Origin of the sequence: Wolbachia endosymbiont (group B) of Episyrphus balteatus (genome assembly GCF_947250575.1) — a bacterium.
Classification (GTDB): domain Bacteria; phylum Pseudomonadota; class Alphaproteobacteria; order Rickettsiales; family Anaplasmataceae; genus Wolbachia.
The window spans coordinates 576,715-1,038,087 of sequence record NZ_OX366325.1 but is presented as its reverse complement, the minus strand read 5'-3'; the positions used below and the strand labels follow the sequence as shown (position 1 = coordinate 1,038,087).

The window sequence follows — 461,373 nt, the reverse complement described above, 5'->3', positions numbered from 1 at the left end:
ATACCTTCTACCACATCTCCTTCTTTGATTTTGTTAGCAAAAGAATCTTCACAAAAGTCATTGTCTTGATTATCAAATTGATCTTGAAATATCTCTTCTATGAACCTATTTGATGATAGCCTCTTGATAGCAACTGTACTTTCCATACCTTTTAATTTTAACTTCATTAGAACTCATATATTATATAATATTAATAATTAGTGACAAGTAAATTCTCATTAATTCATTTCGAGAATTGTTTAAGCTATAAAAGATTAAGTTATGTAAGATATGTTATCTAGGAATAATAATTGGATTAGGTCATTTTCCAGAAGATCTAGGTTGAAGTTGAATGTTTTGGAGAAGTATTCTATTAAAAACAGCAAGGAATCTATAAAAAAGATCGTAGACTTACAAAAAAGAATACGGGTAGAAATAGGTTTCGGTAATGGTGAAAATATGCTCCATCAGGCATTAAATGAATCTGATCTATTATTTATAGGATGTGAGCCTTATTTAAAGGGGGTCTCTTCCTTGCTAAAAAGCATAGAAGCACACAGCATAAAAAATATTTTAATATGGACAGAAGATGCAAGAGAATTAATTGTCAATTTTCCTGACCACAGTGTTGAAAAATTCTTTATTCTCTTTCCAGATCCATGGCCAAAAAGAAGTCACAACAAAAGACGGTTAATTAATACGGAATTTTTAAATTTATTAGCAAAAAAAATACTTGTCACAGGTGAAATATTTATTGCAACTGATCATCAGGATTATGCAGAGTGGATAGAGTTACATATAAAGCAGTGTAATTTTTTAACCTATAAGGAAGATAGTTTTGCAAATTATACCCCAACAAAATACCACAGAAAAGCGCTAGAATATCAGCGTAAAATAAAGTTTTTTAAAGTAAATGTTATATCTAAACTGACTTAGATTTACCTCTGCTTGTTAGTACAGATGTGTACATGACACTCTATAGTGCAAGTAGCCTACCATATACTGGGAATAACAGTTTACTGAATTCTTTAATCTCACAAATAGAAAGATCAATAAACTTGATAAACATCAACATTATCAGCCAGCATTGCTTTTGCAACTTCAATTCTACCTTTTTTATGATCGGTTTGGATAATTTTATAACCTATAGCATTTTGTCTAGCAACCAATCTGGTGCTTCTCTACCTTTTTCCCACTTAGCAAATCTCATCTTTTCTTTTAGGTAATATTCTCTATATGCTTCTATTGGGTTACTACATTTATATCGATCAGGTAACGCTTGTGTAAAAGCTTGTATATCAGCTGATCGAAATATTAGCAAATCCTTGTTATTATCGCACCAATCTATAACTTCTTCGGATTTATGCGTTCTTTTGTATCGCAAGCTATATTCTATACACAATTCTTTTCCATGTTTTATTAACCAATCAAAGTTTCCTTTTGATTGTCTAGCCCATAAAGAACAAGGATGGTTTTTGTGAGTAAGTTTATATGGAACTTCTATATTCTGGTTTGTAATGCTGACTAAAGGATTTGGCTCTTTTAATGCTATTGAAAAAACACTGCTAAGCAATTGAGCAGTTTCTAGCGGCATTTTTACTATGTGCTTATCGCATAACATTTGTGCTGCAGTTACAGGATTTTCGTCTAATATAAAGATATTCATCTAAGCACCCAGAGATAGAATTTTTGCGTAGTATTTATTTCAATAAACCCTAAAATATCATTCAGAAAATGGATAAGTTAAATAAGCTCAGTTAAAAAAATTATACACAATTCCGAGGAACCTTTTCAAGCTACAATGAACGTATAGCTACCACTCTAGCAATATTATTTCTCACCCACTGAAGATATTGCACGGTACTGTCTACTTGATCGTCGTGACGGATTTCTGGAAACATTAAAATCTCATACTCAAAGTCGCTAAGCCATACTGCTTGGTTAGGGAGAAAAACCCGCTCAGATTCTATAATTGGGACAATTCGGTGAAATCGAGTTAATTTGTCATCATGTGGTACTATTTGAATAATAGGTAAATCACTGTTTTTCCTGAGCTCCTGAACCAATTGCTGACCGCTTGCTTTTGCTTCGATTAAAATTGCGTGTGGCTTCCACCTTGCAGCCAGCGACAGAACTTTCTCTTTAAGTTTTGGATATTCAAGTTTTGCGCGATATACATCGAGTAAATAGAATGTATTATCTACTTTTGTCCAGGTAGTGCAGACACTAAAGTCACTTGTATTGTTTGTTGAAATTGCAGTATCCCAACTTTGTGTTACATGCAAGAGGCTATCAGGAAAATTTTTATAGCGCTTCAACCACTCTCGTTTAATTATAGCACTTGAAAGTGGTAGAGGGTTTTGTTGGTATTGAGCAGCAAAACCATAACTCCCAAGTTCAGCTTTTATCATCTCAATTTCTTCTTTTCCTTCAGTTAGGGAATACAACAATTGACCTTCTTTTCTTGAGTATATTTCCTGTTCATGCTCTGGAATATGATTATTAACTGAATAAATAATCTCCTTATCTTCAGCTATTATTGGTAAACAGACATGATGCCATATGTTTCTTGGTTTACAGAGGAGGTGACCAGTTAAATCTTCTAAATGGAGTCTGTGCATCACAAGAACGATAACTCCTTTTTTTCTGTCGTTGAGCCTGGTTACTAAAGCCTGATCAAACCAGTTTGCAGCACGCTTTCTAAATGTTTCGCTCAAAGCTTGTGCGGGACTTAGTGGATCATCCACGATAATGAAATCTCCACCTTCACCGGTTAATGTTCCCCCAACTGATGTTGCAATCCTACATCCTCTTTGCACTGTTTGAAATTTATATTTAGTGTTTTGATCTTTGCATAATTCTACTTTCGGAAATAGCTCTCTATACCAATCAGATTGCATTATGCACCTTGTATCGAGTGAGTGCTTTTCGCTAAGCAACCGAGAATAACTTGCAACTATTATTCTTGCAGTTGGCTGATTTCCAAGTATCCATGCGGGCCATGCAACACTTACACAAATGGACTTCATTGAACGCGGCGGCATATTGAATATTATTCTTCTTGCTTCACCAGCGCTTGCTGCTTCAAGCCTGTCTGCTATGACTTTTATATATTGATAATCATTATACTCACATCCCGGCACTACCGTTTGAAAGCATAATTCAATGAATTTGAGAAGGTTTATATTGTTCATAAATTAAGGTTTGTTGATTTTTTTAAGATTTTGTTGTGTAATTAAACCAGCATAGTGAGAGTTAAAATATGAAAGAAATAAGAGAGCAAACTGAGAGAGAATTTATAAAAACTCAAAACGGGATGAAAATAGAGACAATTACGCTTCTTGGTAAAAATCAAAACAATAATCAAGGTGAAAAACATCTGATATACTTTATTGGTGGAAATAGAGCGTTAAGCCCTGGTAAAGATTATTCCCAAAATTGGAATTGGGCCACAGAGCAAGGGATAACTGTACATCTTTTTAATTATCCTGGACTTGGTTTAAGTAAAAATAACTCATTGATACGTAGCAATAGAGTTAAATCTGGTGTAGCAGTTGTAACTAACTTATTGGAAAAAGGTATAAAGCCAGATGATATCATATTGTTTGGAGACTGCCTTGGTGGACATGTAGCTGCAGAGGTTCATAAAAATTTTAAGGGTAAGGATATACATTTAAGATGTATCGTTAGCAATGCCGCTAGTTCACTTAAACAAGCGTCTCTTTATTACTTTGGTTTTATGGCAAAGTTAAAAATTTTTCTTGCTCCGATAATCAGATTGGTACTGAAGATTTTTGGCTGCCACTGGAAGACATATAAAATCGTAAATTCAATTACTCCTTATACAATGTACTTTAATCGAGAGGGAGATAAAACGATAAAACAGCCAGCGCAACTTGCAACAGAAATAGAAAAAATAGATCAAAGCGGTAGAAGAAAAGATTACCAAAAAAAAGAAGTATTTGAAGGATTTGAGGAATATGAAGAATTTTTCAAGCAGCATATAATATTAAGAAAAAATGATGAGTGTATTGATTCGAAAAAAGCTGATAAAGATATACATAAATTGCCAATTACGTGTTTAAAGTCTTCCAACAAAACTGATTACACTTTTCCTGAGTTGATTAGTTTATATATTTATATTACAGATGAATATTTTTCTAAATATGGCTCATTAAATAATGAAGAGAAGATTAAAGCATTTAAAGAAAGTAAATTTTATAAAGATTTTTCAAGCTGCAAAAATTCAAAGGACTTTTTGCATAATTACATGAAGAAGCAAGAGCGTCCTTCGATGTCATTTCAGCATGTGATAATAGAATCTGGGGAAAAAAAGACCTTTCTTGACAAGTCAAAGAAGGCTAGTTGCTCTTAACTTGACGCGTATGCTTTCTTCAATATTTTAGCCATCTGTATCTGTTCAGATGCATGCAAATATTGAAACCAGTGTTTCTTTTCTTATCATCCGAGTACTGGGATCCAGAAGAATTAATTGTGAACAAATAGCTATACGATATTTTCAATGAAGTTACAAAAAAGCTGTATTCCACACTGGAATGACACCGTCATAAACTGCTAGAGGTCTTCATAATGTCATTCCAGTCCTCATAGTGTTTATCCCGGCCTTCATAATTTCATCCCAGTGTCCTCTTTCTCTTGTCATCCCAGTACTTGATACTGGGATCCAGATGCATGGCTAATGCTGAAACCAATACTCCCTTTTCTTGTCATACGAGTACTGGGACCCAGAAGACTCAGGTAATAAGAACTAGATTCCAGCGCCACGCGCTGGAATGACACCGTCATAAACTGCTAGGTCTTCATAATGTCATCCCAGTACTGGGATCCAACTAAATTGGTGAACACTTTACAGCATTTTTGATGGAAAGAACTAGATGCCAGTGTCAAGCACTGACCCATTTTTTCCTTAAGTTTTTGCAGCTTGTGTTCTATTACAAAACCACTGCGGTACTAACGAGCGGCAAAATGGTAGCGAATCTAAACTAAAAAGAATACATTTTTACACTGCTTGAAAGTCTACTCGATTCAATTTTAAAAACAATTATTGAAACAATTATAATATACTTTGTGCGTGGTTAAGATAGCTCTGGAATGATTAAAGAATTGAGTCATCAGTTGAGTAAGACTCATCATTTATGTCCGTTACAGAGGAAAATTGCTCAGTTAATGTAGTCATTTTTCTACCTTTTCCACTGTTTGTTAATTCAAATATATTAGCTGGGCAGTAACTTGGAGAGTTTGGATTAGTGGTTCCTTCTGTGATAAAAAATGATGGTTTATCGTTAAGTAACTTGCAAAAGTTTGGCTTATATTCCTTTTTCATACAGTTTAAACTTATATACTGATATTCATCTGGGATCTTTGAGTATTGTGGATCATATTTTTTATGTTCAAAAAACTCATTACCTAAGAAGTTACAAAACGTTAATTGATAATCATCATTATTACTGGACTGAACAACTTTGAGGTAATGAAAATCTCTAGGAATTTTCATCTCTTCTTCTTTTGTAGTATGGTTATATATGACAAGCTCACCATTTAGCATATGATAGCCAATTTTCGGTAAAGTAGCTACACACTTACCATTTTCTTCTTCATTGATATCATCCGACAATTTTTTTTCTTGCTGCAAAATAGAATTCTGCCCTGCCTTAGCTGTTGCTTCTGATAAACTGCACTGCTCAGTCTTAGTTAAGTTTTTTATTATTGTTGATACCTCACTAATTTCTAATATATCATGTTCATTTTTTGTGTATTGATACTTATAGCAACTACCATCTTTACATACTGGAAGACATTTTCCTTCTTCATCTGATATATAGATATAATCACCTTCTATTGTAAAATAAAGTCCACTTTTTTCTTCTTTAATCTTTTCTAGTACTGGGTCATTTTCATCGTTAAAATTGATAAAATTGAGCATTCCAAATAAATAATTTCCTTGATCATCACTCATTATGAGTTCAATAACAAAATTATTACTGTCTTTTATGTACTTACGTGAAATTAACGCTTCTTCTCCTAATTTAAGCTGTTTTATAATATTCTCTTGATTCTCGCCTATGATAGCTTTTTGTTCTATAATAAAGTCCGTGCCATTTAATTTCAGAGGTGAGTTGTTTGTAAATAAAACTATCTCATCACCCTGCTCCTTTAACTTTAAATCATTAATATTCCCTACTTCAACTGTACCAATATGTGAAGAAACAGTATTAACATTACCATTTTCCTTTACTATGTAATATGCAGTGGGAAGTTTAATCAATTTTTTATAAAGCGGATTTTTATCGTCTATTTTAAATATATGTTTTTCCATGATATTACCTTAAATAACCAACAACTTGCTGATTAATGGCACTGAGGCTACTAGGAGGAGTAACATAACTCATAAAACTCCTTGGCTGCTCATTATCTGCCACTATTTTTTCAGTATTAACGAAAGCTCTTTGCTGCTCATTTAATCTTTTTTCCATATGATCTTTAAAAATAGCCAAACATTTACCGGTTTGTTTGTAATTAGGGAATGATTTTTTCGCAGTTACACACAAGAACTTCAACAACTCGTTATGATTTTCATCATTAAGTAATGACTTATTGATAATGGTTGACTGCAGTTCCATTGGATCAAAATTTAGACTTCTCTTTGAAATGCCACATTTCACAGCTGTTGCTCCTAATACTTCTTCAAATTGTATTACAATATCTGCTGCATTTATTATTTTTGCTACTTCCTGTATTTCATTTTTTACTTTATATTCATCCTGTCCTACCGCAGGGTAAAAGAAATTTATTACTTGAGATATAAATGAAGTTGGTCTGCTTGCTCCGCTTGTCACTGATGATTTTTTAATTTCCCTCCTTCTTCTACGTGCACCACAAATTTGATCTGCTGGATTTGTTCTACAAAATATATCTTTTGTTTTACTATAGAGCGCCTCTGTGTCTCTTTGCGATCGCAAAGCTTGAGTGTTAAAACTTTTAGCATTTTTTGTAAAAATAGCTGTTTTATTGTGCAGTTCTTCGACTTTGTTTGCAAAACCTTCTGAAGCATTTTTAGCTGCCTCTGCTGCTTTTTTAGCATCCAGAGTTTCATTTTTTGCTTTTCTTATCTCACGTAAAAACTGATCAGCTAATGTAGCACCTATTCCATCTATACCTGGCTCACCTTTTATGCCTTGAGGACCAATATCTCCTTTTAATCCGTCTATACCGGGCTCACCCTTGTTGCCTGTAAGACCTTGTGTACCATTGAAGCCCCTCATACCTGGCTCTCCTTTTGAACCTGGCAACCCATCTGATCCTTTAGGACCTTCTGGACCTTGCAATCCATTTGCACCTGGTTCTCCTTTGTCACCTTTAGAACCTATCTCTCCTTTCTCACCCATATCACCTTTTATTCCCATGGCTCCATCTAATCCTTTAGGACCAATATCTCCTTTTTCTCCCTTTGGACCTTGGACTTCTCCTGGATTTTTCCTTAGTTCTTCTGCAATGCTTTGTGTTAGCTCGGTATTATTTGCAAGGTTTTCTACTAATGTATGATTAGCATCACTTAGTAACACATCTGCTAGCTCTTCCATTCTGTTATCAGCTAATGCAATGGCTATTCCTGTTTGAATATCTTGATTACTAATAATTCTTCCTGCAACTTGCTTCTCTAATACTAAATCTCCGCCTTGGTCACGATATTCAAGCACCTGATTAGCAATAGTGCCATTATTAATTAATTTTTGTGCAACTTCTTCAGGACTTGCATCTCTACCTTTATCACCTTTAGACCCAGTATCTCCTTTGTCACCTTTAGAACCTATCTTTCCTTTCTCACCAATATCACCTTTTATTCCCATGGCTCCGTCTAATCCTTTAGGACCAATATCTCCCTTTGTTCCATTTATACCTGGCTCACCTTTTATGCCTGGCTCTCCCTTAGGACCTTGTGCACCTGGCAATCCATCTGTTCCGGTATCTCCTTTATCACCTTTAGAACCAGTATCTCCTCTCTCACCTTTTAGACCTTGAGAACCAGGCTCACCTTTCCAACCCCTTGGCCCACTCGTTCCACTTTCACCTCGCACACCTCTATCACCCTTTATACCTTTTGTTCCATCTATACCTGGCTTACCCTGAGAACCAGATTCTCCCTTGTTGCCTTTTGGACCCAAATGGCCTGGTTCACCTTTAGGACCACGTGCTCCAGTGCTACCTACAGAACCTTCTGGACCAGGAAAACCTCGGTCACCCTTATCACCTCTGGAACCTTGTTTACCGTGGAACCCCGGTTCACCGGGTGCACCGGTATAACCTAGTTCGCCCTTTTGTCCTGGAGGACCTTGTATACCTTGAGGAGCAGGCTCTCCATCGAAGCCTCTATCACCTTTTTGTCCCCTTTCACCTGGCTCACCTTTAGGACCTTGTACACCAGTACGTTCTAATCTGTCTATTCTGCGTTTTAAAAGTTCAATTTCTGTTTCTAAATTTATATGTTCTTGAATATTCACATCAACCTCCAAAAAGTTATCGAAATTTTCTAAGTTATAATAATAAGGATATGGACCTGGTCTATTGTCGTGCTCATACCCAAAAGAATTAGGGTTAAAATTATAAAAATTTTTGCATGTGCTATTTTCATACGATATGCAACCAACATAACTATTGCCTAACTTTTTTACTGCGAAATAGGTATCTTGTGCTTTCAAGCTCTCCATTTCATGAAAAGGGAATAACTGGAATGTATTGCTTATACGAGTAAATGCTGAAAGGATATTATTCAATATGCCAACTTTTTCACCAGTTAAATTATATACCTGATTATATACCTGAGCGCTCTTATATAATTTGTATATATTTCTTGATTCTTTAAACAAATAGTCTCCTATTTTTATTTTGAGTCTTCTATCAGGTGAACTTTTAAGATCTTCCAAAATAAGACTAACATTTTCGCTACTAATTATGTCTTTTGGATCTATTAAAACCTTCCTGTTTTCTAGCAGTTCATAATAAGTACTACAGCTTTCATGATTATATGTGTTAACATGTAAACCATTTGTGTAACCATAAGGCATATGATAAATAGTATCTATCATAGTATCTTTGCCATCATAGTAATAATAATAAGGTTGATCAGAGGTAGTAACTAAAGCGAATTTGTAATCATTTCCTACCCTTTCTAGCTTTAGTTGTAGCCCTTGAGATAAGTCGTTTAATATACTTCCCACGTCATGCTTCAAATCCCAAATTTGAAAACGCAGATCAATATTGTTGTCGATGATAATGTAAGATACACTAGGCAGGCTAAATGTTGTTTTGTTATTTAATCTTATTTGTGCAGGTATCCTACGACCAATTCTATTATTACAATCGTTTTGTGGAATATCTTCTTTTTCTAGTTTAAAACGCATCTCCACCTCCCTTTGCGATTAGATATAGTTAATTTATGGGTATTAATTATTGATTAATAATGATGATAAGTAAATATGATTATGCTTTATACTAATTTAGTTATAAACTAATTTGTGAAAGAAAGTTATTTTTTTACAACTGAGCATAAAAATGCTTTATATTATCGAATTTCTTACCACTCCAGCTCTTTCATCTTATAGATGATGATGTTCCAGTGCTTGATACTGAAATCTAGTTCTTCCATAATCTCGTTGGAAACGTTTTCAGTATAGGGATAAATTTTATTAATCTACAGAAAAGCCCTCACCCTTAGGGTAAAGAAGCTAGTTAAATTTGTCAAGCAATTTTTTCATGACCAGCTAGATAAATAGCTACTTCTTCAATTTGATTGAAGTAAAAAACTGGTTTCCATTGCGGTAAATAAGCAACATTACTGAATCTTTGCCGTCTTTTTTTACTGCTGAATCAATTTGTTTTTGAAAATCATTAGTATTTTCAATATCGATTCCATCTAGTTGGATAATTATATCACCTTTCTTAATAACACGTAGTGTAGAATTACTACTACTATCTACACTAGTAACTACTACACCCTTTGTGGGTGCATTTTTTTTTAGTTCTTTTGGCAAATTTGAAACGGTTAAACCACTTATATAACTAGATGTTGATTTATTTTCTTCTTGATTATTACCTGAATCATCATTTGTAGATTCCTCGATTGCAACCTTGATATTGACTTCTTTACCTTTTCTAAGTAACTTAACCTGTACTTTCTTTCCGGGCTCAGTTCGTGAAACCATATGAGGTAATTGCGTCATTCTATCAATTTTTTTGCCGTCAAACTCTAATAGTATATCACCTACTTTGATTCCTCCTTTCTCTGCAGGACTGCCCTTTACTACGCTTGCAACTAATGCACCTTTGATATCTTTTAAACTCAAGGATTCAGCAAATTCTTTTGTTATAGGCTGAACTTGCACGCCAAGCCAACCATGTTTTATTTTTTTACCACTTTTTAATGTGTCAATAATTGAAATAGCTAGATTAGATGGTATAGCAAAGCCTATACCCACGTTACCGCCAGACTCAGATGGGGAATAAATAGCAGTATTAATACCTATAACTTTTCCATTTAGATGAAATAGTGGTCCCCCTGAGTTACCTCTATTAATTGCAGCATCAGTTTGAATAAATTCATTCATAGTACCAATACTAATGTCTCTAGATCTTGCAGACACAATTCCTGTACTTACAGAGCCACCCAAACCAAAAGGGTTGCCTATTGCAATAACTGTATCACCAACTCTTGCTTTATCAGAATTACCAAATTCAACAAAAGGAAGATCTTTATCAGAATTAATCTTAAGCACAGCAAGATCAGTTTTTGCATCATAGCCTAAAACTTCTGCTTTGAAATAAGTATTATCGTTCATAGTAACTGTAATATCTTGGGCATTTTTAATAACGTGATAGTTGGTTACTATGGTTCCACTTTTATCTATAATAAATCCAGACCCAAGTAACGTCACTTCTCTATTAATGCTAGGAGCTCTATCGAAAAATTGATCAAAATGCTCGAAAAATTCTCTAAAGTCATCAAAGAAATTATTTCTTGGCGTAAAGGGAATTTTAGTTCTACTGTTATTTTCTTGCTTAACTATTTGCTCACTTGAAATATTTACAACTGCGGGAATAAGTTCTTCCACTATATCAGCAAGCCCTTTATTACAACTACATACAGGATCTGCAACTGTTTTTGCAAACAGATTAGCATATGAAGAAAATGAAATTAAAAAATATGCAAATATAGATAAAATAAATGCTTTACTTTTCATAAACTATTTCCATCCCTTGTTCAAAATATCTAAGAAATTATTATTTGGTGAAAGCACAAATTTAGTATTACCCTCAGCAAATGATTTACTGTAAGCTTTCATAGAGCGATAAAAGTTAAAAAACTCTTCATCAACCTTGAATGCCTCATTATAGATTCTAGTTGCTTCAGCATAACCACGGCCTCTTATTTCATGTGATTCTTTTACTGCACTAGAGACAATTCCCCTTTTTAATTTATCAGCTTTTGATCTAATTTCTTGTCCAGCTTGTTCTCCTTCTGCTCTAATTTCTTTTGCTTCCTTTTCTCTTTCAGTTTGCATGCGGCGGAATATTGCAGAACTATTTTCTTCTGGTAGATCTGCTCTCTTAATTCTTACATCTATTATCTCTATGCCAAATTTTCCAGCTTCAGAATAAACTCCACGTTGAATTAATTGCATAACTTCTGATCTCTTTTCATTCAACAAACTAATTAATGAAAATCTTCCTATATTCTCCCTTATGTGAGCTTCTATGACAGGATATAATCTTCTAACTAGCCCTGATTCATTTTTCACAGTTTGATAAAAAGTAATAGGATCTATTATTTTATATTTTGCATAAGCATCTACTATAATACGCTTTTGATCTGCAGTTATCACTTCCCTTGGAGTTTTATCAGGACTTAAATCTAAAATTCTCTTATCAAGAAATTCTACGTTATTTATAAATGGCAATTTAAAATATAAACCACTGTCCCTAACATCTTTTACGACTTTACCGAGTTGTATAACTATTGCTTGTTTTGTTTCTTGAACAACGAAGATTGAATTAGATAAGGCAATCAATAATACAACAAATATAAAAGCAAAAACAATTTTTATATTACTACTCATGGCTATTTTCCTAAATTTGTAAGAGGTAAATAAGAGAACATACCTTTCAGATCGTCTGTTATAACAAACTTATCTACCTTGCTGAAAATATTTTCCATAGTTTCAAGATAAATACGATTCTTAACAAGAGAAGGATTTTGTCTATATTCTTCGTAAAGAGATAAAAAGCGATTTGCATTACCTTTTGCTTCATTTATTATTTCATTCTCGTATGCTTCTGCATCTAATTTTATCTTTATTGCTTCACCTTTTGCACGAGGTATAATATCATTACTGTAAGCGTATGCTTCGTTTATGGTACGCTCCTTATCTGCGCGAGCACTTTGTACATCCCTAAATGAGCTAATCACCTTTTCTGGTGGATCAATTTTTTTCATTTGAACGGATAAAATCTCTATACCCATTTGATATCCATCAAGAATCTGTTGCAATAAAATTATAGTATCTCTGGAAATTTCAGCCCTGCCTTGACCTTCGAGTGCAAAAGAGATCGTATTCTTACCTATTATTTCTCTCATAGCACTTTCAGCAGCATTTTTAACGCTAAAACCAGGTTTATAATCCCGCACTTTGAATAAATAATCTTTAGCATCCCTGACTCTCCATTGGACCTCAAAGTTAACGTTGACTATGTTCTCATCTCCGGTAAGCATCACTCCTTCACCACGATCTGTATCTCGCCCATAAGAGCTGCTTATCCCAATTTCTTCACGATTTACTTCTTTAACATTTACTTTAAAAACCTTACCAATAGGGTAGGGAAAGTGATAACGCAAACCAGATGTTTCTGTATTGGAATATTTGCCAAAAGTAAGTTCTATACCTTCCTCACTCGGATGGACAATATAGAAACCAGTACAAAGATAAAACAACAAAACAATAAAAATGATGAAATAAGGTTTTTTCCCTCTATTTCTGGTTAAGCCATTAAAAAAGCATCTTATATCAGACACAGCTTTACTTAAAATATCTTCATTACTTGAACCTGACGGTTTCTTTCCAAGATTCCAAGGATTACGCTCATCCATAAAAATTATTAATTGTATAACTAATACGCTGATATTACTTAATCTTATCAAAAAATGCAAAACTATTTTGTTTGCAGATTAATGATCGGAGTGAAGGATGTGATCATACACTTCCTTTTTCTCTATATGATATGGTCAATTCTACAGAATTTCTGGCTTTTTTTGAATTCTTTATTGTCGTTTTTGATAAGTATCTTTAGTTGTATATTAATTATTAACATAAAAGACAATGCCTGGGATTTAGGAAACTTAATTTTAATCAAGTAGCTGCATAATAAATCATCGTCAAGTAATAGAATGACATTATCTACTATACAAATTACCTGCAAATTGCAATGTTCGAACAATTGTGTATCTGAGTTTTGAGATGACGAAACTAGGGTTGTATAATCTATACACATTTGTGACAATTTCTTACCTTCGCTCAAATAACTTTTCAATATCGCTTAATTTCATTTCTATATAGGTTGGTCTTCCGTGATTGCATTGTCCAGAATATGGTGTTTTTTCTATTTGCCTCAACAACTCATTCATCTCCTCTAATTTCATCTTTCTACCTGCTCTAATTGATCCATGACAAGCAATTGTAGCTAGTATTTTATTTATTTTATCCTCTATAGGTAGAGTATCTTCTATTTCTATTAATCTATCCACTATATCAATTAGCATTTTCTTCACATCTATTGACCCTAAGATTGCAGGTATTTCTTTTACTATGATCGCATTTTCTGATTTAATTTCGATATCAAAGCCCATTTCGAAAAGCTTATCCTTATAAACTTCTATCATTTCCATACCGGCTTGACTTTTGATTTCAACCATTTCAGGCAAAAGAAGTTTTTGTCTTTTTATACTTGATTTCTCCTTTAAGCACTCGTATACTAGTCTTTCATGGGCTGCATGCTGATCTACTATAATTAGTTTGTCTCTTACCTCGGCAATAATATAAGTATTGTAGATTTGACAGTGTGCAAACCCAAGTGGATAGTCCCTTATTAGATCGGTTTGTTTCCTTTCCAAAATTGTAGTTTCTGCTCGTGGAGGAGATTTTTGCATACCAGTATAATCAAACGATTTTGAATGTTCTGATAAGCTTTTTCTCTCTATATTTGGAGAAGTAAATTCTCTCATTAACTGGTTTTCAAAAGGATCCGACCTTCTTCCATAAAATTCATTTTTAAGACTAGACCTACTAAAAGGATCTGATGATAGATGATTCGTTGTTGTTCCATTCTGGGCCAATACAGTTTCTGCAAGATCTATTCTCTTTGATAGCACTTTTATTAGCCCTCTTCTCACTATTTCATATATTAGCCTCTTGTTCTGAAACCTTACCTCTGATTTATTTGGATGCACATTTACATCAACTTGATCATACGGTATCTCTAAGTGCAGCGCTGCAAAAGGATATCTATTGCTTGGAATAAGGTCGTGATACGCATAACGAATTGCACCAATAAGTAGATTATCTTTAATTGGTCTACCATTAACAAATGTATAGATCTGAGTTGAATTGCTACGATTGACAGTAGGTTTACAGATGTATCCTGTAAGTCTAATGCCATCTTCTTCTTCACTAATTTGCAAAGAGTTTTCATGAAATTCTTCTTCTACTTCGCATAGCCTGCTAAATAATGAGTTCTGCTTAGCATACTTAAGAAGCTTCTTATTATCGGAGATAAGAGTAAACTCAATTCCATAATTGATCATTGCTAAGTTGTTTACAATATCAACAATGCTTTGTGTTTCTGCCCTTTCGGTTTTGAGAAATTTTAGTCTATTTGGTGTGGCAAAAAATAAATCTCGTACTTCAATATATGTTCCTATCGATAAAGGATAAGGAACAAGCTCTCCTATTTTTTCTCCCCCCTCATACCTTATAGACCATGCTTGATCTGCTTTGCTTGCCTTAGATGATAATTTTATTCTGCTTACTGCTGCAATTGAAGGCAAAGCTTCTCCTCTAAAGCCAAGATGCTTGATCTCTATCAATTCACTGTCACTCAATTTTGAAGTAGCATGGCGCATAAACGCAAGTTCTAAATCATCCTTTTTTACTCCGCTACCATCATCGATTACAGTAATGAGGTTACGCCCACCACTTTCTATCTTAATTTCTATCTCTGAGCTTCTGGCATCTATTGCATTTTCCACTAATTCCTTTACCACACTTGCAGGCCTTTCTATTACCTCTCCTGCTGCTATACGATTTATGGTTTTTGTATCTAAAAGAACTATTGCCATTATAATGTTGGTTTTTCTTTTACTGCTTTAGTTTGCCCCTCTCTCCATTTTTTTAATCTATCTGCAATTTCACTATTAGAAATCGACAATATAGATGCAGCAGTAATAGCGGCATTGCATGCTCCACTCTCTCCTATAGACATTGTTGCAACTGGAACACCTTTTGGCATCTGCACTATAGATAATAGACTATCTAGCCCATTTAATTGCTTGCTATGCACAGGAATACCGATAACAGGTAAATAAGTAAGCGATGCAGTCATACCAGGTAAATGAGCCGCTCCTCCTGCACCAGCTATAATAACCTTAAAGCCTTTTTCTTGAGCAGACTTAGTAAAATTAAAGAGTCTCTCTGGTGTTCTGTGTGCGGATATTATAAATACATCATGTGAAATTTCCAATTCTTTTAATAGGTTAATAGCATGCACCATAGTGCCATAATCCGACTCGCTTCCCATAATTACAGCAACATCCTTTTTCATTTTTTCTGTATTAGACATGATTTTATTTACTAACCAAATAGTATTTCAGAAGCAACAGATATTTAAATTAAATTACGAATATGATATAGCATTCTTATTAAATAGAAACTTTAAAAATTGAAATGAATCCCTATATTAAAATATAGAGGTATAAATTTCGGATATAAGGGTCTATTCATAATCTTTTTAGAAGCAAAGCGGTGGAAGCAAGAAGACGATTTGTAAGCTAGTATTGAATTTTGCTTATCACAATTGTCTACACTTTTCTATAAGAGTATTAGAGACTTACCTTTTGACAATACGGCAAAGATTTCTACAGTTACATCCTTTTATTTGTTTCTTTGCAATTACTTTTTTATATATGTTTCAAAACACTTTCTTTACTTCCGCTATGTTTTTTACTTCATTTATTAAAATAATCTTGCCATTTTGAAAACATTGTTGATTCACTGAAGCCACTTTTTAGGACCTGTAACACTATGTAAAATATATCCTAAATCTTCTTGATTTTGTTTCTTTCTACAGAACTCTACTCAGTTTTTCTCCTACTCATCTTGCTCTGTTTTCATAATTTACATACTCTATCTCCTGCTTTATTCCTTTCTTGAGATCATGTACAGTCTCTAAAACGAGTTTGTAAAATGATTATTTCTGTATTTTAAACTTTGCAATTTCAACTTATTCTCTTTAATAGTAAGTTTTTTTCAAAATAATAGTTTGAAATTACTAGTATTTTGATAAAAATTATAGTCAATTTAAAATTTTGAGTATCAGTATATCATTATAGTTATTGACAAATTATATAATATTTAATAAAGCTAGTTGGTATGTGAGAGTAAAAATTATGGAAACAATATCATTAAACAATCTGGATAGTGAAGCAATAAAAAAAAAATTGCTGAGCATAATAAGTAAAATTATAGGAAAAAATACTTGGACTCAAGCTTGTGCGGCTGAGAAACTTGGTATTGATCAACCAAAGGTGTCACAAATTAAAAGTGGTAAGACAAGTGGTTTTTCTTTAGAGAGACTGTTAGGTTTTTTGAAAAAGCTTGATCATGAAATAACAATTACAATAACAGAAAATCAATCAGTAAAAGCTAAAGAAGAAAAAGTAGAATGTAGAATTGGATCTCAATAGATCCGAAGTTGACATCTTATTTTTTGTGATATAGTATAAAGTTTATCAAGGTAGTATTTTATGATTGAGTCTATTGTAGAAAAGTGTGTAGAACAGGTACACAACCGTTTTAAATTGGTTCTGCTAGCAAGTCAAAGAACGCATGATTTGAGTACAGGGGCAAGCGATCCCGTTGAAATGGTTAAGTTTAAAGATCATAAGGATACGATAGTTTCTTTATATGAAATAGCAGAAAAGAAGGTGAATACTCATGAGTTGTTTAACCTTTTGGTGAAAAGGTGCAAGGAGCACATGAAAGGAAATACAGATAATACTTATATTAATAGTCCAAGTAAGCTAGCAAATTTGTTAAATTTTTCTGATCATCAACTTAACACAAGTCTGGATGTAAGTCAAGAAAGCCACGATGATGAAATAGATGATCAAGATAGTGGTGAAGAAGTACCGATTTAGAAATCTGCAGAGGTTATAATAGCTTATAAATGATTAGTATTGCTATCTATGCGCTTTTGTTCTGTATGAGTGTAATGTTATGTTGTATAGTATTTAGGTCAAGTGATGTATACAATAAGATTTTAGCATTCAATAGTTTATCAACACAAGTAGTTTTACTCATAACAGCAATATCGATTACTCTGAATGATTTTTTTTTAATTGATATAGCATTACTATATGCTAGCATCAGCTTTATATCAACTATAGCGCTAATGAGATTAATGTTGTTTTGATAATTTATGGTAGCATCCATTCTCATATTTTTAGGTGTTTGTTTAACATTCATTTCAAGCGTAGGAGTAGTAGTATTTCCTGATTTCTATACTAGACTACATGCTGCAGGTATTGCAGATTCTAGTGGCGCAATGTTGTTGTTGATTGGTTTTGCTTGGCAAAATGAATTTTCAATCAATACTATTAAAGTTATATTATTGATTTTTATAATATGGATAGCCAATTCAACTAACAGTTATATTTTAGCGCGTACTTATTATAAAAGTAAAGACTATTAAAGAAGGTTAAGATGCTAGAAATACTGAATCTAATATTACTTTTGCTGTTACTCACGGTTACAGTTTTTATAGTTCTTTCGAAACATTTGGTTGTAAGTGCTGTTCTAATGTGTGTATTTAGTTCACTTATTGCACTTATGTACTTGATTATGAATGCGCCAGATGTTGCAATTACTGAAGCTTCTGTTGGTGCAGGATTGAGCACAGTCTTTACGTTTGCAGCACTCTCTTTGGTAAAGAATTACAAAGCAAATTTATCTCATAGCCCCACAACACTTTTTTTTATGTTATTTTTGACTGCATGTTTATCATACTTTATGATTCAATTACCAGATTTTGGCAGTCATAATGCTCCAGTTCACTTGCACGTTGCTCCTTATTATGTAGAAAATACTGAAAAAGCTATTGGTATTCCTAATATAGTGACAGCTGTTTTAGCAAGCTTTCGTGGCTATGACACATTTGGAGAAACTATAGTAGTTTTTACTGCTGCACTTTGTATAATGTTAATATTAGAAGAGAAAGAAAGTGATTAAAGATCCGGTATTAAGTGCAGTAACATTTTTGATGATACCTTTTATCATTTTGTTTGGTTTATACATACAGTTTCATGGTGACTATACTCCAGGTGGAGGTTTTCAGGCGGGAATAATTATTGCTTCTGGGATAATATTATATTCTATGTTATTTGATATACCTACAACTTTAAAAGCAATACCTTACTCTATTATCAAATTTACTAACGTACTAGGTATTTTAACCTATGGAGGAGCTGGTATTATAACAGTTTTATTTGGCCAAAATTTTTTATCCTATAGTATATTGTCAGCTAATAGTAGAACAGGTCAAAAATTGGGTATTTTCTTAGTGGAGCTGGGTGTATTGCTTACCGTCTCTTCTTCCATGTTAATCATATATATAAATTTTGCTCGCAAGAAAAAACAATGACTCTATATAATTATGTAGGCATTACTATATTAATGGTGCTAGGTTTCTATATCATTGTAAATGATAAAAACTTAATAAAAAAAATGATGGGATTAAGTGTCTTACAAGCATCTGTTTTGTTGTTTTACATATCTTTAGGGTATGTAAAAAGTTCTTTACCTCCTATATTGACTTCAAATTTTCACTTATATACCAATCCTATACCTCACGTCTTAATGCTTACTGCTATAGTGGTTGGAATTGCAACATTTTCAGTTGGATTGTCCATAGTAGTAAGAATGGAGAGATTAGTTGATTAAGAAGAGTGTGAATAAATTGACAGTATCTTAAACTATATGAAGTAGCAAGTAACTATAAATTAAGAATAAAACTATAAGCTTGCTAATTGTAAGTTTATTTGATAAATAAGAAATAAAATTATAAACTGTAAAGGTAATGATGTCAACTATTAATGGTACGGAAGATAGGAAAAAGATCATCAAAGATCTTGTAACCAAAAGTATAAGAAAGGGCGGTTTTATCACTTTTGATGATATAAATGATAAGTTGTCAGATGAAAGTTTTCCACCTGATTTTATAGATGATACTATAGCTTTATTGCAAGACTCTGGAATTAACATACTCGAAAGTAGTGAGGATGAGGAAGAAGCTCCTTCTAATGATGATGGTAATAAGCTTGATGATGATGAGACATCGTTGAATACTACTACAACTTTAGTGCAAAATGATGATCCAGTAAGGATTTATTTACAAGATATGAGCTCTGTAAAGCTTTTGTCACGAGCAGATGAAATTAAGATAGCAAAAAAAATTGAATCTGAAAAGCATAACATGTTACGTGCAATAATTGAAACATCAGTGGTATTCAACATGATCAAAACATGGCGTGATGATTTAAGTGGGGGAACTTTTTTGCTGAGAGAAATGATAAATCTAGATGCAATTTATAACTCTGATTTCAATATGGTAGCCAAAGAAGAAAGTGAAGCTGAAGATGTTAAAGATTATGTTGATGATGAGGAAAAAGGCAACGATGAAAAGGGAAATGAGAGTGAAGATATAAGTTCAGCGAATTTAAACATTTCTGTTCTTGAAATGGAAAGTGATTTATTGCCAAAGGTTATCACAGCATTGGATGAGATCATTACTTTAACAAATGAAGCATTGGTATTGAAAAAAAATTCTAAAGATTTCTCTAATGAGCTAGAAAATTTATATAATCAAATATGGTCTGTAGCATTACAAATTCAGTTTAGTGATGCTGCTATTGCCAGAATTACACAAAAACTTTACGAAATAAATAGACTAATCACGTTTGAAGAAGCTAATCTTATTACTGAGGCTAGAAAGTACGATATTGATAGAGAAAGTTTCTATAATATTTATTGTGCTGTGCTTTTAGAGCACGAATTGAGCGAAATCAGTCTTTTAAAGAAGAATGAAAATCAGTCCCTTTTTACAGGTGAATTAAAAAATAAATTCTTAAGGTTTATAAACGATAACTATGAATATATAGCTAGTGCCTTAAGAAATATTAAGAGTTATGTACAAGGAGATAAAGTACAAGAGTTTAAGGAGCTAATCAAGAGAATACAAAAACACGAACGAGAAGTCTCTGAAGCAAAGCAAGAGATGATAAAGGCTAATTTAAGGCTAGTGGTTTCAATTGCTAAAAAGTATTCAAAAAGAGGACTTGATCTACTTGACTTGATACAAGAAGGCAATATTGGTCTTATGAAGGCTGTAGATAAGTTTGATTACAAACGTGGATATAAATTTTCGACTTATGGTACTTGGTGGGTAAAACAATCAATAACTAGGGCAATACCTGAACAGTCTAAAGTAGTTAGAATACCAGTTCATATGGTGGAAATTATCAGTAAAATCAATAAAGCATTAAGAAAGATGACTCATGGAATGGGTAGAGAGCCAACATTAGAGGAATTAAGTATAGAATTGGCAATGCCGATAGAAAGAATACGTAAAGTTATGAAAATAGCAAGAGATCCAGTAAGTCTTGAAGCTCCAACAGGAAAGGATGATAGTAGTACCTTCGGTGATTGTATAGAAGATAAGCGAGTTTCTAAACCAGAGGATGCTGCAATACTTGCCGACTTGCGCGGTATTACGACCAATGTTCTTGCAACTTTAACACCAAAAGAAGAAAGAATTCTAAGGATGCGCTTTGGCCTTGGTAAAGATGGAAAGGAGCATACCTTAGAAGAAGTAGGAAAAATTTTTAATGTTACACGTGAAAGAATTAGGCAAATAGAGGCAAAAGCACTACGTAAGTTGAAACATCCAAGCCGTGCTAAAAAACTTAGAGGTTTCTTTTAAGGCAGAAGGGCTGCTCAAAAAATAGGTAAAATTCAGCCAAAGTTCTATAATTTTACCCTATTTTTCTTTTTTTATAGGCTTCATAGAGCAGTATGATTAGATATTGAATGTTATGGCAAATGAAAAGAATAACTCTAATTCAAAGTGTAAAAATTTTTGTGTTCTGGGTGATAGTTTATCTGATAATGGTGTAATTATTGAAATTTTAATAACTTATCCTTTGTAAGAAACGTGAAACTTAATGCCCCTTTTTATTAAAGAGGATTTTTAGCAATGGCCTTACTATTGTTGAATATGTAGCAAGGTATTTAGGTTTAGAAGAATTTAAGTCATCATGGAGATGCTCATTTTTTGATCGATACTATGAACAGTAAGGTCATAACTATGCGATTTTATATGCAACAGCATCTGAAATTCTTAACCCTATTTTTTCTTATTTCCTCAATAAATTTCGTTTAGTTAATCAGCTAAACGCAGTAATTAAACATCATCCAGACGTAGGTAAAGGAGATTTTATTTTTCATTATAATCGAGGAAATAATATTATGGGTGCCACTGCTTATAACAATGTTAAAGCAGAAAAAGTATTGAAATAAAGCGGTTAGTGAAATATGTAATGCATTTGGTTCTAAATGAATATGGTGTAAAGCATGTGATTGTTGCAAATGTGACTGAGGTTGGTTTGATACTAGCTTTAATAAAGACGAAAAGCAAGAGAGCTGGCTGCAAAGCTTACACAGAGTTTCAATACAAAATTAGCTAATGATTTAGATTATATGAAGAAAGGTGCAGATCTTGAAATAAAAGCATTCGATCTTAATTCTAAAATGAAAAGTATGCTTGGTAAATATAAGAGCAAAGGGTTAAATAATCGAGATGCATACCTATCAAACATCGTAGACCAGTTTGGGGGAGGGTGATTTGGAAAAAGTATAAAGATACTCTTGTTGATATTTAAAGGAAGGCTTGATACTTACTATAATTCTGGATGCAGCCAGAAATACTAAAGGATTATTTCTTTTTTGATTATTTTTATCCAACTGCAGAACCTTGTTGTGAAGTTGGTAATGAAATGTATGAGTTGATAAAAAATTAGATTTCTTTTAAACATCTTTACGGTTTGTAGTAACTATCTGTGTAGCTGAATGGTAAAGGGAGGGGGTAAACAAAGTAATCTAAAATATAGAGAAAATACAACGGTGCTTGATACATAGCTATTGCGATTTTATACTCTTTTTGTCATTTTAGTGCTAGAATGACATTCTGCGAGTGAAGTTTATTCTTTGATATATTAACTATAAATATAGAGAAGTCTTACTAAATAAAAAGGTAAAAGGAACCTCTGAGTAGTGAAATTTTGACTCTATATTACTGTAAGTGGTGCTGTAATAATGTTCTAACAAGCGCGACTTGGCTGAGTATAGAAAAAATTTAAAAAACCGCTATAATTTTACGTAATCTACCAATAAACACCTAAGTTTTTACTGGATTTTGTGATTGATCCTACAGTCAAAAACAAATTTTGAGTCATAAATACTTTTAGTGCCATAATAAAATAGGGAGGTTTGTCAAGTAAAGTTCTTTATTTCATTAGATGCGCTGCCAAATTGTTATGCAAGCAAGTTTTTTAGTTTTCGTATATCCGAAGTAATTCTTGTGCATTGGCCTTGATTAGAGTCGGACATTCTCTATCATTTAATAATGAATGCAATATTTCAATTGCACCTTTAATGTCGTTACTGTGTATCTTTACTATAGCGATAGCTTCTTGGCTTGAATAAGGGTACACTGCATTTGATTCTAAATTACTAATTTTATCTCTATTTGTTTTTTCACCGCTGGAGTGAAGTAAGCTCATTACTTCTAAGTATTGTGCTAACTCACGCAAAACATCAGGAGCATCTTTATCGTCTGCCAAATCATTATAAATAATAGATGCTGTGTCTGTTGGCATTGAATCTGAGATATGATTGAATGCGCGTTCAAAATTTGCTAAATACTCCCAATTTGAATCTATTTCTTCTAGCAGTGACTTATTATCTTTTTTTAAGAATAATACTTCGTAAAACTTGTCACCTGCAGTTATAGATTGTTTTGTGTTATCAATGTTGCGCAATAAGTATAATGTGATGCCAACTAACATTGGCGCGAGTGCAAGCAGAAAGATGTATTTTTTCATGGTAATATTCCAAATAGTTATATATTTATACATTAATGCTTTTGATTTGCAAAAACATATTGACATAGTGATTATATCACATAATAATATTCTTAGAGTTGTTTGAATAGTTGGAGATTAAAATATTTCTAAAGTAGAAATAAAGACAGCAGTATTAAGCTAAATTATTTTTTGTCGGATTTATCCGATGTACCCTCAACCTTTTATAGGTTGAAGTCTAAATTTGAGAGTTTGATCCTGGCTCAGAATGAACGCTGGCGGCAGGCCTAACACATGCAAGTCGAACGGAGTTATATTGTAGCTTGCTATGGTATAGCTTAGTGGCAGACGGGTGAGTAATGTATAGGAATCTACCTAGTAGTATGGAATAATTGTTGGAAACGGCAACTAATACCGTATACGCCCTACGGGGGAAAAATTTATTGCTATTAGATGAGCCTATATTAGATTAGCTAGTTGGTGGAGTAATAGCCTACCAAGGCAATGATCTATAGCTGATCTGAGAGGATGATCAGCCACACTGGAACTGAGATACGGTCCAGACTCCTACGGGAGGCAGCAGTGGGGAATATTGGACAATGGGCGAAAGCCTGATCCAGCCATGCCGCATGAGTGAAGAAGGCCTTTGGGTTGTAAAGCTCTTTTAGTGAGGAAGATAATGACGGTACTCACAGAAGAAGTCCTGGCTAACTCCGTGCCAGCAGCCGCGGTAATACGGAGAGGGCTAGCGTTATTCGGAATTATTGGGCGTAAAGGGCGCGTAGGCTGGTTAATAAGTTAAAAGTGAAATCCCGAGGCTTAACCTTGGAATTGCTTTTAAAACTATTAATCTAGAGATTGAAAGAGGATAGAGGAATTCCTGATGTAGAGGTAAAATTCGTAAATATTAGGAGGAACACCAGTGGCGAAGGCGTCTATCTGGTTCAAATCTGACGCTGAAGCGCGAAGGCGTGGGGAGCAAACAGGATTAGATACCCTGGTAGTCCACGCTGTAAACGATGAATGTTAAATATGGGAAGTTTACTTTCTGTATTACAGCTAACGCGTTAAACATTCCGCCTGGGGACTACGGTCGCAAGATTAAAACTCAAAGGAATTGACGGGGACCCGCACAAGCGGTGGAGCATGTGGTTTAATTCGATGCAACGCGAAAAACCTTACCACTTCTTGACATGGAAATCATACCTATTCGAAGGGATAGGGTCGGTTCGGCCGGATTTTACACAAGTGTTGCATGGCTGTCGTCAGCTCGTGTCGTGAGATGTTGGGTTAAGTCCCGCAACGAGCGCAACCCTCATCCTTAGTTGCTATCAGGTAATGCTGAGTACTTTAAGGAAACTGCCAGTGATAAGCTGGAGGAAGGTGGGGATGATGTCAAGTCATCATGGCCTTTATGGAGTGGGCTACACACGTGCTACAATGGTGTCTACAATGGGCTGCAAGGTGCGCAAGCTTAAGCTAATCCCTAAAAGACATCTCAGTTCGGATTGTACTCTGCAACTCGAGTACATGAAGTTGGAATCGCTAGTAATCGTGGATCAGCATGCCACGGTGAATACGTTCTCGGGTCTTGTACACACTGCCCGTCACGCCATGGGAATTGGTTTCACTCGAAGCTAATGGCCTAACCGCAAGGAAGGAGTTATTTAAAGTGGGATCAGTGACTGGGGTGAAGTCGTAACAAGGTAGCAGTAGGGGAATCTGCAGCTGGATTACCTCCTTAGGCTTTGTACGTAATTCACCATTTCAAATAATAGTGTCATTATGTACTATACTGCTGTCTTTACTTCTACTTTATTTTTTAATTTCTCGATAACGAAATTTTATGAGTAACAGGTCTCTTTCCCCACATTTACAAATATATAAAGTACAAGTTACTAGTTTTTTTTCTATTATGCATAGATTGACTGGTATCTTGCTATTTCTTTTATTAATCATACTTTCTTGGTATTTTATATTATATGTTTACTCCCCTAAGTTAATTATAGTAAGGTGCTTAAATGCATTATTGTTCACTCCTGTTGCTAAATTAGCTTATATCTTATGCTTTGTAAGCTTTATGTATCATTTTCTTAATGGTATTCGTCATTTATTGTGGGATGCTGGGCTTAATTTAGAAATTGCTAGTGTTTTAAAAAGTGCTATATTACTAACAATAATGCTATTTCTTTCTACTATGGCTTTTTTATTTATATTTATATGAGTCAATCTGTAAATTCAGTACATCATTGGTGGATCCAGCGTGTTTCTGCGGTGATTTTGTTATTTTTATTTCCTTGGTTTATTTACTCATTTTCTTGCACATTTTATGTTGATAGCCCTTTATCTTTTAATGAAAAATTATTTCAGGCTATTAATCATCCACTAGAGCTTTTGTTTTTTGTTATACTGGTGTTTTGCATTTTTTGGCATGCAGTTCTTGGAATGCAGGTAGTGTGTGAAGATTATATAGACAGAGTACCTCTAAGGATTTTTACAATTACATGCATGAAATACTTATCAAGCATTACTTATATAGTCCTTGCTTTTACGACTTTTTTCTTTTATAGGCATATTTTCTTGTAAAGTTGCCAGTTCTATGTTAATATATTATTAGTGTACTAGTTTTATTATTGAACTATAGCGATTTTGGTTTAGCAATATGTTAGAGACATTGAAAAAGTGGGGAATAGACCTTACGCTAAAGGTGAAGGATCTATTTAGTTCATCTGAGTCTCAAGTTTATGTCAAAGACCTTAGAAAGGTAATGATATATGAGGATGGACGAAAGTGTCAATATCCAAAAAATTATGATCAGATTGTAGATTCTGGGAGAGTTGTAAAAAAAAATGACAAGCTTGTAAAAGATAAAGACGGAAATCCAGAGTACCAGCTTATATATAATGAATACAAATTTGATCTAGCCTTGGTTAAGGAAATTGATAAAAAATCTTACTTTACTATTGACTTTTTAGTTAGTAAAGGTAGGCGTGAGGTTAATGATTATAGTAAATTTTATAAGCCATTTAAGTTTTCAAAAATAGATCTTGAAAAACACTTGCCGGTCTTTGAGGTTGATACTAAGTTACTTAGATTAACTAATTCTTCTTTTCTTGCTAAAAAAGGTTGCTTCATCAATGATGACACGGGAGAAGTTGATGAGAAAGATAGAGATGAAAAAGGAAGAAATGGAAAATTACTATACGCTAGTGATTACAAGAAGCTAAGCACCCATTTTTCAGAAATTAGAGATCAGGATGGTAATCTAGAGCTAGATAAAAGTCTTATATCTGTTTCTATCGTTTTTGCTACAAGCTTGGCTAAAGTTTGTACTAAATTGTTGACCTCTCTTCCTATAAAGTTAGGGGAGTATTTAATAAGCGAACAAAACCCAATTGCAAAGTCTTTTGGCTATCTTTTGTTCACCCCTGCAATGGCAGTAAAAAATTTAGTGAATATGGGAGCTACCATACTTAAGGCTCCAATTTTATTGTTTGTAGCAAATGAGAAAAAGTATGGTGATGCTTATCTTACTATGTGGAAACACCAATTGAAAGAATGTTGGAAAGAAGTAAAAAGCGACTTTAATGTTGTTACAAATGGGGAAAGGCCAAAGCCGAAGCAGAAGGATCATAAGCCACTTAGCATAGCGGGTACATGGAAAGAGCTTAACGCTAGAAAATCAGATATTGAAAAAAACTTAGAGAAGGGGTTGAGCAAAAATAGTGAAAGTATAGATAAATCTAGAGAACTAGGTGTTGGAGAAAGCTTAAAGGAAAAGTTGCAAAACAAAACTGATGAAAAAGTAGCTGCAGCCGTTAATCAAAAAAGCAACACTCCTCATATTGATAGAGAGATAGAAAGAAGACAAGACTCATCACGAAATGTAGGGACTCCATCACGCTCGTAGTCAACCATCACTTTAAATTACTTTTTACTTTAATCATCTCACAATAAAAACTTGCATGCATTTTGCCGTTAGTATAAGATATTAATCAAATAATTAATATCTTAATTAAATGCGCCCTGTAATACTGTGTGGTGGTAGTGGCAGCAGACTTTGGCCTCTATCTAAGCCAAAGCAATTTCAGAAAATATTTAGTCAGAATACTATGTTTCACAACACTTTGTTGAGGCTAAAAGGCGATTATATGCCACCCATCATTACCACAAATATACAATATGAGTCATTATTGATGCAGGAATTACATGCATTACAGGAATGTAAAGTAGTTTTTGAACCAGTTAAAATTGGGACAGCGGCAGCAATACTAATTGCTGTGCTTCTCTGCGATAGGAACGAGACAATCTTAGTTCTGCCTTCAGACCATTTTATAGGTGATTTGAATAGTTTTTATGTTTCTATTGAGAAAGCGTCTAAGCTAGCCTCTGAAACTGACTCTATAGTCACTTTTGGGATAAAGCCTCATGAATTCAATTCGGAATACGGCTATATAAATGCAGTATATGGTCAGAAAGGGAAATATCACATAGTAAAGAGCTTTATAGAAAAGCCTGAATATGAGCTGGACAATAATCATTATTGGAACTCTGGAATATTTGTGTTTAGAGCAAAACGCTATATAGATGAGATAAAAAAAATTGCTCCGACTCTCTATAATTTATGTTGTGAAAGTATGAAGCATTTTGTACCACGAGAGAGATTTCTGTATTTAGAACAGCAAAATTGTGCAGGAATGGGTGATACATCTATTGATCACCTAGTGATAGAAAAAGCAGAAAATATTGCAATGGTAGAAGCTAATTTTGATTGGATGGATATTGGTACTTGGAGTTCAGTTTTAGAACTGAGTAAGAGATTTAGTGAGAATTTAGTTTCATTTCAGCATGTAACAAAAGGAAGAGAGCCAGTTTTGATGACAGAAAATGATGAAAAGATTTTATTAGGTAGAGTTTATAAACGGCAAAATAAGAGCCTAATGTTGTTCATTAATAAAGTTAAAGAAGCAAAGCCAACAAGGAAAGAGATTAAGCCATGGGGATTTTATAGTGTGATTTTAATGGGTAAGGATTTTCTTATAAAATACCTTTTTATAAATCCACTGAGCTGCACTTCTAAGCAATTTCACCACTATAGAGATGAGTACCATATAATACTATCAGGGGTTGGATGCGTGAGTTTAGATGACAAAACATATGCTATAACAAAAAATCATGTAGTAGAGATTCCAAGGAAGGTGTTTCATAAAATTGAGAATAAAAGTACAAGATTTCCTCTTGAGATAGTTGAGTTTCAGGTAGGAAAGTTTTTATCTGATAATGATATAGTAAGATCGGACGATATATATGGAAGGTCTTAATATAGAATATTGAATATATTCTATAAGCTTGCTAAATTTAGACAACCTAATTTGAGGTAAAGGAAAAATTACAGTTATATGAAGCATAAAAAGTATGATATTTAAATCTTAGTATAATGTCTATTGCCTTTGAATTTACTATGGCTATTCGCTATTTGCGAGCAAAGAATTCTAGATTTTGCTCTATAATGGCCTTGTTTTCTATTATTGGTATTGCTCTTGGAGTTGCAACGCTAATAGTAGTAATGTCTGTAATGAATGGGTTCAGAGCAAAGCTGCTCGACTCTGTACTTGGCATTAATGGCCATATTAATGTTTACTTTGATAGAAGCATAAATTCAGATTACCACGCAGTGTTAAAATCTATTGAGAAAATCCCAGGTGTATTAAAAGCTACTTCTATGACCAATGATCAAGTGATCGTTGCATCAAATGGTGGAATTGTGGGTAGCGTAGTTCGTGGTGTATCAGCTAAAGACTTATTTAATAACACTACCGTTAAGAATAATGTAATTATGGGTAACGTGGAAAAATTCGATGAAGGTATCATAATAGGGGCAAGATTAGCAGAAGCTTTGAATATTGATTATGGTGATAACATTATGCTTATATCAACTGAAGGATTTGACGCACTGTCTGGTGAAATACCAAAAATGAAAGAATATAAAGTTGTAGCAATATTTGATATGGGTATGTTTGAGTACGACAATACCTTGATGTATATGCCCATGAAATCAGCTCAGGCTTTTTTTAATTATAAAGATAGTGTGAGAAATATAGAAGTGTTCATAGACGATATTGCTGCGGCTAATAAGCTAGCAAATGCTATAGTAGAAGAAACAGGAATGAAAGCTGAAAGTTGGCAATCTCAGCAAAGCCATTATGTTAATGCTTTAAAAACTGAAAGAAATGTGATGTTTTTAATTCTTACTTTGATTATAGTTGTGGCAGCATTCAATATTGTTTCAAGTTTGATGATGATAGTGCAAGAAAAGAAATCCGCAATTGCAATTATGCGTACGTTTGGTGCAACAAGTGGAAGCATTATGCGCATATTTTGTGCTTGTGGGCTATTAATTGGTTTTACAGGAACTTGTCTTGGCTCTGTTATAGGAGTTATTTTTTCTCTCAACATTGAAAATATTAGAGTGTTTTTAGAAAACATTACCAACATCAAGCTATTTGATCCTATGATATACTTTTTTTCAAGTTTGCCAGTGATATTAGTTTCTCAAGATGTAGTGAACATTTCTGCACTTGCATTGTTCTTGTCATTTTTAGCAACAATTCCTCCTGCATTGCAGGCAGCTGCACAAGACCCAGCGGAGATATTACGTTATGAATGATACTCGAAAAAAATGCATAGGTTGGTTCTTAATTATATTGTTATTTGTTAGCCATATTGCAATAAATAACATAATATTTTTCAAAATAAATCAGCAAGAAAGTGAAAATAGTATAAATGGTTTAACGGAAAAGATGGATGAACTTAGAGTATTGCTTGAAGTGAATCAATCTAGGGTAGAGAAAAGGATATTTGACTTAAAGAGAAATCTGCACACTCAATGTGAGCAAGGTGATGGTAGTTTAAGGCATAAGAACCTCGCAAAGTTGCTGCTACTTGTGATTAAGATGAAGAATTCGTTATTGCGAGAAGCCAAGTTTGATAATCATATAAATTCAATAAAGCCTTTGATATCAGAGCTTGACGATCCAGAGATAGAAAATGCAGTAAATGAATTGGAAAATTTGAAAGAGGTAGATACTTTACGCGGGTTGAAATTGTCTTTTGAGAAGAACATGACTGTTATTAACTACAATAAAAGTAACTTGTTTAAAAAAATCATTTCAAATTGGATAAAGATAGATGATCGTAGTGATCCACTCAGGTTAAAGCTTGCGGAAATTGAAGAATTAATAAGCGATAATGATTGGCAGAGCATAGCCACCGCAATAAGTGACTTAACATACCCAGAATTCAAACCATGGCTTAATAAATTGAATGATTTTATTGTAGCTTTCAAGAATACTTCAATAATATATCGTCACTTATTACAATACATCTCATGATTTATTTTATAATTTTTGCTTTTTCGTTTTTATTTGGCATATGGATCAAGGTAAGTGGTGAAGTAATAAAATTGGAATTAGGCAATTACACTATAAGTATTGATCTATATTTCGTTATTCTTGCTTGCGTAGTCTTATTATTTTTATTGATTGCAGTTGCACGTTTTTGTTCTTCTATTTCATCAACATTTGCTAACATAAAAAATAGAAGAAGAAGTAGGGAAGAATTGCTTCTCTTTGAAGCTTTCTTTAGCTTAGACTTAGGTAATATAGAGAACACCAATAAGCTAATTAAAAATCTAAATGAAGAAAGTGATAAATTATCTTTAGTAAAGCTCTTTAATTCAGGTAAAACGGGAAATTACAGCTTTTTCAGCCATAATTTAACGAGTATTGCAAGTAAAAATCGCAACTTAGCTCTACTTCTGATAAATAAACTGATTATTCACCTAAAGCAAGAAAGGTTAGTCTTTCAAAAATTTATAGAATATTGCTCTAGTTCAATTAATGATAAAATTTTGTCTATTCCCTTTCAAATAGAGCATTGTATATTGCAAGAAGATTGGATAAATGCAATTTCAAAGTTAAAGGAAGCTATCAAATTCAATATTTTTCTTCCCTTTGATCGTAAAAAGATGTTAGCGGTTTTTTATTGCGCTTTAGCAAAGCAATACGAAAGTAAAGGAAGTTTTTACAAAGCTATAGATTATTTAGCTAAAGCACAAAGTTATTATGCAACTTTTCAGCCCATCAATTATTTAAAGGCAGAATTATATATCAAGCTTGAAAAAATCAGAAAAGCTTCCACAGTATTAGAGGAAGAGTATACAGTAAATCCTACTCCTCAATCAGCTAGAATGTATATCAAGTTAAATAATAAAGGCGCTGAAAGACTATATAACTTACGCCCTGATTATTATTTTAGTTATTGCTTGCTTGCTTTGTCTTCAATTAGCTTAGGGAAATATGATCTTGCAAGTCAGCATTTAGATATTGCTATGAAAAAAGCTAATTACATATCAATCTACCTTGTTATGGTACAGCTCAAGATTATGTTGCAAGAGTATGATCAAGCAATTTATTGGTTAAACAGGATGGACTCAGAAGCTGTGCCTGATCCAGGTTGGAAATGTGCTGATTGTAATAAAGAGCTAAAGCAATGGGATTATAAGTGCTCAAGTTGCAATAGTCTTAATTGTATTTACCTTATATTATAAGACTCCATAAGGTGTGATACTTTTACATCGAGATTGCTTTAATATAATCTTTATCTCAAAACAGTAAATCTGTGAGTTTCTTAGTTAGGTTTGACTCCAATGTCAAAAAAACTTGTTTTTAGACATTACCAGTTATATATTTTAATAAATTAGAATTATATACAAAATGAAGAGCTTAAAGGAATTATCCTTAAGAATTAAAAATATTAAGTCTGTGCAGAAAACCACGAAAATAATGCAAATGGTTTCTGCAGCAAAATTATTACAAAGCCAAAAGAAATTATCAAATTCAAAATTGCATATATCTAAGCTGCATAGCATTATTTCTTCACTAGCGCTATCAGCGGATCAAGAGTTACTAGCAAGAATTCTAAATATCAATAATGAAGATTCTTTCCTAGTATTTATTATTGCATCTGATCGTGGTTTATGTGGCAGCTTTAACTCCTCTGTTGTTAAATTCAGTCAGGAGCATATAAACAAATTAATTGCAAATGATAAGAAAGTAGACATTGTTTTTTTTGGTAAGAAAGCTTTTGAGACAGGCAAAAATAGATTTAATTCTAAAAATATCTTGAAGGTTGAAAATAGTAAGGGAATCACACTAAAGCGTGTGGAAGCCTTGGTTAGTGATATAGATCTAAGTAAATACAATAAAGTTAAGGTTTTTTACAGTAAATTCTATAATACCTTCATGCAAAAGCCAATATTAGAAACAATAAAACCATGGAGTAAAGACTCATTATTAATTGATAATTCTGTAGTTAGTCCTCTAACAGATTACAGCTATGAGTATGAACCACAAAATATTGAGTTTATTTTAAAATCTTTGACTCAAGATTATGTTACAGCTGCTCTTTATTCTGCTTTACTTGAAAGTGCAGCAAGTGAAAATAGTGCTAGGATGGTTGCTATGGAATCAGCAAACAGAAATACAAAAGAAATGCTAAATAAACTAGCATTACTTTATAATCGTTCTCGTCAAGCAGCAATTACAACTGATTTGATTGAAGTTATAGGTGGTGCAGAATCTTTATAGAAACTCAAGGAATGAAAAATGAATATATTAAATATTGCAGCAGATATCACTAAACTAATAAAAAAGCAGAATCAAGACGCAGAAGTTACAATATATGAAACTAATAAGACCTCGGTTTCTCAGCGTCTATCAAAAATTGAACAAATATCACAATCTAGAAACTGTACTGTCGGAATTAGAGCTATAGCAGGTAAGAACAAAGCTGCGTATATTTCCACAAACGATTTGAATAATCTTAGTAGTGCAGTGAGCCAAGTGGTGGAAATGGCAAAGAATGCCCAGGAAGATCCTTATATTAGTTTTGCTGTAGATGGCAGTAATTATATCTCTTCTGCAGATTTAAATATCTCAGATAATAATGTTGTAACAATTGATAAATTAAAAGAAATTACTGAAGCTACAGAAAATTCAGCTCTTGCACATAAAAATATTATTAATTCCGAAGGAGCTTCATCTTCACATACTTCAGTAAATACAGTATTATCAACCGTTTCTGGTTTTGTTGGTTCATTTAGTAAGTCAACTTTTGTTAATCAGGTTTCTGTTGTTGCTGGAGAAAAGAGTGAAATGAAAATAGGCTACGATTACGATGTAGCATGCAACTTCAGTGATTTAAAAACACCGGAGTCAATAGGGAAAGAAGCAGCAAAAAGAGCAATAGATCAATTGGGTTCATGTACAATCAGGACAGGCAAATTTCCGGTTGTTTTTGAAAAAAGAGCAGCAAAAGAGCTAGTAAAGAGCTTTGCTTCTGCCATAAATGGTAGCAATATTGTAAATAATAGCTCTTTTTTGAGAAATAGTTTAAATAATCAAATTTTTAATACTGAGATTAGCATTATTGATGACCCATTGTTACCAAGGGGTATAACATCAAGACCGTTTGACGGGGAAGGAATAATGAGCAGAAGAAATGAATTTGTAAAAAATGGAGTACTGCAAAACTGGATTTTAGATCTATATTCGGCTAGGAAATTAAACTTGGAAACGACCGCAAATGCAACTCGTGCAAGTAATGCTGCAATTATTCCTTCAGCTAGTAATTTCTATTTCAAAAATGGTAATAGATCGTTTAAGGAATTAATTGACGAAGTAAAAGAAGGAATATATGTAACTGATTTATTTGGTTTTGGTGTTAATTTAATCAATGGCGATTATAGTCAAGGTGCATGCGGATTTTTTATAGAAAATGGTAAAATAACGTATCCAATACACGAGATTACTGTTGCCGACAATTTGAAAAATATGTTTAGCAATTTAGTTGTTGCAAATGACCTAACTTTCTGTGGGCAGTTTAATTCACCAACGATTAAAGTTAGCGAAATGACAGTAGCAGGTTCACTTAGTGATTAAAAATTTTAGTTGCATTAAGTACAATAATTGTGTAATATTACTATGTAATGTTAAGAATAGACTATGGAGTATAGAAGTTTAGTTGCAGTAACTAAGCTTAAAGCATTCTAAATCGTAATTTCAAAGTTTTTCATCACATTAATAATATTAGTTAGTAGTTTAGGAGTTATCCATATGGAATTTGGTAATATAAAATGGTTTAATGTTGAAAAAGGCTATGGTTTCATTAAGCCAGAAGGTAAAGGTGAGGACGTTTTTTTACATGTTAGTACATTAGAACGTTCAGGAATAAGACCTGATGCACTTCGAGGAGAGGATAAAAAGGGAGGAATGAAAGGGGAAAGAGTAAGTTATGAGCTTAAAGAAGAGCGTGGTAGGAACGGAGAAAATAAAAAGTCTGCAATAAATTTAAGATTGGAAGATTAGTCTATCGTGAAGCTTTTTAATAGGGTAATGTATTGTGAGTAATTTTCATGAAATGGGGCTTCCAACTTTGCTTAGGCAAGCTCTAAGTAAAAATAATCTTTGTGTTCCAACCCCGATTCAGGTGCAAGCGATTCCTCTAGCTCTTCAGGGCAAAGATATTCTTGGGTCTGCTCAAACGGGAACTGGAAAAACCTTAGCGTTTGCTATTCCACTGGTTGCTAAATTGATGAATGAGCCAAGCATTGGTTCAGCTTTAGTCATCGTGCCAACCAGAGAGCTTGCTCATCAGGTAACAAGTGAGATAAGAAAACTCTTATCTCAAAGTTCTTTACTAAGAGTTGCTTTGTTGATCGGAGGCGAGCCTATTTTTAGGCAGCTAAATCAGCTTCAGAAAAAACCACAAATTATAATAGGTACTCCTGGTCGTATTATAGACCATATTGAGCGTAAAACTTTAGTTACTCGGAATGTTGGTATTCTTGTGCTTGATGAGACGGATCGTATGTTTGATATGGGCTTTGGAATTCAGATTGAAGAAATTATGAAGCATTTGCCTAAAATAAGGCAAAATCTTATGTTTTCTGCAACTCTTCCTGGAGAAATAGTAAAACTTACTGAAAAATATCTTAATCAACCAGAGCGTGTTTCTGTTGATTGCCAGGCTACAACTTCTGTAAAAATTAAACAAGAAGTTGTTTATGCATCAGAATCAGAAAAATATGGCAAGCTTGTTACACAATTATGTCAGCGCAAAGGATCGATCATTATTTTTGTTAAAACAAAGCGAGGAGCGGATCAGCTAGCTGACAAATTGCACAAAGATGACTATAGCGCTTTGGCAATTCATGGTGATTTAAGGCAGCACAAGCGTGAAAGAGTCATTGATTCTTTTCGTCGTGGCCGCAATCAAATCATGGTTGCAACAGATGTTGCTTCTCGCGGCCTTGATATTCCGCACATTCAACATGTTATCAATTATGATGTACCACAATCGCAAGCTGATTATGTTCATCGTATAGGTAGAACTGCACGTGCGGGAGCTGAAGGATTTGCATTATCTTTTGTTACACCTCAAGATAAGAGAAGACTGCCTTCACTAGCAGATAAAGAAGGAGAGCCAAATTTTGATTGTAGTATGCAATCTCAAAAACGTAACAGCAAAAAGATCTTTAAAAGGCCAAGTACGTTAAAGGCTAAATACGGTAGAAAAAAGATCAATGTATTTAAGAAGAAAAGCAGAGTACTAGAAAAAGCGTATTAATGTACTTAACTATTCTTCTATTCTTTAAAAGCTCCAGTAAACTTGCTGCAAAGTGAAGTGATTGGAGGATGGTAGAAAGAATATATAGCTAGCCCAAATTAGATTTACCTACAATTTGATAATCTTAGTTCTGCTGCTTATAACGTTTTGAGATTATCACAACGGTATAATGTTAGGCTGTGTGGACTATAATCTGTAGCTTAATTCAATTTGGCTACAACGAGCTGCTAGATTTCAGTTTTTTTAATAATTGTGTGCTACTAATTATATATAAATTTACACTTTTAAAGAGAATAGATGATTTCTAAAAATTTAGAGGCAAGTTTAAATAGAGCGTTACAGATTGCTTCTGATTGTAAGCTTAAATATGCAAAAGTGGAACATTTGTTGCTAGCATTAACCAAAGATGTGGATGTAAATTATGTTTTATCAAGATGTAACATCAGAGCTGGTGAAATCATAAATATAGATAATATTATATTAAGGAATGATCGTGGTAATAATACAAAAGGTTTTTTACAAGACAACTCCGAATTAACTGTCAATAAAGTTGAGCCTGATGTGCTATTTCAACGCATAATACATAAAGCCATGATACGAGCTCATCGTCTGGGAAGAAAAGAAATAAATGGAGCAAGTATTCTATTAGAGATTCTGTCTGAGCAAGATTTATATATTGAAGAGCTATTACGCAAACAGAATGCAAAGGGTTCTAATTTGATTTATAACATATCCAATATAAAATATTCAGGTGATATAGAAGAATATGTAACTAATCGCAAGATAAAACTTGATAAGAATAACGATATCTCTACTGTAGCAAATAAAGGTGAATTATTAAAAGATGAAGAAGTTCTACAAAATTATTGTAGAAATTTAAATGATTATGCAAGAAGCAAAAAAATAGATTATGTCATTGGTCGTGATTATGAATTAAATCGCACTATAGAAATCTTGCTAAGACGCAGAAAAAATAACCCTTTATATGTCGGAGAACCAGGTGTTGGTAAAACAACAATAGTTGAAGGCTTGGTATTGAAAATTATTGAAGGTAGTGTTCCGAGTGCACTGAGATCCAGCATAATTTATGCTTTGGATTTAGGATCACTTCTTGCAGGAACACGCTATAGAGGTGACTTCGAAGAGAGAATAAAATCTATAATAAAAGTAATTGAGGCAAAACCTGGCGCTATTCTTTTCATTGATGAAATACACACTATTATTGGAGCAGGTTCAACAAGTGGCAGCTTTCTTGATGCTGGCAATCTGCTCAAACCTGCACTTGCAAGAGGTGCGTTGCGTTGTATAGGTGCAACTACATATAGAGAATATAGCAATAGCTTTGAAAAGGATAAAGCATTAGCAAGGAGGTTTCAAAAAATTAATGTAAAAGAGTCTTCTATTAATGATACAGTAAAGATACTAGATGGTATAAAGCATTACTATGAAAGGTATCATGGGGTATATTACACGAAACATGCCATTAAATCTGCAGCTGAACTTTCACACAAGTATATTACTGGGCGAATATTACCTGATAAAGCAGTTGATGTTATAGATGAAGCAGGGGCGTATTGTAAGTTACAAAAAAACAGGCGAAAAATTATAAACAGTAGAGATATTAAGAATACTATCACTAGGATTACAAACGTACCTTGCGAGCTTGATGATGTGCAAAGAGTAAAATCTTTGAAAGAAAATCTCAAGAAAGCCATTTTTGGTCAAGAGCAAGCGATAGAGTCTCTTGTTAATTCTATTAAAATTGCTAAATCTGGTCTAAGAAGTTACAGTAAACCCTTGGCAAATTATCTTTTTGCAGGACCAACTGGCGTAGGTAAGACTGAGCTTGCAAAGAAATTAGCACAGAATATGGGTATGAACCTTATACGATTTGATATGTCCGAGTATATGGAACCTCACACAATATCTAGAATGATTGGTTCCCCTCCTGGATATGTGGGTTACGACCAAGGTGGATTGCTTACAGAATCTGTATCTAACAATCAATATAGTGTGGTACTTCTTGATGAAATTGAGAAAGCTCATAGTGATATTTACAATATATTACTACAAGTCATGGATTATGGTTATGTTACAGATACTTACGGGCGTAAAGTTAATTTTTCCAATACAATTTTAATTATGACAACCAATGCAGGTGCATTTGAGCGTAGCAAAAGTTCTATTGGCTTTGGGTATAAGGACTTTAATATTGGTGATAGCGAAAAAGCAGTAGAACGGATTTTTAGCCCTGAATTTCGTAATCGCTTGGATGCAGTCATTTCTTTTTCTGACCTCAATTTAGATGTCATTTTGTATATTGTGGATAAATTTGTTCAAGAATTGAAAAAGCAACTTATGCAAAAGGGCATAAGTTGCTCAGTCGAAGAGGAAGTAAAGTTTTATCTTGCACAAACTGGCTACAGCAAAGAAATGGGAGCACGTCCGATAGAGAGGTTGATTGAAAAAGAGATAAAAAGTCATTTGGCTGAAGAAATGCTGAATCGTCAATTAATCAAAGGAAAGAAATTAAGGATTTATATGGATAAACAAGAAATTGCTTTTGATATAGTTTAAATTCTTGCTTGAGTATTAAATTTGTAGTATAGTCACTATTTTTTAATGAGGCTATAGTGGCAAGTTTAACCAGAAATCAATATTACAGTAATCAAGATTTACAGAACTTATTTTCAAGGCTGGGAATAAAAGCAGAAGAAGTAATAAGCCAGGAGTTTGATGATGTACTTAAGTTAGTTGAGCGGCACTTTAGAAGAGCTTCATTAAAATGTCACCCTGATAAAGTAGTAGGAGAGAAAGAGAAAAAAATAGCTGAAGAAAAGTTTAAAAAACTTAGTGCAGATAAAGATAAGCTAGAGAAATATCTTAACGACTTAAAAGCAGCTGGCATATCTATAACATTACAGCGAGAAGTGCAGGAAAAACAAAGGAGAATCAATGAGATTCTATTGCGTAGAGAGAAAGCTGTGAATAGAGCATGTTTATTTTTTATATTAGCAAATGTGGTACTTGGTCCGTCGCATAAAGTCAAATATTGCTTATCGCAGCTTGCTAACAGTGGCAAAGTGCAAAATATTGCTTATAAATTTTATGCATTCAGCATCGGAGTTTGGCCATGGTTATTTATTATATCCTTTTGTAGTATTATCTATGCAGCAAGTAAACAAAGAGGCTCACAAGAGGAAAATCTAGATAGGTTAAATAGAAGATACAATCTACTTATTGCTGCTGATAATTATGTGATATGTATGGCAGCAGCGTTTGCTGTGTGCAGTTTAGCATCGGAAATTGCACAAAATGGCTGTCCTGTTCAATATGGAACAATGCTGATAGTTAATTTGGCATTGGATTTATTACTTATTGCTTTACTTAGAACTTTTACGAAAGCTTCTGAATTATATAGCGAACACTGCATTCAGCGTTTATATGAAGAAGACACAGAATTTAGCTACAAGGAAAAATTTGCATGGTATGACTACAAATTAGTGCTTATGCCACTCATTCTTCCTATTGTTAAAATGTATTTTGAAGATTTAATTCAAGAAAAACCACAGCAGCACACCACCGATCCTAAAGTTACACCTTTAAATATAGGTGTAGGAACAAGAGCATAAAAAGATCTTTGCTTCAACTATGGTTTTTGCTACACTTTAAGCAAACTTGAAGGTGTTAATGAGTAAAGAAGTAAACCGAATTCTAGATTATTACGAAAGTGAAAATCCTGGGGTAAAAGCAAATCTTGCTCGTATTCTTATGCATGGAAAACTTAGTGGAACTGGCAAGTTAGTAATTCTCCCTGTAGATCAAGGATTTGAGCATGGGCCAATAAAAAGTTTTGAAGTTAACCCTAATGCTTACGATCCGCATTATCATTTTCAGCTTGCAGTTGATTCGGGAGTAAGCGCGTACGCTGCTCCGCTTGGTATGATCGAAGCTGGTGCTTCAACTTATGCTGGAATGCTACCACTTATTTTGAAGCTTAATAGTGCTAACTCCTTGCACTCGAAAAACTTAACTTCTGATCAAGCAATAACTGCTTCTGTAAAAGATGCGCTGCGTTTGGGTTGCGTAGCTGTTGGGTTTACTATATATCCTGGTTCTGCTAAGTGCTTCGATATGATGGAAGAAGCTCGCGAAATTATAGCTGAGGCTAAGTCTTGCGGCCTTGCCGTAGTGCTATGGTCTTATCCACGCGGTGAAGGAATTTCCAAAGAAGGCGAAACAGCAGTTGATGTTATTGCCTATGCTGCGCACATAGCAGCTTTACTTGGCGCTAATATAATCAAAGTAAAACTTCCAATTAACTATTTGGAAAGGGAGAAAATAGAAACAGAAAATATTGAGTCATTATCTAAAAGAATTGAATATGTTAAAAGATCTTGTTTTGCAGGGAAAAGAATAGTAGTTTTTTCTGGTGGCGAGTCAAAATCAGTGAATGACATATGCAATGAAGCGAAAGAAATTAAGCAAGGCGGTGGTAATGGTTCAATTATCGGGCGTAACACTTTTCAAAGAAAAAGAGAGGATGCTTTATCTATGCTAAAAGATATAATGGATATCTATGCATAAAAAACGGCTGGGTGGCAGAATGGCTTATGCGGAGGACTGCAAATCCTTTTATACCGGTTCAATTCCGGTCCCGGCCTCTTACTCCAATTAGATCGTTTTTTCTTCTGAAATTTTAACAAGAAGTGTGGCTTTTAATGAAATATTTAAAAAAATAAGATACTATATTCAAAATATAAGCAGTAAAATGCCAAAGAGATTAACAGAAGTTTTATTATTGATTGGTTTGCCCTTCTTGCTTACCAGTTGCACTTTTCACTATTTATTAAAGAGCTCGTATACTCATCTTGCACCAGAAAAGTACCCTTCATCCAACAAACAGCCGGTTTACGTCGGTACAGCTTACAGTGCACAGACTATATATAATGCGTTATTTAATGACTTTCTGTTAATAGGTAAGTCATCATTCACAGCCAAACATGGGCGTGCTAGTCAATATGTTAACTATGGAAGAGAAGTTGGAGCAGATGTGATAATCGTATCATTTCAAAATATGCAAAAGGATAAAGAGCATTTTAGCATCACAGAAAAACTATTATGGGACACAAGCTTAACAACATTTCATACAAGGACCATTATAAACTTTGATCAGGACGTACTCTTTCTAAAAAAGGTAGGTGATGCAAAAGCTCCATGGGAATATGTCAAAGGAGAGTTCAAGCTTCACGAAAAAGACGATACTGATCCATATCTAGGGAATTGGGTAGGGTATAGAATATGCAAGATTGCAATATCTTCTTCAGAAGATGAATACTTAGGATTTGTAAATGAAGATAATTGTAAAGAAAAATCTGGAATAAATAAGATGCTTGCTTGGAAAAATGGGGATGTAAGGTTGCGGATTAATAAACAATCAAAACAGGGATTTTATTTAAATCGAAATAAGATTCCTATACTAATAAAATCTCAAATTAACAAATTTGGCTACCTCGAATTAGTAGATAAAAATACTGATCAAGTTCTGGTTTCCCTTCAGAAAAATTAGTTTTTACTACTCATAGAAACTATATACTTACTATTTTGATAAACCTCAAGCTTTCTAAGTTATTCTTGTTGCATGGTAAAAAATAAACTAAAAATAAGCAAAGTGTTTTACAAAATGATATTACGTAATTTATTGTTTTTACTGCCGCCTGAAATTGCTCACTCCTTGGTAATAACGGCGTTAAAAAAGATGCCCTGTAGGAAACCTATAGAACTACCTAAGTCTTTAAATGTAAACTTTTTTGGTAATAAAATTAGGAGTCCTGTAGGTCTTGCTGCAGGTTTTGATAAAAATGCGGAAGTTATAAAGCCGATGCTCTCATTTGGTTTTGGATTTATTGAGGCTGGTACTGTAACTAAACATCCCCAATATGGAAACAAAAAACCGAGAATTTTTCGATTAATTAAAGATGAAGGAATAATTAATAGATTGGGATTTAATAATAAAGGAGTAGACTATTTTCTTAAACAGATAAGTGAAACTAAACTTGGTGATTGTATTTTTGGTATAAATATAGGAAGAAACAGTACATCAAAGGACCAAATCAGCGATTATGTTGACTTAATAAAGATAGTATATGGAAAGAGCAATTATATAGTACTGAACATCTCATCCCCAAACACACCTAACTTGCGCGATTTGCACAATAAACAAGAATTATCCAAATTGTTGAAATCTATCACTCTAACTCGGAAATCAATCGATAGCTCTGAATCGATACCGATAATATTAAAAATTTCTCCAGATATAGATCAGCAAGCAAAAGAAGATATCGCTGAGCTTGCACTAGAATATAAAATTGACGGCTTAATAGTAAGCAACACTACGATAAGTCGAGATTCTTACTATAATGAGAGTGGTGGGTTGAGCGGCAGACCATTGTTTCAACTTTCAACCGAGTTATTGAGTGATATGTACAAGCTTACTAAGAGCAGGATTCTATTGATAGGATGTGGGGGAGTTTCAAGTGGTATTGACGCATATGAAAAAATAAAGGCAGGAGCCTCTTTAGTACAACTGTACACTGCTCTCGTATATCAGGGGCATCAAGTTGTGAACAAAATCAATCTGGAGCTTGCAGAATTGGTAAAAAGAGATGGATTTAGTAACATTACTGAAGCAGTGGGTTGTATACATTAATTTTGGAAGTTATTGATATTGTTTTAGTAAAGTAGAGCTAACTTTTTAGTGTAAAGGTATGATAGGGAGTGCTTTTCTTTTGAATGATGAACATGAAAGTTTTGAACGATATAATATCTAAAGTTATTAATTATAAATTTACAGATCATGCAATATTAGAAGAGGCATTAACCCATCCAAGCGTAAATAAAAGGAATAGCGAAGACCAGATCGTAAGCTACGAAAGGCTAGAGTTTTTGGGCGATAGTATTTTGAACATGGTTGTATCTGCTATGCTGTTTAAAATGTTTCCTGAAGAAAAAGAAGGAGCATTGGCAAAAAGAAAAACGGATCTAGTTTGTGGCAGTACCATTGCTAATGTTGCTAAAGAAATAGAGTTAGGTAACTTTATCATCATGAATAATAGTGAACGTTGCAACGGAGGGAAATGTAACTTAAAAAATTTAGAAAATTCGCTTGAGGCACTAATAGGTGCAATTTATATTGACGGTGGACTTGAGAGTGTTGAAAAATTTATTATCCGACATTGGGAAAAGCTAGCTAAAGACATCCTCGATCCTCCTCAAGATCCTAAAACTTCACTGCAAGAGTGGACTCAGAAAAACAAATTACCTTTACCAGAGTATGAACTTGTAAAACAAACTGGACCAGCACACAATCCTGAGTTTACTATATCAATTTTCATAGAGAATTATGGCAAAGTTTCTGCATGCGCTTCTAGTAAGAAAATTGCTGAACAAAAAGCTGCTGAGTTGATCCTAGAAAAAATTAAAAAAACGACTTAGTTTAATCAAAATAGCTGTTAGCATAAATTTAAAGTAAGCTAAGCTCTTTAGTTCAGCTTACATATTTTTTTATCTCAGCCAGAATCTTATCAGATTGACTTTCATCTGAATTTAAATCAGCTACAAAGTGTGTGACATATTTTCCTTCAGGGCTAATAAGGTATATCATTGAAGAATGGTTAATTTCCTCTTCTCCATCTACTTTACTTGCATATACTTTATACTTTGCAACCACTTCATCTATTTTTTGTCTTTCACCAGTTAGCATTTGTATTCTATGGTCAAATTGCTGCTGAAATTCTTTAAGCCTTTCTGTGTTATCGCGCTCAGGATCAACTGTGATAAAAAATGTTTGTAGCTTATTGTCAGTTTTCTTATCTAACTTTGCAAGTGTTTCTGAAATTATGCCGAGATTCATAGGGCAAATTCTTTTGCATGAGGAAAATCCGAAAAAAATCATCATATACTTATTTTTAAAATCACTACTGCGTACTGTTTGTCCGTCTTGATTGATCAAAGAAAAATCTCCACCTACCTTAATTTCTGTATTTTGTGAAACAAATATGCCTTGCTTGGTAAAATAACAATAACCTAAGAAGATAGCTGCTACTGTTATTAGCAAACTAGACAATAACCTTATAAACTTTATCATTAAAGCGTTTCCAATAAAGTTAAATCATATATTGATTAGTTGATTGATTCAATATATTCCTTCCAAAGTGGGTTGTTAATTTTATCTAACAATTTCTTATGCTCATCAATTTCTTTAATACTTGGTGAATGTTCTCTGCGAGCTAAATTACGCACTTTATGCTGAATAAACGTAGAGTTATTGTCCTGAGCACATTCATTATTAAATAAAAAGGTTTGCAATCCTCCTGTAAGCTCAACATAGACCTTTGCAAGCAATTGAGCATCAACTAATGCTCCGTGTAACTCTCTACCTTCTAGCGATATATCAAAACGCTTGCATAATGCATTTAAAGAAGCAGGTGATCCTACAAACTTTTTTCTTGCAAGTGGTAATGTATCTAGCACTCTATCTGAGGAAATTAACCCGGCATTCAACTTGTTTAACTCCATATTAAGGAACTTAATATCAAACTCAGCATTATGAATTACCAAGATGTCATTAGATATGAAGTCAAGAAATTCAAGTGCAACATCTGAAAATAGTGGCTTATCTTCCAAAAACTCCTCACTAATACCATGAATCTTAAATGAGTGGTAAGGTATATCTCTCTCTGGATTAAGATATCGATGAAATGTTTTACCTGTTGGAATACGGTTAATTAGTTCTACACATCCTATCTCAATAATTCGATGGCCAGACTCAGTGTCAAGACCTGTAGTTTCAGTATCAAGTACTATTTCTCGTAGCCTACTTTCCATCGGTGTAACTAATCTTACTTGTCATTTGCTGTTAAATTTTTATCGGTACTTGCCTTCTTGTAGTTAATGGAAACAAGCAACCAGGTTGGATCTGATGAATTAATATTTTTTTTGAATTGCCATACATCCTCAACTTTGTTAATAGTAGACATACTACCTGATATGATATCTCCTTCATTATTCTTAACGAAGTTAATTTGCTCTGAAAGGAAATATACTGCAATAAATATTACGTTTTTTACTAGCTTTATTTCTAAGATCTTTTGTGAAACGATAGAAACAATTATAGACTCGTGTATCTCTTTACGATGCTTAATCTTATCCACAAAGCTGTTATACAAATCTTTGTCCAGAAGGGATTTTAATTGAGGTAAATTCCCTTGGTTAAAATATTTAATTATTAATTCAAAAGCTATGCTTGAACCTTCTATAAAATTGGAAATAGAGAAATCTCTGTTTTTTTGTAATATTTGTTTATAAATAGCTTCTATTGAACTTTTGTCGTTGCTATAAATATAATCTTCGATATTTTCTACCACATCCTCTTTACTTTGACTTGCATCCAATACAACTGTTAGCTTTTTTAGGTTGAGACTGGCTGATCTTCCTAAAGAATTGTATAAGCGTGAAAAAATAAACGCCGCTAGTAAAGCATATATTACAAGCTCTATCATGGTAACTTAACCCCTTGGTATATAAAGTATCTAAATATTATTAATTATTGATAAAAATATGTTTTGCATATTAGCCTATAGTTAGGTTTGCTATTCGTTTATAAATGAATATATTATATAAGAAAGTATTAAATATCTCAACTTAATTAAAGGAGAAGTAAGAAATGTTACAACACAAAATGAAAATTCATGGTCAGTATGTCAAAGATCTTTCGTTTGAGAATCCAAATTCGCCATTCCTTCCTTCTAGTAAAGCTCCCGATATTAATGTGACGGTTAATATTAATTCAGCAAAATTAGAAGGAACGGAAAGCAAAGAAGGAATAAATGAAGAAAAACCTTTTCATGAAATTACTTTGCATATAGAAGTCAAAGCGACGGTAAAAGATGAAGATATAAAAAATGGTATAGCTTTCATTTGTGAGATAAAGTATTGTGGTATTTTTTCAATAGAAAATTTGAAAGAGTTGAGTGAAGAGGAAGTAAGACAAGCTTTGTTTATTGGCGGGCCTACTTTTCTTTTTCCTTTTGCAAGAGAAGTAATTGCAAGAACTACAAGTAGTGGTGGGTTTCCTCCACTTATGCTAGATCCTATAGATTTTGAAACTATGTATCAGCAGCAAAGTCAACAACAAAAAAGTAGCGCTAGTAATTCCAATTTTAACTAATACAGGATGAACAATTCTTTAAATGCAAAGACGACTTTAAATATTGATGGAAGGTTATATAACTACTTTAACCTAAGTAACGCTGGTAAATTCTTAGGAGTAAATTTAACCAAATTGCCTTGTTCACTCAAGGTATTGCTTGAAAATTTATTGCGCAACGAAGATGGAGTAAGCGTTAAATTAGATGACATAAAGATATTAGCAAATTGCGTCAAGAAACACATTAATCACGAAATTAGCTACAAGCCAGCAAGGGTTTTGATGCAGGATTTCACAGGAGTTCCTGCTGTCGTTGACTTAGCTTCAATGCGTAATTATGTGAAGAAAAACGGAGGTAACCCAAGCAAAATAAATCCATCTGTAACTGTTGATCTTGTGATCGATCACTCTGTTCAAGTAGATAGTTATGGAAGCACTTCCGCATTCAGTAAAAATGTTGAGCTAGAAGTAAAAAGAAATTTGGAGAGATATCAATTTTTAAAGTGGGGAGAGTCGTCCTTCACAAATTTTAGAGTAGTACCACCAGGTACTGGAATTTGCCATCAAGTAAACCTTGAGTATTTAGCGCAAGTTGTGTGTAATAATGATGGGGTCATATATCCTGACACTTTAGTTGGTACTGACAGTCACACTACAATGATTAACGGGTTATCAGTCCTTGGTTGGGGTGTTGGAGGCATAGAAGCTGAGTCTGTGATGCTTGGTCAACCAATTAGTATGGTGATTCCAGAAGTAGTTGGATTTAAATTAATTGGCAGACTACCGGAAGGAGTAACTGCGACTGATTTAGTGCTGACGGTTACCAGTATCCTAAGAACAAAAGGTGTTGTTGGTAAATTTGTAGAATTTTATGGTGATGGTTTAGATTATTTATCTCTAGCAGACAGGGCCACTATAGCTAACATGGCCCCAGAATATGGTGCAACTTGTGGGTTTTTTCCAATTGATCAGAAAACACTCGATTATTTACATTTAACAGGGCGACCAGAAGAGCTGATCAAATTAGTTGAAGTCTATTCAAAAGAGCAGGGATTGTGGCGTAGCAGTAATGAGTTAGCATTTTTTGACACACTAGAGCTTGATTTATCAAGCGTAAAGCCAGTGATGGCTGGTCCTAAAAGACCACAGGATAAGATTTTCCTTTCAGAAGTAGCGGAATCTTTTTCTACATCTTTTCCTATTAATGAGACAAACAGACCTTCGTTGGAACCTATCTATGGCGATCAGCTCCAGAGTGGCAGCGTAGTGATTGCAGCAATAACAAGCTGCACTAACACCTCAAATCCAAGTGTGATGATTGCTGCAGGTCTTGTAGCTCGTAATGCAATTAAACTTGGATTAAAATCAAAGCCTTGGGTTAAAACTTCTCTTGCTCCAGGGTCACAAGTTGTGACAGAATATTTAGAAAAGTCTGGATTGCAGGTAGATCTAAATGCTTTGGGTTTTAATCTAGTTGGATATGGCTGCACAACTTGCATTGGAAATTCTGGTCCACTTAATAAGGATATAGAGGATGATATAAAAAACAAAAACTTAACTGTTGCTGCAGTTTTGTCTGGCAATCGTAACTTTGAAGGAAGAATTCATCCGTTAGTCAAAGCTAATTACTTGGCATCTCCGCCACTTATTGTTGCATATGCACTTGCAGGCACTGTGCAAATTGATTTGACAAAAGATTCAATATGCAAAGATAAGAATGGAAATGATGTCTATCTCAAAGATATATGGCCAACAAATAATGAAGTTGAGAGCTGTGTTAAAAGTGTTGTGACGCGTGAAATGTTCATACAAAAGTATAAGGATGTTTTTTCTGGTGATGAGCATTGGCAAAAGATAAAGTGTGAGAAAGGTGAAATCTATGATTGGGACGCGAAAAGCACTTATATACAAAACCCTCCCTATTTTGATAATTTATCGACTAAGAACAATGGAAGCAACATAGTTGATATAAAGAATGCGCAAATACTAGCGATGTTTGGCGATAGCGTCACTACCGACCACATTTCCCCTGCTGGAAATATTGCCTCAAATAGTCCTGCAGGCATATATTTAAAAGGTCTTGGAGTTGAACCGCAAGATTTCAATTCATATGGATCTCGCCGCGGTAACCACAACGTAATGATGCGTGGAACCTTTGCTAATATCAGAATAAGAAATAAAATGGTGAGCGCTGAGGGTGGCTATACAAAACATATTCCTTCTCAAGAAACTATGTCAATTTTTGATGCAGCAATGCAATATAAAAGAGAAGCTGTTCCATTAGTTGTCATTGCAGGAAAAGAATATGGTACAGGTTCAAGTAGGGATTGGGCAGCAAAGGGTACTGCATTACTGGGAATTAAAGCTGTGATTGCAGAAAGTTTTGAACGCATACATAGGTCCAACTTGGTCGGCATGGGTGTTCTTCCACTTATATTCCAAAATGGAATAACCAGAAAGATATTTGATGGTAGTGAGATAATAAGCATAAAAGGTGAAATAGTATCAAATGGAAATCTAGAATGTATCATTAAAAGACAGGATAATTCAAAGCAATCAATACAACTCAAATGCTGTGTACAAACCGCAACTGAGATTAAATACTTAATGAGTGGTGGAGTGTTAAGCTACATACTTCTTTCGACTTAGTAAAAGTAAGTACTAGACTTCTTTTAGCTCCAGCCCTGGTCCTTTTAAATAATGATTTGTTCTATGCGAAGTTATGATATAATTTTACCTTACATATAGTAAAGGTGTTTTATAGATAATTATGATTAGCTCTATACAAGAACCTAATGAACTCAGAAAACGTTTACAAGGATTTTATCGTACTGATGAAAAAAGCTGTGTACGTTATCTTGTAGAAAAAGTAGAACTTTCGGTTGATTCGAAAAACAGAATTTACAATATTGCAAAACAAGTTATTGAAAAAATCAAACACAATAAATTAAGTATTGTAGATTCCTTTATGCAGCAATATTCGCTTTCCAATGATGAAGGAATAGCATTGATGTGCCTTGCTGAATCGCTACTTAGAATACCAGATGATTACACAATAGACGAATTGATCAAAGATAAAATTACCAACCAAGAATGGAATAAACACTTGGGGCGTTCCTCTTCATTGTTTGTTAATGCTTCCACATGGAGCTTGATGATAGGTAGCAGTATATTGAGAGATAATGAAGGCGATTCGAAGTTCTATTACGCAATTTCTAAGTTACTTAAGAATTTAGGAGAACCGATCATTCGCAAAGCAGTAAAACAAGCAATGTCTATGCTTGCTAATCATTTTGTTGTTGGAGAAACCATAGAAGAAGCTTTAAGATATGCAAAACTAGATGACAATAGTAAGTTTTTATACTCTTTTGATATGCTTGGCGAAGCTGCTCACACAGCTGAAGATGCAGAAGAGTGTTTTGATTCATACATGCACTCAATAAAAGCTATAGGTGCAACTACTGAAGTGAATGATTGTTTTAAATCCCATGGAATTTCAATAAAACTTTCTGCTTTGCACCCACGTTATGAATTTGGTCAATTTGACCGAATTGCTGGTGAGATATTTACTAGGGTTTTAGAGCTCTGTCGTGAAGCAAAAAAATACAACATTTCACTATGCATAGATGCAGAAGAATCAGAAAGACTTGAGATGTCATTAGTTTTATTCGAGCAACTGCGTCTTGATGAGTCACTTTCTCAGTGGGGAGGGCTTGGCTTGGCTGTACAAGCATATCAAAAACGTGCTTTATCTGTGCTTGATTTTGTTGAGGATGTTGCTATCCGATCAAAGCATAAAATTATGGTGAGGCTTGTGAAAGGTGCATATTGGGACTCAGAAATCAAGTGTGCACAAGAGCTAGGGTTAAGTGGTTATTCAATATTTACAAGAAAAAGCTATACTGATGTATGCTACCTTGCGTGTGCACAGAAGCTTTTAAGCAAAGTAAATCACTTTTACCCATGCTTTGGAACTCATAATGCCTATACTTTTGCTACTATAATAGAGCTTGCTGACAAAGATCATCCTGGATTTGAGTTTCAGCGTTTACACGGAATGGGTGAGGATTTATATGATTATGCAATGTCAGAACTTGCAACAAGCATCAGCTGTCGTATATATGCACCAGTTGGTAAACGTAGTGATTTATTACCATATCTTGTTAAGCGTCTTCTTGAAAATGGAGCTAATAGTTCGTTCGTCAATCAAATAAATGATCCTAACGTTAAAATTGAAGAATTAGTCTCGGATCCATTAGAAAAAGCTAAAAGTTTAGAATATGAACCTCATCAAAACATTCCATTGCCACAAGATATTTTTGGAGAGGAAAGAAAAAACTCCTTGGGGATGGATATTAGTGATTCAATTACAGTTTCGCAATTTGCAAATGATATAAAAAAATTTAGTGAAAAGAAATGGCAAGTTGGGCCAATAATTGATGGAAAGGCACTACTTGATAGTGCTGAATTTATCGAAGTAGTGAATCCTGCACATTTGGAAAATGTAATTGGAGAAGTGTCAAGTACAACAAGCGCTCAGGCTTTAAATGCTCTTGAAATAGCACATAGTGCTTTTACTAAGTGGCAGAATATTTCAGCAGAAGAGCGCGCTAAATGCCTTGAAAAAGCTGCAGATTTGCTTGAGGAAAGGATGAAAGAGTTGGTTTACATTCTCATCTTGGAAGCAGGAAAAATTTTATCCGATGCAATAGCAGAAGTAAGAGAGGCAATCGACTTTTTGCGCTATTATGCAATGATAGCAAAAAACGAACTGAATGACTGGAAAAAATTGCCAGGTCCAACAGGTGAAGATAACTTCATCTTTTTTGAGGGCAGAGGAGTTTTCTTATGCATATCACCGTGGAATTTTCCACTTGCTATCTTCATTGGGCAGGTTTCAGCTGCACTTGTAGCAGGTAATGCAGTGCTGGCAAAACCGGCAGAGCAAACGCCGATTATTGCCTATGAAGCCGTTAAGATACTACACGAAGCTGGAATACCAAAAAATGTATTACATCTTGTTCCAGGAGATGGTCGATATTTAGGTAAAATATTAGTGCCAGATAATAGAATTTCCGGTGTAGCTTTTACCGGCTCAACACAGACCGCTCAAATAATTAATAGAATGCTTGCCAGCAGAGATGGTCCTATTGTGCCACTTATCGCTGAAACTGGTGGATTAAATGCTATGATTGTTGATAGTTCTGCTCTTTTAGAGCAGGTAACTAAGGATGTTTTAATTTCTGCATTTCGCAGTGGCGGTCAACGTTGTTCTGCTCTCAGAGTGCTATTTATTCAAGAAGATATAGCAGAAAAACAGATAAAAATGATATGCAATGCAGCTCAAGAACTAAAGATAGGTGACCCAATACAACTGAGCACAGATATTGGTCCAATAATTGACAAAGCATCTATTGATATGCTCACTAAACATACGGAAAAAATATCAAGGGATGAAGATTCAAACCTTTTGTCCAAGGTACCCATGGATACAAATTCTTATAATGGTTATTTCTTTCCTCCGTACATTTATGAGATACAAAAAATTTCGCAATTAAAGCAAGAAGTGTTTGGGCCTATTTTACATATCATACGTTTTAATAAGTCGCAGTTAAATGAAGTTATAAGTGATATAAACAATACAGGATATGGACTTACGTTTTCTTTGCAAAGCCGTGTACAAAGTAAGATCGATTTAATAAGCAAGAAAATATCAGTTGGAAATGTATACATCAATCGCAATCAAATAGGTGCAGCAGTTGGAATGCAACCATTTGGCGGTAGAGGACTGTCAGGTACCGGACCAAAAGCTGGTGGTCCTAATTATCTGCAACGTTTTTCTATAGAAAAGGTTGTAAGTGTCAACACTACAGCATGTGGCGGTAACATTACACTTGCGTGTTTGGATTGATTTGCAATTTCTAAATTGGAAGTCCGTGCAGTTGTGTATGCAGTACTAAAACCTAAAACTCATACACTGAAAGGATAGTTGTGATTCTAAGGAGGATTCAAAGAAAGTCTTGTCTTTAATAAAAGAAAAAGGTTGCTATAATTCTGATAAAAGCACTATAAACAAAATGAATGTAAAAAATATCTTATTAGCGTTTTTAGTACAATTTATATTCGATTTGTCATTATTTGCGGCTGATCCTATTTTGCTTAATTGTATTGAAACTCCAGGGATTTATGATCTTGAAACAAGGCCAAAAAGCTTTAACTCTTCAAATAATTTAAGAAGAAAACCTGGCTCTCCAAATAATGCAGCAGGAGAATTAATAAATGTAGTGGGTAGAGTTACTGATGTAAATTGCTTACCGATACAAAATGCTGTGGTTTCTATATGGCACGCAGACTCACTTGGCATGAGCTATTATGATGAAAATGTGGAGCTTGATCCAAATTTTGCTGGATCAGGAAGATTTGTAGTAAATAACCTTGGCTATTATAATTTTATTACAATAGTACCAGGTAAAATTGGTGATAGGGCTCCACACATCAACTTTTTGGTCCAACATCCAGATTTTCCAGAATTCACAACACAAATGTTTTTTGCTGATCATAATTGCGATAACTGTGATGATCTTCTTCTTGGTAATCTTATTGAGAGTGGACTTGCAAGCCTTCTGATAGCACCATTTACTTATAACAATCAGGCCATGAAGACCTACACATTTAATATAACCCTAGGTGGGCATAACAAATTTTCTGATAAAAGATAAAGCCCTTGCATATCAGGGGAGTTCATAGTAGTCTTAAGCGCTATTGTACTTAAAATGTATATGAAAAATATCTTACTAATGTTTTTACTATGTTTTATGTGCAGCTTACAATTATTTGCAACGGAGATGTCAACGATGAAGATAACAATTTCTAAAGCTTTACCCGATTTTGAGACGCTAGTGGTAGGTTTGTTTGAGGGTGATAAGCTCATAACTAATGTTCTACAAGATAAGCAAGCTATAGATAACATCAAGAAATTTAGTGGTTTTAATGGAGGTTTTGGTGAATTTTTCTCCGTTACTTCATCAGAGGGAAAAAATATTATAGTTGCTGGTCTTGGAATGAGAGATGAATGGGATGAAAGCAAAGGATTAAATATTGGTGGTAAAATATATTGTGAGCTAAGCAGATTAAGAATCAAGCGAGCAGCTATTTCAATCGAGGGCAGTACAGCAAATGTTGCATATGGAGCATTTCTGCGCAGTTTCAAGTTTAATAAGTATAAAACTAAAAAGGATGAAAAAATTACAGAAGTAGAGGAAATTACATTATTAGTAAAAGATGAACAGTTAAGTAGCATTGAAAAATCATTTGAGCGTTTAAAACACGAAGGTGAAGGTATCTTTCTTGCACGTGCTTTTACTACTGAGCCACCTAATATTTTATATCCAGAGTCTTACGCTAATCGTATAAAAGCTGAACTTACTAAACTTGGTCTTGAGGTTGAAGTGCTTGATAAAAAGCAAATGGAAGAGAAAAAAATGGGAGCCCTGCTTGGAGTAGCACAAGGAAGTAGTAAAGAGCCAAAGTTAGTGGTGATAAAATGGAATGGGGCTTCTCAAGAACAAAAACCAATAGCTTTTATAGGCAAGGGTATAACGTTTGACACTGGTGGAGTGTCACTTAAACCCTCACGCGGTATGGAGTCAATGAAATATGACATGGCAGGTTCTGCTACTGTAGTTGGAGTGATGCATACTCTAGCTGGGCGAAAAGCAAAAGTAAATGCAATTGGTGTGGTTGCACTTGCAGAAAATGCAGTGGATGGTAATGCTCAAAGACCGAGCGATGTAGTCACTTCAATGTCTGGACAAACAATAGAAATATTAAATACCGATGCAGAGGGAAGACTAATACTTGCGGATGCTTTATGGTATACACAAGATAGATTTGCACCGAAATTTATGATCGACCTTGCAACTTTAACTGGTGCTATAGTGGTTGCACTGGGAAGTAATGAATATGCTGGTCTTTTTTCAAATAACGATGAATTAGCGAATCATCTGATTGATGCAGGAAATGAAGTAAATGAGAAATTATGGCGCTTTCCTATGAATGAAACTTATAACAAAATTATTGATTCGCCGATTGCTGATGTGCAAAATATAGCTCCTGCAGGTTCTGGTGGAGATAGTATAATGGCTGCACAGTTTCTACAGCGTTTTGTAAACGACACTTGTTGGGCACATTTAGACATTGCAGGCACTGCTTGGCACGAAAAAGGCACTGATATTTCTCCAAGAGGGGCAGTAGGTTTCGGTGTAAGGTTGCTAAATAAGTTGGTTGAGAAGTACTATGAGATTAATAATTAAGGATCTTTGTATTGAGTTTATAGCTTAATTTACGGCTACATGAATGTCTATTTATAAGACGTAGAAAATGATATCATCAAAGTAACTTACATTTTCTTTTTTGGGGATTCTAAAGTTACACACTTGAGCAGCATCAAGAGAAAGTATTTTGTTCAAATGATGATTGTAATGATGGACTATTAAAACTTTAAAGCTATTTGGTATTGACGGTATATACTTAAGTGTTAGAATAAAATAGGAAGTTTTTAGGAGTTTATATGGCAGCAGGCGGAAAAGCGAAAACAGCTAGTAAAAATAACCCTACTCAGCGTAAGAAAGCAGAACAAAAAATGTATAAGGATAAACCGGTAAAGCCGGTTAGATATATAGACCGTGATTCACGTATGAACTATATGTCTGCTCAATACGATAACGGCAATCTAGTTGAAGATGAGGTAAGCGGCAATCCTATAAAGTGGGAAGCTGTATAGTAGTTGTGGTTAAAGTTACTATTAATTCTAAGGAATGTGAAGTAGAGCATGGGCTCACTATAATTCAAGCTTGTGAAGTTGTGGGCGTTGAAGTTCCGCGGTTTTGTTATCATGAGCGTTTAGCAATTGCTGGTAACTGCAGAATGTGTTTGGTTGAAGTTGAGGGTGGCCCTCCAAAACCAGTAGCTTCTTGTGCAATGCCAGTTGCAGAGGGTATGGTTATTCACACGGATACTCCCAAGGTAAAAAAGGCGCGTGAAGGTGTGCTTGAGTTTTTGCTAATAAACCACCCGCTTGATTGCCCAATTTGCGATCAAGGTGGTGAATGCGATTTGCAAGATATCACGATGGCTTATGGTAAAGGAATCAGCAGACTTGATGAATATAAGAGGGCTGTGCCAAAAAAACATTTTGGTCCGCTGATTGAAACTGCAATGAACAGGTGTATTCATTGCACTCGGTGTGTTAGATTTTTGTCTGATGTTGCAGGTACAAATGAACTTGGAGGAATTGGAAGGGGAGAAAATATAGAGATTAGTACTTACATAAAAAGGCATATTAGCTCTGAATTATCTGGGAATATTATAGATCTTTGCCCGGTGGGAGCTTTAACTTCAAAGCCCTATTCTTTTACAGCACGTCCATGGGAGCTATCACATTGTGAAACTATAGATGTGCTAGATGCTGTGGGAAGTAATATTAGAGTTGATTGTCGTGGTCCTGAAGTTATGCGAATATTGCCAAGACTCAATGAAGAAGTGAACGAAGAATGGATATCAGACAAAACTCGTTTTGCTTACGATGGACTCAAAGTACAACGCCTCGATCGACCTTATATAAAAAAAGAGGGCAAATTAATTCCAGTTGATTGGAATGAAGCATTGGCTTTTGCTGCAAAGAAACTAAAGAGTACGAAATCAAACAAAATAGCTGCAATTGCAGGTGATTTAGCAGATTGTGAGTCTATGCTTCTACTCAAAGAAGTGATGCAGAAGCTTGGTTCGGGGAATATAGACTGCAGGCAAGATGGTGCAAATCTTATATCAAGTAATCGTGGATCTTATGTGTTCAATACCACTATTCAGGGTATAGAAAGTGCAGATTTATGCTTGCTAATCAATACGAATCCAAGGATAGAAGCACCAATAATTAACGCAAGATTGAGAAAGAGATATTTACAAGGTAATTTCACTATTGCAAATATTGGTCCTAATCTTGAATATCTATATAATGTTGAAAGATTAGGTGATGGTCCAAACGTTCTAAAAGAAATAGAAGAGGGAAATCACAAATTCTGCGAGTTACTGAGTGCGGCTCAGAACCCTATGCTAATTATCGGTCAAGATGCATTAATAAGAGATGATTCTGAATCAGTTTTAGCTCTAGCTGGCAAAATTGCAGAAAAATTTAACATGATCAGAGATGACTGGAATGGCTTTAACGTACTGCATAAGGCTGCAGCAAGGGTTGGTGGACTCGATATTGGATTTGTTCCTAGCAAAGGTGGAAAAGACATTAATCAGATGCTAAAACAGGCAGAAAGTGGCGAGGTGGAAGTTGTTTATCTTCTTGGTGCAGATGAAATTGATACATCAAAATTAGAAAATACATTTGTAATTTATCAAGGCCACCATGGTGATAGGGGAGCGCATATAGCAGATGTCATTCTACCTGGAGCTGCATACACAGAAAAATATGCAACTTATGTAAATACTGAAGGGCGAGTACAGAGAACAAATTTAGCTGTTTTTCCTCCTGGTGAAGCAAAGGAAGATTGGTTGATTATTAAAAATTTATCCCAATATTTGAGCCTTTCCTTGTTATATGATAGTTTATTTGATGTGAGAAAAAAATTAGATACTATCGGTCCACAGTTTAGAAGTGTTGATCAAGTGGTAAAAAATACATGGGTACCAATCAGCAATGGTAAAATAAATTTAAGTAATACGCCTTTTACTTTAAAGGAGTGTAATTTTTATATGACAGACTCAATAGGTCGTGCTTCAAAAATAATGGCAGATTGTACTAAGGATTTTTATGAACACTCTACTTAATATTTTATTTATTCTAACACCATTATTACTAATAACTCTGGTATATTTTCAACGAAAATTAAACTCTATATTTTTGTGTAAAGAACAAAATACATTAGAAAAACAGTTCGTTTATAAGCTAGTTGATTTTATCAATGATATTATTGCACTATTTACGGAAGGATATGTATGGATGGCAATAACATTTATTATAGTTACCGAGGGAAGAGGGAATTATTTGCCTCTCACAATGATCTTAATTATGATGTCACTAGTGTCATTCATATGCATATCATTTTACTATTCTATTAAGCTAAATGCTGTACAGAAAAGTGTTGTCCTATTGATTTCAATAGGGACATTGTCTTTTGTGTCTAGAGCATTTGCTGTATTTTTTATTGCCACAATTATGAACTATTTTTTTGATTTAGGGTTGCATGTACTTGATATTTGATATTCTTTTTCTTCTTATTCCACTTTTGCTTTCAGTAGCATATTTAGTGTACTTTGAGCGTAAAGTTATTGGTGCAATTCAACTAAGGCATGGTCCAAGTGTAGTAGGGCCATTTGGGCTACTACAGCCATTTGCAGATGCTATCAAATTGATAATTAAAGAGCCGATAATACCATTTAGAGCAAACACCATACTGTTTATTATGGCTCCAATGCTCACCTTTATTTTAGCATTAATTTCCTGGGCAGTTATACCATTTGGAGCTGAAATAATTACAGAAAATGGACAGCAGGTAATAATCCCTAAGGTAATATCAAATATTAATGTTGGAGTGCTTTATGTGCTAGCTATATCCTCTTTGGGAATATATGGCATTATTATTGCAGGCTGGTCTAGTAATTCTAATTATGCATTTCTTGGCGCTATAAGGTCAGCTGCTCAAATGATTTCATATGAAGTTTCAATAGGTCTAATAGTTGCTACAGTTGTTATTACAACTGGCACATTAAATCTTGGAGAGATGGTGGTAGCGAAACATAATATGCCATTTTGGATTGATTTATTACTAATGCCTATAGGAATAATATTTTTTATTTCTTTGCTTGCCGAAACTAATCGTCACCCATTTGACTTACCAGAAGCTGAAGCAGAGCTCGTCTCTGGGTATAACGTCGAGTATTCATCAATGCCTTTTGCTCTCTTTTTCTTGGGAGAATATGCAAATATGATTTTAGCAAGCGCTATGATGACAATATTCTTTCTAGGAGGGTGGTATCCTCCATTAGAGCTTAGTTTGCTGTATAAAATTTCTAGTTTAATCTGGTTTGTTTTGAAGATAGTTGTACTTTTGTTTATATTTGTTTGGATTAGAGCTACAATACCTCGTTATCGTTATGATCAATTAATGCGTCTTGGTTGGAAAGTATTTTTGCCAATATCGGTACTTTGGGTAATACTCATTTCAGGAGTGTTGCTTTTTACTGGGAATTTGCCTGGATCCAATGTTTAATTTCCCAAATACAAGGTTAAGGCGTAGGCGCTCAGGCAAGTGGATTCGCAATTTAACAAGTGAAAGCACTTTATCAGTAAATGATTTGATTTTTCCCTTATTTGTTCATGACGGAGAAGAAACAATTAAGCCAATTTCTGGCTTACCTGATATCAAATGTTATTCAATAGATGGATTAATTTCTATAATTCAGAAAGCTAAGGACTCGGGGATTAATGCTGTTGCAATTTTTCCTGTAGTTGATAGTAAACTAAAATCTGAAAACGCCGAGGAAGCGTACAATCCTGACAATTTAATCTGTAAAGCAATTTGTGCTGTAAAATCAAATGTACCGGATATTGGCATTATTGCAGACATTGCACTAGACCCATACACTACTCACGGTCATGATGGCATTTTAAAAAGCAGTAGGATAGATGTAGAAAATGACGAGACTGTGTCAGCATTATGTAAGCAAGCACTTGTTTTAGCAAAAGCAGGATGCGATATAGTTGCTCCTTCTGATATGATGGATGGCAGGATAGGAAAAATAAGAAAAACATTGGATGATAATAACTTTCAGAATGTGTCAATATTGTCCTATGCAGTAAAGTACTGTTCTAGCTTCTATGCGCCGTTCAGGCAAGTTGTCGGTTCGTGCGCATCATCAAATTTCATCGACAAAAGTGGTTATCAAATGGATTATAGAAATGCACGTGAAGCAATCTGCGAAATCGAAATGGATATAGATGAAGGTGCAGATTTTATTATGATAAAGCCGGGTATGCCATACTTAGATGTAATAAAAACAGCAAGTGAAAAGTTTAATTTTCCGATTTTTGCTTACCAAGTAAGCGGTGAATACGCAATGATAAAAGCTGCAGCAAATAATGGCTGGTTGGATTATAACAGAGTGATTTATGAGTCCTTAATTGGTTTTAAACGTGCAGGTGCAAGTGCAATATTTACCTATGCTGCACTTGATGTTGCAAAAAATTTGGTATCTACTTAGCAGTGTGGAACATCTAAGTAGGTAGCTGGCCGAAGTGACTTGACAAACCTTCCCACTTTCCTTATCATATCAATAAAAGTATTTATCCTTGTTTTTAATCTCTGCAGATTTAACAACAAAAATTCAGTAAAAAACTCAGGTATTTATTGGCAAATTACATAAAATTATAGCGGCTGCATGTCTTTTTTATTTTTTCTACGTTCAGCCAAATCGCGCTTAAAATAAGCGTTAGCACATTATTACAACGCCAATTTAAATTATAAAACTCGCTATAAGGGGGTTCTTTTGCCTTTTTTTATTTAGTAAATTTTTTAATATTTTGAATTAGCTATACATACTGACATCATATCACAGTGCGTGACACTGTGATCCAGAAAAACTAACCGCAAATTGAATCATAATAAAGACTAGATTCCAGCGTCATGAGCTGGAATGACATCAACTTTTGAATTCCAGTTATGCAAGAGATCTAATGACGCAAAGGGGCTACTTGAATGACAGGAAAAGGAGCACTGGGATAGAGGCACTAATATGAAGAAAGAAGGGATAACGGTTATTGGTAAATTTAGATCGTTTTTAACTATTTGCCTTTTTTCTATGCAAGAAGTGTATTGATAAGTCCATTACAATTCAGTATTGTGAAAAATATAAGTCAAGTGTTAGTTAGGACATGGGGATTTTTTTTCAATTTTTGGGTAAGGTGCTAGGCAAGGTTTTTCCTGCCAAAATAGTAAGCTCTTTTTTAGGAGTAGGATATTTACCGGGTTGGCAGCATTATTGGTCTTCTTTTCTAATATTATTTATTACCGACATTATATTAATGCTTACATACGGAGGTGATTTTATACTATATAAAATGCCGAATTCAGGCATAGTTGTAGCTGCTATTTTTACCAAGCTAGCAATAGTTATGTTAGTGCTGCAATTAGTTGGCATATCTATTTTTCATACTCAAGATCCTTCAGCCAGCAGTGATGAGAATATAGTAATACAAATAGCATCAGGACAGGTGATGACTGTTGCGTTTTCGATGCCGGCAATAATGTCAATTTATTATATTGTAAGTAAATTCTATTTAAGTATATGCAAGGCAATACTTCAATGTCCATTTTGGTTTAATGATCTTATGCATTTGTTCTTTTTCTTTATAATACCTTATTTATTTTTTAATATTGTAGAAGTAATAAAACCATGGCCGATAAGTACGATACAGCTTAGTTATAACAATGCAATATCAATCACATTTGAAGGGATTTTTCATGTGTTTTATGCAGTGATTTTATTGTACTTGACTGCATTTATATTCTGCGATCTGACTATGCATGATGCGATTGTTTTAAACAAAAGCATATTTGAGTATGTAAAAGAAAGTTCAATAGCCTTGAGTGACTATTTTCATGGCACTATTAAAAAAATAAGTATAGAATAGTACTTATTTGCTTATGTATTCAGTTTAAAAGATATACAGTTTGCGTGAATCTACAGGATATAATAAAGGGATTACAAGATTTTTGGGCAGATGAAGGGTGTACTATACTTCATCCATATACGTCTGAAGTTGGAGCTGGAACACTACATCCCGCAACAATCATGTCAGCGATTGACGAAAAATCAACAAAAATTGCGTATCTACAACCAGTAATCAGACCTGCAGACGGACGCTATGGCGACAACCCTAATCGTTTATATCAGCATCATCAATACCAAGTTATAATAAAACCATCTGGCAGCAATTTGCAAGATATTTACTTAAATAGCTTAAAAGCTCTTGGTGTATCGACAAAAGAATATGATATTAAGTTTATTGAAGATGATTGGGAAAACCCAAGTGTTGGCGCATCCGGTCTTGGTTGGGAGGTTACATGCAACGGAATGGAAGTAACACAACTTACTTATATACAGCAAGTGGGAGGTATTGACTGCAGAATAATTCCTGGTGAAGTAGCATATGGGTTAGAGCGTTTAGCAATGTGCATACAGGGTGTAGATAATGTTTACGACATAATGTGGAACGGTAGCGGTGCAACTTATGGAGATATTTTTAAACAAAGAGAGCGAGAGTTTTCTTACCTGGCACTTGATTATTATGATACTAAAGTAGTACAACAGCAGTTTGAGGATACAGAAAAACTGTGTAAATTCCTTGTTGAAAAAGAATTGCCGATAGCAGCTTATGACCAATGTATTAAAACGAGCCATCTACTTAATCTACTTGATGCAAGAGGTGTGCTTGGTGTGAATGAACGTACAGCCTATATTGGTAGAGTGAGAGAGTTAACAAAAAAATGCTGTGAATTATATAGAGCAAAGTAGAATATGTTGTCACAATTATTGTTTGAATGTCTTTCAGAAGAAATTCCATCAAGAATGCAGAATTCATCTGCAGCTCAGGTTAAGAGCTATATCACTAATGCTTTTAGTAAAAATAATGTGAAATTTGCATCTATAGAAGTTTATGTGACTGCACGTCGCATTGCTCTTTTTATTGATGGCATAAGTGCTTTAGAGCTAAAAGATTCTAACAATGAAATTAAAGGACCAAGAGTTAATGCACCGAAAAGTGCTATCGAAGGTTTTTTGAGAAAAAACCGGAAAGGTGAAGAAGATTTACTCATTCGCAAAGTAAACGATGAAGATTTTTACTTCATTAAGAGAGAAAGCTGCTTATTTAACATCAACGGGTTTCTCAAAAATCAACTGGAGGAAATGCTAAAAAACTTTTCTTGGCCAAAGAGTATGAGATGGAGTGAAAGAAAAGAGAGATGGGTTAGGCCAATTAAAAATATTCTATGTATTTTAAATGACGAAATAATACCTATATCTTTTGCAGGGGTTACAGCATGCAACGTGACGTATGGTCATAGGTTTCTTTCAGGTGATGTAGTACTTACTGTTAAAACACCCAAAGACTATTTTGAATTGTTAGAAAAAAATAATGTCATTCTCCAGTTGGACAAAAGAAAGCAATTTATACTAGATCAGATTAATAAGTTTACAAAAGAGGAGAACTTACAACTTGAAAAAAATGATTATTTACTTAATGAATTGGCAGGGCTTATAGAGTGGCCAATAGTATTATTTGGTAAAGTAAAATCATCAGAATTACCGAAGAAAGTAATACTTAGTATAATTAATACGCAGCAAAAGTATCTTGCTTTAAGTGATGGACAGAAAATATCACATTTTGTTACTGTTGTAAATGTTAACAACAATGAAGTTGTCAAAGGCCATGAAAGAATATTAGAAGCACGTCTTGCTGATGCCCAGTTTTTGATATCTCAAGACAAGAAGGAAAACCTAGATTACTATGTCAAAAAATTGAGCTCTATTTCATTTCATGCTTCGCTCGGTAGCGTAGAAGAAAAAGTGAAGCGTATTATCGCTCTTTCAAAGTATGTAGCGATATTTATTCCACATGCTTCATTAATTAAAGTTGAACGTGCTGCATATTTAGCAAAGGCAGATCTTGCAACGTTGATAGTGAAAGAATTTCCGGGATTGCAAGGAGTAATGAGTGGATACTACGCTTCTTATTTTCAAGAGGATAAAGAAGTAGTGGAAGCTATAACTGAGCACTATAAGCCAATTGGATCGGACCAAGAATGCCCTAAATCTCCTACTGCGATTGCTGTAGCTATTGCAGACAAAATGGATAGTTTGGTTGGCTTAATTGCAGCAGGTGAGAAAATCTCTGGTTCTTATGATCAGTTTGGTTTGCGGAGAATGACAATTGGTATAATTAGAACAATACTTGAAAATAATTTGCATATTCCAATTAGATTGCTGATAGATAAGTCAGTATCTTTATGTTCAAGGCTTCTATTGAATAAAAATATAACTCCAGTTGATAAGCCAAGTGAAAAACAAATTTTAGAACTAGTATTTAAATTCTGCTTAGAAAGGTTCAAGATTATTTTAAAAAATAGAAATATAAGGCAAGATGTTGTAGATTCAATACTATATAAAGTCGATATTAATGATCTGCTGAAAGCGGAAAAGCAAACTGTGATATTGGATCGTTATCTTAGTACAAAAGAAGGTGAACAGGTTCTAAGCACTTATAAAAGAGCCAGTAACATGATGAGCAAAGTGAGAAAAAGTGATGGCACTACTTATAATGCATCTTACAGTAAGAAGTTTTTGATTGAAGATGAGGAGATTGCGCTATCAAATTGTGCTATAGCTGCTTGTAAAAACATCAAACAAGCGATAGAAAATAACGACTTTAATACAGCGCTTGATGAACTTGCTCGTTTTGCTCCGTTTATCAATCAATTTATGGACAGTGTAAAGATTAACTGTGATTCTAATGAGCTTAGAATAAACAGGTTATCTTTGCTTGCAAATGTTGTTTCTACCTTTCATTTAGTAGCAGAGTTTAACCTTATACAGGTTAAACAATTGATAAATGCTCAGGCAATATAAGGAACAAATCAAATCATCTCCACAATCCTGTGGCGTTTATAAGATGGTTGGAGATAAGAGTAAGGTTTTATACATTGGTAAAGCAAAAAACTTGAAGTCGAGATTATCCGACTACCTTCAATTCGAAAACCTTTCTGAACGAATCAGAGTAATGATCTTACAGGTTATTAAGGTTGAAATATTCATCACTGAGAATGAAATCGAAGCATTGCTTCTTGAAGCACAGTTAATAAAATCGTTAAAACCATCTTATAATATTTTGCTTAGGGATGGAAAATCTTATCCTTATATAACAATTTCTAAGCATGATTATCCAAGAATAGCGAAATATAGAGGTAAGTTTAAGAAGAATGAGTTTCATTACTACGGCCCTTTTCCATCTGCCGCTGCTGTTAAGAACACTATATTATCATTGCAAAAAGCTTTTCTCTTAAGAGTATGTTCAGATCAATATTTCTCTTCAACAAAAAGACCATGTCTTGAGTATCAAGTTAAGCGCTGTTCAGCACCATGCGTAGATAAAATTACAAAAGATGATTACTGCAAATCAGTAAAACAAGCACAAGATACTCTGCTAGGAAGGAATAAAGAAGTGCAAAGACAGCTATTTTCTACAATGGAAAAGTGCAGTAGGGAGATGAACTACGAGCTTGCTGCTGTCTATAGAGATCGATTGAAATTTCTTCAGCAAATTCAAATGCAGCCAATGGATTTTTCTTTTGAAGAAGATGCAGATTTCTTCAGCATTGTACGTGAGGCAGACTTAGCATGCATTGGTGTACTATCTTTCAGAGATAAAGGTAACTATGGAAGCATTCCTTACTTCATTGAGAATTGTAGTGATCATCCAAATGATGAAATTTTATCCACCTTTTTGGTCAATTTGTATAATCCAGTTAATACACCACCAGCACAAATTTACGTTCCCGATTTTATTAAGGATAAGGAAATTATAGAGCAAGCACTTTATGCTCTTACTCAAAAATCAATAAAAGTTTTGTATGCGAAAAATAGTAAAGAGCGTGATTTGTTGAATTTTATTTACAATAATTCTAAGCATAGCCTAGAGCAGAAGCTTACTGATTATAGAAATAACCTAGAAAAGCTCGAAGAGCTTAGCAAAATCTTTTTGTTACCAAATATTCCAAAGCGTATCGAGGTTTATGATAATAGCCATATATCTGGAAATCAACAAGTTGGTGTGATGATTGTTGCAGGGCAGGAAGGTTTTTTAAAAAGTGAGTACAGAAAATTTACTATAAAAGAAGAAATTTCAGGTGATGACTATAAAATGATGAGAGAAGTGCTTACTAGACGTTTCTCTGGCAATATAAAAGACATCATTCCTGATTTTTTACTGATAGATGGTGGGCCAGGACATGTTTCCATAGTGCAGAATGTGTTGGAGATATTGAATATAAACGTTCCTTTTGCTTGTATGGCAAAAGGTCATGATCGTAACGCAGGAAATGAAAGATTTTATGTGCCGAGCAGAGAAGAATTTACTCTAGCAAGTGACAGCAAGGTCATGCTTTATTTACAATTGCTGCGTAATGAAGCTCACCGTTTTGCAATAACTTCGCATAGAAAAAAACGCGATAAACAATTTTTTGCTTCACAATTAAGCAAAATATCCGGTGTTGGCAGTAAAAGAAAGAAGGCACTCATGTCTCATTTTGGTTCGGTAGAAAACATAAGCAAAGCTTCTCTAGCTGAAATTCAAAACGTACCTGGAATTAGTAAAGGTTTAGCAGAAATCATTCTTCAACACGTGAATTCTAAGAAAGGTACTCCTAAATAGGTACTCTAAAATTAACCTTTATTTCTTCTTAATAAGACATAAAAAGCTCCTTTGCCACCATGTTTTTTTATGGCTTGCTGATAGTATAAGATCATATTTCGAACTTTTGTATCATTCAACCACTTATTTAAGCTATTCTTTATAGTGTCTATTTTATCTGTACTATTACCATGCCCCGTAATTACCAATAAGCACCTATTCCTTGCTTGATAATTTTTGATAATAAAATCTATCAATTTACAATAAGCATCATCTATACTATAGCCATGCAAATCGAGTTTATCGCTTATAAAATATTTGCCCCTATCGATCTTTAATTTTGTATTGTAGTCAAGACAAAATGATGAATCACCATTATCAGTATTAAGAAAATTTTCTTGTAAGCCAGAGATACCTTTATCAATCATAGATTTTATATTTACTTTGTGATCAACTTTCAAAGTAACTTTTCCACATTCTATTGGCTTAACATTTTTTTGCCAATCTAACTCATCATCTGACATAAATTCATTAATTGAACTGCATAATTTTACAACAATATATAAACACAGTAAAATATTGCTTACTCTATAAAAATCTGATTTTTAATAATGAGATGAAATCATCAAAAGCTAATGAAAACTGTTGGATATATGGAAAGCACACTTGTATTTCAGCATTAAGAAACAAAAATAGGCGGTGTATAGAACTGTTAGTAACAGAAAATTTCTACAGAGAATTTGAGAAAGAAATTAAACAATGTGCAGATAGTAAGGGCATTAAAGCTCGACTGGTAGAGAACAAAATGTTCAATGATGTTTTACCCAAAGGTGTAAATCACCAAGGAATTGCTTTAAAAGTTACTCCTATTTTTCACAGCTTAAATATTGAAGAAATAGCTGAAAGATCAGGTGAAAACTCTACTATAGTCATTTTAGATCAAATTACTGATACACACAATATAGGTTCGATTTTAAGAACCTCAGCTTGTTTCAACATTGATGCATTGGTTTTACCGTATCACCATTCACCAAGCGAAAATGCATCTATCGCAAAAGCAGCAAGTGGAGCACTGGATATTGTCCCTCTAATATACGTTACAAACATAGTAAAGACGATGGAGTCTTTAAAAAAGATAGGCTACTGGTGTTATGGGTTTGATTGCAATGCCAAGGAAAATATAGATGAAATAAAGAACTTTGGGGAAAAAAGAGTAATTGTTTTTGGTTCTGAAGAGAAAGGAATGCGGAGACTAGTTAAAGAAAGTTGTGATTATCTTTTAAAAATCCCAATGTCAAACGTAATTGATAGTCTAAATGTTTCAAACGCAGCAGCAATAGGACTATATTCCATCTACATTAAAACAAAAATCACTGCAAATTAGTTGCAATGAAAAATATACTTCTTGCCTGTTATCAAGACCGTTGGAATCTAGAAAAAAGAATGCCATTTTAGCTTCACATGCACAGCTGGAAGATGTCATCCCAGTGCGTGACACTGGGATCCAGTTAAATTTGCGAGTATAAAAGTAATGTTAAAATATAACGTTTCTTATGATGATGGGAAAATGGATGCCAGTGTCTGGGCACTGGCATGACATCTTCCTACAGAATAATGTTTGTACAGCTGTGTATCACATGCTGTAATGACAACAGTAAATGACATAGCGAGATATCATCTACTGGCACTTACATTACCAATCCCAAGAAAGTGGTGCACTTGAATCTGTTGGAATTTCGAAAGATGGCTGTGACACTATCTCTTTTATCTCATTTCTAAGCCATTCACTACCTTCTTGCCCAGCATCATTGATAGCTTGCTTGAAACTGCTCTCTAGTACAGCTTTAGCAGCTGCAGCTGCCTCAGGAGCACCATTTAGAGTTTTTGCTATTGTAGTTAACTTAATTAACTCATCGTTTAAGTTATCAGGCATCTTATCAGTCTTAGTTTGTATTGCAGTAACCTTATTTCCTAAATTAGCAGCACTTGTAGCATCTTTTATAGCAGCAACATCAGCAGTAAAGGTATCTGTAATCTTATCAGTCTTAGTTTGTATTGCAGTAACCTTGTCTCCTAAATTAGCAGCATTTGTAGCAGTTTCTATAGCAGTTACTTTAGCTGTTAAGTCAGCTGGAATAGTATCAGTTTTAGCCTTTATAGCAATGACATCAGCTCCTAAGGTATCTGTAATCTTATCAGTCTTAGTTTGTATTGCAGTAACCTTGTCTCCTAAATTAGCAGCATTTGTAGCAGTTTCTATAGAAGTTACTTTAGCTGTTAAGTCAGCTGGAATAGTATCAGTTTTAGCCTTTATAGCAGTGACATCAGCTCCTAAGGTATCTGTAATCTTATCAGTCTTAGTTTGTATTGCAGTAACCTTGTCTCCTAAATTAGCAGCATTTGTAGCAGTTTCTATAGAAGTTACTTTAGCTGTTAAGTCAGCTGGAATAGTATCAGTTTTAGCCTTTATAGCAATGACATCAGCTCCTAAGGTATCTGTAATCTTATCAGTCTTAGCCTTTATTCCTGATATCAGATCTGTTCCGACTTGAGTTTTTATGGTAACCAAATCAGCGCTTAAGTCAGCTGGAATAGAATCAGTCTTAGTTTTTATTGCACCTACGTTAGTTCCAATACCTAATAATGTAGCAATTGCACCTCCAGTCATGAAGTTTGTTGCTGTAGCACTGTAATCTATTTCAGCAGCACCATTAGGTTCATACCTAAAAGTGTTGAAAACACTAGTATTATCTACACCAAAGGTATACTTATTCTGTGCAGCATCTTCATAAATTATGCTTTTAATGGTAGGGGATACTACATTTGCTCCAGCACTGTCTTTAAAAGTTAAACTAGCCATATCACTTTCCGTTAATTATAAAAACCATAATGTGCATGAAAATAATATAAATTCCGTAAATACTAGATTTTGCATAAGATTTCCTTGAAGCTTTTCGCTTCAGAATTCTTCTCTTGTGATCTAAGTATGTAGCAGACGATGTCATCCTAGTAGCCCCTTTGGTGTTATTCCAGTGCTTGACACTGGAATCCATTTTTCCATCATAAGAAACGTTGATTACTTTTATACTAGCAAATTTAACTGGATGCCAGTGTCTGGGCATTGGAATAACAAAAAGAGGGCAGGGCCCTCCTTGTATATTAGATATAGGCTGAGTTATGATCGTGATAAACGTGATCGCTTGCGCAGTCGAACATTTTCACAAAACCATTCTCTAGATAGAGATTATATTCATGATGTTGATCTAATAACTCAAAGTTATCTTGTGTTTCTAAGCTGAAGTGACTTGAATCTGATAGCAATTCGTAATTTGGATTATCTATTTTACTAATGCTGCTTATTACTTTGCCATTACCATTTGATATAGCCAAACTATAACTATCACCATCCTTCATTATTTTGATGGATACCTTATCTTCAGGTAACACTATAAGCTTTTTCGTGTCACTATCGTGAATTAGAAATTTGCCATCTTTAAAGTAATACTTGTCTTCCGGCAAAGCACCAATCTTATAATCCGATGTATGCAGTTTGTTCCAAAAATCTAACACAGATTGCTTATCTGCTCCTTCTGCTCTATTATACAAGGCTTTCACATCATTATAATCTATGATTACATTTGCCTTATGCTTTCCTTCTACATCTCTATCATAGCTCTTTTCTATTTTCAAGATTGTGTCTTTCAACACTACCTGCTCTTTCTCCTCCACTGAAGCTGACCTTTTTGCCCTTGTTGGAATTTGTGGTTGATCAGACTGTATTTCACTATTGTCGTTTGATACAGTTCTCTCTTCAGCAACAACATTAGTAGTACTATGAACTTCTGTCTTAGTTTCACTTACTTGCCCTTTTGGACTTTCGGTTTGTTTCTCTTTTGTGAATATTCTCTGATAGTCCGTGTAGCCTCTGTTAGTATCGCCGATATCGCCACTGCCTTGATCAAAAGTTATTTTTTTGCTTCCATTTCCCATATTCTCAATTTCAACTTGAGGAGAAACAGATGCGAGGAAATCATTATAGCTGTAGTTATAATCAGCAGAAAAGAATATTTGCCCTTTGAAGTTATGGAAGTTATTAGATAACATTCCTATTTCTTCATCAGTATCACCATCAAATAGTTTTACTTTAGTGAAATATCTTTGATTGTTGATTCTCACTATTTCACCACTCGAGTTTCTTTGTATCTGATAATCATTTGGATCATGTTTAATGGTAAAAAGTTTACCAGGGGCATATTTTTCTAAGTTTATAAGGCCCACATTTATATGTTTATGAGAATAATCTCTCTTTTCATATTCATGTGCAAATACTGGATCAATATATTTGTATTCGTCTGGTATGCTACTGTATTCTCTTCCTTCAGAATCAGATGGTGCTAATTTATATTGTCCATCTTTTTCCACCAATTTTAGGTGAGTAACATTGCCTGGCAATTGAAACCTTACGTTTTTTCCATGATCATGAATGAACAAGTTACTTTCATTTATAACTTCACCTCTTTCATTTTTCATCTCTTCAGTGATATAGAAGCCCATATTTTTGAATGCATGTAGATTTTCGCCTCCTTGCTTTACAACCGCTTCGTATACATCGTCGTCTGTTCTATCAGTCCCTTTATCATCCAATAATGTTCCTTTTTCTACGATTACACCGCTTTCTCTTTGCTCATCAGAATATTGAGCATGCTTTGAATCCTGATGATTTAGAATTTTGGTCCCTCTAAGAAGCAGAGAATCTAAATCTTTTTGAATGTGTCCAGTGCTAGGATGCAACAATTCATTTTCATGTAAATGTGCTTCATCAAAGTATTCATCACGTTCAACTGTTCTGCCATCTATCAGAGAAGCTTTATAATGACCATTTTCTTTTGTAATAGCCATATAAGCACCACCGTCATATTGAGTATTCAAGTTGTGCAATATGTCCTCAAAAACAAAAGTTTCTTTAGTTTGACCTTCAACTTGCTTAAAAAAGCCCGATTCGCTCGACAACTCTCCAAGCTTTGTATTCCCATCATATATAGATAGTGCACCCATATCTCCGTGACCAAGAGCTTTGATAGAGAAAACTTTACCTTCTTGTAGATTAATATGAGCACCTCTGATTAGGTTTGGATCGATATTAACCATCTCTTCTAACATCTTTTCTACGTCAATGTTCTGAGTTTCTTTTACTTGTTTCAAGCCAGCGTTTATGGTTTTATCAAGCAAATCATCTTTCAGTTGTGTATATTTGTCCTGTGTAGCATTATATAATCTCTTATCTTCATTATGATAATTAGTGCTGGCTGAATTGCATTTTTCTACAAATTTCTCATAAGAGATCTCTCCTCTTTTGTATTGCTCGTATGCATCATGACGCTGTGTTTCTTCCTGTTCACGCAGGCTTTTCAACACATCATTATATTTTATATCCTTCTGCTTATCTAAGTCTTCTTTCCCATCATAGTAAGATTTTCTAAGATCTTCACCATGTTTTGATAATATCCTCAAAGCTTGCATTTTATACTCTTGACTGTTTTGATATTCATTACCTTGTTGATCAGAGTAAGTCAGCTTAACCTGCCCATCAGTAGTTTTTACTGCCTTTAAGAAATGATATTCCTTTGATATATCGAGGGTATCATTTGTTGCCCTATTAACAGCACGAGCATAATCGTAAAATGACACATGCTCTACAGCAGAGAAACTTCCAACGTTTTCTCCATCTATTTTTTCTATATTTGCTTTATAATACGATACATCTTTAATTTCTCCACCCACTATTTCTTGACCAGTTGCTATAAAATCTCCTTTTGTAACTTGCAAAGCGTTGAGATGTTCCATTGCAGTTTCTGTATCATTCTCAGCAAGCCAACTTTTGAAGTCAGCATCATGTCCTTTTATGTCTTTCAAGAAACTTTTTGATTCATCTGAGTTACCTTGACGTAAAGCATCTAGGTAGTCTCTTAATAAACTAGGATCTTTTTCCTGTAAGTACATTATCAACGCATGACCAGTTTTATACACTAAACTGTTTTCTTCACCATTGGCTGAGTATTGTAAATTTAAAATTCCACCTAGATCCAAATTTGCGGCTTCAGTTTTATCAATACTTGACCCTTGAGCATTGAACTTGTGATCTGAATGATGTTCAAAGTAATCTGCAATTCCCTCCATTAATACTGTAGGTAGAGATTTTCCTCCTGTAGCCAAGTAAGTTAAACCATGTGCAAATTCATGCTGAAGGTTATGAACGCCACCTTGCTGATAGACATACATCTCAGCAAAAATATCAGCTTCTCCTTTGTAGTAACATTTACCACCTTCATCTCCAAGGTAAGAACCAAAACGTTCGCTTCCACCAAGGTGAGTGTAATCAGCCTTATCATCAAACACATAAATTTTGAATGTTTGTTCTGAGCTACCAGGCTCCAGCTTAAATGCATCTTTAAAATTAGTAGCTGTTTCTCTTATCTCACTTTCAATGTGAGCAACTTTACTTGCTCTTAAATTATGAGAATAAACTTCTACTTTAATATTTAAATCTTTAACTTCTATGATATGCTTGTTGTTAAAATATTCATCTTTAGATATATTTTTATTTACTTGTCGATTGATTGTCATTACTTTAACCCCTAGTTTATTAGTCTTTACAATATCAAGCATAAAGTGACTCATCTGAAAAAAACGTAAATTCTCATATTAGTATAATTTATATCTTAATAAAAAAGTATAGATAGTTAACTCAATATGAAAAATCGAGAATATAGCTAAAATTCCATAGCTGTTAATAAGTAGCGGAATTATAATTAAGAAATTTACTGAGTAGAAAAAAAGGTAAAAAAATCCTTTAGTAGCGAGTTTTATAATGTAAATTGGCGTTGTAATAATGTGCTAACAAGCGCGATTTGGCTGAATGTAGAAAAAATAAAAAAGACATGCAGCCGCTATAATTTTTATGTAATTTGCCAATAAATATCTGAGTTTTTTACTGAATTTTTGTTGTTGAACCCGCGAGGATCAAAAATAAGGATAAGTACTCTTATTGGTATGATAAGGAAAGTGGGAAGGTTTGTCAAGGAGTTTCATTCAGCAAGAAGTCTAAAAGCAAATTGACTTTCATTTCACTGAAGCACTATACTAAGGTTAAGATGGGTAATTAGCTCAGTTGGTAGAGCACTTGCTTGACGTGCAAGGGGTCGCTGGTTCGAGCCCAGTGTTACCCACGTTTTTTTGCTCATAAAAAGATTTTATATGACAGCAGTGCACAATGGCAAACACTCAATAGCAGAGTCCAAGCGCTTAATTTATTCCATAATAATAGTTGCAATAACAATGCTTATGGAGATAGTAGGTGGAGTAATTTCACACTCGCTTGCTCTGTTATCAGATGCAGGGCATATGCTCACTGATCTTTTTGCCTTGATTTTAAGCTGGGTAGCGCACAAATTTTCAGCTAAGAAATCTGATTTACAGAGGTCATATGGGTATCACAGATTGCAGATAATTGCAGCATTTGTTAATGGTTTAACTCTATTTTTCATTGCAGCAGTCATTATCATTGAATCAATAAAGAGATTCATTTGTCCGGTCAATGTTGAATGGAAAGTAATGCTAATAATTGCCACACTTGGCCTGATCTCTAACATTATAGTCTTTTTTATATTACATAGTAAATGCGAAAGTAATATAAACATAAAAAGTGCTGTATTGCATGTTATCGGAGATATTTTAGGTTCTGTAGCTGCTATACTTGCATCCATAATTATCATGTTTACCGGATGGCAAATAGTGGACCCTATTTTGTCAGTATTTGTCAGTGTAATAATCTTAAACAGTGGCTATAAAATTCTCAAGAATTCTTGCCATATACTCCTTGAAGGTACACCTGAGAGTGTATCTGCTGAGGAGATAAAAAGTGAGATTGTATCTAAGTTACCTGAAGTGATAGATGTGCATCATATACATGCATGGTCACTATCTGATAATTATTTTATACTTACTATGCATGCCAAGATAAAGCAAAATGGACAACACACTAATACTTTGTATGAGATAAAAAAAATACTACTCAATAGGTTTGAAATTGCGCACTCTACAGTTGAAATTGAGTACGATGAGTGCGTAGACAGTAAAATACTTAAGCATTGACATTTATATGCTATTTGTTATTACTAAAATATCATAATATTATAGAGAGTAGGCTATGATAGGTATTTCCCAAATACAATTTCCTGGAAAGGATTCTTACAGATTAAAGACAGCAAGTTACTTCGCAGCTTTTGTTTCTTTAAGCATTTTAGTTAATCCTGCCAATGTCTTTTTATCTTTTGCCACATTGTTTTTTAGATCTGAAATAAAAACTTTTTACGTTTATAAAGACATAAAAGCTGCAAAGCAGGAAAAAATAAGTAAAAAGGAATATTGGGAAATATTTTTTGAGAAAAATAAAATTAAGATAGCATCTTTCCTTTTATTTTTTGCTTCTGTAACATATCTAACCTTTACAACTACTTTTCTGCTCGTTTCGTTACTTGCAACAATACCACTTGCAATGGTTTTAATTCTATTACAAAGTGAATTAAGGCCAAAGGATTTTAATCCATTTACGTTACTCAAAGCTGCTATAAGTTTCTTTTTAGAAGGCATAAAAGAAAATACTCGCAGTATGACAAATAAGTTTGATGGTACTTATGAGCATTTACTGCCCCATCAATTGAATGACGATATTAGTAATAATATTGGTAAGTTAATACGCAAATATGATCCAGTACCAGAAGACGCTATTAATAATGAGGGATTTAAAGAATTTATTGAATATATAAATCACTTACATATGCTTGATGGCCAACCATTTAGTAATGAGAATAAGGGAAAATTAGTAATGTTTTTGCAAGATTTTTGCAAAGGTAATGAGAAACATAGCTCTGGCTTCACTGGTGGACAAATTCTTCTGTTAGTTCTTAGAGCCTGCAATGATGGAGATAGAGAAGATGTAAAAAATAAAAAAGACGCGTTGATTGCAAATTTACTAGATAGCCAAACTTTCTCTAGAAAAGAACGAATTCCTAACACATGTTTTACTGGTGTTATCTACAGAATGTTAAGTACATTAGAGGGTATTCATTCCGATCCAGAGATTAAATTTACACCACCTAGACAAATGCTCCTTACAGAAGCAGAGAATGAAGCACGTAAGTTTATGTTAGACAGGCTAAAAAATAAGAAAAACAGTAAAGAAATTCTTAGGGCTTGGCATAACGCCCAAAATAATTATGAAGATGATAAAAGTCAAAAAATAGTTGATGATTTTATTGCAGAAGTAAGCATTACTTTAATGAGAAGATTACTGAGTTTTACTTCTCAATATAGTGAACAAATTGTGCTGACGTTAATGAAAAATATTAACTCTGTAAAGTTAAATAAATTAGAGCACTTTGCGCTGTCTCAGCACATAACAAATGAACTACAGGGGGATGGTTTAGACGATCAACTCGAAAACATCAAAGGAAAAGTTTTTTTGGAGCTTTTAAACCAAAATTTACTTAGAACAGATTTTTTTCTCAAGGACTCATCTTTAACTGAAGCTAAGAGAATAGCTAGCAAAATAATAAAAGAAGAAGTAAAAGAATTAAAATTGAAAGCCAAGAAGACTATTAAGGGTCAAGTGGCCAGAATGTTAGATAGTTTAAGAACGTTACCACTAGAGAAAAGGTGTTATAGGGTATACACGGAACTGAGTAAAAATAGCAGAGACGATAAAGAAGAAATAAAGAAAATTCTGCAAGAAAAGCTAGCAATAACAGAAGCAGTGATAAATAACATGTTAAAAAAAGAAGCTTCACACAAGCTAGAGATAGAGATTGAAGATATTTATAATCAAAATAAGCGCAATGTAACCACACTTTATGAAAAAATACAAGAAGTGAAGCAAAGATTCATTGAAGATGAATTTTTAATACCTCAAGAAGTAGAGAGTATAACAAGAGTAAAAATTACAATCTTAAATAAAGAAGATAAAATAATACCATCAAGCAGTTTATCTCGTAGTTTAAGTGTCAGTGATTTAACATCTCATTGCTTATAAAAACTTATGCTCTCTGCCTTGCAGAAGATTTGCAATATTTTTGTAATGCTTCAAGAAAATTAATATCGCTACAGTGAGTAGTATAAGGAATAATTCCTTTTGAAAAAAGAAAGATGCTATAACAGCTGCTGCATTAGCAGCCAAGGAAGCAAGAGAGGAGTACCGAAAGATAAAAAATACTATTAGCCAGACAAATACAAATGCTAATGCTATAGAAATGTTAAGTGCTACTAAAACTCCCAAAGTTGTTGCAACCCCCTTTCCTCCATTGAACCTTAGCCAAATAGGAAACATATGCCCTAGAACTGCTAAAATTGCAGATACATATATATAAAAATCGTTATTATCACAAAATTGTTGTGCTGTATAAACCCCGACAAATCCTTTCAAAGAGTCTAAAAATAATGCGAGGACAGCAAGTCTCTTATTTCCTGTTCTTGCAACATTTGTAGCACCAATGTTTCCTGAACCTACTTCTCTTAAATTTATACCATTTATTTTTGCAATAATTAAGCTAAACGGTATTGAACCTAGTATGTAGGATAATATAAGAATTATATATTTCTCCATTATTCTAGCATCCTCTCTCTTGTCATCCCAGTGCGTGACACTGGGATCCAGCGAACTTTATTCGCAAACGAATCTAGTAGATAAATATAAAATTTTACATTAAAATATAACACTACGGTGGAACTATATGCAAAATAGATCCCAGTGTCACGCACTGGGATGACAAAAGGGAATTTTGCTATGAAGAGAAGATGGTGCTGGAATGACATCTGTTGTTGTACCTTCATATGCCAGAATTTAATTAATTTTATTATTCCTTAGCCTTTTTAGATAACATTGGACTTCATTGTTAATCTGATTGCTAAACAGTATAAGTGCTGTCATATTGATGAGTGCTAAACAAGAGAATAAAGCCCCACCAATATTAGCAATAGCCATTATATCTTTAGACAAACCTGACAAAAATGCAACTACCACCACCGCTATACGATATATTACTACACTTTTTACACCAAACAAATACAGCCATCCCATTTCACAACAATATACAAATGAAATTACTGAGGAAAACGCAAACAAAGGCGCAGCGATGGTTAAAAGTATAGGAAACCAAGAAGAAACTGTTTCAAATGCTTTTTGGGTGATCAATATTCCCTCGCCAATGCCAGTCTGGTATGCGCCTGTTATTACTATTGTTATTCCTGTCAAACAACAAATTAACATTGTATCGAAGCATGGTTCTATCATAGCAACTAGACCAGTCCTAACCGGCTCCTCATCTTTAGCTACAGCGTGAGTAATTGCAGCAGAACCAACACCTGCTTCACTGGCAAAAATTGCCCTTTGAATCCCAGCGACAAATGCTCCTACTACTCCACCACCAACAGCATTGAAGTCTATCATACTGGAAAACAATATTTTTAATGTATTGCTAAAATTGTGAATATTGAATGCAATAATCGTGAAACAACTCAAAATATATATGAGTGACATAATAGGCACCAGCGCAGAAGAGACTTTAGCTATTCTCCTGATTCCACCGATAATCACCAGAGCAAGTAACGTAGAAATTATGGAAGAGAGAAACCAAGGATGACCATCTATCCAATTTGAATAACCAGATAATATTGAAACCATTTGGTTAGTTTGAAACGCTACACTTCCACCAAGACCTGATAATACAAAAACCGCTGCATATATTGCAGCCAGTACGATACCAAGTTTTTTAAATCCAAATTCCTCTAGCCCATTTCTTATATATTGAAAAGGACCACTAAATAACTGCTCTTGACCTTCTGTTCTGTGTCTGAATGCTAAAGTTACTTCAGCAAACTTTGCAGACATACCAAAAAAGCCTGTGATCATCATCCAAGGTACCGCTCCTGGCCCTCCCATTGAAATTGCAATTGCAACACCAGCAACAGTTCCAAGACCTACTGTGCTTGATAGCGCGGTTACAAATGCCTGAAAATGCGTAATGTGACCATCATGATGATCTGTGTCATATTTTCCACATAAAATAGCGAACGCATGCTTAAACATCCTTATGTTGAGAAATCTAAAACGTAGTGTTAGAAATATATAACCAAAGGCCAATAAAAGAATTATAAATGGTACGTGAAAGATCTTGAAAAACAACACTTCATTCATGAAGTTGCTTACTCCATTTAATGCAGTGTCATAACTTTTATGAAAAACTGAAGCAGCGTATACATCATTAAATGGTAGGCAAAATAACACTATATAAAGCATTCTATAAATCATGTTTAATACCTTTTGTAATAAGAATCTATTGTATTTAAGACTTCCCTTCTCAGTAGATATATCGCAACAGCATTTGGAATCATAAGGCACATAAACAGGCTATCACCTAAATAAGATATAAATTCTATATTTTTTGATATACAGCTGATATACACTGAACCCACTATAAAAAACTGAAACAATATCAGTACTTTTTTGTTACCAAATAAGTACACTAGGGCAACTTCACAGTAGTAATAGTAAGCTATTATTGTGGAAAATGCAAAGGAAAACATTATCAGCGGAAGAGCTAGCTTGCTAAATAAAGGTAAGGCTGTTGAAAATGCTGAGCTAACTAACGTAATATCACCTACGGTATTAGTGATATGCATATCGGTGATAATTATCACAATACCAGTCAAAAATGAGACTAATATTGTGTCTACAAATGGTGCAATCATTGCAACACTTCCAACTTTAACTGGGTCTTTCTCTTTTACAATCGAATGTGCTATAGCTGCTGTTCCAGTACCTGCTTCATTAGCAAACACTGACCTTCTTACCCCTGCTATTAATCCACTCAATACTCCACCTCCTATAGCTGATTTGTTAAAGATATCTTGAAATATTATAGATAGAGCATTCAGTAGATTATTTCCGTTTACACAGATTAAATATATACACATGCCTATATATAACATTATCATGATCGGCCCTAAACCTGTTGCAACTAAAGCAATTCGCTTTATTCCTCCCAGTATTACAATTAATACAAATAGCGAGATAATAACAGATGTGTTGTATTCAAATAAGTTACTTGACAACGCTGCAATTTGATTTGCCTGAAATGGTATGCCGCCTAGAATCATTGCAACAAGCAGCATAACTGCGTAGATAAATGCAAGGAATTTGCCAGTCTTCATAAATCCAATCTTTGCAAGTCCATGTTCCATATAATAAAAAGCCCCACCAGTTGTGTTTTCAGAGCGATGAGTAAATGCAAGCACTACTTCAGCAAATTTTATTGACATGCCAAGTACTCCGGTAATTATCATCCAAAAAACTGCACTTGGCCCCCCTATTGTAATAGCTATTGCAACTCCTGATATTGTTCCAAGACCAACTGTTCCTGAAATTACCGTTGCAAATGCCTGAATGTGGGTGATTATGCCGTTATTATTATGGCTCTCTAGGTTGAATAGTGTTTGTATCCCATATTTGAACAACCTAAAGTTAATGAATTTGAATCGAATCGTACAAAAAACCCCAGTTGCAATTACCCAAATAATTATAAATGGTATGTTGAATATCTTTATATATAAAAAAGAGTTTAATAGATCAGTTGCTTTTACAATCATGCTGCTCACTACTTTTATATAGCTAATGAGTTTTATATGTGTAGTATATATAAAGTCCAGTGCTTATTGGAATAGTAAGTATATACAATGCGCCTAAAATTGGTAGTGTTATCCAGGGCTTGCTTATAAACAGTATGATCAATATTCCAAAAAACGACACAAATATATAGGATAGGCTTCTAGGAACATAAATGTACTTTGCAGAGAAAGTTGGAATATGACTTATCGAAAAAAATGAAATGGCCAAAAAGTAACAAGCTGTATTCTTTACGTTAAAAAATTGCTCTATAAGAAGTAAGTATTCACTCTCATGAGATTGAAAGGTAATAATTATTGGTAACAGAGCAAGTAAAGCGCATACAGGAGCTGGAACGCCGGAAAAGAAAAATTTTTTCCAGTATAATTGTTCTGAATGTAACGAAACATTGAATCTGGCAAGTCTTATTGATATGCAGATTACATATATCATTACTAAAATCCATCCTACAACTTTAATTTCATTTAACTTCCAAAAATATAAAAGAAAAGCAGGTGCTGAACCAAAATTTAGAAAATCTGCAAAAGAATCGAGTTGTGCTCCAAAATCGCTAGTTGATTTTAAAATTCTGGCTATTCTGCCATCCATTCCATCTATTATTGCTGCAATGATAATAAAAATTGCTGAAAATTCCCATTGTTCATTAAATGTGAATTTAAGTGAAGTAAGGCCAGCACATAAACCCAGTAAAGTTATAAAATTCGGAAATAACTTGGTAATAGGTAAGGATTTACCGTTACTTTCATCGTTATTCATACAATGTCAAAGGTAAGCTTCTCTTGTTTATTTAAATCTGCTATAACTGTCTCACCACCAATAACAGTTTGGCCTTCTGAGACTCTTACCTCTATTCCAGCAGGGATATAAATATTTACTCTGCTACCAAATCTTATAATTCCAAATCTTTCACCTGCTTTTACGCTCTGAGATGTCCTCAAATTACAAACAATGCGGCGTGCAATAAATCCAGCTATTTGTTCCACAATGATTTCTTTTCCCTTTTCATATTCAATCACAATAATCTGCTTTTCATTTTCATTACTGGATCTATTACTCATTGCAGAAACAAACTTGCCTTTTTTATAGTTCATTTCCTTTATCGTACCAGATATTGGTATACGATTCACATGGACATTCAAAACGCTTAGAAATATGCTGACAAGTGTAAATTTCTTTTCTTCTTCATTCTCTTCTGATAAAGAGTAACTAACTTCTTCTATCTTTGAAATCACACCATCAGCGGGGCTTAATATAAAATCCTTATTGCTTGGTACAGCTCTTGCTGGATCACGAAAAAAATAGGTACATAATAACGTTGGAAATAAGCAAGTAATTCCAGCTCCCCAAGATATAGAGAATGCTATACATGTTACGATAAAGGAAACAACTATAAATAAATAACCTTCTCTGTTTATGTTAGGTAAACCAAAGCACATAATTTATTCTCGATAATTCATTATTAATAATTTATCATTTATAATTTCTCATGAAAAGCTTTTTTTCACTGCTTCACTTTTGGAATGCTTATATAAGCATTGATGAATATTAAATCTTTAATAAAAATTAAAGATTTTTAGCTGTTGTTAATATTATTTTAATAAAAACTTAATAATAATCCTTAATAATCTATGAATTAATATGTTCGCAATTTCGTATGACAGGGGAAATAGAAAAAGATGAATCTCCTTCCTTATACTCTGCAATTCGGATGGGTGATATTGAAGCTACAGAGCTGCTAATAAAGTTTGGTGCAAATGTCAATGATAATTATGAACGTAATCGTACACCACTACATATTGCTATCGGGTATAAGCAGTTTGAAATAGCGAAATTGCTGATAAATAACGGAGCAAACGTTAACGCAAAAACTGGAAATCATGGCAAAGATGACTTAACACCAATGCACCTTGCAATTTTTGCAAACACGCCAGAGTTTATAGAATTGCTAGCTAGCAATGGTGCGTCAATTGATGAAAGAGAAAGCACTGAAGGACATACACCTTTTCACCTTGCTGCTTTATATGGAAATAAAAGTGTAATACAAGCCTTAGTTGATAAGGGACAGGATATTGAAGATATTGATAATAATGGGCGGACAGCTTTATTTTTAGCTATTAGACAATGCACTGAAGCAAAGGATGATAGCAGAGTAGAAGTTATCGAGTATTTGATAAATAAACTCAAAGCAGACATAACGAAAAAAGATAATAATAACAACACAATACTTTTTCCTGCTGCTAATAATTGTCCTGGAAAGGTAGTGAAACTCATCATTAAACAATATATAGAAAGCTTTGGTAGAGATCAGTTGAAGGATTTTATCAACCACAAAAATAAAGATGGAATAGATGCTTTGGATATTGCGCTCAATAGTGGAAATGAAAAAGCCATTGAAGTACTGAGATCATATGGGGCAGGTATCGAGAATAAGGTAACTCACAAGATTACTGCAGAAAAACCAATTAGTAGCCTAGATGAAGCAGAAAGCACAAAGATAGAATCTCCAATCAAGCAAAAATAAAAGCAGCTCTAAATTTCTTGCTTTATTTAAATTCTTTCTATAGCATGATATATTAATGTTAGAATGGGGGTGTGTTATGTTTGCAGGTCAAAATAATAATCAACAGCAAAATAGAAATAGAGTACAGGCTTTAATAGAAAGAGTGCAAAATGCTTACAACAACACTAATAAAATTAAAAGATTCATTAATATAGTTTTATTAGTAAGTATGATTCCTTCATTTTTTCTTCTTGTACAGCTCTCTTTGTATTTATCATTAGTAAATTATTTTTTCAAACCAAGGGAAAATGAAAAAAGATTATCAGCGTGGCCAAAAAATGTTATTAGAATAACATTAAGCATTTTTTTAATTATACACATTATTAATTCCTGTGTGCTTTTGGTACTGCCTATATTGTGCTTATGGTTGCTAAACAAATCACTCATTGAAGAAATACAGCAGTTTAACGATTTAATACAACAAATTCCAGAGGAAGAAAGGCCTATTTTCTTTCAAGATTTAGCAGCCATTCCTTTTATGGCACAAACTACTCATGACCCAAGTGCAGTTGCTAGTATAAACTTGAGTGTTGATAGACTCATAGAAAAGTATAAAGAGAATTTAAGCAAAGATGAATTCTATGTACAGCTAAATAGAGGCAACACAACCGACATTGAAGAGTACATCAAACAGTCAAATGAATTTACAGAAGGCGATAAATCTAATGCACTTGAATGCTTAAGATTTATCAATAGAACAGGAGATAATTTTAAAGACAATCATAGTAAGTTAACACTAAAGCAAGCAGCTATTTTATGTTGGAAAGCCTGCAATGATAGAAATACAGGAACAGAGAATCAAAGAACTCCTTTGAATGATGAAGACATAAAAAACAGAAAAGATATGTTTTTAAAAGGTCTTGTAGACGCTGCAACAACTTACGGTAATCAAGGTCAAAGTTGTGCAGGTGGAACATACAATAAATTATTTGAGTCTTTATCTGGCTTACATCCATCAGTGGTTATTACACTCGATGGAGAAGAGGCTAGAGAAATGATAAAAGAAACGATCACACAAAAATTCCCTGAAATGGCCAGAGCCAATTTCACCAATTTCTCTGGAACAGAACAAGAAAGGATCCGTAGCGAGTTACCAGAGTTATCATCTGAAACAGTAAGGTATATTATGACTACGCATTCAGCTCTTGAGAGAAGGTGTCAAGAGTTCAGCAATAGATTAAACAATGATAAAAAGAATGAAATATTAGAAGAGTGTATGAGCAACTTATCCTGTGTTGAGCTAGAAAGTCCAATTGAAAGAAGAAGGTAAATTGTATTTGATTGTAGCCATTTATCTTGAAATATGAAGCAGAGTTTTGTATGATTATTTGAACTTAAGTTTATGTATTGAAATAACATGTAAAACCACTTCGTGTAGGTGATGTATTATATTTTATCTACATGTCAAGGATCCTTCTTTCAACTTAAAGATGTTGCTAATCAGCACATACAAATGTAATATTAATTAATATTTATAAATAAAGCAATTCCATGGAAAGTAACTACAACGCTGACGCAATAAAAATCCTAAGAGGTCTTGATGCTGTAAGAAAGCGTCCAGGTATGTACATTGGTGATACTGATGATGGATCTGGTCTGCACCATATGGTGTACGAGGTTGTTGACAATGCGATAGATGAGTCTTTAGCTGGTTATTGTAGTAAGATTGAAGTTAGCATAAATGAAGATGGCTCAGTATCTGTAACCGATAATGGTCGTGGCATTCCAACTGATATTCATGCAGAGGAAGGAATATCAGCAGCAGAAGTGATAATGACCCAATTACATGCAGGAGGTAAATTTGACAGCAATACCTATAAGGTTTCTGGAGGATTACATGGTGTTGGAATTTCAGTTGTTAATGCGTTATCGAGTTGGCTGGAATTAACCATATGGCGCAATAAGAAGGAATATTTCATACGCTTTGAAGATGGTGAGTCTGTTGAATCTTTAAAGGTAATTAATGAAAACAAAAATAAAAGAGGAACTAGAGTAACGTTTATGCCATCAACGGGGACTTTTAGTAGTATTGATTTTAGTTACTCCACTCTTGAGAGTCGCATCAGAGAATTGGCATTTTTAAACTCAAATATTGAGATCATTTTGTGTGATCTCCGTAATAAACCACATGTAAAGTCTCATTTTAACGATAGTAAAGAGTCTGAAGATAATTTTGGTACAGCTAATTTTGTACGGTACTTAGACAAGAATAAGACACATGTTACTAAAATTGCCAGCATTAGAGATAATGTAAAAGATCTAGGTACCAGTGTAGAAATATCAATGGAGTGGAATGATTCCTACTATGAGAATATGCTATGCTTCACAAATAATATAAGACAACGGGATGGTGGTACGCATTTGGCGGGGTTTAGATCTGCACTAACCAGATGTATCAATAACTATGCAAACAATGAAGGTTTTTTGAAGAAGGCAAAAGTGAATTTGACTGGAGAAGATGTTAGAGAAGGCTTAACTTGTGTTTTATCTCTCAAGATGCCTGATCCTAAATTTTCTTCACAGACAAAAGATAAATTGGTCAGTTCTGAAGCGCGGGCAGTTGTAGAGAGCATAGTTTTTGACAAGTTGAGTACAATACTTGAAACTGACCCCAAGTTAGCAGCAAGTATAGTAGAAAGAGCGATTAGGTCAGCAAAAGGAAGAGAAGCCGCAAGAAAAGCACGAGAGTTAGTTAAAAATAAAAACAATATTAATATTGCAACTTTACCTGGAAAGCTTGCCGATTGTCAGGAAAAAGTTCCTGAGTTATCGGAATTGTTTATAGTAGAGGGTAATTCCGCAGGTGGTACTGCAAAGCAGGGACGTAATCGTAAAACACAGGCGGTACTTGCTTTAAGAGGGAAAATTCTAAACGTAGAACGTGCAGGGCTGGATCGTATTTTTTCATCTGCAGAAATTGGCTCTCTGATCACGGCAATTGGAGCTGGAATAGGGAGTGAGCACTTCGATATTGAAAAAACTAGGTATCATAAAATTATCATTATGACAGACGCAGACGTTGATGGCTCGCATATAAGAACTTTGATTCTAACTTTCTTTTTTAGACATATGCGTGAAGTAATTGAGAAAGGATATTTATACATAGCGCAGCCACCGCTCTATAAAGTTACAAAAAATGCTAAAGATACTTATATCAAAGATGATGAAACTTTTGAAGAGTATATAGTAAATTCAGCGATTAAAAGATTAACATTAAATGGTGTAGGCAAAGATTTGCGTTTCGTTTTGAATAAGTGCCTCAGTATTTCAAACATTAGCAAAAATTATGATAGGGAAATACCAAAAGATCTCTTAGAATCATTGCTAATTTTAAGCAAAAAGAATGCTCTATTGTCTGCTGATGAGATATTAAAATATTTAAAATTGATGTATAGTGAATATAATTGGGAAGTAGAAGTAAAAGATGAGGAAATTCACATTGCTAAATTGTTTCAAGGGTTAGCAGACAAATATGTATTCTCGCTTAGTATGCTTGAAAGTAAAGAAATACGGAATATATTGAGTTCTCTTGATAACATAATTGACTTATTTAATGGTGATTCATTTTTACAGTCACAAGAAACTGAAATAAAAATAAAGTCTCCAAGTGCACTCGCAAAAATAGTGATGGATTATGGTAAAAAAGGTTTAACTCTGCAGAGATTTAAAGGTCTTGGTGAAATGAATGCTGATCAGCTTTGGGAAACTACACTCAATCCAGAAACTAGAACTCTGCTAAAAGTTGAAATAAAAGATTGTGAAGAAGCAGATAGCATATTCTCGGTGCTAATGGGTGATATAGTTGAACCACGTCGTGACTTTATAAATAACAATGCACTTAACGTGCATGATGTTGATATTTGATTTTAGAAACGCTAAACCCTTATGGCTTAGCATTGTGTGCCAAACCGGCTATTTAAAACGTACTACTAACCAATCCATTTCAGAAATCTGAATTGATCTCGGTTGTATTCCCGTTTTCGATCATAAATATATAGATTTTCTGCCCTATTGTTGTTATAATTAATACCTCGCTAAAGTTGAATATTAATGAATGAATTGAGAAGGCTAAGTATTACAGAGATGCATGATGGACTTAGGCGGGGAGATTTTTCTGCTGTTGAGCTTGTAGAGACGCATGTTAATGCAGTTGAAAATGAGCAACTAAATGCATTTGTAACAAAAACCCCAGAAATCGCGATAAAAGCTGCTAAAATAGCAGATGAATACTTCTTGAAACAAAAAGATAATATTTCACCACTTATGGGCATACCAGTTGGTGTTAAAGATTTATTCTGTACAAAAGGAATAAAAACAACAGCATGCTCAAAAATGCTGGAAAATTTCATCCCTACTTATGAATCTACGGTATCTAACTTGCTTTTAAAAAATGGAGCAGCCATGCTTGGTAAACTTAACATGGATGAGTTTGCTATGGGTTCTGCGAACACAAATAGCTATTTTGGTCCTGTTAAAAATGTATGGATTAGAAAAAGTGACGGAGAAAAAGTTGTTCCTGGTGGATCATCTGGTGGATCTGCAGCATCAGTTGCTGGGTTTTTATGTGCTGGAGCACTAGGAAGTGATACTGGTGGTTCTGTACGCCAACCAGCAGCTTATTGTGGAGTTGTTGGAATAAAGCCAACTTATGGAAGGTGTTCGCGTTTTGGTATGATTGCGTTTGCAAGTTCTCTCGATCAAGCAGGAGTAATTACTCGTTCCGTTTCTGATTCAGCATTAATGCTTGAAATAATTTGTGGCTATGATGAAAAAGATTCAACATCGAGCAAAAGGACAGTGCCTAAATTTTCCAGTTTTATAAATGGTGATATTAAGGGTAAGCGCATTGGTATACCAAAAGAGTATAAGATGGATGGAATTTCAGATGAAATAGTTCATAATTGGGAAAAAATTGCTTCCTATTTAAAAGAAAACGGTGCTGAAGTTGTTGACATTACTCTGCCTCATACTAAATATGCGATACCGGTTTACTATCTAATTTGTTCTGCTGAAACTTCATCTAACCTTGCTCGCTATGATGGTGTACGTTATGGATTCAGGGTTGATGCTGATACCCTTGAAGAAATGTATTCGCTAACAAGAGCAGAAGGTTTTGGTAAAGAAGTGAAAAGGAGAATTTTAATTGGTGCTTATGCGCTTTCTTCAGGTCATTACAATGAGTATTATGAAAAAGCACAGTGCATTAGGGCATTAATTAGAAATGATTTTATAAAAGCGTTTGAAAAAATAGATTATATACTTGTGCCATCTGCTCCAACAGAAGCTTTTGGCTTAAATGAAAAGCCAGACCCGCTAATTATGTGCATCAATGATGTGTTTACCGTGCCGGCAAGCTTAGCGGGGTTACCTGCTATTTCTGTTCCTGTTGGACTTTCCAATGAAGGCTTACCACTTGCCTTGCAAGTAATTGGAAATTATTACGATGAAGCTGGAATATTAAATATGGCAAGTGTGATAGAGCAAAATTGTGGCAGAATAGTTAATTCCCTTACGTAATATGTTTTCTTATAGTAACTATAGCATTATGATTATTTTGGCTATAGGAAACAAGAGCTTGATTTTTATAGCTAAATAACAGACCATCAAAGGCACACATAAATATCTACAATGAAAGAAAAAACTTTCACAATCATTGATGGTTATGGTTTTCTTTTCAGAGCTTATTACGTTTTGCATCATTTGACTACCACAGCTGGTATTCCAGTAGGTGCTGTGTACGGTTTTCTTAATATGGTTCTGAAGTATATTTCCCATTCGGACTACTTAACTATAGCACTTGATTCTGGCAAAAAAAATTTCAGGCACAGTTTATATTCTGAGTACAAAGCAAACAGAGTAACACCTCCTGAGGATCTAATTCCACAATTTACAATACTGAGAGAAGCGGTAGAAGCTTTTAACTTCAGCTATGAAGAGATTGAAGGCTATGAAGCAGATGACATAATTGCAACACTAGCTGCAAAATATGCCAACCACGAAGACTTTAAAGTAGTAGTAGTCTCATCAGATAAAGACTTATTTCAACTTTTGAATTACAACATTCTAATATTTGATCCTATTAAAAATATATACATAGATGAAAAACAAGTGATAGAAAAATTTGGTGTAAATTCAAATAAGCTTCTTGATTTATTTTCTCTAACTGGAGATGCATCTGATAACATTCCAGGCGTTCCAGGAATAGGCCCAAAAACTGCAGCTAAATTGCTGGATAAATTTGATTCGTTGGATAACATTATAGAAAACATCAATAACATTGAGCAAACAAGAGTTCGTAATATTCTTACTGAGCATAAGGAAAAAGCACTAATTTCAAGAGAACTTTTGTCACTATGCAAAAAAGTAGATCTTCAACATGATATTGTAAAATATGAAGTCCATCCTCCAAATATGGAAAAATTGTTATCCTTTTTGAAGAAATATGAATTTAATTCATTGATAGGAAAAGTAGAAAAGCTCTTTTCTTATAGTGGATCTAGCACAAAAGAGAAAATAGAATATAGTAGTGAAGAATTAGAAAAATTTTTGGAGCATTGCAGATATGAAGGTAAAATTGCAATTCATTGCCACTTTGAAAACAATAGATTGAACAAAATCTCCTTATCTTGCAGTGAAGATAATATTTTCTACATAGATCAAAGCTGCCTACAAGATGCACTTACTATAATAAATTCAACTTTATTTTCAAATGGGGTGCTTAAAATAGTACATGATATTAGAAAGATCAGAGAAATATTTCCTACAATAGAGAGAGTGCTAGACTCAATTGATGACCTGATGATCATGTCATACAGCCTTGACACAGGTAAGCATGATCACAGCATTCCAAACATAATTGCACACAATTTAAGTAAAAATGTAGAAACTTTCTCGGCAAAAATTTTAATAGCGATCCATGAGAAACTGACACAAAGATTATTTCAGGAAAAACTTTTTACGATTTACGAGCGCTTTGATAGACCTCTCATGAAAGTAATATTTGATATGGAGCAAAATGGAATACTGCTCAATATTCAAAAACTACAGGAATTGTCTGATAAGTTTGAGCAGCTAATTGCTGTACTTGAAAACGATATACATAATTTAGCAGGAGAAAAATTCAACATTGCATCGCCAAAACAATTAAGTGATGTTTTGTTTAATAAAATGGAGCTAAGTAAAAAGAAAAAGTCAAAATCTGGGTCTTATAGCACAAACTCTGAAGTTCTAGAGGCACTTGAAGAGGAGGGGACAGAAATCGCAGGTAAAATTTTAAGTTGGCGACATTCAAGTAAATTAAAGGGTACCTATACTGACGCGTTAATAAAACAGGTTGATCCGCTTGATGGTAGAATACATACAAGCTTTTCAATAACCACAACTGCAACTGGAAGGCTGAGCTCTAGCAATCCTAATTTACAAAATATTCCTATCAGAAGCGAAGAAGGTAGTCTTATCAGGCAAGCCTTTATTGTGCCAAAAGGTTGCAAGATAATTTCTGCTGACTATTCACAAATAGAATTAAAAATCCTGGCACACGTTGCAAATGTTACCGCATTTAAAGAAGCTTTTGCAAACAGGCAAGATATTCATGATATCACTGCAAGACAAGTTTTTGGAGTGCAAGAAATAGATGAGCAATTAAGACGCAAAGCAAAAACCATTAATTTTGGCATTATATATGGCATTAGTCCATTTGGCCTTGCAAAGCGACTTGGCATTACCTTTCAAGAGGCTGCTGAATACATTAATTACTATTTTTCTTGTTACCCAGAAATAAAGGTCTATATGGAAAAAGCAGTATCTATCGCGAGAAATCATGGTTATGTAGAGACTTTGTTTGGTAGAAGATGTTTTGTAAGAGACATCAACAATAAAATTCCTTATCTAAGACAATTTGCAGAAAGGGCAGCAATAAATGCACCACTGCAGGGAACTGCCGCTGATATAATAAAACGCGCGATGATTCGGCTTTTTGATCAGTTAAAGTCAGGTAAAATAATCCTCCAGGTTCATGATGAATTACTTGTAGAAGTGGAAGAGAGCAGAGTGCAAGAAACAGCAAAACTTATGAAAGATATAATGGAAAATGCAGTAGAAATTTCTATACCACTTGAAGTAGAAATAAAAATTAGCGACAACTGGGGCTTTTCTTAATTATACCGTAGACCCTAAGAACCTGTCTTGAAAGGACTTAATTAACAAGCATAGTCATATTAAATATTTCTTGAAGTAAGGAGAGCACGCTCATACGTCACGCAAACAACGTTTGGGAATAATCTAAGGTTCTGTGATATCAGCAGCTTTCTTGCCCCGTTTTCAGTAAACAGTGATTTTTCTATATATTAGAAAAATTTTTATTTTAATTAGCGTTAAACAATAGGCGCCTATTGGTTTTTAGCTAAAATAAAGGTCAAGTATCTGGAATTCTGAACATAAAATCCCCCTGTGTAAAAAAGATTAGAAAAAAGTGCAGCGCACATACGACAGAGATTAAGTATACGTGTATACACTGAAGAAGATACACTACATTTTTTAATTAATTTGATTGTTTAGTAGAAAAAGTCTGCAGACAAAGATAAGTTTTTGAGCTCTCAAAATATCTCTAACTGTAATTATAATCAGATTTAAAATATATGGAAGCAATTTTTTACATTCCCTTATCATTTGTTACTTTTCTATTTCTTGCTTTATTCTTTTCTTTTTTCCCTTTCAAGACAGGTTCTAAGAAATTTGAATTAATGCGAAAAATATGCTATAATTAAAGCATAGGTTAGTACGGATAGATCAGTTATGACAGGAATACCAATTTCACAATCAAAGAATCAGGAACCTTCGAAGCCACCTGTTCAGGCGGTGGAGAAAAATGAGATGGTCCTCAAGGAGGAACATAGGGTAATTTATGATGACTTTGTGAAAGTGCTACAAGATAAGGCCAAAGAGAATCAAGGAATAACTAATGCTTTCATATCAGTTTATAAGGACATACTACTTAATAATGTCAATCCGGAAAAAATAAGACCACTCAGTGAAGAGAATTTTTGTCAGTTTTTACTTTCTGTATTTAAAGAAGTTAGAGAGAAAAAATTAGCGAACAAAGAGAATGTCAAGAATGTTGAAATAAAGAAATTAGTAGATGATTGTGTAGCTGATATACGTGGTACAGAAGCTAAGGATTCACTAATAAAACTTGTTGGGTTACCATTGGGAATAAAAATAGACCCGAAAAATATTTCTGATTCTTGTATGAGTGGGCTAAAAGAGAAAATACCATTCTTAGGCGGTGGTAAAAAAGAGGATGATGAACCACCACTTAGTGATGAAGAGATGGTAACAAAGTTCTTACGTAAAGTTTTTCTTCCTATTCTTTTTTCCATTGCTTCAATATTAATTTTTGGTCCTACTACACTTGCAATAGTTGCTGCTGTTATTGGTACAATATTTGCTGTAAAGGGAGGAGTTGAGGTTCTTTTTTCAAATAATAGGCCAGGTACTTTATATGACCCTAGCTCACCAGATAAAGATGATACAGAAAAGAGAGAAAAATTGAATGAAAAAATTCGCAATGGCATTGATGATATTTTAAAAACCGAAATCAAAGAGATTGCTGAACAAATTTCTCAGGGAGACGGAGAGAATAAACAGCATTTTACTTCTGAGCGAGTTTGCAGTCCACGAAAAGAAACACCTGCTACCCTTAAACAACCTACTTTAGATCAGCCAGCTAAAAGTACAGGACAGCAAACAGATTTACCAAATATGTAAGAGGTCTTTTATTGTTTTATAACACATACAACAGGAGTATGATCAGATGGGTTTTCTAGTTTACGCAACCTATCATCTATGTAACATGTTTCCAATTTATCTGCAGCTTGTGGCGATAGCAGCATATGATCTATTCGCATTCCTTGATTGTTTCTGAGTGAATTGCCTTGATAATTCCACCAAGTGAATTGTTGTAAGTTGAGGTGAGATATTCTAAATGCATCTTTAAAACCAAGATTCAAGATCGCTCTTAATTTCTCACGCTCTTTTATATGAAAGCACACTTGGCCATTTAATAAATTTGAATCAAAAACATCAATTTCATCCAGTGCAACATTATAATCGCCAGCTATAATAGTTAACTCTTCATTTTTCAACAAAGTGCCCATCCTTTCATATAGGTTATCAAAAAACTTGAGTTTATACTCAAAAGTATGAGAGTCTGGGCTTTGACCGTTTGGAACGTATACACTTCCTACCCTTACCTTATTATTGGTGTGTTTTATCACACACTCTATATAACGTGCTTCTTGATGACTCTCTACAATATCAATTTTAAACTTCTCCAGTATTGGATATTTAGATAAAACACAAACACCATTTCTTGCAACCTGTCCATAGACAGCATATTCATATCCTAATTCTTCTATCTCTGCATAAGGAAATTGCTCTTCTGTACATTTTATCTCTTGCAGCAAAACTATATCTATCTGACTATCAACTATAAAACTACAAAGTTGGTTAATTCTTTTACGTATGGAGTTTACATTCCAAGTTGCAATCTTTAGCATCAACAATCCTTATTAATTATATCAATTAAACTCTCCCCTGTAGGCAACCTCGATGTTATAATTTTTTTCCACTTGATTAACTTTAAACTATCAGCAATGTTTTTACTCATGGTATATGCAACTGTATTATTCATCACAGGAGATAGCCCACTTTTTAGAACTAATGAACAAAATACCCTTGCAGTTTGTGAGGAAAAAAAAGCAACGCTATCAATTTTACCGTCCAATAGTAAATTTTTACACCTATTAGTTAGACTCCTTTTAGTAATTGTTTTATAGAGTACAACTTCTCTTACGTTAAAACCTTCTTCAGATAATCTTTTTTTTAGGTCACATGATACTTCTTGTCCCCTTATATATAAGAACTTTATTGCATTTGAATAATGAGATTTTATGAATGATATCAGACCATCAACGTTGCTGTCTGCTGAGATTATATCGGAAAATCCCAAATTTTTTGCAGCCTGCATAGTTGAATTACCAACTGTAATAATCGAAAAGTTATCCTCTTTGCATATTTGACTGAAAGCCTTTACACTGTTTTTACTTGTAGATATCACAACATCAAATTCGTGCGCGGATATATCAGGATTTAAGTACTTTATTGTGAATACTGGCTCTATAAAAACTTTGTATCCATATTTTTTTAGCGTGCTTCTTGTGCTCAACGAATCTAATAAAGGCCTTGTCAATAAAATAGACTTCATTCTGGTTTATTTCGCTAGCAGTAAAATGATATCCCTTATACACAAATTATTGAATAAAAATTTTATTTTTCAAGTTTCTTGCATAACCTAGAAAAAAGGCAAAAGAAACTCCATAATTGGCCCAGTGCTAGAAAACTGATCTTAAATAAGCGAATGTTTTTGATCAAATGAAAAAAAGATGTTACTCACTGAGTAACATCTTTTTTAAGAAGATAGATAGTTTTGTTTACTCTCTATATCTTCATTTTTGGAGCTTGATGCTCTACATCGACTTCAGCAGTTACTGTTGAAGAAGGTCCCACCAATTTTTCCAAAGAAACTGTCTTTCTTAAGTTATCTTGGGTTTTTAACTTGCCATTTTTCTCAGTGAACATACCATGTTGCGGAGAAGAACTTGGTGAATTGAACCCACTATCAGAATTACGACGGTAACTGGCAAAGCTAGAAGTTGTAGCAGTACTGTCAGTGCTTAAAGAACCCGTTGAATTGCTTCTTGGCGGTTTCTCCGAAGCAACATAAAAGTGGCTATTTCCTATCTCTGCAGATGGCATCTCATCCTCAGAAATCCTTTTATATCCTGTGCAAGTAACTTCCTCTGGCTTTTTGCCACCTTTTAGTGATGATGAAAACTTGCTCCAAAATGAAGTAGGTGCTTTTACTTTCTTATGCTCATTAGGATTTAATAATTCTGCTTTGCTGCTAACAGTACTTATAGAACTCGTTGAACTACTACCTGATAAGCTATTTTCCAGTGAATTCATAGAACTTGCTTTATGCCTTTTTGCTGACTTATCAAGCCTTTCTAAAGTATTAAAACGAGTATGCTCTTCCTTGCATTCTTTAATAACTTCCTTAATCTCATCATGATGTTCAGAAAAAATTTCATATAGGCTGCTATTATCTTTAGCTAACAAATGTTGCAACTTCTTAGCATCTAATTTATTGATAAAATCTATTTGCTGCTTCAATCGGTTGATCAACTGGTCCTTTTTGGCACTGTGTTGACCATCAACAGAATAAGCTTTCTCTAATATTTTTTCCCCCAGCTTAGAAAATATTTTCCTAGTTAAAGCAGAGCTATTCACACCTTTGTCTTCAAAAACTTCCTTGACAAACATTTCCTTTACACTATTAAAACTTCTCGTTTTTTCTTTTGTTTTCAAAATAACAGTTTGATCTTCATTACCTATTGAATATGCGATGCCATCTAAACTAGACATGCTTGCACCACTATCACTCATCTTCCTTCCAAGGTTTTGAATGTTATCCCCCATTTTTCTTAATGTAGAGCTAGCTCTCTCTTGTGTTGCCTGTTTTACAGAACTTGCAGTTTCTTTTACCGAATTCTTGGCATATACAGCACCATCTTTGATTTTTCCGCCAATATGCTTCGCTCCTTCAACTGTTTTTTCTGCTGACCATTTGAGCCCTTTATATCCAGATTGAACTGCTTTTACAGCAACTTTCGCAGCGAAAAATAGAGTAAGACCAACTATAGCACTTGGTATAGCAAGTGTCGCACCAACTGCCAAAAATGGTAACACTGCTGCAAATAATCCACTTGCTGTACCTACTACAAGGGCCTTATCTCCTTGCTTCATCTTGGAGAATTCTGTATCTCCTTTTAACAGATCCATAATTCTGTCTTTTAGCTTCTTGGGATCGTGAATGATATCTGAATTTAATGAAGAATCTTGAATCATTTTAAGATCATCTTGCTTAGTTTCAACAAAATTTGAAGAGTTTTTTTCACTAGGTGACATTTTAAACCTCACTATTAATTAAACATACTAATATTGTATATATCTGATTCTTAAGTTAGGGTTAATTCATCTAACAATGTCCACTTACTCTCAAATGATTTTGCTTGATGTGTTTTTTTGAAAGCACAGAAAATTAGTGATTGTTGCGGTATGATGTTTCGTTTGGATTAGCTATAGTTGAAGTAAAAACTCATCCTTTTGAAGGAGTAGATTTTTCTGAAGCCTGAGCAGAGACTGCGCTTGGATCTGATAGTTCTGTTCTGACATATTTGCCTTCTTTATTGTATAAATCAATTACTTGCTCTTCAGTTTGAACTGCCACTGTATTAGTCTCTTTTTGACCTGTTAAAGATGATGCATTAACACCTGCATTTGTACCTTGGTCTTGTGTTTTAGGAACTGTAGTTTCGTGATTACTTGCCTGGATTCGTCTACTTTCATATTCAGCTTCAGTTGAAGTAGCTACTTTCGCATTTACTTCACTGAACTCATCCGCAAGTGATCTTCCGGGTTCAAGTTGTCGAATTTTCCTCTCTAAATCTTCATTTTTTCTTTGTAGTTCATTGAATTCTTGAGACAATTGTTTCATCTTTTTAGCCAATGTATTGTTTTTCCCTTTTTCTTCCGTCAATTCTTCTACCAACTGCTTTTCGTGATTATCTTGTGAACCTTCTACCAATATTTTCTCTATATAATTTCTCAGCTCTGTGTTTTCTTCTTTCAACTTACTTAGTTCAATCTCACCTTGATCCAATTTTTTCTGTAGTTCCGCATTTATTCTATTTGTTGACTGAATCTCGCTTTCTTTATCTTTCAATTGATTAATTAAATCTGTTATTCTAACATTTTTATCTTCTTGACTTTGTTCTAGTACGGTTACTTTTTGTGCTAATTGCTCTATGTCTTTATCCTTTTCAGCTAACTCTTTTTCCTTTCTTTTTAATTCAGCTTTAAGTCTTGTGACTTCTTTTTCCAGATCTTGCTTTCCCTCGATTAATTGACTTGCTTCTGCTTCACCTTCTTCTGTTATCTTCGTATTACGGCTTTTTAACTCCGCGTTTTCCTTCTTGAGATATGTGTTTTCTTCCTCTAACTCATTTCCTTCTTGTTTGTTCTCTTCTTCATCACTAAACGTATCACTCTCAAATATTTCATCTTCACCATTAAATTCACTACTAATAGACAAAGAACTTCTGCGTGAAGAAGGTGTATTAAGAGAAGAATATCCACTGCTACTTGGTGTAGCTGACTGTGGTGAATCTTTTGTAAATGTTTCCTCTGCTGGTGTTTGCTGCTCGTTCACACTTTTGACCATGTCAGTGAAAGTTTGATATAGAGTTTTGCCATTGATAAAAACTTCTTTATTCTGCTCAACTAATTTTAATACCTCTTCTGGGTCAGTTATTTCTCCAAATTTTGGTTCATCAAACACTCTTTTTATGCCCTTAGAATTTACTTCTACAGTCATGCTACAATCTATGCTATTGCCTTTAGAATCCTTAGCTTGCCAGTTAATGGTCATCTCACATGAGCTTGAACCAGTAAAATCATAGTGCCTTTCGCTGCCTTTTTTGGTTGCAGTTATTTGACTATCTTTCCCTAAAGATAGGTTATAAACCTTGCCTTCGTCACTGGCTCTTAAAAGGGTGCTAATCTCTATTGGTTTTTCTTTATTTTCAAATCTAATTTTAAATTCATTATCTTGTGTTGTATATACTAAGAAATTTTCACTTGGTAGAGATTCTGCGAATTTTTTATGTGTTGCATTTATTGATTGCTCAAACTTTTGAAACTCCTCTTTCCACTTTGAACTTACCTGTTCTTTAATGTTCTCATCTTTGTGTAAAGGACCAATAAAGTACCAGATTAAATTTTCTTCTTCTAGTTTTCTGATAAAATCCTGAAAATTTTTGCAAGATTTAATGAAACTTAAAATATCATTTTTCTTTTGCTCATCTACATCTAAACCTTGATTTTCAGCTATAAATAAGTTTTCTTTTAGCATAATTTCTATTTTTAGAGAACTATATTATAATATTAGCATATTTTCTTAAAAAATCAACTAATCTTATAGTTAAATAAACTTGAGTATTTGGCGGGAATGTTATATATTAACCACTCCAAGAAGTGCAGTATGGACAATACTATTATAAGAAAATACGATATTAGAGGTGTGGTAGGCAGAGACCTGCAAATCAGTGATGGGTATGAAATAGGTAGAAAATTCGGTCAAACTGCAGCTAACGTTTGTGTAGGCTATGACAGCAGGATAGATTCACCAAGCATAGAAAAAGAATTAATCAGAGGCTTGATTTTATCCGGTGCGAATGTTATACGCGTTGGGCTCTGTTCTTCACCTATGCTCTACGCTGCAACAATGCAGGCAGATCTTGGGATTATGATCACTGCTTCTCATAATCCCAGAGAATATAACGGCTTTAAATTTTTCAGTAGTAAAAAAGTTTACTCAGATCAAGAAATGAAGGAAATTATAGGCAATACAATTAAAAACAGCACGAAAATTGGAAGCTTAATTAACACGAATATATATAGTGAGTACGTTAACATATTAAAAAATGCGCTCAAGAATAACGCTACACAAAAACTAAAAATAGCTTGGGATTTTGGCAATAGCCCAACAATTGTAAGGTATATTGAAAAGATTTTACCAGATCATATACACATCGTAACCAATAGCTTTATAGATGGAACGTTTCCACTGCATGACCCAGATCCCATAGAAGAGAAAAATCTTGCTCAGTTAATAGATATTGTCAAGAAAGATAAATGTGATCTTGGTATTGCACTTGATGGTGATGGTGATAGGGTACGCTTGATTGATAATAAAGGTAATGTTGTTTCCAATGATCACTTGTTTATGATTTTTTCACGTGAAGTATTGGCGGAACACCCAAAAAGCAAGGTTATTGCCAACGTAAAAATGAGTATGAAAGTGCATGATTTCGTTAGCAAATTAGGAGGGCAAATAATTACCTGTGCCACTGGACACTCACTAGTTAAGAAAAAGATGGTAGAAGAAGGAGCAAAGTTTGCCGGTGAACTGAGTGGACATTTTTTCTTTTCTGAGCTAGGTTTTGATGATGGACTATATTCTGCTATTAAAGCCATTGACATTTTACTTAAGAAAAACCAAAGCCTATCTGAGATGATTAAAGATTTACCAAAGTTATATATCACTCATGAAGTGAAAATTGTAGTGAAGGATGAGAAAAAATTTCAAATAATTGAATCAATAAAGGAGACACTAAAGCAGCAAAACATTGTATTTTCAGAGCTTGATGGAATTAAGGTAACTGATGATAAAGGTTGGTGGCTTCTTAGAGTATCAAATACGCAAAACTGCATAACAGCAAGATGTGAAGGAAATACCTTAGAAGATTTTGAATTCACTAAAAAAGTTTTGTTGTATTACATTGATGAACTAAAATTATACATTTAAATTTTTTTGATGATTTACTTATTCGTCAATGTTTGCAGTTTTGTTTGATTAGTAATAGGAATTGGTAACCTATGGCGCACTGCTGTGGATAACAGCTGTCTAAGCTAATTTAGCTATAGAAAATGAACACTCACTTTTCTTTATTGTTTTGAGATTTTTCTTGATCAACCATTTCCTCACCGATCTCTTTTATTTTTAGTATCAATGACTCTGGTACATACATGTTAATTACTTCTTCTGTTGTCACAAATAAAGCCTGATAAGAGTGTGAATTTATTATCCAATTGGGCAATATGTCTTCTGCGTCTATTTTAGACTCTCCCTCTTTTTTATCATATACTGTGTGGCAATATAAGTGCACAGCAAAAAATAGTACATAAGAAAGCAATATTCCTCTGAGTGCTCCGACAAAGATTCCAGTAACTCTATCCATTAATCCCAACCTTATGGGTGATAATATGTACATTATCCAGTTATTCATTGTCATGAATGTAAGATTAAGTACGATAAATACAGAGATTGTAGAAAGTATGTTTTGTGTAACTTTAGAGTCAAAATACTTACTATAATTTATAATAAAAAAATCATAGTAATTGGCTGTCAAAAAGACTGATAAGAGCAAGAACATTAATGCACATAGCTCTTTTATAAAACCTCTAGTTATCGATATTATTACACACAAGACAATAATAAAGATAATTAGGCTATCGAAAAACATATTTTGTATCTATATGATTTTCAAGATATAATAGTTGTAAATAACAAAGTTGTAAAATTAATTGTGTTGATATTTTATCAGCTGGTCTAAGTACCGAGCAATCATATCAACTTCTAAATTTAGGTAATTACCTGTTTTGTTATATTGAAAAGTTGTATTTTTCCATGTGTAGGGAATAATGTTCACAGTGAATTCTTGATCTACAACTGAATTTACTGTAAGGGAAACTCCATCTAGCGTTACAGAACCTTTTTTTGCAACAAATTTAATTAATTCTTGTGGGCATGATAGTCTGATTTCATGAGATTCTAAATTTTGATTGATTGTTAAAATTTCTGCCGTGTCATCCACATGACCCTGAACCAAGTGGCCGTCAATTCTGTCACTCAGTTTCATTGCTTGTTCTAGGTTTATTTTTTTCCCTGTTTTCCACGTATTTAAGTTAGAAACCTTCATGGTTTCTTGAGATACTTGAACTGTGAATACATTGCTCATTATGTTGACAACAGTTAAACACACTCCGGAGCAGGATATTGAATCTCCTTTGTTTATAGAGGATAAATTTTGTGTCTCAATATGGAAGATTTGATCAGAGTTAGGGTGGATAGTGATATCAGTTATAGTGCCAATATCTTTGATAATTCCTTTAAACATGCAATAAAATAAATAATTATATCACAAAAGATCTTATTTGTTAGGTGCGCAAAGGAAGATCTTTTTTACTTATCTGCTCAATAGATTCTACAGAATATTCAGAATATATAAAGTAAGCTAGGCTTAAAACGCACAGTGTAATTAATATTGGTAACCCTATGTTTAATGTTAGACCGATACTTTCCCTTTTTTCTGTTGGCACCAATTCCTTTAAAATTGACACTTTTCCCAGCGGCAAGTGCCATAGGCAGAGTGCTGATATAGAAGCTGCTACTAAAAATAGACAAAAATAAGTCTCTTTCGAAGAAAACATAGCTTTTAATGGTGATTTGAGCCTAATATTAGTAGGCAATCGAGTTTTAGCTTCATTTGTTTTTGGTAAATGGTCTACAGCTTTGCTTGGTAAAATTTCATGAGAAACATTTTTAGGCTGTGGAGAAGGTTGGCCTGAAACTAATTTAATCAACTGCTCTTTTTTTCTATATACTTGCTTGTGTAAATACTCTTTTGGAAAAGAAGATTTGCCGGCTGTTTGTGGTATCTTCAGCATTTCTAATGCTTCTGATATCTCATCTGGTTCTAATACTTCATGTAGTTGTTTATCTTGGAAATAAATAATATTAAACATTGAGTTGAAAATATTGTGAAATATTTCTGGATCTTGATTTTTATATTCACTTACTACTTCTACGAATATTTCATCGAGTTTTTTTCCCTTGTGCTTAGCTACATTATCTATCATAGCTACTCTAGCATCAATTTGAGCTTGTTTTATGATTGATTGTTTTTCTTCTTGCAATAATTCTTTAGCCTGCTTTTTTGACTTCTTTTTTCTGTTAGCTTTAAAATAATCTGTGTGCGAAGTAGTTTGACCTATATCCCGTTCCACTTCTTGAGGCATTGGATTTCCTATACTACCCTCTGTTATCCGAGTGTCTAACACTGGTTCTTTTTCTTTTTGGTCAAGTGCTGGAATAACACCAGGTGGCATATTGTTACTCTGTATAGAAAATTTGGGCAGTTGTGGGAAAAAGAATTGTGCCGTATTAAAAAAATTGAATGGCTGAAAAAGAGACCTAAACCAGGAAATATTTTCATGCATTGCAGCAACAATTACTGGTGCGCGTGTAATTTGCTTTCTGTTACTTACTATATTGTAGCCAAACGAACCTTGCACAATTTGGTTGCCTTGCGTGTTCCCTTTTTCAACCACATTTTCGTTTTTATTTTCAGTTTCTTCTGCTTGTAACGTATCTTGACTTTGCTCCTCGCTTTTAGCTTTTTCTACATGTTTTAGCTTCTCATTTAAGAGTGCCTCGATTTGTTGCAAGCTATCTAGATTGATGTTTTTGTCTGTTTTTAGCGTTATCGTTATGCCCTGCAGAAGGATTTGAATTGAAGCATTACTTATGAATTCTTCTACAGTTTTATTCGCTTTATGGTGGTTGTTGTATAGTTCTTCACTTTCTTTTGGTACTTTTATATTGGCTGTGAAGTTTTTCTCCTGAGAAAGGCAGATTTTAAAAAAGTCAATTAAATGTTTTATTTGAGCTAATATTGTATTAGGGTTTACCTCTGTTAGCAGCTTGAGCTTAAATGAAAACTCTTGTGTATCACTTACAACACTTCTTGAGCGAATGGTGCTAATCTCCAGTACTTCATTAGAAAATGCCTTACTTATTTTTTTAGATCTATCCTTAAAAAACTTAGGTAAACCCTCAATTTCGTATTTTTTCTTAGTTTCTATGTTACTACTATGCATGAGTAAATTTTTTAATGTAGAGTGAAATAAAAAACATAACTAGTCAATAAATTAATAATTATAGCACCCTTGCATAACAGCGGCGCGTTGGATTCAATAAGAGCAGAAGAAGTTACTTTACAAACCTCATCAGTTTCCTTATCATGACAATAAGAGTATTTATCCTTGTTTTTGATCTGCGCAGATTCAATGACAAAATTCAGTAAAAAAACTCAGATATTTATTGGCAAATTACATAAAATTATAGCGGCTGCATGTCTTTTTTATTTTTTCTACATTCAGCCAAAATCCGCTTAAAATAAGCGTTAGAACATTATTACAATGCCAATTTACATTATAAAACTCACTACTGGGAGATTCTTTTGCCTTTTTTTTGCTTGGTGAATTTCTTAATATTTTGGATTGGTTAGGAGTCCTATAGAGATGTCATTCCAGCACTTGATGCTGGAATTCAGGAATTTTTTGAGCACGAAAGTTATGCTAAGTTTTTATTGTTAAGTAAAGGCTGGATTCCAGTGTCGGAGCACTGGAATGACAGAAGAAGGAAACACTCGGATAGGGGCAATTTTAATGATACCATCATAGAGATCAGCTACTCTGATGACAACTTTTTATGCGAATAGTTTTATTGATGATATTAAAGACTTCACTATAATGAAAGTTTAAGCTAGCGTTTTTAAGGTGAATAAAGAGCTAATAAGTGAAATACCTTTACTTGAAGATAAGGCAGTTTCTGAGATTGAAAATGCTGCTTCTTTGCAAGATTTAGAAAAAGTTAGGTTGTCATACTTGGGGAGAAAGGGTCTAATAAAGGCTTATTTCGATGACTTAAAGAATATAGATGATGCAGGAGAAAAACGCGACCTAGGTGCAGTGATTAATGTTTTACGCAATAAGATAGACCAGCTTATAACAAGCAAAGAAAATGAACTAAAAGATAAAGAAGTTAAGTTAAAACTGCAAAATGAAGCAGTTGATATCACACTGCCTGTCAGACCAGAAAGAATTGGCAAGATTCATCCACTGAGCAAAGTTATAAGTGAAGTAAAGCTCATTTTTGCACATATGGGCTTCAAAGCAGTTGATGGTCCTGATATTGAAGATGAATTTCACGTGTTTGATGCGCTAAATACTCCAAGTCATCATCCTGCGCGAGAGGAGCAAGATACCTTCTACTTAAAGAATAAAATAAACGATAAAAGAATGGTGCTGCGCACTCATACCTCATCTGTGCAGATTAGAACTATGGAAAAGATAAAAGCTTTTCCAATTAAAATAGTTGCTGCAGGCAGGGTATACAGAAATGACTTTGATGCAACTCACACTCCTATGTTTCATCAGATAGAAGGGCTTTATGTTAATGAAAATGTCAATATGGGCCAATTAAAATTTACTATTCATCGCTTCCTTAGTAAATTTTTCGGAGATAAAGGTCTAAAAATACGCTTTCGTAATAGTTTTTTTCCTTTTACTGAGCCTTCTGCAGAAGTGGACATAAGTTATAAAGGTAGTAAATGGATTGAAGTACTTGGATGTGGTATGGTGCATCCAAATGTCTTTAAAAATGTTGGAATAGACCATACTAAATACAGTGGCTTTGCATTTGGGATTGGTATAGAAAGGCTAGCAATGCTGAAATATCAAATTAGTGATCTAAGGAGCTTTTACGACAATAGAGTTAGTTGGCTCAACCATTATGGTTTTCATTTTTCGTCTTTAAGATAAGTGACAAATAAATCTTATACATTTGTTGTACTTGCTGCTGGGCATGGTAAACGAATGAATTCAAGCTTGCCTAAGGTTCTGCACAAAATAGGTAATTTCTCCATGCTTGAGCATGTCATTTACAATGCAAAGCAGCTGAATCCTGAAAAAATAGTTATTGTAGTCGATTTGCCTTTAACTCAAAGGCTGAAATGCTTTGAGGGTATAAAACTAATTACACAAGAGTCAACGCTCGGTACAGGGGATGCAGTCAAAATTGCAATGAGAAACCTGAAAGAATTGTCAGATATAGTTGTTGTGCAGTATGGGGATACTCCACTAATAAAAAGCAGCACAATAACTAAAATGATAAGCTGCTTAGGAGAGAGCAATGCTTTAGTTTGTCTTGGGTTTAAAACTAATAATAAAGGATACGGTAGACTAATTATTGAGAACGGTTCCCTAAGAGAAATCGTAGAAGCACAAAATGGTAGAAATAATGATGAGGAATTTCTTGCTAATGCCGGAATAATGGTTGCACGTGAAAAGAATCTACGTGAATTGGTGGAGAAAATAGAGTGTAATAACCAAGCTCATGAATATTACTTGACCGATATCGTTGCCATTGCAGTAAAGAGTAATTTAAATGTCGGCTATGTTATTGCTGATGAGGAGGAGGCAACTGGCATAAATAATAGGAATGACCTTGCAACGGCCGAGTTTTACTTTCAAGAAGAAAAAAGAAAGTTTTTCACTAACTCTGGAGTAACACTTGTTGCTCCAGAAACTGTTTTCTTCTCTCTTGATACGCAAATTGGTATGGATTCGATTGTTTACCCATACGTTTTTTTTGGTCCTGGAGTAAAAATAGGATCTGGTGTTAGGGTTGGTCCATTTGCCAAATGTGAAAATACAACAATAGGTGATGGTGCAATCATAGGTAATTTTGTTGAAACAAAAGCAAGTGATATAGGTATAAATACTAAGATAAAGCACTTAAGTTATATAGGAAATACTCAGGTAGGGCAGGGGAGTAACATAGGTGCAGGTACCGTTATTTGTAATTATGATGGGAAAAAGAAACATAAAACAAATATTGGAAGCAATTGTTTTATTGGTGCCAATAGCTCACTCATTGCACCGCTTAATGTTCATGATGACTCTCTAGTTGCAGCAGGTAGCGTTATAGTAGAGGATGTGCCAGAGAAAAGTCTTGCAATTGCAAGAGAAAGGCAAATAACTAAGAAAATAAAATAATTCCAATTTTTTTCTTGATGGTTATGCTTATATATGCATATGCTGAGATCTTAGATAAAAATGAAAAAATTATTTACCTTGTTGGTTTGTTGTTCTCTTTCAGTACCATCTTTTGGAGTTGATTGGATTAAAGATAGAATCTATACTTCTTTATCATATAGCCGACTTGGTGTTAATTATGACGTTGGTTTTCACTATACAGATAGCGTTAAAATTTCAGTTGGCTATGTAATCAAACCTATTATTAATTCTCTAATCAAACCTACTCTTGATGAAGAATTTGGAGCAGTGGTGGGGCTTATGGCAAAGCTTCATTATCATCATAAATTTGAAAATACGGGTATTACTCCTTATATTACTGCTGGTGTTGGTGCTGTTATAGTGCGTACAATGAAGGCTAAACCTAATGTAGGTAGAGCTGATAGTATAGGTGAAAACATAAGTGCTCTACTTGGAGAGGCTTTCAAAGCTGTAGTCAATGATGAATTTTTTTCTTATCAAATAGGTTCTGGTATTAATCTTCCACTTTCTGAAAGAACAAGTGTTTTTGCTGGCTACAAATTGCAAAGGTTTCATAAAATTTTCCATGGAATTGAGCTAGGAGTGAGTTTTAATTTATAAACTCTGATTGAATATTTTTAGTAAAGGCTAGTGGGAAATTATATTGAAGTGAAAGTAAGTGATGTAGACTCAAATGATGATTGCAGCAGATAGTGAAAGATATGCCAATTTGCAATTGCAAGAGAAAGACAAATAACAAAAAAAATAAAATAATTCCAATTTTTTACTTGCAATTTATACTATTTTTAATATTTATATGCTTGTATATGCATATATTAATCTTTGGAGGATAAAAATGAAAAAGTTACTTACTTTCTTGGCTTGCTGTTCTTTGTCAGCACCGTCTTTTGGAGTTGATTGGGTTAAAGATAGAACCTACACCTCTTCGTCGTATGGTATGCTTGGTATTAATTATGATCTTGGCTATCATTGTACAGATAGCATTAAAATTTCATTTGGTCCTGCAGTTAAACTTGTTATGAGTGAAGGGATTTTAGACGCGGGACTTATGACAAAGCTTCATTATCATTATAAATTTGAAAATACAGATATTACTCCTTATGTTACTTTTGGTGTAGGAGGAGTTGCTAAAATTCCTCTTTCAGAAAATCAAGGGCCAGACGTAGAAGAATTTTTTTCTTATCAAATAGGTTCTGGTATTAATCTTCCACTTTCTGAGAGAACAAGTGTTTTTGCTGGCTACAAGCTGCAGAAGTTTCATGAACTTTCGCATGGGGTTGAATTTGGAATGAGTTTTAATTTGTAAGCTCCGATTGAATGTTTTTAGTGAAGTCTGGTTTGAATTTTTGTTGAAAAAAAGCAAGTGATATAGGCTAAAATGATGATTGCGGTAGGTAACAAAATGTGACAAAGAGAAGTTTGGCAATTGCAAGAGAAAGGCAAGTAGCTAAGAAAGTGATTCCGATTTTATTATGTAAGTTATGTAATTTTTAACTTTTCTGTGAGTATATATGCGTATATTCATGGTTAGAGGGTGAAAATGAAAAAATTACTTACTTTGGTTATCTGCTGTTCTTTGTCAGCACCATCTTTTGGAGTTGATTGGATTAAAGATAGAATCTACACTTCCTTTTCAGGTGGGGTTGGTGCTAATGTTGATCTTGGCTATCACTATACAGATAGCATTAAAATTTCAATTGGTCCTGTAATCAAACCTATTCTTAATGAAGAAGTGGGAATAGGGGGTGGCCTTATGGCAAAGCTTCATTATCATTATAAATTTGAAAGTACAGATATTACTCCATATATTACTGCTGGTGTTGGTGCTGTTCTAGTTTATGGTATTCACTTTGATGAAGATGAAAGTAAAAAAGCCGGAGAATTGCTGAATAAGCAAAATACAATTAAGGAAATAAGAGAAAACTGGAAGGGGATAACAGGTGCATTGGGAAAGGCTGTCAAATTTAAAACTAATAGTACCTTTTTTTCCTTTCTGGTAGGTTTTGGTGCTAATCTTCCACTTTCTGAGAGAACAAATGTTTTTGCTGGCTACAAACTTCAAAAATTCCATAAGCTTTCGCATGGAGTTGAACTTGGAGTGAGTTTTAATTTGTAAGCTCAGATTAAATATTTTTAGTGAAAGCTTGAGTTTTTATTAACATCATAAAGTTTTCATGAGAAGAAGGGAATTTAAGGTGAATGTTAAGAATAGTCAGGTTTTAAAACTTGACTACTCTCCAAGGAAAAGCAGATAAAGATAGAAGTATTTCATGTTTTTATTTATATTGACAGTATGTGTAACATCATTTACGATTAATGTTAATAACGATAATTGATATTTGTCATGTTTGCAGTAATCGAAACTGGTGGAAAGCAGTATTTAGTAAAAAAAGGCAGCATAATTAAAGTAGAAAGATTACAAGCTGAAGAAAAAGAGGAAGTGGAAATCAATAAAGTGATTTGTGTTTCAAGTAATGGCTTATCTTGTTCATCGAGTGCTGTTGTTAAAGCTGAAGTACTGGAGCAGTGTAGAGATAAAAAAATTATAATCTTTAAGAAAAAGAGAAGAAAAAATTACCGTAGGAAAAATGGTCATAGGCAGTATATTACTGTTCTTCGTATTAATGAAATTAGTCTTCAAAAGTAAGAGGTAAGATATGGCAACTAAAAAATCAGGTGGTAGTTCCTGTAATGGTAGAGATTCGGCAGGGCGTCGGCTCGGGATAAAGAAGAATGGTGAGGTTATTCCAGGTAACATAATTGTACGTCAAAGAGGTACAAAATTTCATCCTGGAAAGAATGTTGGTATGGGTAAAGATCATACGATTTTTGCTAAAACGAAAGGCTGGGTGAGTTTTAGAAAATCAGCAAATAAAAAGACGTTTATTGATGTTGTGCCTACAGATGATATGCAAGCCTTGGCTTGAATAGATACGGGTCTGTAGCTCAGGTGGTTAGAGCGCACGCCTGATAAGCGTGAGGTCGGAGGTTCAACTCTTCCCAGACCCACCATTTAAATTTGCAATAGTTTTGATATCGTGTAACTAAGCGATGGTTTTACATAAGAATTCAGTAACCAGTGAATCAGTAGCAGCCGGTCATCCAGACAAAGTAGCAGACCAGATTTCAGATGCAATACTTGACGAATACCTTTTTAATGACTCTTCCTCTCGTACTGCAATAGAGACTTTAGTTACTAAAGATAATGTTATTATAGCTGGGGAAGTATTTGGGCCGAACATTGAAAATAGCAAGATTGAAAGTATTGTACGGAATACAATAAAAGATATTGGTTATGAGCATGATGGTTTCCACTGGGAAACAGTGAAAGTAAATATATTACTACATGAACAATCAAATGACATTGCAATAGGTGTGGATCAAGGTGCTGGGGATCAGGGCATAATGTATGGCTATGCAACAATAGAGACAGAAAGCCTCATGCCAGCACCCATTTTTTATGCACACTCGATTCTGAGAAATATCATGAGTATGGTCAAAGAGGTAAAGCTTGGTCCGGATGCAAAATCGCAAATCACTTTGGCGTATGAGAATAACCTTCCAGTGCGTGCTGAAAGTATTGTTGTTTCAATACAGCATCTTGAGGATCTGAGTCAATCGAAAGTGAAGGAAATAATTTATCCTTACATAGCTTCATCTTTACCTGAAGGGTGGATGTGCCCTAAAGAAAATCTCTTAGTCAATCCAACAGGTAGATTTGTTATTGGCGGACCAGTTGGTGATTGTGGATTAACCGGACGAAAAATTATGGTTGATACTTATGGAGGCTATATTCCACATGGTGGAGGAGCGTTTTCTGGAAAAGATGCAACAAAAGTTGATAGATCCGCAGCTTATATGGCGAGATACCTTGCTAAAAATATTGTCTTTGCAGGTTTAGCTGAACGTTGTCTTGTGCAGCTTTCTTATGCAATTGGTGTCTCAAAACCTACTTCATTTTACATTGATACATTTGGCACGAATACAATAGATGAAGAGAGGATTAAAGGGTTTATTGAAGGTAACATAGATTTATCAACTAAAGGCATAATAAGACATTTATCACTTAATCGTCCTATATATAAACGTACAGCCTGCTATGGGCATTTTGGTAAAGAATCGGAAAGTGATGGTGGATTTTCTTGGGAAGGTGTGGACTTATCTACTGATTTTTGTAAAGAATTTAATATAGAAGAAAAAAAGAGAGAATTTCTTTAAATTATTAAACTCTTTTATTTCTAGCTTGATACTGATATAATAACTTATTATTAAATTGTAAGTAACTTTTTAGTAATTATACCAGTTTTAATATTTATGAGGCTTACAAGATGTCCGAAAAACCAAAAGAAGAATTTTACGATATTGCTGTAAGAGAGTCATCTGGCCTTATTGAAAAAATAATAAAACATCCTTTCAATGTTGAATTGATGAACAATACGCTAGATTATGAAAAGTTTAAATTTTATCTTCAGCAGGATTTTTTGTATGTAGTAGACTGCACTCGTGCTTTATTGATTATTGCAGCTAAATTTAATGACGTTGAAATAATGAATAAACTAGTTTGTGTAGCTGTGGGTACTTTTGCCACACGAGATTACTATAGAGAACATTTTGCAGATTGCGATTTGTCTGATAGCCACAAAAAGTCGAAGTCTTGCTCAGCTTTTACTAACTTCTTTGTACGTGTTGCACATCACAATTCTGTTGCTGAAGGTTTAGCAGCTTCTTACCCGTGCTTTTGTATATATCAAATAGTTGTACGTCATATTGCGAAAGGTAAAACTGTTGCTGATAACAAATATCAAAAATGGATAGATTTTTTTAACTCTGATGCAGCAAATACCATGATTGATGATGTAACTAACATTATGAACAGTCTATATAAAAAATCCAATGATAATGAGCAAAGGAATATGTTAGAATTCTTTCGTAGTGGGATGCAGCTTGAAATGGAATTTTGGAATGAGATATATTATAATGCAGGTCGCGACTTAGAATCTAATATAGAGTTACTCGTGTCAGAATCTTGATTTTGAGTGTTTTGCATGTTTAGTAATATAATTAAGAATTGCTATGGATCAAATCTTTTAAGAGATTTAACTAATCATCCTTTTAATGTTGAGTTGATGGAAGGTACTTTAAATATAGAGAACTTTAAATTCTATATCCAGCAAGACACGTTGTTTTTAGACGATTACATTCGTACCATATTGATTATTGCGTCCAGAATAGAAGATTGTAGTAATGTAATTCCACTTGCCAAAGTAGCGCAAGGGTCAATAGCTCTTAATAAGTTCTTGTGTGATCACTACTTTACTATATACGGTGTGAGACGCGGAAAAAAATCTCCTGTATGTTTTAATTTTACCAATTTTCTTTTATCTGTCTCATATAGTGATATCTATGAAACTGTAACAGTTTTATATTCTTGCATGTTTATATACAAAACTGTTACTGATAGTATGAAAAGTGGGTTCAAGGAAAATAACAGGTATAAGGATTGGTTTGATTTTTATAGTGGTAGTTTAATGGAGTATGGGTGCACTACTTTAGAACATATTGTTGATGAGTATTGCCAAAAAGTAGGAGAAAAAGAAAGAAGTAGAATGCTTGAGTTATTTAGGATAAGCGCACAATTTGAGTTAGACTTTTGGAACAGCGCATATGATTTTTCAAGATTTAATCAATTTCCTAAGAAATATTGACAATTTTAAGCTAATTTGTATGCTTAATACGTATTTTTGAAGATGATATGAAAAGTAAAGAACATGATTTTCATTTAGTGGACCCAAGTCCCTGGCCAATTGCTATATCAGCAGCAATTTTTGTTCTTGCACTTGGATTAGTTGGTGTATTTCATAAACAAACTTCTGGAATATTTGGTTTAGTTTTAGGAATCTCTGCAGTATCAGGTGTACTGTTTTATTGGTGGAGAGATGTAATAAGAGAAGCAATTTATGATAAATGCCATACTGCCATTGTAAAACATGGACTCAAGCTTGCAATGTACTTATTTATCCTCTCGGAAGTTGTGTTTTTTATAGCGTTCTTTTGTTCATTCTTTAAAGCCTGGCTTGATCCGGTTTTTTTATTTGAAGCGTTTTCTCCTACAAAAAAAGTTGAATGGCCCCCTGAAGGGATTTTACCACCGGATCCGTGGTCGTTACCATTTATGAATACACTAATATTATTGCTTTCTGGTACAACAATTACTTCAGCACATCATTTTTTACTTGAAAATGATAAAAAAAGCATGATTAAAATGCTGTCTATAACTATATTGCTTGGGATGTTCTTTATAATAGTGCAAGCAATCGAATATCATGAAGCAAGTTTTTCTTTGCGAGAAACAGGAGAAAAACTTATTTATACATCTAACTTTTACATGATTACTGGTTTTCATTGTGTGCATGTTATAATAGGAATAATATTTTTGTCAGTATGCTTATTTAGAGCTCGAAAAGGTCAATTTACACCTCAAGATCACTTATGCTTTGAGTTTGCTTCTTGGTATTGGCACTTTGTCGATCTAGTCTGGATATTTTTATTTCTGTTTATTTATTGGTTAAGCCTTTATTAAGTGATTAAAATAATAGGCCTAGATCCAGGGATGAGTAAGACTGGTTGGGCCATTATTAGACTGGAAGAAAAGAATAATATTAAATTTTTGGGTGGCGGTACCATATCAACTGATGGTAAATTGGGTGTAGGTGAACGTCTACATATAATTTTTGAACAATTAAAGAAAGTAATTTTCCTATACTCTCCAAATGAAGCTGCTGTGGAAAAAATTTTTATTAATAAGAATCCAAAATCTTCGCTAACTTTAGGATATGCAAGAGCAATTGCAATTTTAATATTACGAATGACGGATTTACCCATGAATGAATATGATGCAAACTATATAAAAAAGAGCATTACTGGAAATGGTCATGCTGATAAGGGTCAGATTATATTTATGGTAAAGCAAATAGTTAAAAGCTCAAATATAAAATGTCACCATACTGCTGATGCTCTTGCTACAGCAATTTGTCATGCTTATACGAAAAATTTTTGTTTTATTGAGTAGTTTTACATGAATTCAGTTTAAAAAACTATTTGATGGCGTTTATCTTATCTAATGTTTGTTGTAGAATAATACATGCAGCAATTTTATCATCTATTTTTTTTGATTTTGTGATTGATATTCCAGTAATTTTTAGTGCGTGAGTTGCAAGAGATGTTGATAGACTTTCGTCTTGTAGGTATATGTGTACTTTGCATTTTTTTATTATTTTATTTGCAAACTGGATTATTACTTTGCACCATTCGGTCTCTTGTTCATCTATTGTGAATGGTAGTCCTATTACCATTGATCCAGCTTCATTTTCTTTAAGCATTCTATTTAGATAGCCTAAATCTTTGCTCATATTTCTTCTATAATATATACTATGAGCTGTAGCTATAAGCTGTGTTTTATCACTAAATGCTATGCCTATTTGTTTTTCTCCCATATCAAGGCACATTATACGTTTATCTCTTGGAATAGACTTTAGAAATTCATCTGGATTTCTATGTAGCATCTATGAAAACATAACTTTTGTACAATTGTATTTTTGTGACAGTAAGTTATGTACAGTCTACTGGCATGATAGACATTCATCATAATTAATATCTGTTTTTTGTTGCAATATTTCACTTTTTTTGAATATGTCATGTGAGACCTTGTCAGCTCTCTGCATTGATTGTGATCTGCAGTAATACAAGCTTTTTAATCCTTTTTTCCAAGCAAGCATATGTATTTTGTGTAAGTAACGTTTATGCACATTGGCAGGTAAGAACAGATTTACTGATTGAGATTGACAAATATAAGGAGTTCTATCACTTGCATGTTCTATGATCCATTGTTGATCAAGTTCGTATGCTGTTTTAAATGTCAGTTTTTCATGCTTGCTAAGAAAATCTAAATGCTGAACAGAACCCTCATTTGTTGAAATTGAGGACCATGTTTCATCATTGTCTTGATTTTTTTCTGCTAGTAGTTTTTGCAAGAATTTATTTCGTACTACAAATGAACCTGTAAGTGTCTTCTGTATAAATACGTTTGCTGCATACGGCTCTATTCCAGGAGAAGTGTTGCCTGCGATAATCGAAATTGAGGCAGTTGGAGCAATAGCGAGCTTATGTGTAAACCTTTCCATTAGATCGATTTCTTTAGCGTCAAGACATGGCCCTTTTTCTTCTGCTAATTTTTTAGAAACTACATCTGCTTGCTCGCGCAAATGCTTAAATATTTTTTTATTCCATTGTTGGGCTGTTACTGATTCAAAAGGAACCATTTTACTTTGTAAAAATGAATGAAAGCCCATCACACCAAGACCGATACTACGCTCTCTTATTGCGGAATATTTTGCTCGCTGTATTTCATTTGGTGCGTGGTTTATGAAATCCTCTAATACATTATCAAGAAAACGCATTATATCTTCTATGAAAAGCTCATTATCTTTCCATTCTTCGTAGTATTCAAGATTTACGGATGATAAACAACATACAGCAGTGCGCGACTTGTTCAGGTGATCGTAACCTGTAGTTAAAGTTATTTCACTGCATAGGTTTGACATTTTGATATCTAAATTGAGCTTTTTGTAAGGTTCTGGCTTATTGTTATTTGTTGCATCAAGGAAAATAATGTAAGGTTCTCCAGTTTCAACTCTTGCTGTTAATATTTTAATCCATATATCCCGTGCTTTTACTGTTGAAATAACTTTATTGTTATGAGGGCTTATTAAATCCCATTCTTGATCATCTTCAACAGCTTGCATAAACTTATCTGTTACTATTACAGCATGATGTATATTTAATGCTTTGCGATTTGGGTCACCACCAGTTGGCTTACGTAAGTCTAGAAACTCTTCTATTTCTGGATGCCATACAGGAAGATAAACTGCTGAGCTTCCTCTTCTTAAGGATCCTTGGCTGATTGCAAGCGTCAGAGCGTTTTGTACTACGATAAATGGCACAATTCCTGATGTTTTACCGCTACCTTTGACACTTTCACCAATTGAACGTAAATTTCCCCAATAACTACCTATTCCACCACCACGTGCAGCGAGCCAAACATTTTCATTCCATAGATCAACTATTCCCTTCAAGCTATCTTCAGTTTCATTAAGAAAGCAGGAAATAGGCAATCCTCTTTTGGTACCGCCGTTACTAAGTATTGGTGTTGAAGGCATGAACCACAAGTTGCTCATGTAATCATAAAGACGTTGTGCATGTTTTCTATCATCAGAATAGTAATTAGCAATACGTATAAAGAGATCTTGATAACTTTCATTTTCTATTAAATACCTATCCAATAGAACTGCTTTTCCAAAATCGGTTAATTTACTATCTTTTGCGTAATTAATAGTAATGTAATTCATAAGGCTCCTTTTATGATAATATAGAAATTTATTTGAGCGATTTCTCGATTAAGTTGTTGAATTTGTTTGTGGATGTTGTAATGCAAATAAGATACCATCAACCTGACTGCCATATATTTTACAGTAACTCATTTGACTTATTTGCATATTTGTTTCTTTTGCAACATGCTGAATATAATCTTCTGAATGACGAAAATAATCTCCTTTGTTTACAAAGTCAATACCTTTACCTTCCTTTCTTCTTACTAAACATACAATAACCCCTTTTTTGTTTGTCAATCCTTTTGCTAGTTCCAATTCTGCTAGAAAATCATGTAGATAGTGTAGCACTTCAGCAAAGATAATTACATCATACTGCTGGTTCTTCTCTTGTTTAAGAAACTCTTTCATTTCTGTATGTATTAACTCATCGTAAACAGGTTTACCTTTTATAAGGCATCCTCTTGCAATATTGAGCATTCTATTTGAGATGTCAACTCCTGTTATGCGACTTCTAATATTACTTATTTTTAGGAAGTGACCACATATTCCAGTACCGCAACCAAGGTCGAGTATATTCAGTTTAGAAGTGGAGTTGTTAAAGACTTTTGTAATTATCATGTGTACTAGTTCATGCCCTCTGTATTGTTTGGCAATTAGCCAATGCTCAACAAAATATTCACCTGTGTAATCAAAATATTGTTTTATGAGATTTTCAGGCAATTCTACGATATCTGATGTGTTTGTTATTTTTTTTAAGTAGTAAGAAGCTTCTTTGTGACTACTATCTAATTTTAGTGTCTTTGTTAAATAATTATAAGCTTTATTAGTATTTCCTACTGCAAAATGACATCTTCCAATATTATAACAGACTAGAGGTAAATTGGGGTAGAATATGCTAATTAACCAAAATCTTAACTTTGCATCTGATATATTACCTTTATAGAAGTGATATAACCCGATTTCAATGTTGGTATTTAACAGGTTTTTAGATTTTTCAAGAAACACTACAATTTCTTTATGGAGAGTATTGTATTTATCCATAATGAAATTTTTTACTTTTTTAATATTTAATAAGCCAGTGAGCTTAGATATGCAATTTAAAGCAAAGTTTTTTATAAAAGATAGATTACTTTTCATACATTAGAAATACTCCAAATGTTCATTTTCATTTTTAGGTAACTAATTTTAACACATTTTATCTTACAAAATATCTTTTTCATTAATTTTTCTGTACATATCAATTTGTCGAATATTTCTCAGATTGTACTGTTTAAGATTGCTGGTATATTGTTGTTGATAATAATAGGTAAATGTTTTGTGTAAAAAGGCGTTGACATATGATTTATCAGATTGTAACATATAAAAGATTAGTTTTTAGATGTTTGAAAAGTTTTATGGTAGAGATTATTTAATCTCAATTCAATTGTAAGTTAATATTTAACTCTGCATATTCTACATATAGTCAGATAAATAAATTATTAAGAGCACTTGATGGATGCCTTGGCGTTAAGAGGCGATGAAGGACGTGGCAGGCTGCGATAAGCTGTGGGAAATTGTCAACAAGTTTTGATCCGCAGATTTCCGAATGGGGAAACCCAACTAGCTTAGCTAGTTATTATATACTAAGTATATAAAGCAAACTTGGTGAACTGAAATATCTAAGTAGCCAAAGGAAAAGAAATCAACCGAGATTCTGTTAGTAGTGACGAGCGAAAGCGGAAAAGGCTAGTGATTTAAAAATAAGAATTAGAATACTCTGGAAATGGTAACCATAGAAGGTGATAGTCCTGTATAAATAGAAAGTTTTTAAATCCTTGAGTAGAGCGGGGCACGTGAAATCCTGTTTGAATATGGGGGGACCATCCTCCAAGCCTAAATACTCCTTAACGACCGATAGTGAACAAGTACCGTGAGGGAAAGGTGAAAAGAACCCCGGGAGGGGAGTGAAATAGAATCTGAAATCAAGTGCTTACAAACAGTTGGAGCTCTATATCAATTTATTGATATTTAGAGTGACAGCGTACCTTTTGCATAATGGGTCAGCGAGTTAATCTATGAAGCAAGCTTAAGCCGGTAGGTGTAGGCGTAGCGAAAGCAAGTCTGAATAGGGCGTTTAGTTTTATGGATTAGACCCGAAACCAAGTGATCTAGTCATGACCAGATTGAAGGTATGGTAAAACATACTGAAGGATCGAACCAGTTAATGTTGCAACATTATTGGATGAGTTGTGATTAGGGGTGAAAGGCCAATCAAACTTGGAAATAGCTGGTTCTCCGCGAAATCTATTTAGGTAGAGCGTTGTATGTATGTTGTTGGGGGTAGAGCACTGGATAGACTAGGGGGATTCATCATCTTACCAAATCTAACCAAACTCCGAATACCAACAATTAATTATACAGCAGACACACTACGGGTGCTAAGTCCGTGGTGGAAAGGGAAACAGCCCAGATCACTATCTAAGGTCCCAAAATTACAGCTAAGTGGGGAAGGAAGTGGAAAAACCATTACAGCTAGGAGGTTGGCTTGGAAGCAGCCATCCTTTAAAGAAAGCGTAACAGCTCACTTGTCTAAATAAGTTTTTCTGCACCGAAAATGTACCGGGGCTAAAGCTGTATACCGAAGATGTGGGTGCTTATTAATTTCGATTAATAGGCGCGGTAGCGGAGCGTTCCGTAAGTCTGTGAAGGCGGTTTGTGAAAACTGCTGGAGATATCGGAAGTGAGAATGCTGACATAAGTAGCGTAAAAGAGTGTGAAAAACACTCTCACCAAAAATCTAAGGGTTCCTACGTTAAGTTAATCTGCGTAGGGTTAGTCGGTTCCTAAGGCGAGTCCGTAAAGGAGTAGTCGATGGCAATTAGGTTAATATTCCTAAACCTCTTAAGTGTGACGGGTTTTGTATTTGTATAGGTCTTATTGGATTGATCTATGCTTAAAAGAAGCTCCAGGAAATAGCACTTATATTTATGAGGCCGTACCGTAAACCGACACTGGTGGATGAGTAGAGTATACTAAGGTGTTGAAAGAATGATGTTGAAGGAACTCGGCAAATTATACCTGTAACTTCGGAAGAAGGGTAACCTGCTTTTAGGCAACTATGAGTAGGTGGCACAAAATAGGGAGTAGCGACTGTTTACTAAAAACACAGGACTCTGCAAACACGTAAGTGGAAGTATAGGGTCTGACGCCTGCCCGGTGCTGGAAGGTTAATAGGAGGGGTGCAAGCTCTGAATTGAAGCCCCAGTAAACGGCGGCCGTAACACTGACGGTCCTAAGGTAGCGAAATTCCTTGTCGGGTAAGTTCCGACCCGCACGAATGGCGTAACGATTTCTCCACTGTCTCCAACATCACTTCAGCGAAATTGAATTCCCCGTGCAGATGCGGGGTACCCGCGGTTAGACGAAGAGACCCCGTGCACCTTTACTATAGCTTTACATTGCTATTAAAAGTGTGATGTGCAGGATAGGTGGGAGACTTTGAAGTTATGGCGCTAGCTATAATGGAGTCAACCTTGAGATACCACCCTTTACACTTTTGATATCTAACTACGTTTCATTATCTGGAACTAGGACATTGTATGGTGGGTAGTTTGACTGGGGCGGTCGCCTCCTAAAAAGTAACGGAGGCGTGCGAAGGTAAGCTAGAGCTGGTCGGAAATCAGCTTGATAGTACAATGGCATAAGCTTGCCTGACTGCGAGGCTGACAAGCCAAGCAGAGACGAAAGTCGGTCATAGTGATCCGGTGATTCTGTATGGAAGGGTCATCGCTCAACGGATAAAAGGTACGCCGGGGATAACAGGCTGATGGTGTTCGAGAGTTCATATCGACGACACCGTTTGGCACCTCGATGTCGACTCATCACATCCTGGGGCTGGAGAAGGTCCCAAGGGTTCGGCTGTTCGCCGATTAAAGTGTTACGTGAGTTGGGTTTAGAACGTCGTGAGACAGTTCGGTTTCTATCTGCCGTGGGTGAAGGAAATTTGAGAAGATCTGACTCTAGTACGAGAGGACCGAGATGGATATACCTCTGGTGTACCAGCTGTTATGCCAATAGCATCGCTGGGTAGCTATGTATAGATGGGATAATTGCTGAAAGCATATAAGCAAGAAACCCTCTTCAAAAAGATTTCCCAATTAAGGCCGTGGAAGACTACCACGTTGATAGGCTAGGTGTGGAAGTATGGTAACATATGAAGCTAACTAGTACTAATAGCCTGATTGATTTATTTCCTTTCTATATGTGCATATGCAGTGTTAAATATTAAATTGAAATTTGTTAAGTCAGAAATTTTTATTGACTTGGTGACTATAGCAAAAATGAACCACCCGATCTCATTTCGAACTCGGAAGTGAAACTTTTTAGCGCCGATGATACTTAAAAAGGGAAAGTAGGTCGTTGCCAAGTTTATAAAAATTTCTTTTTATTTATATCTGTTCAGTAGAGCGATGAAACAAGGTAAACATAGAGTAGCTGTGAGGTAATATAACTGATCTTTTAGAACTTTGCGAAAACTTTAAAATAAAAGTAAAAAATTTAAAAGTAGAATTTGTCACCTATTTGTAAATGAGGAGAGAGATAGCAACATTTAACAAATCATCAAACAATTGGTCTTCCGAAAATCAAACTTTATATAATTGAATATTAATTAAGTTGTTGGAGATGAGGAGAAAGAAGAAGTAGCAAACTACCAAAAAGTAGATACATTTGGTCCAATAGTTAGGTGATAATTGTAGCACTCAGTGGATTTTATAAAAATTCAAAACGTGAAAATTATAAGTGATGTTTTTAATGTGAATTGAAAGCGTATCAAATAGTGAATATAGAATTCCCTCAAAATGCAAAAAGGTGTATGAGCAAATCGAATAAGAAAAGTGAGGTTTTGCGCATCAACGTGTTATAATAAAGGTAAACTTGGTTAGTGCTGAAGCAATACTGCAAGTTTTAAAGGGAAAGAAGATTTAAAAGACAGTGTATGTTGCAATCGTAATAGTCGCTGACAGGTACTTTGAAACATATCTGGACTATTGAAGTTAAAATTCTGGGCTGTTACTTAAAAAACGCATACACTGAATTATTTATGCTAAAAAAAGCTTTATTAAAAAATGAAACAGAAGTGTAAGAAAGTTGCAAAACGTATAAGGTATTACTTGAAGCTACCTATCTGAAGCAACTGGAGCTTTTCAAGTTGCGAAAAATATTTTAAAATCTGAAAGAATGATGTGAAATTTTTTAAGTAAACCAGAAAGTATTCCACTATCGCGCTGAACAGCAAATTAGGCATTATATCATTTACTGTAAAAGCTCATATTTTACGTAATCAGAGCTAGGAATTTGAAAGGATAATTTCATTATACTTAACATGGAAACAAAGAGAACTATACAATCCCCTGCCTATCGTTTCTTGAACCACTCCCCTGAACGGGTACTTTTACTTTTATCAAACTATTCTCTTATTGTAATAAGTTGCTTCTATATTCAAATTTAGCAACTTCCCTCTAGGATTATCCTTATTTTGTTCTAAGTATTGGCTTTGTTCAAATGCCATTCCCCATTGTGTACGATAGCTAGACTTTCTATATTCATAAAAACTCTCTTCAGCATTATTTGTATCGAGCTTTTTATCTTGTTTTCTTATACTCTCTACCATCAAGCACCCACATCTATTAATTTATTTTAAAAAGTTTACTTATCTTATCATAAAAAATATAGCTGTAAATACTTTAGTGAAAATTTCTTCTTATTTTATCTTTCTTTAAGCAAATATTGAGGTCTTTTTGTAAATTTTTATAGCCTGCTTGCATAATGTTTTTATGGGTTAGTATTATGTAATAGTATCCTACATTACTTATATTAGAAATGCTAACTTTAGCTAGCATTCGTAATTGCCTTTTTATTTTATTTCTTTTTGCTGCTTTTCCGACTTTTTTACTGATAGCCAGACCTACTCTAATAACATGAATATACTTTTCAGGTTCTCTTTCTTTTATAGCATATAGTGATATATATACCCCTCGATAAAAAAGACTGTCAGGTGCTAATCTGTTTTTAAAAGCAAAGGAAAACTCTTTTTTTTTATGCTTACTATGCGCATAATTTATTACACCCTAATGAGCGACGCTTATTAAGAATTTTTCTTCCAGCTTTTGTTGACATACGTGAACGAAATCCGTGTTTGTGCTTTTTTTTTAAATTTTTTGGTTGAAATGTTCTTTTCATTGTTTTTATATTAATATAACTATTTATTTTAAATTATTTTTCTCTATTGTCAAATAATGGTCAACTTCTATGGCATTCTTATTGAATAAAATTTGATATATGGAAAAATGAATTTAATTATAGGCGTACCTGTTTTACTAATCCTTTTATTTTGTTTGAGTAAGTTTCAAGCAGTAAGTAAAGTTAAGTCTTATATATATTTGAGTTGTATGTGGATGCTACCTTGTTTGTTAGCATTCTATGATGGTTATTTTATAACTTCTATTTCTATAGCGTTACTTTTTTTTATGCTGATTTTTATCTTTAAAGGTAAAAGAAATAAGATGGTAAAATTTTTGTTATTTATGGCTTTAGCAATATCACTTTTTATCACTTTATTTATAATGCTATCTATTTTTGTTCAGTCCATTTCTTTTTTTAATAAAGTAGCTATTTCAGAATTCTTATTTTGCTTAAAATGGAAGCATAATGTAGCTATTATTGGTGAAGGAGAGGTGGGGTGTTTTGGTATAGCGCCACTTTTAGTGGGGACATTACTTATAACTATTGTAGCAATGTTAGTTGCGGTGCCGCTTGGTTTATTTTCTGCAATATATATTAGTGAGTATGCGAGTGAAAAAGTGCGTTATGTTATTAATACAGCCTTACAGGTTTTGTCTGCTATTCCTACTGTTGTATATGGATACTTCTCAGTTGTATTTTTGTCTTTTTTTATAAAGCAGGTAGCGAATTTTTTTAATCTAAGTATACACTCAGAAAGTGCTTTGATTGCTGGTTTATCGATTGGAATAATGATTCTTCCTTTTATTATTTCTTTGCTTGAAGATGCTATAAGATCTGTTCCAAAAAGTTTACGTTATGGTTTTATGGCGCTTGGCGCAACACCAGCGGAAACTATATGGCATATAACAATACCTTATGCAATGCCTACAATTTTAAGTGCAGTTTTATTATCAATTTCAAGGGTGATAGGTGAAACAATGATTGTACTAATGGCTGTGGGAATCAATGCAAATTTGACCTTTAATCCTCTCAATTCAGTTACTACTATCACTGTACAAATTGCTACATTACTTACCGGAGATCAGGATTTCAATAGTGTGCAAACTCTTGCTGCTTATGCGCTTAGTTTGGTGCTGTTTGTTATTACTTGGCTATTGAATGCATTTGCACTATTTATAATGAAACGTAACTAGTAAGTGTTTTAATATTGCAAAATTTCTGTTAATAATATAAGATTTATTTTTTAGAAGTTCTTTTATAGAATTATAGTGTTAGGTGATGAAAGAGATGAATATAGGTAGAACGGTTAAGATAACTCAAGCAGTTGTTGATCTAAAATTTGAAGGCGAGTTACCTAAGATATTTAATGCTTTAAAAAGCAAACTAAAATGTAAGGGCAAGGAGCTAGTTTTAGAGGTTTCACAACATATAGGTGACAATATAGTTCGTTGCATTGCTATGGATAGCACAGATGGTATGTCAAGAGGTGATGAGTTTGTTGATACAGGTGCACCAATATCAGTTCCGGTTGGGCGCTCAACTTTAGGAAGGATTTTTAATGTTGTAGGAGAGCTTATAGATGAGTGTGGTCCTTTAAAAGGAAAGTATAATTTAGAACCTATACATAGATCACCTCCAAGTTTTACCGAGCAGAAGATACAGGAAGAGGTTTTAGTTACAGGAATAAAGGTTATAGATCTTCTTGCTCCTTATCTTAAAGGAGGAAAAATTGGCTTATTTGGTGGAGCTGGTGTTGGTAAAACAGTTCTGATAATGGAGCTGATTAACAACATAGCAAAAGCTCATAAAGGATTTTCTGTGTTTGCTGGAGTAGGAGAGAGAACGCGTGAAGGTAATGATCTTTATAACGAGATGATTACTTCGAATGTAATAGATATAAATGAGCACGAAAAATCTCAAGCCGTTTTGGTTTATGGTCAAATGAATGAACCTCCTGGAGCAAGGGCTAGGGTTGCTTTAACAGCACTAACTATGGCGGAGTATTTTCGTGATCATGAAAATCAAGATGTTCTATTTTTTGTAGATAATATCTTCCGTTTTACTCAAGCTGGCTCTGAAATTTCTGCTTTGCTTGGAAGAATACCGTCGGCTGTTGGTTATCAGCCAACTCTTGCGACTGATATGGGCGCTATGCAAGAGAGAATAGCCTCAACTACTGCTGGTTCTATTACTTCTGTACAGGCTATATATGTTCCTGCAGACGATTTGACCGATCCAGCTCCAGCAACGACATTCTCTCATCTTGATGCAACCACAGTGTTGTCAAGGCAGATAGCTGAAATGGGTATATATCCTGCTGTTGATCCACTTGACTCAACTTCTCAGTCTTTATCTGCTGAAATCATTGGTGAAGAGCATTATAATGTGGCTTCTGAAGTGAAACGTATATTGCAAACTTATAAGTCGCTGCAAGATATTATCGCAATACTTGGTATGGATGAACTATCTGATGAAGATAAAATTATTGTTGATAGAGCTCGTAAAATTCAGAAGTTTCTTTCTCAACCTTTTCATGTTGCGGAGGTATTTACTGGCATGTCTGGCAAATTTGTTTCACTTTCTGATACTATTTCTAGTTTTAAAGGAATTATTGAAGGTAAATATGATCACCTGCCAGAAGCTGCTTTTTATATGGTGGGAAGTATAAGTGAAGCAATAGAAAAGGCTGAATCAATAAAAGCTGAAGTTGGAGCCGGACATTAAAGATTATGAACACTTTTAAGGTGCAATTTTTTTCTCCTGATAATCGAATTTCATTCGATGAAGTGGTTTCGCTTTCAGTGAATGGGCTTGAAGGAGAGCTAGTGATTTTAGCTTACCATTCTCCTTACTTAATTTATTTATTGCCTGGTATAATTACTGTTCAAATGAGTAACCAGACAAAGGAAAAAGTTGTAATTGATAATGGTATATTAGAGGTTGCAAATAATAATTGTAGCATTATAACGAATCAAATTCAGGTTTTTGATCATTTGACTCATGATGAGGAATCATTAAAAAATAAGAGAGTTGGTATATATTTAAGTTATCTTGATGTCAAATCTCTTTAGGGGCTCTTTTTGTGTTCAAGAAATGAGTTTACTCTTGTCATTCCCACTTCAAGTAGCTGACACACAACTGTACGAACATTATGGTTCAGGGAAGATGTCATTCCAGTATCTTCCTTCTTGTCATCCCAGTGCGTGACACTGGGATCCAGATATAAAAAGTATTTGAAAATTATGCAGTAAACAATAGTTCTTAAGGACATATGTCAAAAACAATGTCCAAAAACTAGATCCCAGTGTCTAGGCACTGGCATGACATTATTTATTATGTGCCGTATTGCAATGTTCGTACAGCTATGTGTCACACTACTCGGATGACAAGAGGGGCTACTTGAATAAAGAAGCCGCTGGTCTCATGTGCATCTTTAAACATTTTCACGCTGACTTTGGCTACACACCTTTGAGGGACTGCTGATTAAGTCTAGAAGTGAATTACAGTGATCGCTATGAAATGCGCTATCAAGGCTTAAAGACCTAGATTTTTTTTCTGAATCATCAATTTTCTCTGTAAGCTGGTAAAACATTTTTGAATTATTATCAAAAACTTCCTTTTTATTAACAAGTACTTGATCAATTACTGGACTTAACAGTTCTACTTGGCTATTTAAGTATTGTACTTTATCGTTTAGCTCTTTTTTTTCTCTTATTAATCTTTCAATCTCATCTTCATATTCTTTAAACTTTAATTCCAGTGATGGACGGTACTTATTAACTATTTCTTCTTCTATCTCCTGCCGTAATTGCCCTCTTATTGTCTCGATCTGCTTATCTTTAAGCTCTAGCTCGTTCTTTAACGTTTCAAAATCCCACGTTAGCTGATCTGCCTCTTGTTCATCAGATTCCAAATGTGCGTTATGCTCATTTTCTAAATTTTGTATTTGAGATTTATAACTCGCTATACACTTATCCCTTGCACTTATCATGTGTTCTGCTTCCTCTATCTCTTCCTCTTTTTTTTCAAACTGGTTCAATTTACCTTGTAGTTTCTCTTGTTCTGCATTAGCAGTTTTTAGCTTTTCCTTCAGTTCTTCTACCTTTTCTTCCAGTTCCTTATTTTTTCCATAAATTTCTTGAATTTTCTGCTCTTGCTCCTTATTGAGCTGGATTATTCGCTCATCTGTTTTACTCATTTCTTTCTCAAGTCTTTGTTCCTTTTCTTTACACTCAACTTGTAAATCATTGCACTGTTCCTCCAATTCCTCAATTTTTTGCTTAGCCTCCACGAGTTCTTGTTCTGATTCTACTTGCTTTGCTTTTAACATTTGATTTGCTTCTTTCAGTAATAATAACTCTTCTTTCAAATCTGATATTTGTTGTTCACTGCTTTCTTTTGTACTATTGCTATAGTGTTCTAATTGATCAAGCTTGTCTTCCAAACTATACTTTTCTTCTTTCAGTTGATTTAATTCCTCGTGCAATTTTCTTAACTCACTTATCAACTCTTCTTTTCCTGCATTGGCAACTTCCAGCTTTTTCTTCAGGTCTTTCTTTTCTTCATATGCACCTTCAAGTTCTTGCGCTCTTTCTTGCAGCTCTGTTGACATATTTGCTAGTTTTTCATCTTTTTGTGTCAGTTCAGTTTGTAATTTTGCATTTTTTTGCTTTTCTTCTCCAAGTTTATTCTGTAAATCACTATTATGCTTTTCAAATTCTTGCTTCGCCTCTTCGAGCCTATGCTGTAAATTGTTCCTCTGCTCATTTAATTCTCTAATTTCTTGCTCAGCTTTTGTAAGCTTTTGATCTAGTTGTTGTGAATTAACTTCTGTTTGAGTTGCAATTGCCTGAGTTGCAATCTGCTGTGGATTAACCTCTGATACATTGTTGCTAGTGAAAGAAAGAATAGGATTGCTTTTAGCATCATTTTCAAGATCTTTCATCTTTTCGTCTTGATTGATTACGATATGTTCGTTATTTTGCAGATTACTAACAGCCGGTGCAATGTTAGCATTTTTGTTCTTTTTCAATAATGCTTTTACAGCATCATGTAGAGAGAGGCCTTGAATATATAATTCCTCATTTTGTCTTATTAATTCCCAAAACTCCTCAGGTGGCGATTCAAAATCTTTACCATTAAACTGTAGTACTTTAGTTATACCAGAATTACTTACATTCATAACCATAGTACAGGTAAAAGTTTTCCCATCCTTGTCCTGCACAGGCCAAGTGCTTGTCATTTCATAATATGCACCCTCTTTAAATTCATAATGTCTTTCCTTACCTTTTCGGTAAGCGTATATGTCATGCTTTTTATCGCAATAGATATTCAATGTGCTAATATCCCTTTCTTGCTGTAAGATATCACTAATTCTTATTGGCTCACTTCTATTGTAATTAATAAGATTAATGTTTAACACTTTATCAGAATTGTTAGTTTCTACATAAAAAGCTCGAAGGTCTATGTCTTTGTCTCTAAAATACTTACTTACAGCTTTTTTTGCCTGATTTGCTAATTCTATAAAGTTTTTTTTAAAGCTCTTGTTGAAAGATAGATCTATATATGCTTGCTTAAAATTTTCATCATTTGTTAAATCCATGAGCAAGTCATAAACCTCCCATTTTTCCTGACAATGTTCTTCTAAAACAGTAATGCTATTTTTTCTTTTCAGCTCTGCTAATATGTTTTTCAATGTCGGGAAATTTGTTGACATAGTATACCCCTTGTTACTATTGTTCTGATAATATATTTACTTTAGGAGTGATTAACTCCTTTTATATTAACCTTTTTAGTTGAATTTAATTGCGAGCGTTAAACTCGAACTTAGTCATTTTGTTTATTGTTCCTCACTACCTATTTGTATTACTATACTAATAGTAGCACTAAGTTTTAGGCTATGCAAGAATTTCTATTGAACGTAAAGCTAGTAAACTTCAGAAATTGGTTATGCTAATTTTGTTAATAAAATGCAACCAATTAAGGAAAGCGCTATACTGTGTCTCAGTGCAATATTTTCTTTCCTAACGGACTGAAAATTGAGTTGAGTTAAAAATCCGATTTTATTTAATACTTTTCAAAGATGACAATATTTTGTAAAAATAGGTTTTTAATAGGACAATAATATGGAAATTTTTCTTGATAGTGTTGATTTGAATGAAATTAAGGAGCTAAAAGAGTTCATTGATGGTATAACAACTAATCCTTCTTTAATAGCAAAATCTGGACATAAAGATAAGTACGAAGATTTAGTAAGCGAAATATGTTCTATTATAAAAGGACCTGTTAGTGTTGAAGTTGTTGCAGATAGCCATGAAGATATGGTTAAGGAAGGCCTTAAGTTAGCGAAAATCGCTAGTAATATCGTAGTAAAGTTACCCCTTACACATGAAGGATTAATTTCTTGTAAAAAGTTGTGGACAGAACATAAAATACCTGCTAATATCACATTATGTTTTTCTCCTGGACAAGCACTGTTTGCCGCTAAGGCCGGTGCTTGTTTTATTTCTCCCTTTGTTGGTCGCCTTGATGATATAAGCTATGATGGCTTATCGCTAATAGAAGATATATGCACTATATATTCTAATTATAATTTTAAGACAAAAGTTCTTGTTGCATCAGTAAGAAGTCCAGCACATGTAATAGAAGCTGCACGGCTTGGTGCTCATTCAATTACTGTGCCAGCAAAAATACTTAGACAGTTAATTAATCATCCACTTACTGATCAAGGGCTCGCAATATTTGAAAAAGACTGGGGCGTAAAACAATAAATGACATTGCTAAAAAAGACATAAAAACACAATAATTTATATAAAAAGGACATAGGTACCATCTGTCCTTTAAAGACATGTAGGTCAATGATATGCGTAATTCAGTGTTTTAAACATGATAGTCCTCCACTAATAAAAAAGATTGAGAAAAATGTATACAGCTACGACCGAAGTATAGCTAAAATATATTTTAACTGAAGATTATAGATTAATTGAATTGAAAAGTCTGCAGACGAAGATAGATTCCGAGCTCTAGAACACCTTCACTGTGCATGGTAACAAAACTATTAGAGTTTGTCAAGTAATTTTTTATCGTAATTTTACGAACGTGCCATGCCAGTAATTATATCTAGTTAAATTTGTAAAGTAATACAGTGTTTTCGATAGTTATAAAAAAGCTGGATTTCAGTACTGGAGTAACATTTTGGAAATTGGGATGAAAAGAGGGAAAGTACTGGTTTGAAATTAAGTTTTCTGGATTCCAGTGCTGAAATGACAAGAGAGGAGCTCCAGGTACAGCTGTTACCTATAGAATGGCAGTACTAGAATGATAACAAACTGAATGACATATTTAATCTCTATACAGATGTACATCACGCACCGATTTCCATTCAAGGTAATGTCATTCCAGCATTGGAATCCAGTTAGATTTGCGAGTATAAAAGTAATACAACATTTTTGATGATGGAAGCCATTACTAGGATAACAAGAAAGGAAGTGCTGATTTCAGTGTTTATACGTTAGCCATGCATCTAAAAATTTATAAACAAAAGATTAAACTTCACAACTTTGTGATGGAATAAGTTTTTCAATGCTGTTGACGCAAAACTCAGTTGTATTATTAGCTATTTCATCGAATTTATCATTTATATCCTTACCTATTTTTTCATCTTTAATATATTCATACAGAGCTAAAATAGCTATAGTTGAACATATTGCGATGAAACCAACTTTTGCTGTAATAAGTAATGATAGCCCACCTGCAAGTATGGACACTGCTCCAATAGCTAGGTTTATAATTTTATTTTGTGTTGATTGATTCTCTTTATCCTCTAAAACGTTTGATATTGCTTTTGAGGCAATTTTTATTGCTATTGCTGTAGTTGAGATTATAACAAACATCATAGCTATTTTTGCTAAGAGAAAAATTGATGGTAGCATTATTACAAGAAACAGTGAAGCACCTCCTATAAATAACCATTTCTCATTTATTTTTTTAGACTGATCTGTATTATTAGGCATTGCAACCCTCCACTTTGATTAACAGTTTATTCATATAATATGAAACATGCGATAGTCAAGATGTTTTTGTGTGGAGAAGCTTGCGATTGAGTTTTGAAGAGCTTTAGCTTTACAAGATGGTAGATTTGGTGATTATCGTAAGATTCTTGCAGTCATTTTAGTGGGAAGAATTTGTAAAATATGAAAAAATAACCGCCAGAAAATTGGAAACGCTATAACTTTCTTTCCTTTAAATATACTTTTTAAAATATATGCTGCAGCTTTTTCTGGCTCCCATATGAAGGGAAGTGGTTTATTAGACTTAAACATATCTGTTTTTACTGGCCCTGGCATTATGGTGATAAACTTTGTGCTACTGTTAGAATATTGGATTTTTAGTGATTGAAAACAACTTTTTAGTGCTGCTTTGCTGACACAGTATGCAGAAGCATGTGGTGTTGCATGCATAGCAACAAGAGAAGATATAACCGCAAAAGTTGCCAAGGAATTATGATGAATCCATTCTTCAATCCAGTTGATAACGCCAAAATAATTGGTTTCAAATGTTTTTCTATGAATGTTGGTATGAAACTTATCTTCTATTTCGCCACATCCTGCATTAAGAAAAAAGAGATTTGGTATAATATTTTGCTTTTTTAAAAAATCAGACGAGTTTTTAATATTTTCACTTTTGCTTACATCACATGTTATAGGTAAAAAATTACTACCTAATTCTTCTTTTAATTTTTCCAGTTTTTCAGTGCGCCTTGCAATGCCAACCACAAATCATCCATCTTTAATGAGCAACCGTGCTAGACTTTCTCCAATGACAGATGATGCTCCTGTAATGAGACAAGTTTTTCTATCCATGTGAATTTACATAACGTGAAGTATGAATGTAATGACTATTGCCTATTCACACAAGTTAAGTTTGCTATAATTTTGCTAAATAATAAAAAAAGAAAGCTACTTATAATTTTGAATTTTATATAAAGTTAAAGGGAAATTTAGTATTTGCTTACTTGTAATTTAAAATTCTTATATAATATTTTAAATGAGTTGAGAGAATTAAATGCAGGATGCAGCTTTAGTTTTACAAGATGGCAAGTGCTTTTGGGGAAGATCGGTAGGTAAAAAGGGCAAATGTATAGGTGAAGTTTGTTTTATCACTGGTATGACCGGGTATCAACATACTATAACCGATCCTTCTTTTGCTAATCAAATCATAGCGTTCACTTTTCCTCATATTGGTAATGTTGGAATAAATCATAAAGATAATGAAGGAGAGAAAATTTTTGCAAGTGGTGTGGTTATGCGTGAACTTTCTCCTATGTCTCACTCTTCTTCATATATTAGTTTAAATGATTGGTTGGAGAAAAATAATGTAGTTGGGATATCGGGAATTGATACTAGAGCTTTGACGAGATATTTGAGAAAACATGGATCTCAAAATGGAATGATATGTCCGTCAAGTGAGGCACATATATTAGATGAATTGAAGAAATACAAATCTGTAAATGGAATAGAAATAACTAAGAAAGTCAGTTTAAGTAATAACTTTCAAAGCGTTCTTAATGCAAAATATAGGGTTGTAATTGTTGATTTCGGTATAAAAAATAGTATAATCTCACGCTTAGTAGAACTTGATTGTACGGTTGAATTAGTCAAACCAGATACAGGTTTTGCTCACAAAATATTAAGCATGAATCCAGATGGTATAGTGCTTTCAAATGGCCCTGGTGATCCACAAGAGATAGGAGAGAGTGTAACTTCAGAAATAGAAATTATTGTGAAATCTAAAATACCAGTTTTTGGAATATGCCTGGGCCATCAATTACTTGCAGTTACTTTGGGAGCAAAGACTGTCAAGATGGATATTGGTCATCGAGGGAGTAATCATCCAGTTTATGATCTGGAGAGTAAAAAAGTTGAGATAACTAGCCAAAATCATGGTTTTGTTGTTGATTCAGCTTCTCTTCCAAGTAACGTTGAAGTTACTCATATTTCTCTATTTGATAATAGTGTAGAGGGGATAATGATGAAGGATTACCCAGTCTTTTCTACTCAATACCATCCAGAAGAAGCGCCAGGTACACATGATTCACATTACTTATTTGGGCGTTTTATTGACAATATTTTGTTATATAAAAGTAAAATCTAACTGAAATCAGTTAGATTAGCTTTTATTACTTGATCTTTTGGATTTGGATGTTTAATATTAGGAATAATAAAACTTAAGTTAAGGTAGTGTTCTCTTAACAGATTTTTGTGGAGGAGTGACCGAGTGGTTAAAGGTAACAGACTGTAAATCTGTCCGCATTGCGTACGTAGGTTCGAATCCTACCTCCTCCATTGTGCGGGTATAGCTCAATGGTAGAGCTCTAGCCTTCCAAGCTAGTGACGTGGGTTCGATTCCCACTATCCGCTCTTTTTTTGTTGTATTTATATAAAATCAACATATTATTTATTGATGTATTTGTATTTTAGGTAGAAGAGTTAAAATTATGACAGCGATAGTAGAAGCATTTGGAAAGCCGCATATAAACGTGGGAACGATAGGACATGTGGATCATGGGAAGACAACGTTAACAGCGGCGATAACAAAGCATTATGGTAATTTTGTAGCATATGATCAAATAGATAAAGCGCCAGAAGAAAGAAAGAGAGGTATAACAATAGCAACAGCGCATGTTGAATATCAAACAGAAAAGAGACACTATGCACACGTTGATTGCCCTGGACATGCTGATTATGTAAAGAATATGATAGTAGGTGCAGCACAGATGGATGCAGCGATATTGGTAGTGTCAGGGGTTGATGGGCCGATGCCACAAACGAGAGAGCATATATTGCTGGCAAAACAGGTGGGTGTTGGATATATCGTGGTATATATAAATAAAGCTGATGTTGCTGATGCTGATATGATAGATTTGGTGGAAATGGAAGTGAGAGAGTTGCTGAGTAAGTATAAATTTCCAGGTGATGAAGTGCCTGTGATAGTTGGGTCTGCGTTAAAAGCATTAGAGGATGATAGTAGTGAGTATGGAAAGAAATCAATAGATAAATTGATGGAGAAGTTAGATGAGTATGTGGCAGTACCTCCAAGGCCTGTAGATTTGCCGTTTTTGTTGCCAATAGAAGATGTATTTTCAATATCGGGCCGAGGGACGGTAGTAACAGGAAGAATAGAGAAGGGGGAGATAAAGACAGGGGATGATATAGAGATAATAGGTCTGAAAGCGACGCAAAAGACGACATGTACTGGTGTTGAGATGTTTAAGAAGTTGCTAGATAAGGGAAGTGCAGGACTCAATGTAGGAATACTACTAAGAGGAACAAAGAGAGAAGAAGTGGAGAGAGGGCAAGTATTGGCAAAACCAGGGACAATAACCCCGCATAAGAAATTTAATGCGGAGGTGTATATATTGAAGAAAGAAGAAGGAGGAAGGCATACACCATTTTTTGGAAATTATCAGCCACAGTTTTATTTAAGGACAACGGATGTAACTGGGAGCATAAAATTGCTAGATGGAAAGGAGATGGTAATGCCAGGGGACAATGTAAGTATAGAAGTGGAGTTGCAAGTACCAATAGCAATGGATAAAGGATTACGTTTTGCGATAAGAGAAGGTGGTAGAACTGTTGGTTCTGGCGTTGTTTCGGAAATTTTAGAATGAGTATAATAACTAAGATGAAGCAAGATATATATATTAGAATCAAAGCTTTCGATTGTTCTTTGTTGGAAAAGTGTATTCGCGAGTTTATTGATCAATTAAAGCAGTTTAATGCAGATTTATCTGGTCCGATTGCGTTGCCAAGAAAAGATTCTAAATTTACTGTTAATAGGTCTCCTCATGTTGATAAAAAATCTCGTGAGCAATTTGAAATGAGAATTTCTAAGCGGTTAATTATTGTGCATAATCCTACTTCTACTATGATGAAGATGCTTGCAGATTTATCTTTTTCTGCTGGTGTAGAAGTGGATTTAAAGGTTAAGGAAGTTAATATTTAGGAAAAGGAAATGAAGAGAATAAATTCGCTTAGGAGAATTGGTTTGTTAATGACGAATGTTGGCCATACTGCTATGTATTTTGATAATAGTCGCATGGCTGTAACCTTATTGCATCTCAGCGAAACTTATATTATCGATATAAAAGGACAAGATAAATGTGGCTACAATTCAGTCATTTTAGGCGCAGGAGATTTAAAAAAAATAGCAAAACCTCAGTTGGAATATTTAAAGAAAAAGGGTATAAATAGTAAATGTAAATTATACGAAAGTAGATTAACTGATCTATTCGGAATAGAATGTGGTAAAAAGGTGGGGGTTAATCATTTTGTAGTTGGTCAATATCTTGACATTACGGGTTATTCTTTAGGTAAAGGGTTTGCTGGTGTGATGAAGCGGCATAACTTCAGTGGGCTTAGGGCATCTCATGGCGTTTCTATTGCTCATAGATCACAAGGTTCTACTGGTCAATGTCAAGATCCTGGTAGAGTATTCAAGGGGAAGAAAATGGCTGGTCATTTAGGTAATAGCAGAGTAACTGTACAGAATATGAAAATATTATCCATTGATTATGAAAATAGCATAATTGCTGTAAAGGGTAATAATGTTCCTGGGTTTAAAAACTCTTATGTTTTTGTGAGAGATGCAGTTAAAAAGCCTTTACATAAAGATGTTCCTTTTCCAGCAGGTCTGCTGTTGAATATGAGTGATGATGCTAATAATTTGGTGAGTTAGTTATGGAATGTGAATTAGTTGATCTATCTAATAATAATGTAGGTAGTGTTGAGCTTAATCCCTTGATATTTTCTGCCAAGCAAAAATTGAGTATTTTGCATGATATAGTGAGATGGCAATTAGCAAAGAGAAGAGTTGGTGCTCATAAAACAAAGGGTATCAGTGATGTTTCTGGTACAACGGCTAAGCCGTATGGTCAAAAACGTACCGGTAGGGCGAGACAGGGGAGCTTGCGATCTCCTCAGTTTAGAGGTGGTGGAATTATTTTTGGTCCTGTTGTGAGGAGTCATGCTTATTCTCTTAATAAAAAAGTACGTAAATTTGGTTTGAAAATTGCTTTATCTCTAAAATATTTAAATAATCAAGTTATTGTTCTTGATAGTTTAAATGTTGATGTGAAGAAAACATCTAAAATGTGTGAATATATTAAAAATTTTAAATTTTCTTCTTTTTTAATAGTTGGTGATTATGGAGATGATTTGTTACGTGCTGCTAAAAATTTGCATTATGTAGATTTAATCAAACCTATTGGGTTAAATGTTTTTGATATATTGAATCATGAATGCGTGATGTTAACAAAAGACACTTTAAAGCATCTTGAAGGTAGATTGTTATGATTAAATATAATAATATAATAAAATCTCCTGTAATCACAGAAAAGGCTTCTCTTTTAAGAGAGAAGTTTAATAAATACTCTTTGTATGTTTTTGTAAATGTAAATAAGCGTCAAATAAAATCGGCAATAGAGTCTTTATTTAATGTCAGAATTTCTTCTATAAATGTTATTAGAGTTAAACCTAAATATAGACGTTTCAGGGGTGTGGTTGGTTGTAAAAAACAGAGAAAAAAGGTTTATTTTTCTTTGATAGATGGTCAAAAATTAGATATAATGAGCGTTTAATATGGGTATGAAATTTTTTAATCCTGTTACTCCGTCTTCTCGTGGGACTATATTAATAAGTAAAATTGGTTTATCAAAAGATAAGCCGGAGAAGTCTCTTGTATTTGGTAAGAAATCCAGTGGTGGAAGAAATAATCATGGTAGAATTACAACTCGTCACAGGGGTGGTGGTCACAAGAAGAAGTATAGAGTTATAGATTTTAAACGTAACAGAAGTGATCAAGGTATAGTTGAGAAAATAGAGTATGATCCAAATAGAAGTGGGTTTTTAGCATTAATATCATATAAGGAAGATGATATTAAATCTTATATATTAGCTCCTCAAGGTATGAAGCCTGGTGATGTTGTGACAGCTGGAGATGATGCTGATATTTTGCCGGGGAATTGTTTACTACTCAAGCATATACCTGTTGGTTCTTTCGTTCATAATGTTGAGCTGAAGCCAGGTAATGGTGCTGCGATTGCTAGAGCTGCTGGTTGTTATGCACAAATCGTTGGTCGTGATGGCCAATATGTTTTATTACGACTCAGGTCTGGTCAAATTAGGTTGATTTTATCTTCTTGCAAGGCTACTATTGGTGTAGTATCTAACCCTGACCATAAGAATAGAAAGTTGGGTAAAGCTGGGAGAAGTAGGTGGCTTGGGATTAGACCTACTGTACGTGGAGTTGCAATGAATCCGGTTGACCATCCTCATGGAGGTGGAGAGGGAAAAACTTCTGGCGGTCGTCATCCTGTTACTCCTTGGGGTGTTGCAACAAAAGGAAAAAAAACTAGGAAAAAAAATAAATCTAGTGATAAGTATATAAAAAAATTGAAAGGTTAATTTATGAGTAGATCTGTATGGAAACCACCTTTTTTACACCCATCTGTACTAAGATTAGTTCAGAGAGCTTTAAAAGAGGGTTCTATTAATAAGGTGATAAAAATTCATTCCAGGGCTTCTGTAATTCTTCCTAATTGTTTGGGTTTAAAATTTGCTGTTTATAATGGTAAAGATTACATTCCTGTTAGTGTTGATAATCAGAATATGATAGGTCATAAATTCGGTGAATTTTCACCTACTCGTAAATTTACTGGGCATGGTGGTGATAAAAAGGCAACAAGAAGGTAGGCAATTGATATGAAAAATAGGGATATAATAGTTGAGGCTGGTTCTAAGGTTTTAAGATCAACTCCTCGCAAATTAAATTTGGTTGCTGATTTAGTGCGTAATAAAAAAGTTTCTTTTGCTAATGTACAATTAAGATTTTGTGAAAAAAAGGCTGCCGGTTTTATAATGAAGGTGTTGAATTCTGCAATTGCTAATGCTCAAAATAATTATGGATTGAACGTTGATAATTTATATATAAAGGAAATTTTAATAGGTAAGTCACTTACTTTGCGTAGAGTATATCCAAAAGCTATGGGTAGGGCTAATAGAATGAGCAAATTTTATAGTAATATAACTATAAAATTGAAAGAAATTGTATGATTTATAGAAATGGAAAATTAATAAGGAAAGTGTAAAAATATGGGACAGAAGGTTAATCCTAAAGTATTTAGATTGCAAATAAATAGTAATACCTGGGATTCTGTTTGGTGTGCTACGGACGATTATAAACAGAAATTGCATCAAGATCTATTTATTCGCAGTTATATAAATGAATCCTTTAAGCATGCTGGTATTTCTAAAGTAACTGTAGAGCGTACAGTTACTTTAGTGTCTGTAATAATACATTCTTCTAAACCTGGGGTTATAATAGGTAAGAAAGGTTTGGATGTTGAGAAGATAAAGCAAAAAATAGCTAAAAAAGTAGAAAGTAGTGTCGAAGTGAATGTAGTAGGAGTTAAAAAGTCTGAAATAGATGCAGTTTTAATATCAAGGAGTATTACACATCAGCTAGAAAAAAGGATTTCATGTAGAAGAGCGATGAAAAAAGCTATTCAAAATTGTTTGAAGATGGGTGCTGAGGGTATTAAAGTAAGTTGCTCTGGGCGTCTTGGCGGAGCTGAAATAGCTCGTACTGAATGGTACAAAGAAGGTCGTTTGCCTTTACACACTTTGCGTGCTAATATAGATTATGCTTTTTGTGAAGCGAAGACTATATGTGGTATTATAGGAGTTAAAGTTTGGGTTTATGTTGGTAGTTAAGGTATATTGAAATGTTTGTTCCCAAAAAGAGTAAATATAAAAAGGTATTTAAGGGGAGAATTAAGGGTAATGCTAAGGGTGGTAGCACGCTGTCTTTTGGAGATTATGGATTAAAAGCTATGGAAGTAGGTAAGGTTCAGTCTAAGCATATTGAAACTGCAAGGCGCGTAATATCTAGAACGTTAAAACGCTCTGGTAAAGTGTGGATAAGAATTTTTCCTGATACCCCGGTTAGTAAAAAGCCAGCAGATGTACGTATGGGTAAAGGGAAAGGTAGTGTTGAATTTTGGGTATTTAAAGCTAAGCCCGGTAGGGTTTTGTTTGAAATTAGTAGTGATGTTCCCATGCATTTAGCAAGATTGGCGCTTGAAAAAGCGACTGCTAAGCTTCCTATGAAGTGTAAATTTATATCTAATCATAATTGAATGGAGTTGCAATGGATATAGTTAAATTTGAATCAGAATCTTCACAAGGATTACATGAACTTCTTGTGAATTTGAGGAAAGAATTTGTTAATTTGGCTTTTCAAAAAAAGCTGGGCCAGTGCAACAATTTTTCGCGTTTTAGCTTAATAAGAAAGAGCATAGCTCGTAGTCTAACTGTATTAAATAGAAGAAAGAGAGAGGGAAAAAATGCCTAAGAAGGTTTTTTGTGGTGTCGTAACTAATGCTGAGTCTGATAAGACTGTAAAGGTTTCGGTGTTACAAGTGTATAAGGATAGGCTGTATAAAAAAGTTATTAAAAAATACAAGAAGTATACAGCACATGATGAGAATAATAGTTGCAAAAAGGGAGATAGGGTTTTAATACAGGAACATAAGCCTATTTCTGTTACTAAAAAATGGGTTGTTATCAATAGCTAAAAAGGAATAGGTATTTATATGATTCAAAAAAATACATTGTTAGAAGTAGCTGATAATTCTGGTGCGCGTGCAGTGCTTTGTATTGGCTTGTTAGGTGGTAGGAAATCTGCATCTGTAGGTGATACGATTATTATATCTACTAAGTCTATTAACCCAAAAGGTAAAGTTGAAAAAGGAAAAGTATATAAAGCAGTTGTTGTTAGAGTAAAAAATAGTGTTAAGAAATCTGATGGTTCTGTAATTCGTTTTTCTAGCAATGCTGTGGTTTTGATTAATGATCAAGGTGAACCACTTGGCACTCGGGTGTTTGGTCCAGTAAAAAAGTTGTTATCTGGTTCTTTTATGAAAATAATGTCATTAGCTGATGAGGTTTTATAATGAGTGCTAAAATAAAAAGTGGTGATGATATTATAGTTTTAACTGGTAAAGATAAGAGAAAAATTGGTAAGGTAATCAAAGTTATAATACGTGATGCTAAAAAGAAAGTAGTTGTTTCTGGCATAAATGTGTGTAAGAGACATACTAAACCAAGAGCTGGTAGTGGTGGTGGTATATTGAATAAAGAGTTAGCTATTGATGTATCCAATGTTGCAATATTGGATCCTAAGTGTAAAACTCCAACTAAAGTAGGATTTAAGATTATAGATGGTAGAAAAGTGCGTTTTGCAAAAGTTTCTGGAGAAGTGATAGATTAGGTTGATATGTTTAAACAATTGTATAAAGATAATATAGTAAAATCCTTAAAGGATAAGTTTAATTACAGCAATGTAATGCAAGTGCCTAAACTTGTCAAGGTGTGTATCAATATGGGCGTTGGAGATGCTGCTACGGACAATAAAGCGATAAATGAGCCATTTGATAATCTACATTTGATTGCTGGGCAAAAGCCTGTGTTAACCTTTGCAAAAAAATCTATTTCTGGTTTCAAAATTAGAAAAGGTGCAACTGTAGGTTGTAAAGTGACTTTGCGTAGAAATAAAATGTATGAATTCTTAGAAAGATTAATATATATTGCTTTGCCAAGGGAAAAAGATTTTAGAGGGTTTAGTGTGAAGCAATTTGATGGTCATGGTAATTTTTCCCTTGGTATCAAGGAGCATATATCATTTTTAGAAATAGACTATGATAAAATAAGTAAAATTAGAGGTATGGATATTAATATTATAACAAGTGCAGTTAGTGATAAGGAAGCAAAGGAATTATTACTGGCTCTTAAATTCCCTTTTTTTGATAATTGAGAGAAAATATATATGGCAAAAAAATCCATGATACAGAAGAATCTTCGTAGAATAAAGTTATGCGATCAATATAGGGAGAGAAGGGAAGAATTAAAATCTATAATGAATAATAAGGATTTATCTATTGCAAAAAGGTTTGCAGCTCAAAGTAAGCTGATTAAAAAATTGCCTAGAGATTCTTCTAAAATCAGAATTAGGAATAGATGCGCTTTAACTGGTAGGCCGAGAGGAGTATATAGAAAATTTGGTTTATGTAGGATTGTTTTACGTGATTTGTGTTCTTTTGGACAAGTTCCAGGGGTTACAAAATCTAGTTGGTAAATGTGATATAAGGAGTGTAATAGTGTCGTTATCTGATGGTATTGGTGATTTTTTAACAAGAATACGTAATGCTCAATTGGCAATGCATAGGGAAACAAGAGTCCTATTCTCTAAAGTGAATTCTTCTATATTGAAGATCTTAAAAGAGGAAGGGTATATTCTTAATTATGAAAAGCAAGAGAGTGATAGTATCCCTTCGCTTGTTGTGCAGTTGAAGTATTATGATAAATCACCTGTGATTAATGATATAGCTAGGGTATCAAAGCCCGGTTGTCGTTATTATTCTAAGTGTAAGGACATTTCTAAAGCATATAATGGTCTTGGAATTTTTATTATATCTACACCGAAAGGAGTGATGACCGATTATAATGCACGTAGATTAAAAGTTGGTGGAGAAGTTTTGTGTCGTGTATTTTAAATGATAGGAGAAATGTATGTCTCGTATAGGTGCCGCACCTATCAATATTCCTGCTGATCTTTCAGTTGAATATAATGATGGTAGGGTATTAATAAGAAGTGTTAGGGCAGAAAAAGAGCTGAACTTGTGTAGTGGCATTCTGTGTCAGATAGTTGATAATCAATTGTTACTTTCTGTTGATCAAGGCAGGGATGATTATGATAAAATAAAATCTATATGGGGCACTTATAGAAGTAATATTAATAACATGATTAACGGTATGGTTAATGATTTTTCTGTTGATCTTGAGATTAATGGTGTGGGGTATAAAGCAGAATGTGATGATAAGTATTTGACTTTATATCTTGGTTATAGTCATAATATTAAGTATAAAGTGCCTAAAGACGTTGAGATTAAGTGTATAAAGCCAACTCATTTAGTGATTCGCGGTATGGATAAGCAAAAAGTCTATATGGTGGCTTCTGATATATGCAAAATTAGAAAATATGATCCTTATAAAGGTAAGGGTATTGTAATAAAAGGCAAATTTATGCTGTGTAAGGTTGTAAATAAAAAGAAGTAATTAAAATGAAAAGATTGTATAATTTTTTAAGTAGCTATGAAAAAAGGAAACTTCGTAATAGAGCGAAGCTCGATAAGAGCGCTGGACGTTTACGTATATCCGTATTTAAGTCTAATAAACATTTTTACGTTCAGTTGATTAACGATGCAAAAGGAATAACCCTAGCTTCTGCTTCTACTTTGGATGATAAAATTAGGAATGTATGTAAAGGTAGGGTCAATGCTGAAACTATAAAACAGGTTTCTTCTTTATTGATTGAGCGTCTGCCTAGTACAAAATTGCAGCAGCGGTTCGTCTTTGATCGGGGAGCATATAAGTATACAGGATTGATTTCTCAATTTGCTGAGGCTTTAAGAAGCTCTGGATTTAAATTTTAGAAGGTTTTAAATATGGCTGTAAAGAATTTACAAAATAATAATGATTTATCAGAACTTTTGGTTTCAGTGCGAAGGGTAACAACGGTTACTAAAGGTGGTAGAAGATTTTCATTTTCAACTTTGGTTGTTGTTGGTGATGGTAAGGGTAGGGTAGGATGTGGAATAGGTAAACACGCAGAGGTTGCTGAAGCAAGAGTGAAAGCTGTAAATGCTGCAAAGAAGTCGATGATTAGGGTGTACTTACGTGAAGGTAGAACTTTACATCATGATATTAAAGCTAAATTTTGTTCTGGTGAGATAGTTTTAAGAGCTGCAAGAACTGGAACAGGTATTATTGCTGGTGGAGCAATGAGGTCGGTTTTTGAGGTATTAGGTATAAAGGATGTGGTAGCTAAGTCTACTAGATCAAATGATCCCCATAATATTATATGTGCAGTATTTAAGGCTTTTGATGTTATGTTATCTCCTCGCCAAGTGGCAGGTAAGAGGGGTAAAAAGATTAGTGAGATAGTTGGAAATAGGTAAAGTATGAATGATGCTGTAAAATTAAATTCTGTGTTTACCAAATTATCTAAGAAAAAGAAGCCTAAATTATTAGGTAGAGGTATTGGTTGTGGTAAAGGTAAAACATCCGGTAGGGGGCATAAAGGGCAAAAAGCGAGAAGTGGCGTTTCTATAAATGGTTTTGAAGGTGGACAGCAGTCTATATATACTCGTTTACCTAAAAGAGGTTTTAAGCCTATACGCAAAAACTTATACTCTATATTTAATGTTGGTGATGTACAGTGCTTAATGGAAGCTAAAAAAATAGTCAAGGATTCTATCATAGATAAGGAGCTACTGCATAAATTAGGTTTTATCAGATCTGTTAAAAGTAAAATCAAACTTCTTAATAAGGGTAAATTAAGCGAAAAATTTGTGTTTCATGTTGATTTTGCATCAGAAGCTGCAAAAAGATCTGTAGCTTCAGTTGGTGGTAGTGTAGAAATACTATCGTAAATCATGAGCAGTAAATTTGCATTTAATAGTTTGGATTCTACGTTGTTATATAAAAGTGATTTACTAAAGCGTATATTTTTTACGCTAATGGCTTTAGTTTGTTATCGTTTAGGCACTTATGTTCCTATTCCTGGAGTTAATCTTGATATAATCAATGATATATTTCCAAAAGAGAGTTCTGGTGTTTTTGGAGTATTTAATTTATTTTCTGGTGGCGCTTTAGCTAGAATGACGATCTTGGCGTTAAACGTTATGCCATACATAGTTGCATCCATAGTTATGCAATTATTATCTTCTGCCGTTAAAGGAATCAATGAAATTAAAAATGAAGGAGAGTTAGGACGTCGAAAGATGAACTCTTATATACGCTATATGACTATAGTGTTTTGTATCTTTCAATCAATTACGATCTTAATAGGGTTAGAAAGAATGAATAGGGAAGGGGTATTAGTTGTAGTTGAACCTGGTATTATGTTTCGTACTATAGGTGTCTTTAGCCTTTTAGGTGGAACTATATTTTTAATATGGCTTGGTGAGCGGATCAGTGTGAGCGGTATAGGCAATGGTATCTCATTAATCATTTTTACTGGCATAACATCTGAATTACATAATGCTTTATCATCTCTGCTAACATTAAATAAAAATGGTAGTATGTCGTTTTTCATTACCCTTTTTGTTATAGCATTGTTTTTTTTACTGCTCCTTTTAGTCATTTTTACAGAATCTTCTTATAGAAAGGTAATTGTTCAATATCCCAAAAAACAGTTTAAAAAATTACATAATGATGATTTTACTTACATTCCATTGAAGATCAATTTATCTGGTGTAATACCAACTATTTTTGCTAACGCAATTCTATTAACGCCTATTTCAATTGCAAATTTCTATAAAGGTCATGCCATTGCTGATTTTATTTTAAACTACTTTATGGCAAATAAAGTGATGTACATTATAACTTACTTAATACTCATAGTACTTTTTAATTTTTTCTATACCAATTTTATATTTAATCCAGAGGAAAATGCTGATTTTCTTAGGAAAAATGGTGGTTTTATTCCTGGTAGAGGGCCTGGAAAACATACTTCTGATTATCTTCAAGATATAGTTTTTAAATTAACATTTATTGGGTCTGCGTATTTGGTGGTAATATGTACTATACCTGAAATTATGAGGTATCATTATGATATACCATTTATTTTTGGTGGGACGAGCTTGCTGATTATAGTTAACGTTATTACTGATACTATTATGCAAGTACAATCTTATGTTTTTTCAAATAGGTACGATAGTTGGATAAAGAAATATGAGTCTAAAACAAGGAGACTAAAGTGATTATTACAATTTTTGGTCCTCCTGGCTCTGGTAAGGGTACTCAGTCCAGTTTGTTAATAGCAAAGTATAATTTTAAATTAGTTTCAGTAGGAGATTTATTAAGGAATATTATATCTAGTGGGAGTAAATTAGGTAAAGGAATAAAGGATACTGTTGAATCTGGTAATTTAATTCAAGATGAAGTTATATGTAAATTATTGTGTGACCAGCTTGCATTAATAGATGGTGATTTTTTGTTAGATGGTTTTCCAAGAAATTTAAATCAAGCTCATTTTTTAACTCAAGTTTTGCAAAAAAGATGCAATAGGGATGTTGATCTTGTAATTGAGTTGCAGCTTGACGATAATATTGCAATTGATAGATTAAAAGATCGTCTTACTTGTTTGGATTGTAAAAGTATATATAGTATATCTTCTTTTAAGAATACTACTTGTGCTAAATGTAAAAGTACGAGATTGGAGAAGAGAATTGATGATGCTAATATGCTTGCAATTAATAAGAGGATAAGAGAATATCATTCTCAGATAGAGGGTTTGCGCGAGTATTATAAGGACAAGTTGTTAACAATTAACGCTAATTTGAGTGTTGATAGAGTAATGCAAGAGATTGAAAGTAAAATTTCTTGTAATTTGATTTGACTATAAGTTGTTTTATGGTATAAATTAAGAGTTATTATTAATAAAGTATCGAGGTATCAGTGGCACGTATTGCAGGCATAAATGTTCCGGTGAAGAAGTGTATTCCTTTTGCATTAACTTATATACATGGTATAGGTATTACTACTGCGAATATAATTTGTCGTAGCTGTAAAATTGATGAGCGTAAGCGTGTTTCAGAATTACAAGATGAAGATATAGAGAAAATTAGTAGTTTTATTAGGCAAAAATATGTCATAGAGGGTGAGCTCAGAAAAAAAGTGGCTATGGATATAAAATCTTTAATAGAAATCGGTTGCTATAGAGGATTAAGGCATAGAAAAGGTTTGCCTGTGAGGGGACAAAGAACCCATACTAATGCTAAAACTCGTAAAGGCAGATCTAAATTGCCTATTGCTGGAAAAAAATAAAATTTGTTATTATCGTGAGTTTTTATGAAAAAAGTTAAAACGGTTGGTAAGAATACAAAAAGGTTTATTACTGGTATTGTCCATATTCGTGCAACTTTTAATAATACTTTTGTAAATGTGACTGATGTTTGTGGTAATACGCTTTACCAGACTTCTGTTGGTGCATGTGGTTTTTCTGGTTCGAGAAAATCCACACCTTATGCTGCAGGTAAGGTTGCCGATTCTGCTGCGAAGAAAGTAATAGAGAGATTTGGTATGAAGGTTGTTTCTGTAATAATTCGTGGTCCTGGTTTTGGTGCAGAAGCTGCAGTTAAAGCACTTAGGAATTGTGGATTGACTGTCACTTCAATTGCAGATAAAACGGCGATACCTCATAATGGGTGTAGACTAAGGAAAAAAAGAAGAGTATAGGATATTTGGAAGGTTTTTGTATGTATTATAGTGATAATGTCTCTTTCTGTGGAAATTTAGATAGATTAACTAAGACTAATGCGATTAAGGTAATATCAGGTGATTCAAGTAAAAAAGGTGATATAGTTCTAGAACCTTTGGAAAGTGGTTTTGCTTTAACGTTGGGTCATGCATTAAGGCGTGTAATGTTGTCTTCTCTTCGCGGTAGTGCTGTTTATGGAATAAAAATTGAAGGCGTGAATCATGAATTTACTTCGATCCAAGGAGTTAGGGAAGACATAACTGATATAGCATTAAATATGGGCATGTTGAGATGTAAGTTAAATAACACGTCTAATAAGTGCTTAAATTTGAGCGCTAAAGGGCCTTGTCAAGTATTAGCTGGAATGATAGAAACTGATGACCAATGCTCTATTGTTAATAAAGATTTGGTGATATGTACACTAGGTCAAGATGTGGAGCTTAACATTACTATATATGTTGCTAGCGGAAAAGGTTATCTTCCTGTAAATAAATATAAAGAAAATGAATTTTTAAAGCTTATGAATGAACAAGATTTAATTGGTTTTATTCCAGTTAATGCTTTATATAGTCCTGTCGAGAGGGTTTCGTATAGAGTAGAGAATAGTCGTGTTGGTCAAGTTACTGATAAAGATAAGCTAATATTGTCAATTGAAACTGATGGTACAATCTCTCCAAGTCAAGCTGTTGACTATGCTGCAAGAATATTACAGGAGCAATTTCAGCCTTTTATTAGTTCTGATATGAGTTATAAAAAATCGCAGGTTTCTTTGTCTAGTGGTGCTAAAGATTTGGGCTATGATCCTGTTCTATTGCGTAAAGTAGATGAAATGGAATTATCTGTTAGATCTCATAACTGTCTGAAAAATGAAAATATCACTTATATAGGTGATCTTGTGCAAAAGACGGAAGTTGAAATGTTAAGAACTGCTAATTTTGGCCGAAAGTCTTTGAATGAAATCAAGGCAATTTTAAATAATTCAGGTTTGTCTTTGGGTATGAATATACCAAATTGGCCGCCTAAGGATATAGATGAACTGGCTAAACAACATACTGATGAGGATTAGGTAGTATATGAAACATGGAATAAAGAAAAATAAACTGTCTCGTTGTACCGAGCATAGGTTATCAATGTTAAAGAATCTATCTATCTCGTTAATTAATCATGAGCAGATTGTAACTACTTTACCAAAGGCTAAAGCACTTCGTCCATATGTGGAAAAGTTTATTACAATTGCTAAGAATAACGATTCTTTACATGGTAGAAGGCTTTTGCTTTCACGTCTTCATAATAGTAAGTTAGTAGTTGATAAATTATTAAGCGTTCTAGCTAATCGTTATCAAGACCGTAAAGGTGGATATTCTAGAATAATAAAATTTGGTACTCGAAAGGGTGATTGCGCTCCAATGGCAGTGATAGAGCTAGTTGATAGAGATATTTCAGCAAAAGGTGAGATTTATAGTAAAAATAAAAAAGGAAGCAAAGTAGTTACACAAAGCTAATTATTCTTTTTATGGTAAGTAGGTTACGCTATTTTGTAGGTTACTTTGGAGAATTGTTAGTTTCGATATATTTAAAGCTGAAATTCTATAATGTTATAAAACGTCGCTTCCGTTGTAAGTTGGGTGAAATTGACTTAATTGTATCTAAAAAAAGGGAGCTGATTTTTATAGAAGTTAAAACAAGTTTATTTGGAAAAGAAGTACCGATATCTCATTTTCAGTGTCAGTCTATTATAAATTCTTCTAAATATTTCTTAAGTAAAAATCTTGATTTTTTAGATTATTCAGTCAGATATGATTTATGTTTTCTTTCCTTAAGGAGAAGACCTATTTATATAAAAAATGCTTGGATTGAACAATGGTAGCTAAAATAATTTAGATTTACTAGAACAGGTAATTGAATATGAAAAACAATAATTTAGTTTCATCTTATGCTAGAGCACTGTTTCATGTCTCAGGAAGCAGATTAGGTATTATAAGAAAAGAAGTAGAATTTTTGTTAGCTTTTTTTAAAGATCAAGATGTTTTTGTGTATCTATCTCATCCTATGGTTTCTCTTGTGCACAAAAAAGAAGCGATACTTTCTATAAAGGAGAACTTGAGTGAAAACTTAGTCAAATTTATTATGGTTACACTTGCAAACAAGCGCTCCCGTTTATTAATCCTTATATTAGAAAAATTCTTAAATCTTGTAAGGGAAAGTGAAAATGAATTGGAAATTACTATAAAATCAGCAGAGATTTTAAAGAAACCTGATATAAAAATAATTACTGAATCTTTGAACTTTCTTGGTAAAATAATAAAAGTCAGTCATGTGGTTGATCCTTCTATACTAGGTGGCTTTGTAGTTAGGTATGGTTTTAACGTGATTGATGCTTCGCTTAAGAGTTATTTGGATAGATTGGTTGATTTGAGTAAAATGGAAATGTTGAAAATAAGGAATTGTATATGAAGAATAGCATAAATGCCTCTGAAGTAGTAAACATAATAAAAGAGAAGGTTGAGACATTTGATAATCCTATAAAACGAGAAAATATAGGTGAAGTAATTTCAGTAACGGATGGTATCACATTGGTCTATGGGCTGGAAAAAGCAAAGTTTGGTGAAAAGGTATCTTTTGCAAGCGGTGTAGAAGGAATAGTTCTTGATTTAGATCATGATACAGCTGGAATAGTTGTGCTTGGCAATGACCGTGATGTAAAAGAAGGGGACGTTGTAAAATGTAGTGGTGATGTTGTACAGGTGCCTGTAGGTCATGAATTATTAGGGAGAGTTGTAAATGCATTAGGCGATCCTATAGACGATGGCGGAGAAATTAGAGCCAAGAACAAAATGTATATAGAATCTAAAGCGCCAGGTATTATTGACCGTAAATCTGTGCATGAACCTCTGCAGACAGGAATTAAAATTATAGATTTGTTGATTCCTATAGGTAGAGGGCAACGTGAATTAATTATTGGCGATAGACAAATTGGTAAAACCACTATTGCGATTGATACTATTATCAATCAGAAGAAGATTAACGATGAGGTAAGCGAAAATCAAAAAATTTACTGTGTTTATGTTGCTATTGGACAAAAAATTTCGACAGTAGCAAAAGTGGTGAATAAGCTAAAAGAAAGTGGAGCATTAGAGTATACAACCGTAGTTGTGGCTAGCGCATCTGACTGCGCGCCTATGCAATTTTTAGCACCTTATACCGGTTGCACTATTGGAGAATTTTTCCGTGATAATGGAATGCATTGCTTGGTGGTATATGATGATTTATCTAAGCATGCTGTGGCATATAGGCAGATGTCCTTATTGCTCAGACGTCCTCCTGGTCGTGAAGCTTATCCTGGAGATATATTCTATGTACACTCTCGCTTGCTTGAAAGAGCTGCCAAAATGTCTGATGAAAAAGGACAGGGATCTTTGACTGCTTTGCCGATTATTGAGACTCAGGCTGGTGATGTATCTGCATATGTTCCAACTAATGTGATTTCAATTACCGATGGACAAATTTTTCTTGAGTCTGAATTGTTTCACAAAGGATTTCGCCCTGCAGTGAATATAGGTTTATCGGTTTCTCGGGTTGGCTCTGCTGCACAATTGAAATCTGTGAAAAAAGTTGCTGGTTCTATAAAGCTGAGTTTGGCCCAATATAGAGAACTGGAAGACTTTGCTAAATTTGGTTCTGATCTTGATGCTACTGTTCAATTGTCCTTAAACAAAGGTAAATACCTTATTGAATTATTAAAGCAAAAACAGTATTCACCTATGCAAATAGAAGAGCAAGTATTGCTTATGTATATCTTTTCTAATCTGTATGGTCAATTAAATAAGGTACAGGTGAGCAACATCAATAGGTTCGAGTGTGATCTTATCAATTATTTTCAAACTGTTCACCCTGGAGTTTTAAAAAAGTTGTCAGGTGACATGAATGATGATATAAAAGATGATATTCTTGGTATTGTGAGTGATTTTGTCACTCAATTTAATTGCGTTTAGGCGGTGATTATGACTTCATCCATTGTTAACAAGTTTCCTATTACAAGGGAAGGTTTTGAGAGTATGCAAGTCGAACTTGAGAAATTAAAGGAAGAAAAACCTTCTATCATACAGGCTATTTCTGATGCTCGTGATCAAGGCGATTTATCTGAAAATGCAGAATATCATGCAGCACGGGAAAGATTAAGTTTTATTGAAGGCCGCATAATTGAGGTAGAGAGTAAACTTTCACATGCAGAAGTGATAGAAGTAAAAAATTTGTCTGGTGATACAGTAATGTTTGGTGCAACTGTTACGGTAAGCATGCTCGGTGATGATAACAGTGAAATAGAATATGTTTATAAGATTGTAGGTGGGTATGAAGCTGATGCTTCAAAGCAGTTGATCTCTACGGATTCACCACTCGGTAGTGCTTTAATTGGCAAAAAAGTTGGTGAGTATGTGGAAGTGATAGTGCCAAATGGAGAGAAATTGTATAAAATAGTTAAGATTGAGTTTAAGTAAATCATGGTACAAGTAACTTATCCTTCAATTAGTCTACCCGGTATTTCTTCTGTGGAAGATGTATTGAGGGATGCTAGTTCTGGTAAATTATTCATTTTAGTTGACGATGAAAACAGAGAGAATGAAGGTGATCTGATTGTATTAGCTGAGAAATTAGAGCCAGAACATGTGGCTTTTATGGTTAGATACGGTACAGGGATTGTTTGTTTAGCAATGACTAAAGTTCACATGAAAAGGTTAGGCCTTAGTTTCATGGAAAAAAAAAATATTGGTGAAAATCATACTGCTTTTACTACATCAATTGATGCGCGTTATGGTATTACTACGGGTGTTTCAGCTGAGGATAGAACAAAAACTATACATGTTGCTATTGATAAAAATAGAACTCAGGATGACATTATAACTCCCGGTCATATTTTTCCTGTGATTGCACATGAGGGTGGAGTAGAGCAACGTGCTGGTCATACTGAAGCAAGTGTTGAGATAGCTAAGTTAGTGGGATGTAATCATTCTGCAGTTATTTGTGAATTAGTGAATAATGATGGCTCTATGATGCGCTTACCCCAGTTGCTTGAATTTGCTGAACAACATAATATTAAGTTAACTACCATTGATAAACTTATCAGTTACGTTCAAAATTTAAACTAGCGTTTATAGATTCGTATAGTTTAAGTGTTAAAATATAAAATTCCTCAAAGTTATACAAACAAGGAATTTCCATGTCTAAGCTTTTTGTTTTACTATTTTTTTTCGTATACTGTAATAGCGCTTACTCTGTTAGTATTATTAGAGATAGTGAAGTGGAAGCGGTAGTTAAGGATCTAGCGCAACCTTTATTTTCTGCTGCGGGTATTGATAATGATAAAATAAAAGTTTTTATAGTTGATGATAGATCGATTAATGCTTTTGTAATTAACAATAATAGCATTTTCATTCATTTAGGGCTTTTACAATATTCGACTGAACCTTATGTCTTACTTGGTATATTAGCACATGAAATTGCTCATATATCTGCTGGTCATGTATTACAAATGAGTAGTGCTGTAGGTTATTTTCAATCAATAGCAATGGTTAGTTATATGGTAGGATTAGTTTCTAGTATTGTCATTAACCCTCAGTTTGCGAGTGCAATCTTGCTTAGTGGTGTAACGCTTAGTTCAAGGTTGTTTTTTAACTATTCTCAAGAGCAAGAGAGTGTAGCAGATAGCTATGCTTTAAGATACCTAGATGAATCTGGCTATGATAATTTGGGTATGAAAGAGATTTTTGACTATTTTAAGAGTATTGAGCATGAAAACACTGAAGAGTATTTCCGCACTCACCCACTTAGTGATAAGCGTATATTTGCTGTACAGAATTATAAGGTTAAAAACAATATAAAACCAATCCTTGCAGATAAATTGCTGAAGTTTGAGCGTATGGTTGCAAAGCTAGACTCTTTCTTTGCTCCTATTCATGTGTTATCTAATAAATATGAAGGTAGTTCTAAGTATGTAAATGCTGTAATTCACTATAGGCAAGGAAAGATAGAAGAGGCTATTACTAAAGTTAATTCATTGATTCAAGAGTCACGCAATGATCCTTATTTATATGAATTAAAAGCGGAGATGTTATACAAAGCTGGAAATTTAAGTGAAGCAATAAAAATGTATGAAGAATCACTTAGATATTTATCTGAGAAGAATAACTATTTAGTGAAACTTGCGTTATCTCATACTTTATTATTACACGGTGAAATAGAGAAGGCAATTTTTTACCTAGAGCAGATTGCAAGCGTAGAAGCAAATAACGCCTTTGTCTGGAAGTATTTAAGTATTGCATATAAACGTAGCGCTGATATGGCAATGTATTATTTTGCTTTGACGAAAAAGGCTTGTATTGAAGGTAATTTAGAGAAATTTATGAAGTACGCTGAGTTAGCTATTAAAACTTTACCGAGAGATAGCTCTTGCTTGCTGCAAATTGAAGATATGAAGGAACAATACACACAAAAAAATCCTGATTTTTAAGTTATCTTTCCCCACACTTGCTCAACATACTATCTTGTTTAATGCTATCGGGTATAATTTTCATTATAATCGTTTTGGCGCCAAAAAATACACCACAAAACATACCTAAGGCAAAGAGAGCTGGCCATGGCATTCTACCAAATATTGCAAGCAAAGCTGCACCTATTATGACTACAGTCATAAGTGGCCCACCTATTCCCCAAATATAACCAATAATATTGCATATTACTTGGGCAGTTGTATCTTCTATGTCGCTAGCAGCACTTGCGTAATCTGAAAAAGAGAGAAACAGCACTATACATAAAGCATTAAAAATTTTTTTTATTATATAGCTCATTCTTTTGCCTCCAAGTAATAAACTAGTGTGAATCTAAATTTATATGTATATTTATTTTAGGGTAAAACTCATAGTTTGTCCATAAATAAGTGTTGCTACATAAATAGCCCACCATTGATGTTAAGCACATGCCCCGTTATATATCTTGCTTCGTCGCTTGCTAAAAACAATACTCCTGCTGCTATTTCTTTCCCTGTTCCCATTCTTTTCATTGGAATGTTATCTAATATTTTTTCTTTTTGTTTTTCATTTAAAACTTCAGTCATTTTAGTATCTATAAATCCAGGAGCAATGCAATTTACTGTTACACCGCGACTTGCAACTTCTTTTGCTATAGATTTACTCATGGCTATTATCCCAGCTTTAGAAGCTGCATAATTTGCTTGCCCGGCATTGCCTGTTAAACCTACTATTGAGGAAACATTTATAATTCTTCCCCAGCTATTTTTAATTAATTTCCTGCATGCTTCTCTATTTAGTGTAAATGTAGAGCTCAAATTAATATCAATCACCTTTTGCCATGATTCATCTGTCATTCTCAGTAATAAACTGTCTTGTGTAATGCCTGCATTGCATATGAGCCCATCAAAGCCTTTCATCAACTCACTTGCTTTATTTATTAGTTGATTTACCTCTTCAGGATTTGATAAGTCACAAGGGAGTACATGAATGTTTTTTTCATATTTTTTAGCAACTTCTTCTAGTACTTCTTTTTTTGTGCCAGAGATACATAAAGTTGCTCCGGCTTTATGCATAACCTCTACAATTGCCTGCCCTATTCCGCCTGATGCACCAGTAATCAGAAATTTCCTGTCTTCTAATCCGAACATGATAATTTTTATATTATCCCAGCTCTTAACAGAATATTAAAAGACTTGCAATAGATTTTTTTCATAACTTTCATTTAATAGAAGATTCTTGACAAATCTTGTGTTTATTGGCGAAATTATGGCGGCTGCATGCCTTTTTTTATTTTTTTCTATTCAGCCTAAACACGCTTCGTTTAAGCGTTAGCACATTATCAATTACAGTAATAAAATCAGTACCATGTGGATTCTTTTGCCTTTTTTTGATTGGTAAATTTCTTAACACTTATAGCTAAAGTAATTTAAGAGAGCCAGCGCGTGACTAGTTCTTATTACTTGATCAGTCTTCTGGATCCCAGTGTCTGGGCACTGGGATGACAGGAGTGTGAGATAAGGCTACATTCATACTCCAACAAGGAATGACATCATAGAGGTCATTGAGATGACAGGAAAGAATACTTGAATGACAATAGGGACACTAGAATGAAAGGAAAAGAGGCTATTTAATTGTGCTGAATTTTACAAAATTTATTACTCCTGCCTGACAAATTTATTAGAATAGTATGTATAGTATGTTTATTAGTGAAAATCCGAAAAAAATGCAAGAAAAGTTAATATATTACTTTAGCCAAAGCAACTGTGAAGGTAATGCAGCAATGAGAAATCTACTAGGAGGGAAGGGAGCAAATCTGGCAGAGATGTGTAACATTGGCATTCCTGTTCCACCTGGTTTTACAATTTCCACTGCTGTTTGTCAGGCCTATTGTCAAGATAATGAATTGTCTTGTGATCTACGTAACGAGATAAAAAACTACATGGCGATGCTCGAAAGTGACATCGGTTGTAAATTCGGGGATTCAAATAATCCTTTATTAGTTTCCATACGCTCTGGTAGTGTGAATTCAATGCCGGGCATGCTTGATACTATTTTAAATGTTGGTCTAAATGATGAAACCGTTGTTGGGCTTGCAAAAAAAAGTGGCGAACGTTTTGCCTATGATAGCTACTGTCGTTTCATCATGATGTACTCGAGTGTTGTACTACAGCTTGACCATCACTTATTTCAAGACATTGTTGATAGTGAACAGCAAAAGAGTGGAGCAAAAAGCTTAGCTGATCTTGATGTTAATGTTTTAAAGAAAATTATTAATGATTTTAAAGAGATAGTATGTGAGAAAATAGGAAAAAATTTCCCGCAGAACGTTGAAGAGCAATTGTTAAACTCAGTTAATGCAGTATTTGCCTCTTGGAAAAATGATAGGGCTGTTTCCTATAGAAGAATACATAATATTCCTGAAAACCTTGGAACAGCGGTCAACGTGCAAGCAATGGTTTTTGGTAATTTAAATGATAATTCTGCAACCGGCGTGATATTTACACGTAATCCTTCAACTGGAGAAAAAAAGCTTTTTGGTGAGTTTTTAGTTAATGCTCAGGGTGAGGATGTGGTTTCTGGTGTTTATACTCCTATGCCAATTGACGGGGAGCAAGAAAGTACCATGGAGAAGTTGCTACCAAGTGTCTACCGAGAATTATGCGCGGTATGTGAAAAACTTGAAAGTCATAATAAGGACATGCAGGATATCGAATTTACTGTACAGGACGGTAAGTTATGGATTTTGCAGACTAGGTCTGGCAAGCGCACAGCCGAAGCTGCTATTCGCATAATAGTTGATATGGTAAACGAAGGAGTGATTACAAAAGAGGAAGGAATATTGAGAATTGATCCAAAAACTTTTGACAATTTATTGCATCCAGTTCTTGATGTTAAAATCGATCAAGAAGTAATAGGCAAAGGACTGCCAGCTTCTCCAGGTGTTGCTTCTGGATATGTAGTATTCAGTGCAAGTGATGCTGAAAAAGCTGCAGAGCAGGGTAAAAAAGTAATTTTGGTAAGATCAGAGACGAGCCCTGAAGATATTAATGGAATGAATGCTGCAAGTGGAATAGTAACAGCGCGAGGAGGTATGACCTCGCATGCCGCTGTTGTAACTCGTGGAATGGGTAAACCATGCATTTGTAGTCTAAATGGACTTTATATTGATAAAGATGAAAAATTTCTTTCTACGGGGGATATAAAAGTAAATAAAGGTGAATCAATCACCATCAATGGAGGAACAGGAGAGGTTATGCTTGGTATTCTTCCTACAATTTTGCCTGAATTATCTCAAGAATTCAAAACGATAATTAACTGGGTAGATGAAATCAAAACAGTGAAGGTGAGAGCGAATGCTGATACTCCAAAAGATGCAAAAATTGCAAAAGAATTCGGTTCAGAAGGTATAGGATTATGTCGCACAGAACATATGTTTTTTGCTAGTGATAGAATCGAATTCATTCAAAAGTTGATAATAGCTGATGATGAAAATGAAAGGACAAATGCATTAAATAAACTCGAAGAAATGCAAAAGTCTGATTTCAAAGAAATATTTTCTATTATGGAGGGCAGGGAGGTTACTATACGTTTACTTGATCCACCTCTACATGAGTTTTTGCCCCACAATCAATCTATTATAGAGAAAATTGCCAAATCACTGAATAAGTCAGTTGAATCAGTAAAAAATAAAATAGCACAGTTATCAGAAAAAAATCCAATGCTTGGCCATCGAGGTTGTAGACTTGCTATTTCTCATCCTGAAATATATAAAATGCAGATTAGGGCAATACTCAGTGCTGCAAGTGAATTAAGGAAAGAAAAGAAGATAGAAGTGAAACCTGAAATCATGATTCCTTTTATCATGAGTGAGAAAGAGTTTATTCTGATATGCGAGTTAATAAAGAAAGAAGCCGAAAATTTCGATGTGAACTATTCAATTGGAACGATGATAGAACTGCCAAGAGCAGCACTTATTGCTGACAAACTCGCAAAACACGCAGAATTTTTTAGTTTTGGCACTAATGATTTAACACAAACAACTATGGGACTTTCACGAGATGATTCAGTTAATTTTCTCGATTCTTATAAGGAAAGCAACATATTCAAAAACGATCCCTTTGAGGTGCTAGATGTCGAAGGGGTAGGGGAATTAATCAGAATAGCTATCGAAAGGGGCAAAAAAACCAGAAAAGAAATTAAACTTGGTATATGTGGAGAGCATGGAGCGAATCCACAGTCCATAGAGTTTTTCATCAAATCAGGGGTTGATTATGTGTCATGCTCGCCTTATAGAGTACTGGTTGCAAAATTAGTGGCAGCACAGCTTAGCATAAGTTTGTTGGGTAAATAGCGATAACTAACTGTGCGAACATAGATTCCGCTAACAAGTAGCGGAATGATGATTTTTCAAATTGTCGATAAATCTAAGTCAGTTTAGCTATTTTGCTGCTGCTTTTTCTTTTCTTAATATCTTAAGAAAGATTGACTTTTTGTCTAAAATAATATAGGATAAAATAATAGTGAGTGAGGTAAAAATGTCAATATCAAAAGAACGTAAGGAATATTTACTAGAAAAGTTTAAATATGCTGCCAAAGAATTTGGCAAGTCTGGTACAAAGTCCAATCATCTAGCAGTACCAAAGGAACAGCAACTCTCTATTGATTTAGGTAATAGAAAAGTTTTTGGTATCATAAATAAGATTCTGTATTGGATAGAGAATAATTTTACTTATTTTTTTCCACGATATAATTTGTTTCCAGAAGTTGGAGTTGAAGGAAGAAAAATTCCTGGAACTAATACAAGGGTTAAGTATTTTAACTCTGATGAACAATTTGATCAAAGAAAATTTATTGGCGAGCAAGATGGGGAACTTAAGTTATACAACTTAGAGGGCAAATTATATGATACAACTGATAAAATTAGTAAGGGTAAAAAAGGTTGTGTAGCTTATGTTATCACGCTTGATGGAAAATTAGTAACTCATGAACATATTAATGTTAACAAAAGCGAATGGGCTTATCGTCATTCAACTCTTGCAGGCGGTAAGCCGATTTTATGTTCTGGTTTAATGAAAGTGGTAAATGGTAAAATAACTTATATAGACAATAATAGCGGGCATTATAAACCAGAATCAGCAAACTTATACAATGCAGTGAAAAAGTTAGAAGGTCTATTTTCGAAAGATGCGAAAGTTGTTTGCTTACCATATTGGATTAGCTTGAAAAAACAAATTCCGCTTACACGCAAAATTAATCTAGCCAAACGAGAGCCAGTAGAGGAATTCTTGAAAAGGATGGAGAAAAAAGGGAAAGATGGATTGACTCAATATGAAAGACATTTTGAAAAGATAAAGAAATTTAATGAGCAATATGAACAAAAATTGCTTCTTGCAAACTATAAGTCACCTACAAATGAACTGTCCTACAAACCAACTATACATAAAAAACACAGATTGAAATACTCTGAATATATTAACTTACACCTTAATTTTTTGAAAGAGTTTGATGAAAGTCCTGAAGTGCAAAAAATAGCAATAGAACATTCAATAAGAAGGGTTATTGGAGCAAATTATGGCCATAAGCCTACAGTTGCGCTTGCTAAGGCACAGGTAATAGATAAAGATGGAAAGCTGCAAGAAACGGACGAAATAGTAGGTATAAATGTTGCTTTTCACCATGAGAATGATCGTGATGGCTTTGCTAAACTTCTAGATTTTAAAAAGTATAGCTATATTTGCGAACCTCATTTGCAAGATAAAAAAAATAGAGCAGATATGGAAAAATTAATGCCCAATAAACATACAGTTTTTATGAGTACAGACCAGGCTAATAAATTTATAAAGGGCACTTTACAAATTAAAATTGATAGTGTTGAGCAATTGGGTGTTGGTTTAGTGATGGGCTAAAGCTCTGTTTAAATATATATTTAGTTTTGTTACAATATTCTTATTTTCATCATATAATATGATGGAAATTTTATGCACAACTTTTTTATTTGATTAAAAATTGCATTTTTGCAATAAAAACTTATTTATTGTAAGAAAACTTGCTCATATAAAACTATTTATAGAGTGACAATAGCTGTGTTATACTTACACTTCTGATTCGAAAACTTATGCAGTTATTTCTAACAAGATTGGTCAATAAATTTTACTGTTTAAGGATGAGAAACAAAGTAATCATCGTTTCTGGTATTGCTCTTATTCTACTGTTTTTTATCAACAGTACATTTTTAAAAAAAGATCAGGCGGTTCATAGTGATAATCCAATTAGTAGTTTTTCAGTAAAAACTCAGGATTATACTCCACAAAATCGCACTGTATATTTAAATTTTTCTGGTACGGTAAATCCCTTGCATAGGGTCAGCCTTGTCTCAAGAACAAGTGGTCAAGTTATTGCTATTTATTTGTCTGATGGTGAAAAAGTAAAAAGAGGCGATGTAATTTTAAAGATAGAAGATTATGACAAAGTTGCACAGGTTGAGAAAGCCAAAGCTTTATTAAATCAGCGTGAAATTGAGTATGATTCCTCTCGAAAATTGAATAAAAAAGGCTATGGAGCACAGATAAGAGTGGAATCAGCTTTTACTGCATTGCAGAGTGCAAAAGCTGACCTAAAAAGGCTAGAATTGGATTTAGAAAACACTGCGATTAAATCTCCTATTGATGGTTATATAGATAAGATCAACGTAAATGAAGGGGATTTTGTTAATCTTGGACATAAGATAACTGACATAGTTAATTTTGATCAGGTTCTTGTAGTGTTGTATGTTTCAGAAAATGAAGTAAATAAAATAAAACTGGGTAGTGCAGCGCAAATTAATTTGCTAGACGGAAGGGAATTAGTAGGTGAAGTGAGTTTTATTAGTAAAATTGCTGAGCCTAAAACTGGATCTTATAGAGTGGAGGTCAAGGTAACTGATAATGAAATTATATCCTTGCAAGGACTGACTGCTAGTGTAAGCCTACCTTCAGGTGAAAAATTTGCATATAAAATTCCTTCTTCAGCCTTGAGCTTAAGTGACGATGGTGTTCTTGGAATAAAGATTGTTGATGACAATAATTATGTAGTATTTACACCAATAGAAATTGTTGATCATGAAAACGATGGTGTTTGGGTGGTGGTAAATAACGAAGATAAGCCTATAAAGTTAATAACATTGGGCCATCTATTTGTTAAGCCTGGTGATAAGGTTTAAGACATAACTTCAGTATCAGTTATAGCCCTTCCCATAATAGTCCAAAAAGGTCATAAGAAAGAAGAATCGACAGCATGACGAAAAGATTTGAATAAAGGAATGTTTTTCCTGGTTCTGTTTTTTATAGCAAACCAATAATGTTCAGTTTTGTTAAAATCTGGAGAATATGGAGGAAGATATAAAATTTCTGCACCAACTCCTTTAGCAAATCTTATTAGACTTATGAAAAGTAGCATTATCAAGGATAACAGTTTGTCCAGGTTCCAAAATCGGTGTCAGAAACTGCTCAAACCATTTATTAAAGATATCCATATTGCAGTGGCCTTCAAAGGTTAACGGAGCAATTATTTTTCTTCCACTTAAGGCTGCAACCATGCTAATTCGTTGAGTTTTCTTCCCAGATTTTAGGGCATAAAACCGCTGTCCTTTCTGGCAATACCCATAGGTTCAGTGTCCAGACTCATCTATATACACTAATTCTTTAGGTTCTTTTGTTGCTATAACCTTTGAAAATTGAGCTCGCTTTTCTTCATTTCTTTCTTTATATCCGTAGGTCTTTTTTTTCTTGTGAATCCTATATTTTTAAGTGCTCGATGAATTGTTTGTCTACTAATATTGCCCCAGCATCTCTGACTGAGTTTTGCCACCTTGCTCATTTGCAAATTCGGCAAATGCATTCCAGTCGGTAATTTTATGCCACGCTTCCAGGCTTTTTTGACTGAAAATCTCCCGTTTTCTCACGTCTTTTCTTCCACTCATATAAAGTTGTTTTTCCGATCTTAAATCTCTTGGCAACAGTTTCTCCACTCTCTCCTTCATCCAATGCTTCCATTACCTTTTTTCTTAAGTCATAACTATATGCTACTGGCATCCTTACCTTCCACTACTATCAATCCATATCTTACTCTTTTTGGACTATTATGAGAAGGGCTATACTTAAAACCTTTGCTTCAAGTTCGGTTGTTTGCCTTTTTCTGACTACTTGTGGCTCGAAACTTCCTTCTCTATCTCTTGGTGTCAATAGTTCAAATACTTGTCCGTAAAGTCTTTGAATTTCTTCCGTTGTTTTCTTCGCTTTCAGCCGACAAATGGTTTTCTATCTCGCCTTCCCTCTAGCAGTTTTTTTATAAATGGTGTTAATGCTCCATCTCTTCCTGTCAATGGTCTTCCTTCTCGTATAGATGATAAGATATTTGTTTCTAATTCTTTATAGTCTACCAAACCGGTAGTTGTGTTTGCTTGACTCATTGTCAAACCTCCATTTTTTTATCAATTTATTACTTTACTTCTCGGTTTGACACAGTTTATTTAACACTCCCCTTTTTGTTTAGTAATGGTTAATGCTTCCTTCTATAATGCAAAATCCATACTCACCCAACCCAATCAATTACTTGCAATCTGGATTCCAGTTTTAAGCTACTCGTATGACAGAGAAAGGGCTACTTGCATGAAATGAAAAGGAGCACCGAGCAGATCACTTCTTCACAAAGATCTTATCAGCAACACGCATATCAATTATGCTCCAATTGCTAAAAGTAAAGTCGGTTGTATTTTGCAAGTGGCTTAAATAATCCCATGCGCTATAAGGATTATCTTCAGGCAATTTTACTGTGGCACTGTTATCGAGTATGATATTCCATCTTCTATTGCCTACATAAACACAAGAAGAAATATGATCACTTAATTGAGTTTTCCTCTCTAGTATATCTTTAATGAATTTTAGGCTTGATAACGAATTTTGTCCTTTGATTATAACGAGGTTATCTATCTGGTAATCATCTACGATTACTTTACCTTCAGAGTCAATTACTGAAGTTCTGTTATCATCTTTCCAAAGAGCAAAAGGTTTGTGTTCATTTACATCAATGCGTAAGGTGTTGGGTAAAATCCTATAAATTCTTACATGTTTTATCCATTCGCTTACAGATTGTATATTATCTGTTAGTTTTGAGAGTGATACATACATGATAGGTTGTGTTCTATCTACTAAACTTAGAATGTCCTGTTCATTTGTAAATTTGTTTCCAGTAACGGTTACTTTGTCGATTGAAAATCCATTGCTAATTAATAAGCTCGATAAGCGATCGTTACACCAAGTAAAGTAGTAATTGAATCGATTTGTTATTTTATCAAGTGAACTATAAAGTACTAGTGTAAGAAAAAGTGCAGTTATAATCATGAAAGCACACTTGCGCAAAAAACTCCTTTGGCTTCTAGTAACATTGTTCAACATCGGCTTGATCTCTAATATTCTTGTGGTGTAAACTGTCTTTGACAATAATTTTAATTAATTCATTAAAATCAATTCCTTTTGTCAATTTTGCAATTTCTGGTACTAACGATAATTCAGTAAAGCCAGGATGTGTATTAATCTCAAGCATTTTTAAAGTGTTATTTTGGGGATTATAACGGAAGTCTGAGCGGGAAACAGTTTTGCATCCTAAAAATTGATGAACTTTTAGTGCGTGTTCCAAGGTCATTCTATATATGTTGTCAGGAATTTTAGCAGGAAATATATGTTCTGCAAATCCATCTGTATACTTTGCTTCATAATCATAGAATTTATTTTTTGGTCGTATTTCCATAGTGCCAATTGCTTCATTCAGCAACACAGCAGTATGTAACTCTATACCCGGTATGTATTCTTCTATGATCATCTTTTCCATTATAGTAGAACTGTTATTTTTCAGCTCTAAGTAATCCTCATGTGAGAAAATCATGTGTACTCCAATGCTTGAGCCTTCGTTAATCGGTTTTAAGACGTACGGATAATCAACTTTAATATTATTTTTTAGCACATCTTCTCGACTAATTACATAACCTCTTGGAGTGTCGATATTAAGAGAATGGAATATATGCTTTGACATCACTTTATTCATAGCAACAGCCGAAGCCATAACTTCTGAGTGTGTATATTTTATACCTAAAATCTCCAGTAAACCTTGAATACAGCCATCTTCACCATAAGGTCCATGTAGAGCAATAAAAGCAAGAGCGGGATTAGTTTTTTTAAGCTTTTGAGCAATGTTGCTATCAACATCTATTTCTATTGCATTATATGAAAGGCTATCAAGCGCCTTCTTTACTGCTTTTCCGCTCATAAGCGATATTTCTCTTTCGCAAGAAAATCCACCACTTAAAATTGCTATAGTTGGAACCATAAGCACCCTAATATTTTGCTATATATCATATATAAAAGATACTTTTATCTTCAATAGAAAAAACGCTTTGAAAAATTCCACAGCTGTACAGATATTGCAATTTGCAGGTGGCAAGTAGTTTTATGTAAACTGGTTCCTTTGTGATCAGACACCAGATTGCAAGTAATACATTGGGTTTTGCATTATAGAATAGGGTTATTGCAAAACATATTTCCTTCAAACGTAAATGGTGTCCCTATATCCTATTGTAACGATAGTTACTTCATGTTTTTGGTGTCTGTATAATACACATCGCCAACTCTTAGTCTTCTAAACCCTTTAAAGCTATGGTGCAAGATTCACTGAATCAACTGTAAGACGTTCCTATATTCCTTTATTTACTCTTGATTCTATATTTAATATAATATTAATACTTTTATATTAAAATAAATATAATTTTAATTAAGGAGAATATTATGGTAACAGATAATAATGAATGTACATTAAGTAAAGATTGTATTAAATCAATCACTAAACAGTTATGGTCATCGCATTATAAATTAAATAAGACAATTACAGAAGGTTTCACGAAGCTGAGCAATGAACTTAAATCGGTGAATAAACTAAACGATATTGATAATAATATATCAGCAGATAATACATTTTCTTATGAAGTGAACGCTTATGATTCAATGTCTATTTAACCAAAAAGATGTGAGGCTTCTTTTGTACTCTCTATTTATTCTGAACTTTTCAATAAAGTAATAAACGTATCTGAAAAGTAATTATGCTAATATAAATATTACAATTTTATTAACACATAAATGCTACCGTGGAGTTAGTTTTTTAATTTAGGAGTATATTATGGTTATGTCTACACAAAACTCGAATTCATTAACGTTTCAGGCACGCAACCTATCTCATATTTGCAATAAAAACTGTGAAGAGGCGTTCAATGAAACAGACAAACCTCTGTGCAAGGCTAGATGTGATGCTTTCTTTTCAGTGCCTGAACCTCGTTCACAAATTAGTGAGAAATTAATAGACATTGCAAACAATCTCCGTTTTGAGAGTGCACAATTATCGTCTATGGCAGATGAAATAGATGCTTACAATTCAATGTCTATTTAATCAAAAAAGTGTGAGTCCACTTTCGTACTCTATTACCCTAAATTTTCGTCAAAATAAGCTGTTTTATCCTTTTTTTCTTTATACTCTTCTGCTGTATCTAGGGGTTGCTTTTTAGCTGTGACATTTGGCCACTTTTGCGAATATTCTACATTTATGTTGTAAAATGATTTAAAGATTTTTTGTTCATTGTTCAGTAAGCCTTCATCTAGCTCTAGAATATCTTTTATGGAATCATCAGTTACAATTGCATCTACTGGACATTCAGGTATACACACTCCACAATCAATACACTCATCTGGGTTAATCACGAGCATATTTTTACCTTCATAAAAGCAGTCAACGGGACATACTTCTACACAGTCCGTATATTTACATTTTATGCATTTATCTGTAACAAAATGCGTCATAAAATACTGTATATTTGCATTATCTTGGGTACACTAAACTGATAAGAAATTCAAGCCTTTTATGAAGATAAATAAATTAAATAACGAAGAATTAGAAATATGGCTAAGCTTGGCTAGAACTGTGGGACCAGTAAAGTTTTTTAGTATACTAAGAGCATGTGGCTCACTAGATGAAGTGCTTAAGTATCTTAATGAATTGGCTAACAAGGATTATGGAATTAAAAATGTACAAGAAGAAATTAAGAATGCAGAAAAAATTGGAGCCAAAATAATACCAGCATGTGATCCAGATTACCCTGACATTTTAAGGAATATACCGAGTTGTCCTCCTGTAATAACTACACTTGGTGATATATCATTGTTAAGCCGTGAGATAATTGCAATAATCGGTGGACGTAATTCTTCAATCAATGGAAGAAATTTTGCCAATAAGTTGGCACTTGATTTAAGCGAAGTTGGTTTCATCGTAATTTCTGGACTTGCAAGAGGGATCGATACTGCAGCAAACAGTGTAATATACAAAAATCACCCAACCATTGCTGTCACAGCAAGCGGAATTGACGTAGTATACCCAAGAGAAAATTTTGATCTATACAAAAGAATCACTGAAAATGGCGGGTTAGTAATTACCGAGCTTCCATTTTCTACTAAACCAAAGCCTCAGTATTTTCCCCAAAGAAACCGAATTATATCTGGCCTTTCACTCGGTGTTGTGGTAATTGAAGCATCAAAAAAGTCTGGTTCTCTCATCACAGCAGATTTTGCTTTGAATCAAGGAAGAGAGGTGTTTGCAGTTTCTGGTTTCCCTTTAGATTCACGCTGTAGTGGTAGTAATTATTTAATTAAGAACGGCGCTAAACTTGTTGAATCCGCTGATGATATAGTAGAGAGCGTGAGATTTAGTTTACCTCTTCAGCAAAAAAATCTATTTGATACCGTTGCTGACCAAAAACAAGAAAAATTACAACAGGCAAAATCTGTTATAGTTGATCATATTAACTCTGTACCTGTTGATATAGATGAACTTATATTAGCAAGCGGACTTTCTACCAACATAGCTCTAATGGCTCTTTTGGAACTAGAGACGGAAAATAAAATAGAGCGTTTGCCGGGGAATAAAATATCATTAATTTTCTAGATTGCTTTAGTTATAAATCCACAACCGTACAAACATTATGATTTGAGTCCACCAAGAAAGATGTCATTCCAGCGTGTGACGCTGGCTTTCCGTAATCTCACTAAAAACGTTGTATTTTTACATAACTTTTATACTTACTAACTTAATATATAATCAGAATTCCTAGATTCCAGACTCATGCATCAATAGACCTGCTGCAAAAGGTAATGATAAAATGATGGAAGAGGAATAAGCAGATAGAGTAAGGTAAAAAAATGAGCTTTAGTTACTACAATATAAAGAAACACCCAAGAAATTTTCGTAATATAACAGGCTTAACTGTAGAAGAATTTGAAAAGGTGATAGAAAAAGTGGGGAACGTTCAAAAAAGTGTGTCAAGCCGAAAAGAAAAGTAATAAATTGATATAAAAAATGGAGGTTTGAAATGAGTCAAGCAAATAGAACTACCGGATTAGTAGACTATAAAGAACTAGAATCAAATATTTTATCATCTATAGCTAACCCAAGAAAGGTTTAGCTATATGGCAAAATTGGTTAGAATGGTATAATAAGTAATGAGAAAGAAGAAGATGCCAAGTCCATATAGTGAGGATCTGAAAGAACGTGTTCTCAAAGGAGTCGATAAAAAAACAATGACGATAAAAAAAATCAGTCAAATATTCAAAGTGAGCATAAAACCAATATATTTGTGGAGGAAAAGGAAAAAAGAAACAGAAACCATCTTCAGGCTATCACAAAGGATATGGCCATAAGATTAAAGATATGGATAGATTTATCAAATTTCTGAATGGAAATCAGGATATTAGAATTGAAAAGATAATTGAAGAATTTGGTAATATGTGTAGAAGCACAGTATATAACTACCTTAGCAAAGTAAACTATACATATAAAAAAAACTTTTCTTTATCGAGAAAGAGATAAAGAGAAACGCAAAGAGTTCATAAAAAAAGTAGAAGAAATAAATAAAGGAAACTTGATATACATAGATGAGTCTGGAATAGAGGACAATGAATTTTATGAATATGGGTGGTCTCAAAGAGGCAAGAGGTTATTTGCCCAGGGTTTAAAAGAAAGAGGGTAAGCATAATTGGAGCACTGAATGAAGGAAAAGTTAAAGCATCATGGATAATTGATGGCTACTGCAACAGGGAGATTTTTGATGCTTATGTAGAAAATGTACTTGTTCCTGTATTTAAACCTGGACAGACTATTGTTCTCGACAATGCGAGCTTTTATAAATCTGCAAGGATGAAAAATTTGATAGAAAATATTGGGTGTAAAATTTTGTTCTTGCCTCCATACTCGCCAGATTTAAATCCGATTGAGAAGTTCTGATCAAGCACGCCATAAGAAAGGCTCTACAAACCTTTTGGCCCAATATTAATTCGGCTATTGATTTTGTTTTTCAGTGCTCGGGCAAATCTTACTTCGGTTAGCTATAGCAGCCTATAATGTGCTTGCAACAACTAATTTACTACGGCAACTGCACCGTGACAGTGTTTGTATTTTTTTCCAGAGTTACAAGGGCACTTGTCATTTCTTGAAACTTTTGGAAGTCTGCTATTTTTAGTAGAGCGTGACCTATTGCCTATTTCTTGATTGTCTAGCAACTTAAAGTGCGCTAGGCGGTGAATGGTAAGCTCCCCCCACTTTTCAAGCATCGACTCAAACATTAAGAAAGCTTCGCGTTTAAATTCATTCAGTGGGTCTTTTTGCCCCATGGCACGCAAATTTATGCTTTGTCTTAGGCTCTCTAAGACCGAAAGGTGCTCCCTCCATAAATGATCAAGTGTCATGATCATCACTTGTTTCACTATCGTATTCCACAAATCTGTAGTTTGTTGACTATTGAAATATTTTTCTTTCTCAGTAAAAAATTCTTGTATCTTGTCATTTATATAATCCAAGGCTTCTTGTTTATTCAAAAACTCTTCTAGATTAAGCGTTATCCCGTATCTTATGTGGAATTCTTTTGCAATATCTTCAACATAATCTTCGTAATAACCACTTTGTACTATACCTTCTATTATATCCTCATTTACTTCACTATATACTTCAACTAAATCATTGATTTCATTGTTTAAAATATGATTTCTCTGCTTAAAAATAACTTTACGTTGATTGTTGATTACATCATCAAACTTTAGCAAAGACTTCCGCACATCATAATTTCTAACTTCAACTTTCTTCTGTGCTTTTTCAAGTGCTTTATTAATCCATGGATGATGAATAGCCTCGTTGTTCTTTAGTCCCACTTTTTGCAAAAAATTCCTCATTCTATCAGAACCAAATATCCTCATTAAATCATCTTCAAGTGATAGAAAGAACTTAGAAAGTCCAGGGTCACCTTGGCGGCCAGAACGTCCACGTAATTGATCATCTATTCTCCTGCTTTCATGCCTTTCGGTTCCAATAACACATAAGCCACCGGCTTTTATAGCAATTTCCTTATCTTTTTTTACTCTTTTGACTATTTCTTGATATTTTTTTTCTCTTTCATCAGCATTTTTTATTTTCTCGAGCTCTATTTTTGCAATCATTTCAACATTTCCACCAAGCTGAATATCAGTTCCACGTCCTGCCATGTTTGTTGCTATAGTAATGCTGCCTGGTATTCCAGCTTGCGCTATTATATACGCTTCTTGTTCATGATAACGAGCATTCAATACTGAATGCTTAAGAGAATGGCTTTTCAAAAGATCGGAAAGTTTTTCAGAATTTTCAATACTCACAGTGCCAACAAGCACTGGTTGAAGGCGTTTGTGACATTCCGCTATAAACTTCAATACAGCACTAAATTTTTCTTTTTCTGTGCCATAAATTTCATCATCAACATCTATTCTTTTAACAGGCACATTAGTTGGAATTTTTACTACATTTAATCTATATATATCACGAAATTCTTCTGCCTCTGTTGCTGCTGTTCCTGTCATACCAGAAAGTTTGTTGTACATACGAAAGTAGTTCTGAAATGTGACTGATGCTAAAGTTTGACTTTCATGCTGAATTTCAAGATTCTCCTTTGCCTCCAGTGCCTGGTGAAGACCATCAGAATATCTCCTACCTTCCATCATGCGCCCAGTAAACTCATCAATAATTACCACCTTACCGTTTTTCACTATATAGTCTTTATCAGCAGTAAACAGCTTATGTGCACGAAGTGCTTGATCTATATAATGAGTCAGTATAATATTGCTAGTATCATAGAGCGAGGAATTTTCAGGAATGAGGTTATACGATTTTAGTAATTCCTCCACTCGTGAAATGCCATTTTCAGTGAGGAACACTGCTCTACTCTTTTCATCGACTTCATAGTCAGAATCAACTAATTTGATTACTATTTTGTTGATATGCTTATATATCTGATTATTTTCCTCAAGTGGGCCAGAAATAATGAGCGGAGTACGCGCTTCATCAATCAGTATGGAGTCTACTTCGTCTACTATTGCATAATTGAAGCCTCTCTGAACCATATCTTCTTGAGAAAATTTCATATTATCTCGTAGATAATCAAAGGCAAGTTCATTATTTGTTGAGTATACGATATCTGCGCTATAAGCCTTTTTTCTCTCGTCGTCTGTCAAATTATTTGTAATAAATGCAACAGAAACTCCAAGAGAATTATATAATTTACTCATCCACTCTGTATCTCGTTTTGCAAGATAGTCGTTAACAGTTACGACGTGCACACCTTTTCCTTCTAAAGAATTTAGATATGCGGCTAAAGTTGCGACGAGTGTCTTTCCTTCTCCTGTTTTCATTTCTGATATCATGCCATTATGGAGAACCATGCCACCAATTAGCTGAACGTCGAAATGCCTCATGTTAAGGAATCTTCGTGATGCTTCTCGTACAACCGCAAATGCAGGTACGAGAAGGTCATTTAGTGTTTTTCCATTTTTCAGTTCTTGTTTTAATTCCGCAGTTTTACTAGCAAGATCCTCATCAGATAAGCTCTGCATTTCTTGCTCTAGCGCATTAATCTGCTGAGCAATTTTTCTGAAGGATTTTATTATCTTCTTGTTCGTTGATCCAAATATCCTTTTTATAAAAAAAAGTGACAACGTAAAGATGAAGAATATAAGAATAGTTGTTAAAACTAACGTAGAGTCTGGCATAAACTTAGGTAAAGTTTTATTTAATATGAGATTATATTACTAAACGTAACCTGCGGCAATTAGATTCAGAAAATCTTTATTTACAAACTAAGCAAAAGATTCTTGCAAATGAAATGTAAAAGAGTCTATTTATTTTATTAAATATTATAATTAACAATTAAACTTTCTTAATAAATTATTAAAATAGTGTTAAGCTACATGTATAAAACGGTTAGTGGAGTTACAATGTTAAGCAATATTATAAAAGTAAAATTAGAGGAAAATAGTTGTCCTTTTGAAGAATTAGAAGAATTTTTTGCTTCATTAAAATTTGGTACAAAAGGGTTTAAAGATTCTTCAATAAAATTAGTTTGCCAAGTATTGGAAGATTTCACCTTAATTCTACCAAGAGAGGCAGTACCTAATTCTTTTGCTTTGAAGCTTTTATCTTTGCTTAGTAAGGGAAATGAGCTAGCTTTACCTATTATATTAAAATACCTTTCTTGCAGAACTGTATTTAAAGATTTTGGTCAAAAACTACAGGATAAAGTGGATCAAGATATAAAAGGACAAAACGATTCTAAAATTTCTCAGGAGATTGAGTTATGCAAAAAAGACATTTTAAATCTTCTCAATGGTGGTAAATCAGTATTAGACGTTCAATTGAAGCAGCGGTATAAAAAATACTATTCGTTAATAGATAATGAGATTGAAGAGTTAAAGACTCAAATTTTAAAAGAACTAGAAGATTATATTAGCAATACTAACGTTAATAAAATGTATCGAAGCCTTAATAATAAAAAGAAAAACGAAGAATCATTAAAAGAAGTAGCGTTAGGATCTTGTTCATTGGGTGGAATTTGCGTGTTAATATTTTTTTCACTTGGTTTTTTTATTTTTTTGGCAACAACCATTGACCCACCTGCTCATATGAGTATGTATAAAGTAAAGGTTTTTAGGTGTATAGGAGCTTCACCTTTAGTTTTTGTAGCATTAGCACTAACAGTAGCAGGTGTAGCTTACTTAACAAGTTGTTATCTAAATCATAGTTTTACAAAAGAAATACAAGACTATATAGAGCAACCAATAAAATGTATGGATAAGGCAACTAATAATAAAGAATTAGACAATTTTCCTTCTGACAATTATGAAAAAGTACAACCTTCAGCACCGCTTGAGGAACTACTACCTTCATACGAAGAATCGTGTTACAGTAGTTTAGGTTATATTCAACCATCTAATCCAATACAGCAAAATAAGTTGTTGTAGTGAAGGTATAAAGAGAATAAGCAAAATTATATTTGTAATTTTGATTCCTTTATCATTACTTAGAACATGCAGCAACATGACGATTTTTCTATACTTTATCAAGTATATTAATGGGTAAATGAATTTTAATACAATCTTATTATACTTATAAATACGTTATATGTGAGAAGATATGGAAGATTTTATAACTGAAAGAAGGAAAGATGATGCTGTGATATCTGTTTGTCAGGATAATGAGAAAAAGAACGTATTAATCTTGGGACTCAATCAAGCTGCAAGGAATTTATTAAAATGTGAGGGAGAGAATTTACTTAATAAGCCGTTAATCAATATTTTAAGTAAAAGAGCAGCTGAAGATATGAAAAGCTATTTGGAGTATACTGAAGATGGGCGCGATTTGCCCGATATATTGCCAAAAGTGATAGGCTTTTCTTTAATCGACGCTAAAGGAGAAGATATAAAAACAAAGGTAAAAGTTTTTCGCACAACTCAATTTACTAATAGCAAGATTAATTATGAGCTATTGATACGTGACATTAGCCTGTTTCATAAGCTAGCAATGTTTAGGGATAAATATCTGATGGGTAAGAAATATAAAAAACACAACTTGTTTGATATACCAGACAATGATTCAACGATTTTGGAGTTATATGTCATATTGAATTTTGCCTTTGAATATCAAATTAATGCAGTTATAGGAATAATAGGCTTCAATAATAAATTTAATGAGATAAACGATGCATTGAGTATGATCACAGAGCATTTTTATAAAAATTGCCGTAGTGATGATTTTCTAGGATTTATTGATGAGAATAAGGTGCTTTTTATTTTGATTAACTGTGATGCAAAGAACACATCTAAAATAATTAGTCGTATATATTCTACCATTAATAAGCAGTTACTAAAGCGAAAGTTACCAAGTATATCAATTATTTATGGAAATATAATTCAAAAACATAGTGTGAAGAATGCTTAAACGCTTTTGTCATTAATTGGTTTGTAGTATCTAAGTTCTACACAATATAAGAATTGTTTTTTATTTCTATTAAGCTTATATTAAAAATTTAAGCTTAACTATGAGGTTACTGATCAAACTATTTTCATTATTATTCGTGGTAGGGAGTGTCAATGCTAGGGTAATTCTAGATAAGGAGATATTTTATGCAGAACTAGATGGAAAAATAGATTTAAGATTTGGCTACGCTTTCAACAGAGATTCTTTTAGCTCTACAAAAGACAATACCTCAAGCTATTCAGACCTGCGCTTGCTTTATTTACAGCAAGTTTATCCAAATACTAAAATGGGTTTTGATGTTAAGGCAGGAGTTTCTGGTATTGCAAACTTAAAGGCACTAGACATAGAAAAGTTAGAAATGGAGAAGTGGTATTTTATCATAAAGAATCAGGAGTTTGGATCATTTGAATATGGTAAAGGAAGTTTAGTTAGTCAGAGTATGTTAATTAACACTTCAAAAATTTATACAGCTGCTGGGGGAATAAATGGTCATTGGACAAACTATGCAAATCTGCGCGGTAATGGAAAAAAAGATGATGACCCTGGGTATGATAAGGACAAGGTATTTTGGGTAAAACCCAATGTTTACAGCGACTATAATGGACTAGAGCTGAAGTTAAAACAACCAATGATAAACTATATTTCTCCTGAAATTCATAACTTTCAACTTGGATTCAGTTATGTTCCAGGTAAAAATAATTTACAATATAATAATTTAATAGCCGCTGGTCTTTCCTATAAAAATGCCCTATCAGATGAAATAAATTTTACTACTGCTTTGACTGGTGAATTTGCAAGGGAAAATTTAACTGATTGTACAAACAAAAATTCTAGCGATCTTCAGTGTCATAATCAATTACTACACTGGAATTTTGGTGTGAAACTAAAGCTTTTTGAACTTGATTGCATTTTGTCGTACGGGAATGGTGGTAAATCTGGTGAGAAGCGTAGTCATGAAACAAATAATATGCATTATGTAAATGCAGGTATTGCTTATCATTCTGATTCTCGTAAAGTGAGCTTAACATATTTTAATAGTGTTAGGGATATTGCAGACAAAGGTACAAACGAATTAACATCACAGGCTTTCAGTCTTGAATATCCATTAGCTGTTGGTACTTCATATTACTTTGATATTGTAAGATTTAGTACTAAGGAGCTTGCAGTGGAAGATAATAACTCCGGATATGTGCTTTTGGCCGGATTGAAGCTAAGTTTTTAGTGAAGTAACTGGTATGTAAGTATTGTAATAATGAGAGTAAAATTGAGTTGTTAATATATGTGCTATTTGATATTATAAAAATAACTATTACATAAGATTTTCAATAAAAAGACATTCTGTTACTAATCCAAGTGTAGAAGAAAACGGTTATTAATTAGCAAACCAAGCCCTTCAGTAAGCGCATCTCTTCAGGTGCTCTTTTTTTCTTTTTTATATATAAAAAAATTAGATAGTATTGTGAGTGCGGTTTTTTCTGTGTTCTGATGCTTTTCAATTCTATAGCTTTTGTATTGAATTTCCTTTTTTTACTACTATTTCTCTATATTGTTGTAAGAAAGAACAGAAAATTTAGTGAGAATCTTGAGAAGAATTTACTTAAAGTAGAACATGAACTTCAAGAGGCAAAACAGTCTTTAGTAGATAAAAATAAGGAAATAGTTGATTTGAAAGTGAGGAACGCAGAACTTGAAGTAATTCTTCAAAAAGAGCGTGAAGAAAAGAAAAAGGAAATAGAATTACTAACAAAAGCAGAGGAGAGGCTTACGAACACTTTTAAAGCACTTTCTCTTGATGCTCTTCAGGTAAACAATAATAATTTTCTGAACTTAGCAAAAGAAGTGATCGATAATAAGCTAAAAGAAACAGAAAGTGACTTCAAAAAAAGGCAAGCAACGATCAACGAAGTTATCACTCCAATAAAAGAAAAATTAGAAAAATTCGACAGTGAAATACGTGAGCTAGAGAAAGAGAGGGTAGGGGCCTATGAAGGTTTAAGGGAGCAAATTGGAGCATTAATGAGTCAAACCTCTAACCTTGCTAACGCCCTGAGGAAACCTCACATTAGGGGTAAGTGGGGTGAAATGCAGCTCAAAAGAGTGGTAGAAATGGCGGGAATGGTTGAATATTGCGATTTTTTTACTCAAGCTTCAGTGGTTGATAAAAATGAGGATAATTTGTTACGTCCTGATTTAATAATAAAAATGCCATCAGGAAAGCAAATAATAATAGATGCTAAAGTGCCACTTGATTCTTATATGGATGCTATGTCACAAAATGATTTGCAGATACAAAGGGAAAAGTTGAAGAATCATTCTCTGGCGATAAAAAAACATATAAACGATCTAGGCAGAAAGGAATATTGGAACCAATTTGAAAATACGCCAGAGTTTGTGGTGCTTTTTTTAACAGGAGAAGGGGTTTTCAGCGCAGCACTAGAATGTGAACCAGCTTTGATAGAAATTGGAATAGAAAAAAAAGTAATTATTGCAACACCAATCACTTTAATCGCGCTACTTAGGGCAGTAGCCTATGGATGGAAGCAAGAGATGATAGCTGAAAATGCAAAGAAAATAAGTGAACTAGGCCATATTTTATATGAGCGAATCTGCACAATGGGCGAAAATTTTGATAATTTACGCAGAAGCTTAAAAAGTGCTGTTGATCATTACAATAAAACTGCTGGTTCGCTTGAGGCAAGAGTGTTTCCTGCTGCCCGAGAATTCAATAAGCTTGGTATACATGCAAAAAATAAAGAACTCACTGCTGCAAAAGAGTTGGAATCTTTACCACGCAGTTTACATGCTGAGAGGTTGAAAGTAGATTAGTATTTCAGGTCTCCTTAACTTACATTTGCTGATTAAAACAACTTTCTAAAAATTTTTTTTATATAGCTCAATTTCTGCACATCATTTGCTGCATAAACAGGTATAGTTTGTTGCTCAGTACCAGGTATTTCTACAAAAATTTTGCCCACTTCTTGACCTTTTTTAATTGGTGCGGGTACCATATCTTTATACTCAATACGCACTTTAATTTTATCATGTAATCTGCGGTTATAAGTTATGGTAACATCGTTTGCAACTGTAACGGGCACTTTTTTATCTTTTCCATAAACAATATTTATTTCTTCAACTACGCTATCCTTAGCAAATATTTTCTTGGTATTAAAATGATTTAAGGAATATTGTATTAGTCTTTTTGCTTCCTCTATTCGCTCTTTCTCGGTGTCCAAACCATTCACGACAGCAAAAATTCTTCTATCGTTCCGTTTTGCAGATGCTATAATGCCATAACCACCAGCACTTGTATGACCTGTCTTTAGACCATCAACTCCAATATCATGGAAAAGTAAAAGATTTTTATTTTTTTGTACAATATCGTTATATGTCAAATATTGTTCAGAGAATAGATCATAGTATTCAGGAAAATCAGTAAAAATCCTTTTTGCCAGTGTTACCAAGTCTTTTGCGCTCATAAAATGGTTTTCATCTGGCCACCCGCTTGAGTTAACAAAATGACTATCATTAAGATTTAAATCTTGTGCAACTTCATTCATTTCAGCAACAAAATTCTCCTCTGATCCTGCAATACCCTCGGCTAGCGCTATGCATGCATCATTACCTGAGGCAATTGTAACTCCTTCAAGTAGTTCTTTTACCGTAACAAATTGACCTTCTTTCAAAAACATAGAAGAGCCTTTCCTTTCCCATGCTTTTCTACTTACTCGAAATTTATCTTCCATTTTTATTATTCCAGCTTTTAGATAATCAAAAGCTACATATAAAGTCATCAATTTGCTCATTGAAGATGGGGCCATTTTTTCCCTGGAATTGTGTTCAAAAATGAACGAGTCTGAAGCTAAATCTAAGACAATTGCTTGCTTTGCTTTGGTTCTAAACTGATATGAGTATGAGTAAAAAGGAAATATAAAAATTAATAGCAAAGTTACTAATTTGCTTAACATATTTATAATTTTAAATTTATAGTGTACTAATTAATAGTATGATTTTGCACGAGCATTTCAATAGATCTCTCGCATAAAACTTCCTTGACAAACTGCGCCAGCCCCCTTATTATGACAATAACAGTATTTATCCTTGTTTTCGATCCGCGCGGGTTCAACAACAAAAATTCAGTAAAAAACTCAGATATTTATTGGCAAATTACATAAAAATTATAGCGGCTGCATGTCTTTTTTATTTTTTCTACATTCAGCCAAAACGCGCTTATTTTAAGCGTTAGCACATTATTACAGCGCCAATTTACATTATTATAGGGTCAAAACTCGTTACACGGGGATTTTTTTGCCTTTTTTTTCGCTTGGTAAATTTCTTAACATTTACAGCTAAAGCTTCAGGCCAGCACTTGATGCTGGAAATTTTTTGAGCACAAAAGTTATGCTAGGTTTTTGTTGGTAAGAAACCAGTGTCAAGCACTGGGATGACATAGAAGGAGGGAGCAGGAGATGACAAGAGAGGGGCTACTTTCATTTGCTGTCTTCAAAAATTTACAATTATGCTTCATATATTTTATTAAATATTTTACTTAAAAATTCAATTTCTTATTATAAGAGATAAGCAATTCATGAATAATGAAAGATTACAAAAAAGGTCATAGAAAGCGCCTAAGAGAGAGAATTATTTCAGATAACGGACAATCATTACTTGATTATGAGATTTTAGAACACATTTTATATTCAGCATATAGTAGAATTGATGTAAAGCCAGTAGCAAAGAGTTTGATAGAAAATTTTGGTAGTTTAAATAAGGTTTTTAATGCCGATTTAGAAGCACTGCAGAATATCGAAGGAGTTAGTAATGCAGCTATATCTGCTATCTTTTGTGTTAAACAGGCTTTTGTTCGTTCTGCACGAGAAGAAGTAAAGGACCTACCTATAATCAATAATTGGGAAAAATTGCTTGATTATTTAAAAGCAAGTATAGGAAGCCTTAATAAAGAAAATTTTCGCGTTATCTATATGAATAAAAGATATCGTCTAATAGCAGAAGATCTACAAAACTTTGGTACAATAGATCAAACTCCTCTTTATGTTAGAGAGATCATAAAACGCGCTCTTTTGATTGGCTCAACATCGATTGTAATATCCCACAATCACCCAAGTGGAGATATACAGCCTTCAAGTAGCGATATGTTTCTCACCAGACAGCTTGCAGAAGCTTGCAAAAGCATAGGAATAGAATTAATAGATCATATTATTATCACATTTAGTAGCTATTTTAGTTTCAAGGAAAATAGGCTTTTATTAGAGTAGATCTAAAATTGCTTTTGCCATTTTTCTTATTATGGAAGTATAGCTCTTCTTATAATAGTCCGAACGGAGGTAAAAACGTCTTTATAGCTATTATAAGCCAAGAGGCCAGCAGTATGTTATTATGACCTGTTCGGATTATTGTGAGAAGAGCTATAAAGCTATACATGAGGTGGTTGCCAGTGGAACAAAAATTTTCCTTCTGGAAGACAATGTGTGATTTAGATGGCGTAATAGTGGCAAATTGAAAGAAATACATGGTATTTGCCACTATTAGAAATCTCCTGTTTTGATAAGACTTATGAGGTCTTTATTGGTTTTTTGAATTTTGTTGAAGCACTCACATGCTTACTCTAATATTTTGTTCACAGAGCCTAGTTAGCTCAATTTCAACGTTAATTTGTGAAGCTCTGAGTTCTGTTAGGGGATTTTCTGGTTGAATATCTAGCTTATTCTGTATGTTCGGTAAACAAATTAAAGCCGAATCAAAAATTTCATCATACTGCTCTGCTTCATGTGCGCAATTGATTATTTCTTCGAATTCTTCCACATCTTGCGGCGTATCTTTTAATATTGCTCTTATTTGGTTTAGGTTTTGACGAATTTTTTCCTGATATCCAGCAATTCTCTCTTGATATATATCAATCATTTTTTGACATGAGGTGCCTCTAAATGGGTGTTCTGCTTTTTCCTTTATGTAGGAGCTCTGAAAATTTTTGCAATTAAGGACTGCTTCTCTACATTTTTTTATGTCACTAATTATACTGGTTATTGACTTACTTGCTTTCTCATGCTCTTCTTTTTTGATTATACATTCATTCTTTGTTTGGCTCATTTTATCATACAGATTTCTGCATTCTTTATATGATACCAGCGGTTGTAGTATTCCTTCCTCTACACCTTTATTATAAAAATTCTTCAACTCATCGCTTGATAGTATTCGTATAGCATCTTCCCTTTTACCTTGTGATTTAGGATACTTTTTGTTCAGTGAACTAATATAATTTAATAGGAAACTCTTAGTTAAATCTTCCTTTTTAACTTCTGATAATTTTTCTAGTGTTTCTATATATTTCAAAGTTTCCGCAAAAAGCTGCGCACCAGATGTAGCAAATCCTGGCAGTGGTTTGCTCTGCGCTTTATAAAAATCGGTTTGTAAAAAATCTTCGGCTTGTTTTTTTATTACTGAAAGTTCATTGAAGGCTTTTTCTGGATTGATTTTTTTTAAAATACTAGTAGCTTTTTTAATCGCTCTTTCTCTCTTTTTATTATCTTGTTTTTCGTTTAAGATTAAGCTTTCAGCTTCAGTAAAAGCATTGCCTTGGGCACTTTTGGCAATATTACAAACAACGTTTTTTACAACTTGCTTAGTTGCTACATAATCTATTTCCTTTGTAAAGCAATCAATAAATAGCTGCCAAATTTTTTTGTTAACGGACTTACTTGTCTTATGTTCTAAATCTTCTACATCTTTGAATCCTAAAATAGTATAGAGATTTTTTTCAATTATTGGTTCAGCATGTTGTTTTGCCACTTTACCTTTTATATTGAATAGAAATTCACTAATCTTAGTTGTGCCCATAATATTACCTCACAATATTAATGTTATATAATATAAAGTATAAAAGCTTAATGATTAATTTTTACTTACTATTAATATAATTGAAGATTAACTTTGTTCCTATATTAAAACTTTAACTCCCAATTTATTATTAGTAATATCATTATATGAATCTTATGCCTGAATTTGGGAATATATTGTTATTGGTAGCCTGTTTGTTATCTTTAACGTATTTGTTTCTACCGTTTAGTTCTTACCGATTCGTCTCCTCTGCCATATTTTTTTGTGTGTCAGCATCAATGGCTATTTTGATCTACTGCCACATTAAAAATGATTTCTCACTTGAAAACGTATATTACCACTCACACACAACAAAACCTTTGATCTATAAGATTTGTGGTGTTTGGGGAAATAAAGAAGGGTCTATGTTGCTTTGGACCTTAGTGCTTGTCATGTATTTATTACTAATGGATATTTATATACCTTCTGTCATCCCAGTGCCCAGACACTGGAATTTAATTGCAAATGAGTACATCAAATGGCAGTGTAATAAAAAATGGATTCCAGTGTCAAGCACTGGAATGACACCAGAACGAACTAATGGTAGTAAATTAAAAAAAATATCTCTTATCACCCAAGGCTTGATTTGCTTTTGTTTTTTACTGTTCACTTTACTTGAATCCAGCCCCTTCACTAAAATGCCAGGCATTGAAACAGATGGACTGGGTTTTAATCCGATATTGCAGGATATAGGCCTTGCTATTCATCCACCGGTATTATATTTGGGGTACCTTGGATTTAGCGTTCCTTTTTCGCTCTCTATAGCTGGATTAATTTTCAATACTGAAGGAAATGTTTGGGCTAAAATTGTCAGGCCTTGGGTACTTATTTCTTGGTCGCTGCTCACTTTGGGCATCAGCTTGGGTAGCTGGTGGGCATATCGTGAACTCGGTTGGGGTGGATTTTGGTTTTGGGATCCAGTGGAAAACGTTTCTTTGATGCCGTGGCTAATTGCAGTGGCGCTGACACATTTGTTGCTCGTTGTACGAAATTTCAATACTTTAAGGAATTTTGCTATTTTACTTACGCTTACAACTTTTATATTGAGTGTGACTGGAACATTTCTAGTTCGCTCAGGAATACTTACCTCAGTGCACACGTTTGCAGATGACCCAAGATATGGACTGTATATATTAGCTCTACTTGGTGTAATTACAGTCAGTAGCTTAGTAATATTTGTAGTGTTTACGAGAAAGAATCACACATCTTTCCAGTATTCGATATTGGAATCTGAAAAGAAATCTGCTACTCAAGTGACAGAGGGTAGAAGATTCTTTTCACGCCTTACGATGATGCTGATGAACAATTTATTATTCATCACTGCCTTTTTCATCGTGTTCGTTGGCACTTTATACCCTATAGTGCTTGAGTATTTAACCGGTGAATTAATTTCAGTTGGAGCACCATATTACAATTCTTTATTTAACTCTATTGCACTAGCTATTCTAGTGCTCACCATGATAGGGCAATACTGCAGTTGGCAGGGAAATAGTCTATTGCCAATATTCCGTGAATATAGATTTTCATTTTGTAGTGCTGCAGCTATTTTGCCGTTTATCTTTCACATGGAGCTAATGATTGTGCTATCAATTACCATCTCCATAGCATTATTAATCTTTGTTTTAGAAGCATATAGTAAAAGAATTTGTTTATTTAAGGTAGCATTTGGTGAATCAATTTTATTAGCAAGAAGAGTTTCTAAGTCCTACTATGCAATGATGCTTGCTCATGCTGGAGTGGCAATTCTAGTGCTTGGTATATCTTATTCAGTTGGTTGGCAGGAGAAAAAAGAAAACTACTTGGGAATAGGAGACAGCATAACAGTCAATAAATTTAAAGTTACTTTACGAAATATTGAGCTAATAAAAGAAAAAAATTTCCATGCAGTGAGGGGTACAATGGATATCAGGAATTTGCTGAATAATAAGATATTAGGTGAAGTAACTCCTGAATATAGATTTTACCTTGCGGAAGGTCAGAAAAATGTTGAAAGCAGTATCTACCACAATTTATTTTCTGATATTTATGTTGTAATTGGAGAGATTGATAAGAGTAAGAGCAAAATTGCAGCTAAAGTGCACTATAAACCTGGAATGTCTATAATCTGGCTTGGATCCTTTCTTATCGCTTTTGGTTCGCTCCTTGCTGCTTTGCCTTCTAGCAAAAAAGTAGTTCCTTCAGTAACCTTTCTGGCGAATTTTCTCTATGTTCTGTTGTACAATAGGAAATAAAGATATATTTTCTAATGAAGAACTTACATGATATATGGAATCTACTTCCTCAGGCCTTTTAAAATATCCCTGCTTAATAGCGTCGTAGACAGAAGAACCACCAAGCAAGCAGTTCTTACCTAACTCTTCTTTATAATTTTTAAACTTTTCCAATATTTCCTCCTTGTTACTCACTTCTACTATAATTTTTCCTTCATCTTGGACATCAGAATACAATCTAGCATCTACTTTTCCCAAATCAGTATGAAAAGTCAGTACTATATTACCTATAAGGTCAGTATAATTTCTTACCCCACCTTCTGTTAAAATTTCTGTCTCGCTTTCACCGATTGCTATCACGTCTCTTCGAAATTCTGTGCTTTCATCTGTTCCATTTATGATTTTTGCAACCTCGACTATACTATTCTTTGAGTATTTCAAGTAGAAAGTGAAGTTGTCCATTTTTGCCTCTTTTACCTTACCAGTAGTTGCGTTTTTTGCAGCTTCCAAAAACCTTAGAGAGTAATGTATATAGCTTTTACGTGCTTCTTTAAGATTAGCTTTGTGGTCTTTAAACTTCTCTAGTTTATCAATTACAATTATACTACTTAGAGTTTCAAATACTGCACCTCTTTTTACCAAATTACATACTATGCGACTAGCAACTTCTATGTCCCTTTCACCTTGAAAAATCTTTAATTCACTAATTCTTCTTATTACATAATCTGTAAAATTATACCTACTCTCATAAGTATTTTCATATATATTTCCCTCACGAGTAAGATTGAACCTTACCCTAGATTTTATAGCTTCATTTACAACCTGTTCTAGCTGATTTATGTCTTGAACTTCATCTAATTTACAAAAATATTTACCTGGATCTTGCTCATCTAGTAGAAAATCCTCCCCCCATAGATTTACACTTTTGCACAAATACTTTTTTCCATTATAGTCAACTTGTGTTTTTTTACGAAAAGTTCCATAAATAACATCATCAGTTAAAAAGTACTCTTTAATATTAAGGTTGGGATTATTAACTGCAAATTCTATTGGGGTTTTACCTTTTTTATCCTTTATATCAAGATTAGCTCCTTTCCTTAGAAGCAATTTGATAATTGTATCACAATGACCAGAACGAGTAGCATAATGTAAAGGTGTTCTTCCTGTGTCGTCCTTTTCATTAGGATCAGCACCTGAATTCAACAGTAAATCTATGAATTCTCCCGCATTGCTACATTCCATACTTGATAGAATATGCAGTATTGTCAGTTTAGATTCTCCTCTTTTAAGGTTGAGGATGGTTTTTAGATCTTGATTACTTTTATGATCCAGTAAAAATTTTTTAATTTTTTCAACATCGTTCTTATAATCCTTATAAGTAACATGTGGAAAGTCTTTAAAAGTACTTAAGAATTTTTTATTCAACTCCTTCTGACTCTCTGTTAAGTTGGACATGTCAACAAGCCACGTAGATATCAACTTACCAAATGCACCTCTTTCAGCAATATCAGTTAAAGAACAGTCATTGCGAAGTACCAGTGAGTATTTAATCAATTCATATTCATCATCCTCTTGTTGCTGTGTTTCTTCTGCTTTCTTAGAGTGCTTAAAATCATTTTTTATTAATTCAATCAAGAGCTTTAATGTGTTAAAACTTTTATGTCCCAATAAAGGATCTGCTTTGTTTTCAAGTAGAATTCTTGCTATTTCTGAATAGCCATTTCTAATAGCCCAGCATAACGGAGTACGCCCGTATTTATCCGCTATGTCAACAGCAGCTTCCTTTTCTATGATAGCTTTTACTATTTCCACTTGGCAATTTTCAGCAGAAACAGCATGATGTAATGCAGTACTCTCAGCCTGACTTACTGCATCAACATTAGCTCCCGTGTCTAATAGGAGTTCTACTATCTCTTTATTTTCATTGTGAGCAGCACAATGCAAAGGAGTACACCCATTTTGATCTGCTGTATTAACATTAGCCCCGTTTGCTATGAGAACTTTTATTATCTCTGTATAACCAAAGCGAACAGCAGCGTGTAAAGGAGTTATCTTAACTTTACCTACTGCATCAACATTAGCCCCCGTGTCTAATAGGAGTTCTACTATCTCTTTATGTCCATTGTGAGCAGCACAATGCAAAGGAGTACACCCATCTTGATCTGCTGCATTAACATTAGCCCCGTTTGCTATGAGAATCTCTACCACTCCTATACTACCACTTGCAGCAGCAAAGTGTAAAGGATTCCATCCATCTTGATCTGCTGTATTAACATTACCCCCTTTTTTTATTAAAAGCTCTGCTATCTTTACAAGATCATTTCTAGCAGCTATATGTAACAATGTACTTTGATCATCGAATGTATAATTTATGTTAAATCCATTATCTTGCCACTTTTTATACGTGTCTGGATCTTCTTTTTCCAATTCCTCTTTTATCCTTTCGATTATATTGTTCTCATTTAAGTCACTTATTGTCCTTAATATTTTTAACAACCGTTCATATTCCATAATTCTACCTCAAACTATTTGTTTTTGTACTATAGCTAAAAAAAATTATTGATCCATAATAAAATAACCAACACCAGAGTAAGTGGTTTGCTGCTAACATATTTAAAAATGTTATGAACTTAATAAGAGAAAAAAATACCCCTGTAATGGAGCAATATTTAAATTTGAAAGCTCAATACACGGATCATCTATTGTTTTATAGACTGGGCGATTTTTATGAATTGTTTTTCGATGATGCTATTAAAGCTGCGAAATTGCTGAATATAGTGCTAACCAAGAGGGGCAATTCAAATGGGCAAGAAATACCAATGTGTGGAGTGCCAGCACACAGTAGTGAGTCTTACCTGCACAAGCTAATAGATTTAGGATTCAAAGTAGCAATCTGTGACCAATTAGAAACTGCTGATGAAGCAAAAAAGAGGGGCTATAAATCCATAGTAAAACGTGATGTAGTGCGAGTTGTAACTCCAGGTACAATTATAGAAGATTCACTACTGGAGGATAAAAGCAATAATTATCTCGCATCCATAGTTGAACAAAATGACGAATATGCTATTAGTTGGCTTGAATTATCGACGGGAAAATTTTTTCACATTTTAACGAGTTTGAAAGCTCTAGATAGTGATTTATTGCGTATATCACCAAGAGAATTATTAATTTCTGAAAAATTCACTGAGGACGAAAAAATTAGATCGATTTTAAAAAATTATAAAATATCAATTACGCAACATGCACAGAGCTTTTTTGAGTATAGTAAATCTCACAGAACGTTATGCGAGTTTTATAAAATCAGGGAACTTGGGAGTATAGGAAATTTCAGCAAAGTAGAAATCATGGCGTGTGGTGCACTGCTTGAATATGTCATAGTAACACAAAGGGGCTCCGTTCCAAGGCTTGAATTCCCAAAAACCTATAAGCAACAAAATTTCATGCTTATTGATGCTTCAGCAAGGAGAAACCTTGAGTTGTTTTCAACTCAATTTGGTGAAAAGAAAGGTTCACTAATTTCAGTTATTGATCACACAGTAACAGCCTCTGGTGGACGCCTGCTCAAACAAATGCTCGCTTCACCCCTTGCTTGCTCTAAGGCAATTAATTTGAGGCTCAGCACCGCTCAATTTTTTGTAAATAATCATGAGCCACGCAGAAAAATACGAGAGATATTATCTAACATTCCAGATATTGAGAGGTCTTTATCGCGCTTAATACTAGGGCGTGGTTCACCAAAGGATATGAACCTATTAAAAATAGGCCTAGGAAAAACTTTAGAGTTGTCTGAGTTTCTGTCTACCTTGCATAATTATTGTTTAAGTGAAAAATCAGAAATTAACTCTCAGATGTCATTCCAGTGCTTGACCAGAGAAAAGGAACCAGTGTCTACTACTCAGGTGATAAGTAGTGACGAAAGTGAACTAAGCACAATACATAAAAGCCTTGGCAATCATAAAGACCTATTTGAACTGTTAAATAGTGCTATACTTGATAATAACCTCAGTTCCGTGAAAGAAGGAGGATTTATTCACTCAAAATACAACTCAGAATTATCTGAGTTATCCTACATATTAAATAATAGTAATAAACTAATAACCAAACTCCGTGAATCTTATCGCGACCTAACTGGTATTGCCGCACTTAAAATATTACATAACAACATACTCGGTTATTACGTTGAAGTGTCGGCAAATCACAAAATAACTTCGGATATATTTATTCATAGACAAAGCTTAGCAAATAGCATGCGCTACACTACTAATGAGTTGAAAGAACTAGAAAATAAAATTCTTACGGCACGTGATGCTGCAATCGGCTTAGAAATGAAAATTTTTAGTGAACTGTGTAGTGAAGTCGCTAAAGAATCTGAAAAAATTGCTCTTGCTGCAAATGCTTTGGCAAAACTTGATATTAGAACCGCGTTTGCAGAGCTTGCAGTGCAAAATAATTACGTAAAACCCATCATTGATGACAGCAAAGAGTTCAATATCTGTAGCGGAAGACATCCAGTGGTTGAAGTTAACGATAAATTCATTGCAAATAGCATCAATTTAGCTGGTATACATCTAATTACTGGTCCTAATATGGCTGGAAAAAGCACTTTCTTGAGGCAAAACGCTCTCATTGCAGTTTTAGCTCATATGGGGTCATTTGTGCCAGCAGAGAGTGCGCATATTGGAGTGATTGACAAGATATTCAGCAGGGTTGGCGCAACGGATAATATAACAGCTGGTTATTCTACCTTCATGGTAGAGATGATCGAAACAGCAACGATAGTAAATCAGGCAACGGACCGTTCCTTGGTGATACTTGATGAAATTGGTAGGGGCACAGGGGTGTATGATGGATTATCTATTGCACAGGCGGTGATTGAACATATTCACAATGTAAATAAGTGCCGCGCCATTTTTGCAACTCATTATCATGAATTAACTAAAGTAGGTGAATACTTAGAAAATGTGAAATGTTTTTGTATGAAAATAAAAGAATGGAACGGAGAGGTTATCTTTCTACATGAAGTAATTGAAGGCATTGCAGATGAGTCATATGGAATACATGTAGCAAAACTTGCTGGTTTTCCTGACTCTGTTTTAAATAGAGCAAGTGAAGTGTTTGAGGAGCTAAAGGCTTGAGGAAAGTAATATTATATTACTACACAATCATGGAGTTTTAGCAATCTATGGCGCTTTAATTTTAGTCAGCTTTCTGAGTAGCTGAATTAACGTAGCATTGATCTATTGCCACATTGGTCAAGATTCCAATTCCACCACCTACAACTGCACCTACAGCTCCTAATGCTAGTTGAGTACCAATTCCAGCAGAAGACCCAATGATTAATGGAGCAAGAAAATATAATGCTAAAGCGCAAGTTATTGCAGCTACACTTATAACAGCCAGCTTTCTCGGACAAAAATTTTCTGGTGCCTCAGCACTAGATATGAATGATGATTTTACTAGATTTTTTCTACTTTCATGATCTAAAAAGCCACTCACTGTTCTCATTATAGGACGGGTAGAGCCGCCACCAGTCAAGTCAATTCTATCTTCCACTATATCATGAAGTTCTTTAACTTGAGCTTTATATTCGTCCCAGTAGACTGATAACTCTTGTTGGTCATTGAGAAGATCTGGTTTATTTGAAGTTGTTAACCAGTGTGAGTCATGTTCCAAAATATATCGAATTGTAGCTTTCCCTATATCTATATGCCCTTCAGTAATTGCATACTTTAAAACACCTTCTGCTTTTTCCCTTCCAACATTAAGATCAGCACCAGCTTTTATCAATAATTCTACTATTTTTGGAGAATTATGAAATATAGCAATATCTAAAGGGACCATCTCATTACAATCTTTAATATTTAAGTTTGCTTTTTGTTCTATTAAATAACTTATAAATTTTAAGGTTTCATCAGATTTTTGATCGTCTATGTCTTTATATTTGTAATATATTCTAATTGCAAAATTCAACGCAGTTTCACCCTTTAACGCACTACCACCAATAATTAAGTTCTGATAGCTTTTTACCTCTTGATTTATTAAGTTAACATCCGCGCCGTTTTCTATTAAAGCCTTAGCTCCTTTGAAATTGCTTTTTGCAATTTGCAGATGAAGTAAGTAACGACCAAGATGATCAGTTGCATTAGGATTTGCACCTTGTTTAATCAAATACCTTGCAATTTTATCATTAAATTTGTGATCATAAGTTGCAGATTGTAGTGGCTCAGGATTTTGCTGTAACTCATGTTTAGTTATTGATTTATTTATCTGACAGATTGATTTTACTAACCCTAAATTTCTTTTCATAATCGCCTTTTTGACTGCAGCGCTGAAACTTACACCTTGCTCTATTAAATACTTAGCTATTTCTTCATCAACAGCATCACCTAATAAATTTGTACCGCTTTGGGAATTAACGTCAGTAACAACATCTCGAATAATGGAACTATTTTTCTCAAAAATTGACTTTACTTTTTCTGAATCATTTTTGGTAACAGTATCAACAAGATCTTTTATTATAGCATCCACCCTCTTTTTTTTAGCCAACATTTCCTCTAATTCTTCAGAATTCATAAGTATACCTCAACACACACAATCAAAAAAATTATATCCAAATCAGAATTGTTTGTAAAGGATTTTTAGATATTAGCTTGCCCAAAGGTTAATTTATTTTATAATCTTTCTGTATTCTAGAAATTTCAATTAAATGAACTGCTATAAAACTCACGCGTGTAATGAATTAAGGAAGAATGATGTAGAAAAGGAAGTTACTCTCTCTGGGTGGCTGTACCGTAAACGTGACCATGGTAACCTAATCTTTGTTGATTTAAGAGATTTTTATGGAATTACTCAACTGGTATTCAATAATGACAAAGACTTTTTTGGTGAAATTTCAAATTTAAAATCAGAAAGTGTGATTACTGTCACAGGAATAGTCAAAGCTAGAACTGAAGATACGGTAAATAGCTCTATTTCCACAGGAGAAATTGAAGTTATAGTTAGTAATTTACAAGTTGAATCGGAAGTTGAGTTCCACTGTGATGAAGAAATAGCAAAAGAAGAAAGAAGTATATTAGCAAGTATTGCCGGTGAGCAAGAATACCCAGAAAATATGAGATTTAAATATCGGTTTCTTGACTTAAGACGTGAAAAAACCCGTAACAACATTATTCTACGCTCAAAAATCATTGCAGAGCTGAGAAGGCTCATGATAGAGCAAGGATTTTTGGAAATTCAAACTCCAATACTTACTGCCTCTTCTCCTGAAGGGGCACGTGATTATTTGGTGCCAAGCAGACTGAATCCTGGTAAATTCTATGCATTACCACAAGCTCCGCAGATTTTTAAACAGCTGCTCATGGTTTCAGGGTTTGATAAATATTTTCAAATTGCACCTTGTTTTCGTGATGAGGACGCAAGGGCTGACCGTTCTCCTGGGGAGTTTTATCAGCTAGATCTTGAAATGTCTTTTGTAATTCAAGAAGATATATTTCAGGTTATTGAATCTACCTTATATAAAGTGTTTGCCAAATTTTCTCGCAAATCAGTTGATAAAGATTTTCCACGTATTACATACAAAGACGCAATGCTCAAATACGGTTCTGATAAACCAGATCTGCGCAATCCACTATTGATCAGCGATGTAACAGAAATTTTCCGTAATTCAGAGTTCAATATTTTCAAAAGCAATATTGAGCGAGGTATGGTAGTGAGAGCCATTCCTGCTCCTAAAACAGCAGAAGAACCTCGTAGCTTTTTTGATAAAAAAATAGAACATGCACAAAAAGAATTCGGTGCTAAAGGTCTTGGATATATAACGTTCGATAAAGATGGAATTGCAAAAGGACCAATTGCTAAATTCCTTGATGACAATAGGTTAAATTCCATAAAAGAAATAACAAATATAGAACCTGGAGATAGTGTATTTTTTGCTTCTGATAAGGAAAATGAAGCAGCAATAATTGCAGGGAAAGTGCGTATTCTTTTGGGATCAGAACTAGGTCTTATAGATGACAATATCTTCAAATTCTGTTGGGTGATTGATTTTCCTTACTTTGCGTATGACGATAAAAGTAAAAAAATTGATTTCTTTCATAATCCATTTTCTATGCCACATGGTGGCTTGAAAGATTTAGAAGAAAAGAATCCACTGGATATCCTTGCTTACCAATATGATCTTGTTTGCAATGGAATAGAGCTGTCAAGTGGAGCAATTCGTAATAACAAACTAGATATTATGTACAGAGCTTTTGCCATTGCAGGCTACAGTAAAGAGGAAGTTGATACAAAATTCGGTGCGCTCGTGCGTGCATTTAGGTTTGGAGTGCCACCTCATGGTGGAATAGCACCAGGGGTTGATAGAATGGTTATGCTGCTTGCTGATGAGCCGAACATTCGTGAAGTAATCTGTTTTCCTATGAATCAGCAAGGTGAAGATGTTCTAATGGGTGCTCCTTCTAAAGTAGAGGATAAGCATTTACGTGAGTTGTCTTTAAAGGTTGTTGAATAAAAATTTTTATAGCGGAGTGTGGTAAACTGGAAGTTATGAACAATATTCAAAAAGCAATACTATCAAGCATAATCTGCAATATGATTATATGGTATGAAGTAACTCTGTTTGGAGTTTTAAAGCATATAATAAGCAACGTTTTTTTTCCTTCAGAAAGTGATTATTTAAGCACAATCAAATTTCTTGGCAGTTTTGCAATTGGATTTGGATTTAGACCACTTGGTGCATTTATTTTTGGTTACATTGGAGATAAATACGGCAGAAGGAAAATTTTGCTGACTTCCGTAATATTAGCTTCGATATCATCTACTGCAATTGCGATTATACCAAGCTTTAAAGAAATAGGAATATTTTCTCCTATGCTGCTTCTGCTTTGTAGAATAACACAAGGAATGGCAGCAGGTGGAGAAACAAGTATCAATTCAGCTTTTTTAATAGAGCATTCAAGCGATAAAAAAAATCTAGGCTTTTTAGGTAGCATGAAAGCTTTTAGTGGTGCTCTTGGTTCTATTACATGCTTTGTAATGATAGCTGTTTGCAAAAAGTTTACAGGTGAAAATTATGAAATTTGGGGCTGGAGGTTGCTCTTCTATTTCTGCTCTGTTATGGGTGTAATAGGCTTTTTAATAAGGTACATAATGGAAGAGAGTCTAGCATATAAAACTCATGACCAAAATAAAAGCTTATCTAATTCTCCCTTTTTAGAATTAATCAAGAATTATAAAAGAGCATTTGTGATAGCAATTGGACTTGGCATTGCTCAAAACGCAATTGTTTATTCAGTAATCATGTTTTACAACATATCTGTAAAAGAGCTTATTCTTTCAGATATTGATATTAAAAATGTAGTAAGGATTATGGTTGAAATTACATTTGGGACGTCTGCAGTGCTGTTTGCAATACTGTCTGATAAAGTTGGAAGAAAAAACGTGATCATTCCTACGTTATTAGCTTTAGCTTGTGTCAGTTTGCCGGTACTTTCGCTATTATCAAATGATAACCACTATATTGTAACGCTCACTTTTCTATTAATAAGTGTGCCGATAGGCGCATCTTTTGGAATATATAATTCTCTCGCCTGCGAGTTATTTCCAACAAAAGTTAGATGCACTGGCTTTAGCCTCGCACATAACATATCTGCAGGTATTTTTGGCGGCCTTTCTCCATCGATATGCATGTGGCTTATAGAAAAAACTGAAACAAAACTTGCAGCAGGCATTTATCTTACTATCTGTGCGTTAATTAGCCTAATATCTGTACTTCAAATTAAAGCCAAAGATAGAAAAGTTGATTGGTGAAATCGTTTCAGTTGAAAGATAGCACTTCAATAGATTTTTCGATGTGCCTAGGGATAGGTGCAGTAATAGTGATTTCTTTATTGCTTGGTAATTTTAAAGATAAAGAATGCGAATGAAGGTGGATCTGATTTACTACCCCATCGATAAAAGCTTTTTTACCACCATATTTACCGTCACCAAGAATAGGGCAATTTATATGAGCTAAATGTGCACGCAACTGATGTGTCCTGCCGGTAATTGGTTGTAATTTTAAATAAGCAACATTATGTTTTAATCTTGATATAATTGAAAAATGCGTAGTGGCATTTTGAGGTGAGTCTTCATCAATAACTACTTTTTCTTGCCCTGAAATATATTTTTTCACCAACGGGTAGTCTATTATTCCATTATCTTTGCTCGGTATACCAGAAGTTAATGCTAGGTAAGTTTTTTTTATCCTCCGTCCTTTAAATTCTTTCATAAGGTATCTTGCAACACTGGCATTGCGCGCGAATATTATTACTCCGCTTGTATCTCTATCAAGTCTATGGACAATTTTAAATACTTCCCCTTCTCTTATTTGGTCAAGCAAGTCACTAATGCTAATTTTTACCTTTATACCGCCTTGAACGATTATTCCTGCTGACTTGTTTATAGCTAATATATACTCGTCTTCATATAGTATGTTGTCTCTCAGTAAATTTACTAATTTTTCATTATATTTACGATCAGAATTAGTGTTTTCAATATAATCTAAGTATCTTATCGTTATAGTTTGCCCAGAATTCACTCTATCGCTGGATTTTGCCGTGCAATTATCAACCTTGATTAATCCTTTCCTTAAAGACTTCTCAATTGCAGATTGTTTCAAATTGGGAAAAATTCTTCTAATGTACCTATCGAGCCTAACGTTATTGTCTTCTACTAATATGGTTTTGATACCTTCTGACATCTTACTTATAAAAATTTTATTGTGTAAACTAAAATCTAACATACCTAATGTACTCCTCAGTTTCAGCTACTTGCATCGAGTGCTGCGTGCTGGAATTTAGAGGATTATTTAACTCTTTATAACAGCTTCATATTTTCCTACAGCTGAGTAAAGTGGTAACAATGATAGTTTCTCGATCATAGAGAGGTGAGTATTAGGCTCTTTAGTACTAGGGCCTGGACACGCTTCAGTGTTAGGCCCTGACTTCATACACTCAATGCCGTTAGCTAAAGATGTTACTCTTCCTACATTAACATTTTTAGTGCGATATGACCACCTGTAAGGACTATGTAATATTTGTTCTTTTACTCCATCCATTTCATCTGGACACGCTTTAGTGTTAGTCCCTAACTGCACACATTTAATGCGGTCAGTTATAAGTGCTACTCCTTTTCCATTAAGTTTAGCGTTATACTGTAATTGTTCAATTTGATTAGCTTGATCTCTTATCATACGTTCAAAGCTGATAGATAGATTATGTGATTCTATTTCTCTCAACATATGTGATTCTATGTGTTGCACTGTCATTAATTTTTTGTTTCTGAGTATACTTGATTCTAAGTCAAGCTGTGTAAGTATAGCTATTGCTCTTTGTTCTGCTTCCACTAGAAGATTACTTATACCTTGACGTTCAGCTAAATCTCTTACAGTTTCACCACAGTGATCAGGCAATGAAGTATTTGCGCGATAACATAGTAAGGTCATTACTACTATCCAGTGTCTACGTTCGACAGCATAAGCTAAAGGAGATTGCCCAGAGCTATCCTGTGCATTAACATCTACTCCATATAAAATTAAGATCCTTACTACTTCCGGATGGTTATACTTGGCAGCTTTATGTAAAGCAGTTGATCCTAAATCATCATCTGCATTAGCATTTACTCCAGCTTCTAATAGAGCATGTACCATTAGTGTATCACCATGTCTGGCAGCACAACGTAAAAACTCAGCTCCCATCAATTTCATCATATCCTTCCATATTCCAAGTTGTATCATAGTAGTTACTGCTTCTAGATAATTATATGGACAAATAGAAAGTAATATTTTCTGTGGATCATTCGTCTCAATACTTGCTCCATGGGCTATTAGATAATACATTACTTTTCTATTGCCTTTTGTAGCAGCACAATTAAAAGGAGTCCATCCCCATGCATCCTTATAGTTAACATTTGCTCCATATTTTATTAAGAGCTCTACTGCTCCCACATTACCATTCGTAGCAGCAATATGTAAGGGAGATCGTCCAATTAAATTATCCTCTAGATTAACATCTGCTCCATGTTCTGATATGCACTTTAATAGGTCTTCTAATATTGAAATATCGTTCTTTGTAACAGCCCAATATAGAGGAGTCCATCCAAATACATCTACTATCTCAATATTTTTGTCGATATTCTTGTCGTTTTTTATTATACAACCCACCATTGCTCTATCAACATTTGCAACAGCAATATGTAAAGGAGTAAGTTTAAGCGCCCCATTCTTCTTAACATCTGCTCCATTATTCATTAAGAACCTTACTACTTCTTTATGGCCATTTCTGGCAGCTTCATATAAAGCAGTCAAGTTCATCAGATCTTCCACATTAGGATTTACCTTCTTCGTTACTAAGATTTTTATTATTTCTATATCGCCATTTACAGCTGGCTGATATAAAGTAGTCCGTTGAGATGAATCCAACAGATTAACATCTGCCCCTTTTTCTATTAGCTCTGATACCATTTTTACATTGCTATTTTCAGCAGCCCAATGTAAAACATTCCATTCAAAAAATGGCCCTTTTGCGTTAATACTGATTCCTTTTGCTTTACACAGAGCATTGAATACATTCATCAAGTTAAAATCCATAGCTAAACACAATAATGCGTATTGATCATACCCACTATGTATATCGTAATTTAATGTAAACCAATAATTTACATTAAATTTAGCTTTCTTCCACTCGTGATACACATCTTTACTTGCTTTCTTTAGCTTCTCTATTGCCTCTAGTATCTTTTGTGTATCTAACATCACTGGCATTTTCTCTGATGTTTTTCGCACATTCAGTACATCTTCTGTCGTCACTGCTTTTGATTTTTCTGATGTCTCTTGTACACCTAACTTTTTTAGTACTCTCTTTAATATCTTTTGTGCATCTGATACTCCTTGCTCTTTTAGTATTTTTTTTGATTTCTCTAATGTCTGTGGTATATGTTGCACTTTTACTTTCTTTTTTAATGGCTCTGGTGTCTCTTGCACTATTGGAATCTCGTTTGATATTTCTAATTTATGCGATACCCCTTCTAACATTCTTAATACTTCTTTTCTCTCCAGTATCCTTGCTTTATTTAGTAGCTCTTTTATTTTTTCAATTACATTATCTTTGCTTAAATCTGCCTTCTGATCAACTATACCTAGTATTATTTCCCATTGCTCATGTGACATTGCCATAGCTTTACCTCATACTATAGAATATTTTTTAATACTATACATAATAATGTAATGATCAATATATTTTTTCTACAAGTGCAACATTAGAGACTAAAGCCTTGCGAAAACCAAGCTTGCCTGAAACCACTTAATTGATTATAATCATAGGTTTTAAGGCAGTAAAATGACAGCTTTTTTTCCTTTGGTTATTTTTTTAATCTTATACCTTGGAAGTGGTGTCTATTTTTCCTTTATTGGAATTGATAATCCGCTTCGCCAAGTTTCACCGGTAATTTGCCTACTACCGGCGCTATTTTTTGCTGTTGCATGCAGTGCAGGTAAAATTCAACGTAACATCGATACTGTCATCGAGGGTATGGGCGATAAAAACACCCTTACTATGTGTTTAACTTTTCTATTTTCTGGAGCATTTTCTGTGGTGACTCAATCAATTGGTAGTGCAGATACTGTTGCTGATTTAATTCTCAATTTCCTTCCAGCAAGATTACTACTGCCTGGAGTATTTTTGGCTTCCGCTTTTATATCAACTGCAATTGGTACGTCTATGGGAGTTGTTGTATTAATGGTACCAATAGCTGTTAACTTAGCAAAAAGTGGGGCTTTTGGTCTTGAAATAGGAACTGCAACTGTAGTTGGAGGTGCCGTATTTGGTGATAATCTTTCAATGATATCTGACACTACTATTGCATCTGTTTCTTCACAGGGGGCCACGATAAAGGATAAACTTAAAGTGAATTCTAAAGTAGCATTTGTTGCCAGCATTATAACGCTTGTCTATCTGGCAATTATGGCAGATAGTACAAAAATTATTCCTACATCAAATTTAGATTATTTATCAGTAATAAAGATTATTCCTTATATTTCTTTAATAATCATGGGGTTATTTGAAGTTACTACTTTAGTAACAATAACTATAAATATAATTGTTGCTAGTGTATTAGGGATGACTTTTTTTGACTATACTATCATTCAACTCTCTCATGACATATATGACGGTTTCAAAAAAGTAAACGAGATAGTGATATTTGCTCTATTTATTGGCGGATTGAGTCATATAATGTACAAGCAGGGTCAAAAGGCATTACACAAACTTATCGATGAAAGCAATATCACAAAAACTAAAGCTGAATTTGTAATAGCGGGCATAGCATCTATGTTTACTGTTTTAGTTGCTAATAATACCATTGCTATTTTATTAAGTGGCGATATTGCAAAAAGGCTCGCGCAAAAGCATAATATTCCGTCATACCGTAGTGCATACTTGTTAGACATTTTTGCTTGCGTTACAAAAGGCATTTTGCCTTATGGTTCCCAGCTGCTGCTAGCAGGTAGCATTGCTTCTGTCTCACCTATTTCTTTGTTAACACAAGTTTATTACTGCTTTATTTTAGCAGCAGTTACAGTAGGTGAAATAATCATCAATGGCAGACGTTGCGCGGCTACAACTTAATGTACGAAGATTTCTCTTCATATTACATTTTTGTGCCCATAAGAAACGAGTTGCCATTTTCATCAGCTACTTGGATAATAGATATATTCACAAAATTGTTCCATTTTTCTCAATAGATTTTGGTTTTCTTTTCCCCTTATTAGCAGAGCATAAAACTTAGCTTTTTAATAAATCTCATTTTAACTCCAATACACTAACTATGAAACAATCTATATTGCCATCAAAAACGGAATTTATATTGCCAACTTCATGTCCAGTCCTTAAATCCTTTACCATTTGATATGGATGCATAACATACGATCTGATCTGACTGCCCCAACCTATATCGCATTTCTTGCCATATTCTTCGGCCATTTTCTGTTCTTTTTTTTCCAATTCAATTTGATATAAACGTCCTTTAAGTAGTTTAAGTGCTTCATCTTTATTTTTATGTTGAGAACGACCATTTTGGCATTGAGCTACAACGCCTGTTGGAATATGCGTAATACGTACCGCGCTTTCAGTCTTATTTACATGCTGACCACCTGCTCCAGAAGCACGGTAAGTGTCGATCTTTAAATCCTTTTCATCCACAACAATATCTATTGAATCTTCAATCACTGGAGTTACTCCTACACTTGCAAAACTGGTATGACGTTTACCATTTGCATCAAATGGTGATATTCTAACCAATCTATGAACTCCACTTTCGCTTTTTGCCCACCCGTAAGCTTTTTCTCCGATGATCTTTATTGTTGTAGATTTTATACCAACTGCATCACCATCTAATTTTTCTACAACTTCAACTTTAAAATTGTGATAAATTTCTGCCCATCTTGTATACATGCGCATGAGCATCTCAGTCCAATCATTGCTCTCTGTTCCACCAGCTCCTGAGTGGATTTCTAAAAAGCAGTTATTGTTATCTGCTTCACCAGTAAATAAGGATTCTGTCTCTTTAAGTTTGATTAATTTCTCTAGCTTTACTAACTCACCTTTAACTTCAGAAAAAAATTCTTCATCATTCTCATCAATAGCAGATTTCATCAAGCTGATAGAATCGTTGTAATCGCTTTCTAGCTTTGAAAACGATTCTATTTCATGCTTAATTTTAGAGCGTTCTTTTAAAATCTCTTGTGCTTTTTGATTGTCTTGCCACAGATTATCATTCAACGCTTGAGAATCCAGCTCTTCAAGACGCAACTTCAATTTTTCTATGTCAAAGACACCTCCTGATAAGAGAAATACTTTTATTTAAGCCTTGAAAGTATTCAAGGATTTCTGGATGGGTTTTCATTATACTTTAGACTTTAATATATTTATTATCACTAACAATAACAGCAAACAAAATAGAAATTTAACCATATAATAGTTAATTCAAAATAATTTTATTATACTTGAATGTTCAATAAAATCAAGTGTGTATATTTATTAAAAAAATAAGGTAAAGTAATGAATATTAAAACAAGTTCTCATTATGGTTTAGACAAAAAGGCTATTGATGATTTAATAGAGTCTCTCGATAATCAAGAATTAGAGAATGTTCGTAATATTGTAAAAACGATAGATAGCGTTCAGTTAGCTTATTTTTTATCTACTTCGATCAGTGATCACAGGGAGAAATTAGTTAATATCCTCGATCAACATTTGTTAAGTGATGCCTTAGTACATGTAGTACCAGATTTACAAGTAGAGATCATAGAAATATTGGGAATAGAAAATACAGCAAAGTTACTAATGCTTCTTGATATAGAAGACATAGTAGCTATAGTGAAAGATTTAGATAGAAAGTCTATAGAAAATATACTTAACTACTTACCCAATGCAACTCAAAAATTAGTAGAGGAATTGTTATCATACCCAGAAGAAAGTGCAGGAAGGTTGATACATAAAAATATGGTTATAGCTCCATATTATTGGACGATAAATCAGCTAATGGAATTCTTGCGCAACTATAAAAAAATACCAGAAACATTTTATCAAATTTTCATCATTAACTCAAAATTAGAACCCATAGGCATTTTCAACTTAAATAAGGTAATATCTCACTCAGGAGAAACAATAATAAAAGAGATAATGAGTCAAGATATAAAAATAATTAAAACTGGAATGGACCAAGAAGAAGTAGCAAGAATATTTAAAGATTACTCTCTATTATCAGCTCCAGTAGTAAATAAGAATGGTAAAATTATAGGTGTAATCCTTATTGAAGATGTAATCAAAATTGTTCAACAAGAAGCAGAAGAGGATGTGCTTAAAATAAGCGGTGTATCTTCTAAATCTGATATAAATGCCCCTATACATAAAACTATAATTAAAAGACTACCTTGGTTACTGTTTAACCTCTTAGCTGCAACAATATGTTCTATAGTAGTTGGCTTTTTCGATAACGTAATACAAAGTTTTATAGTACTGCCAATAATTATGCCAATCATTGCATCGATGAGCGGAAATGCAGGATCCCAAACAGTAACACTAACTATCCGGGCAATCGCAACAAAATATCTAACTGAGCAAAATGCAAAAAGAATACTGATGAAAGAATTTTTAATAGGTCTTATAAACGGGGTGATCTTATCTACTATTTCATTAGTAGTGTTAGCAATAAGGTTTCACAATGTCAAAGTGGAGATGATTTTTGTGGTCTCCATGATTATGATGTCAATTATTGCAACGTTCATCGGAACTTTCATTCCTATAATGCTTCATCGTTTAAGATCCGATCCTGCTGTTTCGTCTTCAATCTTAACATCAGCAACAACTGATATTCTCTCAGCTCTTATATTTTTTGGTCTAGCCACGATCTTTTTATTAAATAGCTGAATCTTGCTATATAAAAAAATTGCTTTACAAGCTTTACCGTCCACGTTATCATTACTCATAGATGCATTGAAGAAGAAAAATAACAGTCGATAAAGAAATAAAAGTACATGAAACTGAGCTGCTTTAGTTTTAAAATAAAAACTAAAATAAGATGCTAAAGTATGCAAAAAAATTCTTGCTTTGCTAGATCTTTTTAGCTACAATGCAGTCTAACGTAATGAAAACATGGGGTGTGAGTTAGATGCATTGTATTATGTATATCACTCAGAAAGCAATTCTCGATTTTTTAAGAATATATCTATTTTAGTCAGAAGTCAAAAGAAAAGCATACTGTTACTCAGCAATTAAAGTTACTTAGGATTACCGTAAGGTTTCTACAGCAAATTGGTTTGGTACAGCTGCATAAGAATCAAATGTTGAAATCAATCTTCAGAAAAGAGGTTTACGACAAAACAATCAAAATATGAATATTAAAATATAGGCGGCTTTATGTTAGGTAAAGAAAATATAGGAGAACAAGTAGCAGATAATCAAATGGATTATGTAGATGCTGGATCAGCAATAGTTGATTATGAAAATATATTATCTAGTGAAGAACTTCAGTGTGGACGAAGTCAGGAGAGCCCTAGAGTAACAAGATCTTCATCTATAGGCAGCAGTAGTACATCGACTGATGATGAAGAAATGTTTAGCTGTATAAGCATTACAAGTGATGAAATAGTGAAAAAAGCAACTTTTTTTGTTAAGACTTTTGTTAAAGAATTCGAGGAAAAACTATCTGAATGTTCTAAAGAAGCAAAACCAGGTTCAAAAGTACGTAAAACAGGTAAAGTAGTAGCTAAGGTTGTATCAACTGTGGGTAATTATATTCCACCAAGTGTGGAGAAAGTAGGTACTTCTCAAGTTATGGAGTGTGTGAGTTTTGTTTCTACAAACCAACATAGGAAAAAAGCAAAAATATTTTCTACAATAGTTGCGCCTTCAGAAGGTAACTTAAGAAAGATTTTAATAGAAGCTGGCTTGGAAATTTTTCAAAGTTTTGAGAAGCAATTCACTAAAATTGTGGATACTAATCAGTTGTCTTGTAATAGGGGGATTGAGAAGTTAGCAATGGATACTGTATCCAGAGTAATAAATTACACTACATCTTGCAACGAGAAAGGAGAATTTCCCAATCTTCACATAACTAAAGGTGTTATTTTAGGTAAATCAAAAAGAAAGTACCCGTTTACTACACGTACTGGACATCAAGTAAAAGATAAACAAAGTGGTGAAATGTTGATGACTTCAGAGTTATATGAAAAGGTGGGAATAGAGAAAGCAGAGGGTGAGATTATTAAGTATTATCAATTGAATGAGCATGAAAAATACGGCTATCGGCTTCCCTTTACGTGGGAATTAGAAAATTGGGAAGAGTTAGAACAAAAATATGTACTTAGTGCAACATCTAAAAAAAGAGAGTATGTGCGTATTTTAGATGAGGAAAAAAAGAAAGGATTGGCTAGTAGTATATTAAAAGAGATCAATGAAAACGATTCAGCAAAAAAAAAGGATATACAAGAACTGCGTGAAGAAATCAGAAATTTACGAATACTTCATGAAAAAGAAGGTAAAAATACATTTTCCTTTAATTTGGGCTATTTACCAAAATTCTTTATAAAAAGAGAAGTGATGTTAGATGAATTAAAAAAGAAGTTAGACAGTAAAAATCAAGAAGTGGAAATGTCACGAGTGGTCTTAATTAATGGGAAACATGGAACAGGAAAAAGTGAATTGGCTAAGAACTGCGTATATAGTAAGAAGAATGACTGGAAGAAAATTGCATGGATAGATGCTACAACATATAGTACTCTTTCACAATCATTTCGTAATTTAGCTAAAGAATTAGAAATTCCTACAGAAAATGATAATGATATGGATTTTAATGTTGTTCGAGATAGAGAAATAGAATCTATTGTCCAGGATGTATACCAGTATTTTCGAGACGTAAAAAGTCTTTTCATCTTTGATAACACCAGTAAGTATAAGGAGATCGAAAAATTTTTACCATCCTATTTTCCTAATTTGTTTTTTCATGGAGAAAAGCCTTACGTTTTAATTACTTCTCGTAGCAAGAATTGGGAAAAAGAAATAGAAAAGACACAGTTGAATGATGGATTTTCTCTAGGAGAAGCTATAACATTTATTGAAAGGGCCTTAGGGATAAAAGATAAATTAGAGAATCGCTATCTAGTAGAGTTAGCAGAAGCGTTGAATTATCTACCATTAGCTTTGGTGCAAGGAGCAGCATATATAAAACAAGAAAAGATTAGTATTAGCGAATATCTAAAACGCTATAATGAAGCAATACAAAAATCAAATCCTGATCTTTTGGAAGCATTAGGTATCACCAAAGAATTATTTACAACTTTGAAGCTTAACCTTAATAAAATAAGAAGAGAAAAAAATGTTGGGCAGCAATCGCATGATATTGTATCATATATGGCTTACTTGGATCCCAATCAAATTGATATAGAAGAAATTTTCCTCCAGAAGAAATCAGAAAAAGGTAAGCAACAAGTTTTGGATGCTCTTAATCTACTCAATAAGTTTTCAGTGATTGAGCTAGAGGAGTCAATAGCAAGAGTTCATAAAGGGATACAAAAAACAGTAAGAGTAGAGAAAGAACGAACAGGAATAGAAGAAGAAACTTTAAGAGAAATTATGACATCATTTTGCCTTACGAATCCAAATCACGTTAAGTCTGTTTGGAGTCATGCAAGTAAATATAGTAGATTAGTTAATGAATTTATTGATTCTATTTATGATGGAGGTACTATCTTACATTTGCTAGCCAAAGATGGTAATGAAAAGGTTATTAAGCTGATATTAGAGAAAATATATCCTGATAAATTAAGTAAAGTTATTAATGCTATTGATGAAAAGAATTTTACTTCTTTAGATTATGCTATCATACATGGTCACTTAGGTACTGTTCAGCATCTTGTAAGGAAAGGGGGTGATGTAAATCTAAATAACACAAAAGGTATGAATCCTTTGCACTTTGCTGCCGTATATGGTCACTTAGATATTGCTAAATACCTTGTAGCGCAAGGGGCTATAATAAAATCATTAAACAAAGATAGTATGTGTCCTTTGCACTTTGCTGCTATATATGGTCACTTAGATATTATTAAATACCTTGTAGAGGAAGGAGCTAGTATAAATATAAAGGATAAAAATAACATGCGTCCTTTGCACTTTGCTGTTATATATGGTAGATTGGATATTGTGAAATATCTTGTAGAGAAAAGAGCTAATATAAATCTACGTAGCAAAGAAGGTGAGAGTACTTTGCACTTTGCTGTTATGCATGGTCAGTTAGATATTGTTGAATACCTTATAGAGAAAGGAGCTATTATAGATAGACAAAATGAAAAAAATATGAGTCCTTTGGACTATGTTATTGTATATTCTAACTCAGAAGAAATTATTTATTATCTTGAAGATATGCACTTAGCTCCAGACTTAAAAACACAATCACATAAAAGAAACCTAGAGACATTTGATGAACATACACTACCTAAAAAAAGAAAATTAAAAAATATAAGTGAAGCATTGCAATTTGAAGATAAAAGCACAGTTAACTTAACTCATAGGTCACCTATATCTTCATTTAACAGCGTCTCTGTACAACCTGCAAACAAGGACTTAAGACTATAATTTTACAGTAAGCTATTTAATTTTATGAGGGGAATTTCAAAAAAACAGAGAAATAAAGTAATAAATTGATATAAATTCGCGTAGAACAAGTGGTAGACCAAGATCCCAAAACAAATTCTTCTCTCACTAGCTAATGTTGTTTGCTGGAAATGGTTATATTGTTTAAATTTTTAGCAATATGTAATACTAATTCATTAAAAAATGGAAAAGAAGAATTATGGTAAGAAAAGTTTATGCTTATCTTATAATAAAAGTGCAATAGAAATTTTCCTAAAGAAAGCAAAAATCGCAGAAGTATACAAAAAAAAATATAAGCATTTATAGTACTCAAAAATGTAAGTACAGTAATGTTAAGAACTATTAAGTATTTATGCTGCATAATGTATCTATAGGTTAGAGGTAATTTATGAACAGAAACACACAATCACAGAAAAATATTCAATATAAAATGTTAATAGCGGCTGCTAATTATAAAGCATTTAGGGAAGCTGCTACTGAAGGTAATATTGAAACGTTGAAATTTCTATTGGACAGAGCGAAACTACTAGATTTACAGTGTAAAATGTTGGCAGTTAATGATTATGAAGTATTTAGAGAAGCTGCCGGTAATGATAATGCTGAAGTATTAGAGCTTCTGCTGAATAGAGTAGAATTACCAGAAGAACTACATACAATGTTAGCAGTGAAGAATTATGAAGCATTTAGAGAAGCTGCTGTTGAAAGTAATATTAAAGTATTGGAGCTTCTATTGGACAAAGCAAAATTACTAGATGTACAGTATAAAATGTTGGCAGCTAATAATTATGAAGCATTTAGAGTAGCTGCTTATGCAGGGCACACTGAAGTACTGAAACTCTTATTGAATAGAACAGAATCATCAAATGTACAGCGTGAAATGTTGGCGGCTAATAATTATGAAGCGTTTAGAGTAGCTGCAGATGATGATGGTGATATTGAAACGTTGGAGTTTCTATTGGACAGAGCGAAACTACTAGATTTACAGTGTGAAATGTTGGCGGCTAATAATTACGAAGCGTTTTGGGAAGCTATCAGTGAAGGTAATATTAAAGTGTCGAAGTTGCTCCTGGATAGAGCAGGATCACTAGAAGAACAACATGCAATGTTAGCAGTGGAGAATTATGAAGCATTTAGGGCAGCTGCTGACAGTGGTAATATTAAAACGTTGGAGTTTCTATTGGATAAAGCGAAATTACTAGATGTACAGAGTAAAATATTGGCAGCTAATAATTATGAAGTATTTAGAGTAGCTGCTACCGGTAATGGTAATATTGAAGTGTTGAAACTACTGCTGGATAGAGTAGAATTGCCAGAAGAACGACATAAAATGTTGGTGGCTAATAATTATGAAGCATTTAGAGAAGCTGCTGCTGAAAGTAATATTAAAGCATTGGAGTTTTTATTGGATAGAGCAGGATTGCCAGAAGAACAATATGCAATGTTGGTGGCTAATGCTTGTCAAGCACTCAGAATAGCTGCCAGTGAAGGTAATATTGAAGTGTTGGAGCTACTATTGGATAAAGCAGGATCGCCAGAAAAACGACATGCAATGTTGGCGGCTAATAATTATGAAGCGTTTAGGGTAAATACTGTTCATGTTGACATTAAAGTATTAGAATTTCTATTAGATAAAGTAGGATCGCCAGAAAAACGACATGCAATGTTGGCGGCCAATAATTATGAAGCATTTAGAGAAGCTGCTGCTGAAGTTGATATTGAAGTGTTAGAATTTCTATTAGATAAAGCAGGATCACCAAAAGAACAATATGCAATGTTAGCAGCTTATAATCATAAAATGCTTTCTTCCCATATAATTGAGAGCCATGAATATTCTTCTGAGGAGTTCAAAAGGATGTGTCTTGAAGCTGTGATAAACTATAATAGTAAGGAAATGCTTGATACAGTGAAGTCAAACCTTTTCCCTTCCAGTACCCGTCAAGAAGTAGATGAATCTTATCAAGAGAGAAAGAGAAAATTTGAGGCAATAGAAGATTTATCAAAATCACAGCCAGGACCTTCTGGGTATAAACCACTATCAAGGCATCCTCAAAGAAAAATGTCATGTGTAAATATTGAGCCAGGAAATGGAGAAAGAGAGAAGGTAATGAAATGTTGAGAAAACATTCAAAAAAGTGTGTCAAATCAAAAAATAAATTAATATAAAGAAAAGTTCGTATGTATTGAGTGGTAGACCATAAGATCCAAAAACAAACTCTTCTCACATTTGCTGGTTTTTGTTGCTGAAAGTAGATATATCATTTAAATTCTTAACAAGAAGATATATTAAATTAATAATAATTTATTTAGGAATAGTAAAGAAGAATCGAGTAAACTTATAGCAAGTTTGACTGAATAGTAAAAAATTGACATTTATGATAAATATATTAATATCAAATATTAATATATAAATGAGTAATTTATGAAACAAATAGAACAACAAGAATTATATGAAAATCTCTCTAATGCAGAGAGAGAACTAAATTCCGAGGAATTCATAAGGTTAATAAAAGATAACAAAGTAGATGTTAATGCAAAATACAAACATGGCGAAACTCTTTTACATGTGGCTGCTAACAAGTATAACTGGACAAAGACAGCTAAAATTCTAATAGCAGAAGGTGCTGATGTTAATATAGTAGATTCTTGGAAACAGACTCCTTTACATGTGGCTGCTAAGTATGACCACATAAATATAGCTAAAATTCTAATAGCAGAAGGTGCTGATGTTAATATAGTAGATTATTGGAAACAGACTCCTTTACATGTGGCTGTTGAAAGTAACAGTATAGAAACAGTAAGAGCTTTAATAAAAAGAGGGGCTAATATTTATGTGGAAGATGAGCTTAATAGAATGCCTCTTCACAATGCTGTTAAAAATAGTTCTGCAGAATTAGTAAAAGCTATGATAGAAGAAGGTGTTGATATTAATCGAGTGAATGGAAGTCGCATGACTCCTTCTTTTTACATTAGTGAATATTTAGATGCAGAGACTTGTAAGACTATACTAAGCCACATAGCAAAACTAGAAGCTGCTGGCTTGTATGTGGATTCAAGAAATTTAGAAGAAAAAGATAAACGTATAAGCGCTTCGCGTGAGAGATATAACGATTATTCTCAGCAGCTTCAAAACTGTAAAAAAGAAGTCAAAAAAATTGGAAAAGAAAGTCAGAAACTACATTCCTTTTTGAAAGAAAGTGATATTAATGAACTAATTAGTATGTGGGAAAGGAATTCAGACATAAAGAATCAGATTGATAATCATGATAACCTAAAGAAGCAATATCCAGAATATGCACATATTTTAATTAATAAGGCTGATGAAGTAAAAAAAGAAATTTTCCTTCATAACCATAGACCATTGACTGATGTTTTATCAGAAAATTATAAAGAAGATTTTCAAAAAATGTCATTTGCTGTCATAAAAAACTCTCTTATGTCTCATAATAATGATTATAGTTATATTCAACAAGAAACGGGAGTAACTTTGATTAATTGTTTAGATTTTGAAGATGTGAAAGAAAGGCATGTGCCTAAGCTTAAAGTAAGGGTATTTGCAAAAATGATTGAAAACAAAGGTATAAATAGTCGTCTTGAGTTTTCAAGCACTGAACAAACTCAAGGAGCTAGTCAGTCTCTTAATTAAAGAGGGATACATGGAGACCTGCTGCAAAAACAAAAAGAGGTGTTTCTCACTTGTATAAAGTATTTTTAAACGTGATTTTTTAATATCATAATTACCATAAAAACTAGGGCTTTCCTTTTGCAGCAGTTCTTGAGTTCCAGCAACAGACCAATCCATCCCAAAACGAACTCTTCTCTCACTAGCCGGTTTTAGTTGTTGGAAATGGTTATTTTATTTAAATTTTTAGTAATATATACTATTAAGTCAGTATTAATTCGTTAAGAACTTTCATTAAAGATTATCAAAAAAACTTCTAAATAGGGATTGACAAGTTTTAGAGATGGAGTATTTTATGAAAAGTATATTGAGCTATTAATTTTTTATGTATAATAAATATGATAGTGAAAATATTTTTCTTTATATTATGAGGTAGCTGTTTTATTCAGAAAAAGATTTTTTTCTTACTTTGAAATTGAGTGATTTTTATCGAGGGTTAAATGATTAATGAATTATTTGCTGCTGTACGTAGTGGAGATGCTAATCAAGTTGCGGATCTTATCAATAAAGGGGATGATGTTAATGCCAGGGACAATAGAGGCAATACTCCTCTACATTTAGCTGTTCTTGCAGATAAATTACAGGTAGTAGAAAAGCTTATAGAGAGAGGAGCTGATATTAATGCTAAGAATAATCATGGCGCTACTCCTCTGCATTGGGCTGCTCTTCATGATAATTTACAAGTAGCTGGTCTTTTTATAAATAAGCGTGCTAATGTTAACGCTAAAGATGAGAATGGTTGGACACCTTTGCATACTGCAGCTGCTCGTGGCAATTTGGGTGTAGTTAAGCTCATTCTTGATAAAAGTGATTATGTTGATGCTAGAGGAGCTTTAGCCGTAGCAAATACGCTTAATGAAGAAAACAGCTTAGAAATACGAAACCTTCTAGAAGAAAGAATAAGAAGAAATGAAGAAATCACCCAACATCTTAACTTGCAAGAAGAAAGCAGCTCCCTATCAACACGTGTCCATAATCGCCTCAGTATTGCACAAGAAGATGAAAATTCGTTGCAAAATGATAAGATAGGTCCTGATAAAATAGGAGTTACAAGCGGAACAAGTAAGCCATCTTCATTTATCAATATTTTTGCTTACACTACGGTAGATACTATTAAAGGTATTTTTCAGTTTGTTTCTTCTCCTTTTAAGGCAGCTATAAGTATGGAACCTTCTAAAGCTATTACAGTTCAAGGTATTGATAACAACGGTATACTTCTTTTATTAGATGTATTTATAAGGAAAATCACAGGTCAGAAGTATATTTCCACAGTAGTTCAGTCTATATCACCATTAGAAGCACAGGGCTATGCATTAAATATTATAGAGGAATTTGAGAAAGTAGTAGAGCAAGCTGCATTAAAAAGTGGGATATCAATACATCGGTTAAATATTGATTGTGTAGAAATGCAGAAAGAGGTTACTGCAAAAATCACGGGTGGTAAGTTTAATGACATTTCAGGATTTTTAAACTCATATGTAGAGCAAGCATGCCACGATAGAGAAACAGGTAAGTTAAGTCCAAAGAAGTTTAACAAATTTATGGTTATATTTAATAAGGAACTAGATTTAATAGTAAATCAATCAATAGAGCAGATATTACACAATAGAGATAGTACATTAGAAGTTGAAGAACAGCAAATAAACTTAGAGCCTCAAAGTTATTTAAGTAATACTTCTGTTCAAGGTCATTTAATTCAGGATAGAGGTTTAATAAATCAAGGTAAGGCTTAATTCCTTAGCTTTTTGATTTCATCTAGTAAAAGGTTGGTAATTTGATCTTATAACATCAATGGGCACACCAGCCTTTATTTTGTATGCATTCAAGCAATGTGTGACTATTACGCCACCTAAAAAAATAATCATACACTGTCTTCCATAGAGGAAAATCTTTTGCTCTACTGGCAAATACCTTTCATTATGTATTGTATAACATTAATAATTGCTTATTTTGTGCTTTCTTGGCCACACCTTGTGCAACTCTTGGCTCAAGAAATTTCCATTCTTTGTCACTTACATCACCTGGATATATTTTTTACTGATCCTATCATATTATCTTCCTGATTTCCTTTCAAGATATGTTCTAAAAAGTAGAATCCGTTCAGCAGGGTGACAAAATAAGGTAGAAAAGACAGCCATAGAAATAAATGGTGTCATTCCAATATGATGCTTTCTCTGTCATCCCAGTACTTGACACTGGAATGACAACATTTTTGCTTCGATATTTACACATTAGCCATGCATCTGAACGGATACAAAAGTAGAATTTAGAATTCTATCTAAAAGGATACCGAAAAAGAGCAGGAGTCCTATCTGGGAATTATTTTTAAATATGGACATGCATTGATTAGAATCGTCTGGATTGAAATTTTTGTGTTGGTGGTGAAATATGAATCCTATGGCAAGTAAAGCAATATAAAAGATGTTATTTAATGATGATAGTATACCAGCGTACAACCATGCCATTAAGGATATTAAATAAAATCTTTTCAACCAAGATTTTGTTGTATTGCCAAAATATAATGCAGTAGATTTCATTCCTAATTTCTCATCATCTTTTTTATCTTGATGAGCGTATATAGTATCATAACTAAGCGTCCAAAAGACGCATCCTATATAAAATAGCAAGGATTCTATGCTAATCTGGTTTGTTATTGCTGCTGAACCCATGAGTGATCCCATGTTGAAAGTAAACCCTAAAAACAATTGTGGCCACCAAACGTAACGCTTTAGCAAGGGATAGATAACTATCATGCACATTGAAATTATTCCAAGTATAAGAGTAGTTTTATTGGTTAATAATAAGATTATCAGGGCAATAGACAGTAACAGTGAAAGTAAAGCCAAAGCCTGCTTTATGTTTAATGCACCACTTGCAAGTGGCCTATATTTTGTTCGTTCAACGTGCGCATCTATTTCTCTATCGAAGATATCATTGATTATGCACCCTGCGGGTCTCATTAAAAATGCACCTATAGTAAACAAAACAAGGAGAAAAAGAGCCTGATACGATAGAGAAGTTGAGGCTAAAAGAATGCCGCTTAAGCTAGAAAATAGCACAAGCCATAAACCTGTTAAACTGTGTATTCTCATTAATGAGAAATAATGGTTGAAATACATTAATTAAGTGTGATTATGTAATATTTTGCTTACATTGACAAAATTATCGAATGCTAAATCAGGCTTAAAAACTAACTCAGGTATAAATCGCAAATCAACATAACACAATATAGATTTACGTATTGACCATGCAGATTGGTTCATTTCATTAACAACAGTGCTGATATCATCATTATCATTTTGGATGTTTAATGAAGATAACACAATATATACATCTGCTTTCTTCAAATCTTTGCTTAGCTTTACATCAGATACTACTACTTTTTCATTAAGAACATTACCTTCCATTAAGACTTTTGATATTGCCCTGTGTAATACCGATGCTACTTTTAGGTTTCTAATTTCCTTTTTCATATTCAACTACTATAACGTCCTTTCTTCTTGCACTAATTGATAAGCTTCCAAAATGTCTCCAACTTTAATATCGATATTACCCTCTAGCGATATTCCGCATTCAAAATTTACACCCACTTCTTTAACATCATCTTTAAATCTACGTAGTGCTTTTAACTTTCCTTCATGCACCAATTTGCTGCCACGTACTACCTTAATTAAAGAATCTTTTTTTATAACTCCATCAGTAACATAACATCCGATTATATTACCGGCTTTGGATGCATTAAATATTTGCCTTACAGATGCAGAACCAATACGAACCTCTCGTGTAACAGGCTTTAACATTTTAGTTAGATACATCCTCATGTCTTCAATAAGCTCATATATTATATTGTAAGTATGTATTTCTATACCTTTTTGTTTTGCTAATTCTCTTATTTTTGAATCCACTTTTACATTAAAAGCTAAAATTACTGCGCTTGATGCTTCTGCAAGCAGCACATCTGAATCTGTTACTCCTCCTACTGCTTTGTGTAGAATATTTAATTTCACTTGCTCTTTACCAAGCTTATCAATTGAGCTTGATATTGCTTCAATAGAACCAGTGACATCGCACTTTAAAACTACAGATAGTTCTTCTGTTTCACTATCATTACGACTGAATATATCTAAATTACTGTCGTCTAAATCTTCTTGCTTTTTCTTGATTAATTCTAACCTGTATTCAACAATTTCACGAGCCTGCCTTTCAGAGTTTACAACAACAAATTTATCTCCAGCATTTGGTACACCATTTAAACCAGTAACTTCAACTGGAGTAGAAGGTAGTGACGCTTTTTCTCTTTGACCAAGGTGATTAACCATACTGCGTACTTTGCTGTATGTTGTACCAACTACCAATATGTCACCAATCTTTAATGTCCCTTCTTCAACTATTAATGTAGCTGATATTCCTTTAGCTTTATCTATTTTGGACTCTATTACCCATCCAAGTGCTCGACAATCCTCTATTCCTTCTAGCGTCATTAATTCAGCAATTAATAAAATTGCCTCTTCTAGTTTATCTAAGTTGATTTTCTTTTTTGCTGATACTGGCACAATTATAACATCACCACCAAGTTCTTCGGGGATGAGGTCATACTGAGGCAAACTATTAATTATTCTTTCTACATCGCCAGGTTGTGATTTATCAATTTTATTAATGGCAACTATAATAGAGACATTTGCTGCTTTTGCATGGTTTATTGCTTCAACTGTTTGTTTCATGATTCCATCATCAGCTGCAACTACTATCACAACTATATTAGTAATATTGGCACCACGTGCACGCATTGCAGTAAACGCCTCATGCCCTGGTGTATCAATGAAAGTAATTTTTTGCTTATTTTTTGTCGTTAATTGATAAGCACCTATATGTTGAGTGATGCCACCTGACTCTCTTTCTGCAACATTGGATTCACGAAATGCATCAAGCAATGATGTTTTACCATGATCCACATGTCCCATAAAAGTAACGATAGGTGGTTTTGGTCTTTTAGGTAAGTTTTCTCTGTTGCTTATGAAGAGTAAATTCTTTTCTTTATCAGCATCACTTACTCGTTTAGCCGTATGATTAAATTTTTTTGCTATTTCGCATGCTATATCTGGATCTACTAGATCATCTACTCTATAGCTCTCCCCAACTTCTTCTTTGAGCATTTTTAGCACACTCTTGCTATCTTCTGCCATACGAATAGATAACTCCCTGATAGTTATTTTGTCTGGTATAATAACTTCTCTTGCTATATTTTTACCCTTAGTAAACTTTGATTGTTTACTTCTTATACCAAATTTTTGCTTAAATACAGGGAGGTGTTCATTTCTTTCATCTATTGCCTGTGTAATTACTAGCTTAGAATGCTTAGAGTATATATCTTTGCTAGCTTTAAAAGACTTTTTATCATTGTTCTCATATTCAATACTATCTTCTTTTTGTTCAACTGAGTTAGTATTACTTAAAACTTCCTTATTTATTTCTTTAGGTACAGAGTGTGATTCATTTTTATCTTCAGCTTCTTGATTGCTTTCTTCTTTTTTTATTTTCTCTTCTTGTTCTCTCTGATTCCTTTCTTTCAGCAAAGTAGCATTCTGTACAGCATTAATGCGGGAAATTTGTTCTTTTTCAGTTAAAGAGCCTAATTTACTCTCGTCAAATAAACTATATTCTTCTGCAGAATGAATTTTTCTTCTTTTTTTTACTATTGTAGTACCAGTACTTTGACTATCTAAAGAGTTTAAATTAATGTCTAATTTAAGCTTGCTTAAGCCTTGTAGGGTTAATTTTTTATTACTGATATCTTCATTATTCATATTGTTTTTATATTAATCCAAGCTTTTTACGTGCTTCTATGATTATTAAATCTGCTGTATCTTTTAGATTGTCTTTATTATTAGTTGAGGAAGAGAGTATGCTACAAAACTCATAATTTGATAAATCTGCTATGTCCTCTAAAGTTTTAATATTATGTTTACTAAGAGCAATTTTATTATCTATTGATAAGGCTAAGTTGATTACATCGTCTTCCATACCTAAATTTTTTAGCTCTTCTATTTTTCTATCATTCTCTGCTTTCAGGTAATTATTTGCTCTATTATGAAGTTCATTTGCAATATCTTCATTGAAGCCCTCTATTGAAGCAAGTTCCTTAATTGAAGTGTTAGATATATCTTCTACACTTGAAAAACCTTCTGTTACCAATAATTGGCCCATAATCTCTTCTAAGTTTAAAGCTTCAGCAAATAAAACTGAACATTGACTAAATTCTTTGTTTCTTCTTTCTGATTCTTGCTGAGTGCTTAATATCTCAATTTTCCATCCAACAAGCTCTGAAGCTAATCTTACATTCTGACCCTTTTTTCCTATAGCTAAACTCAATTGATCTTCAGCAACTATTAACTCTATACAATTTTCATTTTCGTCAATAATGACCTTTGATACTTCTGCAGGAGTAATGGCTTTAATAACAAATTGACCCAAATCTGATGAGTAATGTATGACGTCGATTTTTTCACCGTTTAATTCGTGTATAATAGTTTTTATTCTATCTCCTTTAACTCCAACGCAAGCACCTACTGGATCGATATTCTTATCAGATGAAAAAACAGCAACTTTAGATCTTGAACCAGCGTCTCTAGCTATACCTTTAATTGTTATCAATCCGTCAGCAACTTCTGGTACTTCTTGATTCAACAATGCCTCTAAAAAGCCTTCATGAGTCCTAGAAAGAATGATTTGACGTCCGTCGTCAGAGCGCTTAACAGCCTGTATGTAAGCTTTAACCTTATCGCCTTCACGAAATGACTCACCACCAATTAAGTTTCGTAAAGGGAGGTATGCTCCAATTCCGTTTATGTCTATAATAAGATCTGAATATTCTACTTGTTTAACGATGCCATACCTCATTTCTCCTACCTTATCTTTAAATTCCTCATATTGCTTTTTTAACTCTTCATTTTTGATTATTTCAGAAATCTTTTGCTGGGCAATTCTTGCTGAAACAAGATCAGTGTTAAGAGAAATCAACTCACTAATAGTATCTCCAACTTTTGCATCTTCTTTTATTAACTTAGCTTGTGTCAACTTAATTAAGTCACACTCATTTTCATTTGATTCATCATTAATGACTTTTAGTTGTCTATATGAGGTAACTTTGCCTGTGTTTCTATCTATATTAACTACAATTTTACTTTTGCTACCATACTTTTGTTGAGCTACTGCTTCGATAGCACTTTTAAGTGCATTTATTATAATATTAAAATCCAAACCTTTTTGAAGTGAGAGCTCTCCCGCTGTTTTTATTACATCAAGGCTTCCAACTATGTTATTCTTGTTGCTTTTCTGCTTAACACTGCTTTTACGATTAGCAATCATATAAATAAATCCAATTTAATTAGTTATAATTATAGCTTCAACAGGTAAAGAACGCTATCTTAAATGTTAAATGATTGCTAATTTAAGTCAAGTTTTTTCATGTCTTTGTATGACAAGCAACGCCGGAGTAAAGAGTAAAGTTAAGACCGTTGCAGCCAATATTCCACTTGCTATGGTTGCTGAAATATCAACCCACCACTGGCTTGATGGAGCATCATATGTGATTTGTAGCGTAAAAAAACTGATATTTAACCTAGTAATCATAGGTATTAAACCAAGAACTGTAGTTGCAACGGTAAGTAGTATTGGCCTGATGCGAGAAATTGAAGCGTTTATTATACATTGCTTAATGTTATTTTTGCGCACCTTAATTTGCTGATGAAAGGCATCAAGCAATAGTATATTATTATTCACTATAATTCCTGCTAAAGCAATTATCCCCACTCCACACATGACAACTACAAAAACTTTCTGAATAAGAAAGAAAATGAAAAATACACATGTTGTTGATAAAAACACTGCTGTCATTACGATAAATGTATAGTATATGTTGTTAAACTGTGCCACTAGCACCAATATCATCAATGTAATTGCTAATATAAAAGCCTTTAATAAAAATGCTCCTGATTTTTGTTGATCTTCCTTATCACCTTTGAAATCAATCTTTACTCCTTTACTACAGTCTTGAGTAATCGAATTTTGAATGAACTTAACTCTTTCATCAACAAGATAGCCAGTATCAACGTCAGCAGAGATTGTTACTGTGCGTGATCCATCAATCCTACTTAGTTTATTTGCCTTTTTTTCGGGAACGTATTTCACTATGCTACTCATAGAATATGGTCCATTTGCTGTATTAATAAAAAGGTTATCTATAGTTTTCATGTTGCGATTCTTTCTGGGAAAGCGTAGTACAATATCAATTTCTTCATCTGCGTTATTTGGTCTATATTTTCCAATTAATACTCCATTTGTAACCATCTTTATAAAATCACCGATGGTTGCAACACTTACTCCAGAGCTTGTAGCCTTACTCTTATCAATACTCATATTCCACTCTATTTCAGGTGCTGATCTACTATCTTGAATATTTATAAATCCAGATGAAGGTTGGTCCATAATTTTTAGGATTTTCTCTGCTACTGAATTCAAGTTGGATGCACTTCCGCTTAAGTTAATTTGTATTGGCTTGTCAGCTGATGGTCCTGACTTTTGTTCCTGTACATCAATTATTACTCCTTTTATGTTTTGTACACTACTCCTTATATCATTTAGTATTTGCGTAGCTTTGCGCCTGCAGCGCCAATCTACAAGTTCCAATTGAATTTTGGCAATAACGTTGTCTGAAAATTTTCCTGATCGAGCATAAAAAACATAAATTTCCTTTTCAACACCCAAAATACGTTCTTCTACTTTCTTAAGTATCAAATCTCGTTCTTTGGCTGATAAGCTTTCTTTTACTTTAACGCTGATTAAAATGTTATCTGAATCTACATTCGGAAAGAACTTTAATCCAGGACCAAAAGTAAAATATAATATACTAGACAAAAATAAAACAAACACAACAACACATACAAATTTTTTGGGGTGATCTAAGACTTTCTCTAACATACGTACATAAGTTCTTATTATAAGCCCAGTATTTTTTATCTCACCACTTTCTATAGCACTCATTCTTATTATTTCTTTTTTTGAAGTTATGGAAGGTTTACCAAATATTGCACCAAGTGTTGGTATAAAAACCAAAGCCATAATTAGCGATCCAGTTAAAGTTAGAATTATTGTAATTGGTATGTACTGCATAAATTTACCGACTGTATCGGGCCAGAGTAACAGAGGGAAAAACACTGCTAATTTAGTCAATGTTGATGATAAAACTGGATAAAACATATCATGAACTGAGGTGCAAAAGGCTTCTACTTTATCCATGCCACAAATCATCTTTCTATCAGCATATTCGCTGATTACAATTGCATCATCAACCAGCATGCCAACTGCCATAATTAAACTGAAGAGCACAACTATATTTAGAGTAATACCCATGAGGTAAAGAGCCATTATTCCTATTAGAAAGGAGCCAGGTATTGATAGTGCAACAAGAATAGCAGCCCTTGTTCCCATAAAGAGCATTATTATGGTTAATATTAGTAATACGGCAAATATTATACCATTTTCCAAGTCGTCAAGCACATCACGTACATTTTTTGACTGGTCATTCAAATAAACTACTTTTAAATTTTCAGGTAATTGATCTTTTGCTTTGTCCATTAAGTATTTTACTTGATTTACCGTGTCTATTATGTTTTTTCCATTACGTTTTGAAATTTCTAGTACAATGCTAGGTAGTCCATTAATACGAGCAAATCCTTGGTGATCCTCAAACCCAAGGTATACTTTTGCTATATCTTTGATTCTCAAAACTGCATCACTTTGAGATCTAATAGGAATATTCATAATATCTTCTATGTCTTTTAATAACCCTGATATTTTAATCGAATATTTACCGGTATCATTTTCTAGTGATCCGGCTCCTACCAATCTGTTGTTGTTTGATATAGCTTGAAATATCTCATTTGATTGAATGTTATATTTTGTTAGAACTGTGGGCTCAATTATAACTTCCACTGTTTCTTTACGCATACCTGCTACTTCAACTTTAAGAACATTTGGCAGAGATTCTATTTCTTTCTTTAGTTTGCGTGCTATTTCAGTTAAAGTTCTTTCCGGCAAATTACCAATCAAGCCAACGTTTAGTATCGGAAATAAGCTCAAGTCTATTTCATTGATTATCGGAGATTCTGCTTCAATAGGTAATTTTGATTTTATGTTTAAAAGCTTTGAACGGACATTATCGAGCACTTCTTTATTATTATACTCTGTTCTAAATTCGATTATCATGTGAGCACCATCATTAGTTGCAAAAGCTCTCAATTCTTTTACACCTTCGATGGATCTTAGTTCATTTTCTATAGGAAGCACTAATAGCTTTTCACTATCCTCGACAGAAATACCAGGAAACCCGACAAATACACTAATTATAGGAATCTGTATATCAGGATTGCTTTCTCTTGGCATCTTTATATAAGTGTATGAGCCGAAGGTAAAAATCACGATAAGCAATAATATTACTGTTCTATTCCTCTCTACAAGTAAGCTTTTCATGCCAAACATTATACGTATTTATATCATATTATAGCTAAGATAAATTATATATTAATTAATCCTCATATAGCTTTATGTAAATGATTAAAATTTTTACAGTTTTGCAAGCGTAAGAAAATTTCTATATAATATGACTTTAGTATGGTATTTGAGGGATTATTATGGTAGCAGTTTTAAGTGTGATAGAAGGCAAGAATAAAGTGATCATATCTGGCTTGGTTGGTGTTTCATCAACTTTAGTATTTTTAACAGTGATTCACATTGCTGCAAAGATAGCCATTATAGTTACTGCTGCTGCAGTTACTTACGCATTACTTTCATTGCTTAATAAAGCAGGAGCTAAGTCTGTTAAAACTGATGATATGTCAGAAGATGAAGGGTATAGCAGTGTTGATGAAGGTGAAGAAAAAGATACCGTAAAAGAACCAAAAAGAACTGAAACTGAGCTAGAAGAAGAATTAAAAAATAAAAGAGCAGAAGAAGAAATGAAAAATGGACTACCTAAACATATGGATTTCAAAGGTAATTCACTTTCTAAAAGTGCTGATACTACAGATAGTCATTTCGTTTCTAGTGCTACAAATATTGTTATGGAACCTTTACCTAAACACATGGATGCACTTGGTAATCCACTTCCTGAGCAGCCACCGAGCAACCTTACCAATATAGGGCTTGGATCATCTAAAAGTACGCAGAAACTATCTGCTGCAGACTTGCTATTACAGTATGGGAATGTAAATAATGATGTGAGGAAAGTGCTAGAATGGCCAATTACCTCAAAGGAGTTTAATGGGTTAGGGTTTAACAGGTAGTTGCTATATCAAACTCTCCATCTTATATTGAGGATCAGATGCAATGCCATACACTCTATTTGGCGGAGCAATTTTGTTCTCTATACCAAAAACTATACCTTCAATTATTGCTGTGAGTACTTTTTCAAGGTTACAATCTGCTCCAGGAACACGGTGCTCTAGGCGGCATCTTTTGGAATCGTTGCCAAAATAGGGAATTCTTATCGCAGCAGTTCTGTTATTCACTCCCCAACTAATCGTAGTTGGAGTATGAATATCTGGGTACTGAAATCTTAAATATGAATCATCATTTGGAGCAAAAAACAACATATGTTTTTTCATCATTGCACATAATCCACCTATGCTGTGAATCAGGTGGTCACTATATTTTTGCTTATTGCCATAAAATAAGTTATTATTATTTGAATCCATGAGGCTAACATGTACATTTAGTGCGCTGCCTGCTCTATCCAAATAAGGTTTTGCTTTAAAAGAAACATTACCATCGAACTCTTTTGCTGTTCCAATCAGTAATTTTTTTACTAACTCAAAATGCATAATTAAATTATCAGGACTCGTATAACAATCACTTTTTATCTCGTATTGGTTTAAAGAACTCTCTTTCTCACAAAAAAATCCAAGAGAAGCTATTTTATTTTTGATGCTATTCAGAAATAAATATTCTTTTTTTATTCCCTCAGTGTAAAACTCCAGTTCAATACCGAATACAGTATTATGACTCAAATTACTTAATATAATCACAAATTTACTTCAATAAATTTATACTAAATCAACTATATTTATACAAGTACTTTACTTATTTATCAGTAAATTTAATATCTTATTTATACATAATATATTACTATTTTTTAATAACATACTTCTAATCCTCGGTACAAGAGACATTTACAAATTGATTGTTTTTATTTCAAAAAAATGATCAATTTTAGTGCTTTTATACTCTTTACAACTCGTCAAAAAATCCTCATAATTTTAGATATGTATTAAGTAGTGTTAGCTTTTTATCTTACAGTAAGCTATTGATTATCTTGCATCTTTCTGATTATTGTTCTTTCTTGGTGTGGTATATGAACTTAACTAACCCTAAGGTTTCTACTATGTTTTTTGATCAGATTATTACAGTAACGGACCACAATGTTACTTGGGAAAAAATCCAAAATTATCTCCATAATCTCTATGGAGAAGCAACGTATAACAGCTGGCTGAGTTCACTAAGATTTATCAGCAACAGAAATGGAGAAGTTTTGTTGTCTGTACCAACAAGATTTATAAAGGAGTGGATTACAGTTCACTACATGGAAAAAATATTGTCATTATGGCAAAGCGAAGATCAAAGTGTATGTTCTATTGATATTCAATTAATTGAAGAAAGAAATTCAAATTCTAATACGATACTAAAAAATAGAGAGGAAAATAATCATAATCTTGGTTCACCACTAGATACCAGATTCACTTTTGATAATTTTGTGGTAGGAAAGTCAAATGAGTTAGCATTTACAGCGGCAAAGCGTGTAGCGGAATCTATAGATCCAATATCAGGAAGCAACCCTTTATTTCTATATGGTGGAGTGGGACTTGGTAAAACACATTTAATGCATGCTATAGCTTGGGACATAGTTAATTCTCCGTCAGCAAAAAGAAAAGTGGTATATTTATCAGCAGAGAAATTTATGTATCAATATATTACGGCGCTGCGGAGCAAAGATATTATGTTATTTAAAGAGCAATTTAGATCAGTAGATGTATTGATGGTAGATGATGTGCAATTTATCAGTGGTAAAGATAGTACACAAGAAGAATTTTTTCACACTTTCAATGCATTGATAGACCAAAATAAACAATTGGTTATATCAGCTGATAGGTCTCCTAGTGATCTTGATGGAGTAGAAGAAAGAATAAAATCACGACTTGGTTGGGGATTAGTTGCAGATATTAATGAAACGACTTTTGAATTAAGACTTGGTATATTGCAGGCGAAAGTGGAACGAATGAATATGTATGTTCCAAAGGATGTCCTAGAATTTTTGGCAAGGAATATAAAATCCAATATAAGAGAACTAGAAGGAGCATTAAATAAGGTTGCTCATACCTCTTTAATTGGAAGAAGCATGACAGTAGAATCAGCTAGTGAGACCCTAATTGATCTTCTTAGGTCAAATCATAGGTCAATCACAATAGAAGAAATACAGAAAAAAATAGCTGAATTTTTCAATATAAAGATTGCAGATATGCAATCTAATAGAAGGCTCCGCAGTCTTGCGAGGCCGAGACAAATAGCTATGTATTTCGCAAAGAAGTTTACGCAAAAAAGTTTACCAGATATTGGAAGAAATTTTGGTGGTAGAGATCATGCTACTGTTATACACGCAGTCAAACAAGTGGAAAATTTCATAAGAACTGACCCAAAATTTGCTGATGAAATCAATCGATTAAAAAAGATGTTTAAGTAGCACTTTATTAATGACAACCAGGCTGTTTTCATTTTTTTGATCAAATATCTTTTTCAAGTAGATTAAGTAAATCAAAGATCATTATTAGTATAAGCTAAGAGAAAATAGCTAGTAGATTGCTTAAAAAGTATATAAAATCACAATTTAAGTAGGAAATATGGCAATTAGACTTATTCCAGATAATCTTGATATAAAATTTAGTAAATATAGAAATTTGACAGCACTTGTTAGCGTTATTCTTATCATTTTTTCAATGCTTACTTTTATGCTGCGAGGAATGAATTTGGGTATAGACTTTACAGGTGGAATTTTGATAGAGATAAAATCTTCAAGCAAGGATGATGCTATTCTCGGTATATTAAAAGAGAGTGGATTTACGATACAGAGTTCAAAAGCTGGTGATAACTTAGTTGTGCGGTTTAAAGATGAGGGAGATGAAGATAAAATTAAAAAGGTTAAAAGTATATTAGAGAGCAAATTAGGTAATTTAGTAACTTATCGCAAAATAGATTATGTTGGTCCACAAATAGGCTCAACGCAGATATTTGAAGGGATATCAGCCATGTTAATTGCAATTATTGGAATATTTTTTTATGTTTGGCTTAGATTTAACTGGCAGTGTGGACTTGGTGGAATAATGGCACTGATCCATGATGTGATTTTAACTCTTGGCTTTATCAGTTTAACGAGTATTGAGTTTAATATTTCATCAGTTGCAGCTCTCCTTACCGTAATTGGCTACTCAATCAATAACTCAGTGGTTATATATGATCGGATTCGAGAGTATCAAAAAAGTGGAAAAAATGCAAAAATAGGTGAAGTAGTTGATGCCAGCATTAATTCGACGCTATTTCGCACTATGTTAACTTCAGGTACTACTCTTCTTGCCGCTCTTCCTTTAGTGCTGATTTGTACAGGTGTGGTCAGAGACTTCTGCTTAATCATTTCTTTTGGCATTGCAATCGGCACCTGTTCCGCAATATTTATCTCTGCTCCTATATTGACCTGCAGAGCGTTGATAAGTAGAGTATAGAACGTTTAACTACGATATAATATTAGCTTGTTATCCCTAATAGTGAAATGAAAATATCTCAAAAAGCTCATACCAAGTAATGAATGGGACATAGAGTGAGTATTAACACTAGCGTGCACATCATTAATTAAAAAATTTCCTATTTTAACTTGAGGTATTTGAACCACTCCAGCTTTTATTTGACCTTTTGCAGTTTCATATATTTTAAAGTCTTGAATGTTTTGTAAGTTAATACCAGCATGTAACGCATCTTTTTGCGATAGAACAATATTAGTTGCTCCGGTATCAAGCAAAAACGTTATATTACGATCATTGACTTGAGCTTGAATATAAAAATGTCCATCGTATGACTTTGTAAATTCGATACTTCCGCCATTTTGAACCCTTCCTTTGTACGGTAGAAAAGTGCTCAGAAACCTATTGCTTAGTTTATCCCCTTGTGAATCAATAAACATTGCAGTAATGACTATTATCAGTAGCCAAATAACTAGATTTTTTGCTGCATTCATATTATTAAAATTTGAAGCCATAAGAGTAAATTTTTAAGATTAGCGTTAAAAGCTATTATTAAAAATAAGTAAATTTTATTGTTTTAGTACAATATTTAATATATACTTTAAGGAGGTATGTTCGATTTAATTTCATGTCAGAAGCAAAAAATTTAATTTTAGCAACAATTCTTTCTATATTGATTATAGTATTATGGCATATTATTTATGATAATTTTCTTAACACGAGCCAAAGCCAACCATCGATTGAAAATATTGAACATATCGAATCTTCTAACGACCTTGCTCCTATGATATACCAAAATCGTTCTGAAATTATTAATTCTACTAGAGAACAGAGAGTTAATTTAACCAATAACATGCTTGAAGGATCAATTTCTCTGAAAGGTGCAAGGTTTGATGACTTAATCTTAACTAACTACCACTTAGAACCGAGTTCTTCTTCTCCACAAGTGGTGTTACTGTCACCTGCAGAATCAAAAGATGTATATTTCGCAGAATTTGGGTGGCTCGATCCGAATGAAAAGATTAAAGTTCCAGATTCTAAAACAGTATGGCAAGCAGATAAACTCAATCAAAAAGAGGTCAATTTATTTTGGGATAATGAAAATGGCATTTTATTTAGAATGAAAATTAGCCTTGACGATAACTACATGTTTAAAGTTGAGCAAATTATTGAAAACAATACAAAAGATAATGTAGTTTTGGTTCCCTATGGTAAAATCAATCGTAAACGTGATAATATTAACGAATCCTATTGGATATCACATGAAGGAGTACTAGGTGCATTTAACAATAAACTAGAGGAGTGGACATATAAGGATATTTCCAAGAAACGTTTAATAAAGGCCAGCACAAGTGAAAAAAGTTGGTTTGGTTTTGCTGATAAATATTGGTTTACAGCTATCATACCTGAAAAATCTGATCAAATAAATGTAAGTATTAAGCATACGAATGTTAATAACATTGATAAGTTTCAAGTAGATTTTGTTAAACCTTACAAACACATACTCCCTGGTGCAAGTGTTTCTACTCTGAACTACTTTTTTGCTGGGGCAAAGAAGTTGAATTTACTTGATTCTTATAAAGACACTCTTAATATACCTTTATTTGATAAGGCTGTAGATTTTGGTGTACTTTATTTTATAACCAAGCCAGTGTTTTTACTGCTTGAATATTTTAACTTTGTTTTGAAAAATTTTGGCTTAGCAATATTATTGCTAACTTTAGTAATCAAACTTTTGATGCTTCCCTTATCTAATAGATCATATATTTCGATGTTCAAGGTGAAAAGCCTGCAGCCTGAATTAACTCGTATAAAAGAGTTGTACAAAAATGACAGCTTAAAGCAGCACAAAGAGACAATTGCGTTGTTCAAGAGAAACAATGTAAATCCAATGTCGAGCATTTTCCCTATGCTCATACAAATACCAGTATTTTTTGCTCTGTATAAAGTATTATTTGTTACTATAGAGATGAGACACGCCCCTTTTTATTTATGGATTAAGGATCTTTCAGCTTCTGATCCAACAAACATTTTTACATTATTTGGGTTGTTTAATTATAACTTTCCTATTTCTATAGGCATTTTACCTATAATTTTCGGCGCTACCATGATAATTCAGCAGAAGCTAAGTGAGAAAGATCAAACCAGTAAAGATGATATTCAAGTAAATGTTATGAAGTTTTTACCTTACATTTCTGTCTTTATTTTTTCTTCTTTTCCTGCCGGCCTGGTAATATATTGGATATTTAGTAATATTATAACTCTGGTTCAACAATCATTAATAAAGTTGCTTTTAACAAGAAAAGTAGGAATGAATGTCGAAAATACTAATAGTTAATTCAGTTTATTATACTGAAATAGCAAACCTTTTGCTTGAGGGTGCAACTGATAAATTCAAAGGAAATAATATTGGTTACGAGATAATTAAAGCGCCTGGTACGTTTGAGATACCAGCTGCAATTCTTTTTGCGGTCAAAGGCAAGAATACTAATTATGATGGTTATTTAGCTCTTGGATGTGTAATTCGTGGTGAAACTGATCATTATAAATACGTTTGTAAAGGAGTAATCGAAGGCTTAAATGCAATTGTTATGCATCATGCAATACCTCTTGGTATGGGAATAATCACAGCAGATAGTAAAGATAAAGCACTAATTAGAGCTGACAAAAATAAAAAGAACGTTGGTGGCCATGCAGCCTCAACTGTTTTGCATATGATAGATCTACACAATAAATTAAAATAATGGAGGAAAAACCAGTAGATAAAAAGTGGCGCATAAAAAGAAGTACGGCAAGATTTTTTGTTGTACAAGTTGCTTACTCAAATATTTTCGTAGGTTACAACAAAAGCACTTTTAAATTGGAAAATTGTGAACTTAAGGACTACATAAGTACGTTGAAAGATATATTTGAATGTGAAGAATTTGAACATCAGTTCTTAGAAAACTTGCTATGTAAGGTTATAAAAAGCAGTGAAGAATATGATAAAATAATAGAGTCTTATTTACACCCAAGCTGGTCACTTTCACGATTAAATCTTATAAGCTTATCTATTTTGCGTGTTGCAGTATGTGAGTTAATTGATTTTGATACACCAGCACCAATTGTTATTAATGAATATACTAACATTGCATCTGATTTACTTGATGCTCCAAACAAAATTGGCTTTATTAATGGGTTGTTAGATAAGGTAAAGGATGCAGTCAGACTAAATAAAAACCCTTAGTAACTTCTCGTAAGGTATTCGTTCAGTAGGGTGGCAAAATAAGATAGAAAAGACAGCTATAGAAATAAATGGTGTTATCCAATATGATGGCAGTGCTCCTTTTTCTGTCATCCCAGTGCTTGACATTGGGATCGAGATTGCAAGTAATGCATTCGGTTTGGTAAGTATGGATTTTGCGTTATAGAATGAAACACTTTTGGTAAAGAAAACTGGATCCCAGTGTCAAGCACTGGGATGACACCACTTTTGCTTCGATATTTACACATTAGTCATGCATCTGAACGGATACTTTGAGACAGCTTCTATAATAAGCTTAAATAACTAACACTAAAAAATGAAGGGCAGACTTATTTAGTCTGCCTCTTTTATACTTAATTTTTTAATGATTTTCCTTCCTTTTGTTGTTCAACTTTTGATGATTTAACAATTGAGCTTGGCACAAGTTTAATGGTTAGTTCTTTAGCATCATTTTCTTCAGAGTCTAAACCTAACGTTTTTAACTTTTTTTCATATTCATTTATTAAGTCATACTTACCTTCATCATTTTTTCTTCCTAATGAATTTATCTTTAATAATCCATCATTGTTATTCATTTCCTTACTTGTAGCAGTAATGTAGTAACTGTTACTTCCTAAGCTAAAATCTATACGATACTCATCGGAGATAACATTGCCATCTTGATTCTTATTTTGGTTGTGTTTTTTGATATACTCAAAATCTTCATTTTCTACTTTCACAAATAGACCTCTTTCCTTACTTATAATAACAATGTTCGGAGTTTTAGACTCAGATATTTTATTGTTTTTGATGATGGAATATATTGCTAAACTAACCAGTGCAACAGCAGCAAATGCTAAAACACTTATTCCAAGTGGTGTAGCTGCAAAAACTGCAATTGGCGCTAAAATCGAAGTTGAAGACACCCAATACGGTGTTGAAAGTGCTACTGCTGTGCCTATAACATACAGAGAAGTAAGCGCTACAAGTGCAATGTTTGCTTTGTGACGGTGGTTTTTAAAAATTGACATAATTTCCTCTTAAAATAAGTTAATAATATATTAATATTATATATAAAAAAATCAATACAGTCAACTTACATATAAAAAACTACCTACCGCTTGATCCAAAGCCCCCTTCATTGCGGACGGTTTCTTCTGTGCAGAATTCTTCTCTGTCATCCCAAATTACTTGAGATACAGGAGTGATGAGGATTTGTGCGATTCTATCTCCTCTTTTTATTTCATATGGCTGATTACTTAGATTGATTAGGCAAACTTTAACTTCACCTCGATAATCGGAGTCTATAGTGCCCGGAGAATTTAAGACAGTGATTCCATGTTTTGCAGCAAGTCCAGAACGTGGGCGAACTTGCCCTTCAAAACCGTTTGGTATTGCAATTACAATGCCAGTTGGAATAAGTAACCTTTCAAGTGGATTTAAAATAACAGAGTCGTCCAATGCAGCATAAAGATCCATGCCAGCACTCTGCATAGTTGCATAACAGGGAAGAGGCAAGCTTTTGCCATGTGATAACTTTTTTATTTCTACTTTAATTTTATCTCTTTGCATTTTTATTCACCAGTTATGAAAATTTGATTGTAGCATGTAAATTATGCCTGTAAAAGATAAGAAAACTACTTGACAAATCTTTCAGCTTCCTTACTATAAAATTCAAAGTGTTTTATTACCTTCAATCTGTTCAGATTAAACGACAAAAGTATTATACAGTTGGCGTCTTATAAATCTTTCCGCTATGTGCACTTTATGTCTTCACAATAATTTCTACCTAATATAAGCTGAAGCGGGCTTATAAAATGTTTAAATACAGTATAGAACGCCAATTTTTAGGATGAGAGAGTAACAACTAGCTAACGCTTTTGCCTTTTTTTATTAGTAAATTTCTTAACGTTTATATAGAGGGTGTCATTCCAGCACTTGATGCTGGAATCCAGCCTTTCTGCAATCTCATCGAAAACGTTGTACCACCTTTCTATGCTAGTTTGCTTGTGAGCAACTTAGATCCCAGTACTGGGATGACAAAAAAGGGCTACTTGAATGACATACTTGAATTTACGCTATAAAGTGAACCGGTTTGGTGTGCTGCTGTTGTTTGCAGTATTGTAGTGCTAATTTTTTACTTCGGTAGTCTTTTTATTGTCATTATAATTACAAGAATAGTTGAGGCCAATTAATATGAAAACTTTTGCAAAAAATTTTAAAGGTAAGGAAAGAAAGCTAGAAGAGTTCAATGAGAAAGTTGAAGACATATCAGCTGTAGCTCAAGATAAGTTTGCACATGAACTTGAAAATATCGCATATGAAAGTGTGCAGAAATTTCGCAGTCTACTTGCTAAAGAAATAAACTCCACTTTCAATAACATTCATTCTCAGAATGTCAATCTACTAAAATCTGGCTTAGTAAACTTGATCAATAAAAAAGGAGAAACAGCGTTAATACGTTCTCTTCTCAATATACTTGTACGATAGAGTTGCTGCTGCAATTTAATATTAAGTGATAACTAAAATAAGTAAGATTTTTTATGGATAAGTCTTACTTATTTTAGCTATATATAGAAAAGGAGGGTTGTTATGTCAACAAGACTAAAGTATCCAATTATAAATATACAACGTAAGTCTAAGCCTAAATCTTTTCCAGTAACTTTAGGAGAGGTTAAATCTTTTTTACGAATTGAGAATGATCAAGATGATAAGTTGATTTCAAGTTTTATTTTTATGGCAACTGATTATGCTCAGTGGCATATGGAAAAGTCTCTAGTAAAGCAAATGTGGCAAGTTTCATATGAAGGTTATATACCTCGTAGAATCTATTTAAGAAAGGTGGGATTATAGGAGTTATTAACATAGCAAAATTCTCAAAAGTAGAAACATTATTTTAATAATTTGTCTTTTTTGAATCATACGAATATTTTCTATGCCTGTGATGGTAATCTTTGCGGAATGGAAGCTTTTAAACCCAAGCATTGGCTTTATTAGTTTTTTGATAAATCTATCAACAATATTATTTAGATATTTTATTTGAAGAACTGTAATCTTCAGAAATTTCTGCATTCAAATCATCAAGAGCAGCAGTATTACTGCCGCTTTTATCAATTACAATTTTCTCAGGAAGATAGTTACTCCTGAAGGCTTTACGAAAGAATGCAAGTGCTGCAGACTTGTCTCTACTAACACACAAGTCTACAGTATATAAATAAACCCATTTACCGTTTAATTTAATGTAAGTCTCTCCAACTACTACCAACCTGCTTCTTTCTTTTCCTTACTGCCTCATCTATCAGTGGTGATAACCCACCTTTGTAACGTAGCATTTTGCTCCCCTTATACTCATCATTTCTTCCAAATCTCGATAGCTCAAAGAGAATCGACATTTCATGTATACAGATAACATCCACTGAAAAGCTAAATCCTTTGAAATATGGCAACAATTTTTGATTGATACGAAACATCTTTGCTTTTTTTTTAGACAATTATATCATTCTTCTTTCTACTTCCCTACAAATGCGACAGAACCCTTTGACGTACTCAAAAAAAGAGAATAAAAGGTACCGATATTACGTATGCAACAATCACTTAAGGGGAAAGAATTGTGAATCAATAAACCGAACAATAGTAGCAGGAGAAGTGGAAAAAGAAATAATGAAGAAAGCGGAGCAGCTATATGAAAAATGGAGAGAAAAAGCAGAAGAGTGGAAAAATTTAAGTTTTGGAAAACAGAAAAAAGTAGTGAAAAAGTTAATAAGAACAGTATTGGTGAGAGAGGATGGAATAGAGGTGAGTTCTGAATCAGAGGAAAAATTTATACCAATGAAGAAGAAAGGAAACAAATGCACAGTAATCGAGCCAGAAGGAAAAACAAATAATGCGTTACTCAAAGCAGTGGTAAGAGCCCATCTGTGGAAACGGCAACTAGAAGAAGGAAAATACAGAAGTGTGAAAGAGCTGAGTGCCAAAATTAATATAGGTACAAGACGTATACACCAAATTTTAAGATTAAATTATTTAGCACCAAAAATTAAAGAAGATATAGTAAATGGAAGGCAGCCAAGAGATTTGAAGTGGGTTGACTTGAGAGAAATACCGATGCTGTGGAGTGAGCAGATGAAGAGATTTTATGGGTTTAAGCAAGCTGTCTGCCAATAAAAAATAAGATAAATGGGAGTGTTAAATAAACCATACGCGTCAAGTTAAGGAAATATCGTGAAATATAGCAACATTTGAGATGGGCATTTTATTTGTTACATTTATTTTTTAGGGAGTTCTTATCTAGAAGAAGATGATTTTTTCAGAAGAATCTATAAATTAATAACTTTATTACTTAATATATAAAATAGTTTTTTTTCGTTTCCTTTCTTCCTTATACCACTTTTCCTTAACTTGACGCGTATGGTTTATTTAACACTCCCTCTCAAAGAGGTGCTTTTAAAATGCTATTTGATTAATAACTTTACTGATATAGGTATGCCTATTTTCAAATTTGCCTCGTAAATTCCTTTCATTACTCCTCCTCATTCCTTGCCATTCAACAAAGCCTCCCAGAAGCACCATAAATACGCTTTTCAACACATATTTAATAGAGTTTGTGAAGAAAATGACACTGAACACCATTTGACAAAAGTCTTGGACAAATGGGCAAGTTGAACGTATGAATAAAACTTTTAAAAATGCTACAGTTAAAAAATATTACCACCGCTCACATCAGCAGCTCAAAAAGCATCTTTACAATTTTATGATGGCTTACAATTATGCTAGAAGAATTAAAACTCTTAATGGTCTTACACCTTTCGAATTTATATGTTTACAGTGCTCCTCATTTATTTACACTACCATCACACTCTGGAACCATGTATCTAAACTTCTGCTGAAACCTTACTGTAATTGTCCTTAGATTATCATTAAATAATATTAAAAATTTAAGCATCTAGACCCATCTGTTGTAAGAAGATAATGTTTTGCCAGTCAATATTATAAATTGACTATAGCATCTTGCTGACGGCTAAGATTTACGTTGACATCGTTAAGATAACTCTTAATGGCTGGCTGGTTATCTATTTTTCTCCTTTTAGTTTTTGTACTCTCTGTGTCTAGAAACCTTTTGTTTTCTAGCAGTAACTCTTCACTTGATACTGAAGAAGAACTTTCGCTATTTTTTTCTACATAAAGCTCTTTTAAGATTGAGACACCCTTAGCATTCAAATCAGATTTTTCAAATTGTAAGAGCGATTCTCTTTTTTCTACCTCATTTTTTAAATATGTTGATTTATCTTCATCTCTAGTAAACAACTTTTGTATAGCATATACAGTATCGAAAGTATCAAGATGATTTATCCCTATAACCTTCTCTTGTAATTCTTGCAATCGTTGAAGTTCTTGTAATGCTTTTTCTTTATCCTCTAAGCAACTATGTAAAACAGCTATATAAAACTTCACAGATAGTACGTTAGGATGATTATCTAAAAATCCATAATTTTTTTGTAGCTTCAGCACTTTCTCAAAATATTGCAATGCTTTCTCTCTTAATTCTCTTTTAATTACTTTTCCTACCTCTATTTCAACAAAATAAGGAGCCGGTTGTAAGTACTGACTACTCTCTTGATTTATCAGAATATCTTGTAGCTGCCTAAATAAAGCTTGTATACTCAATTCACGAGGTAAATCTTCTTTATGTGGTAACGCTTCTTCATTTATAGTTACTTTTTTTCTTTCTTGACTCATAAAGAAATATGCTAAGGCATAGATATATTTTGTATCTAAATTATAAAATTCATACACCTCGGAAGGATCAAGATAAGGATCATCATCGGAGTTAAAATCACTTATTTTAAGGAAAATTTCATTTCTCAGTTGTCTTACATAGTACAAAGTTGTAAATGCATCAGTATATCTTTTTTGCATTACAAATACTTCAGCTATAATAACTGCCATATCTAGATGTTCTTCTATAAGTTCCATGATTTCTTCGTTAAATGAACTAGTAAATATAAAGTTATTGTATTTACTGTACGACAATGCTTTTTTATAATTTTTTTGTTTTAGATAAATAGAAAGTATTTTTTTATCCAAAGTAAGAGAAGGAAATGCATCATTTACCTTCTCTAATTTTTTTAAATCCAGAAAGATTTTTAACGCTCTATCATATAGTCCCAAACCAGCTTGCGCGCAGGCAAACTCATATTTAATTAATCTTGAATATCGATCATCTACAGCAAGTAATTGAGATAATTGTGACGTGAGATTGATAACTTTTTGATACTCATATAACTCATTTAAGCCACTTAAAATTAAACAAGGAAAATTCTTATTTTCTTCTATTAGACAGTCATATTTTTGACCATGATCAAACAAAGATAAGAGGTGAACTACATCTAAAAACCCTCCTTCAGTTTCAGATACCAATTCTATGATACAACTTAATATGTATTTTTCCTCATCTATGGTAAACTGTGAACGTATTACTTTTTTTATTAATTCATGCATAGTATAGACCTTGTATTTACCTTCCTTTTTTGGATAAATTATCGAATATTGTTCTAGCAATTTAAAAATGGAGTATAGCCTATCCTCATATCTAATCCAGGGAAGAAATAAATTGGGATCAATTGTACCATGACCAAAATAAGCCATAGCATTTAAAATTTTTAGAACTTTCTCTCCAGAACTCATCTTTTCTATTGTTTCCATCGAGATTAGTAATGTTATTTGCAGTATTCTATCGTATTCATTTTGTCTAGTGTTTCGTGGAAATTTCTGATTAAACCTTTCGTATTGTATTAAATATTCAAAAATTCCAAATGCTTCGCTCAAAGAGCTTGATCCTTTGTTTTTAATACACGCTGCTGCTAGATTTATAGCTAATGGAAAACCTTCGAGTTTTCTTATTAGTGCTTTTATTTTTTCATCTTGCGACTTATCTGCTATCTCTAAAATTCTTTTTACAAGTTGTATAGCTTCTTTTTCTCCAAGACTATCTAAAGACACTTCTGCTATATCTTGATAACCTTGATCAGAAGAAGTAAATAAGCAGTCAAAACCACCTCTTTTACCTCTGATCTTTAAAATTCTCTCTAGATCTTCTTTTTTAACTCCCTGAAAAAGGAATAGGCATTTTTCCTCTACTTTATTTCTTTCTCTTTCCATACACATGCTTAGCCTATCTCGGACAAGGGAATCAAAAGAACTTTCTATGGACAATATATCTTGAGTATTTACCTCATAGATATGAAGATAAACTCCTTTGTTTTCTTCAACAAATTTTCTAGCTAGTTGAGTTTTGCCAATTCCAGATGGACCTACTATTATTACTTCTCCCCCATGTAATTTTGTATATATCTCCTCTATTTGTTTCTTTCTTCCAGTGAATTCTTCTACTGGAGCACATACATCCTTAAAATTCATTTTCCCAAGTAGAGATGATAATCTTTTTATATCTGATACTTTTATACTAGGCCAAAAACTCCTAGATCTTGCTGTATTACCATGCTCTGATTCAAGTAGGTTGCTATAGTTTTGAGAGACTGTTTCAGCATGATTTACAAATGCTTCTTTTACTTTTAGATAATAAAACGAATTTGGAATTGTTTTTAAATTTTTTTCCATCAAAGATACAACATCACTATTTTTTTCAGTTCTTCCTATTAACTCTTTGCCTTCTATTATATGTTGTTCTTTTTTTCCTTCTTCTTTAACTAAGTATTTCAAATTCATATCTAAATTTTGTTTGCGCTCTTGACAACAAAATAAGATATGCTCGTTTAAAAAGCTTACCTCTTGTTCAATATGGGATTTAATTTTTACTATAAGATCCTCAATTATCTTTTTGCTTGGCATTTGGATTTCTTTATTGACAATATAAAATACCTTCTCCACTTTAGCCTTAAATTCTTGTATATTTAAGGCATCTAAAGTATACACATAGTTTTCAAGTTCTCGTTTGTAGCTTCTACTCTAATATATCTTGTATCATATGTTCTTTTCGACTTTTCACCCATAAGGGAACGGCGATAACCATACTGACTAGATTTATCCTCACTTTTCTTTCTATAATAGACGAAAGAGCCTTCACTGCCTTCTGCAATTCCGATATTTTCATATAGGTCTCTAAGATTATAACTTATTTCTCCATACTGCGCAGACATACCTTGAAAGTATGTATTTAGAACAAGGGTTTCAGCTATTCTTATATTGCTCAAATCTCCCTTGTATTCTTTCTGAATGTAATATTCAATTATCTTATCTACGATATCATCTGCTATCTTTGAAACATGATCAAAACCTATTTTCTCAAACTGCATTTCAAAACTTTGAAAAATATTGCATCCAGCATCCATTAATATTTTTCTAAAGCCCAGTTTATATTCATTAAACGTTCCTATTAAGTCTGATAGATTAATAAAACTTTTTGTCGCTTTTGTTACATTACCTTCTCTCAAAGATGCTTTCATACCAAACATCTCCCAATCATCATGTGTTGAACATCCAAAAATACTTTGCACAAACCTGTTAATGCTCACCCCATCCGAAAATATTCTGTTCCCCTCTCTCAGTGTACTTGCAAGTATATCATATATAATAAGCCTCGTTTCAAATGATTGAATGAAACTCAGAACAAACTTCATCAAATTTGAATACTCTACTTGATAAAATTGATAATGATTATTTTCTTTATAAGACAAGCGTATTTTGTTACAGTATTTTTTCTTTTCATTGTATATAAGATCTTTTGAATCTTTCTCAGACACTATTATCGCTGTATTTAGTAGATCAGACATTGCATTTATTTCATGCTTTCCACCCCAAGTTTGAGTCATTTCCATGCATTTCAAGTATGTATCAAATATAAATTCCTGAACTTGATCACGTTTTTTTATCTTATTAAGTTCAGTACAAATTTCCTTTATTGCACTTTCATCAAAAAAATTGGGTTGGAGTTTACTAGTGTCAATATTATACTGCTCAATTTTTTCAGCACCGAATTCATGTTCAAACTCTTTTTTAAAGGTACCTCCTGTAAAATAACTTCCACTGTGACTCTCAAAAAGATCCATAATCTCAACCTTATTTTCAAATCTTCTTTGGCTGAAACATACTTCATCAGCAACCTCACAACGAAATGTCTTCGTTACCAACCGCCTCATTACACTATCTTCATAAATATTTGCATTACTTTGCATTAGCCTTTGAATTGAATGTACATCATGGTCGCTCGCAAATAATTCTTTAAACCTTTCATGAAAGGCATAATCATCAAATTTTACGGGAGTTAAGTAAGCTAAAGCAACGGACCAAAATAAGCAACTGCCATCTCCTGGTATATCAACTTCTTCATATGAAATAAGCGGTTGCAGTATCTTAGCGATATCTTTTCTGTTATTATCTTTAGCAATATCTATAGGAGTCTTTCCCTCTCCATTTACAACATCAACTTGTGCTCCTATCTTTAGCAAAAACCTAACAATTTTTAATTCTCCCACACGAACAGCAATATGTATCGGTGTATCATTATATTGATTCACCTGAAAATTAACGTTTAGACTCGGATATGCTTCAAAAAAACTTTTTAGCTTTTCAAGCTTTCTATCTTCTATAAGATTAGAACCCTCTAGAATACTAGTAAATTCTTTCTGTATTTCACTTATTAATAGTGTCTCGCTCAAGATTGGCTCAAAATGAAAATCTCCTTTATTTATTATATGTATAGTATCTTTTTCATTATAATCTGTACTTACAAATTTGGATCCTAATCCATCAATAAGAGACCCTGACCATTCATATATGGGAAGATATTCAATAACATGCAGCTTAACATTATATTCATTACAAATCATGCTTCCCTCAATTTTAGGTCTGCCACATATAGGAACCTGCAACGTATTTCCATACTTTAAATCAGTTAATGATGAAGCCACTTCTTTATTGTCCTTCTGCATTCTTTCTATATCTTCATTACTGTATTCTATACCAACCAAATAAGTCTTCCATAATTCATCATCATCAATACCAGGCCCTGGAGGTATTACTGTAGAATCTTCACGGTTTCTAGCATCGGCTATAATCTTTTCTTTCATTTCTTGACTAATTAAAGCTTGCTTCCTACAAATTTCTCTCAAAGATTTCACAGTAACACTTGTTCCTGGCTTTAATTGCTTAAGTCCTTGTACAACCGCGTGAAAGAAACCATCCCCTCCTCCAACTGCTTTCCCTATTGTAAAACCTTCTGGCAGCTGTAATATTTGCTGACTACTAGATGACAATGTGTCTTCTTTTTGCGTTCTTATTAACCTAGATTGATTATCTGTTACTTGTTCCTTTGTATTTTCTTTACCTAACATAAAGCCCCCTATATTTTAATATTCATATTTTGATTGTTTTGTCGTAAACCTCTTTTCTGAAGATTGGTTTTGACATCTAATTCATTTGATTCTTATGCAGCTGTACCAAACCAATTTGCTGTAGAAACTTTACGGTAATCCTAAGTAACTTTGATTACAGTGCGCCTTTCTTTTGATTTCTTACTAAACTAGATATATTCTTAAAAAAGCCAGGATTGCTTTCTGAATGATGTACATAATACAATTCATCTAACACCCCATGTATTCTTTACATTGAGTTACATTATAGCTAAAAAGATCTAGCAGAGCAAGAACTTTTTAGCATTTTATTTTAGTTTGTATTTTTAAAACTAAAGCCAGTACTTGCAAAAACACTTCTGTTTTTTTACTGCAATGTACTCTTTCTATTTTTAAGTACTAATTCAACTTTACATATTACTCAAAACTGAAACAATACAGCCATTTCCGATAACTAAAATCAGCAAGCGTGAGAACTGCTTGTTTTGGGATGGATTGGTCTACCAAACGATACATACGAACTTTTCTAGATAATAATTTCATTATACGCTGAAATCAGCTATATTGGCTCACTTTTACTAAACCTACGTACGAACTGTTTTGCCTAAGCTTATGAAAATAATTTAAACCTTCTATTTTTATAACCTTATTTCTATGCGGCTTGTTCTCGCAAATATACGACCTTTTTTGCAATTTTAGAAAGAGTCAATAATTCAAATTTTTGCAGCACTAAAATAGACGTTTCTTTAGTTACAACAAGGTCTATTTTTTCGTAAATAAAAATGTTTTATAATAATTAATTATTAGAATGAAAATATCATACTTGGCTCTCAAGAAATTTCCTGTTGTGCAGTGGTAAGGTTTGGAGAAAAAGATTGACTTGGCAACGATAATTTACTAGACTAAAGTTTATATTAAAATACAAAATGGGGTTGCGGGTATGGAATCTGGTTTGGATCACAATTACAATAAAATACTTGATATATTAAAAGGTGCTATTAAAGGCGACGATAATCAAGTTAAAGCAAGAAAACACCTTAGAGTAGAAAGATGGTTGAGGGCTTATATTCAATTAATTGAAGATTTTGATGAGGAAAAACTAATTTTTTTTTCTGATATATTCTCTGATAATTCTTGTTGGGATGGAATAAAATTAAAGAATAAAGCTGTTGGTGAAAGGCTAACTGAAGAAAAAAATAAAAATGGAAAAGAAAATCCGCTTGATCTTGCAGATAGATATTACTTGGCATGTAAATATTGTCTAGAAGATAAGATTCCTGGATTATTTGAACAAGTATTTATGAGATTTAAGAGAAGTGCCTTTGAAGAAGATGGATCTGATGATGATCTGAGAAGAGAATTATTGGAAAATATCGAAGAAACTAGCCCTATAGAAGCTTTCTGGTCTTTTCTTATTGATAAGCAGATTGGAAAACTAAACGAATATAAATCAGTTGAAGGTTTGCAAAAATCCATACAGATAAATTCTAATAAAAACTGGGAAGAAGGTATAGAGTTCTTCTATAATAAATTACACAATGATTCCAGTATTTCTAGTCAAGATAAAGATGATCTGTTAATTGAAGCAGCTTTATCTGCAGTAAAGGGTTACAAAGAAGTAGACACCATAGAGTTTTGCCTGTCTAAAATGGATGATGAGCAAAAGAAAAAATTACTAGATAGAGATTATAAGGAAAATACTTATTATGCAGTGTTGAATGTGCTAGTAGGTCAGTATTACTTTGATTCTTTTATGGAATTAATCCGATTGTGTAGTCAGATTGAATGTGAACGTTACACAACTTTTTTATCTTCATTATCAGATCAAGTACTGAAGAATCCAGATCTGTCTGAAGAAACAAAAAAATGTATGATGAATGTTTGGGAACGTATAATAAAATTAAAAACTCAAGACCGCGGGGAGCAATCTATTTCCTCTATTTTTGTAGACTATTCAGTTACATATACAATAGCAAATTTAATTGTGGATCCAAGTAGACAAGGGGTAAGTAAAGAAGAAATATTAGGGAAGATATTAAAGCACGTAAAAGAAATGAGTGGTGAAGAGATGATAAAGGTTAAAGATTCTGTATTAAGTAAAATTCAGTTATTTCATGGGGGTAAAAAATTGCAGTTAGGAGAACAAGTATTTTCTAAATTAGCTCAAGAAGCTTCTAAAGAATCAATTTTGCGTGAAGCTGGTGATACTTTGCCACAGTCAAGTCTCAGTACGACTGATACCCCATATAATATAAAATCTTTAAGCCATAGCAAATAGGAGTAATATGCCAAGTAATGTCAAGCCGCTTGAGTTGGTACAGCTTCTGTTAATGAGAAATAAATCAAAAGACGAGTTCCTAGATTTTCAAAAAAGGTTCCAATCGTTTATCAATCAATCTCCTTCTTTTTTGCATTCAGTTGGAAAGCCAGGCTTTTTCCCTAGTTTCTTTTTTGGTATGTTTGCTACTGTATTAGACACAGAACTTGCTACTAAAATTGGTATTAAAAAACTTCATTTTCGTTTTGATGATAATAGAACTTTAAAAATAGCTATATTAACTAATGAGGGACTTAAGTGTATAACGATGTCTGATCAAGTTGATGGTAACATGCATCTAAAGTTCTCTCAAGGAGAGTTAGAAAAAATAGCACAGAAATGGAAAATGGGAGCAGAGTTTGATAAACTAGAAAAAGAAGAGCATGAAATAACAATTACAGGAAAAGAAGTAAAGTACGGAAAGGTTGATCCAGCTTTTAGTAAAAAGACTGATTATTCACAAAAAGGTTTTACAGAAATAGAAAAAGATCGTGACCAACAAGACCTAGAGAGCTTAATTTCAAAATTGAGTAATCAAGATTTCGAAGAAGTAAAAAAGAACGCTAGAAGAATGTTTAATTATATTACAAATGTCTATAAGAAATATGAAAAAGAAACTCTATTTAGCGGTAAAGAATCAAGTCATCATGGGTTTTTAGCTGGGTTTTTGATAAATTTTAAGTATCGTTTTCACCTAAAACTTTATCTCGAATTATTTGCTGGAAAAGGTTACGCAGACATTATTTTACTTGTGCGCGGTTCTGATAAGTCGCTAAGCTCTATTCCTATTATTATTGAGCTTAAAGCAGGTACTGGTGAGATAAGTACAGTGATAAAAGCATTGAAGCAAGCACAAGATTATGTTAAGGGCTCTTTTTCTAACTCTATAAGAATGATTACTATAGCTAATGAAGCTATTTGTGTAGGATTAAATTTTGACATGGTTCATCACGAAAATGTTAAAATTGATGTAGAAAATTTTCTTAGTCGAGAAGGTAATTCTGTAATAGAAAAGTTACTTGGCACTGAAGCAGCGAATGCTGAGGTGATAAGAACACAGCTAGAGTATCTTTACTATGGAATTGTTTGGAGCAATGGTGGAAGTGATAATATTAATTATGTCAGCAGAATGATCTTAGGTCAGCTAGTACTTATTTCTAATATTATTAAGCGTGAAAAGTTAGGTAAACATATTTTTATTTATGATCAAAATGATAAAATGGTTACTGGATCACAGAAACGCCCAGAAGCAGCAAAAGAAAGTATTGAGGATTGTGTTACAACTATAGTGCTAACTTTAGGTAAGAAGGTGCTTATACTCAACATAAATGAAAAAAATGAATTTGCATTGAGAGTGCCAGATAATAAAGGAATTCCTATTGAAAATATTAGGAGAATTCAAAACGTCAATGACATAAAGATACAAGAAATAACCTGTAACTTATACAGTACGCCTAGTAATAAGAATCCATTTGATCAGTACTGTAATAAGAATAAGGGAATTACAGTAAATACGTATGACTCATTGGACAAATACAAAAGAGGTAAAGAAATTTTACAAGGTAATTTTACTCGAATTGTGGAAAATAAAAAATTTAAAGCAGCTTTGAGCAAAGCTATAGAATCTGGTAAATATGATGATTACAAAAAACTATTTGAAGAAATTTCTCATATACTACATCCTTTCAAATCATTAATAAGCAATGAGGCTACATTTCAAGCTGTATTGCATGGTTTATTTAGTAGCTACGGAGAAGATAATATAAAAGTTATTACTGAATTTCAAATAGGTGGTGGAGAGAAGTTGGATGTTATTTTGGTTATAAATGCTACTGATCAAAAAAAAGAATACCCCCCAGTTGGAATAGAGCTAAAATTTGCTAAGAAAGGAGAATTGGATAAAAAAGAAAAAGATGCTAAGGACCAGTTGAAAAGATATAAAGAAGGTGAAGCGTATAAGGTAATTACTGATGCTGGCAAAGTGAAACTGATATATGCTGTTTTTAATAAAGGTGCAACAGATGAAGGTTCCCTTATAAAAATTGGTAATGAGTTTGTAGAGGTAGATGTAAGACATAGCTCTGTGGTTGCTTTTGGTCAACAGCCAGGTAGTCTCCAACAACCTTATGTTAAACAAGCAGGTCTATCTCGAGCAGTTAATCAGTGATCTAGTCTTAAGAAATAGTCATCTTAAGTAGGTTATGCTGTCGGGAAGTTTTGTGACAAAGTTATAGAAGGAAAACAAAATGATCCTGATACGAGTACATGGAGTGCTGTTAAAAGTTCGTTTTCCGATACATTTATTACTAAGCATAATATGAATTACATTTATAGTAATCAATCTCCAGTGAATTCCTTAGATAGCTAAGAGCTAAAAGTATGTATTGTGTAAATAGTTACCAAGGCTGGAAGGTTTTGAACTTTTTTTCACAACACTGATGTTCTTGCTAAAATATTTTTGAAAAAGTTAGTTGACTTATAAATAATTCTCTACTAATACTGGCATGTGTTTGTTTATTCTGCTGAAGTGGCTCCGCAGGTTACTGTATAAGCTTCAGCAGTTTCCGTGCTCCTTTAAAGCATCATGCTCTTATAGTAGTGATATCAAGTATAGGTCTTAACCATGTTGATTTATAGTAAAATTAGCTCAAATTTGGAGTCATAAGCAACTTTTAACCTCTCTATATACTCCATTGTTACTCACCATAAAAACTTAACAAAAGCTTAACGACGTGAGCAGTAAAAAGATTATGGTTATTGACTTAATGTTACATATCGCATACAATATATCATATATCTTAGCTTAAGGGGTAAGTATGAGTGAGTCTACTGGGATGGTAAAATCTATCATCAATCTACTAAAGCCAAAATCCAAATCAGAACTATATGATTTCGAATATGAGTCCATTATAGAACATCTATCATCTAAAGAGCATTTATTAAATGAGCTGATGAATGATATGTGGTACTCAGGAGACTTACCATCAGTCAGAAACTATAATGAACCATTATCTTTGATAGATAGCAAACTTGGATTAAGTGAACAAATTTGTGTTTGGTTTGCTCTGGACCATGATCTTACGCCAAGTCAAAAAATTTTAAACAAAAAGTTACTTAGTGCTCTAAAATGTTTAGCTTCTAACTGTGGTTCATTTGATAATACTGAGCCCCTTGAAGAATTTTTACATGATAATAAAAACAATAAAGATTTAAAAGTGATTCTTAACCTAAGAAGAGGAGAATCTCAATCAACAGTATTGCATGCGATTGCAGGAGCAAATATTGGTGGATTTCGTCGCATAGGAAATCAGGCTATAGATTTACTCTTAGAAGCAGGCGCAGATCCTAACATACAAGATAATAAAGGAAAAACACCATTATGCCTTGCTGCTGCCAAAGGTCATTACGATAATACAAACTCTCTCCTCTCAAAAGGAGCTAACCCTAATATAACAAGTAGAAAGGGTAAAACTCCACAACAAATAGCAACTAATAAACTCTGCTATAATATAGAAGAATTATTTTTAACTGATAAACAGAAAAAGATGAATAAGGAATTGTATGACTTACTTGCACTAGATTCAGACTGCACTAAAAATTTAAAGGAGTTTTTAAGTAAGCATAAAAGAGACTCAGACCTAAAAGTGGTGCTAAATATTCGGCACGGAATGGGTGAGTCAAAAGTGTTCTCATATGTTGAACGTTTTGCTTGGGACAATGAAGATCTTGCTCAAGAGTTAAGAAAAATATTTCTAGAAGCAGGAGCATTAGATTATGATAAAAATATTATTTATCGTCAGCAAAAGAAAGGACAGGTCAGCAAATTACTCGTTAATTTAACCTCAAATCAAAAGGAGAAGTTAAATAAGTTTTCTGATAAGATGTTTCAAGCTCAAAATATGGCTGAACTTGAAGAGATTGTAAACGATGCTATAAAGTCTGGTGTACGATTAAACTATTCTCTTTCACAAGATTTCTTTTCAGGTAATGAATACACTTTTACCGATTATGTGATGAAAAAAATCAGTGAGTTGGAAAAAAATCCTAAAGTTGCTAGTAATATAATATGTCAATTAGTATCAAAAGGGGCAGTGTTTGGTAATACAGTTGATGCTAACACACTGACACCAGAATTTAAAGAGCATAAAACTAACCTAAAAAAAGCTTATATAGATTATGTTAGCAATTCTCATAAGTTTATTGAAATCGCAAAAAATGCAACCAATAGCGAGCTAAAAGATGTAAGAGTAGACAACTCCGTTTTTTACTTAGAATATTCTAAAGATAGTAAAATAGACATTATAAAGATAACAGATGGGGTAAGGGATTTAGGTCTCACAGATGGGGATGTAAAGTGTGGAAGAAATATAGTAAGGATTGGTAATAGTGAAGTAGAAATTAAAACTGAAGATGGCATAAGGAATTATACAGATCTTACAGAAGGCAGCAGTATAGTATTAACTTTCTATACTAGTTTGGGAGAATTGGAAGTTAGATTATATCCTGATGAGAACAATAAAAAATTGATAAGAGTAGAAGTGAGCGATGAAGATCTATTTGAAGAAATAGCAAGTCATGAAGAAATAGGGCAAAATTGCTTATTGGGAGGTTTATCGGTTATTGAAGCTATAGATCAAGGTGTTTTTGCTAGATCTGGTGGATTAATGCATCCTGAAGTAATAAGCGAGTCTAACAACAAATGGACAGAACGTGAAGAGTTAAGAAGAGTTTCTGACTCTAGGGGAGAAATTGCTAGGTAAATTATGCAGCTAACCACTTTTGCATCTAGAGTGATTATGCTTTAGTATATAATCAAGTTCTGTAACACTGTTCTAACCCCAACTATGAATTAGATTGTAGGTAAATTATTGAAAATCACTACTTTTTTAGTTAAGTTTGATCAAATTTAAAAGTAGCGTATGCATCATGCAGCTAATACCAACACTCATTGTTGGGAACGCAAATGATAAATTTGTTTAACTTCTCAATTATAGGCAAAAACAGCTCTTTTTCATGTGTTTCATAACTAACGGAAATTGGTATTAGAAAAATTATACTTGCATTAGCTTTTATTCATGCTAATTATGTACATAATATATCTATAGATTGAGGGATTATGATATTAGAATATATTTTAGGAACTAAGCAAGTTCATGCAAATGGTGGATTAGCTACTGAAGAACAGCACATGGAACGTTTTGGTCAGCAAACTCTGGAGCCTAGTCCATCATTGTTAGATCAAGAACAAACTGATGACTGGCATGAGTCCGTTGTTGAAGACAACAATACTGTTGTTGAAAGTTCTTTTATTCCAGAGAACTCAATTTTAATGAATTTAGCAAATCTGTTAACTGAAAGCGAAAAAGTTTCGATTGATGAATTTCATGACAAGATGGAAAGTATAATGAAAGAGTTTCATGAAAATAGATACGAAAGTTCTGCAAAGGTCACTCTAGAAAAGATGGAACGTTTAATAGATGAACATTTGAAAAGAAAAATAAAGCTAAATTTACGCTGTGATCACTATGAACGTAGTGTGTCGAATTTTATATTTAAAAAAATAATTGACATTGCTAATGCTAGCAGTGTTATGCGTATAACTCCTACTACTATATCACGTTATAAGGACAATGGGGAAGAGGCAATAGATGAGTGGGAAGAGGCTTTAGAACCTTTATTCAATATTGTCAATAAGCTACTATTAGCAGGTGCAAAAATAGAGTCTGATTTTTACAATGATAGAATGATAGGTGAAACTATGTGGGGAAGTGATGAGCCTATTTTTACAGAGTGTAAAAAAATTAAGGACAAACTGAAAAGTATCGCATATGAAGGTTTAATAAATAAGAATGAACAAGTTCAAGATGATGATCTGCAAGTAGAAGTAGATAACAATCTTGTTCTTTTTAGGTGGCCAAAAAACAGTATTGTTGAAGTTGGAAAGGTTATGAATAGTAAGGTGAATGAAAACTTTAGTATAGAAAGTAGCATCCTACAGATTGGAGAGAGTATAGTAAGAGTTGAAAATATAGGAGGAAAAAGAAATTATACAGATGTCTTAGGAGATAGCATTGAAATGTCCTTTACCACTGAAGTAGGCGAGATTAGTATTCATCTGTATCCTAGTGATAGTAATATAATAAAAGTAAAGCTTGATGGAGAGAACCAGGAGAAGTTTAACAAATTAAAAGATAAATCAAGTCTAGGAGAAAGCTGCTTTTTAGGAGGAAAAAGTGTTCTACAAGCTGTTAACGATAAAGGTTTTGAAAGAAACGGTAGAATACTTATAGAGTCAGCTGAAACTATTAAACAATCAAATTTTGTAGTGAAAGAATCAGGTGTCCCATCTACTCTTATGAGGCCAATCGATAGTTTAGACCAGCTGCAAAAGGTGGGAGCTTCGAAAGAAATAGTAGTGTGTTAATGAAGTCAACTAAAATTAGTAAACAAAAGAAAGGTCTTGGAGGGTAAAAAAATTGATGTATCTTCAAAGTAAGATTTTCTTAGGTATAAACTATACTCTCAAGGTGAGAAGAAATAGTAGGGGGATAAGTGTTGACTTAATAATTTAGAGATTCTTCTAAAGAAATTATTTTTCTCTCTTGATGTTTATTCTTTTATAGGTATAGCCTTTTGTGTTTGATTGAATTGACTTTTGTGATACCTACAGAATTTCCTTTATCACCCCAACTATGGATTAAATAAAGAGATAAAAGTGCAGCTAAGAAGAGGAAAACAGGGTAAGCTCAAGTATTTTATCAATAATTAAGAGGTTACCCATGAAGAAAGATATTACAGAACTTTACTGTTGCGTCGAGGATTTTTGTCGCACAGTCGATGATAATTTTGCTAATATGCTCCTATCAAAAGGAAGAAAACCCACTAGAATAACGGACTTCGGAAATTCTCACCATAATTCTATTATATCATCAATCCCCTTGCAAAAGTTTCAAAGCTTTTTACCTACTTTATCTGCCACTTTATAAATCTGAGTTTTCTAAATTGCCAACATATGACCGATTTATCGCTCTTAAATCACGGGTTTTATGGATTACTTTTGCAATGGTTCTGCAAACAAGCAAAAATGACAGGTATTGCCTACATAGACACTTCTACAATCGCTGTTTGCCACAAAAAAAGAATCTCCAAGAACAAAGTTTTTGATGGTTTGGCAGAAATTAGTAAGAGCACATATGGTTGGTTTTTTGGCTTTAAATTGCACTTGGTAATTAATGAAATTGGAATCACTTACTCTAACCAAAGGTAACGTTGATGACAGAAAACCTGTGCCAACTCTCACTAAAAGACTGACCGGACTTTTGTTTGGAGATAAGGGCTATATAAAGAAAGAGCTCTTTGAGAAACTCTTTGATAGAGGCCTAAAACTCGTCACTAAAGTAAAAAAAGGTATGAAAAACGTACTCATTTCACTTAAAGAGAAGATTTTACTAAGGAAAAGATCGATTGTTGAGACTGTTTTCGACTCCTTGAAAAACAAATTTGAGATTGAGCACACAAGACACAGATCGCCAACAAATTTCCTAATTCATGTTTTTTCTGTTCTGATTTCCTATTCCATGCAGTCGAAAAAGCCCTCTATTTCTATGCCTTTCTTTGCTGGCTAATCCATAGTTGGGGTTTTATCAGACCCACCACATGATTCAGCGGGAGAAGGGCTATCAGGTTCTTACGCAATAACTTTGGAGTTCTGGAATCGTTTCATATGTATGTTTAAGATTATCACTATTTTTATTACATAGTTAAGTATCAGTTCCTGTAAAACTAGTTTACCTTAATTCTTTGTTTTAAAGTATTGGTTTTCTGGCACATAGTCTTTTCCATTGCCTATTGCTTTTGTAAATTGAGATTCTAAGCCGTAAAACTTCTCCAATTGGTCACTCCATAACATTGGTACTTCTCTTAAATAAGCTAGCTTCAAATCTCTTGGCTGTCTCCCATTTACTATGTCTTCCTTTATTTTTGGAGCTAAATAATTTAATCTCAAAATTTGCTGTATACGTCTTGTACCTATATTAATTTTGGCACTCATCTCTTTAACACTTCTATACTTTCCCTCTTCTAGCTGACGTTTCCATAGGTGAGCTCTCACCACTGCTTTCAGTAGTGCATTATTTGTTTTCCCTTCTGGCTCTACTACTGTGCATTTATTTCCTTTCTTTTTTATTGGTATAAATGTTTCCTCTGACTCAGAATGTACCTCTATTCCATCTTCTCTTATCATTACTCCCTTTATTAACTTTTTCACTACTTCTTTCTGCTTTCCAAAACTTAAATTTTCCCATTTTTCTTCGGTCTTTTCTCTCCAATTTTCATATATCTGCTCCGCTTTCCTCATCACTTCTTTTTCTACTTCTCCTGCTATTACATTTCGGTTTTCTGATTCACAACCTTTTCCCCTTAAATGATTGTTGCATACGTAATATCGATATCTCTTATTCTCCTTTTTTGCATATGTCAGTGTCATATTCACATCACAGCTCTTGCACTTAATTATTCCCCTAAGCAGTGCTTCCTCATATTTTGCTTTTCTATATGGTTGATTCCTTATCAATTCCTGCGCTTTTTGCCACTTTTCTTCTTCTATTATTGCTTCATGCTTTCCCTCATACTCTTTTTCATAATGTTTGATTTTTCCCATATATATTGGATTTGTTATTATTCTCCTTACCGTCGCTTTTTTAAAGATATCTGATTTTGTCCGGTATCCTTGACTATTTAACTCCCTTGCCAATTCTGCCATTGATTTTAGCTCCAAATATCTTTCAAATATGTGCCCTACTATTTTTGCTTCTTTTTCATTTATTATTAATTCTTTATCTTTTACATCATACCCAAGCGGTAAAGTTCCACCCATCCATAATCCCTGCTCTTTTGATGTTGCTATTTTATTTTTTACCCTTTCTACAATCATCTCTCTTTCTAGCTGTGCTGCTCCTGATAACACTGTTTGTACAAACTTTCCCATTGGCGTATTATTATCAAATATCTGCGTTACTGCTACAAAATTTACTCGGTGCCTTCTAAAAAATGATGTTACTTCAATGCTGTCTTTTGTCTCCCTTGATAGCCTATCCAGAGTATACACTACCACACAATCTACTTCTCCTCCTTTAACATCTTCAAATAATTCCTTTATTGCTGGTCTTTCTAAATTCTTTCCTGAGAAACCTCCATCATCGTACCTTTTGGCCAATACTACCCAACCCTCTCTGCTCTTTATGTACTTTTCACATGCTACTCGCTGCGCATCTAAACTGTTAAACTTTTGTTCTAGACCGTCTTCATTTGACTTTCTCGTATATATCGTGCATCTTACTTCTTTTAGCATTTTCAACTTCCATTTTTATCACGCATTCCAAATAATAAAGGTCCGTTGTAACTCATTCCCATTATTTTTCCGGCTACTGCTGACAATGATGTGAAAAATTCTTCTCGGTAGATTAAACCCTTGTCTGTTACCATTACCGCATGTGTTTCTTCCCCTCTCTCTAATATTAGCTCTGTTCCTGCTACTGGCAATTTGTCACTACTTATTCTTTTTCCCTTCTCTAGTCGATCTGCCAGATACTCTAGTCTTTTTGACCCTTTTCTTGACATTTTTCCATATGCTTCCTCCTGCATTCTATATGATAGTCTTGGTATCAGATATTTCTTTGAATGTTTAGGTGCCTCTTCCCCATATACCTTCTTCCATATTTTTCTCAGTTCTGATAACGATTTTCTCTCTAATAACAACACTTCCTTTTCTACCATTTTCTTCCTTTTCTCAATCAACTTCCATAACCTTCTACTAATTCTCTCATGATCTCTTCGCTATTTCCCATATATGCCAAATCTATCGGTGTATATCCTTTATCATCTTTCTCATTTACATCTCCCCTGGCTTCTAATATTGCTCTTACGTTCTTTATCTCCCTCATAAATACTGCTCCGTGTAGTGGCGTCCTTCCTATATAATTTCTAGTATTTACATCTGATCCTGCTTTTATTAGCTCCCTTACCGTTTTTTCACAGCTCATCATGCTTGCACAATGTAATGCCGTATATCCTCCATCATTTTTAGCATTTACTTCTCCTCCTCCTTTTATCAGTGCCTTAATATTTTCTACCTTTCCCAGAAATGCTGCTAGGTGTAACGGTGTATCTCCGCTATTATTTTCTATATTTATTTCTGCTCCCCTTTCTATCAGTAACTTGACTACTTTTTCATCAGAGAATTGTGCTGCTAGATGCAATACTGTATTACCACCTTCGTCTTTTTCATTTATTACATAAAATGAATTCTTCTTTAATTTTTCCAATCTCTTATTTAAATTGAACATCTTAGTTACCCCACCCATTTACCACCTTAAGTCTGTCTCATTAATCATTTCATTCACTTGGCTTATTATCTTGCTTGCTAAATTTTGACATTCCTCCTTTATTAGTGATTTGTCTCTTTTCCTTATTTCTCCTATCTCTATTATTTTTAGCTCCGGCATGTAGCTTCCATTCAACATGTCTGCTATTTCTCCCACTAGCCCCTCTATTCCATAGCAGGTCAGTTCTCTACTTTTTGTTATTCCTCCTTTTTCTCTCAAAAATTTACTCGCCTTTTCACTCTCTTTGCTATCACATAGACGATACTTTTCACTTTCCCATATGTAATACATTGGCGTTGCTCCGTACTTATTCAGTTGATTAACTTCAGCTCCAGCCTTTACCAGCTCTTTTATTATTTCAACTCCTGCTCCTCCTATTTTGCACGCAGAGTGCAGTGGCGTACATCCAGTGACATATTGAGTGGCATTTACTTCTGCTCCCGACCTTAGCAGCACTTTTACATTTTCTAAACTTTTTGCGAATACTGCACAGTGCAGAGGTGTATAACCATTTTTGTCTCTTGCATTAACCTCTGCTCCTTTTTTTATTAATAACCTTACTGTTTTGTAATCAGAGATTTCTACTGCTTGATGCAAGATCGTCTCTCCTTCTTCATTTCTTTTATTAATGTTTTTAAACCCGTTACTTGATACTTCTTTAAAAAACTTACTCTTGCTAAAACTCATTTCATACCTCACAAAATTAGCTTTTCTAGCGCCAGACAAATTTCTTATATTTACCTGCTGCTATTCAAGTCATGTCCTTTTTAGCATGAGAAAGCAAGTCCTTTTCTTTTTATTTCATACATTTTAACCTATTATTAATATAATATATGAGGATCTAAATATAAGTACTTAACTTATTATAGATACAACTTGACTACTTTTCCAACTTCTGTGCAAATGTCGATGTTCGTGCCATTTCAGTACTCCTGGGTAAAATACTAAAATGTAATTTTCTAATTCGTGTATTGAATCTTCTTGTCCTGAACTTCTATCATTTTCGTAAGCTACGTGATATTCTGTTAAATTAGCTTTCGCAACCTTTTGATCAGTAAAATTCTTTGCTTCATATTCATAGCTGATATTAAATCTTTCCAAAATTGGTTTGCATTCCAAGTTCCATAGCTGTCCAGAAAGTTTATCATTATTAAGTAAAAGTGTGCCTCCTATTTCTTCTTGATAGCAAGGAGGAAAACAGTGATTTATTTCTCCTAATTTCCAGCTATCTGACAATACAATCTGTGCTTTGGCAAACTTTATTGGTGGTAGTAAACTCTGCGAAATAGAGTACAGTGCTTTGAAATTGTACCACATGTGATTTCGTTCATATATTCCACTGTAGTTTTTGGTATGTGGCTCTGTTTCTCCAAGTATTGCAACATCTAGGCGATATAAATCATTGCTAAAACTTCTCTCATAATGATTTCGAAATGTACTAAAATTGAAAGTTGCATTTGCTATTTTTAGTTTAAATGAATTTTTTCTTCCAAATGATAGTATTGGCCCTTCTTTTTTGATCTTGATTCCAGAATAATCAGATAGCAAATTCCCAAAAAAGCTTTCATCTAAAATAAACCTATCAATGTTATAGTGGCCATTGAAAATCCTCATTAGCCTTGATCTTGCTGGTAATGATAGTTTTGCAAGCTCTATAGCGGCATCAACGAAAAAGTCATTTGGCACATCCTTTATTCCAATTTGCAGCTCAAAGAAGTGCTTGCCAGGTGGTTCTTCGATAATTGTAATGTCTTCTATATTCGCCCATTTCAGTGCTATTTTAAGTGATGCAGGCGTTCCACGTAGTCTTTGAAATTTCACTCCTTCTACTACAGCTTTTCTTTTGTCTTTTACCCAGCGTAGTATTTCTTCTAAACCATATTCTTCTATTATCCACGGCAATGTTTCTTCTTCCAATCTAAATTTAAATCCTCTAATACAGCTTGGATCAACCTTATAATCTATCGCATCTACTAGCGCTTTTTCCTGGTTTGTTGCATTTGGTGGCAATAACATTACTCAACCTTTAACTTTCTTAATGCAGCGCACTCATTTCCTAGTACTACAACGTCCTCTTTTGGCTCGATTAATTCCACATTTTCTACACCATCTACAAATAGATTCGCTATTATCCATGATTTTGTAACATTCCATCCCAACCTTCTACTTGCTTCAAACTTCTCAATAAACTGCTTCTTGATTTCCTCCTTCGATATCACAGGACTTATGCTCATTCTGCTGTGAATATCTATTTCCGTAATATTGCAACCAATTACTGTTACTGTATCAGTTAAAACCCTTATATCATCTCTAGTAACCTGCTTTTTTACAATTTCAAGTAGCTCTTCTGACACTATGCCAGTTGTTGTTGATAAGATTGAAATTTGTACTTTCCCTGGTATAGGCGATTCTACTAATGCATCTTTTACTCTACTATCTGCCGACAGTGCATGATACCTATAATACTCCTTGCTCCCACATGTGCTCCAGCCTACTATTTTTGCTTTCACCCTCTTTCTAAATCGTACATCGTCTTCTTCTTTCTGCCTCTCTACTCCATAAAACTCAGCCAAATTATCAAGATCTTCTCCTGTCGCAAATTTCAGTAAATTACTCTTTACTGCTTCATTTATCCTTTGTCTGAGTAACAACTCTCTCCATGCTGCTACTTCTAATACCTTCATTGCTGGATCACTTTCCACCAATCCTGTAAAACTTGTGTCTCGATTTACTAACTCTTCTTTCATTCTGGAAAAGATCTCCTCAAAGTTCAGTGGTTCGATAATATTTGGCTGCTGCATTTTTAAACAACTACTCCATTAATATTTATGAACTTACCTTCTGAAAGATAGACACCTTCTAAATTCAATGTTACTCTCCCTTCTTTTACTTCTGTAATTTTTACTTTTTCTAACTTAAATCTCTTCTCAAATTTCCCCAGTGCTTCTGCTGTTGCTGCATATATCTCAAGTGTTAAATCTCTATTTATTGGCTTATCTACTAATTCAAATAATCTTGACCCATAATCTCTCCTCATTATTCTACTGTTAATAGGAGTGGTCAGTATATCAATTATCGATTGCTTTAAGTGCTCTATTCCCTCTAATTCTTTCCCTGTTTTAGCATCCATTCCTTTCATATATTTTTCATGGATTTGACTTAATACTTGCATGTTTTTCACGTGCTATAGAAATAGCCTTTCTCAACTTCTTTTCAAGAATTTCTTTAGAAGGAAGCTGTGTTAAATACTGTGCAACATGAATATTAGAGCCTTCGAGTTCAAGATATTCTATATCCTCTTGATCCTTATCAGCACATAAAATAATCCCTAACGGTTTTTCTTCACCTGCTTTTCGTTCATTTTTATCTAACCAATTTAAATACCATTCCATCTGTCCTTTATAAGCTGGTTCAAAGCGACCTATTTTTAGTTCTATTGCTATAAGGCGTTTTAATCCTCTGTGAAAAAATAGCAGGTCCAAATACCTGTCAGTTGTTTTAGTACTCATCCTTTTTTGACGTGTTACAAAACAAAAATCATTTCCAAACTCTTGTAAAAATTTTGTCAATTCATCCAAGATTGTATTTTCTAGATCAGTCTCACTATAACTTGATGGCAATTCCATGAAGCTAAGGAAGTATGGGTCATGAAAAATGAATTCTGGTGCTAACATATTTTCTTCACGTAAATTTTTTATACTCCTTCTTATAAACTCTTCAGGTTTTTTTGCTAGCGCTGTACGTTCATACAACATAGTATCGATTTTACTACGTAGTGCCCTAACACTCCACCTTTCAATACGACACATTTCTATATAATAATTACGCTTCAGCTCATCAGAAATTGCAATAATTTCTACAAAATGTGACCAACTCAATTGTTGTGACAGTGTCGCGACAATTTCTTGATCAGAAAAGAATTTAGAAAATTGCACCATACGAAATAATGACGCTCTATCAAAACCACGTCCATATTTAATCTGAAGTTCTTTTGCAAGTTGGGAGATGATTTGCTTCCCATAATCTGCACGTTTGTGCTTTAGAATATCTTGATCAATTCTAGAGCCAATTTCCCAGTTTAACAATACTAGAGTAGAATTGAATTGAACAGAAAGATGATTTTTTGCTCTATCTATTAAATTACTAATGTCTCCTAATAGGCTAGTAGTTATATCCATATTCATAACTTTATTTTTGATAAGTATAGCATATTTTATCCTGAAAAAATGTTACTGCTACCACTGATCACCTTGGAACCACAAGAAACCATATCACCAACTCTTCCCACTCCAAACCCATTTGCAAACACTGTTTTTGATCCTTCAGTTAATACTCTACCTTCTGTAAAATTATCTCCTTTTCGGCAAACTGGCTTACCATTTACAAAAACATTGTTACTGCCACTAACGCAAAAATGTAGTGTTGCTTCTGCACAATGATCTCCTACTCGCACAACCGATTTATTCATTTAATTAAGGTTTATTTTATCTGCCTTCAATTTTATTCCACTTTTTGTCATTTCTATTCTCGATCCCCCAGCTTTCAGTGTTATTTTATCTACTACTTCAATCTCTAAATGATGTTTATCTTTATCGTATGACAACTTTGTTCCATCTTGAAATGTTAAGCTACTCACCTCTTTTTTATTCTCTGATGCAGGGTATTTTTCCTGGTATATCCCTCCTAACACCACTCCTAACGATAATTCGCCAAGAGGAGAAAATATCATAACTTGTTCATCGATGTCTGGCGGAGACCAATCTCTATCTTTTCCTGCTTTGCTCGTTATCCACGGTAAATAATCTGTTAAAAATTCTCCTATTTTTACTCTTACTTTTGCTTTTTCATAATCTATTTCTTTTACCAATCCAATACGGATAATATTCGCTAATTTTCTATTTAGCTCTGAAATCGCAAAACTATGGTCCAACATTTATATTTCCTACGTTTATTGTATGTTGTTTAATTTTCCCCTCTTCCCATACTGATTTACCTAAATGAAGCTGATGACTCCAATCAACCATCCACACCAAATATGCATCTAATTCGGGTCTAAATCCATCAGGCTCTGCAGAAAGAAATTCAGCCGGAGATACATTCTTTTCCCAGGTATTCTTGTTCACTACTCTTGCAACCTCAGCAGCTAATGATCTGACAATAAGAGGAGCATTTTCTATTGTGCTATCAATCACAATTCGTGCTTCAAATCTTGCTTTCAGAGCTAATTCTTCAGTACCTGGATCTTTACCTGGTTCTAAACTTGCTAGTTCCACAAACACCGCTGGCGCTACTAATTCTTTTCTTATTGCTGGATAAATTTCACATGTCTGTATAGCCGGTATTTCTTCCTTCAGTGTGCTGCAAATTGCTTGATGTAAATCTTTCAAATTCATCCTTTATAGCTCAATTCACGTTCAAAAAATTTTGTAAATACTTCCTCAACCTCATAATTAACAAGATTTCCTATTATCCTTGAAGCCTCAGGTTCTAGTGGCAACTTAATTTCCTTTATTGGCAGGGCTGTTCTTCCTTCACGCTTAAAAATACCGCTATTTCCTTTTGGCATAACTGCTGCAAATCCTCCTATAAACTCATGCTTTCCTACTTTCGATCCTCTTCTTGTTTTTTGTATCTTGCCAATTGTCGATGCTCTAATGTCATAGAGATTTGCTCTAATTAACACTTCTAATCTGCTAGTTTTCGCCTTAAAAATTCTTAATCTCTTTCTTATCAAACTTAGTTTTATTCTCTTTTCCTCACTGATTTCCTTAGCTGCTTGCGCTTTTAACCATAGTGCCGTTCTGTTTAATGCACTCACTATTGCTAATTCTATTTTTCTTCTTTTAGCGTTTACACTTTCTATTACCTTATTACTATTAACTTCTATATGAATAGACATTTACACCCCAGATGCTTCGATTCACCAGATCATTCCAGATTTATCTCTAAGTGGTAGTGAGTGCACCTTATACTTACAGTTACCAATAACGAAGATATCTCATACCAAAACATCTAAAAATTGATCAGATAGACAGAGTATTAGTGGATGGAGGGGTTTTTGCAAATAATCCAGCGGCTTGTGCATATGCAAGTGGTAGATACCGTCTTGCAAGTCAACAAAAAAATTACAAAAATTGTTCAAGCTGTATCATAAAATTAAAAAATACTTCCAATTCACATTTTGTGTAACGGTACACAGATTATAGTTAGTGAATATGTTGATAAGTAAATTTCCGCTTTTTTGTACGTATAAAATTAATTTACTTATCAACATATTCACTAACCAGTTACAAAATTTGTGTAAGATACTATTTTACATAATTGGAGCGTTTTTTGATTTTAAAGCACTAAACTTTCAGCCAAACTCCTAGCTCTGTAGTTTTTGATATGATCTGGATCAAAAGCCTTCTTTGACCTTAAAACACCAAAAACAATATGGAGTAACTTACGCATTGCAGCTCCCACAATGGCCATGTTATGCTTGCCTTTCTCTTTTAACCTTTTGCAAAAAGTCATAATAGTAGGATTATGATTCTTAGCTACTATGGCAGGAAAGTACATTGCCTTACATAATGTTCGTGAACCGGATTTACTTAATCTGGGCTTGGCATGTACAGACGTACCTGACGTTATATTTCGTGGTATAGCTCCAGCATATGCTGCCAATTGCCTGGCATCCTTGAAAGCTTTTATGTTAGGAACTTCAGCCAAAATAGCTACTGCTGATTCTTCTCCTATTCCTGGAATGGTCAATAGAAGTTGAAAATTTTCCAACAATTCTTTGTGTTTATTTAATAGTTCACGTAAGGAGTTTTTTATTCTTTCTATTTTTTGTTTTATGTTCATTGCAAGGTCTTCCCAAGCATTTGCAACTTCTTTAGGCAGTCTCTCTTTTTTTTCTAAGTGGTTATTTACTAATGTCAATTCATCTTTTAACGCAGCCGAGCAACGATAAAGATGCTTTAATTTCTTTAACTCAGGAGAAGGTGGTGCCCAACGAATAGGTTCCTGTCTTTGGCAATAATCGGCAATTATCTCTGCATCAGTCTGATCATTCTTTTGTCGTATAAGCTTACTTTTTGCATAAAATCTTATACAAGCTGGATTAACAACACTCACAAAATGTCCAGTATTGTGTAGAAATTCAGCTAAGGCTTCACTATAACAACCAGTAGCTTCCATGCAGGCTTTTACTTGTTCTACATTATGCTTTTGTAGAAAGCTCAGTAAACCTTGAAACCCATGATCATTATTCTTGAAACTCCTTTTCCTGGTTTCACGTTTTCCTTTGTTGCTTATGAATGAAAGAGAAACATCAAAGCGATCTTTTGATATGTCTATACCCAAAAAGTTGTTGATCATATATAACTCCATACGTTACTATTAAAATGAAAAGTAAGGCTAACCTTGTGGATACAGAATTATAACCATTTAGGTCTTTCTACGATACCGTTCAGCCTATACTTTTGAGAAGGGAACTCTTGTCTACCACACAGATTTTATATCTAAGGAGATATTCAAAGTTCTTCCCTTCTCCACCTAATGCTTAAGCTTAAAACATCAGATGCTTTTGACAAGATACAAGGGGGAGATATTGTAAGCCATGCGTTAACTTTAGCTCTATTTTTATCAAATATTGGTTTTTTTGTGCTTCACATTTTTCGTCGTTTAAAGTGGCAGACTTTACCAGACAAGGCATTGAACCTGTCGTTACTGCCTCAAGCCACAGATGATGCTAAGGTGCGTCAAGTACTTTGTGAAGTAGACGTCCAGGGTCATCTGGAAGTGGCTTCTGCAAAGAAATTCGAATCACTACGTGCTTACTCACGTTCTCATAGTGAAGGTTATTTCGAGGGAAGGTTTTCAGAACAAATGGGTAATGTTAGGAATTTACATCAACTTGCAGATCAGTTGATGAGTGCTGAGCCTAATTTTGGTAATAATAGTAATGTTAATGGTGAGTACAGGGCTAGGTATGAAGTTTTATTTAATGAGATTTCTCGTCTGTTGTCTCCGTTATTAAATGGAAACCGTCTACTCGTGAACAATGAAGCTAAATTTCAGGCTTTGTTGCGTGGGATATTTCAAAGTTGCGATAATCCTGCCAAGGTAATTATTGAGTTCCAGCTACAGAGAGGAAGGAAAATAGACCTAGTATTATCAAAATCTGCGGAAAATGATGATACTCATCCAATTGGAATAGAGTTGAAGTATGCTAACACCGCAGAACAAGTTGAACGAAAAAGGGTGGAGGCAAATCGACAGTTAAGTGAATACGAATTTTGTGGAGGATGCAAGCGTATTACTGGGGGAGATGCGATGGTTTTGTTATACGCTATATTAAATGCTGTAGGACAAGAGCAGGATCTGATATTGATTGGTGGGCTTCGTAGAGCATCTGGGTTTTCTAGATGACTTGTAACTAATAAAAGTACCAAAGATAAGGTTGTTTATGGGTAAAATTATGCATTAAGCTAGAGTACGTTTGAGTAAGGTTGGAGAAAAAGCAAGGTCTTTGAGCAAGAAAATTTGATTTATGTTTTCTTAAGTTAAAGTTAACCTGATGAAGTTTGTATAATTTATTGTTGGAGTTTTTTTGTTCTATTTTTACTATAAGTTCAATCTGCTCTATCTTTGGTCTTTTTTTCTTAGTTTTGCGGCAAGTCTAATGTTTTTACTACTTAATGGAATAACTTGCAGAAAGTGGAGATATAATGCTAAGGCAGAGGAGCTCAGACAGTTATCTTAAACAATAAAGAAATACTAAAGGCAAAAGATACGCTTGCGTAGTTCGAAAGCTTTCTATAGGATAAGCCTCACCTGATTTACAAATAGAATTGTTATGTTAGATGTTTGCTATTTATTCTTAAGCTCATTTTAACAGCATTTTGCTTTTTTTAGTATGTAGGGGTTTTCTAGGAATTATCCTACTGAATTCTATGATATTATTTTTTGTAACATTGTTATACATTATAATGCACCCATTTGTCTAGACCATTTTTTTCAAAGTGATCCGATTTTTAAAATGAATATGTTGATAAATACGTCGACACATATTTAAAGTATTTATGAATATATTCATTTACTGTTTATGATAATAGAGATCAGCAGGAACTTTATAATGTAGAGTCTGATGTCGCCTTCTATAGTTATACCAAGCAACAAAATCGTTTATTATAAGATTCAAATCTCTGATACTATTTGGTCTATAATAATATATAGCTTCTTGCTTTAAAGTTCTCCATAAGCGCTCAACAAATATATTGTCGAAGCAACGTCCTTTATGGTCCATACTGATTTTAATATTAGCACGCTCTAATTCCATAATAAAGTTGTAGCTAGTAAACTGTACCCCTTGATCACTATTAAAAATCTCAGGTTTACCTTGTTTTAGAGCTTCTTTGAGAGTATAAAGGCAAAATCCAGCATCGAGATATGGTGATAATGAATGAGCAATAATATAGCGACTATACAAGTCCATTATTGCCACAAAATAGACAAACTTACCTTCTACCATAATATATGTTATATCAGTAGCCCATACCTGATTAACTCTACAAATAATCAAATCTTTGAGTAAATAAGGATATATTTTATGCTTTTTTTCTTTAATACTTGTATTACATCTTTTTCTACAATACAGCCCACTAATCTTCATTTTTTTCATAATTCTTAAGATTTTTTTGTGATTGACTACTACTCCACTCGCTATGATCTCAGCAGTAATTTTACGATATCCATAACGGCAATCAGAAGCCAAATATACTTCTTGAATCAAATTTCACTTTCGTTATTAATTATAGGCCTATAATATAGGCTAGATCTGCAAATCCCCAGTAAATCAGCCTATTTCCTAATTGACAGATCAGAATCTTTTTCTATAAATCTTACTCTATCTTTTTTGCTTATTTCAGTAATTTTTTTTTCAAATAACTATTTTCCACTGTCAATTCTCCTATTACTTTATGTAAACTTTCTATTTCTTGCGCTAAGATTCTTTGTTTTCTCGCACTTTCACTTTCTTCAACAAATAGGTCTTTTAACCTTGCCAATACTCTATCACGCCAATCATATAGATTTGTTGATGGTATTTTATATTCACTACATATCTCAGCTGTGCTTCTTTGATTTTTTATTGCTTCCAAAGCTATCTTTGCTTTTAACTCTGGTTCATATTTTTTTGTTGCCATACTTTTACCCCTTTACTTTCCTACTCGGATCAACCATTTTTTTTTGGTCTAGTTTATGGGGTGCATTATAAGCTATTGATCCACTACGTAACGTTTTTGATGCTGGCGAGAACAGTAGTGAAAATGATAACAATGCTATGCTATTTTTCCTGCAAGAAAGAGTTGAAAAATTGAGAGCGTTAGTTAATCCGAATGCAGGAGTCATTTTAGTACATCACACGAAGAAGATGCAAAAGAAATCATTAGAAGAAGATCCTTTTCAGAGTTTCAGTGGTGCTGGTTCGTTAAGAAGCTTTTATACTACAGGAATGATAATGTTTAAGCCAGATGAACGGCAAAGTAGTCGTCAACTGATGTTTGAATTACGTAATGGTCATGCTATTCCATCAAAATGTGTTGATAAAATCGATAACTGCTGGCAAATACTTGATTATGAGTCACAGAGACTGATACATAAAGATTATGGACAAAAATTAGATGCAGAGCGTTCTCGTAGATATGATATTATACTGCAATTAATTTACGACGAGGCGAGAAATAGAGGGAAAGTATATACAATCAATACATTCTGTGAGGTATTTGAAAATAAAGCAGGTCTTGGTAGTAAAAACTCCATTCGTGAACGCATTGATGTTCTTGCTGCAAAAGGTTACATTAAGTTTAACAGGAATGATAAAAATGCTGAAAGAAGTAAGTATGGGATACTTTGTGTTGAAGATATGGAAAAGAAAGTTACAAACCAACTAAATAAGGATATTACAGTATATGAGAAGATTTTACCAACCGATTATAAATCGCCAGAATATGGCAGTATTATGCCAGTTGAAGATTCAAACATTTGGCTTTACTATAATTAGATCTCTTCTATATCATTTACAGTAATAAGGTTACTTACGAAGTATATTGATTATTTCAGACTCCAGAACTCTTCAGTCTTGGCAGAATCTGGTGCAGTTTATGAGATCTGGTACTTTCTGGTAGTAAAAAAATGCTAGATTTTCAATGGTTTAATGGTTGACAGATTTCTGAGCTGTAATCTGGTTTAGGTGGCAAAAAGCTTAGGAGTATTGAGGAGTTTTGACCAGTCTCCAGTTTCCAAAATTTCCTATTATTATATAATAATAATATAGTAGTATGACTTTAAAACATACTACTCTGTTCGGTTACTAACCAGTCTACAATAATAAGCTATGGATACGTATAAAGCTCTCTTTCAAAATTATCTGATAAAAGAAATGAAAGACAATGCTCAGAAAAAACAAATGAACCGTAATTGGATTTTAAAGCGATTCTACAACCTCAGGGTACAATTATACCACCAAGACCTAAGTTACTCACGTAGGGTAGCTTAAAACTCGATTATGAGGCATTTCTAAATTATTTCTTGCTTTAAAGTTTTACTTGTTATAAAAAAACCCTCATTGTACCCTATCACGCTTTTTATTCGTTGTAAAACATTTTTTTCAAAAAAGTGAAAAGTTTTTGTAATTTAGGTGAAACAAGAGCTGGTTTTGGAGGTCTTATTGAGATATAACGACTTTTATCTAAAATTCTTAAGTTGAGTCTTTAGGTAATCTCTATAAATAATTTGTAAATGAAGCTAAAGGAAAAAAGTTGCTGCCATAAACATAAGCTACAAAACCCTCTCAATAGTTCAAGATGGAGACAAAGATCTAAATTTATTTATTTACGTCTCCAATTTTATCTAGTATAACGGAGACAAAGATTTATATTTCGTATTTTATGTCTCCATCATTTATTGGTAGGCAAACTGAGTTAAAACAACTACTGGAGCTTACAGAAAAAAATACTGCATCTTTTGTAGTAGTCAAAGGAAGGCGTCGTATAGGAAAAAGTCGTTTAATTCAAGAGTTTGGTAAGTATTTTGAACAATATTACTCCTTTATAGGTTTGCCACCAGAAAAGCATACTACAATGTCCTACCAACTTAATGAATTTTCTAGACAAGTTGCTAGACAATTTAATACATCTTTTGCTAGGTATGATGACTGGAGCGATTTACTATGGGCAGTTGGTGAACGTCTACTATCAGGAAAAACATTAGTGCTGTTTGATGAAATTTCTTGGATGGGCTCAAAAGATCCAACCTTTTTAGGAAAAATAAAAAATTTTTGGGATACGCAGCTAAAAAATAATAACAAGCTAATTTTTGTTGTTTGTGGATCAGCTTCATCCTGGATCGAGAAAAATATACTTAGTAGTACTGGTTTCGTAGGGAGAATATCGTTGACTTTAACACTCGGAGAATTATCACTTTCTGATTGCAACGAATTTTGGCCAAAAAATATTTCAGCATATGAAAAATTTAAGGTGCTTGCAGTAACTGGCGGAATTCCAAAGTATTTAGAGGAGGTAAATTTTAAACATAGCGCTGAAGAAAATATTAAAAGGCTTTGTTTTACAAAAGGTGGGTTTTTAGTTGAAGAATTTAATCAAATATTCTCAGATTTATTCATGCGAAAAACGGCTTTTTATAAGCAAATAGTCAGAGCTCTTTCTACTGGAGCTAAAGAACAAGAAGAAATTTGTGCTACTTTAAATATCGTAAGACATGGACGCATTTCTGAGTATCTACATGAGCTTGAGCTTGCTGGTTTTATTGCAAAAGATCATACTTGGAGTATAAAAACTGGTACTGATTCACGACTCAGGAGATACAGACTTCAAGATAATTATTTAAGGTTTTATCTAAAATATATCGAAAAAGATCTAGGGAAAATTAGTCGTGACACCTATTCTATAGGGTTCTTACCAGAGTGGTATACAATTATTGGGCTTCAATTTGAAAATTTGGTGCTGAACAATAGAAAGAGTATACATAATATCTTAGGAATTGATGGAATAATAAGCGAAAATCCATTTTTTCAGAAAAGAACGCGTAATAGCGCAGGCTGTCAAATTGATTATATGATTCAAACAAAGTTTAATACTCTCTACATTTGCGAAATCAAATTTTCAAAAGATAAAATTGGTCATTCAATAATACAAGAGGTACAAAAGAAAATAGATGCACTAAATCGTCCAAAAGGCTTTTCATGTCGTCCAGTCCTTATCCACGTCAATGATGTAAGTGATGATGTTATAGATAGTGATTACTTTTCAAACATAATTGATTTTGGAAAATTATTAAATTGTAAGTAATATTTTTCCTGACTTAAACAATGGTAGTTTCTACAGTTATTCTTAAATTCATAGAGTTTGCTAACATTAGTATCTTTAGCTTTACAAAAAGGGGATGGAGCCAAAACAATCTCTCTACTGCAACATAATTCTTTAAACCATTTAAAGGGCTATTATAGCGTTATTGATGATCTAGATAGGGGGATCAAAAGCTCGTGTAGTCTCCTCTCAACTCAAATAGTAAGGTGTCTAGGAGGTCGGACTTACGTTTAGTGGGTTCTTAAAGTTTAGGCTCTCTTTAATTCTTTTGGTAATTTAAAATTATTTTAACTTTTTTTCAAAAAATCCCGGAAAAAGTAGTAAGAAATCCGGTATATATTTAGTATAGGGGCATTGAGTGTAGATGTGCTTCAAACAGAAAAGTTGGAAAACAGAAAGCAAAAGAAATCTAGGCTTTTACGTAATTGAGAATTTATATTTTTTTAAATAAGGCAAAAACTGTGTTTTAAAGCTAGATATGGCTTTAGGGAAAAAACTATCACTGCTCACCAAAGAACGTCTATAATAGCCTTTAAACTCAAATAAAAGCTATCCTTAGTAATTCTACTGTTATAAAACAAACCTGCAGACAAGTTTAACAAGGTTTTTATCCTTTGCAAAAAAAAGTGAACAGTTTTCGTAATTTTGGTGAATATATATAACAAGAAAACAACTTTCTGCAGTAGCACATAATTCTCGTTGTTGGACTACAAAAACCTATGAATTGCTAGTGTATTTTGCAGGAACCAAACGATATTTTGGAATCAGTGCTACTTATAGTCAATGTTTTAGTGGTTTTATGATAAAAGCAATAGATTTTTCAACTTTAAAGAACTCATTTTCATATAAAGAATTTATACCACAAAAGACTTTATTTGTCTGCAAGCTATAGATAAGTCCTTTTAATTTTAGAAAGTAGTATGTCAATCCTAACACTGGACCTCGGCAAACAAACAGGCTGGGCAATTCTAACAGATGGAGTAATTGAAAGTGGAAGCAAAAGTTTTCATGGTAGTCGTTTCAGTGGAGGTGGCATGGTATTTCTAAATTTTCGTAAGTGGTTGAATGAAATGAAAGAAAAATTTCCAAGTATTGAAACAGTTTATTTTGAGGAAGTGAGAAGACACCTTGGAACTGATGCAGCGCATTGTTATGGTGGTTTTCTTGCAGTTCTCTCTGCTTGGTGTGAAGAGAATCATATTCCCTATCAGAGTGTTCCTGTTAAGACTATAAAACGCTTTATAACAGGCAAAGGCAATGCAAGTAAGAGTGAAGTTATTGAAGCGATACGTGAAAAAGGTTTTTCACCTAGAGATGATAATCAAGCAGATGCTTTAGCTTTGATGTTCTATGTTATGGAAAGATATTAATAAGCTCATAAAAAGTGGGTCCTTTCGGCCATAATGGAGGGTTTGGTGGTGCTGACCCCAGGCCTTTTCTAGTGTCAGAGATATTTTGAATATTAACTTTTTAATTATTAAGATATGAATTTAGCAATCCACTACTATCCTGTTGAAAACCTCGTCGAATATAAGCGTAATCCTCGTAAAAATGATGACGTAGTAAACAGAATGTGTGCTTCAATCAGGGAATTCGGCTTTCGTATACCAATAGTTGCAAAAAGCGATGGCACTGTGGTTGATGGTCATTTAAGACTTAAAGCAGCAAGAAAACTTGGTATGGAAAGTATTCCAGTAGTCCTCAGTGATAATTTAAATGAACCACAAACTAAAGCTTTTCGACTACTTGCTAATCAATCAGCTAACTGGGCAAAGTGGGATGATGAGCTTTTAAAAGTGGAAATTCAAGAGTTAGAAGATTTACAGTTTGATCTTAAAATGACTGGATTTGAATTAGAAAAAGTTCAAAACTTTCTTGATGATTTAGACAGTGAAAAAGAAGATCTTTCTGACTTAGTTGTTGATGACAAAAAAGTAGAAATAACAAAACCAGGGGATTTATGGATTTTAGGTGATCATCGAATCTATTGTGGTGATAGCTCTTTAGTTGAATCATATAAAGCGGTATTAGACAATAAAATGGCAGATATTACCGTATGTGATCCTCCATATAACGTTGATTACGGTAGCAGTCAGGAAAGAGAAGATAAAAAAATACTAAACGATAATCAAGGTGAAAAGTACGAACTTTTTCTCTACTACATCTGTTCCAATATTTTAGCATATACGAAAGGAGCAATTTACATCTGCATATCATCATCAGAGTTTTCGACGTTGCAAAAAGCATTTGAAGAAGCAGGTGGTCGTTGGTCAACATTTATCATTTGGGCAAAGAATCACTTTACGCTAGGAAGATCAGATTATCAAAGACAATACGAAGCAATGCTCTATGGATGGAAAAGCGGCAATAAACGTGAGTGGCATGGAGGAAGAAATCAAAGTGATCTGTGGTTTTATGATAAGCCAATACATAACTCACTACATCCAACGATGAAGCCAGTAGAGCTAATGGAGAGAGCAATAGTAAACAGCAGTAGATCTGGAGACATAGTACTTGATCCATTTAGCGGTTCTGGCAGCACACTGATTGCATGTGAGAGAACAGGAAGAATTTGTAGAACAATAGAGCTAGATTCAAAGTTTGTAGATGTAACGATAAAACGTTGGCAAGTGTATACAGGCAGGGAGGCAATTCTTTCTGGTGCTGGTAAAACTTTTCAAGAGATTCAAGAAGAAAAAAAGGAGCAAAAAAAGTGAAATTAATAACACAAACAGAATGGGCAAGAGAACAAGGATTTTCAAAGCAATATGTCTGTTATTTAGTAAAAAAAGGAATAGTTGAGTTGGAGGATGGTTTGATCAATAGAGAACAAGCAAATGAAGCAGTAGCAGCAATAAGAGATCCAAGTCAACCATTGAGAAGAAAAAACTATTCAGAAAACGGAGAAAAACTTTCCACGATGTTGCTTAAAACTCGAATCAAAAATGAAATGGAACGTGGTAAACTGCTTGAGGCAAAGGCAAAAGCTGAGATTGGTGAACTTGTAGCAGTAGAAGAAGTAAAAAGTGAAGCATTTAACGTAGCAAGAGTTGTCCGTAATAATTTGCTTAATATTCCAAATAGAGTTTCAGCACTACTTGCATCACTGAGTGATACTGAAAAGATTCATATGGCGCTAACTGAAGAGATTACAAACTCATTACAAGAATTATCTAATATTAAGTTTTAAATAATGTCTGCTAACTTAAGTTTAGAATTAATAAAGTGTCTAACCTGGATTAGATGTTAATGTTAGAGGATTAAATGGCAAGACACCACTACATTGCGCTATAGAATTTGACGAATTAAGCATGGTGGATTTGTTACTAACAAAGAAGAATATTAATCCTTTTGTTGAAGACAATGAAGGCAAAACCTCTTTAGATTATGCAAAAGAAGGTGAAAAGACAAGGATATTAGAGGCATTAGTCAATAATAAATATGGCTCTGAGGAAGATAGCTTACTTCATTTAGCTGCAATGATAGGTGAAGTTAATGCAGTTAGATATTTGATAGGAAAAGGTATTGACGTTAATATACGAAATGCTCTGCATCATACGCCATTACATTTGGCAGCTGGTATTGGACATGTAGAAGTTGTAAAGATTTTAGTAAGAGAAGGAAATGCTGAAATAGATGTCTTTGATGCACGAAATCAGACACCAATGCACTATGCAGTTAATAATAAAAAGTTGGAGATAGTAAAGTTACTGCTGAAGCTTGGAGCAGATGTAAATAGCACGCGCATGGGACAAAACTCAATGAAATTGTCGCCTGTGCATATAGCTGTAAGTAATACTAATTATGATGAAAGAGACTTATGTCTTGATATCCTCAAATCCTTAATAAAGGAGCCTAATGCTCAAGTCAATTTGCAAGACTATGAAAATAAAACACCACTACATTATGCTGAAAGACTTAAAACAATAGAAGTTTTACTAACGCGAGAAGATATAGATCCATTGGTAAAAGACGATAGCGGCAAGACACCATTTGATTACGCTAAACCTGAGATAAAGAAGGCTTTGATAAGTAATAAATACGGTTCTGAAAAGAATAGTCTACTCCATTTAGCTGCACAAAGAGGAGAAATTGAGATTGTAGAGTCTATTTTAAAAGAAGAAATTGATATTGACGTTTCAAATAATAAAGGTCTATCACCGATTTACCTTGCTGCAGAAAAAGGGCATTTACATGTAGTAAAGTTACTGCTGAAAAAAGGAGCAAATTACACACCTGTTTTGCATTTAGCAATCAAGTCAAATAATTTAGAGTTACTTAAAGCTTTGTTTAAAGAAAAGAACGTCAAATTACCAGACGAAAGGAGAGTATCTGTAATAAATTCACCAGTTTATTGTGCTCTGAATAGGTGTATAGAACATAGAGAAGTAAAAGTAAGAAAATACAATAATGTGATCTGCATTTTTACTTCAGTAAGTGCAGTAGCAATGGCAGCATATATAGGCTTAACAGCAACAACAATATATCAAATGCTTACTCTGATAATAGTAACAGCAATAGTTGCATTCACTGTAGCAATAGTTATGAGTGGTCTTACACAAAAGTACATAGAAAATGAATCTCAGAAGAAGATGTTTATGGAATTAGAAGGGCAGAAAGGCACAGAAAATGTCAGATCAGAAATTGATAGTGTTGAAGTAGAAAGCTTACATAGGAATTGTTTGAGTGGAGCATAGTGATCTACAGTGCCAGCTTTTATTCAGGATTAAAGCCAGATCCCCAGCTTAAAGTATCAGAGTGGGCGAATGAGTATCGAGTTCTAGCAGCAACTGCAGCATCAGAGCCAGGGAAGTGGAGAACGGAAAGAACTCCTTATTTAAAAGAAATCATGGATTCACTTTCTCCGTCCTCACCAGCAGAAAAAGTAGTATTCATGAAAGGAGCGCAGATTGGAGGAACAGAAGCTGGCAACAATTGGATTGGCTATATCATCGATCAAACACCAGGACCAATGCTAGTAGTACAGCCAACAGTTGAAATGGGAAAGCGTTGGTCAAAAGGAAGATTTGCGCCACTGATTGAAAGTACACCATGTTTAAAAAGTAAAGTAAAAGACCAAAGATCAAGAGATTCAGGCAATACTGTACAAAGTAAGGAGTTTCCAGGTGGAATAGTAGTAATAACCGGAGCAAATAGCAGTGTAGCACTGAGATCTATGCCAGTAAAATATCTCTTTCTTGATGAAATAGATGCCTACCCAGGAGATTCAGGAGGAGAAGGAGATCCAGTGCTGCTCAGTATTGCCCGAACTAATACATTTGCAAGGCGAAAGATTTTTTTAGTGTCAACACCAACGATTCATGGAATAAGCAGAATTGAAAAGGAATTTGAAGCAACAGATAAGAGATATTTTTTTGTACCATGTCCATATTGTAATTACTATCAAGTTCTAAAATGGTCACAAATAAAATGGGAAAATAACGATTCGAAAACAGCACATTATGTCTGCACTGAATGTAGCGGCAAAATAGAAAATCATCAAAAGACAGAGATGCTTGAGCGTGGAGAATGGAGACCTACTAATAGAGTAAAAGGTGAGAAAAAAGGATTTCATCTTTCAAGTCTTTATAGTCCAGTTGGCTGGTATAGTTGGCAACAAGCAGTAGAAGATTTTCTCCATGCCAAAGAAAGTGAACAATTACTGAAAGTTTGGATAAATACAACGCTTGGAGAAACCTGGGTAGATAAGGGAGAAGTACCAGACTGGAAGCAATTATTCAACAGAAGAGAATTTTTTCCCGTAGGCACAGTACCAAAAGGTGAAGTGGTTCTCACAGCAGGAGTAGATGTCCAAAAAGATCGGTTAGAAGTAGAAGTTGTAGCATGGGGAAAAAGCCGTGAAAATTGGTCAATAGACTACCGAGTATTTGAAGGTGATACTGGAAGAGGAGAAGTATGGGGAAAACTCTCTGAGCTCTTAAATCATCATTTTATCGGTGAAAATGGTCTTGAATACATGATAAGTATGATGGCGGTTGATGCTGGGTATGCGACACAAGAAGTATACAATTGGGTAAGAGGTCATCAAGGCTCTGGAAGAGTAATGGCAGTTAAAGGTGTAAATAAAGCCCTAGTGCCACTTAGCAGCCCAAGTAGAGTTGATATAACAGTTGGTGGTCAAAAGCTAAAAAGAGGAATAAAGCTCTGGCCAGTAGGAGTATCGATATTAAAGTCAGAGCTTTTTCAGCTACTTAATATTTTAAAAGAAGAAGAGAAAGTGCCAGCAGGATATTGTCATTTTCCTGAGTATGCACCCGAATATTTTAAGCAGTTAACGGCAGAGCAATTAGTCAGTAAGGTAGTAAAAGGATACACCAAACAGGAGTGGCAAAAGGTAAGAGAAAGAAATGAAGTGCTAGACTGCCGAATTTACGCAAGAGCAGCATCTATTGCGCTTGGAATCGATCGTTGGCCAGAGAGTAAATGGAATAGTTTAAGTGAAAAGCCAGAAAGCAAAAAACCTAAAAAAGTGAGACAAAGCAAATGGTTGAATGAGAAGTAAGATGTAAACGCAAAGGAAAATAGTAAAGGAGTAATTATTGCTCGTGGTGCCATGTTATCTGATCTCTTGAATATAAGTTGGACACTTCATATTTCAGAAGATCTCCTAAATTATTTCCTTCAGTTATACTTATCATGTCTTTTTCTCTCCTTTTTTTATTTTTTTACCGCCATATTTGTGGTTGTTATACACGGCGGTTATACACATACTTTAAATGTTTGATTGCGATACATCCCAAACATGTACAGCATTATCAACAGTCGCTTTTCTCCGTGCTTCTCCTTCTTTAGAATTGTCAACATATACTCCTAATATTGATTGTCCTACTATTGCTCCTAACATCCATCCTACTATTCCTCCTAACATCCATCCTACTATTCCTCCTAACATCCATCCTACTATTCCTCCTGTTGCCATTGTTCCTGCTAATGCTGCTTTTGCTAACCTAGAAGCAGAATTACCTTCTTCTGAGTTTTTGTAATTTCGTACGTCAATTTCTTTCTCATCAAGTTGCTTTTTTAGGCTAGCAATCTCATTACTTTGTTGATTAAGTTGATCTTTTTTCTCAGCAATAGTGTTGTTTTTACTAATTGCAGCACATGAAAATGCAATAGTTACAAAAGAAAACACAGCAGCAACAACAATAAGTGGAAGACCAACACTCAAAGCTGCAACTGGAGCTAAAAAAACAATGTAAGGAGCTACAGCAAACACTCCTGATGCCAATAAAGCCGAAGTAGCCAAAGCACCACTCAAAAGATAAGGTGCATTAGCTTTATTAAATATACTTTTCGTTATATACCTCTCTATAGTTAATTTATTATTTTAATAATAATATAAATAAAGATAGAATGCAATACTTTAAATTAATTAATAAACTAGACCTGCAGATTCAAAGAAAAACAGTTCTCACGATCTTTGGTTTTTATTGTTATCAATGGTTATATTATTTGGGTTTTTACTAATGTACATTAAAGAGTTAATACTAATTCATTTAAAAATAATAGAAAAATTTATGATTATTTTGTAATTTATTAATTAAATATATTGATTAATTATTTAATTTCCTATATTATTAGGAGATTAACACTGTATTTTAAAGGTAAAAACATGGTACATTCATCTGCGCAAATATTCACAAAGTTTGATAACGATTCAAAAAAGAGAAACATAGAAGGGCTAGAAAAGACTTACTTGGGAGTCTTGCTGTCAATTGAATTAAATAGCAAAACCTCTAAAATTGAGAAGGGCATTAAAGAAAAAATAGAAAGTTCGATAAATAGCAATAAAGATGAAATAAATGATAAAGTAACAATAGGTGAAAGAGAAATTGGTGTAACTTTAACGAAGAAGGAAGAAGGTACATACAATGTTAAATTTGATGAAAGTGCTTCTTCTTCGGTAGATATTAAAGATACGACAGATTACACTGACGAAGATCTACTTACTTTGTGCACACAGCATGAGTTGACAATCAGCAGAGATAAGAAAGGTAATCACCATTATAGTGTAACAATCAAAGGTAAAGAAAAAAGTGCAACAATAGGTGGGCTTGGTAAAATTGTAATATTTCCACAACATTTATCTTACATCAAAGAAACAATAGAACACTTAAAAGAAGGTAAGAGTCCAACTAAAGAGTTTGCGCTTGCAACAGGAACTGGAAAAACATTTATAGAACTACTTGTTGAATATTTGCCTGCTAGGCTAATCGGTGTACCTTACATATCTCTAGCACCTAATGAAGATCTTGTAACACAGAAACGCGATGACTGGAAAAAAGTATTATCTGACTCCGATATTGAAGATATTGAGTTGAAAGAGATAAGCGGTGATAAAGGTGCTCTATATTGAGCAGCGAAAGTTTGATGAAAAATTGGGATCAATTTTTAGGAGCAATAGGTCTTGGACAGCTTCCTGGTATTATAAAAGCTCTTAATATTGGAGACAAAAGATTTGAAATAAGAAATGGAAAAATAAATATAGATGGTAAGGATTTTGTGATTCTTGCGGATAAAATTCAGTTTGATAACAAAGAATATAAAATTCAAGGTGGTAAAGTTACAATTAATGGTCAAGAATTTGAGCTAAATATTGAAAAATCTATATCTCTGTCCTTTGATGAAGAGCACCGAGTGGCAGAGCAGGAGTTGTATAAACACCGTATGGGACTCTTATCTGCACTTGTACCTACGCTGTTTTTAAGTGCAACGCCTTCAATAAGCACTCATAGACATATTAAAGAAAATGATGGGTTACTTAAAACTCTTTCTTTGACAGATAAAATGGAGTCAGATGTATATGGAGCTTTAAATTTACAAGTTCATACCAAAGTAAAAAGTAAGGATCTAGCAAAAGAATACTCTAATGACATTGAAGAGTATGTAGATTTTAAGCCGGAAAAAAACGATCAATATAACAATGCAAATTTAACAGACGATAAATTAAAAAAAGAAGTAGAGAATTATTTGTATAGAAATGTTCAAAGCGTAATTGGTGAACCAGCGTTGATTTTAGCTGAGTCAAATAAGCAGATAGATAACCTGAAAGAAATATTGCAATATGGTAGAAACGAAACTTTACCGAAATCTACTGGATCAAAGTTTTTTGACTTCTTAGAGCAAATTTTCAATTCTAAGCCAGACTATAAGTTAGTAACCAAATCAAAAAAGTTTGCTCTTATAACGGAGCAAGTTGCTAAGCAGTTCAATATTACAAAAGAAAAAGCAGCAAAAATTGTAAAAGAATGTTATGACTTCAGTGGCATTGCAGATTATTCTGTATTTCGCGTAATGCATGGAATAATTGAGAATACACTTTCATGCTTAACTGGTCTAAACAGACACGAGCTTGATGAAAAGAGGTGTGCAGATTTGAAAGGCTTAGCTGGAGAAGTTAAAGCGGCGTTAGATAATACTCATGATTTAGAAATATATGTTAAAGATCAAGGTGTTCAAAGCGATAAATTAAAGAAAGAGCTTGTTCAGCAAATGCAATCTGTTATTGATGTTCTAAAGGAAAATAAAGGCTCTGATTTTTTTATAAGGTTAATAAGAAATTGGAACCAAGATAAAAAACTTCACCTCTTGATGTCATCTAAAGGATTAGAACAAATTCCTGAAAAGCTTGTAGCTTTGCTAAGTAGCGGCAATTACTCTGTAGTGAGAGATTATCTTGAATATTATGGAGTAGAAGAAAGTAAAATAGATGACTTATGTGAACTGGGAAAAGAAGCATCTGCTGAAAGAAGAAAGTTTATGAATTCTTTAAGAGGGTTGAGTGATGAAGAACAAGATAAGCTCAAAGTATCTACACCTCTAGGAGGAAATGAGAAAAAACTACTTGAAGATCTTGGGAAAGCGCTTAAAATGATATTAAAAAATGGTAGTAAGCTAACTTATTCAGACTATTCTAGTTCTTCGTATTCTTGTGATGAAAAAGCATATCCATTAGGAGCACTACAAGATTTTTGTTACGAAAATAAGCACAAAGTAAAATTAGAAAATTTAAATCGCTCAGGCAATTTATCTGTAGAAGATCTTAAGAGTAAGCTTTCAGACTATATAAGTGGCCAACCATTAGAAGAATTAGAGCTTGTAAAAAAGAAATTGTCCCTGAGTGATAATCAAAGCGTATGTGAAGATCTAATTAACCTAGATACATATCATGCTAAGGAACTCAAGAAAGCAATAAATGAGAAGAATAATTTGTCTATCAACCATCATAAAAAAAGAATTTTACAAGACTTAAATCAGGAACAGTTAGCTAAGTTAGCAATTGACCATTTATCAGAAGATGAGCTAAAAGATTTATATGAAGATCTATTGAAAGAAGAAAAGGATTATCATGCTTTGTGCCGCATGGGATTAGTTGGTAATGATGTAAATCCTACCAAGGTACAGGGATACAATGATATCAATTTACAACATGTTGGAATGCTAGTAGACCCAATATCTACTGACTTGAACAAGCCTGCACAACTTATTCAAGCTCCAGGTAGACTTAGATGCCTAAATTCTAATAGGCACTCTACATTCTTTTGCTACTCCAATGATGAACTGAGCTTTGACATAAACCTACTCAAAAAAGGAGATTATATTGAGGCTTACAATAAATCAGTAGTAAGATTATCAAATCAACAAGCTTATGGAAATAAGCTTGCAACAGAGATAATAGATTATATTAACCAGGAAATAAAAAGCCTGAAAAGAATTGACGATCTGGCTGATCACAGTATTCAAATTACCTTAAATTCATTTATAGAGGTTTACAATACCAATGAGCATGACTTCAATAAAAGTAAGAAGGAATTTATTGGTGTATTAAAACATGCACGAAGAAAGCTTAATAATTATGAAAAAGAGTTAAGGGATAATGAAGAAGATGCCACTCCAAATTTCGCTGAACATGAACTACTGTGCTTTCCATACAAGAGAAGCGATACTTTGGGCGTAAGAATACTTAAAATACTATATAAGGCTCTTATCACAGCTCAGTATCTTTTGATCCGTTTCGGGTATTACTTGGACACAAGGAGTACTTATAATAGTTTTTTAAAGAAAGTTAATGGATTAAAAAGTGATTCTCCACTTGTGAACGCTTATGCTCATATTATAGCAGAGTATAGCGTAAAAAATGTTGCAGAGATTAATTTGTTAAATCAGAAATTTAATGAAGTTTATCAACAGATAGAAGAACCAGAGGACAAAACTGACACTAAGAGCTTCAATAATTATTTAGAGCATATGAGTGCATGTTTGAAACATCCAGTGTCTATTAAATTATTTGATAAAATAACATCACCATTGATGAAAGGCGATTATTTGCTCAAGTTACTTGATCAGATTTATCCAGGAGAAAAAAATCAAGATAAAGTGGAGAATTTGAGAAAATTCAGGAAAAATTTAAAAGATAAATCTTTTCAATTCACAAAAGATGACTTAAATGATATAAAGAATGTACAATCTTGTTTGGCGAGTATAATTGAAAGAATTAGCATGTATCATGATCATTATTATAGAGTAAAAGAGTACAAAGATAATATTATTCCTAGTAATCTATTGGATTATAGGGTTAATAGTAGCTTTAACGTTGAAGAAAGCGAGAAATTACAAAATAAGAGAAATTTATACTTAAATTGGCAAAAAGTTAGAGCTAAAAGTGTTTGTAAAAATGACTTAAATGAGCTAAAGATTTTGTCACAAAGGGAAAATATAAAATTGGCAAGGGAAGCTGCAGGTTATGTTATCTCTCCACTGCTTGGTGACTCTTCTCGTGCAGCAAAAAATAAGCAAAGCTCAGAAGAAGATAAAAAAATTATCAATAGTGTTGTTGATAAAGTAAATGAAGTTAAAAATGATCTTGAGAAAAACGTCAAGCCTTTTACCACTGAAGACGTTATTTCACCAAGCACTAAGTTTATTAATCCTATAGCAAAATTAAGAGAAAAAGTTTTGAGAAGAGTAGGTTGATAGGAGGTAAAAAAGAGGGAGGAAAGCTACAAAGGAGTAGTTAAAAAATAAATATTTTAGAGAGAACAAAATATAAAAGTTAGTGGTCACAAAGTTATTTAAGTAATACTTCTATTCAAGGTCATTTGATTCAGGATAAAGCTAAGTTAGTCTCTTAATTTTTTGATCTCATCTAAAGAAAGGCCGGTTATTTCAGCGATAACATCAATAGAAACACCGGCCTTGAGTGAGTTTTTTGCAACTTCAATTTTACCTTCAATTTTACCTTTTTCATGGCCGATTTGGATGCCTTCTTGTCTACCTTTTTCTTGACCAACTTTAAGACCCTCATCAAATTTTTGAGCTAAAGCAGCTATCTCATCCATTATGCGTTTTTTCATTTGCTCATATGCTAATAACTCTTCTTCTGACCAATTAAACTTATTCATCTCTTCATAAGCTCGTTTTATTATTAGGTCACTACCAACTATCTTATCTAGATCCTCTTCCCTTGTTTCTCCTGCGTATCTAAAAAAGTAACACCATTTTTCTACTATATTTTCTAGTTGGTCTTCTTTGTTTTTCGTAGATTTTGGTAGTTCTATGAATACGAAGTAAAAATCCTTTAAGTCATGTTCAAAGCTATTTTGATCTAAAATGACATGATTAGATTTGTACTCAGCCTTATCTGGAAAAATAATACAATCAGCAACAGCAATAAAGATAATTTCCTTGAGGTTATGATAATCATCACCTTGATCTGCTTGACTTGAATAGGCTTTAGCAGCATAATATTGAGCACGCTTTTAAAGCCCTTAGTTTTAGTGAACTGCATCTCTATGATGTATCTGGAACCTTGAGAGTCCTTACAAAGAACATCAACAATACTCTGCTTTTTAGCGGCAACTTCAGGGTCTAAAATGGTAGCTAAGAATTCAACATCGTGAATAGCCGCTAAGCCAGTAAAGCCTAAAATATCGTTCAAGAAATGAATGAGGATATCTTTATTCTTCTCGGTGCCAAATATTCTTTTCAATGCATAATCGTTGCGTGCGTCAAGAAACTTCGAAAGAGCCATGAGAAAGTAAGTTAAAAAGCATTAATAATTATACACAATTCTGAAGAAATATTCAACTAAAATGCAAACATTTTGTATATCTTTATTTGGTAGTATTAACCTGTATAATATTTATGACAAATACCTCGATAAGGTACCAGATAGCACAAAAAGTAAGGAGCTGGAGGTTAAAACAAAAATATACCCTGAAAAACTTAGCAGACAAGGCAGGCATAAACTATCATACACTGCTAAGATATGAGCAAGGAGCATGTAGCATTCCAATTGGAAGGCTAAAAATCCTAGCAGAGTCGTTATCAATCCCTATTAGAAATCTCTTTCCAAGACAAAAAGTACTAAAAGAAAACAGTTGTTTTGATAAAGCTAAGACCCAGGAAATGTATAATTTCATAGAAAAAACAGGAGGACGCAAAGCAATTTATATGTTAACCAAATCTGTCCGAGCTGAAGAAGAAAGTAATGTAAAAGCAGCAAGAATAAGAATTGCAAGGAATCTAGTTAAGGCAGGGTTTGATACTGAGGTTATCTATCGAGTAACAGGCTTATCAATTGAAGAATATGCTGATAAAGAGAGATACGAGCCAAACGGAGGACAAGAGATAAAAAAATGGAAGAGGATATACGCAAGAAGAATTAGCAAAAAAGCTTAATGTAGGGCCCTCACAGATACATCACTATGAACAAGGTAACGTTACTCTTTTAAGTGAAAGGTTGTGGGAGATAGCAAGAGAATTGTCAGTAGATGCTGAAGATCTAATAAAGGAGTACAAAGAAAGTGATTGCGAAGGAGAAAGTGAATTATTAAGTTTGGCAAGAGAATATAGAAAAATTGACAATCAGGAATCACGAGATGAGCTAAATATATGGGTAGAATTTTTCTTGCAAAGAAAGCAATTTTACAAAGAGAAGATTGATAAAGTAGAGGAAATGAAAGTTACAAATAATTTACTTCAGTTAGGTTTTTCTACTGATGTTATTTCTAGAATAATTGATTAACAACAACCTTTTTACATAACTTGAAAACAAATATATATTAATATCTTTACTTATTCATGAAAAAATAAGTAAAAAAGATTGAAAAATTGATTTGACTTCACTCGAAAGCTATGGCCTTATGCCAATGCTGATAAAAAACAGCAGTAAATAATTAAAAACAATTTGTTATTAACGAGGAGTATATTTTATGAATAATAGTGAAAAACTTACAGAAGAAATAGAGAGAGTATTACAGAGTGGAGGAGGAAGTGCTCTATTTGATCGCGAAATAGTGGCAGTACTTCTAGGAGCAGTTCACGACAGAAAGCAAGCACAAGATGTTACTAAAACTCTAATGGATAATTGCCCAGGAATAGGAGAAATTTTAGGGCGAGAAATCGATGATCTGAAAATGAATAGAAGGAATGACCGAACATGCAGCCGCAGCAATTGAATGTGTTAAAGAAGCTTATAAAAGAGCACTAAGAGAAGGATTAAAGAGAGGACCTGTAATGGATAGCCAAGAAAAGCTGATAGAGTATGTAAGGGTAAATATAGGCTTTTCAGCAAAAGAAGCTGTTCAGATAATATACTTGGATAAACAGCACCGTCTGATAAGAGATGAAGTGTATTTTGGTACAATAGATGAAGTACACTTATCTGAAAGGAAAGTGGTAAAAAAGGCATTATCAATTATTCAAATCTTTTCTTCATGCTGTCGATTCTTCTTTCTTATGACCTTTTTGGACTATTATGGGAAGGGCTATAGTACTCCCAACCAGAACTTCACTTTCAGCCAAATAAAAACCCAAAACTTCTTTTCTGCCATTTTGCTAATATGTTATACATACATTTGCTTACACAATACCCGTCCTCCTTGACCTTAAAAAACCATGAACACTATTGGATATACAGATTGCAGCGGACGACTGCGCCATTCGTTGATTACCGGTAACAATTTGTCAGTAATACTTGATATCTCTTCTGCAGATATTTTATATTTCTTCTACATGCGATGCTATATCCCATGCCACTGGCATATGTACTTAAAACCTTTGCTTCAAGTTCGGTTGTTTGCCTTTTTCTGACTACTTGTAGCTCGAAACTTCCTTCTCTATCTCTTGGTGTCAATAGTTCAAATACTTGTCCGTAAAGTCTTTGAATTTCTTCGGTTGTTTTCTTCGCTTTCAGCCGACAAATGGTTTTCTATCTCGCCTTCCCTCTAGCAGTTTTTTTATAAATGGTGTTAATGCTCCATCTCTTCCTGTCAATGGTCTTCCTTCTCGTATAGATGATAAGATATTTGTTTCTAATTCTTTATAGTCTACCAAACCGGTAGTTGTGTTTGCTTGACTCATTGTCAAACCTCCATTTTTTTATCAATTTATTACTTTACTTCTCGGTTTGACACAGTTTATTTAACACTCCCGAGCTTAATAGACAAATGGTAGGCAAAAAAGCTTGTTACACCACCTCCAACGTTTCCATTACCCTTTTCCTTAAGTCATAACTATATGCTACTGGCATCCTTACCTTCACTACTATCAATCCATATCTTACTCTTTTTGGACTATTATGAGAAGGGCTATAGTTCCTTCTTTCTTTATCATTTATTTTGATAGTTCCAATCCTATGTTTATCACTATAACCAACACTGCCTGGCTCTAAATTAAAAAGCATCTTCGCTCCTCTTGTTTTTACATTTTAGTATAATGCAGATAATTTGTATTATCATAATCCTGGACCATATCCCCTTGCATTTACTTTGAGTAGTTGATTTTTATTAACCCCCTCTAGAAAGCTAGATGGATTTTCTATTGTATAATCTGACTGTTTAATAGCCTTATCTAACTCTTCAAATACGCTGCTATTTCTTTTAAAATACCCATATTCTATAGCTGTTAAAACACTTTTCCCCCCTAATAGACAATTTAGCCCTAAACTTGATTTATTCTCTAATTTGTTAAATCTTACTTCATCGACAAGCCTCACCTCTATTTTATTACTATCTTTCTCATTAGGACATAGATGAATACTGATCTCTCCTACTTCAGTGGTAAAAGACATTTCAATGATATCTCCTGAGATGTCTGTATAATTTCTCCTTCCTTCTATGTTTTCAACTCTAATTATACTTTTTCCAACTTGAACTATACCAATATTTAGATTTAAATCTTTAGCTTTTTGATTATTGAATATCTTTGCAACTTCAATAGTACTATTTTGTGGGTAATCTATACAAAAATATCCATTATCTATTTCTAGTTCAAAGTCATGTTTATCAATTTGCTCACTTTTACTTATAATACTTTCAAGTGCTAACTCCTTCAGCTTTGAAAGGTTTGCTTTTCGCTGACCTAAGGTATCTTTATCTGAACAAATTACGTTTACTACATCTCCATGCTCTTCATCGCTAAATCTGTTTAAAGATGCACCTTCTGATATTATCTGAAATATTTTTTTCTTGTGTAAAAACTCATAAATTCGAGTAGTGTCAGCAGATAAATATAGCTTTGGGAATGTGTCAGCTATACGATCTATCAAGGACATATCAGATTTATATGGAAAAGTGAACATTATTCCTTGTTTCAGTGCTTCGTTTATAACTTTATCAAGTTCTTTTTCGCACTCCTCATAATCTTCTTCGCTACCAGAGTAACCTAAAATGTCCAGATAATCATGGATCTTATTTATTTTTTGCCAAATACTTTCATACTTTTCTTCTTCTCTTGTATTCGGTTTTACTTTCGCTAAAGAAAAAGAATCTTTTTGACGAATTAAAACAAAAGTATCTTTTTCTTTATGAATTATGGCTTCATCATAGAATAGTTGACTGTAACGCCTACCAAAACTTTCATCATAATCAGGGCAAGGGCTAACATTGTTGTCATCGTCACTTTCACTATCCGTTTCGTTCCATACTTCAATTGGGAAATCATTATTTTCAAGGTTTTCATCTTCACTTGTTCGGCAATTTTCTGTTTTTCCATATAGCCAGGTTGATTTCTGGTCATCGCTACTTTCATCGTCAGCTTCATTCCATACTCCAATCTCGAAATCAGTATTTTCAAGGTTTTTATCTTCACTTGTTCGATAATTTTCTGCTTCTCTATCTGGTAAGGTTGATTCTTGGTCATTATTATCAATAATATGTTTAATTTTCACTTCAGGTACAAACTGAAGCTTTGCTATTTCTTCTCTTACGTTTTCTTTGTTTATTTCATCTGCAAGAGACACTTCATTACTAATATAGAAATTTTTCTGTTTTAAACTTTCGTTTTCCTTCTGCAGTCTATTGAATTCTGTAAATAGTTCTTTATACTCTGATAAATAAATACAAAATTGATCTCTTACATCATTAAGCTCCTTCTCTTTTTCTAATATCTGATTTTCATAATCACCTTTCAAATCCTCTATACTGTTTATCAGCACTGTACTTTCTTTTCTTACTCTATTTAACTCATCTTCAGTCAAAACCAGTTTTTGCTGTAATTCTTCATTTATTTTGTCTGTTAACTGAATTTCATTCTTTGCCTCTTTTAATTGATTATTTAAGTTCTTAATTATATCACTTTTGTTCTGAGTTTCTAATAATAATATTTCTACTTTCTGTTTTAGCTGTTCGATGTCTTGATCATTTTCAGTTAAATTTCTCGTCCTTCTTTGTAATTCAACTTCAAGCCTTTTAATTTTCCCTTCTAGGGTTTGCATTTCTCTGGTAAGTTCACTTACTTCTTCGTAATACTCTTCTACTCTTTTCTTATAGTGTTTTTGTAACTCTACATTTTTTTTAAGATCAAAATTTTCTTGTTGTAGATTTTCTATTTTACTTTTCAAACTATCTATTGCTTGATTTTCTTCATTGCTAATCTCAAATACCTCTTCAGGAAAATCTTCAAATTCACAAGATGAATTGCCTTCAAGGTCGTTACTACCAAATAAATTATATTGTACTACCTGCTTTAAACTAAACATACCTATACCCCCTACTAAAATAAACAAGTAATATATTGTATGCGCTATATATCATAAATACAATCAATTTGAATATAATCTATTTACTAATTCGTATTGTGAATTTTTATAGAGTAGGTTTAGGTGTAAAATATTATAATACCATTAAAGCAGGTGAATAAAGCACAGTCTTTTTGAGAGGATAAATTTAATGAAAAGACCATACTAATTAGTGTTATAAGGAATTGAATTATTGACTCTTCTGAAATTGCAAAAAAGGTCATATATTTGTGAGAACACGTTGCGTAAAAATAAGGTTATAAAAATAGAAGATTTAAATTATTTCCATAAGCTTGAGCAAATTAGTTCGTATATAAATTTGGTGAAAGTAGTCTAAAATAGCTAGTTTCGTGTTGTATTAAAATTACTATAAAGGAAAGTTCGCATAGGTTGCGTGGTAGACCAACGCATCCCAAAACAAACTCTTCTCTCACTAGCCGGTTTTAGTTATTAGAGACGATCAAATTACTCAGGTCATTTAATACCAAACAAGTATAAATTTATTTCATTACTTATCTAATTACAAGATAAGAATTACGTATTAATAAATAATAAAGGTTAATCTAGTAATAAATATATTGACGTATTAATAATATTATTATATTCTTAATATAATTAAATAGTTAATAAAAGTTATGAGTATTGTATTTTATTGTGAAGAGTTTAATGAATGTGATTTAGACAATGGTAAAACTCCTTTAAGGAAAAAGTTCAATGAAATAATTAAAGATTTAGAGGAAAACAACAGTACAAGCCAAGGAAATATAAAGTTAATAAAAGGTGATGGGAATATTGAATATTTTCGAGCTAAATTAAGTGATAGTGACAGATTACTATTTACGAGGAGAAAACATAATGACAAAGATGCTTTTGTTATTTTAGAAGTAATTCTGAATCATGATTATCATAAGTCTAAATTTTTAACGAATAGAGAGAAAATAAGAAACATAAAAATAATAGGTGAAGAAGTTCCTGATACAGTAGAGATTGAAGATGCTCCACAAGTTAGTTATCTCGGTAAATTTATTACTTTTAGTGCAAAGCAGGAAGATATAGTTGAAAGGATTGAATTGCCTTTAGTTATCAATGGAGCTGCTGGTAGTGGAAAGACATCAGTGGCTTTGGAGAGCCTAAAAAGGATAAAAGAGAAGTTCGAGGAAGGAAAAGTTCTATATATTACCCAGTCTGAAAATCTTATAAAACAATCAAAAGAATTATTTGAATACGAATACTATGATGAAATTGCTGGTGAATTCAAGATTGGCATTCCAGAAAGAATTGAGTTCTTATCTCTTCATGAGTTTCTTGAAAAGAAAGCAGAAGATATAAAAGGAAAGAAGCCAATTGATAGAAATAAGTTTTTTTCATGGTTCGATGAAATATGCAAGAAAGATAAATTTAAGGAGTATAAAAAAGACGGAGATAAAATATTCGAAGAATTTACAGCTGTAATAGGGGGAAAAGGCTTATTAGGAGAGAACGGAAAAGACCTATATGAGAAATTAGGAAAGAGAGAATCTATGTTTCCTGAGAATGAAAGGAGTAATATTTATGATTTTTTTAAAGAGTACAGGAAGTTTATAGAAAAAGATTCAGAGTATTATGATCCTAATCTTGTTACTCATCAATGCATTACAGAAGGAATGTATGATGCGATTGTTGTAGATGAAGTTCAGGATTTAACTGAGAGCACATTAGATCTGGTGTTAAAGAGTTTAAAAGATGAGAATAAGAGTAACTTTTTACTATGTGGTGATGTTAATCAAGTAATACATCCAAGTTTTTTCTCTTTATCTAAGTTAAAATCTTTTCTTTGTCAAAATAGATATATAATGAGCCAAGGATCGGGAGTTTTTTATACCCTTGAGAGGAATTATCGTAATAGTGAGCAAGTTATTGAATTCGCCAATCGTATACTACATCTTAAGAATTATTGTTTTGCTTCAGAAGATAAAATAACAGTAGACAACGCTTTTTTCATGAAGAGTGAGACTAAGAAGAAAGGGAACGTTGGCTTTATTACTGATGATAAAAAAGAAGAAATAGCAAAACAAGTAAATGAATCTATAAATTGCGCTGTTTTAGTTCTGAATGATGAAAGTAAAAAAAGTGCACGTCAGTTATTTGATACTCCACTTGTGTTTAATATACATGAAGCCAAAGGCTTGGAATTTGAAAATGTGATTCTTTACAAGTTTACATCATGTAAAGCTTATAATGAAATATGGAAGATAGCATGTACGGATAAAAGTGACGGGGAGATAGATAATACTATTAATAGAATTCGTGATTCATACAATGAAAAGGAAGTTAACACTTCAAGAAATAAGGATAAGAAAGATAAGTCTTTGGAGAAATATAAATTTTATATGAACGCTCTGTATGTTGGAGTTACTCGTGCTGCTAGTAATGTCTACATTATAGATGATAAAAGTAATTTATTGAAAATAATAGAACCAGAGGAAGAAGATAATGTAAATATTGAGCAAGAAAAATCGAGTCCTGAGGAATGGAAAAAGAAGGCACTAGAGTTAATAGAGAAAGGAAACATAGAGCAAGCTGAACGTATAGCAACAAAATTGCAAAAGGAAGGAAAAAGAGAATATGCTGAAGAGGTTACGAATGCGTTGAAAGCTAATAGAGATCATGAAAAGGATCAGGCCTTAGATAAAAACAAGCGTGCAAATTCAGTGTTAGAGAGTGATATAAGTTCTAGGTCTTCACAAAGCTCAGAACATGAAGGAGATGATATTAGCAAACCTCAGAGTAAAGAAAGTAGACATAATAAAAACAAAAAGAAGAAAGCTAAAAAACGCCATCAAGTTCAAGAGGTGGAACCACAGCTTTCTTTAGAAGATAGTACTAGTCAGAGTAAAAAACCTCAGAATGTAAGGCATAATCAGGATCTAAATGATGAAAAGGAATCAAAAAGATTAGAAAAGAATACAAAGGAATTATTTTTAGCTTTAAGAAATAAAAATCCGAAAAAGGCTAAAAGATTAATTGAGCAAGGAGTTAATGTTCATGCTAGAGATAAGATAGGTAGTACTGCTTTACATTGGGCAGCAGAAAATGGTTATTATGAAGTAGTTCACTCTCTTCTGAGTAATGGAGCTGAGATTAATGTTAAAATTGATAGGGAAGATTTTACTCCTTTAAATGCGGCAGTAGTGGGTGGTCACTATGATATAGTTGCACTTTTTCTAGAGAAAGGAGCTGACATTCATACTAAAGCTACTGGAAAATATGCAGGATATACTTCTTTACATTTTGCAGCAGAAAAGAATCACCTTGATATAGTGAAACTTCTTCTGGATTATAGAGCTGATGTTAATGCTAAAGATGATTCAGGTAAGACTCCATTACATAACGCTGCTGAGAATGGTCATTTAGAGATAGTTAAATACCTCATCGAAGAAAAAAATGTTGATGTTAATGCTAAGACTAAAGTAGATGATACTCCTTTACATTTGGCAGTAAAAAAAGGTCTCTATGATATAGTTAAATTTCTTCTGAAGAATGGAGCTGAAGTTGATGCTAAGGATCAGACAAAAACTACTCCTTTACATTGGGCAGCAGCAATAGGTTGTAAGAGTATAGTTGAATTTCTTCTGGCTTATGGAGCTGAGATTAATGCTAAAATTAGTCAGCAAGGTTATACTCCTTTAAATGCGGCAGTAATGGGTGGTCACTATGGTATAGTTGCACTTTTTCTAGAGAAAGGAGCTGACATTCATACTAAAGCTACTGGAAAATATGCAGGATATACTTCTTTACATTTTGCAGCAGAAAAGAATCACCTTGATATAGTGAAACTTCTTCTGGATTATAGAGCTGATGTTAATGCTAAGACTGATGAAGGTAACACTCCTTTGTCGTTAGCACTAGAAAATAGCTATTCCAAGATTATTGACCTTCTGCTTGCTGATCCAAATATTAATGTTGGTTGTATAGATCTCAAATCCGTTAAAAATGAAGGAGATAAAAGAAAATGTGTTATAAAAAGAGTTCAAGATGGCAAGTTGTTTAATAAGGTAAAAGAAGCGGCAAATGAAAAGGATACGCGTAAGCTAGATAAATTACTCAAAGAGATAAAAGAGTTACTAGAATCAAAGAACAAACATGGTTTCAAACCAAGCTTAAACTACTCTCCAGATGGTAATGATGAAAATACGACTATTGAAATTGCCATTAACGCTGGTGGAAAGTTACTGCATCTTTTATATGATTATGCTGAGAAGAATATAGATAAAAACACTAAAATATTTAAAAAACTAAAACGTGCTAAAGAAAATTCTCAATCTAAGGGAGATCTTTGTGATGTTTCTGTTTTAAAACATTCTACTCCAGATCAAGGCTTTGTATTTAGGGAGTGTTAAATAAAGTGTGTCAAACCACATTTTCAACTCAACTCAATTTTCAATCTACCAGGAAAGAAAATATCAAGCTGTGACATAGTTAATGCCCAATCACGTACAGGCATCGTCCACTTTTCTTCCACCTTTTTTATAGCACAATATACCTGTTTATACAAGGCATTTGTGCTGGTAAATGAGCCTTTGGTCTTGGTGAATTTTCTAATTTGCCTGTGTAGTCCCTCTATCGGATTAGTGGTGTAAATTACTCTCCTCATTGGATCAGAATACTTGAAATAACTAGACAAATTTTCCCAATTATTCTGCCACGATTTTATAACCATAGGGTACTTTGCACCCCATTTTTCATCCAGTTCTAGTAGATAATTCTCAGCAATTTCCTTGCTTGGTGCTTGATATACCTTCCTCAAATCACTTAAAAAGCTCTTTGTATCTTTGCTAGCCACATACTTCAATGAATTACGTATCTGATGCACTATACATAGTTGTACTTCTGTATTAGGAAAGACGCTGTTTATAGCTGTAGGAAAGCTTTTTAACACAGGCTATTAGGATATCTTCTTGTATCTTGTCAAAAGCATCTGATGTTTTAAGCTTAAGCATTAGGTGGAGAAGGGAAGAACTTTGAATATCTCCTTAGATATAAAATCTGTGTGGTAGACAAGAGTTCCCTTCTCAAAAGTATAGGCTGAACGGTATCGTAGAAAGACCTAAATGGTTATAATTCTGTATCCACAAGGTTAGCCTTACTTTTCATTTTAATAGTAACGTATGGAGTTATATATGATCAACAACTTTTTGGGTATAGACATATCAAAAGATCGCTTTGATGTTTCTCTTTCATTCATAAGCAACAAAGGAAAACGTGAAACCAGGAAAAGGAGTTTCAAGAATAATGATCATGGGTTTCAAGGTTTACTGAGCTTTCTACAAAAGCATAATGTAGAACAAGTAAAAGCCTGCATGGAAGCTACTGGTTGTTATAGTGAAGCCTTAGCTGAATTTCTACACAATACTGGACATTTTGTGAGTGTTGTTAATCCAGCTTGTATAAGATTTTATGCAAAAAGTAAGCTTATACGACAAAAGAATGATCAGACTGATGCAGAGATAATTGCCGATTATTGCCAAAGACAGGAACCTATTCGTTGGGCACCACCTTCTCCTGAGTTAAAGAAATTAAAGCATCTTTATCGTTGCTCGGCTGCGTTAAAAGATGAATTGACATTAGTAAATAACCACTTAGAAAAAAAAGAGAGACTGCCTAAAGAAGTTGCAAATGCTTGGGAAGACCTTGCAATGAACATAAAACAAAAAATAGAAAGAATAAAAAACTCCTTACGTGAACTATTAAATAAACACAAAGAATTGTTGGAAAATTTTCAACTTCTATTGACCATTCCAGGAATAGGAGAAGAATCAGCAGTAGCTATTTTGGCTGAAGTTCCTAACATAAAAGCTTTCAAGGATGCCAGGCAATTGGCAGCATATGCTGGAGCTATACCACGAAATATAACGTCAGGTACGTCTGTACATGCCAAGCCCAGATTAAGTAAATCCGGTTCACGAACATTATGTAAGGCAATGTACTTTCCTGCCATAGTAGCTAAGAATCATAATCCTACTATTATGACTTTTTGCAAAAGGTTAAAAGAGAAAGGCAAGCATAACATGGCCATTGTGGGAGCTGCAATGCGTAAGTTACTCCATATTGTTTTTGGTGTTTTAAGGTCAAAGAAGGCTTTTGATCCAGATCATATCAAAAACTACAGAGCTAGGAGTTTGGCTGAAAGTTTAGTGCTTTAAAATCAAAAAACGCTCCAATTATGTAAAATAGTATCTTACACAAATTTTGTAACTGGTTAGTGAATATGTTGATAAGTAAATTAATTTTATACGTACAAAAAAGCGGAAATTTACTTATCAACATATTCACTAACTATAATCTGTGTACCGTTACACAAAATGTGAATTGGAAGTATTTTTTAATTTTATGATACAGCTTGAACAATTTTTGTAATTTTTTTGTTGACTTGCAAGACGGTATCTACACCTCTTTCCTTGAGGTCGTTTAGTACACCTAACCAGAAGTTCGCTCCTTCACTTTCAGCTAAATAGAAGCCTAACACCTCTTTTCTGCCATTCTGATCTATACCTAATATATTATACATGCACTTGCTTACACAGCGTCCGTCCTCTTTTACTTTAAAGAACCATAAAAACTATCGGATAAACTGCCTGTAAAGGACGACTGCGCCATTCGTTAATCACTGGCAATAATTTATCAGTAATACTGGATATTTCAGCAACCGATATCTTGTTGTCATAAATTTCTTCGACGTGTGACATTATGTCTCTATATCCCATACCGCTGGCAAACATGCTCAAAATCTTTGTTTCAAGTTCAGAATGTAGGCTTGTTTGCCTTTTTTTGACTATTTGTGGCTCAAAGCTTCCTTCTCTGTCTCTTGGTGTTAGCAGCTCGAATACTTGTTCGTAAAGTTTTTGAATTTTTGCCGTTTCTGCGATTATTTTCTTCGTTCCTATTATTTGATAAATGGCTTTCCATTTCACCTTCTAAACTTGCCTCTAGCAGCTTCTTTATCAATGGTGTTAGCGCTCCATCTCTTCCGGTAAGTGGCCTACCTTCTCGTATAGATGACAGAATATTTGACTCTAGTTCTTGATAGTCTACTAATCCAACATATTTATTTGCCATTTTTTCACTCATGTGTAAAACCTCCGTTTTATATTAATTGTAATATTTTACTTTTCGGTTTGACACACTTTATTTAACACTCCCGAGCCTGTACATGATCTCAAGAAAGGATTCAACCACTATGGATTAAAATCCAAAGATTGAGAGAGAGCATAGAATGCTAACTTTCGACTTACCAAATTTATCTTCTTTTTTAGAGTGATTTTCAATATAATTTTTTATCATTTCATCAGTTACGTTTTCGCTAGTCCTGACAAAGTAGCCTACTGCCCATAAGTGTTTTCCCCAGTATCTTTTTCTCAGCTCTGGAAAGTTTTGCTGGATTTTTATGGAACTTTTTCCTTTTATTAACTGCACTAACTTACTAATACTTAAGTATGGGGGTACAGAAACGTATACATGTTGACGCAACTCTACCTCTGATAATTTCTACCTGATTATTTGCACATACTTCTTGTACAACTTCTTTAGTTTTCTGCCCAATATCTCCAACTAATACTGGATATCGATATTTTGTTATTCACACTATGTGATATATATACAGAGTGACTGCTTTTTCTATAATATTCCACATTCTTTCAAATTTTTCACCTTAAAATTATATTCTTGAAAGGATGGTCCAGGGTTTTTCTCCCAAATTTGGAACAATAAAGGGAAGAACATGCCAACAAAAATAAAAGATATAAAAGCCTCACAAACCACACCTAAATACATGGCGGTAGTCTACATCATAGTTTAATCATCTATCAATCCATATTCCTTCCATTTTTCCGTAACTTTTCTTACTACTTCTTCGCTCATTTCAAACTTTTGAGTTATTACATCAATCAACTATAAACCCTACTACCTCCTCTATATTTTTGTACATCTTCTGGATTAAATCTTGAGCTTACAACTTGTTCATCATTTAATCTTTCTCCAATTTTTGGAAATATGGTACTCTCTATCAGGCACTCCTTGACTTGCTCTTTACTTATGTCTTCCAATTTTTCAGTTACCTTTGTGATTTCTTTAATTATGAAGTCTTTTGAATGAACTAATAATGATGTTTGTTTAGGCAGAATTGCAACAATAGGTCTTGCTACAAGAGGAGTGCTTTCCTTCAATCTTTCCTTATCAAGATTCTCCTTCAACTTTTCTTCTTGCCTTGCAAGTTCCTTACTTAAATCTTCTTCACTTAGATCCAAATACTTAAGTAACTTTTTTAGCACAAACAAACCTTCATTAAATCTATCAGGTCCAAGCTCAAATTTATTATGATGCATCATTACAGTTTGAATTTTCTGTAAAAGCTCCTGAGAACTTTTGCCACTCAGTTTAGCAAGGTTTTTAGCTTCCACAAATTTCAAAAGAGCACTGTATGAAGTAGACTGATGAGTTACATCCATATCACGGCGTGTATAGTTCGGACCACTTGGCTCCAAACAAACAATGTTCGGAATTTCCACATTTTCATCACTTTTTTCTTTATTAATCTTCTTACTTCTGATTTCATTCCACAACACTGCATCAGTTGCTTGTTGATTTTCATCAGATAAAGATCTTGTATCTCCTGAATACTTGAATATTACATCTTCTTGTTCAGGATTTATTACCCAACCAGCAACCAAAGACTTGTGATGGTCAATACCAGATCTACCAGAACGATGATCTGCAGGAATGCTAACGAAATTTACTGTTTTGTTTGCCCCATCAATATTTTTGGTAACAGAAATCTTCGTATACCACTCCACCTCCTCTACTTGAATGAATCCAAAACTCTTGAATAACTTCTTATCCCCCATAGGTACAAGTACCTTCGGTTGAGGCCAATGTTTTGTTTTATAATACTTTAATAATTTTTTTAACGAGTTTTTGTCCACATGATCACGGTGATTGTGTGAGATTACGATAACATCAATTTTAGGTAACTTTTCAATTTTAGGGTGAGGGTTAGTTTTCTCTGGATAAAACAACCAGCTCAAACCGTTAAATACTGGATCTGTCAAAATATTAAATCCAGGAATTTGAATTAACTGAGTTGCATGACCCACATTCTGGATGGCGTATTTCTCCCCTTCTTGTAAATCTTGAATATCATCAGACTTATAAATTTTACTCTTATCTTTATTTTCTTCTTGAGAAAAGTAAGATAGTTTATTCTTCACAGCCTTTGATATAAATGGGGCAAAAAGACTCCTAAGTATCCTTTTAATTTGTGTCTCTATAAAAATCCTCAAATCATTTAATGTACTTTTATTGCCAGGATTAGTAATGTAACTACCCTTAGTTTTTCCAGTGCGTTCAAATTTTACATCCTTAAATTTGTCTTGTAATTTATCAATGTAATTACAATCAACATGAGCTTGGTGCTTTTGAGAACTTACCACAACATTTACCTAACTATGAACAAAACGTTATAGTGTATCATATTTTCAAATTTTTAGCAACTAAAGTCCATATTCTCCCACTTCTCCGTGACTTTTCTTACTATTTCCTCATTCATCTCAATTTTCTTTCCCCACTCTCGTTTACCCCAGTTATGGATGGCTTTGTTGCATAGCACTGATAGGCATGTAAATCACAGTGAATTTACGCAGCTAATTTAAATTCAGCCATACCTATATCAGTAAATTTGTTCAATAAGTAGCACTTAATTAACAGCTCTTTTTCACGATTTACCTCTGATTTATTTTTCAAGCCAAACCCAAATATTTGCTTCAACCTATAGAAAAAGACTTCAATATAAGACCGTGTTAACTTTTTTCTTCCATGCATTAATGCCATCTTCATAATTCTCATATGACCTAATTCTACTAATATACTTGTTTCTTTCTGATAAGTAGTCAGCTAAACAAATTTTAGTATCCTTCCTAAGGCGAATAATAGGCACAATATTGTATTTTCTGCATTCTTTATACACACTTTTTACATCATAAGCCGCATCTGCTCGAAATGTTATATTTATCACTGACTTCCTCTAACATATCGCAAACCGGCAAATAGTCCACAGCAACACCACTAGTGTAGTTCATGCTTTCTTATCATTTACGTTTAAAACAACATGTAGTTTTCTTACTTGACTATAACCACTGTATTTTCTTTTTCGAGTTACTATGCCCACCGTTATTGTTGTAGATACTAACTCTAGTACGGCAATTTCAATATTTTCGAAATCATCTTTATTGGTTCTATGGTCATCAATCTTCAAATCAAGCTTTTTAAATCTTCTAGAAGCTTGTGTATAGCTTAAGTTTTTTGCCTATTTGTACCATATAACCTTTTACAAAACCTACAGCTTGTCTCAAGCCAATTCTAAAAAGATATATGTATTAAAATTACAACTTTATCACTATAAGTGTTATTGCCACCTGAAACTTTTGGACTATTTTCATACCAATTTTCTATGAACAAAATGAAAAACATTTCCTCTTTTTTTGAGAAACTCGTTATATTCTCTCTGGTTACTTACTCTCATTTGTTGTGGCATAAGTTATACTTGTTTGAAAAATGCCTATTTTACAACAAAATGCGTTAGTAGCCATATATTAAAAAGCTTTTCTTCTTACAATACACCTCAACCAACACTAGCTATGCAACAAAGCCATACAGAATTAGCGTTATTAGGAAAAGAAACAAAAGTTAAAATGAGAGCTATAGCATTTTTCATCATAATTGGAATAGATGATACGAAGACAAAATTAACATAAGGATAAAAAGATCTAAATACAATTACTATTTTTATAATAAATAATTAATTTTTCAATATTTATATTGATTTTCTCATTAAATCTCATATAATATTAATATATTAACTTTGATGGTGGTAAAGAAATGCATAGTAATATAAGCGACGAAGTGGTGGAAAATTTAAACAAGTTAACTAGCTATAAACAAATAAATAAATTTAGAAAGGCATTTAATAACCTTAGCACTAACCATAAAAATCAATATATAGAGCATGTAAAAGCAAAGTCTCAAGGCTCTTCAGCTATGTCCGGCATACTAAATGCTCTAAAGAAGGAAAAGAAAGAAAAAGATGCACTTAGAATCTTTAATCAGTTACCTCAAGAGTTTGCTTTCAATACACTCGATTGTATTTCTCCCACAACTAATTTATTTACAACTCTATTGAGTGCATTAGATAAAAATGAATATATAGAGCATGTAAAAGCAAAGTCTCAAGGCTCTTTAGCTATGTCCGGCATATTAAATGCTCTAAAGAAGGAAAAGAAAGAAAAAGATGCACTTATAATCTTTAATCAGTTGCTTAAAGAGAATAAAAAGTTTGCTTTCAATACACTCGATTGTATTCCGCCCACATCTACTTTATTTCAAACTCTATTTAGTGCATTAGATAAAAATGAATATATAGAGCATGTAAAAGCAAAGTCTCAAGGCTCTAAAGCTATGTCCGGCATACTAAATGCACTAGACGAGAAAGAAGCACTTTCTATCTTTAATCAGTTACCTCAAGAGTTTGCTTTCAATACACTCGATTGTATTTCTCCCACAACTAATTTATTTACAACTCTATTTAGTGCATTAGATAAAAATGAATATATAGAGCATGTAAAAGCAAAGTCTCAAGGCTCTAAAGCTATGTCCGGCATACTAAATGCACTAGACGAGAAAGAAGCACTTTCTATCTTTAATCAGTTACCTCAAGAGTTTGCTTTCAATACACTCGATTGTATTTCTCCCACAACTAATTTATTTACAACTCTATTTAGTGCATTAGATAAAAATGAATATATAGAGCATGTAAAAGCAAAGTCTCAAGGTTCTAAAGCTATGTCCGGCATACTAAATGCACTAGACGAGAAAGAAGCACTTTCTATCTTTAATCAGTTACCTCAAGAGTTTGCTTTCAATACACTCGATTGTATTCATCCCCAATATACTTTATTTAAAACTCTATTTAATCAACTGAATCCTAAGGAAAAAGAAGAGTATAGAGTACATTTGAAGACAAAATCAACTGCCAAAGCTAAGCTTGTCCTAAGGAATTTTTATTTAAATAATCAAGAGAGTGTAAACAATTTAAGCACTGAAAACTCCAATGAACCGTTAGTACAAAACAGAGATGATTTGCCAGCAGCACATTTCTCTCCTATATCTCGTGCATTCGAGGAAACAGCTGTTGAATATCCATTTAATACTAGACCAGAATTTTCTTCTTACAAAGAGGATCAATCATGTAGCCAAATAGTACCTCCATTTGAGGGTTTTGGTGAACTTCATAATCAATTCCGCAATACTGTAACAGAAAATTCGACAGGTAGTAGCAGTTTAACGTCGAATGAGAATATATCAGATAGCCTAGAAGGTGAGCAACTATCCCCAGAGTATTATAACTATTTGATAAATGGAGTAGTTGACCTGCAATCCTCAATTGTGGATGATTTGCCAGAGTTAACTATAACTCCTGCATTCGAGGAAACAGTTGTTGAACATCCATTTGATAGTAGACCAGACTTTTCTTATGAAAATGAACCGTTAGTACACAAAAGAAAGAGAGATGATCTGAATGAATTTTCAGACTTGCAAATTGAAGAAAATTTCTTTTCAAGCTCTATTACATTAGAGCAAACAATTGCTGAATATGAGTTTGATGTTAGTGATCAAATACCAGACTTTTCTCATGAAGTGGAGCCACCAGCAAAGCGCCAATGCATATCAGTACCTCCATTTGGGGGTTTTGGTGAACTTCATAATCAATTCCGCAATATAGTACCAGAAAATTCGACAGGTAGTAACAGTTTAACGTCGAATGAGAATATATCAGATAGCCTGGAAAGTGAGGTAAATTCTCAATCAGAGCCAGATTCTCGGGTAAATGAAGAACTATCATTAACTAATCTACAACTCTTCATATTTGATAGACCAGGTGATTTGGAAGAGATAAATATAGATCAACCAAGAAGATTCCAGACCACAATAACTAGTACCCGGAGATAAAAATAAGGAGAAAGGTATCTGTTCAGGGTAGGAGTGAAACAAGGTAGACAAGATGATCTAAAAGACTAATCATAGAATAGCTGTGAGGTAATATACATTCTTAAATGGAACATCAGTAGTTAGAGGAATAAGCAGAGCGGTAAATCAAGGAAACTATGTGGTCTTTTCTGCCTGTAACTGCTTGATCTCATCAGGAGAAAAACCTGTAGTTTGTGATATGATGTCAGTAGAGACGCCAGCTTTAAGTAGATTTTTAGCCACAGCAATTTTAGCTTGTTGTTCACCCTCTGCTATACCCTCTTCCTTACCTTCCGCTCTACCTTTTTGATGGCCGATTTGGATGCCTTCTTGTCTACCTTTTTGAGTGGCATCATCGAGTTTTTGTTCCAAGATAGCAGCTTCTTTTTGTAAATCCATTACCCTTTCTTCATAAGCTACTAAGTCCTTTTCATTCCAGTGAAACTTATCTAACTCATCATATGCTAGCTTTATTATTGGTGATTTTTCTGCTATTTTTCTTAAATCTTCATCCGTAGTTTCTTCTGCATATTTAAAGAAAAATAGCCAACGATCTACTACATTTTCTAGCTGCTCTTCTCTACTCTTAGGAAACTTTGGTAACTCAATGAAAATAAATTGAAAATCTTTTAAGTCATGCTCGTTAGTTTTTTCATCTCTTATGGTATGGCTAGATATATAATCAAGCTTATCAGGAAATAAATTACAGTTAGAAATAGCAATAAAGAAAACCTTCTTTAAATCAATGTACTTACCACCTTTATCAGCCTGCCTTGAGTAAGCCTTAGCAGCATATAATTGAGCCCGTTTTTCGAAGCCTTTATCACGAGCGAGTTGCATCTCAATCACGTATCTGGCCCCAGTAGAATCTCTGCACAGAACATCGACAATACTCTGCTTATCAGAGGCAATTTCAGGGTCCATAATGGTGCTAAGGAATTCAACTTCTTGTATAGTATTTATTTCAGTAAACCCCAAAATATCATTCAAAAAGTGGATAAGGATATTCTTATTTTTTTCAGTACCAAGTGCGTCCAGAGAAGGTGAGTATTGTTCAGTAGGAGATAGACCTACCAGGATAAAAGTCGGAATCCTGTAGCTTGGGTAGCAGCATGGAGGGAAACCAAAATGTTGAAGCCTACCGACAACATTATCGTAGGATAATGGCGAATTACCAGGCCGTAGCGAAAGCGAATACACAGATTGCCTCGAAAGAAATATTCTGAAGGTCGAGCCATCTTGGTACTGGCGAAGACAGGATAGACCAGACGAAAAACGGATGAAACGATTGGTCTACTTCAGCGGGGTGTTAGTAACGGCATGGCAATGAGGACATACAAAGCAACTGGAGAAGCCCTCCTCATCCCAAGGAGAAATACCTTGGAGAGATAGGTTCTATAACTGGAAAACAGGAAGTGAACCGAAGATGAGAGGGTGGCGGATGGGTGCGTAGTAGTGAAGAAGTGAGGTAACGCTCATGGAGCAAAGGCACCCTGCTAGTAGAAATCTTTTAACAAAAGGAAGGTAAAGGTAAAAATGATAAAAATGCCAATAAAATTACAAGACCTGAGAAGAAAGATATATATCAAAGCGAAAGCAGAACCGGAATGGCGATTCTGGGGAATCTATGTTCACGTCTGCAAGATGGAGACACTGGAAGAAGCATATAAGCTAACAAAGAAGAGTAATGGGGCACCAGGAATAGATGGGATGACATTCGAATCGATAGAGGCAGAAGGCTTAGAGAAGTATCTTCAACAAATAAGACACGGACTAATAACCAAGACCTATAGCCCAAGTAGGAACCGGCAGAAGGAAATACCAAAATCTGGAGGAAAATTCAGAAAGTTGAACATACCCTGCATCCGGGATAGAATAGTGCAAACAGCACTGAAGCTAATACTTGAACCGATATTCGAATCAGACTTCCAAAAAGGATCATACGGGTATAGACCTAAGCGTAATGCGCATGAAGCAGTACAAAAAGTAACGGAAGCAGCAATCAAAGGCAATACAAAAGTAATTGACGTAGATCTGAAATCCTACTTCGACAATGTGCGACATCATATTCTGATGGAAAAGATTGCCAAAAGAATAAATGACAAAGAAATCATGCACATGGTTAAGCTAATCCTCAAAACAGGAGGAAAACGAGGAATAGCACAAGGATCACCACTTTCGCCACTACTAAGCAATATATACCTAAATGAGGTAGATAAAATGTTGGAGAAAGCAAAAGGTGTGACCAAAGAAGGAAAGTACCAACGTATGGAATATGCCAGATGGGCAGACGATTTAGTGATACTGATCAGAGAATACCCGAAACGGGAATGGCTAGAAAGAGCAGTATACAGAAGGTTGGAAGAAGAATTAGCAAAACTAGAAGTGAGCGTAAATGAAGAAAAGACAAAAGTCATCGACCTAAAGAAAGGAGAAACATTTAGCTTCCTAGGGTTTGATTTTCAAGAGAATATCACAAGACAAGGAAAGTGGAATGTCAGGAAAACACCGCAGATGAAAGCACGAACAAACCTGCTACGCAAGTTGAAGGAAATATTTCGGCGCCATAAATCGCAACCGATAAAAAGAGTGATAAATGACATCAATCCGATATTGAGAGGGTGGGTAAACTACTTTAGGATAGGGAACTCTGGTCGAAAGTTCAATTACGTAAAACATTGGGTGGAAAAGAAGGTAAGACGCAACTTAATGCGAGCCAGGAAAGCAAAGAAAGGGTTTGGGTGGAAGAAGTGGAGTAGCGAATGGATATACAAAACGCTGGGTCTATATTCAGATTACAGAATAAGGTATTACAGACCGAAAGCATCACCAACACAATATGTGATAAACTTTGGTAAAGAACTTGCTAGGAAAGCGTAGTGCGGGAAAACCGCATGCTGCGTTTGACGAGGCGGGAGCTGGAAACGTTAACATGGGAATTTGGATTGAGGCCCACAGTGAAAACGACGGAATAGCCACTAAACCCTAAAGAAGGCGCGCCAGTTCTCGACCCTACAAATTTTCTTAAATGTTAAATCAAGCTTAGGATCTAAAAATCTTGAGAGAGCCATAGAAAATCCACTTAAAAAGCATTAATAATTATACACAATTGTGAAGAAATATTCAACTAAAATTCAAACATAGAAAGAAGCATCCCTTTTGTATATCTTTATTTGGTAGTATTAACCTGTATAATATTTATGATAAACATCTCGATAAGGTACCAGATAGCACAAAAAGTAAGGAGCTGGGGGTTAAAACAAAAATATACCCTGAAAAACTTAGCAGAAAAGGCAGGCATAAACTATCATACACTGCTAAGATATGAGCAAGGAACATGTGGCATTCCAACTGAAAAGCTAAAAGTTATAGCAGAGGTGTTATCAATTCCTATTAGAAATCTCTTTCCTGGGCGAAAAGTACTAAAAGAAAGCAGTTGTTTTGACAAAGCTAAGATCCAGGAAATGTATAATTTCATAGAAAAATACAAAAGAATAGAAGGACGCAAAGCAATTTATGCATTAACCAAATCTATCCGAACTGAGGAAGAAAGTAATATAAAAGCAGCAAGAATAAGAATTGCACATACACTGAAATCCCTAAATGGGGAAAAGCCAGGATTTGATTTTCTTGGATTTTCAATAAGGCATTATCAAACACGTCAAAATAAGAGAGGTTACAAGTTATTGATTAAACCAAGTCGTAAATCTATAAGTCAACACTTGTTATCTATAAAACATAAGCTTAAAGAGTTGCGAGCAGCGCCACAAGAAACTGTAATAAAAGAACTTAATCCAATAATAAGGGGTTGGAGCCAATATTACATCTCGGTAGTCTCAAGCAAAGTCTTTAATTTATTAGACTACTCTATGCATAACAAACTTTGGAAATGGGCTGTCTATAGACACCATGACAAAAGAAGGTGTTGGGTTAAAAGAAAATACTTTAAAAAGTATGGTAACGACAATTGGAGATATATGGTAAATAACAAGTTATATCTTATTAGACATAGGGATCATGCTATTAAACGACATATCAAAGTAAATGGAAATAGATCTCCGTATGATGGAGATTGGCCATATTGGGGAAATCGTTTAAGTAAATTACCAGATCACGAGTAATAAAATTACTGAAGTTACAGCAAGGTAAATGTAATTATTGTTATCTTTGGTTTAGGTTTAACACATGTACATCATCAAGATTGCAATAATAACATGAAAAATCTATCCTTGCTTCATAAGCACTGCCACGATCAATTACATGGAAGTATGTATACCAAATTAGAGAGAAGCCGGATGATGGGAAGTCCGGTTTTGAAGTCGAGTGGGGAGAGGTGACTTTCTCCACTTAGATAACTCACTAGCTGGTTTTGAGTTCTGGAAATGGTTATTTTATCTAAATTTTTAGTAGAATGTATTGCTAGGCCAAAGAGATATATAACTCTTTAGTCAAAAACTTAAATAAAATAGCCTGAAGATAAAATATTAAAAGACACATAAAAACTACTTGCATTGCCAATTGTATTGATTAGCATATAACAAAATTTAGGTTTTTATGTGAAATAGAGAGGGATTTTATGCAAGATATAAAGACTAACCCACAAGCAACTAGTTCAGATAGGGAAGAAAAATCTTTTCAGTTTAAAAATAGAATAAGACGTCAATATAACCCTGATGATACTAATATTGCCAAGTTGTTTCTTATGATACGTGAACACAAAACGGGCAATCCTGAGCTAGACAAGACTAATGCAATTAAAGAATTACTTGCTCAAGTAGAAAATATTAATGATATAGATCTCAATGATGGTGGTAATACACCACTACATGTTGCTGTAAGCAAAGAACATCAAGACATTGTCGAACTTCTTTTGAATGTGTCTGGTATAGACCAAAACATTAAAAATAATCAAGGTAAAACTCCACTCGATATTGCTAAGCAATCCAATAAGGAAAAGATTATTGAAACTTTAGAAGAACATTTAACAGAATCTTCTAATCAAGCAGAAAGACTTTCTGCGCAAGAAAAGGAAGTGCATGAAAAGCTCAGAAAGTTTGTTGAAGATTTTGTTTTTATTTATGAACGCTCTTTATCAGAGTACTATGAGAGACTAGAAAATCAAATAGGAAAGCCAGGTAAATGGGCTGAGTTTGCTAATAAAATAATGGATATAGGAAAAAGTGGAACAGAAGACATAAAAATAAAGGCCTTTTCTCTTATTGGAATTAAAGTTCTTCAAGAAGCAATATTCAGCATTGGTAGTAGTTATAATAGAGCAGAGCTGGCTTTGTTGCATAGCGAGTAGAGATGGGAGAAAAAAAGGGAGAAAATCTAAAGAAAGTGGTTACTCTATTAAGAAATGAACATTTTGTAGAGTATATGCCACAGAAGATGAAAGTCAGTAATCATAAAGAGTATAATCAATTTTTAGAAAAAAGAGGAAATGTCTTTCATTTTATCGATGAAGCTATAGAAAACTGGTACGAAAGTTCAGAAAAAATTCCTGGAGATTTATAGCGATAAGGTTGTTATTGCAGTACATATAGTTGTTAATCTATTTAGAATAGGCTTAAGGCAAGCAGTTGGATTTATAAAAGGATATTTACAAAGTATAGTGAAGAATCTCCAAGTATTCACAAGCTTCTCGTCAAACTTAATTTGAAATTATGTGACCACAGAACAGATAAAAATGACATAGAGAATATTGAAATTGCTATAGATAGTACTGTAATCCATATTTATAGTAACAGTACTCAACATAACAAAGATAACGCCAAGATAAGGAAGTATAATGGTACAGATCAAATAAGAAAGCTACATGTTGCTTTGGACGAAAACAGCAAAAAGGCAATAGCAATTCGATATACTAATTTTCTTTCACATGATAGCATCTAAAATACTAAAGGAAATGGGTGATATCTATAAGATTAAGTCTCTGCGTGCAGATGGAGCTTATGATACAGATAATTTATATAAGTTGTGCAATCAATACAATTTGAAACCCATCATAAAGCCAAGAAAAAATCTGCAGCAATATAGATTATCTATCAGAAAGAAACAACAACATTAGTATAAGGAAAACTTACAATTTAACCCACTGGAAAAAGAAGACAAGGTATGAAATACGTTCACGTATCGAGAGTTTTTTCCTGAGGCTCAAAAAAACATTTGGATTTAGTTTTAAGAATAAATCTGAGGTAAATCGCTCTCAAGAGGTGCTTTTAAAATGCTATTTGATTAATAACTTTACTGATATAGGTATGCCTATTTTCAAATTTGCCTCGTAAATTCCTTTCATTACTCCTCCTCATTCCTTGCCATTCAACAAAGCCACCCATCTTGAAAACTTCAGAAAAACTTACTTGTCGCTTTTAACCTGCTTAAATTTCCAAAACCAATCTATTTGGATCTTCTATGTAATTTTTGATTTTCACAAGGAAAGTAACTGCTCCTTTGCCATCAACTATTCTGTGATCGTAAGAGAGGGCAATGTACATCATAGGTCTGATTTCAATTGAGCTACTCACAGCAACTGGTCTATTTTGTATTGAGTGCATGCCAAGTATTCCAGATTGCGGAGGGTTTATTATCGGAGTAGAAAGAAGTGAACCATACACACCACCGTTTGAGATAGTAAATGTTGCACCTTCCATTTCCGATACTTGCAGCTTACCTTCTCGTGCTTTTTTGCCAAGAGCAACTAAAGTTAGTTCAATTTCAGCAAATGACATTTGATCAGCATCACGAATAACTGGTACAACAAGACCTTTGTCAGTGCCAACAGCAACACCTATGTCATAGTAATTTTTATATACAATTTCATCACCTGAAATCTCAGCGTTAATCTCACGAATTTCTTTTAGTGCTTGCACTGCTGCCTTTATAAAAAACGACATGAAACCCAGTTTTATTCCATATTTCTTTTCAAAAGTTTCTTTATACTTTGCCCTCAGATCCATGACGTTTTTCATGTCAATTTCATTGAACGTGGTCAGTATTGCAGCAGTATTTTGCGATGCTTTCAAACGAGCAGCTATTACTTGCCTTATTTTGCTCATTTTCACTCGCTCTTCTCTTCTCTCTCCACTTACTACACTTTTTGGCAATTCATATTGTTTTACCGGAGGTTGTTCAGCTTTACTCATATGGTCTATCACATCCGCTTTAGTTATTCTGCCTCCCATGCCAGTTCCTTTTACATTTTCTGCACTAATTGCATTTTCTTCCATAATTTTACGAGCTGAAGGGGCATCTTTTTTATCAGCGCTTTCGCCTTTATCTTCTTTTTTCACTTCTTCTTTTACTTCTCCTACAGCAAGTTTTGCCAGTAATTGATCAGGGCTAATTACATCATCTTCTTTCACAAAAAATTCAGTTATTTGTCCTGAAGCTTCTGCAGTTAGTTCTAGCGCCGTTTTATCAGTTTCAATTTCAAAGATCAAGTCATCTACTTTTACTGCTTCGCCGATATTTTTCTTTATTTTTACTATACCTTCCGTAACTGATTCACCACCAAGAGTTTTTGGCGCTCTGATTTCTATAATTTTGCTCATAAAATAACTTCTACATAAAACTTTCTATAAATTTATACATGAAAAGAAACATAAATAAACTAATAAATTCATTAGGCCTTTTATCATAATGCTTGATTATTTCCTCCTAATACATGCAAAATTAAAATACTAAGTAAATTGAAATAAGATTATGGATTTTGATAAGGCAGGCAATGCAGAAGACTTATATAATGAAAAACTTCAACTGATATGTAAGACTTATAACAGAGAATTACTATCAAATCAAAGAGTTGTTGATGGCATCAATTCAATGGATTACAGTAAGCTTAAAATCTTATGCAAGTATCATAATAAGTTTAGTCACAAAGGTATTGAAGAATTACTATTAGATGAGAGCATTGTTAATCACATCAACGATTATGATGATGAAATGTTTAGGTCCATGCTAAATGATGCACCTGCGGAGCACAATATTCTAGAAATACTAAAAGGTGGGAAGGTTTGCAATATCAACAATGAATTCGAAAGTAGTGATAGTGAGGAGAATGAAGAAGATTATGGATATTATGATTACGAGGAAGATGAAAAAAATGATCCGAATAACTTCGCTAAAGAAGCACTAGGAAATAAAGGAATTAATGAAAAACATGTTGATGATGTTCAGTTTTGCAACGATGCAGATGTGGGAATACCACTAGAAAATCAAAATGCTATTAGGAATATCCGTTTTATTCAATGGATGATAGTTGAGAGTGATGGTAAGCTTAGTGAGCAAAATGTTACAGAATTACTAAAAGATTCGAGTTCTATTGATCGAATTAACTCTCTTGATGATAAAAAGCTTCAACTTATACTCAAGAGTGATAAGTTTAGTGGTGAAAATATTATAGAGTTATTAGGAAATCAAAGAGTTGTTGAATACCTCTATTTTATTGATTATGAAAAATTTGAACTCATTCATAATAGTGATAAGTTTAATAGTAGCAAGTATGCTAGTAGCAGTCACAAAGTTATAAGGTTGCTAGAAAATCAAGAGCTTGTTAAGCACATCAATTTTATTGATTATGAAAAACTTCAATTCATACTTTGTAATGATAAGTTTCTTCTTAGCGATATTATAATACTACTAAAAAATCAGGAGGTTGTTGAGAATATCATTTCTTTTAACATTGAAAAATTTCGACTCATATTTTATAGTGATAAGCTTAACTGTGTAGATACAATAGAATTACTAGAAAATCAGAAAATTGTTGATTGCATCGATTCGATTGCTCTTAAGAAATTAGAACTCATATTTAATAATGGGAATTTTAGTTTTGAAAATATTATAAAAACACTAAAAGATCAAAAAATTGTTGATTGCATCAATTCAATTGCTCCTGAGAAATTAGAACTCATATTTAATAAGTTTAGTTCTCAAGATATTATAAAAGTACTAGAAGATCAAGATGTTGTTAAGGGCATCAATTCTGTTACCACTAAAGAGCTAAAAGCAATAACAGATAATGTTACTGGTAAGGTATTTGTCAATATATTTAAAAATTTTAAACCTAGCGTAAAGTCGACTTTGAGGCTTGCTATACTCCTGCGTAAAGCTGGTAAAATTACAGATATTAATATCGATTACTTGAACAACAAGGAACGTATTTACGAAGATATAATTAAATATGTTCCCCAAGAGCTGGACATAAATATAGAGTCACTTATACCACTCCCTACATTTAAAAGATATACTGAATGCGAAGAACCTGTGTCAAAATTATATAATTTATCTTTAGAGCAGGTTATTGAGAATATAAATCCACATAAAAGAGCCAGGTATTCCTAACACCACTAAATTCATTTGTTTATAATAATTTCACTATATCGTAAAACCATCTATATCAGACTATTTTTACTATATTTTCTTGGTAAAATCACTGGCAGCTGACACCGAGGTTGAGAAAATTTTTGTAATATAGACTATCAATGATTTTTCAGTAATAATATAGTTTTAGGTGGATATAGTGAACGTTTCATACAGAGATATAGACATTAAGCTAATTAGAACAGGTTGAATTCAAATGTTGAATCTAGAATCTCTGCCAAAACATCTAGCAATTATTATGGATGGTAATGGTAGGTGGGCAAACAATCAAGGAAGGGTAAAAATTGATGGCTATAGAAAAGGCAGTGAGGTTGCATTTGATATTGCTAAGCATTGCACAGTCCTGGCCATACCTTACTTAACTTTGTATGCATTTTCCATGGAAAATTGGCTCAGATCTGAAAACGAAACAGACTACCTATTTAATTTATTTTACTCCACTTTAACTAATGAAGATAAAATGAAATTCATTTACAATTGTAACATTAAGTTAAATTTTATTGGCAATTTAAGTCTATTGCCCAGTAAAATATTCGATCAAATCAAAAAAGCAGAAGAAGTGACACATAAGAACGATGGTCTATTACTCACTGTTGCAGTTAGTTATGGAGCAAAGCAGGAAATTATACATGCTATCAACAACGTCATAAAAGGAAATATTGATTGCGTATTGGAAGAGGAATTTGAAAAATTTCTGTATACTAAAGATTTGCCAAAATTGGATTTATTAATTCGCACTGGTGGCGAAAAAAGGTTAAGCAATTTTTTATTATGGCAAGCAGCTTATGCTGAATTGTATTTTTGTGATACTTTGTGGCCCGATTTTTCTTGTCAAGATTTGACCAAAGCACTAGAAGATTATACAAAAAGAGAAAAAAAATATGGTAGATAATAACTTTATGGTTAGAATATTGTCCTCAATAGTAATATTACTCATATTTTCTTTTGCTACATATTTCAGTGATTTATCATTTTATCTACTAATTTTTTCAATTGCAGTTTTATCTTCTTTTGAATGGTATAATCTAACTCAGGGCAATAGAATCTTATACATTTTCGCATTACTATTAATCGCACTACCAAATGCCTCGCTAATATGCCTATATAATCTACCACAGGGAAAATATGCATTAGTATGGCTTATCTTAACTATTTGGAGCATCGATATTGCTGCCTATTTTTTCGGCAAAAATTTTGGTAAAACTAGAATTTGTCCAATCATTAGCCCTGGGAAAACTTGGTTAGGACTTTTTGGTGCAGTCTTAGCTGGAATAGTGTGTGCAATTTTTGGCTCAATATTTTTGAGTTTATTTCCAATTTTTTATTCTCCAATAATTGGTTTGATAGTTGCTATTCTAGCCCAACTTGGAGATTTCACTGAGTCACTCATCAAAAGAGTTTACAATGTTAAAGATAGTGGAGGTATTATACCAGGCCATGGAGGAGTACTCGACCGTATGGATAGTTTCATTTTTACTGCCCCTCTCATTGCTATTTACATAAGCTAAAAAAATGAAGTACTATTAACCTTTGGTTCTTTCCTTCTTGCTTATTACTTTCACCTCAACAGATTGAAATTCTTCGGCACTCACTATTTCATCTATTGACTTATTACAATAAGGACAATACATTTCTCCTTCTTTGTGTAAGTATACTATTGGATGACCAGAACCATCATCATTCTCATCACCACGGCAGCAAACTATTACATTATTATCCCTCACTTTTAACATGTCTCTCCTTTAGCTTACAATATTTTACACATCTAACATACTCGTTTGGAAATAAAAAAGACAACAAATACTTATTCTCCATTTTCTACCCTATTTAGATTAATCAATTCACTTTGGACACTTTTTGACACAAAGTTGCTAACATCTCCTCCTAATCTCGCTATTTCCTTTACAAAACTTGATGAGATAAATTGAGTATCCTCAGATGCAGGAAGAAATATAGTTTCGATTTCAGGAAAGAGCTTATAATTTACCCAACTCATTTGAAACTCGTAATCAAAATCCGATACTGCTCTCAGTCCTCTAATAATAACAGAAGCATTTTGCTCTTTGGCAAACTTCACTAGCAACCCATTAAAGGATATAATATCTGCATCAATTCCTGCTCCTTTCACTTCATTTTTAGCCATGCTTGTGCGCAGTCTTATGTCAAAGTTAGTATGTTTATTAACATTCTCTGCAACACCAATTATCAACTTATCGACTAGCTTACATGCTCTTTTTATTATGTCAAGGTGCCCAAAAGTTATGGGGTCAAATGTACCAGGATAAATTCCTATTTTGTTACTAATGTTCATTCTTTGTTTCTATACTTCAAAAACTTTTGATGGACATGATAACGTTTTTTATCTAAAAATGAAAGTACGTAGTTGGCCTGATAGCTCAGTTGGTAGAGCAAAGGACTGAAAATCCTTGTGTCGCTGGTTCGATTCCTGCTCAGGCCACATTCTTTTTCTTAATGTTCTATAATATATTATAATATTAATATAATTATTTAGGAAATAATGTATAAATGTTACAATAGAATATTTAATATACTATTAATTACATTTCTACTATTAAGTAATATCGCTTATAGTGAAAAAGTAAACAAAGAATTATCTGCTTTGACAGTGGAAAATGCAGTAAATTATAATATAATTGTTGGTTTATTGCAAACAGATGAATCTCAAAATATCTATGAGATATTCAATAATTTTGGGGTTAAAACTATATTCATTGACTACGACAAAATAATTAATCTAAAAGAAATCCAAGAAGAGTTCGCAAAACAAGATGAAATATTGGCAAAAAAGCTGATACTAGATCGAATAAAAGTTGAAGTTGCAAAATTTATCAAAGAGCAAAAGATAAACAGAATATTTATTTCAGATAACTTTCATTCAGCTCTTAACCCTTACCGCCAGCTTGTGAATGAAGCAATTGTAAAAACAGTAGATGACAATCCTACAATTCATTTGCTTGCCATATGCGGTGGTTTACAAGACATTATGCATGCAAAAGAAATTGAAATAACAAATGTTGTTAATGATGAGAAGAATCATTTAAAATCATCATCCTATCCACAAAAAGAGAATATATCTCTTCAGCAGATAAAAATTGTTCCAGGTAGTCGTTTGGAAAAAGTGGTAGCTAGATTTTTACTACCTAATCAAAATGGCTGGTTTTCAACTTATTTTCCGAATGCTCATTCAGGTACAGTAAGTAATACTACAGAGAATAGAAGAAGGCTAGAGCTACTTGGATATAAAATTGCAGCATTTGCCAATGACGGGGTAATAGAAGCTATCGAAGATAAGCATGGTAATATTTACTTTCAAAGTCATCTAGAAGCCCTTGTTGTCAAATCAGATAAAAACTCTCGTTTGTCAAGCCAAAAGGTACGTCAGGTTTCAACACTAGTTGCTATAGCGATTATAAATGATTTTCTTCATCGCGTTTAATGCTAAAATAAGGAAAATCATTTAATGTCATGCCAGTACCCTTTTTCTTGTCATTCCAGTGCGTGACGCTGGAATTCAGTTTTTCATTTCATCAAATTTAGCATAAGCTCAAGTTTGCTTATAAATTTTTCTGGATGCCAGTGTCTGGGCACTGGCATGACATTATGGAATTTGGGCTCCAGTGTCAACTACTCTAATGACACCTGATTATGATGAAAGAAATCTAATGATTTATATAAACCCCATAGCATGTCGAACGAAGCTTTTTTTAAGAAAATCTGAATTTTCAACTACCATTAAACCAAGATTGCTCAGAACTTTAACGCAAAGTATTCTGTTGGAAAATATTCTATTTAGTCCATCAGTTGCAAGTGCCATAGTAAAATTATCAAAGTATCTATCACGTGAAATTTTCTTCAATAGATAATTACTGCCAACATCAATGCCAGAGGATTTTGCAGCAGTTATTTGTCTAATAACACTCTCTACATCTCTCATTCCAAGGTTAAGTCCTTGACCTGCAACTGGATGGATTGAATGTGCTGCATCGCCAATAAGCAAAATTCTGCTTTTATGAAGCTTTCTCGCAAAAGTAAAACTCAAAGGGTAAGATTTTCTTTCACCCTCTAATTCAATTTCTCCCAAATAAGAACCAAATCTTTTTTTGAGTTCTATGATAAACTCCTCTTCAGATAAGCTCATCAGCATTTTTGAAATTTCGCATTTTTCTGTCCAAACTATTGAAGAAGTATAGCCACCTTTCATTGGCAAAATTGCAAATGGACCACCAGGAAAAAACCTCTCTACAGCTAAGTTTTGGTGATGTAGTTCATGTTTTACATTAAATACCATGCTATTTTGTTTATAATCAAATTTTATTATTGTTATAGAAAACAACTCTGGCAGCTTAGAGTTTTTACCTTCAGCGCAGATAAATAGCGATGATATCAATTTTTGATCATTATCAAGAGTAACTTCCACGTATCCTTCGTCACAAGCGATTGTTTTATAGAAACGTGGAGAATATATATTGAGTTTATGCAAAAAATTATTATTAATTGCATTCCATATAATAGCGCTCTTGATTACATAACCCATTGGCTCTTCACCAACCATTTTATGGTCATAATGAACAGTAAATGGGCTATCTCCATCTAATATGCATATATCAAGTATTGGTTCAGCTTCATCTTCTAAGAACTGCCAAATTCCTAATTTTTCTAGTATTTTTTTTGACCCTTGAGAAATAGCAAATGCTCGATTATCATCAACTGCACGTGGTAAACTATTTTTCTCAATTACGGCTACAGATACAGAGTCATTACTCAGGCCAATAGCAGTAATAAGACCAATTAGCCCACTACCTGAAATGATTACATCGTAATTCATTTTATTTACCTAAAATTACATTTTATTCGTTTTGAAAATAGTTTAAACAAACTTTGTAGATGCTGGACTTCTTATCACTACCTTAGTATACCTCAGATTAGTAATAAAGTATTAATTATTTTATGCTAAAATAGGTTTTATTTTATTAAAGGAAACAGCTTATGACTACAGATTGCAAAAAAGAATTACTAAATTGCATTAACAAGTACAGAGAAGAACTTGCAGAAAATAAAGCAGCAATTAGACAAACTTTAACTAGCGATAAAATTAATATAAGCGATTACTTTTATCAGGGTGATAAAATCTGTAACAAAGAGCTGTTTAACATAGGAAGTGAGTGTCAAGATACAAAATATGGTAGTCGACAAGAATATACGTATGATGAGTGGAAGGAAAAAATTGAAAAACCTCATGCTAAAGATTTGCTAAAGACGTTACAAAATGAAGTAAAAGGTAAAATATTAAAAAGTTTTGAAGATTATGAAAAATATCATAAAAATGCTACTGAAGATATAAAAAGAGAATTAGACATAGATTCAAAATTAAAGGCAATATTCAAAGAAAAGCAACAACCAGAAACTGATGAAACTCGAGCATATTATGACGTTATACGAGGTTTATATGAAAATGGAGACATGCGCTCTCAACTAAAGTGCAATGATCTTGATTGTTTTAATAGAACAATAAAAGATAATCTATCTCAAAAACAATCCGAGCTAGCTGCTATAAAGGATGACTTTTTAGATAATACGCAAAATATTTTTCAACATATTCAAGTTGAAGATAGTATTTTTTAGAGAAATAGGGAGTGTTAAATAAACTGTGTCAAATCGCATTTTTAGTTCAACTCGATTTTTAACCTACCAGGAAAAAAGATATCAAGTTGAGAGATAGTTAAAGCCCAATCATGTATAGGCATAGTCCATTTCTCTCCTGCCTTCTTTATAGCACAATATACCTGTTTATGCAAGGCATTTGTGCTGGTAAATGAGCCCTTAGTTTTAGTAAATTTTCTGATCTGTCTATGTAACCCTTCAATAGGATTTGTGGTATAAATTAACTTTCTTACAGGGCCGGAATATTTAAAATAACTAGACAGATTTTCCCAATTATTCTCCCAAAACTAAAGTATATTTTTCTCCCCATTTTTCCTCCAGTTCAAGTAAATAATTCTCGGCTATTTCTCTACTTGATATGTTTTTTTCAAATCATTCATGAAAACTTTTGCTCGATACATATTTCAGTGAATTTCTTATCTGATGTACTATACATTTCTGCTTTAGGAAATACGCTATTTATAGCTGTAGGAAAGCTTTTTAACACAAGCTATCAGAATATCATCTACTCCTCTCTCCTTTAGGTCATTTAGTACTCCCAACCAGAACTTCACTTTCAGCCAAATAAAAACCCAAAACTTCTTTTCTGCCATTTTGCTAATATGTTATACATACATTTGCTTACACAATGCCCGTCCTCCTTGACCTTAAAAAACCATGAACACTATTGGATATACAGATTGCAGCGGACGACTGCGCCATTCGTTGATTACCGGTAACAATTTGTCAGTAATACTTGATATCTCTGCTGCAGATATTTTATATTTCTTCTACATGCGATGCTATATCCCATGCCACTGGCATATGTACTTAAAACCTTTGCTTCAAGTTCGGTTGTTTGCCTTTTTCTGACTACTTGTAGCTCGAAACTTCCTTCTCTATCTCTTGGTGTCAATAGTTCAAATACTTGTCCGTAAAGTCTTTGAATTTCTTCGGTTGTTTTCTTCGCTTTCAGCCGACAAATGGTTTTCTATCTCGCCTTCCCTCTAGCAGTTTTTTTATAAATGGTGTTAATGCTCCATCTCTTCCTATCAATGGTCTTCCTTCTCGTATAGATGATAAGATATTTGTTTCTAATTCTTTATAGTCTACCAAACCGGTAGTTGTGTTTGCTTGACTCATTGTCAAACCTCCATTTTTTTATCAATTTATTACTTTACTTCTCGGTTTGACACAGTTTATTTAACACTCCCGAAAGGAACAATGGATCCCAGTGTCTGAGCACTGGGATGACAAGGTAGGAAGTACTGGGATGAAACCTTTTTGCTTCAATATTTTGCACAGTAGCCATGCAACTTAACAGATACTTTTCTCTTCATTTATCCTAAGGTTTTTATGGGTTAAAAAACCCATAAAAACCTTATATAAAACCCCTATTGTGATTAAAAATACACTAAATCTTGGTTTTCACATGTTTCATTTTCTGCCATAAGCGACAATAATTTTGTGCTCTCAAGGAAACTGTTTGCACTAGCTTCTAAGAGATCAGATTTTACTTTTGTAAGTTCACATTTAATCTGATCTATTTTCCCATTCAAATTTTTATGTGCATCTTCGACTAATTTATTCATTTCATCTTCTAAAAGTGTACTTACTTCTTTACTTTGTGTAGTGACAAGATCATTTATTTTGCTTGTAATTTCAGGTTTTATAAGGCTTTCAATTTTTTCTTCAGTATATTTTTTTACTTCTTCTTCTACCTGAGTTTTTATTTCTGGCTTTAGCAAATCTGCAACTTCTGGTCCTACTTTTTTCACTGCTTTTTCAGCTGCATTTTTTGCTGCTTTTTCAGCGTTTGCTTCTACTGACTTTACTGTCTTATCAATTGAAGTCGATATTTTTTTTTCTATTTGATTAGCTTTTTCGGTAGCTATTTTGTTAGCTTTCTCTTCAGCTAAAGTTAGCATTTTTCCTTCTATTTTTTTTACTTCATCTTGAGCTGCTTTTCTAGCTTCTAGTTTTAAATCGTTACCCATTTTAGATATTACTTGATTCGCAGCTTCTTTTGCTGTTTTGCTTATACCAAGAATTTTATCAAACATTCCTGCACGATACACTTGAGAGCCGAAGTTTGATTCGTCAGCCAAATTTTTGTAATTGTATTCTTTCATAATGTACTCCTTAATTTAAAAACTATACTAACATTAATATACAAGTACAAAAATTATATTAATATTAGTATTGCTTTTCAGGGCAGTAGTATAAATTTATAGTACCTTTTGAAAAAATTCATGACTTGACGGCAAAGAGCATTATATTGGTATCATGACTGACTTGGAAAAGATGAGAGAAAAACTGCAAAATCAAATTAATTATCATAATATCTTATATTATCAAAAAAGTAAGCCAGAGATAAGTGATGCTGAATATGATGAACTGAAAAAAAAGTTAGCTGCAATAGAGCCAGAAGCTTATGCAACACAAGATAGTGTTGGTGCTCCGCCTGATGAGAGATTTTCTAAGGTGGAACATCAAGAACCTATGCTTTCTCTTGAGAATGCTTATGATGAACAAGGTGTAGAAAAATTTTTGTCTAAAATAAAGAGATTTTTAATTGCAGATGAAATAGAGATATTATGTGAGCCAAAAATTGATGGATTGTCATTTTCTGCAATTTATGAAGATGGGAAATTTGTTAAAGCTGCAACTCGAGGTGACGGTTTTGTAGGAGAGGATGTAACTCACAATGTTGCAACAATAAAAGGCTTTCCTAAGTTTTTACAAGATGTGCAAGGAAGACTAGAAGTAAGGGGTGAAATATATATCAGTAACAGCGACTTTTTAAAGTTAAATGAAAATAATGAATTCGCTAATCCTCGAAATGCAGCTGCTGGTTCTTTAAAGCAATTGAATGCGAACATTACAGCAAAAAGGCCTCTTAGATATTTTGCTTATTCTTTAATTGGTGGAATAGAGAAAAGTCAAAGTGAAGTACTAGAAAAACTTGAGAAACTTGGTTTTTGCGTAAATGAGCATCGTGCCTTAACAAGTAGTTTGAATGGAATGCTAAAGTTCTATAACGAGATCTATGATTATCGTTATAACTTGGATTATGATATCGATGGGATAGTCTATAAAGTGAATGATTTGGTGCTACAAAGTCGTCTGGGAAGTACACACAAAGCGCCACGCTCAGCGCTTGCATATAAATTTTCTGCGGTTTATGCAAAGACAAAGTTAAATAAAATATTTATACAGGTGGGTAGAACGGGGGTTTTAACTCCAGTTGCAGATTTGGTACCAGTCAATATTGGCGGAGTGCTAGTTAGCAGAGCAAGTCTACATAACCAAGATGAGATAAAACGTAAAGACATAAGAGAAGGAGATGTTGTAACAATTAAAAGAGCTGGAGATGTAATTCCTCAAATTGTCAAAGTAGATGAAGGTTCTCGTCATGCAAATATGCCTGAATTTGTGTTTCCTGACATATGTCCTGAATGTGGTAGTAAAGTGCAGATTGAAGGAGTTGCAGTAAGATGTCCTAAAGAATTTAATTGCAAGGCTCAAATAGTAGAAAAACTAAAACATTTTGTGTCAAAAGATGCATTTGACATTGTTGGCCTTGGTGAAAAACAAATAAAGTTTTTTTATGATCTGGAACTAATAAGACAAATTCCAGACATTTTTATTTTAGAGGAAAGATTAAAAGAGTTTTCCTTAAAAGAGCATCATGGTTGGGGCGAGAAGTCAATAGCTAATCTATTAAGTGCTATACAAAGCAGAAGAGTAATCTCTCTAGATAGGTTCATATTTTCTTTGGGTATCAGATTTATCGGCCAAGTTGCAGCAGAATTGCTCGCAAATTATTATGTATCTTATGATAACTGGTATAATTCGATATCATCAAATGATGTTGAGTTGGTAGGTATAGATGGTATAGGAGAAAAAGTAGCTGAATCTTTAAAATCGTTTTTTTCTCAGGAACGTAACATTAAAATGTTAAATGATCTTACTGCATATCTGCAAATTCTTCCCGTGAGCTCCAACTCTAGCGATTCTTTTTTGAATAACAAAATTATAGTGTTTACTGGTAAGCTACGTGCTATGAGCAGAGGGGAGGCAAAAGTAAGAGCTAAAGTTTTAGGGGCAAAGATCAGTTCAAGCCTTTCTACTAAAACTGACTATTTAATTGCAGGAGAAGATCCAGGTTCAAAATATAAAAAAGCAATGGAATTGGGTGTGGAAATTTTAGATGAAGAACAGTGGAACAAATTGTGCTAAACACAACTTAATCTGACGGGAATGAATTAACTGATAGAAGAATGGGAGTGTTAAATAAACTGTGTCAAATCGCATTTTTAGTTCAACTCGATTTTTAACCTACTAGGAAAAAAGATATCAAGTTGAGAGATAGTTAAAGCCCAATCATGTATAGGCATAGTCCATTTCTCTCCTGCCTTCTTTATAGCACAATATACCTGTTTATGCAAGGCATTTGTGCTGGTAAATGAGCCCTTAGTTTTAGTAAATTTTCTGATCTGTCTATGTAACCCTTCAATAGGATTTGTGGTATAAATTAACTTTCTTACAGGGCCGGAATATTTAAAATAACTAGACAGATTTTCCCAATTATTCTCCCAAAACTAAAGTATATTTTTCTCCCCATTTTTCCTCCAGTTCAAGTAAATAATTCTCGGCTATTTCTCTACTTGATATGTTTTTTTCAAATCATTCATGAAAACTTTTGCTCGATACATATTTCAGTGAATTTCTTATCTGATGTACTATACATTTCTGCTTTAGGAAATACGCTATTTATAGCTGTAGGAAAGCTTTTTAACACAAGCTATCAGAATATCATCTACTCCTCTCTCCTTTAGGTCATTTAGTACTCCCAACCAGAACTTCACTTTCAGCCAAATAAAAACCCAAAACTTCTTTTCTGCCATTTTGCTAATATGTTATACATACATTTTGATCAACGTGCTAACATAGAAGCTAAAGACGATGATGGATGGACACTTTTACACTATGCTGCATGGAAAGGCCGTAAAGAAATTGTTGAATTTCTTGTGAATGAAAAAGAAGCTAATATTAATGCTAAAGCTAATGGTGATAATAAAAAGCCTATACATGCTGCTGCTAAAGCAGGTTATAAAGATATAGTGGAATTTTTTCTTAGTAAAGGAATAGGAGTTGATGATGCTGATGATGATAAATGGACACCTTTACACTATGCTGCTCGTTATAATCACTTAGAGCTTTCTAAATTTCTCCTGGGTCAACATGCTAACATAGAAGCTAAAGACAATAATGGATGGACGCCATTGCACCGTGCTGCTGAGAGAGGCCATAAAGAGATTGTTAAATTTCTTGTGAATGAAAAAAAAGCTAATATTAATGCTAGAATTAATAGTGATGGTAAAAAGCCTATACATGCTGCTGCTAAAAAAGGTTATAAAGAAATAGTGGAATTTTTTCTTAGTAAGGGAATAGGGGTTGATGATGCTGATAATGATAAATGGACATCTTTACACTATGCTGCTGCTTATAACCACTTAGAGCTTTGTGAATTTCTCCTGGGTCAACATGCTAACGTAGAAGCTAAAAACAAGGATGATAAAACACCTTTAGATCTAGCCCGCGAAAGAAATCACATGGAAATAGTAAGTTCTCTAATGCAACCACAATTAGGCCAAAAGATGACTGCAGTTGCGGAAGAAACTATCCAAAAAGTTAAAAATCTTATTGAGCAAAGTGCTAACGTAGAAGCTAAAGATATGGATATTTCCAATGACAATTTAAAAAGTGACAGGAGAGCTTCTTCTAATGATAGCTTAGAAAGTGACGGAGATACTGCTCCAGGTACGACTGTAAAAGAGGCAAAAGTAGAATCTTATGCTAAATCAAGAAAAGCACAAAGACAATAAGTTGAAAATGTGATGTAAAGGAGATAAGTGGGCATGTAAAACCGAGACGGGGGTACATTAGCCCATCTCTTGATGTATTTGTGTAACCTTTTTTTCTTTTAGCAAATTTTGTAACTCACCTTTTTCATACATCTCGCGGGTTATGTCACAGCCACCAACAAACTCTCCCTTTATATATAATTGTGGAATTGTTGGCCAATCAGAGAAACTTTTTATGGACTGACGTATTTCATCATTCTCAAGTACGTTGATGCATTTAAACTTTACATTCAATTTTTTGAGAATTGACACGACGAGTCCAGAGAATCCACATTGAGGAAAGTCAGAGGTGCCTTTCATATACAGCACTACATCGTTTTCTGCTATGTCTTTTTTTATTTGTTCAAAGTTGTTCATAAATATCACCTTAATTTTAAGCTCCAGTTTCTAGTTGCAATGCATGTATAGACTGACCTTCAAGAGCCTTATATACCATTCTGTGTTGTTCTATTTTTGTCTTTCCAGAAAAACACTTGGAAGTTATTTTTAAATGATAATGATCATCATCTCCAGCAAGGTCCTTAATCTTTATATCAGCATCAGGAAATGATTGTTTGATAATTTTCTCTAACTCGTGAATTGTAATAGTCATTGGTTTATTTTAATTATAAGTCTAAAATATGCAATTGATTATTGTGAAGACAATAGATTCAGCGTGCTGAGAGCACTAGCAAGACGAGATTTTAATTGACTTGCATACTCATTCCAGTCCTCTATTTCCTTTCTTGCCACACCTGAGGTAACGGCAGCTTTTGCAACAGCAGGAGATACCATAGAAATTAATCTTGGATCAAATGGAGTAGGTATTATATATTCACGTCCATAGCTCATTTTACGACCGCTATAGGCTGCAGATATCTCATTCGGCACTGGCTCACGGGCAAGCTTCGCTATTGCATCTGCAGCTGCAATTTTCATTTCTTCATTTATTGTCGTTGCATGTACATCAAGTGCTCCTCTGAATATATAAGGAAACCCCATTACGTTATTGACTTGGTTGTTATAGTCTGACCTACCAGTTGCAATTATTGCATCTGGCCTTACAGACTTTGCAAATTCAGGCCTTATTTCTGGATCAGGATTAGCAAGAGCAAAAATGATCGGGTCTTTACCCATGCTTTTTAACATCTCTTCGCTGAGCACATCCTTTGCAGAGAGTCCGATGAATACATCAGCGCCTTTTATGGCATCAAGTAGAGAACGTTCTTTAGTGTCAATTGCATATTTTTCCTTCCACTTATTCATGTCCTCTTTTCTGTCTTTGTGTATTACTCCTTGTTTGTCACATAGCACTATGTTCTTAGCGCCCATGGACTTTAGTATTTCCAAACACGCAATACCAGCTGCTCCAGCACCATTCATGATGATCTTGACATTCTCTAATTTCTTTTCAGCAATATCGAGGGCATTTTCTATACCAGCTGCAACAACTACTGCAGTGCCATGTTGATCATCGTGGAACACCGGAATATCCATCAACTCATTTAGACGTTTCTCTATTATAAAACAATCAGGAGATCTTATATCTTCTAGATTTATTCCCCCCCAACTTGGACCAAGATACCTTACTGCATTGATGAAATCTTCTATGTTTTCTGTGTCAACTTCTATATCAATTGCATCAATGTCAGCAAAACGCTTAAATAAAACAGCTTTGCCTTCCATGACGGGTTTTGAAGCAAGAGGACCGATATTGCCAAGTCCCAGCACTGCGGTGCCATTTGAAATGACAGCCACATAATTACTTTTTGCCGTGTAATCATAAACAGCTTTAGGATTTTTAGCTATCGCAAGGCATGGGGCTGCAACACCAGGGGAATAAGCAAGTGATAGGTCATGCTGTGTGGATAAGGGTTTTGTTGGTATAACTGATACCTTACCAGGTTTACCACTTTTATTATGGTACTTAAGTGCTTCTTGTTTTGTGGTGTTATCTAAATCATTATTCATGCTTTGAGCTTATTGTTAGTAATTTCCTAAGTATATGGGGTTTTTATGAATGTTCAACTATTAGCTTGTGAACTCTATTGTACTTCTGTATAAATTTATCTACTACGTAGGGTGATGTGACATGCTTAAGAAAAACGTGCCTAATTTGCTAACAATTTCTCGTGCGCTCGCAATACCGGCAATAATATCAAGCTTTTATATAGAGAGTAAGTATGCAAGTCTAATAACAATATTGATCTTTATGTTTGCGTGCATTACAGATTTTTTTGATGGTTATTTAGCGCGTGCATGGAAAGTCCAATCGAATTTTGGCAAGTTATTTGATCCAATTGCCGACAAGTTAGTAGTAGCTTCAACAATAATCATGCTAGTTTATAAGCATAAGATAGATGATATTACAATTATACCGTCAGTTATAATTGTTTGTAGGGAGATATTAGTTTCAGGCTTGCGGGAGTTCTTGATAGCTACAAACGTTAGTTTACCTGTGAGTAAGGCTGGGAAAATTAAAACATTTTTGCAGATGGTTGCTATAGTAGCGTTAATAATGAGTGATTATGAAGCAACTAAATATATAGGTGTGGTTTGCTTATGGGCTGCGGCTGTTATGACTATGTGGTCAGGCTATAATTACGTTCTAGCTGGCATCAAACAGATTGACTAAATTGCTTAAGAGTATACAAAGAAAGTTAATAATTTCATAATATTGACTTAGTAATTAAAATCCTATATAATGTATTAGTTCATAAGTTGGTCTGTTCATATGACTAGTATTACAGGCACTAAGTTTTTTTTAAAAAGATCCAAAGGTAAAAAAGGTGCTAAAATGGAAGATTTTTTCTGGGATTTTTGGCCAACAGTTGATGAAGAAGTCAGAAAAGAAAGAGAGGAAGAAAAAAGCAAAAAGCTCGAACAAGAACTATTAACACTAAAAAAAAGAGAGCTACATAGGAAATGTGTATCATTGGTAACAATGGTTCCATTTGCATTATTGATGGCAATTGAGCTCGAAAAAACATGTAGCGATCAGGTATTACTTGGCCTTATAAGCAGCTCATTAGGCCATACTATATTACCTTTCACAGTCTTATCCCTTATTTGCACGCTATATTTAATTTATAATAATAGAAAAATAGCACAAAAAGAACGAGAATTGGAGAATATTGAAAGTGGGAAAACAGTAGAAAAAGAAAAGAGAGACCTTCCTTGTACCGTTGATGATTACTTTAACTATGCTGATGCTGCTTTAGTTACATTAGTTATTGTGGCTAGCATAGTAGGTGAAGCATTGGAGCAAGGAATAATAGGAGACGTAGCTTTTTCAATTTCTAGTCTATTTTACTTTGTAGCGAGTGCTACTTTCTGCTATCGCGAGTACAAGAAAAGTAAAAAATATGAAGTAGAAAAAGAGCAAGACTTTGATGAGAAGTTTGAAAAAAAGACAAGCAATATGTCTTCAGCTAAGTTAATGCTCGCTGGTTCTTCTTTATTACTAATCAGGAAAATAATATTGATTTCTGGAGTAGCATTAGCATCATCTGCTGTTGGGCCTGCTTTAGGTCTGGTAGGTATTGCTCTTTTGATGGTAGGAAGTGGATTGATCACACATTCTTATAGTAGAAAGCTAGAGAACGTAGAAGTGAGTGGAAAGGGTGTTGCAATAGGTGGTGGTGCGAGCAATATAGGTAATGGTGGCCAAGAGACGCTTTTCGTTCGATGATAATGCCAAAAATTTGTTTATTTAGGTAATATTTAGTCTATACTTTATTTTGATCAAAAAAAATCTTATGTATAAGACTTTAATCATATGCTTTTTTCTTCTGACTTGCCCCTTCACGCAGTCGTATGCGAATGATCTTGAACACACTGAAACTGAACTATATGAGGAGGCAGTTAAGCTTTATGATCAGAAAAAATATAAGCAAGCTATTAGAGCATTTCAAAAGATAGAGGATTTGTATCCTTTATCTTATTGGGCAATGAAAGCCAAATTATTGTCTGGGGTTTCTCACTATAATATGGGTAAATACAGCGGTGCTGCAAGTGATATGGATGATTATATATACGTTTATCCAAATGGTGAAGATTTGCCATATGTATATTACTTAAGAGTATTATCTTATTACATGCAAATTAACAAAGTGCAGCTTGGGCAACAAATTGCATATAAAACTTTAGAGCTAGCTACTGAATATATTAATCTTTTTCCGAATAGCGAATATATAGAAGAGATCAAAGAAAAAGAAAAATTAATCACAGAACATATATCAAAAAAAGAGTATTCTATTGGTGAATTTTACCTAAAGCGTGGTGAATATTTAGCAGCAATTAAGCGTTTTCAAGATATGATAAGCAATAAAGATTCTAAATATTCTTCTAGAGTTATTAGTTATTTAATAACAGCTCACTTAGCTCTTGGCCTTGACTTAGAAGCTGAGCAGTATGAAAATATGTTAGTAGAAGGGGTGAATTAGTTTTCTTATGGCTGGTCATTCACAGTTTTCAAATATAAAACATCGAAAAGGTGCTCAGGATGCAAAGCGCTCGCAAAAATTTACGAAGCTCATTAGGGAAATAACAGTTGCTGCAAAACAAGGGCTACCTGATCCCGAGCTTAATCCACGTCTTCGCTCTGCTATCTTTTCTGCGCGAAAGGAAAATCTACCAAAAGATAAAATAGAAACAGCAATAAAAAATGCAGCTGGTAACGTTGCTGGAGAAAGTTATGAAGAAATACAATATGAAGGCTGCGGACCTTCTGGTGCTGCACTTATTGTCCATGCTCTGACAAATAATCGCAACCGAACTGCTTCTGAGATACGTTATATCTTTTCTCGCAAAGGCGGTAATTTGGGAGAAACAGGATGTGTGAGTTACCTTTTCGATCATGTAGGCTTAATTGTCTATAAAGCAGAGGGTATAAATTTTGAAGATTTATTTAACTATGGAATTGAATTAGAAGTATTGAATGTTGAGGAGAATAACAAGGAAGAATTATATGTTATAACTTGTGAAGTGAAAGATTTTGGTAGAGTGCGTGATGCTTTCTATACAAAATTTGGAGAACCAGAACTTGCTCGTCTTTCATGGCAACCAAAGGACCTGATTGAAGTGAGCGACAAAGAATTAATTGATAAATTATCTACATTAGTTGAAGAGCTAGAAGATAATGATGATGTGCAGTATGTTGAAGGTAATTTTATTTTTGCTGATAAACTATGAGGCTGGTAATACTTCCACTGCTTTGTATTTTACCAGCATATGCAACTGAAACATTTGCGCAGAAATACTATTGTCATTCCAGTGCCCAGACACTGGAAATTGATTGTAAACAGCACGCTATACAACATTTTCGATTAAAAAACTGTTCAAGCACTGGAATAACAGAAAGCAACCTAAACCACTTTCCAGCGTTACTTCAGCACGGGATCAGGAAAAAAAAAGCTGCTTTGGTGACAGAAAGTGATAGAAAGTTGTTATTCATATCCAGTGACATAAAATCCTCTTTTTTTGACGCAGAAGGTTTGGCGCCAAATACAGTAATGAGATTAATCGACATATATAAAGGTTATGGTGTAGATTTTAAAAAAGACATTGTGCCCAAAAGCAAATTGGAGGTGCTGTGTGAAAAATCACTCAGTAATCAGAAGGCTGAAGAAAAAATTTTATATACTTCACTGACAACAGATAAAAAGGTCATTAGCTTGTATCATTATGAGTCACAAGAAGCAAAAGAAGTGTATTTTAATAAAGAGGGGGTAAGCTTGAAGAGTAGCGAAATTTTTGTAAATCCTTTAAACGGAGATTTTCGTATATCCTCGAATTTTGGTAATAGAAAGCATCCCATTCATGGTAAAATTGCTTTTCATAAAGGAGTAGATTATGCAGCTAAACTTGGCACTCCTATACACGCCACTGCAGAAGGTGTAATAGAATATATAGGAAAGAATGGTGGCTATGGGAATTACATCAAAATAAAGCACAACAATAAATATTCAACTTGTTACGCACATATAAGCAAATTTAGTAGCGATGTAAAGTTAGGCTCTAAAGTAAAGCAGGGACAAATCATTGCTTATGTTGGCAGCACTGGTGTTGCAACAGGACCTCATTTACATTATGAAGTTATATATAATGGTAAACATATTGATCCGCTTACGATAGCTCATGGCAATGAGATAAAGTTGCCTGATCGTGAATTAAGAGAGTTTAAATTATTTGTAAGTAAGGTAGATGAAATAATCAGCAGAGAGGGTGCAAGTGAAAAAGCAATCTGATGAAGACAGTACAGATAAAAATACAATAAATGATAGAAATCTAAGTAAAATTCGGGCTTTTCCTGTACTAATAGCGCTAGGGTTAATTTTATTGGTACTTTTTGTGTATGACAGCACAATTGCACTTGGAGTTGCTGCTGTTTCAATATTGACTTTTTCTCAAGGATTTTTCGTTAATGATCCTAATGAAGCAAGAGTGATAGAGTTTTTTGGTCATTATATTGGAACTTATTTTAAGTCTGGAATATGCGTAACGCTTCCATTTTCGAGTAAATATAGAGTTTCTTTGAAATTTCAGAATATCAATACAGAAAAAATTAAAGTTAATGATGCTAATGGAAGTCCGATAGAGATTTCAGTAGTAATTGTTTGGAGAGTGAGCAGTCCTGCGAAGGCATATTATAATGTTAATAATTATCATGATTTTGTTTTTGTGCAAAGTGACTCGGTAATTAGAGAACTGGCAAGTAATTATCCGTATGATAGCGAAAACGATGAGGAATCTTTGCGTAAAAATTCTGATAAAATTTCAAATGAATTGAGATCAATGCTACAACAAAGATTGAATATTGCTGGAATTGAAATTACAGAAGCGAGAATATCGCATTTGGCGTATTCATCTGAGATTGCACAAGCAATGCTGAGACGTCAACAAGCACATGCCATCACCTCTGCAAGAAGGCATATAGTGCAAAATGCAATAGGAATTATCGAAGAAGTAATAGCCCATTTTGAAAAAAATAAAAGCTTACAATTGGATGGAAAACAAAAGGTTCAATTGATAAACAATTTGCTAGTTGCTCTGATCTCTGAGCAGGATGCACAGCCGACTATTAGTTTGGATAATAATTAGCATAGAAGCCGATTGGGTTTCATGAATGCAAGTCACTGTTAATTTCTTGATTAATAGACTAAATGATGTTATAAATTACACGCATTAGGGGTGCTCTAAAAAAGCTGAGAGTACATAAAGTACAACCCTTTGAACCTGATCTTGTTAAAACAAACGTAGGAAAATGTATGTATATAAATATTGAAGAATGCTTTGGCTTCATCGCGTTCATTACATCTCTCATTGGGTTATTGCCTCAAGTATATAGAGCATATATCACAAAACTTACTCGTGACGTATCGATGCTAATGTTGGTGAATTATCTTATTTGTTCATCATCTTGGCTTATTTACGGTATTTGTCAGGGTTTAACTTTTGTGATACTCAGTAATATTGCTGGATTAGTGACCAGTATAATATCAATTGTTCAAAAATGTTACTACGATGCAAAAACTGCACGGAGCGTTTTATAACCATATGCTACATTGTAGCGTGGAGCAAGAATATCGTTCTATTGTAGTACTAAATGGAGAAATGCCTGATTCATCGTTTTTTAAACAAGATATACCTGTTATTGCTGTAGATGGAGGAGCAAACAAGCTTCTATCAATTGGCGTAAAACCTGATCTTGTAATAGGAGATTTGGATAGTATAAATCCGAATTTACGTGCTAATTTAAATACAGTATATCTACCTGATCAAGATTATTGCGACTTTTCTAAAGCAATGGCTCACTTAAAAACAGTAAAGTTATTGCCATCAATAGTAACGGGTATTACTGGAGGAGCAATTGATCATATACTACAAAATATCAACATTTTTTCAAGTACAGATAGTATCTTTTATATGCCTTCGCCTTCCATGGTGGGGTACGCCTTACAAAAGGGTATTACCTATTTTTCCTCTTTGCTAAAAAATACTAAAATGTCCTTACTTGGTATACCGAAAGCTCAAATATCAACTAAAGGATTAAAATGGGAACTGTACCTTAGTAACCTTGCTTTTCCAGGAAAGAATTCTTGCTTTAATCGAAGTTTAGGCAATGAGTTATCTATAGAAATACACAGCGGCGTGTGTTTAGCAATGATATATTTAGAAGCAGTAAATGATGATGGTGTGTATTGAGTTAAAACATTAAGAAAAAAAAAGTAGAAAAACCGTGTTAACACTAATTATAAAAACTACAGGCGCCTGTTATTAGCTAAAGTAAAGGTCAAATATCTGGAATTCTGGACATAAAATCCTCCTGTATAAAAAAGATTCAGAATGTACACACAACAGATGTGGCTGAATTTTTATTGAAAAATTGGTTAAAAGGTCTGCAGACTGAGATAGATTTTGAGCTCTCTAAATATCTCTACCATCATTATAATGGCATCTTGAGTATGCGGAAGCAATTTTTTCATTAAAATAAAAAATTTTATTCTACAGCTCAAAAAGGAGTTTGCTAATTTTCACACTGAATCGGATTCCACTACTCAAACCTAGAAACTTTAATGTGCAAGTATTGAAACCGGTGTTCCCCTTCTTGTTATCCGAGTAGCCTTTTCTTGTCATTTAAGTGGCCTTTTCCTGTCCCCAGTATCTGCTGCTGTCATTCCAGTGCGTGACGTTATTTCCATCCAAGATGGTGTCATCCGAATAGCTGACACTGGTTCCTTTATGACGGCAGTGCCCAGAGGTGTCATCCCAGTGCCCAGACACTGGGATGACACCCTTCCTTGTAGAGATCTCTTGCGTTATCCTACTCATCTATTCTCGTTGCATCGTAATCGCAACTACTACTCTCTCCTTCGCATCTAGCATCGGTTTGTGATGTAGATTTGTCAGTGTCAGACCCAAACAACCATGAAAAAAACCCACCAAAAAATGATGCAATTAAAGAAAAGGGCTTCATAATTATATTAAGCAAATTATCAAAAAAAGAGCTGTCAATAGAATGTCCATTATCAGCAGCTTCAATTTTTACATCACTTTCTTTTTTTGCACTGATCTCCTTTTGTTCTTGTAAACTTGGTTGGACATTACCTTCTTGTCCAGCATCTTCCTCTTGACCTACTTCATTATCTTTTGATGCTATACTGTCATCAATTTTTTTGGGGGGTTTTAGTAATAGAGTTTTTATTTCTTCTGTGCTAGCTAAATCTAAAGGAGTCTTTCCATATTTATCTTGTGCATTAACATTTGCTTCTGCGTTTATTAGAGCTTCTACTATCTCTTTTCTATCATAGTTTGCAGCCCAATGTAAAGGAGTCCTCTTATCCTTATCTACTGCGTTAACATTTACTTCTGCGTTTATTAGAGCTTTTACTATCTCTTTTCTACCATATCCTGCAGCCCAATGTAAAGGAGTCCTCTCATCCTTATCTACTGCATTAACATTTGCCTTCATTTCTATTAGAATATCGACCATCTTTTCACGGCTCCACGATACATTAGGTAATGTATTCCAGTTGTTTTTTTCAATTACCAGGTGTAAAGGAGTCTTTCCATCTATATTTTGTAAATTAACATTGATACTTTCTACTTTCAGTAGATCTTCCAATTCAGGTATCTCCATCGCTTTCTTTTTTAAAAAAAAATGCAAAGGAGTCTCTTTATTTTTATCTGTTAGATTAACATTGATGCCTTTTTTGTTCAGTAGAGTGTAGAATTTATCTGTATCTATATCTAGGTCTATTTTTTGAAGAATTAAATGTAAAGGGGTTTCTCCTGCATTATTTTGTGCATTAACGTCTGCTCCTTTATCAAGTAGAAATTCTACTATCCTTTCTGTATCTTTATATCTACTTTTAGCAGCAAAATGCAGAGGAGTCTCTTCAAATTCATTTTTTACATCAACCTTTGCTCCTTTGCTGAGTAGAAATTCTACTACGTCTTTATGTCCATATTTAGCAGCAAAATGTAAAGGGGTGCTTAGATCATCACTTTGTGCATCAACCTTTGCTCCTTTACTGAATAGAAATTCTACTACACCTTTATGTCCATTTTGAGCAGCCAAATGTAGAGGAGTCTCTTCAAATTCATTTTTTGCATCAATTTTTGCTCCTTTGCTGAGTAGAAATTCCACTACGTCTTTATGTCCATTTTGAGCAGATAAGTGTAGAGGGGTCTCTTCAAATTCATTTTCTGCGTTAACCTGTACTTTTTCTTCTCTATTTAACAGATTTTCTACATCATCAATATTACCGCTTTTAGCAGCTTCAAGCAATTTGTCATTGGCATCTTTTATGCTTTGTAATAGATTTTTTATTTCTTCTGTCTTAGCTAAATCTAAAGGAGTCTGTCCTTTATCATTTTTTGTATTAACATTTGCTTCTTTCTTTAATAGGTCTTCTACTGCTTTCAAGTCGCCAAGTCTGGCAGCCAGATGTAGAGAAACCTTACAATGCTCAGCTTTTACTTCTTCGTATTTATTTAACACGTGGCGTTCTCGAGAAGAGTCATAAGCAATAAAATCTGCTCCATTATCTAATAGAACTTTTGCTATATCAGAATGATTATTTTTAACAGCCCAATATAGAGAATTACCTTGAGATCCATCATATGCATTAACATCAGCTTCTTCAATTATTAGGCGCTTTGCTTCATTAAGATCACCTCTTTTAGCAGCATCAAGTAAAGCAGCATCTATATCTCTGATTAAATAATCCATTTAACACTTCTCTATAAAATTGCATTACTATAGTAAGGTAATTAATAATTCATGAAATCTGGGTTGTAGAAATAATGATTATCCTTCGTGTTTTTCAGTATATTTAAGTAAACTATATATAAGAATTGCAATTATAGAACATACAACTGTTAATAGTAAATTTGGTAAAATGCCATAAGAAAAGAATTTTCCTACTATGTATATTCCAATAGCCCCAAACATCATATTGCAAAATGAGAGAACTGCACTACCAAGCCCTATACTTTTGACCGTTTCTAAAGCAGAAGTTACGTTATTGCTGATTACGAGTGCAAGCCCTATATTGCTCGGAATCCAAAGAACTTGAAGAATAAGTACGTTCAATTTGTTCATGAAATAAAAATATACCAATAAACCATCAGATATTATTGGTAATACCAAACCTATGATTAGCATCTTGCTCACTCCTATTTTTGGTACGTACCTTCTGTTAATTAAAGTTCCAATTATGTAAAATATAACTATGATTGATATAAGATAGCCAAAATATTGTACTTTAACGCCCATTGATTCAAATATGAATGGATAGTTAGCAATATATGCCCAAAGCCAAATGAAAGTTAATCCATGAATGGCTGAAAACCCAAGGAAACGATAATTCCTGAATATTGATATATATTGCTTGAAGATATTGATTGCTATGTTGGTTTGATTTTTATTTACAGTGAGCGTTTCTTGCAGCTTCAAGTAAATAAAAATGAGCATAACAATTGCTGCAAATGATATGATAAAAAACAAAAATTTCCAACTATATCCATGTGAAATCATATAACTGCCTATTACTGGAGCTATTCCAGGTGAAAGCGCTACTACCATATTTAACTTTGAGATTACTCTTGAGTATTCACTACCTGAGTACATATCTCTGATTGCTGCATATCCGACAACGCCTGCAACACCAGCTCCAGCTCCTTGTATAAACCGGATTAATATTAAAAGTATAATATTATCAGCTATGCAACATACAATACTTGCCAAAGTAAAAATTGTCATACCAATCAGCATTATTAGGCGCCTACCATAATAGTCTGACAGTGGGCCATAAATTAATCCAGATATTGCAACTCCTACTAAATTTAAACTGATCGTAAGCTGCGCTATATTACCTTTCACCTTAAAATAGTTGGCAATACTTGGCAATGCAACTGAGTATAAGTCTGTTGCCATATCAACAACTGCTACAGATAATATCATAATAAGAGAGATGATATTTTGTGAAAAAGCTGTCGACACTAATGATTTACTGGATTAAATATGTTTAATTGTAGTATATTTTTCTCATTAGTATATTAATTTAACTGCTAAAGTTTAAAATAATTATGTAAGCAATCTCTATATAAAATATGGATAAATCACAACTAGTTAAAGAGGTTTTCGATTCTGTAGCAAATTGCTACGACATCATGAATGATATAATGAGTCTTGGAATGCACAGGCTATGGAAAGAGAAGATGGTAAGTAGTGTGCATTTTAAAAAGAACTCCAAGGTTTTGGATATTGCTGGAGGAACCGGAGATATAGCTATAAGAATAGCAAGAGGTGAACCAAGTGCTCAAGTTACAGTATGTGATATAAATCAAAACATGCTGGACAAAGGGCGTGATAAAGCAATAAATTCAAATCAGCTAAATTTCAATTGGGTATGTGCAAATGCAGAGAGCTTACCATTTGAAGATTCTGAATTTGATTATTATACAGTAGCTTTTGGTATTCGAAACTTTTCTGACCGTAAAAAGGCTTTAAGTGAAGCATATAGGGTATTGAAGCAAAATGGACAATTTGTCTGCTTGGAATTTGCCCCTATGCATTATCAAAATGAGATATTCACCAAATTTTATGACTTATACTCATTTAAAGTAATTCCTAAAATTGGTAGCATAGTTGCTAAAGATAAGGGTTCTTATGAATATTTAGTGAAAAGCATCAGAGAATTTCCAACTCAAACTAATTTTAAAATGGAAATTGAAGAGATAGGCTTTAAGAATGTTGAGTTCTATAATATGAGCTATGGAATAGTAGCATTACATATTGGAACAAAATGAATATTAAACTCTGGTCTATTCAGTAGTTTTTTTTGCTAACTTTCTGTAATTTCGCAGCGTTTTTCCTTCAGTAGAAATCAAGCTAAAGTTTCTTGAACGTATTGCTCTAACGAAGTACACTGTAAACTAATATTGTAACTTTTTCCTGAAGCTAAAATCTATATAATTAACTTAAAAATAAAATGCGATCTAACATTAAGCAGTTATTTTATTATATAAAACCTAATCTACATTATTTTACCGTAGCTTTTATTGCAGTTCTATTTTCAGCTTTAACGATTCTTCTTTTTGGTAGGGGCTTAAGCAACATAATTGATTCTGGCGCAGAGCATAACTTTACTACCAAGCTCGTAGTTTCAATACTGATAGTTTTAGGCATTTCTTTCACTGCATTTATTCGGTTATATTTCATTGGCATTGGCAGCGAAAAAGTTATCGCAAGAATCAGATACGACTTATATAGCAGTATCACTGACTTGCAACCAAGTTTCTTTGAAAACACAGGCGTACAAGATGTTATCTCAGCACTCATTACTGATACCTCTGCGCTGCAATCAATAATAAATAGCAGCCTACTCACCATATTGCGAAATTTTGTAATATTAATTGGCAGTGTTGCCATGTTATTATATACAAATCTACATTTAACCGCATATGCAGCTGCAATAATACCCATACTGCTCATTATCATGACTTCACTTGGAAAAAAAGTTCGCAATTATGCACGCTTTGCTCAGGATAAATTAAGTGAGCTTGCATCATTTAGTGAGGAAAATTTTAGATCTATAGTAACCATTAAATCATTTGTACTAGAAGAAAATGAAAAAATTCGTTTTCAGAAACATCTAAACTCAGTATCAAAATCATACGTAAAATTAGTACTCTTGCGTGCTATTTTAGTAACTCTAGTTATCACGTGTGTGATAGGTTCGCTAGTTATTTTGCTTTTTTTTGGAATAAAAGAAGTCTTAAGTAATAATATGACCATTGGAGAACTCTCCTCATTTGTGTTTTATTCAGCGCTTGCGGCAGGAGCTATAAATAATTTGAGCGATAATATCAGTGATTTACAACGAGGTCTTGGAATAGTAGAGCGTTTGTTTGAGTTTACGAACATGAAAAGCTCTATAGTAAATGGCGAAAATCCTATAAGAATTAATAGTATTCAAAAAGAAATTGCGTTTAACGATGTAACATTTTTTTATGCTGATAAGCCAGCATTAAATAACGTATCATTTTCTATAGAGGCAGGCCAATCAGTATCAATTGTTGGACCATCTGGCAGTGGCAAGAGCACCATTTTAAAGCTTCTGCTCCGTTTTCACGATCCAAGTGAAGGCAGTATTACTATCGATGGACAGAATATTAAGACAATTGCGCTAAATGATCTAAGATCGCTGTTTGGCTTAGTACCACAAGATCACATGATATTTTCTTGCTCAATAATGGAAAATATACTATACGGCAAACCGTGTGCTGAATATGAGGAAGTCAGGCAAGCAGCTATCAGCGCTTATGCGATGGAATTTATTGATAAGCTGCCTGATAAATTTGATACATTTGTAGGAAAAAGAGGATTAAAACTTTCTGAAGGACAAAAACAACGCATCATAATAGCAAGAGCAATACTAAAAAATCCTCAGGTTTTAATACTTGATGAAGCAACTTCAGCTCTTGATTATAAAAGTGAAAACCTAGTGCAAAAAGCACTGAGCAAGTTAATGCAAAACAGAACAACAATTATAATTACGCACAGGCTATCAACCGCACTCAAAACTGACAAGATTATAGTGATTAATTGCGGGAAAGTAGAAGAAGTGGGAACTCATGATTCTCTAATGAGTAAAGATGGGCTGTATGCAAAATTGGCGAAGATAGGGTAGAAATTTAAATCATAATGTTGTTAACATGCTAGATTTAGCAATCAAGTTATGAAATCTTTAATTATTTTAAAGTACAATAATATCATAGTATTTTTCAAAGGATTATTATGGTTTATAATTACAGTAATTTACCAAAATTGCCATTTACGGCTTATAATTTACCAGCAGCTTTACCAGTATCGAACTATGCACAAGCTTGCACACCTCCAATGGCTTATAATTTACCAGCAGCTTTACCAGTACCAGTATCGAACTGTGCACAAGCTTGTACACCTCCATTTGTACCTTGTGCTACTAATTCCTGCCATAATTATTTTAACTCGCATCATAACTATTATGACACATGTCATAATCCTTGTGATGGATTTGGTTTTTTTTATTAGAAGATTGTTTTTAAACAATTCATAAACGCACGTGCTGCCATCTAAGAGCACATGGTCTACCATGTGCTTCACATTTTGCTTAAAAATATAATAAGCAGGTGCTTGATTTTCATTTGCAGCGACATAGCAGTTCTACCAAAATTTATTTCAGCAACACAACTAGTTTGACTACTGACAGCTCCTTCTTGGAATCTTATCATTATTCTGCTCATAGTAAAATTTCTAATCTCTAATATCTATTATAGCTCTTTTCATAATAGTCCGAAAAGCTTATAGAAAAGCGGAATCAACAGCATGACGAAAAGATGTGAATAGAGGACTAGCTCTGTTTTTTATAGCAAACCAATGATGCTCAATTTTGTTAAAATCGGGAGAATAAGGCGGTAGATATAAAATTTCTGCGCCAACTCCTTTAGCAAATCTTATTAGACTTATGAAAAGTAGCATTATCAAGGATAACAGTTTGTCCAGGTTTCAAAATCGGTGTCAGAAACTGCTCAAACCATTTATTAAAGATATCCATATTACAGTGGCCTTCAAATGTTAACGGAACAACTATTTTTCTGCCGTTTAAGGCTGCAATCATACTGATTCGTTGAATTTTTTTACCAGATTTTAGAGCATAAAACCTCTGTCCCTTCTGGCAATATCCATAACTCGGTGTTATCAATGCCAGACTCATCTATATAAACTAAGTTTTGAGGTTCTTTTGTTGCTATAATTTTCAAAAATTCAGCGCGTTTTTCTTCGTTTCTTTCTTTGTATCCATATGTCTTTTTTTGCGTGTGAGTCCAATTTTTTTAAGAGCTCGATGGATCGTTGGGATACTAACATTGCTCCAAAGCTTAGCCATTTCCGATACCACCATATTTTTTAGCAAATTCAGTAAATTTATTCCAGTCAGTAATTTTGTGATTATAACCTCCATTTCCAAGTTTTTTTGACTGAAAATCTCCTGTTTCTTTTCTTCTTTGCTGCCACTCCCATAACGTAGTTCTTCCAATTTTAAATCTTGCTGCCACCGTTTCCCTGCTTTCTCCTTCTTCTAGTGCTTCCATTGCTTTTTTTATAACTATATGCTGCTGGCATCCTTACCTTCACTACTATAAAACCTTATTTTACCTCGTTTGGACTATTATGAAAAGAGCTATACTTGTATAACGGCTGGAAAGGAAATTTTAAATATATCAATCTTAGTATTAAGATTATAAATTTATTAATTATTTTATCCTATAATAGTCTAATAGTTATTTTTTAAAGGATATTTATGACTCACTATCACACTTCATCTCCAAAAAACGTTTGTTCTCATAATACCAAAACTTCTTTTCCAGGCTGTAAATCAATATGCATTCCTGATAAAGATGAGCATTGTCATACTACTCGTTTATGTCACAGTCAAGACCCGTTTTTCAAGCATCATTGTACTCCATACCACTATGATTATAACTCACATTGTAAACATGGTTATGACCCATGCTACGGTAATAATCACGGTTATGGTCATGGTACAACAGCATCATGGTATCATGCTCACGATTCTGGTAACACAGTAGTGTTAAATCTACCATGTTGTGGTTGGGGAACAAGAACTGGGATAGGAACTGATACAGTTGCAAAATTAGCTCCAGAGCACAACGATTTATTTTGAAGGCGATAAAACTTAGTGAGGGTGTAAAAGGTGTGAAGGACGTGTAGTGATACTATGTGCTGAAAGCATAATGCGACGATAGGTATAGCACTGATGTGATATGGTAATAACATAACAATTTATACTATGGATATGGGGTATGTATTATGCCCTTATATCTATAGATTTAGAGCTTTATTAATAACTAATTCGGCGTGTAATTTTTTACCTTGTTCTATTAATAATTTTATATATAACTCTAATTGTATGGGAGATTTTTATGTTAAAGTATAATCTTAATAACCAGTATGATAATAAAACATATACTAGTGTTACTGATAATCTAACGAATGCTGTTCAATATGGAGGAGAAGAACCTACTGGAGGAGAAGAACCTACTGGAGGAGAAGAACCTACTGGAGGTGAAATAAATAAAGTAAAACCTCCTGTAGATGAAGTAAATAAAGTAAAACCTCCTGTAGATGAAGTAAATAAAGTAAAACCTCCTGTAGATGAAGTAAATAAAGTAAAACCTCCTATAGATGAAGTAAATAAAGTAAAACCTCCTGTAGATGAAGTAAATAAAGTAAAACCTCCTATAGATGAAGTAAATAAAGTAAAACCTCCTGTAGATGAAGTAAATAAAGTAAAACCTCCTATAGATGAAGGAAATAAGGTAAAACCTCCTGTAGATGAAGGAAATAAGGTAAAACCTACCGTAGATGAAGGAAATAAGGTAAAACCTACTGTAGATGAAGGAAATAAGGTAAAACCTACCGTAGATGAAGGAAATAAGGTAAAACCTACCGTAGATGAAGGAAATAAGGTAAAACCTACCGTAGATGAAGGAAATAAGGTAAAACCTACCGTAGATGAGTGTAAACTACACCCATGCTGCAAGTATTATTATAATTTGTGTTTCAACGATTGTTATGATTCATGTTGTAGTAATCATGACGTAGCATGGTTTAATACTTGCGACGATGGCAACACAGTAATGCTGAATACAACTTGGGATTGGGAAATAGAACTACCTGGAATTATATGGTATCCGGAGTTTTTTGACTTTGGTTATTCTGAATTAATGTTGATCTAAGTTTATGGTTTCAGAGTATAATGCTATGATATACGAAAAGTTGCTGTCTAAGTTTAATCTATCAAGTGTTACATCAGCCTGTTAAAGCAAAAGAGAAAATGAAGGTAAAATAGTTAAGATAACCCTTCAACTCCTTCCATTTATCAACTATACTGCTATAGATTTTAGCAGTATAATAAATGAACATTTTCAAGCAGGTTTCCTCTCTAATTTCCAGCAAATTAAATAAGTTGAAGCAAAGGGGTGTTATAAGTACGAATGCAACAAACTTTATTGTAGAACCTCCGAGCAATAGAGCGCATGGAGATATTTACACAAATGTTGCTATGGTGCTTGCAAAGCATGAAAAAAAGAATCCAGTTGAGATTGCAGGGATCTTAGCAGAAGAATTTAAATCTTTTGATGAAGTTGCAAAAGTGGAAATAGCAGGTCCTGGGTTCATCAATATGCACTTGAAAATGGAAGTATGGCATGGGATTTTAAAACAAATAAATGAGCTAAAAACGGAGTTTGGCACTCTCAACATTGGAAACAATCAGGCCATCAATGTTGAGTTTGTATCCGCAAATCCAACTGGGCCACTACATATTGGTCATGCAAGAGGGGCAGTGTTTGGTGATGTTTTAGCAAATTTGCTAAAGAAAGTTGGTTATAAAGTTACTAAGGAGTACTATATCAATGATGCTGGAGCGCAGATAGATACGCTAATTCGGTCAGTATATTTGCGGTATAAGGAAGCTCTGGGAGAGAAAATTAGCATCGAAAAAGGTTTATACCCAGGTGAATATTTAAAACCAATAGGGGAGGGGCTAGCTAAAAAATATGGCAAGGAGCTTAGAGAAGAGGATGATAATCAAATAATTAGAGAGTATACTTTAAGTTCCATTTTAGAGATAATAAAGGAAGACATGAACTTACTTGGAGTAAGTCATGATGTCTTTACTTCAGAGTATGAGCTACAAAAAAGTGGCAAAATCGAAGAGAGTATAAAGATATTATCTGATAAGGGTCTAGTGTATGAAGGGTACCTGGAGAAACCAAAAGGTAAAGAGAATGAAAATTGGATTTCCAGAAAAGAAATGTTATTTTGCTCTACAAAATTTGGTGATGATGTTGACCGCGCACTAAAAAAAGAGGATGGTAGCTGGACTTATTTTGCATCGGATATTGCTTACCATTTTGATAAGATATCACGTGGTTTTAACAATATGATCGTAGAGCTCGGCAGTGACCATGGCGGTTATATTAAAAGGCTTAGAGCAGTTGTCTCTGCGCTCAGTGATGATCAAGCAAAGATAGAGGTAAAACTGCATAATATTGTGAATTTCTTCGAAAATGGCAAACCTGTTAAGATGTCGAAAAGATCAGGAAATTTTCTTACAGCTAGGGATGTAGTGGAAGAGGTTGGCAGGGATATAACTCGTTTTATAATGTTAACACGCAAGAATGATATGGTCTTGGACTTTGATTTTGCTAAAGTTAAAGAACAGTCAAAAGACAACCCTATTTTTTATGTGCAATATGCGCACGCCCGTGCTCATTCGTTAATGCGTAATGCTCCAAAAGAGCTCCCAACAGCAGACCCTTCACTTTTAAAGACAGATGGGGAGCTATTCCTCATAAAAACCTTAGCAAAGTGGCCAGATGTGGTAGAAATATCTGCAAGGCTTTGTGAGCCACACAGAATCACTTTCTACTTACTTGAAGTTGCAGAAGCGTTTCACGTTTTATGGGGATATGGCAAAAGTGATTTAAATATGCGTTTTATACTGGAGAATAACTTAAATTTCACCGCTGCAAGAATGTTTCTCGTCCAAGCCTTAGCACACGTCATTGCTTCTGGACTTTCGATTTTTAATATAGAGCCTTTGAAAGAGATGAGTTAATTTTAATGCGTAATATTAAATGTGATAATAAATTATTGATGTAAGTACAATAAGGCCAAAAATTATACAAGAGGTCTGTTAAAATCACGTATGTCGATTGTCTTGAAGTCACACAATTGTTCTGTAGAGCTATGTCCTGTAATAATTACTGTACCGTTCTGCTCAGAGCGTATTGAGATTAGGTTCAATACTAATTCACATGTTGTGCTATCAAGATTACAGAATGGTTCATCTATCAGCCAAATGTTTGCATTAGAAATTAAAAGGCGAGCAAGCGCAACTCTTCTTTTCCAGCCTGCAGAAAGTTCACCATATCTAATGTTAAATACAGGCTGCAACTCTAAACAATAAGCAGCTGCCATAACTGATTCTCTAGTGTTCCGTATTCTTGCCCAGAATTCTATGTTTTCACCAATTGTTAAACTATCTTTACAGGCGTTTTTATGTCCTACGTAAACCATGGAAGATATAAAGGATTTTGGATCATCATATATGTCTTTTCCGCAGTATCTTATATTGCCTGATACTGGCGGTAAGAGTCCAGATAAACTTCTGATTAAGCTGGTTTTGCCGCTACCATTTGGACCAGTGATTAAGATTTTTGATTTTGGCTCAGCTTTAAAATTGAGGTTTTTAAATAATACTTTGTTATTACGAGCACAGGATAGATTTTTACATTCAAGCATCTATTGGACCTTTAAAGAGAACTTGGAGCCTAAACACTTCAGTGTATGAACATTGGATAGCTTGCACAACAAACAGTCAGTGTTTGACATACAACTGTACGAACATTGGGTTTGTAGGTAGCAGATGGTGTCATCCCAGTGCTTGACACTGGGATCCAGGAATTTTAAGTAAGCACGCTGAGCTGGTTGGCATAAAAGTAGTTGCTTTATGTTAAAATTAATATTTTTAACTAGATTACATGAAGAGCTGGATCCCAGTGTCAAGCACTGGGATGACACCCTTATACTTGACTGACTATAACACTTAAGAAGTTTAATGCCAGAAAGCAGGTTATACAACGGATACGTCATCTGCCTTTTCCTTTATATTTACCCTTAGTTGAAGACTGAGCTTTTATAAATAGCTCCCAAAATCCTTTCTTATCACCTTCTCTGTGTATCAATTGTGAAAAATGTTTCATTAAACTATTACCCATCATAACCATCTTTGTCCATTTACCTAACGGTTTTGCTATATCAACTATTTCTAGATCTTCTTTGTAAACTTGCATATTCTTTTGTTTCTCCCTTAGCATTTCCTGTTGTTTCATCAACTCTTTTTGCTTATTTTTTTGATATAATTCGTTAAATCTTCTATTTTCTTCCCACTCTTCTTTGAGAACTTTTAGAGGAAATATAATTTTTCTAATATGATTTTTGTATATTTTTCTCAAAAAGAGAAATACTGCAATTATAGTAAGTAATATCGTGCTATATGTAATGATTTGTCCGAATGGCATTTTTATACTCAGCTTATTGGCAAGCGGTATTTACAATTATACCATAACTATAGAAATTTTACAATTTTTTTCTGGATAAAGATAGTAGACTAAAAATTTCTAAAGGACAAAAGCAACGTATTTACGTACAGGCTATCAACTACTACACTCAAAACTGACAAGTGTTAATCATTGGAGAGTAGAGGAATCACGGCTCTCTAATGAATAAAGATGGACTGTGTCAAGCTGGTGAGTAAGGTGGAAATTGAAGAAAATCTAATTGTTGGTTATCATGCTAGATCTACAATATAAGTTATAAAATTTTTAATCATTTTGGCTTATAATAATTTCTGAGTTAACCTTAGATTTCCTGAGCTGTGGTTTCTTTTACCCATGTTGAATTCCTAGCTTTTATACTCTAATTTAATTCCAGTTTTGACTATATAGGAGGTCACAATGTCAAACAATATCTATAGCGATCAAGTTGATAATAGTAATTTATATGCCAACAAACTTTTTTATGATGAAGAGGGTGAGCAAGTCGAAAATCTAGGAGATCAGGTTGCGGGAAAAGAGGATGATAAATTAGAAGAAGATTTACTTCGTGACTGTAGAGATGAAACTAAGAAGGCAAAAGATAAGTTAATGCAGTGTAAAAAAGATGCTGTGGAATCACAAAGAGAAATTACAAAATTAGAAGCAGAAGCTAGTGAATTAAAGTCACAGGTTCAAGAAGAAAGAGAGAAGGTAGAACAAACTAAGAATGAAGCTGAGGCAAAAGTTGATAAGTTAAAATTACAGGTTCAAGAAGAAAGAGAGAAGGTAGAACAAACTAAGAATGAAGCAAAAGCAGAAGTTGATAAGTTAAAATTACAGTTTCAAGAAGAAAGAGAGAAGGTAGAACAAACTAAGAATGAAGCTGAGGCAAAAGTTGATAAGTTAAAATTACAGGTTCAAGAAGAAAGAGAGAAGGTAGAACAAACTAAGAATGAAGCTGAGGCAAAAGTTGATGAGTTAAAATTACAGGTTCAAAAAGAAAGGGAGAAGGTAGAACAAACTAAGAATGAAGCTAAGGAAGCAAAAGATGAGTTAATACAGTGTAAAAAAGATGCTGAGAAGATGAAAGAAGGCTCTGAACAGGCAATTAATCAGGCAAAGTATGATGATGCTCAAGCAGAAGCTAAACAAGCAAAATTAGAAGCTAAGCAAGCAAAATTGGAAGCTAAGCAAGCAAAATTGGAAGCTGAGCAAGCAAAATTGGAAGCTGAGCAAGCAAGAATAGAAGCTTTGAGGTGCGAAATTGGACAAGAGAGAGAAGAAGTTATGCGGTGTAAAATTGACAAGGTAAAAGAAGAACTTATGCAGTATAAAATTGACATGGCAAAAGCAGAGAATAAGTGTTATAAAAAAGCAGCTGAAGAATGTAAAAAAGAGAAAGGAAGTGATAAAGAAGAACTTATACAGTGTAAAATTGACACGGCAAAAGCAGAGACTGAGTGGTATAAAAAAGAAGCTGAAGAATGTAAAAAAGAGAAAGGAAGTGGTACAGATAAACCTTGTCCCAATGGAGGAGGTGGAACTAATGTAGTCAAACCTGTTACTAATGGAGGAGGAGATGAAACTAATGTAGTCAAACCTGTTACTAATGGAGGAAGGGATGAAAATAGAGAAATTACGTCTCAAAAAATAACCCCAGATTGTAGCAAGGAAGAAATTTGTGGATCTTATGCTCGTTTTTATGGAGAAAATGGAAAGATAGGTTATCAAGGTTTTAATACATCTGATTTATTAAAGAATTTGTATTCTGAGATGTACGGTAATCCTAAAATTGCACCATATATAGAAAAGGGAGCAGAGGGTGGTTATGGTGCAGTAAATTTTAAATTTGCCTTTACTGATACTCTTAGTTCAATAGGCTACTTTAGTGATATAAAATGTGATAAATGCATTAATAGTCCACAAGAGTTAGCGTGTCAAGAAGAAGGGATTAAGAGTTTCTGCTACTCTAACGACTACTATGCTACTAAAGAATGCAACAAGAATTTTTTTTCTAGAGAATTATGTCCTGATCTCGTTAAAGAGTTCGGTGAAATAAATGTTATGAAAGCAAAACAAGTTGCACCATTGATACTTGTTAATAACTCAGGACAAATGATAGATAAAGAGGGCAATAACACTCAAATACACTATAATTTATTAAAGCCTTATCTAAAGGCTAATGGTAAAATCAAGGACTGTGGAAATGACCAAAAGTGTAAGGATTATATTCCAATCATGAAGAAAGTTGCATGGGATACTGATAAGGAAGTACTGTTAAAAACTGTTTTTGATGATATGCAAAGAGCGAGTCCTTACTATGAAGATAATCCTGTTTCTGATGATACTAATTTTATATAAGACTAAATGTTTTCTGGGCTTTTCAGCTCAGAAAACACTTTTTTAGAAAAATAGAATTGGTGACCTTACTCAAAAAAAAGTAGAGAAGAAGTTTTTGTTGTGAGAATAAATTTAGCAGAGTTTATAATATAATATTTAAGTTATTTATGATAAAAAATAGATTTCTTGCATAACTAAGCGTCATCCCAGCTGGGATTTAGCAAGAAAATCTAGATTCCAGCGTTACGCGCTGGAACTCTTTAAATTCCAGTAGTGCAAGAAATCTAATTTCTACGTGTTTAAATATGGAAGTTCTAGTTTGTTGAACAGAACGTTGAGAAGTATCAATAAGAAGCTCCCTTTTGAGTAAACTTTTCTGCAACGGGGGAGTGTTAAATAAACTGTGTCAAACCGAGAAGTAAAGTAATAAATTGATAAAAAAATGGAGGTTTGACAATGAGTCAAGCAAACACAACTACCGGTTTGGTAGACTATAAAGAATTAGAAACAAATATCTTATCATCTATACGAGAAGGAAGACCATTGATAGGAAGAGATGGAGCATTAACACCATTTATAAAAAAACTGCTAGAGGGAAGGCGAGATAGAAAACCATTTGTCGGCTGAAAGCGAAGAAAACAACCGAAGAAATTCAAAGACTTTACGGACAAGTATTTGAACTATTGACACCAAGAGATAGAGAAGGAAGTTTCGAGCCACAAGTAGTCAGAAAAAGGCAAACAACCGAACTTGAAGCAAAGGTTTTAAGTACATATGCCAGTGGCATGGGATATAGCATCGCATGTAGAAGAAATATAAAATATCTGCAGAAGAGATATCAAGTATTACTGACAAATTGTTACCGGTAATCAACGAATGGCGCAGTCGTCCGCTGCAATCTGTATATCCAATAGTGTTCATGGTTTTTTAAGGTCAAGGAGGACGGGCATTGTGTAAGCAAATGTATGTATAACATATTAGCAAAATGGCAGAAAAGAAGTTTTGGGTTTTTATTTGGCTGAAAGTGAAGTTCTGGTTGGGAGTACTAAATGACCTAAAGGAGAGAGGAGTAGATGATATTCTGATAGCTTGTGTTAAAAAGCTTTCCTACAGCTATAAATAGCGTCTTTCCTAATGCAGAAGTGCAGCTGTGTATAGTGCACCAAATACGCAACTCATTGAAGTACGTGGCTAGCAAAGATGTAAAGAGCTTTTTAAGTGATTTGAAGAAGGTATATCAAGCTTCAAGCAAGGAAGTTGCTGAGAATTATTTATTGGAATTGGATGAAAAATGGGGTGCAAAGTATCCTATGGTTTTGGCAGAACAATTGGGAGAATTTATCTGGTTATTTTAAGTATTCAGGCCCAGCCAGAAGGGTAATTTACACTACCAATCCCATAGAGGGGCTGCATAGGCAAATTAGAAAGTTCACCAAGACCAAAGGCTCATTTACCAGCATAAGTGCCTTGTATAAACAGGTATATTGTGCTATAAAAAAGGTGGAAGAGAAATGGACTATGCCTGTACATGATTGGGCATTAACCATATCCCAGCTCGACATTTTCTTTCCTGGTAGATTGAAAATTGAGTTGAGCTAAAAATTAGGTTTGACACAGTTTATTTAACACTCCCTTTTTATTCTGGATACTAGGTTAAAAATAGAACGTTTAAATTTCTTGTTTTTATTGTTATCATACTTAGATTTCCTAAGAACTTATTTACTACAAAATACAACAAGTTCTATTTATTTGAGAAAGTTGTGCGTCTTGTAGAACAGATTTTGTTGTAGGTTTCTCTGTAGCTATTTCAAGGTTTTCTTCTATGGTTTTTTGTTCTCTGTAATCTTTAACTTCTTGAATGAAATCTTCAAGCCACTTCTCACTACCTATCTTGGCATGTCGTTGTTGCTCACCTTTAAGAAGTTTTATTACAGCTGCACCTTGATTTTCAGGCACTCTTTGATATTTAAGCCACAAGTCACGAATATCAGGAGGAGCTTTTTTCAAATGAGCTTCAAAGGTTGCTTTTGTGTCTTTTGTACTTTCTTCTTGTTGATCTTGATGGAATTTAAACCAGAAATTGCGAATATCAGGAGAAGCTTTATCCCAAAGAAGTTTAGTAATTTCTTTTATATTTCTCAGATCTTCTTGTTTCAATCTTTTACCATCACCTATATATCGTTTATTAAGACCAACTTGCAGAGGATAAAGTAAAAAGGTAGTTTTGCTCTGTAAATGTATAGGTCTATTTAAAATCATTGCTAGATTTGTATCACAATCTTCTAATACTGCTTTAACTTTTTTAACATCTAAATAATCTATTGCTTGACGTAATTTATGGTGAAGATCACTTGTTCTCTCTAAATTTTCCACTTTTTGTATAGCTCTACCACAAATACCATTTTTCTGATTAGATTCTTCATAAGTTTGTTTAGTGGCTTTTTCAGTGTACTTTCTATTATAATCCTTAACTTCTGGAATAAATTTTTTAACATCATAATCTGAACTCTTATTAGCTAATTTGATTGCGCTATTACTCAAGAAGACACGAGTGTCTTCATTAGCTTCCTGCCAAAGTGCCTTAATGATATCTACTACTGATCTTGAAATAGCATAGTCTAAGATTGTATAATTGTTATTAACCTTATCTGTCAAAACCTTTTGTATATCACTGTTGCTATTACTGTTGAATATGTCATGGACCTTTTTAAGACTGCCCTGCTGGACTGCATAATACAATGAATTTAGAGTTTTTTTACCTTTCCAGAAAGCATAGGTGTTCTTATCAGCTTTCTGACGAATTTGTTCAATGACCTCTGCATTTCCTTTGAGATTATCAGGATCGAAGATGGCACGACCGTTATAATACTCGCTTCTTAAAATTTCTTGTATATAACTGTCGCTATGACTGTTGAATATATACTGGATCTTTTGGTGATCGTTCTTCCAAATTGCATCAAGTAATAAATCTTTAACTCCATTTTTTTTAAAAATTAATTCGCTTTGTTCAAAAATTGATGCCATACCATACCTCTCTATTTAGAACAAATTTATTTGCTGTAGTTACACGTATTTATAGTCAAGTCAAGAGAAAAAATTAGCAAAGTAGTTGAATTTTTAATAACATATAGCTTTCACTGTACTATCTATGGAAAATTTGCAAATTTTACGTTCAATTGTATTTATTGTGGGAATTTTCCTATTGTTGTTTGGCGTAGCAATGCTTATTCCTGCTATTACTAATAATTATCTAGGTTACGAATGGAAAAATTTTCTGGTTGGATTTATAGTTACCTGCACATTTAGTGCGACTTTTATTCTACTGGGTAAACTAAATAGGGTACATGGAATGCCGGCAATTTTTGCGATTACCAGTTGTACCTGGATTGCATTATCTCTGTTTGCAGCTATTCCATTTTATCTTGATAGTTTAAGCTACATTGATGCACTGTTTGAAGCAGTATCTGGGATTACAACCACAGGAGCAACTGTTCTAAGTTACATCGAGCAACAATCTCCGGGGATACTACTGTGGAGAGCAATGCTACACGGTATAGGTGGTTTTGGAGTAATTACAGTAGGAATTGCAATTTTTCCCATATTTAAGGTTTTGAGCTTAAATAATTTACTCTATTCTGAGTACTCAGATGCTCTTAAAAGAAAGTTACCACATACGCGAAGCGTAGTAATACATATTGCAGAAATATATTACTGCCTAATTTTATTGTGCATATTTTCCTATTATCTAGCTGGCATGCCATTATTTGACGCAGTATGTCACGGAATGTCCGCTGTATCAACTGGTGGATTTGCTAACTATAACGATTCTATAGGCTACTACAATAACCCTATATTGGAGGTCATAACAATTATCTTTATGATTTTAGGCTCTTTACCTTTTCTGAGCTATTTAAAAATTGTAAGACGATTAGACGTTTGTTATGATGAACAGGTCTCTTACTTTATTAAGATAGTTGTTATTTCATCTTTGCTTGCTTGTTTTTGGTTATATAAAAATTTTGACTTAGGAGTATTTTTATCATTTAGGTACAGCACATTCACCATTACCTCCTTTATCACATCAACTGGCTATATAATGTGCAACTACTTGAATTGGAGCTTTATTTCAGTCTTAGCTTTCTTTTTAGCCTTTATTGGTGGATGTGGTGGTTCTGCTAGTGGTGGAATCAAAATCTTCCGTTTAGTCATTTTTCTAAAATCTATAAGGAATTACTTTAGCTCTTTATTAAATCCAAGTGAAAGCGATAGAGTAAAACTCAATGGTAAAATACTGGAAAATGATGAAGTTCAATCCGTCTTTACGTTTTTTGCGATTTACATGTTAACGTTCACTATATCATCAATAGTGATGTCTTACTTGAGCAATGCGGACTTTATAACTAGCATCAGCTCTGTTTCTGCAATGCTTACAAATTCTGGCCCAGGATTTAGTAACCTAATAGGTCCTTCAGGTAATTATTCCTCCTTTAGTGGTGGAGTAAAGCTATTTCTATCGTTTTTGATGCTGCTTGGCAGGCTTGAAATATTGCCAATTTATTTTTGTATAGGTAGTTTATACTGGAAACTTTGCCATTCCAGAGTGTAACGCTAATTCAGGTTTACATTTAAATTCTATTACATATTATTATAAGTATTACAAAACTTTAAAGGACAATTATGGCAGTTATGCCAGATAAATGGATAAGGGAAAAGGCTGAAAACTCTAGAATGATAGAGCCTTTTGTGAATCATAAAAGCAGTAAGGGTGTTGTATCTTTCGGATTATCATCTTATGGCTATGATGCAAGAGTTAGTAATAAGTTTAAGATTTTTACTAATGTTAATTCAGCTATTGTAGACCCAAAGAATTTTTCTGAGAATAGTTTCATAGATAAGGAAACAGATGTATGTATAATTCCACCAAATAGTTTTGTACTTGCCAGCACAGTGGAGTATTTTCGTATACCAAGGAATGTACTGGTAATTTGTGTTGGTAAGTCAACTTATGCAAGGTGTGGTATTATAGTAAACGTTACTCCCTTAGAACCTGGATGGGAAGGTCACGTCACACTTGAATTCTCGAACACCACTCCACTTCCTGCAAAAATTTACGCTAATGAAGGCGCATGCCAATTTGTGTTTTTAAGCGGCGAAAGTGAATGCGAGAAATCATATGATGATATGAAAGGAAAATATATGAACCAACATGGTATCACTTTGCCGTTAGTTAAGTGATTACTTTAGATGCATTTCTTTATTAATTGATATCCTTTCAAGCCGCTAATACTGATTGCATTTGCCTAGTTACAAAAATAATGTCTGTGCTAAAACATGCTCATATATAGCTCTTTTTCTAATAGTTCGAATAGCTGGATATTCTTTCTGGCTCAATTTTTTATAACAAACCAATGGTTTGATTAAAATCAGGAGAATGTGTAGGCAGATATATAACTTCAGCACCGACACTTTTAACAAATTCACTTGTTTTCTATGAAAAGTTGCATTATCCAAAATCACCCAGCAAAAAGTTTGAACTAGCTATTAAAAACGTCTGTATCGCAGTAGCCTTCAAAAATCATAGGCGCCATAATTTTTCCCTTATTCAAAGCTGCAATCATACTAATACGCTGACTTTTGTGTTATCAATTCCAGATTAGTCGATATATACAAGAATTTCAGTGTTTTTTGTTGCTATGAGTTTTTTAAGCTCAGCACGTTTTTTCTGCGTCCTTAAATAGTCCTAATTTTAATTTGTTTTAAGTTTAAAGTCTTTCGTTAGGTTTGCAGAATACATTTCCTTATTATCTTGGTTATAGAAAGTAAATTTGTGATCGTCTAAACCTAATATTGCAAAGCCAAAGCCGAAAAAGTTTCTAACTTCGTGTGCTAAGTAATTTCTACTATTTGGATAGTTAAATTCTACGTTTTGATAAACAGGTTCTTGATCTTGAGCGTGTAATAATGCACCGCCGTTTCCAACTATAATCTGATCTGGAACATTATCCATTAATAAAATCTGGGCTATATGAATGTGGCCAGAAACTATGGTAGTAACATTGCTTGGAAATTTATCTCCAAAAGCTTCAATTTGTGTAAGATTACCATGGCTTTTTAATGTCAAAAATTCTTTTTTTGGAGATCTCCAAAGTGGTTTATGAGTCAAAAACCACGTGGGCTTATCTTGTATCAATTTATCAAACTGCCTCTCAAAAGCATCAACTGTGCTTTGGGTTGTAAAAATTTCCTCACCGGATGAAGAGTCGAAGATAAAAAACTTCATCGGCCCAGCATCTAAGAACCAACTGGAAATAAGATCTTCACATTTTTGAGGGGAAAAGGGGTATGAATCTAAATATCTGAACCATCCTTCATAAGCTCTATTACAACTCTCATGATTTCCACGAACAAAAAGAAAAGGAGATTGTGTTAAAATATCTTTTGCAGGCTCAAACCAATCAGCGTACCAAGCTTCTTTGCTATATCCATAAATATCGCCGCACTTTTTTGTGTTTCTACATTTTGTTTGTCTATAATGATAATCACCAACATGGATAATTAAATCTGGTTTATGAAAAGCGATTGAATCTAAATTTTTTTTCAAAGGCCAGCTATCTACAGAATTACATTCTTGCTGAAATAACATATTTATTCTACATCCTGTATCGCCAATGAAGGCAATTTTGCTGATCTTTTCCGCTAATACGGGAACTTTTATATTGTCAATACTAATGTTTTGAGCATTTGTTTCTACTATCAGTTCACAAACTGTTTCGGTATTGTTAATTGAGCTGCGACTTAGCATTTCTACTTCCTTATTATCGACGTAAGCAATGGGACACATGTTATTGTCTATAATCGCACGTATGCTTAATTTATTTTCTGGAATGATTTGAGACCATGTGTACAATATTTGTGCATGAGTGGAGTGAAAGCTAATTGTAAGAGATAGAATTAAAAAAATGAAGATATTAGCTACTTTCATTTGTATAAAGACCTAAATTAAGAATTAGTATTAAGATTATCTTAAATGATTAAAGTTTGTAACCATAAAATTCATAGTTAAATTATACAGGCATTTCCTAAATTATCCTAGTATCAGATTGACACTTTAGATGAAAAACCCTAAAATGATTAAGTAATTTAAAGTAATTATATAGAAACTAGAATAAAGTGCGGTCGTGGTGGAATTGGTAGACACGCAGCGTTGAGGTCGCTGTGGCTCACAAAGCCTTGGAAGTTCAAGTCTTCTCGACCGCACCAAGTTGTTTGGTGTAGGTGAAATGTTTATAGGAAATCAAAGTAGAAATAAAGTAGAAAGGGCCATCAGTGAAGTCAGGCGTGGTCTTCCAATTTTAATATATGATGATGAAAATAACTATCTATTGCTTGCTGCTGCTGAAACTTTAGAAAAAAATTTATTTAGTCAATATAAGCTTATATCAGGTAATGTGTATGTTACTTTGACTGCAAGTAAGGTAAAATACATATGTCAGAGTAAAGAACATAGTAGCAAACGTCTGTTGATAAGCAATTTTGATGAACTGCTCCATTTAATAAACTGTTCAAAGGAAGATTGGATAAAAGAGTTGCAATGCTCAAAGACAATAGATGCGTATGCTGTTGCCTTGCTTAAGTTCTCAGAATTATTGCCATACGCGTTAGTGGCTGATATGACTTTTGAGAATAAACATGAAATGCGAAATTGGTGTGAAGAAAATGACATTATTGCACTAAATACGTTACTTGTGAATGATTTTCAACAAAATCATAGTGTGTATGAAGTGTGCAAAACATCATTATTTTTAAAACAGACTCAAGAAGTAGATATCATATCTTATAGAACCAAAAGTGGCGGAAGAGAACATTATGCAATTATCATTGGCAATCCAGATAAAGATAATGAGCCATTAGTGAGAATTCATTCTTCATGCTATACAGGAGACTTATTAGACAGCTTATCATGTGATTGCAGAAGCCAGTTACATCAAGCGATTCAAATAATGACCGACTTTGGGAATGGCATTATATTATACTTGATGCAAGATGGGAGAGGCATTGGTTTAACTAATAAGTTAAGAGCATACAGTATGCAAAGAAAATATAATCTTGATACTGTTGATGCAAATAGAGTATTGGGTTTTGAAGATGATGAAAGGAGCTTTGCTGTTGCAGCTAAAATACTTAAGAAATTGAACATTAACAAAATACAATTACTTACAAACAATGGTAGAAAGTTATCAGAGTTGAAAAATAACGGTATAGAAGTTACAAAGTGTGTACCACTTATTATGGAACGCAATGAATATAATGATTCATATATGGAAACAAAATTTGGCAAGTTAGGCCATGGATTAAGGGTTTATTAGCTTTTTTGTTATAACTACTTTGTTAGCTTGCTATGTTAATTAATATAAGTTAAGATTTTTAAGAATATTGAGATGCTGAAATTTTTAAAACAAGAAAAAAGTAATGAGTCATTGGATAAGGATATAAATTGGAATTCAAGTCGCTATAGCACAGTTGTTGCTCAGAGAAATACTTTACTTTTATTTACATTAATATTACTAGTTGCAATTTCTATAAGCATATTAGCTATATTTAAAATTAGCACAAGTAGCACTATTGAGCCATTCGTTATAGAAATTGATAAAAAGTCAGGAATAGTGCAATTGGTTGATCCTGTTACAGTAAAACAATATTCTGCAAATGAAACGCTGAACGATTATTTTATTTCAGAGTATATAAAAGCAAGGGAGGTTTTTGACCCATATAATTATAATTATAATTATTATACAAAAGTAAGGTTGTTTTCTTCGCCTAGTGTATATAGTGAATTTAGCAATTATATAAAATCGCAGAATATGAATGACCTTTTTAATTTATATTCAGATGCTAAAGGTGAGTTGAAAATTCGTTCAATTCAAAAATTAGGTAATGATGCTCTTCAAGTGAGATTTTCTATAGAATTTACACGAAAAGATGGAAATTCCTCAAGGAAAAATAAGATAGTTGTGATGTCGTATAAATATGCATCGCTTGAAATGAATGATCAGCAAAGATATATTAACCCGTTAGGGTTTCAAGTTATTTCATATAGAGTAGATGATGAATATGTGTAGGATATTGTTAGTTTTAGCTTTACTAATAAGTGGCAACTTAAATGCATCTATTAATAATAAACCTATTTCTGTAGATAGTAGAATAAAGACTTTTGTATATAGCCCTAATGAGGTGTTTACAGTAATTTTTAGTCAAGGTTACTATTCTTATATTGAGTTTGCAGAAGGGGAAAAAGTCAAAAATATTGCTGTTGGTGATGCATCAAGTTGGAAAATTAATCCTTATGATAATAAACTGCTTGTCATGCCATTTGAAGTCAGTAGTCGCACTAACATGATTATTACGACAACTAAAAAGAGAAATTACATTTTTGATCTAATTTCAAGACCAAATTACGATAAATACCCAGATACTGATGCTAAAAAAGTGGATCATGATTATTCCGTTGAAAAGGATATATCTTACGTAATACGTTTTTATTATCCTCAAGAAGAAGATGAATTTGATGTTGATTTAGATGAGGTTTCTTTACCTACTCAAATGCAATACATTACAGAAAAGCCAGAAAAAATAATACAAGAAAATAATACGAGGTACAACTATACATATATTGATGAAGGTGGTAACGTAGATATAGTTCCAATTGAGTTATTCGATGATGGTTATTTAACCTATTTAAAGTTTAGAAATAGTAATAAAATTCCTCAGATTTTTATAGAAGGCGAATCCTGTAAAAGGCTGTTATTTGATGATTATGTTGTAATAAAAGGAGTACATAAAAAGCTATTAATGCGTTATGAAGGTAGTGAAGTTGAAGTTATAAATAGGTCACTTTAGTTCTGGTACATATAATATGAGTAAAGAAAGGCATAATAGTGTAGAAGATGAATCAGAGATAGAAAGCAAGGTAGTAACAGTTGGCTCTAATCAAGGTTATAAGGCATTGATGATAGTTATGGTAGCGCTCTTAGTTGGTGGAGTGTACTATCTTTATTTTAGTCCTTCTAATAAAGAGGGTCCAGAGATTGTTAAAAAAGAGGAAACAAAGCAAAACATTCAAGAATTGAAAGGAAAGTTAGAACAAGTTCCAGATAATGCAATAGTTTCCGAAAGAGTAGTAACTGATCTCTTGCCACCCTTACCTCCTCTTCCTATTCCACAAGTCATACCAGAAGTAAAACAAATCAAAAAAGAGGAAGTGACAAAAAAAGAAGAGCAACTAAAAGAAATTCCCTTGTCAAATATACCTGTTTTACCAAAGCAAAATTTTCCTTCTGGTAATGTTATTAGCAATTTGCCTACTTCATTTCCTACAATAGGGGGTGGCGGTTATCCTAGAGACAGACGTAGTGCACAAATGTTAGCAATTTCAGGTAGTAGTGGGGAAGGTAAAGCTACAGATGCTGTTTTATCCAATACCTCAGCACAATCGAGCAAAGCTACCAAAGCTGGAAAGCTTGGTTTAATGATTATTCAAGGTAAGGTTATTGACGCTATTCTTGAAACTGCAATAAGTTCTGACTTACAAGGAATGCTCCGTGCTGTTGTTAGTAGAGACGTTTATGCAGAAACTGGTGATACAATTTTAATACCAAAAGGTTCAAGGTTAATAGGTGGTTATTCATTCGACTCAAATGTTGCAAAAGCCCGCGTGAACATAAATTGGAATAGGATCATTCTTCCTCATGGTATAGATGTTGCTATTGCATCATCTGGTACCGATGAGCTTGGAAGGGCAGGGATAGCTGGAATAGTTGATAATAAAATAGCAAGTGCATTATTCTCTTCAGTGGCACTTGCTGGTGTTTCGATTGGTTCAGCTGTTGTAGGACAAAAAGCCTCTAATCTTATCGATGCGCTAACTGCCATGGATGCAGTGAAGTCTATTACTGCAACTGAAATAGATATTTCTTCTCTCAAAGGGGCTATTGTTGAGAGATTGGAGAATTCTATAAAAACTGAAGTTGGGAAGGTAGGAGACGAAAAATGGAAATTGGGTATTAGGGCTATTGAAAAAATTCGAAATGCTAAAAGTGATCAGGATTTGCTGAGAATAATAAAGGAAGAAATAGTAAGTGTGATAAAAAGTTCTGGAGCTAGTGGAGTTGATACAATTACTAGTGACAATATCGGTATAACTTTAGACGATGTACGTCAACTGTTGAGGCAAACTCAGAAAAGAAGCAAATCTGTTTATGATGAAGCAATTGGGAAGTCAATCAATGATTTTTCCAAAGACATGCGAGATATAGTTGATAGGAGTGTAGATAAAAAACCAACTATTTATGTTAATCAAGGAACTGCATTGAAAGTATTTGTTAACCAAGATATAGTATTTCCTCCACAGTCAATATTAAATAACTGAAATGAACTATGCTGCACTTGATACATACTTGGAGCCATTACAAGGGATATTTCAAGAGGAAGGTGTAAATGAAATATCAATAAATAAACCGAAGGAAGTATGGATTGAAAATCGCGGTGAAATAAGATGCGAAAAGTTAGAAATATTTGATCTTAATCATTTAAAATCTCTTAGCAGGTTGATTGCTCAAGCTACAGAACAAAAACTGAGCGAAGAGACACCGCTGCTTTCAGCTACATTACCAAATGGTTATCGTATACAGATAGTGTTTCCTCCAGCATGTGAGCCTGATAAAGTAGTCATTTCAATTCGTAAACCTTCTTCTATGCAATTGGCATTGGATGATTATGAAAAAATGGGGGCTTTTTCTGAAACTGTTATAGGAGTGACCGATAATCCAGTAGATCGTCACCTAGATTTGCTACTGAAACAAAAAAAAATAAAAGAGTTTTTAGAATATGCTGTAATAAGTAAGAAAAATATCATAATTAGTGGTGGAACTTCCACTGGTAAAACCACTTTTACTAATGCTACTTTGCGTGCTATTCCATCTGAAGAAAGAATTATTACTGTTGAAGATGCAAGAGAGATAGTTTTGAATGATCATCCCAATAAAGTCCATTTAATTGCTTCTAAAGGAGGGCAAGGCAGGGCAAAAGTGACCACTCAAGATTTGATAGAGGCATGTTTACGTTTAAGACCAGATAGAATAATAGTTGGTGAGCTGCGTGGAGCAGAAGCTTTTAGTTTTCTTAGAGCAATAAACACTGGCCACCCAGGGTCAATATCAACTCTTCATGCGGATAGTCCGGCAATGGCTCTTGAGCAAATAAAACTTATGGTTATGCAAGCAAATCTTGGAATTCCCCCAGATCAGATCATACCATACATTAGAAATGTAATTGATATTGTTATTCAGCTAAAAAGAACCAGTGGAGGCAAAAGAAGCATTTCTGAGATATTATTTACTAGATCTTCAAATGAAAATACTTAAATTTATACGTAAGTTAAGAAAAAGTAGTTTATGAGTAATGGAAATCACCTACGCAATATTCTCATAGGAGGTGTAGTATCTTTTAGCATATTTGAATTTTGCTTCTATTTGTCTGGTATATTATTCTACCTGTTTGTTGACGGTCCAGATGGTGTAGATTTTAGAGCAATTAATCCTAGCTTGACACCTTTTCCTCAAGCTCTCTGGCCGACAATTTTTGATCATATACAATATTGTTGGCATCATCCAGAGCTATATAGCTTTGAGCTCAAAATTAAGTTAGTTGTATCTTCTCTACTGCCTCAAATTGTTTTGATGATTATTTTGTGGAATGTGAGAGAAAGACTAATTGAGTGGCGGCCATTTAAAAAGAAAGAATCACTTCATGGAGATTCACAGTGGGCATCAGAGAAAGACATACGAAAAGCGGGATTAAGAAGCAAAAAAGGTCTATTGCTTGGTAAAGATAAGAGAGGATATTTTATTGCTGATGGGTTTCAGCATGCATTGCTCTTTGCACCTACAGGCTCTGGTAAAGGTGTTGGTTTTGTAATTCCTAATTTGTTATTTTGGAATGATTCGGTAATTGTGCATGATATAAAATTAGAAAACTATGAAATAACAAGTGGTTGGCGAGAGCGACAAGGACAAAAAGTATATGTATGGAACCCAGCGCAGCCAGATGGGGTAAGCCATTGTTATAATCCACTGGAATGGATTAGTGAAAAACCTGGACAGATGGTTGACGATGTGCAAAAAATAGCTAACCTAATCATGCCTGAACAAGATTTTTGGCAAAACGAAGCAAGAAGCTTATTTGTTGGGGTGGTACTATATTTACTTGCTGCACCAGAGAAAGTTAAATCTTTTGGTGAGGTTGTGCGTACGATGCGTAGCGATGACGTAGTTTACAATCTTGCTGTAGTTTTGGACACAATGGGTAAAATAATACATCCGGTAGCGTATATGAACATTGCAGCTTTTTTGCAAAAGGCTGACAAAGAAAGATCAGGTGTTGTGTCAACTATGAACTCGTCGCTTGAATTGTGGGCAAACCCATTGATCGATACTGCAACTGCATCAAGTGATTTTAATATTTTGGATTTTAAAAAGAAGAAAACTACAGTTTATGTTGGTTTAACTCCTGATAACTTAACTAGGCTCAGGCCTTTAATGCAGGTTTTTTACCAACAGGCAACTGAGTTTTTATGTAGAAAATTGCCATCGGATGACGAGCCTTACGGCGTATTATTTTTAATGGATGAGTTTCCAACACTTGGAAAAATGGAGCAATTTCAAACGGGTATCGCATACTTTCGTGGCTATCGAGTAAGGTTATTTTTAATTGTTCAAGATACTGAACAGCTTAAAGGAATATATGAAGAAGCAGGAATGAACTCCTTTTTATCAAACTCAACCTATAGAATAACTTTTGCAGCCAATAATATTGAAACGGCTAATTTGATATCTCAGCTTATAGGAAACAAAACTGTACAACAAGAATCATTAAACAAACCTAAATTTTTAGACTTGAATCCTGCATCAAGATCATTGCATATCTCTGAAACACAGAGAGCATTGCTCTTACCTCAAGAAATTATTATGCTGCCACGTGATGATCAGATAATTTTGATAGAATCGACTTATCCAATTAAGTCAAAGAAAATTTTGTACTATAGTGATAGCACATTCACAAGAAGGCTGATTAAACCAACACGTGTGCCTACACAAGAGCCATATGATCCAAACAAGGTCTTTTCTGCTGCTAACAAAGATAAGATTAGTAATGAAGAAGAGAGTAATGCTATTGAAGCTGCTGATTATCCTGTTGAAGCTAGAACTGAAGATGCAATATACGATGAGCCAGAGATTGAAGATGGATTTGAAGACGAGGATATTGATGATAAGTTTGAAGGTGGTGATGGGTTTGATGATGAGGAAGACGATGATGAGTTTGATGATGAAGACAGTAAGGATGAATTTGACGATGATGATGAATTTGAAGATGAGGACAAACTAGACGGCAATAAAATCGAGGATAGAGGTTAATTTTACCTATTTTTTAGCTTAGAAAATAATTAGTTTTTTCATATTAAATCATTTTTAATTAATTAGTACTAGATTAGCTATTTTAACTAGAGGAATAGTCATGATGAGTAAAAAAACATTAGCAGTTACAGCACTTGCTTTATTGTTGTCACAACAATCTTTTGCAAGTGAAACAGAAGGATTTTACTTTGGTGGTGGATATTACGGTCAATATTTGAACTTGGGTAAGTTGAAAGCAAAAATTGGAGGCAAAGATGCTACAGATGATAACCGTGTATCTATAAATGACATAGACGCTCAGAGAACAGAAGGTCAGTTAATAAGTAAGTATAAAGGAGATTATAACCCACCTTTTGCTGCAAATGTAACGTTTGGTTACACAGGAGAACTAGGCAATAATAGCTATAGAGCTGAATTGGAAGGGATGTACTCTTCTGTAAAAGTAGATAATATTGGTTTATCAAGTAATCAAGTAACTGTTTCGTATCTAAAAGACGTTGGTGAGAGTGCTAATAAAAAAACTTATATGTATAAAACTGTAATTAATCATGACCAAGTAGAAAACGCATCTGTAATGGCAAATGTTTATCATTATTGGAAAAGTGATAGTTTATCTTTTTCTCCTTATGTTGGGGTTGGAGTCGGTGCAACAAGAATGACAATGTTTGAAAAATCGTCAATAAGACCTGCAGGTCAATTGAAAGCTGGCTTTGATTATCGTATAAACGAAGATGTAAATATGCACATCGGATATAGAGGTTTTGGTGTTCTTGGTAGTAATGTTGATTTTGAAGCAGAGGTGTTAGGAGAAATGAAAGCAAAGCAACCGGTAAACCAAGATGGAAAAAAGATATTAGAATTGAATAAAAGTCAAAAACCATCGGACCAGAAGTTACACAAAGAAAGTATCAGTATAGGCAATCAAGTGTTTCACACACACGGTATAGAAGCTGGTCTTACTTTTCATTTTGCCAGCAAAGCTTAACTCTGATAGAGACTATTTTCCTGGTAGCACGTCTGCGTCACACGACTGTAGCTGCTAACCAGGTGACAACTTTCTCGTTATCTGAATATTTTCTTTCTTGTAATTCAGGCTCTTTTTTCTCAGTTCCAGCGTGTAGCGCTGGAACAACAATAAAGAACATATAAAGAGTAGTTATGCAAGGAGTCTATTTTTTATTCTTAATTAACTCTAAGGCTTTCTTCAGATCTATACTTTCAATATCTGCATTCTTGCCCAAAGCAACGTTTGTTTTACCGCATTTTATATAGAATCCGTACCTACCGTTGCAGATAAAAACTTCTTTTCCCTTTTCATTAAAACCAAGAGATTTTAGCTCTTTGCGTGGGCTGCTCTCAATAATTTGTATAGCTTCGTTTAATTGTGTGTCTAATACCTCCTTAGAGCTTTTTTTAAGAGAAAAGTATCGACCATCATAGAGAATATAGTACCCAAATCGTCCAAGACCTATTTTTACTTCTTTTCCAGTTTCAGGGTGCTCTCCGATTATTTTCGGCAGGGAAAGTAATCGAGTGGCGGTATTTAGATCAATATCATTAACATTTATATCTTTTGGTACAGAAATCTTTTTTTTCTTTTCTGACTCACTATTAAACTCCAGATAAAGTCCAAAAGGACCTTTTTTGATCATTACCTCTTGGCCTGTCACATCATCTATACCCAAACTTTTTGGATATTCTGAATTGTCATTACTGCCCGTAATTTCTTTTGTATGATTGCATGCAGGATAGTTAGAACATCCAAGAAACACACCGGCTTTTCCAAAATTTAATTTCAATATACCACCAGAGCAATTAGGACATTTTTTACCTATTTCTTCCTTTCCTTCCTCTGAGCAAAACCAATTGACTACCAAATCATGAATACCACTAAAAATCTCATCATGTGTCATTTGCTTAACAGAATTTACATGATTAAAAAATGGCACCCAAAAATAGCCTAGTTCTTTTTTCCAATCTGCATGTCCATTTGAGATTGAATCAAGCCTTTCTTCCATTTGTGCTGTAAAGTCATACTCTACACAACGCTGAAAAAAAGTTTCCAAAAATATAGTCACGATCTTACCGCGGCTGCTTGGAATAAATCTTTTGTTATCCAATGAAACATATTCACGATCTTGTAATACCGAAATAATTGTTGCATAAGTTGATGGGCGACCTATACCGACTTCTTCCATTTTTTTTACTATACTCGCTTCACTATAACGAGGTGGCGGTTGAGTAAAATGCTGTTTCGGATCAACAGAAATCAACTTGCACGCTTCCTCTTCCTTCATGGCAGGTAGCAGGCCTTCATTTTCGGCTTCTATGTTATCTTGATAGACTTTATAAAAACCATCAAAGAATATACTTGATCCACTTGCTCGCAGAATCACTTTCTGGTCAATAGAACTAATTTCAACTACCACTTGATCAAGAATCGCCGATTCCATTTGACTTGCAATGGTTCTTTTCCAGATTAAATCGTACAATTTAAATTGCTCTGGCGTTAAGTAATCCTTAATACTACCCGGTGTTCTATTAATATCAGTTGGCCGGATTGCTTCATGTGCTTCTTGAGCATTTTTGACCTTTTTTACATATTTACGAGGAGAATGCGGTAAATATTTATCACCATATAATGACTTAATTGATCCCCTGATTGAGTTTATAGCCTCATCTGCAATATGAAACCCATCTGTACGCATGTAAGTTATCAACCCTACGGTTTCACCACCAATATTGATACCTTCATATAAATTTTGCGCTACTCGCATAACATTTTTCACATTAAAATACAGTTTATTCACTGCATCTTGCTGAAGACTTGAGGTGATAAATGGAGGAAGCGGGTTTCTCTTAACTTGCTTGCGTTCTACTGTGCTTACAGCATACTGCCTTGACTCGATCTCCCTGACTAAGTTCTTTGCCTCTTCTTCATTCTTAATATCAAATTTTTCTAGCTTTTTATTGTCATAGTGGCTTAGCATAGCAAAAAAAGCCTCATCTTTGCTATTTTGCATTTCTGCCTTTATGCTCCAATACTCCTGTGTTATAAACTTACTGATTTCATCCTCTCGTTCGCATATAAGCTTTAATGCAACAGACTGCACTCGCCCTGCAGATTTGCTTCCCGACAATTTTGTCCACAGCAGCGGTGACAAGCTAAATCCAACTAGATAATCTAAAGCTCTGCGTGCTTGCTGTGCACGCACTAAGTCCATATTAATTTCACGTGGATTTTTTATAGCTTCTTGCACTGCTCTTTTTGTTATTTCGTTAAAGACTACTCTATGAATGTTGCTTTCATCATTGATTGCTTTTCTTTCCTTTAGTGCCTCTATCACATTCCAAGCTATTGCTTCTCCTTCTCTGTCTGGATCTGTTGCAAGGTATATATCTGATGTTTTACTAGCTTCCTTGACTAACTCTTTTACATACTTTTCTGCTTTTTCAATAATCTCATACTTCATGGCAAAGTCATTATCAGGATCAACAGAACCATTCTTCGCTGGCAGATCTCTGACGTGGCCAAAGGATGCAGCCACTTTAAATTCTTTACTCAAATATTTACCTATCGTCTTTGCCTTTGCCGGCGACTCAACTATCAATAATGCCATAATTATTAGTACTTAAAGGTAATATGTTGAAATATATAGAATAAAAAGTAAAAAAATATTTTAATGGTCTTCTCAGTTTTTTAAGTGAATTGTTTTAATGTTAGCAAAAAACCTAATGAAAGAGCCTACTTTACAAATTTTCCCAACTCCCTTACCATAAGGATAACGCTATACTATTTATCTTCGTCTGTGCAGATTAAACGACAAAAGCATAACGCAGTTGTCGTCTTATTTTTAATTTTTTGCACTATGTGCATCTTATTTCTTTACAAAACTTCCAGTTTTTTTACCATATAAGCTGAAACGGGCTGTTTAAGACAGGCCAATTTTCAGGAGTTACAACTAGCTAATAGGGGGTTTCTTTTGTCTTTTTTCTACTTGGTAAATTTCTTGATATTTGTAGCTAAAGTAATTTAAGAGAGGTGTCATCCCAGTGCTCCGACACTGGGATGACAAGAAAAGGAGTACTGGAATGACAAGAAGGACATTCCACCATGTCATTCCAGCGGATGACCAGATTTTTTTATTTGATCCCAGACTGGCTGGTTATGCAAGTTCCAATTTTAATAATATTTACATATAAGCCATACGCTTGAGTTGCAAAGTTCTAAAAAGCAGCCAAAATAAAAATAAGTAGACATTTACAAATTAAACTAAGTGTACAATCAACAAACAAGAGTATTGATTGCAACAATACTCTGTAGAATCGCAATATGGTATGACCATATGCTCTTTATTGATCTGGTTAATATAATTAGTAGAGAATTTTGTTATGCAAAAGATATCTACTACAGCATATTGCAATTGTTTGGAATTGCAGGACTGGGTGCAATGGTAAGACCACTTGGTGCATTCGTATTTGGTCACATTGGTGATAGGTATGGAAGGAGAATGGCGTTAACGATTGCTATCTTGCTAATATCGATTCCTTCTAGTCTCGTTGCGTTTATTCCAAGTTATAGTAAAATAGGAATAACCTCTACTATGTTGCTTCTTACAATCCATCTGATACAAGGGGTTGCACTTGGCGCTGAGCAAGGAGGTAGCTCTGTTTATCTCATAGAGCATTTACCTAATAAGAAAAAACTAGGAATGTTTTTTGGAATAATAAGTTTTGGTCGCTCTATTGGCATATTGCTCTCTGTGGTTGCAGTGATCATCTGTAAAAAAACCACTGATTTTAACGCTTGGGGTTGGAGGCTGCCGTTTATTTTTTCAGCCATTTTAGGATTAATAAGCGCATATAGTATATATACACTAGGAGAAACTCCAGTGTATGAAAAAAATCGAGAACAAAGAAATTTACCTAATTTACCAATAATAGAGCTTACAAAACGCTATAAAAGAGCCCTGATACTTGCCATTTTAATATCTGTACCTGTTAATGTTGCTGTTGGATTTACCATATTTCTTAGAACAATTGCAAAAGAAATAGTGTCTGTTGAAACTTATGTAACAACGTATGTCAACGAAGTTGTACTCATTATAACCAGTATATTAATGCCGATATCTTCAATAGTGCTTGGAATTTTAGCTGATAAAACAGGAAGAGAACGCACTGCAATCTTATTTATAGTGATAACAATGGTATTATGTTGTCCTATGTTATCTATTGCATATTACTATAAAAGCTATCTTATAATCATGTTGAGTGTTATGGCTCTTTCTATAATCGAGAGGGGTATTAATCCTATAGGGATAGTTACTGCTGAGCTTTTTCCTACTAATGTTAGATTTAGTGGTGTTAGCTTATCACGCAACATCTCTTTTGCCTTGCATGGAGGATTTACTCCTATGATATGCACTTGGTTTACTATAATGTTTCCTAAAATAGACTTTGCTGCTGGGCTTTATGTAATTTTTTGCTTATTAGTCAGCTTAGTAGCAATATTGCAAATAAAACCACAAGATAAAAAGTGTGATTGGTAATTTTCTCTATTTAAATTTATTTCACTTATTTAGCTAATTTTTATTACAATTATAATTTTGGCTTTTATGAAAACTGCATACGTATGTCAATTTTGCGGTCATAGCACTGGAAGGTGGGTAGGAAGGTGTATTGCATGTGACAGTTGGGATACGGTTGTCGAAGAAATAGTACTAAAAACAGAAACGAGAAGTACATCTGCACCAATTTCAATAAAAGCGTTATCAGATAGTGAAATTATTACCCCCGATCGTTTTTTAACAGGAATAGAAGAGTTAGATAGAGTTTTTGGTGGAGGTATCGTTCAAGGTGCTAGCATTTTAATTGGTGGTGAACCTGGAATTGGAAAATCTACTCTTTTGCTTAGGATTGCAGCTAATGTTGTACAACTTTCCTCTTTTGAATGTCTTTATGTATCTGGCGAGGAATCTTTAGAGCAAGTGAGCCTCAGAGCAAAGCGTCTTAAGATAAATGAACCTAAAATTAAGCTTTTATCTACAGTATCTTTAACTGATGTAGTAGCAACAATAAGGAAAAATAAAAGTATTAAGTTCTTGATAATTGATTCTATACAAACTATGTATGATAGCAAAGTCACATCAGCACCAGGAACTGTAACTCAAGTCCGTACCTGCGCTCATGAATTGACTGTTCTTGCAAAGCAATATGGTGTTTCTCTCTTAATAGTTGGCCATATAACGAAAGATGGACAAATAGCGGGACCTAAAACCCTGGAGCATATGGTAGATACAGTACTATATTTTGAGGGTGAAAATAGTAATCAATATCGCATTTTACGTACTATTAAAAATAGATTTGGCCCTGCAAATGAAATTGGTGTTTTTGAGATGTCTAAAGCAGGACTCATGCCTGTTGATAATCCATCATCATTATTCTTGACCGTACATGATAGAGAAGTAGTTGGCAGCGCCGTATTTGCAGGAGTTGAAGGCTCAAGACCAATCTTAATGGAAGTGCAAGCATTAATAGCAAGGACTAATATGGCAACTCCAAGAAGAGCAGTAGTTGGTTGGGATATTAATAGATTAGCTATGATAATCGCGGTTCTAAGTGCTCGTTGTAAAATGTTTTTGCATGATAAAGAAGTATACCTAAACATTGCAGGAGGACTCAAAATACAGGAACCATCAGCTGATCTTGCTGTTGCTGCTTCTCTTATTTCAAGTTTAGTAAATTTACCGCTACCAACTTCTTCAATAATCTGCGGTGAGGTTGCACTTTCAGGAGAAATTAGAAATGTTTCGCATGCTGATCTCAGACTAAGGGAAGCACAAAAGTTAGGATTTAAAAAAGCGATTATGCCTAAAAATGGCAATTATTCTTCTCATGATATTGAGATAATTAAGCTTGGTCATATAAAAGAGTTAAAAGAGATCTTCAATCACAGTTAAATATTATCTGCATGAACATTTTGCTTGTGGGAAGGATGTTATCCCAGCTTCCATAATGTCATCTGAGTAGGTGACACTGGCTTCTTTTTTTACTGTTTTTACTGTAATTAAAAATTCATTGGATCTTGATTATATATTTCCTCTGCTATAAGCAATAATTTTTCGCTCTCATCAAAGAGACTTTTTGCTCTAGCTGCTAATTTCTCACTAATTTGTGGTAGACATTGTCATAATATACTCCTTAAATTTTTAAAATATATTTATGTTAGTATACAAGTATCAATATTACATTAATATAATAACTTTTTAAGCATGAGTGACAAGCTGAAGTGGTTTTTAATTACTCAAAAAACAGAAACGTTTCTATTTCCTACACTTTCTAAAACCATAGGTACCAGTTGGTTTTTAGCTAAAGTAAAGGTCAAGTATCTGGAATTCTGGACATAAAATCCTCCTGTATAAAAAAGAGTTAGAAAAAAATGCAGTGCACATACGACAGATATACACTGAAGAATACATTTTTTAATAAGTTTGATTAAAAAGTCTGCAGACTAAAGATAGATTTTGAGCTCTTAAAATATCTCTATTTGTAATTATAATGAGATTGAAAATATGCGGAAGTAATTTTTATACGTTAACGGCTCACCCAACCCACTTGCAATCTGGATCCCAGACTGGGATGACAAGAAAAGGCTACTCAAATAGGAAGTACTGGAATGATACCATCTAAAAACGGCTTCTCATGATAATTAAGCTTGGTCATATGAGAAAATTAAAGAGATCTTCAATCAGATTTAAACAGCGCTTCAGCAAACTCTTTGCCAGTAAATTCCCTCAGGTCTTCTATACTTTCACCAATTCCTATAGCGTGTAATTTCACCTTATAAGCTTCTGCAAGCCCAATCACTACTCCACCTTTGGCAGTACCATCTAGCTTTGTTACAATTAACCCGGTAACACCAACCATTTTACTAAAGGCCTCTAATTGGCTATAAGCATTTTGGCCAGTAGTTGCATCAAGAACTAAAATAACATCATGAGGAGCAGTATCATCCAATTTCTTTATCGTTCTATGTATTTTTGACAGCTCTTGCATGAGATTTACATTGTTTTGTAGCCTTCCCGCTGTATCAATCAAAACAACATCAACGCTATCTTTTATCGCTTGATTTACAGCTCTATATGCCACACTTGCAGAATCGCTACCGTGCTCTCCAGTAACAATAGAGCAATCAGAACGTTCTGCCCAAATATTTAATTGCTCACTCGCAGCAGCTCTGAATGTGTCGCACGCAACAAGCATAACGGATTTTCCTTTTTCCTTATATTTATAGGCAAGTTTACCTATAGTTGTAGTTTTTCCATTACCATTCACTCCGCATACCATTATTATGTGTGGTTTTTTATTCAAAATGAGCGGCTGCACAACAGGGTTTAATATTGTTTCTATTTCGCTCATTAACTGCTGTGTGATAACGCTATGCTCAACTTCTGATTCAAATTTGATACTTGCGAGCTTATCAATAAGCAATCTAGAAGTTTTATGACCTATGTCCATGCTGATCAGCAGCTCTTCCAGATCATCTAAAAGCGACTGATCTAATTTTTTTTTGCCAGAAAAAATATTTTTTACTCCATCACTAAAACGGGAGGAGGTTTTTAATAGTCCTTGATAAAGATTACTTAATAAACTCAAGAAATACTCCTTCTAAAATTACCATATAAAGAATGACATGCACTATATGTATTTGTAAAGTAAATACACTAGTAACCTATATATTTTGTGAGTAAAATGTACCGCTTGCTAGTGTATTTTACTTTAGTTTTTAACCTAAATATGTTATAATGTAAGTAATGGTTTACGGGTAGTTCTATGAGTTATAATGAGAAAATTTTAGATCATTACGAAAATCCAAGGAATGTTGGTTCTCTGGATAAAAATGATCCAAATGTTGGTACTGGTTTAGTTGGTGCACCATCATGCGGAGATGTAATGAAACTGCAAATAAAGGTCAACGATAAAGGTGTTATTGAAGACGCAAAATTTAAAACTTTTGGTTGTGGTTCTGCTATAGCTTCAAGTTCTTTGCTTACAGAAATGATCAAAGGAAAAACTATTGAGAATGTAACAAAGATAAAGAATACTCAAATAGTGGAAGAATTGTCTTTGCCGCCAGTAAAGATACACTGTTCAGTACTTGCTGAGGATGCTATAAAAGCTGCTATTCATGATTATCAAAATAAACAAAAACATTGAGGAATATGAGTGAATTTCAAGGAGTAAATTCTGTTAAAAAACCTATCACTCTAACTGCAAATGCAGTAGAGAGGGTAAGGTTTTTATTGGACAAAAAGAAGCATGCTAACCTTGAAGAAGCAATAGGAATAAGAGTTCTAATTAAGCAAAAAGGATGCTCTGGTTTAAAATATGATATTGAATATGCATATGATGTTCGTCCTTTGGAGTCGGTAATTGAAGAAAGCTGCAGTGATGATCAAAAAGTCAAGGTGCTGATCGATCCAAAATCTATCATGTTTATCCTTGGCTCTGAAATGGATTATGTAGAGGAAAAATTCTCATCAGGTTTTATTTTCAAAAATCCTAATGAGAAAGGAAAATGTGGTTGTGGAGAGAGTTTTCATGTCTAGCAACCATTTCACATTATTTGGAATTGAACCGGCTTTTAACATCAGCTTTGATGAGCTGGAGAAAAAATATATTGAGCTAAGCAAAACTGATATAAATGAAAGAGAGTCCAAAAATATGGAAAATATCAACAAAGCTTATCAGGTACTGAAGTCACCGCTAAAGCGTGCCGAACATTTGTTGGATCTTTTTGACGTACAAAGCAAAAAAGAGCATCTTGATCCTGAAATATTAAATGAATCAATGGAAATAAGAGAATACTTTCTAGACTGCGATGATTTACAATTTGCAAGTAGGATGATTGATGAAAAGGTAAAAGATTGTACTAAAAACCTAATTAATGCTTTTGCTACAAAAAATTTTGATGAAGCTGCTACGCAAGTTTTTAGATTGAGATATTTATATAAGTCATTTGAGGAGATAAAGGAAAATGCGGCCAGTTCAAATTTCTGAACCAAGTTCAAATGAGGTAGTTTTTGGTATAGATCTTGGAACTACTAACTCTTTAATTGCCATGGTAAATAAAGCTGGCAATGTAGAAATATTTAAAGATGAGCAAGGTCGTGAACTATTACCTTCTGTCATTTCATATGAAAAGGATGTACTAAAAGTAGGCTACGATGTTGGCGAAAACGCTATCTGCTCTATAAAACGCTTAATGGGTAAAAGTGTTAAAGACTTGCATAAAGAAGGTATCAATTGTGAAATAGATAACGAAAGTGAAAAAGTTATTAGGGTAAAATGCTCAGAAGAAAAGTATCTCACTCCTATTGAGATCTCTGCTGAGATACTAAAAACTCTATGCAAGAGGGTAAAAAAATTCACAGGGATGAAAGTTAACAAAGCAGTGATTACTGTACCAGCTTATTTTGATGATTCAGCACGTAACGCAACCAAATATGCAGCAAAATTAGCTGGCATAGATGTTCTTCGCCTCATTAATGAACCAACCGCTGCAGCACTTTCTTACTCCATTGGAAAGAACAATAACAGTGGCATATATGCAGTTTATGACCTCGGTGGTGGAACATTTGACATTTCAATATTAAAATTACATCAAGGAGTGTTTCAAGTTCTTGCAGTTGGTGGTGATACTAAACTTGGTGGTGATGATTTTGATCATCTACTTAGTTTAATCGTGCTTAAAAAGTATAGAGAACAGGTAGGTTTAAATAAAAAATGCTCTAGTGTCATCCCAGTCTGGGATCCAGAAAGTTTGATTGCAAGTGAACACACCAGAAAGTTATATAATAAGAACTGGATTCCAGTGTCAAGCACTGCACCATCTGATACAACTACCTACAAATTACAACATTCATACACTAAAACTGGTATCTGCAATATACGTGCTATAAAAGAGTACCTAAGTGAAGATACCTCTGGCACTTTTGAATTCAGCATCAATGGTGAATTATTTAAGTGCAAAATTACCAAAGAAGAATTCGAGCAAGCAATCAGTCCTTTGGTTAATAAGACTATAAATATAGTTACTCGTACTATAAGCAACATAGATCTTAAAATCGATGATATAAAAGGGGTAATTTTAGTTGGTGGCGCAACTAGAGTGCCATTAGTGCAAAATTCACTAATCAAACTCTTTGACAATAAAGTGCTGAATGATGTGGATCCGGACAAAGCAGTTGCCAATGGGGCAGCTTTGCAGGCTCATTATTTAACTTCAAACTCAAAAGATAGGAATATTCTCCTTGATGTGCTGCCTTTATCACTTGGCATAGAAACTATGGGGGGAATAGTTGAAAAAATTATACCAAGAAATACACCACTACCAGTTTCAGAAATAAAAGAGTTTACAACTTACGCTAACGGGCAAACAGCAATGAAAATTCACGTTTGTCAAGGAGAACGTGAAATGATAAAAGATAATAAATCTCTAGCACGATTTGAACTCAAAGGTATACCACAATTGCCTGCAGGTTCTGCAAAAGTTGAAATAGGATTTACAGTTAGCATTGATGGAATATTGACTGTCACTGCAAGAGAAAAAACTACTGGAGTCGAACAGACAGTTGAAATAAATTCAAGCTCTGGCTTAAGTGAAGAAGATATTCAAGATATGGTCAATCAGTCAGTAAGTAACTTTGATGAAGACATGAAGGCTCGTTCCCTTGCAGAGGCTAAAATTAACGGTAACAAGCTCATACATCTAGTTGAAAATGTTTCCACTGAGCAAAAGTTAAAAATTTTACTACAGAACGCAAAAGACGCTTTACAGGAAAATGACTTAGACAACATTAATAATGCTATCTCTGAGTTAGAAAACTCTGCTTTAGAATTATGCGAATCAGCAGACAGATAGAGTTCATAAAACTTTGTGAAGTACCCTGTCAAATCTCAGAGCAATAGGTAACCTAAAATCAAACGGCAACCAATCAACTTTGCCTAATTTAAACGATAAACCAACCATGCTTACGCGCCCAACTATATTTTCAGTTGGTATTAACCCAATTTCAGAAAACCTGCTATCAAAAGAATTATTTCTATTGTCTCCCATAACAAAAAATTGATCATCAGGCACATAATAAACTGGAGTATTGTATGATAACTTATTAGAAAGATTATCTATTAGAATTTCATGCTCCTTGCCGCTCGGGAGTGTTTCGATGTATCTTGCTATATTACGCTTTGACTCATAATCAAAAAAATTTTCAATTTGTCTTCGCTTTACTTTCTGATCATTTAAATATAACTCCCCCTCTATCATTTGCACTTTATCGCCAGGTATTCCTATTACCCGCTTAACAAATCTAATGCTGTCATTTCTTGTAGGCTTGAAAACTATTATATCACCACGCTCCGGAGGGGTATAAAAGATTCTACCGCTAAAGATGTTTGGAGAAAATGGAAAAGAGTGTTTACTATAACCATATGAATATTTACTAGTAAAAATATAATCTCCCTCAAGTAGAGTGCTTTTCATTGAACCAGAAGGAATATGAAATGGCTCAAATAAAAAACTACGTATTGATAGCGCAATTAGTAGCAAAAAAAACAGTGAAGATAAAAACTTTCTCGTTCTTGCTATCCGGTTCTCTCTCAATTCTTTCAATTTTATTTTCTTTATAAATTTAAGCTTATCATAACACATAAAAGTGGTAATGTGAAATTTTACTCATGGGTGTTATTGCTCTTTTTCGAAAGTCGAAATAAGCTCTCAAGTAATTGACAGTGATTGATAACCAATAGACATCATTTGCTATGCAATATTGTATAAATCACAATGCTAGTTTTACTGAAAATTATACTATTTTAGATATAATTATAATATTTAAACTTAAGGTATAGGGATGAACCCTACAATTAGAAAGGTTTTTTGTATTCTACTTATAGTATTATTTATTTCTTTTTCTCATGTTGGAAGTGCTGCTAACTCTAATGACGATACAACTGCTCAAGTAATATGTAATATTATTGGCTACGTTTGGGGAATAGGTGGACCGCTTATGACCGTAGTGATAATAGGAGCAGCTTTACTTGCAATATTTGGTAGAATGCCGTGGCCTGCTCTTTTCGCCCTCGGTGTATTTTGCGCTGTGTTTTTTGGCGCTAAAACTATTGTCATAAAAGTAATGGGTGGTATAAACTCTACAAATGCCTCTTTTATGGAAGAATGTGGAACGGGAGATAAAAAAAAGAGTCAATAGGGCTATTGCTTTCTAAAGCAGACTTGGTGCACAGCTTCAACTATATCTTCCACTTGTGGTAATGCTTTCTTTTCTAGGTTTGCAGCATAAGGTAAGGGGACATCCTTGCCGGTTACCCTTACGACCGGAGCGTCAAGGTAGTCAAATCCTTGTTCCATAACCATGGCTGAGAGTTCTGCTCCTATTCCTGCAAATGGCCAACCCTCTTCTATGCTTACTAATCTATTGGTCTTCTTAATAGAGTTAATAACTGTTTCAGTGTCAAGTGGTCTTAAGGTTCTGAGGTCGATAACTTCAGCTTCTATTCCTTCACTAGAGAGTAAATCTGCTGCATTTAACGCATCCATTAGTTTCAATGAAAAAGCAGTGATAGTTACATCCTTTCCTTCCCGTATAACAGCAGCTTTGCCTATCTCAAGTAGATAATCTTTATTTGATAGCTCAGAGTCAGGAACTTCATGCTCATGTCCATAAGCGATCTCGTTTTCTAGAAATATTACCGGATTAGGGTCACGAATTGCAGCTTTAAGCAGACCTCTGCAATCGGAGGCAAAGTAAGGTGCTATTACTTTCAACCCTGGAACATGCGAATACCAAGATGCAAAGCACTGAGAATGTTGTGCTGCAACTCTTGCTGCAGCACCATTTGGTCCACGAAATACTATAGGGCATCCAAGTTGTCCACCCGACATATAATTTGTTTTTGCTGCGGAATTCACAATTTGGTCGATAGCCTGCATAGAAAAATTAAAAGTCATAAACTCGACTATTGGCCTCAGTCCAGCAAATGCTGCTCCAACAGCAAGACCAGCAAATCCATGTTCAGTAATGGGTGTATCAACTACCCTATTTTCTCCAAACTCTTTCAGTAATCCTTTCGTTACTTTATAAGCACCATCATACTCTGCAACTTCTTCACCCATGATAAATATATCAGGGTCATTTTGCATTTCTTCTCTGATCGCTGTGCATAAAGCTTCTCTTACACTTAAGATTGCCATTTGTAAACCTGTAGATTTCAACTGAAATAACTATATCAAAATTACCAGGAAGCGCACAAGTTAAGTTTTACAAGCATCATGTTGCATTGAGCATTGAATACTTACTTCTTTTAATTCAGTAGGTTGCGGTGATAGTGCGTATGTAACTCCACCGACTATCAATGAAGACATCACAGAAGTTGCAATCATCAATAGAATTGGTAATTGGAAGGCTATACTAAAGGCAACACCTACTGTCAACATGATTGCAAAGTTTACAGAAGCAATTTTTAAGAAAGACAGTTGTCTTTTTTCTGTTTTTTCTAGTAATACTTTATTTGCTTTGGTTTTGCTTAATTCACTATTAAGTGTTGTATTCTCGTTTTCCAGATCTTTTATTTTTTGCTTTAGTGATTGATTCTCTTTACTGAGCTTATCAACTATTTCTAACCGAGTCTCATGTCCAGCTACGTCACTCTTTGATTTTTCTAGTTCTTTCTCAACATGTTTTAATTCTTTACCTGGCTTTTCTAACTTCCGAATTTGGCTATCTTTCAACTGAACTTGAGTTTGCAGGCTTTCTAAAGTTTGGTTATCAACTTCATTAGCTGCCCCGTCGTAATTTATTTCGGAGTAGGAAGAAGTATCAAACGTAGTTTCAAGTGCTAAACCGTTGTCGTCACTACTAACGCTTTCACCAATAGGAGTCTGTTTACCACTATATGTAACACTTCCTCTTTGCGGTGACTCAAATTTTTCTACCATATTCTTAACACCAGCATGTAAGTATTGCTCACTTACTATACTGTCACTACTTTCGCACGTCACAGGAGCCTGTTCACCACTACGTATGGTATTGTATTGTTTCACAGAATTTATAACATCTGCTGATACATCAGTTTTTTTCTCATGCTTTGTATAAAAATTTTGTTCTGCTTTCTTTAACATTTCCTCTATAGCTTCTTTATTCTCTGTATTACCAACTATCTCTCTTGGAGTCTTATTTTTACTTTTTAATGAAGGATTGACTCGATTGTCATTTAGTAACCGTTTTACCATGTCTTTATGTCCACAAGAAGCAGCAATATGCAAAGCAGTTAGCCCATCATTTTTAGAACCATCTTTTACTCGAGCGCTAACACTTGCTTTCTTTTTCATTAGAAATTCCGCTATCAAAAGATTGTTGCATGCTGCAGCAAGATGTAACAACGTCCAATCTTCTGCAGCTTCTTCTGAAAATTTTATACTAAATTGATGTTCTTTACTAAAATTTTTACTAAACTTGTTGTACTCTCCTGCATCTTTTCCTTTTAACTCATTCTTTATTCTTTCAAGTAAATTATCTTCATCCAAACCTCCACTTTTACTTACCTCATTTATTATTTCAAAAAACTTCTCCTTCTCTATTGCCACAACCTTTCCCTCTCAATTTATTTTTATCACTGCATAATCTCACAAAAAAGTTAAATTTATCAAAATTCTATATTTTATATAAAATAAAATTTCCTGTTTCCAAAAATTGGTAAGCATGTTTTTGATGAGATTGTAGAAAACATACTTTTATGACACCATTTGTTGTACGAACTAACTTGGCGAAAACAGATGTTCATATAGTTGTGTGGCAAAATGTTTTGCACTAGTTATGCTACTTCGTTTTCCATAACAGTTAAAAAAATTAGTAGCAAGTTGTTGTGAGTTTATGTATTTTGAGGCTATAATGGTCAAAGGTACATGAAGTATGATCAGAGTTAAAGGTGCAAGAGAGCATAATTTGCAGGGTATTGATGTCAATATACCAAAAAATAAGTTAGTTGTTATAACTGGACTAAGTGGTTCTGGTAAGTCTAGCCTTGCATTCGATACGATTTATGCAGAAGGCCAACGCCGATACGTCGAAAGTCTATCGGCTTATGCACGTCAATTTCTTAATATTCAAGATAAACCAGATGTTGAGTCAATCACAGGCCTCTCTCCTGCAATATCAATTAATCAAAAGTCGATCTCAAAAAATCCAAGATCAACTGTTGGAACCGTTACTGAAATTTACGATTATGTACGTTTGATATATGCACGAGTGGGAATACCTTATTCGCCTGTAACTGGGTTGCCAATAACGAAACAGGCTGTATCTCAAATTGTAGATACTATTATAGCATTACCTTTAGAAACTAAAATATATATACTTGCTCCTATTGTGCGTGGCAGAAAAGGAGAGCACTTCAAAGAGATATTGGAAATTAAAAAGCAGGGTTACGTGAGACTAAAAATAGATGGTGAAACATACAATATAGATGACTTGCCTAAACTCGACAAAAACAAGAAACATGATATTTTTGTTATTGCAGATAGAATCTCCATGTCAGATGATATAGGAAATCGACTACCAGGCAGTATAGAATCAGCATTGAGGCTGGGCCATGGCTTAATGTATGCAGAAATAGTGAACTTACCTGATAACCACAATTCCGAGTATAAAAATGGTCAAACTTTAACTTTCTCAGAGAATTTTGCATGTCCTGAGTCTGGCTTTACTCTTGAAGAAATAGAGCCAAGATTGTTTTCTTTTAACAGCCCCTACGGTGCATGCAGTTCATGCAGTGGGCTCGGTAAAAAACTAAGTGTTGATGCAAAGCTAATAGTGCCAGACGAAACGCTCTCGATATCTGAAGGTGCTTTAAAGCCAATTGGATCAATGTTCCGTCAAGTGCATACAAACTATGGATTGCTAAAAAATGCAATTCTATCACTGGCTGAAAATTGCAAATTTAGCCTTGATGTTCCGTGGAAGAATATAGACCAAAAAGTGAAGGATTTAATACTTTTTGGCTCTAGAGAAATGAAATTTCAAGGTTTGGTCAGTATCCTAGAACGCCAGATGGATTACGATGCATCACTTATTGATAGGTATTGTTCTGTTACTGACTGCAAAGAATGTGCTGGCTATAGATTGAGAAAAGAAGCACTTACAGTGAAAATTGACGAAAAACATATAGGTGAAATATCAAGGCTCAGCATCGATGAATCCCTTAAGTGGTTTGGAAATTTATCAGACAAACTTACAGAACAACAAAGGCAAATTTCAAATAAAATATTAAACGAAATAATCAAAAGGCTGACATTTTTAAAGAATGTAGGGCTAAATTACCTTACACTTGACCGTGAATCTAGCACTCTCTCTGGTGGTGAAAGCCAGAGGATCAGGCTTGCTTCGCAAATTGGCTCTGGTTTAACAGGAGTGCTATACGTGCTTGATGAGCCCTCAATTGGCCTTCATCAATGTGATAATGATCGATTAATTACCACACTTAAAAATCTGAGAGACATGGGTAATACTGTGATTGTTGTTGAACATGATGAAGACACAATAATGGCTGCTGATTATGTGATTGATATTGGTCCTGGAGCTGGCGTGAATGGAGGAAAAATCGTTGCAGAAGGAACACCAGATCAGGTACAAAAAAATTCAGAAAGCATAACAGGACAGTATTTAAGTGGAAAGAAGGAAATTTCAATTTCAAAAAGAAGAAAGCAAACAACTCAGTTCATAAAGGTAGTTAATGCTTGTGAGAACAACTTAAAAAATATAAATGTTGAATTTCCTATAGGGAATTTTATTTGTGTTACTGGAATATCAGGAGGAGGGAAATCAAGTTTAGTGATAGAAACATTATATAAATATTCAGCACACAAGATAAATCATTCATCTGCAAGGCATGGTCAATGCGACAAAATAGAAGGCCTTGAGTATATAGATAAAATTATAGAAGTTGATCAATCGCCAATTGGTAGGACCCCAGCATCAAATCCAGCAACATATGTTGGTATGTTTACTCACATCAGAAATTGGTTTGCAGGTCTCCCAGAGTCGAAGGCACGAGGTTACAATATAGGCCGATTTTCATTTAATACCAAGGGAGGAAGATGTGAAGCTTGTAAAGGTGATGGGCATTTAAAGATCGAGATGCATTTCCTACCGGACGTTTATGTGAAATGTGAGCAATGTAGAGGACAGAGGTATAACCGAGAAACATTGGAAGTTACTTACAAGGGAAAATCAATTTCTGATGTGCTTGATATGACAATAGATCAAGCATGTGACTTTTTTGAAAATCTTCCAATGATAAAGGAAAAGTTGATTTCTTTACAGGAAGTAGGGCTTGGCTATATAACGCTTGGACAGTCGTCAACAACGTTGTCCGGGGGTGAAGCACAACGAATAAAGCTGTCTAAGGAACTATCAAAGCGATTTACCGGGAAAACATTGTATATTCTCGATGAGCCAACAACTGGGTTACATTTTGAAGATGTAAATAATTTACTGAAAATACTCCATAGGCTAGTTGATTTAGGAAATACTGTTATAGTTATTGAGCACAATTTACATGTTATAAAAACTGCTGATTACATAATAGATATTGGTCCAGAGGGTGGAGTAAAAGGTGGCGAAGTGGTTGCTGTAGGAACTCCAGAAAAAGTTGCACAGACTCCAAAAAGCGTTACAGGCAAGTATCTTAAAACATATTTATTGGATCAAGTATCGACTATTTCTTAATAATTAGGTTATGAGGAGCATTTTAAAAGGTATACCTAACATATTTAATTCATGAATCTTCTCTTATTAAAAAAAGCTACAGATCTCATATTTCCAAACGTATGCGTAAGTTGTGAACGTATAATTGATAAAAGTTATGATTTATGTAGTGAATGCAATAAAAAAATCAATTTTTTAACTAAGCATTACTGTAATGTTTGTGGTGTAGTAATTCCAGATAACATTGATACATGTGGTAAATGCATCAGTAACCCTTCACCATTTAAAGTATTAAGATCAGTTTTTGCTTATGATGAACATAGCAAAAATATGATTATAAATTTTAAATTTTTTGATAATTTAAATTATGTGAAAGTCTATGCAAAGTGGATGTACAAAGCTAACAAAGACATGTTTCAAAATGCAGAGGTCATAGTTCCCATACCGCTACATAAAATACGCTTATTTAAACGTAAATATAATCAAGCAGCATTGCTCGCGAAGGAATTAAGTAAGTTATCTAATTTATCTTATACACCATTTGCAATAAAACGTATTCGTCACACCAAACCTCAAGCTGGTCTTTCACTTAAACAGCGTGAAAAAAATTTGAAAAATACTTTTAAAGTAAGTAACAGCGAAATTATCAAAAACAAAATCGTGATATTGGTTGATGATGTAGTAACAACTGGCGCAACCGCAAGGTCTTGCTCTCAGGAAATTTTAAACTCTGGTGCAAGAGAAGTGAGAGTGCTATCGCTTGCAAGAACTGTATGAAAATCAGCTTTAAGGTATAATTTTCATTTTTGAAAACTGTTTAGTGTCTTAGTACTAACTTCTGTATCATTCCTCTTAAAAAAAAGTCTAGTTATAGTGTATACGGAGTCTATAATTATAGCTCTTTTTCTAATAGTTCGAATAGCTGAATATTCTTTCTGGCTCAATTTTTTATAACAAACCAATGGTTTGATTAAAATCAGGAGAATATGGAGGCAGATATATAACTTCAGCACCGACACTTTTAACAAAGTCACTTATTTTCTATGAAAAGTTGCATTATCCAAAATCACCCAGCAAAAAGCTTGAACTAGCTATTAAAAACGTCTGTATCGCAATAGCCTTCAAAAATCATAGGCGCCATAATTTTTCCCTTATTCAAAGCTGCAATCATATTTTTGAATACTCACTGCATTCAGAAAAAAATAGGTACATGCTAGTGTAATAGCACTGGATGTAATAATTGGAACAAGTAAAAAAGCCTCTATTAGTTTTCTTATAGAGCTGGCTGGTTTAATGCTGTTATTATTCAATGATGCAAAATAATTTTCACTAAGGTTGGCCATCCATTTTGCGCCAGATAAGACCCTCTCACTATTTTTTTTAGATAAGTTGACTTGTATTTGCTTTCCCATGTTTATAATTATGCTAATAATAAATATGATAAGATCAATATAAATTTTTTACTTCCGTGTTTTTTCTATTGTTGTTTATAATGACTATAGTTACATCACATATTTCTTTCAATTAAATGGATCAGTTATTTATTGCAAATCACTGACTTTTTCAATGGTTTCTTTTTTTAAATAATTCCTAAAAATGTGTTTACTTTTGTTTGTAATTGTGTAGTAACTGCAACGTAAAGTTATAGGAGGTAAAGATGGATTTTGAAAATCTGAAAAAGATATTAAGTGCAATTGATAAAGATGCAAGTGTAAATAAAGATAACGTAATTAATAAAATAAAAGAGGTATTGCGAAGGGAAGATACAATAGCGTATCAAGAGTGGGAAAATAAAAATTTTAGTATAAATCATACATTCATCCAAAGTGATCCTGATGCCGAATTTACATTATTAATTGCAGCTGCAGCAGCTGGCTGTAAGGATTTAGTGAATGTTTTATTAGATAGGCATGTGGATGTTCATGTAGAAGGTGAAAATAGAGAGACTGCTTTGCATCATGCCGTTTATAGTCGATGTGTAGGTGTAGTAAATGCTCTACTAAAAAAAGGTGCTGATGTTAATGTAAAAGACAGAAGTGGTAGTACTCCTTTGCATTATGCTACTATATATAAATTCATAGATGTAGTAAATGTTCTACTAAAAACAGGTGCTGATGTGAATGTAAAAGACAGAAGTGGTAGTACTCCTTTGCATTATGCTACTATATATAAATTCATAGATGTAGTAAATGTTCTACTAAAAACAGGTGCAGATATTAATGTAAAAGATGAAAATGGTAGTACTCCTTTGCATTATGCTGCTAAAAATGGCTATTTAGAGATAGTAGATGCTCTGTTAGCTGAAGGCGCAAGTGTTCATGTAAAAGATAGAAATGGTAGTACTCCTTTGCATTATGCTGCTAAAAATGGCTATTTAGAGATAGTAGATGCTCTACTAGACAGAGGTGCAGATGTTTATGAAAAAGATAGTTTGCAGAAAACTCCTTTGTATTATGCCATTATAAATCACCAAGAAGATATGGTAGAGAGTATAAAAGGGTTTTTAAAAAATAAAGTAGTTCAAGGTAGTGTAGTTGTTGGTGGCTTAGTTGCCATGTTAGGGAATTTTGTAACATCGACGCTTTTTATAACCGAGACAATGGAAATTACATTAACATCTGTTACGGCAGCAATAGCTGTATCTGCATCAACATCATTAACATCTGGTTATGCTAAATATCTAATGTCAAAATTCGATAACGAAATAAAAGAAATAAAAGAGCGACAAAACATAATGGAAGAGCGGCAAAGCTTAACAGGAGAGTGGCAAAATGTGAATCTACAAAGCATATGTATACATAATGCTCTTTCGTAAATTTTTACTTCCGCACTTCTTTAGTGTTGCTTATAATAACTATAGATTTAGATCTTAATTAGAGGCTTTAATTACCTACTTTAAGTTATTGAATTTCTTATCATAGCATCTATCATTCCAGTACCCTGGAATGATAGAAAAAGAACACTGAATTAAAAATACAACATACCATCTTATATCTTAATACTGCATAATACCTCGATCATAGATTGATTAAGGATGCCTTAAGTTAGTCTTGCTTTACTATGAAAAGCTTGTACTCTTTAAATGTATTATTTATAAATTAACTGTTTATAAGCTAAAATATGTCTAATAGAGCTAATATAACTTTTTTTATAGCTGGTGCTATTGCTTCCCTTACATTAATTACATCTGGAGTTTTTGCTGTAGCTCCTTACGTTGCATTTTTATCTTCAGTTGCAGCTTTAAATATAGCTCCCCCTGTTATTTTTATTTTATTTGCGCTTTCTGCAGTAGTAATTGTGTTTTCATATAAAATGATTAAACAAAATAAAAAATCTCAAGAAAACTCGAAAGCTGAAGTCGAAGAGCCGAATAAAGGGTTAAGGAAAGAAGAAAATAAGCTAACTCCAATTAAAGAAGAATTAGAAGATGGAAAGGATAAAGAAAATAAATACGGGTTTAGTGATCTAGAAGAAAAAGTTCATAGAATTTCAGAGAATTTTGTAACGAAAGATGAAGTGAATGGGTTAAAAAAAGAGGTTAGTGATCTTTCTGCAAGGTTAATTAATAGTCCTGCAACAAAAAATGAAGTAGAAGCAAAGCTGAATATGGAATTTTACGCAAAAGATGAAGAAAGAGGGTGGAATACAACATTTAGTGATATTATATTACCAAATGACATAAAAGAAAAGTTGAGAGGAATTTGTGAGTCAAAAAGCGGAGGATATCTCTTGTACGGTCCACCAGGAACTGGTAAGACTAGTATTAGTAAGGCAATTGCAAATCAAACTAAATCTCTGTTTGCGTTTATGTCTGTTTCTGCGTCTTGCTTGTCTAGTCAAAGGAATATAGATCAAGTTTTTGAGAAAGCAGAGACAAACAGTCCTTGTATGATTTTTATAGATGAGATTGACGGAGTTGGTAAAAAGCGAACTGTTAATGAGGATGCAGGGCCTTTAACTTATTTACTCACTAAATTGGATAAAGAGTTTTTATCCTCAAAAAATATAACGGTGATTGCTGCAACTAATCATAAGGATCATTTAGATACTGCGTTTACTAGGGGTGGTCGTTTGGAGTGTATTGAGGTTCCTGGGCTGGATAAAGAAAGTACACGTAGGGGAATACTACAAGAATATCTCAAAGAATTAAGCCCTCTAAATATTGAAACTATTGTAAAGAGTACTAATGGTTTTTCACCAGCAAATCTGATTGGTTTAGCCAAGTATATACGAGAGGAGAAAAGTAAAGGCAAAAGCACTCCTATTTTCACTTTATGTGAAAGATTTAAGAAGGAACATAACATTGAAGATAAGAAGAATGAGAAACATAGTAACGGAAAAACTAAAAACAAGGATACAAGGCTATCATCTGGAAGCTTATCTAGAAGTTCATCAGTAAGCTCTTCATTGAGTGATGTATCTTCTCGAGGAAGTAAGTGGCAAATCGAGGAATAAAGAGAATTACTACACAGTCTGGGATGACGTCATGCAAGTCGAATCATGTCATTCCAGTGCTTGACAATAGTTTTTATCCAGAAGGGTCATTGAACTTCTAAAAGGGTGTCATTCCAGTACTGGAATCTAGGAATTTTTTGAGCACGCAAGTTATGCCAAGTTTTTTGTTGGTAAGAAAGGCTGGATCCCAGTACTGGGATGACAGGAAGAGGGCTACTCGGGTGACATCGAAGGGGCTACTTGCATGACAACAAAGGGGCTTGCTTGCATAACTCAAATTCAAAGAAAAATCATTTAATGTCATTCCAGCGCGTGACGCTGGAATTCAGAAATAAAGAACAATGGATCCCAGTGTCAGCTACTCGGATGACAGGAAAAGGGCTACTCGGATTACATCCTTTTTTTCCTGGATACCAGTCGCATGACACTACTATATAGTAGGTCCCAATTTTATCCCAGTCTGGGATCTTCTTTCAAAAATTCAAAACAATCTATTAAAAAGGAGAATATTATGTCTACAATAATTTTATCATCAATTTTAAGTAAAGCGGGCAGTATTTTTGGGCCAATTGGCCAGATTGCTGGCTCAGAACTCGGTGCTCTGCTTGGTGCACAGCTTGATAATGCAATATTTGGTCTTGATGCCGAGCAAAAGATAACGCATGGGGCGAGGCTGAAAAATCTGCAAGTTCAAACCTCAACTTATGGCAAAGCAATTCCAATTATCTATGGCACTGCTCGCATTGCTGGAAACATTATTTGGTCACAGCCAATAAAAGAGGAGGCGATAACCACTCAAAATAAAACAGGAAGAGGTATAAATATTACATATAACTACTATGCAACACTCGCAATTGCAATTTGCAAGGGGAAAGTAGAAAAATTAAATAGAATCTGGGCGGATATAAAATCGCTTAGTTTTGATGAAATAGATTATACTTTTTACCACGGCAGAGAAGACCAAAACCCTGATCCGTTTATGTTATCAATCGAAGGTGAGAAGAATGTACCAGCTTATAGAGGAATATCTTACATAGTCATCAAAAATTTCCCTTTGGCAGACTATAGTAATCGTGTTCCGGTGTTTACATTTGAAGTGCAAACTGCACTGAAGCTCAGTGGATTCTCAGTAGCAGAAAACATTAAAAATATCAATATCATACCAGGTTCAGGGGAGTTTGTGTATGATACGAAAATACAGAAGAAAATTGCACGAGAAAAAATAAGCAGTAGTCAATATATTCCCTATGGACCGGTACAAAGAGTAAATCACAATAATCACACAAAAAAGAGCGATGCTATGCTTTCTTTGGACCAATTGAAGGAAAGTTTACCAAATGTTGAATGGGCATCGGTAGTGGTTAATTGGTTTGCAAGCAGTTTGAATATCAAAGATTGTAAAATATATCCTGCAGTTGAATTTCAAGACGATTCTGCTATAGTGCCTGATGATTGGCAAGTGGGAAATATAACCAGGGATAATGCCCAGCTCATTTCAAAAGATAATCATGGAAATCCAAGATATGGTGGTACAGTTAGCGATGCAGCACTAATAAGATATATAGAAGAGCTGCATAGCAGAGGTTATAAGGTGATGCTCTATCCAATGCTCTTGCTTGACACAAAAAACAAAGAGTGGCGAGGAAAATTGAGCGGTACTCCTCAGGATATAAGTGATTTTTTTGAGAATCAGTATAGCAAATTCATAGAGCATTACACGAGCATTGCCAAACAAACTAAAGTGGAAGGGTTTATTATTGGTTCTGAGTTTGCTCAGCTTACCAGAGTAAAAGACGTAGAGGGTAACTATCCTGCAGTAGCAGAGCTAGTTAAAGTTGCAAAGCAAGTAAAATTTCAGCTTGGAAAAGAAGTAAACGTAACTTACGCTGCCGATTGGAGTGAGTATCATTCATATGATGGTTGGTATAATATGGATGAACTATGGTCTTCACAGTTCATCGATGTTATTGGCATAGATGCTTACTTTCCACTCACCGATGGCGAAGAACCTCCTTTTGGCTATTCTGCGAAAGATGTAACGGGTGGTTGGAGCAGTGGGGTAGGGTATGATTATTTTTACGATTACTCAAAAAGTGATCCTGAGAAAATAAAGTATAATGACAGCGAATATGCGTGGAAAAATATCGAGAAATGGTGGAGTGAAGTTCATGTAAATCCAGGTGGTAGTAAAACAAAATGGCAACCAAAAATGAAGAAAATATGGTTTACCGAATATGGATTTCCCAGTATGAACGGCTGCACTAATGAGCCCAATGTGTTTGTTGATAAAGGTAGTATAGAGAGTAAATATCCACGATACTCAAACGGAGAGGTGAGCTTTCTTTCGCAGAAAACTGCAATCGAAGGAACATTAAAAAAGTGGCAAAGCTCAGAAATGGTGGAGAAAATGTTCCTCTGGGCGTGGGATGCAAGGCCATTTCCTTATTTCCCCAATTTATGTGACATGTGGGCTGACTGCCATAACTGGCAGACCGGGCACTGGATTCAGGGAAAAATTTCACAACTTAATGTTTCCGATGTTTTGTCTGATCTGTTGCAAAAGGTAGGTCTCAAAGGCGATCAGTTTGATACAAGTGATGTTAAAGGATTACTATCTGGGTATGTAATAAATGATCAGCAACCCGTACGCTCAATTATTAAAATGCTGCGAAGGTGCTATTTTTTTGATGTGGTTGAACAGAACTCAAAACTGAAATTTATTCAAAAGGGCAGGGGAGTGAAAACTGAAATACCAATTGGCGAGATGGTTACCAATAACGTTGCAAAACTTGTTAATATTAGTCAGCTAGATTTAAATAGTAAAGTCAATGTTGTCTATTTTAACCGCAATTTTGGCTATCCAATTGATGTGAAATATGCTGAACTGCCAAAGCAGGGCAATGCTGCAACAGTTGAAATACCTCTCATTATGGAGGAAGGGGAGGCGCAAAATATAGCTGAAGTTTTACTTTATTCTTCGTGGCAAGAGAGAAATGTATACAACTTTAAGCTCCCGATAAAATATGCATGGCTTTTACCAAGTGATGTCATAGCAATTTCAGATGGCGAGAAAAGACATACGATGAGAATTATAAAAACAAAGTTTGAAAGCATGTCCATTCAAGTAATGGGAGTTGGTTATGATCCCTCTATATACAAGCTCTCCTTTCCTTCAACAAGATCACTTATGCTTAAAGAATACCCTCCTTCTCGCGTCAGTAAATCTATCATGGAAATGATAGATTTACAGCATATTAAAGGTAATATCGCAAGCTTTACTTTAATTGGTGAAGAAGAGAATTGGAAAGGAGCAACGCTCTTTATTTCGTATGATGATAAAGATTATAAGCCTATCGCAAGTGCAAATATACAATCTACTTACGGATATGTAATCGAATTTACCGATGAGGGAATTACAGTAGTACTGCGTTTTGGTAAGATAGACGTCATGAGTCCAACTGTGTTAGCGCTGGTTGGAAAAGAGGTAATAAAATTCGAAAGAGCAAAGCTCATAGGTAAGAATAAATATCAGCTTATCGACCTAATTAGAGGCCAAGAGGGTACTAAGAAATATGAACACACCTCAGGTGAAAAATTTATTCTACTTGATGATTCAATAATTTCTTTTGAAGTGCAAAAAGGTAGAAAGTTTTATCTTAAGGCAGTCACTTACGGTGATTCATTAGATAATACGGAAACAAAAATTGTAAACTGAGAGAGCGTAAGTGAAATCTTAATGTCTAGTTGCATTTTATTAAAAAATCCACTATATTATAAACATAGCAATATAGTGAGGTAAAATAATGATCGGTAATGTAAAAAAATTATCAAATGAAGCGCCAATAATACTAACTTGGGTACCAAGAGTATATGGTGCATCTTTACCAGATGGTAAAAACAGTGACTTTAATTACTTAGATATAATAAAAAATCATAAATTAATAAATAAAGAAGAGAGGGATATATATTTGATTATCAACGGTCCTGGGTTCAAAGAAAATCAAATAGATGATTTAAAATGTGAACTGAAAGGAATTGAAGGAGTACATGTTATAGACTTGCATCAGTATGACTGGAGCGAAATAGATCAAGGATGGAAGATAGATGGTAAAGATACTAGTATCAAAGATTTCTTTAGAGATATGTATAACATGACAGATGAACAAAGAACATACTTTGCTGTTGAAATAGATACTTTTAGATTAGTTGCTCTGGCACTCTTAAAGCAGTTTACAGGACACGAAGGTGGGATATATATAGATTTTGATTCTTTAAAAGCCATTGACTCTCATATAGGGAGGGATATAACAATCCCTGAGGGAATTTTATTAGGAAATGTTATAGCGTGTTTTCTTGATCAAGAAGGAAATACGAACTACACAAGTGCAGTAGATATAAAGAACTCGAATCATTACGACGAATATAAAAACCTAATGATTTTTACAAATAATGATTGCATTGCGGTAAATAATTCAAGTGTAGCAGTTAGCATCTTGTCTAATTATAAAGATAGAATACTGAGCCAAAAAGAAGCTTTTAATGAGGTTAAAAAGCGCTTATCTCTAGCCTTAGAACAAGAAGAAGAATTAGATATAGGAGTTTCCTTATTAATAAAAGATGAAGAACTCAAAAATGAAACAATTAAGCAAGCAAAGGAAAAGATAAAAAAATGTATTTCAGACTTTGAAAGCAATGGAATACAAGAGCTATATAATATTGAAAACTTTCATTATATTAACACCGGACTTGGTGAATTTAGCTTAAATTCTGCTCAAATGAGTACAATAAAACCTCTTCTTGTTCAATTAAGTGGTGAGAAAGTAAGCAAATGTCCATCATTTTCTTTTAATTGTAATAATGGTAATTATGTTTCCTTACTAGGAAGTGATTTATCCTGGATGAAGGGTGAGAGTTTATACTGTGTAGAAGAAGCAGAAGTAGCAATGGGAGAGCTATCACTTATATAGCATTGATTAAAGAACTTTCTAGTATCGTCGATTCGGTGCTAGAAAATTCAGTAAAGTAGTTAAAATATTAGCTGAAAAATAATTTTCTTCGAAACAGTCACCTACATATAGAAACGAGAATGTTTAAGCCCCTAGGAGATTTTATTTGTACGCCGCTAAAATTTCATTATAATATGAGTATATTAATGTGTTGAGGTAAAATAATGATCGGTAATGTAAAAAAATTATCAAATGAAGCGCCAATAATACTAACATGGGTGCCAAGAGTACATGGTGCATCTTTACCAGATGGTAAAAACAGTGACCTTAATTACTTAGATATAATAAAAAATCATAAATTAATAAATAAAGAAGAGAGGGATATATATTTGATTATCAACGGTCCTGGATTTGAAGAAAATCAAATAGATAGTTTAAAACATGAGCTGAAAGGAATTGAAGGAGTACATGTTATAGACTTGCATCAGTATGACTGGAGCGAAATAGATCAAGAGTGGAAGATAGATGGTAAAGATACTAGTATCAAAGATTTCTTTAGAGATATGTATAACATGACAGATGAACAAAGAACATACTTTGCTGTTGAAATAGATACTTTTAGATTAGTTGCTCTGGCACTCTTAAAGCAGTTTACAGGACACGAAGGTGGGATATATATAGATTTTGATTCTTTAAAAGCCATTGACTCTCATATAGGGAGGGATATAACAATCCCTGAGGGAATTTTATTAGGGCAAGTTACTGCACATGTTAATCAAGAGACCGGCAAAATTATTAAAACGGATTTAAATAATGACCTGATCGCAGTAAGTTGTTCACGTATAGCGATTAATATTTTATCTAAATATAAAAGCGAAATACTGAGTCAAGAAAAAATGTGCTATGAGTTAGCAGGGCGTTTATCTAATCTTGCGAAAGAAGAAAAATCACGGTTTTTTGCTATTTATAAAGAATTGGGAGAGAAACAGCTGTTAGATAATGAAGCGAAGAAAAAAGGGAAGAGTATTATAGAGGAATTAGATAAGATAGAGCGCAAAATAGTTGATCTAAGAAATGGTAAGATAAGAGAACTATATGATCCGCTAGTCTGTCATTATTCTAGGTATCGTGAAATAGGTTTAAATTTAGGTCAATTTTATACCGTGGAAGTAGTCCGTAATGGATTGATCGGTCAAGACGAAAGCAAACTAGGGCTATTTTTTTTCGAAAAGAACAATGGCAATTACGTTTGTACAATAAATGGTGACCTATCCTGGATGAAGGGAAAAGATCTATACCATGAACGAGTAGATAACAAGCTGGAAGGAGCAGAAGTAGACAGGGTAGCAATGCGCTTGCATAACAGTTGTTAAAGATAGAAAGTCCTTTAAAGCAAAGGTTCTAAATAATTGACAGTCAATAAAATATAATACTAGTATTAATCTATGTGATAGAGGGAATAATATGTCAAAAAAAATAGTTAATGCACTGAAAGCTAAAGTAAAAAAGCTCAAATATGCTGATTTAAAATCTATACCAGTAAAGTCAGGTTGTTGGAGCTTTGGTTATAATACATATATTGACCTTGGTAGATCACACAACCTTACTATTAATGAGAAAGAAGTGCCTAATGAGCTTATTGAGAAGCTATATTCAAAACATAAAGATCTCATTTTAGAAGATGAGAATGGAAGAAAGAACTATAGTCCATTTCTTAAGCAAATTTTCATAAAAATATTTGAATATGCTGGTGCAGAAGTTCCGAGTGACTCTATCATGGAAGAATTGATAACTAACTATCATCAAGAAGGGTATAATCATTTTCTGTTTCTTCATATATTGAAGGCTCTTTCTCCATTTGGCTTGCTTGTGTTAGATTCTAATATAATAATAACTTATAGTATGGATTGCCGTGACTCCAATTGTCTAAAACTCAATTTTAGCATGGATTGTATAAAGGTACGCAGCAGTGATCTTGTTAATGATATCAAAACACCAGGTTTTTACAGCTCAGTAGAATTTAAGTTAAAATCTAAGGGTAGAAGCATAACATATGAGGATGGTAAAGTGCTTATTAATATTCCGAAAGAGCTGAAAAATTATAAAGCAAGTGGTAGAAGTTTGTGTGACATTACTATTGAGTATTTTCAAGAATTTTTTGGAAATTTGGGATTTAAATTTGAGACAAAAGTGGAACATAGTCTAGGTGAACCACTTAAAGTGTTAAAAGATGTAAATACATACCATGATAAGAACTTAAACTTGAACCAACAGTTAAGTAATTCAAGATAAGATATTGAGATTCGCATTTTTAAAGCTAGAAAACACATTCATTGAGAGAATAATTTCGCTACTGAAAGCAAAAGGCGTTTTTACAATCTTCTATCTACTACTCCCTCATGAACAGATACGTTAATCTCATCTAACTGCTCACTAACTTCTTCATTACTTGGCAAGTGTCCTCTAAGAGATAAGTTACGTACTGCATGCTGACATCGATCCAAAGGAGTTTGTAATCGCTCAACATATACTTTTGCTAGCAACTCAGCGTCAATTAGCGCTCCATGTAACTCCCTACTCTCTAGTGATATACCAAAACGCTCACACAATGCACTTAAAGAAGCCGGTGGTCCAAATTTCTTTCTTGCAAGCGGTAATGTATCTAACACTCTGTCTGAAGAGATTAATTTGGCATTCAGTTTACCAAGTTCCATGTTCAAAAATTTAATGTCAAATCCAGCATTGTGAATTACCAAAGTATCGCTAGATATAAAATTAAGAAATTCAGATGCAATCTCTGAAAATAATGGCTTATCCTTTAGAAATTCTTCGCTGATACCGTGAACTTTAAATGCACCTTTGTCTATGCTCCTTTCTGGGTTGATGTATCGATGGAATACTTTGCCTGTTGGAATATGATTAATTAGTTCTACACACCCTATTTCGATAATTCGATGGCTATTGACATCAAGACCTGTAGTTTCAGTGTTAAGTACTATTTCACGCAGCCCATCTTGTTTGGAAAGTTCTATACTTAACCTACTACTAGGATCTGACTGACTATTGGTAGCTTGTATCGTTTTTTTTCTTTTAGCTACTAATTTTTTTGTAGCACCTTCACCATCTTTTACTCTAGAGTGTCCAGGCACTTCGGTTATTGAGCTTTTTTTTATACTATCAAGGATAACTTCTTTATCATTTAAGAATTTTTTACCGTTACCTTCTACATAAAGTGAGGTGAGATTTTTGAGTGCTATATCTCCTCCATAGTGGTGGCGCCACACTCCAACAATGTTGTTGTTTTCTACATTTAATAAAGTAAGATTTGGGAGACGTTTGCTGCCAATCAAAAATGCAAAACCTCTGTCTCCAATATTGTTATTACTTATTTCAAGTAAAGTAAGGTTTTTTAGATTGCCTTGACCTATATATCCTGCACCTTCAAAACCGAGTTTATTGTTCCTTAGAGTGAGCGAAGTAAGATGTGTAAGTTTACTTAACTCTTTTACATCTTTACTATCAATCTCTACATTTATTAAATTAAGCTCGTTAATGCCTTTTTTACTCTGTAGAAAGTTTGCTAGCTCTCTTATATCAATTTTAGCACTTACATCTGATATTGTTAAAGCTTTATCATGTACATATCCACTAAAACCCACCTTACCCTCTGTTAATATACTATGTAAATATTTTAACTGGCATCTCAGTAGCTGTCAATTGCTTATATAAGATCTTAAACAGCTGGTTTAGGTGCTGTAAAATTCATACTTTTTGTGATCAGCTAAGTAAAAAGTCAAACCTAGGGCAACTCACTAAGCTTTTCTGATTTATTGTGATACAGTTCTTGAGTTTTTTTCTTCCTTTACAAAAGAATCTGTTACTAAATCCTTTAAAGTTTCACCAGGCTTTTCTAGCAATTCAGGTTTAAATAAATACTCAAGTCCATATATTGCTAATGTAACAGCTACAGCAACTAAAGCCGTAGTTAAGAATGAATAATTTCCTGTGATTAATGCTAAACTTACTAGTAACCCAATTACTGGTGGAGCAAAAATTGCTGCACCTCTCTTCCATAATTGTGGTTTTTTATTGAGCTCATGTTTTTGTTTCTCTTTCTTTTCTTTGTATCGTTTACATGCTCCTTTTTTTCCTTCAAGTGGAATTTCTTTAACTTGGACTTGCTGAAAAAATGTTACCTTTCTTTTTGGCTTTGTTTTGTCAGAAAAAGAACATTTTGATAACTCAGTGTAGTCAACTTTTTCGTTAGAATCGCCTATAACTTTTTCGCTTCATCAATACCTATATTAAATTATATTCTAAATAAAGTCAAGATATTAATTACTATATTAAACTGTACTCTGAAAAAATTAAGATATTAACTACAAGCCTTGAGCCTGTTAAAATCTTCTTCAGCGTGGTACGATGACCGAGTCAATGGGCTTGATGCAACTACCAAAAAGCCTTTGGAATAAGCAATATATTTATAATGCTCAAACTCTTCTGGGGTAACATATCTATCAACCTTTACATGCTTTGGAGTTGGTTGCAAATATTGACCAATTGTAATGAAGTCAACTTCGGCGCTACGTAAATCATCCATAACCTGAAAGATTTCTTCTTTTGTTTCTCCAAGACCAACCATAAGCCCTGACTTCGTGAAAAGTTTAGAATTAATCTGTTTCACCATCTTTAGCAAATATAGTGAATGAAAATAACGAGCTCTTGGTCTTATTTTTGCATACAGCCTTGGTACTGTTTCGATGTTGTGGTTATAAACATCAGGTGATGCAATAGCTATTGCTTCAAACGCTCCTTTCTTATTTAAAAAATCAGGAGTGAGGATCTCTATTGTTGTTTCCGAAGTTATCTTTCTAATTTCTTCTATACACCTTATAAACTGATTTGCACCACCATCTGGTAAATCGTCACGGTCAACAGAGGTAATGACAACGTGCTTTAAATTTAACTTTTTTATTGCTTTTGCTAAATTTTCTGGTTCATGAGGATCGAGCTTATCAGGAATGCCAGTTGCAACGTTGCAAAACGCACAAGCACGAGTACAAACAGAACCGAGAATCATCACAGTAGCATGACGTTTATTCCAACATTCACCAATATTTGGACACGCAGCTTCTTCGCATACTGTATGTAAGTTATGTAGCTTAACAGTATTTAAGGTTTCATTGAATACTTTACCAGCTGGAGCTTTTGCTCTGAGCCATGTAGGCTTACTATGCATTTGAAACAGCTAGCTCTACCTCTTGTTTTGCTAAAACTTTCTTTAATCTTCTTTTTATCTTTTGCGCTTCTTTACTTAGTTTAATTGTTTTTGTGTTGAGCAAGAAAGCATCAAGATCACCTTTGTAATCTATAGTTCTTAAAGTTCTTGTCGCTATACGAAAGCTAAACTTTTTGTCTAATATATTACTCGTCAATGTAACTTTATGTAAATTTAAGAGAAAGGTACGCTTTGTTTTACGATTTGAATGCGATACCTTATTACCAAAAGACTTTTTTCTATTTGTTAACTCACAAATTCTACTCACTTCAATATACCAATTTATCCTATGTAACTAGGTTAACCTGATATAGTTAAATAGTCAACTCCCTTGCTTGATTTTTATACCGTATACTGCTTTATAGCCAAAAAACACTGTAATTTTTTCTATTACAAGAGAAACCATATGCTGCATTTCTAATGCTTTACTGCCATTTGTTACTAACAGATGCAGAACACCAGAATTTACGTTTTGTGCGTATGAGATCTTTTGTGGTTTTGTACATTCTGCTAATTCCTCTCCAACTATACTTTTCCAGTTTAAAATAAGACGTATTTCATTTTTGCTGATCTTATTTTTCATGCATTTTAATGCATAGTTTTCTATTATAGATTTTAATTTCTTTGGCCCGCTATATTTAAGCATAGTTTTCTATTAATCAGATTTTGTCATATTCACAACATAGTGTGATGGATATTGTTTATAAGCTCCAGTAATTGCATCGACAGCAAAACCAGGTAACCATAGTAGATTCAATAAGGTAACGCTATTAAAACTTTCACCTACCATCACATTTAATTGTTTATAATCTTCTTTTTTACAATCAACAAACAATGATCCCGAACCTCGATGAATAACCACTATTCCAGGGTTAGATGTGAGAGAATGATTCGTTCCAGATGGGTCACGTATGACACATTTGACTTTTTCTACTAAGTTATCGTTATCATCTACTACTTTCATTTTAATCTCTTGTGTAGAACCCGAAAGAATTGTTGCAAAACAACCGGTTAATAACACAATTGTAGACAACATTAAACAAATGTTTAGTAACCTAGAAGATATACAATATTGGTATATTTTAAACATAACAACCTCACAAATCAAATTTTATCATCCGTTAGGCTTAACATATCCTGGAGTTATTTGTCAGTTCCAGTAGTGCTAGCTTGGATTGTAGCTGATTTACAATAACTACACCTCCAGCTTCACACATAAAAAGCAGTATTTGTATATTTTTGCCTAACTTGTAATCATTTTTAATTGTAATTTATTAAATTATTATGAAGCTAATTAAAATTCGAGTAAAGTATAGTATTTCCAAGAAGATTATCTTTTTACTGTATGCAGTAATTTTCTTATAGCTATCTGTTTTTTAAGATCTTTCTGCAATCCAAGCTGCTTGAATGGCCTCTAATATTTTTTCATTACAATACTTTTCATCATCATCAAACTCTTCTAAATCCAAGACTTTTCTTTTAAGTTCAGTGAATCTAATACTAATTATATCTTCATTTGGAAATTTCTCTTCTAGAGCTTCTGCAATATCTTCTATATCAAGCCATTTCATACTTTTTTAATAAATTAAACTGGTGCCCATGGGGAGACTTGAACTCCCAAGGTCGCAAAACCCACGGATTTTAAGTCCGCTGCGTCTACCGATTCCGCCACACGGGCCTTATGTTGTTTATCTAGAGTAAAATTCTACTACTAAATTGACTTCCATGTCTGCTGAATAGGGGACTTCGGAATATTGAGGCGCTCTCAAATACTTCACTGAAAGTGCTTTGCTGTCTGCCTCTAAATAATCTGGAGCCTTACGTTCTTGTTTTTGTTCAGCCTCTATTAATATAGGAATTTTTGCTGCTCTTTCCCTTATTTTTACTATATCACCAGGCTTCACTCTATAACTTGATATGTTAACCACCTTATCATTAACTGTAACATGTTTATGAGATATAAGCTGTTTTGCCGAGTAAATTGTTGGCACAAAACCAGAGTGATATAAAACAGAACTTAACCTTGATTCTAAGGCACCAATAAAATTATCAGCCGTATAACCCTTTCTTTTGTAGGCATCTAAAAATGTACGTCTAAGCTGCTTACTTGAAATTGCATAGTAGAACTTAAATTTTTTATGTGCAGCAAACTGCTTACCAAAATCAGATAACTTCTTAAATCCAAGAATACCATGCTGACCTGGAGGGTATTTTCTTTTATTGACCGAATCTTTTGCTCTACCCCATAAGTTTACACCAAGCCTGCGACTGATTCTATACTTTCTATTGATAACAGTTGTCATACAAAAATTCTCACAATCTAACTATAAATTATTAATGATTTTAACATTAAGTGTCAACTTGTTTTTGCCACTATGATATAGTATACTTCACTTTTAAGTTTTCCTATTAATACATGAATCATCTACTACTAAAATCCATGGCAAATGCTGTCCGCTTTTTATCAATTGATGCAGTACAAAAAGCAAATTCTGGACATCCAGGTATGCCACTTGGCATGGCAGATGTTGCCACTGTATTATTTGCTAAATATCTAAACCATAACCCTGATGATTCTCAATGGATCAGTAGAGATCGTTTCGTCCTATCAAATGGTCACGGTTCAATGTTGCAATACTCTATATTATATCTGACAGGCTACATTAGTATAGATGAACTAAAAAACTTCAGGCAACTTACATCAAAAACTCCAGGTCACCCAGAATTTGGCTTAACTTCTGGTATAGAAGCAACAACAGGCCCGCTTGGTCAGGGATTTGCCACTGCTGTTGGCATGGCACTTGCTGAATCGATTCTTGAAAAGCAGTTTGAAATCAGTCACTACACTTATGTAATGCTAGGAGATGGTTGTCTTATGGAAGGTATAAGCCATGAAGCAGCGTCCCTTGCTGGGCATCTTAAATTAAATAAGCTGATAGCACTTTTTGACGACAATGACATCTCTATAGACGGTTCTACTAGCCTCTCTTGCTCTGATGATGTAGAAAAGCGTTTTTCAGCGTATGGATGGAATGTTGACAAAATCGATGGGCATGACTTTGATGCTATATCCCTTGCAATAGAGCAGGCGCAAAAGTCTGATAAACCTACACTAATCTGTTGCAAAACTATTATCGGAAAATTTTCGAGCCGTGCTGGCACATCTTCTGCTCATAGTGGTGCCTTTACAGAGGAAGATGTAAAACAGATGAGAGAAAAATTAAATTGGGACTATGAACCATTTCATGTACCAGAAGATGTGAGAAACGCTTGGATAGAAACAGTTAAGAGGGCAAAGCAAAACTATACATCCTTGATCAATAAAGAACTACAAAGAAGACTTGAGAAACGTTTGCCGAATAATATCGAGAGTGATTTGGCTGATCTGAAGAAACAAATATGTAAGCTAATGCCAAACGAAGCTACTCGATCTTCTTTCGGCAGAGTAATGGAACTATTAACTAAGTCTATGCCAGAACTAATTGGTGGCTCTGCTGATCTTACCGGTTCAAATTGTACTAAATATAAGCATATGCAGGCAATAGATAGTAATAATTATAGTGGCTCTTATGTACACTATGGAGTGAGAGAGCACGCTATGGCAGTTTGTATGAATGGTATGGCTCTTCATGGTGGGATTATTCCTTATGGTGGAACTTTTTTAGTATTTTCCGACTACTGCCGCCCTGCTATACGTCTTTCAGCCTTGATGAAACAGCAGGTTATATATGTAATGACTCATGACTCAATTGGAGTAGGAGAAGATGGTCCAACTCACCAGCCAATAGAGCATTTAGCTTCTCTGAGAGCTATACCAAATCTGTATGTTTTTAGGCCAGCAGATGCAATTGAAACTTTGGAGTGCATTAGCATTGCACTTGAAAAAAAAGAGTCACCTGCACTATTTGCGCTTTCAAGGCAAAATATTAATTACATGCACTCTTATACTGACCAATTGGCCAACCTATCAAAATTTGGTGCATATATACTATGCGAATATTCAGGGAAGCTAGAAGTGACGATATTTGCTACCGGATCTGAAGTTGAAATTGCAGTTGAGGCAAGAGAAAAATTACAGGAAAAAGGTGTAGGTACAAGGGTCATTTCTATGCCGTGTTGGAGGCTTTTTGACGAGCAAAGTGATGAATATAAAGGGGTAATATTAAATAATGATAGTATTAAAGTTGCAATTGAAGCTGGAAGTGAAGTGGGTTGGCATAAATATATAGGTTCAAACGGTATATTTATTGGCATGAAAAATTTTGGAGAATCAGCACCTTATGAAGCTCTTTATAAGCATTTTAATATTAGCGCTGATTATGTAGTAAAATGTGTTTGTGAAAACGCTTTTTATCATTCCACTGCCCATAAAATTACTTAATGAACTCAGCCAGTGCCGTTATTATGATATATATAACAATTTTACAAAAATAATATCATAGAATTCAAGAATTGCTACGTGCTAAAAAAAGCAAAATGCTGTTTATAAGAATAAATGGCAAACACTCAACCAATTTCTATTTGTAAATCAGGTGAAGTCAAACCTATAAAAAATTTGGGAGTGTTCATACGCGTCAAGAAAGGTGGTTTTTTTAAAAATATCTTAAATTTTTGATCAAAAACTACCTCACTCTACACTTCCGCCATTTTCTTCAATTTAAGCTACAGCACCAGCAAGGACTTTTTAACTTGCCAAACAGGTACAGATTTAAAAGCCTAAAAACTATCTAAACAACTACAAGATTAGTAGTTTGATCAATTTCAACATTACTAAGTGTTGTATTTGCCTTATACAAACAGTAACATCCTGCTGCAAGAAAAATTAATGCGGCTACAGCGAGTGAAAGACACATTGCTAAATGAAACATTGTCAAACTTGCACCAACAGCAGATGCTCCAGATAATACAAAAGAAATAGAGGCGTAACTACCTTGCCTTTTACTATTGTTGCTTGCTCCTAAGAATTTTTCATATTTACTATTTAGCTCTTTATTTTTACCTTCAAATTGTTTTTGTAGATCTTTAACACGATTCTCTAATGTGCTTTCATGTTTCTTGAGTTCGGTTGTTACCATACTCTCTAATTCACTCTTTAGTTGAGTATATTTTTCAGTGATAGTCTTTAGATTATCCTTTAATTTAGTGTATTCTTCAGTGCATTGAGTTATTTTAGTTAAGTCTTGCCTTACACAATCTAGATCTTGTTTTACGTTGCTGTTCTTAGAGTCAAGTTCTCCAAATTTTTCATTTTGTTCTTCCTGCATATTGTTAATTTGAGTTTGTGTGACCTCAAGTGTCTTAGCTATTTTTTCATACCATTGCTGTATACCTACAACATCTGAACTGCTATTTGCAGAGCTATGACTTTCTACATTATCTGCATTATCAATATGAACGTTACTGCTACAATTGGGTTTAGGGCTATTAAGTAATTCTAAACCACCATTAACTTGCTTACCTTCAGGCTCTTGAGATTTCTTCTTATTAATTGCCTTAGTGAAGTGACTCGTATTAATAGTGACTTTTCCTTCAGTTGTAGCATTATATATAATATCCCATGCTGTTTTATTTATTAAATATTCTAACTCAGCTCCCGAGAAACCATCAGTTTTATCTGCAAGTTTTCCAGTATCTACTGTAACTTCCAACCCTTCGGTATCTTTGAATTTTTTTATATATAAGTCCAATATATCCTTACGCTGGGTCTTATCTGGTAAAGGAATTTCAATATGATTATAGAGACGGCCTGGCCTAGTAAACGCTGTGTCTAAAACATCTCTACGATTAGTTGCAGCAATTACTGTTACACCTTCTAGTGGGTTGAAACCATCGAGCTCGGTTAAAAACTGATTCACAAGGCTGTCGCATGATTGAGCATGACTAGAACTACCACCGCTACCACGTTTTGTAGCAATACAATCAATTTCATCTATAAAAATTATACAAGGAGCATTTGCTCTTGCCTTTTTAAAAATTTCTCTTACGTACTTTTCACCTTCACCAATATACGATTTCAGAAATTCAGATGCAGAAACACTAATAAACTTTGCATTAGCTTGACATGCAATTGCACGAGCAATTTTGGTTTTACCATTTCCGGGTGGACCATAAAAAAGATAGCCTTTTTCTGGTTTGTAACCTGTCTTTTTAAGTAATTCTTTATTTCTTTCTGGAATAGTACCAAGAATCTTGTTTAGCTCCTTTTTAACGCTTTCTGGAATTATAATATCATCAAGTGTTGTTTTATTTTCCGATTTAGCTGGATCAAAAATTTCTATTGAAGAGTTACTTTGTGTTAATTTATTTATCAAACTATCTATTGTTCTAAAATTTTCTATACCTTTAACATTAACTTTTTTAAGACCAGCTAAAGCTTTTTCTCCTTTATCACCAATGTTGTTCAAAGCTACATCAAGTGAAGTAAGGTTTGTAAGATTACCATTAGCTAAAGCTTCTGCTCCTTCATCACCAATACTGTTCCAACTTAAATTAAGTTGAGTAAGGTTTGCAAGATTACCATTAGCTAAAGCTTTTGCTCCTTCATCACCAATACTGTTCCAACTTAAATTAAGTTGAGTAAGGTTTGCAAGATTACCATTAGCTAAAGCTTTTGCTCCTTCATCACCAATATAACAGCTTTTTAAACTAAGCTCTGTAATACTAAGATTGCTCTGTAAAAAGCTTACTAATTCACTTATGTTTATTGTTTTCGAGTACAAATCAAGAAAGTCGCCTTTAACAAATTGACTAAAATCCATTTCATTTCTCCATTAAATATATAGATATTTTAGCCTATATTTTAATAATTGTCAAATTTTTAATAAATCTAATGAAAAATTATAGAAAATGCTTAGCATCACAAAAAATTTACTTTATTTTTAAGTAGAAAAATAGTACGTACCTTTGTGAAAACGAGTTGCATGATAAGAAAGCTAGTGAAATGTTTCGAGTAACTTTTTCTTTTCTATGAGCTACTTGACGGCAAGAATAAAGTTTTAATCATTCCATGGTTTCTGTATAATTTTCAAAACTTAATTGGTATATATGAAGGTAATAATAGGTAGCGCTAGTAAACGATTAGGAGATTCAATAGCAAGTGGGCTAAATGCTCAGCTATTCCCCAATCAGGTGTCAAGATTTGCCGATGGTGAGGTAAATGTAGAAGTAGCAAATGATCTACGTAATCAAGAAGTATATATAGTACAATCTCTTTCTTCCCCTGTAAATGATAACCTTATGGAGCTTCTGCTTACAATTGATGCAGCAAAGAGATCTGGAGCCAAGAGAATAACAGCTATTATTCCTTATTACGGATACAGTAGGCAGGATAGGGTTATTAAAAACAATAATATGCAATCTGCTTTAAGTGCTAAATTAACTGCAAATCTTATTCAAACAGCTGGTGCAAATAGCGTTGCTGCTATTGATTTGCATTCAAGTCAAATTGAAGGTTTTTTTGATATACCAGTTACTAATTTAAGCTGTTTTGAAGTATTTGTTAACTCTATATACAAGGAGAATTTGGCAATAGTTGCGCCTGATGTTGGAGCAATTGGCAGAGCTCGTGCTTTTGCAAAGATTTTAGAGGAAAAACACAAGTTGGATAATGATATTGTTGTAGTAGATAAATATAGAGAAAAAGCAGGTACATCTGAGGTAATGAATGTAATCGGAGAAGTTGCAAACAAAAATTGCGTCATTGTTGATGATATAGTTGACTCTGGCGGAACATTATGTAATGCAGCTCTTGCTTTAAAAAACCGAGGAGCAAAGTCTGTAGTTTCGTGCATTACACATGGAATACTTTCAGGAAATGCAGTTGAGAAAATCTCTTCCTCTTCTTTGGATAAATTAGTAATTACGGACACCGTATTTCACAAATTTGAAAAAAATGATAAGATAGAGGTTGTTTCAATTGCAAATATTTTAATTTGCTTTATGCAAGGAGGTAAAAGTGCCAGCTAGATCAACAGAAGATGTTATCACTTCGTTAATAGAATTTGCAAATAAGAGAAAAATAACAATTACTAAAGAAGAAATGCTTAAAACTGCACAGCTTGTGAGGATTAAGTTATCCGATGATGAGATTCAATACTACTCAAAAGAACTGACAATGCTGGATTGGATACATGATACTTTGTTGAAAGTTAATACTGAAGGTGTTTCTCCTATGCGTTATGGAACTATAGATAAGGATGTCCATGTACGCGATGATATTATAAATTCTCAAAACATTAAAGAAGAAATATTATCCAATACAAAATCGGAGCATGGGTATTTCGTAGTACCGAAGGTTATAAACGATTAAGATAAAGCAAGATTTATACCGATTTTATAGATCTACTTTCAAAAATAAGACCAATCTGGTAAAGAAGCATTCGTTGGAGTAAAAACCATTTTTTGATTTTTCTTTACTAAATCTACTAAATATAATTTAGAGTTGCTTGGTGATTCTGCGTTAGTAAAGATAATTTCTCTGCCATTTGGTAGCCATGCCGGAGATTCAATTTTATGTCCCTCTGAAAGCAAGCGCTCTTCTTTGCCATCTGGCTTCATAACTCCTATGTAAAATTTTCCTGACTGAATTTTTGTAAAAGCTATCAGATCTCCTTTTGGCGACCAAACAGGTGTAGCATATCTTCCATTTCCAAAACTAATTCTCTTGGGTTTTTTGCTTTTTTTAGTGAAATCTATGATATATAGTTGCTGACTTCCACTTATATCAGAACTAAAAACCATGTACTTTTGATCTGGAGACAAAGAGGGAGAAGTACTTATAGCTGAACCTTTAGTAATTTTTTTTGTTCGTTTACTGCTTAAGTCTAGAGATAATATATTTGTTTCACCACTCAATGAGTGGGAAATAAAAAGAGATTTACCATCAGGAGAAAATCTTGGTGCAGAAATAACTCCTTCAAATGCGCTGATTATTGATTCAGTGTTATCTTTTAAATTTTTTAATATTATATAACTTTTACCATTTGTGTATGAGATATAAACAATACCCTTTCCATTTGGTGAAAATCTTGGTGTTGACACAAATTTCTCACCATTTGTTAAGTACTTTATATTACTTCCATCTTGATTCATCACAGCAATTTTACGGACGGATTTGTAATTGCTATCTTTTTCTTCAGCGATATATGTAATTTTTGTATTGAAATGCCCTTTCTCACCAATCAATCTATCATGTATCACATCTGAAACAAGATGACTAATTTTCCTCCAGTCTTTTGCTAGAAAAACAACCGACTGAGTAAGTAATTCTCTGTTTGTAAAGCTGTCAGATAAACGAAAAGATAGCTCTAAATTTCTGTTTGATACTTCACTTAAACTTACTGTGACTACAGTATCGCTTTTCCAAGACTCAACTTTCGTGTTACGTTTCACATTAAATAAGCCACAATTAGATAGATTTGTTTCAATTACTTTTGTGATGCTTTCACTTAGCTCACTTTCCACTTCTGTCTTGCATGCACATTTAGATACAACAAGATCAATATTACCAATATTGCTTTTTTTTATATCAACATATAAAACAGCTTTTGTGGAATAAGGAATAAATAACGAAATAAATAACACCAGTTGAACGAATAGCTTCATTAGATTTCTTGCATTACCTCCTGTCATCTCAGCAAATAGCTTACTTTTGAAGTTAAACTGCATGACAGTAGAGTAAATCAATTTCTGCAGTACTTGACACTGGAATCCAGAAATTTGACTGCAAGTAAGTGCACTGAGGTGGCAAGCATAAAAGTAGCTGTTTTATTCTAAAATAAACGTCTTTGACAAGGTTGCATGAAAAACTGGATTCCAGTGTCAGAGCACTGGGATGACACTCTACTGGTGGAGATTGCTCTAAAACTACAATGTTTGCCTGGGCGTTGAGATGGCACCCTTCTGGTAGATTCAAATCACAATGTTTGTATAGTTGTGTGATCTGACACTGATTTTTTTTTACGGATTCCAGTATTGCATGCTGAAATAACATCAAAGAATACATTGTTAACTTCTTACTCAAATAATGGTTAATAAAAAGAGGTATATTTCTATACCTGTTCTATTTGGACTTCAATTATAGGTCTTTTTAGTAAATATTCCTTTAAGATACTAAATATTGAACTTTCAATCTTATTTCTTATTTTTTTTATCGGTTGTGGACTAAATGCTGACTCAACCTTCTCTATGATCTTTTGCATAATGGCTGCATCTTCTTGCGCTTCGAAAACACCAGGTGCAAATACTTTTGGCTTAGCGAGCAATTTGTTTTTCTTATTCACAATTGCTGTTACTACAATAACCCCAGCATCTCTCATTCTCTCACGCATCTTTATAACGCTGCATTCTGGATGGCGTAGCAACGTACCATCAATACCAAAGTAGTCAACATCAATTGAACTAACTTTTTCTCCATTCTCCAAATTAACAATATCACCTGGTGCAATCATTATTGCTTTTTTCACACCGCACTCTTTAGCGAACTTTACATGTGCATCCGTATGAATATACTCACCATGAACTGGAATAGCTATCTTAGGTTTTATCAAAGAATACATTTCCCTTAGCTCTGCTTTTACTGGATGTCCGGAAGCATGAACATTCTCTGTTTTTTCAGTAATAACTTCCACTCCCATCTCAATAAAGGCATTGAGCATGTTATGTGCACGAGTTTCATTGCCAGGAATGATTTTTGATGAAAAGATCATGGTATCACCTTGCTGCATTTTAAATGCTTGATGACTCTTATTAGCAAGCCTTGAGGTTGCTGCCAGTGGCTCACCTTGACAACCTGTGCAAAGTAGCACCAGCTTTTCCCTTGGAAAATTTACTGCCTCCTTTGCTTCTAGAAACTCAGGAGAATCAGTTAAATAACCACTATCCTGAGCAACTTTCACTATTCTCCATAAAGATCTGCCAAGTAAAACCACTTTTCTATTTAGTGCTTTTGCAGCTTGGCTTATTGTTTCAATTCGCGCCACATTCGAGGCAAATAGCGAGACAGCAACCAATTTTTTAGACCGCTTTATTATATTGTAAATATTATCATAAATTTCACTTTCTGACTCAGGGTGATGCTTGCTTAATATATTGGTTGAATCGCAAATTGCTGCAAGCAGATCACCTTTATCGCCAATTTCTTTTAAACGCTCTATATTAGAAATTAATCCAACAACAGGTTTTGGATCAAATTTCCAGTCCCCAGTATGAAGTGCACTACCTGCTTCAGTGCTAATTAATATTGAATTTGCCTCAGGAATTGAGTGAGTTACATTTATAAACTCAACGGTAAAAGGACCCAAATTTATGCTGCCATTTATGTCTACCTCTTTCACAGGTACCACACCTTCCAATCGAAACTCCTTTAGTTTCTCCTTGAGAAAATTAACTGTAAACTTTGTTGTATATATGGGACATTGCAAATCTTCCCACAGATGAGGCACTGCACCACAGTGATCCTCATGTGCATGTGTAATTATTATTCCAAGCAAATCTTTTTTTCTTTGAGCAATAAAATCTACATCAGCGATGAGCAGCTCAACACCTGGCATAGTTTCATCTGCAAAACCGATACCAAGGTCGATCATAATCCACTTGCCTTGATAATGATATAGGCTAACGTTCATCCCAATTCTTCCTACTCCTCCAAGAGGAAGAAATAAAAACTCATTTTTGTTTATGTTCATTAATTTTAAATTATTAAAATGCGAGGATAGCAAAACTTCGACCTTAAATAAAGGAATTTATCACTTTTGCATAACTTAAAAAAATCTTTTCACTAAAAGAGAAGGCTTTCAAATTGGTAAAAAGAATTAAGTGTATACAGCTACCTCTTTATATCATTTAGCAAATTTCTCATTTTTTTTTTACTTTTCCAAAGAATCCTTCAGATTTCTGCTCTACACTTTCATGTTCCCCTTCCTCAAGCGCTTTTAATAGCTCAATCTGCTTTTGGGTTAAATTCTTTGGATTTAAAGTCTCAACTATTACCTGTACGTATAAATCACCACGAGCATGTGAGTTCATATATGGCATACCCTTTTCCCTACAACGTAGTTTGGTACCAGTTTGAGTGCCTTCAGGGACCTTTACTTTTATTTTAGCTCCATCAATTGATTGAATATCGATTTCACCACCAAGTACTGCTAGTGTCATTCTTATAGGCACTTTACAGTGTAAATCTGCTCTATTGCGAGTGAAGATCTGATGAGTAGCTATTTTCACACATACGTATAAATCTCCGCTTTTTCCACCTCTTGCTCCAGCTTCTCCTTTACCACTGACCCTTACTTTAGCTCCTTCTTCTATGCCTTTTGGAATTGAAACGGAGATATTTACTTCATCTCTTTTACGTCCACTTCCACCGCATTTCTTACATTTATTTTGTATTATTTCTCCTTCCCCATAGCATGTAGTACACGTTCTTTCAATGGTAAAAAAGCCCTGTTGAGTTCTAATTCTACCGCTTCCCTGGCATGTGTTGCACTGAACTGGTTTGATTGCTCCTTCGCTACCTGTGCCTTGGCATGTATTACATTTTATATTTGTCACATAATGTATAGGTGCTTGTATTCCTTTAAATGCATCTTCCAAGGTAATTTTAAGGTCGTAGCGCAGATCTGCTCCAGATACTCCTGTTGTACTTCTTTTTGTTCTTGACCTACTTGTACTGCCGCCGAATCCTCCACCAAAAAAATCGTTAAATATATCGCTAAAATCCCCTCCAGCTTGGCTGAAATCAAATCCACCGGAAGCACCATCGTGACCATAACGATCATAACCTGCTCTTTTTTCAGAGTCAGATAGAACTTCATATGCAGCTGTTACTTCTTTAAATTTTTCCTCTGCTTCCTTATTACCAGGATTTCTGTCAGGATGATATTTTAATGCTAGTTTTTTATATGCTTTTTTTATCTCGTCAGTACTAGCATTTCTGCTCACTTCTAGCAGATCATAATAGTCTTTTTTGTTCATATATAATAGCTCAGTATTTTACCTTTAAAGATAGGTATTACACATATGAATTTCAAGCATGACCTCTATTTCCTATAAAATATGGTGCACCCTGAGCGACTTGAACGCCCGACCTTTTGATCCGTAGTCAAATGCTCTAATCCAACTGAGCTAAGGGTGCTTGCACAAAGTTGACTTTAACAGATTTTATAGCTTATTTCAATTGGTTTAGCTAAAAATAAAACTCTTATCATGTATGAAACCTGTAAGAAATTGTACTAGCTCTCTTAAAGGATAACTTAAGTTAACAGTTTCCAATTACTTTGATTTTAGAACCGCTATCCGAATAAGAGCTTTTCACATTATACTACCAAGCTGCTAACAAATAGCGGAATGACGGTTATAGTTAAATCTAAACTATTTTGGCTATATCAGAAGACGGGTTATGCAGAAACCTTAAAATACTTCTTGCTTGCCAAGGAGAATAAATACATTCCTACAAACAAGCAGATACTCAATATCGATGCATAGGAAAACTTGAAAATTAAATCTTTAATATATATTGATAAGCATTTACCTGCAGAAATTTTGTATAGTAGTCCAACACAAATAATCGTACTATCAATGACCGATGCTATAATTAAAGTGATGAAATTTGCCATATGAAAATTCAATTTCGACTTTAATTCTTCAAAAACAACTATGCTTGAGAGAAGAGAGATTAAAATTGCAGTATATAGAACCAGTATCATAAAACTAAAATTTTGCAATTTAAAAAGACAGCATATCACTGTACACACTATTAAGCTGTAAGTAGCTTTGCTTCTACCATAAAACTCAACCATTGAGTTTACAACTAAAGTAGCTCCCACAAATAAGGCAGCACATATCATTAATTTATTTGAAGTGTTAAGTAAAGAAAGACTGATAAGCAAGAGTATTGATAAAATGGACATAATCACCTACCCAAATTTAATAATATGCATTTATTTTAATCAGACATTACACATAATGAAAAATTTGTCTAGCGTAATCAAAAGTTATTTAAACTAGTACCTAAGTCTTTCAAATCTATTCTTATAATATCCTTTATATTGAGAGCTTTCTCCTCTGTCACTTTTCCAATACATGAAAAAACTATACCTTTAAACAATTCTTCAAACTTCCGCTGATTTTGCGGGGCAATAGTTACTAATATTCTACTTTGCGATTCAGAAAACATTATTATCTTGTTTATTATGTCTGTATTTTGTGTTTTTCCTATTGGTACTAGTGAAAGATCAATTTCAGCACCAAGGTCTCCTGCAATTAGCGATTTTGCCAAAGCAATAATTAAGCCGCCTAAGTTTGGTGCAATTGCAGAGACAATTATGCCATCTTTTATTGCCTGGTTGTAACGTTCATACAACCTCCTAGCGCTCTTTGCATTAACTTTTGGCACGTTGTTATTATCTATTCCACTATATAACTGATATTCAGATCTACCAAGCTCATCGTGGGTTGTACCAAGCACATATATCAAGTCCCCTGGCATTTTCACATCAAGCGATACCGCATTTTCAATATTGTCTATAACTCCAATTGCTGAAATGAGTAGTGAAGGTGGTGCAGATATCATCACTTTCTCGCCATTTTCATCATATCCCTTAAAGTCGTTAAACATACTATCTTTTCCGGATATAAATGGTGTTTTAAATGCAGTTGCAAAGTTGTAACAAGCCTCTGCAGCTCTCTTTAGTTGCCACAGCCTTTCTGGATTATAAGCATCACACCAGCAAAAATTGTCGAGCAACGCTAGATGATTTATATTTCCTCCTGCAGCTACGTAGTTGCGTATTGCAGTGTCAATCGCACATGCTGCCATGTGATAAGTGTCAATTTCTCCATAACTTGAGCCAAATCCCTGCGATTTTACAACACCTTTGTTTGAAGAAAGGACTGGCCTCGAGACAACAGCTTCACTGCACACTCTTCCCTTGCCTTGCAGTGGTTTCAGTATTGACGATCCTTGAACCTCATGGTCATATTGCACCACTATAAACTCTTTGCTGCGTATGTTTGGTCTGCTTAGCATTTCTTTTAGTGCAAAGGTGTCATTCCAGTGCTTGACACTGGAATCTATCTCAAGCTCAACTCTGCCATCGCACGTATTTTTACATAAAGTTTTAGATTTATTTGCAGACAAAGCCTGCTGGATTCCAGTGTCAAGCACTGGGATAACAGGAGAGAATTCTGGAATAACAGCGTATGGGTTAGATTTTCCAGACCATGGCTTTGTCTGTAAATGCATTTTAGGATTACCATCATGCAGAAATTCAGTTTCGATGTCCATTATTACTGCCCCTGGGGGACATTTAACAACGGCTTTGCCACTTTTGTTGAATTCTCCAATTACACAGACCTCCACATCATGTGTTTTCATGATTTGCTTAAACGCAGGAAGATTTTCTTCTGGCACTGCTAAGGTCATTCTCTCTTGTGATTCTGATATCCATATTTCCCACGGAGCCATACCATCGTTTTTAAGGAGAACCTTGCTCAAATCCACTTCAAATCCGTCTTTTCCCATTTCACCAATGGACGATGATAGACCGCCTGCTCCATTATCCGTTATTGCATTATAAAGACCAAGATCTCTTGCTTTTACGACGGCGTTGGATAATTTTTTTTGTGTTATAGGATCACCAATTTGCACAATTGTTGAAGGGCTGTTTCCCGACAATGCCTCTGAAGAAAAAGTTGCACCGTGAATTCCGTCCCTTCCAACTCTTCCACCAATAATTACGATTTTATCACCGTTTTTGGGTTCTTTTATGTGTGAAGGTGCATTATTTATATTCCGTGGAATAATTCCGATGCTTCCAACAAAAACTAATGGCTTTCCACAGAATCTATCGTCAAAGTATACCGATCCAAGTTGCGTTGGAATACCGGAGCAATTACCAGCAACATTAACACCGTGAATCACTTCTTTCATTATATATTTTGGTGGTAAGATTTTATCAGTACGCTCTTTATCTCTATAAAGTTTGCCTTTTGATTCTTTGGCAAAGCAAAAGTAATAAGTATTCATGATAGGTTCTGCACCTTTGCCAAAACCGACTATATCTCGATTAACTCCAAGCACTCCAGTCATTGCTCCACCGAACGGATCGAGAGCTGAAGGACTATTGTGAGTTTCAACTTTATCTACAATCAAGTAATCGTCATCAAAAATTATTCCTCCTGCGTTGTCGGAGAAAACTGACACGCATATGTTAGAATTTATCTCACGCGTTGCACGCTTAATATAATGAGCATATAGACCATCTTTTATTTCATCAATAGGGGAGCAAAAAATATTGTGTTTACAATGTTCAGACCAAGTCTGTGCCAGAGACTCAAGTTCAATATCATATGGATTTCTACCGAGTTTTTTAAAGTAATCCTTTATAGCTTTCATTGCTGCCAGCGAGAGCCCTAAAGTGCCATTACCATCGATTCCATCTCTGCTGATTTTTTCAAGCTCTTGGTCACTTACATTGAGTTTGACAGATTTTGCTCCATTATTAGCTGGTGTCATCCCAGTGCTTGACACTGGAATCCATTCTTTTTTTTCCTGGTTACGCGCTGTAATGACACCAGGTGGGGTATTTGGTTTACTGTAATACTTCCAATGGCAATTGCCGTTTTCTTTATAGACAAGTGTGCAATATTCAGTAATAGGATTGAATTCCTGTTTTATGTCATCTTCGGTTGGAAAACCTCCTTGACTTAGAATCAATTTTGAACTTCTTGCCTTGATAGAAACACTTTCATCAATGTGGCCTTTGCTCATTAGATATTCTCTAACAATTTGTTTTGCCGTGTTTCCTACGTTATCGGTCATGCCAGGTAAAAAGCTTATCTCCAAGCCCCACTTTGCTTGTGATTCTATGAAGTTATATTGAACTTTTTCAAGGTTTTCATTGTAGGAATAATAACGGCAGTCTTGTATGACTTTATTATAAAATAGCCCACAAATTTCTTCATGTAATTTTGATGGTAATTCTTTGCTTATGTAAATCAAGTAAACATTAACTACCCTTCTGCGGCCAACTTGTTCACATTTATTAAAAACTTCTATTCTGATGTTTGCCATGTAATATTGTGAAAGACTTTAATATATCATAGCATAAGAAACTGCGAGCACATTTATATTTTAAATAATTTCTATACAATAAAAGTGTTGTATTAATTGTTACTGTTAGTGGGAAGAGTTTTTACTGTTAATGTGAATGAGTCCCTTTTTGATGTGCTGGTTCAGCATATATTTTCTGAATATGAAAGAGAAAAAATTCCCGAGATAAAGATCATACTTCCCTGCAAGAGGGATGTGATAGCATTGCTGAGTGCATTCAAGAATTACAGAACTATAATTTTGCCAGAGATAGTTTCACTAGAAAACATTGATGAAGAAGATTTAATATTAAATCTTGATAGAGTTAAAGTTATTAACCCGACAAAGAGAACGCTGCTACTCATTCAATTTATATTGGAGTGGAATAAAAAACACAATGATAGTTTTCCAATCGATCTAGTTTACAGTTTGCCGTCATTACTTCAATATACCCAAATAGCGGATTGTTATCAGCTTGATGAGCATTCGAAGAAAATGGAGAATTTCATAAACTTACTTATCAAAACTTGGAGTAACACTTTAAAAAATTTAGGAGTAGTAGATATACTAAAGCATAAGAGTGACTACATAAACAATATGATAGCCTCCCTGAAGAAAGATCAGCATATGATCTTTATTGGAATTGGAAAGGAGGAGATTTATAAGTTGTTGATTAAAGCTGTATACGACCTGCCATTTGGAAAGATAATTTTACCTAATCTGAATTTGAAAATTAAAGAGAAAGATTGGCAATCACTTGATAAAAAACATTATCAATATTGCCTGAAAGATCTGCTCGATTATTTAAGTATAGGCAGAGAGGATGTAAGTTTTCTGCCAGAAGCGTGTTCTGATGTCATTCCAGTGCCCAGACACTCGGATCCAGAAAACTTAACTTTAAATGAGTGCACCAGGTTGCTGTACAATAGAAACTGGATTCCAGTGTCAAGCACTGGAATGACATCATCTACTACTCAAATTACCTGCAAATTACAATGTTCGTACACTAAAAATCAGAGGGCTGGGATGACAGGCAGTCCTGAACTAGATTATGTCTTTGATACAACTGCCGATCTAAGTAAAGTTAGTAATGGATATATTGGCAATATTGAAGTCATCACTTGTGATTCCAGAGAGGAAGAAGCACAGGTGACGTCACTAATTATGGAGAATGAAGGTTATGAAAACGTTTCTTTGGTTGTTTTTGATAAATTACTTGCAGTTCGTATGGTGTGCCCCATATCGAAAAACTATTCTTATGTGACGCTTCTGCTTTATAGTATTGAGATTTTGAACTCAAAATGGAACGGTGTGGCATTGCTTTCTCTTCTTAAACATAGGCTAGTGACTTTTGGTTACGCTCAAGAAGAGTACACTCGTATTTTATCTGAGTTTGAGATAGAAGTATTGCGTAGCTTTGATATAAATGGTCTTAAGGATATTATCAACGCTATTAGTACTTGTAAAAAGCTAAGATATAAAGAAGATATATTAATTATTATCAGTAGATTAGAAACTATATTTAATCTTTTACTTAATCTTATAAATTATCCTATTTCTGATATAGCAGCAGCTCATTTACAGTGTGTTAATGTGCTTTCTAATGTGAATTTTCTAGAGCTAAATGGTGAAATAGGTAATTTTACTCGTGATTTCTTAAATGCATGTGACGGTATAGCAATTGAGTGTTCCTTAGAGTTATATAGTCAAATCCTGATATTATTTTTAAAAAGGAAGTTTTTTTCTCCAGAAAATAACTTTGATAAATTTAGCTTATATCAAAATAAAGTTGTAATACTTGCTGGATTTAATGATATACCAAATTTTCAGAATCCGTTTTTGAGTGCACTGAATAGAGAAAAATTTAACCTTCCTTCTGTGCAAGAAGAGCAAGGGTGCTTTTTGTATACTTTGCGCAATTTATTTGGTGCCGGCAAGGTTTATATTACGAGGCTAGTGAGTGATAGAAAATCAATTCTATTGCGCCGTTTGGAGGTTCTGTTACAAGAACCAAAATATCCTTATCGCAATTGGCTAAGAATATTAAATACACCTGAGTGCATTGTTCCATGTACTCAGCCTATGCCAAAACCTCAAGCCAAAGTCAGAGAAGAAAAAATGCAAGTGATGTCTTGCAGTGCGGTAGAAAAACTGATTCGTAACCCTTATTCATTTTATGTTGAATACATACTGAACCTTAGACAGTTGAAAGACTTAAATTTTAAGCCATCGATATTGGAGTTTGGCACTATGGTACACAATATTTTTGCAAGATATTTACGCAACGAAAAGTCGCTGATGAGTATTGCACGAGAAATATTCTCGTCTAATCGATTCCACTTTTCAAATATGTGGTGGGTAAGGTTGCAGAGGATAATTCAATCTTTTGTTGAGTTTGATAGGACTGGAAACAATCAAGTTGAGTTGGAGAAGAGCTTTTCCTATCCGATATTTCATATTCCAGCGCGTGACACACAACTGCGCGGATGCTGTACAACTTCCACTAAGAATAAGGGTGTCATCCCAGTGCTTGACTACTTGGATCCAGAAAATTTGATTGCAAATGAACACACCAGACAATTGTGTAATAAGAGCTGGTCAGATACTCGAATGACAGAAGAAATTTTATTGACAGCAAGATGTGATAGAGTTGAGTATCTACCAGGTGGGCAAGTAGCAATTATAGACTATAAACTTGGTTCACCACCTTCCAATGAGGAAGTTATGTCAGGATTTTTCCCGCAATTAATTTTACAAGCTTTAGCAGTGGAATACACAACAAAAAAAGAAGTCTCGGAGCTTGCTTATTGGAAACTTGATTATGATAAAATAAAGGTTATTGCTTTGAAAGATTATAGACAAAAAATGCATGAATTTCAGAATATTCTACCAGATTTCTTATCTAATTATTTAAGAGATACTACTCCCTTCATTGCCTCTCCTTATTTTGATAAATTCCTGAGATTTAACATCTACAAACAACTAGAAAGGATAGGGGAGTGGTTATAAATTATATCTCCTCTCATCCAGATCAAAATAGCTGGTTGTACAGCTGGTTTACTAAGTGCAGTAGGAGAATTACTAGATTGTGATATAGACACATCTTTGCTAGACTCAAACAACCATAAAAAAACACTAAAAAGTGATTCAATCAATTTTAGCCATTAAAACTTGAATAGTGGCTAAAATAGCTTTAAATTGTATATTTATTTTAGGAGGGGTATATGCCATCACAAAAACAGCTAAATGCGCAGCTAATTGATGCTGCTAAAAAAGGACAGCTAGATTTTGTTCAGCAAGCTATACAGGGTGGAGCAATTATTAATACAATAGATGATGATTATGGGAGAACTGCTTTAATATGGGCTGCTGACAATGGTCAACTAGAGATATTACAATACTTGATAGAAGAGGGAGCAAATGTTAATGCAGAATCTCCGGGAAACATAACTGCTCTAATTCATGCTGCTGCCCATGGTCATCTTGAGGTAGTACAACTTCTAATAGCAAATGGAGCTGATTTAAATGTGAAACGTAAAGGTCAATTCTCTGCCCTAACATATGCTATTGTAAATGGCCATACGGAGATAGCAAAGCTTCTAACTAGATATCATTTAGTAGCTAATCTTGATATGTCAATACCTCGCTTGCCTCTTCCTACTTGTATACCAGAGTTATCATCTTATTGGTATGACTGTAAGGATGAGCTCAATAAAATGAAGGAAGAAGATAGTGAATTATATAATTTTCTTGTAAGTAAGAGAATTAATGAACAGGTAAGAATTTGGACAGAGAGTGAGACAATACGAAATATTTCACAAGATAGATTAAATATAGAATACTCAATCTATGCTAAAGATTTAACAGGTAAAATAGAATTAGTGATATTTTTTCTTAACAACAGGGAAATAATCAATTCTTTATCGCGGTATTATAAGGTAAGAATTCAAACAATTGATCAGGTAAAAAGGCTACTTGATCGTTTCACAAGAGAACATGTAGAGCTTGAAGTAGAAATTGTTCCAGCACAATTAAACTTTAATACTCAAGAGTTACAACCCCCTAAACTAAAAACATTATCATTTGCACAAATGATTAACAATCATGCAGGATTATTTTCAGCTGCCAAAAATGGTCAATTAGAAACAGTAAGATACCTGATAGAAAAACAGAAAGAAGATATTAATTCAACAGATCACTATGGAAGAACTGCTCTAATGTGGGCTGCTGGAAGTGGCTATTTAGAGGTAGTACAGTACCTGATAGAAACAGCAAAAGCAAATGTTAATGTGAAAGATGGCTATGAAAACACTGCTCTGAATTATGCTACTAGAAACGGGCATTTAGATGTAAAAGAATATCTGAAAGGTTACATACAAAAAGAACTGCGGAAGAAATACGTCTGCATTGGCGTGAGTGGTGCAATAGGTTATGTTGCAGGTATGACAATATCATGTTCTGCGGGAGCAGCGATTGCAGTTTGTGCAGCATCAGCTACCATTAGTCTAGCGTTAGGTGCAATTTTTGGTTATACAGTTGTAGAAGTAAAAAAAGAGAAAGCAAACACAGGTATAGCTTCTGCGCTTAAAGATGTTTTCACTATTCAAGCTCTAAGTAGAATAGCCTTATAGAGAGTGAAAGTAGGTTTATTGCTTAAGGTTGCATGATTGCCTTAATAACAATAAAAAAATAATAGAAGCAAAAGATATGGCTTGAAAGTTTTCTAAGGTTTTCACTAAAAATGTCTCAACTTGACACTGAAATACAATTTGATTTAACTAATCATATATGTAGGTAATGTCAAACACTAGAATGAGGAAATATGGATAAAAAAGTTAGAATAGAATCAGATAGCTTAGGAGAAGTAAAAGTACCAAGTGAACATTACTGGGGAGCGCAGACTCAGCGTTCTTTGGAAAATTTCAAAATTGGTACAGAGAAAATGCCAGAGCCCCTGATTAAAGCGCTAGCAATAGTAAAACTTGCAGCAGCACGTGTTAACATGAAGCAGGGTAGCATAGATAATAGAGTAGGGGATGCAATCTGCTCAGCTGCAAAGGAAATAATAGACGGTAAATTTAATAATCAATTTCCACTTGTTGTTTGGCAAACCGGGTCTGGGACGCAGACCAATATGAATGTGAATGAAGTGATCAGCAATCGTGCAATAGAAATTTTGGGCGGTGATTTAGGTAGTAAATCTCCAGTGCATCCAAATGATCATGTAAACTGTGGTCAGTCATCAAATGACACTTTTCCAACAGCAATGCATATAGCAGTAGCAGAACAAATAGACCGCTTGCTTATTCCCAATCTTGAAGAATTATATAAAGCGCTAAATAATAAGGTTCATGAATTTAAAGATATAATAAAAGTAGGGCGTACTCATCTGCAAGATGCAACTCCTCTAACACTTGGGCAGGAATTTTCTGGCTATGCAGTTCAGATTAAAAAGGGAATAGAGAGAGTAAAGTCAACTCTAAGCAATGTATATGAACTTGCACAAGGTGGCACTGCAGTTGGCACGGGAATCAATACTAAAAAGGGTTTTGCTGAGGATTTTGCTAAAGAAGTGGCAAAAATCACTAATTTTCCATTTATTTCAGCAAAAAATAAGTTTGAAGCACTAGCAGCAAATGATGCTTTAGTTGAGCTCAGTGGAGCACTCAATACAGTAGCAGTAAGCTTGATGAAAATTGCAAATGATATAAGGTTACTTGGTTCTGGTCCAAGATGTGGAATTGGAGAAATAATGTTACCAGAAAATGAGCCTGGCTCTTCAATCATGCCGGGTAAGGTGAATCCAACTCAATGCGAAGCAGTGACTATGGTATGTGCTCAAGTTATGGGAAATCATGTTGCAGTGACAATTGGTGGCTCAAATGGTCACTTTGAATTGAACGTGTTTAAGCCGGTGATAATTTACAATGTTTTGCAGTCTATAAGACTTTTAGCTGATACAAGTTTAAATTTTGCAGAGAAATGCGTAGTTGATATTAAAGCAAACGAAGAAAGAATAAAGGATTTACTAAATCAGTCGTTAATGCTAGTTACTATATTAAATACGCATATAGGATATGACAATGCAGCAAAAATAGCGAAGCTTGCTTATAAAGAAAATATCACTCTAAAAGAAGCAGCAGCAAAACTTCAACTGCTCACTGAGGAGGAGTTTGAAAGGATAGTGAAACCAGAGGAGATGGTAGGTTAAACTACCACCTTTTTTAGGGTTCTGTCGCATTTGTAGGGAAGTAGAAAGAAGAATGATATAATTGTCTAAAAAAAAAAGCAAAGATGTTTCGTATCAATCAAAAATTGTTGCCATATTTCAAAGGATTTAGCTTTTCAGCGGATGTTATCTGTATACATGAAATGTCGATTCTCTTTGAGCTATCGAGATTTGGAAGAAATGATGAGTATAAGGGGAGCAAAATGCTACGTTACAAAGGTGGGTTATCACCACTGATAGATGAGGCAGTAAGGAAAAGAAAGAAGCAGGTTGGTAGTAGTTGGAGAGACTTACATTAAATTAAACGGTAAATGGGTTTATTTATATACTGTAGACTTGTGTGTTAGTAGAGACAAGTCTGCAGCACTTGCATTCTTTCGTAAAGCCTTCAGGAGTAACTATCTTCCTGAGAAAATTGTAATTGATAAAAGCGGCAGTAATACTGCTGCTCTTGATGATTTGAATGCAGAAATTTCTGAAGATTACAGTTCTTCAAATAAAATATCTAAATAATATTGTTGATAGATTTATCAAAAAACTAATAAAGCCAATGCTTGGGTTTAAAAGCTTCCATTCCGCAAAAGACCTGCTGCGAATCAAGCGATAAAAAGAAGGAAAGGAGGGTGACTAAAATGAAGGTTAACTAAAAGGCGTGCTTAAGATTTACAATACCAGCAATAAGGGAGTGTTAAATAAACTGTGTCAAATCGCATTTTTAGTTCAACTCAATTTTCAATCTGCCAGGAAAGAAAACATCAAGTTGAGAGATAGTTAATGCCCAATCATGTACAGGCATCGTCCACTTTTCCTCTGCCTTCTTTATAGCACAATATACCTGCTTATACAAGGCATTTATGCTGGTAAATGAGCCTTTGGTCTTAGTGAATTTCCTAATTTGCCTATGTAGCCCCTCTATGGGATTGGTGGTGTAGATTACCCTTCTGACTGGGCCTGAATACTTAAAATAACCAGATAAATTCTCCCAATTGTTTTGCCAAAACCATAGGATACTTTGCACCCCATTTTTCATCCAATTCCAACAGATAATTCTCGGCAATTTCCTTGCTTGAAGCTTGATATACCTTCTTTAAATCGCTCAAAAAACTCTTCGCATCTTTACTGGCCACATACTTCAGTGAGTTGCGTATCTGATGCACTATACACATCTGCACTTCCGCATTAGGAAAGACACTGTTTATAGCTGCAGGAAAGCTTTTCAGCCCATCAACGCAGGCAATAAGGATATCTTCTACTCCTCTTTCTTTGAGGTCATTTAGCACTCCCAACCAGAACTTCACTTTCAGCCAAATAAAAACCTAATACTTCTTTTTTGCCATTTTGCTAATATGTTATACATACATTTGCTTACACAATGCCCGTCCTCCTTGACCTTAAAAAACCATGAACACTATCGGATATACAGATTGCAGCGGACGACTGCGCCATTCGTTGATTACTGGTAGCAATTTGTCAGTAATACTTGATATCTCTGCTGCAGATATTTTATATTTCTTCTACATGCGATGCTATATCCCATGCCACTGGCATATGTACTTAAAACCTTTGCTTCAAGTTCGGTTGTTTGCCTTTTTCTGACTACTTGTAGCTCGAAACTTCCTTCTCTATCTCTTGGTGTCAATAGTTCAAATACTTGTCCGTAAAGTCTTTGAATTTCTTCGGTTGTTTTCTTCGCTTTCAGCCGACAAATGGTTTTCTATCTCGCCTTCCCTCTAGCAGTTTTTTTATAAATGGTGTTAATGCTCCATCTCTTCCTGTCAATGGTCTTCCTTCTCGTATAGATGATAAGATATTTGTTTCTAATTCTTTATAGTCTACCAAACCGGTAGTTGTGTTTGCTTGACTCATTGTCAAACCTCCATTTTTTTATCAATTTATTACTTTACTTCTCGGTTTGACACAGTTTATTTAACACTCCCTTGGAACCTGGACAAACTGTTATCCTTGATAATGCTACTTTTCATAAGTCTAATAAGATTTGCTAAAGGAGTTGGTGCAGAAATTTTATATCTTCCTCCATATTCTCCAGATTTTAACAAAATTGAACATTATTGGTTTGCTATAAAAAACAGAACCAGGAAAAACATTCCTTTATTCAAATCTTTTCGTCATGCTGTCGATTCTTCTTTCTTATGACCTTTTTGGACTATTATGGGAAGGGCTATAATTTTGTGATTATAACCTCCATTTCCAAGTTTTTTTGACTGAAAATCTCCTGTTTCTTTTCTTCTTTGCTGCCACTCCCATAACGTAGTTCTTCCAATTTTAAATCTTGCTGCCACCGTTTCCCTGCTTTCTCCTTCTTCTAGTGCTTCCATTGCTTTTTTTATAACTATATGCTGCTGGCATCCTTACCTTCACTACTATAAAACCTTATTTTACCTCGTTTGGACTATTATGAAAAGAGCTATACTTCTCGGTTTGACACAGTTTATTTAACACTCCCGAGAAATAAGATTATGCTATTTTTTTAATGAAATTTCTTGAGTGGTAGATTATTTTTTACAGCTCTAGCTGAGGTAGCTGTCACTACCTGAAATGTAACAAATAAAATACCAATCTTAAATATTGCTATATTTCACGATAGTTTCTCAACTTGACGCACATGCTTTTGGAACATTCTCATTTGTCAAATAGTTTCTGGCATGCTACACAATCTGTAATGCAGGTTTTAACTTACTTTTACGCAATATTGATCATTCTTGAAAAGCAATCTAACATTTTCTATTCCTTGATTACGAAGCTTTGATGCAGCTGATTTAGCTACTTGAGCGTTTACAAAAAATGCTACATATCCCTTACTTTCTGCATTGTTTTGTTTTGGGTGACGTTTCTGCATTTCTTTTTCATATTGCCTTTTGTAATGAGGAGTATTTTGTATCAATTGTTCTGACCTCTTTCTTAAGTACTCGACTTTTACCTTCGCAAGCCCAGACTTATGAAGTCCTAAAACTTGTGCTGCTTTTTCTGACAAGTCTATTATTCTACCTTCAACAAATGGCCCTCTATCATTAACTCTTATAACAAGCTTTCTTCCATTTTCTAAATTAGTAACACGAACAAAGCAGGGTAGGGGCAAGGTCTTATGTGCTGCAGAAATCAAGTGACGATTAAACACTTCACCGTTGGCTGTAATTGTGCCATGATCTTCTATTCCATACCACGATGCTATTCCTACTTCTTCGTAACAGCTACAGTATTTTGGGTGGTAGGTGATACCATTTATTGTATAGCTATTGCCAATTTTATAATGACCTGCAGTGTGATTACACCTATTGCTAAAACTACAACTACTCATCAAAACGAATATTAGACATAGAAAGGCTAGTTTTTTTATCATTGTACTTAGTGAAATGGTTCGATACCATGAGGATTTTAAATTATACTATAATAAATTTAGTAATAAGTAAACGTCTACTGCCAAATATGCACAGCACTAAAAAAGGTTCTGTCGCATCTATAAACCATAGGAAAGAAGATCATTCTATGGTCCTGTGAATAAAATAATATTGGCTACTGATAAGAATAGAAAACTTAGTTATTATTTTAGTGATATAGGAAGCTATATTGAATTTTTCAATTATTTGAACATAATAAGGGCTGATGTTGTATACGAAGCTGGCTATGACAGCGTTCCTGAGCAAATAAAGCTAGGTATTATGCAGCATGTTTCTGCTCTCTATAAAAATCGTGAATCAGAAGTAAGTAGCCATTTATCTGAGGTAAAGAAGGTGTATTCTCCATTTCGCGAACCAAAGGTTGTTTTGTAGTTCCTGTTTGTCATTCAATAGCAGATACAACAGATGGTGTCATACCAGTACTTGGATCAAGATTGCGAGTAATGAATTGGGTTTTGTGAGTATGGGTTTTGCATTATAGAATGAAGTGTTTTTGGTTAAGAAAACTGGATTCCAGTGCTTACTGTACAAAAATTGTAACTTAATTCCATAAAGGAAGGTGTCATCCCAGTACTGGGATCCAGGAAAATTGATTCTAAATGAGCAAACATTTTCAATAAAATGACCAACAAGAAAAATAGTTAGGTAAAGCTGGATCCCAGTACTGGGATGACAAGAAAGAGCTACTGGAACGACATCATTATAAAGTGAACCAGTGTCTGGGGATGGGATGACATCTTCTTGACAGATAATGTTCGTACAGTAAGCACTAGGATGATACCATCTGTTGTACCTGCAAATTGCAATCTTCGTAACCGTATCTGTGAGATGGAAAAAATTCAAATTATAAATGAGTTGTATAATAGTATTTATGCAGCATTAAAAGCAAACTCTGATTTAAAGAAATATGTTACTAACATCTATGATTACCTGCCTAAGCAGGTTACTATTCCTTATCTGAGATTGTGCATAGTAAATTATGTTAACCTGCATATGCTATCTAATTTTGCTACAAAAGTAAGATTTTCATGCGACATATATACTTATCATATAAGCAGCATGCTTGCTGCTATAAAGCATGTTAGCTTGGTGGTAAAGAGCATTAGTAGTGAGACCATTTTTGAAAGTAATTGTGCTATGAATCAGCATGATGAAGTTTTACATTCAACAATTAATTTTGATATTTTAATACAAGGAGGTAGCGATGAGCAAATTACAGCTGAAAATTAAAGGTCATGACAATAATTTTGTTGTGCTGAATAATATACGAAACTTAAGGTTTACTTTGCGTAATAACAAAGAGGAGATGAAAGATATTTCCTCTTTTGGCTGGAGAAAAGTGCTTGATTGTGTTGGAAGTAGAAAGATTACAATAAAAATTAATGGCATTTTAAATTCAGTATTGGCTGATGAATTATTGCGTAATTCTGCAATGTTAAACTCTAATAATGATTATGAGATTAGTTTTAATGCTAAGGAGAAGATAAAACTCAGGTGTTCGGTTGAATTGTATGAGAGATATTATGATCCTGCCACTTTTGACAGCTTCACTGTAGTTTTAGCCAGTGCTGAAGTTGTGAACACTTTTCATTAGTGTTAATTTAATTTTTTCATATACAATAATAATAAGTGGGAATAAATTAAAAAAAAATTATGAACGATGAGGATCTTTTCGAAGAAGGCGATGATAATGTTGAAGAGAATAGCGATGACAGAAGAGAAAGGAATTTGAAGAATGAAAATCAGCTTGAAGAGCAGTGCAAAGAGTATTTAAAACCTTTCGAGGATATTTTAAGTCAAATTGATGAAGGAGTTGATAATTTAGATAGTTACGAAAGGACTATGCAAGTAAAGCGAAGTATAGATAGGCTCATAGAAACCTTATATAGCCAAGCAGCATCTGAGGATATTGATGTAGAACTTGAAACCACAAAGCACACTCGCGATAAATCAGAATCCAAGAAAAGAGTTCTGGAAAAGAGAAAGAAACAACTGATGGAAGAGATCTTAAGTTTTCAACAACAAAAGGAGCTAATGAATAGTAGGGAAAAACATGAAGTAGCAAGTGATGGGGATGTTCAGAAGGCAAAAGCACGAGTGAAGTCTTCAATTAGGGGGGTGTTGTTTTCAGTTATTGCTCATAGAATGGATCCACGAAGGAGGGCAGGGGAAACTGCTGATGACAATGAAAAGCAAGCTCGTATGTACGGTAGAGAAGCATTTGGTGGAGTTTTAGGTGGATTATTCAAGGCGTTTTTAACTGCAGTTGCTGCTGTTGTGCGCGAAATTGCTAAACCACTTCAACATATGAATACACAAGAGACGTCTTTTGCAAAACAAGTTGAAGAAAGCAGAAACCAGGATTCACAGAAAGGTCGATCTGTGTAGGTCAAAGTATAATTTCAAAAAAATTTTTGAAATCGTATGTACTAAACAATATCTACTCAACGCAAATTACAACAAACGCAGTAGCATAATCTTGATCATCACTTAGAGAAAGGTGTATCTTGTAGTCTTTCGAGATGAAATCCTTTGTGATAGCAAGATGTGGTTTTCCCCTGATATTACTGTATATTTCTATATCTTTCATTATAATTCCTTGGCTGAATCCAGTGCCTAGCGCTTTAACAAAAGCTTCCTTTGCAGCAAAGCGTTTAGCAAAATATTTTGCTCTTACTTCTTGGCTATTATATTTTTTGCTTATCTCTATCTCCTTCTTAGTATAGACTTTATTGAGAAATTTTTCCCCGTATTTTTGTGATATTCTCAATATTCTGGGTATATATACTATGTCAGTGCCAATACCGTATATCATTTTGTGCTAAAGCGATTTATTGCTTCTTCAACTTGTATTTCCTCTACCTTGCCAGTTGCTCTATTTTTTACTTCAACTATATTTGAAGTTACTGCTTTCTTTCCAATAATTATTTGCCATGGCAAGCCTATCAGATCCATTCTGGCAAATTTCACTCCTACACTTTCGTCTGTATCATCATAAAGCACTTCATCGCTTTTCAAAGCTTTGTATATTTTATCTGCAGCCTCCGTTACTTTTGTTTGTAAATTGATCAAACCAACTTTAAAAGGAGCTACTGCCTCTGGCCAGATAATTCCTTTATCATCATGGAAAGCTTCTATTATTGCGCCAACAAGCCTTGAAACTCCAATACCATACGAACCCATATGCATGTTAACATTTTTTCCATCTTGAGAAGTAACACTTGCCTTCATAGGTTTCGAATATTTATCACCAAAATAAAAAATATGCCCTATTTCAATACCCTTGCTAACATTTAACTGTTCTTGCGGTATAGGACAACTTTCAGGATCATGCATATCGTCTGCAACTGCATATATGCTCTTCAGACTTTCAATATCTTCACTCTCTAGCAGTTCAGAAAATTTATTGTCATAATATAAAGTGCTCTCACCGGTGCTTGCCAATATATGAAATTCATGACTTAAATTTCCTCCAATTGGTCCTGTATCTGCCCTCACTCCAATTGGAGTAAGTCCCATGCGTTTGAAGATTTTTATGTAAGTTTTATACATCAAATTATATGAATTCAGTGCACCTTCGTAATCTACATCAAAACTGTATGCATCCTTCATCAGAAATTCCCTGCCTCTCATAACGCCATAACGAGGTCTTACTTCGTCACGAAACTTCCACTGAATTTGATATAAACAAAGTGGTAAATCTTTGTAACTTTTTACCGTATTTCTAATCAAATCAGTTACCACCTCCTCATGTGTTGGACCAAAAAGCATATCGCTTTCATGCCTATCTTTAATACGTAGCATTTCTTTGCCGTAATCATCGTAACGTCCTGACTCTCGCCAAAGACTTGCTGGCTGCACACAAGGCATCAACACTTCAATTGCACCAATTTCATCTCTGATAATATTTTCAATATTTTTAAGTACCAAAAGACCAAGCGGCAGCCAAGAATAAATTCCAGATGCTGTCTGCTTGATTAAGCCCGCACGTAACAAATATTGATGAGAAATAATTTCAGCACCAGCCGGGGTTTCTTTTAAAGTTGGCAGATAATATTGAGATAAACGCATTTGATAAATCTGATTGTACTAAGTAATCTTAATACAATCAGGCCTGTAGGTAAACTTATTTTAAGAAGAGTGTACTACTTTCTCTTACCTCGATCTACGACACTTTGAACTTGAAATGGTTTTTGCACCTCACTATTCACTGAGTCAACATTATTTGCTTGTGCTGCAGGAGAAGCTTCAGATTTCGTTTGTAAACCAGCAGTCTTAGGCGGTACCAGTGGCTTACCTGCTTTTGGCACAGAATGTAACGGAGATGTAGGTTTAGATTTTTCATTATCATCAGATTCATGACCACTGTCAGGACTCTTGCTTCCTCTTTCATCTTCTGGTTGGGAGTTTGAAGGCGTAGGTTTTTTCCTGGATTTTGTCAGCTTTTTCTCTTTCGGTTTTTTCGATTTATCATTGCTCCAATCATCACTGTCACTGTGGTCAGAAACTTCACTTTCACTACTAGAAAGTTCTATTGCTAGTCTCCTCTTCAGGATATTAGCTATCTCATAATCATGACATTGAGCATTCCTCATTGTATGTTGCTTATTCTCTTGTATCGACTTCTCAATTCTTGCAGCGAGCTCTTCTCCTGTCTCTTGCTCAGCATTGCTCTTACTACTTTTAAACTCTTCCTTCAATTCATCTGAAAAATCTTGTGATTTCCCATCATTGTTATTACCTGGTGTCTTAGCATTTTTAAACTCATTGTTAACACGTTTCAACTTAACACCTCCTCCTCTTATCTGCGCAAACAGAGCAGAACGATCATGCTCAGATTCATTAGCCTTTTTCGGTGCACCATTCTTAGGTTTCTCCGTATACTTGGAAGCTGTAGGAGGAGGTGGTAGTGGTGCAGCATTTTGTGGCAATGGAGGAGGTGGTGGTGGCGGTGCACTGGGTGTTCCAGACATTACTGGAAATGATGGTGTAGGAGTATTGCTATGTTCAAGTTCTTTTGCTTTCTGTAAACTACTATCTTGTGATTGATTTTGACATACTTCGTTGTTTTGCTGTTGTACGTCGTCCTCTCCATCAATTGCTTTCCTTCGGCTTTTGAGCGTTTTGTTCAAATCAGCCATCAAATCTCCACTTCCTTGTTGCTTGCCACCTCCTGAGGGTATGGATTTATTAGTAGTATTATTCTTTAGAGTAGGTGGTGTCGGTACACTGGATGTTCTAAGCGCTACTGGAGGTGATGATGTATGAGTATTGCTGTGTTCAAGTCCTTTTGCTTTCTGTAAATCTTGTGATTGTTTTCTACCAGGATCAACTCCTTTCTCGCTGTTTATTGCAGAAAGGTGTGAATTGATAAGATATGCAGCTAAGCTCAACATAACCGATGCAGAAACAAAAGCAATAACTGTGAAAAGTACTGGATCACTTAGTGTTACTGAAATCGAAAGATATGTATATATACCAGCTGTAACACTAGATATACATAGCAACAAAGTAGCAATTGAATATTTTAAGGCAGCTGTCTTACTTATTCCAACTAAAGTATTAATCAAAATGGGAGTATCGATTTTTTGTTCTGTTGCAAGTTGAATAGGATTCTCAGATAGCCCTTTTTCTGATTGAGTACTATTGTTAGTTCCTGAAGGTTTGTTACTATTACCATTATCTTGTTGAGGACTCAAAACTCTAGGTGATACAGGCTTGGTAGTTGATATTCTATTTGGCTCACTCTGTCTAATATTGCTTCCTTTATCTGCAGTTTCGCCATTCGCATTGTTTGCTTCCTTGAATTTTGAATTATTTTTCAACTCTTCAAAAAGATTTGGATTAGAAACCTCAGATAGACCTCTTTTTAATTGAGTGCTATTGCTGGTTTTTGATGGAGTACTACCAAGAGTGTTTTCATTTTTATCGTTATTTTTCGCTGGCTTCCAATTTTTTCCCCAATCTGCAGGTGGTAGAGGTGGGGGTGGTAGCGGAGCTGATGATGGTGTGTTATTATTATTAGTAAGCATTTTTCTTCCTCATTATTAGTATTATATTAATGATGATTAAATTATTAGTACTTGTCAATAATTTATGAGTAAGTTAGTATTAAGATAATAAAATAAAAAGGAAAGAGAGAGGAGCAGTCTTCTAAGAAGAAATAGAAGCTATCTTAAACCTCAAGTCATCACTTTGTTACCACAGCACATCATCGATGTTTTGGTATAGAGTAATCAGAATCATAAAAATAGCTTAGTGTTAGCTATTTTTATGATAACCTCTCTTAAACAATTGATATTTTACAGTGTTTTTGGTAAAATAATAGCTTAAGGCTTAGAATAAAAGTTTATGAGTGAAGCACAAGGTCCAAATATTGCAGAATGGCAGGCACAGCAGCAACACCAGGAAGCCGCTAGTGAGAAAAGTGGTTTCGGTCTTGGTCATAGCGACTCTGTTGCAACAATTGTGGATGGAATGAAGTGGATGTTCAACTTTCATGAAGGAGCAATTGCTGCTTATAATAATGTGTTCGAAGGTTTGGTCAGTGGTAGCAGTCTAGTAACGTTATTTGGAAAATCAGGTAATATGTTTGGCATAAAATTTCTTGAAAGTCTTGCTGAATATTTTTCAGGTGGTGGTGGAGAAGATATGCCATCAGAAGGAATGGGTATGGACTACGGTGATGAGGGGCATCATCCGGATGATTATCCCCACTCTAACAATGAAATAGCTCAAAGTGCCGATGGTTTGCATGATATGCATGATGCAGGTGATCATCATGGCCAATCTTTTTCACCTGGTCCTTCACCATCTGTTGGTGATGATCATGAGCTTGGTTACTAAATAACTAAGAAGATTTTATTGTAATTAGTGAAAAAAGTTTCAGTTTTAGGATCAACAGGAAGCATTGGAAAAAAGACTGTAGATTTGCTCTTAAAGAGAAAGGAAGAATATCAGGTGGAAGCACTAAGTGCCAATTCTAACTTTGCTCTGCTAGCACAACAGGCAAATCTACTTAATGCAAAATATGCTGCCATTTCTGATGAAAGGTTCTACAAAGATTTAAAAGAAGATCTACTTGGTACAAACGTCAAAGTAGAAGTTGGTGCTCCAGGTCTAGCAAATGTTGCTTCTCTACCCGTTGATCTCTCAGTTATTGCAATAGTTGGCATCGCAGGCCTTGAGCCAGTTATAAAGGTTATAGAAAGCGGTACTAAAGTTATTGCTCTAGCAAACAAAGAGAGTATTGTTTGCGGTGGTAAGTTACTACTTAAAAAAGCTAAAGAAAGGAGCGTACAAATAATTCCCATCGACTCTGAACACAACGCAATTTTTCAAGTTTTGCAAAATGATGATAAATGTGTAGAAAAGATTATACTCACTGCCTCTGGTGGACCATTTTTAAATTATAGCCTTGAACAATTAAGAAATATCACAGTAAATCAGGCACTAAGTCACCCTACTTGGAAAATGGGAAAGAAAATCTCAGTTGATAGTGCAACAATGATGAATAAAGCACTAGAAATAATAGAAGCACATCATTTGTTTAATATTAGTCCAAATAGAATTGAAGCAGTAGTGCACCCTGAATCGATAGTACATGGAATTGTCGTTTATCACGATGGATTCAGCTTTGCTGTGCTTGCAGAAACTGATATGGAAATTCCCATTGCATATGCTTTGTCTTGGCCAGAAAGATCAACTTTGAACTACAAGTTAGACTTAACAAAACAAAAAAAATTGACCTTTCAAGAACCAGACCACAAATGTTTTTCTTCACTAAAGCTAAGCATGGAAGTGTTAAATTCTTCTTCTCCACATACAAATAGTATTGTTTTGAACGCTGCAAATGAGATAGCTGTTAACGAATTTTTGAAGTCACGAATCGGCTTTTTAGAAGTAGTAGAGGTAGTAAAATCAACAATAGAAAACTTTGACAAGTACTCTGATATTAACTCACTATCCGACATAATAAGTGTCGATTTTGAAAGCCGTATTCTTGCCAATGAAATCATAAAAAGTAAAGGTATCTGTTCAGCAGAGTGATAAAATAAGGTAGACGAGAAAAGACAACTAAATGGTCAAGTAGCCCCATTTCATACTCCTGTCATCCTAGTAGCTGACACTGGGATCTAGAAAAATTTACAAAGCTTATGCTAAATTCAATGAGATTAAATGAAAACCAGCATCAAGTGCTGGAATGATACCTTACCTGAACAGATACATCACTAGCACGTTCGTTCACAATAACTTGAGAGAAGCTTACATCATTAATAACTGTATTTGCTCTATACAGATAACCGCATCCTATTGCAAGAAAAAGCAACGAAGTTACAACAAGCGGAGTTGGGTTATCAACTGCGAAACATATACCAGCAGCAAGTACTCCAGATAACAAAAAAGCACAAGCATAATTAGTTTGTTTCCTTTTTTGAGCGACTGCTTCTATCTTTAGGAATTCTGGTTCTATTGCTTTCTTGACATGTCCTGCAATACAATTTCTTGGACTTTTGTTTTCATAGTTTTTAATATTAGGTTTGATATTTGGATGTGTAAGTAATATTTCTATCATGTTTACATTTCCCAACTTGCAAGCAATGTGTAGAGCTGTATTTTTTTCCTTCTTGCCGGTCTTAATTTCCTCCTCTGCACGAGCATAATTTTGAGGTATAAATCCTTCATTAACAGGTTGTAAATTGTCAAGGTATACACAACCCCTTATACCCTTATCTACTACTTCTCTCCCCTCAAATTCGTACACTGGATAACCATCATGTTTCTTTGGTTTTCTCTCAATAACAGCTTGCTTGCTTTTAATATTTAAATCGATTTTTTTATGTTCTACAAGCAACTTAGCCATAAGCTCTAAATATTGATGTTCCTCGTTATTACTAGTAACAAAAGCTGAAATAATGCACATCAAAGGTGTCATCCCATCCTCAAAAGCGTTAACATTCGCTCCTTCTTTCAATGCTTGTTGAAAATGATTCCAAGCTTCCTCAGGTGTTATTCTTTCACCACTAGCATTTTGAAATTCAATAGCTTTAAACAACTTTTTTGTTGCTTCACTTGTACTAAACATTTTAACCCCCTATCACAACAAACTTGATAAAATTATACATAGAAAAAATTAAAATATCAACTATTAAGCTAATGATCCAGAATATACTCCTTCGTTAAAGGAGACTGAGCATTTTCAAAGATTTCTTGAGTACTTCCGAATTCAACAATCTTGCCATTGCAAAAGAAAACTATGCTGTCAGATAATTTTTTAGCTTGCTTCATCGAATGAGTTACCATAATTATGGTGAACCTCAATTTCAATTCTTGTATAAGATTTTCGATTGCATTGGTTGCCATTGGATCAAGAGCAGAGCATGGTTCATCCATTAATAAAATAGTTGGCTTTACTGCAATTGCACGAGCAATGCATAATCTTTGTTGCTGGCCACCAGATAAATTTAGTGCACTATCTTGCAATCTATCTTTCAACTCTTCCCATAAACCAACCTTAGTTAAACTACTTTCTACTATTTCATCTAATTTTTGCTTATTTTTCACCATGCCATGCAATTTAGGCCCATAAGCAACATTATCATATATTGACTTTGGAAAAGGATTGGGTTTTTGAAATACCATACCAACTTTTGCTCTGAGCAATACAACATCCATATCACGTGAATATATATTACCCAGCCCATCGATTACCAGTTCACCAGTCGCTCTACATCCAGGTACGTAATCATTCATACGATTGAAACAACGCAAAAATGTCGATTTACCGCACCCAGAAGGTCCGATAAAAGTTGTGACTTTCTTTTTGCAAATATTCAAATTTATATCGAATAAAACTTGTTTAGAGCCATACCAAAGATTTAAATTTTTAACGAAAGCGTATTTATCGCTCATACTAAATCCTGCATTGAATAAAGTCCTGGTATTTCCTGTTTATTCTCGCACAACCATATTGCTGCTTGAACCGCCCCTCTAGCAAACGTTGTACGATCAATTGCCTTGTGATTTAATTCTACTCGTTCATCGGAATTGACAAACATGACACTGTGATCTCCTATTACTCCACCTCCACGAGATACTGCAAAGCCTATTCCTCCTTTCCCTCTTATATTTGAATTATTATGTGAATATTGATTGAGCTCAAAATCCACTTTTGCAGCGTTAGCAACTGCTTTACCAAACTCTATAGCTGTTCCAGATGGTGAATCCTTTTTTAAATTGTGATGCATTTCCCAAATTTCAACGTCATACTCATTACCTAAAAGCTTGGCAGCTTCTTTTACCAATTTCAGCAACACATTAACTCCAACACTCATATTTGCTGACCATAATATTGGAACTTTAGCAGCATATTCTTTTAAATTTAGACCTTCTATTCCAGTTGTGCCACTAACTAGCGGTTTTTTAAATTTCACGGCCGCCTTAAGGCATTCTAGCATACATTCTTTAGTTGTAAAATCTATTACAACATCGGACGATTCAAATACCTCATTAATGGAACTTGTAACTTTGATTCCTAAATTGCAATTATTGCCTACAATAGGCCCAATATCTAAGCCTATATACTCACTGCCCAAGCGAGCAACAGCACCTGCTATTTCCACTTTGGTATTCGTAATTAATTCATTGAGTATTTTCTTACCCATTCTGCCTAAGCAGCCTATTACTCCAACTTTGATTTTCATAAAGCTTTTTCCACTATGTTAGGCTTTTTTTGAAGCTTTGTCATCTTTATAAGCTTAGCATATTTAGCCTTACACTGATAAAACTATAGCTATACATCGATGAATCTATTGAAAATTGATACGAAAAATTGTAATTAGTCAATTTTCTCCTATGGAGAAAACTTATAAAGAAAAAAAGAGCACCAAAGGAGGTGCTCTTTTGTGAAGGATTTGGTTTAATAATAACCGTTTCCTACTATACTCGGATTAGAGACACAATGTCTTTCTGTTGCTAGTGCTCGAGTTGTTGAACTTGGTTATGTAACTTCTGCATCATAAAACTTCTCTGATTCAGTAGTCACTTCCTCAGAGTAAGATCAGATAAATCTTCTCTAAACTTAGAAAGAGATGCAGTAAAAGCATTTATTAACTCTTGTTTTTTTCTTCAATAGTAGTTTTACCTGAAGATTGTCCTTGCTGTGATATGCTTTGTTTCGCAACACTTGTTTCACTTTTTTTACCACCAAACAGCCGCTTACAGCCTGATGAAATTTTTCTTGCAATCCATGAAATTCCTATGTGATCAGCAATCCACTTAAAAAAGTTTTTTATTTTTTTAAACATATTTTACTCCTTAAATTAATAATTTATATTATTATATAAAAAGCATAGTATGTCAACTTTTTCTATAGAGAACGTATAAAGAAAAAAAGAGCACCAAAGGAGGTGCTCTTTTTGAAGGGTTTGTTTTAATAATAACCGTTTCAATCTACACTTGGATTAGTGACATAATTTCTCTCTGTTGATGGTACTCCAATTGTTGGACTTGGTTGTGTAACTTCTTCATCATAAAACTCCTCTGATTCAGTAGTCACTTCCTTATTGTTAACCATTTGTTGTGCCGTAGTAGGATTGAGATTATGCTGCTCCAACGCTGTACCTTCAAACGGCTGATTAGATATATTATCTATTTTAATCTCTGTTACATCATCTTTCAATCCTAACATTTCTTTTATACGGTAGGTGTTTTTTCTACTATAAATTGCATTACAACTTAAATACCTACCATCTTCATTCTTTTTTGTTATTGATTCTATATGTACACTTGTGATGTTATTAAAGTCATTACCATCACCAACGATTTTATATCCATTGTTATCGCACTTTACATATACAAGTAGTTTAGTCCATGAATTCACTCTATTATTGAGATTTTTATACTCTCCTTCTGCTAAAGGTCTATTTAATGAAAGATAGAATTGGTTATCCTTAAATTTAATCTCACCTACTGCTTTAGGTTCATCATTTAATCTTTCTGGAAAATTTTCTGCTGGCTCTACGTTTATATCTGTTTTAGATACAGATTCTTCAGTCTCATTTTGCATAGGGGTGCTAACAGTTGGACTTTTATTTACATTCTCATCTGAAGGTCTCTTTGGTGATATATTTTCTTGAGCAGTATTTGCTTTACTGCTAAATAACCAATTCCAACCTGATGAAATTTTTCTTGCAATCCATGAAATTCCTCTACGATCAGCAATCCACTTAAAAAAGTTTTTTATACTTTCCCACATACTTTACTCCTTAAATTAATAATTTAATTATTATATATAAAATTTAATTTGTCAATTTTCTCCTATGGAGAAAACTTATAAAGAAAAAAGAGCACCAAAGGAGGTGCTCTTTTGTGAAGGGTTTGTTTTAACAATAACCGTTTCAATCTACACTTGGATTAGTGACATAATTTCTCTCTGTTGATGGTACTCCAATTGTTGGACTTGGTTGTGTAACTTCTTCATCATAAAACTCCTCTGATTCAGTAGTCACTTCCTTATTGTTAACCATTTGTTGTGCCGTAGTAGGATTGAGATTATGCTGCTCCAACGCTGTACCTTCAAACGGCTGATTAGATATATTATCTATTTTAATCTCTGTTACATCATCTTTCAATCCTAACATTTCTTTCACATGCTCAATATTGTCTTGAACTAATATTTTATCGTCATCGATATAATTACCATCTTCTTTCTTCTTTAGTACTGATTGTACAAGTACACATTCAGAAACGCCATGGAGATGACTAATACCAGTAATGCGATATTCTCCTTTACCACACCTTAGATATACAAGAAGCTGAGGAGAAAATTTGTCCTGGGTTAAACTATATTTATAATCCTCAACTTTTATACCCTTTTCCACATTTAAAAATAAGTAATTATCTTTATCAAGTTCAATATAACCTACTCCTTTAGGCTCATTAGCAACAACTTCTTGGCTCAATGCCCTTTGCTGATCAGTGGTTGTTGTTTCAGAATCATTGTTAACTGTTCGTTGTATCGTAGTAGCATTAAGATTAGGTGTTGTAGTTTTCAATGGATTTATAGACATTCTAGTTATTTCAGCAAGATTTTTGTTCTCATCCAAGCCTACTTTATACATCATTTCTGATGGGTCTTTTGAAATAGTTCCCTTGTCATGCTGTTTCTTCACTGAAGTTATGGATACAGATTTCTTTCCATCATCTACATCTTGACATGAACTATAAGGGCCAGTAATACAAAACTTGTTACTTTCACACTCTACAAATATACGAAATTCTCCAGGTATAACTTTACCATTTTTGTCTTCATTTTTACATTTTTCTTCAAGACGTTTATAATTCTCGTTTGTTGTAACAAATAGTAATTTTTTATCGATAAATTCAAAATAACTCCCTGGCTTTGTGCTTTGTTGAATAACATTAGGTTTATTAGGATTTACGTGCCTTCTTGGTTGTTCTGATTTTTCTGGAAAATTTTCTGCTGGCTCGACGTTTGTACCTGTTTTAGATACAGGTTCTTCAGTCTCATTTTGCATAGGGGTGCTAACAGTTGGACTTTTATTTACATTCTCATCTGAAGGTCTCTTTGGTGATATATTTTCTTGAGCAGTATTTGCTTTACTGCTAAATAACCAATTCCAACCTGATGAAATTTTTCTTGCAATCCATGAAATTCCTCTACGATCAGCAATCCACTTAAAAAAGTTTTTTATACTTTCCCACATACTTTACTCCTTAAATTAATAATTTAATTATTATATATAAAATTTAATTTGTCAATTTTCTCCTATGGAGAAAACTTATAAAGAAAAAAGAGCACCAAAGGAGGTGCTCTTTTGTGAAGAAAAGATACTCTTTATGAAAATGTCATAATAGGTATTGATGAATTTATAGCTGGCTTATCTAGCACCTTACTAGGTTTACCAGCTTCTGAGCTTAGTACCTTGCTATCACTTGCAGGCACTTTAGATGTAGAACTTACAACTTCAGGTTTCTGAGATATTTTATCTATAGTAACAACTGTACGCTTACTATTTAAACCCAACATCTTTTTCATTCCTTCTAACTCACAAGACAAAGTTTTACCATCATCTACCGAGTCCACTATAAAGGATACCGAACTATCGTTCATGACAACAAGTTTGCTATAAACAATTTCGAATATAGCTTCGTCAGATTTGACATTTATATGATATCTTGATGGATCTTTAGAATTAATACCTCTCCCATCTATAATTTCTGGTACATTCTTTTTGTTTGTATGCAGTACTAACTGCTTATTACCATTTTCTTTAATAACACCCCAATGATTGGATTCACCCTTCACTAGTTCAATTACACTATTTTTTTGCGGTTTACTAGACCACAAGTTTTTAATGTTGTTCCAGCCTGATGCAATTTTTCCTGCAATCGACTGAAAAAAGTTTTTTATTTTTTTTAACATATTTTACTCCTTAAGTTAATAATAATTTAATTATTACATAAAAAGTATAATATGTCAATTATTTCATAAAAATTTTAGTACTTGCTTGCAATTTTCAATAATTTAATAGCACTGGTGTTGACAACTTCCCCGCCAACACGCTTAGTAACAAAAAATCTAACATAAGGTTTGTTTGTATAAGGGTCTCTAAGTATTCTCATTCCTCTGTTATCTACGATCTTATAAGCTTGTTTGAAATCCGCTACTGCAATCATTGTAGGTGGCATATCAGCAGATTGATATACTGGTATTCCCATTAAAGTATCTGGAGTTTCAAGCGATAAACTCGGCTGCCAAAGATACTGACCTGTTTCAGATTTTAGTAGCCTAACGTCCTTTAACGTACTCCTGTTCATCAAAAATGATGCATTTTTAGAGTAATGTTCATTTAGAGAGTAGTACAATATCATTATGGCATCGCTGTCTAGCTTATCAGCTTTAATTTGCTCTATCTTATTATGACCATTTCCATTTTCGTAAGTTAAAATTCCTTTAGGTTGAAAAGTGCCATCACCTTTAATAAAGGCTTCATTCTCCTTCTTACTGAAAGTTTCGGCAACCTTTTCTACAAGCCAATTTTCAACATTGACAAATGCATCATCGAGCAATTTTTGTGATATTTGCGGCTGAGCATAGAGCTCATAAGTTGTGATGGAAATCTTTTGAATTTTAGGTGTACTTGTGTCTTGTGCAAAATCATACTTGGATTTATAGCCACCATCTTCGTCCTCTACGACTTCACCACTCCAACCTGCACCAGCACGGTCACAATCTTCTATAATATAATCCAATGTTTCAGTAGAGATTCTTTGACTAGAACATATTTGCCGCATTGGAGATGAATCAGCTATACGCTTGTTTATCCGTTTTACAATGTGAGGAGTAACTAAATACCCTCCAATATCATTGTCATCTCCACTTAGGGTTTTATGTGATAACCTACTTTCTATTCCTTTGCGGATATAATCAGAAAAATATTTATCACCCATGTTAAAATCTGTGCTAATTTCTGGACGTTGAGCTGAAGTTTCAATAAAATCTAAGCGCTCTTTGCAATTATCAATATTACTATTTATCTTGCATAGCTGCTCAGGTCCTTTGCTTTCGATTTCTTTTAGTTTGCGATCATTTATTAATTTAAATTGCTCCCATGATGAAGCGAGTTCATTAACACGGTGAGCGATATCAGTAAGTGACATAATAGCCTCCTTTAAAAATAAAATTAGAATAGTATTGTAATTTGAAGGTAATCTTTAATCTCAGTACCTTTTCGTTGTTATGCAAACTGCATTCAGAAAAAAGACCGGTGAATGGCAGCTTAGTATAACTCAAACGCTTGTTTACAATATGGATCCCAGTGCTGGGAGGCGCCCTCATGGTAAACAACGTTCATACAACTGTATATGTATACTGCCATTCACCGGTCTTTTTTCTGGATTCCAGCATTGGCTTCATGGTAGATACAAATAAACGTCAGGCGCTTGGTAACGAGAGAAAAATGATACTGATTACTTGTTGAAGTAAAAAAAAGCAGTGTAGTATTACACCACGGTAAATATTATACTTAATTGTTAGCAATATACAGCATCCATTTTTTTGTGTCAAGCATTTTTTTTCGCTGCGTATCTGTTCAGAAGAATGTGCAAATAAAGTATGTAGCTGTACAAATTTGCCAAAACAATAAATGGTATCCTGTACTGGGATCCATTTTTCTATCATCACCAGAAACGTTGATTACTTTTATACCTGTAAATTTAACTGGATCCCAGTGTCAGGGCACTGGGATGACAGAAGAAAAAGGCCTGTATCGGCTACTTCGATGACACTCACAGCCCTGTCATTCCAGCGCGTGACGCTGGAATCCAGAAAAAAAAGAAAAATGGTCAAGCACTAGGATGACACCCATTTAGTTATCTTTTCTCGTCTACCTTGTTTTGCCACCCTGCTGAACGGATACATACCGTTTGTTGCTTTTATTCTATGGTACCTTATCTACCTTGCCGCTCTCCTGCTTCAATCAGTAAGGGATTTCAATATTAATTCTGAACTACTTGCGGGATTGCCGCTTTTTGTAATTGGTCTGCCAATTACGATATAATCAGCTCCTGAATTTATTGCTTCTTTTGGTGTTGCTGTCCTTTTTTGATCATCATGACCTCGATTTATACGGATTCCTGGAGTAATAATTTTAAAGTCTTTACCACATTCTTGGCGCACTTCTTGAGCTTCTAGTGCAGAGCAAACTACTCCATGTAGTCCAATCTTTTTTGCAAGCTTTGCTAGCAAAATTACCTGTGATTTTGCTTCCCTTGCTACTCCGAGTTCACTCAGATCTTCATTGCCCATACTAGTTAGTACTGTTACTCCAATTAGCTTTATTTTCTTTCCTTGCACTATACTTAGTGCTTCTTTAAGCATTTTTGTTCCACCACTGATATGCAATGTTAGCATTTCAACATCTAGAGCTTTTATTGCTTCAACTGTTCTAGCTACAGTGTTTGGAATATCATACAATTTTAGATCTAAAAAAATTGGTACATTGCATTTTGCAACTTCTCTCACTCCAGAAGGACCATGTGCAGCAAAAAATTCTAACCCAAGTTTTACCATGCCAACCTTATCACGCAGACCATTAGCCCAAGATATGGCTTCATTCAAATCTTGTGTATCCAGTGCGCATATTATTGGGTTCATTATCTTGTATAATTTTTTTTATAATAAAGCTAGTTATTATGTTTTGTAAATACCTTCACTCTGATTAAGTTCATAAGATTCTGTTAATAGTGAATTTGGCGATTTGGTTGGGGTTGCAGGTAGTGATTCATATCCAAGATCTCCCATTGAAGCTTCTTCTAATGGTCTATAATCTTCACCTGGCGTGAATTGAACAAGTTGCCCTAATATAAATTTTATTTTCTGAGTCTCCCCTAATATTATTTTTTTGCTATAATCTTTAATTGTTTCATTTTCTCTTATCGATTCTTCTATCTTATCTATCACATATTGAAGTTGTTTTATTTGACTGTCTCGCTCTAAAAGTGAATTTCTTAAATTTTTCACTTCGTTATTACAATCTTGTCTTATTCTGTCTAACTCCAAAGATTGATTTTTAATTAAACCATCTGTTTTATCTAGCTCTTCAAGTTTCCTTTTTAATTCTTGAGATAAGTTTTTATTTTTCTGATCAATTTCTTTAAATTTACATTGTAATTCATCTAATTCCACACAAAGTTCTTCTTGTCTTTTATGTAATTCTTCTTTTTTCATATATAGTATATGTTTCTCTTTACGTAATTTGTCTATTTCCTTAGATAACTCCTCTTTTTCTTTAGATAATTTCTCTACTTCCTTATATAATTCTTCATATTTATCATTGTCTATTTTTCTTTTCAATTCGATTATAAGTTTTTTCCTCTCAGTTAGATTAGCTTCTTTTTCCTGTAACTGTTTACACAAATATGAGATTTTATGGAGTAGTTCTTTTTCTTGTGCAGCAAGCTGATCTTTCTCCTTCGTTACTTTTTCTAATTCTTCTGTTATTCCAATTATATGGATCATTTTTGCTTCTAATTTCTCCTCCAAAGATTTTTTTTCTTTAAGAAAATATTTCCTCTCAGCTTCTATTTTTTGACAAAATTTTCTTCCTTCCTCGTATAAATTGTGCTTTTCTTGAGTCAACTCACGCTCTTTGTGAGCAAATTCCTTTCCCACTTTCCTAGTGTCAATAATTATTTTATACAAAATCATAAAAGCCAAAACAGATAATACAGCTAAAGCGAGAATTAAAGAACTAGGTACATTAATAAGAGCTAAAGATGTAAGTAATGTAAGAGTAGCCAGAGAACTAGCTATAAAATAAAATGTATTATATTTATTAAGTAAATTGCTCATCACCCATATACAAAACTTCAGCAGTCTTGTATATATTGATTAAAATTATCTTACCTGTAGAGGAGAACACTTATCACAATTGTACCAGTGATAAACTTTAGTTGATATTCTAACTAAACTCAAAATGCAAGGTGGCATCAGACAGGAGTAGAACATCTACTAGAATATCCAAAATCTTCTGAATATGAAGTTTCATCCGGCTCTTTATTTGGTAGTGCTGATAAATCCCCATTACTCATATTTGAAGAAGCAGGGCTATCATTAATTTGTTCAAATACTTCTTCAAGCATCTTTTGTATTTCTTGATCACTTTCTACACAATGCTTAATCAATTCATCAAATCTTCCGCAAATCTCTAGCATAGTACTCCTTGGCATAGTCACATTGTCTTTTTCTCCTATACTCTCTTGAAACAAACTTACCATCTCTGTTATCAAACCCGTACAATCCTTTACAAAGCTGACATAATTTTGATGAGATAATGAAGATTGATCATCTAAACGTGAAATTCCCCTTTTCATAGTAATTTTCTCAGATAGTAACTTTTCGTACTCTTCAGAACAATTTTGATCTTCTTCTTCTAGATCACTTCGCAATTTTTCAAATTCTTTTCTTCCTTGATCAAGATTTCTTTCTAATTCTTTGATCCTATTGAGATACCCAGCTTCTTTTTCTTCCAATTTCTTACATAGTTCTTCTAGATTAATCTCTTCTTGAGTTTTTTCATTTAACTTTTCTTGTAATCGTCTTTTTTCTTCTTCTGAATTACATAATCTAGATTCTAAACTAAAAACTTCCCCCTTTTCTTCTTCCAACAGCACCTCTAACTCTGCTATTTTTTTCTTTTTCTCTTCTAAGTATATTTCCAATTCTGTTATTTTTTGACTTTCTAATTCGTGTGATTGACTTTCTAATCTCTGGATTTCACTATATTTATCACCTAAATCTTTTTTAGTATCATTCAATTCTTGTTCTAACCTTTTATTTTCATTTATTGATTTATCCAGTTTAAGATCTGATCGCCCTATTTGATTAACTAGTTTTTGTATTTTGACAACTAGAATTTTAGCATATTCTTCCAAGCCTTGCTTTTCTTGCACTAATTCAGCTTTTTCTTTACTTAACTTTTGTATCTCTTTTTGCGCTTTCCTTAACTTCTCCTCTAACTTTTCCTTCTCTACTTTTCTCCTTTCAAATTCACTCTCTACCGAATCACTTAGCTGCTTGAGTTTTTGTGTTACTTCAGCCAAAACTTCATCTTTTTCCCTTACCTTTCCATTTAATTCCTCCACCTCTCTCATTTTTTGCTGTAATTGTTCTAATATAGTTTGATTATTTTCAGTTAATCTTGTATTTTCTTTTTCCAATTTATTAATTCTTTCGTTTAAGCTGTCATCTACAACTTGTGCAATTTTGTCTTGCATTTTAGTACTGCCTATTTGAGCTTCTTTGCTGCCACGCTCAATTTCTTGAGTTGTTTGAATGTTAATATTTCTATTACTATTTTCTATCACAATCTCAGATGATTTATGATTGCCTTTCTCCTTATTTCTAAATTTTATTTGATACAAGAATAAGTTACCTATTTTTACATCTTTATTTGCTTTCAATTGATCATCAGTAACACGATTACGCTCGATAAGTTCTATACCATTAGCATCAGTATTAATTATAATAGTGCACTTTTTTCCGTCCTCATCACACCAATTCAGAGTCATTTCGTATGCACCATCAGTTACAACATAGTGCCTTATTCCTTCTTCAGAAACAAAACCGTGCATTCCATTTTTTCCATTGCTATGCAGAGTTGAAAATCCTGAAATTCCATTATCTTGACAGAAATTACTATTCAAAAACTCACTGACTTTGAATTTGTTTTTATTAGCTCCCAATTTAACTTCTGCACAACTACCATATATTGACACTGTTTCAACACCACTTTCAATATACCCACTCAATACTTTTTTAGCATCATCTTGAAGCTCTAGTCTCGCTTCCTTTACATTATTGAAATCTTGGATAACGGCTTTATACACTTCATCTTCATTAAAATTGGCATTGTATTTTATTAAAAAAGATAATATGTGAAAACTAGCTACAGCAGTGTGAATTGATTTATTCTTTTCTTTTATCTTACCGAGCAAAAACAAAAACCTTTGAATGAAGTCATGATAATCATCTTTTTGCTCTTCAATTTTATTATTATATGAATTACCAATCATTATTACCTCACAACTAAATAATTAGTATAGTAATACGAATGCTAAGTTACATCAATCAATAAACTTACAGTAAATTTTCCATTCTCAGTTATAAGCTCTGCTTCTGTACTCTCAACCCATTCTATCACTTCAGCATTGCAAACTGACTGCAAATCATGCTGAGCAGAATAATTTAACTCATCCTCTTTTACACTCGCTTTTATCATCAACTTTTGTATAAGATGCTTAACTGATACGTTATTATCTGCTTTTATTTTTCTCACAAGGTTTAATATCTGCACGAAATTATCTCCCATTTCCTCAGAATACTTATCATAGGTAAGTTCTTCCTTGTTAGGCCAATTACTTTTATTGTGAACGGAGTTATAACTATACAACTGATGATATATTTCCTCTGTAATGTATGGCAAAAATGGTGCAAATAACCGCAAAATAATATTGAGTACATATGCCAAACTCTGTTTCGCACTCATGTTTGCCTCGCTGTCCAATGCATCTCCATATGCACGTTTTTTAACTAACTCTAAGTAATTATCACAAAAATCTTTCCAAAAAAATTCTTCTATTGCGCTCAAAGCTTCGCAGTATTCAAACTGTAATAGGTTGTTCGTCGTTTTTTCTATCACTTTATATAATTTGGACAATATCCACTTATCCATCGTCTCACTGATGGAATTTATGCTCAATGCTTGATGTTTTTCCATAAACATGGAAACAAATTTGCTAGCATTCCAAAGTTTCGTAACAAGTCGTTTGCCAATTTTGAAGATATTTTCAGAGTAGACTGTGTCAACTCCAAGTCTTGAGTTTGCTGCCCAATAGCGTACTACGTCAGCTCCATAGGTTTCAAGCATTACATGAGGAGTGATGATATTACCTTTTGATTTACTCATCTTTTTTTTATCATCAGCCAAACACCAACCACTAATCATGATATTTGTCCACGGCAGTGAATCTGCATGATAATGTGCCTTCAAAATCGTATAAAAAGCCCAAGTTCTTATTATCTCATGGCTTTGGCTGCGCAGATCTGCAGGAAATATCTTATCATACCGATGGCTTGGTAAACCGAGCTCACTGTTTACTGCCAGTGCACTTAATTGAGGAGTGATCGCACTTGTTGCCCAAGTATCCATCACATCTTGATCTGGAGTAACTTCTTCTTTAATATACCCTTTCGGCAAATCTTTGAGTGGATCTACAGGTAAATCCTTTACTTCAGCTAGAATGATTTTGCCTTCTTCTCCCTTACGTTTTGAATACCAAACTGGAAATGGTACACCAAAATAACGCTGTCTTGAGATGCACCAATCCCAACTTAGCCCTTCTATCCACACCTCCATACGTTTACGCATAGATTCTGGATGCCAATTACATTTACTCACTTTATCTAATACTTGAGTTTTTTGCTCTAAAGTCTTGACAAACCATTGATAAGTAGGTAATATTTCAAGCGGCGCACCAGATCTTTCAGCACATTTAACAGAATGAGAAATGCTAGTGCTTTCTATTAAAAGTCCTTTTCCACTGAGGATTTCAATGATCCTCTTTCTTGCTTCTTTAACTTTTAGTCCATGGATCCCAGTGTCAGCTACTCGGATGACACCGGCATGTGTCTCCTCTGTCACCTGAGTAGCTTGATACTGGGCATCTTTCTCCCCTGTCATCCCAGTGCGTGACACTGGGATCCATTTTTGATCACACACTGCATGCAGGTTTATCCTTCCATCCTGATCAATTATAATTGTCACCGGCAGATTATGCTTTTGCTGCCAATATATGTCGAGCTCATCACCGAATGTACAGCACATAACAAGCCCAGTGCCTTTATCTATTTTGACCTTATCATCAGCTATTATTGGAACTTTTGCCTCTGTAATTGGCACTACGGCTATTTTTCCAATCAGATGGGCATATCGTGCATCTTCTGGATGACAAAAAACTGCAACACATGCAGGAAGTAACTCAGGTCGCGTAGTTGCAATATGAATCTGCTCATTTTTTTCAGTGGAAAAAACTATCGTGTTCAAAGATGACTCAAAGACTTTATCCTCTATTTCCGCTTGCGCAATTGCGGTTTTATCAACTGGGTCCCAAAGAATAGGTTGCATTTTCCTATATATATACCCTTTGTTATATAGATCAACAAACGACGTTTGAGAAAGTGCCACAGCTTCCTTGCTGATCGTGTGATATTCCAAACTCCAATCATAACTAATGCCGACCGATTTAAATAACTCCTTGAATTCTTGCTTTGACTTCTCAATAACTTCATGGCACATCTCTATAAATTTTTCTCTGCCAACTTCTTTTGCACTAACTTTATAGGTTTGCTCAACTAACCTTTCAGTCGGAAGGCCATTATCATCAAAACCAATTGGATAAAACACATCTTTCCCCAGCATACGTTGGAACCTTGCAATAAAATCCGTATGGCAATAGCTAAATATGTGACCGATGTGCAACTTTCCTGATATAGTTGGTGGAGGAGTGTCTATAGTAAAAGTGTTATTCTCTTCACCATTCCATTTATAAACTTTACTTCCTTCCCATAATATGTTGTATTTATTTTCAATTTCTCTAAAGCTGTACTTTTCTTCTAACATAAATATTTTTCAGTTTTAAGCTTTAAGTTAGCACAATTGAGCAAATACAGCAATTTTAATGTCTGACATTTTAGTGTCCCCCTTCGGGGATTGTCTCGCTTTGAGGCGAAGGACAAGTTACAATAGTCGCGTATGCGACGTTATGGGTATAATGCACACTCTAAGTACGATATGAAAGTACACTTGGTATGATATCGCAAAAGGGTGCTAATAGGCCAAATTGCTGTTAGAGTTAGGGAGCTGCTAAGGCAGGTTACTATGGAAAATGAGATCCAAATTATCTCAGGCAAAGTTGCAGTAGATCATATTCATATGTTTATATCATATAAACCACAGCAAAGTGTTAGTAAAATTGTACAACTTTTGAAAGGAACAAGTTCAAGGTTGCTGATGCAAGATTTTGCAAGTCTAAGTAAGCAATTTTGGGGCAGGCACCTTTGGGCACGTGGATATTGAGCCGTAAGTTCTGACAGACGAGGTTATACAAGAGTACATATCTATCCAGGAAGGCGAGCCACTTCATGACAATGATCAATTTCAAATTGATTAAAATTTAACCCTTCACCTTGTAGGTGATGGTTGTTGAGTTTATAATACAAAATTTCTTGATTTTAGTTTTTTATGTATTACACGATAAATTTTTAGTATTGAGGTTTATTATGCCTGATTTTAAATTTTCTGATTTACAAGATCTTGTTAATGCTCTATATGATCCATACTATCTGCCCTCCAACGAAAAAATAAAACTAGCAGAATTGCTTGAGGACGTGTTGGAACTAGAAGTTAAAAAAAGCCCGAAAGAGGCAATAGCTATATTAAAAAGCAAAATAAAAAATGGACTAAAAAGTGAAATGTCGAATGAACTGAAACAAAAAATAGGTAAGCTTGAGCAACTAAAGGCGGAAAATAAAGACTTACAAACTAAAAAGGATAGAGCTGAACGGTTAAATAGATCCTTAGAATATGCAAGGAAGACAGCTCAGAACGAAAATATAGAATTAAAAGCTGAAAAAAATAAACTAAATACTCAAATCCAGCATTCACAGCAAGAAAAGAAAATATTAGAAGTCAAAAATGAAGCAAATAAACAACTAAAAGAAAAAGCAACATACATCGCTACTGCTAGTACTGGTCTTGCTGTTGGGTTAGTAGTGTATATTACACTTGAACATACAACTAAATTGGACATGTGGTTAATCGTTGTTATAGCAACAGTATCTGCATTCTTAGCTGGTGGTTTAATAATGAAACCTAGCTCTCAAGTAAATGGAACACAAGAACCACAAGGAGTAGCAAATAAGAATTCAGTCTAGCTTGATATAGTTTTTTTCATTTCACTGCCTTTCCAAATTTGAAGCAGGTTGTTTGAGCCATAGTACAAAGTAAATATAGTAATTTTACACTAAAATTTTTAGTTTTGTTTCTGTGGGTTAGTTGGTACGAGCCTTGCCTTTAAGAAGATGTAAAATCACAATTATTACGAATAACATTCCACCAATAACTGATATAGCTCCACCCGTAATAAAACAAGCACGTGCCAACATTGATGAAATACTTGGCAGATCTGCAACTTTTCTTAATGCACCATATCCACCAAGCCAAACAAGTCCAGTAATGTGGAGAAAATGTCCCAAGCTATATGCATAAATCTGTAATCTTACTATGGAGCTTTTTATTTCTTTACAGCCCAATTTTGGTAACAGCCAGTAGACAAAATTCATAAAAGCTATAGTAATACCAACCACAGAACCGTGATAATGCGCAGGGATAGTGACATTTCCTTCAATAGTTAGCACTCCAAGCACACCTCCATAAATGAACAATACAAACGAGTGGAGAAGATAATTGCCCTTATCATTGAGCAGAGTTTTTATGTTGCAATATACTAATATTGTTAAAAAGCACGGCAGAACTGCTCCAGCAATTCTCATATGCCAGGTAAAAAACTGTATCAATTCAGCACTATCCGCCGAATAAATAAAGTATATAAACGGCGCACCTACGGTCAAAACTGTGTTTATAAATAGTGGTAAAATGGTAATTTTATTTAGACTAATATAGCGAGCATTCAGTATGATCAAATAAACTAAAAACATTGCTTGAGCAAAGGCAAACTGCAGTAAATGTCCGCCTCCCCAAAAGAGATATTCATAAAATAAATTCTTGTCTGAGTGATATAGACCTGGAGGCATATTTTTATGTGCTAAAACAACACAAAGAAATGATGACACAAGTATAATGACCAGGCCAATTTGTCCGATTGAAAGATATGAGTCTTGTTTATTTGATATGTAGGCTAGAGCTGTATTGATCAATATGCTGGTAATGAAAAGACTGAGTCCAAGTAAAAATAATTTGTTTTGTAATACAGGTATATAGTTACTTTTGATAACTTCAGTATTTGGAACAAATGCAGATATAAACATTAGCAGCATGGAAAGGATTGAGAGAATCCATGAGAAGTTAAACCAATGATTGGTGTTTTTTAAGTTTATGATGAAGAGCAGAGATATTATAGAGCACATCCATACCAAAATTGACAAATTTACGTGTATCACCAGTGCATTATCAAAGATATATTGTGCAGAAGGAATGAGAGAAGAAATAAAAGGCAATCGTAGAAAAATAACAATTATTGACAGCACTCCAGAGCAAGCAAGAGCAAGTACTGCCAAGAATATCCATTGCCTGCAAAGTGAAGCGTTATTTTGTATGTTGAGCATTTACTTTTAGGTACTATAGCATAAGACAATGTACATTTTTCAAATTGATATGCATAGTTTAAATGAATGACATTACAACAATATCTTTCATCGTGAAAATGCTGCGTCCATTTCCATTTCCATTTCATATTATGGTAATATTACTGACAGCGTTAGTCTGGGCTATCGAAATGTGTTTTAATCAATACTTGATAAAAATTATTACAGTAAGAGAATCTTTACATAATGGCATGACATTACGTTAATGCTTTTGATCCACAATTAAGAACATTTTCGTTGTGATTTACGTTTCTAGTATGTATATTAATGAATCTTGTTTTCACTAAATAATGAAAATAATAATTGTCATGATAATGTTATTGTATAGTAACTATACAATGGCAAGCGAACGAATAAGTTTAGTAGATAAAAAATTATCTCAAGGATATGTAGCTCCAATACTCACAGAAAATAGCGTTATTTTACCAGACAAGCACGGTACCTTATATTCCTTTGATATCGATAACCCAAGAGTTATAAATTGGAAATTATACCTCTCAAGTAGGAAAAAAATTGGTAATATGAGTTTATCGAGCTACAAAGAAAATGTTTTCTTTGTAGTGGATAACATTCTACACACAATAGATGCGAAAACAGGGGAGATTCAATGGGAAAAAGAATTAAGAGCTCCGGCAAGAGGGAAAGCAATAGTAATAAACAATAAGTTGGTAGTATTGACTATTGATAACTATCTACATGTATTTGATATAAAAGATGGCAGCCCCATTTGGGCTTATCAAAATGGTATAAATGGGGTTCGAGGTTTATATTCCATCTCACCAGCAGTCTCTAATGATAAAATAATGGCACCATTTTCAAATGGCGAGTTAATAGCTTTTAATGAAGAAGGTAAAAAACTATGGAGCCAAAAATTAGCTACAAATCTTTTAGACACACAGCTTACAGATGTAACTACTACACCTAGAGTACACGATAATATCTTAATAGCTACGAGCAACTCTTATATTTATAGCATTGACGTAAACTCAGGAAATATTTTATGGTCAAGGCCACTACAAGTAAAAAGTATATCAAACATTGAGTCATATTATAGCCCTCTTATTCCTGCAGAGAAACAAAAAGAAGGCGGAAGAATTTTCATGGTGACTAAAGATAATAAGGTAATTGGCATCGACATACAAAGTGGAAAAACAGTTTGGACATCTGATTTTATAGAGAATGTGCAATTGTTTGTTCCAATTATGTATGCCCATACGCTTTGGGTAACAAGTAATAAAGGTTCAATATTTGCTTTTCCTGGATCTGAAAGTACAGGAAGGGTAATTAAAATACCCGGTAATGTGTTTCATGCTCCAGTATTTACCCATGGTAAGATGTATATAACGACTGAAGGAAATGGTGTTTATTCTTTAGAAAATAGGTTTGTTTTTTATGACTGATTATGATTTGATTATTATAGGTGGTGGTCCAGGTGGTTACAAATGCGCTATTGCTGCTGCAAAACTTGGACTCAAAGTTGCTTGTATAGACAAAAATAGCATTTTTGGTGGCACGTGTTTGCGAGTTGGGTGTATACCATCAAAAGCATTACTCCATTCCTCTTATCAGTATGCTAGCGCGAAAAATAATCTATCAAAACTTGGCATAAAAGTTAAGGATGTAAGTCTCGATTTGAGAGAAATGATAGGCTATAAAGACGCTAGAGTTCAGGAACTTGGAAAAGGCATAGAATATCTGTTTAACCTTTACAAAATTACTAAGATCAATGGACTTGGAAAAATTACTTCTTTTGATCAAGGCAACCTTGAAGTTTCAGTTGAAGGTAAGGTGCTGAAGACAAAAAATATAGTAATTGCAACCGGTTCTGACGTTATTTCTTTGCCAGGAATTAATATCGATGAGAAAAGTATTATTTCATCAACTGGTGCATTGTCTTTAACTGAAGTACCAAAAAAACTTGTCGTAATCGGAGCCGGGGCAATAGGGCTTGAAATGTCTTCTGTATGGAGGAGGCTAGGGTCTGAAGTCACTGTAGTAGAATTTTTTGACAGAATCGCTGCAGCAATGGATGGAGAATTAAGTAAGTCTCTACTTTCTAGTCTACAAAAACAAGGAATAAAATTTTTACTTAGCACTAAAGTTGAGGGAATAAAACAAAGTAGTAACTCTTTGAGTGTGAAAGTTTGCTCTGTAAAAGATAATCAAACAAATACTATAGAGGCGGATAAGGTATTGGTGGCAGCAGGACGCAAACCATGCTCTGAGGGTCTTGAAAAAATAGAAAAAGACAGTCGTGGCTTTATTAAAGTCAACAATAGTTATGAAACCAACGTAAAAGGAATATTTGCTATTGGTGATGTGATTGGTGGAGCAATGCTTGCTCACAAAGCTGAGGAAGAAGGGGTGGCAGTTGCAGAGATACTAGCAAGGCAATTGCCTCACGTTGATTATGAAATCATACCGTCAGTCATTTACACCCACCCTGCAGTTTCTTCAATCGGTAAAACTGAAGAAGAACTAAAAAGTGCTGGTCGAAAGTATAAAGTTGGTAAATGTCAATTTGCTGCAAACGGTAGAGCAAAAGTCACTGACGATGCTGAGGGATTCGTGAAAGTTCTGACTTGTAGCAAAGCAGATACAATACTCGGTGTACATATCATAGGAGCATACGCTGATACGCTAATCAATGAAGCAGCGGTTGCAATGGCATATGGTGCAGCAGCAGAGGATATATACAGAATTTGTCACTCTCATCCTGATATAAATGAAGCCTTTAGGGATGCGTGCATCGATGCTTTCTTTAAAAAGTAACTGTGGACCTCGGTTCAATCATTGAAAAATGGTATGATTGGCTAAAGTACAACAGGTCTTACTCACCAAACACTTTGGAGTCGTACATGAGGGACCTCAAAGATCTTATAAATTTCCTAAATACTCACATTGGTGAAGAAGTAAATGTTGGCTCTTTAGAAAAATTAAGCATACCTGAACTGAGAAGTTGGTTTACCTCTCGTTATGCAAGAGGTGTAAATGCGAGATCTAACACTCGCGCATTGTCAGTAATCAGAAATTTTTTCAAATATATAAAAAACAATTATGAAATAAATAATGAAGCGGTATTTTCTTTATCAAGGCCAATTCAGAGAAGAACTCTACCTAAAGCACTTTCAATATCTAACATAGAAACTCTATTGAAAGAAATGAAATTGCCTGATCTAGGCGAGCCTTGGGTGGTAAAAAGAGAAATTGCAATTGTCGTTCTGCTATATGGTACGGGCTTAAGAATCACTGAAGCACTGAATCTTAAGGTTAGTGATATTAGCAATGAAAGTTTAATAGTAACAGGTAAGGGAGATAAACAAAGGCAGGTATTTATTCTTCCAGTAGTAAAAAAGTGTATACAAAAATATATAAAAGCTTGTCCCCACTTTGACGAAGCGGGACATCTTTTTGTGGGGGTAAGAGGAAAAAAATTGGGAAGAACTTATGTTGCTAATCGTTTGCAAAAAATAAGAAGATTTTTAAACTTACCAGAAATTTTATCTCCACATGCATTTCGCCATAGTTTTGCTACTCATTTGCTTCAGGAAGATATTGACATAAGATCAATACAACAGCTGCTTGGCCACTCAAGCCTTGAAACTACTCAAGTTTACACTCACCTAAATTATCAAGATGTCTTCAATATGTATAAAAACTTTCAGAAGAGTTTGAATGAAAAATCGAAATCTTAACTTCGTCTTAAATCGATAATATTGCCGAACTGAGTGCTTGCAACATCATTCAGTACTATACTTGCTTTATATAAGCAATAGTGACCAGCAGAGAAGAAAGCAAAAACGTTTTGCAAAAGGTTATGAATGAAAGAGAATAGACAGCAGAATTTAAATTAGAAGCTATGTAAAGAAACAAGTCAAGCAAATAGCAAAAGATCTGGGACCGTACACCTAGGCACTCAATTTTAATTTTTCACTCAAAACCAAGTTTACGACATCAGGGCTGGCTTTTCCCTTAGTGGATTTCATAACTTCGCCAACAAAGAATCCGTATAATCTTGTTTTACCGCTTTTATATTCTTGAACTTTATCTTGGTTGTTATTGACGATTGTGTCGATAATTTCCGATATTTGATCTCTATCGGTTATTTGCTTTAGGTCCTGCTCTTCTATAATTAAAGATGCAGGTTTGCCAGTTTCAAACATACTATCGAATACTTGTTTGCCAAGTTTAGCAGAGATTGTTCCATCAACGATAAAATCTAAGAGTTCTGACAAAGCATTTGCTTTAATTGGGGAGCTAACAATATCAATATTTGCTTTGTTTAAACGACCGAAAAGCTCGACGGTTAACCAGGTAACTGCAATCTTTGAATCATGCTTTTTTGCTAATTTTTCAAAATAATCGGCAATTTCTTTATCAGAAGTGATAACGTCTGCATCATATTCATTGATACCTAATTCCTCTATGTATCGAAGTTTTTTTTGATCTGGCAACTCGGGTAAAGATGATTTAATAGAATCAATTTTGTCTTGGCTTATTTCAACAGGTAGCAAATCAGGTTCAGGGAAATATCTATAGTCACTTGAATCTTCTTTGCTTCTCATCACTTTTGTTTTTCCTAAAGTGACATCAAACAATAAGGTATCTTGACTTATTTCTCCTCCGCTTTCCAAAATTTTGATCTGCCTTTGTGCTTCATAATCTATAGCTTGTACAATATAACGTATTGAATTTAAGTTTTTTATTTCACAACGAGTGCCAAATGTGCTACTGCCCTTTGGGCGAACAGAAACATTTGCATCACAGCGAAGTGACCCCTTTTCCATATCACCATCACATGAACCGATGTAACGCAAAATCTGCCTCAATTTTTTCATGAATTCTGCAGCTTCTGCAGATGAACGAAGATCTGGCTCTGAAACAATTTCCATTAAAGCAACACCTGCACGATTTAAATCTATGTAAGTTTTGCTTTCTTCATGAATACTCTTTCCTGCATCTTGCTCTAAGTGAATTCTTGCGATTCTTATTTCTTTTTCATTATTTTTGATAAAAACTTTGCCATTTTTAACTATTGGCTCAAAGAACTGGGTTATTTGATAACCTTGTGGTAAATCGGGATAAAAATAATTTTTCCGGTCAAAGTAAGAGCATTTATTAATTTCTGCAGAAATTGCAAGTCCGGTGCATATTGCTTGCTCTATGCAGAAATAATTTAATATTGGCAATGTACCTGGCATTGCTGCATCAACTAGAGAAACTTGAGTATTGTGCTCAGTGCCAAATTCCGTTAGTGAACTAGAAAATAGCTTTGTCTTAGAAGAAACCTGAGCGTGTACCTCAAGTCCAATTACTGTCTCCCAGTTTTCTTTTGTCATGTATTTTATTCAATTAATAACTTTATATTCTGCAAACTAGCACAAAAAGTCAAATAAAACTCATTTAACCTATGATCCAAGAGCGGTGTATATCAATAATATAAGAGTTACTACAGTTTCTATTGACTAGGCTGTTATATAATAAAGTTAAGTGCTGCCAAAAAATATCTATAGTAGGCCAAAACATAATTTTGATGGCAACTGATTAGCTAACAAATTTATAAACATCAGTATATAGTTCATCAATGCCTGGCTCTTTACTATTTTTAGCAAAATCTTCTGACTTTTTTACTAAATCTCGTATTTCCTTATCAATAGCTTTGCATTCTTCATCAGAAGCGATTTTATTGTCTGTTATATACTGCTTTAGGGTGCTTATAGGATCATGATTTTGCTTCATATCTTCAACTTCTTCTTTTGAGCGATAAGTAGCAGGATCTGACATTGAATGTCCACGATATCGATATGTCTTCATTTCAAGCAAGATAGGTCCTTTTCCCCCACGTACGTGCTCAGCTATTTCACTTGTTAACTCATAGACAGAGAAAAAATCCATTCCATCAACTTGTTTTCCAGGAATACCAAAACTCTCTCCTCTTTTATATAGTTCAGTTACTAAAGTTGATCTTTGTACAGAAGTTCCCATTGCGTATTCGTTATTTTCTATGATATAAACCACAGGTAACTTCCACAAAGATGCCATATTAAATGATTCATATACTTGTCCTTGATTTGCAGCACCGTCACCAAAATATGTGAATACAACGTTATCTTTTTTCTTGTATTTATTAGCAAATGCTATTCCTGTGCCAATTGGGACTTGTGCACCTACTATTCCATGTCCACCAAAGAAATTTTTTTCAACATCAAATATGTGCATGGAGCCACCTTTGCCTTTTGAACACCCTGTTTCTTTGCCGGTTAGTTCTGCCATCACAACATTCGGATCAGAATTACATGCAAGCATTAAGCCATGGTCTCTATAGCTTGTGATAAAAGCATCACCAGATTTTGATGCAGCTTGAGTCCCAACTGCAACTGCTTCTTGCCCTATTGATAAGTGACAGAATCCGCCTATTAATCCCATTCCGTATAATTGTCCTGCTTTTTCCTCAAATCTGCGTATGAGAAGCATTTTTCTGTAGAATCCAATCACCTGTTCTTTAGTGAAATTTTCTGCTTTCATATTGACTTTCTTTTATTAAATTGAGATCATACCAGAAATTTTTAACATTTTATAATACTATCTATATGGACTACTATCACTGGTTTGAAGCTTTTCACGTTATCTCTGTAATTATGTGGGTGGCAGGTATGCTCTATTTGCCAAGGCTTTATGTTTACCATGCATCTGTAAAACCAGGGTCAGAAAATGACAGCTTACTTCAAATAATGGAGAAGAGACTCCTTAGATATATCATAAACCCTGCAATGCTTTTCTCCCTTAGTTTTGGAATTATGCTAATGATTATTAGGGAACCATATCACGAAGGGTGGTTTCATGTAAAAGCGCTAGCATTATTCTTAATGTTTGCTATTCATTTCCTACTTGCAAAGCATAGGAAAAATTTTGTAGTGGGCTTGAATAAGAAAACTCACGTTTATTTTCGTGTTTTAAACGAAGCAGTAACAGTGTTAATAATAATTATAGTTATTATGGTTATTGTAAAACCTTTTTGATTTTCTAGCCTAATGCTGAACCATTCAATAGAGTATAAGAATTGTTACTAAATAGTTTATTCTGATGTTCCATAGTCTAAGTAGAGTACTTAAGATATAGATTCTTTGTTTTTGTGTGTTATCCTGATTAACAAGAATTCGCAGTAGTATTATAATGAGTAAGTTAAAAAAGCTTAGTGCTGGACTTTCTTTGACAGGCCTGATTGGTAGTGATGATATAGATATGCAAAGGGCAGGAAATAGAAAGAAGAAATATCAATTTTTGGATAAGACGTTCGCATGGATTGATGCGATGATAAATTTTATTTTTAAACGTGAGAGTAATAACGCAAATGAAGTCCTAAAAGTCACATGGGGACCACTATTTTTTGGTTTAGTGGTGATATTCATCTTTTTTGGAATAGGTGGTATTTGGTCGGCTATAGCTCCAATTGACGGAGCAGTGCATGCAAGTGGAGAAGTTATTGTCTCTTCAAATAGAAAAATAGTGCAACACTTGGGTGGGGGAATAATAAGCAAAATTTTAGTAAAAGAAGGTCAAACAGTTAAAAAAGATGAGCCTTTAGTTTTATTAAGTGATGTTAACGAAAAGGCAAATTTGAGTATAATTAAAGAAAAACTCTTATCACTTTTGGCAACTGAAGCAAGACTTATTGCAATTAGGGGAGACTTAGATACGCTAGAATTTTCTGATGAGGTTAAAAGATTATCTAACGATGAACTTGTAAATAAAGCGATAAAGAATCAGGTAAAGTTGTTCAACTCTCAGAGAAAGAGTATATTAGGAAAAACTGACATACTGCAACAACGTATAAAGCAGTTAAATGATGAATTAGCAGGGCTAAATTTTCAACTAAATGCAGCCCATAAGCAATATGACTTGATAACTGAGGAGTTAGAAACAAAAAGACAATTACTTGATAGTGGCCATATAAGCAAACCACACATTTTAGCTTTAGAAAAACAGTTTGCTGAAATTGAGGGTAGAGTTGGACATTACCGTTCTGCAATATCTCAAGTACAGCAAAAGATTGGAGAAAATGAGTTAGAGATTATAAATGTGAAGAATGATGCTCAAGAAAGAGCAAATGCTGAGCTTAAGGAAGTCAATACATCTATTGCAGACTTAAAAGAGAGGCTGATGGTTGCTGAAGATTCGTTAGCACGTACAATAATTAAATCACCTCAAGATGGTATAGTTACAGATATAAGATACCACACTGAAGGTGGTGTTATACAATCTGGAGTTCCAATCATGAGTATAGTACCATCAGATGATGATCTAATAATAGATGCTAAAGTTCTAACCAGAAACATAGAAGAGATACTGTCAGCAAAAAAGAAAGATAGCAATATAGTCTCTATCGACGGACTAGAAGGGCTAAAAGTTAAAGTAAGGCTGAGCGCTTATAGTGCACGTCGCTTAAGTTTAATTAACGGTATAGTAAACCATATTTCCCCTGATGCTCTTGATGATCCAAGGATGGGGCGTTATTATTCAGTGCGAGTGGTGATACCAAAATCAGAACTTGCTCAATTTAAAAACGTATACCTATATCCTGGTATGCCAGCAGAAGTATATATAGTTACTCAATCCCGCACTCTTTTATCGTTCTTGTTTACACCTATAATTGCAACATTCGATAGATCTTTCATAGAGAGATAATTTATTTTGCTTTTCTAAAAAATTTGTTTACAGAGTTTGATATGCAAAAAAATTTACACACAAGTAGTGTATTATTTTATAATTATTTTCTATAATATGTAAATCTTTGATTTAAGATGCAAATGCTAACGTAAACATTAAAGGTTAATTAGTAAACTCAGCTGTATAATAGAATTAAAGGAATTAGTAAGATTTTTACCTTAATGAATTATAAATAGGCAAACTTACCTAAAGTTTAATAGTGTCTGTTACTGCTTTTAGGTGTGAGGCTAGAGGGTTATTAGCAATAACAGACACTATTAAACTTATTATAGAACTTCCTTAAAGTAAATACTTAACTTAAAATATTATAATATTTTAAGTTAAAATAGATTCATGTAAATGCTTTTTCCTCAAGTTAGTATCGTATTAGTATATTTATTAAATGCTAAAAAAACATTAATCATCATTTACTTTTGATTCAATATTTAGCAAAACACTTTTGTACATTCTATAATCTCTGTTTGCATAGTAAGTGTATATATATTATTATACAGTTAGTTTTACAGCAAAAAATATGGTGAAGTTATTTGCATTATTGATAATGTTTTACTCAAACATATCAATTGCTTCTGCTCCTACTTCTTGGCAATTTGGATTTCCTGCGCCTGCAACTGAGATAATGGAGGCTGTAGTTAAGTCACATTCGTTTGTGATGAGTGTAATGATTGCAATTATGCTTTTTGTATGGGCCCTGCTTGCTTATGTAGTATTTCGCTTTCGTAAGAGCAAAGTGAAAAATGTCAGTAAAATAACTCATAATATCTTTGTAGAAATTATCTGGTTTGTTATACCAACGATTATTGTTGGGGTATTGGCTTTTAAAAATGCTGAATTAATTAAACTACAGGAGAAAGTGCCAAAAGCTGACATAACACTAAAAGTTATTGGTCATCAATGGTATTGGAGTTACCAGTACCCAGAATATCAAAGTATTTCATTTGACAGCTATATAAAAGGAAAAGAAGACTTTACCGAAAGAGATTTAAAACTATTCTCTGTTGATAATAACGTTATTTTACCTATCAATACTAATATTCGTTTACAAGTGACAGCAGGAGATGTAATACATAGCTGGGGAATACCGGCTTTTGGTATAAAAATTGATGCAATACCAGGTAGGCTGAATGAAGCATGGTTTAACGTTACAAAGCCCGGTATTTATTATGGGCAATGTTATGAACTATGTGGTCAAGGTCATGGATTTATGCCAATTGTTGTTGAAGCAGTGAGTAAAGAAGATTTTAATAAGTGGATTGAAGATAAAAAATTAGTAAGTTAAGTTTGGAGTATAGATATGAGTGATGTACCAAAAGGTATAAGACGTTGGCTGTTTTCTACTAATCACAAAGATATAGGGACACTATACATTATTTTTTCCATATTAGCTGGAATTATTGGTGGATTATTATCGGTAATTATTCGTACTCAGCTAATGCACATTAATATACTTAACAATAATTACCAGCTATATAACGTAATGATTACAGGGCATGCGGTAATAATGGTGTTTTTTATGATAATGCCAGCCTTAATGGGAGGATTTGGTAATTGGTTCGTACCTCTCATGATTGGTGCACCAGATATGGCATTTCCTCGTATGAATAATTTAAGTTTTTGGTTGTTAGTTTCATCTTTTATTTTGCTTATCCTCTCGGTATTTGCTGGCGAAGGTCCTGGAACAGGATGGACTTTATACCCACCTTTGTCGCAAATTATGTCCCACCCAAGTGCAGGAGTTGATCTTGCTATACTTGCACTTCATATTGCTGGTATGTCATCAATTGTTGGGGCGATCAACTTTATAGTTACCATATTCAATATGCGTGCAAAAGGTATGTCACTAACTAAGATACCACTATTTGTTTGGTCTATTTTACTCACGTCATTTATGTTAATTGTTGCCTTACCGGTACTTGCTGGTGCTATAACTATGCTGCTCACTGATCGTAATATAGGTACCTCCTTTTTTGATCCTGCTGGTGGTGGTGATCCTGTGTTATTTCAACATCTGTTTTGGTTTTTTGGTCATCCAGAAGTTTACATAATTATTTTTCCTGCATTTGGTATCATCAGTCAGATTGTGTCAACTTTTTCTCATAGGCCAGTATTTGGTTATATGGGAATGGTTTATGCCATGATAGGAATAGCAACGTTTGGCTTCATGGTTTGGGCTCACCATATGTTTACTGTTGGGCTTAGCGAGGATGCTGCTATATTTTTTAGCACTAGCACAATTTTCATTGGTGTTATAACTGGTGTAAAAGTCTTTAGTTGGATTGCAACTATGTGGGGTGGAGCGATTGAATTGAAGACACCAATGCTGTTTGCATTAGGTTTTATTTTCATGTTTGTTGGAGGTGGTATAACCGGAATAATTCTTTCTCACGGTGGAATAGATAAGCTTTTGCACGATACCTATTATGTCGTTGCTCACTTTCACTATGTCATGTCGCTTGCTGCATTATTTGGAGCTTTCGCCGGTTTTTATTATTGGATAGGCAAAATGTCAGGTAAGCAATATAACGAGTGTTTAGGAAAGATACACTTTTGGCTCACTTTTATTAGCACCAATGTCACTTTCTTACCCCAGCATTTCCTGGGATTAGCAGGTATGCCAAGGCGTATACCTGATTATCCCGACGCGTTTATCCCTTGGAATTATATATCCTCAATTGGCTCATATATGTCCTTTCTTTCAGTTATGTTTTTTGTATTTATAGTTATACATCTCTTTAAGTGGGGCAAAAAAACTGGAGATAATCCTTGGGAAGGTGACACTTTAGAATGGACGGTATCTTCACCACCGCCTTTTCATACTTTTGAAAAACCACCAGTGATAAAATAGAATGTACACAAGTGTTTTGCTAAATGTTGAATCAACAATACTGGATTTTTGGCATTTGCTGAAGCCAAGGATAATGTACCTTGTAGTGTTTACTGCAATTGCTGGAATGGTTGCTGCACCAGGTAGCATTCATCCTTTCCTTGCACTAATATCTCTTATGTGCATTGCTCTTGGTTCAGGATCTGCAGGTGCAATAAATATGTGGTATGACAGAGATATAGACTTGCTTATGGAGAGAACAAAAAACCGCCCTATACCTTCAGGTAGAGTTTCTGCAGAAAGCGCGCTTGAATTTGGCATAACTCTTGGAATATTGTCAGTATTTATCATGGCAATAGCAGTGAACTATGTTTCTGCTGCTTTGCTTGCAATTAGCATATTATTTTATGTTTTTGTGTATACAATTTGGCTCAAAAGGCGTACTCCGCAGAATATTGTTATTGGTGGTGCAGCAGGTGCTTTTCCTCCAATGATTGGCTGGGCGGTTGTAACTGACTCTGTAAGCTGGGAAAGTTGTATTCTATTTTTAATAATTTTTATGTGGACTCCACCACATTTTTGGGCTCTATCCTTAAATAGATCTGAAGATTATACAAAAGCATCGATTCCAATGTTCAATATCGTTTATGGTCCAGAAAAAACGAGGAAATATATATTAATCTATAGCGTGTTACTCGTATTAACTAGCTTACTTCCAGCACTATTTTTGAAAAAGGCTCTATTTTACCTCAGTATGGCAATTATTGAAGGGTGTGTTTTTATTTGGTTTGCTGCATCCGTTATAAGGCTTAAGAGTCATAGCTCGCAGAAAAAAATGTTTTCTTATTCGATTTCTTATCTATTTTCTCTGTTTGCCAGCGTTATTTACTGCTCTATTGATTTGTTTTAACCATGAAAGAACATAAAAACTATCTTTTACTTTCTCTTCTAATAATGCTCGTTGTAGCACTTTTTTTTATTTCCATAATAAAATTTAAAGGTGCGGCTTAAATTGCCTCTATATCTATAAAAATTGTGATTTTATAGAAGCAACGATATACTTTATTAATTCACTACAGTTAAAGATGAAGAAAAAGGAAGTGACAATATACACAGATGGAGCATGCTCTGGTAACCCAGGGACAGGAGGGTGGGCAGCAATCATATTATTTCAAAATCATAGAAAGAACATCTGTGGTAGAGAAGAAAATACTACAAATAATAAAATGGAGTTAACAGCAGTGATCAATGGACTGAAGGTATTAAAATTTCCTTGTAATATCAGTTTGTATACGGATAGCCTCTATATTAAATACGGTATAACAGAATGGATAAATAAGTGGAAAATGAACGGCTGGAAGACAAGTAATAAGAAGTCAGTAAAAAATATAGAATTATGGAAAGAATTAGACGATGTTGCTTTGCAACATGAGATTAACTGGAAGTGGGTGAAAGCGCATAATGGTGATAAATACAATGAAGAAGCCGACAGCTTAGCAAGAAAAGCAATAATCGATGCTTAAAAAAATAGCTCTATCATTTTCTATAATTTTATTATTTATATTCTGCTTCTTTATCCCTTTTAAAGGGGAAGGTCCTTTAGAAATCAATATTAGTTATATTAATTTTTATATAAAGAAAAAAATATTAAAGATATTTACCAATTCGGATGTCAGCATGGAGAGTACCTCGGTTATTTGGCAGAAAGATGGCAAGCTAGTCATTACAGATTTAAAAATAACAAATCCTGACTTTACCATAGAAGTTCCTGAGCTTTTCGTACACTTTAAGTTAAGTTCCAAAAAGTTCTCTCAGGTTTTAGCTGGTAATGTACACATATATATCAAGAAGGAAGAGACCAGAGGAATAACAACATCTGTAATGACAGATAAGATGAGTAGTACAAAAAATCTGCTGAAGACAATAAGAAAAATTTTTTTCTACTTAAATGCAGACTCAAGGATTGAAATTACTAACATTGCTGTCAATAAAAGCACGGAAGGTGAATTCTTCATTGATAAAGTATATGTAGGAAAGGAGGAAAATTTTAATGTTTTGGATATTCGTGTTCATACAAAAGATAAAAAGGGGATTCTAGATGATTTATCTATTATGATAAAAAATCGCAATAATTTGTTAAATTTGTATGGAACATTTTATAACCTAAAGTTGGGGCTATTTAACGAGTTTTCCACACTAGTTAAAAGTTACAATTTGGACAAAGAAATAGGGTTCAAAGGGAACTTCTCAATGAGAATTAATGGAAAGGATGAAGTTATGGATGGAAACATATACGTGTTAAATACAGAGAGTCACTCAGGTAAAAACTTAGCCTTGACTAATGTAAATGTAAATTTGACATATAGTGATGAAATCATTAGCGTAAAAAACTTTCATTTTAAGTTAAATGATACTTACCTTTCTTTGATTGGCAAAATGAACTTTGGCACAAATCATGCTTTGCTTAGAGTTAATATTAGTAAACTTGTTGCAAAAGATTTATGTACTTATGTACCAGATGGTCTAGTGAACAATGAATTTAGAAAGTGGTATTGTAATAATATTGATGGGAATATTATAAATACAATTATAAGTTTTAACGGTAAAATCGATAGTTTAATAAATGATGATCTGTCAGGTATTGTAATCGTTGCTGATATAGAAAATGGCAGCGTTCAATTTGATGAGGATTTTGAACGAGTGGAGAAGTTGAACGGTGAGTTAACTCTCAAGGATAACAATCTCAAAATTATTGTAAATAGAGCTAAGTTTCAGAATTTTACTATCAATAGTGGTCATATTGAAATGAACTCTCTCAATAAAGAAGATTCTGTTCTTACCATTAATGGTCAGGCTGTAAGTGATGCTTATGGGTTATATGAGCCTATAAGATTTAAGCTGGATGATGTGGTAAAACTTGAAAGAGATAAAGTAGGTGGAATAGCAAAGTCTGTATTCAATTTTCGCATTTTTAATCTAAACTCTAGTGATAAAAAAGTAGATTTTTCGGCCAAATTTCATTCTGAAATTGATAATTTGGTGGTGTATAATGGAAGTTTTGGTAAGTATGATATTAAGCTCGATTTTGGGAGTGACTTTATAGAGTTAAATGGCAGTGGTATGGTGAATAATACACAGCTTCTATTTGACCTCAAAAGTAGCAATAAAAATGAAAATTTTGCCTGGAGTTTGACTGGAGATTTACCTGCTCAAATACTTAATTTCGGTGATGGTTATATCAATGCAAATATAGAGTCAGTAATGTATCAAGACAAAACAGGGTACGTTAATGGTAATATAGATTTATCAGAGCTCGAGTTGCGTTCAAGCTACTTAGGGTGGAAAAACCATTTTGAAGATCACAATGAAGTTTTATTTTCTACAAGGCTAAAAGGAGCAGGTAAGTTGCTAATAGACAAACTAGACGTTGTAGGAAATGATCTAGACATAAAATTCAGCGGAAGAGTAGAAAATGGAAATCTATATTTAAATTCTAGCAACTTTAAATTACCTGATAATAATTTTAGTATAGAAATTGAATCAGGTAAGGAGAAAAATGCCATAACTATTCACGGTGAGAAAATCAACTTAAGTGATGTGTTAGGTTTACTTGGCAAAGATAGTAATCGATTAAATAACAAAATAGAAGTTACTATGAATGTTGATAATATAATTATGAAAGAAGGAATTATCATAAAAGATGCTAAGCTAAATGTAACTTGTGCTAAAGGTGATTGTAGTGGAAGTCAATTCACAGGACAGTTTTTAGAAGATAACAGTAATATACTAGTAGAACATAGTGAAATAGGGCTTGAAATATATTCGGATAATTCAGGTATGCTTTTGCGTTCTTTAGGTATTGGTAAATCAGTTAAAAATGGCAAATTATCTCTTTATCTATCTTCTAAGAGAGAAAATGGAGAACATTATGGTATGTTATCTATCAGCAATTTCTATATCAAAGATGCTCCACTGCTTACCACTTTATTATCAATGTCTTCACTGCCTGGTATTGTAAATGCTATAAAGAACGAAGGTGTACATTTTTATAAGTGTAATGCACCTTTTTCATATAAAGATGGCACTGTTGAAATTGAAGAATCTTGGCTTGAAGGAGCGGAACTAGGCATTAGCACTAGTGGTACGCTCGATATTAAGGGTTATAAATTCCAGGTTGAAGGACAAGTAATACCGGCATACTCAATTAACAAATCTTTGTTGAAAATCCCTATAATCGGAAAACTTCTGACTGGTGGGAAGAGTAGGGGGATTATTTCAATAGACTACAAAGCAAATGGTGATGATAAAAACAACAACGTATCTGTTAATCCTATCTCTTCGCTAACCCCAAGCTTACTTAAGAGGTTATTAGGAGTATTTGATCGTATTATGACAAAAACTAATAAAAGCATTTTAAAAGGTAGTTTGAAGAAGAAATTTAGCTCAATATGACCAGAAGAAAAGTTGTTTATTGATGTTTAGTTAGATGGTAAACGTTAGATACAACAAACAGAGGAAGTTAGATAAAATAATTAAGGGAACAAGAATATAAAGGTTTAACTTGAAGTAACCGGATAAAATCTGAGTCACACTTCCAAGTGCTGGTACCCACGAAAGCAATGCAACTGCACAAATCAGTAGGTGCCTTACAATTTTTGGTGTTTTGTCTTCATTCTCTAATTTGTGATGTGATCTTCTGATAAAAATTGTTATTCTACCTAAATACCAGTTAGCTATTCCACCAAGACTGGATCCTAATACTCCAAAAAGTAATATAAGTAGTTGATCGTAGTTTGACCTAAAGCATAACATAGTGTAAAGTACAAAACCTTGATGTATGGGTAAGATAAGCGATGATACTAGGCTATCTATAAACAATAGGAGATAATTTTCCATACCAAGTTGTTGTACCATCTTCGTTGTCAGAAATTGTAACCCCCATTTGTTTCAATTGCTCTCTTATTTTGTCTGCAGTATCATAATCTTTATTTTGTTTTGCTACTTTTCTTAAGTCTATCAACCTTTCTATTTCTTGATGACTCACACCACTTGCAAACCACTCTTGATAACTTGACTCAAGAATACCAATGAACCTTGCGCTTTTAACAAACTTCTTAGTTAATTTGAGCCTCTCACATTCATTACTTGTCTTATTGATTTCTGTAGCCATTTCATGCAATATGGCTACAGCTTCAGGAATGTTTAAATCGTTTTTCAAAGCCTCTATAAAATCTTTAGAGACTTCTGCATCACTTTCCTCAATACATGTACTACGTAATAACCGATAAAACTTGTTTAAAGTTTCTTGCGACTCAGAGATAACATTTTCTGTCCAATCAAGTGGTTTTCTGTAGTGAGTTTTAAGCAGCGCATAACGTATTACTTCACCCTTTATTCCACTATCTAACAAATCCCTTACTTTGACTATATTAAATAAGGATTTGCTCATTTTCTCTTCATTTACCGTAAGAAACCCGTTGTGTACCCAATATTTTGCAAACGTTGACTCAGCAAATGCAGATTTACTCTGTGCAATTTCATTCTCATGATGAGGAAATTGCAAGTCTATACCCCCACCGTGAATGTCAAAATCTTTGCCAAGGTAAGCATATGACATTGCTGAACATTCTATATGCCACCCTGGTCTTCCCTCTCCCCATGGACTATTCCAGTGACTTGAAAGTTTATAGTCAGTTTCGTTTGCAGGTTTCCAAAGTACGAAGTCTCCTGGGTGTTTTTTATTTTCACCAACTTCAACTCTACTACCGTAGTTTAATTCATCAATTTTTTTTCCTGATAAAACGCCGTATTCAGGGTAAGATTCTACACTAAAATATACATGTTTATTGGATTCATAAGCATGACCAGCTTGCAGCAAAGACTCAATTAACTTGATAATGTTATCTATGTTTTCCGTTGCTTTTGGTTCATATGTTGGTTCTGCACAATTTATGCTTTCCATGTCTTCATGAAAAGTTTTAGTGTAATATTTGCTAATGCTTTCTATATTACTATTTTTCTCATTTGCTGCATTGATTATCTTGTCATCGATGTCGGTTATATTACGCACATAAGTAACTTTTCCATAACAAAATTTAAGCAGTCGAAATAATACATCGTAAACAACAATAGAACGTGCATTACCTATATGTGCTGTATCATATACTGTTGGCCCACAAACGTACATTTTTATATGATCTTTATCGATTGGTGTAAAGGGCTCTTTTTTTTTTGTTAAAGTGTTGTAAAGCTTAACCATATACAAAGCTTTTTAGAAAAGAAAATGCTCCAAATATAAGCTGTGGTCCTTTAACTATTACGACAAGAGTAAGTAATAACCCACACAATGATACTAATACTCCCATTATAGAGAGAAATCCATCTTTGCTCATGATACCCAGTGAAATGAGAGTTGTACCAATTGCAGGAATGAAGTTAGTTAAAGGAAGTGGGATTGCTATCGATAATGCACAAAGCAGCATTATAAATGCTAAAATATTTTCACCAGGACCACGAAAAATGAAAGACATTCTTGGTTTCATGAACTTTTCTATTTTTTTTAATGTAGGTGAAGTTTTCTCTACCACGAGAGCTAGTGTTGAACGTTGAAAAGATTTCCTTTCTAGCCAATTAGGCATCCAAGGGGAATCAAACCCAAATAGAAGCTGCAGTGAAAATAAGATTAAAGGTATAGAAAGAATGGTTGTATAGCCAGGTGGAACAGGTATAGGTACTGATAGCGGTAAAGAGAAGATGATTATTAAAATACCAAAACCGCGCTCATGTAAAGCTGTTTTAATATCAAATAATGTTACTTTATCATTATCGTTATTATTAGTATCTGCAACCTCTTTTAGAATATCAGAGGCCAATTTTTTATCTTCAGTCAATTTCACACTTTTTTCCACAGTTACCCTTTAATAACAATATAACTTCTAACTAACATAGTTATTGCTATATTTCAATATCGATTATTCATTTCATGCTGTACTTCATTCTTTTATTAAAGTGTTGTAAAGCTTTTAAGTTATAAGGCTTTTAAGAAGAGAAAGTGTTCCGGCTATAAGTTTTGGTCCTTTAACTATTACAATAAGGGTAACCAATAACGCACAGAATGAAACTAACACTCCTAACGTAGATAAAAATCCATCTTTACCCATAATGCCGAGTGAAATAAGAGTTATACCAATTGCAGGAAGGAAGTGAGTAAAAGGTAATGGAAGAGCTATTATTATTGCACAAAGCAACATCATAAAAGCTAGAATCTTTTCACCCGGACCAAGAAAAATAAAAGACATTCTTGGTTTCATGAACTTTTCTATTTTTTTTAATATAGGTGAAGTTTTCTCTACCACGAGAGCTAGTGTTGAACGTTGAAAAGATTTCCTTTCTAGCCAATTAGGCATCCAAGGAGAACCAAACCCAAATAGAAGCTGCAGTGAAAATAAGATTAAAGGTATAGAAAGAATGGTTGTATAGCCAGGTGGAACAGGTATAGGTACTGATAGCGGTAAAGAGAAGATGATTATTAAAATACCAAAACCGCGCTCATGTAAAGCTGTTTTGATGTCGAACAATGTTACTTTATCACTATCGTTGTTATTGGTATCTGCAACCTCTTTTAGAATATCAGAGGCCAATTTTTTATCTTCAGTCAATTTCTCACTTTCTTCCACGATTAACCTTTAATAACATTCTAACTAACATAATTATTACTGTACTTCAATCATACCTCTTCAATTCTTTAGCCTTGTTTAAACAAATGACACGCACTTTAGTGCGTGTCACGAAACATAAGGAAGCTAACGATCTGGTTCATTAGATGATAGTTTCTCTGAATCCTTAAGTTCTTGTTTAAGGTTTTTAATGCCTTTGCCTAAATCACCCATAACTTGTGGTAACCTACCTGCACCAAACAGAACTAAGATTATTATTAAGACTAGAAACAGCTGCCATGGACCTAAACTCATTTGTACCTCCGTTGAAAATATTAACTTTTAGGTATTAAAACTTGACTGAAGCCAAGTGATACATAAATTATATCACTTTTATTGAATTATAAATCAAGAGTTTTTAATTATCTTATAATAGTTTTAGCCTAACATTAAGTTTAGTTTAGCTGTAGAGTAAAAGGAAGCTCACTAAAAAATTTTGCTAACGTATCATCTTTAGGTCTGTGGTATATGTAGCTAGGAACTCCTGATTGAATAATTTTACCATTTTTCATCACGTAAATAAAATCTGCAACTTTCAACGCTTCTTGCGGATCATGAGTTACCATGAGTACAGGAATATTTTTGCTTCTAAAAAGTGACAATATATGGTGCCTTATTCGATATTTGAGCAGTATATCTAAATTAGAAAATGGTTCATCGAGCAAAACAACATCAGGATTTTGCGCCATTACTCTTGCTATTGCAACTAATTGTTGCTGTCCTCCTGATAAAGCATGAGGGTACATGTTTTCATATTTTTCTATATTAAATAGCTTTAAGATTTCCAATGCAGTAAGGTATTTTTCTTTCTTAGAAGTACTGCAAATAGCAAAAGTTATATTTTCTATTACTGTTTTATGAGGAAATAATGCAGAATGCTGAAAAATCAATCCGATATTTCTACGCTCTATAGCAATTGACACTTTGTTACTTGCAACTAATTTATCATTTATAACAATGGTTCCAGATTTTGGATTTTCTATTCCTGCGATTAATTTTAGAATTGTTGACTTGCCACAGCCAGAATGACCTAGTAAACAGGCAACACTTCCTTTCTTCACTTGAATGTTGATGTTGCTTAAAGCAAAGCCATCTTGATTACTATAAAAGTAACTAATATTGTTAACTAGCATTAATCTTTCAATTGGAATCGTATTATTAAATATAACAGTATTACATTCAAGAAATACAGAAATATTTTTTATTATTGTGAATTAATTGTACAGGGTGCCTAGAAAAATGCGAGACTTTTTGCTATAATTTTGCATAAATAGCAGAAGACATGGGACTATAGCTCAGTAGGATAGAGCGTTGGATTCCTAATCCGAAGGCCGTGCGTTCGAATCGCACTAGTCCCACTTAATTTTGATAAAGTGGTTTAACAATCAAGAAATTATAATTGGTTTGAAAAGTGATTCTAGGAGCTAGATTGCATGGTTTCTCAAACTTGAATTTACAGGTTCAACCTTATTTTCTCTCATTTCGCTGTAACTTGGAAGTGTAAAATTTTTTACATGTAATCCAGTTACCATTACAACTAAAATAGCTAGGACACTGCAAACTAATGCACCAGCTAAAGATGGAACCGTCACAGCAGCAGCAACAAACAATCCTGCAATAACAACTCCAACAACATCACTCCTTAATGAGGCGTAAAAACTCTCCTTACTTTTTTTGTATTTAGTTTCTTTTTCATTTGGTGGAGAAAATTGAGCCTCTACAAAGCCGTTAGCTTTCTTATCATTATTTGGTGTGACAGTTGGGCCAGTCCTTGTTGATACAGGTGCTTCATTTTTGTTATTATTACCATTAGTACTAACTGGAGGCGCTGTTGCCGTAGGTTTATTACTAATATTTTTGTTAGGTTCTGTTCTATTTTCTTCTACGCTTGGCGTAGTAACAACCTGGTCAGTCCCTGTTACTACAGGTGTTTCATCCTTGTTTACTGCTGATGCGCGTGTTTCTTGATCGTTCTGTATTAGCACTGTCGCTGCTACAGAATTATTTTCTGCAATAGCAGTGCAGAATGCATCATCCTTTAACTGTTGATATAATCTGTACAATTCACTTTCAGGATCTAGTTTTGATTGCTCTGCATTAACACTTTGCAGTAACGTGCTCAGAATCTCAGCATTGTCATCATCAGTGTAAGAGACAACAAAGCATAATATAGATTTTTCTCCTTCAATTTTGCTAACGTAATACCTTCCTTCTTGACCGATTGCATTGATGATGGTCATTCCATTTTGTAAGAGAAATTTTATAACGTTCAAATTTTGATCTTTAATTGCATATTCTAGTACAGCATTTTTTTCACATTTGCTCTGAAGATTAATTCCCTTCCTTTTTAACCTTTTTTGCAAATCTTCAAAACTAGTAACTGTGCTATCCTGTTTTGTAACCCTATCTATATCAAGACACAGATTCCTAATGTCATCATTATTTAGCGTGAGACCAGTGCTTGTATTACTGACATTGGACTCCGCTCCATCAGGTGTGTTTTGCTTCTTGTTTATTGCTGATCTAAGCAGTGCAATTATTACACAGCTTGAGAGATATTTATTGTGATCAGAATTGCTGAAATCGACTTTAAATTCAGAATCTATTTTAAGTTCTTTTCTAAGTGATAATTTTTTCTCTTCAATTATTCCTAAAAGATTTCTTATGCCATCTTCTGGTATACCTGTCATATACTTTAAAAGTAACTTAACTTTTGGTAGGTCGCCATCTACAGAGGCATTACTCAAAGCCTGAACTTTCTCTTCTCCAGTAAATCTTTTGTTATTCAAGAGTACCTTCATAATGTCAGTGTCCTCATTGCAAGTAGCTGTGTTGAGAGCCTCCAGTATTTTCGTATGATCTATGTAATCTAAAAATATCTCAAACTCTTGAACTTTACCTTCATTAACGGCGGTCAACAAAGCATTCGATTTTCTTTCTTGATCAAATTTATCGCTATCCAAAAATATCTTTATAACGTTAGGTTTTTCACCTGACACAGCGTAATCTAATACAGTTTTAGAAGTAGTATCTCCAATATCAATTTTAATATTTGACTTTGCGAGCAATTCAACAATTTTTAGAAATGTATCATAATCATTTAAAATACTGCTTGTCCCTGAGTGGAGAATATCCATAAACAAATCACAAATCTTTGCATCTGTTGGCCCACTTTGTTTTAGCTTCTCACCAAATTCCTGAGCAGCTATATTAGGATTATCAGTTACAAATTTCTTTACATCTTCATAAGTTAAATTACCGATCATATTCAAATCTTACTATTATTGCTATACGCTTATTATATCAACTTTTTCATTATTCCGTCAAGTAATCTTGCAGTATCAAATGGCATGATATATATTGATTTATGATTCTCGAGCAAATGATAGAAGATTTAGCCTATAAGTTAGTGAAAGTAACCGAAGCTGCAGCACTTGCTGCATATAAATTGGCAGGCCTTGGTAATGAAAAAAAGGCCGATCAGGTTGCAGTTGATGCAATGCGTACGGTGCTAAACTCAATGGAAATAAATGGTACAATTGTGATTGGGGAAGGGGAGAGGGACGAAGCACCGATGCTATATATCGGAGAAAAAGTTGGCACAGGAAGTGGCCCTGAGATTGACATCGCTGTTGATCCACTTGAAGGCACTACGATTTGCGCTCATTATAAACAAGGGGCAATGTCTGTTCTTGCTGCAACAAAAAAAGGTAATTTTTTACATGCACCTGATGTTTATATGGAAAAGATAGCAGTGGGAAAAAATCTCCCAGAGGGTGTAGTCTCACTAAAAAATAGGATTGAGAAGAATCTGGACAATTTAGCCAAGGCAAAAGGATGTAAAGCAAGTGATCTTATAGTAACTGTACTTAAACGTGAAAGACATGATGAATTAATAGCAAAAATTAGGAAGCTAGGAGCAAAAGTGAAATTAATAGATGATGGTGATGTTGCAGCCATAGTTTCGCTAATAAATGGCAATCACGATATGTATATCGGCACAGGAGGAGCTCCAGAAGGAGTGCTTGCAGCAGCAGCGCTAAGCTCAATCGGTGGGCAGATAGAAGGAAGATTAATATTTGACACGGATCAATTAAAAGAAAGAGCAAAAAATTTGAATATCACTGACCCAGAAAAAATCTACACCGTGAAAGACATGGCAAGAAGTGAATCAGTGTTCATTGCAACTGGAGTAACAAATGGAGAGTTTGTGGATGGAGTAAAGTTTGGCCAAGATATTTGTCTGACTAATTCATTAATAATATTGCCTGGTAAAGTAATAAAAATACAAACAAAATCAATATCTTAAACATTTGTTATATGCTAATTATAAAATTTTATAGAAGGAAGACTTATAATTGTCTTAAAAAAATGAATTTACATATTAATTTTAGCTTTACAACATTTGGCATTAAGTTATAGTTAGATAGTAATACTAAGAGGTGCTTAATGTTTAGTTCACTAACTAATTTTTTTACTAATACGTCTAAAAAGAAAAGTTCTCAATCTGAAGAAAATAATCATTCTTTCTCTAACAGCACAGAAAGTTTATTAGTCCAATCTACTAAAAAAAATCCTCAACTTGATGATCAAAGTAGAACTGACGTGTCTCCTCAAACAAATCTTCAATTTAGTGAGGATGATGTAAAAAACGTGCTCCAAGACTTCGAAAAATTGGATTTTAAGAACAGTAATGAGTGTTTTAACGAAATAGCAGAAGATTATGAAAGGAGGAAAAAAAGTGACCTTTTTAACTACGTAATATTGAATAAGCGAAAATACATAACAGATATATTAGATCAGAGGCTTGCCCACAAAGATCAAGAAAATTTTAGGAAGAAATTTAGTGAATATCTTCTTAAAATAAATGAGAAAATGAATTATGGGAAAGAATTTCAAAATAAACTTCAATTTTTTGAAGATAGGGTAGAAGAAGTATTATCAGATTTTAGAAAATTGAATTTTGGCCTTAAGGATAATTTGTGTAAAGATGATAAGGATAACGTAAATTATAATAAAGGCTGGCCTGCAGATCCATTTGACAAAATAGCGAATTATTATCGATGGAATAAGAACATTTTCCTTTTTAATTATGTAGTATTAAGTAAGCAAAAAGAAATAATAAGTATATTGAATGAAAAGTCTATTCCTGAAGACAAGAGAAAGAATTTTAAAAAGAGGTTGGGTAGATATCTTCTTCGAGTCGAAGAAGGGATGAGTAACGGACAGGAATTTCTCAAAACTGATAGTGCAGTTGCCTTTTTTGATGGATGTTATGTGCCATGCGCATATGCAAAACGTTCTCTTAATCATTATGATCATCTTAGTATTAATATTTCTAAGCCTGGGTGTAGCTTAGAAATCAGCCGTCTTTTCACTGACAAAATTGAAGGGATGGAAAGAAATAAAAATGAGGTAAAGATAGTAGAAATATACAGTAACGATAAAAGAATAGCAACGGTTGAGAAGAATGATAATGGAAAAAGAAATTACCGCTTTGCAAAAGATGCAACATGCGATATGAAAATTAGGTGGAGTGCAGAAGATGGGAAAGGTAATTCTGTTAACTGCTTTATTAGTTTAAATGTAAATCTTAGTGAAATTGAGATTGGTCAGGCAACTATTAATGGTAAAGATGTTGAACTAGACGAAATTTTGAAATTAGCTGAGCAAAGCGAAGATGTGCTTGTAGAAGGTAAAGCTTTACATGAATTTTTAGAAGAATGTCTGGAGAACGTATTATGTGAGGAAGAGAAGAATATACAACCACAGGGAAAAGAAGTTGTTACAACACCTAGCTCCATTCTCCATGGCGCGTGGAACTAGATAAGATCAGCGAAGAGGAAGCCATAAAGAAAGGCTCGATTCCCTGGTTCTTTGGGAGTTAGATGTATACTACACATTGAACCTAAAGTGCATTATATCACCATCTTGCACTATATAGTCTCTGCCTTCGAAGCGAATTTTCCCTGCATCTTTGCAAGCTAATTCGCTTCCATATTTTATATAGTCTTCAAAGCTTATGGTTTCTGCTTTTATAAAGCCCTTTTCAAAATCAGTGTGAATTACACCTGCTGCTTTGTCAGCTGTTGATCCTATCTTTATTGGCCATGCACGTGCTTCTTTGGGGCCCACAGTAAAAAAAGTTATCATACTTAGCACTTCATACATAATACGTGCTACTCCATCAAGTCCTGATTCTTGTAAGCCAAATTCTAATAAAAAATTCTGTTTTTCCTCTTCACTATCAAGATTTGCAATATCTGCTTCAAGTTTCGCTGAAATACAATAAAATTTGCTTTTGTTTTCTTCCGCCATTTTTTCCACCCTTTTAGATAGTTCATTACCAGTTATGATATTCGTATCTTCAACATTGCATACATACATAACAGGCTTTGTTGTTAGCAATTGAAGCAACTTCATCTCATCTTCATCGATATTCTCCAAGCTTCTTGCCGGTTTACCTAATTTTAAAGTAGCTAATACCTCTTGCATTAATTCAAGTTGTCTCTTTAGCTCTTTATCACCTTGCTTTGCTTTCTTTTCCAATTGAGGAAGCCTTTTTTCTATGCTATCAATATCAGCTAGAATTAACTCCATTTCCACTATTTCAGCATCTGATATTGGATCTATTTTACTGTTTACATGGCTGATATCGTCATCCGTAAAGCACCTGAGCAGATGAACAATGGCATCAACTTCTCTGATATGACTCAAAAATTTATTTCCTAGTCCTTCACCCTTGCTCGCACCCTTAACCAAGCCGGCAATATCGACAACTTCCAGTTGATTGTAGATTATTTTCCCTGAGTGAGCAATCGAGGCAATTTGTTTCAAACGCTGATCTCGTATTGGCACTTTGCCAACATTTGGCTCGATTGTGCAAAAAGGATAATTTGCAGCTTCAGCTGCACTTGACTCTGTAAGTGCATTAAATAAAGTTGATTTTCCTATATTTGGTAACCCAACTATACCACAGTTAAAGCTCATATTTGCTATTTAAAGCCTTAATTATTGCATAATTAAAAAATTTTTGCTATACCTAATTAGTTACTTATTAATAAGTTAGTTAATATAATAACATATAGCTTGAATTAAGGTAGAAATTATGGTTGGGCTTAGAAAACGGAAATTACCAAATGGTTTTGACAGTATTGAAAATGCTAAAGGACGCAAGACTTCAGAGAGTAATGTAGAAAAAGAACCTTCTAATAACCAAGTAGTTAAATATGATACTGCAGGTGATGGCAATTGCTTTTTTCATGCAGTGTTTGGTGATAACAGTTCTGGTACATATAAAGCTGAAAGAGCGCAAGATATGAGAATGGAATGGCACAAATTTTTAAGTCGATTTACGTCTTTAGATGATCCAAGTATGCCAGCTCCTTTAAAGGATCAGCTAGAAAAGGTTTTTAATATGTTTTTTAATAAGCCAGGGGATTTAACTGGCAAGTCTGATAAAATAAAGGGTCTGGTTAAGCAAACAAATAGGAAAATTGAAAATGCTGAAGGTAATGTGAAGAGGTTAGTAAGTAGAGCTGTTAGCAAATTTAATATATCGCATAATCAAGCTGTGCTTAATCTAAGTGAATATGCAGAGGCTCTTGATGGCATTGGTGAGAGTGACTATAATGCCGAATATAACAGTGATTTTATTACACGCTCATTTCTTGACAAGCCTGAACTCTATCAATCCTATCTAGAAGCAATAGAAAGTAAAAGTTATTTTCCTTTTATTGAAGAAATTCAATTATTAGCTTCTTTAGCTAACATTGAAATTAATGTCCATTGTAAAGTTAGCGGCAGAGAGAAACAACAAAAGTTTGAACCAAATCCTGA

At 33.9% G+C, this 461,373-nt stretch carries 373 protein-coding genes, 10 tRNA genes, 3 rRNA genes, 31 pseudogenes and 1 riboswitch (2 of these 418 cut by a window edge); of the genes and pseudogenes, 254 read left to right on the top strand and 163 right to left on the bottom strand.

Annotated elements, in window-relative coordinates; genetic code table 11:
* Positions 1-167, bottom strand: the beginning of a protein-coding gene (locus OOL05_RS04905; RefSeq protein WP_264730043.1) for a 30S ribosomal protein S1. The gene continues 1,486 nt to the left of window position 1, outside the view; 167 of the gene's 1,653 nt are visible here — the first part of the coding sequence; it begins with the start codon at positions 165-167; its stop codon lies beyond the left edge, outside the window.
* A gap of 103 nt (positions 168-270) precedes the next feature.
* Between OOL05_RS04905 and trmB the strand changes: the two genes are divergently transcribed.
* Positions 271-915 (top strand): tRNA (guanosine(46)-N7)-methyltransferase TrmB, encoded by a 645-nt coding sequence (gene trmB, locus OOL05_RS04900; RefSeq protein ID WP_264730041.1) that lies wholly within the window; start codon positions 271-273, stop codon positions 913-915.
* Between the two features lie 208 nt (positions 916-1,123).
* Here trmB and OOL05_RS04895 read toward each other — a convergent pair whose 3' ends face one another.
* Positions 1,124-1,645 carry a pyrimidine dimer DNA glycosylase/endonuclease V gene (locus tag OOL05_RS04895; protein ID WP_006013204.1) on the bottom strand — a complete coding sequence of 174 codons (522 nt, stop codon included), beginning with the start codon at positions 1,643-1,645 and terminating at the stop codon, positions 1,124-1,126.
* Between the two features lie 130 nt (positions 1,646-1,775).
* Positions 1,776-3,173 carry a phage terminase large subunit gene (terL, locus tag OOL05_RS04890; RefSeq protein WP_264730039.1) on the bottom strand — a complete coding sequence of 466 codons (1,398 nt, stop codon included), beginning with the start codon at positions 3,171-3,173 and terminating at the stop codon, positions 1,776-1,778.
* 68 nt (positions 3,174-3,241) lie between these two features.
* Between terL and OOL05_RS04885 the strand changes: the two genes are divergently transcribed.
* Positions 3,242-4,354 (top strand): alpha/beta hydrolase family protein, encoded by a 1,113-nt coding sequence (locus tag OOL05_RS04885; RefSeq protein WP_264730037.1) that lies wholly within the window; start codon positions 3,242-3,244, stop codon positions 4,352-4,354.
* 741 nt (positions 4,355-5,095) lie between these two features.
* Here the strand turns inward: OOL05_RS04885 and OOL05_RS04880 are convergent.
* From OOL05_RS04880 to purE, 7 genes are all read right to left on the bottom strand, one after another.
* Positions 5,096-6,316, bottom strand: coding sequence for a hypothetical protein (locus OOL05_RS04880; RefSeq protein WP_264730035.1), 1,221 nt, complete (start codon positions 6,314-6,316; stop codon positions 5,096-5,098).
* Between the two features lie 4 nt (positions 6,317-6,320).
* The gene (locus OOL05_RS04875; RefSeq protein WP_264730033.1) at positions 6,321-9,398 is read right to left on the bottom strand and encodes a collagen-like protein; all 3,078 of its coding nucleotides are present in this window, start codon (positions 9,396-9,398) and stop codon (positions 6,321-6,323) included.
* Between the two features lie 372 nt (positions 9,399-9,770).
* Complete coding sequence (locus tag OOL05_RS04870; protein WP_264375972.1) at positions 9,771-11,234, bottom strand: DegQ family serine endoprotease; 1,464 nt, start codon at positions 11,232-11,234, stop codon at positions 9,771-9,773.
* A gap of 3 nt (positions 11,235-11,237) precedes the next feature.
* On the bottom strand, positions 11,238-12,110 hold the full coding sequence (hflC, locus tag OOL05_RS04865; protein ID WP_010407101.1) for a protease modulator HflC: 873 nt from the start codon (positions 12,108-12,110) through the stop codon (positions 11,238-11,240).
* A 2-nt stretch (positions 12,111-12,112) separates the two neighbouring features.
* Positions 12,113-13,138, bottom strand: a complete 1,026-nt coding sequence (gene hflK / locus OOL05_RS04860; protein WP_264375971.1) for an FtsH protease activity modulator HflK — start codon at positions 13,136-13,138, stop codon at positions 12,113-12,115.
* 414 nt (positions 13,139-13,552) lie between these two features.
* Positions 13,553-15,382, bottom strand: a complete 1,830-nt coding sequence (mutL, locus tag OOL05_RS04855) for a DNA mismatch repair endonuclease MutL (RefSeq protein WP_264375970.1) — start codon at positions 15,380-15,382, stop codon at positions 13,553-13,555.
* A complete protein-coding gene (gene purE, locus OOL05_RS04850; RefSeq protein WP_007302433.1) occupies positions 15,382-15,882 on the bottom strand; it encodes a 5-(carboxyamino)imidazole ribonucleotide mutase in 501 nt (166 codons plus the stop codon). The genes mutL and purE overlap by 1 nt, the downstream gene beginning before the upstream one ends.
* A gap of 826 nt (positions 15,883-16,708) precedes the next feature.
* Between purE and OOL05_RS04845 the strand changes: the two genes are divergently transcribed.
* The 10 genes from OOL05_RS04845 (at position 16,709) to OOL05_RS04800 (ending at position 22,217) form a co-directional block, all read left to right on the top strand.
* Complete coding sequence (locus tag OOL05_RS04845; protein ID WP_064085421.1) at positions 16,709-17,005, top strand: helix-turn-helix domain-containing protein; 297 nt, start codon at positions 16,709-16,711, stop codon at positions 17,003-17,005.
* Positions 17,006-17,065: 60 nt separating this feature from the next.
* The gene (gene rpoZ, locus OOL05_RS04840; protein WP_264682592.1) at positions 17,066-17,458 is read left to right on the top strand and encodes a DNA-directed RNA polymerase subunit omega; all 393 of its coding nucleotides are present in this window, start codon (positions 17,066-17,068) and stop codon (positions 17,456-17,458) included.
* 29 nt (positions 17,459-17,487) lie between these two features.
* A complete protein-coding gene (locus OOL05_RS04835) occupies positions 17,488-17,733 on the top strand; it encodes a monovalent cation/H+ antiporter complex subunit F (RefSeq protein WP_010404268.1) in 246 nt (81 codons plus the stop codon).
* A gap of 6 nt (positions 17,734-17,739) precedes the next feature.
* Positions 17,740-18,012, top strand: a complete 273-nt coding sequence (mnhG, locus tag OOL05_RS04830; protein WP_264730030.1) for a monovalent cation/H(+) antiporter subunit G — start codon at positions 17,740-17,742, stop codon at positions 18,010-18,012.
* A gap of 11 nt (positions 18,013-18,023) precedes the next feature.
* A complete protein-coding gene (locus tag OOL05_RS04825) occupies positions 18,024-18,548 on the top strand; it encodes a DUF4040 domain-containing protein (protein ID WP_010404272.1) in 525 nt (174 codons plus the stop codon).
* Positions 18,541-18,960 carry a Na(+)/H(+) antiporter subunit B gene (locus OOL05_RS04820; protein WP_264730028.1) on the top strand — a complete coding sequence of 140 codons (420 nt, stop codon included), beginning with the start codon at positions 18,541-18,543 and terminating at the stop codon, positions 18,958-18,960. The genes OOL05_RS04825 and OOL05_RS04820 overlap by 8 nt, the downstream gene beginning before the upstream one ends.
* Positions 18,957-19,259, top strand: coding sequence for a cation:proton antiporter subunit C (locus tag OOL05_RS04815; RefSeq protein ID WP_010404276.1), 303 nt, complete (start codon positions 18,957-18,959; stop codon positions 19,257-19,259). The genes OOL05_RS04820 and OOL05_RS04815 overlap by 4 nt, the downstream gene beginning before the upstream one ends.
* A gap of 139 nt (positions 19,260-19,398) precedes the next feature.
* The gene (gene rpoD, locus OOL05_RS04810) at positions 19,399-21,297 is read left to right on the top strand and encodes an RNA polymerase sigma factor RpoD (RefSeq protein ID WP_264730817.1); all 1,899 of its coding nucleotides are present in this window, start codon (positions 19,399-19,401) and stop codon (positions 21,295-21,297) included.
* A gap of 616 nt (positions 21,298-21,913) precedes the next feature.
* Positions 21,914-22,060: a GDSL family lipase gene (locus OOL05_RS04805; RefSeq protein WP_236607939.1), complete on the top strand. Its 147-nt coding sequence runs from the start codon at positions 21,914-21,916 to the stop codon at positions 22,058-22,060.
* A 13-nt stretch (positions 22,061-22,073) separates the two neighbouring features.
* Entirely contained in the window at positions 22,074-22,217 is a 144-nt protein-coding gene (locus OOL05_RS04800) for a GDSL family lipase (protein ID WP_264686918.1), read from the top strand.
* Positions 22,218-22,924: 707 nt separating this feature from the next.
* Here the strand turns inward: OOL05_RS04800 and OOL05_RS04795 are convergent.
* Positions 22,925-23,542, bottom strand: coding sequence for a hypothetical protein (locus OOL05_RS04795; protein ID WP_029237695.1), 618 nt, complete (start codon positions 23,540-23,542; stop codon positions 22,925-22,927).
* Positions 23,543-23,695: 153 nt separating this feature from the next.
* Here OOL05_RS04795 and OOL05_RS04790 point away from each other — a divergent pair.
* The 19 genes from OOL05_RS04790 (at position 23,696) to rnc (ending at position 43,636) form a co-directional block, all read left to right on the top strand.
* Positions 23,696-25,199: ribosomal RNA gene (locus tag OOL05_RS04790) — 16S ribosomal RNA — on the top strand.
* Between the two features lie 102 nt (positions 25,200-25,301).
* A complete protein-coding gene (gene sdhC, locus OOL05_RS04785; protein ID WP_264730025.1) occupies positions 25,302-25,679 on the top strand; it encodes a succinate dehydrogenase, cytochrome b556 subunit in 378 nt (125 codons plus the stop codon).
* The gene (sdhD, locus tag OOL05_RS04780; protein WP_064085698.1) at positions 25,676-26,041 is read left to right on the top strand and encodes a succinate dehydrogenase, hydrophobic membrane anchor protein; all 366 of its coding nucleotides are present in this window, start codon (positions 25,676-25,678) and stop codon (positions 26,039-26,041) included. Before sdhC ends, sdhD begins: the two co-directional genes overlap by 4 nt.
* A gap of 76 nt (positions 26,042-26,117) precedes the next feature.
* On the top strand, positions 26,118-27,365 hold the full coding sequence (locus OOL05_RS04775; RefSeq protein ID WP_139686622.1) for a hypothetical protein: 1,248 nt from the start codon (positions 26,118-26,120) through the stop codon (positions 27,363-27,365).
* 109 nt (positions 27,366-27,474) lie between these two features.
* Positions 27,475-28,776 carry a sugar phosphate nucleotidyltransferase gene (locus OOL05_RS04770; protein ID WP_264375966.1) on the top strand — a complete coding sequence of 434 codons (1,302 nt, stop codon included), beginning with the start codon at positions 27,475-27,477 and terminating at the stop codon, positions 28,774-28,776.
* 116 nt (positions 28,777-28,892) lie between these two features.
* Positions 28,893-30,122: a lipoprotein-releasing ABC transporter permease subunit gene (locus OOL05_RS04765; protein WP_264375965.1), complete on the top strand. Its 1,230-nt coding sequence runs from the start codon at positions 28,893-28,895 to the stop codon at positions 30,120-30,122.
* Positions 30,115-30,846, top strand: a complete 732-nt coding sequence (locus OOL05_RS04760) for a hypothetical protein (protein ID WP_226079284.1) — start codon at positions 30,115-30,117, stop codon at positions 30,844-30,846. Before OOL05_RS04765 ends, OOL05_RS04760 begins: the two co-directional genes overlap by 8 nt.
* Positions 30,843-32,063: a tetratricopeptide repeat protein gene (locus OOL05_RS04755; RefSeq protein ID WP_264375964.1), complete on the top strand. Its 1,221-nt coding sequence runs from the start codon at positions 30,843-30,845 to the stop codon at positions 32,061-32,063. Before OOL05_RS04760 ends, OOL05_RS04755 begins: the two co-directional genes overlap by 4 nt.
* A 166-nt stretch (positions 32,064-32,229) precedes the next feature.
* Positions 32,230-33,102 carry an ATP synthase F1 subunit gamma gene (gene atpG / locus OOL05_RS04750; protein ID WP_063630933.1) on the top strand — a complete coding sequence of 291 codons (873 nt, stop codon included), beginning with the start codon at positions 32,230-32,232 and terminating at the stop codon, positions 33,100-33,102.
* Positions 33,103-33,120: 18 nt separating this feature from the next.
* Complete coding sequence (locus tag OOL05_RS04745) at positions 33,121-34,455, top strand: TldD/PmbA family protein (protein ID WP_264730021.1); 1,335 nt, start codon at positions 33,121-33,123, stop codon at positions 34,453-34,455.
* A gap of 174 nt (positions 34,456-34,629) precedes the next feature.
* The gene (locus tag OOL05_RS04740) at positions 34,630-34,881 is read left to right on the top strand and encodes a cold-shock protein (RefSeq protein ID WP_064085705.1); all 252 of its coding nucleotides are present in this window, start codon (positions 34,630-34,632) and stop codon (positions 34,879-34,881) included.
* A gap of 34 nt (positions 34,882-34,915) precedes the next feature.
* On the top strand, positions 34,916-36,142 hold the full coding sequence (locus OOL05_RS04735) for a DEAD/DEAH box helicase (RefSeq protein ID WP_264375962.1): 1,227 nt from the start codon (positions 34,916-34,918) through the stop codon (positions 36,140-36,142).
* A gap of 297 nt (positions 36,143-36,439) precedes the next feature.
* Positions 36,440-38,719 (top strand): AAA family ATPase, encoded by a 2,280-nt coding sequence (locus tag OOL05_RS04730; protein ID WP_264730019.1) that lies wholly within the window; start codon positions 36,440-36,442, stop codon positions 38,717-38,719.
* A 56-nt stretch (positions 38,720-38,775) separates the two neighbouring features.
* Entirely contained in the window at positions 38,776-39,774 is a 999-nt protein-coding gene (locus tag OOL05_RS04725; protein WP_264375961.1) for a molecular chaperone DnaJ, read from the top strand.
* 58 nt (positions 39,775-39,832) lie between these two features.
* Positions 39,833-40,729, top strand: a complete 897-nt coding sequence (locus tag OOL05_RS04720; protein ID WP_264375960.1) for a class I fructose-bisphosphate aldolase — start codon at positions 39,833-39,835, stop codon at positions 40,727-40,729.
* A gap of 5 nt (positions 40,730-40,734) precedes the next feature.
* Positions 40,735-40,806: transfer RNA gene (locus OOL05_RS04715), tRNA-Cys, on the top strand.
* Between the two features lie 107 nt (positions 40,807-40,913).
* A complete protein-coding gene (locus OOL05_RS04710) occupies positions 40,914-41,711 on the top strand; it encodes a hypothetical protein (RefSeq protein WP_006015735.1) in 798 nt (265 codons plus the stop codon).
* Between the two features lie 72 nt (positions 41,712-41,783).
* On the top strand, positions 41,784-42,851 hold the full coding sequence (locus tag OOL05_RS04705; protein ID WP_264375958.1) for a quinone-dependent dihydroorotate dehydrogenase: 1,068 nt from the start codon (positions 41,784-41,786) through the stop codon (positions 42,849-42,851).
* Between the two features lie 92 nt (positions 42,852-42,943).
* On the top strand, positions 42,944-43,636 hold the full coding sequence (gene rnc / locus OOL05_RS04700) for a ribonuclease III (RefSeq protein WP_029237654.1): 693 nt from the start codon (positions 42,944-42,946) through the stop codon (positions 43,634-43,636).
* A gap of 52 nt (positions 43,637-43,688) precedes the next feature.
* Here the strand turns inward: rnc and OOL05_RS04695 are convergent, their stop codons facing one another.
* The 3 genes from OOL05_RS04695 to OOL05_RS04685 are packed head-to-tail and all read right to left on the bottom strand — an operon-like array spanning position 43,689 to position 45,702.
* The gene (locus OOL05_RS04695) at positions 43,689-44,288 is read right to left on the bottom strand and encodes an SCO family protein (protein WP_010404358.1); all 600 of its coding nucleotides are present in this window, start codon (positions 44,286-44,288) and stop codon (positions 43,689-43,691) included.
* Positions 44,289-44,323: 35 nt separating this feature from the next.
* Positions 44,324-45,028 carry a DNA polymerase III subunit epsilon gene (gene dnaQ, locus OOL05_RS04690; protein ID WP_010404360.1) on the bottom strand — a complete coding sequence of 235 codons (705 nt, stop codon included), beginning with the start codon at positions 45,026-45,028 and terminating at the stop codon, positions 44,324-44,326.
* Between the two features lie 14 nt (positions 45,029-45,042).
* On the bottom strand, positions 45,043-45,702 hold the full coding sequence (locus OOL05_RS04685; RefSeq protein ID WP_264730016.1) for a Tim44/TimA family putative adaptor protein: 660 nt from the start codon (positions 45,700-45,702) through the stop codon (positions 45,043-45,045).
* A gap of 164 nt (positions 45,703-45,866) precedes the next feature.
* Here OOL05_RS04685 and secB point away from each other — a divergent pair, with 164 nt between their 5' ends.
* From secB to uvrC, 14 genes are all read left to right on the top strand, one after another.
* Positions 45,867-46,370, top strand: coding sequence for a protein-export chaperone SecB (secB, locus tag OOL05_RS04680; protein ID WP_064085710.1), 504 nt, complete (start codon positions 45,867-45,869; stop codon positions 46,368-46,370).
* A gap of 6 nt (positions 46,371-46,376) precedes the next feature.
* On the top strand, positions 46,377-48,998 hold the full coding sequence (gene acnA / locus OOL05_RS04675; RefSeq protein ID WP_264375955.1) for an aconitate hydratase AcnA: 2,622 nt from the start codon (positions 46,377-46,379) through the stop codon (positions 48,996-48,998).
* A 121-nt stretch (positions 48,999-49,119) separates the two neighbouring features.
* Positions 49,120-52,260: a bifunctional proline dehydrogenase/L-glutamate gamma-semialdehyde dehydrogenase PutA gene (gene putA, locus OOL05_RS04670; protein ID WP_264375954.1), complete on the top strand. Its 3,141-nt coding sequence runs from the start codon at positions 49,120-49,122 to the stop codon at positions 52,258-52,260.
* A gap of 166 nt (positions 52,261-52,426) precedes the next feature.
* Positions 52,427-53,068 (top strand): protocatechuate 3,4-dioxygenase, encoded by a 642-nt coding sequence (locus OOL05_RS04665; RefSeq protein ID WP_064085711.1) that lies wholly within the window; start codon positions 52,427-52,429, stop codon positions 53,066-53,068.
* 135 nt (positions 53,069-53,203) lie between these two features.
* Complete coding sequence (locus OOL05_RS04660; RefSeq protein WP_264730013.1) at positions 53,204-54,661, top strand: leucyl aminopeptidase; 1,458 nt, start codon at positions 53,204-53,206, stop codon at positions 54,659-54,661.
* 257 nt (positions 54,662-54,918) lie between these two features.
* Complete coding sequence (locus tag OOL05_RS04655; RefSeq protein WP_006279675.1) at positions 54,919-55,131, top strand: hypothetical protein; 213 nt, start codon at positions 54,919-54,921, stop codon at positions 55,129-55,131.
* A gap of 5 nt (positions 55,132-55,136) precedes the next feature.
* Entirely contained in the window at positions 55,137-57,185 is a 2,049-nt protein-coding gene (nuoG, locus tag OOL05_RS04650) for an NADH-quinone oxidoreductase subunit NuoG (protein ID WP_264730011.1), read from the top strand.
* Positions 57,169-57,618, top strand: a complete 450-nt coding sequence (locus tag OOL05_RS04645; protein WP_010404400.1) for a hypothetical protein — start codon at positions 57,169-57,171, stop codon at positions 57,616-57,618. Before nuoG ends, OOL05_RS04645 begins: the two co-directional genes overlap by 17 nt.
* Positions 57,602-58,627 (top strand): NADH-quinone oxidoreductase subunit NuoH, encoded by a 1,026-nt coding sequence (gene nuoH / locus OOL05_RS04640; RefSeq protein ID WP_264730009.1) that lies wholly within the window; start codon positions 57,602-57,604, stop codon positions 58,625-58,627. The genes OOL05_RS04645 and nuoH overlap by 17 nt, the downstream gene beginning before the upstream one ends.
* Positions 58,620-59,618, top strand: a complete 999-nt coding sequence (hemB, locus tag OOL05_RS04635; protein WP_264730007.1) for a porphobilinogen synthase — start codon at positions 58,620-58,622, stop codon at positions 59,616-59,618. Before nuoH ends, hemB begins: the two co-directional genes overlap by 8 nt.
* 670 nt (positions 59,619-60,288) lie before the next feature.
* The gene (locus OOL05_RS04630; protein ID WP_010404500.1) at positions 60,289-61,047 is read left to right on the top strand and encodes a hypothetical protein; all 759 of its coding nucleotides are present in this window, start codon (positions 60,289-60,291) and stop codon (positions 61,045-61,047) included.
* A 44-nt stretch (positions 61,048-61,091) separates the two neighbouring features.
* Entirely contained in the window at positions 61,092-61,931 is an 840-nt protein-coding gene (locus OOL05_RS04625; protein ID WP_264374578.1) for a glycine--tRNA ligase subunit alpha, read from the top strand.
* Between the two features lie 3 nt (positions 61,932-61,934).
* The gene (glyS, locus tag OOL05_RS04620; protein WP_264375949.1) at positions 61,935-64,043 is read left to right on the top strand and encodes a glycine--tRNA ligase subunit beta; all 2,109 of its coding nucleotides are present in this window, start codon (positions 61,935-61,937) and stop codon (positions 64,041-64,043) included.
* The gene (uvrC, locus tag OOL05_RS04615; RefSeq protein ID WP_264730005.1) at positions 64,027-65,844 is read left to right on the top strand and encodes an excinuclease ABC subunit UvrC; all 1,818 of its coding nucleotides are present in this window, start codon (positions 64,027-64,029) and stop codon (positions 65,842-65,844) included. Before glyS ends, uvrC begins: the two co-directional genes overlap by 17 nt.
* Positions 65,845-65,855: 11 nt before the next feature.
* Here uvrC and OOL05_RS04610 read toward each other — a convergent pair whose 3' ends face one another.
* Complete coding sequence (locus OOL05_RS04610) at positions 65,856-66,347, bottom strand: Smr/MutS family protein (RefSeq protein WP_029237658.1); 492 nt, start codon at positions 66,345-66,347, stop codon at positions 65,856-65,858.
* A 92-nt stretch (positions 66,348-66,439) separates the two neighbouring features.
* Here OOL05_RS04610 and rlmB point away from each other — a divergent pair, with 92 nt between their 5' ends.
* Complete coding sequence (rlmB, locus tag OOL05_RS04605; protein WP_264375947.1) at positions 66,440-67,207, top strand: 23S rRNA (guanosine(2251)-2'-O)-methyltransferase RlmB; 768 nt, start codon at positions 66,440-66,442, stop codon at positions 67,205-67,207.
* 309 nt (positions 67,208-67,516) lie between these two features.
* Here rlmB and OOL05_RS04600 read toward each other — a convergent pair whose 3' ends face one another.
* Complete coding sequence (locus OOL05_RS04600) at positions 67,517-68,683, bottom strand: hypothetical protein (protein WP_264730001.1); 1,167 nt, start codon at positions 68,681-68,683, stop codon at positions 67,517-67,519.
* A gap of 299 nt (positions 68,684-68,982) precedes the next feature.
* On the bottom strand, positions 68,983-72,489 hold the full coding sequence (locus OOL05_RS04595; protein ID WP_264729999.1) for a peptidase M2: 3,507 nt from the start codon (positions 72,487-72,489) through the stop codon (positions 68,983-68,985).
* Positions 72,490-72,976: 487 nt separating this feature from the next.
* On the opposite strand from OOL05_RS04595, the gene OOL05_RS04590 reads away from it, so the two are divergent.
* From OOL05_RS04590 to OOL05_RS04580, 3 genes are all read left to right on the top strand, one after another.
* Positions 72,977-73,049, top strand: a tRNA-Val gene (locus OOL05_RS04590).
* A 28-nt stretch (positions 73,050-73,077) separates the two neighbouring features.
* Positions 73,078-73,974 carry a cation diffusion facilitator family transporter gene (locus OOL05_RS04585; protein ID WP_264729997.1) on the top strand — a complete coding sequence of 299 codons (897 nt, stop codon included), beginning with the start codon at positions 73,078-73,080 and terminating at the stop codon, positions 73,972-73,974.
* A gap of 55 nt (positions 73,975-74,029) precedes the next feature.
* Positions 74,030-75,910 carry a hypothetical protein gene (locus OOL05_RS04580; protein ID WP_264729995.1) on the top strand — a complete coding sequence of 627 codons (1,881 nt, stop codon included), beginning with the start codon at positions 74,030-74,032 and terminating at the stop codon, positions 75,908-75,910.
* Here the strand turns inward: OOL05_RS04580 and plsY are convergent.
* From plsY to OOL05_RS04555, 5 genes are all read right to left on the bottom strand, one after another.
* Complete coding sequence (plsY, locus tag OOL05_RS04575) at positions 75,905-76,480, bottom strand: glycerol-3-phosphate 1-O-acyltransferase PlsY (RefSeq protein WP_029237657.1); 576 nt, start codon at positions 76,478-76,480, stop codon at positions 75,905-75,907. The genes OOL05_RS04580 and plsY overlap by 6 nt on opposite strands.
* A gap of 237 nt (positions 76,481-76,717) precedes the next feature.
* Positions 76,718-78,184, bottom strand: a complete 1,467-nt coding sequence (locus OOL05_RS04570) for an alanine/glycine:cation symporter family protein (protein WP_264686263.1) — start codon at positions 78,182-78,184, stop codon at positions 76,718-76,720.
* 2 nt (positions 78,185-78,186) lie between these two features.
* Positions 78,187-79,521 carry an alanine/glycine:cation symporter family protein gene (locus OOL05_RS04565; protein ID WP_010404445.1) on the bottom strand — a complete coding sequence of 445 codons (1,335 nt, stop codon included), beginning with the start codon at positions 79,519-79,521 and terminating at the stop codon, positions 78,187-78,189.
* Positions 79,522-79,543: 22 nt separating this feature from the next.
* The gene (locus tag OOL05_RS04560) at positions 79,544-80,314 is read right to left on the bottom strand and encodes a CDP-alcohol phosphatidyltransferase family protein (RefSeq protein WP_019236894.1); all 771 of its coding nucleotides are present in this window, start codon (positions 80,312-80,314) and stop codon (positions 79,544-79,546) included.
* Entirely contained in the window at positions 80,311-80,994 is a 684-nt protein-coding gene (locus OOL05_RS04555) for a phosphatidylserine decarboxylase (RefSeq protein WP_264686264.1), read from the bottom strand. Before OOL05_RS04555 ends, OOL05_RS04560 begins: the two co-directional genes overlap by 4 nt.
* 218 nt (positions 80,995-81,212) lie before the next feature.
* Between OOL05_RS04555 and OOL05_RS04550 the strand changes: the two genes are divergently transcribed.
* The 6 genes from OOL05_RS04550 to OOL05_RS04525 all read left to right on the top strand — a co-directional run bounded on the left by OOL05_RS04550 (position 81,213) and on the right by OOL05_RS04525 (position 91,883).
* On the top strand, positions 81,213-82,079 hold the full coding sequence (locus tag OOL05_RS04550; protein WP_264729993.1) for an ankyrin repeat domain-containing protein: 867 nt from the start codon (positions 81,213-81,215) through the stop codon (positions 82,077-82,079).
* A gap of 76 nt (positions 82,080-82,155) precedes the next feature.
* On the top strand, positions 82,156-83,388 hold the full coding sequence (locus OOL05_RS04545; protein WP_264729991.1) for a hypothetical protein: 1,233 nt from the start codon (positions 82,156-82,158) through the stop codon (positions 83,386-83,388).
* 221 nt (positions 83,389-83,609) lie between these two features.
* Positions 83,610-85,982 (top strand): DNA topoisomerase (ATP-hydrolyzing) subunit B, encoded by a 2,373-nt coding sequence (gene gyrB / locus OOL05_RS04540; protein ID WP_139686601.1) that lies wholly within the window; start codon positions 83,610-83,612, stop codon positions 85,980-85,982.
* Between the two features lie 186 nt (positions 85,983-86,168).
* A complete protein-coding gene (gene gatA / locus OOL05_RS04535; protein ID WP_264375937.1) occupies positions 86,169-87,635 on the top strand; it encodes an Asp-tRNA(Asn)/Glu-tRNA(Gln) amidotransferase subunit GatA in 1,467 nt (488 codons plus the stop codon).
* 111 nt (positions 87,636-87,746) lie between these two features.
* Entirely contained in the window at positions 87,747-90,275 is a 2,529-nt protein-coding gene (gene polA, locus OOL05_RS04530) for a DNA polymerase I (protein ID WP_264375936.1), read from the top strand.
* Positions 90,276-90,989: 714 nt separating this feature from the next.
* Entirely contained in the window at positions 90,990-91,883 is an 894-nt protein-coding gene (locus tag OOL05_RS04525) for a hypothetical protein (protein WP_405197679.1), read from the top strand.
* Positions 91,884-91,891: 8 nt separating this feature from the next.
* On the opposite strand, the gene OOL05_RS04520 is transcribed toward OOL05_RS04525, so the two are convergent.
* The 4 genes from OOL05_RS04520 to OOL05_RS04505 all read right to left on the bottom strand — a co-directional run bounded on the left by OOL05_RS04520 (position 91,892) and on the right by OOL05_RS04505 (position 97,149).
* Entirely contained in the window at positions 91,892-92,674 is a 783-nt protein-coding gene (locus OOL05_RS04520) for an exodeoxyribonuclease III (RefSeq protein ID WP_010407149.1), read from the bottom strand.
* Positions 92,674-93,381 carry a uroporphyrinogen-III synthase gene (locus OOL05_RS04515; RefSeq protein WP_064085243.1) on the bottom strand — a complete coding sequence of 236 codons (708 nt, stop codon included), beginning with the start codon at positions 93,379-93,381 and terminating at the stop codon, positions 92,674-92,676. Before OOL05_RS04515 ends, OOL05_RS04520 begins: the two co-directional genes overlap by 1 nt.
* A gap of 233 nt (positions 93,382-93,614) precedes the next feature.
* Complete coding sequence (locus OOL05_RS04510) at positions 93,615-95,144, bottom strand: actin-bundling T4SS effector WalE1 family protein (RefSeq protein ID WP_264729987.1); 1,530 nt, start codon at positions 95,142-95,144, stop codon at positions 93,615-93,617.
* A gap of 190 nt (positions 95,145-95,334) precedes the next feature.
* Positions 95,335-97,149, bottom strand: coding sequence for a coiled-coil domain-containing protein (locus tag OOL05_RS04505; protein WP_264729985.1), 1,815 nt, complete (start codon positions 97,147-97,149; stop codon positions 95,335-95,337).
* 129 nt (positions 97,150-97,278) lie between these two features.
* Here OOL05_RS04505 and OOL05_RS04500 point away from each other — a divergent pair, with 129 nt between their 5' ends.
* Complete coding sequence (locus OOL05_RS04500) at positions 97,279-98,604, top strand: phosphomannomutase/phosphoglucomutase (RefSeq protein ID WP_010407162.1); 1,326 nt, start codon at positions 97,279-97,281, stop codon at positions 98,602-98,604.
* A 130-nt stretch (positions 98,605-98,734) separates the two neighbouring features.
* On the opposite strand, the gene OOL05_RS04495 is transcribed toward OOL05_RS04500, so the two are convergent.
* Genes OOL05_RS04495 through OOL05_RS04485 form a run of 3 tightly spaced genes read right to left on the bottom strand, consistent with a single transcriptional unit; the run spans position 98,735 to position 101,738 of the window.
* Positions 98,735-99,322 carry a CvpA family protein gene (locus OOL05_RS04495; protein WP_264375933.1) on the bottom strand — a complete coding sequence of 196 codons (588 nt, stop codon included), beginning with the start codon at positions 99,320-99,322 and terminating at the stop codon, positions 98,735-98,737.
* 57 nt (positions 99,323-99,379) lie between these two features.
* Entirely contained in the window at positions 99,380-99,976 is a 597-nt protein-coding gene (locus tag OOL05_RS04490; protein ID WP_063631027.1) for a riboflavin synthase, read from the bottom strand.
* A 40-nt stretch (positions 99,977-100,016) separates the two neighbouring features.
* Positions 100,017-101,738, bottom strand: coding sequence for a hypothetical protein (locus OOL05_RS04485; protein WP_264729982.1), 1,722 nt, complete (start codon positions 101,736-101,738; stop codon positions 100,017-100,019).
* Positions 101,739-102,419: 681 nt separating this feature from the next.
* On the opposite strand from OOL05_RS04485, the gene pheS reads away from it, so the two are divergent.
* The 13 genes from pheS to ruvC all read left to right on the top strand — a co-directional run bounded on the left by pheS (position 102,420) and on the right by ruvC (position 111,789).
* Positions 102,420-103,463 (top strand): phenylalanine--tRNA ligase subunit alpha, encoded by a 1,044-nt coding sequence (gene pheS / locus OOL05_RS04480; protein WP_264686674.1) that lies wholly within the window; start codon positions 102,420-102,422, stop codon positions 103,461-103,463.
* On the top strand, positions 103,464-104,699 hold the full coding sequence (locus tag OOL05_RS04475; protein WP_064085986.1) for an NTP transferase domain-containing protein: 1,236 nt from the start codon (positions 103,464-103,466) through the stop codon (positions 104,697-104,699).
* Positions 104,700-104,759: 60 nt separating this feature from the next.
* A complete protein-coding gene (locus OOL05_RS04470) occupies positions 104,760-105,320 on the top strand; it encodes a P44/Msp2 family outer membrane protein (RefSeq protein ID WP_007302507.1) in 561 nt (186 codons plus the stop codon).
* A gap of 235 nt (positions 105,321-105,555) precedes the next feature.
* Positions 105,556-106,026, top strand: a complete 471-nt coding sequence (locus OOL05_RS04465) for a P44/Msp2 family outer membrane protein (RefSeq protein ID WP_007302508.1) — start codon at positions 105,556-105,558, stop codon at positions 106,024-106,026.
* A 234-nt stretch (positions 106,027-106,260) separates the two neighbouring features.
* Entirely contained in the window at positions 106,261-106,836 is a 576-nt protein-coding gene (locus OOL05_RS04460; RefSeq protein ID WP_264729981.1) for a hypothetical protein, read from the top strand.
* A 228-nt stretch (positions 106,837-107,064) separates the two neighbouring features.
* Positions 107,065-107,367 (top strand): 50S ribosomal protein L21, encoded by a 303-nt coding sequence (gene rplU, locus OOL05_RS04455; RefSeq protein WP_064085982.1) that lies wholly within the window; start codon positions 107,065-107,067, stop codon positions 107,365-107,367.
* Positions 107,368-107,377: 10 nt separating this feature from the next.
* Complete coding sequence (gene rpmA, locus OOL05_RS04450; protein WP_006012184.1) at positions 107,378-107,647, top strand: 50S ribosomal protein L27; 270 nt, start codon at positions 107,378-107,380, stop codon at positions 107,645-107,647.
* 8 nt (positions 107,648-107,655) lie between these two features.
* Positions 107,656-107,732 (top strand) — tRNA-Ile (locus OOL05_RS04445).
* Positions 107,733-107,771: 39 nt separating this feature from the next.
* Complete coding sequence (gene metK / locus OOL05_RS04440; RefSeq protein WP_264729978.1) at positions 107,772-108,938, top strand: methionine adenosyltransferase; 1,167 nt, start codon at positions 107,772-107,774, stop codon at positions 108,936-108,938.
* Positions 108,939-109,048: 110 nt separating this feature from the next.
* A complete protein-coding gene (locus OOL05_RS04435) occupies positions 109,049-109,750 on the top strand; it encodes a TenA family protein (RefSeq protein WP_264729975.1) in 702 nt (233 codons plus the stop codon).
* 15 nt (positions 109,751-109,765) lie between these two features.
* Positions 109,766-110,425 (top strand): TenA family protein, encoded by a 660-nt coding sequence (locus OOL05_RS04430; protein ID WP_264729973.1) that lies wholly within the window; start codon positions 109,766-109,768, stop codon positions 110,423-110,425.
* Positions 110,426-110,472: 47 nt separating this feature from the next.
* Positions 110,473-111,300, top strand: coding sequence for a cytochrome c oxidase subunit 3 (locus tag OOL05_RS04425; RefSeq protein ID WP_064085978.1), 828 nt, complete (start codon positions 110,473-110,475; stop codon positions 111,298-111,300).
* Positions 111,301-111,789, top strand: a complete 489-nt coding sequence (gene ruvC / locus OOL05_RS04420) for a crossover junction endodeoxyribonuclease RuvC (protein ID WP_264336920.1) — start codon at positions 111,301-111,303, stop codon at positions 111,787-111,789.
* Positions 111,790-111,814: 25 nt separating this feature from the next.
* Here ruvC and ruvX read toward each other — a convergent pair whose 3' ends face one another.
* Genes ruvX through OOL05_RS04405 form a run of 3 tightly spaced genes read right to left on the bottom strand, consistent with a single transcriptional unit; the run spans position 111,815 to position 115,243 of the window.
* Positions 111,815-112,282: a Holliday junction resolvase RuvX gene (ruvX, locus tag OOL05_RS04415; RefSeq protein ID WP_064085976.1), complete on the bottom strand. Its 468-nt coding sequence runs from the start codon at positions 112,280-112,282 to the stop codon at positions 111,815-111,817.
* A gap of 57 nt (positions 112,283-112,339) precedes the next feature.
* Complete coding sequence (locus tag OOL05_RS04410) at positions 112,340-114,124, bottom strand: ribonucleoside-diphosphate reductase subunit alpha (protein WP_264729968.1); 1,785 nt, start codon at positions 114,122-114,124, stop codon at positions 112,340-112,342.
* A gap of 48 nt (positions 114,125-114,172) precedes the next feature.
* Positions 114,173-115,243 (bottom strand): class I SAM-dependent DNA methyltransferase, encoded by a 1,071-nt coding sequence (locus tag OOL05_RS04405; RefSeq protein ID WP_264375925.1) that lies wholly within the window; start codon positions 115,241-115,243, stop codon positions 114,173-114,175.
* Between the two features lie 331 nt (positions 115,244-115,574).
* Between OOL05_RS04405 and OOL05_RS04400 the strand changes: the two genes are divergently transcribed.
* From OOL05_RS04400 to OOL05_RS04390, 3 genes and pseudogenes are all read left to right on the top strand, one after another.
* Positions 115,575-118,339 (top strand): 23S ribosomal RNA (locus tag OOL05_RS04400).
* Between the two features lie 67 nt (positions 118,340-118,406).
* Positions 118,407-118,513: ribosomal RNA gene (rrf, locus tag OOL05_RS04395) — 5S ribosomal RNA — on the top strand.
* Between the two features lie 190 nt (positions 118,514-118,703).
* A pseudogene (locus OOL05_RS04390) lies at positions 118,704-119,514 on the top strand (IS66 family transposase); the annotation flags it as partial.
* A 32-nt stretch (positions 119,515-119,546) separates the two neighbouring features.
* On the opposite strand, the gene OOL05_RS04385 reads toward OOL05_RS04390, so the two are convergent.
* The 3 genes from OOL05_RS04385 to rpmH all read right to left on the bottom strand — a co-directional run bounded on the left by OOL05_RS04385 (position 119,547) and on the right by rpmH (position 120,325).
* Positions 119,547-119,756 carry a hypothetical protein gene (locus OOL05_RS04385; RefSeq protein ID WP_264686664.1) on the bottom strand — a complete coding sequence of 70 codons (210 nt, stop codon included), beginning with the start codon at positions 119,754-119,756 and terminating at the stop codon, positions 119,547-119,549.
* 73 nt (positions 119,757-119,829) lie between these two features.
* A complete protein-coding gene (rnpA, locus tag OOL05_RS04380) occupies positions 119,830-120,207 on the bottom strand; it encodes a ribonuclease P protein component (RefSeq protein ID WP_080589533.1) in 378 nt (125 codons plus the stop codon).
* Positions 120,191-120,325 carry a 50S ribosomal protein L34 gene (gene rpmH, locus OOL05_RS04375; RefSeq protein WP_010404613.1) on the bottom strand — a complete coding sequence of 45 codons (135 nt, stop codon included), beginning with the start codon at positions 120,323-120,325 and terminating at the stop codon, positions 120,191-120,193. The genes rnpA and rpmH overlap by 17 nt, the downstream gene beginning before the upstream one ends.
* 107 nt (positions 120,326-120,432) lie before the next feature.
* On the opposite strand from rpmH, the gene pstC reads away from it, so the two are divergent.
* The 3 genes from pstC to OOL05_RS04360 all read left to right on the top strand — a co-directional run bounded on the left by pstC (position 120,433) and on the right by OOL05_RS04360 (position 123,399).
* Positions 120,433-121,521, top strand: coding sequence for a phosphate ABC transporter permease subunit PstC (gene pstC, locus OOL05_RS04370; protein WP_264375924.1), 1,089 nt, complete (start codon positions 120,433-120,435; stop codon positions 121,519-121,521).
* A gap of 94 nt (positions 121,522-121,615) precedes the next feature.
* Positions 121,616-123,052, top strand: coding sequence for a F0F1 ATP synthase subunit beta (gene atpD, locus OOL05_RS04365; RefSeq protein WP_029237661.1), 1,437 nt, complete (start codon positions 121,616-121,618; stop codon positions 123,050-123,052).
* 5 nt (positions 123,053-123,057) lie between these two features.
* Positions 123,058-123,399, top strand: a complete 342-nt coding sequence (locus tag OOL05_RS04360) for a F0F1 ATP synthase subunit epsilon (protein WP_010404622.1) — start codon at positions 123,058-123,060, stop codon at positions 123,397-123,399.
* Between the two features lie 362 nt (positions 123,400-123,761).
* On the opposite strand, the gene OOL05_RS04355 is transcribed toward OOL05_RS04360, so the two are convergent.
* Positions 123,762-126,044 (bottom strand): coiled-coil domain-containing protein, encoded by a 2,283-nt coding sequence (locus OOL05_RS04355; RefSeq protein WP_264729966.1) that lies wholly within the window; start codon positions 126,042-126,044, stop codon positions 123,762-123,764.
* Between the two features lie 409 nt (positions 126,045-126,453).
* Here OOL05_RS04355 and fsa point away from each other — a divergent pair, with 409 nt between their 5' ends.
* A complete protein-coding gene (gene fsa / locus OOL05_RS04350; protein WP_007302527.1) occupies positions 126,454-127,098 on the top strand; it encodes a fructose-6-phosphate aldolase in 645 nt (214 codons plus the stop codon).
* Positions 127,099-127,872: 774 nt separating this feature from the next.
* Here the strand turns inward: fsa and OOL05_RS04345 are convergent.
* Together OOL05_RS04345 and OOL05_RS04340 are read right to left on the bottom strand one after the other, a co-directional pair.
* Positions 127,873-128,340, bottom strand: a complete 468-nt coding sequence (locus tag OOL05_RS04345; RefSeq protein ID WP_007302528.1) for a hypothetical protein — start codon at positions 128,338-128,340, stop codon at positions 127,873-127,875.
* Between the two features lie 132 nt (positions 128,341-128,472).
* Complete coding sequence (locus OOL05_RS04340) at positions 128,473-129,102, bottom strand: SDR family NAD(P)-dependent oxidoreductase (RefSeq protein ID WP_264729964.1); 630 nt, start codon at positions 129,100-129,102, stop codon at positions 128,473-128,475.
* Between the two features lie 289 nt (positions 129,103-129,391).
* Here OOL05_RS04340 and carA point away from each other — a divergent pair, with 289 nt between their 5' ends.
* The 36 genes from carA (at position 129,392) to OOL05_RS04160 (ending at position 150,212) form a co-directional block, all read left to right on the top strand.
* The gene (gene carA, locus OOL05_RS04335) at positions 129,392-130,480 is read left to right on the top strand and encodes a glutamine-hydrolyzing carbamoyl-phosphate synthase small subunit (RefSeq protein ID WP_264375917.1); all 1,089 of its coding nucleotides are present in this window, start codon (positions 129,392-129,394) and stop codon (positions 130,478-130,480) included.
* A 109-nt stretch (positions 130,481-130,589) separates the two neighbouring features.
* A tRNA-Tyr gene (locus OOL05_RS04330) sits at positions 130,590-130,671 on the top strand.
* A gap of 4 nt (positions 130,672-130,675) precedes the next feature.
* Positions 130,676-130,746: transfer RNA gene (locus OOL05_RS04325), tRNA-Gly, on the top strand.
* A 77-nt stretch (positions 130,747-130,823) separates the two neighbouring features.
* Positions 130,824-131,996 carry an elongation factor Tu gene (tuf, locus tag OOL05_RS04320; RefSeq protein ID WP_264729962.1) on the top strand — a complete coding sequence of 391 codons (1,173 nt, stop codon included), beginning with the start codon at positions 130,824-130,826 and terminating at the stop codon, positions 131,994-131,996.
* 14 nt (positions 131,997-132,010) lie between these two features.
* Positions 132,011-132,331, top strand: coding sequence for a 30S ribosomal protein S10 (rpsJ, locus tag OOL05_RS04315; protein WP_012482004.1), 321 nt, complete (start codon positions 132,011-132,013; stop codon positions 132,329-132,331).
* A 9-nt stretch (positions 132,332-132,340) separates the two neighbouring features.
* Positions 132,341-133,063: a 50S ribosomal protein L3 gene (gene rplC / locus OOL05_RS04310; RefSeq protein ID WP_264729936.1), complete on the top strand. Its 723-nt coding sequence runs from the start codon at positions 132,341-132,343 to the stop codon at positions 133,061-133,063.
* A gap of 2 nt (positions 133,064-133,065) precedes the next feature.
* Entirely contained in the window at positions 133,066-133,680 is a 615-nt protein-coding gene (gene rplD, locus OOL05_RS04305) for a 50S ribosomal protein L4 (protein WP_006012216.1), read from the top strand.
* Positions 133,677-133,964 carry a 50S ribosomal protein L23 gene (locus tag OOL05_RS04300; RefSeq protein ID WP_010404680.1) on the top strand — a complete coding sequence of 96 codons (288 nt, stop codon included), beginning with the start codon at positions 133,677-133,679 and terminating at the stop codon, positions 133,962-133,964. Before rplD ends, OOL05_RS04300 begins: the two co-directional genes overlap by 4 nt.
* Position 133,965: 1 nt before the next feature.
* Positions 133,966-134,790 (top strand): 50S ribosomal protein L2, encoded by an 825-nt coding sequence (gene rplB / locus OOL05_RS04295; protein WP_264729933.1) that lies wholly within the window; start codon positions 133,966-133,968, stop codon positions 134,788-134,790.
* Positions 134,791-134,793: 3 nt separating this feature from the next.
* Positions 134,794-135,078 (top strand): 30S ribosomal protein S19, encoded by a 285-nt coding sequence (rpsS, locus tag OOL05_RS04290; protein ID WP_010404687.1) that lies wholly within the window; start codon positions 134,794-134,796, stop codon positions 135,076-135,078.
* A gap of 9 nt (positions 135,079-135,087) precedes the next feature.
* Positions 135,088-135,438, top strand: coding sequence for a 50S ribosomal protein L22 (rplV, locus tag OOL05_RS04285; protein ID WP_007302537.1), 351 nt, complete (start codon positions 135,088-135,090; stop codon positions 135,436-135,438).
* A gap of 39 nt (positions 135,439-135,477) precedes the next feature.
* A complete protein-coding gene (gene rpsC / locus OOL05_RS04280; RefSeq protein WP_007302538.1) occupies positions 135,478-136,098 on the top strand; it encodes a 30S ribosomal protein S3 in 621 nt (206 codons plus the stop codon).
* 11 nt (positions 136,099-136,109) lie between these two features.
* On the top strand, positions 136,110-136,523 hold the full coding sequence (rplP, locus tag OOL05_RS04275; RefSeq protein WP_006012233.1) for a 50S ribosomal protein L16: 414 nt from the start codon (positions 136,110-136,112) through the stop codon (positions 136,521-136,523).
* Positions 136,524-136,534: 11 nt separating this feature from the next.
* The gene (rpmC, locus tag OOL05_RS04270) at positions 136,535-136,738 is read left to right on the top strand and encodes a 50S ribosomal protein L29 (RefSeq protein WP_007302540.1); all 204 of its coding nucleotides are present in this window, start codon (positions 136,535-136,537) and stop codon (positions 136,736-136,738) included.
* The gene (gene rpsQ / locus OOL05_RS04265; RefSeq protein WP_010404696.1) at positions 136,731-136,961 is read left to right on the top strand and encodes a 30S ribosomal protein S17; all 231 of its coding nucleotides are present in this window, start codon (positions 136,731-136,733) and stop codon (positions 136,959-136,961) included. Before rpmC ends, rpsQ begins: the two co-directional genes overlap by 8 nt.
* Before the next feature lie 18 nt (positions 136,962-136,979).
* Complete coding sequence (gene rplN, locus OOL05_RS04260; RefSeq protein ID WP_007302542.1) at positions 136,980-137,339, top strand: 50S ribosomal protein L14; 360 nt, start codon at positions 136,980-136,982, stop codon at positions 137,337-137,339.
* Entirely contained in the window at positions 137,339-137,656 is a 318-nt protein-coding gene (rplX, locus tag OOL05_RS04255; RefSeq protein ID WP_406721750.1) for a 50S ribosomal protein L24, read from the top strand. The genes rplN and rplX overlap by 1 nt, the downstream gene beginning before the upstream one ends.
* Before the next feature lie 6 nt (positions 137,657-137,662).
* Positions 137,663-138,199: a 50S ribosomal protein L5 gene (gene rplE / locus OOL05_RS04250; protein ID WP_010404703.1), complete on the top strand. Its 537-nt coding sequence runs from the start codon at positions 137,663-137,665 to the stop codon at positions 138,197-138,199.
* 12 nt (positions 138,200-138,211) lie between these two features.
* Positions 138,212-138,520: a 30S ribosomal protein S14 gene (rpsN, locus tag OOL05_RS04245; protein WP_007302545.1), complete on the top strand. Its 309-nt coding sequence runs from the start codon at positions 138,212-138,214 to the stop codon at positions 138,518-138,520.
* Positions 138,521-138,542: 22 nt separating this feature from the next.
* Complete coding sequence (rpsH, locus tag OOL05_RS04240) at positions 138,543-138,938, top strand: 30S ribosomal protein S8 (RefSeq protein WP_007302546.1); 396 nt, start codon at positions 138,543-138,545, stop codon at positions 138,936-138,938.
* 16 nt (positions 138,939-138,954) lie between these two features.
* Positions 138,955-139,500, top strand: a complete 546-nt coding sequence (gene rplF / locus OOL05_RS04235) for a 50S ribosomal protein L6 (RefSeq protein ID WP_264729931.1) — start codon at positions 138,955-138,957, stop codon at positions 139,498-139,500.
* Between the two features lie 5 nt (positions 139,501-139,505).
* Complete coding sequence (gene rplR, locus OOL05_RS04230; protein ID WP_052265059.1) at positions 139,506-139,877, top strand: 50S ribosomal protein L18; 372 nt, start codon at positions 139,506-139,508, stop codon at positions 139,875-139,877.
* A 12-nt stretch (positions 139,878-139,889) separates the two neighbouring features.
* Positions 139,890-140,402: a 30S ribosomal protein S5 gene (gene rpsE / locus OOL05_RS04225; RefSeq protein WP_010404712.1), complete on the top strand. Its 513-nt coding sequence runs from the start codon at positions 139,890-139,892 to the stop codon at positions 140,400-140,402.
* A 3-nt stretch (positions 140,403-140,405) separates the two neighbouring features.
* Positions 140,406-140,876 (top strand): 50S ribosomal protein L15, encoded by a 471-nt coding sequence (rplO, locus tag OOL05_RS04220; protein ID WP_006012263.1) that lies wholly within the window; start codon positions 140,406-140,408, stop codon positions 140,874-140,876.
* A gap of 3 nt (positions 140,877-140,879) precedes the next feature.
* Positions 140,880-142,208 (top strand): preprotein translocase subunit SecY, encoded by a 1,329-nt coding sequence (gene secY / locus OOL05_RS04215; protein WP_010404717.1) that lies wholly within the window; start codon positions 140,880-140,882, stop codon positions 142,206-142,208.
* Positions 142,205-142,846 carry an adenylate kinase family protein gene (locus tag OOL05_RS04210; RefSeq protein WP_052265056.1) on the top strand — a complete coding sequence of 214 codons (642 nt, stop codon included), beginning with the start codon at positions 142,205-142,207 and terminating at the stop codon, positions 142,844-142,846. The genes secY and OOL05_RS04210 overlap by 4 nt, the downstream gene beginning before the upstream one ends.
* Before the next feature lie 59 nt (positions 142,847-142,905).
* Positions 142,906-143,274 (top strand): 30S ribosomal protein S13, encoded by a 369-nt coding sequence (gene rpsM, locus OOL05_RS04205; RefSeq protein WP_010404723.1) that lies wholly within the window; start codon positions 142,906-142,908, stop codon positions 143,272-143,274.
* Positions 143,275-143,298: 24 nt separating this feature from the next.
* The gene (gene rpsK / locus OOL05_RS04200; RefSeq protein WP_006012273.1) at positions 143,299-143,685 is read left to right on the top strand and encodes a 30S ribosomal protein S11; all 387 of its coding nucleotides are present in this window, start codon (positions 143,299-143,301) and stop codon (positions 143,683-143,685) included.
* Between the two features lie 20 nt (positions 143,686-143,705).
* A complete protein-coding gene (locus tag OOL05_RS04195) occupies positions 143,706-144,773 on the top strand; it encodes a DNA-directed RNA polymerase subunit alpha (RefSeq protein ID WP_264729930.1) in 1,068 nt (355 codons plus the stop codon).
* A 7-nt stretch (positions 144,774-144,780) separates the two neighbouring features.
* Positions 144,781-145,209: a 50S ribosomal protein L17 gene (rplQ, locus tag OOL05_RS04190; RefSeq protein WP_010404731.1), complete on the top strand. Its 429-nt coding sequence runs from the start codon at positions 144,781-144,783 to the stop codon at positions 145,207-145,209.
* An 11-nt stretch (positions 145,210-145,220) separates the two neighbouring features.
* On the top strand, positions 145,221-145,574 hold the full coding sequence (locus OOL05_RS04185) for a YraN family protein (protein WP_010404733.1): 354 nt from the start codon (positions 145,221-145,223) through the stop codon (positions 145,572-145,574).
* 38 nt (positions 145,575-145,612) lie between these two features.
* On the top strand, positions 145,613-146,161 hold the full coding sequence (gene atpH / locus OOL05_RS04180; RefSeq protein ID WP_264375912.1) for an ATP synthase F1 subunit delta: 549 nt from the start codon (positions 145,613-145,615) through the stop codon (positions 146,159-146,161).
* The gene (gene atpA / locus OOL05_RS04175) at positions 146,158-147,699 is read left to right on the top strand and encodes a F0F1 ATP synthase subunit alpha (protein ID WP_264729927.1); all 1,542 of its coding nucleotides are present in this window, start codon (positions 146,158-146,160) and stop codon (positions 147,697-147,699) included. The genes atpH and atpA overlap by 4 nt, the downstream gene beginning before the upstream one ends.
* Before the next feature lie 9 nt (positions 147,700-147,708).
* Positions 147,709-148,203: a transcription elongation factor GreA gene (gene greA / locus OOL05_RS04170; RefSeq protein ID WP_007302559.1), complete on the top strand. Its 495-nt coding sequence runs from the start codon at positions 147,709-147,711 to the stop codon at positions 148,201-148,203.
* A 3-nt stretch (positions 148,204-148,206) separates the two neighbouring features.
* Entirely contained in the window at positions 148,207-148,851 is a 645-nt protein-coding gene (gene ribB, locus OOL05_RS04165; RefSeq protein WP_264729925.1) for a 3,4-dihydroxy-2-butanone-4-phosphate synthase, read from the top strand.
* A gap of 71 nt (positions 148,852-148,922) precedes the next feature.
* Positions 148,923-150,212, top strand: coding sequence for a M48 family metalloprotease (locus OOL05_RS04160; RefSeq protein ID WP_264729923.1), 1,290 nt, complete (start codon positions 148,923-148,925; stop codon positions 150,210-150,212).
* Between the two features lies 1 nt (position 150,213).
* Here OOL05_RS04160 and OOL05_RS04155 read toward each other — a convergent pair whose 3' ends face one another.
* Entirely contained in the window at positions 150,214-150,549 is a 336-nt protein-coding gene (locus OOL05_RS04155) for a TrbC/VirB2 family protein (protein ID WP_264729921.1), read from the bottom strand.
* A gap of 95 nt (positions 150,550-150,644) precedes the next feature.
* The gene (fabG, locus tag OOL05_RS04150) at positions 150,645-151,379 is read right to left on the bottom strand and encodes a 3-oxoacyl-[acyl-carrier-protein] reductase (protein WP_264729919.1); all 735 of its coding nucleotides are present in this window, start codon (positions 151,377-151,379) and stop codon (positions 150,645-150,647) included.
* A gap of 548 nt (positions 151,380-151,927) precedes the next feature.
* On the opposite strand from fabG, the gene ppdK reads away from it, so the two are divergent.
* The 3 genes from ppdK to OOL05_RS04135 all read left to right on the top strand — a co-directional run bounded on the left by ppdK (position 151,928) and on the right by OOL05_RS04135 (position 157,429).
* Positions 151,928-154,582 carry a pyruvate, phosphate dikinase gene (ppdK, locus tag OOL05_RS04145; RefSeq protein WP_264729917.1) on the top strand — a complete coding sequence of 885 codons (2,655 nt, stop codon included), beginning with the start codon at positions 151,928-151,930 and terminating at the stop codon, positions 154,580-154,582.
* 184 nt (positions 154,583-154,766) lie between these two features.
* The gene (locus tag OOL05_RS04140) at positions 154,767-156,137 is read left to right on the top strand and encodes a hypothetical protein (protein ID WP_264375908.1); all 1,371 of its coding nucleotides are present in this window, start codon (positions 154,767-154,769) and stop codon (positions 156,135-156,137) included.
* A gap of 257 nt (positions 156,138-156,394) precedes the next feature.
* Positions 156,395-157,429 carry an efflux RND transporter periplasmic adaptor subunit gene (locus OOL05_RS04135; RefSeq protein WP_264729915.1) on the top strand — a complete coding sequence of 345 codons (1,035 nt, stop codon included), beginning with the start codon at positions 156,395-156,397 and terminating at the stop codon, positions 157,427-157,429.
* A 50-nt stretch (positions 157,430-157,479) separates the two neighbouring features.
* Here the strand turns inward: OOL05_RS04135 and OOL05_RS04130 are convergent.
* The 4 genes and pseudogenes from OOL05_RS04130 to OOL05_RS04115 form a co-directional block, all read right to left on the bottom strand.
* Positions 157,480-158,300, bottom strand: a pseudogene (locus tag OOL05_RS04130) (IS630 family transposase).
* A gap of 63 nt (positions 158,301-158,363) precedes the next feature.
* Positions 158,364-158,677, bottom strand: a pseudogene (locus OOL05_RS04125) (transposase); the annotation flags it as partial.
* A 226-nt stretch (positions 158,678-158,903) separates the two neighbouring features.
* Entirely contained in the window at positions 158,904-159,662 is a 759-nt protein-coding gene (locus OOL05_RS04120) for a cell division protein FtsQ/DivIB (protein ID WP_010401947.1), read from the bottom strand.
* On the bottom strand, positions 159,643-160,596 hold the full coding sequence (locus tag OOL05_RS04115; protein WP_039833309.1) for a D-alanine--D-alanine ligase: 954 nt from the start codon (positions 160,594-160,596) through the stop codon (positions 159,643-159,645). Before OOL05_RS04115 ends, OOL05_RS04120 begins: the two co-directional genes overlap by 20 nt.
* A 449-nt stretch (positions 160,597-161,045) precedes the next feature.
* On the opposite strand from OOL05_RS04115, the gene OOL05_RS04110 reads away from it, so the two are divergent.
* A complete protein-coding gene (locus OOL05_RS04110) occupies positions 161,046-161,273 on the top strand; it encodes a hypothetical protein (RefSeq protein ID WP_264729913.1) in 228 nt (75 codons plus the stop codon).
* 160 nt (positions 161,274-161,433) lie between these two features.
* On the top strand, positions 161,434-161,700 hold the full coding sequence (locus OOL05_RS04105; RefSeq protein WP_264729911.1) for a hypothetical protein: 267 nt from the start codon (positions 161,434-161,436) through the stop codon (positions 161,698-161,700).
* Between the two features lie 32 nt (positions 161,701-161,732).
* On the opposite strand, the gene OOL05_RS04100 is transcribed toward OOL05_RS04105, so the two are convergent.
* Positions 161,733-162,107 carry a ferredoxin family protein gene (locus OOL05_RS04100; protein WP_010405211.1) on the bottom strand — a complete coding sequence of 125 codons (375 nt, stop codon included), beginning with the start codon at positions 162,105-162,107 and terminating at the stop codon, positions 161,733-161,735.
* A gap of 61 nt (positions 162,108-162,168) precedes the next feature.
* On the opposite strand from OOL05_RS04100, the gene dprA reads away from it, so the two are divergent.
* The 4 genes from dprA to OOL05_RS04085 all read left to right on the top strand — a co-directional run bounded on the left by dprA (position 162,169) and on the right by OOL05_RS04085 (position 164,580).
* On the top strand, positions 162,169-163,245 hold the full coding sequence (gene dprA / locus OOL05_RS04095; RefSeq protein ID WP_264375905.1) for a DNA-processing protein DprA: 1,077 nt from the start codon (positions 162,169-162,171) through the stop codon (positions 163,243-163,245).
* 254 nt (positions 163,246-163,499) lie between these two features.
* The gene (locus tag OOL05_RS04090; protein WP_010405218.1) at positions 163,500-163,640 is read left to right on the top strand and encodes a hypothetical protein; all 141 of its coding nucleotides are present in this window, start codon (positions 163,500-163,502) and stop codon (positions 163,638-163,640) included.
* A gap of 159 nt (positions 163,641-163,799) precedes the next feature.
* The gene (locus tag OOL05_RS06800) at positions 163,800-163,997 is read left to right on the top strand and encodes an IS630 transposase-related protein (protein ID WP_264375904.1); all 198 of its coding nucleotides are present in this window, start codon (positions 163,800-163,802) and stop codon (positions 163,995-163,997) included.
* A gap of 274 nt (positions 163,998-164,271) precedes the next feature.
* On the top strand, positions 164,272-164,580 hold the full coding sequence (locus tag OOL05_RS04085; RefSeq protein WP_264375903.1) for a transposase: 309 nt from the start codon (positions 164,272-164,274) through the stop codon (positions 164,578-164,580).
* 131 nt (positions 164,581-164,711) lie between these two features.
* Here OOL05_RS04085 and secA read toward each other — a convergent pair whose 3' ends face one another.
* Entirely contained in the window at positions 164,712-167,363 is a 2,652-nt protein-coding gene (gene secA / locus OOL05_RS04080; protein ID WP_010405317.1) for a preprotein translocase subunit SecA, read from the bottom strand.
* A gap of 198 nt (positions 167,364-167,561) precedes the next feature.
* Here secA and OOL05_RS04075 point away from each other — a divergent pair, with 198 nt between their 5' ends.
* The 4 genes from OOL05_RS04075 (at position 167,562) to OOL05_RS04060 (ending at position 172,452) form a co-directional block, all read left to right on the top strand.
* Positions 167,562-168,611 (top strand): hypothetical protein, encoded by a 1,050-nt coding sequence (locus OOL05_RS04075; protein WP_264729909.1) that lies wholly within the window; start codon positions 167,562-167,564, stop codon positions 168,609-168,611.
* A 172-nt stretch (positions 168,612-168,783) separates the two neighbouring features.
* Positions 168,784-169,587 (top strand): hypothetical protein, encoded by an 804-nt coding sequence (locus OOL05_RS04070; RefSeq protein ID WP_264375901.1) that lies wholly within the window; start codon positions 168,784-168,786, stop codon positions 169,585-169,587.
* A 100-nt stretch (positions 169,588-169,687) separates the two neighbouring features.
* Entirely contained in the window at positions 169,688-170,848 is a 1,161-nt protein-coding gene (locus OOL05_RS04065) for a porin (protein ID WP_264729906.1), read from the top strand.
* A gap of 263 nt (positions 170,849-171,111) precedes the next feature.
* Positions 171,112-172,452: a DNA recombination protein RmuC gene (locus tag OOL05_RS04060; RefSeq protein ID WP_064085792.1), complete on the top strand. Its 1,341-nt coding sequence runs from the start codon at positions 171,112-171,114 to the stop codon at positions 172,450-172,452.
* Between the two features lie 32 nt (positions 172,453-172,484).
* On the opposite strand, the gene OOL05_RS04055 is transcribed toward OOL05_RS04060, so the two are convergent.
* Positions 172,485-173,591 (bottom strand): D-alanyl-D-alanine carboxypeptidase family protein, encoded by a 1,107-nt coding sequence (locus tag OOL05_RS04055; protein ID WP_010405178.1) that lies wholly within the window; start codon positions 173,589-173,591, stop codon positions 172,485-172,487.
* A gap of 627 nt (positions 173,592-174,218) precedes the next feature.
* On the opposite strand from OOL05_RS04055, the gene radC reads away from it, so the two are divergent.
* A complete protein-coding gene (gene radC / locus OOL05_RS04050) occupies positions 174,219-174,899 on the top strand; it encodes a RadC family protein (RefSeq protein WP_264375899.1) in 681 nt (226 codons plus the stop codon).
* A 337-nt stretch (positions 174,900-175,236) separates the two neighbouring features.
* On the opposite strand, the gene OOL05_RS04045 is transcribed toward radC, so the two are convergent.
* The gene (locus OOL05_RS04045) at positions 175,237-176,478 is read right to left on the bottom strand and encodes a hypothetical protein (RefSeq protein ID WP_264375898.1); all 1,242 of its coding nucleotides are present in this window, start codon (positions 176,476-176,478) and stop codon (positions 175,237-175,239) included.
* Positions 176,479-176,633: 155 nt separating this feature from the next.
* Between OOL05_RS04045 and OOL05_RS04040 the strand changes: the two genes are divergently transcribed.
* The gene (locus OOL05_RS04040; RefSeq protein WP_458694720.1) at positions 176,634-178,748 is read left to right on the top strand and encodes a heme lyase CcmF/NrfE family subunit; all 2,115 of its coding nucleotides are present in this window, start codon (positions 176,634-176,636) and stop codon (positions 178,746-178,748) included.
* Here OOL05_RS04040 and OOL05_RS04035 read toward each other — a convergent pair.
* Positions 178,695-181,238, bottom strand: a complete 2,544-nt coding sequence (locus tag OOL05_RS04035; RefSeq protein WP_264729901.1) for an ankyrin repeat domain-containing protein — start codon at positions 181,236-181,238, stop codon at positions 178,695-178,697. The genes OOL05_RS04040 and OOL05_RS04035 overlap by 54 nt on opposite strands.
* Before the next feature lie 113 nt (positions 181,239-181,351).
* Between OOL05_RS04035 and mutS the strand changes: the two genes are divergently transcribed.
* A complete protein-coding gene (gene mutS, locus OOL05_RS04030; protein ID WP_264729899.1) occupies positions 181,352-183,862 on the top strand; it encodes a DNA mismatch repair protein MutS in 2,511 nt (836 codons plus the stop codon).
* Positions 183,863-183,923: 61 nt separating this feature from the next.
* On the opposite strand, the gene OOL05_RS04025 is transcribed toward mutS, so the two are convergent.
* Positions 183,924-185,300, bottom strand: coding sequence for an ankyrin repeat domain-containing protein (locus tag OOL05_RS04025; protein ID WP_264375894.1), 1,377 nt, complete (start codon positions 185,298-185,300; stop codon positions 183,924-183,926).
* 133 nt (positions 185,301-185,433) lie between these two features.
* Here OOL05_RS04025 and aspS point away from each other — a divergent pair, with 133 nt between their 5' ends.
* Positions 185,434-187,236, top strand: coding sequence for an aspartate--tRNA ligase (gene aspS, locus OOL05_RS04020; RefSeq protein WP_264729897.1), 1,803 nt, complete (start codon positions 185,434-185,436; stop codon positions 187,234-187,236).
* A 35-nt stretch (positions 187,237-187,271) separates the two neighbouring features.
* A complete protein-coding gene (locus OOL05_RS04015) occupies positions 187,272-188,534 on the top strand; it encodes an MFS transporter (RefSeq protein ID WP_064085500.1) in 1,263 nt (420 codons plus the stop codon).
* Between the two features lie 7 nt (positions 188,535-188,541).
* Here the strand turns inward: OOL05_RS04015 and OOL05_RS04010 are convergent, their stop codons facing one another.
* Both OOL05_RS04010 and OOL05_RS04005 read right to left on the bottom strand, forming a co-directional pair.
* Entirely contained in the window at positions 188,542-189,465 is a 924-nt protein-coding gene (locus OOL05_RS04010; RefSeq protein WP_264730813.1) for an RluA family pseudouridine synthase, read from the bottom strand.
* 108 nt (positions 189,466-189,573) lie between these two features.
* On the bottom strand, positions 189,574-191,937 hold the full coding sequence (locus tag OOL05_RS04005) for an ankyrin repeat domain-containing protein (RefSeq protein ID WP_264729894.1): 2,364 nt from the start codon (positions 191,935-191,937) through the stop codon (positions 189,574-189,576).
* 163 nt (positions 191,938-192,100) lie between these two features.
* Here OOL05_RS04005 and OOL05_RS04000 point away from each other — a divergent pair, with 163 nt between their 5' ends.
* Complete coding sequence (locus tag OOL05_RS04000) at positions 192,101-193,387, top strand: Na+/H+ antiporter NhaC family protein (protein WP_211908158.1); 1,287 nt, start codon at positions 192,101-192,103, stop codon at positions 193,385-193,387.
* Positions 193,388-193,561: 174 nt separating this feature from the next.
* Here the strand turns inward: OOL05_RS04000 and prfB are convergent.
* Positions 193,562-194,663 (bottom strand): peptide chain release factor 2 gene (prfB, locus tag OOL05_RS03995; RefSeq protein WP_264729892.1). Its coding sequence is split into 2 segments (ribosomal slippage): positions 193,562-194,596 and positions 194,598-194,663, totalling 1,101 coding nucleotides; the frame shifts between segments, so codons are not numbered across the junction.
* Between the two features lie 155 nt (positions 194,664-194,818).
* Here prfB and mgtE point away from each other — a divergent pair.
* The 5 genes from mgtE to OOL05_RS03970 all read left to right on the top strand — a co-directional run bounded on the left by mgtE (position 194,819) and on the right by OOL05_RS03970 (position 205,321).
* On the top strand, positions 194,819-196,189 hold the full coding sequence (gene mgtE / locus OOL05_RS03990; protein WP_010405243.1) for a magnesium transporter: 1,371 nt from the start codon (positions 194,819-194,821) through the stop codon (positions 196,187-196,189).
* 489 nt (positions 196,190-196,678) lie between these two features.
* Positions 196,679-199,891, top strand: a complete 3,213-nt coding sequence (locus tag OOL05_RS03985) for an ankyrin repeat domain-containing protein (protein ID WP_264375890.1) — start codon at positions 196,679-196,681, stop codon at positions 199,889-199,891.
* A 406-nt stretch (positions 199,892-200,297) separates the two neighbouring features.
* A complete protein-coding gene (locus OOL05_RS03980; protein ID WP_264729889.1) occupies positions 200,298-202,025 on the top strand; it encodes an ankyrin repeat domain-containing protein in 1,728 nt (575 codons plus the stop codon).
* Positions 202,026-202,328: 303 nt separating this feature from the next.
* Positions 202,329-203,552 (top strand): ankyrin repeat domain-containing protein, encoded by a 1,224-nt coding sequence (locus tag OOL05_RS03975; RefSeq protein WP_264729887.1) that lies wholly within the window; start codon positions 202,329-202,331, stop codon positions 203,550-203,552.
* A 476-nt stretch (positions 203,553-204,028) separates the two neighbouring features.
* Positions 204,029-205,321: an ankyrin repeat domain-containing protein gene (locus OOL05_RS03970; protein WP_264729885.1), complete on the top strand. Its 1,293-nt coding sequence runs from the start codon at positions 204,029-204,031 to the stop codon at positions 205,319-205,321.
* Between the two features lie 498 nt (positions 205,322-205,819).
* On the opposite strand, the gene ubiA is transcribed toward OOL05_RS03970, so the two are convergent.
* The 5 genes from ubiA to OOL05_RS03945 all read right to left on the bottom strand — a co-directional run bounded on the left by ubiA (position 205,820) and on the right by OOL05_RS03945 (position 214,115).
* A complete protein-coding gene (gene ubiA, locus OOL05_RS03965) occupies positions 205,820-206,707 on the bottom strand; it encodes a 4-hydroxybenzoate octaprenyltransferase (RefSeq protein WP_064085718.1) in 888 nt (295 codons plus the stop codon).
* 3 nt (positions 206,708-206,710) lie between these two features.
* Positions 206,711-207,061, bottom strand: a complete 351-nt coding sequence (locus tag OOL05_RS03960; protein WP_006015187.1) for a ribosome-binding factor A — start codon at positions 207,059-207,061, stop codon at positions 206,711-206,713.
* A gap of 9 nt (positions 207,062-207,070) precedes the next feature.
* Positions 207,071-209,392 (bottom strand): translation initiation factor IF-2, encoded by a 2,322-nt coding sequence (gene infB, locus OOL05_RS03955; RefSeq protein ID WP_264729882.1) that lies wholly within the window; start codon positions 209,390-209,392, stop codon positions 207,071-207,073.
* A 7-nt stretch (positions 209,393-209,399) separates the two neighbouring features.
* A complete protein-coding gene (gene nusA, locus OOL05_RS03950; protein WP_010407241.1) occupies positions 209,400-210,953 on the bottom strand; it encodes a transcription termination factor NusA in 1,554 nt (517 codons plus the stop codon).
* 87 nt (positions 210,954-211,040) lie between these two features.
* Positions 211,041-214,115 (bottom strand): efflux RND transporter permease subunit, encoded by a 3,075-nt coding sequence (locus tag OOL05_RS03945; protein WP_264687126.1) that lies wholly within the window; start codon positions 214,113-214,115, stop codon positions 211,041-211,043.
* A gap of 161 nt (positions 214,116-214,276) precedes the next feature.
* On the opposite strand from OOL05_RS03945, the gene OOL05_RS03940 reads away from it, so the two are divergent.
* Positions 214,277-214,927, top strand: a complete 651-nt coding sequence (locus OOL05_RS03940; RefSeq protein WP_264375631.1) for a hypothetical protein — start codon at positions 214,277-214,279, stop codon at positions 214,925-214,927.
* Positions 214,928-214,930: 3 nt separating this feature from the next.
* On the opposite strand, the gene OOL05_RS03935 is transcribed toward OOL05_RS03940, so the two are convergent.
* Positions 214,931-215,668 (bottom strand): type I glutamate--ammonia ligase, encoded by a 738-nt coding sequence (locus OOL05_RS03935; protein WP_264375630.1) that lies wholly within the window; start codon positions 215,666-215,668, stop codon positions 214,931-214,933.
* Positions 215,669-215,994: 326 nt separating this feature from the next.
* On the opposite strand from OOL05_RS03935, the gene dnaA reads away from it, so the two are divergent.
* Complete coding sequence (gene dnaA, locus OOL05_RS03930; RefSeq protein WP_012481713.1) at positions 215,995-217,377, top strand: chromosomal replication initiator protein DnaA; 1,383 nt, start codon at positions 215,995-215,997, stop codon at positions 217,375-217,377.
* A gap of 157 nt (positions 217,378-217,534) precedes the next feature.
* Entirely contained in the window at positions 217,535-218,410 is an 876-nt protein-coding gene (gene secF / locus OOL05_RS03925) for a protein translocase subunit SecF (protein WP_010401100.1), read from the top strand.
* Positions 218,411-218,415: 5 nt separating this feature from the next.
* On the opposite strand, the gene OOL05_RS03920 is transcribed toward secF, so the two are convergent.
* On the bottom strand, positions 218,416-218,940 hold the full coding sequence (locus OOL05_RS03920) for a TIGR02281 family clan AA aspartic protease (protein ID WP_264729878.1): 525 nt from the start codon (positions 218,938-218,940) through the stop codon (positions 218,416-218,418).
* A gap of 113 nt (positions 218,941-219,053) precedes the next feature.
* Between OOL05_RS03920 and yidC the strand changes: the two genes are divergently transcribed.
* Genes yidC through nusB form a run of 3 tightly spaced genes read left to right on the top strand, consistent with a single transcriptional unit; the run spans position 219,054 to position 221,651 of the window.
* Entirely contained in the window at positions 219,054-220,763 is a 1,710-nt protein-coding gene (gene yidC / locus OOL05_RS03915) for a membrane protein insertase YidC (protein WP_007302796.1), read from the top strand.
* Positions 220,741-221,169, top strand: a complete 429-nt coding sequence (locus OOL05_RS03910) for a 6,7-dimethyl-8-ribityllumazine synthase (protein WP_007302797.1) — start codon at positions 220,741-220,743, stop codon at positions 221,167-221,169. Before yidC ends, OOL05_RS03910 begins: the two co-directional genes overlap by 23 nt.
* Positions 221,169-221,651: a transcription antitermination factor NusB gene (nusB, locus tag OOL05_RS03905; protein ID WP_064085381.1), complete on the top strand. Its 483-nt coding sequence runs from the start codon at positions 221,169-221,171 to the stop codon at positions 221,649-221,651. Before OOL05_RS03910 ends, nusB begins: the two co-directional genes overlap by 1 nt.
* Positions 221,652-222,022: 371 nt before the next feature.
* Here nusB and OOL05_RS03900 read toward each other — a convergent pair whose 3' ends face one another.
* The gene (locus OOL05_RS03900) at positions 222,023-222,679 is read right to left on the bottom strand and encodes a hypothetical protein (protein ID WP_264729875.1); all 657 of its coding nucleotides are present in this window, start codon (positions 222,677-222,679) and stop codon (positions 222,023-222,025) included.
* Positions 222,680-222,758: 79 nt separating this feature from the next.
* Positions 222,759-223,220 carry a dUTP diphosphatase gene (dut, locus tag OOL05_RS03895; protein ID WP_264375627.1) on the bottom strand — a complete coding sequence of 154 codons (462 nt, stop codon included), beginning with the start codon at positions 223,218-223,220 and terminating at the stop codon, positions 222,759-222,761.
* Positions 223,221-223,528: 308 nt separating this feature from the next.
* Here dut and OOL05_RS03890 point away from each other — a divergent pair, with 308 nt between their 5' ends.
* From OOL05_RS03890 to OOL05_RS03880, 3 genes and pseudogenes are all read left to right on the top strand, one after another.
* A complete protein-coding gene (locus tag OOL05_RS03890; RefSeq protein WP_264729873.1) occupies positions 223,529-223,732 on the top strand; it encodes a hypothetical protein in 204 nt (67 codons plus the stop codon).
* A gap of 112 nt (positions 223,733-223,844) precedes the next feature.
* Positions 223,845-224,138, top strand: coding sequence for a hypothetical protein (locus OOL05_RS03885; RefSeq protein ID WP_139686435.1), 294 nt, complete (start codon positions 223,845-223,847; stop codon positions 224,136-224,138).
* A gap of 102 nt (positions 224,139-224,240) precedes the next feature.
* Positions 224,241-224,483: pseudogene (locus tag OOL05_RS03880) on the top strand (head-tail connector protein); the annotation flags it as partial.
* A 16-nt stretch (positions 224,484-224,499) separates the two neighbouring features.
* On the opposite strand, the pseudogene OOL05_RS03875 reads toward OOL05_RS03880, so the two are convergent.
* Positions 224,500-225,118: pseudogene (locus OOL05_RS03875) on the bottom strand (IS6 family transposase); the annotation flags it as partial.
* A 67-nt stretch (positions 225,119-225,185) separates the two neighbouring features.
* Between OOL05_RS03875 and OOL05_RS03870 the strand changes: the two are divergent.
* A pseudogene (locus tag OOL05_RS03870) lies at positions 225,186-225,812 on the top strand (recombinase zinc ribbon domain-containing protein); the annotation flags it as partial.
* A gap of 408 nt (positions 225,813-226,220) precedes the next feature.
* Positions 226,221-226,557 (top strand): annotated as a pseudogene (locus OOL05_RS03865) (integrase core domain-containing protein); the annotation flags it as partial.
* A gap of 77 nt (positions 226,558-226,634) precedes the next feature.
* Here OOL05_RS03865 and OOL05_RS03860 read toward each other — a convergent pair.
* Together OOL05_RS03860 and OOL05_RS03855 are read right to left on the bottom strand one after the other, a co-directional pair.
* Positions 226,635-229,580 carry a tetratricopeptide repeat protein gene (locus OOL05_RS03860; RefSeq protein ID WP_264729869.1) on the bottom strand — a complete coding sequence of 982 codons (2,946 nt, stop codon included), beginning with the start codon at positions 229,578-229,580 and terminating at the stop codon, positions 226,635-226,637.
* Positions 229,568-231,997, bottom strand: coding sequence for an ankyrin repeat domain-containing protein (locus OOL05_RS03855; RefSeq protein ID WP_264729867.1), 2,430 nt, complete (start codon positions 231,995-231,997; stop codon positions 229,568-229,570). The genes OOL05_RS03860 and OOL05_RS03855 overlap by 13 nt, the downstream gene beginning before the upstream one ends.
* 958 nt (positions 231,998-232,955) lie before the next feature.
* Between OOL05_RS03855 and OOL05_RS03850 the strand changes: the two genes are divergently transcribed.
* From OOL05_RS03850 to OOL05_RS03830, 5 genes and pseudogenes are all read left to right on the top strand, one after another.
* On the top strand, positions 232,956-234,293 hold the full coding sequence (locus OOL05_RS03850) for a hypothetical protein (RefSeq protein WP_096097233.1): 1,338 nt from the start codon (positions 232,956-232,958) through the stop codon (positions 234,291-234,293).
* A 7-nt stretch (positions 234,294-234,300) separates the two neighbouring features.
* Positions 234,301-236,499, top strand: a complete 2,199-nt coding sequence (locus OOL05_RS03845; RefSeq protein WP_096097234.1) for a hypothetical protein — start codon at positions 234,301-234,303, stop codon at positions 236,497-236,499.
* Positions 236,500-237,148: 649 nt separating this feature from the next.
* Entirely contained in the window at positions 237,149-239,092 is a 1,944-nt protein-coding gene (locus OOL05_RS03840; RefSeq protein WP_264336127.1) for an ankyrin repeat domain-containing protein, read from the top strand.
* Between the two features lie 356 nt (positions 239,093-239,448).
* Positions 239,449-240,756, top strand: a complete 1,308-nt coding sequence (locus tag OOL05_RS03835; protein WP_019236482.1) for a hypothetical protein — start codon at positions 239,449-239,451, stop codon at positions 240,754-240,756.
* Between the two features lie 355 nt (positions 240,757-241,111).
* A pseudogene (locus tag OOL05_RS03830) lies at positions 241,112-241,957 on the top strand (IS982 family transposase).
* 167 nt (positions 241,958-242,124) lie between these two features.
* Here OOL05_RS03830 and OOL05_RS03825 read toward each other — a convergent pair.
* The 12 genes from OOL05_RS03825 to OOL05_RS03770 all read right to left on the bottom strand — a co-directional run bounded on the left by OOL05_RS03825 (position 242,125) and on the right by OOL05_RS03770 (position 250,613).
* The gene (locus OOL05_RS03825; protein WP_096097267.1) at positions 242,125-243,681 is read right to left on the bottom strand and encodes a recombinase family protein; all 1,557 of its coding nucleotides are present in this window, start codon (positions 243,679-243,681) and stop codon (positions 242,125-242,127) included.
* A 2-nt stretch (positions 243,682-243,683) separates the two neighbouring features.
* Positions 243,684-244,106 (bottom strand): DUF2924 domain-containing protein, encoded by a 423-nt coding sequence (locus tag OOL05_RS03820; RefSeq protein WP_019236408.1) that lies wholly within the window; start codon positions 244,104-244,106, stop codon positions 243,684-243,686.
* 17 nt (positions 244,107-244,123) lie between these two features.
* A complete protein-coding gene (locus OOL05_RS03815) occupies positions 244,124-244,693 on the bottom strand; it encodes an ankyrin repeat domain-containing protein (RefSeq protein ID WP_019236409.1) in 570 nt (189 codons plus the stop codon).
* Positions 244,694-245,401: an ankyrin repeat domain-containing protein gene (locus OOL05_RS03810; RefSeq protein WP_230609168.1), complete on the bottom strand. Its 708-nt coding sequence runs from the start codon at positions 245,399-245,401 to the stop codon at positions 244,694-244,696.
* 168 nt (positions 245,402-245,569) lie between these two features.
* The gene (locus OOL05_RS03805) at positions 245,570-246,730 is read right to left on the bottom strand and encodes a phage tail protein (RefSeq protein ID WP_019236411.1); all 1,161 of its coding nucleotides are present in this window, start codon (positions 246,728-246,730) and stop codon (positions 245,570-245,572) included.
* Entirely contained in the window at positions 246,730-247,515 is a 786-nt protein-coding gene (locus OOL05_RS03800; protein ID WP_019236412.1) for a baseplate assembly protein, read from the bottom strand. The genes OOL05_RS03805 and OOL05_RS03800 overlap by 1 nt, the downstream gene beginning before the upstream one ends.
* Before the next feature lie 2 nt (positions 247,516-247,517).
* Positions 247,518-247,853: a GPW/gp25 family protein gene (locus OOL05_RS03795; protein ID WP_264687116.1), complete on the bottom strand. Its 336-nt coding sequence runs from the start codon at positions 247,851-247,853 to the stop codon at positions 247,518-247,520.
* 7 nt (positions 247,854-247,860) lie between these two features.
* A complete protein-coding gene (locus OOL05_RS03790; RefSeq protein ID WP_264376895.1) occupies positions 247,861-248,892 on the bottom strand; it encodes a PDDEXK nuclease domain-containing protein in 1,032 nt (343 codons plus the stop codon).
* Positions 248,893-248,927: 35 nt separating this feature from the next.
* Entirely contained in the window at positions 248,928-249,182 is a 255-nt protein-coding gene (locus tag OOL05_RS03785) for a PAAR domain-containing protein (protein WP_019236415.1), read from the bottom strand.
* Complete coding sequence (locus OOL05_RS03780; protein WP_254229487.1) at positions 249,183-249,647, bottom strand: phage baseplate assembly protein V; 465 nt, start codon at positions 249,645-249,647, stop codon at positions 249,183-249,185.
* Positions 249,634-250,107 carry a hypothetical protein gene (locus OOL05_RS03775; protein WP_254229486.1) on the bottom strand — a complete coding sequence of 158 codons (474 nt, stop codon included), beginning with the start codon at positions 250,105-250,107 and terminating at the stop codon, positions 249,634-249,636. The genes OOL05_RS03780 and OOL05_RS03775 overlap by 14 nt, the downstream gene beginning before the upstream one ends.
* Positions 250,104-250,613: a phage tail protein gene (locus OOL05_RS03770; protein ID WP_264729862.1), complete on the bottom strand. Its 510-nt coding sequence runs from the start codon at positions 250,611-250,613 to the stop codon at positions 250,104-250,106. Before OOL05_RS03770 ends, OOL05_RS03775 begins: the two co-directional genes overlap by 4 nt.
* A gap of 95 nt (positions 250,614-250,708) precedes the next feature.
* Between OOL05_RS03770 and OOL05_RS03765 the strand changes: the two are divergent.
* Positions 250,709-250,813: pseudogene (locus OOL05_RS03765) on the top strand (patatin-like phospholipase family protein); the annotation flags it as partial.
* 240 nt (positions 250,814-251,053) lie between these two features.
* On the opposite strand, the gene OOL05_RS03760 reads toward OOL05_RS03765, so the two are convergent.
* Positions 251,054-252,076, bottom strand: coding sequence for an IS110 family RNA-guided transposase (locus OOL05_RS03760; RefSeq protein ID WP_070357039.1), 1,023 nt, complete (start codon positions 252,074-252,076; stop codon positions 251,054-251,056).
* Positions 252,077-252,256: 180 nt separating this feature from the next.
* Between OOL05_RS03760 and OOL05_RS03755 the strand changes: the two genes are divergently transcribed.
* Positions 252,257-253,129 carry a hypothetical protein gene (locus tag OOL05_RS03755; RefSeq protein ID WP_264729860.1) on the top strand — a complete coding sequence of 291 codons (873 nt, stop codon included), beginning with the start codon at positions 252,257-252,259 and terminating at the stop codon, positions 253,127-253,129.
* Positions 253,130-253,796: 667 nt separating this feature from the next.
* Here the strand turns inward: OOL05_RS03755 and OOL05_RS03750 are convergent.
* Positions 253,797-254,904, bottom strand: a pseudogene (locus OOL05_RS03750) (IS3 family transposase).
* A gap of 137 nt (positions 254,905-255,041) precedes the next feature.
* On the opposite strand from OOL05_RS03750, the gene OOL05_RS03745 reads away from it, so the two are divergent.
* From OOL05_RS03745 to OOL05_RS03715, 7 genes and pseudogenes are all read left to right on the top strand, one after another.
* A complete protein-coding gene (locus OOL05_RS03745) occupies positions 255,042-255,761 on the top strand; it encodes a helicase RepA family protein (RefSeq protein ID WP_264729858.1) in 720 nt (239 codons plus the stop codon).
* 886 nt (positions 255,762-256,647) lie between these two features.
* Complete coding sequence (locus OOL05_RS03740) at positions 256,648-258,066, top strand: AAA family ATPase (RefSeq protein WP_264704355.1); 1,419 nt, start codon at positions 256,648-256,650, stop codon at positions 258,064-258,066.
* A gap of 938 nt (positions 258,067-259,004) precedes the next feature.
* Entirely contained in the window at positions 259,005-259,454 is a 450-nt protein-coding gene (locus tag OOL05_RS03735) for a crossover junction endodeoxyribonuclease RuvC (RefSeq protein ID WP_026097221.1), read from the top strand.
* Between the two features lie 114 nt (positions 259,455-259,568).
* Positions 259,569-260,801, top strand: coding sequence for a DNA modification methylase (locus OOL05_RS03730; protein ID WP_264376275.1), 1,233 nt, complete (start codon positions 259,569-259,571; stop codon positions 260,799-260,801).
* The gene (locus OOL05_RS03725) at positions 260,798-261,274 is read left to right on the top strand and encodes a hypothetical protein (RefSeq protein WP_264729856.1); all 477 of its coding nucleotides are present in this window, start codon (positions 260,798-260,800) and stop codon (positions 261,272-261,274) included. The genes OOL05_RS03730 and OOL05_RS03725 overlap by 4 nt, the downstream gene beginning before the upstream one ends.
* A gap of 3 nt (positions 261,275-261,277) precedes the next feature.
* Positions 261,278-262,781, top strand: a pseudogene (locus OOL05_RS03720) (ankyrin repeat domain-containing protein).
* The gene (locus OOL05_RS03715) at positions 262,781-264,607 is read left to right on the top strand and encodes a phage terminase large subunit family protein (RefSeq protein WP_264729854.1); all 1,827 of its coding nucleotides are present in this window, start codon (positions 262,781-262,783) and stop codon (positions 264,605-264,607) included. The pseudogene OOL05_RS03720 and the gene OOL05_RS03715 overlap by 1 nt, the downstream one beginning before the upstream one ends.
* 52 nt (positions 264,608-264,659) lie before the next feature.
* Here OOL05_RS03715 and OOL05_RS03710 read toward each other — a convergent pair.
* Both OOL05_RS03710 and OOL05_RS03705 read right to left on the bottom strand, forming a co-directional pair.
* Positions 264,660-264,743, bottom strand: a pseudogene (locus OOL05_RS03710) (head decoration protein); the annotation flags it as partial.
* Positions 264,744-264,817: 74 nt separating this feature from the next.
* The gene (locus OOL05_RS03705; RefSeq protein WP_264729852.1) at positions 264,818-265,363 is read right to left on the bottom strand and encodes a hypothetical protein; all 546 of its coding nucleotides are present in this window, start codon (positions 265,361-265,363) and stop codon (positions 264,818-264,820) included.
* 354 nt (positions 265,364-265,717) lie between these two features.
* Between OOL05_RS03705 and OOL05_RS03700 the strand changes: the two genes are divergently transcribed.
* Positions 265,718-266,461 (top strand): DEAD/DEAH box helicase family protein, encoded by a 744-nt coding sequence (locus OOL05_RS03700; RefSeq protein ID WP_264729850.1) that lies wholly within the window; start codon positions 265,718-265,720, stop codon positions 266,459-266,461.
* 14 nt (positions 266,462-266,475) lie between these two features.
* Entirely contained in the window at positions 266,476-270,078 is a 3,603-nt protein-coding gene (locus OOL05_RS03695; protein ID WP_264729848.1) for a hypothetical protein, read from the top strand.
* A gap of 146 nt (positions 270,079-270,224) precedes the next feature.
* On the opposite strand, the pseudogene OOL05_RS03690 reads toward OOL05_RS03695, so the two are convergent.
* A pseudogene (locus tag OOL05_RS03690) lies at positions 270,225-271,135 on the bottom strand (Rpn family recombination-promoting nuclease/putative transposase).
* Between the two features lie 113 nt (positions 271,136-271,248).
* Here OOL05_RS03690 and OOL05_RS03685 point away from each other — a divergent pair.
* The 4 genes and pseudogenes from OOL05_RS03685 to OOL05_RS06715 all read left to right on the top strand — a co-directional run.
* A complete protein-coding gene (locus OOL05_RS03685; RefSeq protein WP_264375518.1) occupies positions 271,249-271,785 on the top strand; it encodes a helix-turn-helix domain-containing protein in 537 nt (178 codons plus the stop codon).
* Positions 271,786-271,801: 16 nt separating this feature from the next.
* Positions 271,802-272,131: a transcriptional regulator gene (locus OOL05_RS03680; RefSeq protein WP_264375546.1), complete on the top strand. Its 330-nt coding sequence runs from the start codon at positions 271,802-271,804 to the stop codon at positions 272,129-272,131.
* A gap of 187 nt (positions 272,132-272,318) precedes the next feature.
* A complete protein-coding gene (locus OOL05_RS03675) occupies positions 272,319-272,564 on the top strand; it encodes a hypothetical protein (protein WP_264729846.1) in 246 nt (81 codons plus the stop codon).
* Positions 272,536-272,742, top strand: a pseudogene (locus OOL05_RS06715) (DNA repair protein RadC); the annotation flags it as partial. The gene OOL05_RS03675 and the pseudogene OOL05_RS06715, both read left to right, overlap by 29 nt.
* A 153-nt stretch (positions 272,743-272,895) precedes the next feature.
* Here OOL05_RS06715 and OOL05_RS03665 read toward each other — a convergent pair.
* From OOL05_RS03665 to OOL05_RS03655, 3 genes and pseudogenes are all read right to left on the bottom strand, one after another.
* Positions 272,896-273,468 (bottom strand): annotated as a pseudogene (locus OOL05_RS03665) (transposase); the annotation flags it as partial.
* Positions 273,469-273,574: 106 nt separating this feature from the next.
* Complete coding sequence (locus tag OOL05_RS03660) at positions 273,575-273,790, bottom strand: hypothetical protein (protein ID WP_064085299.1); 216 nt, start codon at positions 273,788-273,790, stop codon at positions 273,575-273,577.
* 51 nt (positions 273,791-273,841) lie between these two features.
* Positions 273,842-276,085 (bottom strand): coiled-coil domain-containing protein, encoded by a 2,244-nt coding sequence (locus OOL05_RS03655; RefSeq protein ID WP_264729844.1) that lies wholly within the window; start codon positions 276,083-276,085, stop codon positions 273,842-273,844.
* Positions 276,086-276,759: 674 nt separating this feature from the next.
* Between OOL05_RS03655 and OOL05_RS03650 the strand changes: the two genes are divergently transcribed.
* Complete coding sequence (locus OOL05_RS03650) at positions 276,760-280,503, top strand: ankyrin repeat domain-containing protein (RefSeq protein WP_264729841.1); 3,744 nt, start codon at positions 276,760-276,762, stop codon at positions 280,501-280,503.
* A gap of 23 nt (positions 280,504-280,526) precedes the next feature.
* Here OOL05_RS03650 and OOL05_RS03645 read toward each other — a convergent pair.
* Positions 280,527-281,064: pseudogene (locus tag OOL05_RS03645) on the bottom strand (IS256 family transposase); the annotation flags it as partial.
* Between the two features lie 219 nt (positions 281,065-281,283).
* Here OOL05_RS03645 and OOL05_RS03640 point away from each other — a divergent pair.
* On the top strand, positions 281,284-282,306 hold the full coding sequence (locus OOL05_RS03640) for an IS110 family RNA-guided transposase (RefSeq protein ID WP_070357039.1): 1,023 nt from the start codon (positions 281,284-281,286) through the stop codon (positions 282,304-282,306).
* A 230-nt stretch (positions 282,307-282,536) separates the two neighbouring features.
* On the opposite strand, the pseudogene OOL05_RS03635 reads toward OOL05_RS03640, so the two are convergent.
* The 4 genes and pseudogenes from OOL05_RS03635 to OOL05_RS06840 all read right to left on the bottom strand — a co-directional run.
* Positions 282,537-283,231 (bottom strand): annotated as a pseudogene (locus tag OOL05_RS03635) (IS256 family transposase); the annotation flags it as partial.
* A 114-nt stretch (positions 283,232-283,345) separates the two neighbouring features.
* A pseudogene (tnpA, locus tag OOL05_RS03630) lies at positions 283,346-283,791 on the bottom strand (IS200/IS605 family transposase).
* Between the two features lie 255 nt (positions 283,792-284,046).
* Positions 284,047-285,588, bottom strand: coding sequence for an MBL fold metallo-hydrolase (locus OOL05_RS03625; RefSeq protein ID WP_264729839.1), 1,542 nt, complete (start codon positions 285,586-285,588; stop codon positions 284,047-284,049).
* A 202-nt stretch (positions 285,589-285,790) separates the two neighbouring features.
* Positions 285,791-286,688 (bottom strand): annotated as a pseudogene (locus tag OOL05_RS06840) (transposase).
* Between the two features lie 13 nt (positions 286,689-286,701).
* Between OOL05_RS06840 and OOL05_RS03610 the strand changes: the two are divergent.
* Positions 286,702-286,908 carry a hypothetical protein gene (locus OOL05_RS03610; RefSeq protein ID WP_264729833.1) on the top strand — a complete coding sequence of 69 codons (207 nt, stop codon included), beginning with the start codon at positions 286,702-286,704 and terminating at the stop codon, positions 286,906-286,908.
* Positions 286,909-287,032: 124 nt separating this feature from the next.
* Positions 287,033-289,159: a magnesium and cobalt transport protein CorA gene (locus tag OOL05_RS03605; RefSeq protein ID WP_264729831.1), complete on the top strand. Its 2,127-nt coding sequence runs from the start codon at positions 287,033-287,035 to the stop codon at positions 289,157-289,159.
* Positions 289,160-289,312: 153 nt separating this feature from the next.
* Here OOL05_RS03605 and OOL05_RS03600 read toward each other — a convergent pair whose 3' ends face one another.
* On the bottom strand, positions 289,313-290,257 hold the full coding sequence (locus OOL05_RS03600) for an Rpn family recombination-promoting nuclease/putative transposase (RefSeq protein WP_264730811.1): 945 nt from the start codon (positions 290,255-290,257) through the stop codon (positions 289,313-289,315).
* 456 nt (positions 290,258-290,713) lie between these two features.
* Between OOL05_RS03600 and ltrA the strand changes: the two genes are divergently transcribed.
* The 4 genes and pseudogenes from ltrA (at position 290,714) to OOL05_RS06835 (ending at position 295,464) form a co-directional block, all read left to right on the top strand.
* Positions 290,714-292,057: a group II intron reverse transcriptase/maturase gene (gene ltrA, locus OOL05_RS03595; RefSeq protein ID WP_264729829.1), complete on the top strand. Its 1,344-nt coding sequence runs from the start codon at positions 290,714-290,716 to the stop codon at positions 292,055-292,057.
* Between the two features lie 320 nt (positions 292,058-292,377).
* Positions 292,378-293,298 carry a group II intron maturase-specific domain-containing protein gene (locus OOL05_RS03590; protein WP_264729828.1) on the top strand — a complete coding sequence of 307 codons (921 nt, stop codon included), beginning with the start codon at positions 292,378-292,380 and terminating at the stop codon, positions 293,296-293,298.
* A 455-nt stretch (positions 293,299-293,753) separates the two neighbouring features.
* Positions 293,754-294,482, top strand: a complete 729-nt coding sequence (locus tag OOL05_RS03585) for an ankyrin repeat domain-containing protein (protein WP_264375527.1) — start codon at positions 293,754-293,756, stop codon at positions 294,480-294,482.
* Between the two features lie 74 nt (positions 294,483-294,556).
* A pseudogene (locus OOL05_RS06835) lies at positions 294,557-295,464 on the top strand (IS5 family transposase).
* 93 nt (positions 295,465-295,557) lie between these two features.
* On the opposite strand, the gene odhB reads toward OOL05_RS06835, so the two are convergent.
* On the bottom strand, positions 295,558-296,730 hold the full coding sequence (gene odhB, locus OOL05_RS03565; protein ID WP_264729825.1) for a 2-oxoglutarate dehydrogenase complex dihydrolipoyllysine-residue succinyltransferase: 1,173 nt from the start codon (positions 296,728-296,730) through the stop codon (positions 295,558-295,560).
* 151 nt (positions 296,731-296,881) lie between these two features.
* On the opposite strand from odhB, the gene OOL05_RS03560 reads away from it, so the two are divergent.
* From OOL05_RS03560 to OOL05_RS03550, 3 genes are all read left to right on the top strand, one after another.
* Entirely contained in the window at positions 296,882-298,519 is a 1,638-nt protein-coding gene (locus OOL05_RS03560; protein ID WP_264375529.1) for a hypothetical protein, read from the top strand.
* A 235-nt stretch (positions 298,520-298,754) separates the two neighbouring features.
* Positions 298,755-299,450, top strand: coding sequence for a polyprenyl diphosphate synthase (gene uppS, locus OOL05_RS03555; RefSeq protein WP_063630495.1), 696 nt, complete (start codon positions 298,755-298,757; stop codon positions 299,448-299,450).
* A complete protein-coding gene (locus tag OOL05_RS03550) occupies positions 299,440-300,066 on the top strand; it encodes a phosphatidate cytidylyltransferase (RefSeq protein WP_264375531.1) in 627 nt (208 codons plus the stop codon). The genes uppS and OOL05_RS03550 overlap by 11 nt, the downstream gene beginning before the upstream one ends.
* A 15-nt stretch (positions 300,067-300,081) precedes the next feature.
* On the opposite strand, the gene OOL05_RS03545 is transcribed toward OOL05_RS03550, so the two are convergent.
* A complete protein-coding gene (locus tag OOL05_RS03545) occupies positions 300,082-300,291 on the bottom strand; it encodes a zinc-finger domain-containing protein (protein WP_264729823.1) in 210 nt (69 codons plus the stop codon).
* Between the two features lie 71 nt (positions 300,292-300,362).
* On the bottom strand, positions 300,363-300,869 hold the full coding sequence (gene coaD, locus OOL05_RS03540; RefSeq protein WP_007302835.1) for a pantetheine-phosphate adenylyltransferase: 507 nt from the start codon (positions 300,867-300,869) through the stop codon (positions 300,363-300,365).
* A gap of 74 nt (positions 300,870-300,943) precedes the next feature.
* Between coaD and OOL05_RS03535 the strand changes: the two genes are divergently transcribed.
* Positions 300,944-301,016, top strand: a tRNA-Phe gene (locus OOL05_RS03535).
* Between the two features lie 60 nt (positions 301,017-301,076).
* Positions 301,077-302,015, top strand: coding sequence for a gamma-glutamyl-gamma-aminobutyrate hydrolase family protein (locus tag OOL05_RS03530; RefSeq protein ID WP_264375532.1), 939 nt, complete (start codon positions 301,077-301,079; stop codon positions 302,013-302,015).
* Positions 302,016-302,246: 231 nt separating this feature from the next.
* Here OOL05_RS03530 and ubiH read toward each other — a convergent pair whose 3' ends face one another.
* Entirely contained in the window at positions 302,247-303,404 is a 1,158-nt protein-coding gene (ubiH, locus tag OOL05_RS03525; protein ID WP_017531641.1) for a 2-octaprenyl-6-methoxyphenyl hydroxylase, read from the bottom strand.
* A gap of 161 nt (positions 303,405-303,565) precedes the next feature.
* Here ubiH and OOL05_RS03520 point away from each other — a divergent pair, with 161 nt between their 5' ends.
* Entirely contained in the window at positions 303,566-304,201 is a 636-nt protein-coding gene (locus OOL05_RS03520; RefSeq protein WP_264729821.1) for a hypothetical protein, read from the top strand.
* A 41-nt stretch (positions 304,202-304,242) separates the two neighbouring features.
* Here OOL05_RS03520 and OOL05_RS03515 read toward each other — a convergent pair.
* A pseudogene (locus tag OOL05_RS03515) lies at positions 304,243-305,362 on the bottom strand (IS256 family transposase).
* 260 nt (positions 305,363-305,622) lie between these two features.
* A complete protein-coding gene (locus OOL05_RS03510; protein ID WP_264375463.1) occupies positions 305,623-306,351 on the bottom strand; it encodes a hypothetical protein in 729 nt (242 codons plus the stop codon).
* 154 nt (positions 306,352-306,505) lie between these two features.
* Here OOL05_RS03510 and ligA point away from each other — a divergent pair, with 154 nt between their 5' ends.
* Positions 306,506-308,461 carry an NAD-dependent DNA ligase LigA gene (gene ligA / locus OOL05_RS03505; protein ID WP_264729819.1) on the top strand — a complete coding sequence of 652 codons (1,956 nt, stop codon included), beginning with the start codon at positions 306,506-306,508 and terminating at the stop codon, positions 308,459-308,461.
* Positions 308,462-308,538: 77 nt separating this feature from the next.
* Here ligA and OOL05_RS03500 read toward each other — a convergent pair.
* Positions 308,539-309,158 (bottom strand): annotated as a pseudogene (locus tag OOL05_RS03500) (IS256 family transposase); the annotation flags it as partial.
* Between OOL05_RS03500 and OOL05_RS03495 the strand changes: the two are divergent.
* The gene (locus OOL05_RS03495; RefSeq protein ID WP_264375465.1) at positions 309,139-310,110 is read left to right on the top strand and encodes an ankyrin repeat domain-containing protein; all 972 of its coding nucleotides are present in this window, start codon (positions 309,139-309,141) and stop codon (positions 310,108-310,110) included. The pseudogene OOL05_RS03500 and the gene OOL05_RS03495 overlap by 20 nt on opposite strands.
* 57 nt (positions 310,111-310,167) lie before the next feature.
* On the opposite strand, the gene grxD is transcribed toward OOL05_RS03495, so the two are convergent.
* From grxD to OOL05_RS03480, 3 genes are read right to left on the bottom strand one after another with little or no spacing between them, the layout of a single operon-like run.
* Positions 310,168-310,506 carry a Grx4 family monothiol glutaredoxin gene (gene grxD / locus OOL05_RS03490; protein WP_264375466.1) on the bottom strand — a complete coding sequence of 113 codons (339 nt, stop codon included), beginning with the start codon at positions 310,504-310,506 and terminating at the stop codon, positions 310,168-310,170.
* A 16-nt stretch (positions 310,507-310,522) separates the two neighbouring features.
* Complete coding sequence (locus tag OOL05_RS03485; RefSeq protein ID WP_006012412.1) at positions 310,523-310,741, bottom strand: BolA/IbaG family iron-sulfur metabolism protein; 219 nt, start codon at positions 310,739-310,741, stop codon at positions 310,523-310,525.
* Between the two features lie 38 nt (positions 310,742-310,779).
* Complete coding sequence (locus tag OOL05_RS03480) at positions 310,780-312,099, bottom strand: malic enzyme-like NAD(P)-binding protein (protein WP_264375467.1); 1,320 nt, start codon at positions 312,097-312,099, stop codon at positions 310,780-310,782.
* 121 nt (positions 312,100-312,220) lie between these two features.
* Between OOL05_RS03480 and pgsA the strand changes: the two genes are divergently transcribed.
* The 8 genes from pgsA (at position 312,221) to OOL05_RS03440 (ending at position 318,333) form a co-directional block, all read left to right on the top strand.
* Positions 312,221-312,763 carry a CDP-diacylglycerol--glycerol-3-phosphate 3-phosphatidyltransferase gene (gene pgsA, locus OOL05_RS03475; protein WP_006012406.1) on the top strand — a complete coding sequence of 181 codons (543 nt, stop codon included), beginning with the start codon at positions 312,221-312,223 and terminating at the stop codon, positions 312,761-312,763.
* Positions 312,764-312,862: 99 nt separating this feature from the next.
* A complete protein-coding gene (locus OOL05_RS03470) occupies positions 312,863-313,819 on the top strand; it encodes a hypothetical protein (protein WP_007302576.1) in 957 nt (318 codons plus the stop codon).
* A 67-nt stretch (positions 313,820-313,886) separates the two neighbouring features.
* The gene (bamD, locus tag OOL05_RS03465) at positions 313,887-314,573 is read left to right on the top strand and encodes an outer membrane protein assembly factor BamD (protein ID WP_264375545.1); all 687 of its coding nucleotides are present in this window, start codon (positions 313,887-313,889) and stop codon (positions 314,571-314,573) included.
* A 7-nt stretch (positions 314,574-314,580) separates the two neighbouring features.
* Positions 314,581-315,321, top strand: a complete 741-nt coding sequence (locus OOL05_RS03460; protein ID WP_264687196.1) for a YebC/PmpR family DNA-binding transcriptional regulator — start codon at positions 314,581-314,583, stop codon at positions 315,319-315,321.
* Positions 315,318-316,376: a M23 family metallopeptidase gene (locus tag OOL05_RS03455; RefSeq protein ID WP_264375469.1), complete on the top strand. Its 1,059-nt coding sequence runs from the start codon at positions 315,318-315,320 to the stop codon at positions 316,374-316,376. The genes OOL05_RS03460 and OOL05_RS03455 overlap by 4 nt, the downstream gene beginning before the upstream one ends.
* Complete coding sequence (locus OOL05_RS03450; RefSeq protein ID WP_264687197.1) at positions 316,360-317,229, top strand: SPFH domain-containing protein; 870 nt, start codon at positions 316,360-316,362, stop codon at positions 317,227-317,229. The genes OOL05_RS03455 and OOL05_RS03450 overlap by 17 nt, the downstream gene beginning before the upstream one ends.
* Positions 317,230-317,305: 76 nt before the next feature.
* A riboswitch (TPP riboswitch) is annotated at positions 317,306-317,408 on the top strand.
* Complete coding sequence (locus tag OOL05_RS03445) at positions 317,397-317,681, top strand: SemiSWEET family sugar transporter (protein WP_264375471.1); 285 nt, start codon at positions 317,397-317,399, stop codon at positions 317,679-317,681. (Overlaps the previous riboswitch by 12 nt.)
* Positions 317,653-318,333, top strand: coding sequence for a thiamine diphosphokinase (locus tag OOL05_RS03440; protein WP_264375472.1), 681 nt, complete (start codon positions 317,653-317,655; stop codon positions 318,331-318,333). The genes OOL05_RS03445 and OOL05_RS03440 overlap by 29 nt, the downstream gene beginning before the upstream one ends.
* 428 nt (positions 318,334-318,761) lie before the next feature.
* On the opposite strand, the gene OOL05_RS03435 is transcribed toward OOL05_RS03440, so the two are convergent.
* The 3 genes from OOL05_RS03435 to OOL05_RS03425 all read right to left on the bottom strand — a co-directional run bounded on the left by OOL05_RS03435 (position 318,762) and on the right by OOL05_RS03425 (position 322,069).
* Entirely contained in the window at positions 318,762-318,896 is a 135-nt protein-coding gene (locus OOL05_RS03435) for a hypothetical protein (protein WP_264729813.1), read from the bottom strand.
* Positions 318,897-318,952: 56 nt separating this feature from the next.
* Positions 318,953-320,863, bottom strand: coding sequence for an ankyrin repeat domain-containing protein (locus OOL05_RS03430; RefSeq protein ID WP_264729811.1), 1,911 nt, complete (start codon positions 320,861-320,863; stop codon positions 318,953-318,955).
* A gap of 78 nt (positions 320,864-320,941) precedes the next feature.
* On the bottom strand, positions 320,942-322,069 hold the full coding sequence (locus OOL05_RS03425; RefSeq protein ID WP_458694717.1) for a Bcr/CflA family efflux MFS transporter: 1,128 nt from the start codon (positions 322,067-322,069) through the stop codon (positions 320,942-320,944).
* A 176-nt stretch (positions 322,070-322,245) separates the two neighbouring features.
* Between OOL05_RS03425 and ubiE the strand changes: the two genes are divergently transcribed.
* Together ubiE and OOL05_RS03415 are read left to right on the top strand one after the other, a co-directional pair.
* A complete protein-coding gene (gene ubiE / locus OOL05_RS03420; RefSeq protein WP_264375475.1) occupies positions 322,246-322,944 on the top strand; it encodes a bifunctional demethylmenaquinone methyltransferase/2-methoxy-6-polyprenyl-1,4-benzoquinol methylase UbiE in 699 nt (232 codons plus the stop codon).
* A gap of 182 nt (positions 322,945-323,126) precedes the next feature.
* Positions 323,127-324,827, top strand: a complete 1,701-nt coding sequence (locus OOL05_RS03415) for an ABC transporter ATP-binding protein (RefSeq protein ID WP_264375476.1) — start codon at positions 323,127-323,129, stop codon at positions 324,825-324,827.
* 451 nt (positions 324,828-325,278) lie between these two features.
* On the opposite strand, the gene OOL05_RS03410 is transcribed toward OOL05_RS03415, so the two are convergent.
* Positions 325,279-325,410, bottom strand: coding sequence for a hypothetical protein (locus OOL05_RS03410; protein WP_264729808.1), 132 nt, complete (start codon positions 325,408-325,410; stop codon positions 325,279-325,281).
* A gap of 70 nt (positions 325,411-325,480) precedes the next feature.
* Positions 325,481-326,299: pseudogene (locus OOL05_RS03405) on the bottom strand (IS630 family transposase).
* A 178-nt stretch (positions 326,300-326,477) separates the two neighbouring features.
* On the opposite strand from OOL05_RS03405, the gene OOL05_RS03400 reads away from it, so the two are divergent.
* From OOL05_RS03400 to argS, 3 genes are all read left to right on the top strand, one after another.
* Positions 326,478-326,861, top strand: a complete 384-nt coding sequence (locus OOL05_RS03400) for a hypothetical protein (protein ID WP_264375477.1) — start codon at positions 326,478-326,480, stop codon at positions 326,859-326,861.
* Between the two features lie 259 nt (positions 326,862-327,120).
* The gene (locus OOL05_RS03395) at positions 327,121-327,936 is read left to right on the top strand and encodes a hypothetical protein (RefSeq protein WP_264729806.1); all 816 of its coding nucleotides are present in this window, start codon (positions 327,121-327,123) and stop codon (positions 327,934-327,936) included.
* A 179-nt stretch (positions 327,937-328,115) separates the two neighbouring features.
* Positions 328,116-329,822, top strand: a complete 1,707-nt coding sequence (gene argS / locus OOL05_RS03390; RefSeq protein ID WP_264375479.1) for an arginine--tRNA ligase — start codon at positions 328,116-328,118, stop codon at positions 329,820-329,822.
* 62 nt (positions 329,823-329,884) lie between these two features.
* Here argS and ccmA read toward each other — a convergent pair whose 3' ends face one another.
* Together ccmA and OOL05_RS03380 are read right to left on the bottom strand one after the other, a co-directional pair.
* Positions 329,885-330,508, bottom strand: coding sequence for a heme ABC exporter ATP-binding protein CcmA (ccmA, locus tag OOL05_RS03385; RefSeq protein WP_064085635.1), 624 nt, complete (start codon positions 330,506-330,508; stop codon positions 329,885-329,887).
* A gap of 347 nt (positions 330,509-330,855) precedes the next feature.
* Complete coding sequence (locus OOL05_RS03380) at positions 330,856-331,287, bottom strand: hypothetical protein (RefSeq protein ID WP_264375480.1); 432 nt, start codon at positions 331,285-331,287, stop codon at positions 330,856-330,858.
* 435 nt (positions 331,288-331,722) lie between these two features.
* On the opposite strand from OOL05_RS03380, the gene OOL05_RS03375 reads away from it, so the two are divergent.
* Both OOL05_RS03375 and OOL05_RS03370 read left to right on the top strand, forming a co-directional pair.
* Positions 331,723-333,663 (top strand): hypothetical protein, encoded by a 1,941-nt coding sequence (locus OOL05_RS03375; RefSeq protein ID WP_264729803.1) that lies wholly within the window; start codon positions 331,723-331,725, stop codon positions 333,661-333,663.
* Positions 333,664-334,098: 435 nt separating this feature from the next.
* Positions 334,099-335,241, top strand: a pseudogene (locus OOL05_RS03370) (IS256 family transposase).
* Positions 335,242-335,364: 123 nt separating this feature from the next.
* On the opposite strand, the gene OOL05_RS03365 reads toward OOL05_RS03370, so the two are convergent.
* Positions 335,365-336,666, bottom strand: a complete 1,302-nt coding sequence (locus OOL05_RS03365) for a hypothetical protein (protein WP_264375482.1) — start codon at positions 336,664-336,666, stop codon at positions 335,365-335,367.
* A 124-nt stretch (positions 336,667-336,790) separates the two neighbouring features.
* On the opposite strand from OOL05_RS03365, the gene OOL05_RS03360 reads away from it, so the two are divergent.
* Positions 336,791-338,248 (top strand): TrkH family potassium uptake protein, encoded by a 1,458-nt coding sequence (locus tag OOL05_RS03360; protein ID WP_264730787.1) that lies wholly within the window; start codon positions 336,791-336,793, stop codon positions 338,246-338,248.
* A 71-nt stretch (positions 338,249-338,319) separates the two neighbouring features.
* The gene (gene dcd, locus OOL05_RS03355) at positions 338,320-338,877 is read left to right on the top strand and encodes a dCTP deaminase (RefSeq protein WP_006012513.1); all 558 of its coding nucleotides are present in this window, start codon (positions 338,320-338,322) and stop codon (positions 338,875-338,877) included.
* Between the two features lie 155 nt (positions 338,878-339,032).
* On the opposite strand, the pseudogene OOL05_RS03350 reads toward dcd, so the two are convergent.
* Positions 339,033-339,373, bottom strand: a pseudogene (locus OOL05_RS03350) (transposase); the annotation flags it as partial.
* Between the two features lie 15 nt (positions 339,374-339,388).
* Positions 339,389-340,624 (bottom strand): metallophosphoesterase family protein, encoded by a 1,236-nt coding sequence (locus OOL05_RS03345; protein ID WP_007302607.1) that lies wholly within the window; start codon positions 340,622-340,624, stop codon positions 339,389-339,391.
* Positions 340,625-340,814: 190 nt separating this feature from the next.
* Between OOL05_RS03345 and OOL05_RS03340 the strand changes: the two genes are divergently transcribed.
* The 8 genes from OOL05_RS03340 (at position 340,815) to OOL05_RS03305 (ending at position 349,095) form a co-directional block, all read left to right on the top strand.
* Positions 340,815-340,902: transfer RNA gene (locus OOL05_RS03340), tRNA-Leu, on the top strand.
* A gap of 20 nt (positions 340,903-340,922) precedes the next feature.
* Complete coding sequence (locus OOL05_RS03335; protein WP_064086006.1) at positions 340,923-342,008, top strand: GTP cyclohydrolase II; 1,086 nt, start codon at positions 340,923-340,925, stop codon at positions 342,006-342,008.
* Positions 342,009-342,080: 72 nt separating this feature from the next.
* Positions 342,081-342,761 (top strand): VirB8 family type IV secretion system protein, encoded by a 681-nt coding sequence (locus OOL05_RS03330; protein WP_007302609.1) that lies wholly within the window; start codon positions 342,081-342,083, stop codon positions 342,759-342,761.
* Entirely contained in the window at positions 342,748-343,539 is a 792-nt protein-coding gene (gene virB9, locus OOL05_RS03325; protein WP_019236950.1) for a P-type conjugative transfer protein VirB9, read from the top strand. Before OOL05_RS03330 ends, virB9 begins: the two co-directional genes overlap by 14 nt.
* Before the next feature lie 16 nt (positions 343,540-343,555).
* Complete coding sequence (locus tag OOL05_RS03320) at positions 343,556-345,067, top strand: TraB/TrbI/VirB10 family type IV secretion system protein (protein ID WP_010404940.1); 1,512 nt, start codon at positions 343,556-343,558, stop codon at positions 345,065-345,067.
* Between the two features lies 1 nt (position 345,068).
* Positions 345,069-346,061 (top strand): P-type DNA transfer ATPase VirB11, encoded by a 993-nt coding sequence (virB11, locus tag OOL05_RS03315; RefSeq protein WP_019236952.1) that lies wholly within the window; start codon positions 345,069-345,071, stop codon positions 346,059-346,061.
* A 30-nt stretch (positions 346,062-346,091) separates the two neighbouring features.
* Positions 346,092-348,110, top strand: a complete 2,019-nt coding sequence (locus tag OOL05_RS03310) for a type IV secretory system conjugative DNA transfer family protein (protein WP_264730783.1) — start codon at positions 346,092-346,094, stop codon at positions 348,108-348,110.
* A gap of 100 nt (positions 348,111-348,210) precedes the next feature.
* Positions 348,211-349,095, top strand: a complete 885-nt coding sequence (locus tag OOL05_RS03305) for a P44/Msp2 family outer membrane protein (protein ID WP_264730781.1) — start codon at positions 348,211-348,213, stop codon at positions 349,093-349,095.
* Between the two features lie 184 nt (positions 349,096-349,279).
* Here OOL05_RS03305 and topA read toward each other — a convergent pair whose 3' ends face one another.
* Positions 349,280-351,730 carry a type I DNA topoisomerase gene (topA, locus tag OOL05_RS03300; RefSeq protein WP_010404951.1) on the bottom strand — a complete coding sequence of 817 codons (2,451 nt, stop codon included), beginning with the start codon at positions 351,728-351,730 and terminating at the stop codon, positions 349,280-349,282.
* Positions 351,731-352,387: 657 nt separating this feature from the next.
* Here topA and OOL05_RS03295 point away from each other — a divergent pair.
* A complete protein-coding gene (locus tag OOL05_RS03295) occupies positions 352,388-353,659 on the top strand; it encodes an MFS transporter (protein ID WP_264730780.1) in 1,272 nt (423 codons plus the stop codon).
* 66 nt (positions 353,660-353,725) lie between these two features.
* A complete protein-coding gene (radA, locus tag OOL05_RS03290) occupies positions 353,726-355,069 on the top strand; it encodes a DNA repair protein RadA (RefSeq protein ID WP_052264751.1) in 1,344 nt (447 codons plus the stop codon).
* 784 nt (positions 355,070-355,853) lie between these two features.
* Here radA and ftsY read toward each other — a convergent pair.
* Complete coding sequence (gene ftsY / locus OOL05_RS03285; protein ID WP_264730779.1) at positions 355,854-356,765, bottom strand: signal recognition particle-docking protein FtsY; 912 nt, start codon at positions 356,763-356,765, stop codon at positions 355,854-355,856.
* 177 nt (positions 356,766-356,942) lie between these two features.
* Between ftsY and iscU the strand changes: the two genes are divergently transcribed.
* Genes iscU through OOL05_RS03265 form a run of 4 tightly spaced genes read left to right on the top strand, consistent with a single transcriptional unit; the run spans position 356,943 to position 360,033 of the window.
* Positions 356,943-357,326 carry a Fe-S cluster assembly scaffold IscU gene (iscU, locus tag OOL05_RS03280; RefSeq protein WP_007302620.1) on the top strand — a complete coding sequence of 128 codons (384 nt, stop codon included), beginning with the start codon at positions 356,943-356,945 and terminating at the stop codon, positions 357,324-357,326.
* 5 nt (positions 357,327-357,331) lie between these two features.
* Complete coding sequence (locus tag OOL05_RS03275) at positions 357,332-357,718, top strand: HesB/IscA family protein (protein WP_006012614.1); 387 nt, start codon at positions 357,332-357,334, stop codon at positions 357,716-357,718.
* Positions 357,711-358,169 (top strand): iron-sulfur cluster co-chaperone HscB C-terminal domain-containing protein, encoded by a 459-nt coding sequence (locus tag OOL05_RS03270; protein ID WP_006012616.1) that lies wholly within the window; start codon positions 357,711-357,713, stop codon positions 358,167-358,169. Before OOL05_RS03275 ends, OOL05_RS03270 begins: the two co-directional genes overlap by 8 nt.
* A complete protein-coding gene (locus OOL05_RS03265) occupies positions 358,147-360,033 on the top strand; it encodes an Hsp70 family protein (RefSeq protein ID WP_264730778.1) in 1,887 nt (628 codons plus the stop codon). Before OOL05_RS03270 ends, OOL05_RS03265 begins: the two co-directional genes overlap by 23 nt.
* A 3-nt stretch (positions 360,034-360,036) precedes the next feature.
* Here OOL05_RS03265 and lepB read toward each other — a convergent pair whose 3' ends face one another.
* On the bottom strand, positions 360,037-360,822 hold the full coding sequence (gene lepB, locus OOL05_RS03260; RefSeq protein ID WP_064085447.1) for a signal peptidase I: 786 nt from the start codon (positions 360,820-360,822) through the stop codon (positions 360,037-360,039).
* Between the two features lie 199 nt (positions 360,823-361,021).
* Between lepB and OOL05_RS03255 the strand changes: the two genes are divergently transcribed.
* A complete protein-coding gene (locus OOL05_RS03255; protein ID WP_007302624.1) occupies positions 361,022-361,378 on the top strand; it encodes a TrbC/VirB2 family protein in 357 nt (118 codons plus the stop codon).
* 2 nt (positions 361,379-361,380) lie between these two features.
* Here the strand turns inward: OOL05_RS03255 and OOL05_RS03250 are convergent, their stop codons facing one another.
* Complete coding sequence (locus tag OOL05_RS03250; protein ID WP_064085448.1) at positions 361,381-362,379, bottom strand: pyruvate dehydrogenase complex E1 component subunit beta; 999 nt, start codon at positions 362,377-362,379, stop codon at positions 361,381-361,383.
* 60 nt (positions 362,380-362,439) lie between these two features.
* Positions 362,440-363,771 (bottom strand): ankyrin repeat domain-containing protein, encoded by a 1,332-nt coding sequence (locus tag OOL05_RS03245; RefSeq protein WP_264375492.1) that lies wholly within the window; start codon positions 363,769-363,771, stop codon positions 362,440-362,442.
* Between the two features lie 325 nt (positions 363,772-364,096).
* On the opposite strand from OOL05_RS03245, the gene uvrA reads away from it, so the two are divergent.
* Together uvrA and OOL05_RS03235 are read left to right on the top strand one after the other, a co-directional pair.
* Positions 364,097-366,910, top strand: a complete 2,814-nt coding sequence (uvrA, locus tag OOL05_RS03240) for an excinuclease ABC subunit UvrA (RefSeq protein WP_010405033.1) — start codon at positions 364,097-364,099, stop codon at positions 366,908-366,910.
* A 51-nt stretch (positions 366,911-366,961) separates the two neighbouring features.
* On the top strand, positions 366,962-367,666 hold the full coding sequence (locus tag OOL05_RS03235) for a ComF family protein (RefSeq protein ID WP_010405036.1): 705 nt from the start codon (positions 366,962-366,964) through the stop codon (positions 367,664-367,666).
* Positions 367,667-367,832: 166 nt separating this feature from the next.
* Here the strand turns inward: OOL05_RS03235 and OOL05_RS03230 are convergent.
* A pseudogene (locus OOL05_RS03230) lies at positions 367,833-368,063 on the bottom strand (transposase); the annotation flags it as partial.
* 483 nt (positions 368,064-368,546) lie between these two features.
* On the opposite strand from OOL05_RS03230, the gene OOL05_RS03225 reads away from it, so the two are divergent.
* The 6 genes from OOL05_RS03225 (at position 368,547) to OOL05_RS03200 (ending at position 378,582) form a co-directional block, all read left to right on the top strand.
* Positions 368,547-369,704 (top strand): ankyrin repeat domain-containing protein, encoded by a 1,158-nt coding sequence (locus OOL05_RS03225; RefSeq protein ID WP_264730777.1) that lies wholly within the window; start codon positions 368,547-368,549, stop codon positions 369,702-369,704.
* Between the two features lie 305 nt (positions 369,705-370,009).
* Positions 370,010-371,344, top strand: a complete 1,335-nt coding sequence (locus OOL05_RS03220; protein WP_264730776.1) for an AAA family ATPase — start codon at positions 370,010-370,012, stop codon at positions 371,342-371,344.
* 511 nt (positions 371,345-371,855) lie between these two features.
* A complete protein-coding gene (locus OOL05_RS03215; protein ID WP_264375497.1) occupies positions 371,856-375,059 on the top strand; it encodes a glycoside hydrolase/phage tail family protein in 3,204 nt (1,067 codons plus the stop codon).
* Positions 375,060-375,147: 88 nt separating this feature from the next.
* The gene (locus OOL05_RS03210) at positions 375,148-376,311 is read left to right on the top strand and encodes a hypothetical protein (RefSeq protein WP_264730775.1); all 1,164 of its coding nucleotides are present in this window, start codon (positions 375,148-375,150) and stop codon (positions 376,309-376,311) included.
* A 203-nt stretch (positions 376,312-376,514) separates the two neighbouring features.
* Positions 376,515-377,663: a hypothetical protein gene (locus OOL05_RS03205; protein ID WP_264730774.1), complete on the top strand. Its 1,149-nt coding sequence runs from the start codon at positions 376,515-376,517 to the stop codon at positions 377,661-377,663.
* 91 nt (positions 377,664-377,754) lie between these two features.
* Positions 377,755-378,582: a hypothetical protein gene (locus OOL05_RS03200; protein WP_264730773.1), complete on the top strand. Its 828-nt coding sequence runs from the start codon at positions 377,755-377,757 to the stop codon at positions 378,580-378,582.
* An 80-nt stretch (positions 378,583-378,662) separates the two neighbouring features.
* Here the strand turns inward: OOL05_RS03200 and dnaQ (OOL05_RS03195) are convergent, their stop codons facing one another.
* From dnaQ (OOL05_RS03195) to rpsD, 8 genes are all read right to left on the bottom strand, one after another.
* Positions 378,663-379,322 carry a DNA polymerase III subunit epsilon gene (gene dnaQ, locus OOL05_RS03195; protein WP_406721753.1) on the bottom strand — a complete coding sequence of 220 codons (660 nt, stop codon included), beginning with the start codon at positions 379,320-379,322 and terminating at the stop codon, positions 378,663-378,665.
* 1,343 nt (positions 379,323-380,665) lie between these two features.
* Positions 380,666-381,529, bottom strand: a complete 864-nt coding sequence (lipA, locus tag OOL05_RS03190) for a lipoyl synthase (RefSeq protein WP_264730772.1) — start codon at positions 381,527-381,529, stop codon at positions 380,666-380,668.
* Entirely contained in the window at positions 381,522-381,836 is a 315-nt protein-coding gene (rpmB, locus tag OOL05_RS03185) for a 50S ribosomal protein L28 (RefSeq protein ID WP_006012685.1), read from the bottom strand. The genes lipA and rpmB overlap by 8 nt, the downstream gene beginning before the upstream one ends.
* Before the next feature lie 54 nt (positions 381,837-381,890).
* Positions 381,891-382,214, bottom strand: coding sequence for a DUF721 domain-containing protein (locus OOL05_RS03180; RefSeq protein WP_007302641.1), 324 nt, complete (start codon positions 382,212-382,214; stop codon positions 381,891-381,893).
* Between the two features lie 9 nt (positions 382,215-382,223).
* Positions 382,224-382,658, bottom strand: coding sequence for a hypothetical protein (locus OOL05_RS03175; protein ID WP_012481765.1), 435 nt, complete (start codon positions 382,656-382,658; stop codon positions 382,224-382,226).
* A gap of 286 nt (positions 382,659-382,944) precedes the next feature.
* A complete protein-coding gene (iscX, locus tag OOL05_RS03170; RefSeq protein ID WP_007302643.1) occupies positions 382,945-383,139 on the bottom strand; it encodes a Fe-S cluster assembly protein IscX in 195 nt (64 codons plus the stop codon).
* Between the two features lie 20 nt (positions 383,140-383,159).
* A tRNA-Leu gene (locus OOL05_RS03165) sits at positions 383,160-383,246 on the bottom strand.
* A gap of 10 nt (positions 383,247-383,256) precedes the next feature.
* Positions 383,257-383,871, bottom strand: coding sequence for a 30S ribosomal protein S4 (gene rpsD / locus OOL05_RS03160; RefSeq protein ID WP_006012690.1), 615 nt, complete (start codon positions 383,869-383,871; stop codon positions 383,257-383,259).
* 113 nt (positions 383,872-383,984) lie between these two features.
* Between rpsD and tkt the strand changes: the two genes are divergently transcribed.
* Positions 383,985-385,949 carry a transketolase gene (tkt, locus tag OOL05_RS03155; RefSeq protein WP_007302644.1) on the top strand — a complete coding sequence of 655 codons (1,965 nt, stop codon included), beginning with the start codon at positions 383,985-383,987 and terminating at the stop codon, positions 385,947-385,949.
* A gap of 346 nt (positions 385,950-386,295) precedes the next feature.
* Here tkt and OOL05_RS03150 read toward each other — a convergent pair whose 3' ends face one another.
* The gene (locus OOL05_RS03150; protein ID WP_264730770.1) at positions 386,296-388,326 is read right to left on the bottom strand and encodes an AAA family ATPase; all 2,031 of its coding nucleotides are present in this window, start codon (positions 388,324-388,326) and stop codon (positions 386,296-386,298) included.
* Between the two features lie 286 nt (positions 388,327-388,612).
* Here OOL05_RS03150 and OOL05_RS03145 point away from each other — a divergent pair, with 286 nt between their 5' ends.
* Positions 388,613-389,533 (top strand): ribose-phosphate diphosphokinase, encoded by a 921-nt coding sequence (locus tag OOL05_RS03145; RefSeq protein WP_149168843.1) that lies wholly within the window; start codon positions 388,613-388,615, stop codon positions 389,531-389,533.
* Positions 389,523-389,876 (top strand): Asp-tRNA(Asn)/Glu-tRNA(Gln) amidotransferase subunit GatC, encoded by a 354-nt coding sequence (gene gatC / locus OOL05_RS03140; RefSeq protein WP_010401704.1) that lies wholly within the window; start codon positions 389,523-389,525, stop codon positions 389,874-389,876. The genes OOL05_RS03145 and gatC overlap by 11 nt, the downstream gene beginning before the upstream one ends.
* A 38-nt stretch (positions 389,877-389,914) precedes the next feature.
* On the opposite strand, the gene OOL05_RS03135 is transcribed toward gatC, so the two are convergent.
* From OOL05_RS03135 to OOL05_RS03110, 6 genes are all read right to left on the bottom strand, one after another.
* Positions 389,915-391,171, bottom strand: coding sequence for a Tol-Pal system protein TolB (locus OOL05_RS03135; protein ID WP_064085826.1), 1,257 nt, complete (start codon positions 391,169-391,171; stop codon positions 389,915-389,917).
* A gap of 446 nt (positions 391,172-391,617) precedes the next feature.
* The gene (locus OOL05_RS03130) at positions 391,618-393,252 is read right to left on the bottom strand and encodes a ribonuclease J (protein WP_264375508.1); all 1,635 of its coding nucleotides are present in this window, start codon (positions 393,250-393,252) and stop codon (positions 391,618-391,620) included.
* Positions 393,253-393,421: 169 nt separating this feature from the next.
* The gene (dnaJ, locus tag OOL05_RS03125; protein WP_264337075.1) at positions 393,422-394,540 is read right to left on the bottom strand and encodes a molecular chaperone DnaJ; all 1,119 of its coding nucleotides are present in this window, start codon (positions 394,538-394,540) and stop codon (positions 393,422-393,424) included.
* A gap of 82 nt (positions 394,541-394,622) precedes the next feature.
* A tRNA-Arg gene (locus OOL05_RS03120) sits at positions 394,623-394,700 on the bottom strand.
* Between the two features lie 262 nt (positions 394,701-394,962).
* Positions 394,963-395,475 (bottom strand): membrane protein, encoded by a 513-nt coding sequence (locus OOL05_RS03115; protein WP_010401691.1) that lies wholly within the window; start codon positions 395,473-395,475, stop codon positions 394,963-394,965.
* A gap of 77 nt (positions 395,476-395,552) precedes the next feature.
* Positions 395,553-398,639, bottom strand: a complete 3,087-nt coding sequence (locus tag OOL05_RS03110; protein ID WP_264375509.1) for a phosphoribosylformylglycinamidine synthase subunit PurL — start codon at positions 398,637-398,639, stop codon at positions 395,553-395,555.
* Positions 398,640-398,747: 108 nt separating this feature from the next.
* Between OOL05_RS03110 and OOL05_RS03105 the strand changes: the two genes are divergently transcribed.
* The 4 genes and pseudogenes from OOL05_RS03105 to OOL05_RS03090 all read left to right on the top strand — a co-directional run.
* Positions 398,748-401,666, top strand: a complete 2,919-nt coding sequence (locus OOL05_RS03105; RefSeq protein WP_264730766.1) for a PD-(D/E)XK nuclease family protein — start codon at positions 398,748-398,750, stop codon at positions 401,664-401,666.
* 215 nt (positions 401,667-401,881) lie between these two features.
* Positions 401,882-403,288, top strand: a complete 1,407-nt coding sequence (locus tag OOL05_RS03100; RefSeq protein ID WP_264730764.1) for an ankyrin repeat domain-containing protein — start codon at positions 401,882-401,884, stop codon at positions 403,286-403,288.
* A gap of 191 nt (positions 403,289-403,479) precedes the next feature.
* Positions 403,480-404,868 (top strand): class II fumarate hydratase, encoded by a 1,389-nt coding sequence (fumC, locus tag OOL05_RS03095; RefSeq protein ID WP_010401666.1) that lies wholly within the window; start codon positions 403,480-403,482, stop codon positions 404,866-404,868.
* Positions 404,869-404,951: 83 nt separating this feature from the next.
* A pseudogene (locus tag OOL05_RS03090) lies at positions 404,952-405,466 on the top strand (IS6 family transposase); the annotation flags it as partial.
* Between the two features lie 135 nt (positions 405,467-405,601).
* On the opposite strand, the pseudogene OOL05_RS03085 reads toward OOL05_RS03090, so the two are convergent.
* The 3 genes and pseudogenes from OOL05_RS03085 to OOL05_RS06790 form a co-directional block, all read right to left on the bottom strand.
* Positions 405,602-406,352, bottom strand: a pseudogene (locus tag OOL05_RS03085) (IS256 family transposase).
* Positions 406,340-406,525: a transposase gene (locus tag OOL05_RS06795; RefSeq protein ID WP_406721496.1), complete on the bottom strand. Its 186-nt coding sequence runs from the start codon at positions 406,523-406,525 to the stop codon at positions 406,340-406,342. The pseudogene OOL05_RS03085 and the gene OOL05_RS06795 overlap by 13 nt, the downstream one beginning before the upstream one ends.
* 56 nt (positions 406,526-406,581) lie before the next feature.
* A complete protein-coding gene (locus OOL05_RS06790; protein ID WP_010401597.1) occupies positions 406,582-406,752 on the bottom strand; it encodes a hypothetical protein in 171 nt (56 codons plus the stop codon).
* A 59-nt stretch (positions 406,753-406,811) separates the two neighbouring features.
* Here OOL05_RS06790 and OOL05_RS03080 point away from each other — a divergent pair.
* Positions 406,812-407,040 (top strand): annotated as a pseudogene (locus tag OOL05_RS03080) (transposase); the annotation flags it as partial.
* 29 nt (positions 407,041-407,069) lie between these two features.
* Here the strand turns inward: OOL05_RS03080 and OOL05_RS03075 are convergent.
* Positions 407,070-407,253, bottom strand: a pseudogene (locus tag OOL05_RS03075) (IS630-like element ISWpi11 family transposase); the annotation flags it as partial.
* Between the two features lie 322 nt (positions 407,254-407,575).
* Positions 407,576-408,244, bottom strand: coding sequence for a septal ring lytic transglycosylase RlpA family protein (locus OOL05_RS03070; protein WP_012481726.1), 669 nt, complete (start codon positions 408,242-408,244; stop codon positions 407,576-407,578).
* A 154-nt stretch (positions 408,245-408,398) separates the two neighbouring features.
* On the opposite strand from OOL05_RS03070, the gene OOL05_RS03065 reads away from it, so the two are divergent.
* The 4 genes from OOL05_RS03065 (at position 408,399) to OOL05_RS03050 (ending at position 410,690) form a co-directional block, all read left to right on the top strand.
* Complete coding sequence (locus OOL05_RS03065) at positions 408,399-408,674, top strand: head-tail connector protein (RefSeq protein ID WP_264730762.1); 276 nt, start codon at positions 408,399-408,401, stop codon at positions 408,672-408,674.
* A 456-nt stretch (positions 408,675-409,130) separates the two neighbouring features.
* Complete coding sequence (locus OOL05_RS03060; protein WP_264730806.1) at positions 409,131-409,532, top strand: DUF3168 domain-containing protein; 402 nt, start codon at positions 409,131-409,133, stop codon at positions 409,530-409,532.
* The gene (locus OOL05_RS03055; RefSeq protein WP_264377753.1) at positions 409,507-409,896 is read left to right on the top strand and encodes a phage tail protein; all 390 of its coding nucleotides are present in this window, start codon (positions 409,507-409,509) and stop codon (positions 409,894-409,896) included. Before OOL05_RS03060 ends, OOL05_RS03055 begins: the two co-directional genes overlap by 26 nt.
* 59 nt (positions 409,897-409,955) lie before the next feature.
* Positions 409,956-410,690, top strand: a complete 735-nt coding sequence (locus OOL05_RS03050) for a hypothetical protein (protein ID WP_264730760.1) — start codon at positions 409,956-409,958, stop codon at positions 410,688-410,690.
* A gap of 52 nt (positions 410,691-410,742) precedes the next feature.
* Here OOL05_RS03050 and OOL05_RS03045 read toward each other — a convergent pair whose 3' ends face one another.
* From OOL05_RS03045 to OOL05_RS03035, 3 genes are all read right to left on the bottom strand, one after another.
* On the bottom strand, positions 410,743-411,117 hold the full coding sequence (locus OOL05_RS03045) for a holo-[acyl-carrier-protein] synthase (RefSeq protein ID WP_007302804.1): 375 nt from the start codon (positions 411,115-411,117) through the stop codon (positions 410,743-410,745).
* Positions 411,114-412,373 (bottom strand): proline--tRNA ligase, encoded by a 1,260-nt coding sequence (proS, locus tag OOL05_RS03040; RefSeq protein ID WP_264730759.1) that lies wholly within the window; start codon positions 412,371-412,373, stop codon positions 411,114-411,116. Before proS ends, OOL05_RS03045 begins: the two co-directional genes overlap by 4 nt.
* Before the next feature lie 74 nt (positions 412,374-412,447).
* On the bottom strand, positions 412,448-414,334 hold the full coding sequence (locus OOL05_RS03035; protein WP_264730757.1) for a WH2 domain-containing protein: 1,887 nt from the start codon (positions 414,332-414,334) through the stop codon (positions 412,448-412,450).
* Positions 414,335-414,653: 319 nt separating this feature from the next.
* Here OOL05_RS03035 and OOL05_RS03030 point away from each other — a divergent pair, with 319 nt between their 5' ends.
* Positions 414,654-415,148: a hypothetical protein gene (locus OOL05_RS03030; RefSeq protein WP_010406678.1), complete on the top strand. Its 495-nt coding sequence runs from the start codon at positions 414,654-414,656 to the stop codon at positions 415,146-415,148.
* Between the two features lie 27 nt (positions 415,149-415,175).
* The gene (dxr, locus tag OOL05_RS03025; protein WP_010406676.1) at positions 415,176-416,351 is read left to right on the top strand and encodes a 1-deoxy-D-xylulose-5-phosphate reductoisomerase; all 1,176 of its coding nucleotides are present in this window, start codon (positions 415,176-415,178) and stop codon (positions 416,349-416,351) included.
* A 142-nt stretch (positions 416,352-416,493) separates the two neighbouring features.
* On the opposite strand, the gene OOL05_RS03020 is transcribed toward dxr, so the two are convergent.
* The 12 genes from OOL05_RS03020 to OOL05_RS02965 form a co-directional block, all read right to left on the bottom strand.
* Positions 416,494-417,387, bottom strand: coding sequence for an ankyrin repeat domain-containing protein (locus OOL05_RS03020; RefSeq protein ID WP_264730755.1), 894 nt, complete (start codon positions 417,385-417,387; stop codon positions 416,494-416,496).
* Between the two features lie 68 nt (positions 417,388-417,455).
* Complete coding sequence (pstB, locus tag OOL05_RS03015; RefSeq protein WP_010401422.1) at positions 417,456-418,214, bottom strand: phosphate ABC transporter ATP-binding protein PstB; 759 nt, start codon at positions 418,212-418,214, stop codon at positions 417,456-417,458.
* Positions 418,211-419,005, bottom strand: coding sequence for a 4-hydroxy-tetrahydrodipicolinate reductase (gene dapB, locus OOL05_RS03010; RefSeq protein WP_264374698.1), 795 nt, complete (start codon positions 419,003-419,005; stop codon positions 418,211-418,213). The genes pstB and dapB overlap by 4 nt, the downstream gene beginning before the upstream one ends.
* 405 nt (positions 419,006-419,410) lie before the next feature.
* Entirely contained in the window at positions 419,411-419,608 is a 198-nt protein-coding gene (locus OOL05_RS03005) for a hypothetical protein (RefSeq protein WP_149168885.1), read from the bottom strand.
* Between the two features lie 140 nt (positions 419,609-419,748).
* On the bottom strand, positions 419,749-420,558 hold the full coding sequence (locus tag OOL05_RS03000; RefSeq protein WP_264730753.1) for a hypothetical protein: 810 nt from the start codon (positions 420,556-420,558) through the stop codon (positions 419,749-419,751).
* 142 nt (positions 420,559-420,700) lie between these two features.
* Positions 420,701-422,029, bottom strand: a complete 1,329-nt coding sequence (locus OOL05_RS02995) for a hypothetical protein (protein WP_264730751.1) — start codon at positions 422,027-422,029, stop codon at positions 420,701-420,703.
* Positions 422,030-422,160: 131 nt separating this feature from the next.
* A complete protein-coding gene (locus OOL05_RS02990) occupies positions 422,161-422,748 on the bottom strand; it encodes a hypothetical protein (protein WP_264730749.1) in 588 nt (195 codons plus the stop codon).
* 74 nt (positions 422,749-422,822) lie between these two features.
* A complete protein-coding gene (locus OOL05_RS02985) occupies positions 422,823-423,986 on the bottom strand; it encodes a phage major capsid protein (RefSeq protein ID WP_264730747.1) in 1,164 nt (387 codons plus the stop codon).
* An 814-nt stretch (positions 423,987-424,800) separates the two neighbouring features.
* A complete protein-coding gene (gene pyrF, locus OOL05_RS02980) occupies positions 424,801-425,481 on the bottom strand; it encodes an orotidine-5'-phosphate decarboxylase (RefSeq protein WP_264730745.1) in 681 nt (226 codons plus the stop codon).
* Positions 425,482-425,517: 36 nt separating this feature from the next.
* Complete coding sequence (locus OOL05_RS02975) at positions 425,518-426,534, bottom strand: hypothetical protein (RefSeq protein ID WP_264730743.1); 1,017 nt, start codon at positions 426,532-426,534, stop codon at positions 425,518-425,520.
* A 281-nt stretch (positions 426,535-426,815) separates the two neighbouring features.
* Positions 426,816-428,900, bottom strand: coding sequence for a coiled-coil domain-containing protein (locus tag OOL05_RS02970; protein ID WP_264730741.1), 2,085 nt, complete (start codon positions 428,898-428,900; stop codon positions 426,816-426,818).
* 41 nt (positions 428,901-428,941) lie between these two features.
* On the bottom strand, positions 428,942-431,506 hold the full coding sequence (locus tag OOL05_RS02965; protein WP_264375611.1) for a valine--tRNA ligase: 2,565 nt from the start codon (positions 431,504-431,506) through the stop codon (positions 428,942-428,944).
* Positions 431,507-431,638: 132 nt separating this feature from the next.
* On the opposite strand from OOL05_RS02965, the pseudogene tnpA (OOL05_RS06830) reads away from it, so the two are divergent.
* Positions 431,639-432,056: pseudogene (gene tnpA, locus OOL05_RS06830) on the top strand (IS200/IS605 family transposase).
* Between the two features lie 109 nt (positions 432,057-432,165).
* Positions 432,166-432,819 (top strand): hypothetical protein, encoded by a 654-nt coding sequence (locus OOL05_RS02955; RefSeq protein WP_264730738.1) that lies wholly within the window; start codon positions 432,166-432,168, stop codon positions 432,817-432,819.
* A gap of 117 nt (positions 432,820-432,936) precedes the next feature.
* Here OOL05_RS02955 and OOL05_RS02950 read toward each other — a convergent pair whose 3' ends face one another.
* Positions 432,937-434,229, bottom strand: a complete 1,293-nt coding sequence (locus OOL05_RS02950) for a cbb3-type cytochrome c oxidase subunit I (protein WP_458694718.1) — start codon at positions 434,227-434,229, stop codon at positions 432,937-432,939.
* A 62-nt stretch (positions 434,230-434,291) separates the two neighbouring features.
* On the opposite strand from OOL05_RS02950, the gene OOL05_RS02940 reads away from it, so the two are divergent.
* The 4 genes from OOL05_RS02940 (at position 434,292) to OOL05_RS02925 (ending at position 437,963) form a co-directional block, all read left to right on the top strand.
* Positions 434,292-434,474, top strand: a complete 183-nt coding sequence (locus OOL05_RS02940; protein ID WP_264730736.1) for a hypothetical protein — start codon at positions 434,292-434,294, stop codon at positions 434,472-434,474.
* A gap of 84 nt (positions 434,475-434,558) precedes the next feature.
* Entirely contained in the window at positions 434,559-435,668 is a 1,110-nt protein-coding gene (locus OOL05_RS02935) for an outer membrane protein assembly factor BamB family protein (protein WP_264730734.1), read from the top strand.
* Positions 435,661-437,040: a dihydrolipoyl dehydrogenase gene (lpdA, locus tag OOL05_RS02930; protein WP_010401379.1), complete on the top strand. Its 1,380-nt coding sequence runs from the start codon at positions 435,661-435,663 to the stop codon at positions 437,038-437,040. Before OOL05_RS02935 ends, lpdA begins: the two co-directional genes overlap by 8 nt.
* A 2-nt stretch (positions 437,041-437,042) precedes the next feature.
* Complete coding sequence (locus OOL05_RS02925; RefSeq protein WP_264730732.1) at positions 437,043-437,963, top strand: tyrosine recombinase XerC; 921 nt, start codon at positions 437,043-437,045, stop codon at positions 437,961-437,963.
* A 213-nt stretch (positions 437,964-438,176) separates the two neighbouring features.
* On the opposite strand, the gene gatB is transcribed toward OOL05_RS02925, so the two are convergent.
* Positions 438,177-439,607, bottom strand: a complete 1,431-nt coding sequence (gene gatB / locus OOL05_RS02920; RefSeq protein ID WP_264730730.1) for an Asp-tRNA(Asn)/Glu-tRNA(Gln) amidotransferase subunit GatB — start codon at positions 439,605-439,607, stop codon at positions 438,177-438,179.
* 205 nt (positions 439,608-439,812) lie between these two features.
* Complete coding sequence (gene pdhA, locus OOL05_RS02915) at positions 439,813-440,793, bottom strand: pyruvate dehydrogenase (acetyl-transferring) E1 component subunit alpha (RefSeq protein WP_108784629.1); 981 nt, start codon at positions 440,791-440,793, stop codon at positions 439,813-439,815.
* A gap of 65 nt (positions 440,794-440,858) precedes the next feature.
* On the opposite strand from pdhA, the gene hemJ reads away from it, so the two are divergent.
* The 7 genes from hemJ to OOL05_RS02880 all read left to right on the top strand — a co-directional run bounded on the left by hemJ (position 440,859) and on the right by OOL05_RS02880 (position 450,271).
* Positions 440,859-441,287 carry a protoporphyrinogen oxidase HemJ gene (gene hemJ / locus OOL05_RS02910; RefSeq protein WP_264704404.1) on the top strand — a complete coding sequence of 143 codons (429 nt, stop codon included), beginning with the start codon at positions 440,859-440,861 and terminating at the stop codon, positions 441,285-441,287.
* A gap of 154 nt (positions 441,288-441,441) precedes the next feature.
* Positions 441,442-442,953, top strand: a complete 1,512-nt coding sequence (locus OOL05_RS02905; protein ID WP_264730728.1) for an HlyD family type I secretion periplasmic adaptor subunit — start codon at positions 441,442-441,444, stop codon at positions 442,951-442,953.
* A gap of 556 nt (positions 442,954-443,509) precedes the next feature.
* Positions 443,510-444,274: a cytochrome c oxidase subunit II gene (gene coxB, locus OOL05_RS02900; protein WP_264730726.1), complete on the top strand. Its 765-nt coding sequence runs from the start codon at positions 443,510-443,512 to the stop codon at positions 444,272-444,274.
* 15 nt (positions 444,275-444,289) lie between these two features.
* Positions 444,290-445,840, top strand: a complete 1,551-nt coding sequence (ctaD, locus tag OOL05_RS02895; RefSeq protein ID WP_139686463.1) for a cytochrome c oxidase subunit I — start codon at positions 444,290-444,292, stop codon at positions 445,838-445,840.
* A 1-nt stretch (position 445,841) separates the two neighbouring features.
* On the top strand, positions 445,842-446,729 hold the full coding sequence (locus tag OOL05_RS02890) for a heme o synthase (protein ID WP_010401351.1): 888 nt from the start codon (positions 445,842-445,844) through the stop codon (positions 446,727-446,729).
* A gap of 175 nt (positions 446,730-446,904) precedes the next feature.
* On the top strand, positions 446,905-447,342 hold the full coding sequence (gene rnhA, locus OOL05_RS02885; protein WP_010401349.1) for a ribonuclease HI: 438 nt from the start codon (positions 446,905-446,907) through the stop codon (positions 447,340-447,342).
* Complete coding sequence (locus OOL05_RS02880) at positions 447,335-450,271, top strand: DUF3971 domain-containing protein (protein WP_264730722.1); 2,937 nt, start codon at positions 447,335-447,337, stop codon at positions 450,269-450,271. Before rnhA ends, OOL05_RS02880 begins: the two co-directional genes overlap by 8 nt.
* 30 nt (positions 450,272-450,301) lie before the next feature.
* Here the strand turns inward: OOL05_RS02880 and OOL05_RS06785 are convergent, their stop codons facing one another.
* From OOL05_RS06785 to OOL05_RS02855, 6 genes are all read right to left on the bottom strand, one after another.
* A complete protein-coding gene (locus OOL05_RS06785; RefSeq protein WP_012481730.1) occupies positions 450,302-450,715 on the bottom strand; it encodes a YqaA family protein in 414 nt (137 codons plus the stop codon).
* Entirely contained in the window at positions 450,684-452,078 is a 1,395-nt protein-coding gene (gene cysS, locus OOL05_RS02875; RefSeq protein WP_064085935.1) for a cysteine--tRNA ligase, read from the bottom strand. Before cysS ends, OOL05_RS06785 begins: the two co-directional genes overlap by 32 nt.
* Positions 452,071-452,727, bottom strand: a complete 657-nt coding sequence (locus OOL05_RS02870; protein WP_007302767.1) for an exopolysaccharide biosynthesis protein — start codon at positions 452,725-452,727, stop codon at positions 452,071-452,073. Before OOL05_RS02870 ends, cysS begins: the two co-directional genes overlap by 8 nt.
* Before the next feature lie 114 nt (positions 452,728-452,841).
* Positions 452,842-453,495, bottom strand: coding sequence for an exopolysaccharide biosynthesis protein (locus tag OOL05_RS02865; RefSeq protein ID WP_264375604.1), 654 nt, complete (start codon positions 453,493-453,495; stop codon positions 452,842-452,844).
* 126 nt (positions 453,496-453,621) lie between these two features.
* Positions 453,622-453,789 carry a twin-arginine translocase TatA gene (gene tatA, locus OOL05_RS02860; protein WP_006013840.1) on the bottom strand — a complete coding sequence of 56 codons (168 nt, stop codon included), beginning with the start codon at positions 453,787-453,789 and terminating at the stop codon, positions 453,622-453,624.
* Positions 453,790-453,929: 140 nt separating this feature from the next.
* Entirely contained in the window at positions 453,930-454,667 is a 738-nt protein-coding gene (locus OOL05_RS02855; RefSeq protein ID WP_007302769.1) for an ABC transporter ATP-binding protein, read from the bottom strand.
* Positions 454,668-454,818: 151 nt separating this feature from the next.
* Between OOL05_RS02855 and OOL05_RS02850 the strand changes: the two genes are divergently transcribed.
* Positions 454,819-454,892, top strand: a tRNA-Arg gene (locus OOL05_RS02850).
* 66 nt (positions 454,893-454,958) lie between these two features.
* Here OOL05_RS02850 and OOL05_RS02845 read toward each other — a convergent pair.
* Positions 454,959-456,800 carry an ankyrin repeat domain-containing protein gene (locus tag OOL05_RS02845; RefSeq protein ID WP_264730720.1) on the bottom strand — a complete coding sequence of 614 codons (1,842 nt, stop codon included), beginning with the start codon at positions 456,798-456,800 and terminating at the stop codon, positions 454,959-454,961.
* A 119-nt stretch (positions 456,801-456,919) separates the two neighbouring features.
* Between OOL05_RS02845 and glpX the strand changes: the two genes are divergently transcribed.
* Both glpX and OOL05_RS02835 read left to right on the top strand, forming a co-directional pair.
* Positions 456,920-457,843 carry a class II fructose-bisphosphatase gene (gene glpX / locus OOL05_RS02840; RefSeq protein WP_007302771.1) on the top strand — a complete coding sequence of 308 codons (924 nt, stop codon included), beginning with the start codon at positions 456,920-456,922 and terminating at the stop codon, positions 457,841-457,843.
* A gap of 140 nt (positions 457,844-457,983) precedes the next feature.
* Complete coding sequence (locus OOL05_RS02835) at positions 457,984-459,360, top strand: hypothetical protein (protein WP_264730718.1); 1,377 nt, start codon at positions 457,984-457,986, stop codon at positions 459,358-459,360.
* 69 nt (positions 459,361-459,429) lie between these two features.
* On the opposite strand, the gene ychF is transcribed toward OOL05_RS02835, so the two are convergent.
* Positions 459,430-460,524 carry a redox-regulated ATPase YchF gene (gene ychF / locus OOL05_RS02830; protein ID WP_264730715.1) on the bottom strand — a complete coding sequence of 365 codons (1,095 nt, stop codon included), beginning with the start codon at positions 460,522-460,524 and terminating at the stop codon, positions 459,430-459,432.
* A 118-nt stretch (positions 460,525-460,642) separates the two neighbouring features.
* On the opposite strand from ychF, the gene OOL05_RS02825 reads away from it, so the two are divergent.
* Positions 460,643-461,373 carry the 5' portion of a hypothetical protein gene (locus tag OOL05_RS02825; RefSeq protein WP_010406367.1) on the top strand. 451 nt of this gene lie beyond the right edge of the window, so 731 of the gene's 1,182 nt are visible here — the first part of the coding sequence; it begins with the start codon at positions 460,643-460,645; its stop codon lies beyond the right edge, outside the window.

Excerpts from the sequence above, each read along its gene's own strand:
- trmB (WP_264730041.1), top strand. The coding sequence starts at position 271 with ATGTTATCTAGGAATAATAATTGGATTAGGTCATTTTCCAGAAGATCT.
- OOL05_RS04895 (WP_006013204.1), bottom strand. The coding sequence starts at position 1,645 with ATGAATATCTTTATATTAGACGAAAATCCTGTAACTGCAGCACAAATG.
- terL (WP_264730039.1), bottom strand. The coding sequence starts at position 3,173 with ATGAACAATATAAACCTTCTCAAATTCATTGAATTATGCTTTCAAACG.
- OOL05_RS04885 (WP_264730037.1), top strand. The coding sequence starts at position 3,242 with ATGAAAGAAATAAGAGAGCAAACTGAGAGAGAATTTATAAAAACTCAA.
- OOL05_RS04880 (WP_264730035.1), bottom strand. The coding sequence starts at position 6,316 with ATGGAAAAACATATATTTAAAATAGACGATAAAAATCCGCTTTATAAA.
- OOL05_RS04875 (WP_264730033.1), bottom strand. The coding sequence starts at position 9,398 with ATGCGTTTTAAACTAGAAAAAGAAGATATTCCACAAAACGATTGTAAT.
- OOL05_RS04870 (WP_264375972.1), bottom strand. The coding sequence starts at position 11,234 with ATGAAAAGTAAAGCATTTATTTTATCTATATTTGCATATTTTTTAATT.
- hflC (WP_010407101.1), bottom strand. The coding sequence starts at position 12,110 with ATGAGTAGTAATATAAAAATTGTTTTTGCTTTTATATTTGTTGTATTA.
- hflK (WP_264375971.1), bottom strand. The coding sequence starts at position 13,138 with ATGGATGAGCGTAATCCTTGGAATCTTGGAAAGAAACCGTCAGGTTCA.
- mutL (WP_264375970.1), bottom strand. The coding sequence starts at position 15,382 with ATGGCAATAGTTCTTTTAGATACAAAAACCATAAATCGTATAGCAGCA.
- purE (WP_007302433.1), bottom strand. The coding sequence starts at position 15,882 with ATGTCTAATACAGAAAAAATGAAAAAGGATGTTGCTGTAATTATGGGA.
- OOL05_RS04845 (WP_064085421.1), top strand. The coding sequence starts at position 16,709 with ATGGAAACAATATCATTAAACAATCTGGATAGTGAAGCAATAAAAAAA.
- rpoZ (WP_264682592.1), top strand. The coding sequence starts at position 17,066 with ATGATTGAGTCTATTGTAGAAAAGTGTGTAGAACAGGTACACAACCGT.
- OOL05_RS04835 (WP_010404268.1), top strand. The coding sequence starts at position 17,488 with ATGATTAGTATTGCTATCTATGCGCTTTTGTTCTGTATGAGTGTAATG.
- mnhG (WP_264730030.1), top strand. The coding sequence starts at position 17,740 with ATGGTAGCATCCATTCTCATATTTTTAGGTGTTTGTTTAACATTCATT.
- OOL05_RS04825 (WP_010404272.1), top strand. The coding sequence starts at position 18,024 with ATGCTAGAAATACTGAATCTAATATTACTTTTGCTGTTACTCACGGTT.
- OOL05_RS04815 (WP_010404276.1), top strand. The coding sequence starts at position 18,957 with ATGACTCTATATAATTATGTAGGCATTACTATATTAATGGTGCTAGGT.
- rpoD (WP_264730817.1), top strand. The coding sequence starts at position 19,399 with ATGTCAACTATTAATGGTACGGAAGATAGGAAAAAGATCATCAAAGAT.
- OOL05_RS04805 (WP_236607939.1), top strand. The coding sequence starts at position 21,914 with ATGCATTTGGTTCTAAATGAATATGGTGTAAAGCATGTGATTGTTGCA.
- OOL05_RS04800 (WP_264686918.1), top strand. The coding sequence starts at position 22,074 with ATGAAGAAAGGTGCAGATCTTGAAATAAAAGCATTCGATCTTAATTCT.
- OOL05_RS04795 (WP_029237695.1), bottom strand. The coding sequence starts at position 23,542 with ATGTCAATATGTTTTTGCAAATCAAAAGCATTAATGTATAAATATATA.
- sdhC (WP_264730025.1), top strand. The coding sequence starts at position 25,302 with ATGAGTAACAGGTCTCTTTCCCCACATTTACAAATATATAAAGTACAA.
- sdhD (WP_064085698.1), top strand. The coding sequence starts at position 25,676 with ATGAGTCAATCTGTAAATTCAGTACATCATTGGTGGATCCAGCGTGTT.
- OOL05_RS04775 (WP_139686622.1), top strand. The coding sequence starts at position 26,118 with ATGTTAGAGACATTGAAAAAGTGGGGAATAGACCTTACGCTAAAGGTG.
- OOL05_RS04770 (WP_264375966.1), top strand. The coding sequence starts at position 27,475 with ATGCGCCCTGTAATACTGTGTGGTGGTAGTGGCAGCAGACTTTGGCCT.
- OOL05_RS04765 (WP_264375965.1), top strand. The coding sequence starts at position 28,893 with ATGTCTATTGCCTTTGAATTTACTATGGCTATTCGCTATTTGCGAGCA.
- OOL05_RS04760 (WP_226079284.1), top strand. The coding sequence starts at position 30,115 with ATGAATGATACTCGAAAAAAATGCATAGGTTGGTTCTTAATTATATTG.
- OOL05_RS04755 (WP_264375964.1), top strand. The coding sequence starts at position 30,843 with ATGATTTATTTTATAATTTTTGCTTTTTCGTTTTTATTTGGCATATGG.
- atpG (WP_063630933.1), top strand. The coding sequence starts at position 32,230 with ATGAAGAGCTTAAAGGAATTATCCTTAAGAATTAAAAATATTAAGTCT.
- OOL05_RS04745 (WP_264730021.1), top strand. The coding sequence starts at position 33,121 with ATGAATATATTAAATATTGCAGCAGATATCACTAAACTAATAAAAAAG.
- OOL05_RS04740 (WP_064085705.1), top strand. The coding sequence starts at position 34,630 with ATGGAATTTGGTAATATAAAATGGTTTAATGTTGAAAAAGGCTATGGT.
- OOL05_RS04730 (WP_264730019.1), top strand. The coding sequence starts at position 36,440 with ATGATTTCTAAAAATTTAGAGGCAAGTTTAAATAGAGCGTTACAGATT.
- OOL05_RS04720 (WP_264375960.1), top strand. The coding sequence starts at position 39,833 with ATGAGTAAAGAAGTAAACCGAATTCTAGATTATTACGAAAGTGAAAAT.
- OOL05_RS04710 (WP_006015735.1), top strand. The coding sequence starts at position 40,914 with ATGCCAAAGAGATTAACAGAAGTTTTATTATTGATTGGTTTGCCCTTC.
- OOL05_RS04705 (WP_264375958.1), top strand. The coding sequence starts at position 41,784 with ATGGTAAAAAATAAACTAAAAATAAGCAAAGTGTTTTACAAAATGATA.
- rnc (WP_029237654.1), top strand. The coding sequence starts at position 42,944 with ATGAAAGTTTTGAACGATATAATATCTAAAGTTATTAATTATAAATTT.
- OOL05_RS04695 (WP_010404358.1), bottom strand. The coding sequence starts at position 44,288 with ATGATAAAGTTTATAAGGTTATTGTCTAGTTTGCTAATAACAGTAGCA.
- dnaQ (WP_010404360.1), bottom strand. The coding sequence starts at position 45,028 with ATGGAAAGTAGGCTACGAGAAATAGTACTTGATACTGAAACTACAGGT.
- OOL05_RS04685 (WP_264730016.1), bottom strand. The coding sequence starts at position 45,702 with ATGATAGAGCTTGTAATATATGCTTTACTAGCGGCGTTTATTTTTTCA.
- secB (WP_064085710.1), top strand. The coding sequence starts at position 45,867 with ATGTTACAACACAAAATGAAAATTCATGGTCAGTATGTCAAAGATCTT.
- acnA (WP_264375955.1), top strand. The coding sequence starts at position 46,377 with ATGAACAATTCTTTAAATGCAAAGACGACTTTAAATATTGATGGAAGG.
- putA (WP_264375954.1), top strand. The coding sequence starts at position 49,120 with ATGATTAGCTCTATACAAGAACCTAATGAACTCAGAAAACGTTTACAA.
- OOL05_RS04665 (WP_064085711.1), top strand. The coding sequence starts at position 52,427 with ATGAATGTAAAAAATATCTTATTAGCGTTTTTAGTACAATTTATATTC.
- OOL05_RS04660 (WP_264730013.1), top strand. The coding sequence starts at position 53,204 with ATGAAGATAACAATTTCTAAAGCTTTACCCGATTTTGAGACGCTAGTG.
- OOL05_RS04655 (WP_006279675.1), top strand. The coding sequence starts at position 54,919 with ATGGCAGCAGGCGGAAAAGCGAAAACAGCTAGTAAAAATAACCCTACT.
- OOL05_RS04645 (WP_010404400.1), top strand. The coding sequence starts at position 57,169 with ATGAACACTCTACTTAATATTTTATTTATTCTAACACCATTATTACTA.
- nuoH (WP_264730009.1), top strand. The coding sequence starts at position 57,602 with ATGTACTTGATATTTGATATTCTTTTTCTTCTTATTCCACTTTTGCTT.
- hemB (WP_264730007.1), top strand. The coding sequence starts at position 58,620 with ATGTTTAATTTCCCAAATACAAGGTTAAGGCGTAGGCGCTCAGGCAAG.
- OOL05_RS04630 (WP_010404500.1), top strand. The coding sequence starts at position 60,289 with ATGGGGATTTTTTTTCAATTTTTGGGTAAGGTGCTAGGCAAGGTTTTT.
- glyS (WP_264375949.1), top strand. The coding sequence starts at position 61,935 with ATGTTGTCACAATTATTGTTTGAATGTCTTTCAGAAGAAATTCCATCA.
- uvrC (WP_264730005.1), top strand. The coding sequence starts at position 64,027 with ATGCTCAGGCAATATAAGGAACAAATCAAATCATCTCCACAATCCTGT.
- OOL05_RS04610 (WP_029237658.1), bottom strand. The coding sequence starts at position 66,347 with ATGTCAGATGATGAGTTAGATTGGCAAAAAAATGTTAAGCCAATAGAA.
- rlmB (WP_264375947.1), top strand. The coding sequence starts at position 66,440 with ATGAAATCATCAAAAGCTAATGAAAACTGTTGGATATATGGAAAGCAC.
- OOL05_RS04600 (WP_264730001.1), bottom strand. The coding sequence starts at position 68,683 with ATGGCTAGTTTAACTTTTAAAGACAGTGCTGGAGCAAATGTAGTATCC.
- OOL05_RS04595 (WP_264729999.1), bottom strand. The coding sequence starts at position 72,489 with ATGCTTGATATTGTAAAGACTAATAAACTAGGGGTTAAAGTAATGACA.
- OOL05_RS04585 (WP_264729997.1), top strand. The coding sequence starts at position 73,078 with ATGACAGCAGTGCACAATGGCAAACACTCAATAGCAGAGTCCAAGCGC.
- OOL05_RS04580 (WP_264729995.1), top strand. The coding sequence starts at position 74,030 with ATGATAGGTATTTCCCAAATACAATTTCCTGGAAAGGATTCTTACAGA.
- plsY (WP_029237657.1), bottom strand. The coding sequence starts at position 76,480 with ATGGAGAAATATATAATTCTTATATTATCCTACATACTAGGTTCAATA.
- OOL05_RS04570 (WP_264686263.1), bottom strand. The coding sequence starts at position 78,184 with ATGATTTATAGAATGCTTTATATAGTGTTATTTTGCCTACCATTTAAT.
- OOL05_RS04565 (WP_010404445.1), bottom strand. The coding sequence starts at position 79,521 with ATGATTGTAAAAGCAACTGATCTATTAAACTCTTTTTTATATATAAAG.
- OOL05_RS04560 (WP_019236894.1), bottom strand. The coding sequence starts at position 80,314 with ATGAATAACGATGAAAGTAACGGTAAATCCTTACCTATTACCAAGTTA.
- OOL05_RS04555 (WP_264686264.1), bottom strand. The coding sequence starts at position 80,994 with ATGTGCTTTGGTTTACCTAACATAAACAGAGAAGGTTATTTATTTATA.
- OOL05_RS04550 (WP_264729993.1), top strand. The coding sequence starts at position 81,213 with ATGACAGGGGAAATAGAAAAAGATGAATCTCCTTCCTTATACTCTGCA.
- OOL05_RS04545 (WP_264729991.1), top strand. The coding sequence starts at position 82,156 with ATGTTTGCAGGTCAAAATAATAATCAACAGCAAAATAGAAATAGAGTA.
- gyrB (WP_139686601.1), top strand. The coding sequence starts at position 83,610 with ATGGAAAGTAACTACAACGCTGACGCAATAAAAATCCTAAGAGGTCTT.
- gatA (WP_264375937.1), top strand. The coding sequence starts at position 86,169 with ATGAATGAATTGAGAAGGCTAAGTATTACAGAGATGCATGATGGACTT.
- polA (WP_264375936.1), top strand. The coding sequence starts at position 87,747 with ATGAAAGAAAAAACTTTCACAATCATTGATGGTTATGGTTTTCTTTTC.
- OOL05_RS04525 (WP_405197679.1), top strand. The coding sequence starts at position 90,990 with ATGGTCCTCAAGGAGGAACATAGGGTAATTTATGATGACTTTGTGAAA.
- OOL05_RS04520 (WP_010407149.1), bottom strand. The coding sequence starts at position 92,674 with ATGCTAAAGATTGCAACTTGGAATGTAAACTCCATACGTAAAAGAATT.
- OOL05_RS04515 (WP_064085243.1), bottom strand. The coding sequence starts at position 93,381 with ATGAAGTCTATTTTATTGACAAGGCCTTTATTAGATTCGTTGAGCACA.
- OOL05_RS04510 (WP_264729987.1), bottom strand. The coding sequence starts at position 95,144 with ATGTCACCTAGTGAAAAAAACTCTTCAAATTTTGTTGAAACTAAGCAA.
- OOL05_RS04505 (WP_264729985.1), bottom strand. The coding sequence starts at position 97,149 with ATGCTAAAAGAAAACTTATTTATAGCTGAAAATCAAGGTTTAGATGTA.
- OOL05_RS04500 (WP_010407162.1), top strand. The coding sequence starts at position 97,279 with ATGGACAATACTATTATAAGAAAATACGATATTAGAGGTGTGGTAGGC.
- OOL05_RS04495 (WP_264375933.1), bottom strand. The coding sequence starts at position 99,322 with ATGTTTTTCGATAGCCTAATTATCTTTATTATTGTCTTGTGTGTAATA.
- OOL05_RS04490 (WP_063631027.1), bottom strand. The coding sequence starts at position 99,976 with ATGTTTAAAGGAATTATCAAAGATATTGGCACTATAACTGATATCACT.
- OOL05_RS04485 (WP_264729982.1), bottom strand. The coding sequence starts at position 101,738 with ATGCATAGTAGTAACATAGAAACTAAGAAAAAATACGAAATTGAGGGT.
- OOL05_RS04470 (WP_007302507.1), top strand. The coding sequence starts at position 104,760 with ATGAAAAAATTATTTACCTTGTTGGTTTGTTGTTCTCTTTCAGTACCA.
- OOL05_RS04465 (WP_007302508.1), top strand. The coding sequence starts at position 105,556 with ATGAAAAAGTTACTTACTTTCTTGGCTTGCTGTTCTTTGTCAGCACCG.
- OOL05_RS04460 (WP_264729981.1), top strand. The coding sequence starts at position 106,261 with ATGAAAAAATTACTTACTTTGGTTATCTGCTGTTCTTTGTCAGCACCA.
- rplU (WP_064085982.1), top strand. The coding sequence starts at position 107,065 with ATGTTTGCAGTAATCGAAACTGGTGGAAAGCAGTATTTAGTAAAAAAA.
- rpmA (WP_006012184.1), top strand. The coding sequence starts at position 107,378 with ATGGCAACTAAAAAATCAGGTGGTAGTTCCTGTAATGGTAGAGATTCG.
- metK (WP_264729978.1), top strand. The coding sequence starts at position 107,772 with ATGGTTTTACATAAGAATTCAGTAACCAGTGAATCAGTAGCAGCCGGT.
- OOL05_RS04435 (WP_264729975.1), top strand. The coding sequence starts at position 109,049 with ATGTCCGAAAAACCAAAAGAAGAATTTTACGATATTGCTGTAAGAGAG.
- OOL05_RS04430 (WP_264729973.1), top strand. The coding sequence starts at position 109,766 with ATGTTTAGTAATATAATTAAGAATTGCTATGGATCAAATCTTTTAAGA.
- OOL05_RS04425 (WP_064085978.1), top strand. The coding sequence starts at position 110,473 with ATGAAAAGTAAAGAACATGATTTTCATTTAGTGGACCCAAGTCCCTGG.
- ruvX (WP_064085976.1), bottom strand. The coding sequence starts at position 112,282 with ATGCTACATAGAAATCCAGATGAATTTCTAAAGTCTATTCCAAGAGAT.
- OOL05_RS04410 (WP_264729968.1), bottom strand. The coding sequence starts at position 114,124 with ATGAATTACATTACTATTAATTACGCAAAAGATAGTAAATTAACCGAT.
- OOL05_RS04405 (WP_264375925.1), bottom strand. The coding sequence starts at position 115,243 with ATGAAAAGTAATCTATCTTTTATAAAAAACTTTGCTTTAAATTGCATA.
- OOL05_RS04385 (WP_264686664.1), bottom strand. The coding sequence starts at position 119,756 with ATGGTAGAGAGTATAAGAAAACAAGATAAAAAGCTCGATACAAATAAT.
- rpmH (WP_010404613.1), bottom strand. The coding sequence starts at position 120,325 with ATGAAAAGAACATTTCAACCAAAAAATTTAAAAAAAAAGCACAAACAC.
- pstC (WP_264375924.1), top strand. The coding sequence starts at position 120,433 with ATGAATTTAATTATAGGCGTACCTGTTTTACTAATCCTTTTATTTTGT.
- atpD (WP_029237661.1), top strand. The coding sequence starts at position 121,616 with ATGAATATAGGTAGAACGGTTAAGATAACTCAAGCAGTTGTTGATCTA.
- OOL05_RS04360 (WP_010404622.1), top strand. The coding sequence starts at position 123,058 with ATGAACACTTTTAAGGTGCAATTTTTTTCTCCTGATAATCGAATTTCA.
- OOL05_RS04355 (WP_264729966.1), bottom strand. The coding sequence starts at position 126,044 with ATGTCAACAAATTTCCCGACATTGAAAAACATATTAGCAGAGCTGAAA.
- fsa (WP_007302527.1), top strand. The coding sequence starts at position 126,454 with ATGGAAATTTTTCTTGATAGTGTTGATTTGAATGAAATTAAGGAGCTA.
- OOL05_RS04345 (WP_007302528.1), bottom strand. The coding sequence starts at position 128,340 with ATGCCTAATAATACAGATCAGTCTAAAAAAATAAATGAGAAATGGTTA.
- carA (WP_264375917.1), top strand. The coding sequence starts at position 129,392 with ATGCAGGATGCAGCTTTAGTTTTACAAGATGGCAAGTGCTTTTGGGGA.
- tuf (WP_264729962.1), top strand. The coding sequence starts at position 130,824 with ATGACAGCGATAGTAGAAGCATTTGGAAAGCCGCATATAAACGTGGGA.
- rpsJ (WP_012482004.1), top strand. The coding sequence starts at position 132,011 with ATGAAGCAAGATATATATATTAGAATCAAAGCTTTCGATTGTTCTTTG.
- rplC (WP_264729936.1), top strand. The coding sequence starts at position 132,341 with ATGAAGAGAATAAATTCGCTTAGGAGAATTGGTTTGTTAATGACGAAT.
- rplD (WP_006012216.1), top strand. The coding sequence starts at position 133,066 with ATGGAATGTGAATTAGTTGATCTATCTAATAATAATGTAGGTAGTGTT.
- OOL05_RS04300 (WP_010404680.1), top strand. The coding sequence starts at position 133,677 with ATGATTAAATATAATAATATAATAAAATCTCCTGTAATCACAGAAAAG.
- rplB (WP_264729933.1), top strand. The coding sequence starts at position 133,966 with ATGGGTATGAAATTTTTTAATCCTGTTACTCCGTCTTCTCGTGGGACT.
- rpsS (WP_010404687.1), top strand. The coding sequence starts at position 134,794 with ATGAGTAGATCTGTATGGAAACCACCTTTTTTACACCCATCTGTACTA.
- rplV (WP_007302537.1), top strand. The coding sequence starts at position 135,088 with ATGAAAAATAGGGATATAATAGTTGAGGCTGGTTCTAAGGTTTTAAGA.
- rpsC (WP_007302538.1), top strand. The coding sequence starts at position 135,478 with ATGGGACAGAAGGTTAATCCTAAAGTATTTAGATTGCAAATAAATAGT.
- rplP (WP_006012233.1), top strand. The coding sequence starts at position 136,110 with ATGTTTGTTCCCAAAAAGAGTAAATATAAAAAGGTATTTAAGGGGAGA.
- rpmC (WP_007302540.1), top strand. The coding sequence starts at position 136,535 with ATGGATATAGTTAAATTTGAATCAGAATCTTCACAAGGATTACATGAA.
- rpsQ (WP_010404696.1), top strand. The coding sequence starts at position 136,731 with ATGCCTAAGAAGGTTTTTTGTGGTGTCGTAACTAATGCTGAGTCTGAT.
- rplN (WP_007302542.1), top strand. The coding sequence starts at position 136,980 with ATGATTCAAAAAAATACATTGTTAGAAGTAGCTGATAATTCTGGTGCG.
- rplX (WP_406721750.1), top strand. The coding sequence starts at position 137,339 with ATGAGTGCTAAAATAAAAAGTGGTGATGATATTATAGTTTTAACTGGT.
- rplE (WP_010404703.1), top strand. The coding sequence starts at position 137,663 with ATGTTTAAACAATTGTATAAAGATAATATAGTAAAATCCTTAAAGGAT.
- rpsN (WP_007302545.1), top strand. The coding sequence starts at position 138,212 with ATGGCAAAAAAATCCATGATACAGAAGAATCTTCGTAGAATAAAGTTA.
- rplF (WP_264729931.1), top strand. The coding sequence starts at position 138,955 with ATGTCTCGTATAGGTGCCGCACCTATCAATATTCCTGCTGATCTTTCA.
- rplR (WP_052265059.1), top strand. The coding sequence starts at position 139,506 with ATGAAAAGATTGTATAATTTTTTAAGTAGCTATGAAAAAAGGAAACTT.
- rpsE (WP_010404712.1), top strand. The coding sequence starts at position 139,890 with ATGGCTGTAAAGAATTTACAAAATAATAATGATTTATCAGAACTTTTG.
- rplO (WP_006012263.1), top strand. The coding sequence starts at position 140,406 with ATGAATGATGCTGTAAAATTAAATTCTGTGTTTACCAAATTATCTAAG.
- secY (WP_010404717.1), top strand. The coding sequence starts at position 140,880 with ATGAGCAGTAAATTTGCATTTAATAGTTTGGATTCTACGTTGTTATAT.
- rpsK (WP_006012273.1), top strand. The coding sequence starts at position 143,299 with ATGAAAAAAGTTAAAACGGTTGGTAAGAATACAAAAAGGTTTATTACT.
- OOL05_RS04195 (WP_264729930.1), top strand. The coding sequence starts at position 143,706 with ATGTATTATAGTGATAATGTCTCTTTCTGTGGAAATTTAGATAGATTA.
- rplQ (WP_010404731.1), top strand. The coding sequence starts at position 144,781 with ATGAAACATGGAATAAAGAAAAATAAACTGTCTCGTTGTACCGAGCAT.
- OOL05_RS04185 (WP_010404733.1), top strand. The coding sequence starts at position 145,221 with ATGGTAAGTAGGTTACGCTATTTTGTAGGTTACTTTGGAGAATTGTTA.
- atpH (WP_264375912.1), top strand. The coding sequence starts at position 145,613 with ATGAAAAACAATAATTTAGTTTCATCTTATGCTAGAGCACTGTTTCAT.
- atpA (WP_264729927.1), top strand. The coding sequence starts at position 146,158 with ATGAAGAATAGCATAAATGCCTCTGAAGTAGTAAACATAATAAAAGAG.
- greA (WP_007302559.1), top strand. The coding sequence starts at position 147,709 with ATGACTTCATCCATTGTTAACAAGTTTCCTATTACAAGGGAAGGTTTT.
- ribB (WP_264729925.1), top strand. The coding sequence starts at position 148,207 with ATGGTACAAGTAACTTATCCTTCAATTAGTCTACCCGGTATTTCTTCT.
- OOL05_RS04160 (WP_264729923.1), top strand. The coding sequence starts at position 148,923 with ATGTCTAAGCTTTTTGTTTTACTATTTTTTTTCGTATACTGTAATAGC.
- OOL05_RS04155 (WP_264729921.1), bottom strand. The coding sequence starts at position 150,549 with ATGAGCTATATAATAAAAAAAATTTTTAATGCTTTATGTATAGTGCTG.
- fabG (WP_264729919.1), bottom strand. The coding sequence starts at position 151,379 with ATGTTCGGATTAGAAGACAGGAAATTTCTGATTACTGGTGCATCAGGC.
- ppdK (WP_264729917.1), top strand. The coding sequence starts at position 151,928 with ATGTTTATTAGTGAAAATCCGAAAAAAATGCAAGAAAAGTTAATATAT.
- OOL05_RS04140 (WP_264375908.1), top strand. The coding sequence starts at position 154,767 with ATGTCAATATCAAAAGAACGTAAGGAATATTTACTAGAAAAGTTTAAA.
- OOL05_RS04135 (WP_264729915.1), top strand. The coding sequence starts at position 156,395 with ATGAGAAACAAAGTAATCATCGTTTCTGGTATTGCTCTTATTCTACTG.
- OOL05_RS04120 (WP_010401947.1), bottom strand. The coding sequence starts at position 159,662 with ATGTTGAACAATGTTACTAGAAGCCAAAGGAGTTTTTTGCGCAAGTGT.
- OOL05_RS04110 (WP_264729913.1), top strand. The coding sequence starts at position 161,046 with ATGGTAACAGATAATAATGAATGTACATTAAGTAAAGATTGTATTAAA.
- OOL05_RS04105 (WP_264729911.1), top strand. The coding sequence starts at position 161,434 with ATGGTTATGTCTACACAAAACTCGAATTCATTAACGTTTCAGGCACGC.
- OOL05_RS04100 (WP_010405211.1), bottom strand. The coding sequence starts at position 162,107 with ATGACGCATTTTGTTACAGATAAATGCATAAAATGTAAATATACGGAC.
- dprA (WP_264375905.1), top strand. The coding sequence starts at position 162,169 with ATGAAGATAAATAAATTAAATAACGAAGAATTAGAAATATGGCTAAGC.
- OOL05_RS04090 (WP_010405218.1), top strand. The coding sequence starts at position 163,500 with ATGAGCTTTAGTTACTACAATATAAAGAAACACCCAAGAAATTTTCGT.
- OOL05_RS06800 (WP_264375904.1), top strand. The coding sequence starts at position 163,800 with ATGAGAAAGAAGAAGATGCCAAGTCCATATAGTGAGGATCTGAAAGAA.
- secA (WP_010405317.1), bottom strand. The coding sequence starts at position 167,363 with ATGCCAGACTCTACGTTAGTTTTAACAACTATTCTTATATTCTTCATC.
- OOL05_RS04075 (WP_264729909.1), top strand. The coding sequence starts at position 167,562 with ATGTATAAAACGGTTAGTGGAGTTACAATGTTAAGCAATATTATAAAA.
- OOL05_RS04070 (WP_264375901.1), top strand. The coding sequence starts at position 168,784 with ATGGAAGATTTTATAACTGAAAGAAGGAAAGATGATGCTGTGATATCT.
- OOL05_RS04065 (WP_264729906.1), top strand. The coding sequence starts at position 169,688 with ATGAGGTTACTGATCAAACTATTTTCATTATTATTCGTGGTAGGGAGT.
- OOL05_RS04060 (WP_064085792.1), top strand. The coding sequence starts at position 171,112 with ATGCTTTTCAATTCTATAGCTTTTGTATTGAATTTCCTTTTTTTACTA.
- OOL05_RS04055 (WP_010405178.1), bottom strand. The coding sequence starts at position 173,591 with ATGTTAAGCAAATTAGTAACTTTGCTATTAATTTTTATATTTCCTTTT.
- radC (WP_264375899.1), top strand. The coding sequence starts at position 174,219 with ATGAAAGATTACAAAAAAGGTCATAGAAAGCGCCTAAGAGAGAGAATT.
- OOL05_RS04045 (WP_264375898.1), bottom strand. The coding sequence starts at position 176,478 with ATGGGCACAACTAAGATTAGTGAATTTCTATTCAATATAAAAGGTAAA.
- OOL05_RS04040 (WP_458694720.1), top strand. The coding sequence starts at position 176,634 with ATGCCTGAATTTGGGAATATATTGTTATTGGTAGCCTGTTTGTTATCT.
- OOL05_RS04035 (WP_264729901.1), bottom strand. The coding sequence starts at position 181,238 with ATGGAATATGAACGGTTGTTAAAAATATTAAGGACAATAAGTGACTTA.
- mutS (WP_264729899.1), top strand. The coding sequence starts at position 181,352 with ATGAACTTAATAAGAGAAAAAAATACCCCTGTAATGGAGCAATATTTA.
- OOL05_RS04025 (WP_264375894.1), bottom strand. The coding sequence starts at position 185,300 with ATGAATTCTGAAGAATTAGAGGAAATGTTGGCTAAAAAAAAGAGGGTG.
- aspS (WP_264729897.1), top strand. The coding sequence starts at position 185,434 with ATGAACTGCTATAAAACTCACGCGTGTAATGAATTAAGGAAGAATGAT.
- OOL05_RS04015 (WP_064085500.1), top strand. The coding sequence starts at position 187,272 with ATGAACAATATTCAAAAAGCAATACTATCAAGCATAATCTGCAATATG.
- OOL05_RS04010 (WP_264730813.1), bottom strand. The coding sequence starts at position 189,465 with ATGTCAGAAGGTATCAAAACCATATTAGTAGAAGACAATAACGTTAGG.
- OOL05_RS04005 (WP_264729894.1), bottom strand. The coding sequence starts at position 191,937 with ATGGCAATGTCACATGAGCAATGGGAAATAATACTAGGTATAGTTGAT.
- OOL05_RS04000 (WP_211908158.1), top strand. The coding sequence starts at position 192,101 with ATGACAGCTTTTTTTCCTTTGGTTATTTTTTTAATCTTATACCTTGGA.
- mgtE (WP_010405243.1), top strand. The coding sequence starts at position 194,819 with ATGAATATTAAAACAAGTTCTCATTATGGTTTAGACAAAAAGGCTATT.
- OOL05_RS03985 (WP_264375890.1), top strand. The coding sequence starts at position 196,679 with ATGTTAGGTAAAGAAAATATAGGAGAACAAGTAGCAGATAATCAAATG.
- OOL05_RS03980 (WP_264729889.1), top strand. The coding sequence starts at position 200,298 with ATGAACAGAAACACACAATCACAGAAAAATATTCAATATAAAATGTTA.
- OOL05_RS03975 (WP_264729887.1), top strand. The coding sequence starts at position 202,329 with ATGAAACAAATAGAACAACAAGAATTATATGAAAATCTCTCTAATGCA.
- OOL05_RS03970 (WP_264729885.1), top strand. The coding sequence starts at position 204,029 with ATGATTAATGAATTATTTGCTGCTGTACGTAGTGGAGATGCTAATCAA.
- ubiA (WP_064085718.1), bottom strand. The coding sequence starts at position 206,707 with ATGTATTTCAACCATTATTTCTCATTAATGAGAATACACAGTTTAACA.
- OOL05_RS03960 (WP_006015187.1), bottom strand. The coding sequence starts at position 207,061 with ATGAAAAAGGAAATTAGAAACCTAAAAGTAGCATCGGTATTACACAGG.
- infB (WP_264729882.1), bottom strand. The coding sequence starts at position 209,392 with ATGAATAATGAAGATATCAGTAATAAAAAATTAACCCTACAAGGCTTA.
- nusA (WP_010407241.1), bottom strand. The coding sequence starts at position 210,953 with ATGATTGCTAATCGTAAAAGCAGTGTTAAGCAGAAAAGCAACAAGAAT.
- OOL05_RS03945 (WP_264687126.1), bottom strand. The coding sequence starts at position 214,115 with ATGAAAAGCTTACTTGTAGAGAGGAATAGAACAGTAATATTATTGCTT.
- OOL05_RS03940 (WP_264375631.1), top strand. The coding sequence starts at position 214,277 with ATGGTAGCAGTTTTAAGTGTGATAGAAGGCAAGAATAAAGTGATCATA.
- dnaA (WP_012481713.1), top strand. The coding sequence starts at position 215,995 with ATGAACTTAACTAACCCTAAGGTTTCTACTATGTTTTTTGATCAGATT.
- secF (WP_010401100.1), top strand. The coding sequence starts at position 217,535 with ATGGCAATTAGACTTATTCCAGATAATCTTGATATAAAATTTAGTAAA.
- OOL05_RS03920 (WP_264729878.1), bottom strand. The coding sequence starts at position 218,940 with ATGGCTTCAAATTTTAATAATATGAATGCAGCAAAAAATCTAGTTATT.
- yidC (WP_007302796.1), top strand. The coding sequence starts at position 219,054 with ATGTCAGAAGCAAAAAATTTAATTTTAGCAACAATTCTTTCTATATTG.
- OOL05_RS03910 (WP_007302797.1), top strand. The coding sequence starts at position 220,741 with ATGTCGAAAATACTAATAGTTAATTCAGTTTATTATACTGAAATAGCA.
- nusB (WP_064085381.1), top strand. The coding sequence starts at position 221,169 with ATGGAGGAAAAACCAGTAGATAAAAAGTGGCGCATAAAAAGAAGTACG.
- OOL05_RS03900 (WP_264729875.1), bottom strand. The coding sequence starts at position 222,679 with ATGTCAATTTTTAAAAACCACCGTCACAAAGCAAACATTGCACTTGTA.
- dut (WP_264375627.1), bottom strand. The coding sequence starts at position 223,220 with ATGCAAAGAGATAAAATTAAAGTAGAAATAAAAAAGTTATCACATGGC.
- OOL05_RS03885 (WP_139686435.1), top strand. The coding sequence starts at position 223,845 with ATGAAAACTTTTGCAAAAAATTTTAAAGGTAAGGAAAGAAAGCTAGAA.
- OOL05_RS03855 (WP_264729867.1), bottom strand. The coding sequence starts at position 231,997 with ATGTTAGGTAAAGAAAATACAAAGGAACAAGTAACAGATAATCAATCT.
- OOL05_RS03850 (WP_096097233.1), top strand. The coding sequence starts at position 232,956 with ATGGAATCTGGTTTGGATCACAATTACAATAAAATACTTGATATATTA.
- OOL05_RS03845 (WP_096097234.1), top strand. The coding sequence starts at position 234,301 with ATGCCAAGTAATGTCAAGCCGCTTGAGTTGGTACAGCTTCTGTTAATG.
- OOL05_RS03840 (WP_264336127.1), top strand. The coding sequence starts at position 237,149 with ATGAGTGAGTCTACTGGGATGGTAAAATCTATCATCAATCTACTAAAG.
- OOL05_RS03835 (WP_019236482.1), top strand. The coding sequence starts at position 239,449 with ATGATATTAGAATATATTTTAGGAACTAAGCAAGTTCATGCAAATGGT.
- OOL05_RS03825 (WP_096097267.1), bottom strand. The coding sequence starts at position 243,681 with ATGCTAAAAGAAGTAAGATGCACGATATATACGAGAAAGTCAAATGAA.
- OOL05_RS03820 (WP_019236408.1), bottom strand. The coding sequence starts at position 244,106 with ATGGTAGAAAAGGAAGTGTTGTTATTAGAGAGAAAATCGTTATCAGAA.
- OOL05_RS03815 (WP_019236409.1), bottom strand. The coding sequence starts at position 244,693 with ATGGGTGGGGTAACTAAGATGTTCAATTTAAATAAGAGATTGGAAAAA.
- OOL05_RS03810 (WP_230609168.1), bottom strand. The coding sequence starts at position 245,401 with ATGAGTTTTAGCAAGAGTAAGTTTTTTAAAGAAGTATCAAGTAACGGG.
- OOL05_RS03805 (WP_019236411.1), bottom strand. The coding sequence starts at position 246,730 with ATGTTATTGCCACCAAATGCAACAAACCAGGAAAAAGCGCTAGTAGAT.
- OOL05_RS03800 (WP_019236412.1), bottom strand. The coding sequence starts at position 247,515 with ATGCAGCAGCCAAATATTATCGAACCACTGAACTTTGAGGAGATCTTT.
- OOL05_RS03795 (WP_264687116.1), bottom strand. The coding sequence starts at position 247,853 with ATGAAAGGAATGGATGCTAAAACAGGGAAAGAATTAGAGGGAATAGAG.
- OOL05_RS03790 (WP_264376895.1), bottom strand. The coding sequence starts at position 248,892 with ATGGATATAACTACTAGCCTATTAGGAGACATTAGTAATTTAATAGAT.
- OOL05_RS03785 (WP_019236415.1), bottom strand. The coding sequence starts at position 249,182 with ATGAATAAATCGGTTGTGCGAGTAGGAGATCATTGTGCAGAAGCAACA.
- OOL05_RS03780 (WP_254229487.1), bottom strand. The coding sequence starts at position 249,647 with ATGTTGGACCATAGTTTTGCGATTTCAGAGCTAAATAGAAAATTAGCG.
- OOL05_RS03775 (WP_254229486.1), bottom strand. The coding sequence starts at position 250,107 with ATGAATTTGAAAGATTTACATCAAGCAATTTGCAGCACACTGAAGGAA.
- OOL05_RS03770 (WP_264729862.1), bottom strand. The coding sequence starts at position 250,613 with ATGTCTATTCATATAGAAGTTAATAGTAATAAGGTAATAGAAAGTGTA.
- OOL05_RS03760 (WP_070357039.1), bottom strand. The coding sequence starts at position 252,076 with ATGATCAACAACTTTTTGGGTATAGACATATCAAAAGATCGCTTTGAT.
- OOL05_RS03755 (WP_264729860.1), top strand. The coding sequence starts at position 252,257 with ATGCTTAAGCTTAAAACATCAGATGCTTTTGACAAGATACAAGGGGGA.
- OOL05_RS03745 (WP_264729858.1), top strand. The coding sequence starts at position 255,042 with ATGCTATTTTTCCTGCAAGAAAGAGTTGAAAAATTGAGAGCGTTAGTT.
- OOL05_RS03740 (WP_264704355.1), top strand. The coding sequence starts at position 256,648 with ATGTCTCCATCATTTATTGGTAGGCAAACTGAGTTAAAACAACTACTG.
- OOL05_RS03735 (WP_026097221.1), top strand. The coding sequence starts at position 259,005 with ATGTCAATCCTAACACTGGACCTCGGCAAACAAACAGGCTGGGCAATT.
- OOL05_RS03730 (WP_264376275.1), top strand. The coding sequence starts at position 259,569 with ATGAATTTAGCAATCCACTACTATCCTGTTGAAAACCTCGTCGAATAT.
- OOL05_RS03700 (WP_264729850.1), top strand. The coding sequence starts at position 265,718 with ATGGTACATTCATCTGCGCAAATATTCACAAAGTTTGATAACGATTCA.
- OOL05_RS03695 (WP_264729848.1), top strand. The coding sequence starts at position 266,476 with ATGAAAAATTGGGATCAATTTTTAGGAGCAATAGGTCTTGGACAGCTT.
- OOL05_RS03685 (WP_264375518.1), top strand. The coding sequence starts at position 271,249 with ATGACAAATACCTCGATAAGGTACCAGATAGCACAAAAAGTAAGGAGC.
- OOL05_RS03675 (WP_264729846.1), top strand. The coding sequence starts at position 272,319 with ATGAATAATAGTGAAAAACTTACAGAAGAAATAGAGAGAGTATTACAG.
- OOL05_RS03660 (WP_064085299.1), bottom strand. The coding sequence starts at position 273,790 with ATGCTTTTTAATTTAGAGCCAGGCAGTGTTGGTTATAGTGATAAACAT.
- OOL05_RS03655 (WP_264729844.1), bottom strand. The coding sequence starts at position 276,085 with ATGTTTAGTTTAAAGCAGGTAGTACAATATAATTTATTTGGTAGTAAC.
- OOL05_RS03650 (WP_264729841.1), top strand. The coding sequence starts at position 276,760 with ATGAGTATTGTATTTTATTGTGAAGAGTTTAATGAATGTGATTTAGAC.
- OOL05_RS03640 (WP_070357039.1), top strand. The coding sequence starts at position 281,284 with ATGATCAACAACTTTTTGGGTATAGACATATCAAAAGATCGCTTTGAT.
- OOL05_RS03605 (WP_264729831.1), top strand. The coding sequence starts at position 287,033 with ATGCATAGTAATATAAGCGACGAAGTGGTGGAAAATTTAAACAAGTTA.
- ltrA (WP_264729829.1), top strand. The coding sequence starts at position 290,714 with ATGATAAAAATGCCAATAAAATTACAAGACCTGAGAAGAAAGATATAT.
- OOL05_RS03590 (WP_264729828.1), top strand. The coding sequence starts at position 292,378 with ATGATAAACATCTCGATAAGGTACCAGATAGCACAAAAAGTAAGGAGC.
- OOL05_RS03585 (WP_264375527.1), top strand. The coding sequence starts at position 293,754 with ATGCAAGATATAAAGACTAACCCACAAGCAACTAGTTCAGATAGGGAA.
- odhB (WP_264729825.1), bottom strand. The coding sequence starts at position 296,730 with ATGAGCAAAATTATAGAAATCAGAGCGCCAAAAACTCTTGGTGGTGAA.
- OOL05_RS03560 (WP_264375529.1), top strand. The coding sequence starts at position 296,882 with ATGGATTTTGATAAGGCAGGCAATGCAGAAGACTTATATAATGAAAAA.
- uppS (WP_063630495.1), top strand. The coding sequence starts at position 298,755 with ATGTTGAATCTAGAATCTCTGCCAAAACATCTAGCAATTATTATGGAT.
- OOL05_RS03550 (WP_264375531.1), top strand. The coding sequence starts at position 299,440 with ATGGTAGATAATAACTTTATGGTTAGAATATTGTCCTCAATAGTAATA.
- OOL05_RS03545 (WP_264729823.1), bottom strand. The coding sequence starts at position 300,291 with ATGTTAAAAGTGAGGGATAATAATGTAATAGTTTGCTGCCGTGGTGAT.
- coaD (WP_007302835.1), bottom strand. The coding sequence starts at position 300,869 with ATGAACATTAGTAACAAAATAGGAATTTATCCTGGTACATTTGACCCC.
- OOL05_RS03530 (WP_264375532.1), top strand. The coding sequence starts at position 301,077 with ATGTATAAATGTTACAATAGAATATTTAATATACTATTAATTACATTT.
- ubiH (WP_017531641.1), bottom strand. The coding sequence starts at position 303,404 with ATGAATTACGATGTAATCATTTCAGGTAGTGGGCTAATTGGTCTTATT.
- OOL05_RS03520 (WP_264729821.1), top strand. The coding sequence starts at position 303,566 with ATGACTACAGATTGCAAAAAAGAATTACTAAATTGCATTAACAAGTAC.
- OOL05_RS03510 (WP_264375463.1), bottom strand. The coding sequence starts at position 306,351 with ATGAAAGAATACAATTACAAAAATTTGGCTGACGAATCAAACTTCGGC.
- ligA (WP_264729819.1), top strand. The coding sequence starts at position 306,506 with ATGACTGACTTGGAAAAGATGAGAGAAAAACTGCAAAATCAAATTAAT.
- OOL05_RS03495 (WP_264375465.1), top strand. The coding sequence starts at position 309,139 with ATGTTATACATACATTTTGATCAACGTGCTAACATAGAAGCTAAAGAC.
- grxD (WP_264375466.1), bottom strand. The coding sequence starts at position 310,506 with ATGAACAACTTTGAACAAATAAAAAAAGACATAGCAGAAAACGATGTA.
- OOL05_RS03485 (WP_006012412.1), bottom strand. The coding sequence starts at position 310,741 with ATGACTATTACAATTCACGAGTTAGAGAAAATTATCAAACAATCATTT.
- OOL05_RS03480 (WP_264375467.1), bottom strand. The coding sequence starts at position 312,099 with ATGAATAATGATTTAGATAACACCACAAAACAAGAAGCACTTAAGTAC.
- pgsA (WP_006012406.1), top strand. The coding sequence starts at position 312,221 with ATGCTTAAGAAAAACGTGCCTAATTTGCTAACAATTTCTCGTGCGCTC.
- OOL05_RS03470 (WP_007302576.1), top strand. The coding sequence starts at position 312,863 with ATGACTAGTATTACAGGCACTAAGTTTTTTTTAAAAAGATCCAAAGGT.
- bamD (WP_264375545.1), top strand. The coding sequence starts at position 313,887 with ATGTATAAGACTTTAATCATATGCTTTTTTCTTCTGACTTGCCCCTTC.
- OOL05_RS03460 (WP_264687196.1), top strand. The coding sequence starts at position 314,581 with ATGGCTGGTCATTCACAGTTTTCAAATATAAAACATCGAAAAGGTGCT.
- OOL05_RS03455 (WP_264375469.1), top strand. The coding sequence starts at position 315,318 with ATGAGGCTGGTAATACTTCCACTGCTTTGTATTTTACCAGCATATGCA.
- OOL05_RS03445 (WP_264375471.1), top strand. The coding sequence starts at position 317,397 with ATGTATATAAATATTGAAGAATGCTTTGGCTTCATCGCGTTCATTACA.
- OOL05_RS03440 (WP_264375472.1), top strand. The coding sequence starts at position 317,653 with ATGCAAAAACTGCACGGAGCGTTTTATAACCATATGCTACATTGTAGC.
- OOL05_RS03435 (WP_264729813.1), bottom strand. The coding sequence starts at position 318,896 with ATGACACCTCTGGGCACTGCCGTCATAAAGGAACCAGTGTCAGCTATT.
- OOL05_RS03430 (WP_264729811.1), bottom strand. The coding sequence starts at position 320,863 with ATGGATTATTTAATCAGAGATATAGATGCTGCTTTACTTGATGCTGCT.
- OOL05_RS03425 (WP_458694717.1), bottom strand. The coding sequence starts at position 322,069 with ATGGCAACAGACTTATACTCAGTTGCATTGCCAAGTATTGCCAACTAT.
- ubiE (WP_264375475.1), top strand. The coding sequence starts at position 322,246 with ATGGATAAATCACAACTAGTTAAAGAGGTTTTCGATTCTGTAGCAAAT.
- OOL05_RS03415 (WP_264375476.1), top strand. The coding sequence starts at position 323,127 with ATGCGATCTAACATTAAGCAGTTATTTTATTATATAAAACCTAATCTA.
- OOL05_RS03410 (WP_264729808.1), bottom strand. The coding sequence starts at position 325,410 with ATGATAAGATTCCAAGAAGGAGCTGTCAGTAGTCAAACTAGTTGTGTT.
- OOL05_RS03400 (WP_264375477.1), top strand. The coding sequence starts at position 326,478 with ATGACTCACTATCACACTTCATCTCCAAAAAACGTTTGTTCTCATAAT.
- OOL05_RS03395 (WP_264729806.1), top strand. The coding sequence starts at position 327,121 with ATGTTAAAGTATAATCTTAATAACCAGTATGATAATAAAACATATACT.
- argS (WP_264375479.1), top strand. The coding sequence starts at position 328,116 with ATGAACATTTTCAAGCAGGTTTCCTCTCTAATTTCCAGCAAATTAAAT.
- ccmA (WP_064085635.1), bottom strand. The coding sequence starts at position 330,508 with ATGCTTGAATGTAAAAATCTATCCTGTGCTCGTAATAACAAAGTATTA.
- OOL05_RS03380 (WP_264375480.1), bottom strand. The coding sequence starts at position 331,287 with ATGCCATTCGGACAAATCATTACATATAGCACGATATTACTTACTATA.
- OOL05_RS03375 (WP_264729803.1), top strand. The coding sequence starts at position 331,723 with ATGTCAAACAATATCTATAGCGATCAAGTTGATAATAGTAATTTATAT.
- OOL05_RS03365 (WP_264375482.1), bottom strand. The coding sequence starts at position 336,666 with ATGGCATCAATTTTTGAACAAAGCGAATTAATTTTTAAAAAAAATGGA.
- OOL05_RS03360 (WP_264730787.1), top strand. The coding sequence starts at position 336,791 with ATGGAAAATTTGCAAATTTTACGTTCAATTGTATTTATTGTGGGAATT.
- dcd (WP_006012513.1), top strand. The coding sequence starts at position 338,320 with ATGGCAGTTATGCCAGATAAATGGATAAGGGAAAAGGCTGAAAACTCT.
- OOL05_RS03345 (WP_007302607.1), bottom strand. The coding sequence starts at position 340,624 with ATGAAAGTAGCTAATATCTTCATTTTTTTAATTCTATCTCTTACAATT.
- OOL05_RS03335 (WP_064086006.1), top strand. The coding sequence starts at position 340,923 with ATGTTTATAGGAAATCAAAGTAGAAATAAAGTAGAAAGGGCCATCAGT.
- OOL05_RS03330 (WP_007302609.1), top strand. The coding sequence starts at position 342,081 with ATGCTGAAATTTTTAAAACAAGAAAAAAGTAATGAGTCATTGGATAAG.
- virB9 (WP_019236950.1), top strand. The coding sequence starts at position 342,748 with ATGAATATGTGTAGGATATTGTTAGTTTTAGCTTTACTAATAAGTGGC.
- OOL05_RS03320 (WP_010404940.1), top strand. The coding sequence starts at position 343,556 with ATGAGTAAAGAAAGGCATAATAGTGTAGAAGATGAATCAGAGATAGAA.
- virB11 (WP_019236952.1), top strand. The coding sequence starts at position 345,069 with ATGAACTATGCTGCACTTGATACATACTTGGAGCCATTACAAGGGATA.
- OOL05_RS03310 (WP_264730783.1), top strand. The coding sequence starts at position 346,092 with ATGAGTAATGGAAATCACCTACGCAATATTCTCATAGGAGGTGTAGTA.
- OOL05_RS03305 (WP_264730781.1), top strand. The coding sequence starts at position 348,211 with ATGATGAGTAAAAAAACATTAGCAGTTACAGCACTTGCTTTATTGTTG.
- topA (WP_010404951.1), bottom strand. The coding sequence starts at position 351,730 with ATGGCATTATTGATAGTTGAGTCGCCGGCAAAGGCAAAGACGATAGGT.
- radA (WP_052264751.1), top strand. The coding sequence starts at position 353,726 with ATGAAAACTGCATACGTATGTCAATTTTGCGGTCATAGCACTGGAAGG.
- iscU (WP_007302620.1), top strand. The coding sequence starts at position 356,943 with ATGAGTTATAATGAGAAAATTTTAGATCATTACGAAAATCCAAGGAAT.
- OOL05_RS03275 (WP_006012614.1), top strand. The coding sequence starts at position 357,332 with ATGAGTGAATTTCAAGGAGTAAATTCTGTTAAAAAACCTATCACTCTA.
- OOL05_RS03270 (WP_006012616.1), top strand. The coding sequence starts at position 357,711 with ATGTCTAGCAACCATTTCACATTATTTGGAATTGAACCGGCTTTTAAC.
- OOL05_RS03265 (WP_264730778.1), top strand. The coding sequence starts at position 358,147 with ATGCGGCCAGTTCAAATTTCTGAACCAAGTTCAAATGAGGTAGTTTTT.
- lepB (WP_064085447.1), bottom strand. The coding sequence starts at position 360,822 with ATGTGTTATGATAAGCTTAAATTTATAAAGAAAATAAAATTGAAAGAA.
- OOL05_RS03255 (WP_007302624.1), top strand. The coding sequence starts at position 361,022 with ATGAACCCTACAATTAGAAAGGTTTTTTGTATTCTACTTATAGTATTA.
- OOL05_RS03250 (WP_064085448.1), bottom strand. The coding sequence starts at position 362,379 with ATGGCAATCTTAAGTGTAAGAGAAGCTTTATGCACAGCGATCAGAGAA.
- uvrA (WP_010405033.1), top strand. The coding sequence starts at position 364,097 with ATGATCAGAGTTAAAGGTGCAAGAGAGCATAATTTGCAGGGTATTGAT.
- OOL05_RS03235 (WP_010405036.1), top strand. The coding sequence starts at position 366,962 with ATGAATCTTCTCTTATTAAAAAAAGCTACAGATCTCATATTTCCAAAC.
- OOL05_RS03225 (WP_264730777.1), top strand. The coding sequence starts at position 368,547 with ATGGATTTTGAAAATCTGAAAAAGATATTAAGTGCAATTGATAAAGAT.
- OOL05_RS03220 (WP_264730776.1), top strand. The coding sequence starts at position 370,010 with ATGTCTAATAGAGCTAATATAACTTTTTTTATAGCTGGTGCTATTGCT.
- OOL05_RS03215 (WP_264375497.1), top strand. The coding sequence starts at position 371,856 with ATGTCTACAATAATTTTATCATCAATTTTAAGTAAAGCGGGCAGTATT.
- OOL05_RS03210 (WP_264730775.1), top strand. The coding sequence starts at position 375,148 with ATGATCGGTAATGTAAAAAAATTATCAAATGAAGCGCCAATAATACTA.
- OOL05_RS03205 (WP_264730774.1), top strand. The coding sequence starts at position 376,515 with ATGATCGGTAATGTAAAAAAATTATCAAATGAAGCGCCAATAATACTA.
- OOL05_RS03200 (WP_264730773.1), top strand. The coding sequence starts at position 377,755 with ATGTCAAAAAAAATAGTTAATGCACTGAAAGCTAAAGTAAAAAAGCTC.
- lipA (WP_264730772.1), bottom strand. The coding sequence starts at position 381,529 with ATGCATAGTAAGCCTACATGGCTCAGAGCAAAAGCTCCAGCTGGTAAA.
- OOL05_RS03180 (WP_007302641.1), bottom strand. The coding sequence starts at position 382,214 with ATGCTTAAATATAGCGGGCCAAAGAAATTAAAATCTATAATAGAAAAC.
- OOL05_RS03175 (WP_012481765.1), bottom strand. The coding sequence starts at position 382,658 with ATGTTTAAAATATACCAATATTGTATATCTTCTAGGTTACTAAACATT.
- iscX (WP_007302643.1), bottom strand. The coding sequence starts at position 383,139 with ATGAAATGGCTTGATATAGAAGATATTGCAGAAGCTCTAGAAGAGAAA.
- rpsD (WP_006012690.1), bottom strand. The coding sequence starts at position 383,871 with ATGACAACTGTTATCAATAGAAAGTATAGAATCAGTCGCAGGCTTGGT.
- tkt (WP_007302644.1), top strand. The coding sequence starts at position 383,985 with ATGAATCATCTACTACTAAAATCCATGGCAAATGCTGTCCGCTTTTTA.
- OOL05_RS03150 (WP_264730770.1), bottom strand. The coding sequence starts at position 388,326 with ATGGATTTTAGTCAATTTGTTAAAGGCGACTTTCTTGATTTGTACTCG.
- OOL05_RS03145 (WP_149168843.1), top strand. The coding sequence starts at position 388,613 with ATGAAGGTAATAATAGGTAGCGCTAGTAAACGATTAGGAGATTCAATA.
- OOL05_RS03135 (WP_064085826.1), bottom strand. The coding sequence starts at position 391,171 with ATGAAGCTATTCGTTCAACTGGTGTTATTTATTTCGTTATTTATTCCT.
- OOL05_RS03130 (WP_264375508.1), bottom strand. The coding sequence starts at position 393,252 with ATGAACATAAACAAAAATGAGTTTTTATTTCTTCCTCTTGGAGGAGTA.
- dnaJ (WP_264337075.1), bottom strand. The coding sequence starts at position 394,540 with ATGAACAAAAAAGACTATTATGATCTGCTAGAAGTGAGCAGAAATGCT.
- OOL05_RS03115 (WP_010401691.1), bottom strand. The coding sequence starts at position 395,475 with ATGTCCATTTTATCAATACTCTTGCTTATCAGTCTTTCTTTACTTAAC.
- OOL05_RS03110 (WP_264375509.1), bottom strand. The coding sequence starts at position 398,639 with ATGGCAAACATCAGAATAGAAGTTTTTAATAAATGTGAACAAGTTGGC.
- OOL05_RS03100 (WP_264730764.1), top strand. The coding sequence starts at position 401,882 with ATGCCATCACAAAAACAGCTAAATGCGCAGCTAATTGATGCTGCTAAA.
- fumC (WP_010401666.1), top strand. The coding sequence starts at position 403,480 with ATGGATAAAAAAGTTAGAATAGAATCAGATAGCTTAGGAGAAGTAAAA.
- OOL05_RS06790 (WP_010401597.1), bottom strand. The coding sequence starts at position 406,752 with ATGAGTCAAGCAAACACAACTACCGGTTTGGTAGACTATAAAGAATTA.
- OOL05_RS03070 (WP_012481726.1), bottom strand. The coding sequence starts at position 408,244 with ATGATAAAAAAACTAGCCTTTCTATGTCTAATATTCGTTTTGATGAGT.
- OOL05_RS03060 (WP_264730806.1), top strand. The coding sequence starts at position 409,131 with ATGGAAAAAATTCAAATTATAAATGAGTTGTATAATAGTATTTATGCA.
- OOL05_RS03055 (WP_264377753.1), top strand. The coding sequence starts at position 409,507 with ATGAGCAAATTACAGCTGAAAATTAAAGGTCATGACAATAATTTTGTT.
- OOL05_RS03050 (WP_264730760.1), top strand. The coding sequence starts at position 409,956 with ATGAACGATGAGGATCTTTTCGAAGAAGGCGATGATAATGTTGAAGAG.
- OOL05_RS03045 (WP_007302804.1), bottom strand. The coding sequence starts at position 411,117 with ATGATATACGGTATTGGCACTGACATAGTATATATACCCAGAATATTG.
- proS (WP_264730759.1), bottom strand. The coding sequence starts at position 412,373 with ATGCGTTTATCTCAATATTATCTGCCAACTTTAAAAGAAACCCCGGCT.
- OOL05_RS03035 (WP_264730757.1), bottom strand. The coding sequence starts at position 414,334 with ATGCTTACTAATAATAATAACACACCATCATCAGCTCCGCTACCACCC.
- OOL05_RS03030 (WP_010406678.1), top strand. The coding sequence starts at position 414,654 with ATGAGTGAAGCACAAGGTCCAAATATTGCAGAATGGCAGGCACAGCAG.
- OOL05_RS03020 (WP_264730755.1), bottom strand. The coding sequence starts at position 417,387 with ATGTTTAGTACAAGTGAAGCAACAAAAAAGTTGTTTAAAGCTATTGAA.
- pstB (WP_010401422.1), bottom strand. The coding sequence starts at position 418,214 with ATGAGCGATAAATACGCTTTCGTTAAAAATTTAAATCTTTGGTATGGC.
- dapB (WP_264374698.1), bottom strand. The coding sequence starts at position 419,005 with ATGAAAATCAAAGTTGGAGTAATAGGCTGCTTAGGCAGAATGGGTAAG.
- OOL05_RS03005 (WP_149168885.1), bottom strand. The coding sequence starts at position 419,608 with ATGTTTAAAAAAATAAAAAACTTTTTTAAGTGGATTGCTGATCACATA.
- OOL05_RS03000 (WP_264730753.1), bottom strand. The coding sequence starts at position 420,558 with ATGTGGGAAAGTATAAAAAACTTTTTTAAGTGGATTGCTGATCGTAGA.
- OOL05_RS02995 (WP_264730751.1), bottom strand. The coding sequence starts at position 422,029 with ATGTGGGAAAGTATAAAAAACTTTTTTAAGTGGATTGCTGATCGTAGA.
- OOL05_RS02990 (WP_264730749.1), bottom strand. The coding sequence starts at position 422,748 with ATGTTAAAAAAAATAAAAAACTTTTTTCAGTCGATTGCAGGAAAAATT.
- OOL05_RS02985 (WP_264730747.1), bottom strand. The coding sequence starts at position 423,986 with ATGTCACTTACTGATATCGCTCACCGTGTTAATGAACTCGCTTCATCA.
- pyrF (WP_264730745.1), bottom strand. The coding sequence starts at position 425,481 with ATGAACCCAATAATATGCGCACTGGATACACAAGATTTGAATGAAGCC.
- OOL05_RS02975 (WP_264730743.1), bottom strand. The coding sequence starts at position 426,534 with ATGATTTTGTATAAAATAATTATTGACACTAGGAAAGTGGGAAAGGAA.
- OOL05_RS02970 (WP_264730741.1), bottom strand. The coding sequence starts at position 428,900 with ATGATTGGTAATTCATATAATAATAAAATTGAAGAGCAAAAAGATGAT.
- OOL05_RS02965 (WP_264375611.1), bottom strand. The coding sequence starts at position 431,506 with ATGTTAGAAGAAAAGTACAGCTTTAGAGAAATTGAAAATAAATACAAC.
- OOL05_RS02955 (WP_264730738.1), top strand. The coding sequence starts at position 432,166 with ATGCCTGATTTTAAATTTTCTGATTTACAAGATCTTGTTAATGCTCTA.
- OOL05_RS02950 (WP_458694718.1), bottom strand. The coding sequence starts at position 434,229 with ATGCTCAACATACAAAATAACGCTTCACTTTGCAGGCAATGGATATTC.
- OOL05_RS02940 (WP_264730736.1), top strand. The coding sequence starts at position 434,292 with ATGAATGACATTACAACAATATCTTTCATCGTGAAAATGCTGCGTCCA.
- OOL05_RS02935 (WP_264730734.1), top strand. The coding sequence starts at position 434,559 with ATGAAAATAATAATTGTCATGATAATGTTATTGTATAGTAACTATACA.
- lpdA (WP_010401379.1), top strand. The coding sequence starts at position 435,661 with ATGACTGATTATGATTTGATTATTATAGGTGGTGGTCCAGGTGGTTAC.
- gatB (WP_264730730.1), bottom strand. The coding sequence starts at position 439,607 with ATGACAAAAGAAAACTGGGAGACAGTAATTGGACTTGAGGTACACGCT.
- pdhA (WP_108784629.1), bottom strand. The coding sequence starts at position 440,793 with ATGAAAGCAGAAAATTTCACTAAAGAACAGGTGATTGGATTCTACAGA.
- hemJ (WP_264704404.1), top strand. The coding sequence starts at position 440,859 with ATGGACTACTATCACTGGTTTGAAGCTTTTCACGTTATCTCTGTAATT.
- OOL05_RS02905 (WP_264730728.1), top strand. The coding sequence starts at position 441,442 with ATGAGTAAGTTAAAAAAGCTTAGTGCTGGACTTTCTTTGACAGGCCTG.
- coxB (WP_264730726.1), top strand. The coding sequence starts at position 443,510 with ATGGTGAAGTTATTTGCATTATTGATAATGTTTTACTCAAACATATCA.
- ctaD (WP_139686463.1), top strand. The coding sequence starts at position 444,290 with ATGAGTGATGTACCAAAAGGTATAAGACGTTGGCTGTTTTCTACTAAT.
- OOL05_RS02890 (WP_010401351.1), top strand. The coding sequence starts at position 445,842 with ATGTACACAAGTGTTTTGCTAAATGTTGAATCAACAATACTGGATTTT.
- rnhA (WP_010401349.1), top strand. The coding sequence starts at position 446,905 with ATGAAGAAAAAGGAAGTGACAATATACACAGATGGAGCATGCTCTGGT.
- OOL05_RS02880 (WP_264730722.1), top strand. The coding sequence starts at position 447,335 with ATGCTTAAAAAAATAGCTCTATCATTTTCTATAATTTTATTATTTATA.
- OOL05_RS06785 (WP_012481730.1), bottom strand. The coding sequence starts at position 450,715 with ATGGAAAATTATCTCCTATTGTTTATAGATAGCCTAGTATCATCGCTT.
- cysS (WP_064085935.1), bottom strand. The coding sequence starts at position 452,078 with ATGGTTAAGCTTTACAACACTTTAACAAAAAAAAAAGAGCCCTTTACA.
- tatA (WP_006013840.1), bottom strand. The coding sequence starts at position 453,789 with ATGAGTTTAGGTCCATGGCAGCTGTTTCTAGTCTTAATAATAATCTTA.
- OOL05_RS02855 (WP_007302769.1), bottom strand. The coding sequence starts at position 454,667 with ATGCTAGTTAACAATATTAGTTACTTTTATAGTAATCAAGATGGCTTT.
- OOL05_RS02845 (WP_264730720.1), bottom strand. The coding sequence starts at position 456,800 with ATGATCGGTAATTTAACTTATGAAGATGTAAAGAAATTTGTAACTGAT.
- OOL05_RS02835 (WP_264730718.1), top strand. The coding sequence starts at position 457,984 with ATGTTTAGTTCACTAACTAATTTTTTTACTAATACGTCTAAAAAGAAA.
- ychF (WP_264730715.1), bottom strand. The coding sequence starts at position 460,524 with ATGAGCTTTAACTGTGGTATAGTTGGGTTACCAAATATAGGAAAATCA.